General features: G+C 71.3%; 314 protein-coding genes and 2 pseudogenes (1 of these 316 only partly in view). 159 read left to right on the top strand and 157 right to left on the bottom strand.

Annotated features, from left to right (window positions below; translation table 11 throughout):
* Together WME85_RS34225 and WME85_RS34220 are read right to left on the bottom strand one after the other, a co-directional pair.
* On the bottom strand, positions 1–207 hold the start of the coding sequence (locus WME85_RS34225; RefSeq protein WP_437827310.1) for a hypothetical protein. The gene continues 819 nt to the left of window position 1, outside the view; only the first 207 of its 1026 coding nucleotides appear in the window; it begins with the start codon at positions 205–207; its stop codon lies off the left edge, out of view.
* A gap of 2 nt (positions 208–209) precedes the next feature.
* Positions 210–599: a hypothetical protein gene (locus WME85_RS34220; RefSeq protein ID WP_437827309.1), complete on the bottom strand. Its 390-nt coding sequence runs from the start codon at positions 597–599 to the stop codon at positions 210–212.
* Between the two features lie 117 nt (positions 600–716).
* Between WME85_RS34220 and WME85_RS34215 the strand changes: the two genes are divergently transcribed.
* The 3 genes from WME85_RS34215 to WME85_RS34205 all read left to right on the top strand — a co-directional run bounded on the left by WME85_RS34215 (position 717) and on the right by WME85_RS34205 (position 3857).
* Entirely contained in the window at positions 717–854 is a 138-nt protein-coding gene (locus WME85_RS34215) for a hypothetical protein (RefSeq protein WP_437827308.1), read from the top strand.
* Positions 855–956: 102 nt separating this feature from the next.
* On the top strand, positions 957–1706 hold the full coding sequence (locus WME85_RS34210; RefSeq protein WP_437827307.1) for an RNA polymerase sigma factor: 750 nt from the start codon (positions 957–959) through the stop codon (positions 1704–1706).
* Between the two features lie 153 nt (positions 1707–1859).
* Positions 1860–3857 carry a serine/threonine protein kinase gene (locus WME85_RS34205; RefSeq protein WP_437827306.1) on the top strand — a complete coding sequence of 666 codons (1998 nt, stop codon included), beginning with the start codon at positions 1860–1862 and terminating at the stop codon, positions 3855–3857.
* A gap of 19 nt (positions 3858–3876) precedes the next feature.
* Here WME85_RS34205 and WME85_RS34200 read toward each other — a convergent pair whose 3' ends face one another.
* The 5 genes from WME85_RS34200 to WME85_RS34180 form a co-directional block, all read right to left on the bottom strand.
* Positions 3877–4737: a hypothetical protein gene (locus tag WME85_RS34200; RefSeq protein WP_437827305.1), complete on the bottom strand. Its 861-nt coding sequence runs from the start codon at positions 4735–4737 to the stop codon at positions 3877–3879.
* Between the two features lie 137 nt (positions 4738–4874).
* On the bottom strand, positions 4875–6848 hold the full coding sequence (locus WME85_RS34195) for a hypothetical protein (protein WP_437827304.1): 1974 nt from the start codon (positions 6846–6848) through the stop codon (positions 4875–4877).
* 160 nt (positions 6849–7008) lie between these two features.
* Positions 7009–9831 (bottom strand): cation-translocating P-type ATPase, encoded by a 2823-nt coding sequence (locus WME85_RS34190; protein ID WP_437827303.1) that lies wholly within the window; start codon positions 9829–9831, stop codon positions 7009–7011.
* 13 nt (positions 9832–9844) lie between these two features.
* Positions 9845–10678, bottom strand: coding sequence for a PspA/IM30 family protein (locus tag WME85_RS34185; protein WP_437827302.1), 834 nt, complete (start codon positions 10676–10678; stop codon positions 9845–9847).
* A 53-nt stretch (positions 10679–10731) separates the two neighbouring features.
* On the bottom strand, positions 10732–11121 hold the full coding sequence (locus WME85_RS34180; protein ID WP_437752544.1) for a hypothetical protein: 390 nt from the start codon (positions 11119–11121) through the stop codon (positions 10732–10734).
* Between the two features lie 427 nt (positions 11122–11548).
* On the opposite strand from WME85_RS34180, the gene WME85_RS34175 reads away from it, so the two are divergent.
* The 3 genes from WME85_RS34175 (at position 11549) to WME85_RS34165 (ending at position 15387) form a co-directional block, all read left to right on the top strand.
* Positions 11549–13009 (top strand): protein kinase domain-containing protein, encoded by a 1461-nt coding sequence (locus WME85_RS34175; RefSeq protein WP_437827301.1) that lies wholly within the window; start codon positions 11549–11551, stop codon positions 13007–13009.
* Between the two features lies 1 nt (position 13010).
* Positions 13011–14396, top strand: a complete 1386-nt coding sequence (locus tag WME85_RS34170; RefSeq protein WP_437827300.1) for a sigma 54-interacting transcriptional regulator — start codon at positions 13011–13013, stop codon at positions 14394–14396.
* Between the two features lie 103 nt (positions 14397–14499).
* On the top strand, positions 14500–15387 hold the full coding sequence (locus WME85_RS34165; RefSeq protein ID WP_437827299.1) for a histone deacetylase family protein: 888 nt from the start codon (positions 14500–14502) through the stop codon (positions 15385–15387).
* A gap of 167 nt (positions 15388–15554) precedes the next feature.
* On the opposite strand, the gene WME85_RS34160 is transcribed toward WME85_RS34165, so the two are convergent.
* On the bottom strand, positions 15555–17357 hold the full coding sequence (locus WME85_RS34160) for a monovalent cation:proton antiporter-2 (CPA2) family protein (RefSeq protein WP_437827298.1): 1803 nt from the start codon (positions 17355–17357) through the stop codon (positions 15555–15557).
* Positions 17358–17490: 133 nt separating this feature from the next.
* On the opposite strand from WME85_RS34160, the gene WME85_RS34155 reads away from it, so the two are divergent.
* From WME85_RS34155 to WME85_RS34140, 4 genes are all read left to right on the top strand, one after another.
* A complete protein-coding gene (locus tag WME85_RS34155) occupies positions 17491–17886 on the top strand; it encodes a hypothetical protein (RefSeq protein WP_437827297.1) in 396 nt (131 codons plus the stop codon).
* 15 nt (positions 17887–17901) lie between these two features.
* Positions 17902–19302, top strand: a complete 1401-nt coding sequence (locus WME85_RS34150) for a B12-binding domain-containing radical SAM protein (protein WP_437827296.1) — start codon at positions 17902–17904, stop codon at positions 19300–19302.
* Between the two features lie 369 nt (positions 19303–19671).
* A complete protein-coding gene (locus tag WME85_RS34145; protein ID WP_437827295.1) occupies positions 19672–21222 on the top strand; it encodes a hypothetical protein in 1551 nt (516 codons plus the stop codon).
* 487 nt (positions 21223–21709) lie between these two features.
* The gene (locus tag WME85_RS34140) at positions 21710–23278 is read left to right on the top strand and encodes a hypothetical protein (RefSeq protein ID WP_437827294.1); all 1569 of its coding nucleotides are present in this window, start codon (positions 21710–21712) and stop codon (positions 23276–23278) included.
* A 36-nt stretch (positions 23279–23314) separates the two neighbouring features.
* On the opposite strand, the gene WME85_RS34135 is transcribed toward WME85_RS34140, so the two are convergent.
* On the bottom strand, positions 23315–23836 hold the full coding sequence (locus tag WME85_RS34135; RefSeq protein ID WP_437827293.1) for a hypothetical protein: 522 nt from the start codon (positions 23834–23836) through the stop codon (positions 23315–23317).
* Positions 23837–24458: 622 nt separating this feature from the next.
* Between WME85_RS34135 and WME85_RS34130 the strand changes: the two genes are divergently transcribed.
* The gene (locus WME85_RS34130) at positions 24459–29348 is read left to right on the top strand and encodes a hypothetical protein (RefSeq protein WP_437827292.1); all 4890 of its coding nucleotides are present in this window, start codon (positions 24459–24461) and stop codon (positions 29346–29348) included.
* Between the two features lie 587 nt (positions 29349–29935).
* Positions 29936–31126 carry a protein kinase domain-containing protein gene (locus tag WME85_RS34125; protein WP_437827291.1) on the top strand — a complete coding sequence of 397 codons (1191 nt, stop codon included), beginning with the start codon at positions 29936–29938 and terminating at the stop codon, positions 31124–31126.
* A gap of 234 nt (positions 31127–31360) precedes the next feature.
* Here WME85_RS34125 and WME85_RS34120 read toward each other — a convergent pair whose 3' ends face one another.
* Both WME85_RS34120 and WME85_RS34115 read right to left on the bottom strand, forming a co-directional pair.
* Positions 31361–32506 (bottom strand): glycosyltransferase, encoded by a 1146-nt coding sequence (locus WME85_RS34120; RefSeq protein ID WP_437827290.1) that lies wholly within the window; start codon positions 32504–32506, stop codon positions 31361–31363.
* A 995-nt stretch (positions 32507–33501) separates the two neighbouring features.
* Positions 33502–36660, bottom strand: coding sequence for a collagen-like triple helix repeat-containing protein (locus WME85_RS34115; protein ID WP_437827289.1), 3159 nt, complete (start codon positions 36658–36660; stop codon positions 33502–33504).
* Positions 36661–37538: 878 nt separating this feature from the next.
* Between WME85_RS34115 and WME85_RS34110 the strand changes: the two genes are divergently transcribed.
* Positions 37539–38078 (top strand): GNAT family N-acetyltransferase, encoded by a 540-nt coding sequence (locus WME85_RS34110; protein ID WP_437827288.1) that lies wholly within the window; start codon positions 37539–37541, stop codon positions 38076–38078.
* Between the two features lie 41 nt (positions 38079–38119).
* Here WME85_RS34110 and WME85_RS34105 read toward each other — a convergent pair whose 3' ends face one another.
* Entirely contained in the window at positions 38120–38665 is a 546-nt protein-coding gene (locus WME85_RS34105) for an RBBP9/YdeN family alpha/beta hydrolase (RefSeq protein ID WP_437303237.1), read from the bottom strand.
* 145 nt (positions 38666–38810) lie between these two features.
* Complete coding sequence (locus WME85_RS34100) at positions 38811–40490, bottom strand: trypsin-like serine peptidase (protein WP_437827287.1); 1680 nt, start codon at positions 40488–40490, stop codon at positions 38811–38813.
* A 240-nt stretch (positions 40491–40730) separates the two neighbouring features.
* Here WME85_RS34100 and WME85_RS34095 point away from each other — a divergent pair, with 240 nt between their 5' ends.
* Both WME85_RS34095 and WME85_RS34090 read left to right on the top strand, forming a co-directional pair.
* The gene (locus WME85_RS34095; protein WP_437827286.1) at positions 40731–41372 is read left to right on the top strand and encodes a TetR/AcrR family transcriptional regulator; all 642 of its coding nucleotides are present in this window, start codon (positions 40731–40733) and stop codon (positions 41370–41372) included.
* On the top strand, positions 41372–42649 hold the full coding sequence (locus tag WME85_RS34090; RefSeq protein WP_437827285.1) for an MFS transporter: 1278 nt from the start codon (positions 41372–41374) through the stop codon (positions 42647–42649). The genes WME85_RS34095 and WME85_RS34090 overlap by 1 nt, the downstream gene beginning before the upstream one ends.
* Here WME85_RS34090 and WME85_RS34085 read toward each other — a convergent pair.
* Positions 42618–43964, bottom strand: a complete 1347-nt coding sequence (locus WME85_RS34085; protein WP_437827284.1) for a PQQ-dependent sugar dehydrogenase — start codon at positions 43962–43964, stop codon at positions 42618–42620. The two genes, WME85_RS34090 and WME85_RS34085, sit on opposite strands and share 32 nt — an antisense overlap.
* A 291-nt stretch (positions 43965–44255) precedes the next feature.
* Between WME85_RS34085 and WME85_RS34080 the strand changes: the two genes are divergently transcribed.
* Entirely contained in the window at positions 44256–44915 is a 660-nt protein-coding gene (locus WME85_RS34080) for a histidine phosphatase family protein (protein ID WP_437827283.1), read from the top strand.
* A gap of 102 nt (positions 44916–45017) precedes the next feature.
* On the opposite strand, the gene WME85_RS34075 is transcribed toward WME85_RS34080, so the two are convergent.
* The 9 genes from WME85_RS34075 to WME85_RS34035 all read right to left on the bottom strand — a co-directional run bounded on the left by WME85_RS34075 (position 45018) and on the right by WME85_RS34035 (position 69097).
* Complete coding sequence (locus WME85_RS34075; RefSeq protein ID WP_437827282.1) at positions 45018–51020, bottom strand: sensor histidine kinase; 6003 nt, start codon at positions 51018–51020, stop codon at positions 45018–45020.
* A gap of 188 nt (positions 51021–51208) precedes the next feature.
* Entirely contained in the window at positions 51209–57256 is a 6048-nt protein-coding gene (locus WME85_RS34070; protein WP_437827281.1) for an AAA family ATPase, read from the bottom strand.
* Positions 57257–57477: 221 nt separating this feature from the next.
* Positions 57478–58536 carry a P1 family peptidase gene (locus WME85_RS34065; protein ID WP_437827280.1) on the bottom strand — a complete coding sequence of 353 codons (1059 nt, stop codon included), beginning with the start codon at positions 58534–58536 and terminating at the stop codon, positions 57478–57480.
* Positions 58537–58751: 215 nt separating this feature from the next.
* Positions 58752–60461, bottom strand: a complete 1710-nt coding sequence (locus WME85_RS34060; protein ID WP_437827279.1) for an AAA family ATPase — start codon at positions 60459–60461, stop codon at positions 58752–58754.
* A gap of 65 nt (positions 60462–60526) precedes the next feature.
* On the bottom strand, positions 60527–61303 hold the full coding sequence (locus WME85_RS34055) for an acetolactate decarboxylase (RefSeq protein ID WP_437827278.1): 777 nt from the start codon (positions 61301–61303) through the stop codon (positions 60527–60529).
* Entirely contained in the window at positions 61284–61754 is a 471-nt protein-coding gene (locus WME85_RS34050) for a MarR family winged helix-turn-helix transcriptional regulator (protein ID WP_437827277.1), read from the bottom strand. The genes WME85_RS34055 and WME85_RS34050 overlap by 20 nt, the downstream gene beginning before the upstream one ends.
* Before the next feature lie 79 nt (positions 61755–61833).
* Complete coding sequence (locus WME85_RS34045) at positions 61834–62949, bottom strand: GIY-YIG nuclease family protein (RefSeq protein ID WP_437827276.1); 1116 nt, start codon at positions 62947–62949, stop codon at positions 61834–61836.
* A 224-nt stretch (positions 62950–63173) separates the two neighbouring features.
* Positions 63174–63671 carry a response regulator gene (locus tag WME85_RS34040; protein WP_437827275.1) on the bottom strand — a complete coding sequence of 166 codons (498 nt, stop codon included), beginning with the start codon at positions 63669–63671 and terminating at the stop codon, positions 63174–63176.
* Positions 63672–63685: 14 nt separating this feature from the next.
* Complete coding sequence (locus WME85_RS34035; RefSeq protein WP_437827274.1) at positions 63686–69097, bottom strand: trifunctional serine/threonine-protein kinase/ATP-binding protein/sensor histidine kinase; 5412 nt, start codon at positions 69095–69097, stop codon at positions 63686–63688.
* A 471-nt stretch (positions 69098–69568) separates the two neighbouring features.
* Here WME85_RS34035 and WME85_RS34030 point away from each other — a divergent pair, with 471 nt between their 5' ends.
* Positions 69569–72058, top strand: coding sequence for a substrate-binding domain-containing protein (locus tag WME85_RS34030; RefSeq protein WP_437827273.1), 2490 nt, complete (start codon positions 69569–69571; stop codon positions 72056–72058).
* A 26-nt stretch (positions 72059–72084) separates the two neighbouring features.
* Here WME85_RS34030 and WME85_RS34025 read toward each other — a convergent pair whose 3' ends face one another.
* On the bottom strand, positions 72085–72540 hold the full coding sequence (locus tag WME85_RS34025; protein WP_437827272.1) for a DoxX family protein: 456 nt from the start codon (positions 72538–72540) through the stop codon (positions 72085–72087).
* Between the two features lie 193 nt (positions 72541–72733).
* Here WME85_RS34025 and WME85_RS34020 point away from each other — a divergent pair, with 193 nt between their 5' ends.
* The 7 genes from WME85_RS34020 to WME85_RS33990 all read left to right on the top strand — a co-directional run bounded on the left by WME85_RS34020 (position 72734) and on the right by WME85_RS33990 (position 81348).
* The gene (locus tag WME85_RS34020) at positions 72734–73669 is read left to right on the top strand and encodes a LysR family transcriptional regulator (protein WP_437827271.1); all 936 of its coding nucleotides are present in this window, start codon (positions 72734–72736) and stop codon (positions 73667–73669) included.
* A 1388-nt stretch (positions 73670–75057) separates the two neighbouring features.
* On the top strand, positions 75058–76173 hold the full coding sequence (locus WME85_RS34015) for a fatty acid desaturase (protein WP_437827270.1): 1116 nt from the start codon (positions 75058–75060) through the stop codon (positions 76171–76173).
* A complete protein-coding gene (locus WME85_RS34010; RefSeq protein ID WP_437827269.1) occupies positions 76170–76856 on the top strand; it encodes a GNAT family N-acetyltransferase in 687 nt (228 codons plus the stop codon). Before WME85_RS34015 ends, WME85_RS34010 begins: the two co-directional genes overlap by 4 nt.
* A 61-nt stretch (positions 76857–76917) precedes the next feature.
* Positions 76918–78765, top strand: coding sequence for an aspartate aminotransferase family protein (locus WME85_RS34005; protein WP_437827268.1), 1848 nt, complete (start codon positions 76918–76920; stop codon positions 78763–78765).
* 362 nt (positions 78766–79127) lie between these two features.
* Positions 79128–80189, top strand: a complete 1062-nt coding sequence (locus WME85_RS34000) for a fatty acid desaturase family protein (protein WP_437827267.1) — start codon at positions 79128–79130, stop codon at positions 80187–80189.
* A gap of 94 nt (positions 80190–80283) precedes the next feature.
* The gene (locus WME85_RS33995; protein ID WP_437827266.1) at positions 80284–80745 is read left to right on the top strand and encodes a hypothetical protein; all 462 of its coding nucleotides are present in this window, start codon (positions 80284–80286) and stop codon (positions 80743–80745) included.
* Between the two features lie 105 nt (positions 80746–80850).
* Positions 80851–81348: a hypothetical protein gene (locus WME85_RS33990; protein WP_437827265.1), complete on the top strand. Its 498-nt coding sequence runs from the start codon at positions 80851–80853 to the stop codon at positions 81346–81348.
* Between the two features lie 27 nt (positions 81349–81375).
* Here WME85_RS33990 and WME85_RS33985 read toward each other — a convergent pair whose 3' ends face one another.
* From WME85_RS33985 to WME85_RS33960, 6 genes are all read right to left on the bottom strand, one after another.
* On the bottom strand, positions 81376–83025 hold the full coding sequence (locus WME85_RS33985) for a M20 family peptidase (RefSeq protein WP_437827264.1): 1650 nt from the start codon (positions 83023–83025) through the stop codon (positions 81376–81378).
* A gap of 308 nt (positions 83026–83333) precedes the next feature.
* Positions 83334–83837 (bottom strand): SRPBCC family protein, encoded by a 504-nt coding sequence (locus WME85_RS33980; RefSeq protein WP_437827263.1) that lies wholly within the window; start codon positions 83835–83837, stop codon positions 83334–83336.
* Between the two features lie 5 nt (positions 83838–83842).
* Positions 83843–84187, bottom strand: coding sequence for an ArsR/SmtB family transcription factor (locus WME85_RS33975; protein WP_437827262.1), 345 nt, complete (start codon positions 84185–84187; stop codon positions 83843–83845).
* 166 nt (positions 84188–84353) lie between these two features.
* On the bottom strand, positions 84354–84977 hold the full coding sequence (locus tag WME85_RS33970) for a glutathione S-transferase family protein (RefSeq protein ID WP_437827261.1): 624 nt from the start codon (positions 84975–84977) through the stop codon (positions 84354–84356).
* Between the two features lie 244 nt (positions 84978–85221).
* Positions 85222–86514 carry a Gfo/Idh/MocA family protein gene (locus WME85_RS33965; RefSeq protein ID WP_437827260.1) on the bottom strand — a complete coding sequence of 431 codons (1293 nt, stop codon included), beginning with the start codon at positions 86512–86514 and terminating at the stop codon, positions 85222–85224.
* A 147-nt stretch (positions 86515–86661) separates the two neighbouring features.
* Complete coding sequence (locus tag WME85_RS33960) at positions 86662–86817, bottom strand: hypothetical protein (RefSeq protein ID WP_437827259.1); 156 nt, start codon at positions 86815–86817, stop codon at positions 86662–86664.
* Between the two features lie 108 nt (positions 86818–86925).
* On the opposite strand from WME85_RS33960, the gene WME85_RS33955 reads away from it, so the two are divergent.
* Entirely contained in the window at positions 86926–87933 is a 1008-nt protein-coding gene (locus WME85_RS33955; protein ID WP_437827258.1) for a hypothetical protein, read from the top strand.
* A gap of 33 nt (positions 87934–87966) precedes the next feature.
* Here the strand turns inward: WME85_RS33955 and WME85_RS33950 are convergent, their stop codons facing one another.
* Positions 87967–88341 (bottom strand): DUF4406 domain-containing protein, encoded by a 375-nt coding sequence (locus WME85_RS33950; RefSeq protein ID WP_437827257.1) that lies wholly within the window; start codon positions 88339–88341, stop codon positions 87967–87969.
* Positions 88342–88623: 282 nt separating this feature from the next.
* On the opposite strand from WME85_RS33950, the gene WME85_RS33945 reads away from it, so the two are divergent.
* The gene (locus WME85_RS33945; protein WP_437827256.1) at positions 88624–90810 is read left to right on the top strand and encodes an ATP-binding domain-containing protein; all 2187 of its coding nucleotides are present in this window, start codon (positions 88624–88626) and stop codon (positions 90808–90810) included.
* 170 nt (positions 90811–90980) lie between these two features.
* Here the strand turns inward: WME85_RS33945 and WME85_RS33940 are convergent, their stop codons facing one another.
* The 9 genes from WME85_RS33940 to WME85_RS33900 all read right to left on the bottom strand — a co-directional run bounded on the left by WME85_RS33940 (position 90981) and on the right by WME85_RS33900 (position 103094).
* Positions 90981–92015, bottom strand: coding sequence for an aspartate-semialdehyde dehydrogenase (locus tag WME85_RS33940; protein WP_437827255.1), 1035 nt, complete (start codon positions 92013–92015; stop codon positions 90981–90983).
* Positions 92016–92166: 151 nt separating this feature from the next.
* Positions 92167–93429 (bottom strand): glucose-1-phosphate adenylyltransferase, encoded by a 1263-nt coding sequence (locus WME85_RS33935; RefSeq protein WP_437827254.1) that lies wholly within the window; start codon positions 93427–93429, stop codon positions 92167–92169.
* Positions 93430–94003: 574 nt separating this feature from the next.
* The gene (locus tag WME85_RS33930) at positions 94004–94495 is read right to left on the bottom strand and encodes a hypothetical protein (protein ID WP_437827253.1); all 492 of its coding nucleotides are present in this window, start codon (positions 94493–94495) and stop codon (positions 94004–94006) included.
* Positions 94496–94926: 431 nt separating this feature from the next.
* A complete protein-coding gene (locus WME85_RS33925) occupies positions 94927–96585 on the bottom strand; it encodes a serine hydrolase domain-containing protein (RefSeq protein WP_437827252.1) in 1659 nt (552 codons plus the stop codon).
* 168 nt (positions 96586–96753) lie between these two features.
* On the bottom strand, positions 96754–97593 hold the full coding sequence (locus tag WME85_RS33920) for a TIGR02452 family protein (RefSeq protein WP_437827251.1): 840 nt from the start codon (positions 97591–97593) through the stop codon (positions 96754–96756).
* Between the two features lie 65 nt (positions 97594–97658).
* The gene (locus WME85_RS33915) at positions 97659–99125 is read right to left on the bottom strand and encodes a hypothetical protein (RefSeq protein WP_437827250.1); all 1467 of its coding nucleotides are present in this window, start codon (positions 99123–99125) and stop codon (positions 97659–97661) included.
* Between the two features lie 69 nt (positions 99126–99194).
* Entirely contained in the window at positions 99195–100517 is a 1323-nt protein-coding gene (locus WME85_RS33910; RefSeq protein ID WP_437827249.1) for a hypothetical protein, read from the bottom strand.
* 4 nt (positions 100518–100521) lie between these two features.
* Positions 100522–101574: a hypothetical protein gene (locus WME85_RS33905; RefSeq protein WP_437827248.1), complete on the bottom strand. Its 1053-nt coding sequence runs from the start codon at positions 101572–101574 to the stop codon at positions 100522–100524.
* A 65-nt stretch (positions 101575–101639) separates the two neighbouring features.
* Positions 101640–103094, bottom strand: coding sequence for a protein kinase domain-containing protein (locus WME85_RS33900; RefSeq protein ID WP_437827247.1), 1455 nt, complete (start codon positions 103092–103094; stop codon positions 101640–101642).
* Positions 103095–103703: 609 nt separating this feature from the next.
* Between WME85_RS33900 and WME85_RS33895 the strand changes: the two genes are divergently transcribed.
* The 5 genes from WME85_RS33895 (at position 103704) to WME85_RS33875 (ending at position 107583) form a co-directional block, all read left to right on the top strand.
* The gene (locus WME85_RS33895; RefSeq protein WP_437827246.1) at positions 103704–104558 is read left to right on the top strand and encodes a hypothetical protein; all 855 of its coding nucleotides are present in this window, start codon (positions 103704–103706) and stop codon (positions 104556–104558) included.
* A 68-nt stretch (positions 104559–104626) separates the two neighbouring features.
* Positions 104627–105430, top strand: a complete 804-nt coding sequence (locus WME85_RS33890; RefSeq protein ID WP_437827245.1) for a helix-turn-helix domain-containing protein — start codon at positions 104627–104629, stop codon at positions 105428–105430.
* A 94-nt stretch (positions 105431–105524) separates the two neighbouring features.
* A complete protein-coding gene (gene yddG / locus WME85_RS33885) occupies positions 105525–106466 on the top strand; it encodes an aromatic amino acid exporter YddG (protein ID WP_437827244.1) in 942 nt (313 codons plus the stop codon).
* A gap of 33 nt (positions 106467–106499) precedes the next feature.
* On the top strand, positions 106500–106964 hold the full coding sequence (locus WME85_RS33880; protein WP_437827243.1) for a MarR family winged helix-turn-helix transcriptional regulator: 465 nt from the start codon (positions 106500–106502) through the stop codon (positions 106962–106964).
* A 79-nt stretch (positions 106965–107043) separates the two neighbouring features.
* On the top strand, positions 107044–107583 hold the full coding sequence (locus tag WME85_RS33875) for a carboxymuconolactone decarboxylase family protein (protein ID WP_437827242.1): 540 nt from the start codon (positions 107044–107046) through the stop codon (positions 107581–107583).
* 59 nt (positions 107584–107642) lie between these two features.
* On the opposite strand, the gene WME85_RS33870 is transcribed toward WME85_RS33875, so the two are convergent.
* Positions 107643–109022 (bottom strand): serine/threonine-protein kinase, encoded by a 1380-nt coding sequence (locus WME85_RS33870; protein WP_437827241.1) that lies wholly within the window; start codon positions 109020–109022, stop codon positions 107643–107645.
* Between the two features lie 167 nt (positions 109023–109189).
* Here WME85_RS33870 and WME85_RS33865 point away from each other — a divergent pair, with 167 nt between their 5' ends.
* Together WME85_RS33865 and WME85_RS33860 are read left to right on the top strand one after the other, a co-directional pair.
* Positions 109190–110077, top strand: coding sequence for a hypothetical protein (locus WME85_RS33865; RefSeq protein WP_437827240.1), 888 nt, complete (start codon positions 109190–109192; stop codon positions 110075–110077).
* Positions 110078–110085: 8 nt separating this feature from the next.
* Positions 110086–114102, top strand: a complete 4017-nt coding sequence (locus tag WME85_RS33860; protein ID WP_437827239.1) for a serine/threonine-protein kinase — start codon at positions 110086–110088, stop codon at positions 114100–114102.
* A 53-nt stretch (positions 114103–114155) separates the two neighbouring features.
* Here the strand turns inward: WME85_RS33860 and WME85_RS33855 are convergent, their stop codons facing one another.
* Positions 114156–116213 carry a thrombospondin type 3 repeat-containing protein gene (locus tag WME85_RS33855; protein ID WP_437827238.1) on the bottom strand — a complete coding sequence of 686 codons (2058 nt, stop codon included), beginning with the start codon at positions 116211–116213 and terminating at the stop codon, positions 114156–114158.
* Positions 116214–116467: 254 nt separating this feature from the next.
* Positions 116468–118639 (bottom strand): hypothetical protein, encoded by a 2172-nt coding sequence (locus tag WME85_RS33850; RefSeq protein WP_437827237.1) that lies wholly within the window; start codon positions 118637–118639, stop codon positions 116468–116470.
* Between the two features lie 472 nt (positions 118640–119111).
* On the opposite strand from WME85_RS33850, the gene WME85_RS33845 reads away from it, so the two are divergent.
* The 5 genes from WME85_RS33845 to WME85_RS33825 all read left to right on the top strand — a co-directional run bounded on the left by WME85_RS33845 (position 119112) and on the right by WME85_RS33825 (position 124783).
* A complete protein-coding gene (locus WME85_RS33845) occupies positions 119112–119810 on the top strand; it encodes an alpha/beta fold hydrolase (RefSeq protein ID WP_437827236.1) in 699 nt (232 codons plus the stop codon).
* Positions 119811–119978: 168 nt separating this feature from the next.
* A complete protein-coding gene (locus WME85_RS33840) occupies positions 119979–121520 on the top strand; it encodes an NfeD family protein (protein ID WP_437827235.1) in 1542 nt (513 codons plus the stop codon).
* Positions 121517–121990, top strand: a complete 474-nt coding sequence (locus WME85_RS33835) for an NfeD family protein (protein WP_437827234.1) — start codon at positions 121517–121519, stop codon at positions 121988–121990. The genes WME85_RS33840 and WME85_RS33835 overlap by 4 nt, the downstream gene beginning before the upstream one ends.
* A gap of 51 nt (positions 121991–122041) precedes the next feature.
* Entirely contained in the window at positions 122042–123034 is a 993-nt protein-coding gene (gene floA / locus WME85_RS33830; protein ID WP_437827233.1) for a flotillin-like protein FloA, read from the top strand.
* Between the two features lie 174 nt (positions 123035–123208).
* The gene (locus tag WME85_RS33825; protein WP_437827232.1) at positions 123209–124783 is read left to right on the top strand and encodes a hypothetical protein; all 1575 of its coding nucleotides are present in this window, start codon (positions 123209–123211) and stop codon (positions 124781–124783) included.
* Between the two features lie 345 nt (positions 124784–125128).
* On the opposite strand, the gene WME85_RS33820 is transcribed toward WME85_RS33825, so the two are convergent.
* On the bottom strand, positions 125129–126025 hold the full coding sequence (locus tag WME85_RS33820) for a fatty acid desaturase (RefSeq protein ID WP_437303181.1): 897 nt from the start codon (positions 126023–126025) through the stop codon (positions 125129–125131).
* Positions 126026–126751: 726 nt separating this feature from the next.
* Positions 126752–127837: an FAD-dependent oxidoreductase gene (locus WME85_RS33815; RefSeq protein ID WP_437827231.1), complete on the bottom strand. Its 1086-nt coding sequence runs from the start codon at positions 127835–127837 to the stop codon at positions 126752–126754.
* 237 nt (positions 127838–128074) lie between these two features.
* Between WME85_RS33815 and bluB the strand changes: the two genes are divergently transcribed.
* Positions 128075–128743 carry a 5,6-dimethylbenzimidazole synthase gene (gene bluB / locus WME85_RS33810; RefSeq protein ID WP_437827230.1) on the top strand — a complete coding sequence of 223 codons (669 nt, stop codon included), beginning with the start codon at positions 128075–128077 and terminating at the stop codon, positions 128741–128743.
* Between the two features lie 73 nt (positions 128744–128816).
* On the opposite strand, the gene WME85_RS33805 is transcribed toward bluB, so the two are convergent.
* The 9 genes from WME85_RS33805 to WME85_RS33765 form a co-directional block, all read right to left on the bottom strand.
* Positions 128817–130145: a formylglycine-generating enzyme family protein gene (locus WME85_RS33805; RefSeq protein ID WP_437827229.1), complete on the bottom strand. Its 1329-nt coding sequence runs from the start codon at positions 130143–130145 to the stop codon at positions 128817–128819.
* A 248-nt stretch (positions 130146–130393) separates the two neighbouring features.
* Positions 130394–132295: a dihydroxy-acid dehydratase gene (gene ilvD, locus WME85_RS33800; RefSeq protein ID WP_437827228.1), complete on the bottom strand. Its 1902-nt coding sequence runs from the start codon at positions 132293–132295 to the stop codon at positions 130394–130396.
* 32 nt (positions 132296–132327) lie between these two features.
* A complete protein-coding gene (locus WME85_RS33795) occupies positions 132328–132618 on the bottom strand; it encodes a hypothetical protein (RefSeq protein ID WP_437827227.1) in 291 nt (96 codons plus the stop codon).
* Between the two features lie 7 nt (positions 132619–132625).
* Entirely contained in the window at positions 132626–133234 is a 609-nt protein-coding gene (locus WME85_RS33790) for an SCO family protein (RefSeq protein ID WP_437827226.1), read from the bottom strand.
* Positions 133231–135216, bottom strand: coding sequence for a cytochrome D1 domain-containing protein (locus tag WME85_RS33785; RefSeq protein WP_437827225.1), 1986 nt, complete (start codon positions 135214–135216; stop codon positions 133231–133233). The genes WME85_RS33790 and WME85_RS33785 overlap by 4 nt, the downstream gene beginning before the upstream one ends.
* Positions 135213–135431 carry a hypothetical protein gene (locus WME85_RS33780; protein ID WP_437827224.1) on the bottom strand — a complete coding sequence of 73 codons (219 nt, stop codon included), beginning with the start codon at positions 135429–135431 and terminating at the stop codon, positions 135213–135215. Before WME85_RS33780 ends, WME85_RS33785 begins: the two co-directional genes overlap by 4 nt.
* A 416-nt stretch (positions 135432–135847) precedes the next feature.
* The gene (locus WME85_RS33775) at positions 135848–140467 is read right to left on the bottom strand and encodes a copper oxidase (protein WP_437827223.1); all 4620 of its coding nucleotides are present in this window, start codon (positions 140465–140467) and stop codon (positions 135848–135850) included.
* A 557-nt stretch (positions 140468–141024) separates the two neighbouring features.
* Positions 141025–141261, bottom strand: a complete 237-nt coding sequence (locus tag WME85_RS33770) for a hypothetical protein (RefSeq protein ID WP_437303171.1) — start codon at positions 141259–141261, stop codon at positions 141025–141027.
* 66 nt (positions 141262–141327) lie between these two features.
* Positions 141328–142092, bottom strand: coding sequence for a class I SAM-dependent methyltransferase (locus tag WME85_RS33765; protein ID WP_437827222.1), 765 nt, complete (start codon positions 142090–142092; stop codon positions 141328–141330).
* Between the two features lie 1049 nt (positions 142093–143141).
* On the opposite strand from WME85_RS33765, the gene WME85_RS33760 reads away from it, so the two are divergent.
* The 3 genes from WME85_RS33760 (at position 143142) to WME85_RS33750 (ending at position 146925) form a co-directional block, all read left to right on the top strand.
* The gene (locus tag WME85_RS33760) at positions 143142–143678 is read left to right on the top strand and encodes a hypothetical protein (RefSeq protein ID WP_437827221.1); all 537 of its coding nucleotides are present in this window, start codon (positions 143142–143144) and stop codon (positions 143676–143678) included.
* Between the two features lie 297 nt (positions 143679–143975).
* Entirely contained in the window at positions 143976–145850 is a 1875-nt protein-coding gene (locus WME85_RS33755) for a type IV pilus twitching motility protein PilT (protein WP_437827220.1), read from the top strand.
* A 1-nt stretch (position 145851) separates the two neighbouring features.
* Positions 145852–146925 carry a type IV pilus twitching motility protein PilT gene (locus WME85_RS33750; RefSeq protein ID WP_437827219.1) on the top strand — a complete coding sequence of 358 codons (1074 nt, stop codon included), beginning with the start codon at positions 145852–145854 and terminating at the stop codon, positions 146923–146925.
* A 197-nt stretch (positions 146926–147122) separates the two neighbouring features.
* Here WME85_RS33750 and WME85_RS33745 read toward each other — a convergent pair whose 3' ends face one another.
* Positions 147123–153149 (bottom strand): AAA family ATPase, encoded by a 6027-nt coding sequence (locus WME85_RS33745; RefSeq protein ID WP_437827218.1) that lies wholly within the window; start codon positions 153147–153149, stop codon positions 147123–147125.
* Between the two features lie 292 nt (positions 153150–153441).
* Here WME85_RS33745 and WME85_RS33740 point away from each other — a divergent pair, with 292 nt between their 5' ends.
* Entirely contained in the window at positions 153442–154296 is an 855-nt protein-coding gene (locus WME85_RS33740) for an arylamine N-acetyltransferase family protein (RefSeq protein ID WP_437827217.1), read from the top strand.
* A 111-nt stretch (positions 154297–154407) separates the two neighbouring features.
* On the opposite strand, the gene WME85_RS33735 is transcribed toward WME85_RS33740, so the two are convergent.
* The gene (locus WME85_RS33735; RefSeq protein ID WP_437827216.1) at positions 154408–156906 is read right to left on the bottom strand and encodes a LamG-like jellyroll fold domain-containing protein; all 2499 of its coding nucleotides are present in this window, start codon (positions 156904–156906) and stop codon (positions 154408–154410) included.
* A 706-nt stretch (positions 156907–157612) separates the two neighbouring features.
* Positions 157613–159148: a cysteine--tRNA ligase gene (gene cysS / locus WME85_RS33730; RefSeq protein WP_437827215.1), complete on the bottom strand. Its 1536-nt coding sequence runs from the start codon at positions 159146–159148 to the stop codon at positions 157613–157615.
* Between the two features lie 277 nt (positions 159149–159425).
* Between cysS and WME85_RS33725 the strand changes: the two genes are divergently transcribed.
* Positions 159426–160499: a class I SAM-dependent methyltransferase gene (locus tag WME85_RS33725; protein WP_437827214.1), complete on the top strand. Its 1074-nt coding sequence runs from the start codon at positions 159426–159428 to the stop codon at positions 160497–160499.
* Between the two features lie 117 nt (positions 160500–160616).
* Here WME85_RS33725 and WME85_RS33720 read toward each other — a convergent pair whose 3' ends face one another.
* Positions 160617–162170 carry a serine/threonine-protein kinase gene (locus tag WME85_RS33720; RefSeq protein WP_437827213.1) on the bottom strand — a complete coding sequence of 518 codons (1554 nt, stop codon included), beginning with the start codon at positions 162168–162170 and terminating at the stop codon, positions 160617–160619.
* Positions 162171–162257: 87 nt separating this feature from the next.
* On the opposite strand from WME85_RS33720, the gene WME85_RS33715 reads away from it, so the two are divergent.
* Together WME85_RS33715 and WME85_RS33710 are read left to right on the top strand one after the other, a co-directional pair.
* Entirely contained in the window at positions 162258–166256 is a 3999-nt protein-coding gene (locus WME85_RS33715; protein ID WP_437827212.1) for a protein kinase domain-containing protein, read from the top strand.
* Between the two features lie 172 nt (positions 166257–166428).
* Positions 166429–167319: a hypothetical protein gene (locus WME85_RS33710; RefSeq protein ID WP_437827211.1), complete on the top strand. Its 891-nt coding sequence runs from the start codon at positions 166429–166431 to the stop codon at positions 167317–167319.
* Between the two features lie 58 nt (positions 167320–167377).
* Here the strand turns inward: WME85_RS33710 and WME85_RS33705 are convergent, their stop codons facing one another.
* The 5 genes from WME85_RS33705 to WME85_RS33685 form a co-directional block, all read right to left on the bottom strand.
* On the bottom strand, positions 167378–169426 hold the full coding sequence (locus WME85_RS33705) for a protein kinase domain-containing protein (protein ID WP_437827210.1): 2049 nt from the start codon (positions 169424–169426) through the stop codon (positions 167378–167380).
* A gap of 87 nt (positions 169427–169513) precedes the next feature.
* Positions 169514–170149: a hypothetical protein gene (locus WME85_RS33700; protein WP_437827209.1), complete on the bottom strand. Its 636-nt coding sequence runs from the start codon at positions 170147–170149 to the stop codon at positions 169514–169516.
* Between the two features lie 25 nt (positions 170150–170174).
* Entirely contained in the window at positions 170175–170696 is a 522-nt protein-coding gene (locus WME85_RS33695; protein ID WP_437827208.1) for a hypothetical protein, read from the bottom strand.
* A gap of 70 nt (positions 170697–170766) precedes the next feature.
* Complete coding sequence (locus tag WME85_RS33690) at positions 170767–171819, bottom strand: fibrinogen-like YCDxxxxGGGW domain-containing protein (protein WP_437827207.1); 1053 nt, start codon at positions 171817–171819, stop codon at positions 170767–170769.
* A 220-nt stretch (positions 171820–172039) separates the two neighbouring features.
* Positions 172040–173218 (bottom strand): PAS domain S-box protein, encoded by a 1179-nt coding sequence (locus WME85_RS33685; protein ID WP_437827206.1) that lies wholly within the window; start codon positions 173216–173218, stop codon positions 172040–172042.
* A gap of 358 nt (positions 173219–173576) precedes the next feature.
* Here WME85_RS33685 and WME85_RS33680 point away from each other — a divergent pair, with 358 nt between their 5' ends.
* The 5 genes from WME85_RS33680 to WME85_RS33660 all read left to right on the top strand — a co-directional run bounded on the left by WME85_RS33680 (position 173577) and on the right by WME85_RS33660 (position 180870).
* Positions 173577–174476, top strand: coding sequence for a 1,4-dihydroxy-2-naphthoyl-CoA synthase (locus WME85_RS33680; RefSeq protein WP_437752446.1), 900 nt, complete (start codon positions 173577–173579; stop codon positions 174474–174476).
* Positions 174477–174933: 457 nt separating this feature from the next.
* The gene (locus WME85_RS33675) at positions 174934–176826 is read left to right on the top strand and encodes a glycoside hydrolase family 9 protein (protein ID WP_437827205.1); all 1893 of its coding nucleotides are present in this window, start codon (positions 174934–174936) and stop codon (positions 176824–176826) included.
* Between the two features lie 287 nt (positions 176827–177113).
* Complete coding sequence (locus tag WME85_RS33670) at positions 177114–179270, top strand: DEAD/DEAH box helicase (RefSeq protein ID WP_437827204.1); 2157 nt, start codon at positions 177114–177116, stop codon at positions 179268–179270.
* 230 nt (positions 179271–179500) lie between these two features.
* Positions 179501–179902: a DUF4398 domain-containing protein gene (locus WME85_RS33665; RefSeq protein ID WP_437827203.1), complete on the top strand. Its 402-nt coding sequence runs from the start codon at positions 179501–179503 to the stop codon at positions 179900–179902.
* A 17-nt stretch (positions 179903–179919) separates the two neighbouring features.
* Complete coding sequence (locus WME85_RS33660) at positions 179920–180870, top strand: OmpA family protein (protein WP_437827202.1); 951 nt, start codon at positions 179920–179922, stop codon at positions 180868–180870.
* A 402-nt stretch (positions 180871–181272) separates the two neighbouring features.
* Here WME85_RS33660 and WME85_RS33655 read toward each other — a convergent pair whose 3' ends face one another.
* Positions 181273–182064: a hypothetical protein gene (locus WME85_RS33655; protein ID WP_437827201.1), complete on the bottom strand. Its 792-nt coding sequence runs from the start codon at positions 182062–182064 to the stop codon at positions 181273–181275.
* A 152-nt stretch (positions 182065–182216) separates the two neighbouring features.
* Between WME85_RS33655 and WME85_RS33650 the strand changes: the two genes are divergently transcribed.
* Together WME85_RS33650 and WME85_RS33645 are read left to right on the top strand one after the other, a co-directional pair.
* Positions 182217–183536 (top strand): NAD(P)H-dependent flavin oxidoreductase, encoded by a 1320-nt coding sequence (locus WME85_RS33650; protein ID WP_437827200.1) that lies wholly within the window; start codon positions 182217–182219, stop codon positions 183534–183536.
* Between the two features lie 97 nt (positions 183537–183633).
* Entirely contained in the window at positions 183634–184476 is an 843-nt protein-coding gene (locus WME85_RS33645; protein ID WP_437827199.1) for a CPBP family glutamic-type intramembrane protease, read from the top strand.
* On the opposite strand, the gene WME85_RS33640 is transcribed toward WME85_RS33645, so the two are convergent.
* From WME85_RS33640 to WME85_RS33630, 3 genes are all read right to left on the bottom strand, one after another.
* Positions 184430–185557: a hypothetical protein gene (locus WME85_RS33640; protein ID WP_437827198.1), complete on the bottom strand. Its 1128-nt coding sequence runs from the start codon at positions 185555–185557 to the stop codon at positions 184430–184432. The genes WME85_RS33645 and WME85_RS33640 overlap by 47 nt on opposite strands.
* Complete coding sequence (locus tag WME85_RS33635) at positions 185554–187083, bottom strand: hypothetical protein (RefSeq protein ID WP_437827197.1); 1530 nt, start codon at positions 187081–187083, stop codon at positions 185554–185556. The genes WME85_RS33640 and WME85_RS33635 overlap by 4 nt, the downstream gene beginning before the upstream one ends.
* Positions 187084–187365: 282 nt before the next feature.
* Positions 187366–187731 (bottom strand): glutathione S-transferase C-terminal domain-containing protein, encoded by a 366-nt coding sequence (locus WME85_RS33630; protein WP_437827196.1) that lies wholly within the window; start codon positions 187729–187731, stop codon positions 187366–187368.
* A gap of 33 nt (positions 187732–187764) precedes the next feature.
* Between WME85_RS33630 and WME85_RS33625 the strand changes: the two genes are divergently transcribed.
* A complete protein-coding gene (locus WME85_RS33625; protein WP_437618902.1) occupies positions 187765–188070 on the top strand; it encodes an ArsR/SmtB family transcription factor in 306 nt (101 codons plus the stop codon).
* 34 nt (positions 188071–188104) lie between these two features.
* Here the strand turns inward: WME85_RS33625 and WME85_RS33620 are convergent, their stop codons facing one another.
* Complete coding sequence (locus WME85_RS33620; RefSeq protein WP_437827195.1) at positions 188105–188866, bottom strand: SDR family oxidoreductase; 762 nt, start codon at positions 188864–188866, stop codon at positions 188105–188107.
* A gap of 285 nt (positions 188867–189151) precedes the next feature.
* Between WME85_RS33620 and WME85_RS33615 the strand changes: the two genes are divergently transcribed.
* Positions 189152–189367, top strand: coding sequence for a hypothetical protein (locus WME85_RS33615; RefSeq protein WP_437827194.1), 216 nt, complete (start codon positions 189152–189154; stop codon positions 189365–189367).
* A gap of 36 nt (positions 189368–189403) precedes the next feature.
* Here WME85_RS33615 and WME85_RS33610 read toward each other — a convergent pair whose 3' ends face one another.
* Entirely contained in the window at positions 189404–190762 is a 1359-nt protein-coding gene (locus WME85_RS33610; RefSeq protein WP_437827193.1) for an SLC13 family permease, read from the bottom strand.
* Between the two features lie 335 nt (positions 190763–191097).
* Here WME85_RS33610 and WME85_RS33605 point away from each other — a divergent pair, with 335 nt between their 5' ends.
* Together WME85_RS33605 and holA are read left to right on the top strand one after the other, a co-directional pair.
* Complete coding sequence (locus WME85_RS33605; RefSeq protein ID WP_437827192.1) at positions 191098–191601, top strand: hypothetical protein; 504 nt, start codon at positions 191098–191100, stop codon at positions 191599–191601.
* A 96-nt stretch (positions 191602–191697) separates the two neighbouring features.
* The gene (holA, locus tag WME85_RS33600) at positions 191698–192747 is read left to right on the top strand and encodes a DNA polymerase III subunit delta (protein WP_437827191.1); all 1050 of its coding nucleotides are present in this window, start codon (positions 191698–191700) and stop codon (positions 192745–192747) included.
* A 68-nt stretch (positions 192748–192815) separates the two neighbouring features.
* Here holA and WME85_RS33595 read toward each other — a convergent pair whose 3' ends face one another.
* Positions 192816–193499 (bottom strand): HAD family hydrolase, encoded by a 684-nt coding sequence (locus tag WME85_RS33595; RefSeq protein ID WP_437827190.1) that lies wholly within the window; start codon positions 193497–193499, stop codon positions 192816–192818.
* A 917-nt stretch (positions 193500–194416) separates the two neighbouring features.
* Here WME85_RS33595 and WME85_RS33590 point away from each other — a divergent pair.
* From WME85_RS33590 to WME85_RS33550, 9 genes and pseudogenes are all read left to right on the top strand, one after another.
* Positions 194417–195442, top strand: coding sequence for a hypothetical protein (locus WME85_RS33590; RefSeq protein WP_437827189.1), 1026 nt, complete (start codon positions 194417–194419; stop codon positions 195440–195442).
* 3566 nt (positions 195443–199008) lie between these two features.
* Entirely contained in the window at positions 199009–199365 is a 357-nt protein-coding gene (locus tag WME85_RS33585; RefSeq protein WP_437827188.1) for a hypothetical protein, read from the top strand.
* A gap of 551 nt (positions 199366–199916) precedes the next feature.
* Entirely contained in the window at positions 199917–200330 is a 414-nt protein-coding gene (locus WME85_RS33580; RefSeq protein WP_437827187.1) for a hypothetical protein, read from the top strand.
* A gap of 741 nt (positions 200331–201071) precedes the next feature.
* Positions 201072–201497: a hypothetical protein gene (locus tag WME85_RS33575; RefSeq protein ID WP_437827186.1), complete on the top strand. Its 426-nt coding sequence runs from the start codon at positions 201072–201074 to the stop codon at positions 201495–201497.
* A gap of 234 nt (positions 201498–201731) precedes the next feature.
* Positions 201732–203066: an efflux RND transporter periplasmic adaptor subunit gene (locus WME85_RS33570; protein ID WP_437827185.1), complete on the top strand. Its 1335-nt coding sequence runs from the start codon at positions 201732–201734 to the stop codon at positions 203064–203066.
* Positions 203063–206263, top strand: coding sequence for an efflux RND transporter permease subunit (locus tag WME85_RS33565; protein ID WP_437827184.1), 3201 nt, complete (start codon positions 203063–203065; stop codon positions 206261–206263). The genes WME85_RS33570 and WME85_RS33565 overlap by 4 nt, the downstream gene beginning before the upstream one ends.
* 44 nt (positions 206264–206307) lie before the next feature.
* Positions 206308–206577, top strand: a complete 270-nt coding sequence (locus WME85_RS33560) for a hypothetical protein (RefSeq protein ID WP_437827183.1) — start codon at positions 206308–206310, stop codon at positions 206575–206577.
* A 628-nt stretch (positions 206578–207205) separates the two neighbouring features.
* The gene (locus WME85_RS33555) at positions 207206–208303 is read left to right on the top strand and encodes an alpha/beta hydrolase family esterase (protein ID WP_437827182.1); all 1098 of its coding nucleotides are present in this window, start codon (positions 207206–207208) and stop codon (positions 208301–208303) included.
* Positions 208304–208580 (top strand): annotated as a pseudogene (locus WME85_RS33550) (DDE-type integrase/transposase/recombinase); the annotation flags it as partial.
* A gap of 408 nt (positions 208581–208988) precedes the next feature.
* Here WME85_RS33550 and gstA read toward each other — a convergent pair.
* Complete coding sequence (gene gstA / locus WME85_RS33545; protein WP_437827181.1) at positions 208989–209609, bottom strand: glutathione transferase GstA; 621 nt, start codon at positions 209607–209609, stop codon at positions 208989–208991.
* A gap of 283 nt (positions 209610–209892) precedes the next feature.
* On the opposite strand from gstA, the gene WME85_RS33540 reads away from it, so the two are divergent.
* The 5 genes from WME85_RS33540 to ribA all read left to right on the top strand — a co-directional run bounded on the left by WME85_RS33540 (position 209893) and on the right by ribA (position 217405).
* Positions 209893–210306, top strand: a complete 414-nt coding sequence (locus tag WME85_RS33540) for a winged helix-turn-helix transcriptional regulator (protein ID WP_437827180.1) — start codon at positions 209893–209895, stop codon at positions 210304–210306.
* Positions 210307–211705: 1399 nt separating this feature from the next.
* Positions 211706–214069, top strand: coding sequence for a beta-L-arabinofuranosidase domain-containing protein (locus WME85_RS33535; RefSeq protein ID WP_437827179.1), 2364 nt, complete (start codon positions 211706–211708; stop codon positions 214067–214069).
* 62 nt (positions 214070–214131) lie between these two features.
* Positions 214132–215958 (top strand): acyl-CoA dehydrogenase, encoded by a 1827-nt coding sequence (locus WME85_RS33530; RefSeq protein ID WP_437827178.1) that lies wholly within the window; start codon positions 214132–214134, stop codon positions 215956–215958.
* Between the two features lie 60 nt (positions 215959–216018).
* On the top strand, positions 216019–216525 hold the full coding sequence (locus tag WME85_RS33525; protein WP_437827177.1) for a sirohydrochlorin chelatase: 507 nt from the start codon (positions 216019–216021) through the stop codon (positions 216523–216525).
* A 193-nt stretch (positions 216526–216718) separates the two neighbouring features.
* Positions 216719–217405: a GTP cyclohydrolase II gene (gene ribA / locus WME85_RS33520; protein ID WP_437827176.1), complete on the top strand. Its 687-nt coding sequence runs from the start codon at positions 216719–216721 to the stop codon at positions 217403–217405.
* Between the two features lie 65 nt (positions 217406–217470).
* On the opposite strand, the gene glmU is transcribed toward ribA, so the two are convergent.
* Positions 217471–218832: a bifunctional UDP-N-acetylglucosamine diphosphorylase/glucosamine-1-phosphate N-acetyltransferase GlmU gene (gene glmU / locus WME85_RS33515; RefSeq protein WP_437827175.1), complete on the bottom strand. Its 1362-nt coding sequence runs from the start codon at positions 218830–218832 to the stop codon at positions 217471–217473.
* Positions 218833–219062: 230 nt separating this feature from the next.
* Between glmU and WME85_RS33510 the strand changes: the two genes are divergently transcribed.
* Both WME85_RS33510 and WME85_RS33505 read left to right on the top strand, forming a co-directional pair.
* A complete protein-coding gene (locus WME85_RS33510; RefSeq protein ID WP_437827174.1) occupies positions 219063–222848 on the top strand; it encodes a hypothetical protein in 3786 nt (1261 codons plus the stop codon).
* On the top strand, positions 222845–224338 hold the full coding sequence (locus WME85_RS33505; RefSeq protein ID WP_437827173.1) for an OmpP1/FadL family transporter: 1494 nt from the start codon (positions 222845–222847) through the stop codon (positions 224336–224338). The genes WME85_RS33510 and WME85_RS33505 overlap by 4 nt, the downstream gene beginning before the upstream one ends.
* A 168-nt stretch (positions 224339–224506) precedes the next feature.
* On the opposite strand, the gene WME85_RS33500 is transcribed toward WME85_RS33505, so the two are convergent.
* The 3 genes from WME85_RS33500 to WME85_RS33490 all read right to left on the bottom strand — a co-directional run bounded on the left by WME85_RS33500 (position 224507) and on the right by WME85_RS33490 (position 228375).
* Complete coding sequence (locus tag WME85_RS33500) at positions 224507–224974, bottom strand: host attachment protein (protein ID WP_437827172.1); 468 nt, start codon at positions 224972–224974, stop codon at positions 224507–224509.
* Between the two features lie 304 nt (positions 224975–225278).
* A complete protein-coding gene (pip, locus tag WME85_RS33495; protein ID WP_437827171.1) occupies positions 225279–226235 on the bottom strand; it encodes a prolyl aminopeptidase in 957 nt (318 codons plus the stop codon).
* A 310-nt stretch (positions 226236–226545) separates the two neighbouring features.
* Positions 226546–228375, bottom strand: coding sequence for an AMP-dependent synthetase/ligase (locus WME85_RS33490; RefSeq protein WP_437827170.1), 1830 nt, complete (start codon positions 228373–228375; stop codon positions 226546–226548).
* A 367-nt stretch (positions 228376–228742) separates the two neighbouring features.
* Between WME85_RS33490 and miaB the strand changes: the two genes are divergently transcribed.
* The 4 genes from miaB to WME85_RS33470 all read left to right on the top strand — a co-directional run bounded on the left by miaB (position 228743) and on the right by WME85_RS33470 (position 232567).
* Positions 228743–230233: a tRNA (N6-isopentenyl adenosine(37)-C2)-methylthiotransferase MiaB gene (miaB, locus tag WME85_RS33485; RefSeq protein ID WP_437827169.1), complete on the top strand. Its 1491-nt coding sequence runs from the start codon at positions 228743–228745 to the stop codon at positions 230231–230233.
* Between the two features lies 1 nt (position 230234).
* Positions 230235–230819, top strand: a complete 585-nt coding sequence (locus WME85_RS33480) for a gamma carbonic anhydrase family protein (protein WP_437827168.1) — start codon at positions 230235–230237, stop codon at positions 230817–230819.
* Positions 230816–231016 (top strand): sulfur carrier protein ThiS, encoded by a 201-nt coding sequence (thiS, locus tag WME85_RS33475; protein ID WP_437303111.1) that lies wholly within the window; start codon positions 230816–230818, stop codon positions 231014–231016. Before WME85_RS33480 ends, thiS begins: the two co-directional genes overlap by 4 nt.
* A gap of 99 nt (positions 231017–231115) precedes the next feature.
* On the top strand, positions 231116–232567 hold the full coding sequence (locus WME85_RS33470; protein ID WP_437827167.1) for a VanW family protein: 1452 nt from the start codon (positions 231116–231118) through the stop codon (positions 232565–232567).
* An 84-nt stretch (positions 232568–232651) separates the two neighbouring features.
* Here WME85_RS33470 and WME85_RS33465 read toward each other — a convergent pair whose 3' ends face one another.
* The 3 genes from WME85_RS33465 to WME85_RS33455 form a co-directional block, all read right to left on the bottom strand.
* Entirely contained in the window at positions 232652–233878 is a 1227-nt protein-coding gene (locus tag WME85_RS33465) for a cytochrome P450 (RefSeq protein ID WP_437827166.1), read from the bottom strand.
* A gap of 94 nt (positions 233879–233972) precedes the next feature.
* Entirely contained in the window at positions 233973–235559 is a 1587-nt protein-coding gene (locus WME85_RS33460; RefSeq protein WP_437827165.1) for a DHA2 family efflux MFS transporter permease subunit, read from the bottom strand.
* A 13-nt stretch (positions 235560–235572) separates the two neighbouring features.
* Positions 235573–236814 (bottom strand): HlyD family secretion protein, encoded by a 1242-nt coding sequence (locus WME85_RS33455; protein WP_437827164.1) that lies wholly within the window; start codon positions 236812–236814, stop codon positions 235573–235575.
* A 194-nt stretch (positions 236815–237008) separates the two neighbouring features.
* On the opposite strand from WME85_RS33455, the gene WME85_RS33450 reads away from it, so the two are divergent.
* The 4 genes from WME85_RS33450 (at position 237009) to WME85_RS33435 (ending at position 241216) form a co-directional block, all read left to right on the top strand.
* Positions 237009–237710, top strand: a complete 702-nt coding sequence (locus WME85_RS33450; protein ID WP_437827163.1) for a TetR/AcrR family transcriptional regulator — start codon at positions 237009–237011, stop codon at positions 237708–237710.
* Positions 237711–237972: 262 nt separating this feature from the next.
* Complete coding sequence (locus WME85_RS33445; protein WP_437827162.1) at positions 237973–239349, top strand: ABC transporter substrate-binding protein; 1377 nt, start codon at positions 237973–237975, stop codon at positions 239347–239349.
* On the top strand, positions 239346–240344 hold the full coding sequence (locus tag WME85_RS33440; RefSeq protein WP_437827161.1) for a carbohydrate ABC transporter permease: 999 nt from the start codon (positions 239346–239348) through the stop codon (positions 240342–240344). Before WME85_RS33445 ends, WME85_RS33440 begins: the two co-directional genes overlap by 4 nt.
* Positions 240344–241216: a carbohydrate ABC transporter permease gene (locus WME85_RS33435; RefSeq protein ID WP_437827160.1), complete on the top strand. Its 873-nt coding sequence runs from the start codon at positions 240344–240346 to the stop codon at positions 241214–241216. Before WME85_RS33440 ends, WME85_RS33435 begins: the two co-directional genes overlap by 1 nt.
* Positions 241217–241717: 501 nt before the next feature.
* Here the strand turns inward: WME85_RS33435 and WME85_RS33430 are convergent.
* Complete coding sequence (locus tag WME85_RS33430; RefSeq protein ID WP_437827159.1) at positions 241718–242680, bottom strand: MBL fold metallo-hydrolase; 963 nt, start codon at positions 242678–242680, stop codon at positions 241718–241720.
* Positions 242681–243155: 475 nt separating this feature from the next.
* Here WME85_RS33430 and WME85_RS33425 point away from each other — a divergent pair, with 475 nt between their 5' ends.
* Positions 243156–243710 carry a hypothetical protein gene (locus tag WME85_RS33425; protein ID WP_437827158.1) on the top strand — a complete coding sequence of 185 codons (555 nt, stop codon included), beginning with the start codon at positions 243156–243158 and terminating at the stop codon, positions 243708–243710.
* A gap of 59 nt (positions 243711–243769) precedes the next feature.
* Here WME85_RS33425 and WME85_RS33420 read toward each other — a convergent pair whose 3' ends face one another.
* Positions 243770–244732, bottom strand: coding sequence for a LysR family transcriptional regulator (locus WME85_RS33420; RefSeq protein WP_437827157.1), 963 nt, complete (start codon positions 244730–244732; stop codon positions 243770–243772).
* Positions 244733–245000: 268 nt separating this feature from the next.
* On the opposite strand from WME85_RS33420, the gene WME85_RS33415 reads away from it, so the two are divergent.
* The 5 genes from WME85_RS33415 (at position 245001) to WME85_RS33395 (ending at position 253357) form a co-directional block, all read left to right on the top strand.
* Positions 245001–245549 carry an ester cyclase gene (locus tag WME85_RS33415; RefSeq protein ID WP_437827156.1) on the top strand — a complete coding sequence of 183 codons (549 nt, stop codon included), beginning with the start codon at positions 245001–245003 and terminating at the stop codon, positions 245547–245549.
* 557 nt (positions 245550–246106) lie between these two features.
* The gene (locus WME85_RS33410; protein ID WP_437827155.1) at positions 246107–247795 is read left to right on the top strand and encodes a glycoside hydrolase family 5 protein; all 1689 of its coding nucleotides are present in this window, start codon (positions 246107–246109) and stop codon (positions 247793–247795) included.
* A gap of 667 nt (positions 247796–248462) precedes the next feature.
* Positions 248463–249383 carry a transposase gene (locus WME85_RS33405; protein WP_437827154.1) on the top strand — a complete coding sequence of 307 codons (921 nt, stop codon included), beginning with the start codon at positions 248463–248465 and terminating at the stop codon, positions 249381–249383.
* Positions 249384–250010: 627 nt separating this feature from the next.
* Complete coding sequence (locus WME85_RS33400; protein ID WP_437827153.1) at positions 250011–250172, top strand: hypothetical protein; 162 nt, start codon at positions 250011–250013, stop codon at positions 250170–250172.
* 407 nt (positions 250173–250579) lie between these two features.
* Positions 250580–253357: a hypothetical protein gene (locus tag WME85_RS33395; RefSeq protein ID WP_437827152.1), complete on the top strand. Its 2778-nt coding sequence runs from the start codon at positions 250580–250582 to the stop codon at positions 253355–253357.
* A 48-nt stretch (positions 253358–253405) separates the two neighbouring features.
* On the opposite strand, the gene WME85_RS33390 is transcribed toward WME85_RS33395, so the two are convergent.
* From WME85_RS33390 to WME85_RS33380, 3 genes are all read right to left on the bottom strand, one after another.
* Complete coding sequence (locus WME85_RS33390; RefSeq protein ID WP_437827151.1) at positions 253406–254848, bottom strand: STAS domain-containing protein; 1443 nt, start codon at positions 254846–254848, stop codon at positions 253406–253408.
* A gap of 412 nt (positions 254849–255260) precedes the next feature.
* Positions 255261–256316 (bottom strand): MBL fold metallo-hydrolase, encoded by a 1056-nt coding sequence (locus WME85_RS33385; RefSeq protein WP_437827150.1) that lies wholly within the window; start codon positions 256314–256316, stop codon positions 255261–255263.
* A gap of 455 nt (positions 256317–256771) precedes the next feature.
* Positions 256772–257539, bottom strand: a complete 768-nt coding sequence (locus WME85_RS33380) for a hypothetical protein (protein ID WP_437827149.1) — start codon at positions 257537–257539, stop codon at positions 256772–256774.
* Between the two features lie 197 nt (positions 257540–257736).
* On the opposite strand from WME85_RS33380, the gene WME85_RS33375 reads away from it, so the two are divergent.
* On the top strand, positions 257737–258699 hold the full coding sequence (locus WME85_RS33375; protein ID WP_437827148.1) for a LysR family transcriptional regulator: 963 nt from the start codon (positions 257737–257739) through the stop codon (positions 258697–258699).
* A gap of 125 nt (positions 258700–258824) precedes the next feature.
* On the opposite strand, the gene WME85_RS33370 is transcribed toward WME85_RS33375, so the two are convergent.
* On the bottom strand, positions 258825–259409 hold the full coding sequence (locus WME85_RS33370) for an SRPBCC family protein (protein ID WP_437827147.1): 585 nt from the start codon (positions 259407–259409) through the stop codon (positions 258825–258827).
* 623 nt (positions 259410–260032) lie between these two features.
* On the opposite strand from WME85_RS33370, the gene WME85_RS33365 reads away from it, so the two are divergent.
* Positions 260033–262291: a substrate-binding domain-containing protein gene (locus WME85_RS33365; protein WP_437827146.1), complete on the top strand. Its 2259-nt coding sequence runs from the start codon at positions 260033–260035 to the stop codon at positions 262289–262291.
* Positions 262292–262384: 93 nt separating this feature from the next.
* Here WME85_RS33365 and WME85_RS33360 read toward each other — a convergent pair whose 3' ends face one another.
* From WME85_RS33360 to WME85_RS33340, 5 genes are all read right to left on the bottom strand, one after another.
* Entirely contained in the window at positions 262385–262780 is a 396-nt protein-coding gene (locus WME85_RS33360; protein WP_437827145.1) for a hypothetical protein, read from the bottom strand.
* A gap of 157 nt (positions 262781–262937) precedes the next feature.
* On the bottom strand, positions 262938–264206 hold the full coding sequence (locus WME85_RS33355) for a PAS domain-containing protein (protein ID WP_437827144.1): 1269 nt from the start codon (positions 264204–264206) through the stop codon (positions 262938–262940).
* Positions 264207–265097: 891 nt separating this feature from the next.
* The gene (locus WME85_RS33350; RefSeq protein WP_437827143.1) at positions 265098–265748 is read right to left on the bottom strand and encodes a glutathione S-transferase family protein; all 651 of its coding nucleotides are present in this window, start codon (positions 265746–265748) and stop codon (positions 265098–265100) included.
* Between the two features lie 276 nt (positions 265749–266024).
* Complete coding sequence (locus WME85_RS33345) at positions 266025–267287, bottom strand: PEGA domain-containing protein (protein ID WP_437827142.1); 1263 nt, start codon at positions 267285–267287, stop codon at positions 266025–266027.
* A gap of 72 nt (positions 267288–267359) precedes the next feature.
* Positions 267360–269027 carry a protein kinase domain-containing protein gene (locus WME85_RS33340; RefSeq protein WP_437827141.1) on the bottom strand — a complete coding sequence of 556 codons (1668 nt, stop codon included), beginning with the start codon at positions 269025–269027 and terminating at the stop codon, positions 267360–267362.
* Positions 269028–269376: 349 nt separating this feature from the next.
* Here WME85_RS33340 and WME85_RS33335 point away from each other — a divergent pair, with 349 nt between their 5' ends.
* The gene (locus tag WME85_RS33335; protein ID WP_437827140.1) at positions 269377–270153 is read left to right on the top strand and encodes a DUF1287 domain-containing protein; all 777 of its coding nucleotides are present in this window, start codon (positions 269377–269379) and stop codon (positions 270151–270153) included.
* Positions 270154–270235: 82 nt separating this feature from the next.
* Here the strand turns inward: WME85_RS33335 and WME85_RS33330 are convergent, their stop codons facing one another.
* Positions 270236–271087, bottom strand: coding sequence for a class I SAM-dependent methyltransferase (locus WME85_RS33330; protein ID WP_437827139.1), 852 nt, complete (start codon positions 271085–271087; stop codon positions 270236–270238).
* A 486-nt stretch (positions 271088–271573) separates the two neighbouring features.
* Here WME85_RS33330 and WME85_RS33325 point away from each other — a divergent pair, with 486 nt between their 5' ends.
* Positions 271574–272473 carry an aminoglycoside phosphotransferase family protein gene (locus tag WME85_RS33325; RefSeq protein WP_437827138.1) on the top strand — a complete coding sequence of 300 codons (900 nt, stop codon included), beginning with the start codon at positions 271574–271576 and terminating at the stop codon, positions 272471–272473.
* A gap of 463 nt (positions 272474–272936) precedes the next feature.
* Positions 272937–274070: an acyl-CoA dehydrogenase family protein gene (locus tag WME85_RS33320; protein WP_437827137.1), complete on the top strand. Its 1134-nt coding sequence runs from the start codon at positions 272937–272939 to the stop codon at positions 274068–274070.
* A 199-nt stretch (positions 274071–274269) separates the two neighbouring features.
* Here the strand turns inward: WME85_RS33320 and WME85_RS33315 are convergent, their stop codons facing one another.
* The gene (locus WME85_RS33315; RefSeq protein WP_437827136.1) at positions 274270–275187 is read right to left on the bottom strand and encodes a pirin family protein; all 918 of its coding nucleotides are present in this window, start codon (positions 275185–275187) and stop codon (positions 274270–274272) included.
* Between the two features lie 165 nt (positions 275188–275352).
* Complete coding sequence (locus tag WME85_RS33310; protein ID WP_437842423.1) at positions 275353–276084, bottom strand: CTP synthase C-terminal region-related (seleno)protein; 732 nt, start codon at positions 276082–276084, stop codon at positions 275353–275355.
* Between the two features lie 221 nt (positions 276085–276305).
* Here WME85_RS33310 and WME85_RS33305 point away from each other — a divergent pair, with 221 nt between their 5' ends.
* From WME85_RS33305 to WME85_RS33295, 3 genes are all read left to right on the top strand, one after another.
* Positions 276306–276869: a DinB family protein gene (locus tag WME85_RS33305; protein ID WP_437827135.1), complete on the top strand. Its 564-nt coding sequence runs from the start codon at positions 276306–276308 to the stop codon at positions 276867–276869.
* Positions 276870–277438: 569 nt separating this feature from the next.
* A complete protein-coding gene (locus WME85_RS33300; protein ID WP_437827134.1) occupies positions 277439–278161 on the top strand; it encodes a beta/gamma crystallin domain-containing protein in 723 nt (240 codons plus the stop codon).
* Between the two features lie 417 nt (positions 278162–278578).
* Positions 278579–280033, top strand: a complete 1455-nt coding sequence (locus tag WME85_RS33295; protein WP_437827133.1) for a hypothetical protein — start codon at positions 278579–278581, stop codon at positions 280031–280033.
* 85 nt (positions 280034–280118) lie between these two features.
* On the opposite strand, the gene WME85_RS33290 is transcribed toward WME85_RS33295, so the two are convergent.
* Positions 280119–281306, bottom strand: a complete 1188-nt coding sequence (locus WME85_RS33290) for an endo-1,4-beta-xylanase (protein ID WP_437827132.1) — start codon at positions 281304–281306, stop codon at positions 280119–280121.
* A gap of 328 nt (positions 281307–281634) precedes the next feature.
* On the opposite strand from WME85_RS33290, the gene WME85_RS33285 reads away from it, so the two are divergent.
* Positions 281635–282471, top strand: a complete 837-nt coding sequence (locus tag WME85_RS33285; protein WP_437827131.1) for an SDR family NAD(P)-dependent oxidoreductase — start codon at positions 281635–281637, stop codon at positions 282469–282471.
* A 140-nt stretch (positions 282472–282611) separates the two neighbouring features.
* Positions 282612–283115: an SRPBCC family protein gene (locus WME85_RS33280; RefSeq protein ID WP_437827130.1), complete on the top strand. Its 504-nt coding sequence runs from the start codon at positions 282612–282614 to the stop codon at positions 283113–283115.
* A gap of 14 nt (positions 283116–283129) precedes the next feature.
* On the opposite strand, the gene WME85_RS33275 is transcribed toward WME85_RS33280, so the two are convergent.
* The 8 genes from WME85_RS33275 to WME85_RS33240 all read right to left on the bottom strand — a co-directional run bounded on the left by WME85_RS33275 (position 283130) and on the right by WME85_RS33240 (position 291495).
* The gene (locus WME85_RS33275) at positions 283130–284200 is read right to left on the bottom strand and encodes a hypothetical protein (RefSeq protein ID WP_437827129.1); all 1071 of its coding nucleotides are present in this window, start codon (positions 284198–284200) and stop codon (positions 283130–283132) included.
* A gap of 105 nt (positions 284201–284305) precedes the next feature.
* Positions 284306–285019 (bottom strand): ABC transporter ATP-binding protein, encoded by a 714-nt coding sequence (locus tag WME85_RS33270; protein ID WP_437827128.1) that lies wholly within the window; start codon positions 285017–285019, stop codon positions 284306–284308.
* Positions 284994–285773: an ABC transporter ATP-binding protein gene (locus WME85_RS33265; RefSeq protein ID WP_437842420.1), complete on the bottom strand. Its 780-nt coding sequence runs from the start codon at positions 285771–285773 to the stop codon at positions 284994–284996. The genes WME85_RS33270 and WME85_RS33265 overlap by 26 nt, the downstream gene beginning before the upstream one ends.
* Positions 285773–286741, bottom strand: coding sequence for a branched-chain amino acid ABC transporter permease (locus WME85_RS33260; RefSeq protein ID WP_437827127.1), 969 nt, complete (start codon positions 286739–286741; stop codon positions 285773–285775). The genes WME85_RS33265 and WME85_RS33260 overlap by 1 nt, the downstream gene beginning before the upstream one ends.
* Positions 286738–288900, bottom strand: a complete 2163-nt coding sequence (locus WME85_RS33255) for an ABC transporter substrate-binding protein (protein WP_437827126.1) — start codon at positions 288898–288900, stop codon at positions 286738–286740. The genes WME85_RS33260 and WME85_RS33255 overlap by 4 nt, the downstream gene beginning before the upstream one ends.
* A gap of 32 nt (positions 288901–288932) precedes the next feature.
* Positions 288933–289763 (bottom strand): MetQ/NlpA family ABC transporter substrate-binding protein, encoded by an 831-nt coding sequence (locus WME85_RS33250; protein ID WP_437827125.1) that lies wholly within the window; start codon positions 289761–289763, stop codon positions 288933–288935.
* Positions 289764–289823: 60 nt separating this feature from the next.
* Positions 289824–290504 carry a methionine ABC transporter permease gene (locus tag WME85_RS33245; RefSeq protein ID WP_437303069.1) on the bottom strand — a complete coding sequence of 227 codons (681 nt, stop codon included), beginning with the start codon at positions 290502–290504 and terminating at the stop codon, positions 289824–289826.
* Positions 290497–291495, bottom strand: coding sequence for a methionine ABC transporter ATP-binding protein (locus WME85_RS33240; protein ID WP_437827124.1), 999 nt, complete (start codon positions 291493–291495; stop codon positions 290497–290499). Before WME85_RS33240 ends, WME85_RS33245 begins: the two co-directional genes overlap by 8 nt.
* 308 nt (positions 291496–291803) lie before the next feature.
* Between WME85_RS33240 and WME85_RS33235 the strand changes: the two genes are divergently transcribed.
* On the top strand, positions 291804–293150 hold the full coding sequence (locus WME85_RS33235) for a DUF2403 domain-containing lipoprotein (protein WP_437827123.1): 1347 nt from the start codon (positions 291804–291806) through the stop codon (positions 293148–293150).
* A 266-nt stretch (positions 293151–293416) separates the two neighbouring features.
* Entirely contained in the window at positions 293417–294655 is a 1239-nt protein-coding gene (locus WME85_RS33230; protein WP_437827122.1) for a hypothetical protein, read from the top strand.
* A gap of 264 nt (positions 294656–294919) precedes the next feature.
* On the opposite strand, the gene WME85_RS33225 is transcribed toward WME85_RS33230, so the two are convergent.
* Together WME85_RS33225 and WME85_RS33220 are read right to left on the bottom strand one after the other, a co-directional pair.
* Positions 294920–296269, bottom strand: a complete 1350-nt coding sequence (locus tag WME85_RS33225; RefSeq protein ID WP_437827121.1) for a CotH kinase family protein — start codon at positions 296267–296269, stop codon at positions 294920–294922.
* Positions 296270–296711: 442 nt separating this feature from the next.
* Positions 296712–298124: a proteinase inhibitor gene (locus WME85_RS33220; RefSeq protein ID WP_437827120.1), complete on the bottom strand. Its 1413-nt coding sequence runs from the start codon at positions 298122–298124 to the stop codon at positions 296712–296714.
* Positions 298125–298755: 631 nt separating this feature from the next.
* Here WME85_RS33220 and WME85_RS33215 point away from each other — a divergent pair.
* On the top strand, positions 298756–299142 hold the full coding sequence (locus WME85_RS33215) for a fucose-binding lectin II (protein WP_437827119.1): 387 nt from the start codon (positions 298756–298758) through the stop codon (positions 299140–299142).
* Between the two features lie 37 nt (positions 299143–299179).
* Here the strand turns inward: WME85_RS33215 and WME85_RS33210 are convergent, their stop codons facing one another.
* Positions 299180–300025 (bottom strand): formylglycine-generating enzyme family protein, encoded by an 846-nt coding sequence (locus tag WME85_RS33210; protein ID WP_437827118.1) that lies wholly within the window; start codon positions 300023–300025, stop codon positions 299180–299182.
* Here WME85_RS33210 and WME85_RS33205 point away from each other — a divergent pair.
* The 3 genes from WME85_RS33205 (at position 300024) to WME85_RS33195 (ending at position 303219) form a co-directional block, all read left to right on the top strand.
* Positions 300024–300746 carry a hypothetical protein gene (locus tag WME85_RS33205; protein WP_437827117.1) on the top strand — a complete coding sequence of 241 codons (723 nt, stop codon included), beginning with the start codon at positions 300024–300026 and terminating at the stop codon, positions 300744–300746. The genes WME85_RS33210 and WME85_RS33205 overlap by 2 nt on opposite strands.
* Before the next feature lie 136 nt (positions 300747–300882).
* Positions 300883–301599 (top strand): hypothetical protein, encoded by a 717-nt coding sequence (locus WME85_RS33200; RefSeq protein ID WP_437827116.1) that lies wholly within the window; start codon positions 300883–300885, stop codon positions 301597–301599.
* Positions 301600–301620: 21 nt separating this feature from the next.
* A complete protein-coding gene (locus tag WME85_RS33195) occupies positions 301621–303219 on the top strand; it encodes an NFACT RNA binding domain-containing protein (RefSeq protein WP_437827115.1) in 1599 nt (532 codons plus the stop codon).
* A gap of 109 nt (positions 303220–303328) precedes the next feature.
* On the opposite strand, the gene WME85_RS33190 is transcribed toward WME85_RS33195, so the two are convergent.
* Positions 303329–303787: a tellurite resistance TerB family protein gene (locus WME85_RS33190; RefSeq protein ID WP_437827114.1), complete on the bottom strand. Its 459-nt coding sequence runs from the start codon at positions 303785–303787 to the stop codon at positions 303329–303331.
* A gap of 25 nt (positions 303788–303812) precedes the next feature.
* Positions 303813–304592: a HAMP domain-containing protein gene (locus WME85_RS33185; protein WP_437827113.1), complete on the bottom strand. Its 780-nt coding sequence runs from the start codon at positions 304590–304592 to the stop codon at positions 303813–303815.
* Between the two features lie 381 nt (positions 304593–304973).
* Here WME85_RS33185 and WME85_RS33180 point away from each other — a divergent pair, with 381 nt between their 5' ends.
* Together WME85_RS33180 and WME85_RS33175 are read left to right on the top strand one after the other, a co-directional pair.
* Positions 304974–305408 (top strand): XisH family protein, encoded by a 435-nt coding sequence (locus WME85_RS33180; protein ID WP_437827112.1) that lies wholly within the window; start codon positions 304974–304976, stop codon positions 305406–305408.
* Positions 305409–305416: 8 nt separating this feature from the next.
* Positions 305417–305713, top strand: a complete 297-nt coding sequence (locus tag WME85_RS33175) for a XisI protein (protein ID WP_437827111.1) — start codon at positions 305417–305419, stop codon at positions 305711–305713.
* A 77-nt stretch (positions 305714–305790) separates the two neighbouring features.
* On the opposite strand, the gene WME85_RS33170 is transcribed toward WME85_RS33175, so the two are convergent.
* The gene (locus WME85_RS33170) at positions 305791–306828 is read right to left on the bottom strand and encodes a PA0069 family radical SAM protein (RefSeq protein WP_437827110.1); all 1038 of its coding nucleotides are present in this window, start codon (positions 306826–306828) and stop codon (positions 305791–305793) included.
* Between the two features lie 279 nt (positions 306829–307107).
* Here WME85_RS33170 and WME85_RS33165 point away from each other — a divergent pair, with 279 nt between their 5' ends.
* The gene (locus tag WME85_RS33165) at positions 307108–307530 is read left to right on the top strand and encodes a cupin domain-containing protein (protein WP_437827109.1); all 423 of its coding nucleotides are present in this window, start codon (positions 307108–307110) and stop codon (positions 307528–307530) included.
* Positions 307531–307707: 177 nt separating this feature from the next.
* Here the strand turns inward: WME85_RS33165 and WME85_RS33160 are convergent.
* Positions 307708–308133 (bottom strand): annotated as a pseudogene (locus tag WME85_RS33160) (GxxExxY protein).
* A 179-nt stretch (positions 308134–308312) separates the two neighbouring features.
* Entirely contained in the window at positions 308313–308759 is a 447-nt protein-coding gene (locus WME85_RS33155) for a CoA-binding protein (RefSeq protein ID WP_437827108.1), read from the bottom strand.
* 72 nt (positions 308760–308831) lie between these two features.
* On the opposite strand from WME85_RS33155, the gene WME85_RS33150 reads away from it, so the two are divergent.
* Both WME85_RS33150 and WME85_RS33145 read left to right on the top strand, forming a co-directional pair.
* On the top strand, positions 308832–309983 hold the full coding sequence (locus tag WME85_RS33150; RefSeq protein WP_437827107.1) for a mechanosensitive ion channel family protein: 1152 nt from the start codon (positions 308832–308834) through the stop codon (positions 309981–309983).
* Positions 309984–310090: 107 nt separating this feature from the next.
* Positions 310091–311053, top strand: a complete 963-nt coding sequence (locus WME85_RS33145) for an L-lactate dehydrogenase (protein ID WP_437827106.1) — start codon at positions 310091–310093, stop codon at positions 311051–311053.
* Positions 311054–311083: 30 nt separating this feature from the next.
* Here the strand turns inward: WME85_RS33145 and WME85_RS33140 are convergent, their stop codons facing one another.
* The 3 genes from WME85_RS33140 to WME85_RS33130 all read right to left on the bottom strand — a co-directional run bounded on the left by WME85_RS33140 (position 311084) and on the right by WME85_RS33130 (position 320894).
* A complete protein-coding gene (locus tag WME85_RS33140) occupies positions 311084–312658 on the bottom strand; it encodes a cellulose binding domain-containing protein (protein ID WP_437827105.1) in 1575 nt (524 codons plus the stop codon).
* A gap of 996 nt (positions 312659–313654) precedes the next feature.
* On the bottom strand, positions 313655–314863 hold the full coding sequence (locus WME85_RS33135) for an FIST signal transduction protein (protein ID WP_437827104.1): 1209 nt from the start codon (positions 314861–314863) through the stop codon (positions 313655–313657).
* 409 nt (positions 314864–315272) lie between these two features.
* Positions 315273–320894, bottom strand: a complete 5622-nt coding sequence (locus WME85_RS33130) for a DNA repair ATPase (RefSeq protein ID WP_437827103.1) — start codon at positions 320892–320894, stop codon at positions 315273–315275.
* 457 nt (positions 320895–321351) lie between these two features.
* Here WME85_RS33130 and WME85_RS33125 point away from each other — a divergent pair, with 457 nt between their 5' ends.
* Both WME85_RS33125 and WME85_RS33120 read left to right on the top strand, forming a co-directional pair.
* On the top strand, positions 321352–324279 hold the full coding sequence (locus WME85_RS33125) for a DUF4215 domain-containing protein (protein WP_437827102.1): 2928 nt from the start codon (positions 321352–321354) through the stop codon (positions 324277–324279).
* A gap of 139 nt (positions 324280–324418) precedes the next feature.
* Entirely contained in the window at positions 324419–325282 is an 864-nt protein-coding gene (locus WME85_RS33120; RefSeq protein WP_437827101.1) for an N-acyl homoserine lactonase family protein, read from the top strand.
* 190 nt (positions 325283–325472) lie between these two features.
* Here the strand turns inward: WME85_RS33120 and WME85_RS33115 are convergent, their stop codons facing one another.
* Entirely contained in the window at positions 325473–329093 is a 3621-nt protein-coding gene (locus WME85_RS33115; protein WP_437827100.1) for a hypothetical protein, read from the bottom strand.
* Between the two features lie 618 nt (positions 329094–329711).
* On the opposite strand from WME85_RS33115, the gene WME85_RS33110 reads away from it, so the two are divergent.
* Complete coding sequence (locus WME85_RS33110; protein ID WP_437827099.1) at positions 329712–331103, top strand: hypothetical protein; 1392 nt, start codon at positions 329712–329714, stop codon at positions 331101–331103.
* A gap of 120 nt (positions 331104–331223) precedes the next feature.
* On the opposite strand, the gene WME85_RS33105 is transcribed toward WME85_RS33110, so the two are convergent.
* The 5 genes from WME85_RS33105 to WME85_RS33085 all read right to left on the bottom strand — a co-directional run bounded on the left by WME85_RS33105 (position 331224) and on the right by WME85_RS33085 (position 340418).
* Complete coding sequence (locus WME85_RS33105) at positions 331224–332084, bottom strand: SDR family oxidoreductase (RefSeq protein ID WP_437827098.1); 861 nt, start codon at positions 332082–332084, stop codon at positions 331224–331226.
* A gap of 527 nt (positions 332085–332611) precedes the next feature.
* Positions 332612–335575 (bottom strand): kelch repeat-containing protein, encoded by a 2964-nt coding sequence (locus tag WME85_RS33100; protein WP_437827097.1) that lies wholly within the window; start codon positions 335573–335575, stop codon positions 332612–332614.
* Positions 335576–335781: 206 nt separating this feature from the next.
* Positions 335782–338001, bottom strand: a complete 2220-nt coding sequence (locus WME85_RS33095; protein WP_437827096.1) for a hypothetical protein — start codon at positions 337999–338001, stop codon at positions 335782–335784.
* Positions 338002–338161: 160 nt separating this feature from the next.
* Positions 338162–339040 carry a glycine zipper family protein gene (locus WME85_RS33090; RefSeq protein ID WP_437827095.1) on the bottom strand — a complete coding sequence of 293 codons (879 nt, stop codon included), beginning with the start codon at positions 339038–339040 and terminating at the stop codon, positions 338162–338164.
* Positions 339041–339428: 388 nt separating this feature from the next.
* Positions 339429–340418 (bottom strand): ATPase, encoded by a 990-nt coding sequence (locus tag WME85_RS33085; RefSeq protein ID WP_437827094.1) that lies wholly within the window; start codon positions 340416–340418, stop codon positions 339429–339431.
* Positions 340419–341529: 1111 nt separating this feature from the next.
* Between WME85_RS33085 and WME85_RS33080 the strand changes: the two genes are divergently transcribed.
* From WME85_RS33080 to WME85_RS33065, 4 genes are all read left to right on the top strand, one after another.
* Positions 341530–342027 (top strand): hypothetical protein, encoded by a 498-nt coding sequence (locus tag WME85_RS33080; protein WP_437827093.1) that lies wholly within the window; start codon positions 341530–341532, stop codon positions 342025–342027.
* Entirely contained in the window at positions 342024–342746 is a 723-nt protein-coding gene (locus tag WME85_RS33075; protein WP_437827092.1) for a hypothetical protein, read from the top strand. The genes WME85_RS33080 and WME85_RS33075 overlap by 4 nt, the downstream gene beginning before the upstream one ends.
* Entirely contained in the window at positions 342743–343858 is a 1116-nt protein-coding gene (locus tag WME85_RS33070) for a hypothetical protein (RefSeq protein WP_437303027.1), read from the top strand. The genes WME85_RS33075 and WME85_RS33070 overlap by 4 nt, the downstream gene beginning before the upstream one ends.
* A gap of 438 nt (positions 343859–344296) precedes the next feature.
* Entirely contained in the window at positions 344297–345406 is a 1110-nt protein-coding gene (locus tag WME85_RS33065; protein WP_437827091.1) for a hypothetical protein, read from the top strand.
* A 43-nt stretch (positions 345407–345449) separates the two neighbouring features.
* Here WME85_RS33065 and WME85_RS33060 read toward each other — a convergent pair whose 3' ends face one another.
* Genes WME85_RS33060 through WME85_RS33050 form a run of 3 tightly spaced genes read right to left on the bottom strand, consistent with a single transcriptional unit; the run spans position 345450 to position 349667 of the window.
* The gene (locus tag WME85_RS33060; RefSeq protein ID WP_437827090.1) at positions 345450–346988 is read right to left on the bottom strand and encodes a hypothetical protein; all 1539 of its coding nucleotides are present in this window, start codon (positions 346986–346988) and stop codon (positions 345450–345452) included.
* Positions 346989–347025: 37 nt separating this feature from the next.
* The gene (locus WME85_RS33055) at positions 347026–348657 is read right to left on the bottom strand and encodes a hypothetical protein (RefSeq protein ID WP_437827089.1); all 1632 of its coding nucleotides are present in this window, start codon (positions 348655–348657) and stop codon (positions 347026–347028) included.
* 14 nt (positions 348658–348671) lie between these two features.
* Entirely contained in the window at positions 348672–349667 is a 996-nt protein-coding gene (locus WME85_RS33050; protein ID WP_437827088.1) for a PEGA domain-containing protein, read from the bottom strand.
* 350 nt (positions 349668–350017) lie between these two features.
* Between WME85_RS33050 and WME85_RS33045 the strand changes: the two genes are divergently transcribed.
* Positions 350018–351097, top strand: coding sequence for a sigma-70 family RNA polymerase sigma factor (locus WME85_RS33045; protein WP_437827087.1), 1080 nt, complete (start codon positions 350018–350020; stop codon positions 351095–351097).
* Positions 351098–351247: 150 nt separating this feature from the next.
* Here WME85_RS33045 and WME85_RS33040 read toward each other — a convergent pair whose 3' ends face one another.
* The gene (locus tag WME85_RS33040; protein ID WP_437842417.1) at positions 351248–351607 is read right to left on the bottom strand and encodes a BON domain-containing protein; all 360 of its coding nucleotides are present in this window, start codon (positions 351605–351607) and stop codon (positions 351248–351250) included.
* On the opposite strand from WME85_RS33040, the gene WME85_RS33035 reads away from it, so the two are divergent.
* Positions 351596–353167, top strand: a complete 1572-nt coding sequence (locus tag WME85_RS33035) for a hypothetical protein (RefSeq protein WP_437842626.1) — start codon at positions 351596–351598, stop codon at positions 353165–353167. The two genes, WME85_RS33040 and WME85_RS33035, sit on opposite strands and share 12 nt — an antisense overlap.
* A 458-nt stretch (positions 353168–353625) precedes the next feature.
* Here WME85_RS33035 and WME85_RS33030 read toward each other — a convergent pair whose 3' ends face one another.
* Complete coding sequence (locus WME85_RS33030) at positions 353626–354132, bottom strand: hypothetical protein (protein WP_437827086.1); 507 nt, start codon at positions 354130–354132, stop codon at positions 353626–353628.
* A gap of 173 nt (positions 354133–354305) precedes the next feature.
* Here WME85_RS33030 and WME85_RS33025 point away from each other — a divergent pair, with 173 nt between their 5' ends.
* Positions 354306–355622 carry a DUF5690 family protein gene (locus WME85_RS33025; RefSeq protein ID WP_437827085.1) on the top strand — a complete coding sequence of 439 codons (1317 nt, stop codon included), beginning with the start codon at positions 354306–354308 and terminating at the stop codon, positions 355620–355622.
* Between the two features lie 112 nt (positions 355623–355734).
* Here the strand turns inward: WME85_RS33025 and WME85_RS33020 are convergent, their stop codons facing one another.
* The 4 genes from WME85_RS33020 to WME85_RS33005 all read right to left on the bottom strand — a co-directional run bounded on the left by WME85_RS33020 (position 355735) and on the right by WME85_RS33005 (position 361095).
* Positions 355735–356664, bottom strand: a complete 930-nt coding sequence (locus WME85_RS33020) for a dihydrodipicolinate synthase family protein (protein ID WP_437827084.1) — start codon at positions 356662–356664, stop codon at positions 355735–355737.
* A 16-nt stretch (positions 356665–356680) separates the two neighbouring features.
* Entirely contained in the window at positions 356681–358408 is a 1728-nt protein-coding gene (locus tag WME85_RS33015) for an IlvD/Edd family dehydratase (protein ID WP_437827083.1), read from the bottom strand.
* A 187-nt stretch (positions 358409–358595) separates the two neighbouring features.
* Positions 358596–359879, bottom strand: a complete 1284-nt coding sequence (locus WME85_RS33010; protein WP_437842414.1) for an MFS transporter — start codon at positions 359877–359879, stop codon at positions 358596–358598.
* Positions 359880–360090: 211 nt separating this feature from the next.
* A complete protein-coding gene (locus WME85_RS33005) occupies positions 360091–361095 on the bottom strand; it encodes a hypothetical protein (protein WP_437827082.1) in 1005 nt (334 codons plus the stop codon).
* 222 nt (positions 361096–361317) lie between these two features.
* Between WME85_RS33005 and WME85_RS33000 the strand changes: the two genes are divergently transcribed.
* The gene (locus WME85_RS33000; protein ID WP_437827081.1) at positions 361318–364242 is read left to right on the top strand and encodes an nSTAND1 domain-containing NTPase; all 2925 of its coding nucleotides are present in this window, start codon (positions 361318–361320) and stop codon (positions 364240–364242) included.
* Positions 364243–364377: 135 nt separating this feature from the next.
* On the opposite strand, the gene WME85_RS32995 is transcribed toward WME85_RS33000, so the two are convergent.
* Positions 364378–366519 carry a glucosyltransferase-I gene (locus WME85_RS32995; protein ID WP_437827080.1) on the bottom strand — a complete coding sequence of 714 codons (2142 nt, stop codon included), beginning with the start codon at positions 366517–366519 and terminating at the stop codon, positions 364378–364380.
* 702 nt (positions 366520–367221) lie between these two features.
* Between WME85_RS32995 and WME85_RS32990 the strand changes: the two genes are divergently transcribed.
* Positions 367222–367509, top strand: a complete 288-nt coding sequence (locus WME85_RS32990; RefSeq protein ID WP_437827079.1) for a hypothetical protein — start codon at positions 367222–367224, stop codon at positions 367507–367509.
* 255 nt (positions 367510–367764) lie between these two features.
* Here the strand turns inward: WME85_RS32990 and WME85_RS32985 are convergent, their stop codons facing one another.
* Positions 367765–369540: a sigma 54-interacting transcriptional regulator gene (locus WME85_RS32985; RefSeq protein WP_437827078.1), complete on the bottom strand. Its 1776-nt coding sequence runs from the start codon at positions 369538–369540 to the stop codon at positions 367765–367767.
* A 644-nt stretch (positions 369541–370184) separates the two neighbouring features.
* Between WME85_RS32985 and WME85_RS32980 the strand changes: the two genes are divergently transcribed.
* The 10 genes from WME85_RS32980 to WME85_RS32935 are packed head-to-tail and all read left to right on the top strand — an operon-like array spanning position 370185 to position 378986.
* Positions 370185–372062 (top strand): AGE family epimerase/isomerase, encoded by a 1878-nt coding sequence (locus WME85_RS32980; protein WP_437827077.1) that lies wholly within the window; start codon positions 370185–370187, stop codon positions 372060–372062.
* Between the two features lie 15 nt (positions 372063–372077).
* The gene (locus WME85_RS32975; protein WP_437827076.1) at positions 372078–372455 is read left to right on the top strand and encodes an STAS domain-containing protein; all 378 of its coding nucleotides are present in this window, start codon (positions 372078–372080) and stop codon (positions 372453–372455) included.
* Entirely contained in the window at positions 372452–374575 is a 2124-nt protein-coding gene (gene glgX, locus WME85_RS32970; protein WP_437827075.1) for a glycogen debranching protein GlgX, read from the top strand. The genes WME85_RS32975 and glgX overlap by 4 nt, the downstream gene beginning before the upstream one ends.
* A 48-nt stretch (positions 374576–374623) precedes the next feature.
* Positions 374624–374959, top strand: a complete 336-nt coding sequence (locus WME85_RS32965) for an anti-sigma factor antagonist (RefSeq protein WP_437827074.1) — start codon at positions 374624–374626, stop codon at positions 374957–374959.
* A gap of 5 nt (positions 374960–374964) precedes the next feature.
* Complete coding sequence (locus WME85_RS32960) at positions 374965–375417, top strand: ATP-binding protein (RefSeq protein WP_437827073.1); 453 nt, start codon at positions 374965–374967, stop codon at positions 375415–375417.
* Positions 375414–376415 (top strand): PP2C family protein-serine/threonine phosphatase, encoded by a 1002-nt coding sequence (locus tag WME85_RS32955; protein WP_437827072.1) that lies wholly within the window; start codon positions 375414–375416, stop codon positions 376413–376415. Before WME85_RS32960 ends, WME85_RS32955 begins: the two co-directional genes overlap by 4 nt.
* Positions 376412–376987 carry a hypothetical protein gene (locus WME85_RS32950; RefSeq protein ID WP_437827071.1) on the top strand — a complete coding sequence of 192 codons (576 nt, stop codon included), beginning with the start codon at positions 376412–376414 and terminating at the stop codon, positions 376985–376987. The genes WME85_RS32955 and WME85_RS32950 overlap by 4 nt, the downstream gene beginning before the upstream one ends.
* A 30-nt stretch (positions 376988–377017) precedes the next feature.
* Positions 377018–377647 carry a DJ-1/PfpI family protein gene (locus WME85_RS32945; RefSeq protein ID WP_437827070.1) on the top strand — a complete coding sequence of 210 codons (630 nt, stop codon included), beginning with the start codon at positions 377018–377020 and terminating at the stop codon, positions 377645–377647.
* A 26-nt stretch (positions 377648–377673) separates the two neighbouring features.
* On the top strand, positions 377674–378606 hold the full coding sequence (locus tag WME85_RS32940; protein WP_437827069.1) for an EthD domain-containing protein: 933 nt from the start codon (positions 377674–377676) through the stop codon (positions 378604–378606).
* On the top strand, positions 378603–378986 hold the full coding sequence (locus tag WME85_RS32935) for a carboxymuconolactone decarboxylase family protein (RefSeq protein WP_437827068.1): 384 nt from the start codon (positions 378603–378605) through the stop codon (positions 378984–378986). The genes WME85_RS32940 and WME85_RS32935 overlap by 4 nt, the downstream gene beginning before the upstream one ends.
* Here WME85_RS32935 and WME85_RS32930 read toward each other — a convergent pair whose 3' ends face one another.
* The 3 genes from WME85_RS32930 to WME85_RS32920 form a co-directional block, all read right to left on the bottom strand.
* Positions 378987–379403 carry a family 1 glycosylhydrolase gene (locus tag WME85_RS32930; RefSeq protein ID WP_437827067.1) on the bottom strand — a complete coding sequence of 139 codons (417 nt, stop codon included), beginning with the start codon at positions 379401–379403 and terminating at the stop codon, positions 378987–378989.
* 11 nt (positions 379404–379414) lie between these two features.
* Positions 379415–380902 carry a hypothetical protein gene (locus tag WME85_RS32925; protein ID WP_437827066.1) on the bottom strand — a complete coding sequence of 496 codons (1488 nt, stop codon included), beginning with the start codon at positions 380900–380902 and terminating at the stop codon, positions 379415–379417.
* Positions 380903–381253: 351 nt separating this feature from the next.
* A complete protein-coding gene (locus WME85_RS32920) occupies positions 381254–381766 on the bottom strand; it encodes a hotdog fold domain-containing protein (protein WP_437827065.1) in 513 nt (170 codons plus the stop codon).
* 546 nt (positions 381767–382312) lie between these two features.
* Here WME85_RS32920 and WME85_RS32915 point away from each other — a divergent pair.
* Positions 382313–383728 carry an RNA polymerase sigma factor gene (locus WME85_RS32915; protein WP_437827064.1) on the top strand — a complete coding sequence of 472 codons (1416 nt, stop codon included), beginning with the start codon at positions 382313–382315 and terminating at the stop codon, positions 383726–383728.
* Between the two features lie 37 nt (positions 383729–383765).
* On the opposite strand, the gene WME85_RS32910 is transcribed toward WME85_RS32915, so the two are convergent.
* The 3 genes from WME85_RS32910 to WME85_RS32900 are packed head-to-tail and all read right to left on the bottom strand — an operon-like array spanning position 383766 to position 387723.
* Positions 383766–385991 (bottom strand): hypothetical protein, encoded by a 2226-nt coding sequence (locus WME85_RS32910; protein WP_437827063.1) that lies wholly within the window; start codon positions 385989–385991, stop codon positions 383766–383768.
* The gene (locus WME85_RS32905) at positions 385988–387412 is read right to left on the bottom strand and encodes a hypothetical protein (protein WP_437827062.1); all 1425 of its coding nucleotides are present in this window, start codon (positions 387410–387412) and stop codon (positions 385988–385990) included. The genes WME85_RS32910 and WME85_RS32905 overlap by 4 nt, the downstream gene beginning before the upstream one ends.
* Positions 387409–387723: a hypothetical protein gene (locus WME85_RS32900; protein WP_437661250.1), complete on the bottom strand. Its 315-nt coding sequence runs from the start codon at positions 387721–387723 to the stop codon at positions 387409–387411. Before WME85_RS32900 ends, WME85_RS32905 begins: the two co-directional genes overlap by 4 nt.
* A 325-nt stretch (positions 387724–388048) precedes the next feature.
* Between WME85_RS32900 and WME85_RS32895 the strand changes: the two genes are divergently transcribed.
* Together WME85_RS32895 and WME85_RS32890 are read left to right on the top strand one after the other, a co-directional pair.
* Positions 388049–388243: a hypothetical protein gene (locus WME85_RS32895; protein WP_437827061.1), complete on the top strand. Its 195-nt coding sequence runs from the start codon at positions 388049–388051 to the stop codon at positions 388241–388243.
* Complete coding sequence (locus WME85_RS32890; protein WP_437827060.1) at positions 388233–390014, top strand: ATP-binding response regulator; 1782 nt, start codon at positions 388233–388235, stop codon at positions 390012–390014. Before WME85_RS32895 ends, WME85_RS32890 begins: the two co-directional genes overlap by 11 nt.
* A gap of 21 nt (positions 390015–390035) precedes the next feature.
* On the opposite strand, the gene WME85_RS32885 is transcribed toward WME85_RS32890, so the two are convergent.
* A complete protein-coding gene (locus WME85_RS32885) occupies positions 390036–390803 on the bottom strand; it encodes a glucose 1-dehydrogenase (protein ID WP_437827059.1) in 768 nt (255 codons plus the stop codon).
* Between the two features lie 136 nt (positions 390804–390939).
* Here WME85_RS32885 and WME85_RS32880 point away from each other — a divergent pair, with 136 nt between their 5' ends.
* Complete coding sequence (locus WME85_RS32880) at positions 390940–394356, top strand: protein kinase domain-containing protein (RefSeq protein ID WP_437827058.1); 3417 nt, start codon at positions 390940–390942, stop codon at positions 394354–394356.
* A gap of 92 nt (positions 394357–394448) precedes the next feature.
* Here WME85_RS32880 and WME85_RS32875 read toward each other — a convergent pair whose 3' ends face one another.
* Positions 394449–394679 (bottom strand): hypothetical protein, encoded by a 231-nt coding sequence (locus WME85_RS32875; protein ID WP_437827057.1) that lies wholly within the window; start codon positions 394677–394679, stop codon positions 394449–394451.
* An 81-nt stretch (positions 394680–394760) separates the two neighbouring features.
* Between WME85_RS32875 and WME85_RS32870 the strand changes: the two genes are divergently transcribed.
* Complete coding sequence (locus tag WME85_RS32870; RefSeq protein WP_437827056.1) at positions 394761–395216, top strand: GFA family protein; 456 nt, start codon at positions 394761–394763, stop codon at positions 395214–395216.
* Positions 395217–395292: 76 nt separating this feature from the next.
* On the opposite strand, the gene WME85_RS32865 is transcribed toward WME85_RS32870, so the two are convergent.
* The 4 genes from WME85_RS32865 to WME85_RS32850 form a co-directional block, all read right to left on the bottom strand.
* A complete protein-coding gene (locus tag WME85_RS32865) occupies positions 395293–396603 on the bottom strand; it encodes an SGNH/GDSL hydrolase family protein (protein ID WP_437827055.1) in 1311 nt (436 codons plus the stop codon).
* 414 nt (positions 396604–397017) lie between these two features.
* On the bottom strand, positions 397018–401259 hold the full coding sequence (locus WME85_RS32860) for a pentapeptide repeat-containing protein (protein ID WP_437827054.1): 4242 nt from the start codon (positions 401257–401259) through the stop codon (positions 397018–397020).
* A 136-nt stretch (positions 401260–401395) separates the two neighbouring features.
* The gene (locus tag WME85_RS32855) at positions 401396–405364 is read right to left on the bottom strand and encodes a protein kinase domain-containing protein (RefSeq protein WP_437827053.1); all 3969 of its coding nucleotides are present in this window, start codon (positions 405362–405364) and stop codon (positions 401396–401398) included.
* A gap of 255 nt (positions 405365–405619) precedes the next feature.
* A complete protein-coding gene (locus tag WME85_RS32850) occupies positions 405620–406663 on the bottom strand; it encodes a hypothetical protein (RefSeq protein WP_437827052.1) in 1044 nt (347 codons plus the stop codon).
* A 614-nt stretch (positions 406664–407277) separates the two neighbouring features.
* On the opposite strand from WME85_RS32850, the gene WME85_RS32845 reads away from it, so the two are divergent.
* The 3 genes from WME85_RS32845 to WME85_RS32835 all read left to right on the top strand — a co-directional run bounded on the left by WME85_RS32845 (position 407278) and on the right by WME85_RS32835 (position 411341).
* On the top strand, positions 407278–409734 hold the full coding sequence (locus WME85_RS32845; protein WP_437827051.1) for a hypothetical protein: 2457 nt from the start codon (positions 407278–407280) through the stop codon (positions 409732–409734).
* Between the two features lie 115 nt (positions 409735–409849).
* A complete protein-coding gene (locus tag WME85_RS32840; RefSeq protein WP_437827050.1) occupies positions 409850–410248 on the top strand; it encodes a hypothetical protein in 399 nt (132 codons plus the stop codon).
* Positions 410249–410504: 256 nt separating this feature from the next.
* Positions 410505–411341: a hypothetical protein gene (locus tag WME85_RS32835; protein WP_437827049.1), complete on the top strand. Its 837-nt coding sequence runs from the start codon at positions 410505–410507 to the stop codon at positions 411339–411341.
* Between the two features lie 776 nt (positions 411342–412117).
* Here the strand turns inward: WME85_RS32835 and WME85_RS32830 are convergent.
* On the bottom strand, positions 412118–412705 hold the full coding sequence (locus tag WME85_RS32830; protein ID WP_437827048.1) for a Uma2 family endonuclease: 588 nt from the start codon (positions 412703–412705) through the stop codon (positions 412118–412120).
* 329 nt (positions 412706–413034) lie between these two features.
* On the opposite strand from WME85_RS32830, the gene WME85_RS32825 reads away from it, so the two are divergent.
* The 11 genes from WME85_RS32825 to WME85_RS32775 all read left to right on the top strand — a co-directional run bounded on the left by WME85_RS32825 (position 413035) and on the right by WME85_RS32775 (position 431003).
* Positions 413035–413796, top strand: a complete 762-nt coding sequence (locus WME85_RS32825) for a Uma2 family endonuclease (RefSeq protein ID WP_437827047.1) — start codon at positions 413035–413037, stop codon at positions 413794–413796.
* A 180-nt stretch (positions 413797–413976) separates the two neighbouring features.
* Positions 413977–418713, top strand: a complete 4737-nt coding sequence (locus WME85_RS32820; RefSeq protein WP_437827046.1) for an nSTAND1 domain-containing NTPase — start codon at positions 413977–413979, stop codon at positions 418711–418713.
* A 326-nt stretch (positions 418714–419039) separates the two neighbouring features.
* The gene (locus tag WME85_RS32815) at positions 419040–419564 is read left to right on the top strand and encodes a hypothetical protein (protein WP_437302977.1); all 525 of its coding nucleotides are present in this window, start codon (positions 419040–419042) and stop codon (positions 419562–419564) included.
* Positions 419545–419922 carry a hypothetical protein gene (locus WME85_RS32810; RefSeq protein WP_437827045.1) on the top strand — a complete coding sequence of 126 codons (378 nt, stop codon included), beginning with the start codon at positions 419545–419547 and terminating at the stop codon, positions 419920–419922. Before WME85_RS32815 ends, WME85_RS32810 begins: the two co-directional genes overlap by 20 nt.
* Before the next feature lie 17 nt (positions 419923–419939).
* Positions 419940–422420, top strand: a complete 2481-nt coding sequence (locus tag WME85_RS32805) for a SpoIIE family protein phosphatase (protein WP_437827044.1) — start codon at positions 419940–419942, stop codon at positions 422418–422420.
* A 271-nt stretch (positions 422421–422691) separates the two neighbouring features.
* Positions 422692–423216: a hypothetical protein gene (locus WME85_RS32800; RefSeq protein ID WP_437827043.1), complete on the top strand. Its 525-nt coding sequence runs from the start codon at positions 422692–422694 to the stop codon at positions 423214–423216.
* A complete protein-coding gene (locus WME85_RS32795; protein ID WP_437827042.1) occupies positions 423197–423574 on the top strand; it encodes a hypothetical protein in 378 nt (125 codons plus the stop codon). Before WME85_RS32800 ends, WME85_RS32795 begins: the two co-directional genes overlap by 20 nt.
* Before the next feature lie 17 nt (positions 423575–423591).
* The gene (locus WME85_RS32790; RefSeq protein ID WP_437827041.1) at positions 423592–426135 is read left to right on the top strand and encodes a SpoIIE family protein phosphatase; all 2544 of its coding nucleotides are present in this window, start codon (positions 423592–423594) and stop codon (positions 426133–426135) included.
* A 457-nt stretch (positions 426136–426592) separates the two neighbouring features.
* Positions 426593–426970: a hypothetical protein gene (locus tag WME85_RS32785; RefSeq protein ID WP_437752251.1), complete on the top strand. Its 378-nt coding sequence runs from the start codon at positions 426593–426595 to the stop codon at positions 426968–426970.
* A 17-nt stretch (positions 426971–426987) separates the two neighbouring features.
* A complete protein-coding gene (locus WME85_RS32780) occupies positions 426988–429465 on the top strand; it encodes a SpoIIE family protein phosphatase (RefSeq protein ID WP_437827040.1) in 2478 nt (825 codons plus the stop codon).
* Positions 429466–429482: 17 nt separating this feature from the next.
* On the top strand, positions 429483–431003 hold the full coding sequence (locus WME85_RS32775) for a pyruvate kinase (protein WP_437827039.1): 1521 nt from the start codon (positions 429483–429485) through the stop codon (positions 431001–431003).
* A gap of 69 nt (positions 431004–431072) precedes the next feature.
* Here WME85_RS32775 and WME85_RS32770 read toward each other — a convergent pair whose 3' ends face one another.
* Positions 431073–431762 (bottom strand): energy transducer TonB, encoded by a 690-nt coding sequence (locus WME85_RS32770; protein WP_437827038.1) that lies wholly within the window; start codon positions 431760–431762, stop codon positions 431073–431075.
* An 18-nt stretch (positions 431763–431780) separates the two neighbouring features.
* On the opposite strand from WME85_RS32770, the gene WME85_RS32765 reads away from it, so the two are divergent.
* Positions 431781–434084, top strand: a complete 2304-nt coding sequence (locus WME85_RS32765; protein ID WP_437827037.1) for an ATP-binding cassette domain-containing protein — start codon at positions 431781–431783, stop codon at positions 434082–434084.
* A 119-nt stretch (positions 434085–434203) separates the two neighbouring features.
* Here WME85_RS32765 and WME85_RS32760 read toward each other — a convergent pair whose 3' ends face one another.
* Positions 434204–435598: an AAA family ATPase gene (locus tag WME85_RS32760; RefSeq protein ID WP_437827036.1), complete on the bottom strand. Its 1395-nt coding sequence runs from the start codon at positions 435596–435598 to the stop codon at positions 434204–434206.
* Positions 435599–435779: 181 nt separating this feature from the next.
* On the opposite strand from WME85_RS32760, the gene WME85_RS32755 reads away from it, so the two are divergent.
* The 4 genes from WME85_RS32755 (at position 435780) to WME85_RS32740 (ending at position 439164) form a co-directional block, all read left to right on the top strand.
* Entirely contained in the window at positions 435780–436529 is a 750-nt protein-coding gene (locus WME85_RS32755) for a glutathione S-transferase (RefSeq protein ID WP_437827035.1), read from the top strand.
* Positions 436530–436699: 170 nt separating this feature from the next.
* Positions 436700–437308, top strand: a complete 609-nt coding sequence (locus WME85_RS32750) for a GyrI-like domain-containing protein (RefSeq protein ID WP_437827034.1) — start codon at positions 436700–436702, stop codon at positions 437306–437308.
* A 272-nt stretch (positions 437309–437580) separates the two neighbouring features.
* Positions 437581–438285, top strand: coding sequence for an NADPH-dependent F420 reductase (locus WME85_RS32745; RefSeq protein WP_437827033.1), 705 nt, complete (start codon positions 437581–437583; stop codon positions 438283–438285).
* Positions 438286–438366: 81 nt separating this feature from the next.
* The gene (locus tag WME85_RS32740; RefSeq protein WP_437827032.1) at positions 438367–439164 is read left to right on the top strand and encodes an alpha/beta fold hydrolase; all 798 of its coding nucleotides are present in this window, start codon (positions 438367–438369) and stop codon (positions 439162–439164) included.
* A gap of 40 nt (positions 439165–439204) precedes the next feature.
* On the opposite strand, the gene WME85_RS32735 is transcribed toward WME85_RS32740, so the two are convergent.
* The 3 genes from WME85_RS32735 to WME85_RS32725 all read right to left on the bottom strand — a co-directional run bounded on the left by WME85_RS32735 (position 439205) and on the right by WME85_RS32725 (position 440983).
* Entirely contained in the window at positions 439205–439357 is a 153-nt protein-coding gene (locus WME85_RS32735; RefSeq protein ID WP_437827031.1) for a hypothetical protein, read from the bottom strand.
* Between the two features lie 8 nt (positions 439358–439365).
* Positions 439366–439986, bottom strand: coding sequence for an MFS transporter (locus tag WME85_RS32730; protein ID WP_437827030.1), 621 nt, complete (start codon positions 439984–439986; stop codon positions 439366–439368).
* A gap of 418 nt (positions 439987–440404) precedes the next feature.
* Positions 440405–440983 (bottom strand): hypothetical protein, encoded by a 579-nt coding sequence (locus tag WME85_RS32725; protein ID WP_437827029.1) that lies wholly within the window; start codon positions 440981–440983, stop codon positions 440405–440407.
* 652 nt (positions 440984–441635) lie between these two features.
* On the opposite strand from WME85_RS32725, the gene WME85_RS32720 reads away from it, so the two are divergent.
* From WME85_RS32720 to WME85_RS32710, 3 genes are all read left to right on the top strand, one after another.
* On the top strand, positions 441636–441986 hold the full coding sequence (locus WME85_RS32720) for a DUF705 domain-containing protein (RefSeq protein WP_437827028.1): 351 nt from the start codon (positions 441636–441638) through the stop codon (positions 441984–441986).
* A gap of 87 nt (positions 441987–442073) precedes the next feature.
* Positions 442074–442448, top strand: coding sequence for a VOC family protein (locus WME85_RS32715; protein ID WP_437827027.1), 375 nt, complete (start codon positions 442074–442076; stop codon positions 442446–442448).
* A 95-nt stretch (positions 442449–442543) separates the two neighbouring features.
* On the top strand, positions 442544–442939 hold the full coding sequence (locus tag WME85_RS32710; RefSeq protein ID WP_437827026.1) for a GFA family protein: 396 nt from the start codon (positions 442544–442546) through the stop codon (positions 442937–442939).
* 87 nt (positions 442940–443026) lie between these two features.
* Here WME85_RS32710 and WME85_RS32705 read toward each other — a convergent pair whose 3' ends face one another.
* The 6 genes from WME85_RS32705 to WME85_RS32680 form a co-directional block, all read right to left on the bottom strand.
* Entirely contained in the window at positions 443027–443518 is a 492-nt protein-coding gene (locus tag WME85_RS32705) for a hypothetical protein (RefSeq protein WP_437827025.1), read from the bottom strand.
* Positions 443519–443719: 201 nt separating this feature from the next.
* Complete coding sequence (locus WME85_RS32700; protein WP_437827024.1) at positions 443720–444397, bottom strand: DNA alkylation repair protein; 678 nt, start codon at positions 444395–444397, stop codon at positions 443720–443722.
* Positions 444398–444429: 32 nt separating this feature from the next.
* On the bottom strand, positions 444430–445560 hold the full coding sequence (locus WME85_RS32695; protein ID WP_437827023.1) for a sugar ABC transporter substrate-binding protein: 1131 nt from the start codon (positions 445558–445560) through the stop codon (positions 444430–444432).
* 468 nt (positions 445561–446028) lie between these two features.
* Entirely contained in the window at positions 446029–446919 is an 891-nt protein-coding gene (locus WME85_RS32690; RefSeq protein ID WP_437827022.1) for a carbohydrate kinase family protein, read from the bottom strand.
* A complete protein-coding gene (locus tag WME85_RS32685) occupies positions 446916–447881 on the bottom strand; it encodes a pseudouridine-5'-phosphate glycosidase (RefSeq protein ID WP_437827021.1) in 966 nt (321 codons plus the stop codon). The genes WME85_RS32690 and WME85_RS32685 overlap by 4 nt, the downstream gene beginning before the upstream one ends.
* A gap of 186 nt (positions 447882–448067) precedes the next feature.
* On the bottom strand, positions 448068–450596 hold the full coding sequence (locus WME85_RS32680) for a catalase (protein WP_437827020.1): 2529 nt from the start codon (positions 450594–450596) through the stop codon (positions 448068–448070).
* Between the two features lie 538 nt (positions 450597–451134).
* On the opposite strand from WME85_RS32680, the gene WME85_RS32675 reads away from it, so the two are divergent.
* Positions 451135–453471, top strand: coding sequence for a DUF3160 domain-containing protein (locus WME85_RS32675; protein ID WP_437827019.1), 2337 nt, complete (start codon positions 451135–451137; stop codon positions 453469–453471).
* A 19-nt stretch (positions 453472–453490) separates the two neighbouring features.
* Here WME85_RS32675 and WME85_RS32670 read toward each other — a convergent pair whose 3' ends face one another.
* The gene (locus WME85_RS32670; protein ID WP_437827018.1) at positions 453491–455125 is read right to left on the bottom strand and encodes a DUF1552 domain-containing protein; all 1635 of its coding nucleotides are present in this window, start codon (positions 455123–455125) and stop codon (positions 453491–453493) included.
* Between the two features lie 693 nt (positions 455126–455818).
* Between WME85_RS32670 and WME85_RS32665 the strand changes: the two genes are divergently transcribed.
* Positions 455819–456193: a hypothetical protein gene (locus WME85_RS32665; RefSeq protein ID WP_437827017.1), complete on the top strand. Its 375-nt coding sequence runs from the start codon at positions 455819–455821 to the stop codon at positions 456191–456193.
* 150 nt (positions 456194–456343) lie between these two features.
* Here the strand turns inward: WME85_RS32665 and WME85_RS32660 are convergent, their stop codons facing one another.
* The 3 genes from WME85_RS32660 to WME85_RS32650 all read right to left on the bottom strand — a co-directional run bounded on the left by WME85_RS32660 (position 456344) and on the right by WME85_RS32650 (position 460757).
* Positions 456344–457243 (bottom strand): hypothetical protein, encoded by a 900-nt coding sequence (locus WME85_RS32660; RefSeq protein ID WP_437827016.1) that lies wholly within the window; start codon positions 457241–457243, stop codon positions 456344–456346.
* A 147-nt stretch (positions 457244–457390) separates the two neighbouring features.
* Positions 457391–459022, bottom strand: a complete 1632-nt coding sequence (locus tag WME85_RS32655; protein ID WP_437827015.1) for a DUF1552 domain-containing protein — start codon at positions 459020–459022, stop codon at positions 457391–457393.
* Between the two features lie 19 nt (positions 459023–459041).
* Positions 459042–460757, bottom strand: a complete 1716-nt coding sequence (locus WME85_RS32650) for a DUF1592 domain-containing protein (protein ID WP_437827014.1) — start codon at positions 460755–460757, stop codon at positions 459042–459044.
* Between the last annotated feature and the right edge of the window lie 616 nt (positions 460758–461373).

The following is a 461373-nucleotide window of genomic DNA, read 5'->3' as shown; positions in this document are numbered from 1 at the left end:
CGAATATAGCCGGTCGAACTTCTCGGACGAAGCCCAGAACGTCTCACGCGCGCGGGCATGCTCCTCGGCGTCCTGGCGGCTCGGACCGATGACGAGGCAATCAGACGCAGGCACGACGCTGGACGCGCCCATGCGCGACAGCTGCTCCGCTGTAGGCGTATCGAAGGCAACATGGATCGCATTGCGAAGGGTCGGACGATCAGTCATGGTCACTCAAATCCACACTCGTAACATTCAGCGTACTTGTATGGATGCTTGTTGACGCAGTTTCTCTGGCAAATCGCACAGAGAGTCTTTTTGTACTCGATCTGACGAGTGCACGGGTAACCCTTGGCCTGGCAGGCTTCGAACATGTCGGTGCATGTGTTGCTCGGCGAGCAGGCCCCCGCCATCTCAAGCTGTGCGCTTCCCACTTCTTCGTCTCCTTCGCCGTTGTTCGGGAAATCTCCCGCCCCTGCGGATTCTGTCGGATATCCAGCACCCGCGCTTCCCGTCTCCACCGTGTCGCAGGTGTAGGACAAGTCGCACGCCGACGCGAGCACCATCACGAACCCGCCGCACAGCACGAACGCGCACGCGGTCTCCAAGCGGTCTCCCATGCTTTCCTCTTTATTCGGATGGCCGCATCCGTTCTCCCGCCGGGAGGGCGGCGTCAACGGTGATCGAGGTCGCTCCTCGGGACGACGACGGTGACGGCCGGTGAGGTCGATCGCTGCATGCGTCCCGAGCAGGATGGTGCGGCGCTCGGCAGCATCCGCGCCGAATTGGAGATCAACCAGGTGGGGTTCTGCGACCCGGCCGGCGGCGAGCCGTACCCGACCACCGTCTGCTGCCTCCCCGAACCCACCGGGTGACCCGGCGCTGAACGGCAGCGGCGGCAGCGGTCCCCGCGGGCGCGGTCCCCGACAAAAGTACTTTCCACAGCTCCGGTGGTTGCCGTTACGATGGCCATTCCCATGCCTGCGCCCGCCGACCCACCTCACCGCTTCCCCCAGACCTCCTGGGGGCTGGTCGGGCGGGCCGGCCAGCCGCTCACCCCCGAGGGGCGGCAGGCCCTCGCCACGCTCTGCGAGCTGTACTGGTATCCCGTCTACGCCTTCGTGCGCCGCCGCGGCGCGCCGGCCGACGAGGCGCGGGACCTGACCCAGGGCTTCTTCGCGCGCCTCCTCGAGAGGAACGATCTCTCGGTGGCCGACCAGGACCGCGGGCGATTCCGCTCGTGGCTCGTCGCGTGCGTCAAGCACTACGTCGCGAACGAGCGCGAGCGCGCCCGCGCCCAGAAGCGCGGCGGCGACGCCGCGCTCCGCGGCTTCGACGCGGACGGCGCGGAGCGGCGTTATCAGGCAGAGCCGGCGCACGTGCTCACGCCGGAGGCGCTCTACGAGCGGCGCTTCGCCCTTGTCCTGCTCGAACGAACGCTCGCGGTGCTGCAGGACCAGTATGCGCAGGCCGGCCAGGCGCGGCTCTTCGAAGCGCTCAAGGGGCGGCTCTCCGGGGAAGGCGACGAGCGACCGCACAAGGAGGTCGCGGCGTCGCTCGGGATGAGCGTGGAGGCGGTGAAGACCGCGACTTCCCGCCTGTACGACCGCTACGAGCGGAACCTTCGCGAGGAGGTGGCGCGCACGGTCGCGCGCGTGCAGGACGTGGACGAGGAGCTGCGATCCCTGCTCTCGTCGCTCGGGGGAGGTTCCGTCGATGGACGGTAACCTTCACGGCGGGATCCGGAATGACGGGTGATGGCTCCTCGAACTGACGCCGCTGCCGCCCTGGCCCCGACGGTCCGCGCCTGCCCGACATGCCGGTCGGAGATGCCGCAAGATGCGCCGCATGGACTCTGCCCATCCTGCCTGATCGCCCGCGTGATCGACGGCCGCGCACCGCGGTCCGAGCCCGACCCGCCTGGCCAGGAGGGTAGCCCCCTCCCGTCGTTGCGCCTCGGCGCCTACGAGATCCTCGAGCTCCTCGGCGAAGGCGGCATGGGCGTCGTCTACCGGGCCCGACAGGTCCTCGCCGATCATCGCACCGTCGCCCTCAAGATGCTCCGGAGCGGCCCCTTCGCGAGCGACGCCGCGGTGCGGCTGTTCCAGCGCGAGATTGCGGTCGTCTCCCGGCTGGATCACCCCAACATCGTGCCGATCTACGATGTCGGCGAGCACGAGGGGCGCGCCTACTTCACGATGAAGTTCATGGCCGGCGGTACGCTCACCGACCGCCTCGAGCACTACCGCGACCCGCGCCGCGCCGCCGGGCTGGTCGCGAAGCTCGCCCGCACCGTCCACGAGGCCCACCGCCGCCACATCCTGCACCGCGACCTGAAGCCCGCGAACATCCTCTTCGACAAGGACGGGGAGCCTTGCGTGGCGGACTTCGGGGTGGCCAAGCAGCTCGGTCACGAGGGCGGCACCATGACCGGCGACCGCGTGGGAACGCCCGGCTACATGGCGCCGGAGCAGGCGAAGGGCCTCGCGAAGCGGGTCACGGCGGCGGCCGACATCTTCAGCCTCGGCGTCATCCTCTACGAGCTGCTCACCGGGCAACGCCCCTTCGACGCCCCGACACCCATGCAGTCGTTGCGCCGCACCATCGAAGAGGACCCGGCCGCGCCGCGCGCCCTCCGCCGCGACCTGTCCCGCGATCTGGAGGCCATCTGCCTCACCTGCCTCCGCAAGAAGCCCGAGCTCCGCTATGGCTCCGCCGAGGCGCTCGCCGACGACCTGGAGCGCTGGCTGCGCCACGAGCCCGTCGTGGCCCGCTCCCCCGGTCGTGTCGAGCGCGCGCTCCTCTGGTGCGCCCGCCATCCGGCCGCGGTGGCGCTGATGCTGGCCGCGACGCTCGCGTTCGCGGGCGCGGTTGCCACCGCGCGCGCCCAGCAGGCGGCGCGCCGGCAGGAGGTGCTCGAGGGCAACGTCTACGCGGCGCGGGCCGTGGCCGGCGCGGTGCTCGCTCAGCTCTCGCACTACGGCGTGCTCGTGTCCCGCGCCGCCGCCGATCCGCGGGCCGCTGCGCTCCTGGAGCAGCCGCGTCTCATGGCGCTCGATGAACTCCGCAAGGCGTACGTCGGCCGGGACGGCGGCCCCTCGCTGGGGGCCTGGTTCGTCGTCAATCGGGAGGGCGTGCTCCTCCTGCACTGGCCGCGGGCGTCGGCGCCTCTGGGGAACTACGACTTTCGCGATTACTTCCAGGGCGCCCGGCGCCTCGCCGAGGGGCTGGATCCCGGCGTGGCGTATGTCTCCCGCGCCTTCCGGTCGGAGACCGACCACCAGTACAAGTTCGCCCTCGCGGCCCCCATCCGCGGCGCTTCCGGGGAGTTCGCCGGGGCGCTCATCGCCACCATCGCGACGGACTCCCGGCTCGGTGCGCTCCAGCTCAGCGACGGCCGTCGGTCCGCGGCGCTCGCCGCGCGCCGCGACCGCGAGCGCGGCGGTCCGGCTCCGGCGAGCGACGAGTTCACGGTGCTGGTCCACGACGGCCTCGGTCATGGCGAGAGCGCCTCGCTCCGCAGCGCGACGCTGAGCGGGCTCCTGCCAGGGGGGCCAGCGCCCGGCGCGCCGGCGCTGGATCAGCTCCGGCTCCCGCCGCCCGATCGGGTGGCCTCCGTGGACGACTGGCGCGATCCGCTCGCCGAGCGCGATCCCGCGCAGTACGGCGGCGACTTTCTCGCCGGGATCGCGCCGGTTGGCCACACCGATCTCGTGGTCATCGTCCAGAGCCGCGCCGACGAGGCCACCGCGCTCGACGCCGACCCGCGCCTGCGGCTGGTCGCCTGGAGCGGCGTCGTCCTGGCCCTGTTCGGCCTCGCCTTCGCGGCCGCGTCGGCGGCACGGCGCCGTCGCCGCCGTCTTGCCTACGAGCGGTAGGCCTCCGCTGCGCGCGCCGTCACGCGTCTTCGGGCGGGGAGCCGCGCCGAGCGCGGATCTTCGCCTGCACGTCGGGCGGGAGCGAGCGCACGTAGTCCTCGGGGAGCAGCCGCAGCACCTCGTCGGGAGCCAGGAGGAGCCGCTCCTCGGGGGTGAGCCCCGCGATCCGCTGCTCTGGCGTATAGGCGGCGAGCACCTGCTCGCTCGGTAACGCCGCCAGCACCGTCTCCACCGGCAGGGTCGCCAGCAGCTTCGCCATCACCTCGTCGAAGCCCTCCAGCTCGTGCATCGCCATCGCGCTCTCCTTCGCCCCTACCTGCTGGGCCAGCCACCGGCGAGCCTCGGCAGTCCGCGCCCCGCGGTGACCGAACAAGTGTAGCAGATCGTCGTCCTCGGCATCGGCCACCACGTCGATCTCGACCACGTACAGCGCGAACGCTCCCCCTCGGAGCTGCCAGTAACCGCCGGCGAGGTCGCGCCACGTCAAGCCCAGCGCCGCAGCGTCGACGTCGAGCGGCCTGTTGCGCGAGGGCAGCAGCACCACGCCGGCGAGGTCGGATCGCGGCCCGAGCCGGCCGGCGGCGTCGGCATAGTGCAGCGACAGGTAGCCCCAGAGCCGGTCGAGGTCGCGGCTGCGGTAAGTGCGCCGGACGCTCTTGAACTCGACGATCGTTTCTCTGGGCAAGAGCGGCCATAGCCTCCGCAACGTGCCGGCCGGCTCGCCGGCCTCGCCTGGCGCGTCGTTGCGGAGCAGGAGGTAATCGGCGCGGGGCGGCTCGGTCGCGAGGGGCACCTCGCTCTGGACCTGGAAGTGGCGGGGGCGGCGCTGGCGCAGCAACGACGCGAGCATCACATGCCAGGCGGTCCGGGTCGAGCCCATGGCTCCCTGTACTGGGCAGCTCCGACACAGACAAGAAATGATGAGCGCGCGAGACGCTTTTCAAGGCCTGATCCATCGCATTACGACGATGGGGAACCTTTCGTCTCACATTCTCAGGGAGAGCGTACTCTGTCGATCTACTTCGCGAAGAGCGACCCGTTCCAGACGTAGCGCACCGGCTGCGCTCCCCCCCACGGCAAGAGCAGCGGCTCGAAGCCGCCGACAGGCCCCTTGTCCTGGTTGAAGGGATACGTCTGCTCCGTCCACTCCACGGCTCGCCCGGGGGCGAGCTCGATACCCACCTTGTCGCCCACGCGCACGAACTTGAGCTCTCCGGAGACCTTCTTGTCGCCGACGCTGCGCGCGACCTCGGCCGCGAAGATGCGCTGGATGCTCTCGCCCTCGACCCGGAAGATGAGCACCACGTCGCGGTCCACGGTCCCGCCGCCCGCCTCCTTCGGCGCCGCCGCGCGCACCGTGCCGTGGACGATGATCTCCGCCTTCCCGTCGCCGGTCAGGTCGCGCGCGCTCACCGAGCGGATGTCGGCCGGCGAGGCGAACTGCGCCAGCGTCATGAACGCGTACCCCGTGCCGCCCCGGAAGCCCTTGCCGAACACGACGAGATCGCGGTCGTGCAGGAGCACCCGCTCGGGCTCGCGGCCGCTCGCCACGTCGGCGCCCAGGTCGAACCGCGGCTTGCTCGACGAGGCGCCCCGGTCGCGCCGGTAGAGCGCGTACACCTTGTCGAGCATCTCGGCCGGCGAGAGCGCGGGCGGCTTCGCCGCGCCCCGCGCCTCCTCGGGCCTCGCGGCCGCCGGACGCGGCCCCGCGGCCGCGGCCTGCTTCTGCTCGCTGGCCTTCGTGAACACCGCCCCCGTCAGCTTGTAGAGCTGCGACTTGATCGACCCCCACGGCAACAGCAGCGGGTCGTACGTCGTCTCCACCCCCTCCGCGTAGTTGCTCGCGTCGTACCGGGTCGCCTTGCCCGGCTCCACGCGGATCGCCATCTTCGCGCCGTCGGGGACGAACTCGACCTCGTTGACCACGGAGCCCTTGTCCGTCGCGATCGCGACCTCGTGCTGGAAGATCGGCTTCGGCGTGTCGCCGGCGCCGAACTGCAGCACGTGCATCACCTCGCGGTACTTGGCGCCGCTGCCGGACCGCTTCCGCAGGATGAGCTCGGCCTGGCCGTCGCCCGTCACGTCGCGCGCCGTGAGCGACGGCAGCATCCCGTCGTTGGCGTCGATCCCGAGGTCCTCGAAGTAGTACTGCGCGCCCTTCCGGAACCCGGGGCCGAGGACGATCAGGTAGCGCTCGTGGACGATCACCCGCTCGCGCATCGCGTCCCCGGCGACGTCGGCGACGAGGTCGTACTTCGCGGCGCCGCGGATGCCCTTGCTCCGCAGGAGGCCGTCGGCCAGCGCGAGCTCCGGCTCGGTCGCGAGCGGCGAGAGCGACGCGTACGCCTCCGAGGCGGCGCTGCCGACGACGGCGTCGACCCCCCCGCCGCCGTCGACGTCGTGGGCGAAGAACCCCGCCCGCAGCCCGACCCGGGTCGTCGCCGCCTCGGGGAACGCCGACCAGGGGATGCTCGCCTCCAGCGTGTACCCGCCGCTCCGGGGCGCCTCGACCACCTTCGCCCCGGCCACCGCCTTGCCGCCCGGGAGCTTGACGCTGCCCGCGGTCTTGCCCGGCTCGCCCGGGTACAGCGCGACCTCCTGGACCTTCCCGCCCGGGAAGCCGAGGACGAGCTTCACGTGGTCGGCGCCGCCGCGCAGCGCGTCATCGGTCACGTCGGCCGCCACGTAGACGCGCGCGTCGTCATAGGCGATGGCCGCCTGCGCGGAGAGATCGGCCTTGCTCGGCTTGCCCTTCACCCGGTTGCCGAGGGAGACGAGCGCCACCGGCCACTCCTTCGGGACCCCGTCGAGCTTGAGCCACTTCGACTCGACCAGCGGCGCCGCGAGGGGCGCGCCGGCGGCGAGGGCGGGGGAGGGCGCGGCGGCGTTCAGGGCGACCAGCGCGACCAGCGCGGCCGGCGCCAGCGCGGCGAGGCGAGAACCGAGGGCGGGAACCCCCGGCGCACGGAAATTGGGTGTTCGACGTCTCATAAGCTCGGGTTTGGACGCCTTTCCGCGCCCGCTTGTTCTTACCACGAGCACTTTGTTTCCGGATCGCCCCGCGTGAGCGCGCCAGCGCCCGAGCGCGGCCCGGGCGGCTACCTCGGCGCGGCGGAGGAGGGGCCGGCGACGCCGGCCCACACCGGGCTGGTCAGCGGGGCTGGGTGGACGCGGCGAGGCGGGCAGGGCCGGCGTCGGCGGGGCGGATCCGGCGGTACACGAGCTTTGCGATCTCGACGGCCGGCACGATGAGCGCCGAGAGGACGAGCAGGAGCATCCACTCGTTCGTGGACATCGCGTAGGTGCGGAAGACAGGGCGCAGCGCGGGCACGAGCAGCGCGATCAGGTGGATCGCCGCGCTCGCCGCGACCGCCAGCAGGAGCGGCAGGCTGACGAGCGGCTTCGACGCGAAGATCGACGTCACCGGGCTCCGGCAGCTCCAGGCGTGGAAGAGCGGCGACAGCGCGAGCAGCGAGAAGGCCACGGCGCGCGTGCGGAGCAGCGCGTCCTCGGTCTGCTCCGACGTCGCGTAGAGCGCCACGGCCGCGAGCCCCATGATCGCGCCGACGTAGAGGATCCCGAGGTAGTCGCGCTTCACGAGCAGGCCCTCGTCGCGCGGGCGCGGCGCCTCGGCCATGAGCTGCGGATCCGGCGGATCGATGCCGAGCGCGAGCGCCGGCAGGCCGTTCGTCACGAGGTTGATCCAGAGGATCATGAGCGGCGTCAGCGGCGGCCACTTGCCGAAGAACGAGACGACGAACACCGCCACGAGCAGGCCCATGTTCGACGAGAGGAGGAAGAAGATGAACTTCTGGATGTTGCGGTAGATGGCGCGCCCCTCGCGCACCGCCTCGACGATGGTCGCGAAGTTGTCGTCCGCCAGCACGAGGTCCGCCGCCTGGCGCGCCACGTCGGTGCCGCCGCGCCCCATCGCCACGCCGATGTGCGCCTCGCGCAGCGCGGGCGCGTCGTTCACCCCGTCGCCCGTCATCGCCACGATGTGGCCGTGCGCCTTGAACGCCCGCACCAGCCGGAGCTTCTGCTCCGCCGTCGTCCGGGCGAAGACGCGCAGGTGCATGATCCGCCGGGCGAGCTCCTCGTCGCCCATCGCGGCGAGCTCCGCGCCGCTGAGCGCCTCGTCGCCCTCGTCCCAGAGCCCGATCTCCTTCGCGATCGCCGTGGCGGTGAGCCGGTGGTCGCCCGTGATCATGACGGCGCGGATGCCGGCGCGGCGGCACTCGGCCACCGCCTCCTTCACCCCCTGCCGCGGCGGGTCCATCATCCCGACCAGGCCGAGGAACGTGAGCTCGCGCTCGACGTCGGCCTCGTCGCGGCTGACCCGGACGCGGCGGCAGATCGCGAGCACGCGCAGCGCGGACGCGCTCATGCCATCGGCCTCGGCGAGGATCGCGCGCCGGTCGTCCTCGGTCAGCGCGCGCACGCCCTTGTCGTCGGCGAACTTCACGCAGAGCGGCAGGAGCACGTCGACGCTCCCCTTCACGTGCGCGATCTCGCGGCCGCGATCGTCCCGCGTGATCACCGTCATCCGCTTCCGGTCGCTGTCGAAGGGCAGCTCGTGCACGAACGCGTGCGACGGCGCCACCGACTCGCGCGAGAGGTCGCCCTTCGCGGCGAGCGTGAGCAGCGCCGCCTCGGTCGGGTCGCCGACGATGTTCCACCGGCCGGTCGCCTTGTCCTCGTTGAGGGAGGCGTTGTTGCAGAGCGCCGCCGTCGCGAGCAGGTACGTGAGGGGCGCCGACAGCTCGACGACCTCCGCGCCGGACTCGTCGCGCAGCGCGCCGCCCGGGTTGTACCCCTCGCCGGTCACCGTGTACTTGCGGCCGCCCGCGTACACGTTCCGGACGGTCATCTCGTTCTGGGTGAGCGTGCCCGTCTTGTCCGACGCGATGATCGTCGCGGCGCCGAGCGTCTCGACCGCGGGCAGCTTGCGCACGATCGCCCCGCGCCGCGCCATGCGCTGCATGCCCAGCGCGAGCGTGATCGTCGTGATCGCGGGCAGCCCCTCGGGGATGGCCGCCACGGCGAGGCTCACGCCCTCGAGCAGGAGCTCGTGCCACGGCCGGCCGCCCCGGATGAACCCCCAGCCGAGCAGCACCGCGGAGAGCCCCAGGCACACCCGCAGGATCACCGAGCCGAAGCGGTCGAGGCGCTCCTCGAGCGGCGTCTTCTGGTCGCCGACCGAGCGGATCATCTCGCCGATGCGGCCGAGCTCGGTGTTCACGCCGGTCGCGGTCACCACCGCGCGCCCCTTGCCGCGCACGACGCTCGTGCCCGTGAAGACCATCGTGACCCGGTCCCCGAGCGGCGCGTCGCCCGCGACGGGGGCGAGGGCGTCCTTCACCGCGGCCGCGCTCTCGCCCGTCAGCGCCGCCTCCTCGGTCGCGAAGCTGATCGTCTGCACGAGCCGCGCGTCGGCCGGGATCGAGTCGCCCGCCTCGAGCTCGATGATGTCGCCGGGCGCGACGTCCTCGGCCGCGATGACCACGGTCTTGCCGCCGCGGCGCACGCGCGCGTTCGGCGCGCTGAGCTTCTGGAGGGCCTCGAGGGCCGCCTCGGCGCGCCGCTCCTGGTAGTAGCCGAGGAACGCGTTCAGGATGACGATGAGCAGGATCGCGATCGCGTCGCCGAACCTGTGGAGGAAGCTCTCCGCCTTGTCGGCGGTGAAGCCCACGACCACGGCGATCGTCGCCGCGGCGAGGAGCGTGAGCACGAGCGGGTTCGCGAACTGCTCCAGGATCCGGACGAGCGCGCTCTTCTTCTTCGTCTCGGGGAGGCGGTTCTTGCCGTGCTCCGCGAGGCGCCTCTGGGCCTCGTCCTCGGAGAGCCCGCCGGACGAGCTCACCCCGACGCGCTCGAGGAACGCGCCGACCTCTTCGGCGTGCACGGGGATGGGGGCGGAAGGCGGAGCGGCGTTCGACTCGGGCCGGCGGAGCGCCGTGGCGGCTTGGCTCATGGGCGGTCGTGCTCTAGCGCTTCATCCTGGCTTGTTCACGTTGTTCTTCGGCCTCGAGCTCCGCGATCGCCGCCGCGAGCTCGTCCTGCTCGGCCTGGGGCATGCCGGTCGGCGCGCCCCCCGTCCCGGCCACGCGCACCTGCGGCGGCGTCGCGGCGGGCGGCGGCTCGGGCGGCAGCACGCCCATCTTCCGCTTGAGCGCGAGCAGCTCCTCGTCCGCGCCCGCGGTCGCCTCGAGCTGACCGAACTTGTGCGCCAGCGTGTCGCCCGTGTACTGCTCGGCGATCTCCCCCGCGGCCTCGGCCTCGGCCTCGATCTGGTCGATCTTGTTCGACATCCGGTCGAACGTCTCGAAGGCGGAGGCGTTGTTGAGACCGCTCATGGTCTCCTGGATCGCCTTCTGCGCCTCGGCCCGCTTCTTCCGGGCGATGAGCACGTTCTTCTTGCGCTTCGCCTCCTCGATCTTGTTGTTGAGGAGGCGCAGCGCCGTCTTGAGCTGGTCGACCGCCTGCTTCTGCTTCTGCCACTGGTCCTTGTAGGTGGCGGCGAGCTGGTCGTGCTCCTTCTTGCGGTTCAGCGCCTCCTTGGCCAGCCCGTCGTCCCCCGCCTTGATCGCGAGCATGGCCTTGCGCTCCCACTCCGCGGCGAGCGCGGCCTCCTGCTCGGCCTGCTTGGCCAGCCGCTTCTCGTCGGCGATCGAGACGGCGACCTGCTTCTTCGCCTCGATCAGCTGGTTCGACATGTCGATGACGACCTGGTTCAGCATCTTCTCGGGGTCCTCCGAGCGGCTGATGAGGTCGTTCAGGTTCGACTTGATGAGGGTCGCAAGGCGCGCGAAAATTCCCATAGATCAGCTCCAACTCTCGGGTAGCGCAGGGGTCGAGGGCGCGGCGGGTCCAGTCAGCTCAGCGCGAGATCGTGCAACACGGGGACGTGGCGGGCGAGCGCGAGATCGATGTCGCTCAGGATCGCCTCGAGCTCGTTCATGTCGAGGTTCTCGAGCTCCAGCGCCGCCGACAGGACCACGGTGCCCGCTTCGAGCCCGTACGAGGCGTGCATGAGATCCGTCGCGTTGTACTCCAGCAGGCGGCGGAAGAGCTTGGTCTGGTGGGCGTCGTCCTCGGGCACGGGGCCGATCGAGACGCGCACCGCGACGATCGGGGGATCGATGCGGATCGCGATCGGCGGCGCGCCTGGGCCCCCCGAGACGAGGTAAGTACCGGCGTCGTTGTCGAACCGGCGATCGAGCTGCAGGAGGTAGGTTTCGACGTCCTCGGCTGTACGCGGCATGGCGCGGCGAGCCTACAGAATCATCTCGCCTCGGGCTAGTGCCGCGTCCCCCGAGTTCCTCCCGGGATTCCGCGCGTGGCGCGGGTCACGCCCACGCCCGCCGGGGTGCGCCGCGGGGCGCGCTCCGCCCCGCGACGAGCCTGGGCGGGGCGCGCGCGGGCTCGCGCGGACGAGCGCCGCGCGCCGGCTGCCGCAGCGGAGCGCCCGCGCGGCGCGTGGAAGCGCGGGCGCTCCGCCGCGGGAGCTGGCGCATTTTTCGCTCTCTCCTCGCGCCGCGCGAGCGCGCCGCGATCGGCGGCTCCCCCGCGCCGCGAGACCGCGCGCGTCGGCCGCGCCGCGCGCCGCGGGAATCTCGGGGTTTACCCGCGCTCTCGCTTTTTTCTCACCCGATCGGAGATGGCGGTGGTACGGTCCCGATCCAGGTTACGTGGCGATCCACCCGGGCGACCTTGTTGCTGGCTACCGTGTCACCCGCCTGCTCGGGCGGGGTGGCATGGGCGAAGTCTGGGCCGCGACGCGGGAGTCCGACATGCAGCAGGTGGCCATCAAGGTCCTGCTCGCGCGCGCCGCGATGAAGCCCGACCTGGTGCGGCGCTTCGACCGGGAGGCGAAGATCGCCTCGGCCATCAAGAGCCCCTACGTCTGCCAGCTACTCGAGGTCAACGAGGCGGACGACGGCGCGCACCTGCTCGTGTTCGAGCAGCTCGACGGCGAGTCGCTGGCGGACCGGCTGAAGCGGGAGCAGTACCTGCCGTTCAGCGAGGTCGGCCCGATCATCGACGACGTGCTCCAGGGGCTCGTGGCCGCGCACGCCGCGGGCGTCATCCACCGCGACCTCAAGCCGGGCAACATCTACCTGGAGCACCTCGGCCTGCCGGACCGGCGCGAGCGCGCGAAGATCCTCGACTTCGGCATCTCCAAGCTCACGCGGCGCGAGAAGGAGGAGCCGACGCTCACCGCCTTCGACGCGACGCTCGGCTCGTTCGCGTACATGGCGCCGGAGCAGGTGCGGGGCGCCGCGCGGGCCGACGAGCGGGCCGACATCTACGCGGTGGGCGCCGTGGCCTTCCGGGCCCTGTCCGGGCGGCTGCCGTTCGAGGGCGCGACGGCCGCGGTGCTCGTCGCGATGAAGCTCGACCGCGCGGCGCCGTCGCTCGCCGAGGCGACCGGCGAGAAGTGGCCGGTCGGCATCGAGCGCTTCCTCGAGCGGGCGCTCGATCGCCGGCGCGAGCGGCGCTTCAGCACCGCGGCGGAGGCGCTCACGAGCTGGCGCGCCATCCAGCCGGCGAACATCACGCGCGCGGCGCGCCGCGCGCAGCGGAGCAGGCTGCCCTCCGAGCTGCCCGACGAGCTCCTGGAGGACAACCCCACGGTCGTGGACGGCCCGCCGACGATGACCGAGAACGGCGGCTTCGCCGAAACCGGCCAGAGCTTGCCGCCCCCCGCCCCGTCCAGCAGGACGGGCGGCTCCGCGCCCTCCAGCCGGAGCGGCGCCGTCCCGCCGCCGCCCCCGAGCAGGACGGGCGGCTCCGCGCCCTCCAGCCGGAGCGGCGCCGTCCCGCCGCCGCCGCCGAGCAGGACCGGCGGCGCCATCCCGCCGCCGCCGCCGAGCAGGACCGGCGGCGCCGTGCCCGCGGCGCCGCCGAGCCGGAGCGGCGCCGTGCCGCCGCCGCCGCCCTTGAGCCGGAGCGGCGCCGTGCCCGCGGCGCCTCCGAGCCGGAGCGGCGCCGTCCCGCCGCCGCCACCCTTGAGCCGGAGCGGCGCGGTGCCCGCGGCGCCGCCGAGCCGGAGCGGCGCCGCTCCGCCGCCGCCGCCGAGCAGGACCGGCGGCGCAGAGATCCCCCGGCCGGAGGGCCCGCCTTCGCGCCGCAAGACAGAGAGGCACTGATTTGCTCGACGCTACGGTAGGCACGAAGAACAGGGTCGAGGTGCGCGGCGGTCGCATCCGCCCGATGAAGTCGTCGGCCGCGCGCGGCGGCGGGTGGCTCGATATCGGCACGGATCCCGTCATCGTGGGCCGCAACGCGGCCTGCCAGCTGGTCCTCGACGACGCCAAGGTGAGCGCCGTACACGCCGAGTTCGTCGCCACCGAGCAGGGCGTGCGCGTGCGCGATCTCGACAGCAGGAACGGCACGTTCGTCGGCGGCGTGCGCGTCGGCGACATCTACCTGCTCACGAACACGAAGCTCAGGCTCGGCGAGACGGAGATCCAGTTCGAGCCGCTGCGCCCCGAGCGCATCACGGTCTCGGCGATCCCGGCGTTCGGCCCGCTCGTGGCGAGCAGCGCCGGGATGCGCGGCATCTTCGAGCGCCTCTCCAAGATGGCGCCGACCGACCTCACGGTGCTCATCACGGGCGAGACCGGGACGGGCAAGGAGCTCGTCGCGCAGGCGCTGCACATCGCGAGCGCCCGCTCGAAGAAGCCGTTCGTGGTCGTGGACTGCGGCTCGATCCCCCCGACCCTGGCCGAGGCGACGCTGTTCGGGCACGAGCGCGGCGCGTTCACGGGCGCGGTCGACAAGCGCCTCTCGCCGTTCATCGAGGCGGACGGCGGGACGATCTTCCTCGACGAGCTCGGCGAGCTGCCGCTCGAGGTGCAGCCGAAGCTCCTCCGCGCGCTCGCCGAGCGCCGCATCAAGAGCGTCGGCGGCTCGAGCTACCGCGAGGTCGACGTGCGCGTGCTCGCGGCGACGCGCCGCGACCTCGTGCGGGCCGTCAACAGCGGCAATTTCCGGAGCGACCTCTACTTCCGCGTCGCGCAGATCAAGATCGAGCTGCCGGCGCTCCGGCAGCGGGTCGAGGACATCCCGGTGCTCGTCCGCCGGATGCTGAAGGATCTCGGCGACGAGAGCGCCTACGAGCGCGTCTCGAACAGCACGCTCGAGCGGCTGATGCGGCACGACTGGCCGGGCAACGTCCGCGAGCTCAGGAACGCGGTGGCCGTCGCGTTCGCGCTCGCGGCCGAGGGCGAGGAGATCGACATCGCGGCGCACCTCGGCGCGCTCACCGAGACGCCGGTGCACGGCAACTCGTCGCCGTCGATCCACCCGAGCGGCGGCGCGTTCAACGGGGCGTTCGCGTCGCTGAAGGGCCGCCAGTTCCAGGAGGCGAAGCGCGACGTCCTCGCGCGGTTCGAGCGCGACTATTTCGCCGCCCTGTCCGAGGACGCGAAGGGCAACGTGAGCGAGATGGCGCGGCGCGCGGGCATGGAGCGGGCGCACGTGCGGGCTTACCTCCGCCGCCACGGCATCGGCGCGAAGCAAGAGCCGGAGTGAGCGGCCGGCGCGGCGGGCTCGGCGCGGCGCGCCGGCCCGACGCCAGACGCCCCGGCCCGCGCGGCGCGCGGCGCGCGGCGCGAACCGGTGCCATGCTGCGCGCGTGCGGCTCTTCTCCTCCGAGGGCGACGTCGTCGAGCTCCCGCCCGGGCACCGGTTCCCGATGGCCAAATACGAGCGCGTGCGCGCCGAGCTCTTCCGTGAGCTCCCGGCGCTCGTGCACGAGGCGCCGCGCGCGTCCTGGGACGACCTGTCGCTGGCGCACGACGCGGCCTACCTCGGGGCGGTGCGCGGCGGGACGCTCCCGGCCGCGGAGGTCCGCCGCCTCGGCCTCCCGTGGAGCGAGGCGCTCGTCGCGCGCTCGCGCCGGTCGACGGGCGGCACGCTCGCGGCGCTCGCCTGGGCCATGGAGCACGGCGCGGCCGGGCACCTCGCCGGCCGCACGCACCACGCCTTCCGCGACCGCGGCGAGGGCTTCTGCGTGTTCAACGACCTGGCCGCGGCCGCGCTCGTCGCCCGGCGGGACCACGGCGTGCGGCGGCTCGCCGTCGTGGACCTCGACGTGCACCAGGGCAACGGCACGGCGGCGCTGCTGCGCGGCGATCCCGGCGCGTTCACGCTCTCGCTGCACGGCGCGAAGAACTATCCCTTCCAGAAGGAGGTGAGCTCGCTCGACGTCGAGCTCCCGGACGGCTGCGAGGACGCCGACTACCTGCGGGCGCTCGACGGCGCCCTCGAGGCGGTCGCCGCGCACCGGCCCGAGCTCATCCTCTATCAGGCCGGCGTGGACGCGCTCGCCGGCGACCGGCTGGGCCGGCTCGCGCTGACGCACGAGGGGCTGAGGCGGCGCGACGCGCGGGTGTTCGAGCTCACCGCGCGCCTCGGCGTGCCGCTCGTGGCGACGCTCGGCGGCGGTTACGGCCGGGACATCGAGGCCACGATCGCGGCGCACAAGAACGTCTACCGCGGCCTCGTGCAGCGGCTCGGCTAGAGCGACAAACGGATTGAAACCACGAGAAAAAGCAGAAATTTCACAGGGAGGCGGGGAGGCGGGGAGCGAGAGACGGCACGAGAAAGAACTTCATTTTTTCTTCCTCCCCGCCTCCCCGCCTCCCTGTGAAATTTCTCCGGGTTTCAAAGTCATCGGTGTTCTAGCCGTCACACCGCCGCGGCCTTGTCTTCCCGACCGGACGGCGCGACCTCGTCGGTCTCGAACAGCCCCTCCAGCTCCTGCGCGGCCTGCCTCGCGGCCTCGATGAGCTTGGCCTCGTCGTGGTGGACCGCGTGCCCGCGCTGGAGCACCCGCTCGTCGTGAGCCCTGAACCGCGCGACGGTGGCGCGGGCCTCCGGCTCGCGCATCCCGAGGCCCTCGAGCACGCGCGCCGCCACCTCGAGCGAGGAAAGGAACGTCTCCCGCTCCAGCACCTCCACCCCGACGTCCATCAGCTGGTATGCGTGCTGGCGGTTCCGGGCGCGCGCGTAGATCCTGAGCTCGGGGAAGTGCCGCTTCACCACCTCCGCCGTCTTCACCGAGGACGCGACGTCGTCGATCGCCAGCACGAGGATCTTCGCCTTGTCGGCGCGCGCCGCGCGGAGCAGGTCGAGCCGGGAGGCGTCCCCGTAGTAGATCTTGTTGCCGTACTTGCGGACGAAGTCGACCTGCGTCGCGCTCGCGTCGAGCGCGGTGAAGGGGATCTTCCTCGTGCGCAGGACGCGAGAGACGATCTGGCCGAAGCGGCCGTATCCAGCGATGATGACCCTGGGGTCGTCGTCCTCGATCGCGTCGAACTCCCGCGCTGGGCCGGTCCGCTGCCATCGCTTGATGAGCTGGTCGCCGAGCGCGAGGACCAGCGGCGTGAGCGCCATGGACAGGGTGACGACGACGACCAGGAGGTCGGAGAGGAGCCTGTCCATGATGCCCTGTCCCGCGGCCAGCCCGAAGAGGACGAAGGCGAACTCGCCCCCCTGCGGGAGCGCGAGCGCGAGGTCGCGCGCCGAGCCCGCGGCGTGCCCGCTCGCCCTGCCCAGGGTGAACAGGACGGCGGCCTTGAGCGCCATCATGCCGAGGACGAGCCCGAGGACGAGCAGCGGCCGCTCGATGAGCAGGCCGATGTTCGCCGACATGCCGACGGCGATGAAGAAGAGCCCCATGAGCAGGCCCTTGAACGGCTCGATGTCCGCCTCGAGCTCGTGGCGGTACTCCGAGTCGGCGAGCAGCACGCCGGCCATGAAGGCGCCGAGCGACATGGACAGGCCCACCTGCACCATGAGCAGCGCCGTGCCGAGCACGACGAGCAGGGCCGCCGCGGTGAAGATCTCGTGAGCGTGGACGGCGGCGATCGCCCTGAACACGGGGCGCACGAGGTAACGGCCGCCGGCGACCACGGCGAGCAGCACGGCCACCGCCTTGAGCGACGAGGCGAGGGCGCTCCCCTCGGCCGGCGCCCCGCCCCCCGCGCCGAGCAGGGGGAGCACCGCGAGCAGCGGGATCACGGCGAGGTCCTGGAACAGCAGGATGGCGAACGCGGAGCGGCCGTGCTGCGACTGCATCTGGCCCTTCTCGCCCAGGATCTGCAGGACGAACGCGGTGGACGAGAGCGAGAGCCCGACGCCGGCGATCGCCGCCGTGTCGGCGCGGAGGCCGAGCGCGACGCCGCCGAGCGCGATGAGCGCGCCCGTGACGGCGACCTGCGCGCCGCCGAGCCCGAACACGGCGCGGCGCAGCACCCAGAGCCGGGACGGCTGGAGCTCGAGGCCGATGAGGAAGAGGAGGAGCACCACGCCGAGCTCCGAGAAGTGGAGGATGTTCTCGACGTCGGTGATGAACCGCAGGCCCCACGGGCCGATGAGCGCGCCGGCGACGAGGTAGCCGAGCACCGCGCCGAGGCCGAGCCGCTTGAACAGCGGCACGGCGACCACGGCCGCGCCGAGAAAGACTGCGGCGTGAGAGAGCAAGCTCATTCGTCGTGGGTCTCCTTGGGGCTCCGCGTCGTCCGGAGCGCGCGGGAGAGGGTGCGCCGGAGGTGGCGGCGCGCCTAGCGCAAAGCAGGGAGGCCCTGATGCTGGCGGCGCGCCGCGGCCCTACGCTGCGCGGATGACGAAGCGCGACGAGATCCACGCCGCCGGTGGGCCCGGCGCCCGGGCCGCGACCCTCGCGATCACCCCCGAGGTGCCGTTCCAGCCGGAGCCCGGGGCGCCTCCGGAGCCCGGCCAACCCGGGCCGGAGACCCCCGGCAGGCCGGCGCCGGAGGTGCCGCACCCACCGGGTCGGCCCGGGCCGGAGATCCTGCCTCCGACCGAGCCGGGGCGAGAGGTCCCCCACCACCCCGAGCCGTCGCAGCCCGAGCGTGAGGTGCCACACGAGGTCCCGCCCGCCCCCGAAACGCCGGCACCGCCGGGGAGCCCCGAAGTGCCGACTCCGCCGGGGCGGCCGCGGCCGGAGATCCTCGTGCGCCGCGCCTCGGCAGTAGGGCCCGGCGCGGCCCCGTGATAAGCCCGATCTGCCATGCAGATCGAGCTCATCGCCACGGCAAGCGAAGACTCCGCGTATCTGCCCCGGGTGGGGCTCGGCACGCTCGCGGCGCTGACGCCGCCGGAGGACGAGGTCATCTACACCGATGACGTCGTGCAGCCCTTCGATCTCCAGCGCGACGTCAAGGACGTCGACCTCGTCGGGATCAGCGTCGACAGCAAGACCGCGCGCCGGAGCTACGATATCGCCGCCGCGTACCGCAGGCGCGGGGTCAAGGTGGTGCTCGGGGGCATCCACCCCACGGCGTGCCCGGACGAGGCGCTGCAGCACGCGGACGCCGTCGTGGTCGGCGAGGCCGAGGAAGCGTGGCCGGCGCTGCTCGCGGACGTGAAGCGCGGCGAGCTCAAGCCGCTCTACCGTCCCGAGCTGCCGAACCTCGCGGGCAGGCCCGCGCCGCGGCGCGACCTGTTCACCTCGAAGAAGTACATCCCGTTCCAGGTCGTGCAGACGATGCGCGGCTGCCCCTATCCGTGCGAGTTCTGCAGCGTGTCGACGGCGAACGGCACCACGATGCGCTTCCGCCCGACCGACGAGGTGCTGGCCGAGCTCAGGTCGCTTGGCAAGCTCATCATGTTCGCCGACGACAACGTGATGATCCACCGGGCCTACTCGAAGGAGCTGTTCACCCGGATGGCCCCGCTCAAGAAGCACTGGATCGGCCAGTGCTCGCTCGCCGCGGTCAAGCGCCTCGAGAACGTGAAGCTCATGGCCGAGAGCGGGTGCAAGGCGCTCTTCATCGGCTTCGAGAGCATCGACGAGGAGACGGTCAAGTTCACCGGCAAGCGCCAGAACCGGCCCTCCCAGTACAAGGACACGATGGCGATGCTCCACGATCACGGCATCTCGGTCTGGGGGAGCTTCGTCTTCGGGTTCGACACGGACGATCCCGAGGTGTTCGATCGCACGGTGGAGTTCGGCATCGACATGAAGCTGACGATGGCGCTGTACGCCATCCTGACCCCGTATCCGGCGACGCAGCTCTACCGCCGCCTGAAGGCGGAGGGGCGCCTCACGGACGAGCGCTGGTGGCTCCGCCGCGACCACGACGCCGGCTCACCCTACTTCGTGCCCAAGCGGATGTCCCGGGAGCGCCTCCGCGAGGGCTGGGTGTCCGCGTGGACGAAATTCTACTCGCCCACCTCGATCTGGCGCCGGTTCACCCTGACACGGCAGTCGAGCTGGATTCAGCTGGCCGGCTTCTTCCCGCTGAACTTCATGCAGCACTCGCTGGCGCACCGCAAGATCGCGGGCGGCGAGCAGCGCTTCCGGTCCGGCGTGCACATCGAGGAGACCGCGCCTCCGCCCGCGGCGCAGCCGGAGCAGCCGCAGCCGCCGAAGGCCAGGGGCGGAAGGCAGCTGCCGATCATCGGCTGAATCTGCCCCTGCCGAGCCCGCGGCGGCGCCCCACGCTGCGACGCCCTGCGCGCCGCAGCGCATCGCGACAGACCTCCGCTGGCCCGCGGTGACGCGGCGCCCTGCCGCACCGCTCCTCGCTCCTCGCCGCTGCGCGTCGACGGTTGACGCGCGCCCGGCTCGCCGCCGCGCGCCGACGGCTGACGCGCGCCCCGCGCTCCGGATCGAGGGCAGCGACCGCCGGGCCATTCACGCTCTCTCACAGCGCTACAGCAGGGCTGTGGCTTGGTGATTTTGCTACACTCGCACGAGCTCCTGGAACACCGGGAGTGTGGGCGGGGGGTGAGCCCGCTTGGTCCCCGCGTCGAGGGTCCCTCGAATGGAGGTCTCATGGGTCGACTTCGTTTCTCCTCCTCGCTCCTCATCTTCGCGGGCGCCGCGGTGTTCAGCGCCGGCCTCGCGGCCAGCTGCAGCGCGACCGGCAAGCAGGGCACGTTCAACATCAGCGGCGGTGGAGGTGACGACACGGGGGCCGGCGAGGGGGGCGACGGCGGCCAGGGCGGGGCGGGCGTCGCCGGCGAGGGCGGCGCGGCAGGCTGGTTCGCGGGGGCGGGCGGGCTCGTCAACATCGACGGAGGGCAGGAGCAGCCCGACGTCGTGACGGTGAACCCGTGCGGGAGCGCTTGCGGCGACAAGGAGCTGTGCACCGGGGCCTCCCTCGGCCTGGACGACGACTGCGACGGCAGGATCGACGAGGAGTGCTCCTGCATCCCTGGCCAGGCGCACGCCTGCTTCCGCGGGGACCCGTCGTTCCGGAACAGCCCGGGGTGCTTCCCCGGCTCCCAGCTCTGCGACGAGACGGGCACGTGGGGCCCGTGCGTCGGCGGCGTGCACGCCGACGAGAGCTGTTATGTGAACAGCTCGGTCGCCTGCCATCCGCTCCAGTCGCCGCCCTTCGCCGACGTCGACCTCAAGGCGGGCACCGGCATCTTCAGCGCGGATGCGGTCCCGGGCTCCGAGCGGTGGACGGTGGCCTGCCCCGAGGGCATCGACCCGTGCCCCGCCGTGAGCGGGACGGATCCTGCGGACGACTTCAAGCCGCTGCAGTCGGGCGAGTACACCGTCACGTACACGAAGCGCCTCGCGAACGGCCAGACCGGGACCTGCAAGTACCCGCTCTTCGTCGGCGCCGGCGGCCTCCGGGTCGAGCTCGAGTGGGAGCACGACTTCGGCAGGGTCGATCTCGACCTGCACGTCCATAAGCCGAACAACACGCAGCCCTGGAAGGCGACGGGCTCGGCGGCGGACTGCGGCTGGTCCAACTGCACCATCGAGCAGTTCGAGGACGCCTCGGGGGTCCGCTGGTTCAGCGATAGCGCGACGCCGCCGGACCCGGTGAACTGGTTCCTCGATCCGGTGGACAGCAACAACAACTGCTTCTTCGCCCCGCGGGGCGTCGGGAAAGCCTGGCGGGACAACGGCATGGGCTGCCACAACCCGCGCCTCGACCTCGACAACGTGAGTTGCGACGCGTCCGTGACCGACCCCGACGACGCCGAGTTCTGCGCGCCCGAGAACATCAACATCGACTTCCCGCCGAAGGCCCAGTGGATCCGGATCGGCGTCCACTACTACGGTCACGGCGGGGTTCCCGACGACATCCACCCGCGGGTCAAGATCTTCTGCGACAGCGCGCTCGGGGCGGATCTCGGGCCCACGGGCTTCTACAGCCCCGAGCGGGCTGTCGCGTTCGCCCCAGCGGACGTGCGCGACCGGTTCTGGCTCGTGGCCGACGTGCTCTTCCCCGAGCCCGACGAATGCGGTCAGGAGACCTGCGTCGTCCAGCCGATCTACCGGAACGAAGAGACGAAGACCCCGCTGCTCACCACGAAGGACTACGTCGAGGCGAACTTCGGTCCCGCCTACCCGCCGCTGCCCTGACCGGCGGGCGCGCTGCCCGCCCTCCAGCGCCCCGCGCCGGCCGGCGACGCCAGGGCCGCGCCGGGCGATCGCGGGGACCTGGACCGGGCGCCGCCTCGCCGGCCGGCGCCGGGGACGTGGGCCGCGGCGCGGGCGCCGGCCGGCGAGGCAATGACTCTGTAGTGATTTGCCTGATGGTGATTCACCTGACTCCCCGTCTCGGGAGAGGGGGGCATCGCCGGCCAGCGGCCGTTCGTCAACGTCGGCGCTCGCCGGCGGTCGCGCCAGGGCGCTCTGCGTGGCACCCTGTTGAATCTGCAAATTGGTTTTGTTTCTCACCCGATGAAGCGCGATGCCTGGTGCTCTGCCACCCCCTGGCGCGCGGCGGCGCCGCATCATGAGGCCGCGGCGTCTCCGCTTTGCTAAGCTACGGGGCTCATCGCCGTGGCGCTGAGCGGAGGCAACCCCGCTGCGACCCTGCGCCGAGTTCCCCTCAAGTGGAGGTATCATGTTTCGTCTTCGTGTCCTCTCCGTGCTCCCCGTCGTGATCGCGGCCTCGGCGTCGGGCGCCGTCGTGGCGGCCGGCTGCAGCGCAGAAGGCAACCGGTTCGGTTTCGATGATGTGTCAACAGGGAGCAGCTCGGGCACCGGCGGCGCGGGCGGCGCCGGCGCCGCGGGCGGCGTCGAGGCGACGAGCTCCGCCACGACAGGCGGCTCCGACGGCTTCGGCGGCAACCTCGTCATCGACGCAGGGCCGGAAGAGGAGAATCCCGACGTGGCGGTCAACCCGTGCGGGAGCGCGTGCGGTCCGACGGAGCTCTGCGGCGTGGATGAGCTCGGCGTCGACCACGACGGGCTGGACGACAACTGCAACGGCATGATCGACGAGACCTGCGCGTGCATCGCTGGCCAGGCGCACTCCTGCTTTCGCGGCGACCCGTCGTTCCGGGAGAGCCCGGGGTGCTTCCCCGGGACCCAGCTCTGCGACGAGACGGGCACGTGGGGCCCTTGCGTCGGCGGCGTTCACGCGGACCAGAACTGCCAGCTGAACGACGCCGCGGGCTGCCACCCGATCCAGGCGTCGCCCTTCGCCACCGTCGACCTCAAGGCGGGCACCGGCTCGTTCGGCGAGAACGCGGTCCCGGGCTCCGAGACGTGGACGGTGACCTGCCCGCCGGGCGTGGACCCGTGCCCCTCCGTGGGCGGGACGGACCCGTCGGACGATTTCAAGCCGCTGCAGTCGGGCGAGTACACGGTCACGTACACGAAGACCGTCGCGGGAGGCGAGACCGGGACCTGCGTTTACCCGCTGTTCGTCGGGGCCCGCGGCCTCCGCGTCGAGCTCGAGTGGGAGCACGAGCCGTCCAGCGTCGACCTGGATCTCTACCTCCACAAGCCGAACAACACGCAGGCGTGGAGGATCGGCGGCTCGAACGTCGCCTGCGGCTACGGGAACTGCACGATCGAGAGCCTCTTCGAGGACTCGGGCATCACCTGGTTCAGCGATACGGCGACGCCGCCGGATCCGGTGAACTGGTACCTGGATCCGGAGGAGAGCAACAACACCTGCTTCTACGCGCCCCGCGGGGTGGGGGAGGAGTGGCGCGATCTCGGCATGGGCTGCCACAACCCGCGGCTCGACCTCGACAACATCTCCTGCGCTCACGAGACGACGGATCCGGACGACTCGACCTTCTGCGCGCCGGAGAACATCAACGTCGACTTCCCGCCCAAGGCCGGGTGGATGCGGGTCGCCGTGCATTACTTCGGCGGCGACGTGTCGTTCGACGTGCACCCGCGGATCAAGATCTTCTGCAACGGAGAGCTCGGGGCCGACCTCGGGCCGACCGGCTTCTACGACCCCGAGCAGCCGGTCGCGTTCCTCCCGGAGGACTCGGGCGAGAGGTTCTGGCTGGTCGCCGACGTCGTGTTCCCCGACCCGGGGGAGTGCGGCAGCAACACGTGCGTCGTCAGGCCGATCTACCGCGACGAGACGACGAAGACGCCGTTCCTGTCGAACACCCGGACGGTCATCAGGGAGTTCGGCCCGCCCTACCACAGCCTGCCGACGCCATGACGACGGCGCGGCGCAGGCCGGCGCGGGGAGCGCCCGTCACGCCTCGACGCCGGCTCGCCTGAGGAAGGCGAGCGCCGGTCCGAGCGCGTAGGCGGGCGCCTTGCCCAGGCGCAGCTGCTCCCCGGTCGAGAGGTGAAGGAGCAGCCAGCGCGGCGCGAGGCCCGGCTCGTCGATCTCAGCGTCCACGGCCGGCGGGGTCGAGACGCGGACGATCGCCTGCACTGGAAAAATCCGGCGGAAGCCGCGGCCTTCCTGGACGATCTCGGCGCGCTCGAAGTCGAGGCGGAACAGCCCGTGGAGGCGGCGGCGCCGCCGGACGAACACCAGCGCGGCGGTCGCTCCTGCGGTCCACGTTGCCGCGATGAAGACGATGGGGAAGGGCGCGGCGCGCGCCGCCACGATGCCGACGACGATGAGCGAGGCGGTCAGCGCGAACGCCGCGACGCGGCGCACGGCGAGGTCGAGCCCGTCGCCCGGGCAGTCGCAGACGAGCACAGCAGGGCCGTGCGCCCGGATGGTACCTTCCGCGTTCGAGAGCAGGACGTCTCCTTCGGGCACTGCGTTCCTCCGGACCGGGTGCGGGTGTCGATACCGCAGTCCGCGGGGGGAGGCCCGCTGATCTCGGGGTGGGTGGCGCGCGGCGGGAGAGCAGCGGTGCGGCGGGAGGGGAGGGCGACCCAACCTGCCCGGCCCCCGACGAGGGTGCTCGTGGGGCCGAGCGGGGGCCCCGCCGAACTCGCCTGGGACGTTCGCTCTCCGGCGCGCTGCGCACGCCAGAGAGCGAACGTCCCAGGCTCAGACATCGGCCCATCCCCCGCTCGGCCCCACGAGCACCCTCGCCGGGGGCCTACGGCGTGCGAGGAGGGTATGCGCCGTGGCATCCTTGGAAGCACGGCAGTCGCGTGATGCCGGGGGCGATCCGGAGTTCGCCGGAACAGACGGGTAAGCCGTCAGTCCGCTAACGCCCGTGGCGCGGATCGGGCGCGCAATGGAGGGGAGAGGGGATCGCTTATGCAATGAATCCGCGGCGATGAAGGCGTGGCATGCGGTGTGCTGCTGTCGTGGGAAGACGAGATACGTCACACGCGGGGCGGTCTTCACTGCAGATCGCACGGGGACGCCGAGGTTCTCATGGGGGCATGCGCGCTCGAGACCGAGCGTGCCAGGGGAGGACTCTGCGATGAGTTGGATTGTGAGACAGGCATGGCTCGCGGCAGCGGTGGGCCTCATCGCGGGCTGCGCCGAGGAGCGGGCGCCGCTCAGCCAGGTTCAGGCGAACGCGCTCGCGAAATCGTTCTTCGTCGGCGCCGATCTGCAGAGCAAGGAGGACGATCCGGAGTTCTGGGCGCGGACGACGGTGGTCGACGTGGGCTACGGCGCGTCGCAGGACGGGCTCTTCTCGTCGTCGTACGCGCAGGCGGAGGTCGCGCGCATCAAGTGGGTCATCCAGGAAGATCTCCTGATCGGACGCATCACCTACGAGCGCGTGAACGACTCCGACGGGAAAGGGGCCGGCGCCGCCACGGACGAGGGCGTCGTGGCCGTCGCGTACAAGATCCTGTCGCACTTCGACGTCCAGCGCGATTACAACCGCGCGACGGGGGAAGAGAGCAACGTCGTCGTCGAAAACACGACCGACCGCCCCTGGTACGCGCGGGAGTACATGCGGGTCGACTGGTCGAAGAACCTGAACGTCGACTCCTACGATTTCGACACCCTGTCGCTCCTCGGCATCTATGGCGGCGTGCAGTACGAGCCGCTCTCGTACACCATCAGCGACCCGGGCCACCCCGACGCGCCTCACTTCGACCCCGAGGAGGGATATTTCGACGTCACCAACAAGGCCTTCGCGGTTCCCCAGCTCATCGACCTGAGCCACCTCGGGTGGGGCATAGACCGCTTCCCGGCCTGCATGCTCGACGCGGATTTCTCGGGCGGCACCGCGCCGGTCGGGTCCTGCAACCCGGTCGAGATCACGCTCCGGCAGTCGTTCCGCCGCGTCGTCGATCGGGACTACGAGCCGGCCGAGTGGGACGGATACCGGTTCCAGGCGTACGGCGCCTTCGTGCGCGAGCGCCTCGGGTACGCCCGCAACTACGGCATGAGCGACGCCAAGTGGCACCGCATGATCAGCCGCTACAACATCTGGGAGCGCAGCCACTACTACGCCGATCCGGAGGGCATGACGGGCGAGATCCCGTGCTTCACGCCCGAGACCACCCCGTTCGGCGCAGATCCGCACCGCGACGAGGACGGGAACGGGACCGAGGACGAGTGCGAGGCCGTCACCGAGGCGACGATCGACGGGGAAGGAGGGCCGGTGGAGGTGGGCCCTGGCTCCCGGTGCGACACCTTCAAGCAGCGCTGCACCCTGCCCTACCAGCAGCGGAAGGCCGTGCCGCAGCCGTGGTACGTGACCTCGAGCAGCAACCCCGACTATTTCGACGCCACCGACTGGGCAGCCCACGAGTGGGACGTCGCCCTGCGCAGCGCCGTCGTCACCGCCAGGTACGCCGAGTGTAATCGGACGTTGGGGACGTCGGGGACGTCGGGCGACGCGGCGCGCTGCAGCGCGGCGTTCCCTGTCTACGACGGGCAGATGGACGACAACGCCGACGCGATCGCGCTCGCGCGCGAGGTCGACGCGTGCCGGCGTGGCAGGGCGCACGAGGGGCAGGACTGCGACGCGCTCGCCGACGAGATCGGCGCGCGGCGGGGGTACGCGCCAGGCGTCGTGGCGCTCGCGAGGATGCCCGAGATGATCGTGCTCTGCCACAGCCCGGTCGAGGCGGCCGACCCGGCGGCGTGCGGCGGCCCGCGCCTGCCCGAGGGCGTGACGGCCAGGATGTGCAGCGACGAGCGCCGCAAGGAGGCGGGGCGCGACGAGGCGCTGATGCGGGCGTGCGGCGCGGCGCTGAGCGCGCGGATCGGCGACCTGCGCTATCACCAGATCAACAACTTCGAGGCGCCGCAGTCGCCCTCGGCCTGGGGGATCTACAGCGACTCGGAGGACCCGCTCACGGGCGAGAAGGTGGCGGCGAGCATCAATGTCTGGACGCACGTGAGCGACATCTGGAGCCAGGGAGTCGTCGACACGGCCCGTTACATCAAGGGAGAGCTCAGGACCGAGGACGTGACCGACGGCGATTACGTGCGGGACTGGGCCCAGGCGAGCGAGGGCGCGTCGAAGGGCGGCGCGCTGCCGCGGCTCACGCGGGAGGAGCTCGCGCGGCGGATCGCCCGGTCGGCCGGCGTCGACGGCGTCGACGGGCAGGCGGCCGAGGGCGCCGCCGAGCTCGCGCGCGATCCGCACCTGCGCGAGAGCCTCCGGCGGCTCTCGAAGGAGGTGCGCGCGATCGCCGCCGACGCGACGGCGCCGGACAGCATGCGCGCGGTCTACGAGGCCCGCCGGCGGTCGGCGATGGGCACCGAGCTCGAGGCCGAGCTCACGACGAAGAGGATGCAGGAGCTCACCGGCACGGAGGGGCTGCCGCTGACGGACGAGGTGATGCGCTTCGCCTCGCCCCTGCGCGGGGCGAACCCGAGCGTGCAGCGCGAGCTCAGGAACCTGAAGGAGGTCGCGCTGGCCGAGCGCGGCGCGTGCGTGATGCAGGAGGCGCCGGCGCCGCTCGCGACCGCCAACCTGGCGAACATCCTCGAGGAGAAGTTCGCGGGCCAGCACGGCCGGTTCGGGGAGGGAGACGACGCCCAGAAGGCGCGGCGCGCCGAGGCCATGCGGCGCTACCTCGCGCAGCGGGCGCACTATGCGGTGGTCCTCCACGAGATGGGCCACTCCGTCGGCCTGCGCCACAACTTCGTGAGCTCGTCGGACGCCTGGGGATACCGGCCGCAGTACTGGCAGCTGCGCACGAACAACGGGCAGGTCAAGGCGCTGTGCGAGACGCTCTCGGACGACGGCGAGGCCTGCGTCGGGCCCCGCTATTTCGACCCGGTGACCGAGAACGAGCGGAAGAACCTGCTCTGGATGTTCATGCAGTCGTCGACGATGGACTACGCCGGCGAGCCCACGCAGGACCTCATCGGCCTCGGCGCCTACGACTTCGCCGCGGCCCGCATGTTCTACGGCGACGCCGTCGCCGTGCACGCGGACCCGAGCTACAGGGCGACCACCCCGCGCGGCAAGGGCATGCTCGAGAAGATCGACGACTTCGGCGGCGTCCTCGGCCTGCAGCCCGAGTACGACGGCGAGGACATCCATTACTCCGACCTGCAGAACCGATACGAGCTGATCCGGCGGGACAGCTGCGTCGAGGTCGATCCGGGCGCGTACCGGCCCTCGGACTGGAACGAGGCGCGGGACGGCGCCTGGCACCCCGTCCTCGACGGCCAGATCGTGCCGGTCAACGGCAAGTACACGCGGTGCCGGCAGCAGAAGGTCGATTACGTGGCGTGGCGCGCGTTGAGGACGCCGGAGGACGTGAAGGGGCCCTCGGTGGACCCGGCGGGCCGCACCCGCGTGCCGTACGGCTTCGCCACGGACCGGTGGGCGGACCTCGGCAACCTGAGCGTGTACCGGCACGACAGCGGCGCGGACGCGTACGAGCTCTTCAATTTCTTCATCACGCAGCAGGAGGTGAACCACATCTTCGACAACTACCGGCGCGGCCGGCAGTCCTTCAGCGTGCGCACGGCGTCGGAGCGGACGTTGAACCGCTACAACGCCAAGATGCGCGACGGCGCGAAGGGCCTCGGCCTGCTCGCGAACATCTACCGAGAGTTCGCGCTCGACCGCGGCTACGATTTCGACACCCTCTGGGTCCATGCCGCGGGCAGCCTCTTCAAGGAGAACATCCTCGCGGCCGGGATCGCGTTCGATCACTTCGCGCTCCAGATGGCGCGCCCGCAGCCGGGCAAGCACTTCCTGCCCAAGGGGGACACGGTCCTCCGATCGTCGACCGATGTCTTCGGCGACGCCGGCGACACGCTGGTCGTCATCCCGAACGGCGCGACGGGGTATTTCGGCGACATCGCCCTGGGCGGCAAGCCGCTCGAGAACGCGCTCGCGGAGGACAAGGGCGAGTACGACTCGTCCTACACGATGAACGCCGGCTCCTATTACGACAAGGCGTGGGTGCCGATGCTGATGACCGAGTCGGTCGACAACTTCATCAGCGACTCGCGCCACGACTTCCTCGACGCGCGCTACCGCGCCGTCTCGCTCGCGGACGTCTTCCCGGAAGGGTACCGCCGCTGGCTCGCCAACAACCTCACGGGCGACGACGCGATCAAGGGTGTTCGCATCGAGGCGGACCCGAGCGGCCAGCCGATCAAGGACCCGAGCGGGTACCCGGCCAGGGCCATGGGCTGGACCTCGTGGTGGAGCACGAGCGGGCCGGAGAGCTGCTTCCCGGGCGCGGGGAGCATCGTTTGCAGCGCTTACGGCGCGACGGACAGCGCGCCATGGAGCCCGCGGGCGCCCGCCAAGGTCGCCATCCTCGACCCGCAGATCGGCTGGGAGCAGCAGAAGTTCCTCATCGCCTGGACGCTCCTCTACCTGCCCGAGAACCAGAAGCAGAGATGGCTGGACATGATGCAGGTATGGGAGACGGGGGCAGACACCGATCCCGGGTTCCAGGACCGGATCGAGCTCCACCACCCGTCCGGGAAGGTGTTCGTTGCCAAGGCGTACGGGACCGAGACCATCTTCGGCAAGGTCGTGCAGAAGGGCATCGGCGCGCGCGTGCTGGAGTACGGCAATGAGCTCCTGGCCAGGGCCTATGTCACGGAGCCGGGGCCCGACCTCGACGGCGACGGCGCGCCGGACTGGCACGAGGTGAAGCGGAGCCCCGAGAACGGGCAGCCGATCGTGCGGTGGGACCCGACGATCGCCGCGATTGCGGCGGACGGCGAGGTGGAGCGGGGGGGCGTGCCGGGCTGCAAGGCGGACTCGGACGAAGACGACGACGATCACAGCGACTTCTACCGGTGCACGTGCTCCTCGAACCGCGCCTGCGTCGCGCTCGAGAGCTACATCTCGGTGCCTGTCTTCATTCGCCAGGCGCTGTCGGCGTTCAGGCTGGGCGACCCGAGCATGAGGGGCCTCCAGTGAGCGCGCGGCCCCGCGAGCAGGCCTGACGCAAAGGGCACGCGCCGCGCGCGCTTCCCCACACCGTGCGGTGAGGAGCGGCCCTGGTCGCACCGGAGATCACGAGAGCGCCAGGCTCATCGAAGGCGGGCTTGATGTTGCGTTGGCGTCTTGCTGACGGTTCGCTGACGTTCGCGCGTTCACGCGCGCTCTGACTCTGACGTTCAGAGTGCAATCGCCTGAGCGCGCGAGCGGCGCCCTGGCGCGCGGTGGGTCGTGGCATCTTGCCGCATGGGGCGAATCGCCCCATGCGGTCGCCTGGCCGGGCCGCGGTCCTCGGAGCAGGCCGGGGTGGCGCAGGTCTTGCTGAACTTTTCCATGAAATGACGTGCTGTTGGATACCGCCCGCTCCAGGCATCTCCTGCGTCGGTGACGCAGGACGACCGGGCAGGTCGCGGTTCCGACGAGCTGCACCCTCAGCTTGCCATCGTGGAGCGCCGAGCCGGTCGTAGCGCCGATACGGGGACACCGGGAACGTAAACACGAGAGCCTTCCCTTGCGTCGCGAGCGCTGGAAGGGTCGGTTGCCCGAGGGCACAGAAAGAGTCAGCAATGGACTTCGAGAATGTCAAGCACGTCCAGAGAGCGCAGGCACGCGTGGGAACGGTGCTCAACGGCGCGTGGCGGCTGGATGCGCTGATCGGTCTCGGGGGGATGGCGGCCGTGTATGCGGCGACGCACCGCGCTGGAGCGCGGGTCGCGATCAAGCTGCTGCACCCCGAGCGGGCGAGGGACAAGGTCGATCGGGCCCGGTTCCTTCGCGAGAAGGCGATCGCGGACACCGTCGATCACCCCGGGATCGCGTCGGTGCTCGCGGATGACGTGACCGAGGACGGGTCGCCGTTCCTGGTGATGGATCTCCTCGATGGGGAGACCCTCCTCCAGCGCTGGAAGGCGCAGAAGGGACCGCTTCCGCCCGCCGAGGTGCTCGCCCTGAGCGAGCAGATCCTCGACGTGCTCGCGGCGGCGCACGAGAAGGGCGTCGTCCACCGGGATCTCAAGCCTGACAACATCTTCCTCACGCGCGAGGGTGGGGTGAAGCTCCTCGATTTCGGCATCGCGCGCCTGCGGCTCCCCTCGGGGCAGACGTCGCTGGCGGGGCTCCGCGCGATGGGGACGCCGGCGTACATGCCGCCCGAGCAGGCCCGCGCGCGCTGGGATCTCGTGGACGCGCGGACGGACATCTGGGCGCTGGGCGCGACGATGTTCTCGCTGCTCACGAACCGGTACGTGCAGGACGCGCCGACGGTCAACGAGCTCTTCTTTCTGAGGATGACCTGCCCGATCCCGTCGCTCGCGCGGGTCGAGCCGTCGATGCACCCGGCCGTGGTGCGGGTGGTGGACCGCGCGCTCGAGTTCGCTCAGGCGGATCGCTGGCCGGACGCGCGTTCGATGCAGGCCGCGGTGCGCGAGGCGCTGGCCCTGGTGGCCCTGGCGCCGCCGCCGCGGAGCACCGTGGCGCCGCCGCGGAGCACCGTGGCGCCGCCGCCGCGGAGCACCGTAGCGCCGCCGCCGCGGAGCACCGTGGCGCCGCCGCCGCCGCGGAGCACCGTGGCGCCGCCGCCGCCGCCGCGGAGCACCGTGGCGCCGTCCAGGAATCTGCGCGACCTCGGCGCGCTGGAGGGGCGGGCGCAGCCTGGTCGTCCCCAGACGCGGCCCTCCCGGACGCCGGGCCTGTCACCATCGTCGGCGTCGCTCTCCACGATCCCGCGCGCGATCTCGACGATCCCGCGCGTGCCGTGACACGAGCGCCCGCCGGCGACGGCCTGCGCTGGCCGTGAGGTGCCCTGGTGAGGGCTCAGCTCCTCATGAGGACTCGCGCCCTCACGAGGGCTCGTCGCGCCCTGGAGCTCGCTGCGTGGGGTGACGAGAAATGGCGGCCGCGGCCCCTGGAGGGGCTGCGGCGGGAGCGGCCGGGGCCCCGTGAACGCTCGCAGCGCGGCAGAACGGCGCCGCGCGGGGCTCCGTCGCGCGAGCTCAGGCGTTCAGGCCGGCGAGCAGCTCGCTCGGGCGCAGGACGGCGCGCCGATCCGACTCTCGCCGGGCGAGGAGCGCCTCGTAGATGTCCATGTAGCTCGCCATCATCCGCTCGGCCGAATAGCGGCCCAGCGCGAGCTGCCGCCCCCGCTTGCCCATCGCCTTCGCGAGCTCGGGATCCGCCTTGAGGGCCGCGAGCTTCGCGGCGAGGGCGTCGACGTCCCCGGAGGGCACGAGGAAGCCAGTCTCTCCGTCGGCCACCAGCGCAGGGATGCCTCCGACGGCGGTCGAGACGACGGGCAGCCCCGTGGCCATGGCCTCCACCATCGAGAGCGGCAGCCCCTCGGAGTTCGACGACAGGACGAAGAGGTCGCTCGCCGCGAGGAAGGCCGGCACGTCATGGCGCTCGCCGGCGAACACGACGCGGTCGCTGATGCCGAGCTCCTCGGCGAGGGCGCGCAGCGGCGCGGCCTCCGGCCCGTCCCCCACGAGGAGGAGGCGACCGTTGTCCGACAGCACGCCCGCCGCCGCGCGGAGCAGGAGGGCGTGGTTCTTGACCTGCGACAGGCGCCCGACCGCCCCGACCACCCACGCGTCCTTGGGGATCCCGAGCTCGGCCCGGACGCGGCCCCGAGCCGCGGAGTCCGGCCGGAACCGGGAGAGGTCGATCCCGTTCAGGACCACGTGCAGCTTCGAGCTCGGCACCTCGTTGTGCTTCAGCATGAAGTCCGCCGTCGACTGCGACACAGCGACGTGCGCGTCGGCGAGCTTGGCGGCCAGGTGCCGCAGCCACGCCCGGCGGCCCTGATCGAACATCGCGCCGTGCAGCGTGTGGCACACGGGCACGCGGTGGAGCCGGCCCGCCGCCGTCGCATAGATGAGCGGCAGCTGGTTGTGCGAGTGCACGATGGAGACACCATGCTTGGCGAAGAACGCCGCCAGCTTCCCGGGGAGCTTGAAGTCGAAGCCGGGGCGCTTCGGCACCATGTGCACCGCGACGCCGCGCTCGCGGAGCTGCTCTGCGCGCGGGCCGTCGGGGGCCATGGCGATGCCCACGACCATCACCTCATGACCCGCCTCGCGCTGCAGCCCGGCGAGGTCCACGACGACCTGCTCGGCGCCTCCCACGTGGAAGGAGTTCAGCACGTGAGCGATCACCAGACGGCTTTGACGCGCTCGGGACGTGGGTGCGTGGTCGCTGGTCTTCATGGCGTAATCTATACTCATGGTTCCCCTCTAGGGCACGCTCGGACGCATGTGGTTTGACCTGAGAGAAACCCCTCCTTCGTGTTCTCGTCCCCAGGGGGAATCTACCACAGAGTCTACGAGGCTAGGCGATTTGTCTTGGGCGCTGCCCAACATGCCTCGTACTTCTGGGGTGACGTGAGGGGGTGCCTTCATGGGCCGGTCAGCGGACTACTTGGAGTTACTGATGTGGCACTTGGCGACAGTGTGACAAAGCGCGCCCATCGATTCTGAACGGTCTGCAGCGGCTCGCGCGGGGAGCAACAGCCCGAGCGGCGCAACGTTCCGGTAAAAACAGCGGAAGCTGCGCAATCTTTTCGGCAATGCGGAAGAGCTCGAGGTTCACGAGGTCACCGAGCCGGCTCCTTGCGAAAAGCGTGCAAGCTGCACCACGGGGCTCGGGGATACCGGCGCGACGGTGCGTGCGTGTAATCAAAAGTGGTTGAATGTATGTGAATGTGTTCTACTGTTTCGCCTTTCTCATGGGCGGAAGGCAGGGGCGCCGCCAGATTTACGTACGGTGTACGGCGGCGAGCTCGGGGAGCGTACGCAGGGGGACGCCGTGCGATGGGGCCGGGGGGGAGTGGACGGCTCCACGGCTCCGTCGGGGGCCATGGCCTCAGCAGGAGGTCGGTGCGTGGCGCCGTGCGCGGTCCGTGCGAACGGTGGCATCGCGCGACGCGAGCGTGCTCCCGGGGCTGCGGTCCTGCAGCGGTGGGCTTGCGGGCGCGGCGACGAGGCGCTCCTTGCTGTGCGGGGTGCGGTGCGTGGGGAGCAGTGGTGAGGCATGGATCCAGCTGTCCCCTGCCTCGGGGGCCGTGGTGGAGGCACGGGGACAGCTGGTCGGAGGAGGGGCTCACGAGGTCACGTGAGCATGGCGCCGCGGTCTGGCGAGCTCAGCGCACGGGGACCTCGGCGCAGATGGCATAGGTGGTCAGCGTGATGCTCGTCGCCTTCTTGCCATAGCCGCTCTCGAACGCGGCGGTCGACGTCCAGCCCGCGCGGCCTTCCTCCGCCGCGTCGAACGGGGAGTTCTCGATCACCCTGCTGGTCGCCTGCGCTCCGCCGGAGACCGAGAATCCACCGCTGAGGACGATCTCACCGGCGTTGCAGGTCGCCTTGACGCTGACGAACGAGCTGTTGGGCTCTGCCTGGCGCGTCACGGAGACCACGCGGATCTTGGCGAGGCCGGGCGATCCGACCGGTCCCTGGGGACCGCGCTCGCCCTGAGCGCCGCGCGGCCCGACCGGTCCCTGGGGACCGCGCTCGCCCTTGGGCCCAGCCAGCCCCTGGGGGCCGACCTCGCCCTTGGGTCCAGCCGGTCCCTGGGGACCGCGCGCACCGTCAGCGCCCTTGGCACCGTCAGCGCCCTTGAGGCCCTGGGGGCCGATCTCGCCCTTGAGGCCCTGAGGACCGTGCGCGCCGTCAGCGCCCCTGAGGCCCTGGGGGCCGACCTCGCCCTTGAGGCCCTGAGGACCGCGCGCGCCGTCAGCGCCCTTGAGGCCCTGGGGGCCGACCTCGCCCTTGGGACCAGCCGGGCCCTGGGGACCGCGCGCGCCGTCAGCGCCCTTGAGGCCCTGAGGGCCGACCTCACCCCTGGAACCAACCGGCCCCTGAGGACCGATCTCGCCCTTGGGGCCCTGAGGACCGCGCGCGCCGTCGACGCCCTTGAGGCCCTGGGGGCCGATCTCGCCCTTGAAGCCCTGAGGACCGATCGGGCCCTGGAGGCCCTGAGGACCGCGCGCGCCGTCGACGCCCTTGAGGCCCTGGGGGCCGATCTCGCCCTTGGGACCCATGGGCCCCTGAGGACCGCGTGCGCCGTCGACGCCTTTGAGGCCCTGAGGACCGATCTCGCCCTTGGGGCCCATGAGTCCCTGAGGACCGTGCACGCCGTCAGCGCCCTTGAGGCCCTGAGGACCGACCTCGCCCCTGGGACCCGCGGGCCCTTGAGGACCACGCGCGCCGTCAGCGCCCTTGAGGCCCTGCGGACCGATCTCGCCCTTGGGGCCCATGAGTCCCTGAGGACCGTGCACGCCGTCAGCGCCCTTGAGGCCCTGAGGACCGACCTCGCCCTTGGGGCCCTGAGGACCGCGCGCGCCGTCGGTGCCCTTGAGGCCCTGGGGGCCGACCTCGCCCCTGGGACCCGCGGGCCCCTGAGGACCGCGCGCGCCGTCGGCGCCCTTGAGGCCCTGAGGACCGATCTCGCCCTTGGGACCCGTGAGGCCCTGAGGACCGTGCGCGCCATCGGCGCCCTTGAGGCCCTGGGGACCGCGCGCGCCGTCAACGCCCTTCAGACCCTGAGCCCCGTCGTGGCCTGCGGGCCCTTGCGGGCCGCGCTCACCGCGCTCGCCCTTGGGCCCAGCGGGTCCCTGCAGCCCTTGCGGGCCGCGCTCGCCCTTGGGCCCAGCGGGCCCCTGCAGCCCTTGCGGGCCGCGCTCGCCCATGGGCCCTTGAGGACCGCGCGCGCCGTCGGCGCCCTTCAGCCCCTGAGGACCGATCTCGCCCTTGAGGCCTGCTGGCCCCTGAGGACCGCGCGCGCCGTCGGTGCCCTTCAGACCCTGAGGACCGATCTCGCCCTTGGGCCCAGCCAGGCCCTGCGGGCCGCGCGCGCCGTCGGCGCCCTTCAGCCCCTGAGGACCGATCTCGCCCTTGAGGCCTGCTGCCCCCTGAGGACCGCGCATGCCATCAACGCCCTTCAGACCCTGGGTCCCGTCGTGGCCCGCGGGCCCTTGCGGGCCTCGCTCACCGCGCTCACCCTTGGGCCCTGCGGGCCCCTGGAGCCCCTGGAGGCCCTGAGGACCGATCTCGCCCTTGGGCCCAGCCAGGCCCTGCGGGCCGCGCGCGCCGTCAGCACCCTTGAAGCCCTGAGGACCGATCTCGCCCTTGAGGCCTGCTGCCCCCTGAGGACCGCGCATGCCATCAACGCCCTTCAGACCCTGGGTCCCGTCGTGGCCCGCGGGCCCTTGCGGGCCGCGCTCTCCGCGCTCACCGCGCTCGCCCTTGGGCCCTGCGGGCCCCTGGAGCCCCTGGAGCCCCTGGAGGCCCTGAGGACCGATCTCGCCCTTGGGCCCAGCCAGGCCCTGCGGGCCGCGCGCGCCGTCAGCACCCTTGAAGCCCTGAGGACCGATCTCGCCCTTGAGGCCTGCTGCCCCCTGAGGACCGCGCATGCCATCAACGCCCTTCAGACCCTGGGTCCCGTCGTGGCCCGCGGGCCCTTGCGGGCCGCGCTCTCCGCGCTCACCGCGCTCGCCCTTGGGCCCTGCGGGCCCCTGGAGCCCCTGGAGGCCCTGAGGACCGATCTCGCCCTTGGGCCCAGCCAGGCCCTGCGGGCCGCGCGCGCCGTCAGCACCCTTGAAGCCCTGAGGACCGATCTCGCCCTTGAGGCCTGCTGTCCCCTGAGGACCGCGCATGCCGTCAACGCCCTTCAGACCCTGGGTCCCGTCGTGGCCCGCGGGCCCTTGCGGGCCGCGCTCTCCGCGCTCACCGCGCTCGCCCTTGGGCCCTGCGGGCCCCTGGAGCCCCTGGAGGCCCTGAGGACCGATCTCGCCCTTGGGCCCAGCCAGGCCCTGCGGGCCGCGCGCGCCGTCAGCACCCTTGAAGCCCTGAGGACCGATCTCGCCCTTGAGGCCTGCTGTCCCCTGAGGACCGCGCATGCCGTCAACGCCCTTCAGACCCTGGGTCCCGTCATGGCCCGCGGGCCCTTGCGGGCCGCGCTCTCCCCGCTCTCCGCGCTCACCCTTGGGCCCTGCGGGCCCCCGGAGCCCCTGAGGACCGATCTCGCCCTTGGGGCCCGCGGGCCCCTGGAGCCCCTGTGGCCCCATGGCCACTTTGCCCGGGCGGCTGAAGGACACCAGATCCTCCGAGGTCTGGCACTGCCCCGGGCCGCTCACGATCCGGACCTGTCCAGTCTGCTTCTGCGTGCAGGTGTAGATCAGATCGGCGTCTGCCTCCACCTGCGCTGGACCGCCGGCCCAGCCGGTGCCCGCGCTGGCCATCACGCCCGCAAACCCGGCGAGGATTCCAGCAGAAACCGCACTTGCTCGATACTTCCGCATGTGACTCCACCTTTCTCTCAATTCCGAGCTTCAATGCGCTCGATCCCGCAGGCAGCCGTGTTCAGATCAGGTGGAGCCCAGGAGGCGAGTTCGTCGGTCAAAGGGCGATCTCGGGACGGATCCCCCCCCGCGCCCAGCCCCGCCTTGCTCGACGAGAGTCCCACCAATAGCGGCACGAAAAGTCAGGGCGATGCGTCGATGCGACACCCGAGAAGCCGCGCCACGACGCGGGCGCGGCCAGGTGCAGCCAGCGCTCGAAGGCTCCTGTCACCGATGCGCTGTGTCTGGAGCGATCCTAGGTTGATGGGGGCGGTTCACCAAGCCCCCATGTTGAGGGCTTGACAGCCACGACGAGAGTCGACTCGCCGACGCCAATCCGGGGAGCGCCGTAGCCGCCCCGGCGCGGGGCGCCGGCGCGCCGCTGGTCATCGAGGCCGATCGCGGCGAAGGCCTGAAAATAAACGCCGATCGAGCCCGCGAACGCGCAGAAGCCGCCAGGGGCGAACAACGGATACCGGGGCGGCGAACGAACACCGTGAGAGGCCGCCGCGGCGCGTCCAGCTCATCGCTCGCCGCGCCTCGTACAGCGACCCGGAGCAGGAGAACCGCGAGGCGGAGGCGCCGCCAGGAGAACCCAGGAGAGCCTCTCCCTGGCTTCCCTGGTGTCTCGGCGGTTCAACTCCTCATCGTCCGGGCATCTCTCCAGGGCAGCGGGCTCGGACCGCCGCCGCGACAGGAGCATGGAGGAGCAGAGAGAGCCTGGCGCTCCTGGCGTGGCCGCTGGCGCTCGCCTCGCCGCGGGCGATGGGCGCCATCACGCGCCGGACCAAGGAGGCGATTTTGTGCATGGCCGTGGCGGACCCGCCACGATGGGGAGTATGCCTGTCCCTCGTATGAACGAAGCCGACGAAGCCGCGGTCGTCCTCGCGACGGAGCGCCTGGATCTACGCCCCCACGGGCCCTCCGACGTCCAGTTCATGATCGCGCTGAACTCGGATCCGGAGGTGATCCGTTACACGGGGGACGCCGCGTTCGCCAGCGAGGAGGAGGCGCGCGCGGTGATCGGGCGGCTGGCGCGCCAGTTCGAGGCGTGGCGCATGGGGCGATTCATAGCGCTCCACCGGAGCACGGGGGAGAAGCTCGGCTGGTGCGGGCTGAGATGGCATGAGGAGCTCGAGCTCGCGGACCTCGGATACCGCTTCTTCAGGAAGCACTGGGGCCAGGGGTACGCGACCGAGGCGGCCGCGGCGTGCGTCCGCTATGCCTTCGAGGAGCTCGGGCTCCCGCGCCTCGTCGCGCACGCGATGCTCGAGAACGCGGCGTCGGTCAGGGTGCTGGAGAAGCTCGGGTTCCGCCGGACGGGGCCGACCGTGTTCAAGGGCCTCGTGGCCGAGGGGTTCGAGCTCCTGAGGGCCTGACCGCCGCGCCCCCTGCTGTCGGGCGCGACGGGGCGACCGGCTCACCGGTCCGTGCCGAGCAGGCCGGAGACGAGCAGATGGCCTTCATGCCAGAGCCCGAGCCCGGACTCCGCGTTGATGTGCCCTGCGTCCCCGGCGTCGACGAAAGCGGCCCCCCAGGCACGGGCGAAGTGCCGCGCGCGCGCCACGTCGACGTACGGATCGGTCCGGCTCGCCGCGACGATCGTCGCGAACGGCAGCGGGTCGAGCGGCATCGGCGAGAACGAGCGCACCTCGGGCGGCGTGCGCTGCTCCGAGTCGACGTCGGCCGGGGCGACGAGCAGGGCGCCGATCACGCGGCCGGTCGCCGCGCCGCGCGCCCAGTGCGCCACGAGCGCGCACGCGAGGCTGTGCGCCACGAGCGCGACAGGGCCAGGCGCGCCGCGGACCGCCTCGTCGAGGCGCGCGACCCAGGCGTCGAGCGCGGGGCGATCCCAGTCGTCCTGGAGCACGCGCGTGTAGCCGTATTCACGCTCCCACAGCGTCTGCCAGTGCTCCGGCCCGGAGCCGCCCAGGCCCGGCAACAACAAGATCCTCGTCGCCTCCACCGCGAACCGTCCTTTCGAGAGCCCCGCAGGACACAGGGTGTACCCCACCTCGAGCGCGGAAGGAATTGCCGGGAGCGGCGCGGCGCGCGGCCACGCCGCGCGCCCGGATCTTTTCGCCGCCGGCGGCGCAGGGCGGCGGCGCGGCTCACTCCGGCAGCAGGTAGTCGAACGGCTGCCCCACGTTGCCCACCCAGTCCGTCGGGCGCACGCAGAACCGGGCCGGCAGGTCGCGGGCATCCAGGAAGATGGGGAACCGCCGGTAGCGGAGCCACTCGGCCTCCGGATCGTCGCAGTCTGTCGCCTCGGGCGGGCCGAAGCGGTACTCGAAGTCCGCGAGCTCCGGCAGCGAGAAGATCGGCTCGACGTGCATGCCCTCGGTCGCGTCGCCCCCGCGCGAGAGCTCGGGCCGGCGCGTGGGCGGGGTCGTGTCGATCGTGGTGAGCACGACCGTGGGGAACGAGAGCGGCTGCCACGCGGCGTCCGGCGCCTGCGTCGGGCCCGCGAGCACGCACAGCTGGTGGACCCCCTCGGCCTCGGGCAGCGACAGGCCCGAAAGGGACTGCGCGTCGAGCTTGATCGGGGCCGAGTAGCCCTCGGGCCGGCGGCAGTCGACCTCGCCGGCGCGCCCCAGCTTGTAGCGGAAGAAGCCGAGCGCGTCGCGCTCGCCGAGCGTCACCTCCCAGGTGTTCGTCGCGCCGGTCGCCGGATCGCTCGGCCGCTCGCGCGGTAAGGGATAGGTGAGCACGTCGAGCGCCCGGCCGGCGTCGAGCGGGCAGCCCTCCAGGTCGAGCGCGAAGCGCCCGTCGGCCGCGAAGCAGGCGCTCACGGAGGTCACGTCGACAGCGTAGCTCGCGCCCTCGGCCGACACGCCGGGGGGCGCGTCGACCTCGCACGGCCTGCCGAGGAAGCAGTCGCCGTCGGGCGGGCTGCCGAGGGTGGTGGTGTTGACGACCGCGTAGACGCGCTGCGCTTCGTCGAGCACCGGCGATCCCGAGCTGCCGTTCGCGACGTCGGCGCAGCGGTTCCGGTGCGCGCCGAACCAGTGCCAGCCGTGCTCGACGATATCGAACGTGCCCTCCTCGCTGCAGCGCGCGCGCCGCAGGAACTCCACCTCGAGCTGCGGCGCGCCCACGACCGACACGCGCGATCCGGGAGCCGGCGCCGACGGGGCCAGGCCGAGCGCGACGACGCCGCGCTCCCGGAGGGCGCCGATCGTGGCGTCGAGCTCGACCACCGCGAGGTCGGTGCCCTTCATCGTCGCATAGCGGATGGTCTTCGCCGGGACCGCCACCTGCGCGTCCACGGTGTCGCTGAAGTAGTTGAAGATCATCTGCAGCTCCGGCGCCGCGGCGGTGTCCACGTTCACCGCGTTGGCCGACGTGAGCGCGGCCCACTCGTGCGTGCAGTGGGCGTTCGTCAGCACGTGCGCGGGCGCCTCGGGCCGCCCCGCAGGGTCGATGAGAAAGGCCGTGCAGGCCCCGGAGCCGAGCCCGCCGCTCAGCCGCCCCACCGCCCGGAGCGGCGCGCTGCCCTCGTCGAGCCCGCGCAGGAGCTCGGACTGGCCCTCTCCGGGCCCCGGACCGCCGCCCGCGCCGCCCGCGCCCCCGGCGTTGCCCGTGCCGCCCGCGCCGCCCGCGCCGCCGGCGCCGCCCGCGCCCCCGGCGTTGCCCGCGCCCCCGGCGTCTCCTCCGCCCGCGCCCGTGCCGCCGGCGCCCCCCTGTCCGCCAGCGCCCCCGGGGGGATCCGACGTCGAGCAGGACGCAGAGACGAGGCCCGCGCAGGAGAGCAGCCCTGCGAGCGTCAGCGAGAGAGAACGCGGCGTCATCGATCGAGCTCCTTCGTGAGCGAGGTGCCGTAGCTTAGCCGCCGCAGGTGAAGCTCGCCCGGCGTTCTCCCGAACGGCGACCCGAGCCGCTGCTTGACAGCCGGCCGAGGTCCGCTCATAAATTGGTTGTACGACCAACCAATAAACCGGCGAGCCGCTCGACGGACGAGCGAACGCGCCGAACGCGCCGAACGCGCCGAACGCGCCGAACGAGCACAGACCGGACGCAGGAACGTCACCATGCCCCGACCGTCCAACACCGCGGAGCGCCGAGCTCAGATCGCGCGCGCTCTCCTGAAGACCATGGCGGAGCGCGGCTACGAGGGGGCTTCCGTCGGGGCGATCGCCGCGGCGGCGCAGATCGCGCCGGGGCTCGTGCACTACCACTTCGAGAGCAAGCGAGAGATCCTGCTCGCCGCGGTCGAGCTGCTCGCGCAGGACCACGCCGAGAGGCTCGAGCGGCTGCTCGCGGCCGCGGGGGACGACCCCGCGGCGGAGCTCCGCGCGTTCATCGACGCGCACCTGCGCGCAGGCGATTCGGCCGATCCGCAGGCGCTCGCGTGCTGGATCTGCGTGAGCGGCGAGGCCCTCCGGGACGCCGGGGTGCGCGCGGCGTTCGCGGGAGCGCTCGAGGACGCGGTGCGGCGGCTCGTCGCGATCCTGAGGCGCGGCGCGCGAGCGCGGGTGTTCTCCTTGCCGCGCGCGGAGGTCGACGCCGCGGCCGCGGCCATCGTGGCCGCCATCCAGGGCTATTTCGTGCTCGCGGCCACGGCGCGCGAGCTCATCCCGCCGGGCTCGGCCGCCAGCGCGACGTGGGCGATGGCGTCGGGGCTCCTGGGCCTCTCTTCTTCCACCAGTTCCACCAGGAAGGCGAGCCGCTGATGCGCTTTCCCCATCTGTCCTTGCGGCGGCTCGGGCTCCTGACGTCGCTCTACATGTGCCAGGGGCTCCCGTTCGGCTTCTTCACGCAGGCGCTGCCCGTCCTGCTCCGCAAGCAGGGGATCTCGCTCGAGGGGATCGGGCTCGCCTCGCTGCTCGCGCTCCCGTGGGCGCTCAAGTTCCTCTGGGCGCCGCTCGTCGACCGCTTCTTCTCCCCGCGGCTCGGGCGCCGCCGCTCGTGGATCCTCCCGTCGCAAGGGCTCATGACCCTGGTGCTCGGGCTGCTTTCGCTGCGGGGGCCCGGCGAGGGGCTCTCGTGGGTGCTCGCGGCGGTGCTGATCGTCAATCTGCTCTCGGCGACGCAGGACATCGCCACGGACGGCCTGGCGGTGGACATGCTGGCGCCGGGCGAGCGAGGGTGGGCCAACGGCATCCAGGTGGCCGGCTACCGGGCCGGGATGATCGTGGGCGGGGGGGCGCTGCTCGTCCTCTTCGACCGGCTCGGCTGGGGCCTCACCTTCGCGGTCATGGCGCTGTCGATCGCGCTCCTGAGCGTCCCCACGCTGCTCACCCGCGAGGCGGGGAGCGCGCCCGGATCGGATCGAGCCGCCTCGGTCGCCGCGATCGCCACGTCGTTCTGGCGGCGCCCTCACGCGAGGCAGGTGCTCGCGCTCCTCGTGGTGTACAAGCTCGGCGACGCCTTCGCGGTCGGCATGCTGCGGCCGTTCCTCTCCGACATCGGCCTCTCCCTCTCGGACATCGGCTGGCTCGTCGGGACGGTGGGCTTCGTGGCGGGGCTGCTCGGCGCGCTGGCCGGCGGGGCGCTGGTGCTGCGGCTCGGGCGGCGCTCGTCGCTCGTCGGCTTCGCCGTCCTCCAGGCGGTGAGCGTGCTCGGGTACGCGTACGTCGCGCGCGCGGAGCCCGGGGTGCCGCTGCTGGCGGCGCTCTGCGCGTTCGAGCACTTCGCCGGGGGGATGGCGACCGCGGCGCTCTTCACGTGCATGATGGACTGGACCGATCGGGAGAGCGCCGCCACGGACTACACGATCCAGGCGAGCGCGGTGGTGATCGCCACCGGGGTCGCGTCGGCCGCCAGCGGCTTCTCCGCGGGCCGCCTCGGCTATCCGCTGCACTTCAGCCTGGCGGCCGCCCTCGCGGCGCTCTCGCCGGCGGCGGCCCTGCTGCTGTTCCCGGGCCGGCGCCACCCGGCGGAGCCCGCGCTGAACACGCGAGGCGCATCACCTCACGTCACTCGTCACTGTACGCAACGCGGTAGATAACCCCGCTCGTGTCGTCGCTCACGAGCAGCGAGCCGTCCGGCAGCTGCAAGAGGCCGGCGGGGCGGCCGAAGACGGCGCGGCCGTCCTCGATGAGCCACCCGGTGACGAAATCCTCAAAGCCCTTCGGCTGGCGCGTCTCCTTGTCGAACAGGACGCGCACCACCTTGTAACCGACCGCCGGGTAGCGGTTCCACGAGCCGCGCATGGCGACGAACGCGTCGTTCTTGTACTCGGCGGGGAACTGATCGCCCGTGTAGAAGCGGAAATCGATGGGCGCGCTGTGCGCGTCATAGACGAGCTCCGCGGGCTCGGTGGTCTCGGCGTAAGCCTCCTTGGTCGTGCCGGGCGGGTCGTCCATGATCGGGTCGATCCCGCGCTCGCCAGGGCCGGCCGAGTAGACATAAGGCCAGCCGTAGTCCTTGCCCTCGACGAGCCGGTTGAGCTCCTCGGGCGGCACCACGTTGCCGCGCTGATCGCTGCCGTGATCCATGCCCCAGAGCTCGTCCGTGCCAGGGTACCAGTCGAAGCCGATCGTGTTGCGAAGGCCCTTGGCGAACACGGCGCGGCTCGGCTGCGTCTGCCCCTCGAGCGACGGGTCGATCAGCAGGAGCGTGGCGTGCTCGGGGTTCGTCTCCGCGCACGCGTTGCAGCTGCTGCCGACCGAGAAAAGGATCGACGCGCCGTCAGGGGTGAAGCGCATCGTGCGCTTGCCGTGCTGGCCCCCGTCGGGCAGATCGGTGAGGAGGGCAATCGGGTCGCCGAACCTGCCGTCGCCGTTGATGCGCGAGGCGTAAAGGGTCGTGGCCGTCGCCAGGTACGCTGTCTCGCCATTTTCGCTGATCGCGATGCCGTGCAGGGTCTCGAAGCTCTGGTCCCCGGCGAACGCCGGCACCCCCTCGTCCGCCACCCCGTTGTCGTCGGTGTCGCGCAGGAGCAGCACGTCGCCTGGCGTCGGCCGCGTGACGTACACGCCCCCGCCGGGGGCGAGCGCCATCATGCGCGCATTGCCGACGTCCTTCGTGAACACGCTGATGGTGAACCCGGGCTTCGTCTCGAGCTTCTCGAGCAGCTCGTCGGAGAACGGCCGCTCCTCCGGCCTGAAGGTGTTGTCGTCCTCCGGGCTGTAGCCGCCGCCCCCGGCGCCGCCGGCGCCCGCGCCCTGGCCACCCCCGCCCGACTGCGTGGTCTCGCCGTCCGGAGGCGCGCCGCCGCTCCCCCCGGAGCCGGCCGGGGAGTCGACGGGCTTCACGCCGCCATCCTCGGCGCACGACGGCGCGAGCAACAGAACGAGCAAAGGCGCAAGATACCGCTTCATGCGAACGACCCTTTCCGAACAGGCAGGCTCCAGCCGCGTGGCACGTCCACGGTCCAGAGCCTTCCCGATGACCTCGTCGCGAGCGAGGGCCAAAAGCACGCGCCGTACCCGCCCGCGGCGCGCAGGTATGCGAGGACATTTTACAAAGAGGACGAACCACGCGCTGTGGCAGAAAGGATCGGCGCCGGGCCGCGCGTGGCACAAAGTGACGCGCGGCGAGCGGCGCCCGGCGCCGCTGTCCGGCGCTCGGGCGCGATCGCGCGCCGCGCGCCCTGCTACAGTGCGGCCGACGTGCACGCCACAACGAAGCTGATGCTCATCCGGCACGGGGAGACGGACGACAACCGCGCGCAGGTCTTCCAGGGACAGGCGGGGAGCGGCCTCAACGAACGAGGGCGCGACCAGGCCGCGCGGCTCGCGGCGCGGTTCGCTGGCGCCCGGATCCGGCTCGCGGCTGTCTACTGCTCCGACCTGGAGCGCGCGCGGGAGACGGCGGAGCGGCTGGCCTCGGCGCTGGGCCTGCGCACGATCGCGGACGCCGGGCTGCGCGAGGTGAGCCTCGGCGCCTGGCAGGGGCTCGGCCGCGCCGAGGTGCAGGCGCGCTTCCCCGAGGAGTGGGCCGCATGGCGGCGCGGCGAGGACGTCCGGCGCGGCGGCGGCGAGACGTACGCGGAGCTCGGCGACCGCATGACGCGCGCGCTCGACCGGATCTCGGAGCGGCACGCAGGGGAGACGGTGGGGATCGTGTCCCACGGCGCCGCCATCAAGACCCTCGTCGGGCGCATCCTCCAGATGGGCACCGGCGGGCAGAAGGCGCTCCAGGTGCCGGCCAACACGGGCGTTTGCCTGATCGAGCACGACCGGACCAGCGGCTACCGCCTCGCGGTCTGGAACGACGCCGCCCACCTCGGCGACGCGCTGGCCGAGGCGCTCTCCGCGCCCCCCGCCTGAGCCGCGCCGCGGGGCCGACGATGGCCCGAGGCCCGGGGCAGCGGCCGCAGCGCCAGGAGCCCGGCAGCGACCGAGCTCCCCGTCAGGGCCGCCGGTGAACGCCTACGCCGGCGCGAGGCGGGCGCCGTGGTCGTCCGCGTCCAGGTCCGCTTCGGGCCCGCGCAAAGGGAGCTGCACGATGAACGTGGCGCCAGCGCCCGGCTCGCTCTCGACGCGGATGGTGCCGCCGTGCGAGGTGACGATCCAGCGCACGATGTAGAGCCCGAGGCCGAGCCCGCCGAAGTTCCGGACCGACACAGCGCGCTCGAAGCGCTCGAAGATCCTCGCCTGGTCCGACGCGGCGATGCCGATGCCGTGGTCCCGGACCGCGAGCAGCGCGCGCTCGCCCTGCCCGCGCGCGACGACGTGAATGGGGCCAGCGGCGCCGTACTTCATCGCGTTGGACAGGAGGTTGATGAGGACCTGCTCCAGGCGGGACGGGTCCCAGTGGCCGACCACAGGCCCGTCGAGATCGAGCTGGGCGTGGCAGCGCGCACCCGCGAGCTGCTGGCCCATCCGCTCGACGACCTCGCGCGCCAGGGCCGCCAGATCGACCGGGGCGCGCACGAGGGTCAGCCGCCCGGCGTTCAGGCACGTGACGTCGAGCAGCTCGTTGACGAGGTGGCCGAGCCGCGCGATCTGGCGGTTGAGGACCTGGAACGCCGCGTCGATGCGCTCCGGGGCGACCTCCGCGCGCTGGTAGCGAGGCAGCAGCCGCTCGACGAGGTGCGCTTGCATCTTCAGCGAGGTGAGCGGGGTCTTGAGCTCGTGCGAGGCGACGAGGAGGAACTCGTCCCGGCGCGCGATCGCCTCCTGGGCCTCGGCGAACAGGCGGGCGTTGTCGAGCGCGAGCGCCGCACGGCGCCCGAGCTCCTCGGCCAGCCACAGGTCGGCGAGGCCGTAACGGCGCCGGGCCGCGGTCGCCAGCAGGGTCATGACGCCGAAGCGCCGGTCGCGCGCGCGGAGCGGGACCCGGAGGAAGGCGTGAACGCCGAGCTGCTGCAGCAGGGGCGCGGCGCGGAGGTCGCCCACCTCGGGTCGGCTCGGCGGCGCCGCTGCCAGGGGCCGCAGCGCGTCCATCAGCGCGCCGGTCAGCTCGGCCGGTATGCCGGCCGTGGCGGCCGTGTGTGTCGGCGCGCCGGGAGCGAGATCCACGTCGATGACGCACTGGTCGGCCAGGTCGGGCACGGCGAGGTGCGCCACGCTCTCGAGGGTGGCGCTGTAGCCGAGGGCCATCAGCCTGTGGCTCGCCTCGGCCAGGAAGCGCTCGGCCTGCTCGGCGCGCTTGCGATCGGTGATGTCGGTGGAGATGCCGCAGAGCACGCCGGGCATGACATGGTCGCCGAGAGGGAATTTCACCGACAGGAAGGTGTGCGGCCCGTCCTCCAGCAACACTTCCTCCTCGCACTCCAGCGGCTCTCCCGCCCCGAGCACCCTCCGGTCGTGATGGTCGATGACCTCCGCGAACGCAGGAGGCCAGAGCTCGGCGTTCGTCTTGCCGAGGATCTCCTCGATCGGCAAGCGCAGGATGCTGCATAAGTGCCGGTTGACGAGCAGGTGCCGGCCCTCGCGATCCTTGAGGTAGATAACCGCCGCCGAGTTGTCGACGATCGCCTGGAGGGTCGCCTGGTTGGCCCGGAGCTCCCGCTCCGCCCGCCGCCGCTCGGCGTTCTCCTGTTCGACCCGGGAATAGAGCATCGCGTTCTCGAGCGAGATGGCCGATTGCGAGGCGAGCAGCTCGAGCACGCTGAGCCGCGCAGGGGTGAACGCCCCGGCGACGAGCTTGTTCTCCAGGTAGAGCAGGCCGAGCAGCCGGTCCTGCCGCACGATCGGGAGGCACAGCACCGACCTCGGCCTCTTCTGGGCGAAATACTCGTCCTCCGAGAACGGGTGCCTGGCGGCGGCGTCGTCGAGCAGCACGCGCTCGTGGCTCCGGTGAACATAGTTGAGGAGGGACCGCGGCAGCGCCGCCGCCATCGCCTCTTCGGCGTCGAGCAGCCGCGCCGTGCCCTCGGAGGCCGCGAGCGCAGCCGCGGTCGACAGGCGATCTCCCTGGAGCAGGAGCACATACCCCTCGTCGGCGCCCGCGTGCTCGACCACGATGCGCAATAGCATCTCGAGCAGGCGCGGGAGCTTGAGCTCGCCGGAGATGCTCTGCGCGGCCTTGACCACCGACAGGACGTCGAACTGCTCGGCCCGCACCGCGAAGGTGACGGTGGGGGCGATGGGCCTGCGCTCGACGAGGTAAGGATACCGCTGGTCGAGCTGCTCGACCTTGGCGTGGGCGCCCCAGCGGAAGTAGCCGGCGCGGGCCCTCCGCAGGTAAGCGTCGGCCGGGGTGGCGAGGCCGCGCGCGCGGCAGAGCCCCGCGGCGAGCTCGCAGGCGATCGCCTCGTGCTGGACGAAGCCGTTCTCGCGCGCCGAGGCGATGGCCTGCTCGTAGAGCCGGAGGGCCTCCAGCTCCTGCCCGCGGAGCCTGGCGATCTCGGCGCACACGAGGGCATGCTTGTGGCCGAAGTTCTCGGGGCAGCTCTCCGCCCAGACGCCGAGCTGCCGCTCGCAATCGAGGAGCCCCGTGGGGAGCTCGCCTCGCGGCGATGTCGACGCCCCGTGCGCCTCGCTGAAGGCCGCGGCGAGCGCGAGCGCGCGATAGTAGAAGCTCTCGGCGACCAGCACGTGCGCGGCGGTCTTCCAGTCCTCATCGACGAGCACGCGCGCCGTCGCCGCGCACGCCTCCTCGGGGGAGCCGAGCACGAGCCGCGCCTGGGCCTTCAGGCCGTAGTAAAAGCCGCGCAAGTTTCCCGGAGGGAGCCTCGCCTCGAAGGCCTCCTGATCCAGCTCGGACCCATCCAGCATCGAGAAATGGGCTGGCCTGCCGCGCAGCGTCTGGACCATGTGAGGGACGCTGAGGAGGACGTCGTGAACGAGCTCATAACCAGCCTTGCGCACGAAGCCGAGGCGATCCTCGGCCTCGCGGAGGACGTCCTCCAAGGGCTCGCCGCACAGCAGCGGGAACACCGCGCCAAACAGGCAATTGTAACACGCGCTGTTCCAGTCGCCGCACTCCACTGCGGCGTTGAAGCCGAGGCGCCTGTAGAAAAAGGTCTCTCGGTAGTGGTGCGTCCAGAAGACGACCAGGTCCCCGAACAGGCTGAACACCGCGCTCTTGGCGGCGAGGGAGGGGCTCCTGTCCGCCAGATCGTAGGCGAGCTTGCCGAACAGGTACGCCTCTTTGTATCTCCCGAACCGCGGGCCCAGCACCTTCGCGAAGGACGTGTACGCAGTGGGGGAGCTCTCCGTGTTGCCGTGGCGCAGGCTGAGCTTGATCATGCGCGCGAGGAGCACGTAATGCAGCCTCACATCCACGAAGAGAGCAGGGACGGTCACGCCCATCAGGACGCGCATCACGACCTTCATCTCCGGGTGCTCCATGGGGGGCAGGTGGATCAGGTCCTCGATCGCCCGGTCGCCCAGGGCTCGCCAGACGCTCTCGGTCTCCTCCTCGACCTGTGCGTCGGTGATCGGATGCGACAGCGCGATGTCCCAGGCGCGTAGGCACGCGAGCCCGATCTCCACGGCGCGGGCGCATTGCCCGCGGGTGACGTTCAGCGCGACGGCGAGCTCGACGACAGCGGCCCTCTCGAGCTGGGTCGTCGCGCGCTCCATGAGCTCTCCGATCAGCCGCTCGGCCTCCTCGAAATGGCCGGTGACGTACGCGGCGTGCGCGCGCTCGAGGCTCAGCTGGTAGGCCAGCGCGTACTGCGCCTCCCAGCGATCCTCGCCGAGGAGGGCCATTCCGGCGGCGAAGAGGGCGGCGGCGGACTCGTGGGCCGCCGCGGCCCGCGCTCGCCGGCCGGCGCGGAGGTTGAGCGCGGCGAGGTCGGCCCGCTCCGCCGGGGAGCGGATGAGCGCGGCGCCGCGGTTGAGGTGGCCCACGATGTCGAAGAGCGCCTCCTCGCGCTCTCCCGCGCTGCGCCCCTCGAGGAGCAGCCGACCGATGCAGAGGTGCACCTCGGCGAGCTGTCCCTCCGGAATGAGCGAATACGCGGCCTGCTGCACCCGATCGTGGAGGAACCGACAGGCGTCTCCGCGGCAGAGGAGCAGCCCCTCGCGCACGGCCTCCGCGAGCGTCTCGCGGAGCTCTGCCGCCGGCCGGCTCGCGACGAGCGCGAGGGTGTCGAGGTCCACGCTGCTGCCGAGGCACGCGGCGAGCTGGAGCGCGTCCCGCGTCGGGGTCGAGAGCCGCTGCAGCTTGCCCGCCATCAGGTCGACGACGTTGTCGGTGAAGCCCTTGGCACGGATCGCCGCGACATCCCACTGCCACCCGCCCTGCTCTCCGTCGAAGGCGATGAGCCCCTCCTGGTGCAGCTCGAGGAGGAACTGGAGCACGAAGAACGGGTTGCCGCCGGTCTTCTCGTGGACGAGCCGGGCGAGCGGCTCGACCTGCGCGGCGGTGGCGTGGACCGTCTCGGCGACGAGCGCCCCGACATCGGCGGCGGACAGCGGCGCGAGGCCGAGCTCGGAGACGACGGCGCCGTGCTTGCGCGCCTCGGCCAGCGTGAGCGACAGCGGGTGCGCCGGGCCGACCTCGTTGTCCCGGCAGGCGCCGAGCAGCAAGAGGTGCTCGGCCTCCGCGTGCGTGACGAGCTGCTCGAGCAGCTGCAGGCTGCCTGCGTCGGCCCACTGCAGATCATCGAGGAAGAGCACCATCGGGTGCTCCTTCCGGGCGCACGCCGCGACGAAGCGCTGGAGCGTCGCGTGGAACCGGCGCCGGGCCTCGGGGGCCGGGAGCTCGGGCACGGGCGGCTGCGGGCCGATGAGCAGCGCGAGCTCGGGGAGCACGTCGGTGAGCAGCCCGCCGCTCGGGCCGAGGGCCTCCTGGAGGCGCCGCCGCCAGCGCTCGAGCTCGTCCTCGCTCACGTAGAGGATCTCCTGCAAGAGCCCCCGGAAGGCCTGAAGCAGAGCGAGATAGGGGACGTCGCGCTTGAGCTGATCGAACTTGCCCGAGAGAAAGAAGCCTCGCTCCCGCACCACCGGCCCGTGGAGCTCGGCCACGAGCGACGACTTGCCGATGCCCGAGTAGCCCGACACGAGCACGAGCTCTGTCCGGCCTTGCGAGAGCACCCGGGCGAGCGCGGCGAGCAGCGCCTCTATCTCGCGCTCGCGCCCATAGCGTCGCTGCGGGATCTGGAGCCGGTCGGAGACGTCGCGCTGCGCGAGCGGGAATGCCTCGATGGTGCCGCTCGCCCTGAGCTGCGCGAAGCACGCGTCGAGGTCGTACCGCAGGCCGAGCGCGCTCTGATAACGCTCCTCGGCGGCCTTGGCGAGCAGCTTGAGCACGACCGCGGACAGGGCCGGGGGGATCGAGGGGACGACCGCGTGCGGCGGCTGCGGTTTCTGGGCGATGTGGCAATGCACCCACGCCACGGGATCGCTCGCCTGGAAGGGCGAGGTGCCGGTCAGCATCTCGTAGAAGGTGACGCCGAGGGAGTAGAGGTCGGTCCGCTCGTCGATCCAGCGGTTCATCCGGCCTGTCTGCTCGGGCGCCATGTACGCGAGCGTCCCCTCGATGAGCCCGTCGTCAGGGAGGCGCTGAGGCTCGCGGGGCGAGAGGCAGGCGATCCCGAAGTCGGTGATCTTCACCTCCCCTGTCTCGGGGTTGCAGAGCAGGTTCTGCGGCTTGATGTCCTTGTGGATGACGTGGTGCCGGTGCAGCTCGGCGAGGGCCGCGGAGAGGCGGAGGGCGAGGGGAAAGAAGCGCTCGAGCGGCATCGGCCCGTCGAGGAGCTGGTCGAGCGAGCGGCCGCCGAAGTTCTCCAGGACCAGCGCCACCTGGTCGCCGAACGCCTCGATCGCATGCGCCCTGACGATGACCGGCGCGTCGAGCCTCGTCGCGATCTCGTACTCGTGGTGCAGCCGCCCGAGGGCGCGGGGGCTCGCGTGGTCGCGCCGCAGGACCTTGAGCACGACCGGCCGGCCGTCCTGCTCGCGCCGGGCTCGGTAAAGGATCGTATCTGCGCCGGTGTGCAGGACCTCCAGCACGAGGTAACGAGGACTCTCAGGCATATCGCAGGATCTTCGAAAGCCGGAGCGGCCTCCGAGGCGTCAGCGTCGATGGTGATGTTGCCAAAAGCGTCGCGCTTCGCCACGGGCAAATGGCGGCGTTATGCCGCGCTGGATCGCCTGCCGTGTCGCCGCGCCAGGCCCGCCGGGGCGAAGGAAGCCGACCTCCCGCAGCGGCTCCCGGTGAAGATCTACGCCGGCGCGAGGCGGACGCCGTGGCCGTCCGCGTCCAGGTCCGCTTCGGGCCCGCGCAAAGGGAGCTGCACGATGAACGTGGCGCCGGCGCCCGGCTCGCTCTCGACGCGGATGGTGCCGCCGTGCGAGGTGACGATCCAGCGCACGATGTAGAGCCCGAGGCCGAGCCCGCCGAAGTTCCGGACCGACACAGCGCGCTCGAAGCGCTCGAAGATCCTCGCCTGGTCCGACGCGGCGATGCCGATGCCGTGGTCCCGGACCGCGAGCAGCGCGCGCTCGCCCTGCCCGCGCGCGACGACGTGAATGGGGCCACCCGCGCCGTACTTCATCGCGTTGGACAGGAGGTTGATGAGGACCTGCTCCACGCGAGACGGATCCCAGCGCCCGATCACAGCCTCGTCCAGATCGAGCTGGACGCTGCAGCGCGCGTCCGCGAGCTGCTGGCCCATCCGCTCGACGACCTCGCGCGCCAGGGCCGCCAGATCGACCGGGGCGCGCACGAGGGTCAGCCGCCCGGCGTTCAGGCGCGTGACGTCGAGCAGCTCGTTGACGAGGTGGCCGAGCCGCGCGATCTGGCGGTTGAGGACCTGGAACGCGGCGTCGATCCGCTCCCGGGGGACCTCCGCGCGCTGGTAGCGGGGCAGCAGCCGCTCGACGAGGTGCGCTTGCATCTTCAGCGAGGTGAGCGGGGTCTTGAGCTCGTGCGAGGCGACGAGGAGGAACTCGTCCCGGCGCGCGATCGCCTCCTGGGCCTCGGCGAACAGGCGGGCGTTGTCGAGCGCGAGCGCCGCACGGCTCGCCAGCTCCTCGGCCAGCCACAGGTCGGCGGGGCCGTAACGGCGCCGGGCCGCGGTCGCCAGCAGGGTCATGACGCCGAAGCGCCGGTCGCGCGCGCGGAGCGGAACCCGGAGGAAGGCGTGAACGCCGAGCTGCTGCAGCAGGGGCGCGGCGCGGAGGTCGCCCACCTCGGGCCGGCTCGGCGGCGCCGCTGCCAGGGGCCGCAGCGCGTCCATCAGCGCGCCGGTCAGCTCGGCCGGTATGCCGGCCGTGGCGGCCGTAGGTGCCGTGGCGGCCGTAGGTGCCGGCGCGGCCGTAGGTGCCGGCGCGGCGGGAGCGAGGTCCACGTCGATGACGCACTGGTCGGCCAGGTCGGGCACGGCGAGGTGCGCCACGCTCTCGAGGGTGGCGCTGTAGCCGAGGGCCATCAGCCTGTGGCTCGCCTCGGCCAGGAAGCGCTCGGCCTGCTCGGCGCGCTTGCGGTCGGTGATGTCGGTGGAGATGCCGCAGAGCACGCCGGGCATGACATGGTCGCCGAGAGGGAATTTCACCGACAGGAAGGTGTGCGGCTCGTCCTCCAGCAACATCTCCTCCTCGCACTCCAGCGGCTCGCCGGTATCGAGCACCCTCCGGTCGTTGTCCTGAAGGGTCTCGGCGGCCGGAGCAGGGAAGAGAGCGGCGTCGGTCTTTCCAAGGAGCTCACGGCTCGACCGGTTCAGGACGCTGCCCGCGTGACGGTTGGCGAGCAGATACCGGCCCTCGCGATCCTTGAGGTAGATGGCCGCCGCCGAGTTGTCGACGATCGCCTGGAGGGTCGCCTGATTGGTCCGGAGCGCCTGCTCCGCCCGCCGCCGCTCGGCGTTCTTCTGCTCGATCCGTGAATAGAGCATCGCGTTCTCGAGCGAGATGGCCGATTGCGAGGCGAGCAGCTCGAGCACGCTGAGCCGCGTGGCGGTGAAGGCGCCAGCGACGAGGCCGTTCTCCAGGTAGAGCAGGCCGAGCAGCCGGTCCTGCCGCACGATCGGGAGGCACAGCGCCGATCTCGGCCGCTTCCGGGCGAAATACTCGTCCTCCGAGAACGGGTGCCTGGTGGCGGCGTCGTCGAGCAACACGCGCTCGTGGCTCCGGTGAACATAGTTGAGGAGGGACCGCGGCAGCGCCGCCGCCATCGCCTCTTCGGCGTCGAGCAGCCGCGCCGTGCCCTCGGAGGCCGCGAGCGCAGCCGCGGTCGACAGGCGATCTCCCTGGAGCAGGAGCACATACCCCTCGTCGGCGCCCGCGTGCTCGACCACGATGCGCAATAGCATCTCGAGCAGGCGCGGGAGCTTGAGCTCGCCGGAGATGCTCTGGGAGGCCTTGACCACCGACAGGACGTCGAACTGCTCGGCCCGCACCGCGAAGGTGACGGTGGGGGCGATGGGCCTGCGCTCGACGAGGTAAGGATACCGCTGGTCGAGCTGCTCGACCTTGGCGTGGGCGCCCCAGCGGAAGTAGCCGGCGCGGGCCCTCTGCAGGTAAGCGTCGGCCGGGGTGGCGAGGCCGCGCGCGCGGCAGAGCCCCGCGGCGAGCTCGCAGGCGATCGCCTCGTGCTGGACGAAGCCGTTCTCGCGCGCCGAGGCGATGGCCTGCTCGTAGAGCCGGAGGGCCTCCAGCTCCTGCCCGCGGATCCTGGCGATCTCGGCGCACACGAGGGCATGCTTGTGGCCGAAGTTCTCGGGGCAGCTCTCCGCCCAGACGCCGAGCTGCCGCTCGCAATCGAGGAGCCCCGTGGGGAGCTCGCCTCGCGGCGATGTCGACGCCCCGTGCGCCTCGCCGCAGGCGGCGGCGAGCGCGAGCGCGCGATAATAGAAGCCCTCGGCGACCAGCGCGTGCGCGTCCGTCGTCCAGTCGTCATCGATGATCACGCGGGCCGCCGCCGCGAGCACCTCCGCGGGGGAGCCGAGGACGAAGAGCGCCTGGAGCTTCACGCCGTAGTACAGGCTGTGGGCGCTGCGCGAGTCCGGAGGAGGGAACCGCGCCTCGAAGCCGGCCTGATCCAGCTCGGACCCATCCAGCATCGAGAACTGGAGCGGCCGCCCGCGCAGCGCCTGGATGACGTACCGGACGCCGAGGAGGACGCCATGAACGAACGCGTACCCGGCCTTGCGCACGAAGCCGAGGCGGTCCTCGGTCTGGTGGAGGACGTCCTCCAGCGGCTCGCCGCAGAGCAGCGGGAACACCGTGGCCCAGATGCAGTTATAGCAAGCGTTGTTCCAGTCGCCGCACTCCACGGCGGCGTTGAAGCCGTGGCGCGCATAGACGCAGGTCTCCCGGTAGTGGCGCGACCAGAAGGCGACCTGCTGTCCAAACAGCGTGAACACCGGGGCCTTCATGGCGAGTGCGGGGCTCCTGTCCGCCAGGTCGTAGCCGAGCTTGCCGAACAGATAACACGCCTCGTACCTGTCGAACCGCGGGCCGAGGACCCGCGCGAAGGCGACGTACGCCTGGGCGGAGCTCTCGGCGTTGCCGTGGCGCAGGCTGAGCTCGACCATGCGCGCCACGAGCAGGTAGTGCAGGCTCTGGTCCACGAAGAAGGAGGCCATGGCCACGCCCCGGAGGACGCTCATCGCGACCTTCATCTCCGGGTGCTCCATGGGGGGCAGGTGGATCAGATCCTCGATCTTCCGATCACCGAGGGCCTGCCAGATGCCCTCGGTCTCCTCCTCGACCTGCGCGTCGGTGACGGGGAGCGACGGCTCGATGCCAAAGGCGCGGAGGCACGAGAGCCCGATCTGCACGGCGCGGTCGCTCCGCTCGCGGGTGATGTTCAGCGCGACGGCGAGCTCGACGACAGCGGCCCTCTCGAGCTGGGTCGTCGCGCGCTCCATGAGCTCTCCGATCAGCCGCTCGGCCTCCTCGAAATGGCCGGTGACGTACGCGGCGTGCGCGCGCTCGAGGCTCAGCTGGTAGGCCAGCGCATACTGCGCCTCCCAGCGATCCTCGCCGAGGAGGGCCATTCCGGCGGCGAAGAGGGCGGCGGCGGACTCGTGGGCCGCCGCGGCCCGCGCTCGCCGGCCGGCGCGGAGGTTCAGCGCGGCGAGGTCGGCCCGCTCCGCCGGGGAGCGGATGAGCGCGGCGCCGCGGTTGAGGTGGCCCACGATGTCGAAGAGCGCCTCCTCGCGCTCTCCCGCGCTGCGCCCCTCGAGGAGCAGCCGACCGATGCAGAGGTGCACCTCGGGGAGCTGCGCCGCCGGGATGAGCGCGTAGGCCGCCTGCTGCACGCGGTCGTGGAGGAACCGGTAGGTGACGTCCCGGCAGAGCAGCAGCCCCTCGCGCACGGCCGCCGCGAGCGCCTCGGAGAGCTCCGCCGCCGGGCGGTTCGCGATCACCTCGAGGATGTCGAGGGTGAAGCTGCTGCCGAGGCACGCGGCGAGCTTGAGCGCGTCCTGCGTCGAGGCCGAGAGCCGCCTCAGCTTGCCCGTCATCAGGTCGACGACGTTGTCGCTGAAGCCCTTGTCGCGGATCGCGGCGATGTCCCACCGCCACGCGCGCTCGTCCGCGTCGAAGGCGAGGAGCCGCTCCTGGTGCAGCGCGATCAGGAACTGGATCAGGAAGAACGGGTTGCCGCCGGTCTTCTCGTGGACGAGCCGGGCGAGCGGCTCGACCTGCTCGGCCGGAGCGCGGACCGTCGCGGCGACGAGGGCTCCGACGTCGGCGGCGGACAGCGGCGCGAGGACGATGTCGGTGACGGCGGCGCCGCCCTTTCGCGCCTCGGACAGCATGAGCGACAGCGGGTGCGCCGGGCCGACCTCGTTGTCCCGGTAGGCGCCCACCAGGAGGAGGTGCTCGGCCTCGGCGTGCGTGACGAGCTGCTCGAGCAGCTGGAGGCTCCCGGCGTCGGCCCACTGGAGATCATCGAGGAAGAGCACCATCGGGTGCTCCTTCTGGACGCACGCCGCGACGAAGCGCCGGAGCGTCGCGTGGAACCGGTGCCGGGCCTCGGCCGCCGGGAGCTCCGGCGCGGGCGGCTGCGGGCCGAGGAGCAGCGCGAGCTCGGGGAGCACGTCGGCGAGCAGCCCGCCGCTCGGGCCGAGGGCCTCCTGGAGGCGCCGCCGCCAGCGCTCGAGCTCGTCCTCGCTCACGCAAAGGATCTCCTGCACGAGCCCGCGGAACGCCTGGAGGAAGGCGTGGTAGGGGATATCCCTCTTGAGCTCGTCGAACTTGCCCGAGAGAAAGAAGCCCCGCGCGCGCGCCACTGGCCGGTGCAGCTCGGCCACGAGCGACGACTTGCCGATGCCCGAGTAGCCCGACACGAGCGCGAGCTCCGGCCGGCCCCGCGCTGCCACGCGGTCGAAGACGGCGAGCAACGCCTCGACCTCGCGCTCGCGCCCGTAGAGCCGCTGCGGGACCTGGAGCCGGTCGGAGACGTCGCGCTGCCCGAGCGGGAATGCCTCGATGGTGCCGCTCGCCCTGAGCTGCGCGAAGCACGCGTCGAGATCGTACCGCAGGCCGAGCGCGCTCTGATAACGCTCCTCGGCGGCCTTGGCGAGCAGCCTGAGCACGACCGCGGACAGGGCCGGGGGGATCGAGGGGACGACCGCGTGCGGCGGCTGCGGCTTCTGGGCGATGTGGCAATAGACCCACGCCACGGGGTCGCTCGCGTGGAAGGGGAGCGTCCCGGTCAGCATCTCGTAGAAGGTGACGCCGAGGGAGTAGAGGTCGGTCCGCTCGTCGATCCAGCGGTTCATCCGGCCTGTCTGCTCGGGCGCCATGTACGCGAGCGTCCCTTCGATGAGCCCGTCGTGGACGAGCTCCTGGGATTCGCGCGGCGCCAGGCAGGCGATCCCGAGGTCGGTGATCTTCACCTCTCCTGTCTCGGGGTTGCAGAGCAGGTTCTGCGGCTTGATGTCCTTGTGGATGACGTGGTGGCGGTGCAGCTCGGCGAGCGCGCCGGCCAGGCGGAGGGCGATGGGGAAGAAGCGCTCGAGCGGCATCGGCCCGTCGAGGAGCTGGTCGAGCGAGCGACCGCCGAAGTCCTCGAGCACCAGCGCCACCTGGTCGCCGAGCGCCTCGATCGCGCAGGGCTTGACGACAGCCGGCGTGTCGAGCGCCCTGGCGACCTCGTGCTCGTGGTGCAGCCGCCCGAGGGCGCGCGGGCTCGCGTGGTCGCGCCGCAGGACCTTGAGCACCACGGGGCGATCGCTCTGCCGGTGTCGCGCCCGGTAGAGGATCGTGTCGGCCCCCTCGTGGATGACCTCCAGGGCGACGTACTGCGAAAGGACGGGCATACCAGGATCTCTGGGGCGGTCGAGGCGCGGCTTCCGATGTGCCGAGTGCCGACCGGGGATTTTGACAAGCGCGCCGCGCTTCGCCACGATCAACGCGAGCAGTCCAGTGGGTGTGCGCCCGCGCCGGCTCGCCTGCGCGCCCCGGGAGCGAGCGAGTCGCCAGGGAGCGGCGCGCTCGCCGCGGGCGTGGGCCCTTCCCGCCTGCCGGCGGCGGCGGGACGCTACGGGAGGCCGTGCCTGGACAGCACCTCACGGACGCGATCCAGCGGAAGGGCTTCGACGCGTCGGCCGTTGCCGGCGGTCGTCTCGGCCGTGAAGAGCGAGTTGTAGATGGCCTCTTCCGTCGCCTCGATCACGGCCTGAAACAGCGCGGAGGTGTCCTCGTTGGAGAGCTCTGTCGTGACGAGCCGCCTCGCGCCGGAGGGGCGCCGGACCGATGCGCTCGTCGAGAAGGCGACGGCGTAGTCGCCGGAGCCGCTCGCGGCGGAGGAGCCCGTGCGCGCCAGGCCCAGAATCGCGCGGGCGGCGAGGCGCCCGAGGTTGCGTTCGGAGAGCGGCGCGTCCGTCGCGACGACGATCATGATGGAGCCGTCTCCCCGGTCCGCCTCGACCTCCGATCGGAAGGCGTACCGGCCGAGCTCCTTGCCGACCGGCGCCCCCATCACCTGCAGCACGCCGCCGAAGTTCGACTGGACCAGGACGCCGACGCAGGCCCCGCCGAGCGGCGCGGGCAGCACGCGCGACGCGGTGCCGATCCCGGCCTTCCATCCGAACGCGACCGTCCCGGTGCCCGCGCCGACGCACCCCTCCGGCACGGGGCCCCCGCGCGCCGACGAGAGGGCCGCGCGCACGTGCTCGGCGGTGATCGGCCGGAGTCGGATCGCGTTGAGCGCGCCGTCGTTGGTCTCGCCGACGACCGGGTTGAGCGAGCGCACCTCCTCCATGCCCGGCTGCGCCAGCATCCACGCCACGAGCGCGTCGGCCGCCCGGAACACGGAGAGCGTGCTCGTGAGGAGGACGGGCGTCTCGAGCTCGCCCAGCTCGCGGACCTGCGTCGAGCCGACGAGCTTGCCGAACCCGTTGCCCACGTGGATCGCCGCGGGGACTCGGTCGAGGTAGAGGTTCGCCCCGTGAGGGAGGACGGCGGTGACGCCGGTGCGGATCGCGTCGCCTTCGATCACCGTGGCGTGCCCGACCCGCACGCCTTCCACGTCGGTGATCGCGTTCAGCGGGCCCGGGGCGAAGATCCCGGGCGCGACGCCGAGCTCACGGGCGCGCACGGCGCCCCCTGACGGGCAGTCGGGCCCGGGCGCCACGCGCGCGCGGCGCGCCTCGTCGGGGAAGCAGGCGCCCGCGCCTCCGCAAGGAGAGGGGCTCTGCCGGGTGATCGGCCGCGGTGTTCGCCCGGGTCGCGGGAGGTGGCGAGTCGAGACGTCCGGCATCCATGGAGATGCGTGATATCAACCTCTGTGCCAGGGGCGCCGGTCACCCCGGATCACGTCATGTCCGCGCCAGCGCGCCGGACGCGGACCTCCTTGCCATCGAACGCGATCACGAGAACATGGAAAGGATCGGCCCCTGCGGCGCGGAGCTCCGCGGCGTAGTCCTTTCCGCGGGCCTGCTCGATTCCTTCGTCGAGCGCCTGCTCCAGCGTCCTCTTGCCCCTCGCCACCTTGAGCTCCAGCACGACGCCGGGCCGCCCGGGCTCGCTGGGCAGGATGAGCACGTCCGGGCGGCCGTTTCCCGACTCCCGGTTCGAGCGCACCCGGTGCCCCGGCTCGAGCGCGGCGAGGAGGCCCAGCACGAAGACCTGATAGACGCTCTCCGGTGCATCCGCTGTGTCGGCGCCGAGGTCATGATACGAGAGGACGTTCTTCACGAACGCGCCGAGCTGCCGCTCGACCAGCGCCGCGTCGCCCCCGAGCAGCCCCTGGATCAGCCGGTGCAGGTCGGTGCCCTGGTCGCGCACCCGCGCCTCCAACCACTGCTGGAACGTGCCGGAGTAGAGCAGCCGCACCTCGCGGTTGGGGATGGAGAGCCGGTGCGCCGCCTGCTCCATCGCGCCGCGGGGGCGCTTCTCCGCCTTCAGGTAGCCGGAGAACACGAGCAGGCTCCAGAGCGCCGCGTCGCTCTGATCGATCCGATCGAGCGGCACGTTCTCGTCGAGCACCGTCTCGAACCCCTCTCCCAGCAGGAGCGCCTCCAGCGTGGGCCCGAGGCGCGCCGCGTGCTTCTCCAGCGTGGATTTGATGAGCTCGTTGGAGCTGGTGTTGAGCCAGTAAGGCTTGAGCTCTGGCTCCTGGTCGGCGAGATAGGAGAGCACCGACCAGGGGTTGTAGATGACCGTCCCGCCGAAGTCGTAGCCGTTGTACCAGGCGCGGACGAGGTCCATGGCGTCGCGCTGGCCGGCTCTGGCCATCAAGGCCTCGACCTCCGGCTCGGTGAAGCCGAAGCAGGTGGAGAAGGTCCTCTGCAGCAGGGTGTACACGGCCAGGTTGTTGAGGCCAGAAAAGATGCTCTCGCGCGCGATGCGCAGGACGCCCGTGACCACCCCGCGCTCGAGGTGCGGGTTGTCCTTGAGGCCGACGGTCAGGAACGCGCGAGAGAACTCGAGGATCTCCCGGGCGTATCCGTGGATGAACCCCGCATGGATCGGCTCGTCGTACTCGTCGATGAGGACGATCGCCCGCTCGCCCGTGGCCCGGTGCAGGTACCTCGACAGATCCCCGAGGGCCTGGCGGTACAGCGCGGCCTCGGCCGTGCCGTCGAGGATGGCAGCATAGTTTCTGCGCTCGAGCGCGCTCAGGGCGCCCTCGTCGAGCACCGCCCGATGCTCGTCGTAGAGCGCCTGGATCTTCTTCGTCAGATCCGCCCAGCAGCCCTCGAACGTGCTCGCCTTGACGTCGCGGAAAGTCAGAAAGATGACCGGATAACGCTGGAAGTGACCGCGGTAGGCGTCGCCCGCGCTCCAGACGGCGAGGTCCTGGAACAGGTGAGAGAGGTCCTCGGACCGCCTCTCGAAGAAGCACCGGAGCATCGACAGGTTCAGCGTCTTACCGAAGCGGCGGGGGCGGGGCAGGAGCAGGACCTTCGTGCCCTCCCGGTCGATCATCTCGACGAGCAGGCCCGATTTGTCGATGTACTCCAGCCCCTTCTCCCGGAGCTCGCGGAAATCGCTGATACCGAGGGGGATGCGCAGGGGCATGGCCGCCGGGGGAGCGTGGAGACTGCGGCGCGGGAGGTCAAGCTCGACGCGCTGGCAGGTCGAGCTCAACGCGCTGGCAGGAGGACGCGCGCGCCGCGGGCGAGCGTCACGGCGTCCACGTGGCCCATCAGCGGTCGCTCCGGCACGACGACATGGAAGTGCGTGTTCGACCCCATGTGCGTGAAGACGCCGTGGTGACGCTTCGAGAAGAAGCCCACCAGCGTCCCCTCGGCGGCGGCAAGCACCCCGCTCACGGACGCCCGCGCGTGGTCCGCGTGCCCGCCGCCGGGGGCGAGCTTCCTCCCGTCGATGACGTGCCAGCTCAGGTCGCGGAAGCTCCCGTGCACCTGGACCGGGACGGCGCCCTCCGCGTCGAGGCCGCGCTCCCGCAGCAGCGCCTCGATGCGCGCGTCGAGCTGCCCGTCGGGCACGTCGGCGTCGAGCGTCGCCTCCTGCCAGCGCGCGACGTCGGCCACGACGAAGAGCGCCGCCTGCTCCTCCGCCCCGCCGCGGCGCACGTCGGCGGTCCCGTCGTCGCGCGGATACGACGTCCAGATCGCGTCGTCGACGACGGTCACCTCGCCGCGCAGCTCGCTGAGCGCTCCGATCCCGAACGCGTGCGGGCCCGGGACGACGTCGCCGATGCGCACGGCGGGCCCGGTCTGCCCTTCGTGCATGATCGCGCGGAGCGCGCCGAACGAGCGGACCGGCGCCGCGCCCGCCGTGCCCGACGCTGCCGCGCCCGGCGCGGGCCCCGCGGAGGGCTCGCTCGAGGGATTGCACGAGGCGCTCGTGGCCATGAGAAGGGCGAAGGCAACGGCGCTACGTCGCGTCGCTCGCATGAGGTGGCTCCTCGGTCGCGCGCCGGAGCGCGCAGTTCAGGACGTGCAGCGCCCGCACCACGGCGGCGCGCTCCGCGCAGGGGATCGCGTCCAGGATCGACTGGAACCGCAGCAGGCTCTGCTCCTCCAGGTGCCCCGCCATGCGGCGCCCGGCCGCGGTGAGCCGCAGGTGACGGACCCGCCCGTCCTCCTCGCTGACGTCCTGCTCGACGCGGCCGTCGTCGCGCAGGCGCTGGATCAGCCGGGTGACGTTGCTCTTGTCGATGCCGAGCGCTCTCCGCAGGTCGCTCTGGGAGAGCTGCGCGCCCGCCTGCTCGGCCTCCGCGAGGACCGCCAGCGCGTGGGCCTCGCGCGGCGCCACCCGGACGCCGCACGGCGTGCGCTCCTCGTCCAGGAGCCCGAACCCGCGCACGAAGGCGCGGACCTCGGAGCGGAGCTCTCGCGTGGTCACCGCCCGAGAGGAACACAGATCGTTGCGTACCGCAACCATTTCCGCAAACGCGTGGCGCCGCGCGCGCGGGCGCCGGCGGCTATCCCTTGAGGCCCGGCGCCGGCTGCGTCCGCGCGAGCTCGTCGGGGTAGCGCTGGAACCACGCGGACAGCAGCAGCACCTCGTCGATCTCGCTCAGCGGCACCGGGGCGGCGGCGGGCTCCACGGGGCCGAACACGTCGGCCGCGAGCCGGTCGAGCGCGCGGCGCTCTCCGTCCGAGCGCGGCGCCGGGACCTCGGCGCGGACGCTGCCGCGCCGGACGAGGTACACCCTGTCGTCGCCCTCGTGGCCAGGCACCGTGTAGAGGAACGAGAGCGACTCGAGCGCGAAGCGGAGCCGCTGGAGCTCGCCGCGCAGCGCCGTGAGGCGCTGGATCCGGTCGCGCAGGGCGGCGGCGCGCTCGAACTCGTCGCGCGCGCCGCAGGCCTCCATCTCGTCGCGGAAGCGGCTGATGGGGCCGTCGCTCCGGCCCTCGAGGAAGGCGCGGGCGAGCTCGACCTGGTCGCCGTACTCCCGCGACGAACAGCCCGCGACGCACGGGCCGAGGCAGCGCTTGATCTCGTGACGGATGCAGCCGGGCGTGCGGGGCGACAGCGTGAAGAGCGCCCGCTGCTCGTTGAAGTGCATCGGCACGTCCTCGGCGCAGTCGCGCAGCCCGAGCGCGTTGGAGAGCGCGCGCACCGCCTCGCGGACGCGGCCCGCGCCCGTGAACGGGCCGTAGTAGAGCGCGCCGGGGTCGCGCGCGGGGCCGCGCACGACGTGGAGCTTCGGCGCCGGCCCGCGCGTGACCTTGATGAAGGCGTAGCGCTTGAGATCGCGCTTCATGGCCACGTTGAAGCGCGGCCACAGCCGCCGGATGAGCCTGAGCTCGGCGAGCAGCGCCGCGAACTCGCTCGGGCAGTACTCCCACGCGACGTGGCTCGTCTGCCGGAGGATGCGCGCGCCCTTCTCCTCGGGATCGCAGCGGAAATAGCCGAGCAGCCGGGTGCGCACGCGCTTCGACTTCCCCACGTAGAGGACGGAGCCGTCCTCACCGAACATCCGGTAGACGCCGGGCCGGTTCTCGGCGCCCGCCCGCACGAAGCTGCGGAGCAGCGCGAGCCGCTCCTCATCACCAGGTCTCTTCCGCGTCGGGAGCAGCGCCTCGCGCGACATCGACCCATGTTCTTGCGACGCCGCGGCGGCCGCGCAAGGTGGTCGGCGAGCGCGGTCGACGCGAGGGCAGGCGAGCTCAGGAGATGTTGAGCGCGAGCCCCCCGGATTGGCAGTCGCCGCGCCGCGCCACACGCCGCGTCCGCTCGCCCGCGAAAGGCTTGACAATCATGTGAGCAACTCTCGCGTAGACGAATTCATCTCATGGCAAGCAAGAGCGCCGATCGTCAGTGGTCGTCCCGGGGCCTGATCGCGCGCACGAGCTTCTGCGCGCTCGCCATGCTGGAGACGACGCTGTGGTGCTGGACGGCCTTCTCCACCGCCGCCATGAGCCCCGACACGTCGCCGTTCTTGTCGAAATAGCCGAACGCCTTGTGGGTCGAGAGCAGATCTTGTTTCTCGAGGATGTCCTGGAACGCCGTGTAGAAGATGATCGGCACCTTCGGGTACAGCGCCTTGATCTTCAGGTAGGCCGTGAGCCCGTCGATCCCCGGCATGCGGATGTCCAGGATGACCAGGCTGGTCATCTCCGTCACGCCGGCGATGCCCTCCTGAGCGCTCGCGTACAGGCGCACGTCGTAGTCGTGCCGCAGCGTGAACGCGAGCGCCGACCGCATGCGCGGATCGTCGTCGATCACGACCACGATCGGCCGCTCCTTCGGTGTCTCCTCCGGCGCCTCGTCCGAGGTCCCGCGAAAGCGCCTGGTGAATTTCGCTGATGTCATCTCGGCGCCTCCTCTCAATTCTCCGCGAGGTTCTGCTCGATACGGCCGTGGGGGGTGCCGGCCGGCTGCGGCTGTCCGCGCGACATCGCGCGGGGGAGCCGGACGATGAACGTCGTGCCGCGCTCCGCGTCGCTCTCGACGGCGATCGTCCCGCCGTACATCGCGACGATGCGGGAGACGAAGCTGAGCCCGAGGCCAACGCCGGTCGTCGGCTTCGTCGAGAAGAACGGCTGAAAGACCTTCGAGAGGTTGTCGGGGGAGATCCCGTCCGCGTTGTCGCTGACGGTGAGGACCTGGAGCTCCCCCTCGTCGACCGTCGCGATCCGCACCCGCCGGCCGCGGCCAGCGTCGACCAGGAGCAGCGCGTCGCGCGCGTTCAGGACGATGTTGTTCACGATGGAGTCGAAATGCGACTCGTACCCGACGACCGCCGAGCCGCCCCGGAGATCGAGCTCGACCGACACGCCCTGGCGCGCGAACTCGTCGCGGTGCCGCGCCGCGACCGACTCGACGACGCGGCGGAGGCTCACGGCCTCGTTGCCGGCGAGCGCGACGCCGAGCTTCGAGTACTCCAGGATGCTGTTCGTGACGCTCAGCGCGCGCGCCGTGCAGTCGCCCACCATGCAGAGCACGCTGTCCAGCGTCTCCTCGGCCCCCTCGAGATCGCCCAGCCGGGTGAGGACCGCCTCGAGCTTGCCCTCGGGGATGTCGTCCTTGAGCAGGTCGAAGAGCTCGCCCAGCCTGGCTGCGTTCTTCGCGCACAGCGTCTCGCCGCCCTGGGTCACGGTCCCGAGCACCATCGCGGCCCCGGAGAGCGCGTTGCGCATCTCGTGCGCGAAGCCGCCCGCCATCTGGTTCTCGACCGCCTCCCGCTCCAGCCGCACGATCGTCGCGTGCGCCGCCTCGAGCTCCGCCGTGCGCTCGCGGACCTTCTGCTCCACGCCCGTGTAGAGCCTCGCGTTCTCGATGGATATCGCCATCTGCGAGGAGAGCATCGTGAGCAGCTCGAGCCGCTCGCGGGTGAACGTCCCGGTCGCCGTGTTGTTCTCGAGGTAGATGGCCCCGTAAAGGCCGTTGTGGTGGACGATGGGCGTGCACAGCACCGACCTCGGGCGGCGCTGGGCGACGTAGTCGTCGCGCTGGAACTGCCGGTCGGTCGAGGCGTCGACGAGGACGACGCTCTGGCCCGTCCGCGCGACGTACTGCACGATCCCGGCCGGCACGAGCGGGCGAGCGCGCGCCGCGGCCTCGTCCAGGGGCAGCCCCGGGAAGCTCGCGTCGTCGCGGCCGTCCGTCCAGTCGATCTCGACCTCGACCCGCAGGCCGTCGCTGTCGCGGAGCACGAGGCAGCCGCGCTGGGCGCCCGCGTTCTCCATGGCGACCGACATGAGCTTGCTGAGGAGCCGGTCGAGCACGATCTCCCCGGAGATCGCCTGCGCCGCCTTCAAGACCGTCCTCAGGTCCAGGCGGGATGCGCCGAGCGAGGTCGTCGTGACGAACGTCCGCGAGGGCGGTACCTCCGGCGATCGCTGCGAGAGCGCCTCGCGCGCCGCGAGGTGCGGATACCGCTCCTGGAGGTCCTGCGTCTTGCGGACAGCGCCCCAGAGGTTGTAGTGATAGCACGCGTCCGAGAGGTACACGCGCGCGAGCTTCTCCTTCCCCTGCGCGAGCCAGAACCGCCCCGCCAGCTCGCAGGCCACCGCGGCCTCGTTCACGTAGTCGTGCTCCGACGCGGAGGCGATGGCGCGGTCGTACAGATCGAGGGCCTCGGCCGGCCGGCCGTCGAGCCGCGCGAGCTCGGCCTCCACGAGCAGGTACCTGTGCAGGAAGTTGCTGGCGCACGTCTCGGAGAGCGCCCTGAGCTTCGCCTGGTTCTCGGCGAGCTTCGCGCGATAGCGCTCCTTCTCTTCCGGCGAGGCCGCCGGGTAGAGCGCGGTCATGGAGAGCGAGTAATAGAAGGTGTGCATCGGCGTGAACACCTTGCCCGTGCTGGCGCCGAGGGTCGGCTCCGTCTCGGCAGCGTGCTTGTAGGCGAGCTCGTATTCGCCGAAGACGAAGTAGAGCATCGCCTGCGCCGTATGGATGTAGTTGACGGTGTTGAAGTTCCTCGTCGCGTACAGGCCGGGGAGCACGCGCTCGGCGTCGAAGAACTCCCCCTCGATCTTCGCCGCGTGCTCGGACCTGCCGCTCAGGTTCCGGATCGCCTGCCGCCACACGCTGAGCTGGTTGATGACCTGCTCTTGCTTGAACCGGAAGACCTCCTCGATGTGCCGCTCGAACATCGACTCGAGCTCCAGGAGGTTCTGCCCGGAGACGGCGCCGCAGACGAAGCCGTTGATCAGGCAGTACGCCGCGCTCTCGGCGTCGCCGTTCTCGGCGTAGCTCAGGTACCCCTCGAGGAGCGGCGCCTGGCTCTCGCGCGCCGGACGGTAGAAATGCCGCGAGAGCCCGTAATAGAAGTTGTAGACGCTCGCCTTGTAGAGCGGCTCGTCCCGGCGCCGGTGCACCTCGATCGCCAGCTCGCCGAACTGGGATCCGGCCTTGATGTCGCCCACGGCGGCGTTGACGAGGACGCTGAACGCCGCGAACGCGTAGGACGAGAGCGGCGACTCGCCGTGATCCATCGTCAGGCCGAGCCCGCGGCAGATGAAGAGCCCGAGCATCTCCGGCGCGGCGAAGTACGACGCGTGGATCGCGCGCCGCAGGATCACGAGCGCCGCCTGCTTCGAGGCGTCCGTCATCGGGGGGAGCCGGCCGAGGCGCCCGAGGCCGAGCTCGGCGACCTGCTTCGTCGTCGTCGTGTAAGCGTCGACGAACTCCTGCGTGCCCGGGCTCGCGGGGAACGTCTCTCCGAGCTGCGCGAGCGCCTCCACGGCGATGTCCACGGCCTTCCGGAACTCCGCCTGCGTGTGGTGATAGAGGATCAGGAGCTCGTAGAGCTTGCTCCTGCTGATGACGTCGTTAATCTCGCACAGGGCCGCGTCCACGAGCTCCTTCATGGCGCCCCAGTCGGCGTTCATGCACGCCGCCTCGGCGGCGCCGACGTGGAGCGCGCTCGTCAGCGCGTGATCGCCCTGCCACGCGCCCGCGGGCAGGAGCGAGAGGCCGCTGGCGAAGTAGCCGCGCGCGGCGTCGAAGGCGGCGGAGAGCAGCGCGCGCCGGCCCGCGAGCAGGTTCAGCTCCGCGAGGCGCCGGCGCTCGGCGGCGTCGCTCAGCAGGTCGGCGCCGCGGTTCAGGTGGTAGACGATGTCGAAGACCTTCTCCTCGGGGTCGCGGCCGCCGAGGCTCCGCAGGAGGAGCCGGCCTATCTCGGCGTGGAGGCCGCTGCGCTCGTCCTCCTCGATCATGGCGTATGCCGCCTGCTGGACGCGATCGTGGAGGAACCTGTAGTCCGGGAAGACGAGCGGCGCGGCGAGGTCGTCGGGCGCCGCGGGCTCCATCGGGGACAGCGGGACGATGAGGCCCTCGTGCAGCGCGGGCAGGAGGTGCCGGTAGGCCTCGCCGCGCGTCTCCTCGCGGATGACCGCGAGCCTGCCCAGGTCGAAGCGGTTGCCGAGGCAAGACGCCGACATGAGCGCCCGCTGCGTGTCGCCGGGGAGGCCTCGGAGCTTGCCGATCATCAGGTCGACGACGTTGTCGGTGATGTTCCTGGACTCGATGTACGCGACGTCCCACGTCCACGTCGCGCTGCCGGCGTCGTACCGCAGGCACCCGGTCTGGTGCAGCGTGCGGAGGAACTCGTTGACGAAGAACGGGTTGCCGCCGGTCTTGCGCGCGACGAGCGCGGCGAGCGGCATGACCGCCGCGGCCTCGGCGCGCAGGGCGCCCGCGAGCATCCGACAGACCATCTCCGTGCTGAGCGGCCCCGGAGAGATCTCGCGCACGACCGCCCCCTCCCGCCGCAGCGCGCCGATCGCGGCCGACAGCGGGTGAGCGGCCCCGACCTCGTTGTCCCGGTAGGCGCCGATCACGAGCAGGCCGCGCAGCTCGGCGTCCGTCATCAGGAGCTCGATGACCCGGAGCGACGCCGCGTCGGCCCACTGCAGGTCGTCGAGGAAGACGGCCAGCGGGCGCTCGGCGTCGCAGAAAACGCGGACGAAGTTCCGCAGGACGCGCACGAAGCGGTTCTGCGACTCGGCGGGCCCGAGCGCCTGGACGGGCGGCTGCGGGCCCACGACGAGCTCGATCTCCGGGATCACGTCGACGAGGACCTGCCCGTTCACCCCGAGCGCCGCCTTGATCTTCGAGCGCCACAGCGCGAACTGCGACTCGGGCTCGGCGACGATCTGCCGCACGAGGTCGCGGAAGGCGCTGGTGAGCGCGCTGTACGGCGTGCTCCGCTGGAGCTGGTCGTACTTGCCGGCGACGAAGTACCCGCGCACCTCGGTGATGGGCTTGTACAGCTCGTGCGCCAGCGCGGACTTGCCGACCCCCGAGTACCCGGCGATGAGCATCAGCTCGGTGCCGCCCCGCGCGACGCGGTCGAGCGCCTCGAGCAGCGCCTGCACCTCGCGCTGGCGTCCATGGAGCTGCTGCGGGATGCGGAGCTCGCCGGACGCGTCGGCGCGCCCCAGCGGGAACGAGGAGACCTCGCCCGCGGCCCCGAGCCGCCTCTGGCACGCCTCGAGATCGTGGAGGAGGCCGGCCGTGCTCTGGTAACGGTCCTCGGCCGTCTTCGCCATGAGCTTCATCACGAGGTCCGACAGGGCCTCCGGCACGCTCGGGCACTGCGCGCGCGGCGGGGTGGGATCGCGCGCTATATGGCAGTGCACGAGCTCCATGGCGTCCTTCGCGCCGAACGGCGCCACGCCCGTGAGGAGCTCGTAGAAGGTGGCACCGAGCGAGTAGAGGTCGGTGCGATGGTCGAGCGACCGGTTCATCCGACCGGTCTGCTCGGGAGAAATGTAGGCCAGCGTCCCCTCGATCACCGCGGGGCTCTTGATCGACAGCTCTTCCCGCGAGAGCCGCGTCGAGATGCCGAAGTCGATGATCTTGATCGTATCCGTCTCGCGGTTGAAAACGACGTTGGACGGATTGATGTCCTTGTGTATAATTCTGCCCTCATGGACATCGTGGAGGGCGCGCGTGGTGCCGATCGCAAGCCGGAGGAAGTCGGCGGCGTCGAACCGTCCGCTCTGCGCGAGGTGGTGCGCCAGCGAATGGCCGCCGAAGTCCTCGAGGACGAGGAGGAGCCCTCTCTCATGTCTGCACAGGTCGAGCGCCTGGACGACGCCCGGCGCATCCAGGCCGCGGAGCACCGCGTACTCGTGCCTGTAGCGCGTGAGCTCCGCCTGGCTGGGATAGTCTGAGCGCAGCAGCTTGAGGATGACGGAGCGCCCGTCGCCGGCGCTCCGGCCTCGGTAGACGAGCGAGTTGCCGCTCTCGTAGATCTTGGCGGTCGCTTCATATCCGGAGATCGTCAGCATCACTCCCCTTGACTGACGTGGCCGCGCTCCGGCGCTGTTCGACGCGGTCGAGCCCGGAGCACGGCGTGGCCGGCGATGGTTGCGTCCCGGATGGTACCACGAAGACACTTCGCCGTTTGGTGAGTCTCGCTGCCGGGGTTGCGTGATGTGCGCTGCTGGAGACAATCCGACCGTGCAGGGCGAGGGGGGGCGAAGTGGGTGAACCTGGGCGCCTGGGGCCTTTGACGACGCCGCTCGGGCGAGCGCCCGATACCGTCGTTGCGTCGCGGTGCTCCGGCGGACATCGCCTCGGGCGCCTCCCCGGGCGCGAGCGCGAAGGGGGGAGTCGATCGGGCATTCACGCTCATTATGGAACGCTTGCGTTGCAAAGCGTCCGGGAAGTAGCTTGATGCCATGTCGACACGAGCGTGCGAGTCGCACGCTCTGCGCCATGTCGTCGCGCGTCGTGACGGCCGCTCAAGCAAGCTCTGTATGCACCACGCACCGGACCTCTTCGCGACATTGCAGCAGATCGTGCGGCGGGCCATGGCGATCGCTCCTCGGTCCCCGCGCGGTGGCCTGCTGCTCTGCGAGGGGCCTCGCCTCGTCTACAGGGCGCTCGAGGGGTTCGACTCGCCCTCTCGCCAGGGCGTGAGCCTGCCGGCCGACGCGGGGCCCGCCGTCGCCGAGCAAGAGCAGGCCCCGCAGGCCCCGTGCGCTCCGAGCGCGGCGCCCGAAGCGGCGCGCGGAATGTGCGTCGTCAGTGCACAGGAATGGTATCGAGCGCACCTGCCTCCCGCGGTCGCGCCAGGGGGCGCCGCGCCCGCCGGTGCCGGTGTGCTTGTCGCGCCCATCCATCTACGTGGGGCGCCGGTCGGCTACCTCGCCCTGGAGCAGGCCACCCTGGAGCCGCCGAGCGACGAGCGCAGCGCGATGATCGAGGTGTTCCTGGACGCCGCCGGCGCGGCGCTCGAGCGGAACAGGCTCTATGACGAGAAGGCGAGATCCGCGCAGGAGATCCGCCTGCTCGAGCAGGTGCTGAGCGTGGTGGGCACGACGGTCAGGCCGCACAACCTCATCGAGACGCTCGCCCAGGGCATCAAGAGCGTGCAGATCGAGCCGCAGTGGTCCTCGGTGGAGCTGTGGCTGATCGAGGAGGCGAGCCGCGGGGACGACGCGGCCCCCACCGCCCACGCCGCCCACCCCGCCGCGGCCGCCCCCGCCAGACACGCGCTCGAGGCGCGCGTGTACCGGGCGCCGACGACCGCCCCGACGACGTACTTCCACAGCCTGCGCGACGGCGCCGTCGACGCCGCGCGCAGCCTGGGGATCACCATCGATTTCCGGCTCGGCCCCTGTGACGGCGAGGGCTGCCAGCGGGAGATCCTCGACGACGGCATCCGCCGGGGCGTCGACGGCATCATCATCGCTCCCGGCGCGCCCGAGGCCGCCGAGGAAGCGTTCCGGCGGGCGGCGGAGGCGGGGATCCCCGTGATCGTGGTCGACACGCCGCCGGTCCCGGGCAGCCGGGCGCCCCTCTACATCGGCACGGACAACGTGGCGGCGGGCAGGCTTGCGGGCGAGATGATGAGGCGGCTGCTCCCCGGCGGCGGCGTCGTCGCGTCGCAGCGGCCCACGCGGCACGCGATCAACACCCGCGAGCGCATCGAGGGCTTCCGCGCGGCGCTCTCGGGGTCGAGCATCACCGTGCTGCCGCCCGACGAGGACTGCGACTACGATCAGGCGCTCGCGACGGAGTTCGCCCGGCGGGCGCTCGGGGCGCGGCCGGGCCTCGCCGGCGCCTTCGGGGTCGCGGGCGAGAACGGGCCGGCCTGGGGCCGCGCCGCGCGGGAGCTCGGCAGGGCGGGAGATCTCAAGATCATCGGGTTCGATCTCGTCGCCGCCACGGTCGCCCTGCTCCGGCAGGGCGTGATCCACGCGACGATCGTCCAGCGCGAGTACGACATGGGCCGTCGCGCCACCGAGATCCTCCACGGGATGATCACCCGGGGCGTCGAGCCCACGCTCGCGGAGCTGCCGGCCTCGCGGATCCTCCACACGGGCGTCGACTGCGTCACCCTCGAGCACACGCCGTGGTCCACGACGCTGAGCGATCACCTGGCGCTCGACACGGCCCGCCGGGTCGCGAGCCGGCGGGTCGACCGGGCCCCGGCCGGCGCCAGGCCTGTCGAGGTGCTGCTGATCGGCGTCTCGGCGCGCGAGGAGGCCGTCGTCGAGGAGCGCGTCTCGCTGTCGCCGCGCTCGCTGCTCGCCCGGGTGATCGCCGCGGACCGCCCGCTGGTGATCGACCCGGCCGAGCACGAGGGGCCCGAGGACGCCGCCCTGTCCCGCGGCCACGCCGGCGCGCGCACGCTGGTCGGCCTGCCCCTGCGGGCCCGGGGCAGCGTCGTGGGCGCCATCGTCCTGAGCACCCAGCGCGGCGGCGCCTGCGCGGCCGAGGACCTGTGCTTCCTCGAGCGCGTCGCCGGCACCGCGGCGGTCGCCATCGAGAACGCCCGGCTCTTCGGCCGGATCTCGGAGCGGACCGACGCGCTGGAGCGGGCCAACCGGCAGCAGGAGTCGATGCTCCGCACGATCAACGAGCTGTCGAGCCCCGTGGTGCCGATCGCCGACGGCGTCCTCGTGATGCCCGTGGTGGGCACCATGGACGCCCAGCGCTCCAGCCGCTTCATCGAGTCGCTGCTGAGGGAGATCGACGAGCACGACGCGCGGGTCGTGCTGATCGACGTCACCGGGATGGCGGTGATCGACGCCGAGGCGGCGAACCAGCTCGTCCGCGCGGCGCAGGCGGCCGCGCTGCTCGGCGCGGAGGCGGTGCTCGTCGGCGTGGCCGGGAGCGCGGCGCGGATGATGGTCGCGGAGGGCGTGGACGTCGGCGCGATGACCACGCACGTCGACCTGGCGCGCGGCGTCCGCTACGCGCTGGCGAGGACGGGCGGCCGCATCGTGTACCAGGGCTGAGCGCGCCGCCGCGCCGCGGCGGCGGTTCAGGCGGCGCTCTCGGCCGGCCTGAGCTTGCCCTGCGCGGCGCCGGCGCCCTCCGCGGCGCCTGCCGCGACGCGGGCGCGGAGCATCGGGCGGAACGCCGCGCGGTAGGCGAAGGCGAGGTAGATCTCGAGGGCGAGGACGAGCCAGGCGACCGGGTTGCCCGGCGCGAGGAAGGCGTGGAAGGCGACGATGTTCACGACGATGGGCGCGAGGAGCGCCAGCGCGAGCGGGACATAGCGGTTCGAGAGCAGGAGCGCGCCGGCGACGACCTCGGTCCCCTTGAGCAGCGGGAGCATGTACCCGGTCGCGGCCAGCGCGCCCGCGAAGCTGGCGGCGGCCTCCGGCGCCGGCGGGTGCGGCATCAGGTGCAAGAAGCCGTCGAGCCCGAAGACGAAGAACACGAGCCCTTGAAGCGTGCGGGCGGCGGCGGGGGCGAAACGTTTGACGTTGATCATGACGAGCCTCGCTGGGTGAGGCGGGCTCGCGCGACCCTGTTCGCCGCCGCGCCCGCCCCCTTCCTATGGGCGCTGGCGAGCGCCGGTGCTATTGTGCAACGATTCAACGCAGCGTTGCGTTCTGGCAACCTGACCCGCAGCCTGGCGCGATCGACCCCGACGCCAGCCACCCCCAGCCCCGTTGAGGTCCCGCATGCCTGTCCCTCGCGCGGCAGCCCGAGCGCAATCGCCCCGGGCGCCCCAGCTCGACGAGATCGCCGCCTTCGTCAGGGTGGCGGAGCTGGGCTCGTTCACGGCCGCGGCCGCGCAGCTCGGGGTCCCGAAGTCGACGGTGAGCCGCGCGGTGACGCGCCTGGAGGAGGGCCTCAAGGTGCGGCTCCTCCAGCGGTCGCCGCGCGCTGTCGCGCTGACGGACGCGGGGCGCCGCTTCTTCGGCGACGTGGCGCCCCACATCGCCGGCCTCCGCGACGCGGCGCAGGCGCTCGACGACTACCAGGGCCAGCCGCAGGGGATGATCCGGCTCAGCGCGCCGCCTGACGGCGGCGAGTCGTTCCTCGGCGAGCTGCTGGTCGAGTTCGGCGCGCGGTACCCGCTGCTGTCCGTCGAGGTGGACCTGTCCTCTCGCCAGGTCGATCTCCTGCGCGAGGGCTTCGACGTGGCGCTGCGGGCGGCGCGCGAGCTCCCGGGCTCCTCGCTGGTCGCGCGCAAGCTGTTCGATTCCAGCGTGCAGCTCTTCGCGGCCCCTTCGTACCTCGCGCGCCGCGGCCTGCCCCGCGCGCTGGACGAGCTGGCCGACCACGATCGGGTGGTGTTCCTCCCGAGCACCCGGCGCGGCCAGTGGCCCGTGGACGACGCGCGCGCGGTGCGCGACGCGATGTCGACCGGGCGCGTCGCCACCGACAACTTCCAGCTCATCCGCTCGTTGCTCCGCGCGGGGGGCGGCATCGGGCCGCTGCCGCGCGTCCTCGCCGCGCCCGACCTGGCGAGCGGGCGCCTCGTCCACGTGCTGCCCGAGTGGTCGCAGCGCGCTGGGACCTTGTACCTGGTCTACCCCAGCGCGCGGCACGTGGCGCGGAACGTGGCCGTGTTCCGCGACTTCGTCATCGCCTGGGTCAAGCGACTGGCGTGATCGGGGCGCCGGTCGTCGGCAGAGGGAGCCCAGGCGAGTCGGGGTAGCTCGACTGGCGTTCACGGCCGTACGCCGTGACGCACACGAGACGAGCTCGAAACGGAATTGCAACATTGCGATGCCGCCGCAATGATCTCGTCATCTGCCTGTCTGCCTGATCGATCACCCGCCGGCGGGTGGTGGCCGGATTTGAACATGAAGGCGGGAAGGCGGGAAGAAAAGATCAATGATCTTCCTGCCTTCCCTCCTTCATGTGAATCACTCCGGGGCAAATTGGGCCACCACCGGCCGGCGCCCCACGCTCCGACAGCGCGCGACCGCGGAGGCTCGAAAGCGCCCTCCTCACCTGCCACCGTCGCTCCGGGACAGGGCCCAGCACTTACCTTTGTATGTACCTTTAACCAAGGTCGTGCCTCCGGCGCGACGGCGTACCTGCTCACACACCCCGATCGAGCCATTCAGGGGCTGATCTCCTGGAAATCCCGGCGGCCGCCGTGCAGCGCGGCGCTGCTGGGCACGGCAGACCGAAGCGAGCGGATTCATCAATTTACCCGAGCCGGGTAGCTCCAGATGAGCGCCGGATCAGCACCGGATCAGCACCGGATCAGCAATCAGTAGAGGAGAGGTCCCCGCATGTGGCACGACCTCGCCACGCTTCAGCCATGCAGCACGCCGGTCCGAGTGAATCAGGCTCCGCCGCGCAGCACACGGTACAATTCGAGCCGGACTGCATTCGTGCCGCCCCCTCAAACGTCAAACGCACGCGGGGTCGGCACAGGGGTAGAATGTTCGCGCCCCGCTGAAACGGAACGGAACTTAACACTGCTTAACATCGCTGGATCGGTTCACCACATACGATGCTCTGGTGGGTCGATATTTCAATACGCGTCGACGATTCCTCGATTCGACCATCGACACACGCGCGACGATTTGATCCTTGTTATTGTCTCGAAGTGATCTAGATTGCGGCTCTCGCGAGCGCTGCGGCGCAGCATGTCGTTCGAAGCTGGGGCCATGTTCCTCGTCAGTCTTCGCAACAGACGCCTTGAGACGGGGATCCGGGGGGAGCGGCGGGGTAACTGGCACAGGCGTTGCTGACGAGTTGCTGACGAGACGCGCGACGGTACAGCCGGCAGAACATCGGAAGAGGGGAGGCCGAGGCGTCGTTCCTGGCCGCTCTCGATGACCGATGTGGGGCTCCGTGAGAGAGGGCCGCACGAGCGAGGACCGCCGTGATGCCGGCTCGTCGCGGCAATCGCCCGGGTGCGGTTCAATCAAACGATGCAAAGGCGGTTTTACGAGATGAAACTTGCGAAGTCGCATGAGCGATTCATTGCTCGCAGGGGATGGCTGCCCGAGCGCGCCCTCCTTTCGGTGGGCCAGGGCCTATGAGCGCGACGGAGCTCGTGGCATCGGCGCGGCTGACGTCCGTCGAGCGTCCGTCGGACGCGCCGGCGGGGGTCCCGGCGGCCTCGGTTCCTGGCGCGGCGAGCGCGGCGTCGAGGTCCTTCAAGGCTCTGATCCCCGCGCGGCTGAACCTGCTGCTCGCGGCGATCTTCGGCGTCTCCCAGGCGTACTTCCTGGTGCTCTATCCCCTGGGCCTCATCCGCGAGCCCTCGGCGGCGATCGCCGCGCTGGTCGTCTCGGTGGCCCTCGCTTACCCCTCCTGGGTGCTCATTCACGAGGGGATCCACAACATGCTCTACCCCGCCCGCGACGCCAACGACCGGGTGTCGCGGCTGCTCAGCGTCCTGCACGGGTCGCCGTTCGCGGTCCTCAAGCTCGTCCACCTCCTGCACCACAAGTACAATCGCGTGGAGGACTACGCAGAGGCCTACGACCCGGCGCGTACATCGTGGTCGAGGGCGGCGGTCCACCATTACTACACCGTGCTGGCGGGGCGGTACTGGAGCGAGGTCCTCGCGTGCCTCATCGTCTGGCTGCCGCAGGGTCGGCGCGACCGGGTCATCAAGGACCTGATCGGCGACGGCGAGATGGGCCGGCGGATCAAGTCCACCCTCGCGAAGAAGAGCACCCTCCAGGAGGCGCGCACCGACGCCGCGCTGTGCCTCGCCCTGCTCGGCGCGTCGTTCTGGCTTTACCGGCACGACGTGTGGGTGCTGCTCGCGGCGCTGTCGGGTCGAGCGCTCCTCGTGTCCTTCTTCGACGACGCCTACCACTACGGCACGGCGCGCAACCTCCCGGAGGCGCCGCAGCCCGCCCGCAACCACGAGCTCGGCCCGTCCTGGCTCGTGCTCCACTTCAACCACCACGGGCTGCACCATCGCTATCCCAGCCTGCCCTGGAGCGCCTTGCCGGCGAAGGCCCGCGAAGAGGGGCTCGTCTACGATGGCGGCTTCGTGGCGTCGGCGCTTCGCCAGCTGCGCGGGCCGATCCCCATCTCTGACCTGCCAGCGCCGGCCCCCACGGCAGGGAGCCGGGCTCGCAACGGGAGCAGCTCGAAGGTCTTGAACGGTTCAGCGGTAACAGAGGAGAGAACATGAATTCTGCGCGTCCCACGGGCAAAGAAATCACAGTGCGCGAGATCAACACCGAAGCGGGCATGCGCGACGTGATCACGCTGCGCGACCGCGTGTACGTCGACGATCAGGGGCGGCTGAACTCGGTCGACGACACGAAGGAGACGTTCGACAAGTACGACCAGTACGGCACCTACTTCGTCGCCTACAACGACGCCACCCCCATCGGGGCGGTGAAGATCATCCGCGACTCGGAGCTCGGGCTGCCGTGCGAGTCGACCGCGAAGCTGACCGTGGACCTGAACGATTACCGCGCCAAGGGGGCTCGCCTGGTCGAGTTCGGCCACCTCGTGAGCGCGCCGGAGGTCCGCTCGCAGGGGGTGGGAATGCAGCTCATGCGCCACGGGCTCGTCTTCAGCATCACCATGCTCAAGGCGACACACATCCTGGGCGACTTCTTCGCCGACGCGAACGGGAACTTCCAGCACTTCTATACCCAGACGGGCTTCGAGCCGATCTGCGAGCCCTACCAGGACGTGCGCTTCGCGGGCAGCCCGCTGAGCGTCGTGGGGATGGTGGCGATCGAGACGGCGTTCAAGCTCTGGCGCGAAGGCTCGGAGAGCCAGAGGAAGCTGCTGCAGTTCTTCTTCGCCGAGCTCGACACGCGCCGGGCGTCGCCTCCGACGCTCAGCGCCGACGCGCGGTGACCCGCCTGTCGCTTCGAGGGGGCACGCTGGCTGGTAGCATCATCGGGAAGGTTGAATGAACATGAACGACTCCAGTGACTCCTTGGCGTACAGGCAGCTCGTCAAACCGCGGCTGGCGGAGAGCCTCGCGACGATGGGCCTGGACGTGGTCTACCACCGGGCGCAGGGGGATCACGTCTACCTGCGCGATCAGTCCGGCAAGGAGATCGAGGTCCTGGACATGGTCGGAGGCAACGGCTCGTTGCTCTTCGGGCACAACCATCCGCGGGTGATCGCCGATCTGCGGGAGGCCCTCGCGGACGGGATGGTCGTGCACGCGCAGCTCTCGATCCGGCGAGAGGCCGGGCTCCTCGCCGAGACGCTGGTGAAGGTCGCTCGTCGAGACTCCGGGATCGACGAGGGCTTCGTCGTGCACTTCGCCAACAGCGGGGCCGAGGCGATCGAGTGCGCGATGAAGCACGCTGAGGTGACCCGGATGTCGAAGCTCCTCGCCGCGTGGGACGCGCTGCGCCCGGAGCTCGAGGAGGTGCAGCGCGCGGCGCGGGCGGGGGAGGTCTCCATGCCCGAAGGCCAGCTCGAGCACGCGTCGATCGCGTCGAAGTTCGGCCGCGTGAGGAGCCTCGAGGAGCTCGTGGGCCGCGTGCTCGCGCACAACCAGGCACAGCTGACGAGGCGCCCGATCTTCGTCGGCCTGGAGCACGCGTTCCACGGCAGGCTGGTGGCGAGCGTCCAGCTCACGTACGCGGCCCGTCCGCCGTACCGCAACCTCGGCCTGAACGTGAGGTTCCTTCCCCTGAACAGCCTCGATGCGCTCGAGGCGCTGAAGGCCGAGCTCTCTCGCGAGGAGAGCCTGGACCTCTACGGGCTCAAGGTCGAGGACGGGGCGGTGCGCCTCACCAAGCGCAGCCTGTCCGCCGTCGCCGGGGTCCTGGTCGAGCCCATCCAGGGCGAGGCGGGGGTGCTCGAGGTGTCGTCCGAGTTCGGCGCGGCCCTGCGTCGGTTCTGCGACGAGCAGGGGTGCCCGCTCATCCTCGACGAGATCCAGAGCGGCATGGGCCGCACCGGCCGCTTCTTCGCGGCCAGCTGCATCGGCCTCAAGGGGGACTACTACGTCCTCGGGAAGTCGCTCGGCGGCGGCGTCGCGAAGATCACCGCGGTCATGTTCCGCGCGTCGCTGTACCAGCACGACTTCGCCCTGCACCACAGCTCGACGTTCTCCGAGGACGACCTGTCGTGCCGCGCCGCGCGCACCGCCCTGGAGATCCTGGAAGAGAACAGCGGCGCGACCTACAGGCACATCGAGGCCACGGGGCGACGGCTGCGGGCGGCGCTCGAGAGGGTCCACGCGTCGTATCCCGAGCTCACGAAGGAAGTGCGCGGGCGAGGGTTGTTCCTCGCGCTGGAGTTCTTCCCGCCGCTCGGGTCGGGCTCGCCGCTCCTGCGAACCCTGGCCCAGTACAAGCTCTTCGGTTACCTGCTCTCGGGCTACCTGCTGAAGGCCCATCAGATCCGGATTGCACCCACGGGGAGCGCGACCAACCTCCTCCGGTTCCATCCGTCGATCAACCTGGACGACCGGGCCATCGAGTCCATCGAGGTCGCGCTGCGGCGGCTTTGTGACATACTGCGGCACGAGGATATCTTTCACCTGATCTTCCCGCTGACGAACTCCACACGTCCCGTCCCGCGCACGGAGGTCCGAGACTTCCGGCCTGCGCGAGGTGATTCGCCTAAGGATGGCCCGCCGGGAGCGTCGCCCGGCCTGATGGACAGTCGACTGAGCCTGGAGGGCTTCAGGAAGGCAGAGCCCTCTCTCGCAGACCTCACGGACGGAGAGGTGGGGGCGTTCCTGTCGCGCCTGATGGAGATCGGGCGCAGGGTCGGCTCGCTCCAGCATCGACAGGTCTGACGCGGGGATTGCGACGAGCGCCGAGGGCGCTCCCCACGTCTCGCTCTGCGCCGGGCGCGCGTCGACACGACGCGCGCTCCGGGTGATGGAGGGCGCCGCTCCGGCGCCCTGGTCGCGGCGGTCCATCCGCCGTGGCCCGAGGAGTACATAGGTCCGGTTGGCCGCGGGCTGAACGGTTGATCCAGAGCTGACTTCCTCTCTCGAGGATGTTGGGACAGCCCTGCCATCCGACCGCCTCGAGCGTCGCTCGCCGGGCAGGTTGGGCGGCCGCTTTTTGCAGACGGCCGCGGCTCGGGACAGGTGCTGGCAAAGACCCGAAGCGTGGGCCGTGGCGCAACAGATATTCAACAACGGAGACTCTCTTGATCATCGAACATGACATCGAATCTTCGAGCCTGGATGAAGCCCCCAAGCAAGCTGGGGTCGCCTCACGGGGCCACGCGAGGCCCATCGACAAGGAGCTGCTCCGCGTCGATCCGTGGGTGATGGCGGTGAAGGTGGCGGTCTTCGTGCTGCTCCTTTCGGCCGGCTACGCCGGGATCCTCTCGGGGCACATCGCCGGGAGCGTCCTCGGAACGCTGCTCGTCGGCGCGATGTTCGCGCACGGGGTGGAGCTCACGCACCAGTTTCTCCACGGCACCGGCTTCCGGAATCGCACCGCCAACCGCGTGGCGGGCTTCCTGTGCGCCTTGCCCATGCTCGTATCCCACTCGCACTACAAATCCCTGCACCTGGCGCATCATCGGAACCTGGGGACGCCGGCCAACAAGGAGTTCTTCAACTATGGCAATGTCAAGGGCAAGCACCCCCTCGTGGTGCTCGCCCGGTCCTTCTCGCTGGGTCGGTACCTGAACGTCGCGAAGAACATCCTCGGCGCGCTGGCGGGCAAGACGCCGGACGGCGCGGCGAACGAGCAGGAGAGCCGGGCGATCCGCCTCGAGTATCTGGCGATGCTCGCGGTCATCGTCGGCGCGATCGCGTTCACCGCCGTCACCCGCAGCGATCTCGCCCTCCGCCTCTGGGTCCTCCCGCTGCTCCTGGTCGCCGAGCCGGTCCACTTCTGGGTCGAGCTGCCGGAGCACTTCGGCTGCGACCTGAGCAAGCGGAGCGTGCTCGTCAACACGCGGACCATCCGGGGCAGCTGGCTGTCGTTCTGGTTCACGAACGGGAACAACTTCCACGTCGAGCACCACCTCTATCCGCGCGTCGCCATCGACAAGCTCCCGCGCGTGCACACGACGCTCAGGCACGACATCCAGTACTTCAACCGGAGCTACTGGTCGTTCCTGCGGACGGTCTTCTCCCGGGAGGTCCTCCCCTCGGACCCCATCGACGCGGGCGGCCTCGAGACGTCGGCGCCGCCGCCGAGCGCGCCGGAGAGGACGGCGCCCAGCTTCAGCGCGAAGCGGCCGACGTGCGCGTAGGCGCGCTCGGCGGCCGCTCGGACGAGCCGGCGGCGGGCTCGTCGCGCGGGCGCGGACACCCTCTTCAAGATCAAGACATCGGAAGGATCGTGACATGAGCCTGAAGAGACACCGGACGCCCTTCCTCATGGGCATCCTGGCAGGCACGGTATACGGGCTCTGGGCGGTGTATGCCAACTGGGGCCACGATCTCCCTCATGTGGCTCGAGCGGCCTCTGCGCAGTTCGCGCTGAGCTTCTGCTCCACGTCGTTCCTCACGCTGGTGATAGAGCTCGTGCTGAGGAGAGGCAGGAGCACCCCGAACCTGGTGTTCGCGGCGATCGGCCCGCACGCCGCGATGGTCACGCTGTTCATGACGGTGCACTGGCTATCCGGCACGCCCAACATCCTGAAGACGATCACCCCGTCGGCCTCGATAGGCCTGCTCTTCTGCATCGCCTACGTGCTCAAGAGGAGCCGTGGGCCGCAGGAGGCGCCGGCGCCCGCGCCGGCGCCGGTCATGGACGCTCGGGGATTTGTGGAGCCTCCGGCTCACGAGGTCGCGCCCGGGTCCTGAGGCGGGTATAAGGGCGCGATGACGAGCCGATCTCTTGCCCGGGTCATGGCGTTCGGGGTAGCGCTGATGCCGCTATCCTGCGGATCGACACGAACGGAGAATGCAATGACGCTTCCGAATCAGCGCGCCGAGAGCACCGCGGCGCGCCCCGAGCAGCATCCGGAATTCGAACGGATGGTCAGCGAGTTCTTCCGGAGCGTCTCCTTCGAGGAAGGGGCGAAGCCGAACTACAAGGGCATCCACGCGCTGTTCATCGAGGAGGGGAAGCTCATCAAGAACAGCGCGGACTCGCCCGAGATCTCGGGCGTCAGCGAGTTCATCGAATCCCGCCAGAAGCTGGTGGACGCGGGGGACTTGACCTCCTTTCGAGAGGTCGAGCGCGCCGCGATCACCGAGGTGTTCGGGAACATCGCGCACCGGCTCTCGACGTACGAGAAGCGAGGGACGCTGAAGGGGAAGGCGTTCGAGGGGAGGGGCGTCATCTCGACCCAGTTCATCAGGACGCCGGCCGGCTGGAGGATGAGCTCCATGGCCTGGGACGATGAACGGCCCGGGCTGACCCTCCCCGACCGCTACGGGTACGAGAAGGCCGGCGCGCCCTGAGGCGCGCGACGGCGGGGCGCACCGCGCTCAGGGCGCGTCGGCGTTCTTGATCAGCTGCGCGTAGAAGCGCGCGACCTCGGCGAAGTTCTTGACGGAGATCCGCTCGTTGGTCCCGTGGAAGCGCGCGCGGTCCTCGTCCGTCAGGCGCGTCGGGCAGAACCGGTACACGCCGTCGGCGACGCGCTGGTAGTGGGCGGAGTCGGTGCCGCCGAGCACGAGCGATGGCGCGACGATGGCGTCGGGGAAGACCTGGCGGATGGTCCTCTCGATGGACCTGTAACCGAAGCCCTCGACGCTGCTGACGGGCGAGGGCTCCTTGCCCTTGCCCCCGCCGAGGATCTGCACCTTGACGCGCGGGTCGTTCACGGTGCGCCCGACGTGGTCGAGGACGGCCTCTACGCTCTCGCCGGGGCGAATGCGGAAGTTGACGACGGCCCGGACGCGCTTCGGCAAGACGTTGTCCTTGATCCCGCCGTCCAGCATCGTCGGGGCCGTGGTCGTGCGGATCATGGCCGCGGTGGCAGGGTTTCCGGCCAGCGAGAGCGTCGCGACGGGCTCGAGGAGCCAGAGATTCGAGAGGATGAGGCGGTTCGGGAGGAGCGGCATCTCGGGGGCGAGGGTCTCGAAGAGGAGCCGCGCCGGGCCGTCGAGGCTGGCGGGGATCGGGTTGTTCTCGAGGCGGTCGATGGCCCTGGCGAGGATGCCCACGCCGGTCGGGCGCGGCGGGACCGAGGAGTGGCCTCCCTCGGTCTCGACGACGAGCTCGACGCTGACATAGCCTTTCTCGGCCAGCCCGATGAGGCCCACGGGCCTCGCGACGCCCTTGATGATGCCCTGGGTCAAGAACATGCCCTCATCGAGGGCATACTCGAGGCGGACGTTGCGCGACGCGAGGAGATCGACGATGGCGGAAGCCCCCTTCGGGCCGCCCAGCTCCTCGTCGTGACCGAAGGCGAGATACACGGTGCGGGAGGGCGAGTGCCCCTGATTCAGCAGGGCCTCGACCGCTTCCAGGATGCCGACGACCCCGTTCTTGAAATCGATGCTTCCCCGGCCCCACACATAGCCACCGTCGATCGTGCCCTCGAACGGGGGCTTCTGCCAGCCGCCCTCGGTCCCGGGCTCGACGGGGACGACGTCCTGATGTGCCATGAGGAGGATCGGGGGCTTGCCGGCGTCCTTGCCCTTCCATGTGTAGAGCAGGCTGAGCCCGCCGACGACCTCGCGCGTGAGCGTCTGGTGGGTCCTCGGGAACATCTCCTCCAGCGCCCTGTGCAGGCCGAGGAACGCGTCGACGCTGGTCGATTGCTCGCCGGCCGGAGGCGCCGTCTGCGCATCGAGCGTGGTCACGGGCTGCTCGGAGATGGTCTTGAAGGTGATGGCGCGCGCGAGGTGCTCGGCCGCCTTCGCCTCGTCGATCGGTACGCCTTCGGCCGCCTCGGCGCCGATCTGGCGGCTCCTGGTGGTGAGAGCCTTCACGACCAGGATGAGCAGCAGCGCGACGACGCCGAGGCCGACGAACCGGAGCACACGGCGCACGGGGCCGCGGCGCTTCGGCGGCCTGTCGGCCCTCGCCGCGATGGACGGCGCGCTCTTGCGAGCGCCCGCTCCGCCCGCGGAGCTGGCCTCTTCCGGTGCCCCGCCGCCACTCTGATGCTTGTTCACCGCCTCGCTCATGCGGCGCATCGTCGCCGATCCGAGGGCCCAAACGCGAGCGAGTTATGCGGGGACGAAGCCAGCAGCCGGCCATGCCGTCGCCCGCGGGCCTCGGGCCGAGCGCGAGCGGCGTCGGATTCGCGAGCCGGAGCCTCGGGCCTCGGAGAGGGGGACACGGGCGGCGTCTCCGTTCGCCGCGGCGGGGCCGGCGCGATCATCGTGCCGCAGCCGGGCACGACCCGCCCCATGGGAGCGGAGCCGCTCCAGCGGCTGCGCGCGCTCGAAGCGCGCGTCCCGGGCCGGGTACGGGCTCACGAACCCGAGGAGGCTCAGGACCGCTGCAGCTGCGCGACCAGGTCTTCGAGGCGGTCGTAGCTGAGGCCCGCGCCATTGGCCATTCCGGTGCCCATGACGATGTCGCGAACCTCCAGCGACGGATAGCGCACCGTGGCCGTCATCCGCGTCTTGCCGCCCTCGTCGGTGAGGACCGTCGTCACCACGGAGACGGTGTCCGGATAGTCCTCGAAGATCTCGGTGAACACGAGCCGGCTCGGCGGCGTGATCTCCTTGTATTCGCCGTGGAAGGCGGCCTCGCCCTGCGGGTGGCGGTTCACGAAGCGCCATTTGCCGCCCTGGCGGAGGTCGATCTCGCAGACGGGCACCGAGTAGCCCTCGCCCAGGCAGCCCCACCACCGCTTCACGTGCTCTGGCTTCGTCATCACGTCGAACACGAGCTGCCTCGGCGCGTTGAACAAGCGCGTCATGCAGATCTCCTTCTCCGAGGGCGTCGTGACCTTGAAGCTGTCCCTGTTCGCCGCGCTGCCTACGACCATGTTCCTCACTCCTTCGTTGTCGGTTCGTTCGCTGTCAGTTCTTGCAGGTACTTGTCCAGCCGGTCGAGCCGCCCTTCCCAGAGGTGCCGGTAGTGCTCGGCCCAGTCGGCCACTTCCTTCAACGGTCCTGCCTCGAGCCGGCACCGCCGCCACTGCGCGTCTCGCCTCCGCTCGATCAGCCCCGCGCGCTCGAGCACCCGCAGGTGCTTCGACACGGCGGGCATGCTCATGTCGAACGGCTCGGCGAGCTCGGTGACCGAGCGTTCCCCGGTGGCGAGGCGCGCCAGGATCGCCCGGCGGGTCGGGTCCGCCAGGGCCGCAAATGTGGTGCTCAGGTGATCGGTCGGCATGTGGACTTAACCGATTGGTTAATTAACCTATTGGTTAAATAGGTCGCGGGCGCGTGCTTGTCAAGGAAGAACGCGCCGGCCGCGCGGGGGCGCGGGCCGGCGTCCTCGCCTCGACGGGAGGCGCGCTCCAGCCGCCGTCGCGGTGACGGCGGCTGGAGCGCTGCCCTCAGGCCTTGAGGCTGGCGAACGCCTGGGCGATGCGCGGGGCCGCGTGCGGGCGGGCGTACATCCGCTCCATGTAGGCCACGAGCTGCGGGAAGCCGTCGAGCAACCGGGCCTCCTTGGCCCAGTCGAGCGTGTAGGCCATCACGATGTCGGCCACGGTCAGGCCGTCGCCCACGACGAACTGCCGCTGCTGCATGTGCTTCTCCAGCACCTCGGCCATCGCCTTGAAGTCGTTGCCGGCGAGGGCGACGTCGGCGGGCAGGCGCTGGTCCTTCGGATACAGCGACGTGTGACGAGCGATGCGCCACAGCGGTTGCTCCAGCTCGGTCGCCGCGAACAGGAGCCACCGGTAGACCTGGGCTCGCTGCTGGAGATCCGCGGGGAGCAGGCCCTTGTCGGGGTACTTCTCGGCCAGGTAGAGGACGATCGCGACAGACTCGGTGAGCACGAGGTCGCCGTCGACGAGCGCGGGCACCTTGCCGGCCGGGTTGATCTCGAGGAACTCGGGGCTGCGGTGTCCGCCGGCCGCGAGGTTGACGGGGATGGATTCGAACTCGACGCCGAGCTCCTGGAGCACCCAGCGAGCGCGGATCGAACGGGTAGGGGCGAACTCGTATAGCTTCATGATCCCTCCATCGGCGGCCGCGCGGTGCGGCCGCTCGCGAGCCTTCAAGTAACAGATCTCGAAGCCATCACGCCTGGCTAGAGCGACAAACGGTTTGAAACCACGAGAAAAAGCCGAAATTTCACAGGGAGGCGGGGAGGCGGGGAGCGAGAGACGGCAAGAGAAAGAACTTTATTTTTTTTTCTTCCTCCCCGCCTCCCCGCCTCCCTGTGAAATTTCTCCGGGTCTCAACGTGATCGATGTTCTAGCTCCCCTCCGGCGCCGGCCCCCGGAAGGCGTCGAGCCCCGCGACCGGCTCGAGCTTCACCGGGCGCCCCTCGCGCGCCGAGGCGTAGATGGCCTCCATGAGGCGCATGTCCTGGAGCCCCTCCTCCCCCGGCGTGTGCGCCTGTTTGTCCTTTCGCACGCACTGCGCGAAGTGGTCCATCTCCAGGGCGAAATGGTTCTTCTCCTCGAGCTTCCACTCGCTCGTGTCCTCGATCGGGCGATCCGGCGTCTTGCGCGACACGCGGATGCGGAGGCCTCGATACGGGAACGCTGGGTCCATCTCCGCCCAGCCCTCCGGCCCCATGACGCGGAAGCGCTTCGACACGTGGCAGCTGTAGCTCGTGGAGCAAACGGCGCGCGCCCCGCTCGGGAACCGCAGGAAGAAGTCGACCGTCTCGTCGACCTCGCGGAAGCGCGGGTCGTCGGGCGTGCTGTAGACGGACCCGAGCACCTCGATCGGCTCCTCTCCCGTGAGGTAGCGCGTCGCGTTCAGGCAGTAGATCCCGATGTCCGGGAGCGCGCCGCCCCCGGCCAGGGCCTTCTTCAGCCGCCACTGGTTCGGGTCGCCCTGGTGCTGGGCGTTCACCGCCATGATCGTCTTGATGGGCCCCAGCGCCTTCGACCGGCAGAGGCGGATCATCTCGCGGTGGTGCGGCTCGTACTGGAGCCGATAGGCGACCATCAGCTTGCGGCCCGCCTTCTTGCACGCGTCGATCATCTCCACGCACTCGGCCGAGGTGTTGGCCATCGGCTTCTCGCAGAGCACGTGCTTGCCCGCCTGGGCCGCGCGGATCGTGTACTCGTGGTGCATGCTGTTCGGCAGCACGATGTAGACGACATCGACGGCCTTGTTGTCCTTCAGGCGGTCGAACGTCTCGTAGCTGTAGACGCTCTTCGGGTCGATCCCGTACTGCCCGGCCACCTGCGCGGCCTTCTGCGCGTCTCCGCTCACGAGCGCCGTGGGCCGCGCGTATTTGCACTGACCGAACGCCGGGAGGATCTCCTCCAGCGAGAGCCGCCCGAGGCCCACGATGGCGTACCCGACGCGCTTGTCCGGGGCGAGCGGGGCGGGCATCTCCTCGGATTCGCGCTCGGTCGGCGCCATCAGCCGAGGCAGCTTGACGGGCGCGGGCGAGTCCGGCGACGCGCCGGCGCTGCTCTCGGCCCTGGCGCACGCGGCGCCCAGCTTGGCGATCGCGCCCGCGACGGCGACCCCGCCGGCCGTCCGCAAGAGGCCGCGCCGGGAAACCTTGTCCGCCAGTTCAACCATCGAGTCGCTCCTTGTCATGGGAAGGGCGCTCGAGCCCTGCCGATGGCCGGAGGCTCGCACGGCGTCACATCGGCCGAGCGTCGGGCACGGCCGGATTATCGCCCTCGGGCGGCGATGTATCCGGCCAGGTCGCCACGGGCATTCGCCTCAGCCGGCGATGTACCCGCCGATCGCGTCGGTCGACCAGCGCCTGTCGAGCACCAGCCGGCCCACGCCGGACGCGGGCGAGGCGAGCGGCACCACAGCGCAGGGGCCGGCGAGGTAAATTGACGTGGATCGAGGGGATCGGCGGGAGCGACGCATCGCCGTGTTCCGCGCGGGCCGCGGCTTGGATACGCTGTCTCACGAGCTCGCTCGTCTCGCGCGTGGATCCGGGGCCGAGCACGCTTCCTTCGAGGCCTCGCACCCGCCATGTACCGCATCGCCGCGTCCCGCCCGCCCGAGTCACCCCGCGAGTGGCAGCTCATCGTCGAGGCCTACCTGTACGAGCACCTCGGCGTACCCGAGGCCTGGCTCGCGCGCGTCGGCGGCACCGTCGCGCTGCTCCTCGGCGCGCGGGTGCTCGTGCCCGAGGACCACGGCGAGCAGCGCGCGCGCCTCTTCGACGACCTGCGGCGCGTCGCGGGTCAGCCGCCGCCGCTCCTCGCGCCCAGCTCGTTCGGCCTGGAGCGCGTAGTTGCGCCGGGCGACGCGGAGGCCGCCCCGCGGCACGTCGCGGTCTGCCCCTGGCCCGACGCGGCGGGCATGACGCTGGGGGGCATCGCGCGCCACCTCCCGGGCTCCCGCTTCGACGTCGGCGCCGCGGTCGAGGTCGCCGCGCAGCTCGCGCGCGTGCGGCTCGCCGTGCCTCATGCCGACTTCACGCACGCGGGCGTCATCGTCTTCGAGAGCGGCGAGGTGCGCGTCGCGCCGCCCCTGCCCGAGACGGAGCGCTCTGCCAGGCTGAGCTACACGGGGCTCGAGTACCTCGACGCCCTCGGGATGAGCGCCTCGTCGTTCGCGGCCGCCGAGCCCGGCTTCGGCGTCGCGTCGGCGCTCTTCGAGCTCGTCACCGGCCTCGGCGCGGCGGGCGCCGAGCCGAAGCGCCGGTTCATGCTCGGCGTGGGCGCGGCGCAGCCCGCGTTACCGCGCCACCCGCTGCCGTCGGACCTCGGGGTGTACGACCGCGAGGTCGACGCGCTCGTCGCGCGGGGCACGTCGGGCGAGGCCCCGCTGCCCGAGCTCGCGCAGGCGCTCGCCGCCCTCAGCCAGGCGCTCGACGGCGCGGCCGCGCTCGGGCGCGCCGTGCGCGCGAGCGTCGCCGCGGCCACGGCAGCGCCGCCGCACGAGCGGACCCCCGAGGGGCGGAGCCTCTACATGCTCTTTCCCGACGTGCAGGCGCTCCCCGTCGGGGCCGGCTGGCCGGGGTCGGCGCCGTGACGGCGCTGCAGCGCTGACCGCGGCGCCGTGGCGTCAACCGCAGCTCGGGACCTCGTCCAGGCTGAAGAAGACCTGCTTCCCCATCGAGCGGGAGAGCTCGACCATCTCATCGGCTCCCTTCGACGGGCCGCCGATCCGCAGGCAAGCGTCGCAGCGAGCCACGAGCCGGCGGGCGACGGGATGGAAGATCTCGTTGAAGATCTCGTCCCCGATCTGCCGCGACCCGGCGTGCTCGATGAGCGGCAGCGCGAACCACTCGCCGAGGACGGGGAGGTGGCCGGCGCGGAACAGGCGCACGGCCATGTCGTTCATGGCGCGCACATTGGCCGCGATCAGGGCGGGATCATCGTTGGTGCCGGAGCGATAGGGCCCGGCGACGAGGATCATGAGGGGCTGGGCGTTCGTCATCGTACCGCGCAGGGTACTCGATCTCGATGGGGCGTTGACCGTGAAGCGCCTTCGAGCGCGCGGAGCGCGTGCGGGCCGAACGCGTGCGTCGACCTCCGCGCGTGCCATCCGCCCCGCGCTCTTCGTGGACAACCGCCCCGGAACGCTGCGGGGGAGAGCTCAGCGGCGCAAGGGGCAGCGCCGAATTCCACCATTATAATCTACCAGAAAAAACATAGATTTCAAGAGGTTGATCTTTGACGGCCAGACTCTCACCCTACGCCTCCACCAAGGAGGGTTCCTATGGCCGTGATGAGCGATCTGCTCGCGCCCGAGGCGCTGCGGATTGTCCGCGAGGAAGAGGACCTGCTCTCGCGCGCGCTCGCCTCGCTGGCGGCGGCGCGCGAGAAGAGAGCGCGCGCCTCGAGGAGCTCCGAGCTGCGATCGGTCGCCGGGCTGCGCGCGCTCCGCGACGAGGCCTCGTCAGCGTCCGTGGACGATCTGCCCGCGCTCCTGCTCGAGATGAGCGTCCGCCAGCGCCTGCTCGAGCGGCCTCACGAGCAGGTGTTGCCCGACCCCGCGTCTCCGTATGTCGCCCACCTGCGCCTGCTCGAGGAGGGGGGTGGAACGAAGGATTACCTGCTCGGCCACGCGAGCTTCGTCGACGTGCCGGCCGGCGTGCGGATCGTCGACTGGCGCGTCGCCCCGATCGCGAAGATCTTTTATCGGTACAGGCAGGGCGATCCTTATGAAGAGGTCCTTCCGAACCGCGAGGTCGAGGGCGTCGTCCAGGCGCGCCGCGTGGTCGTCGTCGAGCGCGGGGTGCTCACCGGGATCCTGTGCGACGGGCTCGTGCTCACGCGCGCCGCGGACGGCAGCTGGCGCAGCGAAGCGCCCGCGGCGTGGTCGCTCTCGGCCGGCGGCGCGGGGGCGGCGGCCCGCCCCGGGAGCCTCGGGGTCGGGGCGGGCGCCCGGGGCCGCGCGCCCGCGGCGGAGATCACCGCGCTGCTCGACGCGGACCAGTTCGCTGCGGTCTCGGCGCCCGCGGAGCGGCCGCTCCTCGTGCTCGGCAGCGCGGGCAGCGGCAAGACGACCGTGGCGCTCCACCGCCTGTCGCGCATCGCCGCGGCCGAGCCCCGGCAATACCCGCTCTCCCGCATGAAGCTCATCGTGCCTGAGCCGGGGCTCGCCCGGCTCTCGACCCGGCTGCTCGAGCCGCTCGGCGCGTCGGCCGCGCAGGTGAGGACGCTCGACGACTGGGCGCTGGAGCTCGCGCGCCAGGTGTTCGGCGACCAGCTGCCGAAGCGCTGCGTGGAGCCTCCGGCGCTCGTCTCCAGCCTGAAGCGTCACCCGGCGCTCTACCGCGCGCTCCTCGGGCGCTTCGAGGGCCTGAAGCCCGCGGGCGCGACGCTCAAGCGGCTGCGCCGCAAGCTCGCCGTGCTGTTCACGGACCGGCCGTTCCTCGAGGCCATCGTCGCCGACTCGGGCGGGGCCCTGACCCGGCCTGCCGTGGAGGAGACGGTGCGGCACACGATGCTCCAGCTGGCCGAGCCTCTCGAGAAGGAGCTCAAGACGATCGTCGTCCCCGAGATGAAGAAGGGGATCGACGGCCGGCCGGTCTGGGAGGGCGTGCCGGACGAGCTCGCCGGCACGATCGACGTCGAGGATCTCGCGATTCTGCTGTTCCTGCGGGCCCTCGGCGCCGGCATCGACGCCGCGCCGATTGCCCACCTCACGCTCGACGAGGCGGAGGACTTCTCCCTGTTCGAGCTCTTCGTGCTGGGCAAGCTGCTCGGCGAGACGCGCAGCGTGACGCTCGCGGGCGACGAGGCGCAGCAGACGTCCTCGAGCTTCGCCGGGTGGCCGGCGGCGCTCTCGACGCTCGGGGTAGGGGCGAGCGAGGTGGAGACGTGCCGACTCGCGACCTCGTACCGCTGCCCGGAGCCGGTCGTGGCGCTCGCGCGGCGCCTCCTCGGCGCGCTCGCCCCGGAGGCGCCCGCGCGCGCGGCGCGGGAAGGCGCGCCGGTCGGGCGATTCCACTTCCCCGAGGAGGGGCAGGCGAACCTGTTCCTCCTCGGCGCGGTCCGGGACCTCGCGGAGCGGGAGCCCCTCGCCTCCATCGCGCTCATCGCCCACAGCGCCGACGGCGCCAGGCAGCTGCACGCGCTCGCCGCGGAGACGTGCAGCGCGCGGCTGGTCCTCGACGGGCAGTTCTCGTTCGAGCCCGGCATCGACGTCACCGACCTCGACAACGCGAAGGGGCTCGAGTTCGATTACGTCATCGTGACGGACGCCTCGGCGGGCGCCTATCCGGGGACCGACGAGGCGCGCAGGCGCCTCCATGTGGCGGTGACGCGGACATCGCACCAGCTCTGGATCGTCTCCAGCGGACGACCGTCACCCTTGCTCCTCGACGACGCCGCTCCGCGCGGCCCCGAGGAGGCCGGGCTGGAGCGACAGGCGGTGCGGAGCCCATGCCTGACGGCGTGATCGTCTCCGTCGAGGCCATCCGTCGCCCGACCACGTCACGCGGGCGAGAACGGCGGCGAGGCTCGATGAAGCCGTGGGGGGCGGGGCGGCGGGCGCTCAGCCCGTGAGATCCGGAGAGCTCCGCGCCGCGGCGGTTGCCGCGGCGGCGCCCGTCCGAAGGGGCGTGCTGGTCACGGGGCCTGCAGGTCCTGATCGGCGCTCTGGAACCAGCGCGTCGCGATGCGGACCGCGTTGGTGGCCGCGCCGAGCCGGAGGTTGTCCCCGACGACCGTGAGGCACACCGTCTTCCTGTCGCGGTCGCGGGCGTCGGGGCGGACGCGCCCGACGAGCGCGAGGTCGCGGTCCTGGACGCAGTGGAGGGCGCTCAGGCCCTCGCCCGCGGCGCCGGGGAGGTGCTTCACGTAGGGCGACTGCGCCGGATCGCTCAGGATGCTCGCCACCCGCTCGAGGTCGACCGGGCGCTCGAACGTGACCCACGCGTTCTCGTAGTGGCCCACGGCGACGGCGACGCGGCAGCACTGCGCGGAGATGCCGAGCTCGGGCATGCCGAGGATCTTGCGGCTCTCGAAGGTGAGCTTCCGCTCCTCCGAGGAGAACCCGCTCTCGTCCGTGCCGCCGTTGTGCGGGACGGTGTTGCCGGCGTAGCCCGCCAGCTTGAACGGGAGGCCGAGCCGATCGAGGGCCTGGTATCCGTCGCGCGCGTCCGCGAGGAACGCGTCGAGGGCGGCGATGCCGGCGCCGCTGACCGCCTGGTAGGTGCTCACCGTGACCGCGCTCAGCCCGAACTCCCGGCGCAGGGGCGAGAGCGCGAGGGTCAGCGGGATGGTCGTGCAGTTCGGATTGGCCACGAGGCGGACCGACTCGTCGACGATGCTCGAGTTCACGCCGGCGGCGACGAGCGGCACCTTCGGGTCGGTGCGGTACGTGTTGCTCTTGTCGATCACGCGGTACCCGAGGTCGAGGAGCCGCGGGACGTACCGCTTGCTGTGCTCGTCATCCAGGGCCACGAACGCGAGGTCCCCGCGGGGGGCGTCCTGCGCCTCGAGGCGCGACGCGCCGAGCACCTCGTACGACTTGCCGTCGAGGGTGAGCTCCTGGTCCCGGCTCGCGTACAGGGCGAGGGTTGCGCCGGGCCACGCCCGCGCGATGAGGGTGATGGTTTCGCGACCGACGAGGCCCGTAGCGCCGAGGATGCAGATTCGCATAGGGGGGCTCTTTACCAGACCAGGGCCCAGCCGACGAGGGGCCAGTGCCGGGCGCCGCCGCGACGACGCAGGGCGCGCGCCCGCGGCGTCCCGGCGGCCCGGACGGGGACGCCGGGGCGGCGCCGCGGGCGATGGCGACGGGGGCTCGCGCTCAGATCACCGTGCCCGGGGGAACGACGGCGTTCTTCGGGACGACGACGACGCCCTCGCGCGCCGCGTAGTACTCCGCGTCGGTGTCCTCCCGGTCGGGGAGGTTGCGGATCACGACCCCTTCGCCGATGCGCGCGTTCTTGTCGATGATCGCGCCGTCGATCTTGCACCCTCGGCCGATCCCGATCGGGGGGAGCCCCCTCGTGCTCTCGGGGGGCTGACTGTTGAACAGCGACTCGTAGTCCGCGCCCATCATGACCGTGTTGGACATGGTGACGTGGGGCCCGATCGACGAGAGCTGCCCCACGACCGACCGCTGGATCTTCGACTCGATGATCCGGCTCCCCTCCGCGAGGAGCACCTGATCGAGGACCGAGCCGGCCGTGACGTGGGCCGGGGGGAAGAACTGCGGGCGGGTGTAGATCGGCCGCTGCGGGTCGTAGAACGAGAACGGAGGGTTGGTGTCGGTGAGGGCGAGGCTCGCCTCGTAGTAGCTCCGGATCGTGCCGATATCCTCCCAGTACCCGTCGAACGTGTAGGTCACCATCCGGTGGGTGTCGAGCGACTGCGGCAGGATGTGCGTGCCGAAGTCGGACGAGTTGTCGCGCTCGAGCATCTCGTAGAGCGCCTTCGCGCGGAAGATGTAGACGCCCATGGAGGCGAGCCACGGGTTCTTCGGGTCGGTCGTTTGCCGCACCTTGTCGAGCAGCTTCATGTCCTTCGGCTTCTCGACGAACTTCACCACCCGGCCGGAGTCGTCGGTGGCCACGATGCCGAGGCGGGACACCTCGGCGGTCGGGACGGGGCGCACGGCGAGCGTGACGTCGGCCCGGGTCTCGCGGTGGTGGGCGAGGAAGGGCTCGTAGTCCATGCGGTAGAGGTGGTCGCCCGAGAGGATCATGACGTCGCGCGGGTCCGGCGACTTGACCTCGCCCAGCTGCTTGCGGACCGCGTCGGCGGTGCCCTGATACCAATCGCTGTGGTTCGGCGTCTGCTCGGCGGCGAGGATCTGCACGGCGCCCGCGGAGAAGACGTCGAACCGGTACGTCTGCGTGATGTGGTTGTGGAGAGAGACCGAGTTGTACTGCGTGAGGATGTGAATGCGATTGAAGCCCGAGTTGAGGCAGTTGCTGATCGGGATGTCGACCAGGCGGTACTTGCCCCCGGTCGGTACGGCTGGCTTCGAGCGCAGCTTGGTGAGCGGGTAGAGGCGGCTTCCGACGCCTCCGCCGAGGATCAAGACCACCACGTCGTTGTGCTTCAAGCGGACCTCCGCGAGGTGAGGGGGGGATGGTACGACGCCCGGAGCGATGGGCGCGACTAGACTAGCCGATGATCGCGACCGGTCGAGCCGAATACCGGCGCGCGGCGCGCGGCGGCGCACACGGCGGCGCTCGCGATCGCCGGAGCGGCATCGGGTGAGCCGCTGCGGGAGGCGCGGATCTCCGGGCCGCCGCGGGCTCCATGAGCGGGGAGCTGGCCTGGGCGCTCACGACGAGCCGGCGGCGCGACCGCGTTCTCGCGAGCGCTCGGCCGTGATCGCTGGCACCGCCTCCCCCGATGCTGGTCCCTGCGTCGGTGACGGGGAGAAGGTCACCACAAGGCACAGAGGGCACAGAGGTTCTTTGCTCAATCCTCTGTGTCCTCTGTGCCTCTGTGGTGCCTTCTCCTAGAACACCGATCACATTGAAACCCGGAGAATTTTCACAGGGAGGCGGGGAGGCGGGGAGGAAGAAAAAAATGAAGTTCTTTCTCTTGCCGTCTCTCGCTCCCCGCCTCCCCGCCTCCCTGTGAAAATTCTCCGCTGAAAAGGGCTCAGAATGGGGGGATTCCCCAGCTCAGCGGGTGGTCCCGGAGCCCTGGGTGCCGGTGGTGCCGCTGCCCTGGCCCGGGCTCTGGCTGCCGGTGCCGGTGCCCGCTCCCGTCGTGCCGCCCTTCTTGTTCTGCTGGTTACCCTGCTGCGTGCCCGTGGCCGGCGACTGCTGGCCGCTGCTCGTATCCCCCCGGAAGCCGCCGGGAACCCCCGCGCCCGAGCCGGTCGCGCCGGTGCCGGTGCCCGAGCCGGTGGCGCCGGTGCCCGTCCCGGTCGTGCCGGTGCCCGAGCCGGTCGCGCCGGTGCCCGTGCCGGTGGCGCTGCTCCCGGTGCCGGTCGCGCCGGTGCCGGTGCCGGTGCCGGTCATCCCGCTGCTCCCGGTGCCGGTGCCGGTCATCCCGCTGCCCGTGCCCATCCCGGAAGTCCCCTGGCCGGAGCCCATGTCGCTCGTGCCGGAGCCCATGCCGCCCGTCGAGGGCTGACCCGTGGTGCTACCGGTCCCCGGCGCGCCGCTCATTCCAGAGCCCGTGTTGGTCCCACTGCCGCTCGCGTCCGAGCCCCAAGGCGCCTGCGTTCCCGTGGTGCCCTGCGAGCCGCTGGCCCCGGGCGGGCTATGCGCAGGCTGCGAGTTGCTGGAACAGCCAAGTCCGCCGAGGGCAATCAAGGTCGAAAGCGCAACAGAGTGAACGAGATATCGCATTGGATCGATCTCCTCGCTGCCGCCCGAGACGGGCGGCAGCGTTGGTGCGAGCTCCAGTCTTTCCGGCAGCTCGCTGGAAGAACGGAAGTCCGTTGATGAGCGGTGGCGGCCCAATGCACGAGGTGAGCCAACAGTGCGACAACGCCAGAAAACTGGCTTCTTCCTCACCGCGTTCCCGCGAGCTCGTCCGTCAGCTCGTGTGGGGGCGCTCTGCCACAGGTGTGGCGCGATGGCCGACGCGGGCGAGCTCAGCGGCAGCGCGCCGGTCGTCTCGCGTTCGCCCGCGCGCCGTCCCAGGCGATCGCCCCCGTCTGCTCCTCCACGCTGAGCGACGTGATCAGCGGGTCCGGCGAGGTGTCCACGCGCACGGCCACCGAGAGCGCGCCGTGCTGGCAGCGGAGGCCGAAGCGCGCCGACGTCGCGCTCTCCACCATGGCCGAGCCGTCGAGCGAGCACGCGCCCACCCGCGCGCCCACGTCGCGCAGCTCCTGCCGCAGCGCCGTGAGGTGATCCTCGGGGAACCAGCCGGGGCGGAGCCGGCGATCGAGCAGGTCGGTCCGGGGGCGACCGATGACCGAGGCCACGGCCTGGGCCGCGCGGCGCACGGACGGGGAGGGCGGGACCACGCGCGCGAGCATGGCGCCGGTCGCCTCGAGCTTGCCGAGCACCTTCTGGTTGAGCGACTCGAGATCGGCGCCGGCGACGTTCGCGAGCGCGACGACGCCGACGCCGCGCTCCGGGAGGAGCATCACCGAGGCGGAGAACCCGTCGATCAGGCCGTTGTGGAAGACCACGTGGCCGAGGCCGCAGTCCTCGCGCACGTGCCAGCCGAGCCCGGGGCCGTCGTCGCCGCCGGCGGCGGGGAACGCCGAGCCGTTGCGCGCCATCATGTGCGACTCGCGCACGGTGCTGCGCCGCAGGGCGCCTGTCTCGGGCGCGTCGCGCGCGGGCCAGGCGGCGAGCTGAAACCCGATGAAGCGGCCCATGTCGGAGAGGCTCGCGTAGAGGCCCGCCGTGGACTCCGAGGCCCCGAGCCGCCACGGCTGGATCGGCGTCAACGCGCCGCCCGCGCGCACGTGCGGCGTCGCGAGCGCGTCAGGCGGCACCTGCGCGGCGTCCCACGCGGCGTCGCGCATGCCGAGCGGCGCGAGCAGCGCGTCGTTCACGTAGCGCCGGTAGGGGACGCCCGCGGCGCGCCCGACGAGCAGCCCGAGGAGCGAGTAGCCCAGGTTCGAGTAGGACGTCTCGGTGCCCGGCGCGCTCTCGAGCCCGAAGCCGTCGAGCGTGGCCAGGATCTCGCGCTCGGTGACGTCGCGCGCCGTCGACGCCGGGGAGAACACGCCGAGCCGGGGCAGGCCCGAGCTGTGCGTGAGCAGGTCGCGCACCGTCATCGGCCGCGAGTCGCGCGTCGGGTAGACGACGCCCGCGAGCGCGGGCAGGTAGCGCGCCGCCGGGGCGTCGATCGACAGCCGCCCTTCGTCGCGGAGCCGCAGTATCGCCGCGGCGGTCAGCGTCTTCGTGATGGAGCCGACGCGGAAGCGCGTGTGCTCGTCGACCGCTCCGCCCAGCGCGACGTCCCGCACGCCGGTGACCTTCTGGATCGCGAGATCCTCGTCGATGACGACGCCGAGCGCGAGGGCGGGCAGCCGCTCCCGCTCCGCGGTGCGCTGCGCCAGCCCCTGCACCTCGGCCGTCGCCGCGCGGAGCTTCCGCCCGCGCTCGGGATCGAGGAAGCGCGGCGCCGGCGCGGGCTCGCTGGCGAAGCGCTGGAGGAGCGGCGCCGGAGCCGCGGGCCTCGCGACCGGCGGCGCGGGCGAGGTCGACGCGCACCCGCTCACGAGCGGCAGCGACGCGGAGAAGACGGCCGTCGCGAAGAGCACGGCGAGCTTGCTGTCAATCGTACTCAATGCGGAAGCATGAGTATCGCTCTTCAATCACGGTTCGACAATTCGAAAGGAGCCGGCGCAAGGTTTCCGCTTTCGAATTTCCCACCGGAGGTACACGGGAAAGTGCCCTCGACGCAGCAGAGGGCGCGTCTGTTACACACGGCGTTACACACAGCGTTACATACAGGGTTACAGGGTGTGGTCCGTCCTCGCGAACCGCTCCTGGAAAGCCCGGTAATTCGGTTGATCTTGGCCCCGGTCGTACACGGCGAACACCACGCGCGAGAACGCCCCCTGGAAGCGCGGGCGCTCGAGGCACCGGGCGAAGACGTCGGCGACCTCGCGCGGATCGTTGCGGAAGACGCCGCACCCCCACGCCCCGAGGACCAGGCACCGGTGCTCGTGCGCGCCCGCCGCGGCGAGCACCATGTCCGCGCGGCGCTCCAGGACGGCCCGGATCTCCTGGTCCGTGGCGTCGTCGCGCTCGAACGCCTCGCCGGCGTTCGGCGCCGGCGCTGTGATGATCGACAGCGCGAACGGCCGTTCCAGGAGGGCGTGCTGCTCGTCGCGGAAGAACGGCACGTCCGGCGAGTAGATGATGTGGTCGGTATAGAGAAAGCTCCCGCAGGCGCGGTTCTGGTCGTAATAATCGCGCTGCTCGACCAGGGACGCGTACAGCGCCGAGCACCTGGCGAGGTCCTCCTCCTGGGCCTTGGCCCCGCGCAGGAACCCGCCCCCGGGGTTCTTGGCGGAGGCGAAGTTGAGGGCCATGACGCGGGCCTCGCCCTCCTGCTCGACGAGCCGCCGCCCCGCCGCCCCCGTGGTCTCGCCGGTGACCTCGATCACCGCCGGGCGATCGAGGCGCTCCTTCAGCTCCCAGGCGTCGAGTGATCCGGGCCGGTAGAGCACGGTCCCTTTCACCGCGGCGAGCACGCGGTCGCGGATGCGAACGGTCGCGCCCGAGGGCGCGGTGTACTCGCCTCGACTCGCGATCTGCACGGTCTCTGCGGCGACGCTGGTCAGCTTCATGCGCTCAAGGATTGGCGAGCCGCGGCCGCTCGTCCAGCGAAACGCGCCCTGCCCCCCGCGCCGCGTCAGCGCCGCACGGTGAAGAGCGCCCACTGCCCGTCGCGCGCGACGAGCTCGAGCCGCTCGTGGACGAGCAGCGCGGGAGAGGGCGAGCGCAGGAGGACGTAATCGAACCTCGTCAGCTCCGGTTGGCGGAGCCAGCTCGGGCCGAGCCCTGGCATCGGGTTCTTGCCGCCGACGTACTGAATGAAGTTCATCCCATAGCCTGCATAGGAGCTGTTCGGCAGGCCGCCGTGGCGCACCGTGGCGATCTCCTGGACCGCGCGGAGCGGCTTGACGGGGAACGCCTCCGTCGCCCCCCACGCGTCGAGGGGCGCCAGCAGCGTTTGGCCGTGAGATAGCCTGTCGATGAGCCGGGACGCGCCGACCGTCTCTCGATGGAAGTCGGCGAAGCGCCCGCAGAGGTGGAGGAGCAGGGCGCCGGCGCCGATCGCCATCGAGGCGAGGAGGCCCGCTCTCGGCGCGGGGCGCGCCGGCAGGTTCCAGGCGAAGGTGAAGAGCAGCGCCGCCATCCAGGGGTGCCGGTTGTTGATCCCCTCGACCCCGAGGCAATACGAGGGCAGGACCACGTGACAGGCCACGCTGGCGAGCGCGAGCACGGCGAAGGCGTTCGGGACCCGGTACCGGGCGGTCGGCGACCCGGGCGACGCGTGCGGCGCGGTGGGCTCGGCGGTGGCGCTGGCGAGGACGAGCAGCGCGAAGAGGAGCACGTAGCCGACCGAGATCGGGAGGAGCACCCCGACGAACTCGGGGAGCTGCGCTGCGTTCTCGAAGAACGGGGGCCACGCCGCGACAGGGCCGGGGACCGCGGCGCCGGAGGGCCTTGTGAGCACCGACCTGGCCACCCAGACCGCGAAAAGGACGAGCGATGGCGCGAGCGGGAGCAGCGCCCGCCATCGCTCCCGCGGCCCCGGCGCCCTCCAGAGCGCCCAGAGCAGCGTGACGTCGAGGAGGAGCTGGGCCAGCGCGAGCGCGTGCCACAGGAGCAGGGCGACCGCGATCGCGGCGAGGCCGACGCCGAGGCGCGGCGACGGCCGGTCGAGCCATCGCACCGCGACGGCCAGGCCCAGCACGACGAGCGGCGGGGCCGTCGCGAACGCGAAGAAGCCGCCGCTCACCCAGTACGAGTGCACGAGGGGGAAGACGAGCAGCACGCACCAGCGATCCCGCCGGAGCACGCGGAGGAGGAGCATCGAGGCGGCGGGCAGGGCGACGGTGTAAGCGGTGAGGAGGACCTTGCCCGCGATCTCGATGGAGCTCACGGCCGCGATCGCCCGCGCGAGGAGGATCGGCAGGACGAGCGGCGCGATGGGCCAGCCGGTCGTGTAGGTGCCGTGAAAGGGCGAGGCGGGATCCCCGAGGTCCTGGAACGCTCGGACGAACGTCAGGAAGGGTGGGTAATCCATCATCGGCAGGAGGTCGGTCAGCCAGAAAGGCACCGCTGCGAGGAGCGTCAGCGTGAAGACCGTCACTCCATAGGCCCAATGAGCCCACGGCAATCGTGCGCTGGGACGGTCCATGGCCTGATCGAGGTGAGGGGATTACTTGGCGCGCTTCATCACGCGGCCTGGATTCACGTTGTTCGTCCAGTACACGCTCGTCTCGTCGAGCGCAATCTCCCAGGGCATCTCCTGCGCTTCGGCGAACGTCTCCGCGACGCCGCCATCGAGCGGCGTGCGCCTCACCGCGCCGTCGTTCGGGGCGGTCCAGTACACGTGCGTCGCGTCGACGGCGATGCTGCGCGCGTGCAGCCCCGCCCTGACGAGCGTGATGTCCCTCCCACCGCCCTCGCGCTGGGTCTTGTGGACGTCGCCGTCCTGGTTCACCCAGTAGACGTGCGTCGCGTCGACGGCGATGCCCCGCGGCTGGCGCTGGTCCGCGGCGAGCGTCTCCGCCTCGCCTCCGGCGATCGGCGCCCGCAGCACCATGCCTTTCGAGACCGTCTCCGCGTCGAGCGTCCAGTAGACGTGCGTCGCGTCCACCGCGAGGTCGAACGGCTCGTTCTGCTCGGTGACGAGCCGCTCCGGTTCGGCGCCGCCCGCGAGCGACATCTTGTTGATGGTGTATCCGACGGCATCGGCCCAGTAGAGGTTCGTCGCGTCCACCGCGATCGCGACCGGCTTCGACTGCTGCGTGAGCTCCACCGGGTCGGACCGGTCGATCGGCGACCGGCTCAGGTAACCGAGCACGTAGCTCGACCAGTAGACATAGTCCCCGGCCACCGCGATGTCCCACGGGCTGTGCACGCCCGTGGCCAGCGCCGCGGGCGCGCCTCCGCGCTTCGACACGGCCATCACCGAGCCCTCGACGGCCTGGTTGGTCCAGTAGACGCGCTCCGCGTCGAGCGCGATGCCGACCGGATTCCGGAACCCCTCCGCGAGCACGACCGGCTGGCACGCCGACGCCTCGCAGGCGCCTCCCTGGCAGTCATGGCCGCAGGTGCCGCAGTGCAGCGGATCGGCCGCCGTGTCGACGCACGCCTCCTCGCAGTACGCCTCGCCGGACGGGCACACGCACGCGCCGTCGTCGCACGACCCGCTGCCGCCGCAAGGCGTCCCGGCGTCGGCCGGCTCGAATCCACAGATGCCGTCGTCGCAGACCGGGACCTGGCAGACGTCGCCTCGAGGGCACTCGTCCGCCGCGCCGCACGTCTCCGGCGGCCCGCCGCCTGCACCTCCGTCGCCGCCTGCACCTCCGTCGCCGCCTGCGCCCCCGCCGCCTGCACCTCCGCTGGCGCCCGCGCCGCCTGCGCCTCCGGTGCCGATGACTTCGTAGTAGTCCTGGTCCCCTCCGAGGAGGGCCGTGCAGGCCGACGAGAACGCGAGGCCCGCGGCGATCACCCAGCGTGCGCGCACTCTTTCCATCAGGTCACCATGCCCCTCGCACATCGAGCGCAGCGCCGCCCGAGTCGAGCGGCGCCACGCTCGCGGCGATCCACGTCCCGCGGGACGCGCCCGGGTTTGCGGCCCTCGGCTCGGTCAAGATCAGCACTGCGGCGGCGCCGGCCCCGGCGAGGCCGACTCCGAAGCCGATCGTGCTGGCGAGCCCGAGCGCCTTCATCGCGTCGGCAGCCGTCTTTCCCTCGTGATTGCACGCCGTTCCGGCGCAGTTCCTGTCGACGACGCTCTTCCTCTCCATCGCGAGCGCGCCGGTGACGCCGCCCACCGCGAACCCCGCGAGGCCCAGCCCACCCGCGAGGTAGGTCGCGAGGCGGCGCCCGCCGGCTCCCTCGTCGCGCGTCGTCGGGGCGGGCGGCGTGCTGACCTGGAGGGGGCTCGCCACGCCCGCTGCACCCGAGTCCCCGGGCGGCGGCGGCGAGGGCGGCGGTGGTGGCGGCGCCGTCACCTCCAGGGTCACGGTCTTTTCCTCTCCCTTGTCGAGGGCCACGGAGCGCTCGAAGACGGGACCTCCAGGGGCCTGCGCCCTGATGAGGTGCTTCCCCGGATCGAGAGGCAGCCGGGACCCGATCGCCGTGAGGGCGAGGGTCCGACCGTCGAGCTCGACCGACGTGCCCGGCGGCGCCTGTGGCGGCAGCTCCAGCCGGAGGCCGGGCACATGGCGCGCGAGCGCTTCTCGCTGCGTGCGCGCGCTCTTCTCGCGATCGCCTTGCGCGCGCTGCTGTCCGGGCGTCAGGGTGGGGTAGAGCGCGAGGTACTCGTCGAACCGGGCGATCGCCGTCGCGAGCCGTCCCCGCAGCGCCTCGCACTCGGCCAGCGTGAACAGCGTGCCGGGCCGCGGGTCGATCTGCTGGCTGTACTCGATGGAGGGGCAGCCCTCCTCGAAGCGCCCCGCCTCCATGAGCGAGACGCCATGATCGAACGCGGCCTGGGCGGGATCGGAGGGGGCAGCCGAGGCCGCGCCCGCGGCGGCGAGCGCGCTCGAGAGGCAAGCGGCGGAGAGGGTGGTTCGCGCGGTGTTCATCGGGGCGTTCGGGCGTTCGTGGCGTCGTCGGGGCTCTCGGGATCCTCGCGCGCGGCGAGCCTCTCTCAGTCGCGCGTCCATCTCTTCTTCTTGACGGTCGGGGCGCCCGCGGGCGCCTGCGCGCCCCGCGCCGCGGAGGCGGCGCCTGCCGAGGGCGCGGCGGAGGCGGCGCCAGCCAGGGGCGCGGCCGAGCCAGCGCCGGGAGGCGCGACGCCTGATGGCGCGGCGGAGGCGGGCTCGGGCGGGACGTCCGATGGCTCGGCGGAGGCAGCGCCGAGCGGCGCGATGCCGGGCGTGACCTTCGGCTCCGCGTCCGGCGCGATGCTCGCGGCCGCCGGCGTACCCGCGGGGGTGCTCCCCGCGGGCGCCGGCGCGCGCTCGATCTGCGTGGCATAGACGACCGCGCCGAGGAGCCCGCCGACCGCGAGCGCGATCGCGATGCCGGCGATCCGCCCCACCCGCGACGGCGCGCTCGCGGGCGCTTCGGCGTGAAGGGTCCCCGGGGGCGCCGGCGTCTTGTCCGGCTCGTCCTGCGGGTCCGGCGCCGCCTGGAGCGGCGTGCCGGCGGGCACGGACGCGACCGTGGGGCGCGCGGCGAGCTCGGCCATCCAGTCCGGCGGCCTGGGGGCGCTCGGCGGGGGCGCGACCTCCAGCGCCTCCGCGAGCGCGCGCACCGCGTGCGTGGCGACCTGGAACCGCTCCTCGGGCCGCATCGCCGTGGCCCTGTCGAACCACGCGTCGAACGCCGGCGGGAGCGCCACGCCGCTCGCGGCCGCGCGCGCGCTCGCCGGCTCGGGCTTCCCGCGCGAGGCGGCGGCGAGGATCGCGAGGAGGTTGCCGGTCTTCTCCTCCTGGACCCAGTACGAGGCCCCGACGAGGAGCGTGTACGCCACCATGCCGAGCGCATACACGTCCGTCGCGCCGCTGAGCGCGGCCCCGTCGAACTGCTCGGGCGCCATGTAGATCGGCGTGCCCACCCCGTGGGTCGCGCGCCCCACGCTCGAGGTCTCGGCGACGAGCTTGGCAATGCCGAAATCCAGGATCTTCACGCGGGGCTGCCCGTCCTCGCGCTGCGTGAGGAAGATGTTCTCGGGCTTGAGGTCGCGGTGGACGATCGCGGCCTTGTGGGTCCGGTCGAGCGCCAGCGCGGCCTGGTGGAGGTACGTCACGACCTCGAGGGCCGACAGCCTGCCGAGGCGCTCGATGCGATGGTCGAGGTCCTCGCCGCGCAGCAGCTCCATCACGAGGAACGGCATGCGCGTCTGCTCGTCGATGCCCGCGTCGAAGACCTCGACGATGAACTCGCTCTCGATGTCCGCTGCAATTTTCGCTTCCCGCTGGAAACGGTCGCGCAGATTGGGGCTCTCGAAGAGCGTCGGGTGCATGATCTTGAGGGCGCGCCGCCGGTTGGTCTCGAGGTGTACGGCCTCGTACACGGCGCCCATGCCCCCGACGCCGATGACGCGGCCGAGGCGGTAGCGTCCGGCGAACACGGCGCCCTCCGCGAGCGCGAACGACATCAGCGGCCGCCTCGTGCGTCGTGCCCGCGCCGTGCGCGCGGCCGCGTCCCTCTCCCCGGCATGGCGCCACAATTTTCTGTTCGCGCCGGGCCGTCAAGCCCTTGAACGCACACCGTCGCGCCGGACCCGTCGTCGCGCCGCGCGCGGCCCGGCCGGGCCGAGCGCACGATTGCGACGCGCGACGCTGCTTGCGCCCGCCCTCGAGCAGCGAGGCGGGGAGGGATACAGAAGGCAGCGGGAGCGAGATACATACAGAGACGGAAGGCCGCGCGTGGTGGGCGCCCCGGCGACGACGCGCGCGCTCTCTCTCCACGCAACGCCTTGCACAGACCCGCAATGTTCCGCTCCCGCCGTGCGGACTCCATCGCTGCGACAGGGGCCATTGCGCGGTCGATTCGCGCTGTCGTCTCGGCGGCACGTCGCTTGCCAAATACGAATCACAAGACGCCAGGAGCCAGACGACCTGTGAAAGGCGAAAGGCGCGTCAGGGCCAGCCATGGAGTCGGCCGGGCCGGCCGCGCAGACCGCGCAGCGCGGCCCGGCAGAGATCATCGCATCAAGGAACACACTCGCCTCCCGGAAGGGAAGGCACGAACGAGAGGTATCTGTATGTTGAATCACCTGTTCTCGACGTCTCGTCGTCTCGTCCTCATGGGCTCTCTCTCCCTCGGGGTCATGTCGCTCGCGTCGGTCGGCTGCGCCGTGGGCGCGCCTGCCGGTGACGACATCTCCGAGGACGCCGGCGACACGGAGGAGACCTTCGAGGAGTTCGTCGCGCGCGCCTATCAGGAGCCAGAGACGGGTATCTACATCGTCGATGGCGACATTCCCGTCGACGGCCTCGATGGGCTCGAGCGGTTCTACGAGCGCCACGTCCGGCGCGGCGCGCTCATCGTCCACCAGGACCACGGCAAGGACGTGAAATGGAGCGACCGGAAGAAGCTGCACCTCAGCTATTGCGTGAGCGCGGCGTTCGGCGCCCAACACGGCACCGTGGTCTCCGCGATGGAGAGCGCCGCCGCGGCGTGGGAGGGGGCGGCGCACATCGACTTCGTTCACCTCGCGGACCAGGACGAGGCGTGCGACGCGCGCAACAAGAAGGTCGTCTTCGACGTGAGCCCGGTCAAGGATCAGCCGTACTACGCGCGCGCGTTCTTCCCGGACAGCAAGCGCCGCGATCGCAACCTCCTCATCGACGCCGCCGCCCTCGAGCCGATGGATTTCTGGACGCTCACGGGCGTCCTGCGGCACGAGCTCGGCCACGCGCTCGGCTTCCGGCACGAGCACACGCGGCCCGAGGCGGGCGCGTGCTTCGAGGACGACAACTGGCGCGCGCTGACGCCCTACGACGCGGGCTCGGTGATGCACTACCCGTGGTGCAACGGCACGAACTGGGGAGACCTCGAGCTGACGGAGGACGACGCCCGCGGCGCCGCCGCCCTCTACGGCCCTCCCTGCTGGTGAGCCACTGACCGCGGCAGCGCGCCGCGGTCAGTGGCGCGCGAGGGCCGCGCGTGAGAGCATGGCGCCCCGTGGCCGAGGTCGAGCTCAACATCCAGCGTTACTCGGCCGAGGTGGTCGCGCACCGGCACGCGCACCACCAGCTGGTCTTGCCCGTGGAAGGCGCGCTCTCGCTCTCGATGGACGGGCGGGAGCTCAGGGTGGCGGGGCTCTCGGGCATGCTCGTCCCGAGCGACGCGCGCCACGCCTTCGCGGCGCCGGACCGGAACCGCTTCCTCGTCATCGACGTGCCGCACGCCGCGGCGGAGCAGCTCGGCGCCGCGCCGTGGTTCGAGCGGGCCGCCGGCGAGCCGATCGCCCTCGACGCCGCCGTCGCGCTCCTGGTGCGCGCCGCGGCGGACGAGCTCGACGGCGTCGGCTCCGTCGCGCTGCGCCGGCAGTGGGCGGGGCTGCTCGTGCTCACGCTGGCCGAGCGCGGCGAGCGCGGACCACGCCGCGCGCCCGAGAAGCTGCGCCGCGCGCTCCGCTTCATCGACGAGCACGCGCACGAGCCGATCACGGTCGCGGACGTGGCGGCGCACGCGGAGCTGAGCCCCGGCCACCTCCACCACCTGTTCCGCACCGTCCTCGGCGCGACGGTGCAGGATCGCATCGCGGCGCTGCGCCTCGCGCGCGCGACCGAGCTGCTGTCCCGCACCGACCTCGGGATCGCCGAGATCGCGCTCCGCTGCGGCTACGCCGATCAGAGCTGCCTGACCCGCAGCCTGCGGCGCCGCCACGGCGTGACCCCGGCGGCCCTGCGCCGCGCCGCCCGGTCTGGACGGCCGGTCGAGCCGCGGCGCGGGCGCGCGCTGCCGCGGGACGGAGGCGCGTAGCGCCGGCAGGTCGCGCGGGAAGCCCGGAGCCCTGGCACAGGGCGGCGGAGCCCAGGCCAAGACGGCGGCGGGCCGGCGCAGCATGCTCGGCGCCATGTCGGACACGACGTCTGCGACGCGACCCTCGCGGCGAGCCGCCACCCTGGCGGGCGTCGCGGCCATCGGCCTCTGGGGCAGCTTCGCGCTGCTCTCGACCTCGGTGAGCAGCCTGCCGCCGCTCCAGGTGCTCGCGTCGACGTTCGCGATCGCCTCGCTCCTCGGCATCTCGCGGATCGCGCGGCGCGGCAGCGGCGGCCTCGGCGCGCTGCGCCAGCCGCCGAGCAGCTGGCTCCTCGGCGTCGGCGGCCTGTTCGGGTACCACGCCCTCTACTTCTACGCGCTGTCCGCGGCGCCGCCCGTGCAGGTGAGCGTCATCTCGTACCTCTGGCCGCTGCTCATCGTCCTGCTCTCGGCGGCGCTCCCCGGCGGTCGCCTGCGCCGCCGGCACGTGGCCGGGGCGCTGCTCGGGCTCGCGGGCGTGTGGACCGTCCTCGCCGCCGGGGGCGACCTCGGCCTCCGCGCCGCGCACGCGCCCGGCTACCTGGCCGCGCTCGGCTGCGCGCTCGTCTGGTCGACGTACTCGGTCCTCCAGCGCCGCTTCGCCGACGTCCCCGCCGACGCTGTCACCGGCTCGTGCGCCGCGACGGCCGCCCTGGGGCTCGCCGGGCACCTCGCGCTCGAGCGCACCGTGCTGCCCACGGCGGGTCAAGCGCTCGGCCTGCTCGCGCTCGGGCTCGGCCCCGTGGGGATCGCGTTCTTCGCCTGGGACCACGCGACGAAGCACGGCGACCTGCCGCAGCTCGGCGTGCTGTCCTACGGCGCGCCGGTCCTCTCGACGCTGCTCCTCTGCCTCGCCGGCCACGCCGAGGCGAGCCCCCGGCTGCTCGCGGCCTGCGCCCTCGTGGCCGCCGGCGGCCTCGTGGCGACCGCGCGCGCGGGCGCGCGCGGACGCGCCAACGACGCCCCGCGCCGCGCGCGAGCCAACAACTTGCATTGACAAGTAAATGCTCCGTGGTACGTTCGGTCCACCATGCGCGACCAGTTCACGGCCGACGGGGGGATCGTCCTCGACAACGCGCTCAGCTACTGGGTGGCGCGCGTGTACCTCGCGTCCCGCGCCGCGATGTACCGGCGCTTCCGCGCGCACGGCGTCGAGATCACGCCCGAGCAATGGATGGTGCTCGTCCGGCTGTGGGAGCAGGAGGGCGTCACGCAGACGCACCTCGCCGAGCGCACCTTCCGGGACGTGCCCACGATGAGCCGGATCCTGGCGCTCATGGAGCGCGACGGGCTGGTCGAGCGGCGCCATGACCCGACGGACCGGCGGGCCCGGCTCGTCTACCTCACGGCGCGCGGGCGACAGCTGCGCAAGGCCCTGTCGGGCGAGGCCATGGCCCTCGTCGACGCGCTGCGCGCCGGCATCCCGGAGGACGATCTCCTCACGACCCGGCGCACGCTCCAGCGCATCCTCGCGAACCTCGAGCCCGAGGGCTGAGCGCGGCGCCCGCCTCGGCCCCGCTCCCTGACACCCAATTGGTTGCATTGACAAGTACATGACTCAAGGAGAGACCCGCATGAGCCAGCCCGCCGCTTCCCCTCATTTCCCCGCCCATACGACCGGCTCCGCGCCCGCGGCGGTCCGCCCTGCGCTGGAGCGGACCGCGCGGAAGTTCGGCTTCCTGCCGCTGCCCGTGGCGCGCTTCGCGACCTCGCCGCTCCTGGTCCGCGCCTTCGACGATCTCCTCGCCCTCTTCGAGGAGGCGACGCTCTCGCCGGTCGAGCGCGAGGTCGTGGTGATGGTCGTCGCGACCGAGAACGGGTGCGATCTCTGCCGGACGATGCACCGCGGGCTGCTGCTCCGCGCGGGGGCTCCGCCGGCGGTGGCCGCGGCCCTGTTCGAGCGGACGCCGGTGCCCGACGCGCGCCTCCAGGCGCTCGCGGCGTTCACCGAGGCGACGCTGCGGGAGCGGGGTCAGGTGTCGGACGCGGATCTCGACGCGTTCATCGGGGCGGGCTTCACCGCCGAGCAGGCGCTCGAGGTGATCGTCGGCGTCGGCACCTTCACCCTGTCGACGTTCGCGAACCGGATGACCCGCACCCACGCGCTCCGCTGACGCGCCGGGCTCGCGGGCCCCCGCCGCCCCGGCGCGCCTCCCCGCGGGCAGCGCGGCGTTCAGTGCTCCGCGAGGCCCTCGGTCGCGCTCGGCGTCGCGAAGACGCCCTGCGCCTCGTCTGCCGGCGCCCACAGCCCCGCGCACATCAGCGGGCCGCCGGTGATCTCGGGCTGCGGCCCCGGGCGCGCCTGCACCTCGTCCACGTGCACGCACACATTGACGTGCACGCGCGCGTCCGCCCCGTCGCGCCGGGCCAGCTCCTCGTGCAGCGCCCCCGCGAAATCGAGCGCCGCGCGCCGCTCGCTTTGCTGCTCGACCGTCCCTGCTGGCAAAAGGCGCACGCCGAGCACCTCGTTGCCTGTCGTCGAGGCCAGGATGAACCCCGCGCGCGCGAGCTGCGACTCGGCCATATCGAGCACCTGCCCGATATCGGCCGCGAGCGCCTCGTCGAGATCGTCGGAGCCGCCGCGCGTCCTGACCTCCAGGTATACCGCCACCGCCGGCAGCGTCGGGTCGGGCCCGCTGTGCGCGCCCGACGCGGGCTCGCCGATCGCCTCCCGGAGCGCCCGCACCAGCTCCTCCACCGAGCTGAACCGCCGCTCGCGCCGCTTCTCCATGCAGCGCAGCACCACTGCGTCGAGCTCGAGAGGGAGCGGGACCCGCAGGCTCGGGGGCATCGGCGGCTCCTCGAGGTGCTTCCGGACCATCTCATCCATATCGTGTGTATGGAATGGTAATCTCCCAACGAGCATACGGTGGAGCAGCACGCCGAGCGCATAGACATCCACCCGCGCATCGATCGGGCCGCCCAGGATCTGCTCCGGCGCCATGATTGAGGGTGTCCCGGGCATTCTTCCGGCGGTGGTCAGCCAGGTCGAGCCCTCCTCCGGCCCCATCATTTTCGCGATCCCGAAATCGAGCAGCTTCACGGTGCGCGGCTTCCCGGAGCAGATGAAGATGTTGCTGGCCTTGACGTCGCGGTGGATGATCCCGGCGGCGTGCGCGGCCCCGAGCGCCGCGCAGATGGGCTCGAATAGATCGAGCGCCTCCCGGGGCGTGAGCCGCGTCTGAGCCTTGATCAGCGCGTCGAGCGTCTGTCCCTCGAGGCGCTCCATCGCGTAGAAGGGCTGGTTGTCATTGAGCTCACCCACTTCGTAGATTTCTACGATGTTGGGATGGGAGATGAGCTGGAGCGCCTCGACCTCGCGCGCGAACCGCTCGACCACTCGGCGAGAGTGGGCTACCGCCTCGCTCAGCACCTTGACCGCTGCGGGCCTCCCTGAACGGGCGTGCCTCGCTGCATAGACGACCCCGCAGCCGCCGCGGGCGATGAATCCCTCGAGGATGTAGTCGCCGGCCACGGTGCCCGGCGCCAGCTCGCCGCGCGCGGTGGCCCTCTCGAACTCCGAAAACGGCCTCGTCTCGTCCTCTTTCGTCATCTCGCCTCACCGTGCAGCGCGTCACGGGGCCGCCGCGCGCGCCGCTGCCCACCCGAGCAAGATATTCGATGAACCGGTATACTCAGGAGCGTTTCGAAATGGTAACTTAAACTTGGCCGACACTCGACACTGAAACGCCGGACCCGTCGCTGAAAGGGGGAACCACGATGTTCCTTTGCTGTACGCGGACTGTTGCGCTCCTCGCAATACCTCTGGTTACTACCGCCTGCATCGGAGCTGAGCTCGACGACGAGTTCGAGGAACCAATCGGGGAGGCCGAGGGGGCTGTCATCAGCAGCAACAGCATTCTCCCCAATGCGCTCCACAAGAATTCCCTCAACTCGACCTCGACCGCGCTCACCCCCGGTGCGCTCAGCCCGACCGCGCTCACCTGGGCCTCCCTCAGCTGGAGCGCGCGCGGGGCCCTCCAGGATCCGGGAACGAACGGCAACCTGTCAAGGGAGCTCTTGCGGTACGTCGTCAGCTGCGCGCTGAGGCCGAACCAGTCGTTCTCGTTCTCGTGGACCGACTCGAGCGGCGCCGTCCACCCGGAGACGTACCACGGCGACCTCGCGATCGCGGACTGGTGGGTGTACGGCCCGCTCAACGATCCCTTCTACCAGCGGCATATGTCGGCGTGCCTCGCCGCGAGGACGAACTGGTACGGCGTCTCGGTGCTGATCTCGCTGCGCTCCAATCAGCCGTTCATGGCCTCGGCCGCCACGGAGCGCTCCAGCTACACGGTGAGGGAGGGCGCGTTCTGGGGGAACCTGTTCAGCTCGACGCCCTACATGCGCGCCTGCTACTCGCCCGCCGGCGTGAACCGCGCGCGGGCGCTCAAGCGTGACTGTGCGGCCGGTCACCTGAACGTAGACCCCGGGTCCGGGGCCACCACCACCCAGGCGTGTGGCCCTATCGCGATCGCCGGGTCGTGCGATACGGTCTGCAGCGTCGTGAACGCCGACGGTGGGTACTACTCCCAATGCCTCGACAACCCCGCGATCCCGGGCTCAGCGCGCACGGACATGGTGGTCACGTCGTTCCTGCCGCCCTAGGGATGGGCGTGCGCCCGGACGCGCTGCGAGGTGAGGGGCAGGGCGGCGCGCCCCTCGAAGGCCGGCGCTGCCCGTCGTGCGGGCGGCGGAACCAGGGCGCGTGCCCCGAGTGCCCGGCGCACGATCTACCGCTGCCGTTCGACGTGACGGTGCCGGACATCACCGAGGTCGTCCCCGTCGCGCTGCCTTACTTCCCCGGCTACCGGACCCTCAGGATGCTGGGGCAGGGGGGGTTCGGCACCGTGTTCGAGGCCGAGCCGGAGGGCGGCGGCGCGACGGTGGCCATCAAGCTCGCGCGCGCCGAGCGCCTCGGCGCAGGCGGGCGCCTCCGGCGCGAGGTCGAGGCGCTGCTGGCCGTGGGCTCGCCCCACGTGCCGGCCGTGCACGCGTGGGGCACGCTCGACGACGGCTCGCCGTACGCCGTGCTCGAGCGCGTCGCCGCGCCGACGCTCGCCGCCCGCCTCGCCCGCCGTCCCGCGCCGCGCGCGGAGGAGGCCGCCCGGCTCGGCCTCGCGACGCTCGCGTCCCTCGAGGGCGTCCACGCGCGCGGCTACGTTCACTGCGACCTCAAGCCCGAGAACATCTTCGTCGACGGCGCGGGGAAGGCGACGCTCATCGACCTCGGCATCGCCCGGGTCGTGGGGCGGCGCGGCGGCGTGCAGGACGACGACCTGGCGCTCGGGACGGCGGAGTACATGGCCCCGGAGCAGTCCGCCGGGCGCGCGGAGCTCGACGCGCGCGCCGACATCTACGCGATGGGCGTGATCCTGTACGAGCTCTTCGCGGGCCGGCCGCCGTTCTGGGGGCCGCGCGCGGCGGTGCTGGAGGACCACAGGAGCCGCAGGCCCCCGCGCCTCGCGGCCCGCGTCGCCGTGCCGCGGGCGATCGAGGAGGTGGTGCACCGGTGCCTGGCGAAGGACCGGAACGAGCGGTTCGGCAGCGCGACCGAGCTCCGCTCCGCGCTGGAGCGCGCGCTCGGGGACGAGCTCGCTTCGAGCGAGCGCGACGCGCCGCGGGCCGGGAGCGGCGCCCCGCGCCGCGCGGTGGGGCTCCTGTTCTTCGAGGGCGCGGACGACCGGGTGGCCGTGCAGCGCCGGATCCGGGCGCTCGGCGGCGAGCTCGCGCACGCCTCCGGCTCGCGCTACGCGGCGGTCTTCGGCCACGAGGGCGCGGCGAACCCCGTGCGCCACGCGCAGCGCGCGGCCGACGAGCTCCTGCGCGGGGGGCTGTGCGAGCGGGTCCTCATCGATCTCGCGCCCGTGTCGGTCCAGGTCCGGCCGGGCGGGGCGACGCGCTTCCTGAGCCCGCTCTTCTCGCGCGCCGAGCGGTGGCCGGCGGCGTCTGGCCCGCCGGGGCCGTTCCTCACGCCCGCGGCCGCGGCCGCGCTCCCCGAGGCGTCCGCCGCGGCGGGGGGCGAGCCCTCGCACGAGCCGACGCTCGGCTCCGTCGGCTCGGCGCGCGACGCGACGGATCCCGGCGCGTTCATCGGTCGCGGCGACGTCGTCGAGCCCCTGCTGCGCAGCGCGGAGGAGGCGCTCCGCCTCCGGCTGCCCACGGTCGTGTCCGTGATCGGGGAGCCCGGCTACGGCAAGACACGCCTCTTCGCCGAGCTCGGCGAGCAGCTCCGGGCGCGCCTGCCGCACGCGCAGCTCATCGATCTGCGCGGGCAGGAGCCGACGAGCGGCGCCCCGGACGCGACGCTCCAGGAGCTCGTGCGCGAGGCGCTCGACGTGCCCGACGCGCCCCCGCAGAGCGGGGTCCGCGCGGCGCTCGCCGAGCGGCTCGGGCCCACGCTCGGCGAGGAGCTCGGCTCGGGGCTGGCGATGGCGCTCGGCTGGGTGGACGAGCGGACGGGCGGCGAGGTGTTCCCCGAGATCGAGGCGCTCAAGGCCGCGCCCGGCGCGCTGCGCTCGGCGCGCGTGCGGGCGACGGGGGAGTGCCTGCGCCGGCGCGCGGCCGTCGCGCCGGTGATCATCATCCTCGACGACGCGCAGTTCGCGCACGACGTGACGCTCGCGGCGCTCGAGTACGCGGCGCTCGCGGACGGCGCCGCGCCGCTGTGGATCTGCGCGATGGGGCGCCCGGCGTTCGCGGAGGCGCACCCGTCCTGGGGCGAGCGGGCGGCGCGGCGCGAGACCGTGCGGCTCGGCCCGCTCGACCCGGAGAGCGCGCGGGCGCTGTGCCGGCGGCTGCTCCGGCCCGCGCGCGACGTGCCCGAGCCGGCGATCGATCGCCTGCTCGAGCGCTCGCAGCGGGTGCCGTTCCTGCTCGTCGAGCTCGTGCACGGGCTCAAGCGCGAGGGGATCCTGCGGCGGCACCCGCGGGGCGACGCGTGGTACCTGGCGACCGATGAGCTCGATCGCTTGCCCGTGCTGCCGCTCATCGATCCGCTGGCGCAGGCCGAGATCGCGGCGCTCGGGCCGGCGCTCGGGGCGCACGCGCGGCTCGTCTCGCTGCTCGGCGCGGAGGTGTCGCTCGACGAGGTCGCCGGCGTGCTGCACCACCTCGACCAGCGCGGCGAGGGCGCGGCCTTCCCGCTCGACGCGCGCGTCGGGACCGAGCGGCTGGTCGAGGCGGGGGTGCTGGTGGCCGGCCGGAAGGGCAGGTTCGCCTTCCGTCACGCGCTCGTGCGGGAGGCGATCGCGCACGGGTGCGCCGAGGCGGAGCGGCGGCGGATCCACCTGGCCGCGTACGAGCACCACCGCGCGGCGGCCCACGAGGGCCAGGAGCAGCGGCGGTTCAAGATCGCGTTCCACGCGGCCGAGGCGGGGCTCGCGACGATCGCGGAGGAGGCCTACCTGGAGCTCGCAGAGCGGGCGGCGGCGCGGCACGCCTACGTCGAGGCGGAGCTCTACTACAGCCGCGCGCTGGCGCAGCCCGTCGAGGAGCGCGGCGCGCGGCGGAGGGCGGCGTACCGGGGCCGGGGGCTGATGCGCTACCGGCTGGGGCGCTACCACGACGCGCTCGGCGACCTGGCCCGCGCGCGCGCGATGGCGGTGGAGGAGGGCGACGCGATCGAGCAGATCGACCTCCTGCTCGACGAGGCCACGGCGCTCGACTGGATGGACGACTACGGCCGGTCGAAGGAGCGGGTGGAGCAGGCGAGGGCGCTCGCGCCCGGAGAGCTGCCGCCCGCGCTCTCGGCGCGCCTCTCGATGGGTCTCGCGCGCTCGCTCGCCCGCGAGAGCCGCGAGAAGGAGGCGGCGCCGAAGCTCGAGCTCGCGGCGGCGCAAGCCGAGGCGCTGGGCGACGAGGGCTACGAGACGCTCGTGGCGTCGCTCCTCTTTCTGGGGTTTATCTATCCAGGGCTGGGCAAGCTCGAAGAGGCGGGTGCTGTGCTGGATCGGACGATCCGGATGTGCGAGTCGCGCGGCGACCTCCTGCACCTCGGCCCCGCGATCAGCAACCGCGCGCTCCTGCGCGCGTGCCTCGGGGACAACGAGGGGATGATCCTGGATCTGTGCCGCGTCCTGGCCATCGCGCGCGAGCTGGGCCTCGGGACGATGGAGCTCGTCGGGGAGTTCAACCTGGGCGAGTACCTCTACCTGATGGGCAATCTGGAGATGGCGATGCCGCACGTGGAGCGGGCGGTCGCGCTCGAGCGCCAGCAGCGGGGGGAGGAGGCGCGGCCGGTGGTGCAGCTCCTCCTGGCGCGGCTGCTCCTGTACAAGGGCGAAGAGGGCAAGGCGCGGGAGATCATCGAGGGGATCCGGGCTCAGCAGGTGAAGGCGGCCGCGGAGGGGCGCGAGGGCACGGAGATGGCGCCCGCGGAAGAGGTGCAGTGGTCGATGATCGACCTGGCGACGCGGGACGCGACCGACGAGGCGTGGGACGAGCTCGAGGAGCGGTCGGCCCGCTTCTTCGTGGGGCAGGAGCAGATCGAGGTCATCGAGGCGCGGGCGCGAGCGTGCTCGCGGCGCGGCCGCCACGCGGAGGCGAAGGCGGTGCTCGAGCGGGCGATCGAGGCAGCCGGGAGGATTCCGAATGTGATGAGAGAGCGGCTCGAGCGGCAGCGAGGGAGCTAGTTTCGCGCGTCAGAAATCCTGCCGGAGATCTCTCAACGTGAGATGGCCGCGGCTCACGCGGGCCGCCGGCCGCGCGCCAAGAACAGCGCGCCGGCGAGGAGCGCGAGCCATGGGGCCAGGGCGCCGCGCACCGGAGGGATGCCCGCGGCGCGACAGTCGCAGCCGTCATCGCCGCCGGTGAGCCCGCCACCGCCGCCCGACGACGACGACGAGGCCTGGCTCGACGAGCTCACCACGCTCGACACCGCCGCACCGCCGCCGCCTTCTCCGCCCGGACAACCCCGGTTCGCGACCGCGCCGGCCTCGGTCGGGCAGTCGTCATTCATGTCGCTGATGAAATCGTTGTCGTCGTCCGCGTCGCAGTCGTCTCCCGCGCCGTCGCCGTCCGTGTCTCCCTGTCCCGGATTGGCCGCCCGGGGGCAGTTGTCCGCCTCGTTGGAGACACCGTCCCCGTCGTCGTCGCGATCGCAGGCGTCGCCGACGCCGTTCGCGTTCGCGTCCGCCTGATCAGGGTTCGGCGCCCAGGGACAGTTGTCGCCCAGGAGCACGCCATCGCCGTCGAAATCGATGGCGCCGGGCGTCTGGACCTCGCACGCGGCCCAGGTCGACGACAAGGGCTCGCTGGTCTCGACCGCGCCGGTCACCCCGTTTCCCCCGCTCGCCGCCTGGGCGCCCTCGGTGAAGTCCTGCCGGCAGCTCCCGCCGGAGGCGGACAGCGGCGCGTGCAGCGCGACGTCATCCCCCGCGTCGTCCAGGTAGGAGCTCCGCCCGGCCCCAGGGTCCGGTCCGTCGAGCGATTTACCGGTCTTGTCGACAGGGGCGTTCAGGCCCGTCGTGCCATAGAAGACGTAATCGACGTCCTTCACGAGATCGCTCACGGCGTCCCAGTAAAAAAGGACGAGACACTCATGATCGTTCGTCAGCCCGCGCGTCTCTCCCACCGATCCAGGGAGCGGCAGCCGCATGTCAGGCACCGCGGCGGCCGACCTGCTCTCCCCCGCGCCGAAGGTGCCTGCGCTGTAGATCTCGTAGGTAGGGGGCGAGCCCCAGCCCTCGAACGCCCTCGTCTCGCCGCACCCCATGCGGTAGCACTCGGCCCCTCCGAGCGACACAGTCTGGATCTCGCCGGGCCCGATCTCGGCCCCGGCCGGGAAGCGCACCAGGAAGTCGTTCGTGTTCGGGAGCGTCGCGCTCGTCGTCACGAGCTCGTAGTAGAAGCGGTAATCGGCGAGGTAATAGTCGGACAGGTCCACCGGCGCGCTGCCCGGGTTATAGATCTCCACGAACTCCGCGGCCGCGGGGTGGACGCGGAGCTCCGTGAGGAGGAGCTTCGCGGGGCTCGACACCTGGGCGCGCATCCGGCCGTGGAGCGCGTCGAGCTCCAGCGTGACGACCTGCCCCGCCGCGGCGCTGAACGCGGCGCTCGAGGAGTCCTTCGGGGCGTAGCTCCAGCCGTTCGCGCCGAGCCTCGTGGTCCAGGGGCCCTGCGCCGCGAACTTGAAGAGCGCGCCGGAGAGCGGCGCCCGGGCCACGAAGCGGTACGTGTGGACATGATCGCCCGCGACACGATCGCCGAGGAGGCCGTCGTCGCGCGCGACCGTCAGCGTCGAGGACGAGTTCCAGTCCGTATCGCCCACGGAGCGCTGCCAGTCTCCGACGGCGACCCACACCTGCGGCGCGCCGTCCGCGGCGAGCGAGGCGCTGCGCGAGTCCGAGGCCGACTCGGTAGCTGGCAAGAACCCCTGTGCGGTCAGGTCGCGCGTGTCGTAATAAAAGGTGACATCGTAGGGCGCTGTCCCGCCGGCCAGGGTGAAGCGCAGGTTGTCCCCGGTGGCCGCACCCGCACCGCCATCGCCGAGATCCTCCCCGTTCCGCGAGACCTTGTACTCGATCTCGCCCTGCCCCGCGAACGAGACGGTCGCCGTGAAGACGCCGTCCCCGGCCTCCGCGTCCGGGGCGACACCATCGTCGCGGAGGGGGGCGCCCAGGCGCACGTCCCACGCTCCGAGCTCCCGCGCGGAGCCGGTCACCGTCGGCGAGGCGAGCACGACCCTCGGCAGGAGCAAGAGCAAAGCGAAGTTGATGCCGACGAATGAACGGTGTCGTCGCACAGGGGCCACCTCGGTGCCGGGGCGAGTATCCGGACGAGTGAACCCTAGCGCAGGACGGACGAACAACGAAGTCACAAAGCAGGAATAGCGCCAGCGCTCGTGTGGCACCCTCTCATGCGTCATCCATCGATGAGCGCTGAATCCGACGTTCGGCCGTCTGCTGGAGCGACGGAGGTGGGGCGACGGAGGCATCGATATCGCGGGATCGTGGCTCGGGCGCCGGCAGCTCGGCGGGCCCGGGCCGAGCCTCGCCGTCACCGCGGGACAGCCGCCGGGACGGGCCGAGGCGGGTCCTCGCGATGGGAGACGCCCGCGGCACCACCCCTCGCGCCCGCCTGGCCAGCAGGATCGCGCGACGCGTGCGACGCGTGCGATGCGTGCGATGCGTGCGATGCGTGCGATGCGTGCGATGCGTGCGATGCGTGCGATGCGTGCGATGCGTCAAAGAGCGCATGTGCCGTGGTGTAGTCGAGCGCCGCGCCAGCGGTGTCGCCCTGCTCGCAGCGCAGGTCGGCGCGCGCGTGGAGCACGGCAGCCTGACCGGCGCCGTCGCCGAGCGCCTCGAAGAGGTGCAGCGCATCCTCGTAGTCGCGCTGCGCGCCCGGGAGCGCGCCCCGCTGGCGGCGCAGATCGCCGCGGGCCTTGAGCGCGGCGGCCTCTCCGCGGCGGTCCCCGCTCTCCCGGTACAGGAGGATCGCATTGCCGTAGTCGCGCGCCGCGAGCGCTGTCTGCCCCTCTCGCAGGCGCAGGTCGCCGCGGGCCTGCCACGTGCGCGCGTGCGTCTGCTCGTACCCGAGCGCCCGGAGGATCTCGGGCCGCGGGAGGACGTCGCGCGGGGCGCGGGCGCCAGCCCCGCGGCGCTCGTCGGCGCTGCTCGGCGGCGAGCGGAGCTGGCTGAGCACGCGCTCCTCCACGCCCTCGAGGATGTAGAGCGCCCGGTCATAGTCGCGCGCCGCGCCCGTGAGGTCGCCCTCCCTGAAGAACAGATCGCCGCGCGCCTTCAGCACGTTGGCCTCGCCCAGCCGGTCGCGGCAGGCCCTCAGCAGCGTGAGCGCGCAGCCGTAGTCGGCCGCCGCGCCCTGCGCGTCGCCCTGATCGAGCCGGAGGTTGCCGCGCGCGAGCAGCCCCATCGCCTCTCCGGCCCGGTCGGCCGCCTCCCTGAAGAGCGGCAGCGCCCGCTCGTGATCGCGCGAGGCGGCCGCGGGATCCCCCAGCCGCCGGCGCAGATCGCCGCGGAGCAGGAGCGCGGTCGCCTGGCCCCGCCCCTCGCCGGCCGCCTCGAGCGCGGCGAGCGCCTCGTCGTAGTCCGCCGCGGCGGCCTCGAGCGCGCCCTCGCGGGCCCGCAGCCCGCCGCGCGCGAGCAGCTCCTTCGCGCTGCGGATGCGGTCGTCCTCGGGCAGCGAGGAGATCCGCGCCGCCGCGCGCTGGGCGCTGGCGCGCACGGCCTTGCGGAGGACGTCGCGGTGACCCGGGCGGCCGCGGTCGCGGGCGGCCGGCGTGGCCCGGAGCGTACCGAAGGTGCCCCGCCGCTTGCCCGCGAGCTCCGCCCGCCGCGCGCCCTCGAGCGCCGCGAGCGCGCGTGCGCGCAGCTCGGGCAGCGCCTCTCCGGCGAGGCGCGCCGCCTCGTCGAGCAGGCGCTGCTGGACCTCGGCCGGGAGCCCGAGGTCCAGCACCGTGCAGGCGTCGACGAGCACCCGCGCCAGCACGTCGACGCCGCGCCCGCCCTCCCGGAACGGGGCCGTGTCGAGGGCGGCCATGAGATCGCCGGCGACGCGCCGGCACATCGCCGCCTCCGGCCGCCCCTCGACCGCGGCCGTCCAGAAGAGGAGCGCCTGCATCGCGTCCACGGCGCCGCGCTGCAGCGCGGCCAGGCGCTCCGCGTCGCCAGCGACGTCCTTGAGGGCCACCGCGCGCATGAGCGGCGCCAGCCGGTAAGTCTGCGAGCCCTGGTCGAACGAGACCAGCCGGCCGTGCACGAGCAGCTGCAGCGGCCGCGCCGCCGAGGGCGCAGGCTTGCCCGCCGCGGCGGCGACCACCTCCAGGGGAACGCCCGGGGTCGGCAGCGCGGCGAGCGCGTGGACCACGGCGCGCGCATCCTCCCCGAGCGACTCCAGCGCGTCGCCGAAGACGACGCCCACGATCTCGTCCTCGGGACCCTCCGGATCCAGGTACATTGCATTTTTCCGCACGTACGCTTCGGCCGACATCCCGGTCCGCCGCAGCGTGGCGGCGGCGACCTCGATCGCGGTGGGCAGATACCCGAGCGCGGCGATGAGCGCATAAGCCCACTGGACCTCGGCCGCCGGCGGCGCGTCCGTCCCCCATGCACCCTGGGAGAGGACGGACAGCGCAGCGGAGATCGAGAGCGCCGAGACCTTGAGCTCAGCTGTCTTCCGATCTCCGGACGTGGAGCGGAACCTCGACATTTCGCCTCTGTTCATTCCAGAAGAGCTGGTTATCCGAGCAGGCGGCGCGGGGCTCTCGGCCCTTGACGACACGCCTGCTGGCTCCCCATGAGCCTGGAGATCGCTGCTGTTCGAGGAGCTTAGCGCGGCGCAGGACGGGCTCAACACACTTCCAGAGTTTCGCGCGGCGCCCCGCGCTCCACGCCATCCACGCCATCCACGCCATCGACGACATCCGCGCCACCGCCCCGCTGCGGCGCCGCGCCCCTGGCACACGCCCGGCATCGGCCTGGCGCTCATGCAGAGGCGCCATCGACGACATGGATTGGTGGAAACCGGCGCTGGACGCGCGTCCTTCGCCGCCGGCCTGTCTGTCCCGCGGCCGGGTCGAAGCGAGAAGAGCCTGCCCACCTCCGCGAGGGCTGCGGTGAGACGAGCGGCGCGGGAGGAAGGCCGTGGGCGGGAGATCCGGGCCGGAGGCGAGGTCGTTTATGTGACCGAGACGGGCACCGGGGCGCCGGTCGTGCTTCTGCCCAGCATGCTGCTCAGCGGCATGACCTACCGGCCCACGGTCGAGGCGATGGCGCGGCGGGCCCGGGTGCTCGTCGCGGAGCTGCCCGGCTCGGGCCGCGGCTCGCGCCTCCGCGCGCCGTGGACGCTGGAGCAGTACGCGCGCTGCGTCGACGAGGTGATGCAGGTCTTGCAGCTCGAGGGGGTCACGCTGATCGGTCACTCGATGTCTGGCGCCGTGGCGCTCGTCGCCGGCGCCCTGTACCCCGCGCGGCTGGCGGGGCTCGTGCTCGCCGATGCCGTCGGCGTCAACCCGCCGGGCTCCGTCCTGGCGCTGCTCCTCGGGCGCATGGCCGACGGGTCGCTCGAGCCGCGGTTCTCCGTGCGCGCTCCGCCCGCGCTCCTCTATAACCTGCTCTTCCACACGCGCAGCGCGCTGAGCTTCGTGCGGCTCGCCGCGACGGCGGAGCTGAGCGGCCACGCCCAGCGCGTGCGCGTGCGGACGCTGCTGGCGTGGGGCGCGCGCGATCACACGGTGCCGCTCGGCTCGGCCCTCGGCCTTCAGCGCCTGATCCCGGGCTCGACCCTCGCTATCTCGCCGAAGGGGAGCCACGACTGGATCGTGGAGCGACCAGCGGAGTTCGCGGACGTCGTGGCGACGTTCATGGAGCGCAGCGGCTGAGCACCGGCGGCTGGGCAGGCACAGGCGCCGCTCGGCCAAGCGCGAGGCCCCGATGGGGGTATCGTGGACCGCCGGCGTGCGCTACGCTCGGCTCGTCGCGGCGGTTTCGGCGTGAACCTCGGGAGCGCGGCGCGCGGCGTGGGCCGACGACGCGCCAGGGAGTGGGGCTTGACTGGTTGGTGGCGCCTGCTGGAACAGGCCGCGCGGCGGGCGCGGCTCGCGATGCCGCTCCTCGCGCTGCTGGCGGCGATGGCCGTGTGCCGCCCCGCGCGCGGCGAGGCGGCGCCCGCGGCTCTCGCGAGCGGCGCGAGCAGCGCAGGCGCCGCGGCCAGCGCCCCCGCGCCGCCGGGCCCGCGGCCGCTGCCGCCGATCCCCGCCGCGGGGAAGGTCACCGTGGTCGCGATCGCCGGCGCGATCGACCTCGGCCTCTCGCCCTTCCTGGAGCGCGTCATCGCCGCTCAGGGTGACGGCGACCTCCTGGTGCTCGACATCAGCACGCTCGGCGGGCGCGTCGACGCGGCGCTCGCGATCCGGGACGCGCTGCTCCGGGCCCGCGCCCGCACGGTGTGCTGGGTCAACCCGCGCGCGATCTCGGCGGGCGCGCTCATCTCGCTCGCCTGCGACGTCATCGCGGTCGCCCCCGGCGCGACGCTCGGGGCGGCGACGCCGGTGCAGGTCGGCGAGGGCGGCGAGATGAAGCCCGTCGCCGAGAAGGTCGTCTCGTACATGCGCAAGGAGATGCGCGCGACCGCCGAGGCGAAGGGGCGGCGCGGCGACATCGCCGAGGCGATGGTCGACGCCGACGCGGAGGTCCCCGGGCTCGACGAGAAGGGCAAGCTGCTCACGCTCGACGGCGCGCAGGCGCTCGCGTGGGGCGTCGCCGAGGTGCAGGCCGGCACCGAGGCGGAGCTCTTCGGCGCCCTGGGCCGCCCGGCGCCCGCCGAGATCGCGCGCCCGCGCCTCAGCTCGGCCGAGGAGCTCGCGCGCTTCCTCTCCGATCCGACGCTCTCCGGGCTCCTCATGACCCTCGGGATGCTCGGCATCCTCCTCGAGCTCTACGCGCCAGGCCACGGCGTCTCGCTCGCCGTCGGGCTCTCGTGCCTCGCGCTCTTCTTCTTCGGGCACCACGTCGTGAAGCTCGCGGGCTGGGAGGAGATCGCGCTCTTCGCCGCCGGCGTGATCCTCATCGCGGTGGAGGTCCTCGCCCCGGGCCACATCGTGCCCGGCATCGCGGGCGCGGCGTGCGTGGCGATCGCCCTCGTCCTCTCGCTCCTCGACCTCGAGCGCGTGCCGCTCGAGATCGCCTGGCACGCCGGCTGGCTGCCGCGCGCCCTGGCCACGGCGAGCGCCTCCTTCGCGGCGACGGCGCTCCTCGCCGTCGCCGCCGCCCGCGTCGCGCCGAGGACGCGGCTCGGGCGGCGGCTCGTCCTCGACGCGGCGATCCGCGCCGTCGCCGGCGGACCTCCCGAGCGCGCGGCGGCGCTCGCGCCGTCCGAGGGCCGGGTCGGCACGGCCGCCACCGATCTGCGCCCGTCGGGCAAGGTCGAGCTCGACGGCCGCCGCGTGGAGGCGCTCTCGGCGTTCGGGTACGTCGAGGCGGGCGCCCGCGTCCGGGTGCTCCGCGCGGAGGCCGGCCGGCTCGTCGTGAGGGCGATCCCGGCCAGCGCGGACGGCGCGGGCGGCGCGGGCGACGAGGAGCGCGGCGCGTGACCCCGGCGCTGCTCGTCGTCCTGCTGCTCGTGGTGGGCCTCGTGCTGCTCGCGATCGAGGTGTTCGTCATCCCCGGCGTCGGCCTCGTCGGGCTGCTCGGCGGCGCGGCCGTCGTCGGCGCGGTCGCGGTCGCGTGGGCGACCCTCGGGGCGGCGCACGGCCTGCTCGCCCTCGGCGCGGGCGTCTGCGCGGCGGGGCTCCTGTTCTGGGCGTTCGCGGGGACCCGGGCGGGGCAGAAGATGGTGCTGCGCGAGACCCAGCGGAGCGGGCGCGGCCCTGACGCGCGGCTCGCCGCGCTGGCCGGCAAGGAGGGCAGGGCGCTCACGCCGCTCCGCCCCGCCGGCACGGTGGAGATCGACGATCGCGCGGTCGATGTCGTGACCGACGGCCTCTACGTGGAGGCCGGCACGCCCGTGCGCGTGTCGAGCGTGGAGGGGAACCGGGTCGTCGTCGAGCCGCGCAAGCCCTAGGGAGCGCGCGAGACGCGGCCCTTCACGGACAGGGACGGGTGGAGAGGGGATATGGAGATCATCTCGGTCATCGTGATCGGCGGGCTCGTGCTCGTCGCCATCATCGCGACGCTGTACATGGTGCCGCTCCGGCTGTGGGTCGCCGCGCAGGCGTCGGGCGCCGGGGTCTCGATGCTCACGCTCATCGCGATGCGCCTGCGCCGGGTGCCGCCCGACCAGATCGTCAACGCGCGGATCAGCGCCGTGAAGGCGGGCCTCGAGGGGGTGTCGGTCGACATGCTCGAGGCGCACTACCTCGCCCGCGGCCGGGTCGAGGCCGTCGTCAACGCGCTCATCTCGGCGGGCAAGGCGGGGATGGAGCTCGACTTCTCGCGCGCGGCCGCGATCGACCTCGCCGGCCGCAACGTGCTGGAGGCGGTGGCGATGTCGGTGAACCCGCGCGTCATCGAGACCCCGAAGGTCTCGGCGGTGGCCAAGGACGGCATCCAGCTCCTCGCGATCGCGCGCGTGACGGTGCGCGCCAACATCGAGCGCCTCGTCGGCGGCGCGGGCGAGCAGACGGTGCTCGCCCGCGTCGGCGAGGGCGTCGTCTCGACCATCGGCTCGGCCGACGACTACAAGCACGTCCTCGAGAACCCCGACACGATCTCGAAGAACGTCCTCAAGAAGGGCCTCGACGCGGGGACGGCGTTCGAGATCCTCTCGATCGACATCGCCGACGTCGACGTCGGCTCCAACATCGGCGCGAAGCTCCAGACGGAGCAGGCCGAGGCCGACAAGCAGGTGGCGCAGGCCAAGGCGGAGTCGCGCCGCGCGCTCGCCGTCGCGCAGGAGCAGGAGATGAAGGCGAAGACGCAGGAGATGCGCGCGAAGCTCGTCGAGGCCGAGTCGATGATCCCGCTCGCGGTCGCCGAGGCGCTCCGCACGGGCAAGCTCGGCGTGATGGACTACTACAACATGCGCAACGTCATCGCCGACACCGAGATGCGTCAGGGCATCGCCGGCACCACGGGGGGCAAGCCCGACCCCGCCGGGGAGTCGTGAGGTGCCGCCGCGCGACGCCGCGGGCCCGCGCTGGGCGTGGCTCGGCCGCCGCGAGGCGATCGTGCAGCGCTTCGTGCTGGCGGAGGTGCTCGGACCGCCGCGGGCGCTCTCGCCGATCGCCGCCGCGCGCCGCGCGTGCGCCGAGCCGCCCCCTGAGGACGCCGGACGAGCGCCATGGATGACCTCCAAGGATACCTCGGCGTCGCCCTCGCGGCGGCGTGGCTGATCGTCCAGGTCGCGATCAAGCTCGCGAGCAGGAGCGACGCGCGCGCGGCGCCGCCCGCGATCGCGTCACCGCGCCGCGCGCCGCGGACCGCCGCGCCGCGGCCGGCGGTGCCCTTCGGCGCCCCGCGCGCGCCCGACGCGGCCCGGCAGCGGGCGGCGCTCCTGCGGCTCGACGAGCTCGATCGGAGCGCCGCCGCGCTGGGCGAGGCGGCGCGCCACGAGCGGGCGAACCGGCGCTTCGCGGACGCGCTCACCCGGTTCGTGCCGCAGGAGATCGCGCGGGCGCGCGCGGCCGTCGACGCGGGGCTCGGGGCGCGCGCGGCGGAGGCCGCGGCGGACGGCATCGAGCTCGTGCTGGGCGAGATCGCGGTGCTCGCGCGGCAGCGCCGCGACCCGTCGCTCCTGCCCGCGCTCGGCGACGCCGACGCCCTCGCGGACGCCTGCTACGCCCCGGTCATCGCGTTCGCGCGGGCGGAGGGGCTGCCGCTCCGGAGCGGGTTCCCGGCGACGCAGCTCACGAGCTTCGATCTCGCCATCTGGACGGGCTTCATCCCGACGTCGATCGCGCCCATCTTCCTCCCCGCCGACTTCTTCGCCACCCCGCTGCGCTGGCCGGCGCTCGCGCACGAGATCGGCCACGACTTCCTCGCCTCGATCGACGGCCTCGAGCCCGCGCTGCGCCGCGAGCTCGGCCTGCCGGACGCGGGCGCGCGGCCGCGCGCGCTCGACCTGGACGACGAAGGCGCGGCTGCGCCGGAGCTCAAGCCGGTGTTCGGCGCGTGGTTCGAGGAGATCTTCTGCGACGTCTTCGGCACGATGATGTTCGGCCCGGCCTACGTGATCACGATGAGCGAGCTGTTCTTCCAGGACGGCGTGCCGTACGCGTCGCTCGCGGTCCAGAGGGACGCCAGGCGCTACGACGTGCACCCGCCGCCGCACCTGCGCGTGCTCATCGGGTGCATGGTCCTCGAGCGGGCCGGGCTCAACGAGCCCGCGCGCGCGCTGAGGGACGCGTGGGCGCGCCGCCACGCCGGGGTGAGCCTCGATCACCTGATCTGGCCGGTGCGGGGCGCGTGGCTCCCGTTCCCGCTGCCGCCCTTCGCCGAGCTGGCCGCGTCGATCGTGGAGCGCCTCTACGCCGGTCCGCTGCTGGCGCTGTCGGGGTTCGGCCTGCAGGACATCAGCGGCCTCGATTATGGCCCGCACGAGCACCAGGAGGCGCTGCGCGCGCGCGACGCGCTGCTCGCCGGCCGCGTCCCCGCGATCCGCGACGCGCGCGCGCTCCTGGCGGGCGCGGTGCTGGCGGCGCACCAGGCGCCCGGGCAGGCGTTCATGATCCTGACCCTGGCGCGCGCGGCGATCCCGGCGATCGGCACAGGCGAGCGCCGCCCCGACGCGTTCGCGCCGGCCGCGGGCGCGCCCAGCGTCGCGCTGGACCGCCGCGCCGTCATGGAGGCGCTGCTCTTCCGGGAGATCCTGTTGCCACCGAGAGCGCTCCGCGCCCGCCGGCGCGCGCGCCTGTAACACGCCTGTAAAACGATGCTCGGGCGAGAAGGCTTTGAGCCGCCAAGCGGTGTTCGGATGGAGAGCAGTTGAACCGCCAAGGTGCCAAGGACGCCAGGAGAAGAAAACTCTCGTCTTTCCTGGTGTCCCTGGCGTCATGGCGGTTTTTTCTCCTGGGCTCATCCGGCGCGCTGCGCGGACTCCGTCGAGAGCCGCGCTGAGGCGCGAGGGCCAGAGTCGGGTGGGAACGGCGTCATCCGTCGAGGGGGGGACACGTTGCGCGAGGCGTCGCTCGCGCTGACGCGGGCGCCTCGCAGCGCGGCGAAGGCGCCCTCGACGAGGAGCGCCGCGCCGCGCTGGTCGGGATCAGATCGCGTCGAGCTCGGCGGCCGACTGCGCGGGGTGGGCGGCGTGGATCGTGGGCGTACGCGGCGGGGCGAGGCTGCCCACGGCGAGCGAGGGCAAGGGCGCGCGGGGCGGGGCGACGCTATCCGACCGGAGCCGGAGGAGCTCCTCGCGCTGGTGCTTCCACACCGTCCGGTACCGGAAGAACGGCACGGCCGGGTAGAGGTGGTGGATCAGGTGGTAGGTCTGACCGAAGAGCAGCACGTTGAAGAGCGCGCTGTCCACCGCCCGCGTCGCGCGATACCGGTCCTGCGCGGCCGTGATCCCGTGCGGGTAGTGAGGCAGGTAGTCGAAGGCGAACGCGAGGAAGAAGATCGCCAGCCGCGCCGGAACGATCCAGTAGAGGACCACGCGCTCGCCAAACCCGAGCCCGAAGGCGAGCGCGACGAGCGAGAGCATGGCCGCGAGCGTCGCGACCGTCTCGATCCGCTCGCTGCGCTTCTGCGCGCCGTAGGAGCGCAGAAATAGATAGTAATAGTGGAGATCCTGTGTCGCCCACCGGAGCGGGAGCAGGTACCACGGGCCGCGACCGCTCCAGTGGTCGGGGTCGCGATCCGCCTCGTTCGTGTGCTTGTGATGCTCGATGTGAAAGTGGCGCACGGCCAGGAACGGCGCCATGAGCAGCAGCCCGGCCAGCCGCCCGACCACGCCGTTCAGCAGCGCGGAGCGCGCCAGCGACCGGTGCGCGGCCTCGTGCATCGGCGTGAAGACCGCATACGCCGCCACCGCCGCGGCGAGCACAGCCGGCACGGTCGACACCCAGCCCATGACCCCCGCGGTGACGGCCGCCGCCCAGAGCGCGTACGACCCCGCGAAGAGCACCAGCGTCGGCCACTCGATCGGCCGTGTCTGCAGCAAGCCGCTGGCCAGCGGCAGGACGCTCCAGACCGCCGGCCGCCCGGACGGTCTACCCGACGGCCGTCCAGACGGCCGCCCCGAAGGTCGCCCCGACGGCCGCCCCGAAGGACGGCTGGAGCGAACCTCGTCGTTGTTCCTCGTGACACTCCAGGCCGCCGGCCGCCCCGATGGACGACTGAGTCGATTCTCGTCGTTGTTCATGGCGTTCAAGACTCCCGGGGGAAGCTTCGGTTCTTCACTTTTGTGACAGCGGACGCTGCACGCCGGACCCTGCGCGAGCGAACGTTCGACCACCTCGGGACCGCGCTCCAGGGATCGCACCGAGAGGTCGTCAGCGGCCAGCGATCTCCAGAGCGAGGTCCTCCACGGCCATTCCCTCGAACGAACAGGGGAGCGCTGTGGGCGGTTCCACTGCGAGAGAAGGCGGGAGTTGCTCGCAGACGAGCACGAATCCAATCTAGCAGCCTCGCAACCGGAGTACAACGAGCTTTCGGTGCAATGCGTTGCGCTTCCGGTTAGCTGGATTCCAGGAGCGGCCTCTTCAGTTTGCCTGGCTTGCGTGGCTCGCGGTGTCTCACTCGGGCCTCGCTCCGCCACGCGCGCACGCTTGTTCGCACACTCAAGTGGGCCGCGCGACCGCGCGGCGGCATCGCTGCCGCGGAGCGCCGGTCCTGAGGTGTGGCGCCGCGCTCGCGGGGGCGTCAAAACAGTGCTTCGGGTGATCACCTAACCGCGGCAGCGCGCCGATGCGTCGACCGCGTCGACGTGCCGCAGCATCGACCTCACCTCGTCGGCGCAGCCCCACGCCAGCGTGTACCCCGCGCCACCGTGGCCGTAATTGTGGATCACGCGGCCTTCGCGCTCGAGCCGCACGGTGGTGCGATACGGCCGCAGTCCAGCGCGCACGGCGAGCAAGCGGCCCGGTCTGAGCCCGGCCGCGCGCACCCGCTGGAGCATCGCGTCAGTGAGCTCGGGATCAGGCGTCAACGAGCGGTCGTCAGGGGACGGAACGGCGCAGCCGCCAATCACGATCTCATGGCGCCGCGGGATGACATACGAGAGCGCCGATTCGTCCCTTTCATCACCCAGTGCGACATCTGGGTGTATCTCGCCCGGCTCGGTGAGCGCGACCTGGCCATAGAGGGCGAGGAGCTCGGGGTCGCCGGTGAGCGCGCGCGCCCCGAGCCCCGTGCAATTCACGACGCAGTCGCCCTCGACCGCGGCGAGCGATTGCACGCGCTCCACGCGCACCGGCGCTTCGAGCTGCGACTCCAGCCAGGGCAGGTGCAACGCAGGCTCGATGCGCGGCGCCGTGAATCGGAAGCTGTGCGGCGCGCCGAGCGGGTGCGGTCCAGGGTCGAGCGAGAGGTCCGGGACGCTCGAGGCCCACCAGGGCAGCTGCGTCTCGTCCGCCGCCTCGCGGCAGGTCAGGAGATCGACGCCCGCCTCCGGGTGCTCCCGCGCGATGCGCGTGAGCTCGTCGAGGCTCCTCCGCGCCCACGCGTTGACGCGCTCGGGCGGGTCGGCCCGGAAAGGAAACCACAGCGCGGCGGCGACCGCGGAGGTCGTGCGGTCGCCGCGCTTCGCCGCGATCACCTGCACCCGGTGACCGTCGCGCTGGAGCACGACCGCCGTGGTCAACCCGATCACCCCTGCGCCCACGACGGTGATCCGTCGCTCCGAGGCCTGCTGTTCCGAGGGCTCCACGACCGCGCGCTCTAGCACGCTGTCCCCCTGCGTCGAGAGCGCGCGCCGCGCGCGGAGACCGGAGCCGAGGCTGTCCGTTCCGCATCCGTTCCACGTCCTTTCCACGTCCTTTCCACGTCCGTTCCACGTCCGTTCCGCGCAATCCCGCGCTGTCCCGAGCTGCCTCGCGCGTGCTCCGGGCTGCGCGCCCGCGCCCCTGACGGCGCCGCGCGGCCGCGGTCGCGAGGCGCCGCGCGGCCGCGGCCGCGTGGCGCCTCGCGCGCGCTGCCGCGGCGGCGCCGGCGGTGCTACGCAGTCGGCGTCCGTCGCGCCGGGATCGCCGCGGCGCGCGAGCGAGGGACCATGTCGAGCTACAGCTTCAACGATCCGGAGATCGCCGCCGTGTACCGCGCCATCCACGAGCGGCGCGACATGCGCCACTTCCTGCCGGATCCGGTGGACCCCGGCACGCTCGCCAGGCTGCTCGCTGCCGCCCACGCCGCGCCGAGCGTGGGCATGATGCAGCCGTGGCGGTTCGTGCGGATCACGGCGCCGGAGCTCCGGCGCGAGATCCACGCGCTCGTCGAGGCGGAGCGCCTGGCCACGGCCCGCGCGCTCGGCGAGCGCGAGGACGAGTTCATGCGCCTCAAGGTCGAGGGCATCCGGGAGTGCGGCGAGCTGCTCGTCGTCGGCCTGATGGCAGGGCGGGAAGCGCACGTGTTCGGCCGCCGCACGCTGCCCGAGATGGACGTCGCCTCCGTGGCCGCGGCCATCCAGAACCTGTGGCTCGCCGCGCGCGCGGAGGGGCTCGGCGTGGGGTGGGTGTCGCTGTTCGACCCGGACGGCCTAGCCGCGCTGCTCGGCATGCCGAAGGGCAGCAGGCCGCTCGCCCTCCTGTGCGTCGGTCACGTGGCGGAGTTCTACGAACAGCCGATGCTCGAGGCGTGCGGCTGGGCGGCGCGCCGCCCGCTGTCGGAGCTCGTCGCCGAGAACGCCTGGCCCGAGGACGCGGCGAGCGGCCGCGGCGCGTGACGGCGGCGCGCTCGCGGCCGCACGCTCGGCGGCCGTGGCGCGCTGCTCGCGCTGCTCGCGTCGCTCAACCGACCTACAGGTCCCTCGCGCACCGGGCTCCGATGTTGTTCACGCGGTCGGTGGGCCCGCTGTAGTCGCGGTTGGCCGCGCGCACGTCCGCCGCCGGCGCGCGGTAGCTCCCGCCGCGGGTCACCCGCGGCGCGTCGCGCTCACCGTCCGCGCGCTCCACGCAGTCGATGCACGGCGTGAAGAGCTCGTCGCTCCACCAGTCCATCATCCACTCCCACAAGTTTCCGGCCAGGTCCGCGTGACCCCACCGCCCGTTGCCGCTCGGCTTCGATCCGACCGGCAGGATGTCGCTCAGCGCGCAGCTGCCCGCGGCGCTCCCATCGCCGGTGCAGTTGAACGCGGCGCGAGAGGCGTCGATGTCGTCTCCCCACGGGAACGTCCGGTGCTCGTCGCCCCCGGCAGCCGCGTAGTTCCACTCCGCCTCGGAGGGCAGCCGGCCGCCGTCCCACGCGCAGAAGGCGAACGCCTCGAACCAGGTGATGCAGTTGATCGGCAGCTCCTCGTTCGCTCCGGGCTCGTCGGTCCATGTCCAGAGGTTGTCGCCATTGCACTTCAGCGCCGATCTCAGCGCCGCGGTGTCCGGCGTGAGCTGCCGGTTCCACCCCGCGACCCACCCGCTGCCGTCGACGTGCGGGTGCCGGCCGACCCCGATCGGGGGCGGGCTCGCCAGCACGCCCTGCCCGGCGTTCACGAAGGCGCGGAATCGACCCACCGTGATCTCGTATCGGTCAAGCCGGAAATCGCTGACGGCGGCGGGGAACGCGTCGTCCGTGCTCGACTCGCCGTCATAGCTCCTCAGGTACGTGCCGCAGGAGACCATCGTGCTGCCACAGCAGCTCTCGTCGTCGCCGTCACCGCAGCTGTCGTCGGCGCCCGGTCCGCGGTCCGCGCAGCTCGGCGGCGTGTCCGTCACCGGCGCGGAGCCGCACGTGTGCGGGCAACCTGGCTCCGCGCACATGCCGCAATCCACCCTGCCGTCGCACGCCACGCAGGACCCCGATCCGTCGCACTCGGCGCCCCCGTCCTCTCCGCAGGGCGTCCGCGCCGGCCGCGGCCGCTCCGCGCACGCGCCGTCGACGCACACCGCCTCGGTGCAGGCGCTCTGCGGCGGCGGGCATTGCGTTGCCGGGTCGACGCAGGCACCGCCGCCGCTGCCGCTGGTGACGCTGCCGCTGGTGACGCTGCCGCCGGTGTGGCTGCTGGTCTGGCTGCCGCTGCCGCCGCCGGACCCGCTTCCGCCGCTCCCGGCGCCCTGGTCATCGGGGAATCTGCGGACCTTCGGGCTGCAACCTGAAACGAGCGAGAGGGACACGAGGAGCGCCAGTTGTCTCATGTGCTTCATCATACGTCACCGGGCGCGTCGCGCCGCCGCGCCCGGCGACGAACCGGCCCGGGTCGAGGCGACGAGCGCGGGCCTCACGGCGGCCAGGACGGCCGCCGCGGCAGAGGCGTCGCGCTCGTCTCCGGATCGCGAGCTCCGGTGTTGTCGTTCAGAGGGGACGATGACTCGATGAAGGGACGATGACTCGATGAAGGGACGATGACTCGGTATCAGCGAACGTCCGCGTTTCCGCGCGTCAGCTACGAGCGCCGGGCGGCGCCGTCCCCGGCGCGCCGGCTCGGCTCGATCTGATTGACGTCGCGGACAGCGCCGTTGGCGGCGCTCGTGGCCATGAGCGCGTAGGCGCGCAGGGCAGGGGAGACCTTGCGGTCGCGGTTCGGCCTGAACGCGTCGGCGCCCCGCGCCTCGGCCGCGCGGCGGCGCCGCTCGAGCTCCGCGTCGCTGACGACCACCTCGATGGTCCGGGCGGGGATGTCGATCCGGATGCGGTCGCCCTCCTCGACGAGCCCGATGGTCCCGCCCTCGGCCGCCTCGGGCGAGGCGTGGCCGATGCTCAGGCCCGAGGTCCCGCCGCTGAACCGGCCGTCGGTGACGAGCGCGCACGCCTTGCCGAGGCCCTTCCCCTTCAGGAACGACGTCGGATAGAGCATCTCCTGCATGCCAGGGCCGCCCTTCGGCCCCTCGTAGACGATGACGACAACGTCGCCCGCGCGGACCTGGTCGTTCCAGATCGCGTCGCACGCCGCCTCCTGCGAGTGGAACACCCGCGCGGGACCCTCGAACTTCCAGATCGACTCGTCGACGCCCGCCGTCTTCACGATGCAGCCGTCCGCAGCGATGTTGCCGTAGAGCACGGCGAGGCCGCCCTCGCGGCTGTGCGCGTGGCCGACGTCGCGGATACAGCCCTTCTCGGCGTCGTCGTCGGTGTCCGCGAAGTACTTGTCCTGCGAGAACGCGACCGTGGTCGGCACGCCGCCCGGCGCGGCGAGCGCGCGCTTCTTCGCGGCGGCCGTCGCCGTGGGGCGGCGGATGTCGTTCTCGTCGATCGCATCGCCCAGCGTGCGCGCGTGGACCGTGCCCGCCTCGCGGTGGATGAGCCCCGCGCGGTCGAGCTCCCCGAGGATCGTCAGCACGCCGCCCGCGCGGTGCACGTCCTCGACGTGGTAGTGCGACGAGGGGGCGACCTTGCAGATGTTGGGCACCTTGCGCGACATGCGATCGATGTCCGACATGTTGAAGTCGACCTGCGCCTCGCGGGCGGTCGCCAGGAGGTGGAGCACCGTGTTCGTCGAGCCGCCCATCGCGATGTCGAGCGCCATCGCGTTCTCGAACGCCTCGAACGTCGCGATGCTCCGCGGCAGCACGGAGTCGTCCCCCTCGACATAGTGCCTCTGCGCGAGCGCGACGACGCGCTTCGCCGCCGCCTCGAAGAGCTCCCAGCGCGCCGCGTGCGTCGCGAGCAGCGTCCCGTTGCCGGGCAGGGCCAGCCCGAGCGCCTCGTTGAGGCAGTTCATGCTGTTGGCCGTGAACATGCCAGAGCACGAGCCGCAGGTCGGGCACGCGGACCGCTCCATCGCGGCGAGATCCGCGTCCGTCACCTTGCTGTCGCTCGCGGCGATCATCGGGTCGATGAGGTCGAGCTTCCGGATGAGCGGCTTGCCGTCGCGGTCGTGCGTCCCGACGATCTTGCCCGCCTCCATCGGACCGCCGGAGACGAAGACGGTCGGGATGTTGAGCCGCATGGCCGCGAGCAGCATGCCCGGCGTGATCTTGTCGCAGTTCGAGATGCACAGGAGCGCGTCGGCGCAGTGCGCGTTCACCATGTACTCGACGCTGTCGGCGATGAGCTCCCGGCTCGGCAGCGAGTACAGCATGCCGGCGTGGCCCATCGCGATCCCGTCGTCGATGGCGATGGTGTTGAACTCGACGCCCCACCCGCCCGCGGCGTCGATGACCTTCTTCGCCCGCTGCCCGACGTCGTGGAGGTGGACGTGCCCCGGGACGAACTGCGTGAAGCTGTTGGCAATGGCGATGATCGGCTTCTCGAAGTCCGCGTCCTTCATGCCGGTGGCGCGCCACAGCGCGCGCGCCCCTGCCATGTTGCGCCCCTGGGTGGATGTACGACTGCGGTATCCGGCCATGCCCGGAACCTACTCCGTTCCAGCCTTCGCGCCTAGCCGACAGGCGGGGCCGGCGTCAGGGTACGACCTCGACCCACGCGGACACCGGCGCGGTGTGCGCCAGGTCGTGCAGCGCCGCGGGGCTGAGCTCGGCGCACGCTGTCGGCCCGGCGCACGGCTCCGGCCCCGGCGCACGCCGCCGGCGCGACGGGGGCGGGCGCGCGCGCGTCGCCGGGGGACGCGGCGCCCTTCAGGGCGGCGGCGAGGACGAGCGCCGAGCCCAGGCCGGCGGCGAGCGCGCCGTGGGCGCGCGCCCCCCGCGTCTTCGTCACGGATCGGCCCATCTCGACCTCATGGCGCGTCGTTGATGTCATCCACGAGGTGCACGATCGTCTCGGGGCGCTCGGTGGCCGTCGTCTTCAGCCACATGCCGGTCTTCGTGTCGCCGATGAGCAGCGTCGAGGTGTGCTCCTCGGGCTTCTGCGTGAGCCCGCCGAGGCGCCCGAGGACCGTCTCCACGTTCTGCGGGGTCCCGGTCAGGAAGCGCCAGCCTTCGCCCGCGTTGAACTTCGCGGCGAACTGCTTGAGCACCTTCGGTGTGTCGTTCACCGGGTCGACCGTGATGGTGAGGATCGCGATCTCCTTGCCAGCGCGCTTGCCGAGGAGGGCCTGCACGCGCGCGAGGTTCGCCGTCATCGTCGGGCACGCGCCCTTGCACGAGGTGAAGATGAAATGGATGAGGACCTCCCGGCCGCGCAGGAGGTCGGTGTAGAAGCGGCGCGGGCGCCCGTCCTGATCGATGAGCTCCGTGTCGGTGAAGTACGCCGCCGCCGCGTCGGCGGCGGCGGGAGGCCCGCCGACCTGCGCGGGCGTTCGAGCCGGCGCGGGCTCGCGCGCCGGGCTCGCGGTGGGCAGCGCGAGGGCGAGCGCCGCCGCGAGGAGCGGTGCGCCGCGCCTCATTGCCCACCTCCCGCGTCCGGCGCGGCGCTGGGCGAGCCGACGTGGAGGTCGACATAAGGCAGCGCGCCGAGCGGGGCGTTGCGCGACTCGGCCTCCAGCAAGAGGCGGTACTGGCCGGGCTCGGGGGGCGTGAACGTCACCGAGAAGACGCCGTCCACCTCGGCGCGCGGCAGCACCGTGTCTCGGAAGCCGACCGGGAATCGGAAGATCATCACCTTCATCTCCTTTGCTTCGAGGGGAGGCGCAGAGGCCCTCGGCTTCGCGCGGAAGCGCAGCGTCGCCGGCTTCGAGACCTCGAGATCGACGCCGGCGTCGAAGAGCGGCTCGACGGTGAGCCCGGGCGATCGGTCCTCCGCCGGGACGGCCGAGGGCGCGACCGTCGCCTCGAGGCAGGCGGCGACGCGGCGGCCGCGGAGCAGGAGCTCGACGTCGTGCACGCCCTCGTCGCCGAGCTGGACCGCCGCGGCGTACACGCCGGGCTGCACCTCCTTCAGCGAGCGATCCTCGATGAGCGCCGCCCGGGGCTCTCGTCCGTAGTTCGAGAGGGTGCCCAGCGGCGCCATCATGCCCTCGACGTAGTAGTAAAGGACCTTGTCGGCCGGGCTCGCGATGATGGCGCCGTTGCCCTCGGGAACGACGGCGAACGGCGCGGCGCTCCCGCCGCCCTTCGCGGCCCGGGGCGCCTGCTGGCCGACCTGGACCTCGATCACCGCGGGCTTGCCGGGCCGCTCCAGCGAGGGCAGCTCGACGAGCGAGACCCTGCTCTCGCCGAGGTTCCTCACGTAGGCGTACGTCTTCGTGAAGGTGATCGCGTCGGGGCTCGCGAACCCGGCGAGCGTGTGCGCGACCGCGCCCACCGACGCGTCGAGGATCGATACCTCGCCCTTCGCGGGGTTCAACGCGAAGGCGAAGCGGCCGCCCGGAGCGAACTGGACCGCGCTGACGCCGGCCTTCACCGGGGCGCGCCCCGCGACGGCGCGGCGCTCGGCGTCGATGATGACGACCTCGCCACGGGCCTCGTTCGCGACGTAGACGGCGCTCGCGGCGTCGCTCGCCGCGACGGCGGCGGCCCCCTCGCCGATCTCGATCTCGGCGATGGGCTCGAGCGTGCCGGTGTCGACGGCGGTGACGGTGCTGGCGTCGCGGCTCGTGATCCAGGCGGTGCGCCCGCCGCCCGAGAAAGCGAACTCGTGGTGACCGGGGCCGGCGCGCAACGTCTTCAGCGCGCTCGCGGCGCGCGCGTCGACGACGCTGACCGTCCCGTCTCCGTCGTTGCCGACCCACACGGTCCGCCCGTCGGGCGCGACCGCGACGCGCATCGGCTCGGCGCCGACGGGCACGTTGGCCGCCACCAGGCTGCGCCGCGTGTCGACGACGGCGAGGCCGCGCCCGCTCTGGAGCGTGACGTAGAGGCGATTTCCGTCCGGGTGGAGCGCGACCGACGTGGAGCCCGCCGCGAGGGTGACGATGCTGCGCAGCTTGCTCCGGGTGAACGCGAGCTGCGGGTTGATCACCGAGAGCGTGTTGTCCTGGTTCTGCGTCCACAGGAGGTAAGCGTTCATGTCCACGTCGGGGTGGACGGCGATGAGCCCGGCCATGAAGCTCTTGATCTTCTCCTGACAACCGGCTTCGTCCGGCGGCGCGCCCGCGCGCCTCGACATCCACGCGAGCGGCCCGAGGTCGCGCGCGGGCGCGCCCGTGGCGGCGTCGGTGATCGTGAAGACGGCGGTCGCGTCGGTGCGCGCCGCCGGGCGGCCTCCGGCGCCCGGGAGCGGCCGGAGCTCGAAGGCGATCGACAGCCCATCTCGCTCGACCCGGCTCACGACCGGGCTCGGCGCGCCGCCGCCAGGGGCCTCCGCGGGCGCGGGGACGGCGGCAGGGGGCGGGGGAGGCGGCTCCCGCCGGCTGCAGGCCGGCGCCGCGGCGGCGCCGAGGAGGCCTGCGCACAGCGAGAGGCGGCGCGAGGCGACGGCGGGCGTCATCGCGGCACCACCCGGAAGAGGCCCCACCGCCCGTTCGAGAGCATGTAGGTCATCTGTTCGAGGTAGAGCCGTTCCCGGGGGACAGCGAATCTCCCGCCCGCAGGGAAGAACGGGACGATGTTGCGATGGGTCGTGGGGCCGAAGGAGGTCCCCGCCAGCCCCAGCATCGCCGCAGCCCGATGCGTCGCTCTGAGCAGCCTGTTCGTCTTCGACACGCGTACTCTCCTGGCACGCACACACCGGTGTGCGTCTCGCCCTGGACGCCGCGCGCGCCCTGCGCGTCTCTACAGATGGCTGGATCGGCGCCGTCAGCGGCGTATCGGGGCAGCCGCCGCCCCGTGTTCGAGACACCGAATCTGTAGGCGCGCGACAGATCGGTCAAATAGAATCTGGCGCTATTTCTGGCCGGTCTCGCCGCGGACAGAGCGACTTGGCGATCGCTCCTGGGCGGAGACGCGAGCGCCGGCGCGCACGGAGCCGTGTGTCTCGGCGAGAGCCGCTCGCCCCGGCTCGGTCGCGAGCCTCCCTCGCGCCGCGCCGCCGCGGAGGCCGTCACCGCCGGCAGGGCGCCGGCGCGGCGGAGATCGTGGGTTGATGGTGGGCGAGAGCCGGCGCAGCGCGGCGAGCGCGTTTACGGCGTGACGCGGAGGATGCCCCACAGCCCGTCGGAGACCTTGAAGCTCGGCTGGTCGAGGTAGAGCCGGTCGCCGGGGACGGCGAACTTCCCGCCTGCCCCGTAGAACGGAACGATATTGTGGTTCGTCATGGGGCCGATGGCATTCTCGATGGCGATGTTCAGCACTTCCGGGTTCTCGCCGATCCGGCGGGAGCGCTCCCCCGTGGCAAAGGGGTTGTGCGGCCACTCCGTGTTCCAGAGGCCGAAGGCGTGCTGGCGCCGGTGGCCGGACGGATGCACGAGGCGCACGCGCACCTTCTGGCTGGCGCCGGCGGTGAAGATCGGCGTCGCCGGGTCGCCGTGGACGCGGGAGCTGAAGATGTCGCGCAGGTCCCGCTCGTTGAGCTCCGTTAGCGCGATATCGGGCGCTATCCCGAGCCGCGCCCAGAACGGCTCGGTGCGGTAGTTGAAGGCCTCGTGCCCGGTGTCCTCCGCGTCGTCCTCGTTGTCGCAGTTCCGGATGGCCGTGCCGCAGTTCAGATCCGGGTCGAGGCACTGGAACTTCTGCTTGCCCGAGTGCAGGCCGACCTCGTCCTGGTAGACGACGACGAACTCCCTGAACGAGCGCGTGTACCCGTACACGTCCGTGAACGTGACGTCCGCCTGCGCCTGGGTGCCCGGATCGGCGCGCCAGGTGGCGCCCTTGGGCTCGACGACGAGCGCGCCGACGGCGCCGTGCATGCCGTGGTTCACGACGTCGGCCATGTCCCTGAGGTTGATGGCGCCGTACTCGACGGCGCGCGGCTCGACGGGGCCCCACCTGCCGTCCTTCTGGGCGAACTCGCCGGCGTACCAGGTGTACTCGCGGGAATCGCCGGGCGCGACGGTCTGCGGCTCGTTCAGCCCGACGTTGGCGCCGTCGTCGGTCCTGACGTCATAGGCGACGAGCTGCGGGTGGAGCGAGACGTGGTTGGACGGCCTGACCTGGTTGGTGTTGAAGCCGTCGACGATCGGAGGGTTGTAGTTCCAGTGCGGCGTCCTGGGCAGCTCGAGGGGAAGGTCGTTGACGAGCGTCACCTGGATGCAGTCGCCCGCCGCGGCGCGCAGGATGAGCGGCTCCGGGGCGAGGCGCCCCGCGCGGAGGTCGTGGAGGTCCTCCGCGCGGACGAAGAGGATGGCGTCGGGGTCGTAGAGATCGAACTCCTTGTTGTAGGTGAGGCGGTCGTACGGCAGGTTGCCCTTCGCGGTGATCGCGTGGACGGTGTACCGCGTCACGGGCGCGCTCGCCGGGCACGTCGGAAAGTGCCGCATCCCGCGCGGCACGCCGACCGGCGCGTCGGGCAACGGCAGCAAGGCCAGGTCGGTCCGCGGCCGCACCCTCATGATCCCCCACATGCCGTCCCACAGGTCGTCGGTGGGCGCGCTCTGGTACATGTAGTCGCCGGGGCCGCTGTCGCCCCGCGCGGAGACCGGCGGCGTGAGCCCGAACTCGAAGTGCTCGGAGATGCCGAGCGGTTGGCCGTTCGAGTAGCCGCTGTCCGGGTCGCTGATCTCGTTGAACCACCGCTGTCCGTTGACCGAGAAGACGTGCTGTTCCTCCTGCGCGCCCTGGAGCAGGCGCACCCGCACGTCGTCGCCCTCCTGCGCCGAGAGCAGCGGCGTGAACGGATCGCCGTGGACCAGGGAGCTGAACACGTTGTGCATCTCCCCCTCTTCGCCCCGCTTCTGCTCGACGCGGCCCGTCCTGCAATCGCGCCTGGCGATGCGCAGCGGGATCGGCTCGTTGCGGTAGTTGATGAGCCCTCCGCCGGGATCGGCCGCGGAGATCGCCTCCGGCGCGAGGACGTCGCGGTGCTCGACCGCGAGCGGGAGCGGGGCCTCCTGCGTCGTCGGCGGGTTCACCGGCTCGCCGCACTCGTCGAAGAGGAGGGCGAAGTCGGCGAGCGCGAGGGCGAACTCGCGGAACGGCGGCTCCACCGAGCCGCGCGGCGGGAGGATATCGGCGCGGAAGCTCGTCGGCCCGCCGTCGGGGCGCGTGCCGAACTCGATCCCGGTATCCGGGGCGCGCCAGGTCGATCCGGCCGGCTCGACGATCAGGCCTATGTAGAGGCCGTGCTGCTGGTGCGACGAGGGGCTGAAATGGTCGTGTGAGAAGGCGGTGTGGAGGGTGCGATCTTCGTTCTGCTGGTTCACGACCGGATCGGCCCACCAGCGCTGCACCGTGGTCTGCTGGCCGACCATACCGTTGCGGATCCGCGGGTGTGGCTGCGCGGTCAGCATGACGCGGCCGCCGCGCTCCTTGACCGAGCCGTCGGCTTCCAGGGCGCCGCCGAGCGCGTTGGCCGCGTTGATGAGCTGGACGACCTCGCTCGACGCGAACGTGCCGTCCTCGTAATTGAAGCCGTTCGCCGAGCCGTCCGAGGAGGTGACGTCGAACTTCACGAGGTGGATGTGCTGGCCGACGGTGTCCGTGGGCGTGAAGATCTGGAATGGATCGGCTTTCAGGAAGTTGGGGAGCAGGTTCGTCGCCTCGGAGACGACGCACTCGCCCGAGTTGGCGCGGATGAACAGCGGCTCCGGAGGCTTTTCGCCCGACAGGGTCGCCTTGATATCGTCCTCGAGGACCATGAGGCGCATCTGCGGGTCGTGCCAGCCGCGCTGGTTGACCACGCCGTCGATCTGGACGAAGGCGCTGCGGTACCTGCGCTCCGTTGTCCCCGGCGGGCATGGGTTCGCGTACGGCGCGCCCGGCGCCGGCGGCTGGCCGTTGACGGCGAACTGCGACGGCTCGCCCTCGGGCGTGAACGCCGGGTACGCCAGCGCGGGGAAGCCGTCCGGTGTCGCGATGGGCTCCGCTCCCGGGAAGAGGCCGGCATGGAAGTCCTGAGCCAGCAGCTCAGCGGGTGTTCCCTTGTCCGGCAGCAGCTTGATGTTGGCCTTCTCGATCTCCACATCGAACTTGCCGCGCCTGCCGAACACCGCGCCGTCCGGCGGCACGCTCGTGATGATGTGGCGCGGGAGCCCGCCGTCGACCACGAGATCGAGCGGCGGCTGAGGAGCCCTGTGCCCCTTCAGGGCACCGATGTAGAATGGATATCCAGGCATCGGCGGTCGCACCTCCCTTCCGCCGCCGGGCAGCTCCACCACGGTGGGCTTGTACGTCGGCATGGGCGCCATCGCGATCTCAGGGACCGGCACGACGGCGGGCGTGGGCGTCCCGCCCTTGATCTCGCCGTCGGGCAGGAAGCGGTCGCGCGTGCCGGCCTCGAAGACGTCGTGGACGCGGAAGAGCTCCCACATGCCCTGCGCGAAGTGCGGGTACAGGTGGCAATGGAAGATCGCGTCTCCGGGCGTGAAGTTGCGGTTGCCGGCCTTGTTGACGTTGTAGGTGAAGGCCGCGCCCGGGCCGATGGATTGCGCGTCCAGGGTGTTGGCGTTGTCGTTGTTCGGCGTCTTCAGCCACTGGTGCGCGTGGAGGTGGAAGACGTGCGTCTCCTTCGGCCCGGCGTGGATATTCCTGAACCAGACGGGGTCGCCGAGGTACGCGTGGTGGACGTTCGAGGGGTCGTCGGGGAACAGCGCGTGTGTCGCGTTGCCGCGCCGGTCCCGCTCGACGATCATCGCCGGGTCGCCGTTGGACCACGAGCTCAGGAAGAACTCCTCGTACACGCACTCGACGCACTCCTTGCTGGGGCCGATTCTCGCCCGGTTGGCGAGGAGGATGGCGCCGAAGCCGGAGGCGCCGTAGTTGACGCCGAAGCCGTCGCGCACGCCGTGGAAGGCCTCGTTATCCTCGAGCTTTTGGAATGCCTGGACGGCCTTCAGCTCGTCGTGGAAGAGGACGGTGAACTCGCGGAACCGGCCCGGGGCCACAGGTCTGGCGCCGTCCAGCTGGCTCTCGTCGTAGCCGGCGATGATCGCGTTGAGGTCGCTGTGGACGATCTCGTCGCGGTCGTTGATCATCCGGAGGATCGGCTCGCCGTGCTCGTCGCGGGCGTCGTAGTCGATCCTGGGTGTCCCGTCGGGGTTGCGATCGGGCAGCGAGGCGGCCTTGAGCTCCTCGGCGGTGACCTGCGAGCGGTATGCGACGGCCCCCGGCGGCTCGACGGTGACCGCGCCGAACAGCCCCTGGACGGTCTGTCCGCCGTCTCCCTCGCCGCCGTCCATGGCGCCGCTGCTGTGCATCAGGAACGGCCCCTCTCGGTCGGCGAAGAGCTCGTAGACGCGCGTCTCGCCGGGCTCTGCGAGGGAGTCGGGGCTCCGCCCTACGTTGCCGCCGAGCGCCTCGATGTTCTTGATCTGCAGCCCGGTGACGTGAACGGAAGCGCTCCTCGTCTTCGGGGAGTCATCCGGACGCTCGTCCGCCGGCGCGAGCAGGTTGGTGAACCGGATGCGCAGGGTGTCACCGGCGTTGACGCGCAGCACGAGCGGCCTCGGCCGCTTGCCATCGCGCAGCCGCGCGTTGCCTGGACCGAGCGGCTCGCACGGCCGGATGGGCACGACGTCCCGCTTGAGCGCGTACATCATGCCCGCGGGGTTGAAGGACCCGAACCGGTTGTACACGTAGACCTGGTCGAGCGCGACGACGTCGGCGAACACGGTCCTGCCGCTCGCCGGGTGTTCGCCGACCGCCATCTCGGAAGATCCAGGATCTTCTTCATCGGGTGGCTCGTCGCCCAGGCCTCCGCAGCCCGCGACTCCGAGCATCACCGCAGCCCAGCTGAGAGCTCCGAGCAGCCTCTTCCTGAACAAGGGTTTCCTCCCCTCGGCACGCCACACCGGTGCGCCTCGCCCCTGGACGCCCATCGCGTCCGGAGCGTCAACGACGGTGTCGGATCGCGGCCGTCGGTCGAGGACTGGCCGCGAGATCCGGATTGACCTCCGGGTGAGCGACTTTGTGGTGTTGTGATATTGCCGTCAAATAGAATTGCGCGCGTTCGTTCGCCTCCAGCGCCGCTGCCCCGCGTGGATTGCGAGCTTTACACGGATCGCATCATCGACCTGGCACGGGGGGCCCGGGAGAGTCGAGAGCGCTGGAAGAGCGATGATAGAGGGAGTGACGCCGGCGCGATGGCCGCGGCGCCGGCCTTACGTTCCGGCGAGGAGCGCCGCCGGAGCCTTCGGGGAGTGGAGGCCCCGTCTGCGACGTACTGGCCCCGCCGCGCTGCGCGCGGAGCCTCGCTGGCGGGGCTCTACCGGCCTTGCGGCTTGGACCAACGATCCACGGCGACCATCGCGGCGCCGAGACCGTCGATGTACGTCCCGTGCCGGAACGTCGCGCGCTTGAGCGCCGCGACGAGCGCGACCAGGAGCAGGCGCGCCTCGTCCCGCTCGCGCCGCAGGTCCTGGACCTCATCCCGCGACGGCCGGTTGACGACCGCAGCTTGCCCGGCGTCCTTCATGCCTGTCTGCTTTGCTCGTTCGGACATGGGTCTCATCCTCCCATACCAAAGTAGCGCTGCCTCGCCCGCGCCATCAACCACCTGACGAGATATTTAATCGCTGTTCGTATCCCGGCCCACGTCAGCCCCGGAGCGCGCGACGAGGGTGACGAGGCCGCGCGCGATCTCGCGATGCAGCACGCGAAAACCGGCCGCTTCGAGCCTGCCGGAGACCCAATCGGGGGAGAGCCGCAGCTTGCGATAAAAGCTCGCTGACAGCGTCCACCGGCCGTCCTCTCGGCCGCGCGTGTGGACGAGATCGTGGACCTTGACGGTCTCGGGTTCGTACTCGAGAAAACAGGTCATGATCACATCCGCAGAGTCGTGTACGGGGATGAAGCGGTCGACGCCTTCGAGCTCGCGGGTGAGGTCGCGAAACGTGAGCGCGAGCCGGCCGCCGGGGGCGAGCCGGCGAGCGCAGCCGGCGAACATCCGCTCCACGTCGGCCTTGCTGCCCAGATGAGGGAGCGTGTCCCCCATGCACACGGCGAGCTTGTAGACAGGCCCTGAGCGCTCCAGCGCCTCGACGAGATCGCCTTGCACCGTCTCGATGGGGAGCTGCCCGCGGCGCGCGGCGAGCTCGGTGAGGAGCTTGCCGGAGGTGTCCACCGCCGTCACCCGGAAGCCGAGCTGAGCCAGCGCGAGCGACTGAAAGCCGGAGCCACACCCGAGATCGATGGCCTCGGAGGGGCCCTCCGGGCGCAGGCCGAGGCGCTCGAGCAGCGCCCGCTGCTCGGCGACCTTGGCGTCGTGATCCCCGAACATGCGCGAGTAGTGCTCGGCGAGGAGCTTGTCGTAGTGATCGTCGACCGTGGGCATGGGCTCTCTTCCTCCGCGGCCATCCTACAGCCGCGGGGGCCTGCCGCATGCAGCGACCCGGCCCCGCGTGACCACGTGACCACGTGACCGCGTGACCACGTGACCGCGTGCCGCGCGCACATGAGCGCACGGAGGCGCACCAGAATCGTCTCTGCTCGAAAATTTCTGTTCTGCTTTGACGGAGTCATGATATCTTGATTGGAACGCGACTTTTACTCCGACATCGAATTTCGCATCGGCGATGTTGGAAGGCATCGGGGATGATCCCGAGGCGATGTTGAGGAGGGAGAGGTCGCGCTGCTTTGCGCAGCTGGTTTCGTCGGACGGGTAAGTAAGAATGAGATGCGGCGAGCTTGGACCGAGCACGCCGGTCGCTCGCGCGGGCCTGACGCTCTTCGAGAGCGCGCCCCGCGCGAAGCGCGCTGACAGACCCGTCGGAAGTCCAGTCAGGCGAGCCGGAGAGCCCGGGCGAGCGGTCAAGCCGGGTGACCAGGCAGCCAGAACAACGGGCAAGCCAGAACCACAGGCGAGCCAGAACCACAGGCGAGCCAGAACACCAGGTGAGCTCAGGCGAGCCGCGCCGCGCTCCTGCGCGCGCCGCTCTGCCAGCGCCGGTCCTCCTTGCGACATCGCGTCATGGCGAGTCCGCGGCCGGCGCCCACGGCACCGGTGAAGGTGGCGACACGCGGCAGCGAGCGCGGCGGAGCGGGGCCCGGCGGGACGGGACGGGATGGGATGGGACGACCGGTCGAACAACGCCGGCTCCGATCGGGGTGGTGATCGCGGTGAAGGCTGAGCTGTCGAGCTGCCGAGCGGACGGAGATGACAGTGCGCGCGATGGTACGAGGCGCGCTGGCATGACGCACACGACGCGCACGACGCGCACGACGCGCACGACGCCTGTAAAAGGCAATCGTCGTCGCGATGCGAAATGAGTTGCGGAGACTGCCAGTCTGGGGCATCATGAAAAGTTTTGTGACCGGAGTGTCTGCGGATCTGCTGGGTGATCGCGGACCGTGGAATCACATCGGAACGAAGGAGCGGAGTGCATGAAGACGGTTGGCAATTGGCTCTCCAGGTGCTCGCGAACGTTCGTCGCCGCAGGCGCGGCCGCGCTCCTCTCCGCCACGCCGAGCGCCGCCTCGGCAGAGAACCCGGAGGCGCCGCAGCCGGCCGCGCTCAAGAGCGCTCCGGCCGCGGCCGCGGCCGGGGTCGCGGAGAGCCCGCCCAAGGCAGAGCCCGCTTCTGCCCCCGATGCGGGGGAGTGGGACAGCTACTCCGTGGAAGTCTACGGCATGCTCGTCTCCCGCGCGGGGAAGGTGGCGACGCTGCTGCCGCTGGTCGCCACGACCGCGACGCCGGTCGCCGCGGGCACCAAGGCGGTGCTCTTCCGCAGGCTCGACGACCCCAAGAGAGCGAGTCGCGCAAGGTGGGTCGAGATCGCCAAGGTGACGATGAAGAAGATCGAGTCGACCGGCAACATGCAGCTCACCATCGACTCGGAGCAGCAGGCGCCGCCCGGCGAGAAGGGCAGCGCGCCGGGCCACTTCGTGAAGGGCGCGCGGCTCAAGCTCGCGATCCAGTGACCCCGACATCCCAGGTACCCCGACATCGGCGCTCTGCCGGGCGCGCCGCGGTCGCTCGCTGCGCCGCGCCGCGGGGGCGCCGGCGGGTCGCCGCGCGGCGTCGCAGGCGCGGGGTCGGGCGTCGGAGCGCCGGCGGCTTCTTGTAGAGCGCCGTCGGCCTGTGGAGCGCCGGCGGCTCGCGGGCGCCCCCGCGGCGCGGGTGAGGCCACCCTCCGGGATCTCGCCGGGACCGCACGACATTTTGAAACGCCGCGCCTCATCGTTGATAGAGTCGGCTTGCGGAGACGAGCGACGACGATGAACGCCCTTCGATCCTGGCTCTCGCAACTGAATCGCCCCGAGGTGACGGAGTTCGCCGTGGCCACGGGGCGCATGCCCAGCGTCAAGGTCTCGGGCACCTTCCAGGCCGTCGATCCCGGCGCCCTCACCACCGAGGACATCCTCATGCTCCTCAGCGCGCTCGGCGGCGGCCGGTTCATCGAGACGCTCGGCGCGAAGCCGTCGCAGTGGCACATCCGCATCGAGGGCATCGGCGCCATCTCCGTCGTCGCCGCGCGCCAGGGCGATCTCGTGCACGCCCGCATGACGCGGATGCAAGCGTCGTCCGCCGCGTCCGGGGCCGCGGCCGCCGCTTCCGATGCCGCGGCCGCCGCGCCGCCGGCCCGCCCCTCGCAGCAGTTCTCCATGCGCGAGCACCTCGCGCCCGAGGAGGCGCAGCGCCCGGCGCCGCGCGACGCCGACGCGAAGCGCACGCTCTCCGCCGAGCTCGCGCTCGACCTCCGCGGCGGCCCGCCGCCGCCCGCCGAGCCCCGCGCGAGCCGCGCCTCGACCCCTCGCTTCGACCCGCGGCTCGACGAGGCGCCCGCCGCCGAGCGCGCCGCGCCGGCCGCCCGCGCGCCCGCGCCGCCGCCCCAGGAGCCCCGCGCCGCCGCGCGGGCGTCCGCGGCGGGCGGCCGCGCGCGGTCCTCGTCCACCGACATCCCGGCGGGCGCCCTCGACGGCTTGCTCGCCATGGCGCGCGACCAGGGCGCCAGCGACCTCCACCTCGTGGCCGGCCGCCCGCCGCTCCTCCGGGTCGCGGGCGAGCTCGTGCCGCAGGGCGAGCCGCTCGACCCGGCGTCGGTGGAGTCGCTCCTGCTCCCGCGCGTGCCCGCGCGCCTCGCGCCGGTCCTCTCGGCCGAGGGCTCCTGCGACTTCGCGATGGAGCTCGGCGCGCTCGGCCGCTTCCGGGTGAACATCGCGCGCCACCGCCAGGGCTACAAGGGCTGCTTCCGCCTGATCGCGCGCAGCATCCCGACCCTCGCGTCGCTCGGCCTGCCCGACGCCATCGGGCTCGCCACCCGCCACCACCAGGGCCTCATCGTGCTCACCGGGCCGACGGGCCACGGCAAGACAACGACGCTGACCGCGGTCATCGACATCCTCAACCGCGAGACGAGCCATCACATCATCACGGTCGAGGATCCCGTCGAGTTCGTCCACGCGCGCGGCAAGGCGATGATCAGCCAGCGCGAGGTCGGCACCCACACCCGCTCTTTCGAGAACGCCCTGAAGGCGTCGCTGCGCGAGGACCCTGACGTCATCGTCGTCGGCGAGCTCAGGGACACGGCGACGGTCCGGATGGCGCTCGCGGCGAGCGAGACTGGCCACCTCGTCCTCGGCACGATGAACACCCCGAGCGCGGCGAAGACCATCGATCGGCTGATAGACCTCTTTCCCCCCGGCGATCAGCAGCAGGTCCGCGTCACGCTCGCGGGCGGCCTCCGGCTCATCGTCAGCCAGCGGCTCCTGCCGAGCGCCGACGGCAGGCGCATGGTCGCCGCGGCCGAGGTCCTGCCCGGCTCGGTCGCGCTCTGGAACCTCATCCGCGACTCCAAGACGTTCCAGATCCCGAGCCTCCAGCAGCGCGGGAAGGGCCTCGGGATCATCCGCCTCGACGACTCGCTGGCCGAGCTCGTCCGCGCCGGCAAGACGACGCTGGAGGCGGCGCTCGTGGTCGCGGAGGCCCCCGAGGAGCTCGAGGCCGTCCTCACCGGCAAGCGGCAGCCCGCGCTGACGCCGGACAGGAGGCCGCCCTCCCCGCCGCCGGACGCGTCGAAGCCCGGCGCCCCCGAGGCGGGCAAGGGCCTCTTCGAGCGCGCGGGCGCGCTCTTCGGGAAGAAGGGAGGCTAGCGTGGCCCGGATCGATCGCCTCTTCGACGAGCTCCTGTCCAGGAAGGGCAGCGACCTGCACCTCGGCATCGGCTATCCGCCGCTCGTCCGCGCCCGCGGCGAGCTCGTCGCCCTGCGCGACACGCCCCTCGACGCGGCCGAGATGGAGGCGCTCCTCTTCGAGATCACGACCCCCGAGGAGACGCGGCGCATCGTCGAGCAGCTCGACCTCGATTTCGCCTACTCCTACGCCGACAAGGCGCGCTTCCGCGCCAATTACTTCTACAAGACCACCGGCCTCGCGGCGGTCTTCCGCACCATCCCGAGCAAGATCCTCTCCCTCGACGATCTCGGCTGCCCCGAGATCATCCGCCGGCTGTCCGATCGGTCGAGCGGGCTCATCTTGATCACGGGCCCGACCGGCTCCGGCAAGTCCACGACGCTCGCGGCGATGATCGACCATATCAACCGCTCGCGCGCCTGCCATGTCCTCACGATCGAGGATCCGGTCGAGTTCGTGCACAGCCCGATCAAGGCGCAGATCACGCACCGCGAGGTCGGCCCTGACGCGGGGAGCTTCGCGAGCGCGATCCGCAGCGCCGGGCGGGAGGACGCCGACGTGATCCTGATCGGCGAGCTCCGGACCAACGAGACGATGAAGCTCGCCTTGCAGCTCGCGAGCTTCGGCGTCCTCGTGTTCGGCACGGTCCACACGAACAGCGCCGCCGCGACGATCGACCGCATCATCAACGCTTTCCCCGCCGACGAGCAGCTCCAGGTCCGCGGCATGCTGGCCGAGAGCCTCGCCGCGATCATCGCCCAGCAGCTCCTCCGCACGAAGGACGGCACCGGCCGCGTCGCCGCGCACGAGATCCTCGTCGGGTCGAGCGCGCTCTCCTCGATGATCCGCGAGGGCAAGACGTTCCAGATCACGAACCTGATGCAGGCCGGCCGCTCCGCCGGCATGCAGACGATGGACATGGCGCTGGAGCGGCTCGTCAGGAAAGAGACCATCTCCGTGCAGGCGGCCCTCGAGAAGGCGATCGACAAGGACAGCTTCCAGAAGCTGTTCCTGGACCCTCAGGCGCTCTCTTGATGGAGAGATGAAAGATCAACCGCCAAGAGCGCCAAGGACGCCAAGAGAGACAAAGAGAAAGAGATTTTTGAGCCTCATTCTCTCTTTCTCTCTTGGCGTCCTTGGCGCTCTTGGCGGTTAATCTCTGTCTCTTTCCTGGCAGTCCATCTCTGCCCCTCTGACTCGACGCCTCGCCGCGGAGCGCCTTCCCGGGCAGCTCACGAGGCGCCGCCGCGGGGCAGATCCACGGTGAAGCGCGCGCCCTCGCCCGGCGCGCTCGACACCTGGATCGTCCCCCCGTGCGCCCTCACGATCTCGTGCGCGATGTAGAGCCCCAGCCCGAGCCCGCCGTACGAGCGCGACGAGACCGCCCGCTCGAACCGCCTGAAGATGCGCTCCAGGTCCTCCGGCGCGATGCCAACCCCGTGATCGCGCACGACGATCCGCACCGTGTCGCCGCGAGCGGCCAGGCTCACCTCGATCGGCCGGCCCTTGCCAAACTTGATCGCGTTGTGGAGCAGGCTCCTCAGGACCTGCGCGACGCGGAGCCGGTCGACGCGGCCGCGCACCGGCCGCCCCGCGTCGAGCTCGAGCCGGCACCCCGCCCGCGCCAGCGGCTCGCCGAGCTCGTCGGCGACGCCGCGGATCAGCGCGGCCAGGTCGACCTCGTCGAGCTCGAGCTCGAGCCCGCTGCGGGCGACCTGGGCGACCTCGAGCAGGCTGTCGATGAGCGTCGCCAGCCGCTCCACCTGCACCAGGCTCCCCGCGACGATGCGCTCCAGCGACCGATCCGCGACCTCGCTCGCGACCCTCTTCCGCAGCTGACCGAGCTTCAGCTTCAGCGGCGTGAGCGGCGTGCGCAGCTCGTGCGAGGCGACGGAGAGGAACTCCTCGCGCAGCTGGATGGCCCGCTGCGCCTCGCGGTAGAGCCGCGCGTTGTCGAGCGCCAGCGCGGCCCGCCGCGCGAGCTCCTCCACGAGCGCGGCGTCTGCCGGCGCGTACGGCGGCGCCGCGGCGGTCCGCACCAGCGAGAGCACGCCGAGGCAGCGGCCCCGCGTCACGAGCGGCGCGTTCAGGTACGCCGCGGGCGCGAGCTCGAGCAGCGCCTCGGGCCGCGCCGCGCCCGCGGCCCAGCGCTTCATCCGGACGTCGTCCACGCGGCAGAGCTCGGCTCGCTCCGCGCCGAGGACGCGGCGGGGCTCCCCGGGCGCGCCCTCCGGCGAGGCCAGCGCCCGCAGCCGCGCGGCCTTCTCCGGGGAGTCCGCCGCCACCGCGGCCGCCGCGAGCGCGCCCGACTCGTCGAGCACGTACAGCGTGGCGCCCTCCGCCAGCTCCGGCACCGCGACCTCGGCGATCGCCTCCAGGGTCGCCTCGTACCCGGGATCGGCCACGAGCCTCCTGCTCGCCTTCGCCAGGAAGCGCTCGGCCATCGCCGCGCGCTTGCGCTCGGTGATGTCCGTGGAGATGCCGCAGACCGCGTAGACGGCGCCCGCGGCGTCGCGCAGCGTGAACTTCAGCGACAGGTAGGTGTGCGGCCCATCGTCCTGGGGCACGACCTCCTCCACGTCGAGCGGGCTGTCCATCTCGATCACCGCGCGATCATGGGCGACGAACACGTCCGCGGCCTCCGGCGGGAAGATGTCGCGATCCCGCTTGCCCACGGCCTCCGCCCTCGGCAGCCCGAGCAGCTGCTCGAACCGCCGGTTGACCAGGAGCAGGCGACCCTCGAGATCCTTCACGTAGATGAGCGCCGGCGAGTTGTCGACGATCGCCTGGAGCTGCTCCTGGCTCTTCTGGAGCGCCGCGTAGAGCGACGCGTTCTCGAGCGAGATGGCGGCCTGCGACGAGAGCAGCTCGAGCACCGCGAGCGTGTCCTCGGAGAACGCGCCGCGCACCAGCGCGTTCTCCAGGTAGAGGATCGCGTCGTACCCGGGGCGCCGCGCGATCGGCATGCACAGCACCGAGCGCGGCCTGGCCAGCGCGACGTACGCGTCGGCCGAGAACCGCGTCGTCGCCGCGTCGTCGAGGATGACCGGCTCGCCCGTGCGGTGGACGTAGTGGACGAGCGACAGCGGCAGCGCGGCGGCGGACGCGGGCGCGCGCGCCTCGTCGACGCCGGCGAGCGCCTCCGCGAACGGCTTCCCCCCCTCGATCCTCGCCCGCGCCCGGATCGACACGGCGCCGCGGTCGACCTCCAGCAGGTAGCCCTTCTGCGCGCCCGCGTGCGCGAGGACGACCCGGAGCAGCGCCTCCTCGAGCTGGGGCATCAGGATCTCGCCGGAGATGCTCTGCGACGCCTTCACGACGGCCAGCCGGTCGAGCTCCTCGGCCGGCATGGTGACCGTGCTCGTCGCGGCCAGCGGGCGCGCCTCGAGGTGCGGAAAGCGCCGGTCGAGCTGCTTCACCTTGCCGTCGGCGCCCCAGCGGGCGTAGCAGGAGCGGGCCGCGCGGAGGTAGGTGTCGGCGATCAGGTCGAAGCCGCGGTCGCGGTAGAACGCGGCGGCGAGCTCCAGGCTCAGCGCCTCGCTCTGGATGAAGCCGTTCGCGCGCGCGGCCCTGATCGCGTGCTCGTAGAGCCGCATGGCCGCGAGCTCGTCGCCCTCGACGCGCGCGATCTCGGCCGACACGAGCGCGTGCCGGTCCTCCTGGTTCGCGGGCTCGACCTCCGCCCAGCGGCGGAGCTCCGCCTCGTGCGCCCGCAGGGCGGCGAGGAGCTCTCTCCGCTGCTGCTGCTGCTCTTCAGGGAGGTCGCGGAGGTCGCGCGCGCCGCGCTGGTCGCGGGCGTGGCACGAGAGCGCGAGCGCGGCGACATAGCAGTGCTCGGCGACCTGGATCTGGCCTGTCACCGCGCCGAGCAGCTCGCCCGCCGCGCGCGCCGACGCCACGGCCTCGCCGTGGCGGCCGAACAGGAGCGCCGCCTCCGCCCGGTAGAGGCGCTCGTAGAAGCGCGTGAAGGGCGCCGTCGCCCCGGGCGGCGGGCCCTCGGCTTCCCCGGCTTCCTCGCGCTCCCAGCGCGGGTCGCGCCCGCGCAGGCGCTGCACGAACCGGTGCAGGACGGCGACCGCGTCGTGGATGGCCTCGTACCGGGCCCGGCGCGTGAAGTCCATCCGCCGCTCGGCCTCGGCGGCCACGTCCGCCAGGGGATCGCCCGACGCGAGGCGCAGCGCCACGATGTGAAAGCAGCAGTAGGACGCGTAGATCAGCGTGCCTGCCTCCACCGCCTCGTCGAAGGCCCGGTGGAACAGGCCGACGACGTCCCGCAGCGGGCGGATCCACGGGTCGATGAAGGTGCTGATCATGTGGAGGATCTGCGGCCGGCTCCCGGTCGGGCCGCCGGCCTCGAGCAGCGCCGACGCGAGCTCCCCGAACCGGTAGCTCTCCCGGTAGAGCCCGAGGACGCGGCCGAGGGTCCCGCCGAAGGCGACGTACCCGGGCGGCGAGGTGTCCGCGTTCCCCGCGCGGAGGCTGAGCCGGACCATGTGGCACGCGACGACGCCGTAGAGCTCCGGATCCGTGTAATAGGCCGCCGGCAGCGCCGCCGAGAGGACGTTCATCACGGCCAGCGTGTCCGGATCGACCATGCGCGGCAGGCTCACGAGCGCCTCGATGCGCCGCTCGCGCACCTCGCCCCAGACCTCGCGCGCCGCGCGCTCCACCGCGTCGCGCGCGGGGTGGAGCGGGACGTCGAGGTCGAAGCGGCGCGCGCAGGCGAGGGCGCTCCGCGCCGCGCGCTCGAAATCGGCCCGGGTCGTGTGGAGCTCGATCTCGATGCGGTGCACCTCGGCGAGGTCGAGCCGGGTCCGGGCGCGCTCGAGCAGCGCGCCGACGAGCCGCTCGGCGAGGGCGAAGTCGCCGTTCAGGGAGGCGCAGCGCGCGCCCTCGCAGTGGAGCGCGAGCGCGAGCGCGTACTCCTTCTCCCAGGCGTCGTCCCCGAGCTGCGCGAGGCCCGCCGCGAGGTAGCCGGCCGCGGCCGCGTAGGCGGAGGAGGCCCTGGCCCGCCGGCCCGCCAGCAGGTTGACCCTGGCGATCCGCTCCTTCTCGCGCGGATCCGTCACCAGGGCGGCGCCCAGGTCGAGGTGGCCGGCGATCTCGAAGACGCGCGCGTCGGCGGCGTCGGGCGGCGCGTGGGGCGGCGCGTGGGGCGGCGCGTGGGCGGAAAGCAGCCGGCCGATGCGGAGGTGCACCGCCGCCCGCTCCTCCTCCGGGATGAGCGCGTAGGCCGCCTGCTGGACGCGGTCGTGGAGGAACCGGTACGTGTCGCCGGACCTGAGGAGCAGCCCCTCGCGCACGAGCTCCCAGTGGTCCTCGTGGATCGCGTCCTCCGGCCGGTCGCGGACGACGGCGAGGGTCCTCGCGTCGACGGTGCTCCCCACGCAGGCGGCGAGCGTGAGCGCCCTCTGGGCGGCCCGGGAGAGGCGCTTGATCTTCGCGATCACCAGATCGACGACGTTGTCGGCGAACGCCTTGTCGCGGATCGCGTCGAGCTCCCACCGGACGGCGCCGGCGCGCAGATCCACCTCGAGCAGGCCCTCCTTGTGGAGCATGGTCAAGAACTGCGTGGCGAAGAGCGGGTTGCCGGCGGTCTTGTCGTGGACGAGCCGCGCGAGCGGCGCGACCTCCTCGAGGCTCGCCCGGACCGCGTCGGCGACGAGCCGCTGCGTGTCCTCGGCCGGGAGCGGGGGGAGCTCGAGCTCGTGGAGCGGCGCGCCGGCGGCCCGCGCGCGCTCGAGCACGCGCGAGAGCGGGTGCGACGGGCCCACCTCGTTGTCGCGGTACGCGCCGATGGTGAGCAGGTGCCGCGCCTCGGGGTGGGTGACGATCTGCTCGAGCAGCGCGAGGCCCTCCGGGTCTGCCCACTGGAGGTCGTCGAGGAAGAGGCAGAGGGGGCGCTCCTCGCTGCAGAAGACGCCGAGGAGCTGGCGGAAGACCATCGCGAACCGGCGCTGCGCCTCGCCGAGCGGCAGGTCCGAGACGGGCGGCTGCTCGCCGAGGATGAGCTCCACCTCGGGGAGGACGTCGATGATGAGCTGCGCGTTCTTGCCGAGGGCCGCGGAGAGCCGCCTCCGCCACTCCGCGACGACAGGCTCGCTCCCGCCGAGGACGCCGAGCACGAGCTGGCGGAGCGCCTGGACGAGCGTCGCGTGGGGGGCGTGCCGGTGCTGCTGGTCGAACTTGCCCGCCGCGAACAGGCCTCGATCGCGGACGGCCGTCCGGCGGAGCTCCTCCACGAGCGAGGTCTTGCCGACCCCGGCGTAGCCGGAGATGAAGAGGAGCTCGGGGGCTCCGCGCTGCGCCACGCGCTCGAACGCGGCGGCGAGGGCGCCGGCCTCGCGCTCGCGGCCATAGAGCTTCTTCGGGATCTGGAAGCGGCCGGAGATGTCGTGCTCTCCGAGCGGAAACGGGTCGATGTGCCCGCCGGCCGCCAGCCGATCGAGGCATCGCTCGAGGTCGATCGTGAGGCCGCGCGCGCTCTGGTACCGGTCCTCGGCGGCCTTGGCCAGGAGCTTCATGACGAGCTCGGACACGGGCGGCGGGAGCCCCGGGACGAGCTCCGAGGGCGGCCGCGGGAACACGGCGGCGTGGCAGTGCACCCACTCCAGGGCGTCGTCGGCCGAGAAGGGCAGGAGCCCCGTGAGCATCTCGTACAGCGTGACGCCCAGCGAGTAGAGGTCGGTGCGCTGATCGACCGCCTGGTCGACGCGCCCTGTCTGCTCGGGCGAGATGTAGCCGAGGGTCCCCTCGATGAGGCCCGGGCTCCGCCCGCCGCGCTCCTCCTCCGGCTCCGGGAGCGCGGAGGCGAGCTCGAAATTCGCGATCTTCACCTCGCCCGAGCCTGTGTCGACGAGGATGTTTTGCGGCTTGATGTCCTTGTGGACAACCCCGTTCGCGTGGATGTCCGCGAGCGCGGCCGAGACGCGGACAGCCACCGTCAGACACTGCCGGAGATCCATCGGCGCGCCCAGCAGCCGATCGAGCGGGCGTCCGCTGAAGTCTTCGAGGACGAGCGCGGGCCGGTCCCTGTACGCGGTGAGCTCACGGGGCCTGACCGCGAACCGGCCCCCCAGCCTCCGCCCGATCTCGAGCTCGTGGCGCAAGCGCGCGACGTCCCGGGGATCGGCCGGCTCGGCGCGAGGCACCTTGAGCACGACGGGGCAGCCGTCCTCGTTCCGGACGCCGCGATGGACGACGAATGTGGTCCCCTCGCGCAGGAGCTCCGTCAGCGTGTAGCGATCGGACGCGGGCATGTCGCTCAACGCGCGGCGGCGCCGGGGCCGGCGGCGAGCCCGCCGCGCCGGGCGTGCTGCCCAGTCCGCTCGAGCCCGGCGGCGCTCGCGTCGCGGCGCTCCGAGGACCGGCATCGCGCAGAGAGCGACCGGGCGTGCTCTGCGCTGGTTCGGTGGTCGTGGCGCACCGTCCGCAGTGTGCCGGCCGGTGCAGTGGTGGTCAAGCCAGCTCCGGCGTATCGGACCCTGCGCGCGCGGAGCTTCCGTCTGGCGCGGCTCGTCCCGACGAGCGTATCCTTGCTGACCTGAACCAATGCAGCCGCCCACACAGGACAGCGAACCGCTCGATCTCGACGCCTACCTGGCCCGCATCGGCTACCGCGGGGCGCTCGCGCCCACGCGGGAGGTGCTCGACGCGCTCCACACAGCGCACGTCTACTCCATCCCTTTCGAGAACCTGGACGTCCTCCTCGGCCGCCCGATCCGCATCGACCTGGCCAGCTTGCAGGCGAAGCTCGTCCGGGCGCGCCGCGGCGGCTACTGCTTCGAGCAAAACACCCTGTTCGTCGCGGCGCTGCGCCGGATCGGGTTCAAGGTCACGACGCTCATCGCGCGGGTGTGGTTCCAGCGGAGTGAGATCGGGCCGCGGACTCATATGCTGTCCCTGATCGACCTGCCTGAAGGCCCGTTCATCGCGGACGTCGGCTTCGGCGGTCCGGGCCTCACGCAGCCCATCCGGCTCGTCGAGGGGGAGAGCCAGCCGCAGGCGCACGACGTCGTCGGCCTGCGACGTGAGGGCGCCTTGTGGATGCTCGAGTCCAGGGCGAGCGAGCCGTGGCAAGATCTCTACGAGTTCACTCTCGAGGAGCAGTTCCCGGTCGACTACGAGGTGGCGAACCTTTACACGTCCACCCACCCCAGCTCGCTGTTCATGAGCAACGTGCTCGCGTCGCTCTCCTCGCCGGAAGCTCGCATGACGCTGCGCAACCGCCAGCTGGGTATACTCCGAGGCGGCCAGTTCGAGCGCTTCGAGCTCGGCGACGACGAGCTCCTCGACGTCTTGAAGAACCGCTTCGGCCTGGAGCTCCCGGCCGGAGCGCAGCTCCGCTGCGCGGGGCTCGAGCAAGGAAGCCCCGTGGATGAACGTCGTCGGTTTACTGCTCAATGAAGGAAGGAAGCCTGACGCGCGGATCATCTCATGGTCCGCGCGCAGCGCAACTCTCCGACAATGGCAGGAACGTACTATCTCTCCAGCGTGGTGTAATTCTGCACTTCGCCGTCAGTGGACGCGACCGATGCCGCGGCGGATGAACGCCGAGCGGCTCCCGGACGGCGCAGCGGCCCTCGCCGCGGGCGCGCCCGCCGCGAAGGTCGGGACAGGCTCGCAGACGAGCGCGGCCAGGTCCTGATTGCGGCGCCCCAGGTCGTTCAGGGTCCGCACCTCGCCGGTCACCGGATCAGGGATGTTGATGCCGGTCATGAAGCCGGACAGCGACGCCTCGCTCCCGAGCGTCCTCGGGTTCACGTGCAGGAACGGCGTCCCGGTCTCCGCCCCGCCGTGGCACCCGTTGCAGGTGTTGAGCGAGAACTTGTGCCGCGCCTCGTTGTTGAGGATGCCCGGAGCGGTCCACGCCGTCAGGTTGTTGAACGACGAGCCGCCGAGGAACGGAGCCCCCTGGAACGTGTCGGGCACCGTGAACTGCTCCGCGACGATGGCCGCCTCGTTCTGGTTCACGAAGTCCGCGAGCGTGGGCGTCCCGTCGAAGCCGAGGTCCGGCGTCAGCTTGACGGTCTCCGGGCGCAGGAAGCCCGTGTCCGGCGAGAGGACGAACTCGCGCAGCTCCCACGGGCCCGCCAGCGCGATCTCGTTCGTGCGGAGCTGCCCGAGCGAGCTCCCGTTCGGCCTGCCGGGCGCGGCGTTCCGGCCCGCGAACCGCGTGGTGATGGCCTGGAGCGCGGCGTTGTACTCCTCGGAGGGGAACGGCAGGCTGCCGAGGGCGTGCCATGCGTTCGCCCACTCGAGCACGTCGGCCTCGGTCGACGCGGGCAGCTTGTACTCGAGGATCACGGTGAACTGCTGCGGGGAGCCCTGGCTGACGACGCCGAACACGAACCGGCCTTCGCCGGCGTGACCCTCGGCCAGGTTGCGCACGTCGATCCGGTTGACGATGCCGAGCAGCAGCAGGGGTGCCCGCTGGAGGTCGAGCGACCCGTCAGCGTTCCTCGGCCACTCGTCGAGCACGACCTGCTGGATGGCCGGGCGCGCCGGCACCGTGAAGCCGTTCACCTCCTGATCCGTCAGCCAGGTGCTGAAGAACTCCTCGACCATCGCCGGCGCGTCGGCCGGCGTGGGCGCCATGTCCTCCATCAGGCGCGCGAACGTCCATGCGCCGGTCCGCGGGTCGCCGGCCGGGCCATCGAACGTCGTGCGCACGGGATCCTCGACCACGCTGAGGTGCTTCACGAAGATCTCGCGGCTCGTCCGGACGAAGCAGCCCGTCGGCTCGAGCAGCTCGTAGTTGAGGTTCCCTGACCCGACGAAGAACTCGGGCGAGTTGAAGTCGAACACCGAGAACGGGATCTCGTGGAGTCCGGGCCCCGCTTCCTCGGAGCCGGTCACGGTGACCGGGAACGTCGCTGTGGTCCCGGGCTGGACGCCGGGGATGGACGGGGTATCCACGAGGACGTTGATCCCCGGCGGGAAGGCGGGACTGAGGAAATACTCCGCGGGGAAGCACGCGCCGACATCGTTGTTGGTGACCGCGACCTGGTACGTCACAGGCGTGTTCGGGGCGACGGGGCCGCTGCTCGCCGGCGTGACGGTGATCGTCTCGGGACGGTTGATGCAGGAGAGCTGGGCGATCTCGGAGCCTGTCGTCGGGCTGTTCGAGAGCCAGACCTCGTCGATCAGGCCCGTGAAGCGCTGCTTCTGCGCGTTGTTGCCGATGTGGATCGGCGCGTTGACGTCGCGGATCGTGCCTGGCGCGCTGATCTGGCCTACCTGCTCGCCGTTCAGGAAGAGCCGCACGAACCTGCCGTCGTAGATGCCCGCGACGTGCGTCCAGACGTTGGCCGCGATCGCGGCGCGCGACGTGATCGTGCGCCCGCTGTCCAGCGTGACGCTGAACCGCGCCTCGTCGTTCCGGACGACGAGGGAGAAGCTCGAATCTCCGCCGTCTCGCTCCTGCGCGATGGTCCGCACCGTCGACCCCGAGACCGAGGTGGGGTTGACCCACGCGGCGACCGCGAGGTTCTTCCCGAACGTGAAGCGGGGGTCGTCGTCGACCGTGACCGTGTCGTTCTTGTGATCGAAGGAGATACCGAGGCCGCTGATGCCCTGCGCGCAGGCCGCTCCGGCCGAGCGGGTGGCGGTCGAGCCATTGCCGGACGAGTCGAGCAGCTCCGTCGTCGAGCCGTCGCAATCGTCGAACTGCCAGAAGCCGACCGCCGGCGGGCCTACCGGGGGTGGCTCCCCGCTGCCGCCTTCGCCGCCGCCGCCGACGCCGACCCCGCTGCTGCCCGTGGCGACGCCGCCGGCGCCGCCGGTACCCGGGTCGCTGCCACCGACGCCGACGCCGACGGATACGGCGCTGACGGTGATCCCGGAGCCGACCGGCGCGTCGGCCTCGCCGAGCGCCAGTTCCGTATCATCGAATGAGCCTTCCTCGACGCCATAGCTTCCGCATGCGGCGGCGCCCAGGGCGAAGAGGGCGAGGACCGCAGCCGAGCTGGATTTGATTGAAAGAGAGTGGGCGAAGCCGAAGGAGACGTTCCGCATCTGCGTTCTCGTTGGGTAAGCGTTAACTGCACGAGCGCCCGTCCGGCTGCAGCGCGATCTGCAGCCGTTGACGCGAGCAGGCGTCGGTCTGACCCGATGAAGCTGTCCGGGCTTGGGCGCTTGTACGAGTCGCCTGCTTGGCAACTCGTATGCCCGTATCCTGAGCAGCGATTTCCCCCTGCCGCGTCGGTGCCGGTGGCACCTGGCCATGTCGTGGGAGCCCGACACTGGCACACGTGGCACACCTTATTACGACATCGGTGCGCGCCTGGCTTCAGACAAGCACGCTTCCAGCACTCCAGGGGTTTGAGCGCGACGAGGCGCGGCGCAGGCGACAGAGCTCCTGAGCCGCGGACACACCTCCGGCAGGGCGCCTGCGGCAAGATTCTGGCGCGCGGTTCTGGAGCGGTGCTCTCCCGGACTCTGATAGAGGAGTCAGCTGGAGAAGCTCACCAGCTTCTGGCGGTGGGCCCGACTCGACACCTTCGGTGCTCGGCGGGCGCCCGTGCGCCCGTGCGGTCCGTGCGCCCGCGGGGCCCGTACGCCCGCGGAGCCCGTGCGTCCGCGGAGCCCGTGCGGCCCGTGCGCCCGCGGGGCCCGTACGCCCGCGGAGCCCGTACGTCCGCGGAGCCCGTGCGGCCCGTGCGCCCGCGGACGTGGAGCCGCGCGCCGGTCGGGAGCCGCCTCCTGTGCGGGAGAGCTTCGCTCAGGTGCTCCAGCGCGGGCCCTGCGGCGTGTCCTCGAGCACCACCCCGGCCTCGGCGAGCAGGTTGCGGATGGCGTCGGCCTTGGCGAAGTCCTTTGCCTTGCGCGCGGCCTGGCGCATCGCGATCAGCCGATCGACGGCGGCGTCGCCCCCGCGCCCCGCCGCACCCTCGGCCGGGGCGAACGCGTAGTCGGCCACGAGCGCCGGATAGAGCGCCGGCTCGACGACCTCCACCCCGAAGACCGCGAGGTGCCGCGCGACGGCGCGGTAGACCGCGAGCAGGGAGGAGCGGTCGTCGCACTGCTCGATCCCCGCCGAGTAGAGCGCGCTCACGTAATCGAAGAACGCGGCCACGGCGTTCGGCGTGTTCAGGTCGTCGTCCATGGCCTCGATGAAGCGCGTGATGAAGCGCTCGGTGTGCTCGTGGAACTGGCCGTGGACGTACTGGTGGCGCATCCTCGGGACCCGCTCCTCCTCGGGCCGCTGAGACGCGTACGCGCCCGGGGCGAGGGGCTCGTCCTTGGCGCCGCGCAGCTTCTCGGCGAGGACGGTCACGAGCTTCTTGATGCGCGCGTAGCCCTGGGCGGCCTGCTGGACCAGCTCCCAGCTGAAGGGGAGCTTGCACCGGTAGTGCTGCGTCACATAGAACCAGCGCGCCTCGTCGTGCCCGTGCCTGGAGAGGAGCTCCTCGATGGAGATGACGTTGCCGAGGCTCTTCGACATCTTCACCTCCTTGAGATCGAGGTGCTCGGGGTGCAGCCAGTAGCGCACCCAGGGCCGCCCGCAGAGCGGCTCGCTCTGCGCGATCTCGTTCTCGTGGTGCGGGAACATGTTGTCGATCCCGCCCCCGTGGACGTCGAAGTGGTCGCCGAGCAGCGCGGTGCTCATCGCCGAGCACTCGATGTGCCAGCCGGGGCGCCCCGTCGGCCAGGCGTCCTCCCCGGTGCGCCACGACGGCTGGCTCGCGTCGGTGGGCTTCCAGAGGCTGAAGTCCGCCGGGTGCCGCTTGCGCGCGAAGTCCTCCTCGACGCGGCCGCTCGCCCCGACCTCCTGCTCGTCGACCTTGCGCCCCGAGAGCTCGCCATACGAAGCGCAGGTGCTGACCTCGTAGAAGACCTCGCCGTTCACCGTGTACGCGTGGCCCTTGTCGATCAGGCGCTTGATCATGTCGACCTGCTCGTCGACGAAGTCGGTCGCGCGCGTGTAGACGGCGTAGTCCTTGATGTGGAGCTTGCGGCAGTCGCGCCGGAACGCCCCGATGTTCCGCTCGGCGACGTCGACGGCGCCCTCGCGCTCGTTCGCGCGCTGCATGATGCGGTCGTCGATGTCCGTGTAATTGATGATGCTCAGCACATGAACTCCGCGGTACTCGAGGTACCGGCGGAAGACGTCCCAGAAACAATAGGTGCGCGCATGACCGATGTGCATCGGAGCGTAGACCGTGAGACCGCATGTGTAGATGCGCACGATCTTCGGCTGGGCGGAGACGAATGGCTCCTTCTTCCTCGTGAGCGTATTATGGACCTTGAGCGGCATCGGCGACCTGCGTGAATGTGCGGGCTTTCCTTGGGACCGCGTACGCTACCCTGGCCCCGCCGTCGGGTCAACGCGGAACATTCCGCTCTTTCCCGAGGTATTTCGGGGATTTCCCGTCGTTTTCCCGTCGCTCCCGTCACCTCCCCACCGACTCTGGATGGCGACCCTGCGCTGTGAACGCTCCGCACCGGGGCGCCGGGACCGACAGCCGTCCTCGCGCCGCCGCGAGCGCCGTGGACGCTTGCGGCCGTCGTCGCTCCAGTCTACGCCGCCGTGCATGCACATCACGTCAAGGACCTTCCTGTTCGTCCTCGCCGGCGCGCTCGCCGCCTGTGGTGGGAACCCTCCGCCCGTCGAGAGCGGTCCGCCGCCCGCGCCGGCTGCTCCCGCGCAGCCTCCGCCCGAGGCGCCCGCAGCGGCCGCGCAGCCGGAGGCGGCGCCCCCGCCCAAGGCCGACCCGCAGGAGGAGAAGAAGAAGGCGGAGCTCGCCAAGCTCGCCGAGGACACGAAGGCCATGGAGGCCAAGGCCGACCAGGAGGCGGCGCGCTTCGACGACGCGCTCAAGGCAGAGGTGAAGGCGCTCGTCGCGGCCAATTACCCGAGCGCGGGCGCGGCGCTGCGCGCGGCGCTCAAGGGGAAGTACCGCGCCCCGGGCAACGCCGAGCGGGACGCCGCCCGGCACCCGGTCGAGACCCTGGAGTTCTTCGGCCTCAAGCCGACGAGCACCGTGCTCGAGCTCGGGGCGGGGGAGGGCTGGTACACCGAGCTCCTCGCGCCGGTGCTCGCGAAGAAGGGCAAGCTCATCATCACGTCCTTCGACCCGAACGGCCCCGCGGACTCGCGCAACACCCTCTACGGCAAGCGGGTGAAGCGCCTGCTCGAGAAGTCGCCCGAGCTGTTCGGCAAGGTCGACGTCGCCCTGATCGACCGCGACAACCCGAAGCTCGGGCTCGAAGGCAAGGTCGATCTCGTGATCGCCGCTCGCGAGGCGCACAACTGGCACCGGAACGGCAAATTCGACGTCTACGTCGCGGAGGCGTTCAAGGCGCTCAAGCCCGGCGGCGTCTTCGGCATCGAGCAGCACCGCGCCAAGCCCGACGCGAACCCCGATGAGAGCGCGAAGCAGGGATATCTCCCGGAAGCGTGGGTGATCCAGAAGGTCGAGTCGGCCGGCTTCAAGCTCGGCGCCAAGTCCGAGGTGAACGCCAATCCGAAGGACACGAAGGACTACCCGGAGGGGGTCTGGACGCTGCCGCCGAACTTCCGGCTCGGCGACAAGGACCGCGCGCGCTACGCCGCCATCGGCGAGAGCGACCGCATGACCCTCAAGTTCGTCAAGCCCGCCCGCTGATCCCACGCGTCTCCCACGCGCCCGCCCGCGCGTCCCGCCGCGCGGGACGCGCGTGAGCCCTCCACCCCGGCCAGCGCGTCGCGCGCCCGCGTCGGCGCGCACGCCACGGACCCAGCCCTACGCTGGCGCCTCGCCGCCGGCCGGCGGTCGGGCGACCACGCGGCGCATCGGGATCGCGGCGCCCGCGGCCCCCGAGGCCCGGTGGGAGGCGAAGCCGAGGCCTTCGAGGAAGGCCGGCGACGCATAGACGCCGGGAGCCGCCGTCTCCGGGAGGCACGACGAGAGCTCGATGATGTTCCCGCCCACCACCGAGCCGTCCTCGGTGACCACCACCTCGCCGGCGTGCAGGCAGAAGCGGATGCCGACCCTCCGGTCGCGCTGGCCGGGCCCGTCGAGCCGATCGTAGAGCGAGATCGCGGCCCCGATCGCGCGGCGGCGCGCCTCCTCGCCGCCGCGCTCGTCCCGCGGCCAGTCCGCGGAGAGCAGCACGCTCGTGCTCGTGACCGCGAGCGCCGAGAACCCCGCGGCCGCGAGATCGGTCATCGCCTGCGGCAGCACGGCCTCGAAGTCGGTCAGGAACGAGTCGGTGGGGGCCTCGAGCGCGCGGGCCTCGGCGAGGACCTCGACGAGCAGCCCGATCGCGAGCCGCCGGATGCGGCCCCCTTCCTTCGCGTCGGCGCGCATGACCCGCGCCGTGGCGGCCCGGACTTCGTCGAGGAACACGGTGACGTCCGGGTGGCGGCCCGCCGGGTCCTTGCTCATCGCCCGCACGACGATGTCGTCGAAGGCCGGGTCGACCGGCGCGTGCAGGCTCGGGCGGGGCGGCGCCTGGTGCAGGTGCAGGTGGCGCAGCACGGGGTACGCGCTCGCCGAGAACGGCATGGTCCCCGCGATCATCGTGTAGAGCAGCGCGCCGAGCGCGTAGACGTCGGTCCGCATGTCGACCGGCCGGTTGAGGAGCTGCTCGGGCGACATGAACGCCGGGGTCCCCACGACGTGCCGCGACGACGTGAGCGAGAGATCCGTCGTGTCGAGCAGCTTCGCGATGCCGAAATCGAGCAGCACGACCCTGAAGCCCCCGTCCTGCTCGCACAGGATCACGTTCGAGGGCTTCACGTCCCGGTGGATGATCCCGACCGAGTGGGCCGCGGCCAGCGCATTGCAGAGCGGCTCGAGGATCGCGAGCGCCTCGTCCGCCGGGAGCCGGCCCCGCGAGAACAGGTGCTGCTCCAGGCTCCTGCCCTGCAGCAGCTCCATCGCGTAGTAGGGCCGCCCGTCGTCGAGCCGCCCGACGTCGAGGATCTCGACCACGCTCGGGTGCTTGATCCGCCCGATCGCGTCCACCTCGCGCTGGAAGCGGAGCACCACGTCGGCGCGCGAGATCAGCTCGGCATGCATGACCTTGACCGCCGCGGGCGCCCCGCTCGTCGCGTGCACCGCGCGGTAGACGACGCCGAATCCGCCCTCGGCGATGACGCCGTCGAGCAGGTACTCGCCGGCCCGCATCGCCACGGCGATCGGGACGCCCGGACCATCAGCCTCCCGATCGCGCGTGTCGAGCGTGCGCTGGTCCCATGTCGGCGCGATGCCGAGCGGCGGCTCGTCCGCGACGGGCGCTTCCGTCGAGGGTGCGACCGCGGGCGGTTCATCGTCTCGAGGATCGTTCTTCATACATGACAGCCGTCGAGTTCGCGCGATACTGTAGGCGTAAGCCGATGTCCAACGCGAGCATCGGGCGCGTGTAGCCGTAGCGAAACCATGCACCGTTGCGCCGTATGTCACGGCCGGCTCATCGAGGGCGCGCCGTGCGTCAGAGACGGCTTCGTGCCGCCGCCGGGGGAGCATGAGGTCGTGGAGCGCGCGGCGCCCGCCGTCGGCGGCTTCACCCTGCTCGGTCCGCTCGGCCGGGGCGGGTTCTCCGACGTCTGGGCCGCCCAGCGCGACCACGACGGCGCGCCGGCCGCCATCAAGGTGGCGCGGCAGGCGACGCGGAGCGTCCGCGAGCGGTTCCGGCGGGAGGCCGCGCTCCTCGAGCGCGTGGGCGTCCCGCACGTCGCGCAGCTGTATGCCTGCGACGAGCTCCCCGGCGGCCGGCCGTACCTCGCGATGGAGCGGCTCTTCGGCCAGACGCTGGCCGAAGAGCTCGCGGGGCTGCGCGCCCCGCTCGATCCGGAGCGCGCCGCCGAGCGCGCGGACGCGATCCTCGCCGTGCTCGAGGCGGCGCACGCGCGCGGCGTCGTCCACCGCGACCTCAAGCCGGACAACCTCTTCCTGCTGGGCTCGAGCGGCCGCGCGGTGCTGCTCGATCTCGGCCTGGCGAAGCTCGCCCCCACGGACGGCGAGCCCGCCGCGCCGGCGTCGGCGTCCGCCGCCGCGACGCGCGCCGGCGACGTCGTGGGGACGCCGGAGTACATGGCCCCGGAGCAGCTCCGCGCCGACGCCGCGCGGATCGACGCGCGCGCGGACATCTACGCGTTCGGCGTGATCCTGTTCGAGCTGCTCACGCTGCGCCCGCCGTTCCTCGGGGACGAGAACGCCGTCGGGCACGGCCACCTGGCCCTGCGCCCGCCGCGCCCGAGCGATCTCGCCGAGGTCCCCGAGGGCCTCGAGGAGCTCACGCTCGCCTGCCTCGCCAAGGATCCGGACCGCCGCCCCGGCAGCGCTGCCGCGCTCCGGCGCACCCTGCACGCGCTGCGCGCGCGCCCCCGCGCCGACACCATCCCGCCCCCCTCCGCGCCGCGGTCCACGCCGCGCCCGTCGCCGTCGTCGGCGCAAGCGGACGGCGTCGCGACCGCCGCCGCCGAGGGGCGCCAGCCGGTCGCGCTGCTCTTCGCGGAGACGGGGGCGGGGCCGGTGATCGCGGCGGTCGGCAGCCGCCGGGGGTTCATCGCGCGGCAGCGAGGGCAGCGCTGCGTCGCCGTGTTCTCCGCGAGGGACGTCGACGACCCGGCCCGCGCCGCGCTCGCCGCGGCGCGCGACCTCGCGCAGAGCGGCGGCGCGCGCGTGGCGCTGCACCTCGCCAGCGTGCGCCTGCGCCGGGTCGCCGGCGGGCTCCACGCGGTCTACGGCACCCCGGTCGAGCGCCCCGAGACGTGGCTGCCGGCCGAGCCCTGGTGCGGCCTCGCCATGACCGGGGAGTTCGAGCGCGCGCTCCCCGACGCCGAGCTCGCCCCCACGCCGCCCGACGCGCCGGAGAGCCTCGGGGAGCCGCCGCTGCTCGGGCGTGACGACGTGCTCTCGGCGCTCGCGGGCAGCGCCACCGACGCCTTCGACGGCGTGTGCCCCGGCCTGTTCACGCTCGTCGGCGACGCCGGCCTGGGCAAGACGCGCCTCACGGCGGAGGCCGCCTGCATCGCCGGGGTGCCGCTCCCCGACGTGCGCGTCGTGGCGGCGCGCGCGCTCCACCCCATCCACGGCGGCGCCGCGCAGGCGGTGCGCGCCGTCCTGCGCGTCGCGCTCGACGCCCCCGAGGACGTCCCCGAGGACCCGCGGGGCTTCTGCGTGGAGCGGCTCGGCGAGCCCCTCGGGAGCGCCACCTGGGAGGTGGTCGCGGCGGCGCTCGGCTGGGCCAGCGCCAGGGGAGGGCGGCCCTCCGGCGCGGCCCGCCACGGCCTGATGCTGGCGCTCGCCGAGGCGCTCCGCGGCCGCGCGCGCCGCGGCCCCTTCGCCGTGATCCTCGACGACGCCGACCAGGCGGACGACGTGCTGCTCGACGCCCTGGAGTACGCCACGCTCGACGGCGAGGGCGTCCTCCTCTGGGTCGTCGTGGCCGGCGGCCCTCGCTTCGATCAGGCCCGCCCGAGCTGGGGCCAGCGCAACCAGCGCCACACCCGCGTGACGCTCGCCCCGCTCGCGGAGGCGGCGGCGATGGATCTCGCGTCGCGCTTGCTCTTGCCGGCGGAGTACCCGCCGGCCGAGACCCTCCGCCGGCTGGCCGACTGGGCGGGGGGCAACCCGGATTGCCTGCGGCAGCTCGTCCGCTCGCTCAAGCACGCGGGCGTCGTGCGCCGGCGCGCCGGCGGCGGCTTCTACGTCGCGACCACGGAGGTCGAGGCGCTGCCGCCGGTGCCGGCGTGGCAGTGGCTCGCGGCGCGGCAGCTCGACGACCTGCCGCCGGAGCTCGCGGCGTGCGCCCGGGTCTGCTCGGCGCTCGGCATGTCGTTCGATCGCGCCGAGCTCGAGGCGGTGCTCGACGGCCTCGATCGCGCGGGCGGCGCCGGGCCCATGGTCGACGCCGGCTTCGGGCTCTCGGCGCTCGTCGAGCGGCGCATCCTGCTGCGCGACAGCGCCGGCCGCGGCCGGGTCGAGGAGTGGCACGCGTTCCAGAACGCGGTCCTCCAGGAGGCCGTCTACGAGATGCTCGATCCGGCGCACCGCGCCGAGATCCACCGGAGCGCCCTCGCGTACTGGCGGGCGCAGGTGGCGGCCGGCTCGACCGGCGGGCTCCGCGCCCTGGCGCGCCACGCCGCCGCCTGCGGCGAGCGCGCCGAGGCCGCCGACGCCTACCTCGCGCTCGGCGACCTCGCGTCCGCGCGGCACGACGCGGTCGAGGCGGACCAGCGCTACGACGCCGCGCTCCACGTCGCCGACCCGGGCGACGCGGCCCGGCGCGTGCGCGCGCTCGCGGGCCGCGGCAGGAGCCGGTACCGCATGTGCCGCATCCAGGAGGCGCGCGGCGACTTCGGCGAGGCGCTCGCGCTGGCCGGCGCGCTCGGCGACGCGCGCCTCGAGGCGAGCCTCCTGCTCGAGGACGCGACCGCGCTCGACTGGGCCTTCGAGTTCGAGGAGTCGGCGCGGCGGGTGGGGGAGGCGCGGCCGCTCGTCGAGGCGCAGCGCTCGCCCGAGCTCTCGCTGCGCCTCCGGGTCGCCGAGGGGCGGAGCCTGTGGCGGCGGGGGCGGCTCGACGAGTCGATCGCAGAGCTCGCTGCGTGCGCCGAGCGCGCCGCGGCGTTGGGGGACTACGACGCCCGCGTCCTTGCCCTGCTCATGCTGTCGTTCCAGCTCTCGTCTGCAGGTCGCCGCGAGGAGGCTGAGTCCGTCTTCAGGGACCTGATTGCCCTCCTCACGGCGGCCGGCGATGGATTTCACCTCTGCGCGGCGTACATCAATCGCATCGCGATGTGGGCCTGGAGGTGGTCTCTGCCGGGCGCCGTCGACGACCTGCGCCGCGCCGTCGATCTCGCCCGCGAGATCGGCAATCCATCGCTGGAGAAGATGGCGTCGTACAACGTCGCCGTGCTCCTTCACTGGAGCGACAGGCAGCGCGAGGCGCTCGCCCTCGCCCGGCGCGCCCGGTGGCTGGAGGAGCAGTCCTCGGAGCGGCCGATGCCCCAGACGGCGATCCTGATCGGGCAGATTCACCTCGCGCTCGACGAGTACGATCAGGCGGATCAGCTCGTCCTCTGGATCGAGCGATCCTGCGCCCTCGGACCTGGCGACATTCCCGACTACACCTTGCTCAGGCTCGTGCTCTCCGAGGTCGGGGTCCGGCCGGCCAGCTCCTCTTCTCTCTCGTGGAGCGAGGCGGTTCAGCTCGCGAAAGACCAGCCCTTCGTCGAGGTCACGCTGCTGTTCCTTTACTGGCGAGCTCGCATGGCGCTTCGTCGCGGGCACACCACCGAAGCCGGTGAAGCGCTCGCGAGCGCGCGCGAGCGCCGCGGGGACAGCCCCATGTGGCTGTCCCGTTTTGCCGAGCTCGAGCGGGCGCTGGACGGAGCGTCGCGGACTCCGGACGTTCACCCGACCCTGTCGCCGTGATTCGACAGGGTATGTTCCGTCCCGTTCGGGCAAGTCCGTAGTCCCGTACAAAGCTTATGTACAGTTTTTCAGCATTGCGCGACTTTCCGGAAGGTGAAATACTGTTGCTTTAAGGAAGGCCGAGAGTATCGGGTTGCGCCCGGCGTCACGGCCACCTTGTAAGGAGAGCTTGATGCTGTCGATTCGATCCGTCGCTGTTGGTCTCGTTGGCGCTGGTGTGTTCACGGCGGGGTGCGTCGCTGCCCCGGACGCTGAGCCGGTCGAGACGGCGGAGCTGCCGATGCGGCGCACCGTGGTGCCCATCGGCGCGAACGGCCTGAATCCCGGAGACTTCTGGGCGCCCGCGAACCGCGCCGCGTTCCAGGCGCTCGGCGGCGCTGCGCTGGCGGGCGCCGCTGGCGGCCTGGTCGCGACGCCGCTGCTCGCGACGGCCGGCGGAAAGAGCGTGCTCGACTATACGGTGCGCTGCGCGCTGTCCGGCGAGCAGGTCGTCCGCGCTCCGAACGGCGATGAGTATCATGGTGCCTTTGGATTCGCGCCGGACTGGACCGGGCGTCCACTCAACACGTCGGAGCAGCGCTGGGTGTCGGCGTGTATCTTTCAGCACCTGAACGGCTCCGGCGAGCATGTGGATATCCTCCTGGAGGGCAGGCACGCCGCCCTCGAGTTCAGCCCGGACGAGGAGCGGTTCGCGGACTTCGTCGTGGAGGACGCCACGATGTACGGCAATGCCTTTCTTCCCGGGCCCGTCGCCGGGTACGCCTGCATCGACGCCGGCCTCTCGGCGGCGCTCTCGTCCCTCTCGTCGAGCTGCCCGCTCGATATCAACCTGCTCCCCCTGAAGCGCCTCTGTGGCCACGTGCCGACGTGCGGCGTCGCCTTCCTCGGGCTCTGCGACCTCGTCTGCACGCGGGACGCCGCCGGCGACTCGACCTGCCACACGCTCCCGCTGGTCGGGCCGCTGGTCGGGCCGCTGCTCGGGCCTTCCTACACCGAGACGATCCGGACCGAACTACGCGACAGCGATCTCCTCCCGCTCTACGGCAGTTGCGGCCTGCTCTGACCGGCGCCGGCGCGCGGGGAGCCTGCCGGAGCCCGAGGCGTGAGCGCCGCGCGGCTGGCTACGTCCCGAGGCGCGCCTTCAGCTGTTGAATCGCCTCCGCGATCGCCTTGTCGTCGCGGAAGCAGCACGGATCGGTGCGCCTGCACCGCGCGCCGTGCAGCACCTGGAGCTCGAAGAGCGTGCGCTCGTCGCCCTCGGCCGCGGCGCGGCTGAAGAGGGCCCGCTTGCCGCCGCACGAGGCCCGGCGGAACGCGAAGGTGACGCGCAGCGCGGGGGTCGCGCGCGCCATCACCGCGGGCCGCGCCAGGATCTCGCTGGCGCGCCGGGCCGCCTTCGTGCCCCCGCGCGCGCGCACGAGGTCGAGCAGCACGTCCAGCCCCCCGCTGCCGAGCTTGTTCGTGAGCAGGTCGAAGACCTGGTCCGCCGCCGGGTTGTCCTCCTCGAAGGCGATGCCCGCCACGGTGGAGAGGACCTCCTCGCGCAGGCCCCTGCTCAGGACCATCTCCGGGTCGGCCTCCGCGAGGGCCAGCATCGTCCGCGCCCCGAGCACCCAGTTCCTCGTCGACACGGCGCGGCTCAGCTGCCCGCGCAGCGCCCCGGCGCCGCTGGGGTCGTCCTCGGGCGGCGCGCTCTCCGCCGGGGCCGGGGGCGGCGCTGCCGGCGCGGGCGGCGCTTCCACGGGGACCGCCGCGGGCGCCACCGCGGTCGCCTCGGGGCGCCGGAGGGCGAGCCAGAGCGCGCCGCCGATCGCGAGCGTCGCCACGGCCGCCAGCGCCGCCGCGAGGGCCGCCCAGCGGGTCGATGGCCTGGGCCGGCGGTGCGCGTGCGCGAGCAGGGTCGCCCGCGGCCCCGACCAGCGGGGCGGCGACGGCCCCCTGGGCGCTTCCTGCCCGGCCGGCGCGGCGTGCCCGGCCATCCCGGCAGCCGCGGCGCTCCCGGCCGCTCCGGTGATCGCGGCGGCCGCGGCGCTCCCGGCCGCTCCGGTGATCGCGGCGCTCCCGGCGGCCGCGGCCGGCGCCACGGCGGCGGCTGCTGCCGCTGCCGCCGCCGCGGCCGCCGCGCGCGCGACGGCCGCGAGCGCGTCGTCGAGCGCCGCGATCGCGTCGTTCGCCGTCTGGTAGCGGAACGACGCGTCGTGCTCCATGAGCCGCTTCACGACCTGCTCGACCTCGTGGGGCACCTCCAGATCCGGAGCGCGTACGCGGAGGGGAGGCGGCCCCGACGCGTTCTGTTGCTTGAGCCGCTCCACCACGTTCTTCGCGTCGAACGGGTGCTGTCCGGTGAGCATCTCGTAGAGCACGAGCCCGAGCGCGTAGAGATCCGCGCGCGCGTCCACCGCGTCCATCCCGCGCAGCGCTTCGGGCGCGAGGTACGCGAGCGTGCCGAAGACCTCGCCGGCGCTGGTGAGGGCGGGGCTCGGGCTCGACGTCTTGCGGATCTGGCTCGACAGGAGATCGACATTCACCTTCGCGAGCCCGAAATCGATGAGCCTCACCTGGTCGTGCGCGTCGAGCAGGATGTTCTGGGGCTTCACGTCGCGGTGGACGATGCCCTTCTCGTGCGTGGCCGCGAGCGCCGACGCGATCTGGCGCGCCACGCGGAGCGCCCGCGCGGGCAAGAGCCGCCCCTTGCCGATCACCTCCTTGAGCGGGGTGCCCTCGACGTACTCGAGGATCAGAAAGAACGACGCGTCGTCCAGCTGACCGAAGTCGATGGCCGCGACGACGTTGGGGTGCCGGATGTGCGCGCCCGCGACCGCCTCGCGCTCGAACCGCGTCACGAGCTCCGGCATGCGCCGAGCGAGCGGCCTGAGCAGCTTGATCGCCACCTGCTTGCGGAGGTGCACCTGCTCGCCGCGGTACACGGCGCCCATCCCCCCCTCGCCGATGAGCTCGTGGACGCGGTAGCGCCCCGAGATCAGGCTCCCGACCAGCGCGTCGCCGCCCGCGGCCGCGGCCGCGGCCTCGGCCGCCTCGACGTCCTCGGCGAGCGCCGAGCTCGAGAGCTCCTCGAGCGCGGTCGCGGCCGGCGCTGCGACCTTCGCACCCGTGAGGTCCTCGATGTAGGCCGAGCCCAGCGTCTCCTCGGATCCCGGCGTCTCCGGCATGCGGCGCAGGATATCAGGTCAGCCGGCGCCCCGGGGAACCGGCGCGGCGCCTCCCGCGCGAGAGCGCGCGCCGCGGGGCGGCGCAGCTCACAGGAGGAACGATACGCCCAGCGAGAACGCGGGATATCCGAGTCGCATCGTCAGCGTGACGTTCTCCGTGAAGTGGAAGCGCCCTCCGACGTGTACGACCGGCGAGACCCCGGGCAGCACGCGGCGGTCCACGTCGCCGAGATAGAGCGAGAGCCCCGGCTCGCCGAAGACGGACCACCGCCGGTGAAGCCAGAAGTTCCACTGCATCACGACCGAGCCGAAAAGGTAGTTCGACGCGTCCCCGTACGTGTCGACCTCGTCGCAGATGCGCGTGCCCGCAGGCCCGTTCACGAAGTGCGTGCAGTCGCCGCGGTAGTTTCCGTTGCCTCCGTAATGGACGGCGTCGAGGCCGAAGCCGATGCCGACCGAGTCGTTGAGCTTCTTGATGAAGCCGCTCGGGGCGATGTCGATCGTGGCGCGGAACCCGGCGCCGATGCCCGTGCCGACGCCGGGGCCGAGCGGCTCGAACGGCGCGATGAGGAGGTGCGGCTCCAGCTCGACCTTGTAGTCGGGCCGGTCGCCGGGGCGCTTGATCGTCATCTGCGCCTCGCCGACCTCGGCCCACCCGAGCGTCAGCGCCACGAACGAGAGCGCGGCGGCCAGCAGGCGCGGCGCGCGAAGCTGCGATGTCATCGCTATCTGCATGGTCTCGGTCTCCTCAGCATCCACCGCAGGCGCGCGAGCCGTCCGGGCACATGACGGCCGCGCCGCCGTCGAGGCAGGTGACGCGGCACTCGCCGCTCACGTTCTCGCAGAACACCTGGCACGAGCCCTGGCAGTCGACCTCGCAGGTCCCCACGTTCCGGCAGGTCACGACGCTGCTCGACCCGACGACGACGCCGCACCGGCTCGTGTCGTGGCACTCGTACCGGCAGTTGCGGTCGCAGATGGCCCCGCACGCCGCCGTGTTATGGCAGTCGAGATCGCAGTCGTCCCCGCACGAGGCCGAGCACTCGTTGACGTCGAAGCACTCGAACGAGCACCCGTGCTCGCAGACGGCGCCGCAGCGATCCATCTGGAAACAGCGCTGGTCGCAGTTGTCGCCGTCGCAGCCGAGGTAACACTCGTCTCCGTTGAAGCACTCGCACGCGTCTCCCTCGACGCAGGCGCCGCTGTTCCAGCAGCTCGCCAGACCGAGGCCCGCGAAGAGCATGAGCAATATCAGTGCATAGAAGCGCATGGCCGGGCGAGCATACCCTGGGCGCCCGAGAAATGTCACGAAATCCGCGGAGGTGCGCCCGCTGCCCGGCTCACCACCGCGTCCAGCGAGAGATTCGCCTCACGCGCGTATAGCGCGTCTCGTCGCTGGCGAGTCCGATCCGCTCCGTGATGTGCGTCCCGAGGTGGGGACCCCAGCCACCGTCGTCGGTCGGCTCGTCCGCGTCCGCGCCGAGGTTGTATTCCCAGCATTGCGCGTAGTGCTGCGCGACGTTCTGGTACTCGATCGCGCAGTTGCCGTCCGGGTCCGTGTCGCCGTCGTGGTCCCGTGACGACCAGCCAGAGAGGAAGTGCGCGAAATAGATATTGGCGTCCCCGGTGACGTGCGTGGGGCGGAGGAGCTTCATTGTCGCGGAGTCGATGCCCTCGGCGGTCGCGCGCATGACCTCCTTCACGGTCCCCTCGAGATCCTCGATGTCGTCGCGGTACTCCCGGCCGACGAAGTAGAGTGAGCCCCGGTAGAAGTTCTGCCCGAGCGCCGGCTCTCCCCTGGTCCCGAGCCGCTCGGCGTAAGGGATGTCCCAGAACTGCAGGGTCGTCCCTCCCTCCGAGCCGACGCTGTTGTAGAGCAGCGCCCACCCGCCGCCGTCCGTCTCCAGATCGCAGTACACGGGGAACGCCGGCTCGGGGCCGGCCCCGTCCAGATCGAGCCGGTAAACATCGCTCGGCAGGCCCGGAGGGATGTCCCGGCACCGGGCGTACGCGCACCCCTCGTTGACCTCGCCGTCGCAGTCCTCGTCCTCGGCGGTGTCGCAGCGGTCGGGCGCCGGCACCACCTCTCCCGCGCACGGGCCGAAGCCGTTCCCCGCCTCGTCGCACGTCCGCACGCCGCCGTGACAGGCTCCCCGGCTCAGCGTGCCGGGCGGCCCGCTGTAACAGTCCTCCTGGCTGCCGGGATCGCAGGGGCGCCCGCCGCCTCCCCCGGCCGCGCCGCCCTCGCCGGCGCTCGCCGCCGAGGCGACCACGGCGCCTCCGGCGCCGGCGTCATCGAACCTCCGCACCTTGGTCGAGCAGGCCGGCGCGGCGGCGAGCACCACGATGGCTGCGCAGCAGGCTCCTGCGACCGGACCTTTGCCGAGCGCCATGCGACCTCCAGGGACACGAGCACGTACCACGCCGCCCTATACACCAGCCGCCCGGGCGCGTGCATCGGCCGCGCACGACGTCGGCGCGCCGCTGGGGGCTCGCCGCCGCGGGCGCGGCGCCGGCCGCCGTCGCGGGCCGGCGCCATGGGCCGTCGCCACGAGCCGTCGTGGCGGTCGTGGCGGTCGTTACAGGGTCGTTACAGGCCGTCCTCGCCGGGCGTCACAGGGCGGCGGCCCGGGCCGCGATCTGGCCGCTTTGCAGCGCGAAGGCGATGGCGCTCTGGAGGGTGCTCTTCGTGAGGATGCCCGCCAGGTCGAGCCCGAGGCCGACGAGCGTCTGCGCCACCGCCGGCCGGATGCCGGTCAGGATGGTCCTTGCGCCGAGCAGCTGCAGCGCCTTCGCCGTGTCCACGAGCGCGGAGGCGACCTTCGTGTCGATCTCCTTGAGCCCCGTGACGTCGAGGATGACGATCTCGACCTGGGTGGACTGGACCCCCGCGAGCGCGACCGACATCACCTGGCCGATCCGCTCCGAGTCCATCTGACCGATGAGCGGCATGACCACGATGCGATCGGTGATCGGCATGAGCGGCGTCGACATCGCCTGCATCGTGTCGCGGAGCCGCGCGAGCGTCCGCTCCAGCTCGTCGAGCAGGTCCTTGTAGGACGTGACGTCGTGGGCGGTGCCGTAGACGAGGCGGTTCGCTGGATCGTCGTCCGCGTCCATGTGCGCGGTCCACGCGAGCCACTTGTACGAGCCGTCCTTGCACGCGTAGCGGTTATCGAACCGGATGGTCGTCTTGCCCTGGAACAGGGCGGTGGCCTCGGCGAGCGTCGCCTCGCGGTCGTCGGGGTGGACGAAATCGATGAACGGCCTCGCGGTCATCTCCGCGGGGGACCAGCCGAGGGTCCGCTCCCAGGCCGGGTTGGCGTGCCGGAAGTACCCCTCTGCGTCCAGGGTCACGAGGAGACCGACCGAGACCCGGAACAGCTTCTCGTAGACCGCCGCGAGCTGCGTCACGCGCGCGAGCTGCTCGGCCCGCTCCCGGTCGCTCGTCACGTCGATCGCCATGGCGTAGATGAGGCGCTGCTCGGGGGCTTCGTCCATGTCCACGCTCGCGGCCCAGCCGAGCCACCGGTACGAGCCGTCCTTGCACCTGTAGCGGTTGTCGAACCGGGCGATCGTTTGACCCCGCAAGAGCCCGGCCGTCTCGGCGAGCGTGGCCTCGCGGTCGGCCGGATGGACGAAATCGATGAACGGCTTGCCCCTGAGCTCGTCGAGCGACCAGCCGAGGGTCCGCTCCCAGGCGGGGTTCAGATCATGGAAGTGACCGCGCGCGTCCGCGGTGGCCAGGAGTCCTGCCGATACCTGGAACAGCTTGTCGTGGCTCGAGCCCATGTACTCCCCTGTGCGGGCGGCGCGTGCTCCCTGTCGCGGCCGCCCGCCTTCAGCGAACCCCCAGCTCGGACGCAGGGTGAGCGTCTCCCGCGCTGTCTGGCTGGAGCGCGCGGGTGCGCGCGGCCAAAGCGAGGTCGAGCCCCCGGTGCGTCGAAGCTTGCTTGTCCACGAGATCGGCTTTCATGTCAAGAGCATCGGGCGTCTCCGCAGCGGCGTCCGGAGACTCCCAGGCCGGCGACCTGAAGCAGCCGCTGGAGCCAGGGTATGCGTATGCCCCTTGCCGGGCCCCCTTGTCGGGACGACGAGGTTGCCAGCTCACGATGAGGCGGGTAGGGTCCGCGCTTACAAGGAGTGGACCATGACCGTCTCTGCGATTTTCAACCCGGAGCGCTGGCGTGAGGTCGAAGGGTTCTCGTTCGAGGATCTCACCTACCACCGCGCCGTGGATCAGGGCACCGTGCGCATCGCGTTCAACCGGCCTGAGGTGCGCAACGCGTTTCGCCCCCGCACCGTCGATGAGCTGTACACGGCGCTGGAGCACGCGCGCACGACCGCCGACGTGGGTTGTGTGCTGATCACCGGCAACGGGCCTTCTCCCAAGGACGGCGGCTGGGCGTTCTGCTCCGGAGGGGATCAGCGCATCCGCGGCAAGGACGGTTACAAGTACGAGGGCGAGAGCGCCGGTCAGGCCGATCCGGCGCGGCTCGGCCGGCTCCATATCCTCGAGGTGCAGCGGCTCATCCGGTTCATGCCCAAGGTGGTCATCGCCGTGGTGCCCGGCTGGGCGGCCGGCGGCGGCCACAGCCTCCACGTCGTCTGCGACATGACCCTCGCGAGCCGCGAGCACGCGATGTTCAAGCAGACGGACCCGGACGTGGCGAGCTTCGACAGCGGCTATGGCTCGGCGCTGCTCGCGCGGCAGGTCGGGCAGAAGAAGGCGCGGGAGATCTTCTTTCTGGGGCTCGACTACACCGCAGAGCAGGCGGCGGCGATGGGGATGGTCAACGCCGTCGTCCCCCACGCCGAGCTCGAGGAGGAGGCGCTGCGGTGGGGCGCGATCATCAACTCGAAGAGCCCGACCGCGATGCGGATGCTGAAGTACGGTTTCAACCTGCCTGACGAGGGGCTGGTGGGACAGCAGCTCTTCGCCGGCGAGGCGACGCGGCTCGCCTATGGCACGGAGGAGGCGAGAGAGGGCCGAGACGCTTTCCTGGAGAAGCGTCGCCCGGACTTCACGCGCTTTCCCTGGCACTACTGACGACGGCGCGCGCTCGCTTCCCCGCAGATCCCCGCGGACGCGGCCGCCCGCCTCGGCCCGTCGGCGAGCGCGCAGGGAACACGCAAGGAACAGGCAGAGGTCGGCGGCGCGCCGCAGAGACGGTGATCACCCTCACGAAGTTGCCTGTAAAATTCCACTGTTGGTGATCGGATCGCGGTACACCGTCGATGGCGCGATGCGTGACCGCGAGCGTGCCGCGACGCGTGACCTCGGATTGACGAAGTCGCCTGATTGGACCGCGTCCGGGAGGCACATCTGCGCTTGACAATTACACGGGATCCATCGATGGTGGCGCGGTCGTAAGGTTCCGTGCGTATTGTTCTTTCTGCTCAACTTTCAACTTCATCTGGAGATATTCATTATGCTTTCTGCTTCAAGGTCGGCTGCTTGGAAGCGTTCATGGCTGTCGCTGGGCGGCTCGCTTCTCCTGGCGCTCGTGGGAGGCCTCACCGCGGTTGGTTGCGGTGACGACGACCCTGGCGACACGAGCGGGTCGGGCGCGTCCAGCGGCGACGGCGGCGCGGGCGCGTCGGGCGGCGCGGGCGGCGCCGGCGGGTCGGGCGGGTCGGGCGGCGCGGGCGGTGACGAGGCGGTCGAGACGGTGCCGCCGTCGGGCAGCGAGCTGATCCGCGTCAACCAGGTCGGGTATCTGCCGAACGCCGCGAAGGTGGCGACGGTCGTCGCCGCGGCGGACAAGCCGCACGCGTGGGAGCTCGTCGACGCCGCCGGCGCGGTGGTCGCCAGCGGGGCGACCCATGTCGTGGGCGACGACGCGACCTCTGGCGAGCACGTACACACCATCGACTTCAGCGACTTCGCCACGGCCGGCGAGGGCTACAAGCTGCGCGTCGGGGAGGTGACCAGCCATCCGTTCGACGTGGGCCCGAACATCTACTCTCAGCTGAAGTACGACGCGCTCGCCTACTTCTATCACAACCGCTCGGGCATCGAGATCCTGGCGGAGTACGTCGGGGAAGCTCACGCGCGCGCGGCGGGGCACCTGCCCGATCAGGCGCCTTGCGGCGAGGACCTCGGTTGCACGTACACGCTCGACGTCACCGGCGGCTGGTACGACGCCGGCGATCACGGCAAGTACGTGGTCAACGGCGGTATCTCCGCGTGGACGCTGCTGAACCAGTACGAGCGCCTCGCCGCGCTCGGGTCCACGGTGGGCGACTTCGGCGACGGCAAGATGAAGATCCCCGAGAACGCGAACGGCGCCCCCGACCTCCTCGACGAGGCCCGGTGGGAGGTCGAGTTCATGCTCAAGATGCAGGTGCCGGAAGGCGAGGACAACGCGGGCATGGTGCACCACAAGGTCCATGACCTGGAGTGGACCGGCCTGCCGATGCCTCCGGCCGAGGACCCGCAGCCGCGTTATCTGCGCCCGGTCAGCACGGCGGCGACGCTCAACCTGGCGGCCACGGCGGCCCAGGCCGCGCGCATCTGGCGCGACATCGACGCCGCGTTCTCCGCGGAGTGCCTCGAGGCCGCGACGCGGGCCTGGACCGCGGCGAAGGCGAACCCGGCCGTCATCCCGGACGAGAGCGCGGTCGTGGGCGGCGGCGCCTACGGCGACGGCGAGCTGAGCGACGAGTTCTACTGGGCGGCGGCCGAGCTCTTCATCACCACGGGCGAGGCCGCGTACAAGACCGAGGTCGCGGGGTCGCCCTACACCGCCGAGCTCCTCGGCGAGAGCGGCACGTTCAGCGCCATGACGTGGGGACAGGTCGACGGGCTGGGCGCCATCTCGCTCGCCGTGGTCGATGCCCAGCACTCGGCGGCGGAGCGCGAGGCGGCCCGGGCCAAGCTGGTCGCCATCGCCGACAAGTACCTCGCGGTCATCGGCGAGGAAGGGTACCGGGTCCCCTTCAAGGCGGACGCAAACGGGTATCCCTGGGGCTCCAACTCCTTCGTGCTCAACAACATGATCGTCCTGGCGCTGGCCCACGACTTCAGCGGGGAGCAGAAGTACCTCGACGGCGTGGCGTCGGGCGCGGACTACATCCTCGGGCGCAACGCGATGGACAAGTCGTATGTCTCCGGCTACGGCGAGAACCCGCTGATGAACCCGCACCATCGCTTCTGGGCTCACCAGCTGGACGAGTCGTTCCCGTCCGCTCCGCCCGGCGCGGTCTCCGGCGGGCCCAACACCGCGCGGCAGGATCCGGTGGCCATGGAGCAGGTCGACGCCGCCTGCGCGCCGCAGAAGTGCTTTATCGACGACATCGGGGCGTGGTCGGTCAACGAGATCACGATCAACTGGAACGGCCCGCTGGCGTGGGTCGTGTCCTGGCTCGACGAGAAGGGCACCAAGTCCGGCCAGTGACCCGCCGCTGGCGTGGATGGTGTGGATGACGTGGAGCGCCGTGCGGTCGCGTGACCGCACGGCGCGCCCCGCTGGCCCTGCACCCACGGTAGGGCCAGCCGCGGCGCGCGGCGAACACCCGGTGCTGAGCCCGGAAGCCGAGCGCTGGGCGCCGGAACTGGAACTGTAAAGCGAGCGCCGAACGCCGAACGCCGAACGCCGAACCGCGCGCGTCTCCGCCGCGGTGAGCGATCGGCGTGCGATTGGTCGCGACAGCCGTCCAGCTTCTGCTAGGTTGCGCGGCTTTCATGAATCCAGACTCAATGCTCGACGCCTTGCCCGCGCCGCTCGCGGGCGCGCTCGCCCGCCGCGGCTTCACCTCCCTCACGCCCGTTCAACAGGCCGTCCTCGCTCCCGATCTCGCCGGCCGAGATCTCCGCGTCTCGTCGCAGACCGGCTCGGGAAAGACCGTGGCCATCGGCCTCGCCCTCGCACCCCGCCTCGAGCGCGCCCTCGCCGAGCGCGCCCCCGCGGCCGCGCCCGACGCCGCGCCCCGAGCGACGGCGGCCCCGGCCGCGGTGATCATCGCCCCGACGCGCGAGCTCGCCGCGCAGATCGCCGCCGAGCTCAGCTGGCTCCTCTCGCCCCTCGGCGCGCGGGTCGCGTGCGTCACCGGCGGCACGAGCTTCGGCGCCGAGGCGCGCTCGCTGCGGCGCGACCCGCTGGTCATCGCCGGGACGCCCGGCCGCCTGCTCGACCACCTGGAGCGCGGGACGATCGATCCGCGCGGCGTCCTCGCCCTCGTGCTCGACGAGGCGGATCAGATGCTCGACCTCGGCTTCCGCGAGGAGCTCGAGGCGATCGCGGGCAGGATGCCCGAGGACCGCCAGACCCACCTCGTCTCGGCCACCTTCTCGCGCGACGTCCGCGCGCTCGCCGATCGCTTCCAGCGGGACGCCGTGAGCGTCGAGGGGACGCGCCCCGGCGCGGCCAACGTCGACATCGCGCACGTCGCCCACCTCGTGCTGCCGGCGGAGCGCGACGCGGCGATCGTGAACCTCCTGCTCCTCGCGCCCGGCGAGCGCACGCTCGTCTTCGTGCGCACGCGCGAGGGCGCGGCCGAGCTCGCCGACAAGCTCAGCGCCCTCGGCCTGCCCGCGGGCGCCCTGAGCGGCGATCTCGAGCAGCGCGAGCGCACGCGCACGCTCGACGCGTTTCGCTCCGGCGCGATCACCACCCTCGTCGCGACCGACGTGGCCGCGCGCGGCATCGACGTGCCCGAGGTAGGGCGCGTCATCCACGCCGATCCCCCGGGCGATCCCGAGATCTTCACGCACCGGAGCGGCCGCACCGGGCGGGCCGGCCGCAAGGGGACGAGCGTGCTGCTCGTCGCGCCTTTCGCGCGCGAGCACGCGCTGCGGCTGCTCCGGCGCGCGCGCGTCGAGGCCACGTTCCGGCCGGTCCCGTCGCCCGACGACGTGCTGCGCGCCGCCGACGAGCGACTGGCGGCCGAGCTCGCCGCCGCCCGCCGGCACGACGCGGGCGCCGCCGGCCGGGCCAGCGCGGTCGGGGACGGCGCGGTTGGAGACGGCGCGGCCGGAGACGGAGCGGCCGGCGGGACCAGCGCGGTCAGCGACGGCGCGGCCGGCGCGGTTGCGGTCGGCGCCGGCGCGGTTGCGGTCGGCGACGGCGCGGCCGGCGCGGTTGCGGTCGGCGCCGGCGCGGCCGGAGGCGGCGGTGCCGGTGGCGATGTGGGCACGGGTCGCGCGCGCGACGCGTCGGGCCCGGCCCCCGAGCCGCGGCTCAAGGCGCTCGCCGAGCGCCTCCTCGCGGACATGGATGCGACCGAGCTCGTCGCGGCCCTCCTCGCGCGGGCGAAGCACACCGGCCCCTGCGCGCCGCAGCCTGTCACCGCCGTCGCGCCGCCCCGGTCCGAGCCGTCGCGCGACCGCTCGGCCATGCACCGCGGCGACGCTGTTCTTCACCGTGGCGACGCCGCTCGCCGCGGCGGCGGAGGGTATCGCGGCGACGTCGTTCACCGCGGCGACGCCCACCGCGGCGGTGCGGCTTACCGCGGCGACCCTGCCCACCACGGCGGTGCGGCTCATCGGGGCGACGTCGCCCAGCGCGGCGGTGCGGCTCATCGCGGCGGCGAGCCCGCTCATCGCGGCGGCGACCCCGCTCGTCACGGCGCCGCGGAGCACGCCCCGCGCCTCCCGTTCGTGCCCTTCCAGGTCAACTGGGGGGAGCGCCACGGCGCCGACCCCCGGCGCCTGCTCGCCCTCGTGTGCCGCCGCGGCGGCGTGTCGAGCCGGCAGATCGGCGCGATCCGCATCGGCAGCACCGCGTCCGTCGTCGAGGTGGCCTCCCCCGCGGCGCCCGATTTCGCGCGCGCGGTCAACCAGCCCGACGCGCGCGACGCGCGGATCCGGATCGTCCGCGCGAGCTCGATGCGCGTCGATTAGCCCGAGCTCCGGCGCCGCGCGCCCGCTGCGCCGACGCCGGGCGTGGGGCGCGCGGCGTGGGGCGCGCGGCGTGGGGCGCGCGGCATAGGGCGCAGGGCGTAGATCGAGCGTGGCGCACCGCGACGGCGCGTTGCCGCGAGCGCGCCAGCGCGCGCGCTACGGAGATAATCGCCATGAAAGGCAGGGGTTTCCTGATTTCTTGACGACCTCAGGTGTTGTACAAGGGCCAGGTGAACCGAAGCCCGAACAACAAGCCAGCCATACGCCGTCTCGCGAGCCCGGCCGCGGTGCTCGCTGCATTGCTCGGTCTCGCCGCTGTCGGATGCGGCGGCAGCGTGCCTCCGCCGAACGACCAGCTCGCCGCGTCCCAGGCCGCCATCCGCGCGGCCGACGAGGTGGGCGCCGAGACCGACCCGCAGGCCACCCTCCACCTGAAGCTCGCCCGCGAGCAGCTCGAGAAGGCCAAGAAGCTGATAGAGGCCGAGGACAACGAGTCCGCCACGCGCCTCCTCCAGCGCGCCGAGGCGGACGCCGAGCTCGCGCTGGCGATCGCGAAGGCGCGCTCGACGGAGGCCCAGGCGCAGGAGGCGCTGAAGCAGGTCGAGCAGCTGGAGCAGGCGGGGGTCAAGTGAAGCGAGAGGTGAAGGTGATGTCTTCTGGAATGAAGAACCTGTCCTTGCCGAGCCGGTCTCTCGCGCTGTGCGCCGCGCTGTACGCGGCGTCGGGGTGCAGCGCGGCGCTCCCGCCGAAGGAGCTCGTCGACGCCCGCTCGAGCTACACGCGCGCGGCCGAGGGCCCGGCGGCGAACCTCGCGCCCGCCCAGCTCGACACGGCGAAGCAGGCGCTCTCCCGCGCCGAGGGGGCCTTCAACGAGGACCCCGAGGCCCAGCAGACGCGCGATCTCGCGTACATCGCCGAGCGCAAGGCGCGCGAGGCCGAGGCGGCCGCGGAGCTGCAGCAGGCGCAGCGCGACAAGGCCGAGGCCGAGCAGAACTTCAAGGAGCTCTCGCAGCAGCAGCTCGCCAGCGCGAAGGACGCGCTCCAGAGCGGCCAGCAGCAGATCGAGCGGGAGCGACAGGCGCGCGCCCAGGCCGAGAGCGGGCGCACCGAGGCCGAGAAGGCGCGCAGCGAGGCCGAGAAGGCGCGCCAGGAGGCCGAGGCGGCGCGGCGCGAGGCCGAGCGGGTAGCGAACGCGGCGCTCGCCAGCCTCAAGGAGATCGCGGCGGTGAAGGAGGAGAAGCGCGGCGTGGTCATCACGCTCTCCGGCGCCGTGCTCTTCGCGTCGGGCAAGTCCGAGCTCCTGCCGATCGCGAAGGAGAAGCTCAACCAGGTCGCGACGACGCTGAAGGACCAGGGCTCGCCGCCCTTGCGGATCGAGGGGCACACCGACTCCACCGGCTCTGCCCAGGCGAACCGCAAGCTCTCGCTCGATCGCGCCGACGCCGTGAAGACCCACCTCATCAGCACGGGGTTGCCCGCGGACAAGATCACGACCGTCGGCCACGGGCCGGACCGCCCGGTGGCGGACAACTCGAGCGCCGAAGGCCGAGCCAACAACAGGCGCGTCGAGATCATCGTCAATCCCACCTCCGCGCAGTAAGTAAAGGCAATAAAGCGCGCCGCGGACCTCGCGCCTTCCGGCGTCAGCGGTCCGCGGCTCCGGCGCGGCGGGCGTCAGCGGATCTGGATCGGTCCTCGGACGGGAAGGGGTGGATCCGCCAGGACGCCAGGAGAAGACACCTCAGCCGTCTTCCTGTCTCGCGTCTCCCGTCCTCGTCCTCGTCCTCGTCCTCGTCCTCGTCCTCGTCCGGCGTGTGCGTGTGCGTGCGCGTGCGCGTGCGCGTGCGCGTGCGCGCGCTCGCCCGGCTCGATCCCGGTCAACGAGAGCGCGCACGCGCACGGAGATGGAAGACGTAGGACGGGAGACGGGAGAAGGAAGAGGGGGAGACGGGAGAGGGAAGACGCGGTCCTCACGACAGGTGATGGTGCGACCGCGCCGCGGTCACCGCGGGTCAGCCCCATCGTCGCGAGAGGCGCGGCGCGCGAACGGCTGAAGGGCAGGCGCTCTCACCGAGTGAACCCCGGCTTCCCTCGCCGACCCACGCCTCGACGAAGCAGGCGCGCGGCGCCTCGCGCTCTCCTCGATCAGCGCCTCGAACCTGTCGAACATCCCCTGAAGCTCGCGGTAGCACCGGTCGACGAGCGGCAGCGCCTCTGCCTCCACCTCCGGGGCGAGGACGATGGACTCGATACGAGCGTCCGTGCAGTCCTCGAAGACGTCGTGCGCCTTCTCGACGTCGAGGTGCGTCTGAGAGAAGTAACGCAGGGGGCGCTGCTCGCCGATGCGCTCCAGGTAACGCGCGAAGCGCTCGAAGAAGACGTGCCCCGCCGACTCGAGCGTCAGGAGCAGCGTGAGCTGGCTGGCGTCGTGGCGCGCGTTGAACGCCTCCGCCATCAGCGCGAAGCTCGCCTGGCGCGCGGCGTGATGAGGCCGGCCGAACAGCTGCGCCGCCGTGGGGACCTCGACGCCGAGCGCCGCAAGGTCGCCGAGGAACCAGCGGTCGTGCCCCGCATCCTCCAGGCGGTGGCAGTGCACCATGCGCTTGAACTCCGGGTCCGTCACCCGCTCGTCGCAGATGCGCAGGATCTCCTGGAAGGTCATCACAAAGAACGTCAAGCAGAGCGGGAACGGGGCGAGGTGCTCGAGGGGCGGGTCCGCCTCGAGACGGGCAAAGAACGGGTGGTCGCTGAAGCGCGCCTGATGGCTCACAATGTGTTGCTGGACTGTTTTCATGGCCTGGCTTTCTCCGAGAGCGCGTAGAACTGCAAGACTCAATGCAAAACACGTACCGGATAGACGGTTGTCCGGCTCCTTGGCGCGCAGTCCAAGGCGAAATTTCTTATCGTGCGGTAACCGGCTGATGTGGTCGGGAGTGGGAGTACAGCATGCGCAAGACGAAGAACACGAAGGATGCGGTGCAGCAGCTCGATCGACGTACGTTTCTGGACCTGCTGGGGCTGGGTGGGCTCGGTCTGGCCGGTCTGGCCATCGCCCCGGGCTGCGCGCTGGGCGACGCGGGGCGCGAGCCGGGTGAGGGGGACGAGGCGCTGGCGGAGGGGTCGAGCGCCGCCTCTGCGCTCTCGCTCACGACCAGGCTCACCGTGGATTACGGTGTTCAGTACCCGCTCGTCAGCGCCGGCATGGCGTTCGTCAGCCTCCCTCCGCTCGTCTCGGCCGTCTCGAACGCGGGGGGCATCGGCGTGCTGGGGGCGGGGATCGAGCCGCCTCCCGTGGTGCAGGCGCGCATCCAGGCGATCAAGGCGCTCACGCCCAACCTGTTCGGCGTCGATTTCATCGTCGGGACGGGGCCGTCAGGCCCCTTCATCACGCAGGACCATATCGACGTCTGCATCGCCGAGGCGGTAGAGCTCGTGATCTTCCACTGGAACACGCCGGACGTCGCCTGGGTGAACGCGCTCCACGCGGCGGGGGCGAAGGTCTGGGCTCAGGTGGGCTCGGTGGCGGCCGCGCGCGCCGCGGTCGCGGCGGGCGCGGACGGGATCATCGCGCAGGGAGAGCAGGCCGGCGGGCACTGCCGGGCCACGCAGAAGACGAATCCCCTCGTTCGTGACGTCCGCAGGCAGGTGAACCCCGCGCTCCTCCTCGCCGCAGGGGGGATCGCGGACGGCGCGAGCGTCGTGAAGGCGCTCGCGCACGGCGCCGACGGCGTGGTCGTCGGCACGCGCCTCGTCGCCTCCACCGAGGCCTACGCCCACCCGGACTACAAGGCTCGCCTCGTCCAGGCGGGCGATAACTCCACGGCGCTACAGACCTTCTTCGGCCCGGAGTGGCCGAATCAGCGCCAGCGCGTCCTGCGCAACCGGGTCGTCAAGCGGTGGGCCGGGAAAGAGAGGACGATCCCGAACCCGCCGCCGCCGCCCGCGACGATCGGCACGACCGTGCTGTTTCCCGGGGTGCTGGACGTCCCGTACGTCATGCCCAAGTTCAGCGCCATCGTCCCCACGCCGGACACGGTGGGCGACCTCGAGGAGATGGACATGCCCGCCGGCTCCGAGAGCGTCCTGGCCATCGCCAGCGTCCGGCCAGCAGCCGAGATCGTGGCGACGATGATGACCGAGACGCAGCACATCCTCGACGCGCTCGGAGCCGGCCCGCTCGGAGCCGGCGCGCTCGGAGCCGAGGTGCTCGAAGCGGACCTGTTCGAGGCCGGGAGGTCCCGCGGCGAAGACGAGTCGAACGGCTGACCGGCACAGCGCGGCGATGCCCGCCGGGGCGCGCCGCGGGAGCGGCGGCCGGCCTTCCGCGCTGTGCCGCGAGCGGCTCCGGTGATAAGCACGGCGCGTGATCGGACGCTTTATCCGCGGCATCTGGCAGGAGTACGTCATCGACCTGCGCGACCGCCTCGACGCCGAGGCCGCGCTGTACCGGACCACCACGCCGGCGGGCGAGGTCACCCGCCGGATCGTGAGCGTGTTTCTCACGGTGATCGGCGTGCTCATCTTCGTCCGCTTCGCCGGCAACGAGAACGACACGCGCTGGATGGTGCAGGGCCTCCGCGCCGTGGGCCTCGACGACCTCGCGGCGCGGCTCCACGACGCGCTGAACACCTCTCCGGACCGCCGCTTCCACCAGCGGATCGTCTGGGCGGTCGGCCGCCTCGCCGGCTATCTGCTCCCGACCCTCCTCGTCGCGCGCTTCGTGCTGCGCGCGCCGCTCCGGAGCCTCGGCCTGCGCGTCCGCGGGACAGCCCGCCACCTGTCCATCTATGCCTTCTTCTTCGCCGTCATGGCGCCGGTCCTTTACGTCGCGTCCCTCTCGCCGGCCTTCCAGGCGAAGTACCCTTATTACAGGGTCGCGCGCGGCGAGGATCTCTGGCCGTGGTTCTGGGCGTGGGAGGCTCTTTATGCCGCGCAGTTCGTCGCGCTCGAGTTCTTCTACCGCGGCTTCTTCATCCACGGCGTCCGCCGCGCGCTCGGCCACGCCTCGATCTTCGCCATGATGGTGCCGTACACGATGATCCATTTCGGCAAGCCCTTGCCAGAGACCCTCGGCTCGGTGCTCGCCGGGTTCATCCTCGGCACGGTGAGCCTGAAGAGCGACTCCATCTGGGGCGGGTGCGCGATCCACATCGCGGTAGCTACGTCGATGGACCTCCTCTCCCTCCACCACCAGGGCCTTCTTTAGGAGCACCCGGACGAGGAAAATCTTTGCGGCACCTGGTCACAGGCGGGACCTGGCTCTGGTTGAAGCGGCAGGCGAGGCCGACCAGCTTCATGTTGATGTGGTCGGCGATCTGGGCGCCGAAGTCGATCGGCTGGCGGCCGATGCGGATATCCCCGACCACGAACGGCCTGTCCGGCGGCACCTCGTAGACCGCGCGCACCGGGTAACCCGGCGCCCCGCGCACGTACTTCCAGTAGGCTCGCGGATCCGAGCCGTCCGGCGTCGACCAGCCGGTGGTGATGAGCCGGTCGAAGTAGATGCCGACGGGGTTTGCGAGGGTCACGTCCGCGCGCTGCCTCGCCAGGCTGTTCACGCGCGCCCCGATGTGCGGGTCGCTGTTGCGTCCCGCCACACCGTACATCCCGCAACGGATGAGCTCTTGCTCGCCGGTGAGCACCTCCCCCCCGATGGACCGCACGACGGTGGCGGCGGCGGCGATCTCGATCTCCGCGCTGAGCGTGTTGGCCTCCTGGACGAGGTGCACCGCGGCGGCCTCGTTCCACCGGTTGCGCAGCATGTACGCCCCCTGCGGCCCGAACAGGTCCTCCTCCTTCACGTCCGGGCTCGCGAGCTCCCGGTAGAGCTCCAGCAGCTTCTCCGGCGCGACCCGCGCGAGGAGCCTCCAGTATTCCGGGCCCTCGCAGGTGAAGGCGACCCGCGTGATCTTGCCGGTCGCGCCGCGCGTGACGCTCCACTCGCAGTACTCGTCCTGCCTGTCGCGGGACGAGTCGGCCATCTTCCAGCGGGCGAGCTGCGGCTTCGCGGACAGCAGCTTGGGGAAAGCGACCCACGTGATGGGCGCAAGGACCCCGTCGTCCGCCGTCGGCCGCTCCAGCGGATTGTAGAACTGCCCCCTCGGCCCCTCGGAGGAGCCCGCCCCCGCGCGATCCATGGAGTCCGAGATCCACTGGCTCCATTGCGCCTTCTGGTTGTCGTTGAGATCCTCCAGGAGGCCCGGCGGGTCGAACCTGGTGAGCGCCACCGTCGGCGCGGGCGTCATCACCTCACCGGTGCGAGCATGGCTGTTGCTGGTGGACTTCATTTCTCCTCCCCCTCTTCCTCCACGGTCCCGTCCTCGTTCATTCGAAGCCATGGCATGCTCGGATCGAGGTTCGTCGTCGGGAGCAGCAGCGAGAACTCGTCGAGCGGCAGGCGGCGGAAGCGCCGCCTCCGCGACTCGGCGAGGCGGAAGCACGCGTCGAACCCCTCCTCGGTCGCGAGCCGCGCCGCGACGCGCTCCATGTAGCGCGCGATCCGGTCCGTGAAGCTCTGTCGCCACGCGCCCTCGCCGACCGCCCAGTTCGCGAGGAGCTCGCGCTCCGGGCTCGCCTCGGGCAGCGCGCCCGCGGCCGCGGCGACGGCCGCGATGAGCTCGCGCTCGAGCGCGGCGCCCGGCGCGTCGAGCGGCGCCTTCTCTGGCACGTACCGCATGAGCCGGCGGCGCCGCGACGAGTAGATCGGGTTGGGAAAGTCGACCATGAGCAGGCTCGCCGCGAGCCGCGGCGTCATGATCCCGGCGTCGATCAGCGCCCGGACGACGTCGATGTCCTCGAAGGCCGGCTCGGGGACCAGGAACGCGAAATACGTGTCCCCGCGCCACGCGTGCTTGCCGTCCGTGCGCGCGACGTCGTGGCGTTCGAGGCTGCGCAGGTAGAGCTCGCCGGGGACGTCCAGCGACGGGAGATCCGCCTGCAGCTCGAGGACGTCGAGCAGGGCTCCCACGTTCACGAAGAGGGTAGATGGCAGCGTGAGCGTGTCGGCCTGCGTCACCAGGTGAGCCTCGGAGTCCGAGCTGACCAGGTTGACCGTGGTCGTCTCGAGCACCTGGCGCATGAACGCGTCGAGCCCGGTCAGGGCCTTGCCCGTGCGCAGCGCCCTGGCGATCCTCGCGTCGTTCCATAGCTGGATCCCTGCGCGCACGACGGGCTCGAAGAGCTCGGCGTTCGAGCGGTCCTGGAAGAGGCTCGTGCTGCGGATCGGGTCGTCCGGGGCGAACGCGGCGTCGACGGTGGCGCGCACGCTGTGCCAGTTGATCCAGGGGGCCCTGAGCTCCTTCATCACGAGGGCGCCATTCACGTGGCTGTCGAAGGCGCCGCGGCCGCGGGAGCCCTCGGCGAGCGCATGGCTGGAGTCGCCGGCGAAGACCCACGCCATCCCCACCCGCAGGTAGTAATTGAAGACCTCGGCGACCGGATCCCAGGCGAGCACCTGGAGGAAGACGTGCTCGTCATCGAGCCTCGGGGCGGTGCTGATGAAGAGGCTCGACTCGGCGCTGGGCCCGTTGTCGTCGCTGTTCCGCGTGACGACGAGCCGCATGGCGCGCTTCACGTCCTCCGTCCCCTCTGTCCAGGCGATCTGGCTGCCTTCGCCCACGACGAAGCTGCTCTGCCCGGGCAGCGCGTCGGAGCCGCCGTTCTGCCGGTCGACGGCGGCGAGCAGGTCGCGCAGCGAGACAGGCGAGGCGCCGCGCTTCAACACGAGCTCCGCGAACGGATCGCGGAGCCCGGCCAGCTCGGGTTCGCCCATGGCGACGATCTCTTCGTCGATGCCTGCGATGAACCGGTACACGCGGGCCTCGTCGAGGCTCGCGTGGCGGAATACGAGCAACTCTGCAAAGCGGCTCGAGAGCTCGTCAGGCGCTCGCCGCGGGCCATGCTGCATCTTCGTCTCCCCCGAAGCGCAACGTCGGGCAGAAGGGCTCGACCGCAAGCATGGATTGAATCAAGCGACTCCGCGCCGTCAGGCCTCTTCGCGGAGCTCGGTCATTCCCGGCACGGCCGCGCTTTCCGCGCCGTTGACGGGTGCCCGGCGGTTCCTCCGCCCGGGTCCTCGACGCCGGGCGCCCCGAGGTCAGCCCTTCCGCGCGAGCTGCGGCTCGGTCTCCCGCGCGCTGTCGCGGGACGACATCCGCTCGCACCACGCGCGCAGGCGGGGGTGAGGATCGAAGAGCGACGCCTCCGGGGTCAGCAGGAGATAGCGGACGATCGGCAGGACCATGATGTCTGCCATCGTCAGCTGATCGCCCGCCAGGAACTGCCGGTCTCCGAGGAAGCGATCGAGCTCGGAGAGGGCTGTCCGCACGACCGGGACCGCCGCCTGCACCACGGCCTCGTCCGGCGCGAGGCCGCGCATCACCGCGAACAGGCGCTGCCCCACGACGCCGGGGCCCGCGGCCCTCCAGAAGTACGCGTCGAGGATGCCGATCGCCTGGTTCATCCGCGCCGCGTCGCGCGGATCGCTCGGCTGGCGGTGCTGGCGGCACTCGCTGATCCGACGCGGCGAGAGATCCTCGAGCGGGTGCGCGCACAGCCGCTCTCGGTGGGAGACATCGCCAAGACGGTGAGCGTCAGTCGTCCCGCGGTGTCGCAGCACCTGCGCGTGCTGGAGGACGCCGGGCTGCTCCGCTGCCACAAGCGCGGCCGCCACAACTTCTACGAGGTGGATCGCGAGGGGCTCAGCGCGCTGCGCTCCTATGTCGAGAGCTTCTGGGACGATGTCCTCGGCGCCTTCCACGCGGCGGCGGTCGAGGAGGCGGAGCGCAAGAAGAGGCATTGAGGGGCGCGCGGCGGAGCGCGGCGCGCGAGGCGCGTCAGGCCAGCGTCCTGCCGCCGTTCACGGACAGCTTCTGACCCGTGATGAACCTGGCGGCGTCGGACGCGAGGAACACGACGGCGTCGCCGATCTCGTCCGGCTTGCCCATGCGCCGGAGGGGGTTGCCCGCCGCGTAGCCCTGCATGGCCGCCTCGGTCGCGCCCTCGCTCAGGTGGCGCTCGACCGGGACCCAGCCGGGCGCGACGAGGTTGACCGTGATCCCCCACGGGCCGAGCTCCTGCGCCCACGACCGCGTGAGGCCGAGCTGCGCGCCCTTGGCCGAGACGTAGCTGGAGAACTCGGGGACGCCCTGCTCGAACACCTCGGACCCGATCTGGATGATCCGGCCCGCGCGGCGCTCCTTCATCCCGGGGACCACCGCCTTCGCGAGGAGGACCGGGCTCTTCACGAAGAACTCGAGCTGGTCGAGGCAGTGCTGCCAGGTCAGCTCCTCGAGCTTCACGAACGGCTGCGGGCCCGTCGCGTTCACCACGAGCACCTCGATCGGGCCGAGGCGCGCCTTCACCTCGTCCACGAGGCGGGCGATGTCCCGCTCGTCGCGCACGTCGGCCTGGAACGCCTCGGCCTCGCCGCCGTCCCGCCGGATGTCCTCGACCACCCGCGCCGCCCCCTCGCGGCCGCCGAAGTAGTTGACGGCGACCCGCGCGCCAGAGCCCGCGAGCTTGCGGGCGATGGCCGCGCCGAGGCCGCGGGAAGCGCCGGTGACAAGGGCAACGCGTTGGGTCAGATCGTGCGCCATGAGGAGGCCTCTCCAGGAGTGGGGGACCGCGGCTCCCTCGTCGCACCCAGGGAGATCGGCCGCGCAGGCGCGCCTCCGAGGGGGCTCCCGTCGCCGCGGCGCTGCGTGCCGCGCGCGCAGAGGCCGCGGTCGGTCACGGCATGTGTAATGACCATGATCCAGCAATACAAGATTTTTCCGTCGTTCTTCGCGCGGTGATGCTGGGCTGGTTCTCTGCGATCAGAATCGAATCGACTTCGACGCGATGCGCTGTCGCGCAATGTTAAAAAGAGTATGCTGGGACACATGAACACGCATGCATTTCACCCCGCGCTGAAGCCTCTCGTGATGCTGGCCATGGGCCCTGCTTTCTGTGCTGCCGTGGGGATCACGGTGATCCACGCGTGGATCGACGCGCGGCGCGGGCCGCTGGAGGGGCGACGGCTCGCGCGCGCCGCGGCGCGGCATCGCGGCGGGCGCGAGGGCGAGCAAGGGCGCGAGCGCCGGCAGGTCGAGCTCTGATCGGCGCGGCGCTTCCTGGCGCGGGGATGGTCCGGCTCAGCGCACCAGCAGGAGCCAGAGGAGGGCCGCGGCGCTCGAGGCGAGCGTCACCGGGACACCGACCCGGGCATAGGAGCGAAAGCCGATCTCGTGCTCGGCGCCCACGGTCTCCACGACGATGATGTTCGCCACCGACCCGAGGAGCGTGAAGTTGCCCGCCAGGGTGGAGACCAGGGCTGTCGCGACCCAGGCGAGGTGCGGATCGGGCTGGCTGCGGATGTACGACTCCGCGAGCAGGATGAAGGGGACGTTGGAGACGATCTGACAGCCGACGAGCATCGCGATGCTCAGGCCGACGATGCCCAGCGTCGGTCCCGAGGGCAGGAAGGGGCTCGCGGCGCGCAGCGCCTGCTCGGGCATGCCGGTCTTCTGCAGGCCCGCCACGACGATGAAGAGGGCGCCGAAGAACACGAGCACGGTCCACGACACCCGGTCGAACAGGCCGGTCGCATCGCGGCGGTGCAGCAGGATGGCCGCGGTCGCGCCGCCGACCGCCGTCCACGCCAGGTTCGCGCCGAGGACGAACAGCACCGAGACGACCGCCACGCACGCGATGGGCACGAGGGCGCTCGGCCGCGCGCCCGGCGGCGGCGCGGGATCGGACGCGGAACCGGGCGCGGAACCGAGCGCGGAACCGGACGCGGAATCGGACGCGGAACCGGACGCGGAACCGAGCGCGGAACCGGACGCGGAACCGAGCGCGGAATCGGACGCGGGATCGCGCAGTGGCGTGCGCGCGGCGATCCGGCGGCGGAGGAGGAGGTGCAGCGTCACGGCGGTCACGGCGAGCCCGACCAGCGCGGCGGGGCCGGCCTCCAGCAGGTACGCGCGGTACGAGATCCCGGAGAGGTGGCCGACCAGCATGTTCTGCGGGTTGCCGGCGAGCGTGAGCGCGCTGCCGGCGTTGGCGCCCATCGCGAGCGCGAGGAGGTACGGCACGCGATCGAGCCCGGCGCGCCGGGCGGTCCGGTCGACGAGCGGCGCCAGCATCACGCAGACCGAGTCGTTCAGCAGCACCGCGGAGGCGAGCCCGGCGCCCAGCGTGACGAGGTAGAGCAGGCGGACCGGCGACAGGTTTCGCCGGGCGACCCACGCGGCGGCGATCTCGAACACCCCGGCGAGGTCGAGCGACGCCGAGAGCAGCATCATGCCGAGCAGGAGGCCGATGGTGTTCGGCTCGATCGCCGCGAACGCCTCGTGCGGCGTCAGGCCGGCGCCGGGCTCGATCGCGCTCAGGAAGACCATCGCACACGCCCCCGCGAGCGCGCCGGCCGGGCGGCCGATCGGCAGGAGCGACAGGCGCCGCGCCGCGATGAGGACGTACGTCGCGGCGAACACAAGGAGGACGGACCACACGGCGCGGCATCAGAGCGGCGAGGCGTGGGCCTGTCAAACGGGTCGGAGCGCATTCTCGCGGCCGGCCGGGCGGCGCTGCCGGGCGCGCCGCGAGCCGTCTCGCGGCCGGCCGGCGTTCCGGCTAAGCAGCGGCGGCCGCGGACCCGCGCAGGCGCGGCGCGCCCCCCGGGCGCCGCGGGGACGCTTGAGCACCGGTCAGCGCGAAACGCCCGGAAATGAAGAGATTTGAACCACAGAGGCACAGAGGACACAGAGGAACAACAGAAAAACTCTGTGCCCTCTGTGCCGCTGTGGTTCATTTTCTCGGGGTTTCAGCCTGTTCGGCGTCCTAGGCCATGAGCACGCAGCTCTCGACCCCCACCGCCATCCTCCTCGGCAGCGCGATGATCGCCGCCGCCGTCTACCTCGGCCTCCGCCACGGCCCGGCCGCGGTCGCCCCGGACGCGCGCGCCGGCGCGGCGCCCCCGATCGAGGCCGGGCCGGGAGCCTCCGCCGCGACGGCCGAGCGCGCGGGCGCGCCGGCGCCGCAGAGCGCGAAGGCGGTGCCGCGCGACGAGGTCGCGAGGCAGGCCGCGCTGGCGCTCGACGCGCACCGGCCGGCCTTGGTAGACCGCTGCTACAAGCCGGCGATCGCGGCGAAGCCGGAGCCGCGCGCGGTGAAGTACGTCTTCAACATCACGTTCGACGCGGGAGGCCGGCAGATCGCGCGCGGCCTCATCGAGGACCAGGAGACAGCGCGCCCCGAGGTCACCGCCTGCCTCGTCGCCGCGCTGCCGCCGGTCGCCATTCCGGCGCCGGGCGCGAACGTGCGCGTGGATGTGCCGTTCTCGCTGCCGTGACGGAGGGGTCGGGCTCATCGGGCCGCGCGCGAGCGCGTCGCCCTTGACGCACCTGCCTGAACGCCCGATGCCGGAGCGGTGACGCCCGATCAAGCCTTGAAGGAAGCGACCACCGGCGCGCTTCGCCCCGTCTACCTCGTGCTCGGCGAGGAGCGCTGGCTGGTGGATCGCGTGGTGAGCGCGATCCGGGAGGCGGCGGCCAAGGGGGGCATCGCCGGCTTCAACGAGGACAAGTTCACCGCGGGCGACGCGCCCGTCGAGTCGATCCTCGGCGCCGCCCGCATGCTCCCGATGATGGGCCCGCGCCGCTTCGTGCTCGTGCGCAGCGTCGAGCGCTGGGAGAAGAAGGACGACGGCGACGACGGCGACGGCGACGATGAGCGCGGCGGCGCGAGCGGCAAGAAGGGCGTGAAGCAGGCGAGCCCGCTCGACGCGCTCGCGGAGTACGCCAAGGCGCCCGCGCCGAGCGCGGTCCTCGTCCTCGTCGCGGCGAAGCTCCACGGCCAGCGCCGGCTCGTCACCTCGGCCAAGAAGGGCGACTTCATCGTCTCGTGCGAGCCCCTGAACCGCCGCGCCTTGCCCGGCTTCATCGCGTCGATCGCGCGCGAGAAGGGCAACCCGATCGCGAGCGACGTGGCCGAGCAGCTCGCCGAGCTCGCCGGGCCCGAGCTCGGCTACGTGGTCGACGCGATCGAGCGGCTCTCGCTGTACGTCGGGCCGAAGCAGCCGATCACCGAGGACGCGATCGCGCAGGTGGTCATCCGCGTCCGGCAGAGCACGGTCTGGGAGCTCATCGACGCGCTCGGGAGGCGGCGCCTCGACCGGGCGCTCGCTGCGCTCGCCGACGCGTACGACCCGCGCGACGGCGGGCTGCGCCTGCTCGGGGCGGTCTCGTGGTCGGTCCGCCAGATGGTGAAGTTCGAGTCGGCGCTCGCCACGGGCGCGAGCCAGTCCGAGGCCGCCCAGCGCGCGGGCGTGGCCCCCTTCAAGGCGAACGACGTGGCGCAGTCGATCCGCCAGCTCCCGAAGGGCGCGCTCGCCGGCTGGATGCGGCTCCTGGCCGAGACCGATCTCGCGCTGAAGAGCAGCCGCCGCCCGGCGCAGGCGGTGCTGGAGACGATGCTCATCGAGATGTGCTCGCACTGAGCGGAGGGCGACGCGGCCTCGCAGCGCCGTGAGGCCGCCCGCGCGGTCCGGGACGAGCTGACGCGGCGCTACCCGAGGAGCGCCTCGAGCACGCCCTCCTCCCGGAGGTCGCTGAAGCTGTGGGTCGGGGCGCAGGCGTCGAGCTCCGCGAGGGCGTAGGTGCCGGTGGCGACGGCGATCGACTCGGCGCCGATCGCCCGGGCGGCCGCGATGTCCTTCGGCGTGTCGCCGATGACCACGACGCGGCACGCCTCGACGGGCGCCTCGAGCATCGCCGCCCCGCGCGCCGCGCCGATGCGCAGGAGCTCGTCGCGGCGCTCGTGGTCGCAGCCGAAGCCGCCGAAAGCGAACCGCTCGTAGATGCCGACGCGCGTGAGCTTCGCCTGCGCGCCCGCGCGGACGTTCCCCGTGCCGAGGCCGATGGCGCAGTTCGCCCGCCCGGCGGCGGCGTCGAGCGCCTCGAGGACGCCGTGGTGGACGCGGGTGTCGCCGGCGAGCGACATCTCTTCGGCGAGGATCTCGACGTAGATGGCGAGGAGGGTGTCGATGGCGCCCGCGGTGACCTCGCGCCCGACCGCCTCGAGCCCCGCCCGGATGATGGCGCGGTCGGTCATGCCGGCGAACGAGAACGCCTCGCAGGCGTCGCTCCGCCCGGCGTACCGGGCGAACGCGCGCTCCATGGCGCGCCGGCCTGCGCCGCCGGTGGAGAGCAGGGTGCCGTCGATGTCCCAGAGGAGGACCGTGGGGCGCATGTCCCCATGGTAGAAGCGGCGCGGCCCGAGGGCGAGCGCGGAGGCGCTGCGGGCGGCCTCCAGGCGGCGTCGCCGCGCGCCCTGGCCAGCGACCGGACGGGCTTCAAGGGGCTCCGTACCCGACCCAGGTTGCGGTGCCGCCCCCGACCCTGCCGCCCCCGACCCAGGTTGCGGTTCCGGCGGTTCCGCCCCCGACCCAGGTTGCGGTTCCGCCCCCGACCCAGGTTGCGGTTCCGCCCTCCCCGACCCAGGTTGCGGTTCCGGCGGTGCCGCCCCCGACCCAGGTTGCGGTTCCGTCCAATAACACGGCATCCGGACACGTAGCGCGTCGCCCGGACAGGGGCGGCGGTCACACGGACACGTAGCGCGCCGCCCGGACAGGGGCGGCGGTCACACGGACAGCGCACCGACGCGTCCGCTGGCGGTGCGACCGTCCCGCGGGCGCGGGCGGTCACGGCTCCTGTCCGGAGGCCGAGGCATCCGCTCAAATTCTTCGGAAAAATTCACAGGGAGGCGGGGAGACGGGGAGGGAGATCCAGAATTACTCCCTGTCTCCCCGCCTCCCTGTTTAATTTTCTCGCTGAAAAGGGCTGCAAAATAAGGTGATTGCTTAGGTCCGGAGGACCATTTCGCTGGGTAAGCACACGGAGGCTGATAATTCTGTTGTGCTCGACGTAATGCGTGTTGCTCGCCTGACATCTGCCTTCGTGTCGAGCGCTCCGCAACCGTGCGGCGATCTCTGGTAAGAACGGCTGTCGAGGGCGTGGAATCGCGTCGGGCGAGCCCTTGTTCCCGCGGACCGACTTCGGGGACGAGGAACGCCGAGCCCGCGATCACCTCTCGAACTGCACAGAGCACCCTCGTCGCGCGGAGGGCGCCCGGGAGACAAGACCATGAGATGCTCGCCACGAGGCCTGATGACCGCGGTTCTGCTGCTGCTCTCGTGCCCGACGCGGGCGGCGGCGGAGCCGCCCCCGCGGCGCCCTCCCTCGACCGGGCCGGAGCAGGAGATGCTCGACCAGGCGAAGCGGCTCGTGGACCAGGGGCGAATCGCGGACGCGCGCGACATCCACCTGACGCTGTGGCGGCTCACGAGGAGCGCCTCCGACGCGTTCCGCGTGGGGATGCTGTCCTTCAGGCTGCGCGACTTCCAGGTGGCGGCGGAGTTCCTCGCCATCTACTTCGACATGGTCGGCACCCCCGAAGCGCCGAAGATCTGGGTGCCGCCGGGCTTCAAGGAGAGCTACGAGCTGGCGCGCGCCAACTTCGCGGAGGCGCGGCGGCACGTCGGCGCGCTCGAGGTGCGCGTGAGCGAGCCCGGCGCCGCCGTGCTCGTCGACGGGCGGCAGGTCGGGGTCTCGCCGCTGAAGCTCCCCGTGTTCGTCGCGTCCGGGCAGCACCACGTCGGCGCGCAGCTCGCCGGGGCACAGATCGAGGTGCCGGCCGCCGTCGACGCGGGCGGGGAGCGGACCGTCTGGCTGGTGCTCCGGCGCGCCGGGGCCGAGGCGCCCGGGGCTCCCCGGGCGACCAAGGCGGCGGATCTCCCCGGCGCGGCGCCGCCTCTTCCACAGCTTCCGCCGCGCGGCCCGGCGCTCCGGTGGTGGACCGTGGGCGGGCTCGCGGCCACGTCGGCCGCCCTCGGCATCCTCGGCGGCGTCTCGGTCTCGGAAGCCAACCACGCGGCCGACGACAGGGACGCCGCCTTCATCCGGGCGCGCTGGGAGGTCTTCCGTTGCCGGCCGGGACTCCCGGCCTGTGACGCTTACGCGGAGGCCGACGGGCGCGCGAAGACCTTCACCGCCCTGTCCGTGGGCGCCTTCATCGGGGCCGGCGTGGCGGCTGGCGGTGCCGCGGCCGCGGCGTTCCTGCTCGCGCCGCAGGCGAAGGTCCGCGTGGGGGGCGTCGGGACCGCTCCCGCCGCGACGCTCTCCTGCTCGTGGTAGCCGCCTGACATCGTACGGGCGTGCTCGCGAGCGCGGCGCCGAGCTCGTTTTTAGAACAGAGCCCACTTTGGTGGAGAATTCGAGCGCGCTCGACGTAATGTGATTTGCCTTCGTCTTATCAACACCTGTTCCGGATCTTCCTATCCCGTGCACGAGGATGCCTGGTATCGTGACACGCATGTGGAAGCGGCACCTGTGTGCCTCCTGCGTGGTGTTGCTGGCAGGTGTCCTCTGGGCGGCCTGCAGCGGTGACGCCTACGTCGATGTGGAGCAGGAGCCTCCGTGCGATTCAACGGCGGACTGCGACGCCGAGCGGACCGGAACGCAGTGCATCGACGGGCGCTGCCAGTGCCCGGAGCCCGAGGAGGTGAGCTGCTGCGGGCCTGGAGCCAGGGAAGAAGAGGGAGATCTCTGCGAACGGGCGTGCCGTCCCGCCAGTGAATGCACTGCTAGGCTGTGCGAGACGTCTCGGGACTGCCTGGGACCCGTGGACCCGCGGTGTGGCCAAGCTCTGTGCGTCGCTGGCGTCTGCCGGTTGGCACTGCGTGAGCAGCTCGAACACCAGCTCGCCGGCGACTGTCGTGTCGTCAAGTGTGACAACGCAGGCCAGATCTGGGTCGAGTATTCGGGGAGCGATGTCTTCGATGACGGCAACGAGTGCACGATCGACGGTTGCACCGACGGAGCTAGCTTTCACCTGCCTCAGCCGACTGGGCCATCGCCGGAGACTTCTGGGTATTGTAAGGACGGCGAGTGGGTTGGCTGTCTACGAGATGAGGACTGTGGAAACCCATCTTATGCATGCTCTGCGTCCGGCAGGTGCGTCCACGAGTGGTGCGAGAACGACATCCTGGATGTCTCCTCCGGAGAGACGGCGCTCGACTGCGGTGGCCCGTGCGATCCCTGTGAGTCCGGACAGCCGTGTGACAGCGACGACGATTGCGTCGAGCAGATCTGCGAAGACGGGACGTGCGCACACGCTCGCTGCAACGATCGTGTGCTCAACGGATCGGAGACGGACGTCGACTGTGGTGCTCCATCGTGCTCCGCCTGTGAGCCAGGAATGAAGTGCAGCTCCCACGAGTCATGCCAGAGCGGCGTGTGCGTGGATGGCGTGTGCCGCGAGGCGACCTGTAGCGATGGAGTGATGAACGGCGACGAAACCGGTCTCGACTGCGGCGGGCCCTGCGTCTCGTGCCCGCTGTACATCGACCGCCCAGACATCTGACACGAGGGATCATGAACAGACAGAGGAGTTTCCCCGCGGTGCTCGCGGTGCCTATCGTCGCGTCGTCCTGGCTCGCTTGCTCGGACCCTCCGCCACCTACCTACACGCCGCCGCCCGAGTGCCGAGCCACCACGGACTGTGCGTTCCCTTATAATGTGGACCCGAGATGCGGGGAGATGGCCTGCATCGAGGGCGCCTGCGAGCTCGAGCTGTTCGAGACGTCGAGGAGCCAGTATCGAGGCGACTGTGAGATCACCCGCTGCCATGACGGGCAACGTGTCGCCGAGCGCGACCCAGATGATGTGTTGGATGACGGCAACCCGTGCACCGAAGACGTCTGCGATCCAACAGGGCCCGTCAACAAGTACGTGGCACCTTCCCCTGCGCCGTCCGGCTCCGGCTTCTGCAATGGCAGTGGTCAGGAGGTTACATGTTTGTACGATGCGGACTGCGCGGACTCGATGCTGTACTGCTCTCTCCTCGGGAACTGCATCCCTCTCGAGTGCAAGAACGGCATGCTTGATCCTGATTTCGGCGAGACTTACACGGACTGCGGCGGTCATTGCGATCCGTGCAGGATAACGCAGCCGTGCAAGAACAAATACGATTGCCTTACGGGCGTGTGCGGGCCAGACGGTACATGCTCGGTCGACAGGTGTCTTGATCGCGTGCAGAACGGCAACGAGACCGATGTGGATTGTGGCTACGGCTGCTACCCATGTGCAGACGGGTACAAGTGCCGGACCAATGAGAACTGCGAGAGTGGCATTTGCTTCGCTGGGGAATGTCAGCCGCGCACCTGCAGCGACGGCCGGAGGAACGGCGAAGAGGAAGACGCTGACTGCGGCGGGGACTGCCCTCCGTGCAAGTAGCGAGAGCTCGCCGGCTGAGATCTTCAACTCTCATGCCCTGCGCGACGTCGTGACATCGGGGAGCCATGGCCGAGGAGGGCCTCATGAGCAGGATCGGGCGAGCGGCCGCGATCGCCGCCTTGGGCTTTCGGGCTGTGGCATGACAGCTATCCGGAGGACGACCTCATCGCCACCCTTTGTCGCGGCAATCTCCGGCAGGCGAAGCCCGAGGCGTCCGGCTTCGCCAGGGGCGCAGTTCTAATAAGAACATAATCGAGAACTGATTCAGGCGTTGACGCCGCCGTCCGATGGGAGGAGCATCCGGAGTCGGGGGGAAGACATGGGGCACGGGCTGAAGACGAATGCGCGCACACTCGTGCTGTGCAGCTGTATCTGTGCGCTCATCGTCGTTCCGTGACCGGCAAAGGCTTTCGAGCTCAGTGGTGGCGTGGGCGTGGGAGGGATCCAGATCGGGGCCGACCCCAAGCTTGCGGTGAGTCCTTTCGCCGGACTGCTCTGGCGCCGAGAGAGAGACTTCCTGTTCGAAGTTCACAACATGTTAAGCATCCTGCCCGGGCAGCGGGTGGGGGCCCATCATCGCACGGCAGTTGCCCTTGTGTACGCCTGGGAGACAGGCAAAGTCAGCCTCGGCCCGTCCATGTCGGTTTATTGGATGCCGGCTTGCGGCATCACGATCTGCAGCCGAGTGGTAGGGGTGGCTCCGGGGGGCCACGCTCAAGCCGACTGGTACTTCTCCGAAGCTTTTGGGGCTTCCGTCAGCGCTAACCTGGATTGGATCGGCGGACATAGCCGTGTTCTGCAGGACAGCTTGGTGGCGATGGTCACTGCTGGGCCTGTTTGGAAGTATGAAGTGGATTCGAAATGATCAAAGCTTTCGCTGTCCTGCTTCTCAGCCTTGCAGGCTGCAATTACGATGTAGGCGAGTGCTGGGTCCGCGGTGAGGAAACGAGTGGCGTCGGCGGTGGTGTCATTATCCCGACGACAGGCTCCGGAGACTTCGGGAATGCGTCAGCCGAACCACAAGGCGCCGACGAGCCTCCCGAATGCAGCAGCACAGAGCCAAGGCACCCGGACGAAGGCGGTCCGGCACACGGTTACGGTCCGGCACAAGATGACGGTCCCTTGCAAGATGCTGGTTCGTATGAAGCGGGTCTAAAGGTATTCTGCACCAAGTCGGATCACGGTGCCACGTGTTCAGAACGGTGCTTGGCAAAGGGAATTGGATGCGTCGCGCTCGCTGTGCAGCCATACAAGCCTGACGGCGGCAATGGGAGGTTGGTTTCATGTAATGATCTTGTGCTTGGGTTCATGTGTGGGTATCATTATTCCAATGGTGACGATTGTTATTATCTATTTGGCGGTCTGCCGTTTCCAAATGTTTGTTCCTGCTCTGGTGATGACTAGATTTTAGTGTAGGCTTGGTGAGCTTGTTGCGGTGCCGTGCGAGTCAGGTGGAGAGATTTGCTATGGACGTTGAGGGGCTTTTGGTCGATTTTTACAACGGTGCGCCTATGGTTGATGTCGTCGCCGCATGGGCTTATGTGACGGCGAACCGACGGATGGTGATTGAGTATCTCGCGTCGTTCGAGAGGGCATACGAGCAACTGGTCGAGCTTCACGCGGCGGGCAAGCTCGGCGTTGGAACGGCCGACTTCTCAGCGGGAAACCTTGAGGTGGTCAAGCGAATCAACCGGCTGGTCGAGCGGGGGTTGGATAGTGATGAATCGCTTCAAGTGGCTCAAGAAATACACGCTTTGGCTGAACGATGCGCGCGAGCACTGAAAGGAGGTGATACGTCATCCGCTGGGCGGGAAAGTCAATGAAGCCGGGGAGACGGCCATCTCACGCGGCCATGGGAGCCGACTTCGGCGTGTTGGGCCGGCCTGCGCCGTCTTGCTCGGGGTAAGCGCTGTATGTGGTCCGAGCGAGTGCGGGCGTGGCGCGAGAGCGGCGAATCGGCGAAGGAACTCGCGCTTGGGCGCGGGTTTCGGCATCGACGCTGCACGGCTGGTCGAGCCTGCGCTCGAGAGGCGCCTGTCATCTGGAACCTTCACGCTCAACGGCCGGTGTCCGCGGTTTGCGCCTTCGCTCCGGAGCGTCTGCAGGGTTCGAGGTGAACGCCGGCGCGCGCGCGGCCCTCGCCGACGTCACGCTAACGCCCGCGAGCGCCCCATCGCTCGCCGAGACCGGCGAGTGCGCCACCGTCCGGTCGGTCCCTTCCGGTTGTGGATCCGGAAGGCGAGCGCGACCACGAGCACCGACGGGCCGGTGATGCGCACATCGATGCCCGATGGCGACTGGATGCCCCGTGGCCGCGCGCCTGGAGCGGTTCCCGCAGCTGGCAGTCCCTCGGCACGGAAGTACAGTCCACGCCATGACCCACGAGGAGCGGAACGACGCGGAAGAAGATCTGGAAGATGAGCTCGCATGGACGGTCTATGCTCAGGTCTTCGCCCTTGGCTATATCTACCTTCTTGCCTGCGCGCTGAAGCGCGGCGACGCCGATCTTGGGGTGGATCCATCCGCCTGGGAGAACACCCTGAGCGCCGCCGAGTGGGCGATGATGGAGCATGTGAACGGGCGCGTGCAGGGCCTCACGACCATCACCGTGGAGGACGTTGAGCGGATGCGCCGACTTCACACGATGGGCTCCGCCGCGCTGGCTGGCGGGCAGCGGCCGCCCGAGCTGTACCAGGTCTCGCTCCAGTGCATGGAGAGCCTGTTCGGCTCGGATTGGGAGCGAGCCGCGCGAGAAGCGGTTCGCGGTTCGCTTGAGCCCGATCAGTAACCTTCGAGTCGCGGACCAAAGCCGGTTGTGCGTGGATGGACCATGCGGTGGGTCGTCTGCAGCGTTCGGCGATGAGCCGAGGGGCGCGGGAATGCGCGTTTCCGAAGAGGGAAGTTGCGGGCGAGCGGCAGGCGTGACCGACCTCCTCGCGACGTCGGTTTTTACCGACAGGCTTTAAAGTCAATAAATCCGCTCTCAAAACTGGTGTCCACGGCGCCGACGGGCGACCGGATCGCGTGCCGTTCGCGCCCCCCGACCCGCCGACGGAGGGCGCGACGCACGTCGAGGTGGATGTTGCGACGCCCGAAACGCTGGGGAGGGCAGCGCTTCACGCGGCACTTACCGTGCCTCCGCGCGCTGCGGCGCACCTGTGCGCGCCGGGCGGAACCCGGCTTTGTTGCTGCTGAGCTCGATGTTGTGGCGCGGGCGGGCCACTTGCTTACGAGCAGCCCGCCCGATCTGCCAGCAAATCGACATGAGGTGCTCGGCATGTACCTGGAGGCGCGTCACACGCGTACGAGCGGCGCGTCGGTTCCGTCAAAAAATCGACCTAAGTGGCTCATTGAGTGCGACCTGGAACGCCGCGGTGGAGCTCTTACGAGCAGCGACAAAAAATCATTAGGGAAAATTCGTGAAACGAACGTGAGAGCTCTGCACCGCGGTCGCCCAGCGCAGCGCATTTCGAAAGAGCACGGATGAAATCGATTTCCTCGGTCGGTGAGGAGGCCTAACGTCGTCTTCATGGGACGTGTACTGCAGCAGCTGTTCTCGTTTCTTCTCTGGATGGCGGGTCTCGCGGTGCCGCTGTTGCTCATCCACAACTTCGTGGCGGAGGAGCCGGAGGTGGACGCGATGGCGCGGGCCCAGGCGTGCGAGGGCGTGCAGGCTCCGTGTGACGAGCTCTTGATCAGCTTCCAGCGCAGCTCCCTCGGTCGGAGCTTTCGTATCGCCGTGCGGGGCGAGGACATCTCGATCCGGTGCAGGCGCGAGCACATCATCCTCGGGGAGTACCGGTGTACGCGCTGGCCGCCGGCGGCGCCGCCAGCTGCGGCGAGCTCCAGCCCCGTGGCGAGCTCCGCCGCGAGCGCCCTCCCGGCCCCGCGGGCGGGGGGCGCAAAGCGCGCGGCTCCGCCCCTGACCGCGCGGAAGCCGGAGAGCAGGTTGTAAGGGCGCTCCCGGCGAGGGATCGTCCGCAGCCAATCTCCGTTCGCGCGCGACGCAGGCAAGCGGGACGTGCGCCCTCTGAAACGCGGCGCCCTCTGAAACGCGGCGCCCTCCGAAGCGCGGCGCCCTCCGAAGCGCGGCGCACCTCCCATCGCGGCCTGTTGCCGGCGTGACGCCGCCGCCGAACCCGCCGAACCCCGCGCACGGGGCCGCCAGTTGCGCTAAGCCTCGAACTCGATGGCGCTCCAACCAATTCGCGTCGCCGCGCTCGCCCTCGTGGCGGGGCTCGTCCTCCTCGGATCTCCGGCCTGCAAGAAGGGCGACGAGGCCTCGCCCGAGCAGGGGCGCAAGCCCGGAAAGGGGACGAGCTTCCCTGTCGAGGTCGTGCCCGTCGCCGCGGAGCGGGTCGAGTACGCCGTCCCCGCCGTCGGCACGGTCGAGGCGTTCGAGCAGGTGCAGCTCACCGCGCGCGTCGCCGGCGTCGTCGAGGCGGTCCGGTTCATGGAAGGCGACGAGGTCAAGGCGGGGCAGGTGCTCGTCGAGATCGACCCCGCCCGGTACAACCTCGCCGTCCGCGCGGCCCGCGCGACGCTCGACCGCATGACGGCCACGCAGGCCGAGGCCGCCGCGGGGCTCGAGCGGCGCGAGGCCGAGGGCGCCGAGGGCGTCTTCAGCAAGGAAGACGTCGCGTCGTGGCGGTCGAGATCGGCGATCACCTCCGCCCAGGTCGCCGAGGCCAAGATCGCCGTCGACCAGGCGCTCCTGAACCTGCGCGACGCCTACGTGCGCGCGCCCATCCAGGGGAAGATCCAGACGCGCACCGTGCAGACCGGCCAGCACGTGGCGGTCGGCACCGTGCTCGCGACGCTCCTCCGCCGCGACCCGCTCCTGCTCCGCTTCCAGATCCCAGGCCCCGACGCCCCGCGCGTCAGGCCCGACATGGAAGCGCGCTTCCAGGTGAAGGGCGACGCGCGGACCTACACAGCCAAGCTGACCCACGTCGCCGACGCGGCCGACCCCGCGACGCGCATGGTCGCCGTGACCGGCGAGGTGCAGGGCGAGGGCAAGGAGCTGCTCCGCCCCGGCACGTTCGCCGAGGTGACCGTGCCCGTGGGCGCGAGCGGCGACGCGCCGGTGATCCCCCTGACCGCGGTGCGGCCGAGCGAGCGCGGGTTCCTCGCGTACGTGGTCGACGGCACGACCGCGCGCGAGCGCGTGCTCTCGCTGGGGCTGCGCACGCCGGACGGGCGCGTCGAGGTCAAGGCGGGGCTCTCCGCGGGGGAGCGCCTCGTCGTGCGCGGCGCAGAGGCGCTGCGCGAGGGGGCGCAGGTCCGCGTCGGGCCGCCCGGCAGCCTGCCCCAAGGCCAGACCGCCGGGCACGCCACGGAGGGCGCCGGCACGACGCCGCCCTCGTCGGCCGGCGCTGCGGCGCCGGCAGCCCCCGCCGGCGCGACGCCGCCCTCGTCGGCCGGCGCTGCGGCGCCGGCAGCCCCCGCCGGCGCGGCGCCGCCTTCGTCGGCCGGCGCGACGCCCGCGACCTCTCCCGCCAGCTCGACGCGGAGCGCGCCATGAGCCTCACCGAAGCGTGCCTCAGGAAGCCGGTCTTCGCCTGGATGCTGATGGCGGCGACCGTCGTCTTCGGCCTCGTGGCCGTCTCGCGCATCGGCATCAGCCAGTTCCCCGACGTCGACTTCCCGACGATCACCATCTCCGCCACGCTCGAGGGCGCCGCCCCCGAGATCATGGAGCACGACGTGGTCGAGCCGCTCGAGGAGGCGGCCGTCCAGGTCGAGGGGATCCGGTCGATCACGTCGACGTCGCGCCAGGGCAGCGCCTCCGTCACCATCGAGCTCGACCTGTCGCGCGACGTCGACGTCGCGCTCCAGGACGTGCAGACGAAGATCTCCCAGGCCCAGCGCAACCTGCCGCTCGACCTCGACCCGCCGGTCGTCTCCAAGACGAACCCGGAGGACCAGCCGATCATGTGGGTCGGGCTCTCCGGCCCTTTCTCCCCCCAGCTCGTCGCCGACATCGCGCGCTACCGGCTGAAGGAGAAGCTCCAGACCGTGCCCGGCGTCGGCGAGCTGACCCTGGGCGGCTACCTCGAGCGCAACGTCCGCATCTGGATCGACGCCGACCGCCTCGCCTCGAAGGGGCTCACCATCGCCGACGTCACCGAGGCCCTGCGCCGCCAGCACATCGAGCTCCCCGCCGGCCGCCTCGAGACAGAGGGGCGCGAGGTGAACGTGCGGGTCATGGGGGAGGCGCTCGACCTCGCGACCTTCAAGAAGATCGTCATCGCCGAGGGCAATCCCGGCGCCGCCGCGCAGCCACCAGGTGCCGCGGGCGGCGCGCTGGCGGGCCCGCCGTCGTCGGCGCGGGCCACGGTGTACCTGGAGGACGTCGCGCTCATCGAGGACGGCTTCGAGGACGTGCGCCGGCTCGCGCGCGTGAACGGCGAGCCCGCGCAGGGCCTCGGCGTGCGGAAGCAGCGCGGCTCGAACGCGGTCGAGGTCGCCAAGGGCGTCCGGGCCGCGCTCGCCGACGTCCAGAAGACCCTGCCCGAGGGGATGAGCGTGGGGGTCAACTTCGACTCGACCAAGTTCATCGAGGAGTCGGTCCACGAGATCGAGCTCGAGCTCGGCATGGCGATCGCGCTCACGGCCCTGGTCTGCTGGATGTTCCTCGGGTCGCTCTCGAGCACGATCAACGTCGTGCTGGCGATCCCGATGTCGCTGCTCGGCACCGTGGCCGCGATCTACTTCCTCGGGTTCACGCTGAACACCTTCACGCTGCTCGGGCTCTCGCTCGCCGTGGGCATCGTCGTCGACGACGCGATCATGGTGCTCGAGAACATCCACCGGCACGCCGAGGGGGGGAAGGACCGCGTCCGCGCCGCGCGCGAGGGCACGGCCGAGATCACCTTCGCGGCGCTCGCCGCGACGCTCGCCGTCGTCGCGATCTTCATCCCGATCATCTTCATGGAGGGGGTGGTCGGCCGGTTCTTCCTCCAGTTCGGCGTGACCCTCTGCATCGCCGTGCTCCTCTCGTATCTGGAGGCGATCACCCTCGCGCCCGCCCGCTGCGCGCAGATCCTCGACGTTTCGCGCGAGGGCCGGGGCCGCGTCGGGCAGCTCGTCGACCGCGGCTTCGAGGCGCTCGCCCGCGGCTACGGCTGGATGCTCCTCCGGGCGCTCCGGTTCCCCGTCGCGGTCGTCCTGCTCGGCGTGGGCCTCTTCGCGGGCGCGGTCGTCACCATGCAGCGGCTCCCGACGGAGTTCGTCCCCTCGCAGGACCAGGGGCGGCTCCTCGTGCGCCTGCAGACCGCGGTCGGCTCGGACATCGAGGAGACGGATCGGCTCTTCCAGCGCGCCGAGCGGTTCGTGAGCGAGAGCCCGGCGGTGGCGCGCGTCTTCTCCGTCGTCGGCGGCTTCGGCGGCGGCGGCGGCGTGAACGGGGGCATCCTGTTCGTCACCATGAAGCCGGCGGACGAGCGGGAGCTCTCGCAGTCCGAGCTCCAGGGCGTGCTCCGCAAGGAGCTGAACGGCTACCCCGGCCTGCGCGCCGTGGTGCAGGATCTCTCGCAGTCGGGCTTCACGGCCCAGCGCGGGTTCCCGGTCGAGTTCTCGGTCCGCGGCCCCGACTGGGGGGAGCTCACGAAGCACAGCGAGCGCATCCGGGGCGAGCTCGCCCAGAGCGGCCTCGTCGTGGATCTCGACACGGACTACCAGCTCGGCATGCCCGAGCTCCGCATCGTGCCCGACCGGGCGCGCGCGGCGGACCTCGGCGTGAGCGTCGAGTCGATCGCGACGACGCTGAACACGCTGGTCGGCGGCGGGCGCATCGCCAAGTACAACGACAACGGGCGCCGCGTCGACGTCCGCGCGCGCCTGCTCGCGGAGCAGCGGAGCCGGCCCGAGGACCTCGCGCGCATCCAGGTGCGGAGCGCGTCGGGGGCGCTGGTGCCGCTCACGTCGGTGGTCAGCTACGAGGAGCTCCCCGCGCTGCAGGCGATCACGCGCCGCGATCGCGAGCGCGCGATCTCGATCTTCGGCAACGTCGCGCCCGGGCGCTCGCAGGGCGAGGCGGTCGCGCGGGTCGAGGCGCTCGGACGGGACCTGCCGGCCGGCTACCGCCTGGTGCTCGGCGGCGCGAGCGTGACGTTCCGCGAGTCGATGGGCGGCCTCCTCTTCGCGCTCGCGCTCGGGATCCTGGTCGCTTACATGGTCCTCGCGTCCCAGTTCAACTCGTTCCTGCACCCGGTCACGGTGCTGACGATCCTGCCGCTGTCGATCGCGGGCGCCGCCTTCGCGCTGCTCTTCGCCGGGCAGACGCTGAACATCTTCAGCATGATCGGGATCCTCCTGCTCATGGGGATCGTGAAGAAGAACTCGATCATCCTGGTGGATCACGCCATCGAAGTGCGAGGCGGGCACGGCGAGGGGGCAGGGGAGGCGATGGACGCCCGCGCGGCGATGCTCCGCGCCGGCCCGGTGCGGCTGCGCCCGATCCTGATGACCTCGATCGCGACGTTGATGGCCGCGGTCCCGTCGGCGCTGGCGCTCGGCCCCGGCGCCGAGATCCGGGCTCCGATGGCCGCCGCGGTCATCGGGGGACTGCTCGTCTCGACGGCGCTCAGCCTCCTCGTCGTGCCGGCGTTCTACGTGCTCGCCGACGACGTGCAGGGCCGCGTCGCGCGGCTCCGGACGCGGCGCGCAGGGCGAAGCGCGCCCGCCAGCACGGCGCACCCGGCCACGCCGCAGCAATAGCGGCGCCCTCCCTCCACCGGCGGCGTTGCCGGCGTCGCGGCCCCATGGAGACCGTCTGGCCCATCGCGGGCAGCGGCGGACCGGTGATGATCGCCGCGCTGCCGGAGCGCCCGATGGACAGGCGCCTTGCCGATCCGAGCCCCTTCTCCCGCCTGTTCGTCCACGAGCTCGACGACCACACGCCCTGCCACCGACAAGACGTGGAGTCCGACCGGCACGGCTTCCGCATCGGCCGCGGCAACATGACACGCTGGCAGTACGATTATGGTCGGGCAGTCCGGCGATGGCCGCGGTCCGGCGCCCACCCCTCTTAACGCGGCGCTCCGAAGGAGCCCTGCCAGCCATGTCCTCCCCCGGGCCCGGAGATACCCGCGGGCCCGTCGATTGGAATTGACACCGGCAATGTGAGCGTTCACATTCAAGTCGAGGCCCATCCTTTTGTTTCGATATGCTCGGGTCCTCCTGAGTACCGAGCCCTTCGTCAATCTGGTCCATTCGGTTGATTTTTACACCGATCCTGTTCGCTCGGTCGTCACGGAAGCGATCGCTGATCGATGGTGATCGGCGCTTTGCCAGGAGCGATCCAATGAGGACGCGACAAACCTCGCTTGTTCGACGGCTGTCGTGGAATCCTGGGTGCTGTCCACTGGAGATGATTTCGTCAAGGAGCCGGCGATGCTGGCGCAGCGACCGGATGGCAAGCTCGGGAACGAGGGAACCTATGTTGCGGAGGGCCGTGCTGAGACGCTCCTCGGGCGCACCGGTGTCATCACATCGGCCCGGTCCGGGAGCTCGCCCGAGCCGGGTGGGAGGCACTTTGCCAGGGCGGCGGATCCCGTGAGGAACGTTCTGTCACCTGAGGTGAGTGTGGCGAGTCGCCCTTGAAACGCTCGAATCGTTTTGTTTCCTTTTCACCTGATTGCGGTACGTAGGAGACCTGTGATGCAAGATCAAACGTTCAGCCGACTCGCCTTTTGTGTCACCCTTGCGAGTTGGGTCGCGATTTCATGCACCCCCGCCGAGTCCGACTCGAACAACGACGGAGAGGGCGGAGGGGGCGGAGCGACGGCGACCGGTTCCGTCAGTAGCACGAGCGTCAGCAGCGCGAGCGGCAGCGGCGTTGCGACCTCTTCTAGCGTCACCACCGCGGCTGGGACCGGCGGTGACAACAGCGGCGGGAGTGGCGGGGCTGAGCCGACCGGCACCGGCACCGGCGGCGCTGGCACGGGCGGCTGGCCCGAGGGAGCCATTCCCATGGGGAACGCGCCTGTGCCGAGCGCGGGGTGCGGCAAGGCGACCACGCTGACGAGCAAGGAGTATACGATCTCGAGCTCGGGCCAGAATCGCGTGTACTACGTCGATATGCCCAAGAACTACGACATGAACAAGCCCTACCGGCTGTTCTACACCTCCCACTGGATCGGCAGCCGCTATCAAGACGTCAAGGGGCAAGACTTCTACTTTCTCAAGCCGCAGCTGGAGGCCGACGGAGAGCAAGCTATCTTCGTGGCCCCCTCCTCGGACGGCGCGACGTGGCAAGAGAAGGACCACGCGCTGTTCGACGACATCATGGCGCTCATGAATGAGAATGTCTGCTACGACACGACCCGCGTGTTCGCGACCGGCTTCAGTTTCGGAGGGATGATCACCTATTCGCTGTCGACGAACCATCAAGCGGAAATCCGCGCGGCCGTGGGCATCGCCCCGGCCAACTACAACATCTGGTTGCCTGAAAAGACACATAAGCCCATTGCTTGGATGCACACGACGGGCATGAGCGACGGGACTTGCCCCTGGGTGAACAACGAAGGTCAAAAGAGAGGGGCCAAGTTCATCGCCCTCGAAAAAGCCGAAGACAACGGCTGCACGATCCCGGACAACATCCCGACGTCAAACGGCGCGTACAGCTGCTACGATTTCAAGGATTGCGATCCGGAGCACCCGACGCGGGTGTGCACCTTCGGCGGCGGGCACACGAACATCGACGGCAATCCGAACTGGATTCCCATCGAGTCGTGGAAATTCTTCAAGCAGTTCTGACCGACGTCCCGGCTGCGCTGGCAAGCCGATCGCCTCGGCGCGCTCTGGCACGGTGACGTCTATCATGTGACCGGCTGCACCGTCGGCGGCAAAGCGACGCCGATCCGCACCCACGGGCTGCTCGACGACGCCTCTCGCGACGTCGTCGCGCTCGAGGCGCACACCACCGAGAAAGAGGTCGACATGCTCGGCACGACCGCCGGCGCCCTGCGCCGTCACGGCGAACCCGACGCGCTCTACCATCGATGATGGCTCCACCGAGCACGCCCAGGTGCTGCTGGTCGGCGAGCCTGGCACGCGCCGACGTGGGAGTTCGGCTGGCAGCGCTCGTACTCGTACGACGCGCCCATCGAGACGCTCCCGGCGCTCGAGCCGGGCGATGTGCTCCGGATCAGGTGCACGTACGGATAACTCGACGGAGAACCCGTACGTGGTCAAGGCGCTCAAGGAGGCGAATAGGGTCTCGACGATCGGCGTGGCCTACGGCGAGGGGAATACGTTCGACGAGATGTGCGTCGCCGGGCTCTCGCTCGTGTACCCGATCCCCTGACGGGAGTGGAGGCGGATGCGTTCATGCCCTGAGCTGGGCGCGCCCACGCAAGGCTGGAGCAACCGGCGAGCGCGACGAGGGCATCGCCCTGAGCGCTCGCCGCGCGCGCACCGCGAGGGGCCCGCGCGGCGCCCCTTACTTGCCGCCCTCGACCGGAAGCCCCTCGGCCCGCATCGCCGCCTGCACCGCGGGGCGCGCGGCCACCCGCCGCTGGTACGCTTGCAAATTGGGGAAGGCCGACAGGTCGAGCTTGACGAAATTCGACCAGTTGGTGACCGTGAAAAGGTAGGCGTCGGCGACGGTGAACTGCTCGCCGAACAGGTAGGGCCCCTGCGCGAGCGCCGCCTCGATCAGGCCGTAGCGCTTGCGCAGGTACTCTTCGCGCTCTTGCCGCTGCTCGGGCGAGCTCTTCGGGTTGAAGAGCGGGCTGTAGCTCTTGTGCAGCTCGGAGTTGATATACCCGAGCATCTCTTGCACGCGGTAGCGAGCCATCGTGCCCGGCGGCGGCACGAGCTTCGCTTCGGGCTTCTGGTCGGCCAGGTACTGAACGATGGCCGGCCCCTCGGTCAAGACCTCGCCGCCGTCGAGCTCGAGCGCGGGGATGTACCCCTTCGGGTTGATGGCCGAGAAGTCGCGGCCCGACGATGTCTTCTTGGACGCGAGGTCGACCTTGTCGAGCGTCAGCTCGATGCCGAGCTCGCGGGCGACGACGTGCGGAGACAGAGAACAGGCACCGGGAGAGAAGTACAATTTCATAGGAGCATCCCTCGAATCATGTGGTGTTGGTGAGGACCCCGAACGACCCCGCCCCGGCGACGCGCCCCGGGCGTTCAGGGCGGCGAGGGGCGGGCGGGCGCGGGGGTCGGCGAAGGCCCCCGCGCGTCAAGGCGAAGCCCGCCGCTTCGGCGAGGGCCGCGGCGCGCCAGCCCCGATCGCCCGGGGCCGGCGCCATCGAGACCAGCAAGCTAGCGCGCGAAGTTACTCTTGGATACTGGCCAGGTGCCAGGTACCTGAAAAAGGGGTATCTTCGGGGTTACCCATGGCACTGCCGGTGCGAAAAAATCGCGTCCCCCCGCCGCCCCTCTGCCCGCTGACGCTGTGCATGGCGCTCTTGCGCGGGGCCTGGGCGCCGAACGTCATCTGGTCGCTCAGCGGGCAGCCGCGCCGGTTCGGCGAGCTGCGCGTCGACATCCCGCAGATCTCGGCGCGGGTGCTGAGCGCGCGCCTGCGCGAGCTCGAGGCCAAGGGCGTGGTCAGCCGCCGCGTCATGCCCACCTCGCCGCCCTCGGTCGAGTACGAGCTCACCCCGCTCGGCCAGGAGCTGGTGCCCGCGCTCCGCGCCATCGTCGAGGTCGGCAGCAAGCTCAACCACCGAGAGCCTCACACCTCGCCGGGCCCCGGGGCACGCTCGCGCAGGCGCGCGGCCGCCCCGGCGCGAAGCCACACCGCCTGAGAGCGGCGGGGCGGCGATGTCCCACGGGCCCTCGACGCGCCCGGTCCCGGCGCACTCATCGAAGCCGAGAACCTTGATGCGGGGATCCTCGGTCCTGTCCGCGTTCGGGGCCCTGGGGTACCCGGCCATGTCCGATCGCTCGAGGAGGAGAAAGACGTGAAACAAGGGCTCGTCCGGGCCTCCGCCGCTGCTCCTGCCTCAGCGTGACGACGCCAGTCCTGGGCAGCGCCGAGGCGCCCCCAAGGGCCAAATGTGAACGTTCACATTTGCGATGTCAATTCGAAACGGCCACCCCCGGCCGCCCTCGCGCCCCGATGGCAGACAGGTGTCCTCCCGGGGCGCCGTGCCAGGGGGGGCGGGCATCGGGCCGCGGTCACACAGGCGCTGCCGCGCCGCCGCCACCGGCGCGCGGCGACGCGGCCTCGATCTGGCGGTGGGGACGCCACGCCCCGCGTCGCGCGCCAGCCGCCGATGCGCTGGTCGGCTTCGGGTTCGTCGGTCGGGCGGCGATGATCGCGGCAAGGCGCCGGCCCCTCTTGCCGTGCGGCCACGGAGGAGCCCGCCAGCCTCGTCTTCCCTCGGGATCGAGGTACTTATGGACCTGTCGATTGGAATTGACGGTCGCCATGTGATCGTTCACATTCCGGCCGAGGGGTATCCTTGTTGATGCGCCTTGCTCCGGTCGCCACGCGTACCGAGGCGTACCGAGGCCTTCGTGGTCTGATCGATTTTTGCACCAGCTCTGCTCGCTCGGTCGTCGCGGAAGCGATCGCTGAACGATGGGGATTGGCATCGGGTCGAGGGTGCTCCGCCAGAGAACACGGCATACCGCCCTTGTTCGGCGGCTGTCGTGAATCTCGAGTGCTGTTCACCGGAGATGATTCGTTCGACGATCCGTCGGTGCTGGCGACGTGGCCAGATCTCAACCGTCGGGGACGTCGTGATCTATGTTGAGGAGCATGAACCCTCAAAACCACGTGTCACGGAGGATGTCCCTGGCCATCCTGGGCTCGGCATCCGTACGCACGGCGTCTATCCCAGTCGCCGGCGAAGTCGCTCAGCGAGAAGGGGAGCCTGCGTTTCCTGGTCGGCCTGATCAAGGGTGACGCGGCGACGGGCCTCTGCGCGGCGGGCATGACCTTCCTCTGCCCCCGGTTCCTGTGACGCTCGCGGGCATGCTCTTCGCCCGCGGCGCGGCGTTCCTCGTCAGCATGCAGCCCATCGGCGTCGCTCGCATGGTTGATTGACCAACCCTGAGGAGCGGTCTGGTCAGTGCTTGATCGCGACGGTGCGACGGTTGCCAAGTGAACAAGGAGGAGGCCTCGCCGCCGTTTGACGCGGCGCGGTCTCGTTTTGAGCTTCCTGGATACAACGCATTCGAGATCGGATAGGAGCTATCATGAGCAAGAAAATCCTGCAGTGCCGGCGCTCGCTCTCGGGCGCCACTGCGTTGACTGTCTCGCTTCTGTTGGGAGCCCTCACTCCGGTGGTGGCGTCCGCCGCGGACCCCGTCGAGAAGCTGCAGGAGTTCGGGCTGGACGAGGTGAGCGTGACCGACGCGTACTACCAGAACGTCTCTTCCAAAGAGCTCGCGTACATCATGAGCCTCGACCCTAACCGACTTCTGGCGGGCTTCAAGGCGGTGTCGCAAGGAAAGGACCCTGGGAATGCGTCGGGCCTCAATCTCTACGGCGGGTGGGAGGGCGGCTGGAGCCTTTTGCGCGGGCACACGATAGGCCACTACATGTCCGCCATGGCGCGAGCGTACAAGCAGCTCAAGAGCTCCGACGCGGAGCAAAGCGCCGCCATCGCGCAGAAGATCGACTACACGATCAGCCAGTTGAAATCATTTCAAGACGCGAGTCCCAAAGGATACCTGTTCGCGTCGCCGGAGACGCATTTCGACGTCGTCGAGGGGAAGGCCACCGGCTCCAGCTGGGCGCCGTGGTACACGATGCACAAGATCATCGCAGGCCTCATCGACGTCCACGAGTTCGAAGGAAATGCGACGGCCCTTGAGATCGCGAGCAGGTTGGGGGACTGGACCTACAATCGCAGCTCAACCTGGAACGCGGACCTTCGAAGGAAGGTCCTAGGCGTCGAGTACGGCGGCATGAACGACTGCCTGTACGATCTGTACAGGCTGACGAACAACGCCAATCACCTGGCGGCAGCCCACATCTTCGACGAGGACTCGCTCTTTACCCCGATTTCTCAGGGCACCAACGTCCTGCCAGGCAAGCATGCCAATACGCAGATCCCCAAGTTCATCGGCGCCCTGAACCGCTATCGGACGCTGGGCGAAACGGAGAACTTCTACTACACCGCGGCAGAGAAGTTCTGGACCATCGTGTTGAGGGATCACACCTATGTCACCGGTGGGAATAGCCAGCTCGAGCATTTTCACGAGCCCGGGAAGCTGGACGCCCAAAGGGACAATGTGAACAACGAGACGTGCAACTCGTACAACATGTTGAAGCTCTCGAGAGGGCTCTTCAAGGCCACGGGGGACGTCAAGTACGCCGACTACTACGAGCAGACCCACATCAACGAAATCATGTCCGCCGTCAATCCGACGAACGGAATGACGACGTACTTCAAGCCGATGGGAACAGGGTTTTTCAAGGTGTTCGGCAAGCCGCAGGACACTTTCTGGTGCTGCAACGGAACCGGCATGGAGAACTATACCAAGCTCAACGACAGCTTGTACTTCCATGGCGACACGGATCTGTACGTCAACATGTTCCTCAGCTCGACGTTGACCTGGTCCGCGCGGGGTCTGTCGTTGAAACAGACCTCCAATTTTCCTCTCTCCGACAAGGCGGTTTTCGAGATCACCGCTGCCCCGGCCGATGCGGTCACGATCAAGTTCAGAAAGCCCTCCTGGGTCGCTTCTTGTCAGCCCGTGACGATCACGGTCAACGGCCAGGCGTGCGACGCGACGGAGGCGAACGGCTATCTCACGGTAGGTCGCACCTGGGAGCCCGGAGACAAGGTGGAGCTCACGCTGCCGATGGAGGTGAAGGTGTCGAGGCTCCCCGACAACCCCAACGCGGTGGCGTTCGTCTACGGGCCGGTCGTCTTGAGCGCCGGCCTCGGGACGGAGAGGATGCTGTCGGAGCCCCAGTGGGCGTCCGAGAAGGCCACCATTCCTGCTGGGGTCGTCATCAAAGACACCATCGGTATCAACAACGGCATCACGATCAACGAGTGGATCGCCGACATCGAGAACAACCTGGTTCAAACCCCGGGTACGGCGGAGTTCACGCTGCGGAACACAGACTCCGATAGCACGTTGAAGTTCACTCCGCACTATCAGCGATACGAAGATAGGTACGGCATCTACTTCCGTCTCACCGGGACGGCGGGTGAAACCATCCCGGACGTCGACGGATGCTCGCCCCCTCCTGGAACTGGCAAGCTGTGCGATAGCGTCTCGTCTTCGGAGACCGGCGGCGCGACTGGCAGCGCCGCGACCGGCAGCGGCGCGACTGGCAGCGGCGCGACTGGCAGCGGCGCGACCGGCAGCGCCGCGACTGGCAGCGCCGCGACTGGCGGCGGGTCCGAGGGCAGCTCCGGTGGCGCGGGGGGCGCGGATGATGGCACCACGGACCAGGGCAGCTCGGGTTGTTCCTGCAGTCTCGGTCGCGCTTCGTCGGGACGCTGGCAGCTCGCCGCGCTGTTCGGCCTTGGCCTGGTCGCGTGGCGCCGGGGGAGACGTCGCGCGGCGCCGCAGCGGTCGCGGCGCTTTGTCGCGCTATAAGCCTCCACATCCGCCTGCGGCCGAGTAATCTTTCGCCGCTCGGGAAGCCGGCGAGAGACCCCATGACCGCATCCCAGAACCCGCTGATCAACGACCGCGACGTCGAGTTCCTCCTCTACGAGGTGCTCGACGCGCCCCGCCTCTGCGAGCTCCCCTATTTCGCCGATCACGGGCGGGAGACGTTCGACCTCTACCTCCAGAGCTGCCGGCGGCTGGCGCGCGACGTGCTGTTCCCGACCTACAAGCCGGTGGACGAGTCCCCGCCCCGCTTCGAGGGGGGCGCCATCAAGGTGCACCCCGCGCTCAAGCAGGTCTTCCGGCCGATGGTCGAGCTCGGGGTGCTCGCCGCGACGCGGCCGGCCGCGGTGGGGGGCCAGCAGCTGCCGCTCGTCGTCTCGACGCTCGCCGGCGCCTACCTGATGGCGGCCAACCTGAGCGCGTGCGGCTACCTCGGCCTGACCACGGGCGCGGCGCACCTCATCGAGACGTTCGGCGACGACGCCCTGAAGGCCGCGTTCATGACCCGGATGTACGCCGGCGAGTGGACCGGGACGATGGCGCTCACCGAGCCCCAGGCAGGCTCGAGCCTGGCCGACGTGCAGACGCGCGCGGCGAGGACCGAGGCCGGGCACTACCTCGTCCGCGGGTCGAAGATCTTCATCTCGGGCGGGGATCACGACCTCACCGAGAACATCGTCCACCTCACGCTCGCGCGCATCGAGGGCGCGCCGCAGGGCATCAAGGGCGTGAGCCTGTTCGCGATCCCCAAGCGGCGGCCCGAGGGGGGGCCCGGGCGGTGGGACGAGGGCGGGCGGCTCGTCCCGAACGACGTGGAGGTCGCCGGCATGATCCACAAGATCGGCTGGCGCGGGCTCCCGAGCCTGTCGATGAGCTTCGGCGAGCGGGGGGACTGCCACGGCTACCTCGTGGGCAGCCCCCACCAGGGCATCGCGTACATGTTCCAGATGATGAACGAGGCCCGGATCACGGTGGGCGTCAACGCCGCGGCGACCGCCTCCGCGGCCTACCACGAGGCGCTCGGCTACGCGCTCGTCCGGCCGCAGGGCCGGCGGCTCGGCTCGAGGGACCCGGGGGCGCCGCAGGTGCCGATCATCGAGCACGCCGACGTGCGCCGCATGCTGCTCCGGCAGAAGGCCATCGTGGAGGGCAGCCTGGCGCTGCTCGCGACGACCGCGCTGCACGCCGACCTCGCGGCGCACGCCGCGGACGCCGAGGAGCGGGCGCGCGCCCAGCGGCTCGTCGACCTGCTCACGCCCGTCGCCAAGACGTTCCCCGCCGAGAAGGGGTTCGAGTCGAACGCCCTCGCGGTCCAGGTCCACGGCGGCTACGGCTATTCGAGCGAGTACCTGCCGGAGGCGTGGCTCCGGGACCAGAAGCTCAACGCGATCCACGAGGGGACGACGGGCATCCAGGGCCTGGACCTCCTCGGCCGCAAGGTCGTGGCCGAGGGCGGCGCGGCGCTCAGGGCGCTCGGCGGCGAGATCCAGCGGACCGTCGGCCGGGCGCAGCGGGCCGGGGTCGAGCCCGCGTGGGGCGAGCGCCTGGGCGCGGCGGCGTCGCTGCTCGACGAGGTGACGGCGCACCTGGCGGAGGCGGGGGCGCGCGGCGACGTCGAGCGGATGCTGCGGCACAGCGCGGACTACATGGAGCTCGTCTCCACCCTCGCAATCGCCTGGCAGTGGCTCGCGATGGCCGCGGCGGCCCGGGAGGGGCTGGCCCGGGGCGCCTCGCCAGCCGGCTTCCTCGAGGGCAAGCTCTGCGCGGCGCAGTACTGGTTCTCGACGGAGCTGCCCCGGGTCGACGCGCTCGCGGCGCTCTGCCGCTCGGGTGAGGACTCGTACGCGCGGATGAAGCCGGAGTGGTTCTGAGGCGCGGGGGGCGCGCATGGGCGCGGCGAGCGCGCGCGGGCACGGGAGAGGAGCTGTCGCATGAAGAGGGTCGTCATCCTGGTCGGGCACGGGGCGCCGGCGGCGGACTGTCCGCGCGAGCTCGTGACGCGCCTCAAGGCGCTGGAGGGCCGCCGCGCGGCGGGCGGGGGCGGCGCGCCGGGCCAGGAGGAGCGCGAGCTCGAGGCGAAGGTCCGCGCCTGGCCGCGCACGCCGGAGAACGACCCCTACCGCGCCGGCATCGAGCGCCTGGCCGCGGAGCTCGCGCCGCTTCTCGGCGGCGCCGAGCTCCTTGTCGCCTACAACGAGTTCTGCGCCCCGACGCTGCCCGAGGCCGTCGCGATGGCGGTCGAGCGGGGCGCGAGGGAGATCGCGGTGGTCCCGTCGATGCTGACCCCGGGCGGCGTGCACTCCGAGGTGGAGATCCCGGAGATCATCGCGCGGCTGCGCGCCGAGCACCCCTCGGTCGCGCTCCGTTACGCGTGGCCCTTCGACCTCTCGGAGGTCGCGCGCCTGCTCGCGGCCCAGCTCGCGCGGGACCTCGGCTAGCCCTGCGCAGCTGTTCCCGGTATGTCCGCGGAGCAACAACTTGGAGACCCTGCCTTGTCCCTGGGCGGGGATTACGCTACCTGATGGACGCCACCTTCAGGGGTGGCCGGACATTAGCAAGGTGAACGGAATTATCAGACACGTTGCCCCTTGCTTGAAACGTGACCCTCAATCCCTCCACCAGGAGAGCGAGATGTACGTCCCGACGACGGCGATCCGGCCTCAGCTCGATATTCGCGCCCAGGCGCCCGTGCCGACGAAGCACGGTGTCTTCCAGATGTTGGTGTTCCACTGGGGTGGAACCACGAGCTCCGAGCAGGGGCTCTCCCCCGACCACGTCGCGCTGATCATGGGCGACGTGCGCGGCAGGTCGGACGTCACGCTGCGCGTGCACTCCGAGTGCCTCACGAGCGAGGTCTTCGGCTCGCTGAAGTGCGACTGCCGCGAGCAGCTCGAGGCCGCCCAGGCCGAGATCGGCCGTCGCGGGCTCGGCGTCGTGCTCTACCTGCGGCAGGAGGGGCGCGGCATCGGGCTCGCCAACAAGATCCGCGCGTACCAGCTCCAGGCGTTCGGCCATGACACGGTCGACGCCAACCGCATCCTCGGGCTCCCCGACGACGCCCGCGGCTACGAGCCCGCGGCCGCGATGATCGATCACCTCGGCATCGAGTCGATCCGGCTGCTCACGAACAACCCGGACAAGGTCGACGCGCTCCGCGCGCTCGGCGTGCGGATCTCCTCGCGCTCGCCGGCGATCGTCGCGGCCAACCCCTTCTCCGCGCCCTACCTCGAGGCGAAGCGCGTCCGCATGGGCCACGCCCTCCCGTCGCTGCGCGACGGCGCGACCGGCGAGCGCGCCGCGGCCAGCGACGCCGAGTAGCGCCGAGCCGTCGCGGAAGCGGGCGCGACCCCCCGCGCGGGGAGATCGCGCCGCCGCGGCGCCCGCTACTTCTTCGCCGCGTCCTTCAGCCGCGCCTTGAGCTTCGCGGCGTAGCCTTCCTTGTTCTCCTGCTTCACCCGGCCGATCGCGAGCGCATCCTCCGGCACGTCGCGGGTCACGGTCGTGCCCGTCGCCACGTAGGCGCCAGCGCCGATCTTCACCGGGGCCACGATCTGCGAGTCGCTGCCGATGAAGGCGCCCGGGCCGATCTCGGTCCGGTGCTTCCGGAAGCCGTCGTAGTTGCAGAAGATCGTCCCGGCGCCGACGTTGGCGCCCTCGCCGATGTCGCCGTCGCCCAGGTAGGCGAGGTGGTTCGCCTTCGCGCCCTTGCGGACCACCGTCTTCTTGGTCTCGACGAAGTTGCCGATGTGCGCGTCGGCCTCGATCTGGCTGTCCGGGCGGAGGTGCGAGAACGGCCCGATCTGCGCGCCGGCGCCGATCGACGACTGCGAGGCGACCGTGTACGGCTTCACCGAGGCGCCCGCCTCGACGACGACGTCGGTGAGGACCGAGCCCACGTCGATGCGCGCGCCCGCGCCGACGCGCGTCTGGCCCCGCAGCACCACCGCGTGCTCGATGACCGCGTCCGCCTCGACGACCACGCCGGCGTCGACGCGGGCGCTCGTCCTGATCGTGACGCCGCCCTTGCGCAGCCGGTCGGCGATGCGGCCGTAGAGCACCTCCTCGGCCGCGGCGAGCTGCGCGCGGTCGTTGATGCCCACGAGCGAGCCGGCGTCCCTGGCCACGACCGCCGCGGCGCCGCCGACCTTCGCCGCCTGCGCGACGATGTCGGTCAGGTAGAGCTCGCCCTGCGCGTTGTCGGTCGTCAGGCCGGCGAGCGCGCGCTCGAGGAACGCGCTGCGGGCGAGGTAGACGCCGGGGTTCACCTCGGTGATCGCGCGCTCCTCGGGGCTCGCGTCCTTGTGCTCGCGGATGCCGATCACGCGGCCCGAGCCGTCGCGCAGCATCCTGCCGTAGCCGGTGGGGTCCGTGACCTGCGCGGTGAGCAGCGCCATCGGCGCGTCGCCCGCGCCGGCGAGCGCGTCGAGGAGCTGCGTCAGCTGCCCTGGATCGAGCAGCGGCGTGTCGCCGCACAGGATCAGGACGGCCTCGGTGCTCGGCTTCAGCTGCGGCATGGCGCAGCGCACCGCGTCGCCGGTGCCGCGCTGCTCGGGCTGGAGCGCGGTGCGCACGCTCTTGCCGTGGGCGCTGAACGCCTTGTCCAGGGCCGCGGAGACCTCGTCGCGGCCGTGGCCGACCACGACGACGACGTCCGAGGCGCCGGCGGCCAGGGCCGCGTCGACGACGTAGTGGAGCATCGGCCGGCCGCAGAGCTCGTGGAGCACCTTCGGTCGGGCGCTCTTCATGCGGGTCCCTTGTCCGGCGGCGAGGATGACAGCGGTGAACGGGGCTTGTTGGGCGGTCGCCATCGCCCCGCAGCCTAACACCGTCAGGCCCGCCGCCGTCTTCCTCGCAGTACAGAGAACGTGGAGAATGCGCGCCGCGCTGCCATCCAGCTCACCGGCGCGGGCACGAAGTGCCTACGCAGCTGGAGCGTAATCGTCTACCCTGGAGGCGTATTGGGGAGGTTGTCGTCATGCGCAGGCGTACGCTGCGTTCCTCGGCCGCGGGTGTGTTTCGGCTGGTTGCGCTCGTCGCCGCCGGGGCGGTTGGGGCCTCGTGTCACGAGCCGCTCGACACGCGGCGGGAGGCGCCCCCCAGGGCGACGCTGGGCGACGACGTCTTCGGCGTGCTCTGCGACCGCGTGGGCGCGTCGAGCCTGAACGAGGACCACACAGGCGCCTCGTACCAGCGCGTCTGTCACTACGACAGCGCGGGCCACTACGAGGACAGGGTCGACGCGTCCCTGCTGCCGCCGGTCTCCGGCGCGAAGGCGGAGCGGGCGCGCAGGCTCGGCGTGGCCAAGGTCGAGACCATGGCGCGGTGGCGCGGCGACCTCGTGCGCGCCGTCAACGCCGCGGTGCCGGACATCGAGATCGACAACGTCGCGGCCGGGGAGGGGGGCGGCAAGATCCGGCTGCACGACGCCTTCCTGAGCCTGTCGCAGACGATCGCGCCGCTCTACGAGACGAACCCGTTCGACAGGGAGGGGCCGCCGGTCCTGCCGGCGTCGACGCGCGGGATCGGGCGGCTTTCGGCGGCGTTCGCGGGCAGCGAGGAGGCGTCCGGCAAGCTCGCGCAGATCGGGGAGCGGCGGGGCTACCGGCCGGCCGGCGTGGCGCTCGGCGCGGCGCGCGCGGCGCTCGAGTACCCGGAGCTCCGCGGGATGACGGGGGCGTCGCTCGACGTCCTCGGCCCCGGCGGGGCGGGCGCGGCGGCGCTCCAGGCGCTCCTCGCCGCCGGCAAGAGAGAGCTGCTCGCGCTGGAGCCGGCGACGTCGAGCGCGGGGCCGCTCGTCGTCGATCCGGCCACCGCGCAGCCGAGCCGGCCGCGCACCCTGGCCGAGCTCGCGGGCGCGGTGGCGCTCGCGGAGCACCCGAGCTTCGCCGGGCGCGACACGACGCCGCCGCGCTACATCGCGCGCCGCGATCGGCGCGGCTTCGCGCTCCCCGCGGGCGACGGCGTCCCGGCGCCGTTCACCGACGAGGACGGCGACGGCCTCGCCGACGTCGACGGGTTCGGCCGCTTCGTCGGCGCGTCCGGGGAGCCTCTCCCTGTCGATCCGCCGTTCGCCGTGCCCGGCGTCGAGCCGTCGCAGGAGCCGGACCGGTTCGGGCGCCCTTCGCCGGAGCTGTACACGTACATCGACACGTCGCGCACGCTCGCCGCCGCCGCGCTCCGCAGCGTCGCGCCGCTCGTCGACGGGACCCGCTACGCGGGCGAGGGGGACGCCGAGCCGTGGAAGACCGAGCACGAGGGGCTCATGTACGCCTTCGCCGGCTCGTACCTGCTCTACGGCGACCGCGAGCAGGCAAGCTACGACTTCGCGCGGGACAAGGCCTTGCCGGCGAGCGAGACGTGCGACGGCTGCCTGCAGTACCGCCGCTTCCGCGGCGAGGACTCGCCGCTCGCCGACCTGGCGCACGCCGTCGGCCAGGTGCTCGCCGACAGGGACTCGGACGCCCTCCTCGCCGCGCTGATCGACCTGCTCGAGAACCACGAGGGGGAGCTCGCCCGCATGGCCGGCGCGGCGCTGCGCATCCGCGATCTCGCCCGCGAGCACGACCGGCTGGCCGCCGAGGGCAAGGAGGCGGTCGCGCAGCTCGCCGACGGGGCGCCGCTCGGGGACGAGCTGGCGGCGGTGCTCGACAGGGCCGTCGAGCAGCCGGGGCTCGTGGCGCGCCTGCTCGAGGCGCTCGCGAGCGACGCGCTCCTCGCCCCGCACGGCAGCGCGCAGCACGCGGGCGACGCCGTCGCGACGATGCTCAGGACCCGCGACCAGTTCGCGTACAACCCCGCCAACCTGAACGGCCCGGCCATCAACCTCACGGTCGGGGCGCCCTCGACGGCGGACCCGCGGACGCCTGTCGACCCGAAGAAGCCGAGGAGCGGCGACAACCGCTCCGCCATGGAGCGGCTGATGCAGCTCATGCACGACACCGCCGGGGTCCGGCAGTGCAACAAGGAAGGCGCGGTCGTGAGCGTCTTCGGCGTCACGGTGCCGTTCGTCGACTTCGAGGAGTGCGAGCTGTTCCAGATCGACAACCTGGCGGCCTTCTACCTCGACTCCCTGCTCCCCGAGGGGCACCCGAAGCGGTCCGAGCTCGAGGTGAAGCCCTCGGCCCTGGCGCTCCTCGTGACCGACTCCGTGCTCGAGTCGGCCAGCGACATCACCGGGCTGACGAGCCATCCCACGCCGGCCGCGCTGAGCCGGCTCATCTACTTCGGGGCAGACTCGGAGCGGTACCTGGGCCTGCCCGATCTCGATCCGCTGCGGAGCGAGGATCAAAAGAACGAGACGACGAACCTGTTCATCTCGGGGACGCTCGAGCCGGCCGGCACGATCCATTGCCCGAGGAACGCGCTGGGCGTGAACGAGTGCAGCACCCCGGAGAACCTGATCCGGGTGCGCCACCCGGGGACGACCTTCCTGATCGAGCGGCTCGGGCTCGGCGACTACCTGAGCCCCATCGTGGCGGCGTTCGCCGAGGTCGCCCCCGACACCACGGGGGAGGAGATCCTCATCGACTTCTTCAGCACGGCGTACCGGCACTGGCCGGGCAAGGAGCACGGGCCTGAGTGCATCAAGGCCGGCTCGCCGGCGACCAACACCGAGTACTGCTCGGAGGCGGGGGCCAACTCCTACGAGCCGCTTCTCGCCGACGTGCTCCAGGCCGAGGACGTCATCGCGTCGTCGGTCGCCTTCGCCCGGATGGCGATCGACCCGTCGGCTGCGGTGACGGTGCAGCGCGGCCCGAGGGCCGGGCAGGCCTGGACGAAGGCGCAGGCGCTCGAGAAGCTCGCGCGGATCCTCTTCAGCACCCGCTACGCCGCCGACAGGGGCATGGTCGACCGGTGGGGGAAGAAGAAGGCGACGTGGGCCGACGGCAGGACGCAGGAGCAGCTCACCGTCTTCACCCTGATCGCCGACGCCCTGAACGGCATCGACGCCCGCTTCGAACAGAGCAGCGCCCCCGACGCCGCGGAGCGAAAGGGCCAGTGGAAGCGCGCCACGGACGAGATCGTGGACGCGCTCCTCGGGGTCGAGGGGTCAGGGCCGGAGGCCCGGTTCAAGAACCGCGCGCTCCCGCGGATGGGCGCCGTGGTCCTGCGCGCGCTCCGCGAGCAGCTGAACGCGCGCTGCCCGGATCGCGAGACGACCGGGCGGTGCGCCTGGGCGCAGAAGGAGCTCGGCGCGAAGGTGGTCGACCTGGTGAGCCACCCGCTCTTCGCGGCCCTCGCCGACGTGACGGAGTCGCTCCGCGCTCACGAGCCGGCGCGGCGGGGGATCGAGCGGTTCCTCACCGCGATGCTCGACGCGGACGAGGACAGCGGCGCGTTCCCGGCGCTGCTCGCGACGGCGGTGGACGGCGCCCAGCTCCTCGCCAACGACGACGTGATCGCGCCGCTGCTCAGGACGGCGTCCGTGGCGCTGAGCCCGGCGGGGGACGCCGACGGTCCCGGCGCCGTCGACGCCGGGCTCGAGGCGCTCAAGGCGCTCAACGACGATCGCTACGACAGGTACCACGCGCTGGATCTCGTGCTCCCGGCGCTGGTGAAGCCGATGGCGGACGGCCGCGCGCCGATCCAGGTGTTCCTGGACGCGATCGCCGACGTGAACCGCATCGACGCCGAGAGCGCCGCGCCGCTCACGGCGGAGGACTATCGCCAGGTGTTCGGCTCGGCGAGGGACTTCCTGCTCGATGAGACCCGCGGGCTCGAGCAGATCTACGCCATCATCAAGGATCGACCCCGCGAGTGATCCGCGTGCAGAAGCCCATGACCCGCGCCGCGCTCCTCGCGGCGTCCGCCGCGGGAGCGCTCGTCCTGCTCCAGGGAGAGGCGGGCGCCGCCGGCATGTACCTCACCGATCGCGGCGTCCGCCCGTCGTCCCGCGGCGGGGCGTACGTCGCCGGCGGCGACGATCTCGGCGCCATCGCCTACAACCCGGCGGGCGTCTACGAGGCCGGCACCCAGGTGCTCATCGACGCCGGGCTCGTCGAGTGGCGCAGCCAGTACACGCGCCAGGCGCTCCTGCGGCAGGTCGACCCGAACACCGGCGAGCCGACCGGCGCGACCTTCGTGCAGACGATGGAGCCCGTGACGGGCAGCGCGCCGGTGCTGCCGATCCCCACGCTGGCGGCGTCGCTCCAGGTCGACCGGCAATGGGTCGTCTGGGGCGGGATGTGGGCGCCGTACGCGGCCCTCTCCAGGTACCCGGAGCAGGTGAAGGGCATGCCGGCGCCGCAGCGGTACGCGCTGCTCGACATGGATGGCTCGGCGCTCGCGTTCCTCGGGGCGGGCGCATCGTACGCGCCGTCGCCCGAGTGGCGCCTCGGGGCCTCGATCGGCGCGGTGGTCGGCGCGTTCAACAGCCGGATGGTGGCCTCCGGGTGCGTCCCCGAGCGGATGTTCTGCGCGCCCGAGGACCCGGAGTGGGACATCCGGTCCGAGCTCTCGGTCGGGCCGATCATCGCGCCGACGGGCCAGCTCGGGGCGCTCTTCGTCCCGAGCCGGGCGTGGCGCGTCGGCCTCGCCTTCCAGCTGCCCGTCTGGGTGCGCGCGCCGGCCACCATCCGGGCGCGGCTCCCCGCGGCGCCGGTGTTCGAGCGCGCCGTCCAGGAGGGCGAGGACGCCGACGTCTCGTTCGAGCTGCCCTGGATCCTCCGCGTCGGGGTGGAGGCGCGGGTCGTGGACGACCTGCGCGTGGAGCTCGGGCTGGGCCTGGAGGGCTGGGGCATGCACGACGACATCCTCGTCGAGCCGGAGGACCTGGTGCTCCGGGATGTCGCCGGTTTTCCTGAAGAGTTCCGCGCCCCTGCGGTCGAGTACCCCCGGCGGTTCGAGAACTCGTTCTCGGCGCGGCTCGGCGGCGAGTATTCCGTCGAGCTCGCGGGCCGGCGGTGGGATCTGCGCGCCGGCGTGAGCTTCGAGCAGAGCGCTGTCCCGCCCGAGTACCTGTCGGTCCTCACGATCGACGCGACGAAGGTGACCACCGCCGCCGGCCTCGGCGTGCACCTCGGCCGGTGGCGCCTCGACGCGAGCTACGCGCACGTGTTCGTCGCGGGCGTGACGGTCGATCCTAGGGACGCGCGGCTCCCGCAGGTGAGCCCGGTGCGGGCGAACCCGCCGGAGAACCCGAACTTCGTCAACGGCGGCGCCTACAGCGCCCGCGCGAACGTGGTGGGCCTCGGCGTGGCCTATACCTTCGAGGCGGCGCCGGAGCAGACAGCGCAGAAGAAGCAGGATTGAGGGCGGCGGGAGCGAGCCGGGCGCCGCCGCGGCGGGGCGCGCCGCCTCACGCGGCAGGGCGCGCCGCTTCGAACGCCATGCCGCTGCGCCCTCGAGGAGGGCGGCCCTTCGGGGCCGCCGTTCGCGACGGCGGCCTCGAAGGGCGCCTCTGGTCAGCGAGCCGCGGCGCTACTCGGCGCGCAGCTCGCGCAGGCGCTCGGTGAGCCGGGGGCCGTCCAGCCAGCTCAGGTCCTTGTCGACGGTCGACTCGATGTGGTTGGTGACCTGCTTGCTCACGGTCCCGCGGAGCAGGCCGAGGAAGTGCGGCGGAGCGATGAGCACCAGCGACTCGTACTCGTGCTCGTTCAGGCCCTTCTCCAGCACCTCCGCGAGCTCATGGGCAAACTTCTGCTTCTCGACCTCCTTGGGATCGGTGTCGGGCGCGGCGCCGGGGCGGCCGAGGTACGGGCCACCTCCGCCGCCGCTGATGTTGCCGTTCCCGCCCGGGGTTCCGTTCGGCTTCCGCCCGTGCGCGTCGGCCATCAGATCCCGAACGCGGGCCCGGCTCTCCTCGTGGCTGTAGGACTCGAGCAGGGTAAAGCCCTTGCCAGCAGGCTCTTCGCGATAGAGCTGGGCACGGCTTGCGTCGGAGACCAAGATCCATGTCTTCCGTGCTGCCTTGTTTGCCATAAGCCTCCACAGGGAATCAACCCTTCCCTTTGTCTACGTTAAAGACCGACCCCTGGAGGCGCAAGCGGCCAGAGAGCCCAGAGCGGCAAGATTCGACCGAGTTGCACGCGCGAGGCAGGCTCAACAATGCCTATGCAGGCCCGGATCCAACAAGAACGAGAGAGATCGCGAGGATCTCTCAGGAGGTTATTGAGTACGAAATACGGCCTTCGGTGTACGCCCCGCGGACCGTCGACCTTGGTTAGCCGGCGCGCCCTCGCACGCGCGCGCCTCAGCGGAACCTGTCGGTCGCCTCGACCAGCTCGTGCAGGATGCCCGGCTCCATCGCCGAGTGCCCGGCGTCCGACACGATGCGCAGGTCGGCCTCGGGGAACGCCCGGTGCAGCGCCCAGGCGCTCTCCGCGGGACAGACCACATCATAGCGGCCGTGCACGATGACCGTGGGGATATGGCGGATCAGGTGCACGTCGTCGAGCAGCTGCGTCTCTGTCTCGAAGAACCCCTTGTTCATGAAGTAGTGGCACTCGATCCGGGCGAACGCGAGCGCGAACTCGCCTCCTGATGTCTTCGCGACGAGCTCGGGGTTCACGTGCAGGCAGCTCGTCCGCCCCTCCCAGACGCTCCACACCCGCGCCGCCCGCTGCTGCACCGCGGGGTCGGGGCTCGTGAGCCGCCGGTGATACGCGGTGAGCAGGTCGGCCCGCTCGGCCTCGGGGATGAACGTGAGGTACTCCTCCCACGCGTCCGGGAAGAGGGCGCTCGCGCCCCGCTGGTAGAACCAGTCGAGCTCCTGCTTCCGCAGGAGGAAGATGCCCCGCAGCACGAGCTCCGTCACCCGCTCCGGGTGCCGCTCGGCGTAGGCCAGCGCGAGCGTGCTCCCCCACGAGCCGCCGAACACCTGCCACCGCTCGATCCCGAGGTGCTCCCGGAGCGCCTCCATGTCCGCGACGAGGTGCCAGGTGGTGTTCTCCTCCAGGCTCGCGTGCGGCGTGCTCCTGCCGCAGCCCCGCTGGTCGAAGAGCACGATCCGGTAGGCGGCGGGGTCGAAGAAGCGACGCTGCTTCGGCTCCGTGCCGCCCCCGGGGCCGCCGTGCACGAAGACCACCGGCTTGCCGCGCGGATTGCCCGACTCCTCGAAATAGATCTCGTGGACATCGGAGACGCGGAGCCTGCCGGCGCGGTACGGCTCGATCTCGGGATACAGCGTTCGCCTCTGGGTGTCTGTCATCGTTCTCCCGCTCCCGTCCGTCGATCCGGCGCCCAGCCCGTGCGCGGCCTGCGCCAAAGCGCGCTCAGCCTACGACAACGCGCGCCGCGAGGGGAGAGGGCGTGGGCGGGCGCGGCGCTTGGTAGTGCTGTCATTTGAACATGAAGGCGGTAAGGCGGGAAGAAAATCATCAATGATCTTCCCACCTTACCGCCTTCATGTGAACCCTCTCTAGGCAAATGGCAGCACCACCCGGCGCTTGATCACCCGCCTGGGGGCACCGGCTTTGGGGGCACCGGCTTTGGGGCACCGGCCTCGGAGCGCCGGCCGCTCAGCCGGGCCGCGCCGCCTCGCGCGGCGCGGCCTGCGTCTCGCCGCCGTAGAGCGCCTCGAGGGCGGGCCCGTATTTCTGGAGCACCACGCGTCGCTTCAGCTTCAGCGTCGGCGTGAGCATCCCGTTCTCCGCGGTGAAGTCCTCGGCCGTGAGGGCGATCTTCTTGATCTTCTCGAACCCCTTCGCGCCCGACGCGCACTTGTCGACCTCCGCCTGGACGCGCGCGACGACCCGCGGGTGCTTCAGCATCGCCTCGGGCGACTCGAACGTGAGCCCCTCGCCCCGCGCCCACTCGGTGAGCGCCGTCATCTCGGGCACGATCAGCGCCACGTTGAAGAGGCGGTTGTCCCCGTGGACCATCGCGTTGTTGATCAGCGGAGACAGCTTGAGCTTCTCCTCGATCGGGGCCGGCGCGACGTACTTGCCGTTCTCCAGCTTGTACTGCTCCTTGATGCGGCCCGTGACGAAGAGATAACCGTCGTCGTCGATGTAGCCGAGATCGCCAGTGCGGAAGCCGCCGTCCTCCGTGAAGGCCGCCTTGTTCTCCTCGTCGCGCCGGTGATACCCCTTCATGACGTTCGGGCCGTAGATCACGATCTCGCCCTGCCGCGGGTCGTGCGTCTCCGACCGGTCGATCGCGATCTTCACCCCCGGGATCGGCTTGCCCACGCTGCCGAGGCGGCGGGACCCAGGGCAGTTGACCGCGGCGACGGGCGAGGTCTCCGTGAGGCCGTATCCCTCGTAGACGGTGATGCCGAGCGCGTCGACGAACTCGGCCACCTCGTAGGAGAGCGCCGCCCCGCCGCTGATCGCGTACCTCAGCTTGCCGCCGAACTTGGCGCGTATCTTCGAGAAGATGACCCGATCCGCCACGGCCAGCGCGAGCCGCTCGACGAGGCCGAGCGGCTCGCCCTTGCCCCGCTTCGCCGCGGCGCGCAGCCCGGCGCGGAACAGGCCCTGGATGACCGCGGGCTTCTCCGTCATCTGCTTCTGCACGCCCTCGTAGATGCGGTTGAAGATCCGCGGCACGCTCATCAGCACGGAGGGGTGCACCTCGCCGAGGTTCGCGACGATCTTGTCGACCGACTCGCTCAGCGCCATGGACGCGCCCCCCGTGATCATCACGTGGAGCTCACAGGTGTGGCCGAACGAGTGGGCCCAGGGGAGGAACGACAGGCTCCGATCGCTGCTGTTGAAGGGGATGAGGTCGCGCACCGCGCAGACGTTGGAGGCGATGTTGCCGTGCGACAGGATCACCCCCTTGGGATTGCCGGTCGTGCCCGAGGTGTAGATGAGGCACGCCATGTCCTCGGAGGTCGGCTTGATGGGCGCGGCAGGGCTCTTGTCGCCCGCGGCGAGGAGCGCCTCGTACGAGGTGGTCTGCGCGCCGGGCGCGCCGGCGCCCTGCGGCTCGAACAGACAGACGACGTGCTTCAGCGAGGGCGCCTTCTCGGGGAGATCCCTGCACTTCTCGTGGAGCTGCGGCGTGGCGATGACCGCGGCCACGGCCTCGCAATCGTTGATGATGAACGCCCACTCGCTCGGGAGCTGCGCCTCGTACATCGGCACGATCGCCACACCCATGCTGAAGCAGGCGTACGCCGCGACCGCCCACTCGACTCGGTTGTTGGAGATGATGGCCACCCGGTCGCCCCGCTGGACACCGAGCGACGCAAGGCCGCCGCGAAATCTGGCGACGAGCTGCCCGAACTCCGCATAGGTGATCCAGCCCCAGCGGCCGTCCTTCTTCGTGCCGAACATCGGCTGGGGGCCGTGAAGCCTCAGCGATCGATCCAGCAATTCCACCAGGTTTTCCATCTTGGCCATGGGGTCTCCTCCCGGTCCGATTTTTACCATGGTCCCGCGCCGGCCCTGCGCGCTTTTCGCGGCGCGCGCGGCCCGCGGCGACGGCGGTTGTGAGGGCGGACTCCGCGGACTTCATCGCGCGGCGGTCGTCGGCTGTCGATCATCGCGCATCGGGCATCGCGCATCGGGCATCGCGCGACGCCGGACGATCCGTCCCGCCGCGGGCGGCCTCGTGCGGGGGCCCGGGCGGGTCGCGCGGCGCGCTGGCTCGGCGCGGGCTCATCGGTCGCGCGGTGGGTGCGCGGTGGGTGCGCGGTGGGTGCGCGGCCGCGCGCGGCGGGCGAGGTGGCGGCCCCGGGCCCCTTCTGTTAGAGGGTGCATCGCTTCGATGCCCCGGTATTCGATCACGACGTTCGGCTGCCAGATGAACGTGCACGACTCCGAGCGGATGCACGACGTGCTCCGCCGCGCCGGCTACACGGAGGCCGGCGGCCCCGAGGAGGCGGACGTGCTCGTGCTGAACACGTGCAGCGTGCGCGAGAAGGCCGAGCAGAAGCTGCGGAGCGAGGTGGGGCGGCTCGCGCGCTGGAAGCGGGAGGGCGAGGGCCGGGTGCTCGTCGTGGCCGGGTGCGTGGCCCAGCAGGAGGGGGAGCGCCTCCTCAAGCAGATGCGCGCCATCGACGTCGTGGTGGGGCCCGACAACATCCCGGAGCTGCCGGGCCTGCTCGGCGACCTCTCGCTCGGCGGGCTGCCGATCGCGCGCACGGTGTTCGACCTCGACGCGCCCCGGTTCCTCGTGGCGGCGCCGCCGCCGTCGCCCGCGTCGCGCGCCACGCCGACCGCGTTCGTCACCGTCATGAAGGGCTGCGACGAGCGCTGCTCGTTCTGCATCGTCCCGTACACCCGCGGGCCGGAGCGGTACCGGCCGAGCGACGACATCGTGGCCGAGGTCGCCGCGCTCGTGGCCGCGGGGACGCGGGAGGTCACCCTCCTCGGCCAGACGGTGAACAGCTACCGCGACCCGCTCGGCGCGCTGTCGCGGGCCCCCGGCGCGAGCGCGGACGACCCGGACGAGAGCGAGTTCGCGGCGCTCTTGCGGCGCATCGCGGCCGACGTCCCCGGCCTCGCGCGGCTGCGCTACACGAGCCCGCACCCGCGGCACCTCACGCCCTCGCTCGTCCTCGCCCACGCCGAGCTCGCGGTGCTGCCGCGCCACGTGCACATGCCGGTGCAGTCGGGCAGCGATCGCGTCCTCCGGCGGATGATCCGCCGCTACACGCGCGCCGAGTACGTCGCCCGGACGCGGGCGCTCGTCGAGGCGGTCCCGGGGCTGACGCTCTCGACCGACATCATCGTCGGCTTCCCTGGCGAGACGGAGGACGACTTCGCGGCGACGCTGTCGCTCGTGCGCGAGGTCGGGTTCAAGGGGCTGTTCGGCTTCAAGTACTCGCGCCGCCCGCACACGCCCGCGCTCAAGCTGCCGGACGACGTGTCCGAGGACGTGAAGGGCGAGCGGCTCGCGCGCCTGTTCGCGGAGAGCGAGGCGCTGCTCGCCGCCCACCTGTCGGGCCTCGTCGGGACCACGCAGGAGGTGCTCGTCGAGGGGCGCGACAAGGAGCGCGGGCACGGAGGCCAGGGCGGCGCGCTCTGGTCCGGCCGGACGGGGCGCCACGAGATCGCGCACATCGAGGGCGCGGGGGAGCTCGATCTGGTGGGCGAGGTCGTCGAGGTCACGATCGCGCGGGCGAACAAGCACTCGCTCCAGGCCGAGCTCACGGAGGCGGCGCGCGCCGCGGTCCGGCCGCGGCAGCGCGGCGGCGTCGAGCCGGGGCGGCCGGCCCGGCGGTCGCTGCCGGTCGTCGCCGCCGAGGGGGGCTGACGTGGCGCTGGTCCTCGACCTCGACGGGGTGTCCCCGCGACTCGGGCGCGACGTGTTCCTGGCGCCCAATGCGACGGTGATCGGCGACGTGGAGCTCGGCGACGAGGCGAGCGTGTGGTTCGGCGCGGTTCTGCGCGGGGACATCGGCGCGATCCGCGTCGGCCCGCGGACCAACGTGCAGGACCTCGCGTGCCTGCACCTGACGAGCGGCGTCTCCCAGACGATCATCGGCGCCGACGTGACCATCGGGCACGGGGCGATCCTGCACGGCTGCCGCGTCGGGGACGGGTGCTTGATCGGGATGGGGAGCATCCTGCTCGACAACGTCGAGATCGGCGAGGGCTCGGTGGTCGCCGCGGGCGCGGTGGTGCCGCCAGGGAAGGTGTTCCCGCCGCGGTCGCTGGTGCGCGGCAACCCGGCCCAGCTGCTGGGCGAGGTGCGGCCGGACCAGGCCGAGCTCGGCAGGATGGGCGCCGCGAGCTATGTGGAGAACGCGCGCCGCTTCCGGGCGGCGCTCGCCGCGTCGGCGGCCGGGGAGCCCGGCGCCGCGGCGCGCGGGGTGGTGCAAGGGGTGAAGAAGCCATGAACATCACGGTGAACGGGGAAACGCGCAGCGTGCCGGCGTCGGTCACGGTGCGTGGTCTCGTCGAGCTGCTCGGTCTGACCGAGGGCCCGGTGGCGGTGGAGCGCAACGGCGAGGTGGTGCCGCGGGCCGAGCACACCGCCGCAGAGCTCGCCGAGGGCGACGTGATCGAGATCGTGCACTTCGTGGGCGGCGGCTGAGCGCCGCGGGGCTCTCCCCGCCGAGCGGTTTTCTCTTCTCTCTCGCGAGCTTGGCGATCTTCCAGTCCGTCCGCGATCCGGCTACCATGGTCAGCCGCAGTGGATACGAGGGCCCTCGTCCTGGTCTTGGCGCTCGGCGGATCGGCCGGCGTGGGCGCCGCCGTGGCGGTGCACGACGCGCTGCCGGCGTCGCCGGTGGTCCGCGGCCTCTCGGTCGGCGAGCGCTTCGTGCCGGACGGGGCCTCGCCGGCGGCCTGGCTCGCGGCGCGGCGCGACGCGCTGCGCGCGCGCGTCGTCCGGTTCCGCCACGACGAGGTGGAGGTCGCCGCGACGCTCGGCGAGGCGGGCGTCGAGGTCGACGTGGGCGAGACGCTCGCGGCGGCGGAGCGCGTCGGTCATGAGGGCCCCTGGGCGCGGCGCATCCGGGAGGCCCGGCGCGCGCGGCGCGGCGAGATCGACGTGCCGCTGGTCTGGGCGGTCGACGAGGAGCGGGCCCGCGCGCTGCTCGAGCGGCTCGCCCCCCAGGTCTACCGGGTGCCGGTCGACGCGCGCCTCGACCTCGCGAACCGGCGCAAGATCCCGGAGCGGGCCGGCCGGGAGCTCGACGTCGACGCCTCCCTCAAGGCGCTGCGGGCCGGGACCTACGAGGAAGAAGAGCGCATCGAGCTCGCGGTCCGGTACACCGCGGCGCACGTCGCCGTCGCCGATCTGGTGAGCGTCGACGTCACCCGGGTCGTCGCGGCGTACGAGACGAAGTTCAAGCGGCACGGCAAGGAGGCCGGGCGCGCCGTCAACATCAAGAACGCCGCGTCCAAGATCGACGGCACCATCCTGGCGCCCGGCGAGACCTTCTCGTTCAACGCCCACGTCGGCCCGCGGACGCGCAAGAACGGGTTCACGATCGCCCCGGAGATCCTCGGCGACGAGACCGTCCCCGGCTACGGCGGCGGGACTTGCCAGGTGTCCAGCACGCTCTTCGCCGCGTCGCTCTTCGGCGCGCTCGACACGCCCGACCGCCAGAGCCACTCGCGCCCGAGCGCCTACATCCCCATGGGCCTCGACGCGATGGTGACCTACCCGGAGTCGGACCTGAAGATCAGGAACACGCTCCCGTTCCCGATCATGATCCACGCGTACCTGCCCACGCCCACCGTGCTCCGCGTGGAGATCCTGGGCGGAGACCCGGTGGCGGAGGTCGCGCACCAGATCGGCGCCGAGCACACCGACGATTTCATCCGCCGCATCTACGTGAAGTCCGAGCTGTCGGAGGGCAAGGTGCGCCGCCACCAGAAGGGCTCGTGCGGCTACGACGTGAGGTCCTTCGTGACCGTCCGGTACAAGGACGGCCGGGTCGGCGAGCGCAGCTACACGAGCGAGTACAAGCCTGCGCCCGAGGTCTTCTGGGTCGCGCCGGGCTACGATCCGCAGGCGCTGCCGGCGCTCCCCGAGCACGCGAAGGCGGTGGAGGAGCTCCAGGAAGGGGAGGTCCCCGCCGCGGCCGAGGAGCAGGCCCCCGCCGCCGAGGCGCACGGCGACGCCTACTCGATGTGAGCGCGGCCGCGGCGGCTCGCTGCGCCCACGGCCCGGCCCCCGAGAGCGACGGCGTGCCCTGCGGCGAGCGTGGAGGGCGCCTCGTCACGCGGCCCGGGCGGGCCGGTCGAAGCGCAGGCGCAGGCTCCGCAGCCCCCGCAGGCTGAACGAGCCGCTCCACGACAGGGGCCCGGGCTCGCGCGAGAAGGCGGGCAGCCGCCGGAGGATCTCCTCGAAGGCGAGCTTCCCTTCGAGGCGGGAGAGGGGCGCGCCGACGCAGAAATGGATGCCGAAGCCGAAGGCCACGTGACCGCGCTGCTCCCGGGTGATGTCGAACCGGTCCGGGTCGGGGAACTGCGCCGGATCCCGGTTCGCGGCGGCGATGAGCGGCATGACGATCGCGCCCTTCGGGATCGTGACGCCGGAGAGGGTCACGTCCTGGGTCGTCCGGCGGGTCAGCATCCGGACCGGACCCTGGTAGCGGAGGACCTCCTCGATGAAGCCCGGGATCAGGCCGGGATCCTCGCGGAGGCGGCGGAGCGCGTCCGGGTGCTCCAGGAGCGTGAGGGTGCCGTTGCCGATGAGGTTGGTCGTGGTCTCGTTGCCGGCGATGAGCAGGAGGACCACCATGCTGAGCACGTCGTCCCCGGTGAGCACGCCGTACTCGACCTCGCCGCGGATGAGATCGCTGATGAGGTCCTCGCGCGGCCGGCGCTTCCGGTCCGCGATCATCTCGTGGAAGTAGGCGCGCATCTCGCGGCGGCTCCGGAGGATGAGCTCGATCGCCTCGTCGTCGAGCCGCTCGGCGCCCACGGGCGTGTTGACGGTGTCGTCGGACCAGCGCTTGAAATCGGCGCGGAGGGACGGATCGACGCCGAGCATCTCGGCGATGACCGTGACCGGCAGCGGCACGGCCAGGTCCTCCATCATGTCGAAGGCCTCCTTCGCGAGGATGCGGTCGACGTGCTCGGTCGCGATGTCGCGGACCCGCGCCTCGAGCTGCGCGATCGCCCTCGGCGTGAACGCGCCGCTGATGAGCTTGCGCATCTGGGTGTGGACCGGCGGATCGCTCGTGATGATGTTCACGTCGCCGGCGGGCATGGGCTCGCGCAGGAGCCGCTCGTCCAGGAGCTGCCGCCGCGCCTCGAAGGTGCCGGCGGACGAGAAGATCTCCGGGTGCTTGAGCACGTGCACGACGTCGTCATAGCGGCTCACGGCCCAGTAGCCGCGGGGCTCCACCTGGCAGACTGGCGCCCTCTCCCGCAGCGCGGCGTAGTGAGGGTGCGGGTCTTCGATGACCTCGGGCGCGAGAAGATTGAACGCGTGACTCATGGTTCCCTCCGTTGCTCGGGCGCGGCGCGCGGCGCCGGCCCATGGTGAATTCGCGACACGGCGGGCGAGGGCGACGGGGCGCTCCGCCAGCGGCTCAGTGTCCGGCGGACACGGCGCGGCCCCGGCCCTTGCCCAGCAGGAACACCAGCGGGAGCGTGGCGATCACGAGCACCGCCGTCACCCAGAAGGTGTCGTTGAACGACATCACGGCGGCCTGCAGGTTCACGATCCCGTCGAGGATGTGGAGCGCCTTGTCGCGCGCGTCCGCCGCGTCGAACCCCTTCGCGACGAACCCCGACGCGTACGCGGCGATGCGCTCCAGGGTCCTCGGGTCGCTCGCCCCCACGTCGCTCACCAGGACCGCGCGGTGGAACGCCTGCCGGTCGGCGAGGACGGTGGTGAGCACGGCGACCCCGACGCTGCCCCCGAGCTGCCGCGTCAGGCTGTAGAGGCCGGTCGCGGCGGCGATGTCGTTCTTCGGGAGCGGCCCGAGGGTGGCCATGCTGAGCGGCAGGAACATCAGCGTCGTGCCGAACGAGCGGATGATCAGCGGCCAGAACAGGTCGCCCGCGCCGGTCATGGGGGTGAGCGTCTGGAGCTGGAAGAGCGCGGCGAGCAGGATGAGCCCGCCCGCGATGATGAGCGGGCGCGGGTCGAACCGGCCCAGGAGCCGCGCCACGAGCGGCATCGAGAAGGCGGAGGCCAGCGCGCCGGGGAGCAGGAGCAAGCCGGTCTGCTGCGACGTGTAGCGGAGGATCGACTGGGCGAAGATGGGCACGGCGAAGAGCGTGCCGTAGAGGCCCATGCCGATGACGGCGGACAGGAGGCTCCCCGCCCAGAGGGAGCGGTGCCGGAGCACGCGCAGGTCGACGATCGGGCTCTTCGACGAGAGCTCGCGGTGGATGAAGAGGGCGAGGCTCACGGCCGCGACCACGGAGAACGCGAGGATGAACGGCGAGTCGAACCACTCCTCGGCGTGGCCCTCCTCGAGCACCGTCTGCAGCGAGCCGACGCCGGCCGCGAGCAGGGCGATCGCGATCCAGTCGACGCCGCCGCGCGCCCGCTCGCCCGGGACGTCCGGCGGCAGGAAGGCCAGGCACATGAGCACGGCCGCGATGCCGAGCGGGACGTTGATGAAGAAGATCCAGCGCCAGTCGATGTTCGTGACGATGTAGCCGCCGAGCGTCGGCCCGATCGTCGGCCCGGCGATGACGATGGCCGAGAAGAAGCCCTGCGCCATCGCCTGCTCGTGCTTCGGGAACGTCTCGAACAGGATCGACTGCGCCTTCGCGAGCAGGCCCCCGCCGCCGAGCCCCTGGAGCACGCGGGCGACGATGAGCATCGGCAGGCTGTGGGCCATGCCGCAGAGCACCGAGGCCGCGGTGAAGGCGATGAGCGAGAAGACAAAGTAACGCTTCTTTCCGAAGCGGTGCCCGAGCCACGCGGTGAGCGGCAGGATGATGACGTTCGCGATGGCGTAGCTCGAGACGACCCAGCTCACCTGGGTGAGCGTGGCGCCGAGCGAGTTCTGCATCTCGGTGAGCGCCACGTTGACGATGCTCGTGTCGACGATCTCGAGGAGCGCGCCGAGGGCCACCGCCACGGCCACGAGCCACCTGTTCGCGTTGGCGGGCGCGTCGGCGTAGGCCGCCGGCGGGGCCGCGATTGCCGCCTCTGCCATGGTTGCTCCTCCCTCACTTGCTCGCGTCGACCGTCAGCTCGACGCTCATCCCCGGGCGCAGGACGAGGTCTTGTGGCACGTCGTGGACGCGGATCCGCACCGGCACCCGCTGGACGACCTTGGTGAAGTTGCCTGTCGCGTTGTCCGGCGGCAGCAGGCTGAAGCGCGCGCCGGTGGCCGCGGAGAAGCTCTCGACCTCGCCGTGCACGGTCACGCCGGGGTAGGCGTCCACCGACACGCTCGCGGGCTGGCCGGCGCGCATGTGCGCGAGCTGCGTCTCCTTGAAGTTGCCGGTCACCCAGACCTGCCGCGCGGGGACGAGCATCCCCACGGCCTGGCCGGGGGAGACCATCTGCCCGGCGGAGAGGGTCTTCTTCGACACGACCCCGTCCTGCGGCGCGACGATGCGCGTGTACGAGAGCTCGAGCGCGGCCAGGTCCCGCGCGGCCTGGGCGGTCTCCATCTGGGCGTGCGCCACGCGGGCCCGGGCGCGGGCCTGCGCGATGAACGCGTCGACGTCGCTGGCCTGCTGGACCTTCGCGTTCGCCTCCTCGACCCGGCTCCACGCCTGCGTCGTCGTGGCCCGGAGCGCCGCGAGGCGGGCCTTCGCCTGCTCGAGGGACGCGCGGGCGACGTCGACGCTCGCCTGCAGCTGATCGAGCTGGGCCTGGGCGAGCGCCCCGGTCTCCACGAGCTTCCGCGCGCGGTCCCGCTCGAGCGTGACCTGCTCCAGGGTCGCCGTCGTCGAGGCGACCTGCGCCTCGCCCTCGGCGATCTGCTGCTTCGACGCGCTCGCGCTGCTGGCCGCGCCGTGCAGCGAGGCCTCGGCGACCGACTTGTTGCTGCGCGCGTTGGTCTCGGCGATGCGTTCGTCGGCGTCCGCCGCGTCGGCGCTCGCCCTGGCCGCCGAGAGGGTCGCCTCCGCCTGGGCGAGCCGCGCGCGCGCGGGCTCGGCGTCGAGCTCGGCGAGCACGTCGCCCGCCTTCACCGCCTGGTTCTCCGCGAAGAGGACCTTCACCACCAGTCCCGACGCGCGCGCGGGCACCGACACCACCTCGCCGTCGATCTGCGCGTCGTCCGTCGTCTCGATCCCGCGGTGCGTGGCGTACCAGCCCACGCCCGCCGCGGCGGCCAGCGCGACCGCCGCCGCCGTGATGCCGACCGCCTTGCTCGGCTTGCCCGCCTTGACCGCCCCGGAGATCGCCTCCGGGGCCGCCTCCGGCTCTCGTGGGAGAGCGCTCGTCGTCGTGGACATGGTCGCCGCCTGCTCCTCGTCGCCCTCTGGACAGTCGGCGCAACGAGCGCCCGAATCCTAAGGCAACCTGCTGTTGCGATAGTGTTATCACGAGGGCTACCAAAAGCAACTATTAGTTGCCATAGTTGGATCAAGCCGCCTCCATCGGCCGCGCCGTCGTGGTTGAATGGAGGGCCCTCGCGATGCGGACCTTCATGCCGTCCACCCCGAGAGAGCCGCCTCCGGCGGAGCCCGTCCCCGCGGCGGAGCGCCGTCGCACCGGCGCGCGCGGCGCGCGGCACGGCGGCCGCAGCGAGCGGGTGGTGCGCGCGGTGATGCACGCGGCCGCCGCGGAGATCGCGCGGGTGGGCTACGCGGCGCTGCGGGTGGAGGACGTGGCCGCGCGGGCGGGCGTGAACAAGACGACGGTCTACCGCCGCTGGCCGACGAAGGCCGAGCTCGTCCAGGCGACGCTGCGCTCGGTCGCCGAGGACCGCGATCCCCCGCCGGACACCGGCTCGGTGCGGCGCGATCTGCTCGAGCTCATCCGGCGCTTCATCGCCGTGGCGTCCACGCCCGAGGGGCACGGCCTCTACCGCATGGTCCAGGCCGAGCTGCACGTGCCGGAGGTCGACGCGCTCGTCCGCACGCTCCGCGACGAGCGCCTCGCCCCCTGGCGGGAGGTGCTCGCGCGCGGCGTCGCGCGCGGCGAGCTGCCGCCGGGCACCGATCTCGACCTCCTCGGGGAGATGATCCGCGCCCCCGTGACGACCCGCCTGTTCCGCCTGCGCGCGCCCGTCGACGACAGCTTCCTGGAGGCCATCGTCGACGTCGTGGTGCTCGGCGCGAAGGGCGGCGGCGCGCTCCGCCGCGCGCAGCTGCCCGCCGCGCCGCCGCGCCCTCCGCACCAGCGCTGATCCGGGGGCGCGCCCGCGCACCCACCGGATTCACCGGCGATTCGATGGATAAAATCTCTCCCTGAAAAGGGGAGATAAAGGCAACTCAGGACGATCGCGTGGTCGCCCATGCGCTCCGGGAATATTCCTCTGGACGGTGGGTGACATCGATGTAGATCGCCGCAGCAGCCGGGGGACCGAGGGTGAGCTACGGCTCGGCTCGGTCGCGGGCGACAGGCCACAAGCGAGCCCTCTGCGGCGAGAGCGCGCGAGCAGAGGGCAGATGCAGAGGGCGCGAGCACCGGGCAGAAGCGGAGATCCTGAGCGGCAGCCGAGCCGCCGCGACCTCCTCGCGGGCGCGGGGGCGATCGCGGGCCTGCTGCTGCTGGGCTGCCGCGGCGACCCGCTCGACGTGCGCGATCAGGCCGCGGTCGCCGCCGGCGGCAGCCGGGGTTACGCGGGCCCGGCGATCGATCTCGCCTTCTGGACCGGCTTCACCGGGGGCGACAGGCCGCCGATGGAGCGGCTCGTCGAGCGGTTCAACCGCGAGCACGACAACATCGCCGTGCGGATGAGCGTGACCCGCTGGGGCGACTTCTATCAGAAGGTCCCGGCCGCGGTCGACAGCGGCCATGGGCCCGACGTGGCCGTCATGCACGCGGATCAGCTGGCCACGGCGGCGGTCCACCGCACCATCCTTCCCCTCGACGAGGTGACCCAGGCGCTCGGCCTCGGCGCCGGCGACTTCACCCGGACGCTCTGGGACGCCGGCGTCTTCAGGGGGCGCCGCTACGGCATTCCCCTCGATGTGCACCCCCTCGGTCTCTACTACAACCGCGCCGTGCTGGCCGACGCCGGCCTCGACGACGCCGCGCTGCCGCGCTCCCGGCGCGACTACCTGGCGGTGCTCGAGCACCTCAAGGGGAGGGGGGTCCAGGGATCGTGGGTGTCGCCGGTCCTGTACACCGGCGGGCTGATGTTCCAGTCGCTCCTGTGGCAATCCGGCGGCGAGCTGTTCTCGCAGGACGGGGCCCGGGCCACGTTCAACTCCGAGGCTGGCGTCGAGGCGCTGGGCTTCATGCTCGACCTGATCAAGCGGGGTTACAGCCCGCGCGACGTCGGCCAGGACGCCGACAGCATCGCCTTCACCAACAACCGGAACGCCTTCATCTGGAATGGCATCTGGATGATCAACGCCTACAGGGCGATCCCCGGGCTCCGGTGGGGCGTCCTCCCGGTGCCCACGATCGGCGCGCGGCGGGCGGTCTGGGCCAACTCGCACAACCTCGTGCTCCCGCGCCAGCCCTCGGCGGCTTCCGGCCGGGGCCGACTCGAGGCCTCGGTGGTGTTCGTCGACTGGCTCAGCAGGCACTCCCTCGAGTGGGCGAAGGCCGGCATGGTGCCGGCCCGGCGCGAGGCCCGGGAGAGCGCGGCGTTCCAGCGCATGACGGAGCAGGCGACCTTCGCCGAGCAGCTCCCGGTGGTCCGCTTCCCGCCGGCGATCGCCGGGGTCGACTCGGTGCGGGCGTCCACCCTTGACCTCGCGGTGAACGAGGCCGTGCTGCTGCGGGTCGCGCCGCGAGAGGCCCTGAACCGCGCGGCCCGCGAGGCCGACGCGCTGCTCTCGGACAACCTGAGGAAATTCGGGAGGGCCTTGTGACAGCGATCGAAGTACCCCTCGTGGAGCCCGGCCGCGCCGCGGCGGACGGCGGCGCCCGGAGCGCTGCTCCTGGCGTCGGCCGCCTGCGGCGCCACGTCGCGCGCTCGGCGCGGTGGGCTCCCTACCTGTTCCTCGCGCCGTACCTCGCGCTGTTCGGCCTCTTCGTCGTGGTGCCGATAGCCCTTGGCGTGTGGCTCAGCCTCCATGACTGGGACCCGTTCCTGCCGACGAAGCCGTGGGTGGGGCTCGACAACTACGCCGATCTGTTCCGGTCCGGCTCGCCGATCCGCGGCAATTTCTGGCGCGCGCTGCGGGCCACGGCCATCTTCACGGCGCTGAGCGTGCCTGTCCTGGTGACGCTCCCGCTGGCCCTCGCCCTCGCGCTCAACCAGCGCTTTCGGGGCCGGTCGTTCTTCCGGGCCATGTTCTTCGCGCCCTACGTGCTCGGCGTGGCGGTCGTCGCCCTGATGTGGCGGCTGTTGCTCGACCCCCACATCGGCGTGATCAACCACCTGCTGGGCAAGGTGGGTTTGCCCGTCGACACGGGCTGGACCACGGCGGTGCCGTGGGTGTGGGTCTCGCTGGTCGGGATGACGGTGTGGTGGACGCTCGGCTACAACGCCGTGATCTACCTGGCCGGGCTGCAGAACATCCACCGGGAGCTCTACGACGCCGCCCGGATCGACGGCGCGACCCGCTGGCAGCAGTTCCGCAACGTCACCGTGCCGGGGCTCAGGCCGGTGTTCGTGTTCGTGGTGACCATGACCGTCCTCGGGTCGGCCAACATGTTCGGGCAGGCGTACCTGGTCACCGGCGGCGGGCCTGGCAGCGAGACCCGCACCACCATCATGTACATCGCCGAGGAGGGGTTCCGGAACTTCCGGCTCGGCACCGCGGCGGCCATGAGCTACGTCCAGGCCTTCTTCCTCGCGCTCGTGAACCTCGCCATGTTCCTCCTGTTCTTCGGGCGGGGCAGCGACGAGGAGATCCATTGATGCTCGGGCTGCGCGGGCTGCTCGAGCGCGCCTGCCCTGTCCGCCGCCGGCAGATCGGAAGGGCCCTGTCGTATGCCCTGCTGATCCTGCTTGCCGTGGTCTATCTCGCGCCGGTGATCTGGATGGCGCTCACCTCGCTGAAGTCGCCGCCGGAGGCGACGGCGGTGCCGCCCACGCTGGTCCCGGCGCGGGTGACCGTGGAGAGCTACGCGGCGCTCGCGGGCCCGAGCTCCCAGGCGCCGGTGTTCCGCTGGCTCCTGAACAGCATCGTGGCCGCCGCGGCCCACGCGCTGCTCGTGCTGGCCACGGCGGCGCCGGCGGCGTACGCGCTCGCGCGCATGGAGTTCCGCGGCAAGCGGCTCGTTCTCGCGGCGATCCTCTCCACGCTGTTCATCCCGCCGATCGTGTTCCTGCCCGCGAACTACCTGATCGTCAGGGCCCTCGGCTGGCTCGACAGCCTCCCGGCGCTCGTGGTGCCGCCGGCGGCCTCGGCGTTCGGCGTCTTCTTCCTGCGCCAGTTCTTCCTCGGGCTCCCGCGCGAGCTCGAGGAGGCGGCGGCGCTCGACGGCGCGAGCCGGCTCGAGGTGTTCTGGAAAATTGTGCTGCCCCTGTCGAAGCCGGCCCTGGCGACGCTGGCCGTGCTCAGCTTGCTGAGCAACTGGAACGACTTCCTCTGGCCCATCTATGTGCTGTTCAACCCGGAGAAGCTCACGCTTTCACCGGGCCTCGCGCTGCTGCAAGCGGCCCACGCCACGGATTACGCGCTCGTCACGGCGGGCGCGGTGGTGGCCAGCGTCCCGATCCTCGCGGTCTTCATCGCCGCGCAGCGTTACGTGATCGAGGGCGTCGCGCGCACCGGCCTCAAAGGATGATCGGCGCGAGGGCGCGGCGCGAGGGCGCGGCGCAACGACGCGGGCAGAACGGCGCGAGACCACGCGAGGTGCCGTGAAACGCCGCGCAACGTGAGCGCGACGGCGGCGCGCCGGAATGGACATTCCCTGTCCGCGCACGTCCTCGGCGTCGCTTGACCTGGAGTCGCACTCGGGGGAAACTCTCGGTCCACGACGGCTGACGGCGCCCCCTGCGCGCGGCCTCGTACCGCGTTGTGAAGGCTCGTCCCTGGTTTCATGAGAGAAGAAACCACAGCGGCACAGAGGGCACAGAGGAGAGAAAGAAAGACTCTGTAGCCTCTGTGCTCTCTGTGCCTCTGTGGCTCGTCTTCGTCTCCTCACGGGGCCGGGGACGAGCCCGGGCGACGCGGTAGACAGACGCCGCGAATCGCCTGTTGCCACGGACGACTGGCGTGCCCTTGGCTTATCTTTTCTTACCTCTTGCCCTGGTGGCTGAATGACCGTCGTCTTCTTCTGGTTCCTTCAGCGCGGTCTCCGCGCGAGCTCGGCCATGAGGCCGAAGAGATCGAGCACGCCGGGCGGCGCGAGCTGGCCTCCGCTGAACTCGCGGTAGAGCGTGTGCACGTTCACCGCGATGCGCTCGGCGTCGCTCCAGCTCGCGTAATCGCCGAGCGCTATATCGCGGGCGGCGTCGGCCGGGGGCATGCCGGCGTCGTAGCGGCGCCGCGCCTCGTCGCGGATGTACACGAGGTAATCGCGGACCGCGCGCACGCCCTTCCGGTCCGTGAGGGGGCCGTGTCCGGGCACGATGACGTCGACGTCCGCCGCGAGGATGGTATCGCAGGCCTTGATCCAGTTGCCGACGGGCCCTGCCCACATGATCGGCGTCACGTCGATGAAGAGGATGTCGCCGGTGTAGATCACGCGGTCCGCGGGCACGTGCACGAGCAGGTCGCCCTGCGTGTGCGAGGGGCCCACCTCGATGAGGCGGACCTCCTTGCTTCCGACCGTGAGCGTCAGCTCTCCGTCGAAGACCCGGGTGGGCGCGGTGGGGGCGATGCCGTCGAAATCGAAGGCGCCGAAGCAATGGAGGAGGTAGTCGCCCAGCGGGCCGGCGGCGCCGCTGCGCGCCTGTCGCATCACCGTCGCGAGCATCGGCGCGGGGACCTCGTCCATCTCGGCGGCGCCGGCGCGCGTGGCGACGATCGTCGCGCCGGCGACGAGCGCGTTGCCGTAGCAATGGTCGCCGTTCGCGTGGGTGTTCACGACCGTGCCTATCTGCGCCGCGGCGGGGGTCGCCGCGCGCATGGCGTCGAGCATCTCGCGCGTGTGCTTCAGGTCGAAGAGCGTGTCGACGAGCAGCGCCTCGCCGTCCGAGGTGACGAGCCCCGCGTTGCTGAGCCCCCAGGTGCCGGCCGGCTGGAGATAGGCGAAGCAGCCGTTGCCGACGTCGTGCAGCCCCTGTTCATACCGCCGTTGGCTCATGGATGTCCTCAGTGCCCGAGCGCCCCTGGCCGCGTCTCCGGGCCTCGGAGCGTAGGTCATCCGCCGGCCGCCCTGGAATCGAAATCGACCCGCCCGGCGGCGGCGTCGACGCGAGCAGGCGCGCGCGTGGCGCGAGGCGGGCGCGCGTGGCGCGAGGACGGGAGGGGGAGGGGGCGCGGGTGGCTTTCGCGAGCGCTGGCGGGAGCGCTGCTACCAGGCGTAGGCCTCCGGCGCCTCACCGCCGGGGCCCGGGAAGATCTCGTCGAGCCGCCTCATGTCGCGCGGCCATGAGCCGGCTCGGCGGGCGGCGGATCTGACCGGCGCGGGGCTATCGGATAGGAGCCGCGCTTCGGGCCCCGTCGCGGGGCGGCGAGCGCGCGATGTGACGGCTGCTCGCGGTCAGCGCGGCGCGCCGCTTCCTTGATGCGCTGCCGTGCTTCACATACGCTCTTTTCGCCGAGGCGAGGAGACGACCATGTGGCAGCACGAGGACACGGAGATCGAGCACTCGGAGGACGTCCACGACGAGGCGCGCGGGCTGCGCGGCGTCCGGTTCACGATCGATATCGGTCCCATTGACCCGCTCGACGCCGCCGCCCTCTACTGGGATCAGCACGGTCAGGCGCGTGAGCTCTTCCCCGGCGCCGAGTGCGCGATGCAATCGGGATCGTACCGCGAGCCGAGCTTCGTTGTCCGGATGAGCGTGCCGCTCCCGGGCGCCGGGGCCCTCATGCAGACATCGCGGTACTCGGCGCAGCGGGTCTCGCCCGATGTCGTCGAGATCAGCGTCGATGCGTTCGAGGAGAACATGCTGTGGTCGCGAGGGCTCGGGACGTACCGCTTCTCGGCGGGCGCCGGCGGGACGACGCAGCTCGAGGTGACAAGCCTCTATGCGCCCAGGGTGCCGATCAAGGTCCTGAACCAGGCGGCGCTCGCCGCGGCCCGCGCGCACCAGCGGCGTTACCTGGCCGGGCGCCGCCCGACGGCCGAGGAGAGGGAGCAGTTCCTGGCGGCGATCGGCGGCGGATAGGGGTTCTTGGCGCGCGCGCGACGGGGGGGCGGGGGAGGGGGGAAGGTCGACGGCGCGGCTCAGCCGCGGCGCTTGCGGTGGGGCGGTGACGGCGGCTCGGCGCGCGGCGTCGCCGCGGCCAGCACCGCGGGCTCGCGCGCGGCGAAGCGCTGCTGGAGGAAGTCGACGAACAGCCGCGCCCGGGCGGGCAGGAAGCGCCGGCTCGGGTAGATGACGTGCACGGCCGAGCTCGGCATGGGCAGGTCGGTCAGCAGCGGCACGAGGCGCCCGGCGTCGATGTCGGCGGCGACATCCCAGATCGATTTGAAGGCCAGCCCGTGGCCGGCCACGGCCCAGTCGCGCACCAGGTCGCCGCTGTCGGCCATGAGCTGGCCCGAGGGGCGGACGGTGTGGAGCCCCTGCTCGGTGCGGAAGGTCCACGCGAGGGGGCGCATGCCCGGGCGCTGCAGCACGATGCACGCGTGCGCGTCGAGGTCCGCGAGCGCGCGCGGCCACCCGCGCCGCGCGAGGTAGGCCGGCGCGCCGCAGACGACGCGGCGGCTCCGGGCCAGCCGGCGCGAGACGAGGCGCGAGTCGGAGAGCGCGCCGATGCGCACGGCCACGTCGACGCCGGCCTCGAACAGGTCCACCACCCGGTCCGACAGGCTGACGCGCACGCGGAGCTGCGGGTGCGCGGCGGCGAAATCGGCCGCGGCCGGCCCCACCCACTGGCGGCCGAGATCCACCGGCGCCGACACGTGCAGGAGGCCGCGCGCCTCGGCCTGCCCGGCGGCCACCGCGAGCTCGGCCTCGCTGACGTCGGCGAGGATGGCGGCGCAGCGCTCGTGGTAGGTCGCGCCCTCGCTGGTGAGCGTGAGGCGCCGCGAGCTGCGCTGCAGGAGGCGCACGCCGAGCGCCGTCTCGAGCCGCGTCATGCGCTTGCTCGCCACGGCCGGCGAGAACCCGAGCTCGCGCCCCGCCGCCGACAGGCTGCCGCTCGCGACGGCGCACACGAACAGCTGCATGTCCTCCAGCTCGACCATCGCGCGCGCTCCAGCGAATGGCGGGCAGGGTAGCTCGCGGCGGGGCATCTTCAACTTTTTCGAAAAGCTGGTTCGACGATCGCGGTCGTTCTCATCCTCGCCGGAAAGGATCAAGGTGGTCCTGTCGCCGCGCCGGGGCCGGCCTCCGGTGCTCGCGCCGCGGGGCCCGCTGCGCCCGGCGCGGCGACAGGACCCTTCAGCCTGTCAGCGCTGCCGGCCTACGCGCGCTGCAAGGCAGTCAAGGCTCGTTGTTCCAAGGAGACATGTCATGAGAAAGCCCGTCTTGATCAGCGCCCTCTCCCTCTCGCTCTTCGCCGCCGCGAGCGCCTGCTACACGCAGGGCGCCGGCGCGGACGACCTGCCGGCGCCGCGGTCGATGGTCGTCGACGCGAGCCTGTCGAAGGCGCAGGCCGACGCCGAGATCCTCGCGGCGCGCCGCTTTTACGCGTTCTGGAGCACCGGCGACGCGAGCTACCTCGACGCGGCGATCGCGCCGAGCTTCACCGACCGCACCTTGCCCGAGGGGCGCCCCCAGGGCCCGGCCGGCCCGGCGTTCGCGTCAAAGGGGTTCCGCGCCGCGGTGCCGGACCTTACCTGCGAGGTGGAGCAGCTGATCGTCGCCGGCGACCGCGTTGTGGCGCACCTGCGCTTCCGGGGCCACTTCACCGGCACCTTCGGCGACAGGAAGGGCGCCGGGCAGCGTGTGGACTTCATCGCCACCGACATCCTGCGCGTGCAGGAGGGGCGCATCACCGACAACTGGCACATCGAAGACAACCTGACGCTGTTTCAGCAGCTCGGTGTCGTGGCGCAGTGATGCGCTGCATCTGGTGAGAGCACCGATAGGTTCTGGCCATCGGGCCTCTCGGCCACTACCCGAGCTCTTCCGGGGGACGAAGCCTGCGCCGCGCCGCGCGCCGCGCGGCGCGGCGCGGCGCGGCGCGGCTTCAACCTCGAATCGAGCTCTACCGTTCACCGGGCGCACGGATTCGGCCTTGATCCGGAAGTCAAGCGCCTCGTGGCGCCGTCACACCGTATAGCCATGCTGCACCGCGTCGGCTGGAGTGATAGAGCCCCTACGATCCGCTCCCGCGGGAAAGCGACACTCTATCAATAATTGTCCCGACATCGGGGGGCACGTCCCATCTTGACCCCCTGTTTCTTGACGGGTAATGTTCAGAGCCGGTCGGCAACCCGTCGGCGTTGCTTGTTTGTGAATTCCGCGCAGGGGCGACTTCGAGCGCGAGCAAACGTTGAACTTGGACTGGCCTACGGTCGAACCACGGATGCGATCGCTCGGAACCGTGTGCCGTGCGCTGAATTTGTCTTAACGAAAAGAGCGAACCTATGAGAATCAGAGGAAGCCATATCTTCTTGTGTTCCTTGTCCATCGCCGGGCTGCTGGCCATCGGCTGCGGCGGTGACAGCTCGAGCGGCGCCACTGGGGGCGACACGGGTTCGGGCGGCGCGGGTACGGGCGCTGGCACCCCGACCGGCAGCGGCGTCGGCGCTGGCACCCCGACCGGCAGCGGCGTTGGCGCTGGCACCCCGACCGGCAGCGGCGTCGGCGCTGGCACCCCCACGGGCTCGGGCGTGGGCGGTGGCGCGGGCGTCGGCGGCGGCACGACCAACCCGGACGGGAAGCCCACGCCGGAGACCGCCGGCGTTCCGGGTAAATTCCGGGTCAAGCGTGAGAACGGCAAGCTGACGGACAACGGCACGGAGTTCCAGGTTCGCGGCGGCAACTGGTTCGGGCTCGAGGGACAGGACGATCTCGAGCGTCCCGGCGCCATGGAGCTCTTCATCGGGTCGATGTGGTGGGCGGAGAACAGCGCCCCGCGCACCATCGAGAAGACGATGAAGGAGCTCACGAGCTCTGCTCTCAAGTTCAACACGATCCGGCTCCCCATCGCGCCGCAGACCCTGGTCGCCAACCACCCGGACGGCAACTACAGCACCATGACCCCCCGGATCAGGAACAACGATCCGGACGTGTACCCGTACGCCAACGCGTACGAGGCGTTCACGGACTTCCTCAAGCAGGCCGACGCGAACGGTCTGTACGTCATCATTGGCATCCACTCCTGCTCGAACCACATCGGGTGGCGCAAGGGCAGGCTCGATGATGCCCCGCCCTACGTGGACAGCAATCGCGAGAACTACGATTACAAGGCGGACGACTACAACTGCAAGACCGGCGAGGACGCCTACAACTACGACAAGTGGCTCGCGGACATCCGCACGATCGCGCAGCTGCCCAAGAAGCTCGGGATCGACAACATCCTCGGCATCGATTGCTTCAACGAGCCGTGGAAGTACTCCTGGTCCCAGTGGGCGGACATGGCCAAGGCCTGCTACGACACGATCGCCGCCGAGAACGACGACATCATCGCGGTGGTCCAGGGCGTGTCGGGCAGCCACCAGATCCCGGGCAAGGAGGGCCTGGAGCTGGAGCCGGAGCCCCACGGCGATCCCGACCTCAACCCGAACTGGGGTGAGAACCTGACCGGACAGGCGACCTATCCGATCCAGATCCCCAGGGATCGCCTCTGCTTCTCGCCGCACACCTACGGGCCTGCAGTGTTCGTCCAGAAGCAGCACGTCGATCAGACCCAGGCCGGGTGCGCCGGGCTCGAGGACGAGGAGGCCGCCAAGGCCAAGTGCGGGCTGATCACGGAGCGGAGCAACGCAGCGGCCGTCGCATTGCTGGAGAAGCAGTGGGACGAGCACTTCGGGTACCTGCACGACCAGGGGTTCTGCGTGCTGACCGGCGAGTACGGCGGCGTGAAGGACTGGCCGAAGAACGAGATGGATCCGGGCCTCGCCCAGATGTGGGCGCACTTGCCTGCTGGCAAGCGCTACGACTGGGAGTGGCAGAACATGTACACGGACTACCTCATCAAGAAGGGGATGACGGACTTCACGTACTGGTCCATCAACCCCGAGTCGGGTGATACGGGTGGCATCTACGGCCACAAGTACACCGACGCCGACAAGACGGGCTGGGGCGCCTGGACGGAGCTCGACTCGGAGAAGGTCGAGATGCTGGCGCGTCTCAAGTAGTCTCAAGTAGACCGAGTCGCGGATCATGAAGACCGCCCGCAGGCCTGGACCTGCGGGCGGTTTTCTTTTGTGGGCGGAGCCTGTGACCGAGGTCTCGGCCGGTCCGGCCCAGGAGCTTACCGCATGGAGGAGCGCATCGACGAACACGTCGCCGAGCCACCGCGCGGGCGCTTCGCCGGGGGACCACGGCTTGGGTGCGCCGTCGTGTGAGCTCGCCCGGGCCATGTGCCCGCGGGGCGAACGAGCCGGCGCGGCCTCGGCCGCGGCCGGGAGGCTGGGTCTCGCTACGCGCGGGCGAGGTCGACACCGAGGGCGACCTCGGGCGACCTCAACCCGGGTGGGGCGACCTCGGCGACCTCAACCTGGGTGGGCGACCTCAACCTGGGTGGGCGACCTCGGGTGGGCGACCTCAACCTGGGTAGGCGACCTCAACCTGGGTCGGATCGCAGCGCAGCGACCCCAGCCTGCGTCGGGTCACCAGGTCACCACCACCGCGACCACCCCGGGGCGATTCCAACCTGGGTCGGTTGGGCGGTTGGGCAGCGTGGCGCCGTCGGCGGATGGCGGCGCCTGGCGAAAACCAGCGGCCGCCACCCTCCGAGCCGGCCAAATGCATGAAACTATTCACGCCGACTCTCGGCACGGGGCTTGTCTATGTGCTCCGGCCATGAGCCAGCCTCGCGAGATCGCTCCAGGCGCAACCTACCTGATTACCCGTCGCGTCCTACGCCGGCATCTGCTGTTACGCCCGGATACGGCCATGAACCAACTGTTGGTTTACGCCCTCGCTGTCTCGGCGCGCCGCTATGGCGTCGAGGTCCATGCCCTTTGCGCGATGTCGACGCATCTGCACCTCGTCGTGACCGATGTGCAGGGCGTGCTGCCACGCTTCCTGCAGTTCTTTCACCGCCTCGTCGCACTGGGCACAAAGGTGCTGCGGACGTGGGATGGGCCGGTATGGGACCATGAGCCCACGAGCGTAGTGCGGTTGCTGACGCGTGCGGCGGTGGTGGAGAAGATCGCGTACGTGCTTGCGAATCCAGTCGCTGCTGGCCTTGTACGGCATGCAAAGCAATGGCCAGGGATCAAGGTGGATGTCGACGAGCTCGGTCGTGGCGTGCTGCATGCGACGCGTCCCTCAGCATACCTCGACCCGGAAAATCCGCAATGGTTCGAGCAAGCGACGCTCCCGCTCGCGTTACCGCCAGTCGTCGAGCATGAGCACGCGGAGGGCTTCCGCCATCAGGTGGCTGACGAGCTGGCGCGCCAGGAAGAGCGAGCCCATGCGGAGATGGAACGGAAAGGACTCCGTTTCTTGGGGGCCGAGCAAGCCAGCAAGATCTCTCCCTACGAGCGAGCCACGAGCTTCGAGGGGCTGCATGACCGTAATCCGACCTTCGCAGTCGGTCGTGATCAGGGCGATGCGTGGCGAATCGCTGCTGCCGCTGTGAGTGCGTTCCGCGCGTCGTACCGAGCGGCGCTCGAACGATGGCGTACTGGCGTACGCAGTGCCGTTTTTCCGGCGGGCACGTGGTGGATGCGGATGTTCCATGGCGTCGATGTGAGCGACATGGTGCTCGGGGCGTAAGATCGCCCGGCGCGATGGCGAGTCGGGCAGGAGTGGTCGGCAGCTCCGATGCGCCGTCGTGGCGGACGTACGTTCGCAGGAGACGGAGCGGGTGGCGCATCCTTGATGCCGCATTACGGGAATGAATTTCGTGAGTCATGAGCGTGCCAGAGCACGTGTGGCAGCACGAGCTTCGGATTGACGAAGGCTCCGCTTGGCTGGTGGCACTTTGGGCGCTAGCGGAAGACCTATGAATCGACGGTTCAACCAGGACCGCGGTGCGCCGAGCGAGTCGCGCAACCGGGATGGTGTCGCGGTTGGATAGTGCAGCCGGGGGCCGCGCCGGAGCCGCGCTGGAGCCGTGCCGCTGGAGCCGCGCAACCTGGGTCGGGTCGCGGCGCAACCTGGGTCGGGTCTCCCGGTCTCCCCAACCTGGGTCGGGTCCCCCCCGGCCTCCCCAACCTGGGTCGGGTTCCCTCAACCTGGGTCGGGTTCCCTCAACCTGGGTCGGGTCCCTGGGGTCGGGTCCCTGGTCCCTCCAACCTAGATCGGGTCCCCCGGGTCGGGTCTCCCGACGACACGCCAGCGGGCGAGATCCGTCGGGCCGTCGCGGCCGGCACCTTCGAGGCGAAGGGCGATCCCGAGAAGATGGCGCAGGCCACGATCGACTCGGCCTACCCCAGCCCCGCGCCCCGGCGGCTCGCGCTAGGCAGCGGCGCTTACGCCTCGCTCCGCGCGGCCTCGACCGACCCCCTCGCCGCCCTCGCCGCCCAGAAGCACATTGCGCTCTCGACCGACGGCAACGACTGAAGCCTCGCGCCGCAACGTCGCCGGACGCAGGATGAAGACGCGCGCGCGAGCTCTCTATCTCACGGCGTCGACGCCGCCGAGGCGACCTCCCTTCGCGGCCGTCTCATCGTACAGCCACGCTGCACGCGCCGGCTGACCGCTCGCGCCCCCTGCGCGGCCTTCGCAGGAAATCGTCGCCGTGATCCATGATGCATCCGCGCTTCGGAGAAGCCGCACGTCAGCGCCACCTCAATCGGTGACCGCCCCCATTCCTCCAATGCAGGCATCCCCACGAAACGCCGCTGTCACGGGCGCGACCGTCGGGAGTTTGCCTCAGGGACTCCACGAAACACTTGATTCCAGGGCGCCACCGTGCGGTTCTATGCTGAGGGGATACTTCGCTCTACCCCGATTGCAAGGAGGTCAGGATGCTCCCACATTACCATCCACGCTCTCCCAGTTCCCTGCTCATCGCGACCGCCATCCTCGTGTGCCTCGTCGCCGCGCGCCCGGCGGAGGCGGCTCCTTCATATACCCTCTTCGAGAGCGGCCAGGTCCGACCGCTCGCGCTCTCACCGAGCCGCACGCTGCTCCTCGCCGCCAATACCCCCGACAACCGCCTGGAGATCTTCCGCGTCACGTCCGGTGGTCTGGCACACCTCTCTTCCGTGAGCGTGGGCCTGGAGCCCGTCGCCGTCGCCGCGCGCAGCGACAGCGAGGTCTGGGTCGTCAATCACCTCTCGGACAGCGTCAGCGTCGTCGACGTCTCGTTTCCCTCGCGACCTCGGGTCGTGCGCACGCTCCTCGTCGGGGACGAGCCGCGCGACATCGTCTTCGCAGGTCCCGGGCGCTCGCGCGCGTTCATCACCGCCGCCCACCGGGGCCAGAACGCGCCCTTTGATCCGCAGCTGACCACGCCCGGGGTCGGCCGCGCGGACGTCTGGGTGTTCAACGCGAACGCCGTCGCGAGCGACCCGTCGCTCGGAGGTGCGCCCCTCACGATCCTCACCCTCTTCACCGATACCCCGCGGGCGCTCGCGGTCAGCCCGGACGGGGCCTCCGTGTACGCCGCCGGCTTTCACACCGGCAACCGCACGACCGCCGTGCACCGCGTGCTCGTCGAGGAGGGCTGGGGACTGCCGCCGCCGCTCACCAATTTCCTCGGCGAGCCGCAGCCGCAGACGTCGCTCATCGTTCAGCACGACGGCGCCCACTGGGTCGACATCGCGGGCCGCAGCTGGGACGACGAGATCAGGTTCTCGCTGCCCGACAAGGACGTCTTCGTCATCGACGCCACGGCCAATCCCCCGCGCCAGCGCCCGGGCAGCGCAGGCTTCTACACCGGCGTGGGCACCATCCTCTACAACATGGCCGTCAACCCGGTGAACGGGAAGATCTACGTCTCCAACACCGAAGCGTTCAACCTGGAGCGCTTCGAGGGCCCGGGCACCTTCGCCGGATCGAGCGTCCGAGGACACCTGCACGAGAGCCGGATCACCGTGCTGGGCGGCGGCTCGGTCACGCCGCGGCACCTGAACAAGCACATCGACTACACGACGTGCTGCGCTCCCGTGCCCAACCCGGAGAACGCAAAGAGCCTGGCCACACCGCTCGATATGGCCGTGACCCATGACGGGTCGAAGCTGTACGTCGCCGCGTTCGGATCGAGCAAGATCGGGATCTTCAAGACGGCCGAGCTCGAGAGCGGCACCTTCACGCCGAGCCTCGCGAGCCAGATCCAGGTCAGCGGCGGCGGGCCGAGCGGGCTCGCGCTCGATCAGCCGCGCGGCCGGCTCTACGTGCTCACGCGCTTCGACAACTCCATCTCGATCATCGACACCGCCGCGCGCGCCGAGATCGTGCACCTCGCGCTCCACAACCCCGAGCCGCCGAGCGTGGTCCGCGGGCGGGTGTTCCTCCACGACGCGAGCTTCACGTCGAGCCACGGCGACTCGTCGTGCGCGAGCTGCCATGTCTTCGGCGATCTCGACAGCCTGGCGTGGGACCTCGGCAACCCGGACGACACCACCCGGACGAACGCTGGGCCGTTCACGAGCATCAACCCGCCGTTCCCCGCCGACACGACGCTGAAGCCCATGAAGGGGCCGATGACGACCCAGAGCCTGCGCGGGCTCGCCAACCACGGTCCGATGCACTGGCGCGGCGACCGCACCGGCGGCGACGACGAGCCCACCGCGCAGCCGGACAGCGGGGCGTTCAACGAGCGCGCGGCGTTCAGGCGGTTCCAGGCCGGCTTCACGAACCTGCTCGGCCGGCACGCCCCCATCCCCGAGGACGACATGGAGGCGTTCACCGACTTCATCCTCCAGATGACGTATCCGCCGAACCCGATCCGGAACCTCGATAACTCCCTCAACCCCGATCAGCAGGCCGGGCGCGATCACTTCGTTCGCGAGGGCGTCGACGGGACGTTCTCGTGCGCGTCCTGCCACAGCCTGGATCCCGACGCGAACGCCGATACAGACGAGCCTTTCCCTGGCTTCTTCGGGACGGACGGCGCGAGCGTAGGACAGGAGAACGGCCAGAGTTTCAAGAACCCTCACCTGCGCAACCTGTACCAGAAGGTCGGCATGTTCGGCATGGCCGCGGTCCCGAGCCTCTTCTTCCCGGGGGACAACGGCTTCATGGGCGACCAGATCCGCGGGTTCGGGTTCATGCACGACGGCGTGATGGACACGCTCTTCCGCTTCCACCAGGCGATCGGGTTCGAGGAGAGCGGCTTCACGCCGAACGGCTTCCCCCTCGACGCCTCCGGGGAGATCCTGCGCAGGCAGGCCGTGGAGTTCATGCTCGCGTTCGACTCGAACCTCGCGCCGATCGTCGGGCAGCAGGTGACGCTCGGCGCGCACAACGCGGTGGCGGCCTGGCCGCGGATCGACCTCCTCCGCCAGCGCGCCGAGGCCGAGGAGTGCGACCTCGTGGCGAAGCTGCCGTTCTTCCTCGAAGAGGTCGGCCTGCTCTACACAGGAGGTGGCCAGTTCATCACGGATCGCAGCGCGGCCGCGCCGGTGAGCGACCTCGGGCTGCGCTGGTTCTCGGTCCTCACCGGGCACCCGGTGACGTACACGTGCATGCCGCCCGGCTCGGGCGCGCGCTCCGGCGTCGACCGCGATAGCGATGGAATCCGCGACGGCGACGAGCGCGACGCCGGCACGGACCCGGCGGATCCGTCGAGCCCCGGGTGAGCGAGCGCCGCGCTCCGGTGCGCGGCGCGACGGGCGCAGCGCGGCGCGTCAGCCGCGCCGCGTCCTGCTCATGCACCAGCGCAACGCCTCCTTCAGGCTGCGCAGCGTGCACACCTGCGAGAGATCGAAGCCCAGACCGACCATGGTCTGGGCGACCGGCGGGCGGATGCCCGTGACCACGCCCCGGCAGCCGAGCAGCGTCAATCCGTTGATGATCTTGATCAGGTGCTGAGCCGTCGTCGTGTCGACCGAGTCGATGCCGGTGAGGTCGAGGATGGCGAAGGACGCTTGCCTCTCCACGACGGTCGCGAGCAGCGACTCCATCACCATCGCCGCGCGATCCGCGTCGACCGAGCCGATCAAGGGGACGATGAGCACGTCCTGCCAGACCTCGATGATCGGGCTCGAGAGGCGCGCGATCGACTCCTGCTGATCCTGGGTCAACCGCAGCTGCTCCCGCAGCTGCTGCTCGACGTGGCGCTGCTGCGAGACGTCCTCGCTGATGGCGCCGACGCCGGTGATCACGCCGAGGACGTCCTTCTGGGGAACGAACCTCGTCCGCCAGATCCTGTCGTGCCGGATCTGCTCGATGTTCGCGATCTCCCCGGAGAGGGCTTGCTGGAAGGCCGCGCGCACCTCCTCCGTGTCGCCGCAGACGGCGAGCACGTGCTTGCCTATCTCGTTTCGCTCGGTCGCGGCGAGCTGCGCGAGCGCCCCGCCCTGCGCCACCACGCAGGCGCCGGCCTTGTCGAACGCCCGGATGACGATCGGCATGCTGTCGATGCACGTGCGGAGCAGCTCCGCCTGCGCGGCGAGGGTGACATCGTCGGCCAGGTTGATGCCGAACGTCTGGACGCCCTCGATCTCACCGTCGTCGCCCCGGCGGGGCGCGTAGTGCACGATCCAGTGGACGCCCTCGTTCACGGTGTCCATGCGGATCGACTCGCCGGCGAGGACGCGCTTGCAGAGGTCGAGGACCTGCGAGTCCGCGCCGTAGAGGTCGAGCATCTTCATCCCGACGAGCTGACCTGGCTTGATCCCCAGGTGGGCGAGCCCGTTGCCGTCGGAGACGTGGAGGGTGCCCTCCCGGTCGCACCACCAGATGACCGCATCCATGGTCCGGAACACGTCGACGAGGATGCGCGCCTGGGTCTCCCACGCCTCGCGATCGGGCTTCACGGCGGCCCAGATCCCCGTGTCGTCGGCCCGCCACAGCGTCCATTGCAGCGGGACGATGTTGCCGCGGGCGTCCGCGAGGCGCGCCGCCGCGGAGACGCTGCCTGCGGCCGCACGCGCGGCCTCGATTCGCGCCGACAGCTCGCCCCTATCGCCCTCGTGCACGCGCTCGAGGAGCTGCCCGGCCGGACCCACGCGCTGCTCCCAGGCGGGGTTGCAGGCGAGCACCTCCCCCGCGCCGGAGAGCAGCGCGAGCGGCGTGGGCGTGCCGTTCAGCAACGTCAACCATGAGATCGAGGCGAGTTTGTCGTCCATTGCTTCCCTGCAGCAAGGCCAGAGATCGAGAGCCTCGGCGCGTCCTACTCAAGCGTCACGTGATGGGTGAACGAGCGATCTCGGAGGGCGCCATATACCAGGTGCGAAGAGGTAGGATGTCGCCCTGATTCCTGGTGCGGAGACGATCGAGCCTGGCGACAAGGCGAGCCGTGTACCGTTGAGTACCATTTGATCCCGCGGGGGTGCCAGCCTCATCCGCAGGAGCTCCGGGATGGATCGAGGTCCGGCCCAGCCTCGGCCGGGCGGCCAGGGCCCGCTGCCCCGCGGGCTGTCCGATGTTCGACTACCCCTCGCGACCGAGGGCGGTCAGCGAGCCAGGGCGACCCCGCACCGGAACCTGGGTGCGATCTCCGCCGCCGCGACCCGGTGGGTCTGCAGACGTCTCGCTTCGTCAGTGCGGCATGAAGACGTTTTGCTGGTGGGTCAGCTCCTTGAAGACGACCTCGACGAAGGCGTCGGCCGAGACGAACCCCTTGCCGAGCTCATCGTACTTCGCGAGCACCTTGGCCTCCTGGATCTGCTTCAGCGTCCGCTTCTTCTTCACCTCGGCCTCGATGAGCCTCACGCAGTCCTTGAGCGTGGCCGAGAGCTTCTTCATGTCCTCGACCCCCGAGACCTTGCCGTGCCCGGGGATCACCTTCACGTCAGCCGGCAGCTCCTTCACCATCCTGTCGATCGCGGCGATGAGCCCCTTCACGCTGCCGCCGCTCACGAGATCGACGAACGGGAAGCCATAGGTGACGAAATCGTCGCCCATGTGAACGACGTTGGACTTCGTGAAATAAACGACGGTGTCTCCGTCGGTGTGCCCGCTCGGGATGTGGATCGCGCGGATCTCCTCGCCGTTCACGTGAATGGAGACCTTGTCCTGGAACGTCACGACCGGGAGGGCCTCCTTCGGCGCCGGCGGGATCGCGTCGATCGTCTTGTCGCCGACCGTGGCCTTCGGGCCGCCGCTCACGAGGCGCTTTCGTACGTTCTCGTGCGCGACGATCGGGGCACCGGCGCCGAAGATCGCGTTGCCGCCGGTGTGATCGAAGTGCCAGTGCGTGTTGAGGACGAACCGCACCGGGCGATCGGTGATGCCCTTGAGTGCTGCCTTGATCTTGGGCGCGAGGGGGGCGAACTGATCGTCGACGATGACGATGCCGTCGTCGCCCACGGAGACGGCGATGTTCCCGCCGGAGCCCTCGAGCATGTAGATCGCGCCGGCGACCTTCTCCGCCTTGATCTCGACCTTGGCGAACTGGTCGTCAGCGGCCGGCGGCGGGGCCTCGGAGGCGCTCGCCGCAGGAGGAGCGCTCGTTGCGGGCGGCGCGGGGGCGGCGCTCGCCGAGACCGTGGGGCTCGGCGGCACCGGGGCCGGCGGCGGCGCAGGCGGGGGAGGGGCGCCGCAGCCCGTGAGAAATCCAAGAATCCCGAGGAGTGCAATGTTTGTCTTGCGCATACTTGTTCTGTCTGGACGAATTCTTCCAGCCAGGCCTGGACGTCAAGGGGGCGTGAGCGTCGGCTGCGTCGGTCGTCAGACCCGGGAGCCATGCGCAACACGGCGGGGATCCAGATCTGTGATCGCAATTACATGTGAGCGCCTCAACCTGGGTCGGTGCTGCACCGTGATCGCAATTACATGTGAGCGCCTCAACCTGGGTCGGTGCTGCACCCTGGGACCTCAACCTGGGTCGGTGCTGCACCCTGGGACCTCAACCTGGGTCGGTGCTGCACCCTGGGACCTCAACCTGGGTCGGTGCTGGCTGGGCACCTTGGGCACCTCAACCTGGGTCGGTGCTGCACCCTGGGACCTCAACCTGGGTCGGCGCTGGGGGGCGGAGGGAACCTCCGGATGCCGCTGGGCACCTCAACGTGGGTCGGCGCTGTTCCGGCCCCTGGCGGGGCTGGCCGCCATCAGAAGCAGACCCCGAACTCGGTGTAGCCGATCTCGGTGCAGAATCCGCCGCTGGCGCACGGCGATCCGAGGCTGCTCGCCGGGCAGAGCTCGATGCAGACAAGGCCCGTTCCGTCGAGATCGCCGCACAGCGCATTGGCGACGCACCAGCGGGCAGGGTCGTCACACGCGCCTCCGACCGGGATGTCGCCTTCCGCCAGGCAGAGCGGCTCTCCCTCCGCCACCTCTCCAGGAACACACCACTCGCCGCCGCTGCAGCCCGCGCCGAACGGCGTGCACACACCTCCGACCTCGGTCACCTCGATCGAGATGTCGAGCTGACCATCCCCGATGGTGATGATCGTGCCGTCTGTCTGGAACTGGTACACAAGCGCCGTGGTGGCCCCCTCGTAGATGGTGAATAGCGCGGGGTTGCCGGAGACGAGCGTCGCCTGCACGGGCACGAACGTGCCGCCGTCGTCGCGCTCCAGGACCCAGCCGGACTCCAGGAAGCTCGTGTAATCGCCGACGGGCAACGCCGCCGTGAGCGCCGTCTCACCCGGGTCGCCCGAGCTGCTGAGATAGGTGACGATCGGCCCCTGCAGGGTGAAGAGCGCGTTGCTCAACCGGTACACGCGACCGTTGGTCTGCGTCACCAGGGACATGCTCGCGCGGCCGGTGATCTCCGCCTCTTCCGTGCCGTCCGGACCGCTGGTACATGCCGGAAGGAGCGGCGCTGCCGCAAGGAATGCCGCGAACCCGAGCTTGACAAGTGCTGAACGCCTCAATTTGGACCTCCTGGGATGGAAAGCACCGCCGAGCATAACGGATGTCAACCACGCCGGGGCACGCGAAGCAGGAATCGGGTCGTCTGGATGACGCCATCCCGACGACAAGGTGATCGCTCGCCCACGCCTGACGGGGAGCCGGCGAGGAGCGCGACCATGGTAAGCTTCGTCGAAGCACCTGTGAGCGGTCCCCACGGATGAGGAACGAACGCGAGTCCATCGCCGGCATGGCGGCCTTTCTCGCCTCGGTCGAGGAGGGATCGTTCTCCGCGGCGGCGGAGAAGCTCGGGCTCACCCCGTCCGGGGTGAGCAAGCTTGTCTCCCGGCTGGAAGAGCGCCTCCGGGTGCGGCTCCTCCAGCGCACGACGCGCCGGATGCAGCTCACGCAGGTCGGCAAGGCGTATCACGAGCGCGCCCGGCGCATCTTCGAGGAGCTCGACGCGCTCGAGCGCGAGGTCGAGAGCCACGACGACGCGCCGCGCGGGACGCTCCGCGTGACCGCGCCCACGGTGCTGGGCCATGTCCGCGTGCTCCCGCTCGTCCTGTCGTTCCAGGACATGTTCCCGGAGGTGAAGGTCGAGCTCCTGCTCAACGACAGGGTGGTTGATCTCGTCGAGGAGAGCATCGATGTCGCCATCCGCATGACGGCGAGCCCGCCGCTCTCCTTCGTGGCGCGCAAGCTCGGCGACGACGCGCGCGTGCTCTGCGCCAGCCCCGCCTACCTGTCGCGCCGCGGGCGCCCGAGCCGCCCCCGCGACCTCGCGGACCACGATTGCATCGTCTTTCTCGCCGGAGGCGCGGTCGACGACACGTGGAGGCTCAAGCCCGACGCCCGCTCGGGCGCGGTGGAGGGCGTGCGCGTGAGCGGCCGGTTCCAGGCGAACAACACGCTCTCGCTCCGCGAGGCAGCCCTGAGCGGGCTCGGGATCGTCAATCTCCCGAGCTACCTCGTCGGCGATGATCTCCGGTCCGGCCGGCTCATCGCCGTGCTGGAGGGCTTCGTTCCGGTCGAGCGCGCCATCTACGCGGTGTACCCGCAGGCGCCCTTCGTCCCTGCGAAGGTGCGTGAGCTCGTCAGGCACCTCGTCGAGGGGTTCGCGCCGAGCGCGCGCGACACGGCGGCCGCCGCTCGACCGGCCCCGCGGCAGAAGCCGCGGTGATCTCACCCTCGTGACGGCGGCTCAGAGGGGCATCGAGGCCGAGCTCCCGCGAGCGTCGCGCTCGATGCTACCGCGCTCTCGGCGGCGGCCAGGTCGCTGGGGTCCAGAACCTGGTCGGGCGCTCGCTAGGAGGAGAAGCGGGCGATCAGGTTGGCGAACTCTTGCTGGACGACCTCGCTCAGCGGGCCGAACGAGACGCCTTCCGACATGCGGAAATCGCGCACCCAGACGAGCTCCGTGCGATTGCCGTTACGGCGGAGCGTCAAGGTAGACTCGAGCTCCTCGATCCCGAGGGACGGCTCGATGAGCCGATACTGGAACCGGTGCTCTTGCTGGTCGCGCTCCACGACGAGCAACCGGATCAACCCACCGTCGAGGATGAAATTGAGCTCGTCACCGACGGACTTGCCGTTGCCCACGACCCAGTGCAGGTCGGTGGCATTCGGCAGCGCGATCTCGAAGAAGGTCTCGAGAGAGCCCAGCTTGGCCCAGACCTTACCGACCGGAGCGTCGAGCAGGACCTGTTGCTCGGAGCGATAGCGGTCCGGTCCAGTGTTGGTGATGACGGATTGCGTGGGGAAATCGCACGCGAGCGCGCTGGGCTGCTCAGCCGTCTCCTCCCCAGTCGCCTCCAGCGCGCAGCCCGCGACCAGCAAGCTCCCGCCCACGATACCAACCGTGCAGGCGGCGTTCTTCAGTCGTGAAATCACTGCTATACTCCCTTCGATCTAGCTCGGCTGCGCCATCGTGCCGTCAAGGGTCACGCGTGCGCCTGTACCGGGCACGGTCCTTGGACACCTCGCAAGGCGCTCCATGGCAGTGCGCGTACATCCGGTAAGCTTTCCAGATAATCAAGAAATCGCGTGCGAACGATAACATCAGAAAAGCATCGTGCAACACCTGAACGCCTGACGGGGGTATTCTGCTGAAACGAAGGAGACATCCCGCGTCGGCAGACGAGCGTTGCCACCGGCCAGCGTGACCTGGGTGGGGTCGCGCAACCTGGGTGGGGTCGCGCAACCTGGGTGGGGTCGCGCAACCTGGGTGGGGTCGCGCAACCTGGGTCGGGTCGCGCAGGGTCGGGTCGCGCAACCTGGGTCGGGTCGCCCGGGTCGGGTCGCCCAACCTGGGTCGGGTCGCGGGTCGCGGCGGCCAACCTGGGTCGGGTCGCCAACCTGGGGCGGTCGCAGTGTTCGCGGTATGACGAATCGCCGCAGATTCAGCGCCTGAGCGCCGCACGGCTCGCCCATGATGCCGGCGCAGCGTGTACCCTGTAGCCGGTCCGCAGAGGCTCGTGGGAGGGCGGCCTGGTTGTGGACAGGAGCCGTTGAGCATGGGTCAGGGTGGCCAAGGCGACAGAGTTCCGGTGCCGGATCAGTGGGACGAGCTGCCCGGCACCGCGGGGCACGCCAGCCGAAAGGCCGGCCTCTCTGCCCCCGATGCGCGCCCGGCCGAGGACCCGTCGCCCCGCGGTACGGCGGCCCACCCAGCGGCCCGTCCCCGCACCGTCGGGATCATCGCCCCCTTTCTCGCCGGCCAGTTCTGGGGGCCCGTCGTGAACGGCATCCATGAGTCGGCGCAGCGGCGCGGATACCGCACGCTGGTGCTGCGCGGCACGCCGCACGAGGTGCAGGCCCCCTCGCTCGCCAGGGAGCAGGTGGACGGGTGGATCGTCATCATCGAGCTGCACGGCCTCGAGCAGCTCGCGCGCGCCGGGGTCCCGTTCATCACGGTCGGCACCCGCCCCGCTGAGATCGACTGCCCGGCCGTGATCCCGGACAACCGCGGCGGCATCCGGAGAGCGGTGCTCCACCTGACCGGGCACGGACACCGGCGCATCGCGTTCGTCGGCAACTTCGCCGCGTACGACGTTCGCGAGCGCCGCGACTCCTACATAGACACGCTCGCCGAGGCGGGGCTCCCCTTCGATCCCGATCTGGTCATCCCGTGCGACAACAACTTTTACAGCGGCGGACGCGCCGCCGTGCCAGCGCTCCTCGCGCGGCGGCCTGCGTGCACCGCGGCGGTCTTCGGGACGGACAAGAACGCGCTCGGGGCGATGTCCGCGCTGAAGGCGGCGGGCGTCCGCATCCCCGAGGATCTCGCGGTCGTCGGCTTCGACGATGTCGTGGAGGCGCAGAGCGCCGATCCGCCGTTGACCACCCTGCGCCAGCGGTTCGAGATGATGGGTCACGCGGCGTGCGATCTCATCGCGTCGATGATCGCCGGCGAGGCCTTCCCTCGCGAGGGCGTGCACACCGCCAACGTGCTCATCCAGCGGAGCTCGTGTGGATGCAACGTGATCCAGAGCTTCCTCGACGGCGAGGACACCCCCGCTCAGGGGGGCGCCGACGGCCTCCTGGCCCGTCAGATGGTCGAGCTGCTCCTCCTGCCCCGGTCGCTGCCGCCGGACACCCCGCCGGCCGCGGTGTGGCCAGACGTCACGCGGGTGATCGACGCGTATACGGCCGTGCTCCGGGGCACCGCGCCGCCCCCCGCCGCCGAGCTCGAGCGCGTCTATCGGCAGGCCCTCGACGTCACGCCTGATCTGGGGACCTTGATGGCGATGGTCCGCCTGCTGTGCCAGTCCCACGAGCGGCGCGGCGCGCCCGTGGACGCCGCGGCGAGGCGGCGTGTCGACGACTTCCTGGCGCTGTCGTACCTCGCGGTCGCGCGGCTCCGGCTCGAAGCCGAGACGCATCACGTCCACCAGCTCGGCGCGCTCGCGAGGATCAATCACGACGTGAGCTTCGCGCTGCTCGGCGGCACGCAGCAGGAGTCCCGATCGCTGGCGTGGCTCGAGACGACCCCCGTTGTCTGGAGCTCCCTCGCGTTATGGGACGATCCGGAGACGCGCGCGAGCCTCGTCTTCGCGGGCGCTTACAGCCGCGATGGCAGCCCGACGCCCCCGATCGGCGGCCGCTGTCCGCTCGAGGCGTTTCCGCCGGCGGAGATGCTGCCGCCCTCGGCCGCGGACGGCACGTTCATGGTGTTGCTCCTGCCGATTCGCTCTGCCCAGCGCGACTGGGGGATCCTGGTGCTCGTCGGCCCGACCATCGTCGCGATGACCGGGGATGAGGGCACGGTCGCGCTCTGGGGCACGCTCCTCGGCGCGGCCCTCGAGCGCGACGCGCTGCTGGAGTCGCTGTCGGCGCAGCACGCCGACCTGCAGAAGGCCTATGCGATCGAGCGCGCGCTCTCGGAGACGGTGCGTGAGCTGGGCTGTCCTATCCTCCCGCTCCTGCCCGGCGTGCTGCTCGTGCCGCTGACAGGCACGTTCGACGGAGGGCGCGCCCAGCAGGTGCTCGAGAAGGTGGCCGAGGGGGTGAGCCGGTACGAGGCGCGCTGCGTGCTGATCGACATCACGGGTGTCCCGTTCGTGGACGCGCAGGTCGCCCACCTGCTGGGCATGACCAGCCGCGCGGCTGCCCTGCTCGGCGCGCGGGTCCACCTGGTCGGCGTGCGGCCCGAGCTCGCGAAGAGCCTCGTCGACGTCGATCTCGGCGATCTGACCACGTTCGCCTCGCTGTCGACGGCGCTCCAGAAGCTCGCGCCGGCCGGGGGGCGCGCGCTCCAGGCGAGGCCGCGCTAGACGCCGCCGCGGGCGAGCGCCGGCCCGGCTGCCCGCGAGCTGCCTTGCTCGCTGCGAGGTCCGTGCAGCCAGCCGCGTCCCCGGCCGCGGCGCTCAGCCTTGAGAGAGGAGCCAGGCGCGGGCGGCGTCGATGTCGTCGAAATGCGCCTGGACGAGATCCTGGTCTTCGAACCTGAACACGGACCGCATCAGCGACATGCGCGCTACTGCCGAGCGCGGCAGCACGTAGGCTATCTGGCGCACCCCCAGCGCCGCCGTGCGCGGAAGCCAGCTCTCGTTCGCCCACCGCTGGTCGTCCTGCGTGGTGGGCCCGGCGCGGCGGCAATCCCCGAGGCACCGGGTCGCCTTCCTCTTGCGGATGAGATCGAGCGCCGTATCGAGCGCCGAACGCAGCTCCTTGCTGTCAGCGAACGCCTTCCACTCGACCAGCACGGCCTGAACATCGGCGTCCCAGGAGATGGTGACCCAGCGCTCCTCGAAGTGGATCAAGCGTTCCTCCTACCTCGACCATTCTAACCGGACGCTCCGCGGATGTCGCGAGCGCCGTGCACGGGCGCTCACGAGCGTGTTCGAGACGGCGAACCTCCCCTCGAGCGCTCCGTCGCGCGGCCGGTTGACCGCCGAGCGCGCCCCCTGTCCGAGAGGCTCAGTACCGGCGCTTCGATCGGGCGCGCCGGCCGAGCGCGTGGGCCACGCCGGCCTCCAGCGTCCCGAGCGTGGTGATCCCGCTCAGGTCGGTCCCGATCTCCACGAGGGCGCGCGCGATCTCGGGCGAGATGCCGGTGAGGATGACCTCCGTGCCCAGCAGGCGGGCCGCTCCGGCGGTCCTGAGCAGGGAGCTCGCGACCTGCTCATCCATGCTCCGCACGCCGGTCGTATCCAGGATGGCCACCGCGGCCTGGTGCGCCGTGATGCCCCGGAGGAGGGTCTCCAGGATCTGCTCGGATCGGACGCTGTCGATGGTGCCCACGAGCGGCATCACGACCAGCCTGGCGGCGAGCGGGATGAGGGGCGTGGAGAGCTCGCGGATCGCCCGTTGCTGCGCCGCGATGAGGTCTTCCTGCAGGCCCTGCCGCTCCTGCTCGACGCGCCGCTGCTCGGTCAGGTCGCGGATGATGGCGCCCTCGGCGTCGATCTGCCCGTCCTCGTCACGGATGGGGAACGTCGAGATCTCGCCCGGGAAGGTGCTCCCGTCCTGGCGGCGGCAGGTGGCGAGGGCGCGGATCGCGCCGGGGGACGCGCCCTCCTGGCGGTGCGCGCCGAGGCGCGCCAGGCTCTCGTCGTCGATCAGCTCCAGCAGCGGAGTCCCGACGCCCTCCTGACCGTACCCGAACATGCGGCGGAACGCCGGATTCGCGTACGTGATCTGGCCGCGCTCGGCGACAACGATGCTGTCCGGCGCGTTCTCGGCCAGGGCGAGGAAGGTGCGCAGCCTGCTGTTGAGCGACTGCACCTCCTGCTGCGAGCGCAGCTGCGCAGTCACGTTCAGGCCATGGAAGACGATCCCGAAGATATCGCCGCTCTCCCTGCGGAGGGCGGAGTAGTGGAACGTGAGGAAGGTTTGCTCCGTGGCGCCCGGGAACGTGAAAGGGACGTTCGCGGCGACGAGGGGCTCGCCCGTCGCGAAGACACGATCGAGCGCCGCGGCGATGCGCGGCCCCAGGGGCGGCGGGATGACGTCGACGAGGCGCCTGTCGAGCGGCTCATAAGAAGGCTCGAGGGCGCGCCACGCGCCGTTCACGATCTTGAACACGTGCTCCGGGCCGGTCATCACCCCGACGGCGGCGGGCATCCCCATGATGGCGGCGCGCAGCTCGTCCCGCTCCAGGCGCGCCTCGTCCCGCGCCCGTGTCAGCGCCGCGATCTGCTCCCGCAGATCTGCGAGCTCTGCCGTGAGATCCTCGACGGAGGTCATGCGCCAGCTCTATCACAACGCCGCAGGGCGCGAGCGCGCAAGCCGCGTTTGTGGGGGACCACGGCGACCGGCTGTCGGTGGGATACGCGTCGCCACCGCGGTGGTGAGGTCGGAGACCGCGCCGCTGCCGGCGGGCTTGCCGCGCACGCCCTGACACGTGATCACCTCGGCCCGGACGTGGCAGCTTGCCTGGTTCCTCCTGCGCTCGCTCCTCGTCTCCGGCAGGCGCCGGACGGCGAGGTGGCCGCCTCGGTGGTCGGCGCGAGCCGGCGCAAGCTCGCGGGGAGAGGCGCCGTCGACGGGCGCAGGGCGCGGGCAGCGGCGCGCTCAGCCCTTCTAGCGGAGGCGCTGCCCGGAGGCGGAGGCCTCAGCGATCGTGTCGACCAGGCGATGGAGCTTCAAGGCGTCACGGAACGTCGGCGCGAGCGAGGTGCCTTGCGCGAGATCCTTCGCGAAGGCCGCATAGACGTGCGCTATCTGGTGCGCGTCGTCGGACAGGCTCGATCTCGGGGTCCAGAGCAGGTGCTCGGGCGTCGGGAGCGGCTGGAGCGGCTGTCCGTCCCCGCGCGCGCCCGAGATGCTGATTGCAATGCCTCGAGTGCGGATTTCTCTGGAGGGGCGCCTCTCTGCTCCTGAGGAGGCGCTGCGCGGGGCCGCGCGGGCGGGCGCGCGATGCGATCGCTCGCGGGCGCGCGGCGCGACCGCGAGCGGCCCCTCGTCACCGTCGGCGATGTGCCGTCGGAGGGCGGCGCGGGCGCGTGTTGTCGGCGGCAGGCGGCCGCCAGTCAGGGCCTCACGGCCGTGCGGCGGCGGTGAGCGCGCGGGGGCGTCGGGCGACGGCGGCGCTGGGTCTCGCTGGCGCGGAGCGGCGCGGCGCTCCGCCGAGCGGGCTCACGGCGCGTCGAAGCGGTACGAGGTCGCCCGCGCCGACGCGCGCTGGCCGAACTCGTCGCAGAAGGCCGTCAGGGCGCGATAGCCGCTCGTGTCCAGCATCTTCCGGAACTCGAGGTGCGTGACGAGGCAGAACGTGCAGACCTCCATGTAGCTGAGGTCGCGGTCCTGGGGCAGCGCTGCGCGGGCCGCCTCGATGTTGTCGTCGAGCCAGGTGAGCATGTTGAGCAGGCTCGTTTGCAGCTTCGTGAGCTGCGCGTCGTCCTTGGGCGTCCCCGCGAGCTGGCTCATGATGAGCGTGACCTCGGTGGCCATGGCTTGCGTGGCGAGCTCCTGCGCGTTCGCCGCCCGCGCGTCGGTGAGGTGCTCGGGCCAGACCACGTGCGGTTTCGCCGGCGCCCGGCGGGCGAGCTCGCGGCAGATGTTGAGCGCGCCGAACCACGTTGTCGCCCCGGTTCGCAGGATGGGCATGCGGAGCGCGGGGTTACCCGCGTAGTCCGTCGCGTTCACGGAGCGCAGGTCGGGGACGACCTCGAAGGCGTAGTCGACCCCGAGCTCCGACGCGAAGATGCGGGTGACGCGCGTGAAGTGGGAGCTCGAGCGACCGACGAGCGTGGGGGTGTGGCCAGGATCGGGTGTGGGCTCGGTCACCAGATCCAACTATCACAAGCCCGACGCACGAGCGGGGAAGTTTGAAGGCCGTCCGGGAGGGGACGCGGCGACCCGACCCAGGTTGGGGACGCGGCGGCGGCCCGACCCAGGTTGGGGACGCCGGCGACCGACCCAGGTTGGGGACGCGGCGACCCGACCCAGGTTGGGGACACGGCGACCCGACCCAGGTTGGGGACACGGCGACCCAGGTTGGGGACACGGCGACCCGACCCAGGTTGGGGACGCGGCGACCCGACCCAGGTTGGGGACGCTCTCTCAGAAGCTACCAACCACCTGGACGCCGAGGCCGTCGTGGCCGAGGCGAGAGGGCAGAGCGCCGAGGATGCGCGGCTCGGAGCGCGCGACGTCCTCGCGCACGAGCGTCGTCTTCGGGAACAGGATCCCGCTCGCGAGCAGCGCGAGGCCCGCCGCCTGCAGGACGCCGTCGACCACGAACACGCCCTCCGCTCCGCTTGCGCCCTCCTTCGTCGCGTAGATCAGCGGACCGGCGACGGGGACGACGAGCAGCTCCTCGCCGGCAATGGAGCCCGTGACCGACACGGGCGTATAGGTGATGCTGAAGATGGTCGCCCCCGCGGTGATCAGCCCGCGACGCATGTTCGTCTCGAGGCGATAACCCGGTCGGATCGGGGTGCCCTCCTCGTAGTCGAGCACGATCGGGTCCGCCGCGGTGAGCACGGGCCGCGCCTTCACCGCCGTGAGCGACGCGTCGACGACCTTGCCTGCCCTCACGGAGATCGTCGTCGGCGGCGTCCCGAAGCCGTCGGCCCCGGACAGCACGATCACGTGCGTGCCCGGCTCGACCTTGCCCTCCCAGGGCGTCCTGCCCACGCGCACGCCGTCCAGCGCGATCTCGAGCCGCTTGCCCGTCTTCTCGGAGATGCGCGCGCGCCCGTGCGTCTCGATGGCCTTGAGGCTCGCGGCGACGCGCGCCGTCTGTCGGCCGAGGACCTCGACGCGCGCCTCGAACGGCTCGAACCCGTCCTTCTGGATCCGCACCGCGTGCGCGCCCGCCGCGACGCGCAGCGGGGCCGAGAGCGGCAGCTCGGCGCGGCGCTGGCCGTCGACGGTGACCACCGCGCCCGGCGCGCCGCCCTCGATCGCGATCGCGCCGACGACCTCGCGCAGCTGCTCCACCTCGGCGAGCGCCGCCTCCTTCGCGTCGGCCGGGAGCACGTTCCCGAAGTCGGAGAGGAGCGACTCGAACATCTCGAGCGCCTCGGTGGTGCGCCCGAGCTTCTGCAAGCAGCGCGCGGCGATGGAGGTGGCCCCCCACGTCGGGTAGAGCCGCCGCGACTCGAGGAACTCGGCCGCGGCGGCTTCCCATGCCTCGGCCCTGTACATGCGGAGGCCGCGCTCGAAGCGGACCTCGGCCTCGGCCTTCGCGTCGGTGGTGGGCGCGCTGGCCGCGGGCTGCGTGCGCCCGGCGTCCTGCGCGAAGAGCGGCGCCGCCCGGGCGGCGAGGAGGAGTGCGGCGATCGAAGCGACGCGTCGGGGAGAGCAGATCCGGTTTCGCATGGTCGAGGACGCGACGCCCGCAGCTTACAGGAACCCTGTCCCTTTCCCGCAACCTTGCGCGTGCGCCCCCGGCTACTCGAACGTGCTCGGGACGAGCGGATCCGCAGGCGGCCTCGGCGCCTCCGGGGGCGCCTTCTCCGCGGCCGGTCGGCGTGGCGGCTGCGGTCTGGCGCTCGGCGCGCCGCTCGGTCCAGCCGCCGCGGTGCTCCGGCCGGCTGCAGCGCTGCTCGGTCCAGCCGCGGGGCCGCTCGGTCCAGCCGCCGCGCCGTCGACCGCCATCGTCGGCGGGAACGCGCCGTTCTCGGTCACGACGACGTTGCCCACCCGCTCGACCCCCGCGCTGACGAGGCGCACGCGGTGGTTGCTGCCGAGCACGCCGGCGATTTCGACGAGCCCTTCGCGCACCTCGACGGGCGCCCCGTCCACCTCGACGGCGGCGTCCCTCGGCGCCACGGCCAGGACGACGCGCCGGAGGGCGCCGCCCGGGGCGACGGACGCGGGACCGGCCGCCTCGGCCGGCGCCGCCTCCGCCTCGCTGGCCGCCGGCGCGACGTCGCCCCCCGGTGCCGCCGCGCGCGGCGCCGCGAGGTACACGGCCGCGCCGACGACGCCGAAGGCGAGCAGGACCGCCGGCGCTCGGGACCACGCCGCGGCGCGGCCCGACGAGGCGCCGCTCGCCGTCCGGCTCGCGAGCGGACCGCCGGACGACGCGCTCACGAGGCTGGCGCGCCCGCTGTCCCGCGGCGGGTCGCTCTGGCTGGCCTCGCCGGCCCTCGCGAGGCTGCTCCGGTGCGGCGCGGGGGCGACGTCGAGCCTCGGCGCGCTCACGGCGCGCTCGCTGTCCGTGACGGTCACGAGCAGCTCCTGCCGCAGCGCGTGGCCATCCGAGAGCAGGGGGAGCATCGCGTCGAGCATCTCCGTCACGCTCTGGAAGCGGTCGCTCATGTTCAGCTGGAGCGCGCGGTGCACCACGGCGGCGACCTCGCGCGGCACCCACGGGGCGACGTCCTGGATGGGCGGGGCGGGCTCGGTGCAGATCATCACGAACAGGCGCGCGATCGAGGCGATGTGGTGGTGAGGCGCGTTCCCCGACAGCGCGGCGTACAGGACGACGCCGAGCGACCAGATGTCGGTGCGGTAATCGACGGTCCGGATGTCCTCGATCTGCTCCGGCGCCATGAAGAGCGGCGAGCCGAGCATCTTCCCGGTCGTGGTCAGCCCCGTCGTCACGCCGCCCTCCGACGGCTTGATCTTCGCGATGCCGAAGTCGAGGAGCTTGACCACGACCTCCCCGCCGCCGGAGCGCGCGAGGAACAGGTTCGCCGGCTTGATGTCCCGGTGGATCACCCGCGCCTCGTGCGCCTTCTGCAGGCCGAGGCACGCCTGGACGATGATGCGCAGCGCGACCTCGGGCCGGAGCGGCCCGAGGCGGTGCAGCAGCTCCCCGAGGTCCTCGCCGTCGAGGTACTCCATCACGAGGTAAGGCGTGCCGGTCGCGGGGTCCGTCCCGGCGTCGCGCACGCGGACGATGTGCGGGGTCTCGATGCCGGCCGCGGCGCGCGCCTCGCGCTGGAAGCGGCCGAGGGCGGTGGCGCTCTCCCGGCGCTTCTGCCCGCTGATGAGCTTCACGGCGACCTGCTCGCCGGTGTCGAGCTGCCGTGCCTCGTAGACGCAGCCCATCCCGCCCTCGCCGATCAGGCGGGTAAGTCGGTATTTCTGGTCGACGATCTGACCGTCCAAGCCGGCTCAGGGTAGGGCGAACGGCGCCTGGCTGCAAACCGACGCGTGCGCCGAGCAGAGACCAAACGCCCGCGGCCAGCCTGGCGCCGGGAGCCGCAGAGCCTGGGCGCGAACCGGGACTTCATCGTCTCCATGTACGCCTCTTGCGAGGTCTGGCGCCGCGCGTGGACCGGCGGCGCGGTGTCCTTCCCTGGCGAGGTACCGCAGCCGGTCGGTCCCGTCGGTGCGGCGCCCCTGATCCGACGAGCGGAGCCCCGCTCCCTCTTCTGGCCTGCGCGCCGTCGCTGCGACGTTCCCGTCGTCCGGCGCTGGTCTGTCACAGAGCGTCCTCGTCGGCCGATGACGGAGCATGACGTCACGCTCCTGGGCATTGCTCGCCGCGCTCCCCCTCCTGGCCTGTGGCTCGCGAGAGCTCGCCGCCGCCTCTCGCGAGGCCCGCCTCGCGCCGGCATCGACGCCCCCGCTGGCGCCCGCGCCGACCCCCGCGTCCGTGCCGATCCGCGCACCCGGGGTTGCTCCAGCGCCGCTCGCCGAGCCCGCGCCTGTCCCGGTGCCTTCCAATCCGATCGTCGCCCGCGCGCGCCTCGAGGTCGCGCGCGCGGTCACCTACGATCCCGCCTGGGTCGCCATCGGCTACCCCGGCGGTGATCCGGCCCCCGATCGCGGCGTCTGCACCGACGTCGTCATCCGCGCCGTCCGCGCCGCCGGCGTCGATCTCCAGAGGACGATCCACGAGGACATCCTCGCGCGCCCCGCCGTCTACACGACGGTGAAGCGTCCCGATCGTTCCATCGATCATCGCCGCGTCACGCCGATGCTCACCTACCTGCGCGCCCACGCCACGTCGCTCCCGACGACGTTTGACGGGGCCGCGGTGGGCACATGGGAGGCCGGCGATATCGTCGTCTGGTCCTTCGCGCCGTGCCCTTCGTGCACGCCGGATCACGTGGGCATCGTGAGCGATCACAAGGGCCCGCGCGGCATCCCGCTCGTCCTGCACAACATCGGCCCGAGGCCGAGCGAGGACGACCAGCTCGACGCCTGGACCGTGCTCGGTCACTTCAGGCTCCGCGGGGCGTCGGCGCCGGAGCGAATCGAGGGAGCTCGAAGCAGCGCCGACCCGTGAGGGTGCCCGGAGCGGTCCGGCGCGACTGCCGGCGCCGGCGGCCGGGAGCTGCGGCCACCCGTCCCCACGATCGTGGATCAGGTCAAGGGCGCGGCACCAGCACGGTGATCGAGGGCTCGTGGATCAGCTTGCGCCCGTCTCGCTCGACGGCCTCTTCGTTCAGATAGACCAGGAGCTGTCTCTTCACGTCGTCCGACATGGCGCTGAAATCGGTCTGGTAGATGAAGTCCAGCAGGGCTTTCCCGGTGGTCGACTGGTCGTCGAAGCAGAGGGTCACGTCGATGGTCTCGTCGTGCTCGGCCGTCTCGTATCTCAGGCCCAGCCGCTCCATGATGCCCTTCAGGCTCTCGCCCGTGATGAGCCCCGCCTCCGACGCCGTCCAGTAGCCTTGATAACCCGTCAGCGCGACGTACTTCTTGATCAGCGTGTACATCTGGCCGTGCTCGTGGTCGACCGTGATCACCAGGATCCCGCCCTGGTTGAGCATGCCGAGCGCCTCGCGGGTGAGCCGCTCTTCTTGCCCTGGCATGTGATAGATCGAGTGCATGTAGAACACGCAGTCGAACCGCTCGTCCGTCTTGAAGTCTTCGATCCTGGTCGCGCGCACGTCGAACTGTACCCCGGCCAGCTCAGGACGCCGCGTCATGGCGGTGAAGTGTTCCCGGTGGATCGCGTTTGGCTCCAGCGCCACGTAGCGCACCGAGCCGCCTTCCGGTGCGACGCGCCTGAACAGCCGGGCGACGTCGGCGTCCACGTCGCCCGGCCCGGGACCCACGCTCACTATCGACAGGTCTCTCCTGCCGCTCGCCACGATCTTTCGGAGGTGCGGCTCCATCAGATCGAGCGTGCCTCGATGGTCGTAACGGCGGCTGTCGAAGAAGATGCGCCATGCGGTCGCGTACGCTCGATCGGCTTGAATCTGGCTGTCTGTCATCGCTGTCGTCGACCTCGTTGGTGATGCGTGACTCGTCGTGGATGCAGCCTCGGGCGCGCTGATCTGGACCGGGCGGCCAGACGTGCATGCGCCTCGGCGCACCCTGACGACCCGTCACCCCTCGCGACCCGCGGCCAGGCGCAGGTCGAGGTGCCGAGCCGATCGCACGAGGGCTCTCTGTCGATCAGCGCGTGCAGCACGGTCGTACAATGAAACGACCGCGACGAGGAGCTTGACTTTCGGAACGCGTCTGGACTCCTTGTTCCCTGGTGCTGATGGAGGCGCTCAAGGATGTCGGTACGGTGGTGTGGGAGCCGCTCCACCGCTTTCGCTTCGAGCTGCCGGGGGAGGCGACCGCCTGAGAGTGCCGTTGCTGACCCGCGGCGAGGGCGTGCTCGAAGCCGCCTCCGCTCATGGCTGGCGCGACCGCATGGAAGACCTGCTGCGCGTCGTGCGGCGGGTGACGAGCCCAGCAGGAAGGATGCGATGACCACGACCGATGGATTCAAGATCGACATCGCCCTCGTGAGCCGGCTTGTCGCCGCGCAGTTCCCGCAGTGGGCCGACCTGCCGATCAGGCCGGTGGCATGGGATGGATGGGACAACAGGACCTTTCACCTGGGCGAGCGCATGAAGGTGCGTCTGCCGAGCGCCGAGGGCTACGTCGCCCAGGTGGAGAAGGAGCATCGCTGGCTGCCACGGCTCGCGCCGCTCCTGCCCCTTGCCGTTCCAACGCCCCTTGTGCTGGGACGACCCGGCTTCGGGTATCCCTGGCCATGGTCGGTCTACGGCTGGATCGAGGGCGAAACCGCGTCGGTCGAGCGGATCGCCGACCTCGCGGGCTTCGCGACCGAGCTCGGTCGTTTCCTCGTTGCCTTGCAGCGGATCGATGCCGCAGGCGGCCCCCTGGCCGGCGAGCACAACTTCTTCCGCGGCGGGCCGCTCTCCGTGTACGACGCCGAGACGCGCCAGACCATCGCCGCGGTGGCCAGGGACGTCGACGCGGGCGGAGCGACGGAGGTGTGGGAGGCTGCGCTTGCGGCCAGGTGGCGGGGCCCGCCGGTGTGGGTCCACGGCGACATCGCTGTCGGAAACCTGCTGGTCAAGGAGGGGAGCCTTCGCGCCATCATCGATTTCGGCAGCTCCGGCGTGGGTGATCCGGCTTGCGATCTGGTGATCACCTGGACCTTCTTCGCGGGCGAGAGCCGGGACGCATTCCGGGCGGCGGTGCCGGCCGACAGCGCGACCTGGGCCCGCGCCCGCGGCTGGGCGCTGTGGAAAGCGCTCATCACCTTCGCGAGGAGCGGGCGCTCCCATCCGGCGGAAAAATCGCCCCGCGATGTCATCGCCGAGGTGCTGGCCGAGCACCGGCAGCAGCACGGCTAGCCGCCGCTGTCCTGCCCGTCGGGGGGACCGCGGAGATCGGATATTTCGCCCGGGACGTATGTGCGGAGCATCGGCCAGTAGCGAGCCGACCGAGTTTGGGCCAGCGGCGGCGGCGATCCGGCGACCCGACCCAGGTTGAGGGACCCGACCCAGGTTGAGGGACCCGACCCAGGTTGAGGGACCCGGCGGTGAGGGACCCGACCCAGGTTGCGACGACCCAGCGGCGACCTGACCCAGGTTGAGGGACCCGACCCAGGTTGAGGGACCCGACCCAGGTTGAGGGACCCGACCCAGGTTGAGGGACCCGACCCAGGTTGAGGGACCCGACCCAGGTTGCGGCGGCGACCCGACCCAGGTTGCGGCGACCCGACCCGCCCCAGGTCGGGGCAGCATCGGTCCCTGCCAGCAGCGCACTGCCAACCTGGGTCGGGCGCTCGAGTCGCCGCGGAATACACTCCCCTGCATGTCCCACCCATCGCTCACGCCGTCCGTCCCGGTTGACACCGGCACGCTCCTCGAGCGCGCCCGCCGGGTCGCGGCGCTCGTGCTCGCTCCGGCGGCGAACGCCACGGATCAGTCCGAGACGGTTCCTCGCGAGAACCTCCGTGCGCTTGCGGACGCCGGTCTCCTCGGGATCGCGACGCCTGCGCGCTACGGCGGTCACGGCGTCCCGGCGCGGATTGCGCGCGAGTACCTGGAGATCATCGCCGGCGCCTGTGGGGTGACGGCGTTCGTCCAGATCCAGCACGCCACCGCCGCGTGCCCGCTCATCGCGCGAGGCGACAACGAGGCGCTCAAGGAGCGCGTCCTGCCTCGCTTCGCCTCCGGCGAGCGCTTCTGCACGGTGGGCTTCTCGCATGTCCGCCGCCCGGGCCCGCCGATGGTCAGGGTCGAGCCCGATGGCGACCATGTTCGCCTCCACGGCACCGTGCCCTGGTTGACCGGCCACGGGATCGCCGACGACGCCGTCATTGCCGGCACGCTCCCCGATGGCCGCCTGATGTACGTGCTGACGTCGCTGCAGGCCGGGGAGTCCATCGTGCCATCGCCGCCGCTCCGCCTGTGCGCGATGAGCGCCTCGGCCACGGTGTCGCTGACGCTGCGTGACCTGCGCGTCGGCCCCGATCAGGTGATCGCCACCGTGACGCGCGAGCAGCAGGCCGTCCGCGACGTGGCGGGCATGCTGACGCCGTCGGCGCTCTCGTTGGGCGTGGCCGGCGCCGCCGCCGCCCTGCTCGCGGAGCTGGCCGAGCGCCGCGGCAGCACACACCTTGCTGGCGCCGCGCGGGCATTCGAGGACGAGCGGGAGGCCGCCCGCGCCGAGGTCGACGCGTGGGCGGACCGGCCGGAAGCGGAGGGATACGGCGAGCACGTGGTCCGCGTTCGCGCCTGGTGCATCGATCTGGGCGTCCGCGCCGCGCACGCGGCGGTCATCGCGAGCGGCGGCAGCGCCAATCTCCTCGACCATACGGCGCAGCGCCTCTTCCGCGAGGCGATGCTCTATTCGCTCACGGCCCAGACGCGCGACTTGCAGACGGCGACGGTGCAGCGGCTGCTCGCCCGAGGAGGCCGCGCGACGGGCCCCGTCGGGCCATGAAGGCGGTTTTCCGATCGACCGGCGACCCGACCCAGGTTGAGGCGACCCGACCCAGGTTGAGGGACCCGACCCAGGTTGAGGGACCCGACCCAGGTTGAGGCGACCCGACCCAGGTTGAGGCGACCCGACCCAGGTTGAGGCGACGGAGGCGACCCAGGTTGAGGCGACGGAGGCGACGACGGTCCGAACGCTCGGCTGATCAGCCCTCCGGGAGCGGGATGAACTCGGCGTCGTCGCCGGGGATCCTGGGGAAGCGGCCCTCGCGCCAGTCGGCCTTCGCGCGCTCGATGCGCTCCTTGGAGCTCGCCACGAAGTTCCAGTAAATGTGGCGCGGCCCGTCGAGCGGGGCGCCGCCGACCAGCAGGAGGTTCGTCGTGCCGACCGCCTGAACCGCGGCGTGCGCGCGCGGGCGGAGCACGAGCATCGCACCCTCGCCGAAGCGCTTGCCGTCGCAGTCGATGGCCCCGTCGACCACATAGACGGCGCGCTCCTCGTGCTCGTCGTCGATCGGCAGCGTCGCGCCGGCGTCGAGCTTCGCGTGCACGTAGAGCGTCGGCGACAGCACCCCTGTGGGCGCCTTCGCGCCGTACGCGGTCCCGGCGACGACGTGCAGCTCCGCGCCGGGACGGCTCACGACGGGCATCGTCGGGCGCGGGTGATGCTCGAAGCGCGGCTCGATCTCCTCGTCCTCCAGCGGGAGCGCGACCCACGTCTGGATCCCGTGCATCCGCGCGCCGCGCGCCCGCACCTCGGGCGCCGTCCGCTCCGAATGGACCACGCCCCGCCCGGCGACCATCCAGTTCACGTCGCCCGGCCGGATCGGCTGCTCCGAGCCGAGGCTGTCGCGATGCACGAACTCCCCTTCGAGGAGATACGTGATGGTCGCGAGCGCGATGTGCGGGTGTGGCCGGACGTCGATCCCCTGGCCCGGCGCAAAGTCGACCGGACCCATGTGATCGAAGAAGAGGAACGGCCCCACGTGCCGCCGCTGCGTCGAGGGGAGCGTCCGCCGCACCGTGAAGCCGCCCAGATCCCGCGGGCGCGACTCGATCACGAGATCGATCACCCCGCTGTCTCCGCCCAGGCACTCCGGTTCCTTGTCGGGATATCGGCTCATCGAGATCTCCTGCTGCTCACGCCTCGCCCGAGGCCACGCTGGCTCCAGAGGAGCCCCCGAGGGGTGCCTCCTCGAATACCACGTCCACCACGTCGGCCACCATGTCCGCCGTGGGCCATCAGCCATGGGTCGCCCGGCGCGCGGCGACGGCGCGACCCGCCCGGCTCAGCGGTCCGCGGGGCGCGCGGCGGGCCTCGAGGGCATCGCCTCGCCCCCCGCGCAGGCCCGGATGAGCCCGGCCACGAGCGGCGGCAGCTGCCCGGCGAGCGCGGCGCGCTCCGGCTGGAACAGCGTCGCGACGAAGAACGGATGTCCATCCAGCTCCACGGCGCGCACATCGCCGGCATCGTCCTCCGCGCTGATCCGCAGCGCGCCCGAGACAAGCGCGGCCTGGAAGTCCCGGTTCAGGCCGTAGCGGCAGCGGTACCCTTCCGCGGCCTCCGCGCAGCCGTAGGCCTGCGCGGTGCGGGTCCCGGCGCGGAAGCGGACGGCGCCGGTCGCCTCCACCAGGGAGCATTCCAGCGGCGCGATCACCGCGCGCTGCGCCTCCGGCGCCGTCTCCGCGTGCTCTGCGTCCGACCAGCCCAGCACATTGCGCGCGTACTCGATGACCGCGTGCTGGAAGCCGCCGCAGGTGCCGAGGAACGGGCGCCGCTGCTCGCGGGCGAAGCGGATCGCGCGCAGCGCGCCGTCCATGCTCCGGTACGGGCTCGCCGGCACGCACCAGAGGGCGTCGTAATGGGCCACGCGGGAGACGTCGGTCACCTCCTCGGTCGGCACCCATTCGAACGAGAGCGGCGCGGCCAGCGCCTCTCCCGCCAGCCGCAGCGCCGCCGGGATGGCCCGGTGGGCGGTCACCGCATCGTCGCGATCGCCGACGAGCCCCAGCTGAATCATCGCCTTCACGCGCCCCACTATAGCGGCCCGACCCGGGTCGCGATAGCAAGCCGCGGCTGGCGTGCGGCCCGCGACCCGACCGGAACCGGGGCGTCGAGCGACACGAACGAAGCACTCACGAGGACGTGGCCGGACCAGCGGACAGCCCTCTTGACGCCCATCGGCCAGCGCTGCTCGCCAGCTGTTTGCCGGGCAAAGAGAGGATGCTAGCCTCCCGGACCATGAGACGTGACAGCCCTGGCGCCCCGACTCAACCCGTGTCCAGCGAAGCACGAGACTACTTGATCCGGCAGCTCGAGATAGCATGGCAGCTGACCAGCTACCACCTCGAGGGGCTCACCACCGAGGAGTGCTTGTGGCGCCCTGCTGACGCGGGGCTGCACGTCCATCAAGCCCCGGATGGCAAGTGGCGCGCCGGCTGGCCGGAGCACGAGGGGTATGATCTCGGCCCGCCGAGCATCGCGTGGCTGACGTGGCACCTCGGCTTCTGGTGGTCCATGGTGCTCGACCACTCGTTCGGCGAAGGAGCCCTCACGCGCGAGGACGTGACGTGGCCCGGCAGCGCCGAGGGCCTGCGCGCGTGGATCGGCGACCTGCAGCGACAGTGGCGAGCGGCGCTCGAGCAGGCCACCGACGACGATCTGCGATCGGCGCGGCGGACACGATGGCCCTTCCAGGATCGTCCGTTCGGTGACGTCGTCGCATGGGCCAACATCGAGCTCACGAAGAACGCTGCCGAGATCGGCTACGCGCGCTTCCTCCACGCACGAAGGCCGCGCAGCTAGTTTCGCCTGTCGGAAATCTCGCCAGGATTCCTGATGCCACGCGGCGGGCATGCGACCGCAGGCGCCGAGGGCCGCAGCCAGACGCCGCGGCGGTCACGTCGCCGGGCCGCCGAGCGCCACGGCGAGCCGAACGCGCCCATTCCGATGGTCAGCTCGTGGCCATCGGCGATCAGGTGGGCGCGTTCATAATAAAGATGCAGCTCGATGCGAACAGCGGGATGACGCCTTGTTTCACGCCTGGAACGCGGCCGTTCCAGAGCGCCGCCTGGCGCCGCTCCGTATATCGCCACATACTCCGGACGTGACCCTTGAGCGGTCGCGGGGCGGGTTTCGTAGACCCGGCTCCGGGCCTCCCGCTCCAGCGGTCCACCCAACGGTATTCGACCCGGTGTGCCCATGGGCTCGCTCGGAGACGCCATTGCCGAGCCGGGCATGCCGTGATCACAGGGCCCGTCATTCTGCTTGCTGACGAACGCTTGGTTGACGTCGATGGCGTTTGCAGCCGCCTGGTAGGGCGGACTGCCTCGGCGTGAACCATCGCCATCACTGAATCATGATGTGGAGACAGAATGAAGAAGAAAGAGCTTTATAATAAGTTAGGTCTCATGGTCTGCGCCGGCGCCGCGCTCGGCCTCTCCTCGGCCTGCCTGGGCGCCGACGAGTCAGACGAGCCGCTCGAGCCGCAGTCGTCCGAGATCATCGACGGCGAGATCGCCGAGGCGAGCCTCTCGGCCGTCCACCCCGCCGGCGAGGTCGTGCTCTACGATCTCCCGAGCTTCTCCGGCGTCTCGCAGAGCTTCGGGATCGGCCGCCACGACGTCGAGGACCTCACGATCATCGGCAACGACCGCGCGAGCTCGATCAGGGTCCCTGCCGGGCTCCGGGTCACGGTCTTCTTCAACGCCAACTTCGAGGAGGGGGCGTACGTCTATACCTCGGACACGGACCTCGTGGCTGCGGGCACGAACGGCGTGTCCGTGAGCGCGAACGACATCATCTCGAGCCTCGTCGTCTCGCGGGCCTCGGACCCGCAGCTGGATGTGGTCACCTTCTACGAGCACGCCAACTTCTCGGGCGAATCGTTCGTGTACAGCGTCGGCGGCAACTTCCTTTTCAACGGCCCCTGGAACAGGCGAATCAGCTCCGTCCGCGTCCCCCCCGGCTTCAAGCTGACGCTCTACGACGGGTACGTGTGGTTCTCGCCGAATTCGCGCGTCTTCACGGCAGACGCGAACCTCGCTCCCCACGGCTTCGACGACCAGACCCAGAGCTTCATCATCGAGCGCTTGTAGGCTCGAGCGCGCGCGACCGTGGCCCAGAGCAGCCGGGCCGGTCCCGAGCCGCCGTCCTTTCATCGCCTGGTGCCGCGCGGTCCCCGCCGGCACCGCGGTGCTCGTCTCCCTGTTCCATCGGTACGCCGCCGACTACCCCCTCGCCTCGACATCACGAACGGCGCGATCGCGTCCTCCGCCGCGCGCGCCGCCGCGAGGAGGCGTGACATTGCAATCGTGCGCCCGCAGGCGAATACCTCGGTCACCTGTCCAGGGCCGTGATTGGTTCTGCCCGCACGTCGACACCAGGTTGGTGGTTGCAGCTGTAGGGTTGCTCAGCGCTGCCCATCCGGGGTCCGGGCGTCGAGCCCCAGCGCGAGCGTCGACCAGGGGACGGCAGGTCCCTCTCACCGTTCGGAGCCGATGATGATCCCTCGAATGCGCACAATTCATGTGGTGCCTGGAACGCTCGTCGCGCTGCTGGTGGCCGCAGGCTGCGGGTCGGACGCCGGCAGCGACCCGGCGGGCAGCGGCGGCAGCCCGGCCGCGGAGGGCACGCCGTCGAGCGGCGACTCGGGTGTGGGCGGCTCGCTCCAAGGGGCGAGCGGGTCGGGCGCGGGGGGCGGCGTCGCGACCGGCGGCACATCGGGCGCTGGCGCGCCTGGCTCGGGCGGCTCCGACGCCGCCGGCGGCGCGGGCACCGGAGGGGCGGGGACGGGCGGGACCGGCGGAGGGGCGGGGACGGGCGGGACCGGCGGAGGGGCCGGAACGGGCGGCAGCGGCGGAGGGGCCGGAACGGGCGGCAGCGGCGGTGGTGATGCGGCGTATCCCTGTGATGGAGACACGGCCAGTTACAACGCCGTCGTGACAAGGTCCGGATCCACCTGGGCCGCGCAGAACGGCACCCGCAACGTCTATAGCGGCGGCGACATGCGGGCCGCGGTGCAGGCGGCGCTCGACAGCTTGAGCTCCGGCCGCACCACCAAGGAGAGCGTGCTGGTCCAGGGCTCTGGCACGATGACCGCGGGCTCGCGGATCAGCGTGCCCAGCTTCGCCGTGCTCAACGTCTGCGGCACGATCGACGTCACCGGCAGCGGCTCCGGCGACATGGCGCCCATCTACGCGCGCGGCCGGACCGATATCGAGATCCCGAACGTCACGATCACCGGCACCCCGATCTACGCCATGTTCTTCCGCGACGTCGAGAACCTGCGCCTCGGCCACGTCGAGCTGCGTGTCTCGAGCGGCCTCGGCGTCCGCATCGACAATCACGGGCGCTCGAACCGCGCCGACAAGGTGACGAACATCGAGATCGATCACGTCTACGCCGAGGGGACCGGATCTCACGGCGTCGAGACCTATGGCGTCGACGACCTCCGCATCGGCGCCGTCATCGCCCGCGACACAGGGGAATGCGGCCTGCTCCTGAACGACACGACCAACGCCGAGATCGGGACGGTGGACGCCGTGAACGCGGGCGCTGGCACCGGCTACGCGGCGTTTCGCCTCGCCAACCGCGCGGGCCGCGTCGGCAGCAGCTACCCCACCAACATCCACGTCGGCGAGGTCATCGCCCGCGGCGGCGGGCGGGGGATCTTCTGCGTGTCCGAGAGCGGGGGCGTCACGATCGACCGGATCGACGTCGCCGACACGGGCAGCAACTCGATCCTGCTCGAGAACTGTCACAACGTGAACATCGCCGCTGAATCCGGGACCGTGACCGGCGGCGGCGACATCCGGCTCGCCGCGCGCGCCGAGTTCGAGAACTCCTCGGACATCACGATCCAGAACCTCGCGATAACGAACACGGACGTCAACGAGAACCCCTGCGCCACGAACAGCACCTTCCGCAACCTCACGCTGGTGAACGCGCGCGACAACAGCTGCGATTAGTCCCGCCCGCCGCGCCCGAAATGAGACGCGCCCGAGCCCCCTCCGGGGGAGCTCGGGCGCGAACCTCACGTGGTCGTGGCGTCGCTCAGCCGCCGCGGTCGAGGAACTCCATCAGCCACTGCATGGCCGGTCGCATGGTGCCGTCCTGCCGCTGGATGCCCGTGTTGTCCCGCCAGGTCGTGCCGACGATGTAACCCCAGAGCGTGATGCCCTTGATGGAAGGGTGATTCCAGTACATCGTGAACTGCTCCTCCATCACCCGCTTCTGCTGGTTGTCGTCCGCGATGCCGATGTCGTACTCCGTGACGTACAGGGGCTTCCCCAGCGCGGCCATCTTGTCGAGGTAGCTCTTCACGGTGCTGGTGTTGATCTTGTACGCGTCGTGGGCCTGCGCGCCGAGCGCGTCGACCGGGGCGCCCGCGTCGATCACCGCCTTCGCGATCCGCATGAAGTTGTTGTGGTCGTTCTCGTACTCGATGTTGTTGTAGTCGTTGAGGATCAGGACCGCGCCCGGGCAGAACTCGCGAGCCCACTTGAAGGAGTTGACGATCCAGTCCCAGCCGCTGGCGCCGTCGCCGCCGATGCCGTTCTTGTAGGAGGGCGTGGTGTGGGGCGGCGGCTCGTTGACGACGTCGATGTACTTCGTGTCGGGGTAGCGCTCGCAGAACGACTTCATCCAGTCTCGCACGGCCGACTGCTGCTCCGCCCCGGAGAGGCGCCCGACCCAGTCCGGCTGCTGGCTGCCCCACACGAAGACGTGGTGCTTGAAGATGATGTTGTTGTCCTTCGCGTACTTGTAGATCGCGTCGAGCTTGCTCCAGTCGCGGCTCCCGCGGGACCTCTCGACGGAGCCCCACTTGCCCTCGTTCTCGGGCGTGATCTGGTTCCAGTACCGGGCGAAGCCGTCGCGCACCGCGCCGCTCGTCGTGATGTTGCCGACGAACTTCTGCTCGGGCTCGGAGCCGCCGGCGCCGGTGGTCGCGCTGCTCGTGGTCGCCGGCTCGCCGCCGCCCGCGTTCGACCCGCCCGTCCCGGCGCTGGTCGTCACCGCGGATCCGGTGGTGCTGGTCGTGACGCCGGCGCTGCTGGAGGTGGTCGCTCCAGGTCCGCTGCTGACCGTCGTGCTGGCGGTGGTGCCGCCGCCCCCCGCGCCCCCCGCGCCTCCAACGCCATCGCCGGTCCCGTCGCCCCCAGAGCAGCCGAAGAGCGTCGCCATTCCGAGCGCGATCCAGGTCGTGCCGCACAGCCATCGAGAAGAAAGGTTCTTGTTCATGTTGGACTTCCGCGAGTGGTGTAGCTCCAGGTCCTTGGAGCGGGAGAGCCGGTGAGCAGCATCACGAACCGGAGCGCATACGCTCCGGGGTACGCACGCCACGCACCTCGGCACCTACAATTCCCGCCACCCCTGAAAGTGATCAAAGGTGCCCGAAAGCAGCTGCATATTCCCTGTCTAAGAGAAATATGCAGCCATGGTGTATTGCGACCATGTGGCAAATCTCCACCTCGAGAAGAGCGCCGTGGGCATGTCGCGCCCCGAGCCGACCTGCGGTAGCACTCCTCCGCACCACGCTTTCGCGGCGCACAGGGTTGAGGAGGGATCGATGTCGAAGATCGCACTTGTCACAGGCGCGAACCAGGGCCTCGGTTACGCGATGGTCGCCCGTCTCTGCCAGGACCTGCCGCCGGGCAGCACCGTGTACCTCGGGGCGCGGGACCCGGAGCGCGGCGAGGCGGCCGTGGCGCGCCTGCGCGAGGAAGGCCTGCAGCCGGCGCTGGCCCGGCTGGACGTGACGGACGACGCCAGCGTCCAGGCCCTGGCGGAGACGGTGGCGCGCCGTCACGGCGGGATAGACATCGTGCTCTCGAACGCCGCCGCGCGCATGGTCAAGGAACTGCCGCAGGCGGCCCAGGTCCGCACCTTGATCGACACGAACAACCACGGCACCTACCGGATGATCCGCGCCTTCGGACCCCTGCTGCGCGACGGCGGCCGGTTCTTCGTCGTCGCGAGCTCCTTCGGCTCCCTGACCAGGCTGGATCCGCGGCTCCACCACCTCTTCGACCCCGCCACGCGATCTCTCGAGGACATCGAGCGCGTCATGGACGAGTACGTCGAGCTCGTCGAGCGCGGCGAGGCAGAGGCCCACCACTGGCCGGCGTGGATCAACATCCCGTCGAAGATCGCGCAGGTCGCTTCCATGAAGGTGGTCGCGCGCCAAAGGCAGGCCGAGGCAGCGCAGCGCGGGCTCATCATCGCCGCGCTCTGCCCCGGGCTCGTGGACACCGACGCGTCACGCCCGTGGTTCGACGACATGTCGTCGGCGCAGTCGCCGGCGGACGCCGCGAAGAACGTCCTCTGGATCTGCACGCAGCCCGTCGAGTCGCCGCAGGTCTACGGTGAGCTCGTTCGGCATCGCCAGATAGTCCCCTGGGTGTGACGCGGCGGCCGGGCGCGGGAGAGCCGCGCCCGGCGCCGGTTCGACGCGCTCGAGACCGAGGTCCACCGCGTGGGCCGACAGCGACGCATGACGTTCACGGCCCCTTACCGCAACGACACGAAGCGCAAGAAGGAGACAGCATGAGCCCCCGACCCAACGGCCGCGTCCGAGGCACGGCGACCGGCGCCGATCTCGTCATCACGCGCAGCTTCCGCGCGCCCATCGAAGACGTCTGGCAGAGCGTCACCGCCTCCGAGAGCACGGCGCGCTGGATCGGCCCGTGGGAGGGGGAGGCGGGGCCCGGCAAGACGGTGCGCCTCCAGATGGCGTTCGAGAAGGGCGCGCCGTCGTGCGACGTCTCGATCGACGCGTGCCAGCCGCCGCACCACCTCGCTGTCTCGATGAAGGATGATCACGGCGACTGGCGTCTCGAGCTCTCGCTCACGGCGAAGGGCGAGACCACCGAGCTCACCTTCGTCCAGCACCTCGCCGATCCAGCGCTCGCCGGCGATACAGGGCCAGGCTGGGAGTACTACCTCGACATGCTCGTCGCCTCCCGCCTCGGCCAGCCGCTGCCCGACTTCGCCGACTACTATCCATCGCAGCGCGCTTACTACCTGGGCGACGCGCGCGCGCAGGAGTAGCAGCGACGGCGCGCTCACGGCACCGGGATCAGCTCACCTTCCGGGTGTGCCGGATCGGCCGTCTCCGCCCACGTGTTGTCCTGCCAGAGGAACCGCTCCGGGTCGGCGGCCTGCGCCTCCGGGTCGGAGGTGCCCTCTCGGTCGGCGGAGATCAGCCCGTAGAAGAAGCTGTCGCCGTGCTGGTTCCCGACGAACCGGACACGTGTCGGCATCCCGCTGCCCTGCTCGCGGTCGTAGAGGGTGTAGTTGCCGCCGTCGATGAAGTTGTCCTTGATCAGCACATCGTCCGTCGGACCGAAGTCGCAGGTGATGTTGATGGCCGCGGTCTCCTCGCCGTCGTGCTCGATGCGATTGCGGAGCACGGAGGTCGGCTGGCTCGTCCCGTAGATCTCGATCTGATCGCGGTGCGCGATGCCGTCGTAGGGGATCGGGTCGTGGAGGTAGTTCTCCTCGACGCGGCCGCCGCTCAGCCTCATCCCATTCTCCTGTTGCGATACGTCGTTGCGCCGGCATACCCCGTCGCCGCTCGTCGTCACGTCGATGCCGATCGTCCCCGTGGCTCCGCCATGGATCGTGTTCCACTCGACGCGCCAGCCCGAGGGATTCGTCTCGTACCCGATCCAGATCCCCCGCGCGTCGACCTCACCGTCGAGGTCGACGTCGCAGCAACGGGCGGTCACGTCGTCGGCGAGGATCTTGATGGCCCCGACGATACGCTTGTTCTCGATGACGGTCCCCGCCACGTCGACGATGTACGGCCCGTCGTAGTCGGTGAGCTGACCGCAGGGTAGCCCCGCCGCGATCGCCCCCGCGATACCCGTGTTGGCGGCGCCGACGTCGCGACCATGGGCCACGTCCCCGCCGTCACCGCCGCTTCCGCCGGCGCCGCCGCTCCCGCCGTCACCGCCGCTCCCGTCGACGCCGCCGTCACCGCCGCTTCCGCCGTCACCGCCGCTCCCGCCGGACGTCGACGCGCTTCCTGCCCCCGCGGAGCCACGCTCGCCGTTCTCCGGCTCCGAGCAGGCGATCAAGAAGGCAAGCGGCGCAGCCAGCAGGAGAGCGGAGGCCCTCGTTCGTCCGTGCATCTCCACAAGCTACCGCTCGCCCGCCCGCGTGGGAAGCCTGGTGAGCCGCGTCAGGCGCTGTCCGCCGACCAGCGCCCGATGCGGGAAGCGCGCTTCCCGAGCGACTCACATCCCGAGATACGCCCTCCGGACTTCCTCCTTCTTCGCCAGCTCGCTCGCCGCTCCCTCCAGGTGCACGCGCCCCTCCGCCAGCACATACGCGTAGTCGCTCACCGCCATGGCCATGGCCACGTTCTGCTCGACGAGGAGCATCGTCAGCCCCTCGGCCTTGAGCCGGCGCAGCGACTCGAAGAGGTCCAGCACCAGCCGCGGCGCGAGGCCCAGCGACAGCTCGTCGAGCATCAGCACCTTCGGCTCCGCCATCAGCCCGCGCGCGACGGCGACCATCTGCTGCTCGCCGCCGCTGAGCGTGCCAGCCTTCTGGCCGCGGCGATCCGCGAGGCGCGGGAACATCTCGAAGACGCGCTCCAGGTTGCGCCGCAAGCCCGGCTGCGCCCGCCGCGAGAAGGCGCCGAGCTCCAGGTTCTCGTGGACCGTCATGTCGGCGAACAGCTGCCGTCCCTCCGGCACCAGCACGAGCCCCTCGCCGGCGCGGGCGTGCGCCGGGAGGCGCGTCACGTCGCCGCCCGCGAAGACCACCGAGCCGCTCCACGCCGGGAGCAGCCCCGTCACCGCGCGCAGCAGCGTCGTCTTGCCAGCCCCGTTCGACCCCACGAGGGCCGTCAGCTTCCCCGGCTCGAGGCGGAGCGTCACCCCCCAGAGGATCTGCACCTCGCCGTAGCCTGTGGCCAGATCAGTCACTTCGAGCGCGGCCGCCATCCGAGCCTCCTGCCAAGAGCTCCTGCCCGAGCTTCGGGTCGCCGAGGTACGCCTCGATCACCTTCGGATCCGCGGCCACTTCCCGCGGCTCCCCCTCGGCGATGAGCTTGCCATAGTCCAGGACCACGATCCGGTCCGACAGGCTCATCATCGCCTGCATGAGGTGCTCGATCATCACGATCGTGACACCCTGGCCGCGGATGTGGCGGATGGTGTCGATCATCCGGGCCACCTCGGCGGGGTTCAGGCCCGCGAGGACCTCGTCGAGCAAGAGCAGGTACGGCCGGGCCGCGAGGGCGCGGGCCAGCTCCAGCCGCTTCTTCTGCGCGACGTTCAGGCTGCCAGCCAGCTGCGCGGCGCGCTCGCCGAGGCCGCCGAGGCCCACGAGGGCGAGCACCTCGTCCGCCACGCGGGCCGCGGCGCCGCGCCCGTGGCGCTCGCGGCCGTAGCAGGCGCCGAGGATGACGTTCTCGCGCACCGTGAGGTCGTGGAGCGGCCGCACGATCTGGAAGGTGCGGGCCAGCCCGAGGTGCGCCACGCGGTACGGCGGAAGGCCGGTGATGTCCTGACCGCGGAACACGATGCGGCCCTGCTCGGGCGCGTGCACGCCGCTCACCACGTTGAAGAGCGTCGTCTTGCCGGCGCCGTTCGGGCCGATGAGGCCGAGGATCTCCCCTTCGTCGACGCCAAACGCGACGTCGCTCAGCGCCTGCAGGCCACCGAAGCGCTTCGCTATCCCCTGGACCTCCAGCATCATTCGAGCACCCCCCGCGCGCGGGGCAGTCGCGCGCGCAGCCAGCCGACGACCCCGGAGGGCACGAACAGGACGATGAGCAGGAGCACGCCCCCCGCGAAGGCGAGGTGAAGGTCCTTGAAGAGCGGGGTCGTGAGCAGGAAGCTGCGGAGACGGTCGTACGTCGCGGCGCCCAGGACCGGCCCGAGCGCCGTCCCGGCGCCGCCCAGCATCACCATGACGAGCGTCTCGATCGAGGTGTGCAGCCGGAAGGCGTCGCCCGGCTCGACATTGCCGTTCTTGAAGAAATAGAGCGTGCCGACGACGCCAGGGAAGAACGCCGACAGCACGTAGGCGAGCGTCTTCAGCCGCGGCGCGTTCACGCCCATGACGAGCGCCGCGTCCTCGTCCTCGCGGATGGCGAGCAGGCCGAGCCCGAACCGCGAGCTCTTCACGAGCAGGCTGAGCGCGACGACGACCACCGTGACCCCGAGGAGCAGGGCGTACGTGAGCCACAGCGCCCTGGCCGGGCCGCCGTACTCGCCGTACACGGAGAAGTTGATCGACAGGCCCGTCGCGCCCCCGAAGAGGGAGATGTTGTTCACGAAGGCGCGCGCCGCCTCGTTGATCCCGATCGTGGCCAGGGCGAAGTAGGCGCCCCGGAGGCGCAGGATGGCGAGGCCGAGGACGGCCGCGAGCGCGGCGGCGGCCAGGCCGCCGGCCAGCATCGCGAGGTAGAGAGAGACCCCTCGCTGGCTCAGGAGGTAGAAGCCGGTGTACCCGCCGAGCCCGAAGAACACGATATGGCCGAAGTTCACGTAGCCCGTGTACCCGAGCAGCAGGTTCAGGCTCGAGGCGAGCGTGACGAACGTCAGCAGGGTGAACATCGTCTCCCGCAGCGTGTCGCCGCGCGTCGCGAGCGGGAGCACGCCCAGCGCCGCGACGAGGGAGAGCGTCAGCCAGAAGGCAGGGTGTCGATGGGCGTTCATGTGCGGGCTCCCAGGAGGCCGCTCGGGCGGAGCAGCAGCACGAGGACGAACAGCGCGAACTCCACCACAGGCACCCAGCTCACCGGGAGGAACATGGGGATGAGCCCCTCCAGCGTGCCGAGCAAGAGCCCTCCGACCAGCGCCCCGAGGGGGTTGCCGAGGCCCCCCAGCACGCCGATGACGAACGACTTGAGCTGGTACGACTCGCCGCTCAGGATGGTGAAGGGGAAGAACGTGGCGATGAGCCCGCCGGCCACCGCCGCGAGCATCGTCCCGAGACCGAAGCTGAGGCCGAGCACGCGGGAGGAGGGGATGCCCATCAGCTCCGCCGAGGCGCGGTTGCTGGCCACGGCGCGGATCGCCTTGCCGAGCCGCGTCCGGCGGAGGAACAAGGTGAGCGCCGACGCGACGAGGACGGCCATGAGCGCCGCCATGAGGCGCGTGCCCGGGAGCGACACCGGGCCGAGCCGCGCCGTGCCGAGCGAGTAGTCGATGTTGCGAGGCGTGGTGGTCAAGAGCGCCGTGCCCAGACCGATGAAGATCATGTTGACGGCGAACGTGGCCAGCAGGGTCGTCAGGTGGTGCGGCGCATGGATCACCCGGTGTACAGCCACAGGGTAAATGATCAGCCCGAGCAGCAGCCCCGCCGCGGCCACCGCGACGAGCCCGACGTAGGGGTTCAGCCCCAGGTGCGTGAAGAGGAAGTGGCTGGCGAACATCCCGAGGGCGATGACCGCGCCGTGGCTCAGGTTGATGACGCGCAGGACCCCCCAGATGAGCGTCATCCCCATCGCCGCGAGGCCGTACACGAAGCCGAGCATGAGCCCGTCCACGAGCGACGTCAGCAGCTGGCTGGGCCCCGCGGCCGCCTGATCGCGGGCGGGATACAGGGGGTTGGCGGTGCTGGCCTCCGCTGGCCAGACGACCCGCTTGACCATCTTGCCCTGCTCGTCCTTCTGCCACTGGATGTACACCATCTCATGGCCGATCTGGCGGCCGTGCCCCTTCGCGCTGGTGTCGTATTTCGTGTGGCCGAAGAAGGTCAGCATGTCCGTGCCGTCGAGCGCCGCCTTGACCTTCGCCGTGTCCAGCGACCCGGCCCGCGCTATCGCCTGCTCGAGGATCAGCCCGGCGGCGTAGCCCCCCGCGCCGTGATACGAGGGCGTCTCCCCGAAGCGCTCCCGGAAGCGAGCGACGAAGTCGCTCACCGACGGGCCGTGCCAGGGGAGGCCCGCCGCGCTGGCGGCCTCGGCGCTGTATTTCACGGTCGACTCCCATTGACTCGGGCCGATGACGCCGAGCGCCGCCGCGCCGAGCTCCCCGAACCGCGGCTCGGGCGGCGCGACGAGCAGCGCGATGAACTTGGCCTGGATGCCTTTCTCCGAGAGCTGCCTGGCGAAGGTGCTCGTGTCGGCGAAGTGGCCGCCGCCCATGATGACCTCGACGTCGGCAGGCATCCTGTTGATGAACGGCGCGAAGTCCGTGGTGCCGGTGGCATAGCCCTCGAAGAGGACGATCTCGTAGCCCTTGCCCTCGCCGTGGCTTTTGGCGGCCGTGGCCACGTCGGTGGAGAACTTGTCCCGCTCGTGGACGATCGCGACCCGCTTCACGGAGGGATCGAGGTGGGCGAGGAGATCGAAGGCGCCGGCCAGATAGCGGCTCGCGGGCGTGTACGTCATGAAGGCGAGCGAGTAGCCCTTGTCGTGCGTCGAATCGGACGACGCGCCCGCCGTGACCATGACGCGGCCATACTGCTCGGCGATGACGGCGGCCGCGTCCGTCAGGCCGCTGCTGTACGGGCTGATCAGGAAATCGGCCCTGTCCTCGTTGATCAGCCGGGTATAGAGCTGCTGGACGCGATCCTTGTTGCTCTCGTCGTCATAGAACCTGATGTCGAGGGTGACGGCGCTGCCATCGGCGAGGCGGACGCCGCCCGCCTTGTTGACGTCGTCCACCCACATCTTGATGCCGTTGGTCTGCCGGGTCGATTCGACGTTGACGTTGCCCGTCAGCGACGCCGTGAACCCGACGATGGCGGTCCGCGACGGCGGCGGCGCCGCCCCCTGCGGGCCGGGCGCGCCGGACTGCGCGCTCGCGGGCGAGGGCGCGCACCACGCGATCGCCACCAGCGTCAGGATGAACAGGGCCAGCTTTCGCATCGCGGCATCCTACACCGCGATGCGCGCCCGCGTCAGAACGCCGGCACCACCGCGCCGCCATAGGTGGACTCGATGAAGCGACGCACCTCCTCGGACTGCAGCGCCTTGATCAGCGCCTGCACCTCGGGCCGCGCCTCGTCGCCCTTCCGCACCGCCAGCACGTTGGCATAGGGGTTCCCCTTCGCGGACTCGCGGGCGAGCACCTTCGCGTCCAGCTTCAGGTTCTTCTGCGCCTCGAGGAAGTAGTTGCCGTTGATGACGGCGGCGTCCACGTCCGCCAGGGTGCGCGGCTGCTGCTCGGCGTCGATCTCCCGCAGCGCGAGCTTGCGCGGGTTGTCGACGACGTCCTTTGCGGTCGCGGCGACGCCGGCCCCCTCGCGGAGGCGCAGGAGCCCATGCTGGGCCAGGAGCTGGAGCGCCCGGCTGCCGTTGGTCGGGTCGGCCGGGATCGTCACCTGCGCGGCCTCGGGCAGGTCCTCCAGGCGAGCATGCTTGGTGGAATAAAGGGCCAGCGGCTCGAGGTGCACCGCCGCCGCGCTGCTCAGCGAGAGGTGGCGGTCGGCGCTGAAGCGCTCCAGGTAGGGCACGTGCTGGAAGTAGTTGGCGCCGAGCTGCCCGTCCGAAAGCGCGATGTTCGGCTGGACGTAGTCGGTGAACTCGACCACCTCGATCTTCACGCCCTCCCGCTCCGCCAGCGGCGCGGCCGCCCGGAGGATCTCCGCGTGCGGGACGGGGGTGGCGCCGACCTTCAAGGTGCGGCCGCCGCCGGCGGCCTCGTCGGTCTTCTTGCAGCCGGCGAGGGCGAGCAGCGCCACCACCGAGAGCAGGAGCGCAGAGAGCACGATCGCATGGGTTCGCTTCATGGTCAGTCCTCCGGAGGGGTCGCGCGGCCCGACGACGCGGGCCGGGCGCCTGGAACAGGGTCAATCGCGGGCGTCGGCGCCCCGGGAGCTCGCGCGGTCGAAGCGGGCGGCGAGCCTGTCCCCGAGCAGCTGGACGGCTTGCACCAGGACGAGCAGCACCACGAGGCAGCCCAGCATCACGTCGGTGCGAAAGCGCATGTAACCGTACTTCACCGCCAGGTCGCCGAGGCCGCCGCCGCCCACGGCGCCCGCCATGGCGCTGTAGCCGAGCAGGCTGATCACCATGAGCGCCGTGCCGCGCACGAGGGACGGCAGCGCCTCGGGCAGGAGCACCCGGAGGATCACTTGCCGGTGCGTGGAGCCCATCGCCACGGCCGCCTCGACCAGCCCGGGATCCACCTCGCGCAGGCCCTGCTCCACGACGCGCCCCATGAAGGGGATCGCCGCCACGACCAGCGGCACGATGGCGGCCGTGGTGCCGATGGTGGTGCCCACGATCAGCCGGGTGAGCGGCACGATGGCCACCATCAGGATGATGAACGGCACGGAGCGCCCCACGTTCACGAGCGTGCCCAGCGACCGGTTCAGCAGCGGCCGCTCCCAGAGCCCGCCCTCGTCGGTGATCACCAGCAGCACGCCGAGCGGGAGCCCCGCGAGCAGGACCAGGACCGCGGAGACCGACGCCATGTAGAGCGTCTCCACGGTGGCCACCCAGAGCGACCCGAGGAGCTCGCTAGGCATGCGCCACGGGCTCCGGCGAATAGCCCTGCTCGCGCAGGTGGCCCAGCGCCTGCTCCAGCGCCTCGGGGGCGCCGGTGAGCTCGACCAGGAGGCGCCCCACCGGGACGCCGCCCACCCGCTCCAGCGTGCCTTCGACGAGGGTGGCGTCCACGCCGAAGCGGCGCGCCAGCAGCGCGAGCACCGGCTGAGCGGCGCTGTCGCCGGCGAGCGACAGGCCCACGAGGCGGCCCCCGGGGCGGACGGGCCAGCCGGCCGCGGCGAACGGCGCGTAGCAAAGCGCGTTCAGCCGGGCGCCGGGGCGCGCGAGCAGGTCGATGACCTTGCCCTGCTCCACCACGCGGCCCCGCTCCAGCACGGCCGCCGAATGGCAGATCTCCTTGAGCACCTCCATCTGGTGCGTGATGAGCAGGATGGTGAGCCCCAGCTGCCGGTTGATGTCCCGCAGCAGGCCGAGCACCGAGCGCGTCGTCTCCGGGTCGAGGGCGGAGGTCGCCTCGTCGGACAGCAGCACGCGCGGCCGCGGCGCGAGCGCCCGGGCGATGCCCACGCGCTGCTTCTGGCCGCCGGAGAGCTGGGCCGGGTACGCCTGCGCCTTGTCCGAGAGGCCGACCAGCGCGAGGAGCTCCTCCACCCGCTCGCGGACGCGCGCCGGGGGCCAGCCCGCGATCGCCAGCGGATAGGCGATGTTCCCCGCCACGGTCTGCGAGGAGAACAGGTTGAAGTGCTGGAAGATCATCCCGATGCCCTGGCGGGCGTGCCGGAGCTCCCGCGGGTCGAGCGCCAGCATGTCCCGGCCCTCGACGCGCACCTCGCCCGCCGTGGGCCGCTCGAGCAGGTTGACGCAGCGGATGAGCGTGGATTTGCCCGCGCCGCTATGGCCCAGCACCCCGAGCACCTCGCCGGGGGCCACGCGCAGGGAGACGCCGTCCAGCGCCCGCACCTCGCGCTTGCCCTGCCGGTACACCTTGCTGATGTCACGCAGCTCGATCACGGCCGACGACCACCTCCGCACCCGCCTCGCGGCGGGCTCCGGGGCTGGCCCGGCAGCGGAGCGCAACGCCCGCGCCGCTCGCGCGGAAGCTGCGGGCGAGCTTATAGTGGCCAGGCCTCGCGGGAGCAACACGAGGGCACCGATTGCTGCCCACGCAGCAGCGCGCCCACCGCGCGCCCCGCGTGATCCGGGGCGCGCGGCGCGGGCTGGTGCCGATCGGCGCCTGTGTGGGCCTTGCCATGACCTACCCGCGCTGCCCTCGTCGCTTTTCATCACGGAACCAGCGCGCTCCGGAAACACTCCTGGAGATGAAACGCTCATCGTTCTTCGTGCAGGTTGCTCTCGTCCTCCTCGCGTGCGCCTGCGGTGACGGAGGCGACGTCGGAGGAGAGGGCGGCCGAGGGGGCCAGACGAGCGGAGGGCCGTCCACGAGCGAAGGCCCGTCCAGCAGCGCGACGGGCGCCGGCGAGGGCCCATCCAGCAGCGCGACGGGCGCCGGCGGAGGCCCGTCCAGCAGCGCGACGGGCGCCGGCGGAGGGCTCGGCCCCCACGTCCCCGAGCCGAGCACCCCGACGCGCGGCGGGACGATGACGTTCACGAACATCGGCGCGCCCGGCTGGTGGCCCCGCCGCATCGACCGAGAGCCCGGAGATCCGGCGTGCGACTACAAGGACGGCGACGACACCTGGGGCGGGCACTGCTGCATGACGGAGCACCACACGACGAGCGACAGGCTCGCTCCGTTCGACGAGGAGATGACCCTCATCATGAAGGCCATCCGCGTGAAGCAGCTCGCCGTCTACCAGCCCGGCGGCGACCCGGCCGCCTGGCAGATGGTCTCGTCGTGGGACGAAAGGCGCGGCGTGGGCTCGAACCTGCTCGTCACCGAAGGGCAGAACACGTCCGCCGACTTCACGGGCGACCTCACGAAGAAGGACTGCGTCACGTACTTCATGCAGGACAGGCCCTTCCCGTGCGGTGACGGCGAGGACTACTTCTGCCCCGACGATCCGGGCATCATGCACCTCGGCTGGGCGGGGTCGAAGCTCGTCGTCTTCCTCGCCTCCATGACGTTCGACGACGCGGACGTCGAGAAGTGCGACGGCGGCGGGCAGGGCCACCCGGGTCCGTGGGTCGCGTTCGTCGCGTCCGAGCTGATCCGCGACGGCGGCCGCAAGTGGAACGGGCTCTGCAACTGCTACTCGAAGACGGGCACGGTCGGCGACGGCTGCGGCGAGATCAACGTGTTCGAGGTCGTGATGGACAACAACGAGTACAGCAACCGCGAGTTCATGAGCACCGGTGTCCGCTCGTACCAGGAAGGGCACGTCGGCGGCAGCGTCTGCGGAGCCGGCTCTGATCGCGACGCGTTCGCCGAGGACGTGGAGGTCGTGGACGCGTGCGCGCAGAAGGCTTACGAAAAGGGGCCGGTCATCGAGGCTGGCGGACGCTCCGACGGCTGCCCGACGTGGCGTCGGCCGAGCGGCGATCGCTACTTCATGATCCTGCTCGACGAGTCACGGCGCGCGATCCAGGTCGCGGTCATCCACCCCGAGAGGATCCCCTCCGCCGCCGCCGAGATGCTCCCCGATCTGCCGGGCAGGCTCTCGCGCGCCTCGATCGACGCCATGGTCTCGATGCGCCTGCCCGAGTGAGCCGCTGAGACCCCTTGAGGGCGCTGCGGACGGATTGCGCGTTTCGGCCCCGCCGCCGCCGTCCCGGCCCTTGCGCCCCTGAGCAAGTTCCTGATGCCGAAGGTCTTGACGCATTGTCCCTCCGTGGGACCATGTATGCGTTTGCGCGAGGTCTCTGGGTCGCTCGGCCTGACGGCGGGATTGCACGACAGCGCACGCCAGGCCAGCCACCCCATCCCTCCGGCGGGGGCCGGAGAGGTTGAACGAAAGCCAATTCGGGGGCGGCGATGTTCTCTACGGATCCGACGAGCAACGGGGGCGAGCGTGTTCGTCCATGGTCGCGGCGGTTCGCGGCGGCGGTGTATTTCCTCATCATCTTCTGCGTCGCCGGCCTCGGCGGGCTGCGCTCGCCACAGATTGGCTGGGACGTGCTCGGCTACGCTGGCGTCGTGTTGTCGTACGAGTCGCGCGACCCGGCTGTCATCCATGGCGGCGCGTACGGCGCGCTCCGCGACGTCGCGCGGGAGGCCGATGTCGAGGAGCTGACGAACGGCACGCCGTACCGCGCCGAGCTCGCGAAGACCCCGGAAGCATTCGTCGAGCAGCTCCCATTTTACCGGGTGCGGGTCGTCTTCTCGGGCCTCATCTACCTGCTTCACAAAATCGGGGTCAACCTCGTGCAGGCGGCGTCCGCGATCGCGGCGCTGTCGTACGCCTTCCTCGCGCTGCTCGGTCTCTTCTGGATGCGGCGCTATCTCGACCCGGTGAGCGCCGTCCTGGTGAGCAGCTTCGCCTTCCTGAGCTTCCCCTTCACGCAGGCCGCGCGCATTCCGACCCCCGACGGGCTCGCGGCGCTCGTCGCGGTCGCCGCGATGTACTTCCTCCTCGAGAAGCGCAGCTGGCGCCTCGCCGTGGCGCTCCTCACGGCCGCGGTGTTCGTGCGGCACGACAGCGCCATCCTCGGGCTGATGTTCTCGGCCGGCCTCCTCGTCGTCGATCGCGGAGAACCGCTGCGCGCCCGGCTCCTTCGTTTCGCCGCCTCGTCGGCGGCGATCCTGGGCGCCTATGCCGTGGTCAGCCGGCTCGGCGGTTATGGCTGGCGGACGCTCTTTCATCATACGTTCATCAACCACCTCGCTCACCCGGCGTCCGCCCCTGCCCCGGTCGGCCTGGAGGACTACGTGCGGGTGGTGGCCACGAGCCTCCTCCCGGACGCGCTCGTGAGCTACGCGGTGCCGTACCTGCTCGTGCTGGCGATCGCGGTGGCGTCCTATGTCCGCGCGGGCGGCAAGCTGACGCTCGAAGATCCCTGGGTGATGGTGCTCGGCCTGCTGCTGCTGCACCTCCTCGTCCGCGCGCTCCTCTTCCCGGCCTTCTGGGAGCGCTTCCTGCTCGCCCATTACCTGTTCTTCGCCCTCGTCGCCGTCCGCCTGCTCCGGCTCGCCGCGCGCGTCGCTCCCGGACGAGAAGGGGACCCGCGCGTCTCGGGGACGTCGAGCCCGGCTGCGGGGCCTGCTCCGGGCTGACAGGGCCTTCTTCCGTGCGAGCCGGCCCCCCCGGTCCGGAAACGGCGGCATGGGCGTGCGCGCGTGGCGCGTGGCGCGTGGCGCGACGGCAATCCTACCGCGGCATTCCCATTCGTGGCACGGTTCGATAAACATCGATTCTCGAATACTCATGACAAGACGCGCGGTGCGCTGGCTCCGGCGGCTCGCAAGGCTTGCCAGGTCGGCGGGCGCGCGCTGAGCTGCGCAGCGTTGGGGTGGGGGGAGAGCTGCGTGACCCCGCGCTCACTTGAGTTGTTGCTGTAGTTCCGGGAGGCGCTTCTGCCACCAGGCGCTCAGGGTGGAAACCGCGTCGGCGGCGCCGTCGGCGAGGGCGGGGTCGGCGTCGATGGCCGCAGCGGCGACGCTGAGGACGCGGTTGAGCTCGGCCTCCACGAAGGACGCTGTGATCTTTTCGTCGAGGATTTGCTGGACGATGGCGAGGTAGTCCGCCTCCCAGCGGCTGAAGAACGCGTCGGTAAAGGCGGTGGTGCCGCCGGGCACGCTGTCGTTGATGATGTCCACCGAAGCCGACATGGTGGTGTCGAGATCCCAGGGAATGTAGGTGCGCTTCCCGTTGATGGAATCGTAATGGTAGTAGTTGTTGTCCTTGTAGAGCAGGCCGTCCGTGTTGCCGATGATGGCGTTGACGGCGCCCAGGCGATGCATCTGCGGGATGTCGGCGCGCGTGGGCAGCTGCTCGGCCAGCGTGGCGTCGTCAGGGCTGGCACAGCCGCTCTTTTGCAGGAAGCAGTACCAGGCCTCGTGCGGATTCTCGACGCCGTCGTTCTCGTGCGTCTTCAAGCCGTCGCCGTCGCCGCCGGACTTCTTGTAGAGCCAGCCGCCGTTTTCGCCCAGCCGATCCTGAAGGAAACGTTTGTCGACCTGTTCGACATGCACGTACACCATCGCCGGGCCGCCGTTGACGCTGATCTTGGCCAGCGCGCTGCGGCTGGCCAAGACGCCCGCTGCGCGCATGAAGCGCCAGCCGAGATACTCCGCGATCACGTCGCGCGGCGTGGCATCGTCCTGATTGGAGCCGGAGCTCGTGCCGTTGTCGAACCCCAGCTTCTTCAAGCCGTGGAAGGATTGCCCGGCGACCGTCGAATCCAGCTCGACCTTGAGGCCCACCTTCGTGGCGCCTCCCGAGCGCTTGCGCTCGATGGCGACTTGCATGGGCGCACCGCCGTTGCAGCTGAATTCCCCGGGGAGGGAGAGCGAGAACGTGGTGTCGGCGAGGATGGCGGCGTAATCGTCGGGCGCCATCGTGATGGCGTACTCCAGCACCTGATCGGGGTTGAACACGCCGGAGCAGCCGGTGTCCGTGTCCAGCGAGGATGTGCCGCCGCCACCGATGCCCGTGCCGCCACCGACGCCCGTGCCGCCACCGACGCCCGTACCGGCACCGTCGCCCGTACCGGCACCGTCGCCCGTGCCGGCGCCGTCGCCGCCGCTGCCCGCACCGCTGTCGCCGCCGCCACCGGTGCCCGTGCCGGCACCGCTGCCGCCGCTGTCGGCATCACTGCCGCTGCTGCCGCAAGCGACCATGGCGATGCTCGACGCCGCCATCATGATGAAGCCAAGAAATCGATCCATTCCATATCTCCTTCGAATACACTCCCCCATGTTGCTGTAGCGGGTGTCGGTCATTGCCACACCGCTGATGCTGCTGGTGCATGGCAGGGGAGGGGACGGCGCGTGCCGGTCGACCCAAGGGACCGCCTCCGCCCCGGGACGGCTCACAGGAGCGAACCGAGACGATCCGTGAGCCGTCTCGGACCCCTGCCGGTCCTTTGTTTGACGGAGAGCTGTGCCCACCCGCATCGAAGCCGCCCCCGCCGCGGTGGACGCTGGCATCTTCACAGGCGGTTCGTTGGGTCACGCCGAAGACGACTCGGTCGAGCGTCAGTCGGAACCCATTGAACTAATAGCTAATTTATGCCGATGACGCCTCGGCACCGGAGAGGTCCTTGCGGAGCACGACGACCCTCGCTCTCCACGTGCGGAGAGGGAGGGGGCCGCGCTCTCGCGCTCCGTCTCAGGGCGAGACGTCGAACAGGCACCGCGTGATCGGGATGCCGACGTCTGCCCACACGTAAAGGTAGTATTTCGTGCCCGGGACGAGCTCCTCGGGGCTCCCGTCGGCGGGATAGCCCTGCTTCGTGTTCGGCGGGACCTCGCCGTAGGTGATCCCGCTCTGCACGGGCTCGCCTTGCCACGGCACGTCGAGCCGCCAGATCGTCCCCTCGGGCAGGTCGAGGTTGGGCGGAGCGCCCGGGTTGCTGGCGTCCGCCGACAGCACGTAGACGTAGCGGGCGTCGCCGCCGCTCCAGGTGACCTTGCCCGCGGCGTCCACGCCTTCTCCCGCCGCGCAATCGCTCGGCTCATAGAGGCTCTGCTCGTGGAGCGGCCCACCGAACGGCTCCTGATCCGCGAAGTCCTCCCTCGTGAACCCGCGGCGCTCGAGCTCGCCCTCGAAGAACGCGACCATGCGCGCCGGGTCCGTGGTGGGCAGGCCGGCGACGTCGCGGGAGAAGCCGTTGTTCTGGTCCGCCGGATACGCGCCGAGCGCCGCCGAGGAGACCCAGCCGGCGGCCAGCGCGAGGCCCGTCGGATAGAAGCTGTCAGTCCAGACCGGCCCGGCCTCGATGTACCAGTTCGAGGTCCCCGCGGCCGGCGCGGCCTTCTCCGAGTGACAGCACACGCACCCGCACGCCTCGGTCTGCTCCGTGACCCAGGCGAGCTCGCCGAGCCATTCCGGGTCGGAGAGGCGCGGATCGTCGCTCGGGGTCTTGAAATCGGAGGGCGGCGCGGGCCAGTACGGGCGCTGCGTGAGGACCGGCTCGCACGACGCATAGTCGGTGAACCGGCGGCCGGGCTCGGTGCAGGCCGAGATCGTGTTGAACGTGCAGACCTTGCCGTCGCTCTGCCCGGCCGGCTCGCCCTCCTTCGGGTCGACGCAGGTCTGCGTGGGCCACTGAAAGACGGCGCCGCCCGTGCCCACGCCGCCGCCGGGCTGCTCGGCCGCGCCCTCGCAGGCGTCGGGCTCGAACTTGCCGCCGCCGAACATCTCGCAGCCGCGCTGGGTCGAGGCGCACTGGCTCGCGTCGCCGCCGGGAAGGACGATGCTGTACTCGTCCTCGGTCCCGCCCTCGAGCACGCAGCGGCCGAGCGTCTCCGGATAGGCGCAGCGCTCGGCCCCGGTGAAGGTGGAGCCCTGGAGCGCCTTGCAGTCGGCCTCCGCGGCCTCCGCGGTCCAGCCGGTGCCGGTGTAGTCGCGGCACTCCTCGGCCTGGGTGATGGCGCTCGTGTAGACGCAACGACCCGGCGCCACGAACGCCTCCGGGGCGGCCTCGTCCTCGGCCCCCTGACAGGCGCCGATCCCTCCGAGAGCCGAAACGACGAGCGCAGCGCCCAGCGTCGCATGCGGTGAACCGAGCAGCTTTTGCATGACGGTCGAACCTCCTGAACCTGACCTTCGAAAGGCGGTCGAATGTTGTCTAGTTCACAATTTTTGAGCAGCGAGCCCTGTCGTTAATATCGTTTGTTCATAGTTGTGCAACCTTCGTTTATTCTTTTGTGGGCACTTTGTGAGAAAAAATACGTCCGCAGTCGTGACGCGATGCGCGAACGCCTTCCTGTATCGTTGGGCGAGGGCTGTCGGAGCGGGAGGCATCGATGTCGGCCAGAAGCGCGAGCCCGCCGAGGTCCTCGCGATCGGGAGAGCCGATCAGCGTGAGCGAACACTGCCTGACAGCAGCGGCCAGCGCGTGTACGCGATCTCCAGCTCACGCCAGGGCTGGTGTTGCCCCCGAGATCCCGGCGGAACCCACGGATCGCACCGGTTCGGCACTGCGCCTTCCCGGGAGCGCCTCGTCATCCTCTGGTCCTCCGTACCGGCGCGCCGTGCTCTGGCTGAGTCAGATCGGTCTGCCCATGACCGCTTCCAGCAGAGGAAGATGTTTGTCGTTGCACGCTTGCGGCAGGTTTGATAGCCGTCCTCTGACGCCGCGAGACCGTCCCCGTCCTCGACGGTCGTCCTCCCGGCCGCCGGTCGCGATCCATGGAAGGAGCATGAGCAGATGCCTCAACTGAACGGCAACACCTGTGAAATCGATGAGCTTCCGGACGGTGTGACCGTGACCATCAAGGTGACGACCAACTCAAGGCACACCCAGAAGGTGACCGTGACGCGCGACGATGAGGTGTTGAGCGTCTTCGCCGGCTCCGGTGAGCGCAACGCCATGACGGGCCAGTCGAACATCGTTGCCAGTTCGAGAGCGAAGCTCCGGGCGAAGTTCGAGTACCAGACGGACATCAACGCAGAGTGGCTCAAGTCCAGCCAGCTGAAGTCCGGCGGTCCTTATGTGATCGGCAACTACAATCTCCTGGTGGTCGTCGCTGAAAACGGAGACGACAGCGACTACAACGACAGCATCGTTGAATTTAGCTGGATCACGCCCAAGTAGCGTCGTCACCGCGGCTTCGTCGCTGGGTGACGCGGCGCTACGTCCCCGGCCGCGGCTCCTTGCAGCAGCGAAACCCGATCTCGTAGAACCGGAACATCGGTCCGTGCGAGTCGTTGGTCCCGCGGCACCCGGCCCACGGCTTGGACCAGTAGCCGCCCTTCAGCGATGAAGGGTGCGGCCACTCGGGTCGCGAGGTCGACACCCACTCTTCCACGTTGCCGACGAGATCGACGACGCCGTAGGGGCTCACGCACGCGGGGTACGAGCCCGACGGCTCGCCCTGCCAGAGCCGCTGCGTCTCGGCGTCCCGCACCGCCGGGTCGTCGGACGCGAGGCGCCGCTCGCTGATCCCTCGGTACGGCTTGCTCACGTTGCAGGCGGCCGGATCGTGCGCGTGGCCGTAGGGGAAGGGGAGCGCGGAAGGCCCCTCGCACGCGAGCTCCCACTCGAACTCGGTGCAGAGGCGCTTGCCGACGGCGGCGCACTCCCGCTCGGCCTCGACGTAGCGGAGCATCACGACCGGCAGCGCGCCGGCGCGGTTCGGCCACTCGTGGCGATCCATGCAGGTGCGCACCGGCGTGAAGCGCGGCTCGGCCGCGAACAGCCCGGGGAAGAAGCTGAAGCAGTGGCCGCCGCGGTAGCTCGTGCAGATCCGCTGCACGTTTTCGTGGTGCGTGCCCTCGACGAGCACCATGTCGGGCGGGCAGGCCGCCATGGGCCCGGGCCGGGGCGGGGCGTCGGCCTGGGCGAGGAAGGGGGCGAGCAGGAGGTCGAGGAGCACGCGGCGGCTCTGTATCGCAAAGCCGCGCGGCGCACGAGGGGCTGCGCGGCCGCTCGCGCCGCCGTCGCGCCGGAGCGCGCACCTGCGGTAGTCTCGCGGCATGGGAATGACGCTGCTCAGGACGCGTATCGCTGCGCTCACCGCCCTGGCCTGGGGGAGCGCCTGTGGCGGCAACGTCGTCGTCGACGGGATGCCCGACGGATCAGGAGGCGCCGGCTCGACCAGCACCGGCGCCATCGGCGTGAACAGCACCGGCGCGGTCGGCGGCGACGTGACCAGCGCCACCGGCGTGGGCGTGACCAGCACCACCGGGAGCTGGACGTCCACCGCGGCGGTGACGACCTCGTCGACCGGGGTGGGCGGCGGCGACGCCCGGTCCCTGTGCGTGAGCTATTGCGAGCTCTTCCGGGAGGGCTGCGGGATCGGGCCGGGCAGCTGCAGCAGCACCTGCGACGAGGAGCTCGGCAAGGCGCCCGAGTGCAACGACCTGCTCGCGGGGTTCTTCGAGTGCGCGATCGGCGAGGTGAGCCGGTGCGACGCCTTCCCGGACAGGTGCCAGGAGCACCTGCGCCGGTATGACGCGTGCGCGCTCCGCCCGGCCTGCGACCCGCTCGAGTGCTTCGACGACCGCGACGCCACCTGCCGCTGCAAGGGCTCGTGCGAGGACGTGGATTTCGCCGTCGAGTGCTACCCCTGGATGCCCACCGGGGTCTTCTGCTCCTGCTTCATCGGCGGCAGAGAGGTGGCCTCCTGCCAGGACGCCGGCCCGGCGTGCGACCTCGCCCAGCGCTGTTGCGGGCCGATCTTCAGCGAGCTCCGCTGAGGGGCGCGCGGCGTTCGGCGTGCGCGCGCGACGCGAGCGGCGCACGGATCCAGCGGGATGTCGCGGCTCCCGAGGGGGTCGCGCTGCCTGCTCGCCGCGCTCGCGCCGGAGCGCGCACCTGCGGTAGTCTGGCGGCATGGAGATAACGCGGCTCGGGACGCGCATCGCAGCGCTCGCCGCCCTGGCCTGGGGGAGCGCCTGCGGCGGCAACGTCGTGGTCGACGGCATGCCCGACGGATCAGGGGGCGCCGGCGCGACGAGCGCCAGCGCGAACAGCACCAGCGCGAACAGCGCCAGCGCGAACAGCTCCGGCGTGACCAGCAGCAGCGCGAGCTGGATGACCACCTCGGCGGTGACGAGCTCGGTGGTGACGAGCTCGGCCACCGGGGTGGGCGGCGGCGATCTGAGGTCGCGGTGCGAGGCGTTTTGCGAGTTCTTCTCGGAGACGTGCGAGCCGGTGGCGCAGGGCTGTAGCAGCGCCTGCGATGATCTGCTGGGGATGGCGCCCCAGTGCAACGACCTGCTCCTGCCGTTCTTCGATTGCGCGACCGGCGACGTGAAGGTGTGCGATGTCGCCCCCACCATGTGCAAGCCGCTCCTGGACCAGTACGACAGGTGCGCGTCCGGCGACGCGTGCGGGGCGCTCGATTGCTCCCGCGGCGGCGACAGGACCTGCCAATGCAAGGGCTCGTGCCAGGGCATCGACTTCGCTGCCGAATGCCGCCCCGGGATGGCGGGGGTTCTCTGCTCCTGCCTCGTCAACGGCGTGGAGGTGGCCGGCTGCGAGGACCGCGGTCCGGCGTGCGACGTCGCCCTTGGCTGTTGCGGGCCGATCTTCGAAGAGTTCCGCTGAGGGGCACGCGCGGCGTTCGCCATGGAGGACGAGCAGGGGAGCGGGCAGGGCGGGGCGCTCGCCGAGGCGCTCGCGGGCTGGGTGGGCGCGCGGATCGACGCGGCGCACGCGAACCCCGCCACCGGGCTCGTCGCGCTCGCGGTGTACGCCGGGGCGCGGCGCGTGCTCGGCGCCGGCCTCGGGCCGCGCGTGGCCGGCGCAGGGGTCCTGCCGCGGCTGCCGCGGCTCCGCGCCGGCGCGTCGCACCCGCTGGTCGCCGCCATGCGGGCGCACCTCGTCGGCCGGCGCGTGCTGGCCATCGAGGTGCGGCGTGACGGGATCGCCGTGGTCGCGGGAGATCCGCTGCCGGGAGAAAATGATGGCGAGGGGGAAGGCGCGGACGAGGTGGAGCGCGCGCCGGAGGCTCGGCCAGCGCCCGCCGCGGGAGGTGGGCTGGAGCTCGCGGCGGGAGGCGGGCCGGAGCCCGCCGTGGGAGGTGGGCTGGAGCCCGCCGCGGGAGGTGGGCTGGAGCTCGCGCCCGGAGCGCGGCTCGAGCTCGCGCCGGGGCGCCGGGGCGAGGCACGGCTGCTCGACGCGGCCGGCCGGCTGATCCTCCGCTGGCCGCCTCAGGGGAGCGCGCCGCCGGCAGAGATCGCCTACCCGGCGGATCCGTTCGCCGCCGGCGCGGCGCTGGTGGAGGCGAGCGACGAGGCCGCCGCCGGGCAGGAGAAGGCGGCGCTCGCGCGCGCCGTGAGGGCGCGGCGCGCGGCGCTCGAGCGCCGGGCCGAGGCGGTGCGCGGCGATCTCGGGCGGCTCGGGAGCGTCGCGCGCCTGCAGAAGACGGGGCAGCTCCTGCTCGCGCAGGGCGGGCGGGTGCCGCGGGGCGCCGCGAAGGCGCTCCTCGACGACTGGGAGACGGGCGGCACCATCGAGGTCGCGCTCGACCCGGCCCGCCCCGCGAAGGCGCAGGCCGAGGCGTTCTTCGCGAAGGCGCGGCGCTACCAGCGCGGCGAGGCGGTGATGCGCGCGCGCCTCGCCGAGACCGAGCGCGCCCTCGCGGCGGTCGCCGCGCTCGAGGCGGACGTCGCGGCGGCCGAGGCGCGGGCGGAGGCGCTCGAGCCGCTGGCGCAGCGCGCGCGCGCCCTCGGCGTGTCGCGCGCGGAGCTCGCGGGGGTGGGCGCCGCCGGGGGCGGTGAGGCCGGAGCGGCGGGGGCCCGCGGCGCGCGGGCGGGGCGGGCCGCCCCGCGGCGGCCGTTTCACGCGTTCCGGAGCGCGTCCGGGGCTGCGATCCTCGTCGGCCGTGGCGCAGCGGACAACGACGCGCTGACGACGAAGCACGCGCGCCCGCACGACCTCTGGCTGCACGCGAAGGGCGTCTCGGGGTCGCACGTGGTGGTGCCGCTCCCCAAGGGCGCGAGCTGCCCCGCCGACGTGCTCGTGGACGCGGCGACCCTGGCGGCGCACTTCAGCGACGCGCGGGGCGAGGCGGTGTGCGAGGTGAGCTACGTCCCGCGCCGCCACGTGCGCAAGCCGCGCGGCGCGGCCCCGGGCGCGGTGACGTTCGACAGGGAGAAGGTCATCGCCGTCCGCGTCGAGGCAGAGCGCCTGTCGCGGCTGCTCGCGACGAAGGAAGAGGGCTGACGCGCGCCGAGGCGGCTCCCGGCCGCGTTCAGGCGGTGAACGACGGCGACCGCGTTCAGGCGGCGAGCGACGGCGACCGCGTTCAGGCGGCGAGCGAGGACGCCCGCCTTCAGGCGGCGAACGCCGCCCGTACCTGGTCGTTCAGGTGAGCGAGCCGGCGCGCGGGGAGCTCTGCCGCGCGGGCAAGCGACTCGATGACCGCGCGCTCCGCGTCGGAGACGCCCTCGCTCGCGTGGGCCACGGCCAGGGCGACGATGATGCCCTCCTCCACCGCGTCGCAGTCCATGAGGATCTCCGCGAGCAGGCGCACCCGGGGCTCGACGCCCGCCGCGGCGATCACCTTCAGGCTCGCCTCGATGAGGTAGCGGACGAGCTCGGCGTTGAGCTGGGTGCCGAGCATCGGCTCGATGAGCTGCCGCAGGGCGTCGATCTCCTCGGCGTCCACCGTGCCGTCGGCGTTCGCCACGAGCGCGCCGAGGTCGACGATCGGGGTCGGGTTGTACTCGTTCAGATCGAAGCGAGCGCGGAGCAAGCCGGCGGCCTGCTCGACCAGCGCGGGAGCCTTCATGTCGTCTCCGGTCGGGCGATTCGCCTCATGACTGGCCATCTCTCGGCGCGCGGCGCCGCACCGTCTCGGCCTCGGGGAGGCCGAGGCAGAGCTGCGCCCGGAGCGCGCGCAGCCCCGCGAGCACCTCGGCCGAGGCCGATTGGGCCTCGGCCCGCTCGATGGCCGCGTCGAGCGTCGCGAGCCTCCCTGTCTGGAGCGCCTTGAGCGAGTAGGTCATCTGCACGAACGTGTCGAACAGGTCGCCGAGCTCATCGCCCTTGCGCAGCCCTTCCCCGATGGTGAGCCGCGTCGTCCCGACCTGGCGGCAGAGGCGCTTCAGCTGGTGGACCGGCCCCACGATGCGCTGGGTGATGTAGATCCCGAGCACGCTGAGGACGACGAGGAGGAACGCGCCGCCGCCGAGGAGGATGTTGAGGAGGCGCTGGCGCAGCGCCTCGACCTCGGAGCGCCGCTTCGCGACCTCCGCCAGGTTGCGCTCGTGCTCGCGGTTGGTCTTCGCGAGCTCCTCGTCGAGCGTGCTGTCGAGGTCCGAGCCCTCGCCGCCCAGGGCGGCGGTGCTCATCTTGAGGATCTTCGCGCTGTTCGCCGCTTCCTTGAGCGCGAGCTCGGCCTGGGTCGCCGCGTACTGCGCCTGCTCGTTCGCGACGCTCGCGGTCTGCCAGATGACGAGTCCGAGCGCCACCATGACCCCGAGCACCACCGCGACCAGGAGCCCCGTGTACTTCAGCTGGAACCGCGGGTTCAGGAGCAGCTTGCGGCGTGCGGCCGGGCGGGCTGTGGCGCGATCCTGGGCGGGAGAGGTCATGAGGTCTCGTCAGCGGGCGGACGGCAGCACCGCCCGCACAGGACAGGGCACGAGCGGGGCGGGCCGCGCCGGTGCGACCCCCGGAGAACGCACTGCGGTCCCACTGGTAACCCATTCCCTGCGCGGGTCGCAAGGGCCATCCGCCGCCGGTACCGCTCGACGCGCTCGCGCGCCGGCCCTCGGCCTGCGTGCCACGGCGACCCCAGCGGCACGCCGGTCGGCGGTCGGCGGTCGGCCCAAGCGCGTCGCGCGCCACATGCGTGCTCCTGCCGGCCGCTCGCGTGCGGGAGGCAGCGTCCAGCCTGGACCCGTGAGCCCGCGCCGAGGGCGGCAGCCGCGCCGCTTGGGGCGGGGCGGGGCGCCTGCTAGGCTGGCGTCGCCATGCCCGCCCGCGACCAGCATCATGCCCAGGTGCGAAAGGCGCTCGTCAAGGACGGCTGGGCCATCACGCACGCCCCCCTGCGTCTCAGGTGGGGCCAGCGAGATCTGTTCGTCGATCTCGGCGCCGAGCAGCTCCTCGCGGCGGAGAAGAGCGAGAAAAAGATCGCCGTCGAGATCAAGAGTTTCGCCGGCCCCTCGCTCATCGACGACCTGGAGAAGGCGATCGGACAGTTCGTGCTGTACCACGACGTGCTCGCCAACCTGGAGCCAGAGCGTGTCCTGTACCTGGCTGTCACGGAGTTCATTTATCTCGATCTCTTCGCGGAGCCTGTCGGGCAGCTCCTCCTCGAGAAGCGTCGGATCAGGCTGATGGTCTTCAACCCAGAGACGGAGGTCATACAGCAATGGACACCCGAGCCGCCGATCGTCAGATAATCGAGAGAGTGCTCACGGAGTACGCCGCCATCCCCTACGCGCACGGCGACATGCAGACGCAGGCCGTCTTCGATCGCGATTCGGACCATTACCTCCTCATGGTCTTCGGACGTGACGGGCTTCGCCGCGTGCACGGCTGCCTGGTCCACATCGATCTCGTGGACGGCAAGATCTGGGTCCAGCGCGACGGGACCGAGCACGGGATGGCGCGCGAGCTCATCCGTGAAGGCATCCCGCCCGAGCGCATCGTGCTCGCCTTCCACCCCTCCGGCGCCCGACCCTACTCGGAGTTCCAGGCGGCCTGAGCTCGCTCGACGGCGGGCGCGGTGGACGCGGTCGCCTGCGCCGGGGTGGACTCAACCTTTCTGGTGGAAGAGCCACCTCAGAGGTCGAACAGCGTCCCCTGCCGGCTCGGCCGCCGGAAGGTCGAGCGCTCTTCTGTCTCGTCGGCCCCGTCGCCGACGCGCGCGGCGTTCAGACCGAGCCGCTGGCAGTGGACCTCGAAGAGCCGCTGGATCGCCGCCCAGCGCGGGCCTGCGCCCTGGAAGCGCGCGCCGAACGCGGCCTCGTTCATCTTGCCGCCGCGGATCTCCTGGATGCCGCGGCGGACCTTGCCGGCGCGGTCCGGGAAGGCCTCCTCGAGGCGCTCGTCGAAGACCGGGAGCACCTCGCGCGGCAGGCGCAGCGGCATCATGAAGGCGGTCTTCGCGCCGGCTTCCCGCGCGCGCTCGAGCAGCTCCGGGACGTCGCTGTCGTTCAGGCCGGGGATCATCGGCGACAGGGAGATCCCGGTCGGCACGCCCGCGTCCGAGAGCGCGCGCATCGCCTCGAAGCGCAGCGACGAGCGGCTCGCGTACGGCTCCATCTTGCGCGCCACCGCGTCGTCGGCGAAGGGGATGCTGAAGTGGACGCGGGCGCGGGCGCGCCGCGCGAGCTCGCCGAGCAGGGCGGCGTCGCGCCGCACGAGCGCGCCCTTCGTGATGAGCCCGACGGGGTTCCGGAAGGCGAGGCAGACCTCGAGGCAGCGGCGCGTGAGCTCGTAGCTCGCCTCGAGCGGCTGGTAGCAGTCGACGTTGCCGGAGAACACGATCGTGTCGCCCTGCCAGCCCGGGCGGGAGAGCTCCTTCTCGAGCAGCTCCGGCGCGTTCGCCTTGACCACGATCTTGCGGTCGAAGTCCGTCCCGGCGCCCCAGCCGAGGTACTGGTGCGAGGGGCGCGCGTAGCAGTAGGCGCAGGCGTGGATACAGCCGCGGTACGGGTTGACGCTGAACCGGAAGGGCAGGTCGGGGCTGTCGTTCGCGGTCACGATGGAGCGGGCCTGCTCCTCGAAGACCTGCAGCGTCGCCGGGGGCGCCTCTTCGAGGTACTCGACCTGCGTCGACGACCACGGGTTCGGAGGGTTGTTCACGGGGCGAGGCATGGTGCGGGCGGCGCCCGGCGAGGGGACGAGGCGCCGAGCGCGCAGTGTAGCGCGTCCTGGCCGGGGTGGGAGCGTTTGTTCAGTAGAGGCCGGTGAGCGCTGGCGCTCGCAGGCGCCTCGGGCTGGGCGGCGGCGCCGGTGGCGGTCGCGTCTCGAGGAGATGGTGGGCGCGCCGGGAAGCGCGGATTGACAGGGCAGGGGGGGCCTGCTCGCATGAGCGCACTCAGCCGCATGAGCGCACTCAGCAGCTCATCCGCGTGGCGAGGGACGAGGGACAAGATGGCCAATCCGAGACAGCCCGGGTTCGATCTCCGCAGCACTTACCTGCACCTCGCGGACGGGGGCGATGCGCTGCCCATCGAGGTGAGGCCGACGTTCTGGCCCGAGCTCATGTCCGGCGACTCCCAGGCCGAGGACATCCGGCGCGTCGCGGACGTGGGGGGCTGGCTGGTGACGACGTTCCACATGGACAAGGACATGCAGCAATGGGAGATGCACCCGGCTGGTGACGAGATCCTGGTTCTCCTGTCGGGCGCGGGCGACGTCGTGCTGGAAGAGCAGGGCAGCGAGCGGGTCGTCGAGCTGCGCGCCGGGACGGCGTGCAAGGTGCCGCAAGGCGCGTGGCACCGGCTGATCATCCGGGAGCCGGTGGAGATCCTGGCGATCACGTACGGCAAGGGGACGCAGCACCGGCCGCTGTAGCTGGGCTGTGGACGAGCATTCATCCGGCGCTCATGCCGGCGCTCGCCGTGCCGGCTCGCCTGCACTCCTTGATGGCATGGGGATGGCGGAACAGTAGAAGTGGCCTGCGTGCGTCTGCGAACCGGAAGAAAATTTGAACCACAGAGGCACAGAGGGCACAGAGGGGAGAGAAAAGGACTATGTGTCGTTGATGACGCGCTTGATGCCGAGGCGAAGCGCGGGGACGTTGAACGTGACGAGTAGGCCGTGCCGGAGCTTCATGGTCTTCAGGTAGGAGAGGAGCTGCGCCATGTGGATGGGGGCGAGGTACTCCACAGCCTTGAGCTCGACGAGCAGGAGGTCGGCGACGAGCAGGTCCACTCTTCCGTCGCCAACGACTTGTCCCTTGTAGTCCACCCGGACCGCCACCTGCCGCCTGAACGAAATTCGCCGGAGCGAAAGCTCCACGCCGAGCGCCTACTCATAGATCGATTCGAGGAACCCGGGGCCGAGCACGCGGTGCACCTCTATGGCGGCTCCGATCACCTGATGGGTAAGCCCTCTCAGCTTGGCATCCAGCTCACTCTCCTCTTCCTCTGTGCCCTCTGTGCCTCTGTGGTTCATCACAATTCCATCGACGACGCCGGAAGCTCTGTGGTTCATCACAATTCCATCGACGACGCCGGAAGCTCAGTTGCGTCGCTGGCATCGGGCTCACACGGAGGTGACCACCCCACGTTGTCGCCGTTCCAGCGCTCTTCAGGTCAGGAACCCGCGCGCAGCGCGGTGCCCGGGTGGGGGGCTCAGCCCCGCCCGGCGTGGCGGCGATGGTCGACCATCAGGCAGCGGTCCTGCACGACCAGGATGCCGGCCTCGACCAGCCGCTCGGCCACCTGGTCGTTCCGGATGCCGCTCTGCAGCCAGACGGCGCGCGGTCGGGCGGCGAGGAGATCGTCGAGGTGCGCGGCGACGTCCTGGCTGCGCCGGAAGACGTCGACGATGTCGACGGGGCCCGGGACGTCCGCGACGCGGCGGTAGACCTGCTGGCCGAGGATGGTCTTGACGTCGGGGTAGTAGACAGGGACCGGGATCACCTCCACGCCCGCGCTCTTCAGGTAGCTCGGGACGTAGAAGGCGGGCTGATCCGCCTGCGCCTCGGTCTTGATGCCGAGCACGGCCACGCGCCGCGCTGCGCGGACCAGCTCCGCCACGCGTGCCTCGTCGTGGCTGATGTCGCGAATGTCGTTCATCGAGGGATTCTACGACCCCGCGCGCCCTTTGGCGAAACCTCCCCGACCGCCGCCTGTGGCAGACTCGGCCGCGTGAACCTCGACCAGCTCTCCGCGCTCTGGGCGGACCTCGTCCGCTCCCCCGCCTCGCTGCCCGTCGCGCTGGGCATGTCGCTGGCCGTCTTCGCGCTCGGGTTCGTCGCCTACCGCCTGTTCTTCGCCCTGCTCGCGCGCCTCGCGCGCGCCACGCAGACGTCGCTCGACGACCTCTTGATCCGCCGCATGCGGCTGCCGGCGCGCCTGCTCGTGGCGCTGCTCTCGCTGCACACGTTCATCGCCCTGCGCGGGGGCGAGCTGCCCACGCTCCACAAGGGCGTGCTCCTGATGGAGCTCGCGCTCGCGTCGTACCTCGCCATCGAGATCGCCGAGACCATGGTCATCGACTACTGGCTCGCCGAGCGCCAGAAGGTGCAGATCCCGGCGCTGGTACGGCACCTCCTGCTCGCGATCCTCTACCTGGTCGCCGGCCTCTCGATCGTCGGCGCGGTCACCGGGGTCGACCTCGTGCCGCTGCTCGCGACGTCGACCGTCATCACGGTGGTCCTCGGCCTCGCGCTCCAGGACACCCTGGGCAACCTCTTCGCCGGGCTCGCCCTGCACTCGGAGCGGTCGTTCGGCGTGGGCGACTGGATCCTCGTCGACGGGATCGAGGGGCAGGTGGTCTATGTGGGGTGGCGCTCGACCCGCCTCAGGACGTTCTCCGGGGACATCGTGATCCTGCCGAACTCGGTCATCGCCAAGGCGCGCGTGCAGAACTTCTGCGCGCCGGACCGGACGTGCGCGCGCAACATCGAGATGCTCGTCTCGCTCGGCGCCGCGCCCGAGGCCGTCGAGCGCGCCGCCCAGCGCGCCTGCGCAGCGGTGCCGGACATCCTCCGCGAGCCCCCGCCGCGGCTCTGGCTCGCGGCCGTCACGCCGCTCTTCCTGCGCTACGTCATCAAGTTCTGGATCGCCGACTTCGAGCGCCACGATCTGCTGGAGTCCGAGCTCATGAAGGCGTTCTTCCGCGCGTGCCGCGAGGAGGGCGTCGCGCTCAGCCCCGGCGCGGCGCAGCCGGGCGTCGCCGTCGAGCTGCGCCCCGCCGCGCCCGGCGATCCCGCTGCGGGCCCCGTGGTGCTGCCGGCGCTCGCCGCGGCGCCAGCCGCCCCGGCGCCGGCTGTCGCGAGCGGCGAGGTCGACGCGTGAGCGCCGCCCCGGCGCCGGCCGTCGCGAGCGGCGAGGTCGACGCGTGAGCGCCGCCCCGGCGCCCGATTTGGCTTGGTCCGGTCGCGCCGCTGCGATACCCGGAGCGTATGCCTGATCCCCAGTCCGTATCTCCCGGCAAGGTCGCGGTCGTGGGCGCTGGCAGCGTCGGCGCGACGATCGCCTATGCGTGCCTGCTCCGCGGGGTGGCGAAGCAGGTGGCGCTGTTCGACGTGAACCGGGCCAAGGTCGACGCCGAGGTGCTCGACCTGAACCACGGCTTGCAGTTCGTCCCGGCGGCCACGCTCGAGGGCAGCGACGACGCCGAGGTCTGCCGCGGGGCGCACGTGGTCGTCATCACCGCCGGCGCGAAGCAGAAGCCCGGGCAGAGCCGGATGGATCTCGCCACGGCGAACGTCGCGATATGCCGCGAGCTGCTGCCGCGGCTCCAGGCCGTCGCGCCCGACGCGCTCTACCTGCTCGTGACGAACCCCGTCGACGTGATCACGTATGTCACGCTCAAGCTGACCGGCCTCCCGCCCGCCCGGGTGATCGGCAGCGGCACGGTGCTCGACAGCAGCCGGTTCCGGTTCCTGATCGCCAGGCGGCTCAACGTGGCTGTGCAGAACGTCCACGCGTACATCGCCGGCGAGCACGGGGACAGCGAGGTGCCGCTGTGGAGCAGCGCGAGCGTCGCGAACATCCCGCTGGACGCGTGGTCCGTGCCCGGCCACGGCAAGCTCGGCGCGGCCGACAGGGAGGAGATCTTCCACGGCGTGAAGAACGCCGCTGCCCAGGTGATCTCCGGCAAGGGCGCGACCAACTACGCCATCGGCCTCGCGACCGCCAAGATCCTGGAGGCCCTGCTGCGCGACGAGAACCGCGTGCTGCCGGTCAGCACCCTGCTGAGTGGTTATCGCGGGATCGACGACGTTTGCCTGAGCGTGCCGTGCATCGTGAACCGGTCTGGCCTCGAGTCGCAGCTGCCGATCCCGATGAGCCCGGAGGAGGAGGCCGGCCTCCGGGCCAGCGCCGACACGATCCGCAAGGCGGTCAGGTCGCTCGGGTTCTGACGCGACCTTTTGCGGCCTGCGGGGCGGAGCTCAGGGGATCCTGCAATAGGTCGGGAAGCTCGACGGGATACCCGACGCGTAGGGCCTCGGCGCGACCTTGTACGGGTGGTCCTTCAGGAACTGCCAGCTGGAGGGGGCGATGCCGGACGGGATGCGGTGTCCGCCGCCGCTGTCGCAGTCGATGGCGAAGCCGCCCTTCGCCTTGATGTCACTCTCGAACGCCGCGCTGGTGCGGGCGAAGTCGATGCCGACGACGTCGGAGCCCTCGGCGCCGTGGACCCCCATGACGGCGGGCGCGTTGGTGGCGTCCTGGAGCGGCGGCGTGCCCAAGGCCGTCGTGCCGCCCGAGTACGTCACGACGCTCGCGACGTAGCCGGAGCGCGCATAGGCCATGTATGCGGCCTGGAGGCCGCCCGCGCTGAACCCGAGCGAGTGGACGCGGCGCGTGTCGATGTTGCGCTGCTGGATGGCGCACGCGAGCGCCTCATCGGCCGTGTTGAAGTCGCCCACGTACCACACGTTGTTGCCCGTGGTCCGCGTGCCGTCCTCGCCGCCGTGGCCGTCGTACGCGTTGGGCGCGAACACGACACCTCCGCGGCTCGTGATCTCGTCGATGGCGGCCTGTCCGAGGCCGGCCAGCGCCTCTTGCGGGCGGGAGGACGTGGCGTGCCAGTAGATGACCACCGGAGCCGGCGTGGCGGACCGCGCGCCGGCCCACACGCGCACCTCGCGGCCGAGGAAGGTCATCGTCCCGGTGGCGATCGTCGGGCACGCCTCCCGGGCCGCGGGCAGGGCGCTCGGCGCGCTGGCGCCACCCGAGCCGCCGCTGCCGCCAGCGCCGCCGCTGCCGCCAGCACCGCCGCTGCCGCCAGCGCCGCCGGAGCCGCCGGAGCCCCCAGCGCCGCCAGAGCCGCCGGAGCCCCCAGCGCCGCCAGCACCGCCGCTGCCGCCGGAGCCGCCAGAGCCGCCGGAGCCCCCAGCGCCGCCGGAGCCGCCGCTGCCGCCAGCGCCGCCGGAGCCCCCAGCGCCGCCGGAGCCGCCGCTGCCGGTCGACGTCTCGCCTCCGGTCACGGACGCGATGGTCGGGCGCGTGGTGCCCGTCGCGCAGAAGTTGAATGTGACCGAGGCGCCGGGGGCGATGCGCCCGTTGCTCGCGGTCGGCGTGGCTGTCAGGAGCGTGCCGCTGCTCGCGAAGACGGCGCCCCAGGACCTGGTCACCGTCGCGCCCTTCACGTCGGTGACGACCTTCCACGAGGTTGTCGCGCTCGCTCCGTCGTTGGACACGGTGACGGCGGCGCAGTAGCGGCCTCCCCAGAGCGGCTGGTAGCTCAGCTCGGCCGAGAGGCCGCTCTCGGCGGCCATCAGCGATTCGTCGCCGAGCTCGGCGTCGCCGGCCTCTCCGGCGACGCACGCGCCCAGCGCCGCGAGCAGCCCGGCCAGCGCGAGCCGCGCCGCGAGGTGCGTGCCTGCGAAGCTGCCCTCGCTCGGGCGCGGGCTCGGCGAGCTCGCGAGTCGCTCGTCCCTTGCTTGACGCTGCTCATCGCTCCCGCTCGGGGACTGCCGACGTCGCTGCGACGAGAGCTTCTGCCAGGGTGCAAGGTTCATGTGAGTCTCCTCCGTCCTTGTGATGTTGAGAGCACGCAGCTGCGCCAGGCGTGGAGCGGCCCGCGCGCGAGGCGCGAGCATGCCCTGGATCAGCCGCGAGCTCCCCAAGAGAGAAAAAAGAGAAGCCGACTCAACGGCCGCGATGAGCTCATCATGACAGACATCGAATCTCTCGTGAAGAGAGCGTGTGTTTGTCAGAGCGGAATTGTCCGCAGCTTTGCCTGAAGTTTCCGTGGTTCGTGCAAAGGGTTCGCACGGTGTGAGATGCAGACGCCGCCGGCAGCACCGCTGTGCGCGACGCTGGGTGGGTAGTGTAACTTTCTGCGCGCGATCTGGCTTTGTGTTCTTGCCTCCAGTCGACGTGCGCCGCTCGTGTGGCCTGCGCTGCAGGGCGCGGCTGTGGCGTGTTGTTGTCATCGCTCGGCTGCTTTGGCGTCTCACCGTGCGAGTTTCTGTGGGTGTGCTGGTGAGGTGATGGGCGCCATCGCCGGTTCCTCGAGGAGGGGCCTGCGGGTCTCGCCGGCTTCGAGACCAGCCTTTTGCGGAGCGGGTCTCCGGCCCGCCTTTCGCCTCCGTGGCATCGCGCTGGTCGAAGCTTGGATTTCCTGGTCGCCGGTTGGACGGCTAGAATCGCCGCCGGATGGCCAGGACAGGCAGGCGTGCTGATGGGGTTCGTCGCCGTGCGCGTCTCTGCGCCGCGCAGCTTGGTGGCAAGCCCGTTGCGGCTCGCACCCTGTTAGTACGCCCGTTGCAGCTCGCCCCCCTTCATCAAACCCGCTGCGTCTCGCACCCCTTTTGGCAAGGTGGTAGGCCCGAGGAGAGGGGGCTCGTCGCGCGGTGTGGGGGATGGGCCGATGTCTGAGCCCAATGGCCATCGCTCATCCGGCGAAGCCGGATGAGCGATGGCCATTGGGCGAGTTCGGCGGGGCCCCCACACCGCGCGACGAGCCCCCTCTCCTCGGGCCGGTCAGCTCGGCGCGACCCTGGAGCCGCAGCTCACCCGCTCGCCGGCCCCGTCCCCTGGTCCGACTCCCCCCACGCCACCATGACCGAGCTCGTGTTGTGGAACCCCTCGACGCTCCCCCCGAACTTCGCGATCTGCCCGTAACAGGCCATCCCGAACATCGGGTGCGGACCCCCGTGAGGCGACAGGAACGCGCGCACCTCCTCGCGGTACCGCTCGCCCAGCAGCCGGTACCGGGACGCACAGTCGAACACCAGCGACCCCGACACCGCCGGCAGCGGCCCGAGCACCTTCGTCGACAGGCTCTTCGCCGCCTGCAGCAGCGCGTCGGTCCCCGCGTTCACCACCCGGACGACCTGCCCCCGCGAGAGCCCCCCGGTCAGCACCACCGCCCCGTCCCCCCGGACCGCGATCGGCGACCTGATCTTCAGCGCCTCGCCGAACGGCGTCTTCGCGCCGAGCGCGTGCTTCGCCATCGTCTGGAGCAGCCCCTCGCCGCTCGACCTGAACCCGAGCCGCGAGAGCTCCTCCTCGTACACCCGCGCCGCCGGCTGCCCGTCGAGCGTCTTCAGCACGTTCCGCTCGATGTCGGTGATCGTGAAATCCCGCCCGCCCTCGGCCGCGCGGAACCCGTGCACCACGTCGATGTTCATCCGGTGCCGGTGCGTCAGCCGCACGAGGATCGCCGCGTCCGTCAGCGCCTTGCGGCCCAGGAACACCCGCGCACCCTCGAACGTCCACCCGTCGCCCGCCGTCCCGCCGAAGACGCGCGTGTGCGGCGGCACACCCTGGCGGAGCGCCGCGACAAGCTCGTCGCCGTCGCACGCGAACGCGTCCGCCAGCACCAGGATCGAGCTCGGCGACCCGCTGCGCGGCCCGCTGCTCGAGACCGCCTCGTCCATGTCGCTCAGCGCCGCCCGGATGCTCTTCACGTGATCCGCGCGCAGCTCGCGCGCCGCCGCGCACGCCACGTCGACGTTCGCGCCGCCGAGGAACGCGCACGTCACCCCGCTCTTGCTGAAGCCGCGCTCCGTGAACGACGCCCCGCCGGTCGTGGCCCCGACCACCGGGATGCCCGTCGCGTCCTCGATCGCGGCGAGGTACTCCTCGTGCTTCGTCCCGCTCGGCATGGCCACGATCGCGAGCCGCGCCGGCTCCTTCCACTCGGCGACCGTCCGCTCCACCTTCCGCCCGAGCAGCCACGCGTTCCCATCAAAGGGTCCGAGGGTCATCATCTTCATGCGCCGAAGCTCCTGCATACCCGGCGCCGGAGCGCGGGCTTCGAGTCCAGGCCATCGCTGACGATACGCGTCGCGGCATGGTGATAACACGCACGAGGTACGCGCCTCCACTCCTCATGCAGGCAACTGTCCCGTGCGTCTGCTCGCTCGCGTGCGCGTTCGTGTGCGGAACGAGCGGCGCGCGGGTGGCCAAGCTCGGGTGCTGTGATCGCGTGGAGCACCTCCGCTTCTGCGTGCGTCGCCGAGCCAGCAGGCGAGCGCACGCGAGCGCGTGGAGACGAGCGCACGCGAGCGCGGACAGGCGAGCAAGCGCGAGCGGAAGCAGCCGAGCGATCGCGTGCGCCGGACGCCGCATGCGTGTGGACGTTGCCAGCCTGACGCACGCGCGCCGCCACCCGGCGGCGCGCTGTCAGGCGCGGAGCAGCATCGGCTCCCGCTGCCGTACGAACCCCTCCACGAGCTCGCGCTGCTCGCCCGAGAGCCGCACGAAGCGCGCCCCGAACCCGGCCGGACCCTCGTCCTGCGCGTCGCGCGTCCATTCGACCACCGCCACCGCGTCGATCTCGCCGCCCTCCGCGAACGGGAGCTTGAGCGCGACCGTCGTCCCCCGCGCCGGCGGCTGCCGGAACGTCGGCACGAAGACGCCGCCGTGCTCGACCACGTCGGCCGCGGGCGCGGTCCGGTAAAAGTTCGCCGGCGACTCCACCCCGAGCCGCGCCTCGAAGCGCGGCGGCGGCGGCTGGCTCTGCGGGCGCGCCGCCGCGCGGACCCGCTCGTCGAGCGACCGGAGCGCCTGCCCGAGCTCCGAGACCTGCGCCTCGATCGCCCGGATGCCGAACGCGCTCTGCGTCGTCGCCTTCGCGAGCGGCGCCACGAGCCGCTCCACCAGCGACAGGTGGTGGCCCACGAACTCCGACACCGATCGATCGGTCTCGACCTTCACCTCCACCCGGGGCTGCGCCACCCCCTTGAGCGCCCCGGAGAGCCGCTCGATCTCCGGCGCGAGCCACTGCTTCATCTCCCGCGCCCGCGCGTCGCCCGCCTGCGCCACCGCGGCCGCCTTCCCGATCGCCCCGCGGATGCCCTCGAGCTGCTCGCCGAGCATCGAGAGCGTTCCGGTCACGCGCACCACCGGGTCGTCCTCCTTGCCGCCCATGCGCTTGATGCGCACGAAGCCCTTCTTGATCTCGTCCCACCGCGCCTGCTGCTCGGGCGTCATCCGGCCGCGCAGCTCGCCGAGCTTGAGCAGGTTCTGCTCGGCGCCGGTGGTCAGCGTCTGCGACTCGCTCACGTAGTGATCGTCGATGAGCCGGTCGACCTCCGCGGGCGTGTGCGCCGCGACGACCTTCTCGGCCAGCTTGTTCATGTTCCGGTAGCTGCCCTGCAGCTTGAACGGCGGCTCCGTCCGGAAGGCGTCGTCCTGCGACGCGCTGCGGATGTACTCGAGGTTCACCGAGAGCAGCACCCGCTGCACCTGGAAGAGCCGCTCGAACACGGCGACGATCTCCGCGACCTCCGCCGCGGAGTAGGCGTGCTCGAGCTCCGTCGCGGCCACCGCCTCGCCCTGCGCCATCCGGATGAGCCGGTGCGTGTCGCCCGGCGCGCGCCCCGAGAGCGGCGCGAGCGTCGGGTTCGACGTGAGCGCGTTCTCCAGGTAGCTCAGCGCGAAGAGCTCCTCCTTGCCGTCGAGGATGTCGCCGAGGTTGTACGTGTCGGCCCGGTTCGACAGCATGTCGGGGATCTGGAACCGCGCCCCCGACTCCGTGTACGGGTTGCCCGCCATCACCACGCAGAACTTCTTGCCGCGCAGGTCGTAGGTCCGCGTCCGGCCGCGCCACACGCCCTCGATCCGGCGCTGCCCGTCGCAGAGCGAGATGAACTTCTGCAGGAGCTCCGTGTTCGTGTGCTGGATGTCGTCGAGGTACAGCATCACGTTGTTGCCCATCTCGAACGCCAGGTTGATCTTCTCGACCTCCTGGCGCGCGGTCGCGTTCGGGGCCTCGGCCGGGTCGAGCGACGTCACCTGGTGGCCGAGCGACGGCCCGTTCACCTTCATGAACACGAGCCCGAGCTTGCTCGCGACGTACTCCATCAGCGTCGTCTTGCCGTAGCCCGGCGGCGAGATGAGCAGCAGCATGCCCATCAGGTCGGTGCGCTTCACGTCGCCCGCGGCGCCGAGCTGCTTCGCCAGGTTCGCGCCGACCAGCGGCAGGTACACCTCGTCGATCAGCCGGTTGCGCACGAACGACGTGAGCACCCGCGGCGCGAACTCCTCGAGCCGCAGCCGCCGCCGCTCGCGCTCCGCGATCTCGCTCCGCACCTTCCTGTAGGCGCGGTAGCGCGGCGCCCGCTCGTGCAGGAAGTCCTCGATCCTGCTCAGGAATTCGTCGAGACGGAGCGCGAGCGCGCGGTCCTTGATGCGCGGGTGCTGGCCGAGCAGCCCCTCGACGCGGGCCTCGGTCACCGCCCCGCTGGGCTCCCGCTCCAGCTGCCGCTCCGTCACGATGACGACCGCCGCCTCTAGCGCGAGGTGGCTCATGGGAGAGCGCGACGCGTCTTTCGCGACGAACCCCGTGAGCCACGCCAGCGCGAGCTGGAGCCGCTCGGCCGGGTGCTTCTCGAGCTGCCGGAGGTCCTCCTCGAACGCGGCGCGGCCCCCCGCCAGATCGAGGTGGGACAGCAGCGCGTCGCGCAGGGCGAGCGCCGCGTCGCTCGTCACGAACCGGAGGCGCTCGGCCGCGAGCTCCTCCACGAGGTACCGCGCCGCGACGCGCACGTCCGCCGCGCTGCTCACGTCCGCCGCGAGCCGGTGCGCCGCCGCCGTCGCCGCCACGCCCTCCGCGAGCTCGGCCGCGAGCGCCGCCCGCGCCTCGCTCTCGCCGAGCTGCGCCGCCAGCCGGCCCAGGCTCCGCGCCCGCCGGTGCGCGAGATCCCGGGCGCGCGGCTCGAGCCCCGCCCAGTACAGGCAGGCGAGGGCCCGCGGCCCGCTCGCGAAGCGGAGCAGCCCCGCCGTGACCCGCAGCGCGAGCAGCTTCTCCAGGATGAGCGCGGCGTCCGCGTCGTGGACGCCGCGCTCGTACCCCTCGTCGTGCCGGCCCTCCGCGTACGCACGCACCGCGGCGAGCAGCCCGCCCGGGCCGAGCGCCGCCTCGCGCAGCCTGTCGATCGAGAGGCCTCCCCGCCCCGCCTCGGCGTCCGCGAGCATCGAGCCCGCGAGGAACTCGCCCCGGTACACGGCCGGCGTCTCGCTCGCGAGCTCCTGGCCCCAGAGGTCGCGCGCGCTCGCGAGCGCCGGGTCCTCGATCGGCTCGAAGAAGTCGGTCCCGGTGAGGTGCAGCGCGAGCCCCTCGCCGCGCGGGACCAGCGTGAGCTCCAGCGGCTGCGTGCTCACGTTGAAGCGGTGGCGGCCGAGCTTGATGACGTCGCCGCCGCCCTCGAACAGGTCCTCGCGGTCGCGCAGCGCCCGGAGCGCGTCCTGCCGCGCCGACTTGAGCCGCGCCTCGACCTCGTCCCCCTTCACGCTGTCGCCGAGCGCGTGGAGCTCCGCCGCGAGGTCGCGGAGCTTGGCGACCATGGGGTCGGACGCGAAGTAGGTGTTGAGCTCGTCCGCGCCCGCGAACGAGCGCGCCCGCCGCGCCACGCCCTGGACGATCCGGTCCGCCGCGGCGACGAGGTTCGAGACGCGCCGCTGCCGCTCGTCGAGCAGCGCCTGCCGCCGCGCCGCGATCGCGTCGTTGACCTCCTCGCGCTTCGCCGCGAGCTCGCCGAGGAACTCGTCGAACTCGCCGAACTTGCCCTCGAGCTCCTCGAGCTGGACGAGGAGCTTCGAGAGCTCGCGATCGCAGCGCTCGGGCGAGTCGCAGACGGCGAGCGCGCTCGAGACGCTCTGGCCGAACACCTTGAACTGCGCGCCGAACTCCGCGCGCCCCTCGGCGCCCCGGAGGTCCTTGCCGCGGGCGGTGAGGGTCGCGCGCGCGCGGTTGAGCTGCGCGTAGACCTCGCTGATCCCCTCCAGGATCCGGGTCCGCGCCGTGGGGTCGTCGACCTTGAGGCTCGCGACGATGTCGGCGAGCACCGAGAGCCCCTCGTTCACGGCGTCGAGGTCGGCGGCGAACGGCGCGAGCTCGGGCGACTTCGCGACCGCCTCGATCTTCGCGATGAGCCCCGCGAGCCGGTCGGCCAGGGGGCGGAACGCCTGCTCGCCCAGCAGGAACGTCACGCACGCGCGGCTCACCTCGTCAGCCCGCGCGACGACCTCGGCCTCGAGCGCGTCGACGCGGCCGAGGTCCATGTACTTGAGCTCGCGGAGCGTGATGAGGTGCCCGCGCTGCCGCCGCAGGGCGGTCAGCGCCGTCAGGAAGGCGTCGACGCTCGCCGCGTCCTCCGGCCGCACCCCGCCGAGCAGCTGCCGCTGCGCGGCCTCGGTCTCGGCGAGCGCGCTCGCCGCGCGCGCCTTGATGGCCTCGACCTTCTCGAACTCGTCGACGATGCTCTCGGAGACGGCCCGGAGCTCGGTCACCGTCGACAGGAGGTCGCCCGCCTCGGCGTGGCCGAGCCAGTAGAAGGCGTCGGTCATCCGCCCGGCGGTCCGGATGAGGTCCTCGAAGGTCTGGCGGGTCGGCGACCCGTCCATCGCCGCGCGCCGCAGGCTGAGCGCGTCGGAGATGCCGCGCACGAGGTCGGCGTTGCCCACCTTCGCGAGGTACGAGCCGTCGGTCGGCGCCGACGCCGCGAACTCCGCGGTCATGAACGGCGTCTGCCAGATCTGCATCGGGTGGACGCGGGTCGCCTCGTCGCCCGACGCCCGGAAGATCACCATCTTGCCGTCGTCGAAGAGGCTGTACCCGTGGCACTGGATCGGGGTCGCGATCTCCTTGCGGATCAGGTTGTACGGGAAGAGCACGTAGCGCCCCTCCACGACCTGGTGGAACACGTAGAGCACGTCCTCCCCGTTGGGCGAGCGGATGACCCGCTCGAAGACGAGGCTCTCGGTGCTGCCCTCGAACCGCTTCGTCTCGCCGGTGACGAGGTAGTAGCCGTTCGGGAAGACGATGCCCTGGTCCTCGGGGAGGCTCAGGCAGGCGAGGCCGATCGCGTCGATGCGCACGACCTTGCGGGTGCGGCTGTTGTAGACGAGGTAGCGGTACGACGGCTCCCGGAACGGCTTGATCTTGAGCAGGATGAGCGGCCCGAGGCGGGCGTACTGGATGTCGGCGTCGTCGAGCGCCTGGCCCGCGTCGTCGACCGGCTCGCGGTAGATGCCGAGCCCCGTCGCCGTGTTGTTCTCGACCTTGACGGTGAGGTCGCCGCCGACCGTCTCGACGAAGATCTCGCCGAGGATCGAGACGTGCGGGTGCTTGCCCTGCACGTGGTCGTCGCGCGTGGACTGCGTCCAGGCGAAGTCGTGGTGGCGCGGCCGGACGTTGTCCTCCTCGCCGCGCGCGTCGAGGTACCGGATGCGCCCTGTCGCGTCGATGCTCCAGCGGAACACCTTCGTGTCGCGCTCGGTCGCGCCGACCTGGAAGATGGCGAGCAGCCGCGTGTCGCTGCGCCGGAGCTGGAGCAGCCGGGGCTCCTTGACGTAGCGGTGGAGGTCCTTGAACTCCTTGACGAACCCGGGGTCGCCGAGGAATGCGTCGCCCTCGTCGAGCGGGACGGGGGACAGGTCGAAGGCGCCGTCCGCCTTGGCGAAGCGGTGGAGGCTGAAGACGTCGCCGACGTTCACCTCCTTCAGCCCCATGAACACGAGGTAGCCGACGAGCAGCTTGCCCCGGATGCTCACGATGTCGCGGGGCAGGCAGTTGTTCTCGGTCCTGACGCGCGCGTTCTCGAGGAGCGCGAGGTCGGTGCCGCCGAACACCTGCTTCCGCCGCGCGTTGAGCGCCTCGGCGCGGCGGCCGAGCTCCTCGGCGCGCTCGACGAGCCGCCGGCGGATGACCTCGTAATTGCCGCCGTCCAGCGTCTCCGCCGGCTTCGGGGGCGGCGCCCCCGCCGTCCGGGCCGCTCCATCCAGGGCCCCTGTCGACACCATGCCTGCTCCGTGTGGTCCGCGTGGTCCGCGTGGTCAGCTCAACGCCGCCCCCGCGCCGAACCAGCGCGGGCCCGGCTTCCCCGCGGCCAGGGTACAGCCGTTCCGCCAGGGCCGGGGGACGAGATGGCGCGGGCGGACGAGATGTAAACCGATGTCAAGGCCGCGCGCCGCCCGCCCGCTGGCGAGCGCGCTGGCCAGCGCACCGCGCGGATCCCGTGGCCGCTCGGCGAGCGGGGCGTCGCAAACCGGCCACGGCGTGAAATCCGCTTGCAACATCGCGGTGTTTGCGTTGCGATCACCCCGGGGACGGCGCTTACCTACACGCGACCGTGCGCGGGAGCCCTGTGCGACGCGCGCCCACGCCATCCCCGGAGGCGCATCTCGTCGGCCGAGGCGCTCCGCGGCATTCCTTGGACAACGTGACGCTCTTCTGAAGCGGGTTGGGATGGTGGCATCAATGCGCTTGGCAAAGACTCTTTCTTCCGTGCTGCTCGTCCTGCTCGCCGGTCCGCTCGTCGCCTGCGGCGGCGACGACGGCGGCGATGGCGGCGACGACGGCGCGGGCGGCGGCGTGGGCGGGTCGGGGGGCGCGGGCGGCGCCACGGGCTCCGGCGGCGACGACAGCTCCGGCGGCCTCGGCGGGTTCATCGCGGTCGGGCCCTCGTCGGGGAGCGGCGGGGGCGATCCGTGCGACTCGCCGGATCCTCCGCCGGAGTGCGACGCCGTCGAGCCGGCGTGCGGCGACGGCGAGATGAACCGCGAGGGCGAGGAGTGCGACGACGGGAACAGCCTCCCCGGCGATTGCTGTTCCGGCGCCTGCAAGATCGAGCCGTACTGCGCCTGCGATCCGGAAGACGGGTGCCACACGACGATCGCCTGCGGCAATAGCGTCGTGGAGCCCGGCGAGACGTGCGAGGACGGCAACACGGCCTCGGGCGACGGCTGCGACGACCGCTGCCAGCGCGAGCCGGGCGACTGGTTCTGCCCGGCGCCGGGCGAGCCCTGTCGGCGGCTCCACACGTGCGGCGACGCGCGGGTCTCGGCCGGCGAGGGCTGCGACGACGGCAACACGACCTCCGGCGACGGGTGCTCTGACGTGTGCGCCCTCGAGGACCCCGGCAACATCACCTGCCCTGTCCCGGGGCAGCCGTGCCGGCCGGTCGAGCGCTGCGGCGACGGCAAGCTGCGGCCGAGCGAGCGGTGCGACGACGGGAACACGGAGTCGGGCGACGGCTGCTCGCCGGCCTGCCTCGTCGAGGCGGGCTGGGTGTGCCCGGACGGCATCCACTGCACGTTCACGGTCGTCTGCGGCGACGGCCAGATCGGCGTCGGCGAGGGGTGCGACGACCGCAACAGGGTCTCCGGCGACGGCTGCTCCGCCACCTGCGCGGTCGAGGCCGGGTTCGACTGCGCGCGTGCGGGGAGCCGCTGCACGGCGGTCTGCGGCGACGGGAGGGTCGTCGCCAGGGAGGACTGCGACGACGGCGGCACGGAGGACGGCGACGGGTGCAGCGCCGAGTGCCGGTGGGAGCCGGGCCTCGTGTGCGAGCCCGCGGCCGGCGGCTACATCTGCCGCGACACGGTCTGCAACGACGGCGAGCGGGAGGGCTCCGAGCCGTGCGACGACGGCAACGCGAACCTGGGCGACGGCTGCACGCCGTTCTGCCAGGTCGAGCCGGACTGCGGCGACACGGGCTGCACCTCCGCCTGCGGCGACGGCCTGCGCCTCGGCGGCGAGGCCTGCGACGACGGCAACACGACGGACGGGGACGGCTGCTCGTCCGCGTGCGCGGTCGAGCCGGGCTACAGCTGCACGAACGACGCGGTCCTCGGCGACGAGCTCCAGGTGCCGATCGTGCTCCGCGACTTCAAGGAGAACGCGCCGAACTTCGAGCCTGACCGCAACCCCCCGAACGTCCTCCTGCGGGGGCTCGTGCAGGCGACGCTCGGCGCCGACGGCAAGCCGCGGCTCGCCGCGTCCCCGCCGGCGGACGCCTTCCTCACGAACGCGACGGATTTCGACCGCTGGTACAACGACTCGACCCTGTCGAAGACGGTCGTGGACCTGCTCACGCTCACGCGCGCCGGGGCCACGGACGTGTTCGTGTTCGAGGATCACGGGTTCTTCCCGCTCGACGGCAAGGGGTGGCAGGACCCGTCGGTGCCGGCGGCGCAGCGCGAGGCGAGCCGCCTGGCGCTCGATCCGTGGAACGACTGGGCCGAGGCGGGCAACCACAACTTCTACTTCACGAGCGAGGTCCGCTACTGGTTCGAGTACCACGGCGGCGAGCGGCTCGACTTCTACGGCGACGACGACGTCTGGGTGTTCATCAACAACCGGCTCCGCATCGATCTCGGCGGCATCCACACCCCGATGGGGACCGGCGAGGTCGCCGGCGTGGAGGACGATCGCGGGACCGTGCTCATGGATGATCTCGGGCTCACGGAGGGGCGCGTCTACGAGGTCGTCGTGTTCCAGGCGGAGCGCCACACCACGGCGTCCAGCTACAAGCTGACGCTCGGCGGCTTCAACGCGGCCCCGTCCGTCTGCGAGCCCGTGTGCGGCGACGGCATCGTCACGCCCGACGAGCAGTGCGACGACGGGGAAGAGAACGGCCCGGGCTACGGGAACTGCTCGACGAGCTGCACGCTCGGGCTCTACTGCGGCGACAGCATCCGGACCAACCCGTACGAGATCTGCGACGACGGCACCAACCTCGGCGGCTACGGCTCCGACGCCTGCGCGCCGGGCTGCGTGGCGGCTCCTCGCTGCGGCGACGAGAACATCGACAGCCAGTTCGGCGAGGAGTGCGACGACGGGGTGAACGACGGCCGCTACGGCGGGTGCTCGCCGGAGTGCCTGATCGGGCCGCGGTGCGGCGACGCGGTGGTCCAGGCGCCGAGCGAGACGTGCGACGACGGGGTGAACGACGGCCGCTACGGCGGGTGCACCCCGGAGTGCGAGAGCGCCGCGCAGTGCGGCGACGGGGTCGTCCAGGAGGAGTGGGGCGAGGAGTGCGACGACCGCGTGAACGACGGCAGCATGGGCTGCCTCGGCTGCCGGATCGGCGCCGTCTGCGGCGACGGGAGCGTGCAGCGTGAGCTCGGCGAGGAGTGCGACGACGGCGTGAACGACGGCGGCTACGGCGAGTGCGCGCCCGGCTGCGTGATCGGCCCGCGCTGCGGCGACGGGGTGACCCAGACGCCGCCCGAGCAGTGCGACGACCGCGTGAACGACGGCGGCTACGGCGAGTGCGCGCCCGGCTGCGTGTTCGGCCCGCACTGCGGCGACGGCGTGCGGCAGGCGCCGTACGAGGAGTGCGACGACGGCAACACGTCGAGCGGCGACGACTGCAGCGCCACGTGCCACAACGAGGTCAACTGACCCCGGTCGATCCGTGAAGGCGTGAAGAGCGCGCGGCGGCCCGCCCGGGCCGCCGCGCAGCTCACCGATTTTTCCAGAAGATCCGCCGCGCCATCGACGCTCGGGGCGCCGCTCGCGCGGCGGCGAGAGAGGAGATGGAATGTCCCTTCAACGATGGTGGGCAGCGCTGTCGCTCGCGTTGCTCGTGCTCCTGCCCGCGTGCGCCGGCAGCGCGCCCGCGCCGCAGCCAGCGCCGGAGGCCCCCAAGGAGGTCCGCCTGTACGCGCTCGACTGCGGCCGCGCCGAGATCCCGGACATGGCGGCCTTCGGGGACGAGGGGGGCCCGAGGGAGCTGGTCGCGGCGTGCTATGTCATCCGGCACCCGGGCGGCACCCTGCTGTGGGACACCGGGATCAGCGACGTGAACGCCCGGACCAAGGGCGGTGTCGTGCATGCTCGCACGGGGATACGGTTCCGCGTCGACACGCCGCTGCGCGAGCAGCTGCGCGCGCTGCAGCTCGAGCCCGCCGACGTGCAGTACGTGGCCTTCTCGCACCTCCACGTCGATCACGCGGGCAACGCCAACCTGTTCCCCGCGTCGACGTGGATCCTGAGCCGGCGCGAGCTCGAGTGGGCGACCGCGACGCCGGCGCCGCCGACCGTCGAGCCGGAGCTCATCTCGGCCTACCGCACCGCGAAGCTCCGGCTCCTCGACGGCGAGGCGGACGTCTTCGGCGACGGCGCGGTGCGCATCGTGCCGTCGCCAGGGCACACGCCGGGGCACCAGAGCCTCATCGTCCGCCTGCGGCGCGCGGGGACGATCGTCATCTCGGGGGACCTCTGCCACACCCACGGGAACTGCGCGAACCACCGCGTGCCCCCCTTCAACACCGATCGCGAGGAGTCCATCCGCTCGATGGAGCGCATCCTCGCGCTGGCGAACGCCACCCACGCCCGCTTCGTGGTGCAGCACGAGCCCGACGCGCTCGCGGCGTTCCCCAGGTTCCCCGCCTTCCTCGATTGACCCGACCGCCGCGCGCTCCGGCGGGTGGTGCTGTCATTTGCCCAGAGAGGGTTCACATGAAGGCGGTAAGGCGGGAAGATCATTGAGATTTTCTTCCCGCCTTACCGCCTTCATGTTCAAATGACAGCACTACCCTCCGGCGCCCGGCGAGCCCGCGCACCCCGCGCGAGCTCGCCGCGCCCGCGGCCGCTCAGAACACGTTGCCGGTGGCGCCCGCCGCGCCCGCGTTGCCGCTCGAGGTGCCGCCCGCGCCGCCGACGCCGTGCGTGACGACGTTGCCCGTGGTCGAGATCGTGGTGCTGACCCGGTAGACGCCGTACGAGACGCCGCCCGCGCCGCCGCCGCCGTGCCCGCCGCGGCCGCCGGTCCCGCCGCGGCCGCCGGTCCCGCCGGCGCCCACCTCGCTGGTGCACACGGTGCCGCCGTTGCCGCCAGTGCCGCCGTTGCCGCCGTTGCCGCCGTTGCCGCCGCGCCCGCCGGCGCCGCCGTCGCCGCCGGCGACCTGGCTGGCGACGAGCTGGAAGCCCGTCGAGTTCACGAGGAACAGGCCGAACGAGCCGCCCCCCGCGCTGCCCCCGACGCCGCCGTTGCCGCCGCAGCCGCCAGCGCCGCCGCCGCCGCCGCCGTTGCCGGCGCCGTCGTTCGCGACGAAGCCGCCCTGCCCGCCGCCGCCGCCGCCGCCGCCGGCCCCGTTCCCGGGGAGGCCCGTGACGCCGGCGTTCCCCGATCTGCCCTGCCAGACGTTGCCGCTGACCGTCCCGCCGGTGCCGCCGGTCCCGTTCAGCCCGGCCGTCCCGCTGGCGCCGTTCTGGCCGTTGGTGCCCGGCTGCCCCGCGGAGTCGCTCCCGGGTGAGCCCCCGACGCCGCCAGGCGTCCCGCCGGTGCCGACGGACCCGCCGCTGCCCGCCCTCTCCCCCTCGGGGCCGCCGTTGCCGCCGTTGCCGCCGGTGCGCCCGCACGTCGACGTGCCGCCCGCGCCGCCGATGCGCGTGCCGGCGCCGTCGCAGCTGCCCGCCCCGCCGGTCGCGCCGCTGCCGCCCGCCGCCCCGGTCGCGCCGTTGCCGCCCGCCGCGCCCGGCCCCGCCGCGCCGGCCTCCAGCCGGCTGTTCCGCAGCGTCACCCCCGTGCAGCTCACGCAGCGCATCGCGTAGTTCGACGCGCCGGCCAGCGTCGCGTCCGAGGTCTGGATCGTCAGCCGGTCGAGCGTCGTGGGCGTGTTGATGTTCTGGCCCTCGACCGCCGCGACGTAGCCGCCGGTCGTGCTCCCCGAGCGGATGACGGCGGACGAGGCGGCCGACCGCGTCCAGCCGGCCGCCGCGTTGTAGCCGCCGTAGAGCGACACGCCGCTCGAGAGGCTGACGCGGCCGACGTACGTCCCCTGCGAGATGTAGACCTGCGTCTTGCCGGTCAGCACCGCCTCGTTGATGCCGCCCACGACCGTGGCCTTCGGCGCGCGCTGCGTGCCCGGGTTGGCGTCGCTCCCGGTCACCGCCACGAAGATCGCGAGGCGCGCGTCGCCGTCGATCCCGTCGCAGTTCGCGTCGACGAAGCCGTCGTCGGGCCGGTCCTCGTCGCTCACGAACGTGCACGCGTACTCGCAGCCGTTCGCGAGCGACCCGTCGAGGTCGTAGAAGCCCGGCAGGCAGCCGCCGAACGTGCACGCCCCGGCGCCGCACCCGACCGCCGCGTGCGGCATCGCCGCGGCGCAGTCCGCGCCGCAGGCGCCGCAGTTGGCCGGATCCGACGCGGTGTTGACCTCGCACCCGTCGGCCTCGTCGCCGTTGCAGCTCGCGAACCCCGCGTTGCAGGCGACGAGGTCGCAGGTCCCGGAGACGCACGCCTCGGAGGCGTTGGCGAGGTCGCACGCCGCGCCGCAGGCGCCGCAGTTCGCGACGCTGGTGCGCGTGTCGACCTCGCACCCGTTCGCCGGGGCGCCGTCGCAGTTCGCGAAGCCGGCCTCGCAGCCGGTGAGCACGCAGGTGCCGGCGAGGCACGTCTCGGACGCGTTCGCGAGGGCGCACGCGAGGTTGCAGCCGCCGCAGTTCGCCGGATCGCTCGCGGTGTTGACCTCGCAGCCGTCGAGCGCGCTCGCGTTGCAGTTCGCGAACCCCGGGTCGCACGCGCCCATCACGCACGTCCCGCCGAGGCACGACTCCGCGGCGTTCGCGGCGGCGCACAGCGCGCCGCAGGCGCCGCAGTTCGCCACGCTCGTGCCCGTGTTGACCTCGCAGCCGTTCGCCGCCTCGCCGTCGCAGTTCGCGTACCCGGCGGCGCAGGCGCCGAGCACGCAGGCGCCGCCGACGCACGACTCGGAGGCGTTCGCGAGGGCGCACGTCGCGCCGCAGGCGCCGCAGTTGGCGAGGCTCGTGCCCGTGTCGACCTCGCAGCCGTTCGCCGCCTCGCCGTCGCAGTTGGCGTGGCCGGCCTCGCAGGCGCCGAGCACGCAGGTGCCGCCGAGGCACGACTCGGCGGCGTTCGGGAGCGCGCACGCGATGTTGCAGCCGCCGCAGTTGGCGAGGCTCGTGCCCGTGTTGACCTCGCAGCCGTTCGCCGCCTCGCCGTCGCAGTTGGCGTGGCCGGCGTCGCAGGCGCCCATGACACAGGTGCCCGCGAGGCAGGCCTCGGCCGCGCCCGGGTAGCTGCACGCGGCCCCGCAGGCGCCGCAGTGGGCGAGGCTCGCCCCGAGGTTCGCCTCGCAGCCGTTCGTCAGGTCGCCGTCGCAGTCGGCATAGCCGGCGTCGCACGCCCCGAACTCGCACTCGCCCGCCGCGCACGTCTCGCTCGCGTGGGCGAAGTCGCAGGCGACGTTGCAGCCGCCGCAGTGGGCCGCGCTGGTCAGGAGGTCGGTCTCGCAGCCGGTCAGCGGGTCGAGGTCGCAGTCGGCGTGGTCCGGCGCGCAGCCGATGATGTTGCAGTTGCCCCCGTTGCAGAACGACTCGGTGTGCTCCTTGAGACAGCTCGTCCCGCAGGCGCCGCACGCCTCCACGTCGGTCAGCAGGTTGGTCTCGCAGCCGTTCGTGGCGTTCCCGTCGCAGTCGGCGTGGGGGGTGGTGCACGACGAGACCGTGCAGATCCCGTCGATGCAGCCGGTGGTCCCGTTCGGCGAGACGCAGAGCTGGCTGCACGCGCCGCAGTGGGCGGCGCTGGTCAGGAGGTCGGTCTCACAGCCGTTGTCCGGCTCGTCGTCGCAGGCCCCGGTCCCCACGGGACAGCTGTTCGAGCGGCCGATGACGGGCACCACGACGTCGGGCGCGTGGGCGTCGCCGACGTCGGCCTCCACGGTCACCCGATCGGCGGGCAGCGGCCCCGCGGCGCCATCGGAGGTGAACGTCACCTCGAAGTAGAGCGCGCCGCCCGGCTCGCTCTGGGCGGGCAGCGGCGCGACGGCGCGCGTCCACGCGCCCGGGCTCGATGGATCCGGCTCGTAGCGCACCGCCTCGACGGCGAAATCGGCGCTGGCGATGCTCGCCTCGGTGAACGTGACCTCCTCCGCGGTCTGGTTCTCGACGCGGAACAGGCGTGTCCGCTGCCTGCCCGGGGGCACCGACTCGAAGTCGAGGACCTCGGGGCTCGCGCACGCGTCCGTCGGCCCTCCGTCGTTGAGCACGCAGAGCTCGAGCTTCCCGCTCGGCGCGCCCCCGGCGCCGCCGCTGCCGCCCGTGCCGCCGCTGCCACCCGCGCCGCCGCTGCCGCCGCTGCCGCCCGCGCCGCCGGCCCCGGACGACGCCACGGTCGTGACCTCCGAGCCACCCGCGCAGCCGATCGCGGCGAGCGAGGCGAGCAAGGCAAGCAGGGGGACCAGGGGCGCCATCCGGCGGGCGGTCAGCGAGGCAAATTCGAATCGCGGACGCAGAAAATTCCTGTTGCGCGCCATAAGACGAGTGGACCCGATGCGCCCTGGCGTGTCCACAGCTCTCGCGCGCGTCGGACGCTTGAATGCGCCCGCGCACGGCGCCTCGTCTCCTCTCGAGATGCAGCGCGCCGAGAGCGCACCTCGCGGCGCGCTGCGCAGCGTCACGCTGGCGGGCGCGAGCCGCCGTGACGCGCGCGCGGCGCTCTTCAGACCTCGGCGACCTCGGCCGCTCGCGCCCGTCCGCGGCCACCAGCGTGACGCCGCCGGGGCCATGATTCTGTCCTGGAGCTACGGACGTCTCTCAGGTGGTGCTGTCATTTGCCCAGAGAGGGTTCACATGAAGGCGGTAAGGCGGGAAGATCATTGAGATTTTCTTCCCGCCTTACCGCCTTCATGTTCAAATGACAGCACTACCGTCTCTCAGGGGCTCTCTCCGCCCTCGAGAGGCTGCATTGAATGGTGAGCTGTCCCACGATTCGAGGTGGACTCGCCGATGGATCCGGCGATCCGCCTCGCGATGACACATGGATGGCCGCGACGGAGCGCCTGCGGCGGGCGCGGTAGACGAGGAGATCCATGCGTCATTCGACATCTGGCGTGCTCATGCTGCTGGCGCTCGCGCCGGCGCTCTTCCTGGGCTGTTCAGGCGAGGAGGAGCCGGGCTCGACGGCGGCGTCACCGACGTTCCATCGCGACGTCGAGCCGCTGTTGCAGGAGCACTGCACGGGCTGCCACTCTCCCGGGAACATCGCCCCGTTCAGCCTGACGACCTACGAGGCGGCGCGCACGGTGGCCAGCCTGCTCGCGCTCACGACGCGGCAGGGCACGATGCCTCCGTGGGGCGCGCTCGATACCGACGCGTGCCAGCCGCCTCATGGCTGGAAGGACGACCTCCGGCTCACCGAGGAAGAGATAGCCACCTTCGAGGCGTGGGCCGCCGCGGGCAGCCCGGAGGGGGATCCCGCGCAAGCGCCGTCGCCGTTCGTCCCCGGGACCGGCGGGCTCGCCGGTGCCGAGCTGGAGGTCGCGCCGGTGGAGCCGTTCGTCGCGAGCGGCGAGGCCGACAAGTTCCGGTGCTTCGTGATGGACCCCGGGCTGACGGAGATGCGTTACATGAACGGCGCGTACGTCATCCCGGGCAACCGCAAGGTCGTGCACCACGCGCTCGTCTTCCTCGACGAGGAGGGCGAGTCCGCGGCGCTCGCCGACGAGCACGGCGGATACGATTGCTTCGGCGGCCCCGGGTTCTCGGGCCAGCTCCTCGCCGCCTGGGCGCCCGGGGGCGTGCCGCTGGAGCTCGAGCCGAACATCGGCGCGGCGGTGCCCGCTGGCTCGCGGCTGGTCATGCAGGTGCATTACCACCCGGCGGGGGCGACCGCCGAGCCCGACACGACGCGCGTCCAGCTCCGCTTCACGCAGGGCGTTCCGGAGTACCTCATGGGGGTCGCGCTGATCGGCAACTTCGAGTCGCCCCTGGCCGAGGGGGGCGGGCTCCTGCCCGGACCGGACGACGCGGAGGGCGCCGAGTTCCTGATCCCCGCGGGCGCGAAGGATCACGTCGAGACGATGCAGTTCCGGATGCCGGCGCCGGCGTCGTCCTCGGAAGTCCGGGTCTACGGCGCCGCGACGCACATGCATTATGTCGGCAAGGACATGAAGGTTGCGCTCGCGCGCGAGGCGCCCGCCGCCGGTGAACCTGCGGAGCTGTGCCTCGTGCACACGCCGAGGTGGGATTTCTCGTGGCAGCGCGGTTACTACTACGACGCACCCGTCGAGGAGCTCCCGCGGCTCCGGGGCGGCGATCTGCTCACGATGCGTTGCGCATACGACAACTCCACGAGCAACCCCTTCCTCGTGAAGGCGCTCAAGGAGCGGCGCCTCCCGGCGCCGGTGGACGTGCACCTCGGCGAGGAGACGCTCGACGAGATGTGCCTCGTGGCCCTGACCTACGTGCGCAAGAACCAGTAGCGAGATCCAGGATACAGGCAGGTGCCGCGATCGTGCGCCCCTCGCGACACCGCGCTGTCGCTCGGCTGCCCCATCGCTGCCGCGCGCAGGCCGCTGCGCGCGGAGGCCGCCGCGTCCGGCTCACGCGACCAGCTGCTCGCTCAGCTTCCACAGCCCTCTCGCGAGCGCGTCGTCCTGCGCCAGCTTCGAGACGGGAGCGACCTTGAGGTCATGGAAAAACTCGCCGTTGAACGTCGCGGACTCGGGGCTCGTCGCGAGCCACACGAGGGTCTCCGCCCCCTTCGCCGGGGAGCGCCCGAGCAGCCTGCCGGCGTGCTCGACGAGCCACGTCGTCACGGGGCCGCGATTGTCGACGAAGCCGCGGCCGAAGCCCGTGTGCACGAACCCGGGATGATAGCAGTTCGCGGTGGCGCCCGACCCGGCGAGGCGGCGGGCGAGCTCGCGCGTGAACAGGATGTTCGCGAGCTTCGAGTCGCCGTACGCGCGCATGCCCGCGCGCCCGTCGCGCTTCGCGATCGTGGCGAGTTCCATCTTCCCCATCCGATGCGCGCCGCTCGAGGTGCTGACCACCCGCGCGCCCGGCGTCTTCTGCAGGAGGTCCAGGAGCCGCGTCGTCAGCAGGAAATAAGCGACGTGGTTCAGCGCGAACGTCATCTCGATGCCGTCGGCGCTCAGCCTGCACTCTTTGAAGTAGGCACCCGCGTTGTTCACGAGCACGTCCAGCCGGTCGTGCTTCGCGCGGAACGCATCGGCGACCGCGCGGACGTCGGCGAGCCTCGACAGGTCGCCGAGCAGGAGCTCGATCCGGTCGTTGCCGCTCGCCGCCGCGAGCTCGGAGACGACGCGCTCGCTCTTCTCCTTGCTCCGCCCGACGAGCACGAGCGTCGCGCCCCGCCTCGCGAACTCCAGCGCTGCCGCCTTGCCGATGCCCTCCGTCGCGCCGGTCACCAGAAAGACCTTACCCTCGAGATCCTTCGCCATCGCCTCTGCTCCTCCTCCACCTTCGCCCGACGCGCCGGCCGCGCGATCGCGTGAGGCCCGCGGAGCGCAATGCATCACTTCGCCCCCAGAGAGTCAATCCTCGCCGCGCGGGGCAGGCCCGCTCCGCCTCGCGCGCCGGCCAGCGCGCCAGCGAGGCCTCCGGGGCCATGTACGGAGATTGGCGTTGTTCCAGAAGCCGCGTTCGCCGTCGCTGCCGTTGTGGCCGGTAGACCACCACGAAAATTCGATTCCAGGCGGTCGAAGTTGCGCGAGCGCGCGGTACGTGCCGGCGAGTATCCGACCGCTGAAGAAGCTCCAATCATGCGCTCTCACATCGCGGTCGGCCTGACCCGTGACATCGGCGCGCGCCTCGCGGCGTCTGGCACCGGCAGGTCGTGCGCGCGCCGGGCGTGATGATCTTCATCACGCCCGGCGACGGTACCCAGCACCGCGCCTGCTGAGCCCACGCTACGGTTCGCGGATTCCCCTGGATTGATGGCGGATGGAGACGCTGCTGTCGACCGACGTCACGCCGCGCTGCGCGGGCGCGTCACCGCAGGGCCGCTGGGCCTCGCGGAGCGCCGGCGCACGCGCAGGGCAGCGAGCCCTCCGGCGAGGACGAGCCATGTCGGTGTACCCTGGATTCCGGACGTCATCTGGCATTGCCAGTTACCGATGTAGCCGCCTGGCAGGCCGCCGCCGGCGCCGCTCTGCGCGCCGGTTTCACCGGCGCTGCCCCCTTCGCCCGTCCCGCTGCCATGGCCTGCGCTCGCGGTCGTGGTGCCGCCGCCGCCAGCTGTGCTGGCATCACCGCCGCTGCCGCCGGCGCCGCTGGCATCACCGCCGCTGCCGCCGGCGCCACCCTCTCCTCCTGCGCTCGGCAAGCATACGCCAGCCTGGCAGACCCCTGTGCCCGGACGCTGCCCAGGAACATAGAGGTGGACGAGAGGGGACGGGTAGGACGCAGCGCCGAGCTCGCCGCCCACCATCATGACGCGCCCGTCATCCAGCCGCGCCATCACGGGGTTGGAGAGCGGGATGTCCAATCGAGGCCCCGGCGACCAGATGTCCGTCGACGGATCGTATAGCTCAGCCGTATAATCGAGCGAGTACATACCATCCAGATTGCCCGTCACGAGCACCCTGCCGTCGGCGAGGAGCACGGCCCGAGTCCCATTCCGCCGGGTGGCCATCTCCGCCGCTGGCGTCCAGGTGTCGCTCGCCGGATCATAGAGCTCGGCTGTCGCGACGCCGACGCCGTCGGAGTTGCCCCCCAGGACGAGCACCCTGCCGTCGTTGAGCAGCGTGGCCCGATGCCCCCGGCGTGCCGAGAGCATCGACGCCACAGGCGTCCAGACGTCGGCCGCCGGGTCGTACACCTCTGCGCGCCCCACGGGGTCGTCGCCGCCGGTGACGAGCACTCTGCCGTCCTGGAGCAGCGTCGCCGTGGGACTCCGTAGCCCCGCAGGCCCGGGGGCGACCAGGGTCCAGACGTCCGCGACGGGATCATACACCTCCGCGGATCCGTCGCTGCCCCCCGTGACGAGCACCCTCCCGTCCTGGAGCCGCGTCGCCGTGCCCGATGTGCGATTCAGGAGCATGGGCGCGGCCGCTTGCCATGCGCCCGTGGCCGGGTTGAACCGGTCCACGCGGCCGCGACTGGCCACGAGGACCGTGCCGTCCTGCAGCAGCGTGGCGTACATGATCGACCGCACCACCGGCAGAACCCCCCCGATGAGCTGCCATTGGTCGATGCTCGGGTCGTAGCGCATCGCCCTCCAGCGGCTGCCAGAGCTATCCTCCGTCCCCAGGACCAGCACCGTGCCGTCCTGCAGCAACGTGGCCGTGCGCGCGTACTTCATCTCGTCCGGCATCCGCGCCGCGGCCTGCCAGGCGTCCGGCGTCCCCTCGACATCGCAGCGCGCGCCGTCCGGCTTCTCGGGCGCGGGCCCCGAGCACCCGAGCGCAGGATCGCACGCGGGAGGCTCGTGGCAGCCGTCCGGCGGCTCGCAGCTCGCCGGGCTCGCCGCGACGCAGGCGCCCCCCTCGCACGTGCTCGTCGCGGAGCACACCTCGCCGTCGTTGCACGGGGTTCCGTCGGGCGCCGGGGTGCCGCCAGCGCAGGTGCCCGCCTCGCACACGCCTCCCTCGATGCACGCGTCGGTGTCGTCGCAGGGCGTGCCCGAGAGCGGCGTGCAGACGCCGTCCTGCGCGGCCCCGGCCGAGGCCGCGCACGCGTCGCACGGACCGGCACAGGCCGCATCGCAGCAGACCGAATCCGCGCAGAAGCCGCTGGCGCAGTCGCCGCCGGCCTCGCAGGCCCCTCCGAGCGGCGCGCGCTCGTGGAAGAGCATGGCGGAGGCCGTCGGCACCAGCGCGGCGCCGGACGCGACGAGCCCGCCCGCGATCAGCACGCTGCCGTCGTCGAGGCTCGTCGCCGTGTGATACCCGCGATCCATCAGATTGCGCGGCCGCACGTCGAGGGGCACCCAGGAAGCTCTCGCCGGATCATAGAGCTCCGGCGCGATCTTGAATTCGTGATAGTGGGACTCGTTCCAGGGATGGCCATTCTCGTCGTAGGCTGCGCAGTAGTACGACATCACGCCTCCTGTCAGGAGGACGCGTCCGCTGGGAAGCAGTGAGACGGCCACGCCCCTGTCGAAGTCCGCGTCCGGCTCGCAATCAGCGAGTATGTCGATGGGGACGTCATGCCCCGGGATCGCCACCCAGAGATCGGCCTCGGGGAGGTAAAGCTGCGAGAGGAGCCGGTTCCAGGGCAGGACGCCGCCCACGAAGACGACGTGGCCGCTGGCGAGCCGCGTCGCGCGGTACCCCGAGTAGCGGTCGACGAAGTCGGAGGTCGGTGTCCAGGTATCGGTCTCCGGATCGTAGATGTTGCCGCGGCCGTTGTTCACCGCGAGCACGCGGCCGTCCTGGAGCAACGTCGCGGTCGCGGCGGCCGCGCCGCTCAGCGATCGGATGGGAGTCCATGTGCCCGCGAGGTCATCATAGATGCTGCCCGCGAGGGCGCCCGACGCGCCGCCGAGCATCATCAGCTTGCCGCCCGGGAGGAGCACGGCCTTGGGCGCCGTGAGCGCCGGAGTCAGGGGCGCCGCCGCGCTCCACAGATCGAGATCCGGGGAATAGACCTCGACGTGCTCGCCGTCCGTCGAGAGCGCCAGCCCGTCCGGCAGCACGGCCGTCGCGGCGACCTCGCGGAGCGCGCTGGGAAGCGGCGCCGCGGGCGCCCACGTCTTGCTCGCCGGGTCGTAGAGCTCGGCCTCGCGGACGAGCACGGTCCCGTCGCTGCCGTGGCCCCCCGCCACGAGCACCCGACCGTCCTGGAGCAACGTGGCCGCGTGCCCGCTGCGCGGGGTGATCATCGAGGGCAAGCTCTCCCAGGACGGCGCTCCGGCCGCCCAGACCTCCCCCGCTGGCAGCGCCACCGCCGCGCAGGCCAGGCCAACGCCCAGTAACCAGCTCGATTGCATTCAGTACCTCCTTCGCCGCCGTCTGGTGCCTCCCGGTCGCTGAGCGTTCAGCTCCTGGAGCACCGTCGGGGCGGCCAAGGCGCGCGAGGACCCTGCCACGCGGCGGGCCCAGAACGGCGCTTCCGGCGAACAGGCGCGCTTCTACTCCGGCGCGCCGAGCATGGAAACGTCGAGGTGGGCCCGTATCCGAAGCGGGTGCCCGCCGCTCAGGCGCGCGGGCTTCGCTGGGCGAGCTCGTCGAGGCCGAGCTCCCGCGCCTTCTCGGCGAGCGCCTGGAGCTTCTTCTTGCCGTCGTCGTCGGTGCCGGGCAGGAGCGACGTGAGCATCCCGGACAGCGTGCCGTCCTTGGGCCGCGCGAGGGGCGCGGGGTGGGCGACGAGCTGCTTCAGGTCCTCGGGGAGGCTCGCGTTGCCGTTCAGGTAGTCGCCGACGAGCGCGCGCACCGTGGCGCTCTGGTCGACCATGCCGTCGACCGACTGGCCCAGGGTGACCGCCTTGACGAAGCGGTCGAAGAACGCCCCGTCGCCGCCCACGATGTTGATCTTCGCCTGCTCGAACGCGCCCCGCAGGATCTCGGCCTGCGCCCGCGCGATCTCGGCCCGGATGCGCAGCGACTCGAGCTCCACCGCCCGCTCCTTCTCGAGCCGGAGGCGGAACTCCTCGTGCTCGCGCCCGACGCCGTCGAGCGCCTTCATGGCCGCCGCCTTCTCCGCCGTGCCCGCGGCCTCGGCCAGGAGCCGCTGCTTGATCGCCGTCGCCTCGGCGAGGCCCGTCTTCTCCACGGCCAGCGCCTCGGCCTCGCGCGTCCTCGCGGCCGCGAGCCCCTTCTGCTCGATGCCCGCGGCCTCGGCGAGGAGCCGCTCCCGGGCGACGAGCGCCTCGGCGCGCCCCTGCTTCTCGATCGCCTGCGCCTCCGCCTCCTTCACGAGCACCCGCGCGAGGCCCTGCTTCTCCTCGCCGACGGCGGCGGCGTTCATCTTCTCGAGCGCCACGCGCGCCTCGGCGAAGCCCTGCTTCTCGATCGCCTGCGCGTCGGCCTCCTTCACGCGGATGCGCGCCAGCCCCTCGGCCGCGGACTCGGCCTGCACGCCCTCGGCGATGCGAATCTTCGCGCGGGCGGCCTTGTCGCTCGCCTCGAGCTCGGCGTCGGCCGTGATGAGCTTCTCGCGCGCCCGGAACTTCGCCGCCTCCTCGCTCGCCTCGGCGCCCTTGATGTGCTTGACGAGCTGCTCCTGCGCCTCGGCCTCGGCGTTGATGCGCGTCACGTCCTTGAGGCGCGTCGCCTCGGCCACGGCGCGCACGTCCTTGATTCGCTCCTCCTCCTCGGCCACCGTCTTCTCGACCGCGATCCGCGCCCGGACCACGTCGGCGATGTCCTTGCGCTGGAGCTCCAGCTCCTTCTCGCGGGCGATCTGCTGGAGCGCCACGTCGCGCTCGCGGCTCACGATCTCGAGCTGCCGCGCCTTCTCGACCCGCTCGGTCTCGACGGCGACCTCCCGCTCCTTGTTCTTCTGGGCGACCGAGACCCCGCGCTCCTTCGCCTCGCGGGCGATGAAGGCCTCCTCGTCGTTCTTCTCCTGGAGGAGCACCGTCTTCTTGCGCTCCTCGCTGGTGATGCGCGCGGCCTCGTTCTGCTCGCGCGCCTGCGCCACCGCGATCTCCTTCGCCTTCTTCGCCTCGGCCTCGGCCCGGCGCTGCTCGAAGCGGAAGATGGCCTCGTCGGAGTTCAGGTTCTGGCTGCCGATCTCCATCCGCTCCTTCTGGCGGAGCTCGTTCGTGAGCACGTTCTGCGCGACCGTGAGCTCGGTGATCTTCCGGATGCCCTCGGCATCCATGATGTTGTCCTTGTCGAGCAGCTCGACGGGCGTCTGCTCCAGGTAGTCGATCGCCGCGTCGGCGAGCACGAACCCGCTCAGGTCCTTGCCGATGACGTCGAGGATGTCGTCCTTGAACTTCTGCCGCTCCTTGTAGAGGTCCTCGAAGTTCAGGCGCTTGCCCACGGTCTTCAGCGCCTCGGAGAACTTCGCGGCGAAGAGCTGCTCGAGCGTCTCCGGGTTCGACGCGCGGACGCAGCCGATGGTCCGGGCGACGGTGCGCACGTCGTCCTGCGTCTTGTTCACCTGCACGAAGAAGGTGACCTTGATGTCCGCGCGGATGTTGTCCTTGCAGATGAGGCCCTCCTTGCCGCGCCGGTCGATCTCGATCGTCTTGACCGAGATATCCATGTACTCGGCGCGGTGGATGATCGGGATCACCAGCGTCCCGGTGAAGGTGACGATGGGATCTTCGCCTCTCGTGTTGATGATCAGCGCCTTGCCTTGATCCACCTGGCGGTAGAACTTGGCGTACATGACCAGCATCCCGAAGGTGACGAAGGCGAGGACACCGACGAGGGCGATGATGAGGGGGACGGTCAGAGTGGGCACGCGGAGCTCCTTCGCGTTGTCCGGCGAGGGGAGGGCGCTGGCCCCCGCGCCCGCTTCCGCGTGAGCGAGGGTCAGGCGCCCAGACCTGAGCCGGATAGGGGGCCGCACGATGCCCCCTCGGGGAGGAGCGTACACGAAACCGCCAGCGCGCCAGCGGCGTTCAGCTGCGGCGCAGGCGTGCTTCCCGGGCGCTCGCCGTGGGGGCGTCGTCGGCCTCGTCGGCCTCGGCTTCGCGCGGCGACGCTTCCGCGGGGGACGCAACGCGCTCGGCGAGGGGCGGGGGCGGGCCCAGCAGGGCGTCGAGCGGCTCGACGCTGAAGACCTCGCCGCCCGGGTCCCAGCTCACCAGCAGCGCGCGGTCGCCGCGGCGGAGGGCGCCGGGCGTGTCGCTGCGCACGTCGAGGATGTGGCTCGCGCCGCCCTCGTCGATGACCGCCTGGCCGAAGCGCTCGTCGACGCGGCCGGTGGAGATGACGCACACGCGGCCGACGAGGTCCTTCTTCGACGTGGCGTGCCGGGTCACGAACAGCGGGCCGAGCGGCCGCACCGCCAGCGAGGTCAAGAGGACGGCGGCGGTGAGCGACCCCGCGAGCACCGCGAGGCCGAGCGCCCAGCGCGGCAGCCCGGCGCCGACCCAGGCCGGCTCGGCGAGCATCGTGGACAGGGCGCTGGTGAACCAGCCGAACGCCGCGACGAGCGTGAGCGTCACGGTGGCGGGCACGCGGTGGAGCTGCAGCGCGACGAGCACCGAGCCGACGCCGTGCGCGCCGTCGCCCCCGTCGGCGAGGCCCTCGGTGGTGCCCTCGAGCGCGCCCTTGGCGGCGCCCTCGAGCGCGCCCTTGGCGGCGCCCTCGAGCGCGCCCTTGGCGGCGCCTGGCAGCGCGCCGAGGTCGGGCGCGGCGTCGCCGTGGGCGCCGCCGAGCAGGTCGAGGTCGAGCGCGCCGAGGAGCACGAACAGCCAGTAGATGAGCGCGAGCGCGAGCACGACCGTGAAGATCACGGCAGGGAACAGCAGCGACGCGGCGAGCACCTCGGCCATGGGCAGACGCGAGCAGGGCGCGGGCGCAGGGGGGTGGTGCACGATCGGCGCCCGCGACCGGCGTCTCCGATTGGATCACAGGGAGGGCGTGCGTGGGGCCAAATTGCGACGGCCGGCGCGCCGCCGAAAAGGCTTGACGGGCCCGGGTAGGCGTTCGCTGCGAGCCGCGTCGATCCGGGGTCGAGCGGCCTGCGGACGAAGCGGCAGGGCCCGAGCCCGCAGCGCGACCCGGCCGCGGCGGTCCTGGCCGCGGCGGTCCTGGCCGCGCCGCGCGCCTCGATCGCTCGGCCGGCCTACCCGTGTGCGATGCGTCGAGCGCCCCGCCGGCGTCGAGGGCGGCGTTCGCTCGCGCGGAGGCCCTAGGCCGTGCGGCGGCGGTTCAGGGCGGTCATCGCTCGTCCTCGTCCTCACCGGGGGCGACGTCTTCCGGCGCCTCATCTTCCTCATCGCCCTCGTCGGGCGCGTCGCCCTCCGTTTCGTCCTCGTCCAGCGCGCCATCGTCCTCCGCGCCGGCCTCGCCTTCCTCTTCTCCTCCGGTGGACGCGCCGCCGCGGGAGACGGGGAAAGGCGCGTAGTCTTTCGTCTTGTCCGTGCCGGCGTACCAGTACTCCGCGGCGGCGCGCAGCCTTCGCTCGGCGTTCACGACGAGCGTGTACGCGGCGTCGCGGAGCTTGCGCGAGCGCAGCGCCTCGGGGGAGAGCGTCTTGTCGGCGAGCATGCGCGCGAGCAGCGGAGAGAGCTCGCGGAGGCGGGTCACGGCGGCGGCCTCGCCGCGAGGTGCCCTGTCGATCGCCTCGGCGTGCTCGGAGCAGAGCAAGAGCAGATCGGAGACGTCCTGGACCAGATCCGCGTCGCCGTTGCCCGCGCGGATGGCCATGATCCGCTTTTGCCCCTCGGGGCTCTTCTTGAAGCGGAGGTCGAAGAAGCGGAGGAGCGTTTGCCGGTGCAGTGCGGCCTCGGCGGCCGGCTTCGCGAAGGTCGCGGCGGCCTGCTCCTGGCGCTGCTGCGCGGCTTGCCAGCGCGATTGCGTGACGCGGAGGAGCTCGATCTTGTCGCGGAGCCCGTGGATCTCCTCGCGGGTGAGCGGCGGCTCGTCGTCGGGGAAGGGGGTGCGGACGAGCTCCGCCGCGTCGCGCTCGGCGGCGAGCTGGATGCGGCTCGCCCAGATGACGCGCCGGGCGAGCTTGCCGGGAAAATACAGTGTGTTCTCGCCGAGCGACTCGGCCTCTCGGAGGAGCTCGGCCTCCCGGGCGGCGCTGAGCGTATACGATGCTGCTCTGGTCGAGGAGCGAGGCGCGCCCTGCGCCTCGCGTGAAGCGCGCTTCTTTGCTGCCCTGTTGATCCCGGATGCCGTGGTGGTGGATGCCTTCGTTGCCATGGGAAAGATACGCCTCCTTGTCGGGGCCAGCGCCCCTCGGATTGAGGGGCCGGAGAATCGGCGAGGGTATTGGCGGGTGAAGGCATGAGCCAGACGAGAGCACGTTTCATTCGCGTGATGAGGGAAGTGCCGGACTTGAGGTTTGAGAGAGGCGGTGTGTGGCGGAGTCGAGCGGGGCGGCGTGCCGGGGGCCGCGCAGCGAGCAGCGGGTCATCGGGGTGGCCTGGGGTGATGCGCAGGAGGGGGGAAGTGTTGCGCAGGACACAGAAAGGGCTGCGCAGGAGGGGGGCGGGGTTGCGCAGGAGGGCGGCGGGGCTGCGCAGGAAGGCGGCGGGGCTGCGCAGGAAGGCGGCGGGGCTGCGCAGGAAGGCGGCGGGGCTGCGCAGGAAGGCGGCGGGGCTGCGCAGGAGGGGGCGACGGGCGGCGCAGGAGGGCGGTGAGGCTGCGCAGGAGGCGCAGTTTTGTTGTGCAGGTCACAGAACGGACTGCGCAGGAGGCGCGCGACTGTAGCGTAGTTCACGGAATCGGGCGCACAGGAGAGCGGCGGGGCTGCGCAGGAGGGGCGGCGAGGCTGCGCAGGAGAGGCGGCCGGTCTGCGCAGGCGGGCGGCGAGGCTGCGCAGGAGGGGCGGCCGGTCTGCGCAGGCGGGCGGCGAGGCTGCGCAGGAGGGGCGGCCGGTCTGCGCAGGCGGGCGGCGAGGCTGCGCAGGAGGGGCGGCGAGGCTGCGCAGGCGGGCGGCGAGGCTGCGCAGGAGGGCGGCCGGTCTGCGCAGGCGGGCGGCGAAGCTGTGTAGGAGAGCGGTCGGTCTGCAGGAGGGAGGGCGCTTCTTACCGCGTGGTCCTTCTCGCTTGGGCAGATCCTCGTCACCCCTCGGCGTTCCGGTCGAGCGCGCTGATCAAGCTGGCAAGCACTCGCGCCGCGCAGGTGCGCGCGCAACAGTGCACGCCTCGGACGGTCGAACCCACGTCCATTGCGATGTTCTCGCCCAGTTTCCGTTTGACGCCCAATTCTACATTCCGAAGAATGGCTCGCGCCGTCACGTTGCTCGGCTGTTGCTGGGAGGCGAAAGGAGGCGATGAGGACGACATCCCGGCGGCTCTCATCGGCGGCGATGGTCGCTCTCGCGCTTGTTCCGGCGCAGGTGGAGGCGGCCGAGCTGAGCACCGGCGTGGGTGTCGGGTGGATCCAGGCCGGCACCGCTCGGCGTCTCACGGTGGGACCGAACGCGGGGATATCGTGGCACATCACGAGAGAGCTCCTGTTCAGGGTTCACGACCTGTGCAGCGTCGTGCCGCCCATCCAGATCGGTGGGGCCGGCGTTTACAATCATACGTCCGTCGCGGTCGGATACGCGTGGAAGAGCGGCGATGTCAGCGCGGGGCCATCCGCCGCGATCTACTTCATGCCGGCGTGCGGCAGCGCCCTGTGCGGGCGCGTCGCCGGCATGGCCGTGGGCGCGCATGCGCAAGCCAACGCGTACGTCGCCGGGCCGCTCGGCGTGTCGGTGAGCGCCAATGTGGACTGGGTCGGCGGGAGCAGCCTTGTGCTTCCAGGTCATCTGTCGGTGCTTGTTGTCGCCGGTCCCGTGCTTCGATGGGGGGCAAAATGAACGCAAAAAGAAGTCTGCTGCTGATTGTGGCTGTCGCCGTCTGGGTGCTATCGGCGTGCAACTGGACGGTGGGAGACTGCTATCCCCGAGAGGAGTGGGAGAAGGGTGAGGGGGGAGGTGGACCCGTCGGGCCGCCCGTTCCCGTCTTCAGCTCCGGCGCATCGGGGGCCTTCGGGGCGGAGCCGCCAGAAGGCCCGCAGGATGGCAAGAAGGAGAAGATCCAGTGCAACAAGACGGAGGACGACGAGGACGAAGACAAAGACGAAAGCCAGAGCGACAGCTCGGGGAGGCCGACGGATAGCCCGACGAGCCCGCCGGACCCCTGCCAGCAGAGCGGCGCTCCGACCATGGGGTGCGCAAGTAAGCGGTTCGGCCCGTCTGATTTCAAGTTTGTCACGATCGTCGCCGACGATGGGGCTGATGTGGCAGGTGGTTGGCAGGAGGCAAAGTCAGGATTGATCATCTACCTAGAAGATGGCGCAGCAGCGTGTTTTCTTCGCATTGGAATGCCTATAAGAAATCACCTTTGGGGGGTTATATCGGCTGACAATGCGGCAATGTACAGCGCTGAAGTGACAAATATGGTCGCAGGTGAGATGGAGAGGGCGGGTCGTTTTGCGCTGCCACCTGGCATATTCTGCTCAGAGTTTTTCACGAACGTAAAGAATGCGTTCGCGGAACAATACAAGAAACTTGGTGTGGTGGTCAACAAGTCATGAAGCACACGGTCGGTCAACTACTGGACGTCGTCTACCGGTATTTCCCCCGTGGGATCGGCGGTCCCGACCCGAACCAATTTTGGCAGGACGACTCCCAGCGCGAACAGACTGAAGAACACGCTCGGCTCGTCGCTGCGCGGATCCAAGCATCGAAGGACGAACGCTGGCATGCCATGCGACGTCGCATATCAGAGCGATTCCCTGACGTGCTACTCATGAACCGATCACTTCACCTGCCCGCCGGAGCCTGTGACGCGTGTTATTCGTTCACGGTCGATCTGCCGAACGCACCCGACCGTCGAACGCTTTGGTTTCACGTGAGTTTTCTGGCTCCGTACTATGTCGTATACAGCTATCGCATGATCGATCTTGTTAGGCCGCCTGCCGGCTTCGTGGTTCCGTATGGTATCAATTTTTCCATTCCACGAAGTGCTCTGGGGCCCGATCTCGTACTGAACCCGTATGATGAGAGGCTACATAGCGCGACCGTCACCCGGCATGAGCTCACCTTCGATCTGGCGCCGGACGAGCGGCCTTGCGCGACGTGGATCGCCCATGACATCGAGTCGACCTTCGGTTGCGAGCCCATGCCACCAGAGGTCGGTACCACTCTCGTGCCGGGCGTGGTGGTTGGCATGCGCGGTGCGACGTTGTACGATTGTCTTTTTACCATAGATAGTCAGTGGGTGGAACCGTCGCCGCCAGAGCGAGGAGCGGTCGTGACGCTTGAGTCGAGCAGCTTGACAGCTCGGTTTATTGGGGTGCTTACCGTGCTCCGGGCGCACTACCAGATCGGAATGCTGCTCGATTTGCCCAGGATGATTCTGAAGTTGCCGGAGCCATATCGACAGTCGTTTGGGCTTTATTGGTCGGCGTCTACAGACGGCTTCCTGCACAAGGACAAGATGCTGGAGGAGCTTGCGCGCATGCGTCCGCACGACGAATCACCGAAGACTCTCCGCGCCATGGCGGCCAAGCGCGAGCTCGAAGCGCTGGTCGCTTCGTGGGACGGTGAAGGCGAGCCGCCGGCCGCCATGGTCGCTTGGGCCTCCAGCTTCCTGGCGAGTTGGCCCGTGGACTCGGTCGCCGATCTCCGCGCCGATCTCCCATGACGTGACTTCGGCTATTCAGGAAACCGAAGCGTCTCGTGGGTCTCGCCGCTCTCTCCAACCGTCGTGCTGCCATCGTAGTTCCAGTTCGTGCCGCCCTCGCCCGGCCGTCCGGTCTCGATGGTGACGCCCTCGAGCGTGAGCTGGTCCTCGTCGATGTAGGCGACGCCGATCGAGTCGCCGCCGCGCCCGGGGCCGCCGTAGCCGCCGGGCCCGCCTTGGCCGCCCCGACCGCCGAAGCAGGCGGCGAGCTCATCCCCCAGCGTTCCGCCCGGGTGAGATGCGCCGACGGTTTCAGAAGAATGAAAATTACAAGGGCCTCGGTGCCAGGCTCATGAATTGATCCTTCCCTGCATCCTTGGACGCCCCCGAGGTCAATAGGAGGCAGGGATGGGACGGAAAAGGGGGGACATTTGCGCCCGAACTCAAGGCGGAGGCGGTATGGCTATGAAGCACAGTGTTAGAGATCTGCTGGACGTTGTCCACAGATATCACCCACGTGGGATTGACGGGATCGAGCAAGACGACATTCAGCGCTACAAGGAAACCGAGGAGTACGGCCGTCTAGTGGCCGCGCGGCGACGCGCGGCAGCGGACGAACGTTGGCCTGCGTTGCTGCGTCGGATCGAAGAGCGATTCCCTGATTGCGCTGTCATGAACGATTCGTTTCACCTGCCTACGGGGTCCTTGGACGCTTGCTACTCTTTTTCGTTTTCTCTACCAAGCGCAGCCAACGGCCGAACGCTGTGGTTTAAAATTAGTTTCCTCGTTCCTTACTATATTGTCTATGACTATCGCCTGGTCCAGTTTGTGAGGCAGCCAGACAAATTTAGGGTTGTCTTTGGCGGCATCAATTTCTTCATTCCCCGAAGTCCGCGTGATCCGGAGCTCGTGTCAAACTCCGATGAGGAAAGGATAATGAGCGTCACGTTCAATGAGTCGTACATCGACTTCGAGCTATCGGCCGACGAACTTCCGTACGCAGAGTGGATCGCCCGCGACATTGAAGCGACCTTCGGTTGTGAACGCATGCCGCCTGAGGTCGGCGTCGTGCTCGTGCCGGACGTGACGGTGAACTTGCGGACTGTCGGGGAGGCTAGACTCTACGACTGCTTCTTTACGGTCGGTCAGGAATGGGTGCCCGCTTCGCCATGTGAAGTGCGGACACCTGGCGTAGACGTTGATGCGAGCAACCTGACAGGAAGATTCGTTGCAGTCATCAAGGTACTGGCGGCGCTCTACAACATCTTGTGGAGCCTGATGCCAGAGGCGCAGGGCGCCTTCTTCGGGGGGGTGACAACGGATGGGGTCCTGCGCAAAGAGGAAATATTGAGAGTGCTTGCAAAAACTCGGGTGCTCATGGATCCGCCGAAGACTCCGCGCGGAGTCGCTTCCAAGCGCGAGCTCGAAGCTGCCATCCGCGAGCTCGAGGCGCTGGTCGCTTCGTGGGACGGTCAGGGCGCGCCGCCGGCCGCCATGGTCGCCTGGGCCTCGTGCTTCCTGGATAGCTGGCTCGGCGACGCGGATTCTGGCGCCTCCTCATACTCATAGCCGTCGCGGAGATCTGCGCCGTCCTTCCGCGACGTGACCGCGGCTATTCCGGAAAGCGAAGCGTCTCGTGGGCCTCGCCGCTCTCTCCCACCGTCGTGCTTCCGTCGTAGTTCCAGCTCGTGCCGCCCTCGCCCGGCCGTCCGGTCTCGATGGTGACGCCCTCGAGCGTGAGCTGGTCCTCGTCGATGTAGGCGACGCCGATCGAGTCGCCGCCGCGCCCGGGACCGCCGTAGCCGCCGGGCCCTCCTTGGCCGCCCCGACCGCCGTAACAGGCGACGAGCTCATCCCCCTGCATTCCGCCCGGTGCGCCTCTGCCGCCTCGGCGGCCGTCCTGGGGTTTCCCGCCGTCGCCGCCCCTGCCGCCATAGTCCGCCGTGATCTTGGTGTCGCGCACGGTCACCCGGGCGTGAAGCGCGAGGACGCCGATGGACGGCTGTCCATTCGCTCCCCCGCGGCCTCCTCGGCCTCCGCAACCGCCGGCCCCTCCCGAGCCTCCTCCGGGGCCACCCTTGGAGGCCACGCCGCACACGGCGAGCCCGCCCCGACGACCGCCGCCGCCGCCGCCGCCCTGGCCCGGTGTGCCCCAGGTCCCCTGGCCGCCCGCGTCGCCCTCCCATCCTGTCGCGGTGAGGCGCCCGATGCCCCTGCCGGGCGCGCCCTGCGTTCCCGGAGCCCCGGGCCCCCCGTCGGACCCGTCGTAGCAGGGGACATTGTCCTGCTCCGCGGTGCCACCGATGCCCGAGGGCGACGGTTCTCGCTCCGAGGCGGGCTCCCCGTCGCCTCCATCCTCGGCGCCGTCGGGTAGCCCGTCCCCCCCTTTGCCGCCGATGCTCGTGTGCCCGCTCTCGCACTGGTTCACGGCCGCAGGCGCACCGGCGACGACGGTCGCCGAGCACGCGTGCCCACCGAAATTGCCATCCGGTCCGTCCATTGGCCCGATCTGCCACGTCTCGCCAGGGCTGCCTGCACCTCCCAGGCGGGCGGAGATCTCGCTCCGCAGGATCTCCACCGCGGTGTCGGACTGAACGAGTACGCCGACCTCGCCCGCCGAGCGGACGTAGAGATCGGCGAGCGTCGACACCCCGTCCACGGCCCCCGTGTCCTCGGGGCCCGCGGGCTCGACGATCACCATGGGGCCGATGACCCGATGGTGAGTGAACTGGGTCCGCGGGGGCAGGGAGTCGCGCACCCATTTCCGGCAGTGAAAGCCCCCGAGAAGATCCACGCCGGAGGGCACCCTGATCTCGTCCACGATGAATCCCTCGTTGCAGAGGAACACGCGCCCTCGTCCAGCGCGCGCGAGCTCGATGGCGCGCGCGACGGTGTACACCGGCTTCGCCTTCGTTCCGGGGTTCCTGTCGTCGCCAAAACCGTAGTTTCCGGCGAGAAACACGCCGCAGCCGTCGTCGAGGATACCGGCGGCGACATGCTCCACGCAGACCGACTCGGGAGGCGGCTCATCCTCGCACGAGGTGCCTTCACAAGGCGTCACGCCGGGGTCGTTCACGCCGGGCGCGGTTCCGCAGCCGATCGCCCACGGCGACAACAGGAGGACGACGGTAGCAGCGGTGGTCTTTCTCATAGGCATCTCCTGACGTGCGCCGCCAGTACAGGGCGGTTCATCGAGGCGGCTCCGGGGCCGGCGCATCGAACCGGTACCAGAACAGCGTAGTCCCATCGTTCCCCTTGCCGAGCCCGCTTTCCAAGGTTGCATTGGCGCCGATCCCCCCGGTGCCGGCTTGTCCGGGCGAGACCGTCGCATCCTCCAAGATGGCCACGGAGGCGCCCACGGAGCCGATGCCGAGCGAGTGGCCCCCGAGACCGCCGCCGGCATCGCCCCCGCGACCGCCGTCGCCGCCAAAGCCGCCGTCGCAGCCCGGCGACGTGTCGGTCACAGAACCGCGTCCACCCTTGCCGCCGGCAACTCCGAAGCCTCCCCACTGGCCCGTCCCGCCGACCCCGCCATCGCCGCCCTTGGCCCCGAGGACCGTGCTGGCCTTGACCGTGAGATCGCTCCCCTGCAGTGCCACGATCGCGATGCTCGCGCCGCCGTAGCCGCCCCCCTGGCCCCCTTTGCCCCCGCAGCCGCCGCTTCCCCCCGATCCCCCGGCCGCACCGGCCTGGGGCCGATCTGTCGGACACGCGTTCCTGGTGGGGTCGCGCCCTTTGCCGCCGCCGCCTCCGCCACCGCCCTGGCCGACGCCGCCCTTCCCCCCATCTTTACCGCGGACGCCGACCCATCCGTCGAGGCCCAGGAGGCCAGCGCCAACCGCCCCGTCCGCGCGCTCTGCATCGGTGCCGACTGCTCCCCTCCCGCCATCCTCGCAGTCCATGCCGACCGCGCCGGAGCCACCCAGGCCGAGGTCGGGCGGACTCCCGGCCGGTTCCGGCAGCCCTGACGCTCCATCGCGGCCGGCCTGGAGGCCACCATCGCCCCCCTGGCCACCCGTCGACTCGATGCCGTCGCCGCACACCGTCACGACCGGAAGGGCGCCTGGCGCCATGTCCGCGGTGCAGGCGTCCGCGCCGTTGTTCCCAACCACGCCGGCGTTCGCGCGGAAGCTCGGCGCGTCCTCGCCCGGCTCTCCCTCCTTGCCATCGCCTGCGAGGATCACACTCGCCTGCACGATCGCCCTGGCCCCATGCTCCAGGATCATCGCGATCGACGACTTGCCATCGCTCGCGGAGGCGTCGGCCGCCACGGCGCGCACGCCGAAGATCACCGACGTCGCGTCGTCCTCCGCGATGATCGCGTCGTCCCCCCCGACGACCCGCACCGGGATCCCCACGGGCGGCGCGATGACGGTCAACGCGTGCTGCTCGTCGAGCGGCCCGCCGTAGGACCAGTCGCCGCCGGCACACTGACGGCCGCCCCAGAGGTCGACTCCCTGGGGGAGCGAGATCGCCTCCTCGAACACCCCGCCGCACGCGTACACGCGTCGGGTCGGCGCTTGGCCGTTGCCTCGAACGTGTGCGGCGAGGCCGATCGCGCGTTGTAACGTCCTCACCGGCGCGCCCTTCGTGCCGGGGCTGCTGTCGTCGCCCTGCTCGCTGACGAACACCCCGCACGCGTCGAGCGCCATCGCCGTGGCCGGGTCGCCGTCACAGAGAGACTCCGGCGGCGACATGCAAGTGCGTTCGTCGTAGCAGCCGTCACCGTAAGCGCACCCGGAGAGGCTGCCCGCGCCGCCCGTGCAGAGGGCCCCCACGGTGAGCAGCAATCGCAATCGTCGCACTTCGCGCAGAGGCATGCCTTGCTCCCTGATCACCACGCGCCGTGTGCCACGAAGCCGACCTGCGCCGGCGTGACCGCCGGCGTCAGCGCGAGCCGAGCTCCCATGGGTTCAGCCCGCAGAAAGGAGAAATCCGTGAAGAACGAAGCCAGGGTCGCGGCGCCCACGACGCCGCTCGTCACCACCATGGCCGTGCCGAGCCCGGCGAAGAGGTCGCGCGCTCGCCGGAGGCGCGTCAGCTCGGAGCACACCGCCGGCTTCGGTGGTTCCCGACAAATCCCCTGCGAGACCCCCGCGGCGTCGAGCCTCCTGTTCCGCTCCTGCAGGTCCCCGTGCGCCGTGCTCGCGCGAACCATGAACACCACGCCGAGCGAGCCTGTTGCCGCCGTCAAGCCGATGCCGGCGATGCGCAGCGTCCCCGGCCAGGAAGCCCACGGGTCTGCCGGCGGGCCGGGAGCCCGCGCGCGCGCAGGGGGCGCTGCGCTCGCCGGCTTCGGCGCAGCCGGCGCCTGGTCCTTGGCGCGGCTCACCGCCGCGTCTGGCAGCTTCATTGAGATCTCGTGCTCCGCAGCCGCCACGGCGCGTACTCCATGCATCGATTCTCCGTGACCCGGCGCGCGGGCCCGCACGATGTGGTGGCCGGGCTCGAAGAACAGCTTGTACGTCCGCGCGGTCCGGCCGATGGCCTTGCCGTCGATGAACACCTCGGCGTCCGGCGGATCCACGGCGAGAATCAGCGTCGCGACGAACGGCCTTGCCTTGCGGAGTCCTTCCCCGAACCTCCGTTGCTGCGCCGGAGGAAGCGCCTCGCGCTGCTCGAGGCTCCACGCCAGATGTTCGGCCGCGTCGCGGTACCTGCGCAGCGCGAGCTCTGTTAGCCCGAGCTCCCCAGCGATCTCGGCGCGCTCGAGCTCCGTGCCGGACGCGGGGTCCGTCGCCTCGAAGGCCGCCTTGTAGGCGGCGTGTGCCTCGGTCCACCGCCCCTGGTCGCGCGCTCTCCGACTACGGCGAACGAGGTCCTTCACCATGGATGAACCGTTGCTCGGTGTTCCCTTCGAATGAACATCCTCTGCGCTGGCCGGGCTCGTGAAGCCCGTTACGGCCCCCAGCGAGAGAAGAAGTGAGAGCGCATGCGCAACGTAACGCATGCGCCGACGGTACTTACGCGCGTCGCGTGGCGTCAACATCCGCGGGAAGGCCGTGAAATGACGTTCCTGGCGAGAACAAATAGGACGAGACCGTAAAGCAGGCGTCGACGTCCAGCACCAGGCGTCCCGACGGTGGTCCGTGTGGGCACAAGGAGTACAATGTCCTGCCGAACTTGGCGACCGATGCATTTTCCTGAAGCGTTTCGGGGGGCTCAGGTGTGCTTCCTGCCGTGAGCAAGCCCGCGAGCAACTTCGCCAGCTTCGATCGCTACCGTCGCCTCGCCAGGCGTCGCGGTGTCCCGGCGCAGAGCGCCGAGGACGTCGCCCAGGATGCGCTCCTGCGAGGGCTGGAAGCGGACCAGCGGATCGAGCGGGGTGGGGATCCGGCGCCGTACCACACAACGATCGTCCTCAACCAGGCGCGTAACCACATCCGGGACGCGCGCCGGCGGGGAGAGGTGCTGACGTCGTTTGACGAGCACGAGCTCCGGAGCGAGCGCCCAACCCCGGAAGAATTGCTCCGCTTGCGGCAGCGCGAAGAGGTGCTGCGCGACCTGATGGGCCGGATCGACCCCGGATACCGGGACCTGCTGATCAAGCACGAGCTGGAGGAGATCCCGCTCTCCGAGATCGCCGCCCAGCTGGAGCTCCCCTTGGCGACAGTGAGGACGCAGCACCGCCGAGGCCGGGAACAGCTGGAGCTCGCGGCGCGACGGTGGAGAGCGCAGCGACGTTCGCGCGGACACGAAGAAACCCCCTGTGTGCCGCTGACGTTGGGGCTTTGCCGTCGCGCGTCGCGGCCGGCCTGGCTGCGCCGTCTGGGCGTGAGGATCCTCGTCCAGGGTGCGATTGTCGTGCTGACCGGTGCTCTCGTCGCTGCGGTTCCCCCCGTGCCCAGCCTGGAACCGTCGCGGCTGCGGACGGCGGACCGCGCGCCTGGGACCGCGCCCGTGGCACACGACGTCGCGGCCGCCGGCGCCCGAGACGGCGTGCAGGCCGCCGCGACGCCTGCCAGCGACGAGAGCTCGTCGCTGGCGGGAGGAACCAGCGCGCGCACCGAGGCCATGGTGAGCAGCAAGCCCGCTCCCTTGGCGACGACGCGGCCCCGTGCCTCGTCCCCGGGGAGCGCCGTTCAATCGGCCGACAACGAGCGTGAGCGGAGCCTGATCCGGGACGCCCGGAGGGCCGTCGAGGCCCACGAGGCCATGGCCGACCTCGAGGCGCGCCGGCTGCTCGAGACCCACGCGCGGGAGTTCCCACAAGGGCAGCTCGCCGCGCAGCGCGAAGAGATGCTCAGGCAGCTTCGCTGAACCGTCGGTCGCCCCTCTACACGATCGACACCGACACCTGGATTTCCTGGGAAACTCCTGCACTCAGGTAGGGAGCGCTCGTCGCGAGCAAGCTGCCGCGACGCGGCGCGGAAGTCCGGCCATCCCTGGCCGGACCTCTTCGGGGCGGAGCTACGAGGCGTTCCGGCGCGACGACTCGTTGTTCTTCGTCTCCGACGACGACGTGGCGCCGACGGAGGTCGCAGCGCCGGAAGTGCTCCCGGTGGAGCCGGAGAGGCCCCCGGTGGTGCCGGACGCGGTGGAGCGCTCGCCAGACGACAGCCCGGAGCTCGTCTTCGCCTCGCCCTGCTGCTGCTGCTCGCGGTACATCCGGATCTCGTTCCGCACGTCGGTCACGCCCGAGATCCGCTCCGCGAGCGACTCGAGCTGGTGCTTGAAGCGGCGCTCGCGGACGGTCCCGGAGAGGACGACCTCGCCGTTCTGGACCTTCACCTCGACGTCGCTCGCGTCGAGGTCCGGGTGCTCGGAGATCTGGTCGCAGATGTCCTCGCGAATCCGGTCGTCCGAGCGCTTGTAGCCCTTGGGCGCGCGACCGCGCGAACCGCCGACTCCTCCACCCTGCCCGACGGTATCGAGGAAGCTCCGCCCGCCGGACTGGTGGCCCTGACCGCCGAAGCCCTGCCCACCCGACTGGCCGTAAGAGCCCTGATCGCCCCGGAATCGAGGCTCCTGTCCCTCGTAGCCGTGCTGCTGCCCGGACCGCTCGGTCCAGCCGCGCTCGTCGTCGGCCCACTGCCGGAGGCCGCCGCGGACTCCGTAGCCCTGGTGCTGGCCTCCGCCGAAGCCTCCCTGGCCACCGAAGCCGCCCTGGCCGCCACCAGATCCACCCTGGCCACCGAATCCACCCTGGCCGCCGAAGCTACCCTGGCCGCCACCATAGCCGCCCTGGCTGCCGCCGAATCCACCCTGACCGCCGAAGCTGCTCTGGCCGCCGCCGTAGCCGCCCTGGCTGCCGCTGAATCCACCCTGACCGCCGAAGCTGCTCTGGCCGCCGCCGTAGCCGCCCTGGCTGCCGCCGAATCCACCCTGACCGCCGTAGCCACCCCGGCCGCCGCCGAGCTCATGCTCGCTGCCGAAATAGCCCTGGCCGCCCTGGCCGCCATGGCTGCCGCCGTAGCCGCCCTGGCCGCCGGCGAATCCGCCCTGGCCGCCGAAGGTGCCCTGACCTCCATAGCCGCCCTGGCTGCCGCCGTATCCACCCTGACCACCGAAGCCGCCCTGGCCGCCACCGAAGCCGCCCTGGCCGCCGCCGAATCCGCCCTGGCCGCCGCCGTAACCGCCTTGGCCGCCGCCGAAGCTGCCTTGGCCGCCGTAGCTGCCCTGGCCGCCGCCGAAGTGACCTTGGCCGCCGTGACCGCCCTGGCCGCCGCCGAAGCCGCCCTGGCCGCCACCGAAGCCGCCTTGGCCGCCGCCGTAGCCGCGCCTGGAGCCAAGATCGTCGCGACCTCCTCGCTGGAAGTCATCGCGCTGGCCGCCCGATGCGTGATGCTGGCCTCCGAAGTCCTCGCGCTGTCCCCAGCCGCGCTCCTGCCGGCCTTCCCAGCCGCGCTCGCCACCGTGACCGCGCTCGCCGCCCTGGCTGCGCCAGCCCTGGTCGCGCTCGTGGCCGCGTCCGCCGAGCTCACCCTCGTATCCGCGTCCGCCGAAGTCCCGCTGATCCGACCCACGGAACTCGTCCTGACCGCTTCGGGCATGGCGATGGTCGTCTCGCTGGAGTACTTGCTCGTAATTGCCACGATGTCCGTAGCTAGCATCGCCGGCGGCCCCGCGCTCGCCACGATATCCCTCATCCCCTCGCTGACCCTGGTGTCGCCCAGACCTCTCCTCGTCGCGTCCACGCCCGCCGCTGTACTCCTCGTCGATCCATCCCTGACGATTCGGCATGACTCCTCCGCCTTTCTCTGCGAAACACACGACACATCGGGGAAACCGTGTCGCTCCTGTTTCGTGATCCAGTCGACGCTCGAGCGCACGAGGGACAGCAGTGATCGGGCCGCCTGGTACGCGCCTGTCCGGTGCCGCGTCAGCTGAAAATAACCGGGGCCCCGATGCCCCGACGCGCCCGGACATCGCAAGGGGTGTTCCAGGACGAAAGGAACGGTGTTTCACCGCCTTTTCAGGAACGTTACGCCGCGCCGCGCACGTCCAGAGGTGCAAAGTGCCCCACGCGAGGGCGACAATGCGTCCCATCGAGACGTTATGCCACAGCAAAAGGACGTCGATTCAGGCTCTCCCTGAGGCCCTTTCAGGGGAGTGGACTGCGCGCTCTGGCACAGCGGAGCGCGCGAACGTGCTCTGGCTCAGGCCATGTCGGCTCCGAAGAAGGGAGCGCTTGGGTCTGTCATGGACATCGCTCTACTGTAGAGCTCGGTCAGGATGCGCTTCCGCTCGGGGCCGGTCGCACGTCTCTCCGCGCGTCCTAGCGCGATCCGTGCCGACTCCCGCGCCGGCGCTCGCCCGCCGGCCACGAGGCCAGCAGCCGCCGCCGCTCACCGCGGCGCGCGCAGCGCCTCGAGGATCCCGTCCAGCCGCTCGAGGATCGCCCGGCCCTGCTCCTGCGTTCCCTGCGGCGCCGGTGCGCCGGCGGGCGCGCCGAGCGCGGACGTCGCCAGCGCCGGGCCGAACGTCGTCACGAACGAGGCGATCACCTTGCCCGCGGGGGTGCGCGCGAACAGGTCGGTGTAGCCGCCGGACAGGCACGTCGTGATGAACAGGAGCGCGTCGACGTAGCGCGCGCACCGCGGGTTCTCGGCCTGCTCGGCCTGGTAGAACAGGTACGAGCACCCGAGCACCATCGCCGCGAGCGAGTCGACCGGATCGCGCGTCATCGCGCTCCGCAAGCGCTGCTTGAGCTGCTCGTACGAGAGCTCGCCCGCTCCGCCCGCGGCGAGCCCCACCGCGAGCAGGGCGATCGCGCCGCGCAGCCGCTCGTCCCGGCCGCGGGCCGCTGCGTCTCCCAGGGTGTTCCTCGCGGCGAGCGGTGACGGATCTCCCACGGCGTGCCCTCCCGGCCGCGCCGCGCGCCTCGTTGAAGCCGGGCCACGGCGCGGGCTCCATTGTCTCGCACGGAAGCGGGCGGAAGGGAACCGGCCGCGCGCCCCGGCGAAACCGAAAAGTCATGCGCGCGCCGCGCACCCGCGGCTACCCTCGCGCCGTCCTCGGAGCTCCCATGCCGGCCCAGAGAAGCGTGACGAGATGGCTCGAAAGGGCGCCCGCACCGGTGTTCACGGCGTTCGCCGTGCTCGCGGCGTTCGCGACCTACTTCTGCATGTACGCCTTCCGCAAGCCGTTCGCGGTCGGCACCTTCAAGGGCGCCGTCGCGCTGCCGCTGCTCCCCGCGCTGGACCTGAAGAGCCTCTACATCATCGCCCAGGTGCTCGGGTACTGCGCCTCGAAGTTCCTCGGCATCAAGGTCGTCTCCGAGATGCGCCCCGAGCGGCGCGCGCTCGCCATCCTCGCGTGCGTCGGGGTGAGCGAGGCCGCCCTCGTGCTGTTCGGGCTCACGCCGGCGCCCTACGCCGCGCTCTTCCTGGCGCTGAACGGCCTGCCGCTCGGGATGGTCTGGGGGCTCGTCTTCGGCTTCCTCGAGGGGCGCCGCGTGAGCGATCTGCTCGGCGCCGGCCTGTGCGCCAGCTTCATCGTCGCGAGCGGCTTCGTGAAGACGGTCGGCAAGCTGACGCTCGGCTGGGGCGTGCCGGAGGTCTGGATGCCCGCGGTGACCGGGGCGCTCTTCTTCCCGCCGCTGCTCCTCGCGGTGTGGATGCTGGCGCAGATCCCGCCCCCGTCGGCGGCCGACGAGGCGCTCCGGACGCGGCGCGCGCCGATGGACCGCGCCGCGCGGCGCGCGTTCGTCCTCGCGAACGCGGGCGGGCTCGCCACCCTGGTCCTCGGCTACATCGTCCTCACCGCCTACCGCGACTTCCGCGACAACTTCGCCCGCGAGATCTGGGACGCCCTCGAGTTCGCCGACCAGCCCGCCATCCTCACCACGGCCGAGATCCCCGTGGCCATCGGCGCGCTCCTCTCGGTCGCGGTGATGATGGGGATCCGGAACAACCGCGCGGCGCTCCTCGCGGTCCACGGCATCATGCTCGCCGGGGCGGTGCTCGCCGGGGTGAGCACCGCGCTCTACCAGGCGGGCGTCATCGGCCCGGCCGCCTGGATGATCAGCGTCGGCCTCGGGCTCTACGTGGGGTACGTCCCGTACAACTGCGTGCTCTTCGACCGGCTCATCGCCGCCGTGGGCTCGGTGGCCACGGCCGGCTTCCTGATCACCGCGGCCGACGCGTTCGGCTACCTCGGCAGCGTGGCGCTGCTGCTCTACAAGAGCTTCGGCCAGGCGAAGCTCTCGTGGCTCGAGTTCTTCCTCGGCTTCAGCTACGCGACCGCCTTCCTCTGCGCGGCGCTCTTCGTGGCCTCGGCGGCGTACTTCTGGCTCCGCACGCGCGGCCAGGTCCCCGCCGCGCGGCGGGCGCTCGACGCCTGAGGCGCCTCCGAGAATCCGCCATCGACGCCCGCCCCGGCGACGGCGCGATCGCGCGGGATCGCCGCGCCATCCGCGCTGGAGAGCCCACGCGTCTGGAGGAGGGCTCCGGCGCTTACCGGCCCCAGCGGAGCGCGAGCGGGCTCAGCTCCCTGGCGATCTCGAGGAGGCCCGCCCGGGTCGCCGGATGGAGCGGCTCGAGGGGGTGGCGGACGGCATCGCTGCGGATCACGCCGCCTTCGGCCATCGCCGCCTTGGCGGCGCGCAGGCCGCACTGGCGGTTCTCGTAGTTGATGAGGGGGAGAATGCGCGCGTATTCCGCTGCCGCCTCCTTGCGCCGCCCGGCCCGGTGATGCTCCACCACCGGCTTGATGAGATCCGGCAAGAGAGCGCTCGACATGGTGCCGGTCGCCCCGGCGTCGAGATCCGCCATGAGGGTGATCGATTCCTCGCCGTCGAAGGGTCCTTCGATGGCGTCGCCGCCGGCCTCTATCAGGGCGCGCAGCTTCGCGGCGGTGCCGGGCACCTCGACCTTGAAGTAGCGGACTTCCGGGACCTCGCGGGCGAGGCGCACGAGGAACGGCACCGACAGCGCGACGCCGCTCAGGGGCGCGTCCTGGACCATGATCGGGATCCGCCCGGCCTCCGCGACGGCAGCGAAGTGCTCGACCATGGCGGTCTCGTCGGCCTTGAGCCCGGTGCCGTGATAGGGCGGCATCAGCATGAGGAGGCTCGCGCCGGCGGCGGCGGCGCGGCGGGCGCGCTCGGCGGCGATGCGGGTCGAGAAGTGGCTGACCGTCACGATCACCGGCACGCGCCCGGCGACATGGTCGAGGCAGAGCGTCGTGAGCGTCTCCCGCTCCGCGTCGGTGAGCAGGAACTGCTCGGAGTAATTGGCCAGGATGCAGATGCCGTCAACGCCCTGGTCGACCATGCAGTCGAGCACCCGGCGCTGGCCGTTCAGGTCGAGATCGCCATTCTCCAGAAAGGGCGTCGGCGCGACGGGGAACACGCCCGCGAAGGGGGAAGAGGCGGCGCGAGGCATGCGGTGGATCTCCGGTTCAGTGATTGTCGCGGGCGACGGGGGCGCCGCTCTTGCCGACGAGGAAGTCGAAGTCGGCCCCGTCGTTCGCCTGGAGGACGTGCTCCAGGTAGAGCTTGAGATAGCCACGGTCCGCGTGCGGCGCGGGCGGCGTCCAGGCGGCGCGACGCCGGGCCAGCTCCACGTCGTCGACGTGCAGGTGCAGGCTGCGCGCCTCGACGTCGAGGGTGATGAGGTCGCCGGTCGCGACGAGGGCGAGGGGGCCACCGGCCGCCGCCTCCGGCGCGATGTGCAGCACGACGGTGCCGTAGGCGGTGCCCGACATGCGGGCGTCGGAGATCCGGACGATGTCGGTGACGCCCCGGCGCAGGAGCTTCGGCGGCAGCGGCATGTTCCCGACCTCGGCCATGCCCGGATAGCCCTTCGGACCGCAATTCTTGAGCACCATGATGCAGGTCTCGTCGATGTCGAGAGCCTCGTCGTTGATGCGGGCGTGGAGGTCCTCGATCGTCTCGAACACCACCGCGCGGCCGGTATGCTTCATGAGGTGCGGGGAGGCCGCGGAGGGCTTCAGGACCGCGCCGTCCGGCGCGAGGTTGCCCTTCAGCACCGCGATGCCGCCGCTCGGCTTGAAGGGCGCGTCGACGGTGCGGATGACTTCCCGGTTCCAGCGCTCCGCGCTCCGGTTGTTCTCCCAGATCGTGCGGCCGTTGACCGTCATGGCCTCCTTGTGGATGAGCCCGTTCTCGGCAAGCTCGCGGAGTACGACCGGCAGGCCCCCGGCCTCGAAGAAATCTTCCATGAGGAATCGGCCCGAGGGCATGAGGTCGACGAGGCAGGGCACCTCCCGGCCGAGCCGGTCCCAGTCGTCAAGGTCGAGCTCGACGCCGATCCGCCGGGCAATGGCGATGAGGTGCACCACGGCGTTCGTCGAACCGCCGATGCCGCCGTTGACGCGGATCGCGTTCTCGAAGGCTTCGCGGGTGAGGATCTGCGAGAGCGCGACGTCCTGCCGGACCAGCTCGACGATCCGCCGCCCGGCCTCGCGGGCGAGGAGGTTGCGGCGGGCATCGACCGCCGGGATCGCGGCGTTGCCCGGCATCCCGACCCCGAGCGCCTCGACCATGCAGGCCATGGTGGAGGCGGTGCCCATGGTCATGCAGTGCCCCTGCGAGCGGTGCATCGAGGCCTCGGCCTCGTGGAATTCCTGCAGGGTGATGCGGCCTGAGCGGAGCTGCTCGCTCATCGAGATGGTGTTGGTGCCCGAGCCGATGGGCCGGCCCTTGTAGACGCCGCGCAGCATCGGGCCGCCGGAGACGCCGATGCTCGGCAGATCGACGCTCGCCGCGCCCATGAGGAGGGCCGGCGTGGTCTTGTCGCAGCCCATCAGGAGCACGACGCCGTCGAGCGGGTTGGCGCGGATCGACTCCTCGACATCCATGGAAGCGAGGTTCCGGAACAGCATCGCGGTCGGGCGGAGCATCGTCTCGCCGAGCGACATCACCGGGAATTCGAGGGGGAAGCCGCCGGCCTCCAGGATTCCCCAGCGGGCGTGCTCGGCGATCGTCTTGAAATGCGAATTGCAGGGCGTGAGCTCGGACCAGGTGTTGCAGATCCCGATCACCGGCCGTCCGTCGAACTGGTCCTGCGGGAAGCCTCGGTTCTTGAGCCAGGAGCGGTAGTAGAACCCCATCTTGTCCTGGCGGGCGAACCAGGCTTGGCTGCGCAGAGGCTTCTTGGTGGTCATCGGTCGAGGTCCATCATCGGGGATGCGAGGGGGGGTCGGTCGACGCCGGGTTCGAGCCCACGTGTCCGGTCGCGCGGCCGCGGCGGCAGGTACGGAATCCAGCAGGGTCGACGTCGCGGGCGCCGGGTCGACGTTGCGGGCGCTGGCGGCGGCCTGCGGCCACCAGGCCTGATCCGCCGGCGCTCCCCTACCAACCTGCCAGCCGGGGGACGAGCACCTTGATGCTGACGCCGGCGATGAGCAGGCAGCCGGCCAGGAACAGCATGGGGGCGAGCTGGCTGCCGGTCGCGTCGTAGATGCGCGGCACCACGTTCTGGGCCACGAAACCGCCGAGGTTGCCCACCGAGTTGATGGCGGCGATGCCGGCGGCGGCGTGCGGGCCCGTGAGGATCTTCTGGGGCACGCTCCAGAACACCGGCTGGCCGGCGAAGATGGCGGCGGCGGCGACGCACAGCAGGGCGAACTTGAGCGCTGCGCCCGGGACGACCACGCTCAGCACCAGCGTGAGGGCGCCCAGCAGCATGGGGCCGGAGATGTGCCAGGCGCTGACGCCCTTGCGGGCGGCATGGCGCGGCACCCACCAGAGCGCCCAGGCGACGAAGACCCAGGGGATCACGTTGATGAAGCCGTTCTGGATGTTCGAGGCGCCGAAACCCTTCACGACGGTGGGCAGCCAGTAGCTGAGGCCGTAAGCGCCGAGCGGCAAGCCGATGTACAGGCCGGAGAGCGCCAGCACGCGTATGTCCAGCAACGCCCGCCAGGGGGAGCCGTCCGCCTGCTGGCGGGGCTCCGCGGCGAGGGTCCCGGCGAGCCAGGCCTTCTGGTCGGGGGTGAGGAAGCGGGCCTGCTCGGGGTGGCTCGGCAGGCGCCAGAGGACGTAGGGCGCGAGCAGGACGGCGGGAGCGCCGGTGGCCACGAACACCCACTGCCAGCCAGCCAGCCCCAGGAGGCCGTTGAGGTCGAGCAGCGCGCCGCCGATGACCGAGCCCACCGCGTTGGCCACGGCGCTGGCCATCATGAAGGCGCCGATCATGCGGGCGCGGTGCGCCTGCGGGTACCAGAGGGTCAGGACGTAGAGCACGCCCGGGAAGAACCCGGCCTCCGTCACGCCCAGCAGGAAGCGCAGGACGAAGAACATGGCCGGGCTCTGGGTGAACCCCAGCGCGATGGTGACGAGGCCCCAGGTGCCCATGATCCGGCTGAACCAGACCCGGGCGCCGACGCGGACGAGGATCAGATTGGCCGGCGCCTCGAACAGGAAGTAGCCGAGGAAGAACAGCGAGGCGCCGAGGCCGTAGGCGGCTTCGGTGAGGCCCAGGGCGCCCACCATCTCCAGCTTGGCGTAGGAGACGTTCTGCCGGTCGATGTACGCGATCAGGTACATCAGGCAGAAGAGCGGCATCAGGCCACGGGTGATCTGCTTCAGGGTCGCGGGGCCGATGTCCGGGGCCGCGCCCACTGCGTGCTGCATGTCATCCACCAATCCTCTCGATAGGCGAGGAAATCCAGAATCTATCCGCAAGTCAAGCTCCTCGTAGCGGCCGTTCAATCGTACGGCCACGCTGCACGCGCCGGTCGACGCATAAAAATGCCTCCTTGGAAGAATAGTTTATCCACGCATCAAAGGGGCCGCCTTCACTCCTCAGCCTGCGGGAGTGACCTGACGCCGCGCTCGCGATACCTCAGAACACGAGCCGAGCCGACAGCCCCGCCGCATCGGGGGACGCGGCGGGCCGGACCTCGAGCTTCACGCCGCCCCGGTCTCCGGCGCGGTAGGTCTCTGGCCTGTTCATGAAGAGCAGGGCCGTCCCCGTGATCGCCGTCGCTCCGCCGGCGATGAGGGCGCCGATCGCCAGCCGGTTCTCGAGGACGCTGCCGGCGTCGTCGTAGTGCGCGGGGCAGGACGGGCCGCATTCGCGCCGGAAGCCCGCATCTGCCTCTCGGTGGTGCGCGGCGGCATCCTGCATGAGCCCGCCACCCACGACGACCAGGACAGCACCGGCCCCGACCGTGACCCAGGGGATCCAGGCGGGCCACCGCTGTCTGGTGACGACGGTATCGGCGCTCAGGGCGAGCTGACCTGAAGCTTCTTTGCCGGCGAACACGGCGACGTGCTGGACGACCGTGAAATAGCCCCGCTTCCTCGCCACGAGGACATGCTCACCGGGCGTGACCATCCGGCGCGCGGTGCCGGGGCCGACAAACCAGGGCACGCCGTCGAGCAGCACGGCGGCGCCCGGCTCGTCACAGCGGATCGCGACGGCGGCGAGGTCCTGCTCCACGAGCGCTCGCAGCGTCGCGCGCGCCTCCTGCTCCTCGTCGGGATCGAGCGACCCAGGCCCCCATTGCAGGGATCTACGCAGGCTCTCATAGGCGAGCAGCGGCCGCCCGATGGTCTTGAGCAACCGCCCCAGGTAGAGCCGCAACTGGGGTTGCTCCCATAACGCCAGCGCTTCGTCATATTTGGCCCGCGCGTCAGCGAGCATCATGTGCCGGTGCAGCTCTATCGCCTCCTCGAAGAGCACATCTGCCCGCTGCTTTCGCTCCTCCGAGACCCCCTGGTGCCATGGTGGCAGCGGCGTCTGCGCTCGCGCGGGCGCGGCGCACAGGGCCAGGAACGCGATGGGCAGGAGGAGCTTCGCTGTCGAGAGAACGGCGTGCGCGGGTCGTGCCGGGGTCGTCGTCATGGGAAGCGTTCATGGATACGCCGTGTGGCGAGGAGTGTACAGCCGCTCACCGAAACGGCTATGCTCTCACCAGCGCGCTGGCTGCCGCCCATGGCGCCCAGCGCGGTGCCGATTTCGTCTGTCTGGCACGGAAGGAAGGGGGGATTCCCGCATGCTGGTCCCTGAGGAGCAGCTTCGTCGACGGTCTGCGCGGTCGAGCGCGACCGCAGGAGGGGTCCGTCGATGAACAGCGACGCGTACGGGGACACCGTCGCTGCGAACACGACGGGCGCCGGCGCAGCGCCCCCCGAGGTTGCGCTGCCCGACGGGGCGATCGTCAGGGACGGCGGCGCGGCTGCAGGCGCTCGCTACGAGAGGGGCCGAACGACAACCGCGGTAGCCGTCGCGCCGCCGGCGCTCCTGGCGCAGGCCAGGCCGCCGCCGTCGGTCGGCGCCCGCGTCGGCCACTACGAGCTCCTGCGCGAGCTCGGCCAGGGCGGCATGGGCGTGGTCTTCCTGGCGCGCGATACACGGCTCGCTCGCCTCGTCGCGATCAAGCTCCTCACCCGGCTGAGCAGCCTCGGCGTCCAGCGCTTCGTGGTTGAAGCGCAGGCCACCGCGCGCTGCAAGCACGAGCATATCGTGACGATCCATGAGGTGAACGAGCACGACAGATTCCCGTACATGGTGCTCGAGTACATCGAGGGGCAGAGCTTCCGGGACTGGATGGAGCAGCGCAGGCCCGCCGGCGCCGCCGATGAGGTGTCGACAGCGCCGGTCCCGCCTGGCCTGGCCGTCGAGATGATGGTCCCCGTCGTGCGCGCGCTCGCGAGCGCGCACGCGTCCGGCATCGTCCATCGCGATCTCAAGCCGGAGAACGTCATGCTGGACGCGTCGGGCGCGATCAAGGTCGTCGATTTCGGCATTGCCAAGCTGCGTGACGACGAGGCGAGCCTCATGGCCGAGGGCGCTGGCGCCGGGGAAACGCGCCTGACCCGCGACGGAGGGATCGTCGGCACGCTCCCGTACATGTCTCCCGAGCAGTGGCGAGGAACGGAGATCGGCCCGTCCAGCGATGTCTGGGCGGTGGGCATCATGCTGCACGAGCTCGTGCTCGGCGCGCACCCGCTCGCGCCCTGCAGCAGGATGGACCTGCTCCGCGTGCCGGTCCTCGACGAGCCGATGCCCGAGGTCGGCGCGAGCCACCCGGAGGCCGGCGCGCTCGGCGCGATCATCGATCGCTGCCTGCGGAAGAACAAAGCGGAGCGGTACGGCTCCGCCGCGGAGCTCCTGGCCGAGCTCTTGCCCCTCCTGCCCGGGCGCCGGGAGCTTCACCTGGGCGCCGACGAGAGCCCGTTCGCGGGCCTCTCGTCCTTTCAGGAGGCCGACGCCGACCGCTTCTTCGGCCGCGCGCAGGACCTCGCGGGCGTCGTCGCGCGCCTCCGGAACCAGCCGCTGCTCGCGATCGCGGGCGCGTCGGGCGTGGGGAAATCGTCGCTCGTGCGGGCCGGGGTGATCCCGGCGCTCAAGCGCTCCGGCGAGGGCTGGGAGGCGCTCGTCCTCCGGCCCGGGCGCGAGCCGCTGGCGGCGCTCGCGGAGCTCTTCAGGAGCCCTGCCGTGCCGCTGAGCGGCGAGCTGCAGGCGCTCGCCCTGGAGGGCGGCGTCGTAGCGCGGGCGGCCCTGATCGAGCGGCTGCGCGCCGAGCCCGGTTTGCTTGGCGCCGCGCTGCGCGGGTGGGCGGGCCGCGCGCAGAAGCGGCTCCTCTTGTTCATCGATCAGTTCGAGGAGCTCATCACGCTCGGCGCCCCGGCCGGCGAGCGCGCGGCGTTCCTCGCGTGCCTCGAGGGGATCGCCGACGACGCCTCCTCGCCGCTCCGGGTCATCCTGTCGATCCGATCGGATTTCCTCGAGCGGCTGGCCGAGCACGAGCACTTCATGGCGGCGGTGACCCGGGGCCTCGTGTTCCTCCGGCCGATGGGGCGCGAGGGGCTGCGCGAGGCGCTGGTGAAGCCGGTGGAGGCGGCGCGCCACGAGATCGAGGACCCGGCGATGGTCGAGGGCATCCTCGACGCCCTCTCGACAACGCGCGGGGCGCTGCCGCTGCTCCAGTTCACCGCGGCGAGGCTGTGGGAGATGCGCGACCGGGGGCGCCGGATGCTCACGCGGGCGAGCTACGAGGCGATCGGCGGCGTGGCGGGCGCGCTGGCGAGCCACGCCGACACGGTGCTGGCCGGGATGAGCGAGCGGCAGGCGAGGCTCTCGCGGGCGGTGCTGGAGCGGCTGGTGACGCCGGAGCGGACGCGGGCGGTGGCCAGCCTGGGCGAGCTCTGCGAGCTGCCCGGGGACCCGGGCGAGATCGAGCGGGTGGTGGGCCTGCTGGCCGACGGGCGGCTCCTGGCGATCGAGAAGGGGAGCGACAGCGCGGGCGGCACGGTGGAGCTCGTGCACGAGTCGCTGATCGAGCGGTGGCCGACGCTCGCGCGCTGGCTCGACGAGAGCCAGGAAGACGCGGTGTTCCTGGACCGGCTGCGCGCGGCGGCGAGGCTCTGGGACGCGAGCGGCCGGGCCGCGGACACGCTCTGGCGCGGCAAGGTCGCCGAGGAGGCGCGCCGCTTTCGCGGGCGCACCCGGGGGGAGCTGCCGGAGCGGGAGCGGCTCTTCCTGGAGGCGGTGCTCCGGCTGGCCGACCACACGCAGCGCCGGCGGCGCCGGCTCGTCACCGGGGTCATCGCGGCCCTGTCGCTGGTCGTGGTCGCGGCGGGGACGGGCTACGTGAAGGTGACCCGGCAGAACCGGGTGATCGAGGCGCAGCTCGACAAGATCCAGCGGGCGGAGGGCACGCTGAGGGGCGCGCTCGCGAGCGAGGAGGCGGCGAGGAGCGCGGCGGAGACCGCGCGGCGGGACAGCGATGCGCAGCGGAGCCTGGCCGAGCAGGCGAGGAGCGTGGCGGAGAGCGCGCGGCAGGACAGCGATGCGCAGCGGAGCCTGGCCGAGCAGCTGCGGCAGGCCGCGGAGCAGGCCCGGGAGCGCGCCGAGGACGAGGCGGAGAAGGCCCGCGCGGCGGCGGTCGAGGCGCAGAAGGCGCGGGACGCCGCGCTGCAGAGCAAGCGCGAGCTGGAGCAGTTGATCGAGCGCACGAGCGGGAAGTTCCCGAAGAAGTTGAAGTGACGAGCGGTCGGCGGGGGGAGCGAGCCGGGGTGAGCGACGGACCCGTCAGGCTCGGGGTGCGCCTTCGCGGTCAGCGCGTCTCGCCGAGCACGGCGCGCAGCCCCCCGGCCCGCTCCCTGAACGGAGCGCGCGCGATCACCGGTGCGGCGCCGTTCGGGTATGACGGTACATGACGCCATCCATGCTGTCGTCGGACAGGAAGGTGACCTGGCCGACGACGAAGGAGGAATTGCCCTTGCCCCACAAGGCATTGAGTTGATCGTTGGTTCGCAAATTGAGCTCCAGCCAGGAGATGCCGTCGTAGTACAAGAATGTGCCGTTCGCGCCGACAGCAAAGACGTCGTTCGGCCCGCTACCCCACACATCGAACAACTCTTGCTGCGTGGGCAGACCCTTGAGCTTCTCCCAGGCGAGGCCGTCGAAGTGCAGGATCGTGCCGTTATCGCCGACGACATAGACATCGTTCGGCCCGCTGCCCCACACGCTCCTGAGCATCCCCTGTGCCGGCGGTTCCGTCATGACGGGCAGCCAATCCCGGCCGTCGTAGCGCAGGATCGTGCCATTCTCGCCGACAGCAAAGACATCGCTCTTCCCGCTACCCCACACGCTTCTCAGCGCTGCCTGCGTGTGCCACACCGCGGGCCGCTGGCCCAGGTCGTCGTAGTGCAGGATCGTGCCCTCGTATCCGACGACGAAGATGTTGTCCGGCCCGCTACCCCACACGCTCCTCAGCGTTTCATCCACCGGTGGGTCTGTCTCTATCGGGAGGAGCTTCCAGCCCTGGCCGTCGTAGCGCAGGATCGTACCATGCGAACCGACAGCGAGGACCTTGTTCGGCCCGCTACCCCATACACCTAGCAACGCGCCACCTGATAGCGCCTCCAGGATCGAGGCCTCCAGGTTGGCGGGCTGCCAGCCCTCGCCATTGTAATGCAGGATCGTGCCCTTCTGGCCGACTGCAAAGACATCGTCCGGGCCGCTGCCCCATACGTTGATCATCGGTGTCGTCGTGCGATGGGGAAACTCCTCCCAGGCCTGGCCGCTGTAGTGCAGGATCGTGCCGTCCTCGCCGACGGCGAAGACATCGTCCGGCCCGCTGCCCCACAGGTGCTTCAGGCCCTTCGATGTTCCCGAGATCAGCCTCTTCCAGCGCTGGCCATCGTAGTGGACGATCTCGCCTGCACCGCCAACACCGAAGACATCGTCCAGGCCGCTACCCCATGCCTTCTCCAGCAGGAGACCTTCAGGAAATCCCGACCGGGACGGGGCCTCGATCTGCCAGTCGAGGCCGTCTCCGTTGTAGCGCAGGATCGTGCCCGTCTGACCGACAGCGAAGATATCGTCCCGCCCGCTACCCCATACGCTTATCAAGGGAGCTTCCGGCGCGGGCGGGTACGTGAGCTTCCAGTCGTCGCCGTCGTCGTCGTACCGCAGGATCGTGTTGTCGGATCCGACGACGATGACGTTGTCCGGCCGGGTGCCCCATACATCGTTCAATAACGCGTACGAGCTCGGCGTGCCCATGATTTGCCAGTCCTGGCCGTCGTAGCGTGCGACTCTGTCGCCGCCTTCGATGCCGCCTCCGATGAGGATGGCAAAGATGTTGCGCGGTCCGCTGCCCCACGCGGCTCTTATGCATTTCGGATAAACCGGGCACACCTCGGAGTCGAACGCGGGCTGCTCGATGACGCGCCAGCTGGCGCCGTCGTAGTGCGCGATGGTGCCTGTCTCGCCGATGGCAAACACGTCTTCCGGTCCGCTTCCCCATACGTCGACCAGCGAATCCGAAGTGGGCGATACCATCGTCTCCCAGCGCTGACCATCGTAGCGCAGGACGGTGCCGCGCTCGCCGACGGAAAATACGTCCTGAGGCCCACTTCCCCACAGGGCGTTGAGGTGCTTGGTTGTGCTCGTCTGCTGAAGACGCCAGTTCCAATCTCCGCACGATACGGTAGAGAGGCTGTCGCAGGTGTTCGTGCAGCCGGGGCGACCAAAATCATGGCCCAGCTCCACGCAGGAGGTAAGCGCTTCCGGGTCGCAGGCCTCTCCCGCCGACACCACCCCGTCGCCGCATCGGCCGGGTTCAACGCAGCTCCAGACACCCTCGAGCTTTTCGCAGCCATAACCTGACGGGCAGAAGCTCGTGCCGCACTCGAGCCCGCCCTCCAGGCATGCTCCCGTGATGGCGCTCAGCACCGCCGCGAGCACCGCCACCATCGCGTGACGAACCGCAGCGCCGCCCGGTGGTCGGCCCGCGGCCATTCCGTTCGGAGCCATGCTCCCGCTTCGCATCTTGCCCTCGCTCCCCCCTCGCTCAACGGCCGTGCTGCTCGCCCAGGGGAGCGCCAGGCTGAAGGCTGTACGCGACAAGATGCATACACCAGACCACATCCTGGCCGCAAGCCATTCGCGAAACCATCGTCATGGAAAGTCGGGATCCGAGGTCAGCTCGTCTCTGCAACGGTCGATGAAGTTGATGTTCGTGCCTTGCTCAGGGCACAGCGCCCTGTCGCCATCGCCTGTCGCGCTACCATCCCGACCGCGCTCAGCGTCGATCCGCCGCCCTGGAAGACGTCAGCGGATCGACGTCCATCTCTCCTCGAGGTTTCCGGGAAGATTGCCTGGTACGCAGGTTGCAGTGGCTCACGACGCTGGCGCGGCTTTCCTGGCCATCACGCGCCAGCGAGGAGATACGACATGCCTAGATCAGAATCCGCGAGCGCCTCGACACAGCTGGGACCGCAGCTCGCCCCCTCTGGGCCGTCCGAGGCGTCCCCGTCTGCCCTGTCTGGCGGGCGCGCCGAGCTCGAGGACGCCGCCGCCGTTGAGCTTCGCGGGCGCCGGCAGCCGCTGGAGCCCCCCTTCGGCGCGCCGCGCCACCCGGGCCACAGCGCGCACGCCGCCTCTGTCACCCTCCACGACGTCGATGCCTTCGAGAACACCTGGTTCGAATGCACCCGACAGATCATCCATTGCTCCGTGACGGAGCGCGACCACGCCGCCGCTATCGAGGCCGACGTCTTCAGGGATGTGACGGACGGTTCGTGCGGAAAAACGTTGATCACCTCCGTGAGCAGGTACCTCGACCGCGTCGAGAAGCTCCCCCGGAGATACACAGCCGAGCCGCGAGCCAGCTACGCGAAGAAGGTCCGCGAGGGCCTCAAGAGCGCCGGGTTGACGGACGGGCAGGTGACGTGGTGGCGCGGGCAGCTCGCGACGCTGCTCAAGGAAATCCCGGACATAGCGAATCGACCTGATGAACTGTGACGGTCGCGCCTGGGCTCGCCGCAGCCGTCCTGGGTGTCAGCGATCGCGAGGGTAAGAGTCCGGACGGAACAGCAGGAACCGACTCGCCCTGAGCCGCGTCGGCGGCCGCCCCGGTCGGCTCTGCGCCTTCGGGCCACGGGCATCAGCGTGCGACGGCAATCTCTGCCGCATGACGGCCATGATGGCCGGCAATCGTTGCCGGGGCGGCGAAGGCTGCCACCTGCATGCGAGACCCGCGGGGGAGCGACCGCCGATTCACGGCTGGCTCTTCGGCTTGTGCGACGCGATGCCGTGCTGCTTGAGCTTCGAGGAGAAGGTCCGGATCGGCATGCCGATGAGGTCCGCGGCGCGCGTCTGCACGCCGCCCGTCGCGTCGAGCGCCTCCTGGATCCGCTGGCGCTCCAGGTCCTTGACCTCCTCGGCGAGCGGCCGGAACCGCGGGAGCGCGGCGCTCCCGGAGATCGGCGGCGCGGCGCTCCCGGGGACGGGCGGCGGGGCCGACGTCCGCTCGGTCACGCGCTCGGGCAGATCCCTCGGCTCGATCGCGTCGGCCTCCGCGGTGACGCTCGCGTACTCCATGGCGTTCTTGAGCTCGCGCACGTTGCCCGGGAACGGATACGCGAGCAGCGCGCGCAGCGCGGCGTCGGAGAGCTGCAGCGCGGGCCGCTCCGCTCGCGCGCACGCCTGAGCGAGGAACAGGCGCGCCAGGATGGGGATCTCGCGCGGGCGATGCCGGAGCGGCGGCAGCCGGACGACGCCGGCGCTCAGGCGGAAGAGCAGGTCCTGGCGGAAGCGCCCCGCGGCGCTCTCCGCCTCGAGATCGCGGTTGGTCGCGGCCACGACGCGGATGTTGACGTCGCGCTCCCGCACATCGCCGAGGCGCGTGAGCCGCCGTGCCTCGAGGACGCGCAGCAGCTTGGCCTGCACCGCGAGCGGGAGCTCGCCCACCTCGTCGAGGAACAGCGTGCCGCCGTCGGCCCGCTCGAGCAGGCCGGGCTTGGGCGCCTTCGCGTCCGAAAAGGCACCCTTCTCGTAGCCGAACAGCTCGCTCTCGACGAGCGACTCGGGGATGGCCGCGCAGTTCAGCGTGATGAACGGCCTCTGCGCGCGCGCGGACCAGTGGTGGAGCGCGGCCGCGGCGTTCTCCTTGCCGGCGCCCGTCTCGCCGAGGACGAGCACGCTCAGATCGCTGCCGGCGAGGCGGCGGATCAGCTCGAACATGCGGATCATCGCGGGATCGGCGACGACGATGCGGGAGCTCCCGACGCTGTGCTCCAGGCAGGTCTCGGCCGCGAGGGCGACCGCGCCGGCGCCGGCGGTCGCGGCGGCGGCGCGCGCCCCGGAGAGGAGCGTGTCGGCGTCGCACCCGTCCGCCGGGTAGGCGGCGAGCCCTCCGCGCGCCTCGCTCGTCACCGGCTCGAGCGCCTCGAGGAGCTCGAGCGCCGCTGCGCGCGCCGCTTCGCCGCCGAGCTCGGGGAGGACGGCGACGAGCTCCGCGTCGCCGTTCCACGCGAAGATGTCGATGAGCCGTAGCGCCGCCGCGGCCCGCGCCTCGACCAGCACGCGACCAGGGATGCTGCCCAGGGGGACGACCAGGACGGCGAGGGGACGCGCGTAGTCGCCGGCGCGCTGGAGCTCCTCGACGAGCCGCTGGCGAAGCTGGCCCAGGTCGACGGAGGAGAGGCCGATGGCGCACGGCTCGCGCCAGAGCGTGACGATGGTGTCGCCCACGACGACGACGTCGCCGGAGCGCAGCGCGCGCGAGCCCTTGAGGCGGTCGCCGTTGACCAGCGTTCCATTGTGGCTGTTCAGATCGGCGATCTGGACCTCGCCGTTCGAGACGACCACCCGCGCATGCAGCCGGGAAGCGCCGCGCGCGTCGACGCGAACGTCCGCTTCGGGCGAGCGGCCCACGACCAGGCTGCCGTCGCGCGGCAAATTGATCCGGCGCGAGGACGTGCTGTCGATGACCATCAGGTAGCCTGGATCGTCGTCGTCTCCTCCGAGGCGGCGCGACAGATCGAGGGTCATCGTGCTCGAGGCTTTCGCGGTCGTCGGGCTCACTGCACTACATCCATCATGGCACGTCGTCATGTGCAAGACCGTCCGGCGGGGGCCCGCCGCCAGGGCGGCCACGCGAAGGGCCGCGAACGCATCGACAAGAACGCACGCGGGAGCCGCATTTTATTCCCCTGAACGTGGCACGCCTGCACGCGCTCCTCCGATGTCCTCGGCGTGCGGACCTCGCGACTCTGCCGAGATGGCCGAGTCTGCCACGCGTCAGCGAAACCGGCCGGCAACATCTGCCGTGGCCGCCGCTCCAGCAGGGCTGGGGTCGTAGAGCGGTGATCGACATCGCGTCGATTCTCGCGAGGACGGATTGCATGCTGCCGTGGCCGAGCGGAACCGAGGCGACCTCGACATGAGGACTCCCCGTCTATCGCCCAGGATCGGGTAGAGTCTCCGTTTCGTGCGGCATTGCCCGTCTCGCGCGACACGTTGACAGTCGCAGCGCGGGCGGCGCTCCGGCCGCCGCTCGCGTTCATGGCCTGTTTCCTGGGCGGTGAATCCCGGATCGTGCCGCCTTCGCCCTCGTGAGCACGAAGACTGCGGCCCTGGCATGCTCGCTGCACATGGGTCTCTCGAACCGTTTCAATCGGAGGATGAGATCCCTCATGGACAACATCGATTTTTCGTTTTCAGACATGATCGCAGGCTACGTGGTCGAGTCTGATCCGGACTCCGGATCCTTCACGCTGAGGACCTCGGACGGGCGAACGTTCTCGGCCTACCTCGCGCCGGCGGCGTACGCAAAGGTCATTCGCAACCTGGGCGAGCCTTACCGCGACGCCACCGACAGGATGCGACAGATGCTCGAGCCCGGGCGCTACCTCTATGCGTACGGCACCTTCTATCCCGAGGCAGGCGGCCTCGAGCTGGAGATCCAGCACCTCACCTTCGTGGGCGAGGAGCCCGGGGAGCACCGGCCCGAGGAGCCGATGTGGTGGATCGAGCAGGTCAAGCAGCTCGGCGACTTCTACCTGCGCGCGCAGTTCGAGGGCGAGCCGGTCGATTACGCCCGATACCGGACGTCGATCAGCCTCGACGGCCGCAAGCTGAGCCGCGGCACCGTCCGGCAAGAGACGGATACGATCTCGCGCCTGGTCTACGGCTTCGCCTCGGCCTTCCTCCTCACCGGGGATGACCGTTACCTCGAGGCCGCCGAGCAGGGGACGGAATACCTCCGCGAGCACATGCGTTTCAAGGACGCGGACGAGGGTATCGTCTACTGGTATCACGGCATCGACGTGAGACCGGACGGCGAGCGGAAGGTCCGCGCCTCCAACGTCAAGGGCAACATCGGCGTCCTGGAGGACAAGATCTTCGCCTCCGAGTTCGGCGACGACTACGACGCCATCCCCGCGTACGAGCAGATCTACGCGCTCGCCGGGCCGGTCCAGACGTACCGCATCACGGGGGACCCGGCGATCCGGGACGACGCGGATCGCACGATCGACCTCTTTCAGCGGTTCTTCCGCGATCCGTCGGGGCAGGGCGGGTACTTCTCGCACCTCGATCCCATCACCCTCGACGGGCGGAGCCCGACGCTCGGCCGGAACAGCGCGCGCAAGAACTGGAACTCGGTCGGCGACCACGCCCCGGCCTACCTCATCAACCTGTGGCTCGCGACGGGCGACGAGCGGCACGCCGACTTCCTCGCCGAGACCGCCGACACCATCGAGCGGCATTTCCCGGAGCCGCGGGAGAGCCCGTTCGTGCAGGAGCGGTTCCACGAAGACTGGAGCCCCGATCGCGACTGGGGGTGGCAGCTCGATCGCGCCGTGGTCGGCCACAACCTGAAGATCGCCTGGAACCTGATGCGCATTCATCACGTCCGGCCGAACGACAGGTATGTCCAGCTCGCGCGCACCATCGCCGAGACGATGCCGGCCGTGGGATCCGACCAGCAGCGCGGCGGCTGGTATGACGTCGTGGAGCGCAGGCTCCGGCCGGGCAAGCGGACGCACCGGTTCACCTGGCACGACCGCAAGGCGTGGTGGCAGCAGGAACAGGCCATCCTGGCCTACCTCATCCTCCACGGCTCGCTCGGCGACGAGATGGCGCTGCGCCACGCCCGTGAGGCGTCGGATTTCTACAACGCCTTCTTCCTCGATCACGACGACGGTGGGGTCTACTTCAACGTGCTCTCGAGCGGCGTGCCGTACCTCCTCGGCAACGAGCGGCTCAAGGGGAGCCACTCGATGAGCGGATATCACTCGTTCGAGCTTTGCTATCTGTCCGCGGTCTACACCAACCTGCTCATCACGCGGCAACCGATGAGCTTCTATTTCAAGCCGCTCCCCGGCGGGTTCCCGGACGGCCTGCTCCGCGTGGCGCCGGACATCCTCCCGCCGGGCAGGGTGCGCATCGCGTCGGTGAGCGCGGACGGGCAGAGATACACCGACTACGACGCGGAGGCGCTCGTCGTCCGCCTGCCCGACTCGACGACGCGGATCAAGTACGAAGTGCGCCTGGAACCTACCTCTCGCTGAACGGGAAGGAACACCATGGATATCACAATCGAGGACCGGAGCGGCGTGAAGGTGGCCGTCGTCGCCGGCGAGATCGACGGAAGCACGTCTTCCCGGCTGGAGCGGGCCGTCGCGCCCTTCCTCCGGGAGGACACGAGGGTCGTGCTCGACCTCGGCCGGACGACGTTCGTGTCGAGCGCCGGCCTCCGGGCGCTGCTGCTGCTGTACCGCGAGGCGCGCGCCCGGAGCGCGCGGCTCGCGCTCGCGGGCGCGAGCCGCGACGTCAAGGAGGTGATGAGCTCAACGGGGTTCCTGAGGTTCTTCAGGTTGGCAGAGACGGTCGAAGACGCGGTGTCGCTGGTGGACCGTCCACCGGCGTCGGGGCCCGCCTCGGCGAGGAGCATGACGTCATGAGCCGGCAGCGTATCGATATCTACCCGCAGCGCACGCACGGCGGGTTCCGGATCCGGGCGGGGAGGCCGCTCCCCTTCGGCGCGACGATCGTGCCCGGCGGGGTGAACTTCTCGGTCTTCTCGCGCCAGGCCACCGCGGCGTCTCTGGTCCTGTTCGAGAAAGGGGCGGCCGAGCCGCTCGCGGAGATCCCGTTCCCGGACGAGTTCCGCACCGGCGACGTCTTCGCGATGACGGTGTTCGATCTCGACGTCGAGCGGATCGAGTACGGGTATCGCGTCCACGGCCCGATGGACCCGGCGGCGGGTCACCGCTTCGACCCGAGCGTCGTGCTGCTCGACCCCTACGCGAAGGCCATCTCGGGCCGCGACGTGTGGGGCGAGCCGGCCGACTGGGGCCGGTGCTACCCCTACCGCGCCTGCCTGGTGCCGGACGATTTCGACTGGGAGGACGACCGCCCGCTCCAGATCCCCATCCAGGACCTCGTGATCTACGAGGCGCACGTCCGCAGCATGACGCGCCACCCGTCCGCCGGGGTCACGCGTCCGGGGACCTTCGCGGGGCTGGTGGAGAAGATCCCGTACCTGAAGGAGCTCGGCGTCAATTGCATCGAGCTGATGCCCATCTTCGAGTTCGACGAGCTCGACGGCGGCAGGACGCACCCGGAGACGGGCGAGCCGCTCGTCAATTACTGGGGGTACAACACGGTGGGCTTCTTCGCGCCGAAGGCCGGCTATGCGGCGACCGGCCGCCTCGGAATGCAGGTCGACGAGCTCAAGGCGCTCGTCAAGGAGCTTCACCGGAGCGGCATCGAGGTCATCCTCGATGTGGTCTTCAACCATACCGCGGAGGGCAACGAGCACGGCCGCACGATCTCGTTCCGCGGACTCGACAACCGCACGTATTACATGCTCACCCCCGAGGGGTACTATTACAACTTCAGCGGCGTCGGGAACACCCTCAACTGCAATGATCCGGTGGTCCGCAGCCTGGTGCTCGACTGCCTGCGGTACTGGGCCGCGGAGTACCACGTCGACGGCTTCCGGTTCGACCTCGCGTCGATCCTCGGCCGCGATCCTTGCGGGCGCCCGCTCGCGAGCCCGCCGCTCATCGAGGCGCTCGCGTTCGACCCGATCCTCGGCAAGTGCAAGCTCATCGCCGAAGCATGGGACGCCGGCGGGCTCTACCAGGTGGGCAGCTTCCCCGCCTATGGTCGCTGGGCGGAGTGGAACGGGAAGTACCGCGACGCGGTCCGGAGGTTCCTGCGGAGCGACGCGGGGATGGTCGGCGAGCTCGCGCAGTGCATCCAGGGCTCACCGCATCTCTACGGCTGGAACGGCCGCGGGCCCACCGCGTCGATCAACTTCGTCACGTGCCACGACGGGTTCACGCTGCATGACCTGGTCTCGTACGACCACAAGCACAACGAGCCGAACGGCGAGGGCAACCGCGACGGCAGCGACGACAACCTGAGCTGGAACTCGGGGGCCGAGGGCGAGACGACCGATCCGGGTATCCAGGCCCTCCGGCTCCGGCGCATGAAGAACGCGTTCGCGATCCTCATGGTGAGCCAGGGGGTGCCCATGATCCTCGCCGGCGACGAGGTGGGCCGCAGCCAGCAGGGGAACAACAACTACTATTGCCGCGACGACGAGCTCTCGTGGTTCGACTGGCGGCTCCTCGAGAGCCGGGGCGAGCTGCTCCGGTTCGTGAAGCGCTGCATCGGGTTCCGCAGGCAGCACCCGGCGCTCCGGTCCTCGCGGCACCTCGCGAACGGCGACCCCCTCGGGCTCGGCTCGTCGGACATCTCGTGGCATGGCGTGAGGGCCTGGGACGCGGACTGGTCCGCCGATTCACGGCTGCTCGCGTTCATGCTCGACGGGCGCTACGCCGGCGGTGGGCGCGAGCCTGACGAGTCCATCTACGTGGCGATGAACGCCTGGTGGGAGCCGCTCACGGTGGCGCTCCCGGCGCCGCCGGCCGGGGGGAGCTGGCGCGTATTCGCCAACACCGGCGCGGAGGCGCCGCGCGACTGCTGGGCGCCGGGTGAGGAGCCGCCGCTGCCGGACCAGCGCGAGATGCTGGTGGGCCCGCGGTCGGTGGTGATCCTGGTGGCGAGGTGAACGCTACCGGACGAGGAACAGCGGAATAACGAAGAGGAGATCTGGCCAATGAAATTCGACGTCATTCTCGAGGTGAACCATCCCACGGCTGAGCTCACGCTCACCGGCGACCTGGACGCAGCGTCGGCCCAGACATTCAGGGAGTTCGTGGATCTGGCGGCGCGCCACGCGCCTGGGCGGCTCGTGCTGCGGATGGACGGGCTGCGGTACATGGCGAGCGCGGGGCTGCGCGTGCTCGTCTTCGCCAAGCAGAAGCTGGGCGACGCCGAGATCGTGATGGTGGGCGCGCAGGAGAGCGTGCTCGAGACGATCCGGCTGACCGGCCTTCACCGCAGCGTCACGTTCGTCGATGCGCTGCCCGGGCGCGACATCCCGCAGGCGTGAAAGGGATGACGACGACCATGAGCTTCCCGGGCGTCCTCGACTCGCTCAGCCACATCCGCGCGTTTGCGCGCGGCGCGGCGATGCGCGCGGGGCTCGACGAGCGCGGGACGTACAGGTTGTGCCTCGCCGTCGACGAGGTGGCGACCAATATCATCACGCACGGGTACGCGGAGGCGGGGCGAGACGGCACGGTGGTGGTGAGCGCGCGGCTCGACGCGGCGTCGCTCACCCTCGAGATCGAGGACACCGGGGCCCGCTATGACCCGGCAGCGCAACCCATGCCGACCGAACAGGAGCTGGCGGAGCCGCCCGAGGTGCGGAGAGCGGGGGGGCTCGGCCTGTTCCTGGTGTTCCAGAGCGTGAGCTCATTTCGTCACGAGCACATCGGATCGAGGAACCGCACGACCCTCGTCATGCAGTTGGAAGAGGACAGACAGCACCACGGTGACCCATCATGAACATGACACCCACAGAACGTCTCGTGAACCCGAGGTCCGAGGCCCTCCCGGCCCCCGAGGTGGTGGCGCGCTCGCACCCCGAGGTGGACGCGGAGACCCGCCGCTCGCCCCGGCCGCCCGCGGCGCGCCCTGGCGAACAGACCGCCGCGCTGGCTGCGGTCCTCCACGATCTCTCGGCCAAGCTGGACGAGCTCACGGCGACCCGTAACGCGCTGGCCGCGCTCAAGATGCGGCTGGATAACGAGCTCTGCGACGCGCATGACGTCCAGGTCGGGCTCCTGCCCAAGATCCTGCCGTGCTGCCCGGAGCACGACGAGCTCGAGGTCTTCGGGATGGTCGCGCCGGCGCGCGGGGTCGGCGGGGACCTCTATGACTTCTTCTGGATCGATGAGCACCGCTTCTTCTTCATGATCGGCGACGTCTCGGAGAAAGGGGTCCCGGCGGCGCTCCTCATGGCGGTGATCAAGACGCTGATGTCGAGCCACGTGCCGTCGAGCGCGGGGCTCTGCGAGGCGCTCGCCGTTGTGAATGACAGGCTCGCCGAGAGCAATGACGCGCTGATGTTCGTCACGGCCTTCTGCGGCATCCTTGACGTGCGCGCGCGAGAGCTCGAGTACTGCGACGGAGGGCACAACGTGCCCTGGCTCCTGCCGCGGGAGGCGCCGGCGACCCTGGTCGTGAAGCGGACGGGCATCGCGCTCGGCATCGAGCGCGGCTTCCGGTTCCAGTCGTCGAAGATCACCCTGCGGCCCGGGGACGGGATCTTCCTCTACACCGACGGGGTCACCGAGGCCATGAACGCGGAGCGCGGCCTCTATACCGAGGAGCGCCTGCGGGGCACGCTCGACCGGACGAGCGGCAATCCGCTGCGCGACGTCGTGCAAGAGGTGCTGGAGGACGTCCAGCGCTTCGCGGGCAGCGCGCCCCAGTCCGACGATATCGCCATGCTCGCCGTGCGCCTCCGCAGCGAGGCGCACAGGGAAGGAGAGACACGATGAACCAGAGAACGCGAATCAACTACTATCGAGACCTCACCGCGGATTACTCGAGGCCTGGACTCGTCCCTGACGATCTGAGGGCGCGGCTCCTCCAGGAGGCGGAGCGGTTCGCGGCGATGAAGGAGCCAGCGCTGCCCTCGCTCGGCGCCGAGTATCCACCCTCGCGCGTCGAGGAGGAGAACAGGGCGTGGTGGCCCACCCATTGCGAGGCGCTGCGGCAGGGGCGGGGCGATATCCTGACGGCGGAGTACCGGGAGGACCTCGTGTACCTTTGCCAGGACGGCCCCTACCGCGGGCTCGCCGAGCAGCGGGAGCGCGAGCGGCACTGGTGGGCGCTCATCGCGCAGCCCGGCGTCACCATGTGCTGGCCGATCGTCATGTTTCATGGCGAGGTCGTGTACTTCGAGTGGAAGTGCGTCGACGACGCGACCCACGAGACGATCGCCAAGGGCAACGTCACCTGGGTCCGGCGTGGCCACCGGGGCGCTTGTCACCTCAAGACCGAGCAGCTCACGTTCTACCGCGACGTCTTCGCGCCGGAGCGGCTGCTCGGTCTCATCACCACCACCTGATCCGGACGACGGAACACGAAAGGACACGTCATGTCGAGGAACATCAAGGGGAAGATCGGCGTGCTCATCGAGGAGCACTTCGATGCGACCGAGTTTCGCAGGTTCAACGAGCAGCTCCCCGCGAGGGGCTACGAGGTCGACTACGCCTCGCACCTCTGGGGGAACGCGTCGCTGCGCTTCGGGTCCAACCCGGACAACGGCGAGGTAGAGGAGCACGTGGTGGTCACGACGGAGGTCTCCACGATGGATCTCGCGGCGTACAAGGGCATCATCGCGATCGGCGCCTACGCGATGGATCGGCTCCGTTACGACCCCGTGGCGCGCAAGGGCCGGAAGTGCCAGGCGCCCGCGGTGGAGCTCCTCCGGCGGGCCGCGGCCACCGAGGGGCTGAAGCTCGGGGCGATATGCCATAGCCTCTGGCTCTATTGCGCCGATCCGGATCTCCTCCGCGGGCGCCGGGTGACCTGCGCCCACAACATCCTCTGGGATGTGCTGAACGCGGGGGGCGAGGTCGTCTACGAGGGGGACGCGACGGCCGATATCGTGATCGACGGCGACCTGGTGACCGGGAGGCACCCCGAGGTGGTGGATCGGTTCATGGACGTCTTCCTCGGGGAGATCGAGGCGGAGGACGCGCGCCGCGCGGCGAGGGCGATATGAGACGCGAAAGGACGACGGGTGGGAGAATGGGAGCTATCGATCATTCGATCCGGGATCGGAACGGCAAATTGGCCTTCTACGTGCTCCTGTGGAGGCGGCGCGGGATCTCCCTCGCCCTGTTCGACGATTACTGGAAGAACGTGCACGGCCCCGTTTGCGCCAGGCTTCCGGGCCAGGAGCAATACTGGCAGTTTCACCTGGATCGGGGCGAGGGCGGTCTCTTGCCGGACATCCCGGGGGTGGATGTGGATTGCCCTGAAGAGGCGCGGTTCGACGGCATCGCCGAGCTGAGCTTCGCGACCGAGGAGGACCGGGCGACGTGGTTCAAGGCCGCTGCGATCCTGATGGACGACGAGCACAACCTGTTCAGGAAGGCGATCGGATACACCACGAGCGCAGGCAACAGCCGCACCTTCGTCGATTGCATCGAGGACGGGGCCCCGAACGGAGCGGTCGGGGTGGTGAAGCTCCACGTGATGCTCCGGAAGGCCCCGCGGATCGACGTGCCGGCGTTCCGCGCGTTTCTGACGGAGCGCCTCGCGCCGGCGATGGCCGGGAGCGAGCGGGTGCTGAAGCTCCGGCTGCACCTGTTCGAGGAGGTCGACAGCTCGCGCCCTGACGCGCCCGGGGTCGTGCACCGGGAGGCGCCGGACGAGCAATACCAGGCGGCCTTCGAGGTGGCGTTCGGCACGCGGCTCGACATGGAAGCGTTCTTCGCGTCCGACGCGTTCGCGCGCATCGCGGCAGAGCTCGGGCGCCACGTGAGCAGGATGCGCCCGTTCCTGGAGCGCACGGCGCATACCTTCGTGCACGGAGGCCGGATGACGACGTCCGGGCAGCGCGGCGCGATGGTGGCCGAGCTGATCGAGGGCATCGGGGCGGTCAATCAGCTCGAGGATGACGTGGTCGACCTCATGTTGACCGGGCGCCTGGGCGGCAGCGCGGGAGAATGGCGATGACGAGCAAGGTTCGGTTCGAGGAGAACGCGGTGCTCGGGGACGAGGAGCTGCAGGCGTCACTGAAGTCGGTGAGCCCGAGGTGGGGTGATCTTTGCGTGCGAACGGCCGGCGAGGTGTGGGGTCTGCCGATCATCCCGCAGAAGACCAAGGCGCTGATCGCCGTGGCGATCGATGTGGTCACGTGCAACGTGGGCGCGACGAGCCCGCTCGACGTTCACGTGCGCATGGCGCTCAAGCAGGGCGCGACGCTGGACGAGCTCGAGGAGCTGCTCCTCTTCCTGTCCATCTACGCGGGCTTCAACAAGGTCGCGAGCGCCCTGGCGATCCTGAAGCGGGTCGACGACAGCGGGGAGGCGCGCTCGGGCGACCCGCCGCGCTAGCTAGTTCCCGCCGCAGCGCTCGAGCCCCTCCGCCTCCGGCTCCGCCGTCATCGGCCCCTCGCCGCCGTACGCCGCCCGCAGCGCGCCCGTGAGCGCGCGCCCGCGGGCGATCTCGCCGAGGACCTCGGCCCCCTTCGTCGCCGTGCGCTCGTAGGAGCCGTAATCGACGGTGTAGAGCCCGAACCGCGGCGCGAACCCCTCGGCCCACTCGAAGTTGTCGTAAAGGCTCCAGTGGTAGTAGCCGCGCACGTCGACGCCCTCGCCCCGCGCGCGCTCGATCTGCTCGAGGGCCCGCACGACGACCTCGGCCCGCCGCTCGCCCACCCGGGTGGCGATCCCCGACTCGGTGACCACGAGGGGGGCGAGCGCGGCGCGGCCGCGCCGCGCGGCTGGACCTCGCCTGCGGTGGGCGGGCATGGGGGAGGGGCTCAGTTGATCGGGGGGATCTCGGTCTTGCAACCGACGCGGAGCTCGACCTGCCCGCCCTCGCGGAACTGGGTGCAGGTCGCGGGGCACATCACGATCTTCGTCGGCGCGCCGCCGGTCGCGGGGTCGACGTCGTAGTACCAGCCGCCCGCCGTCGCGTCACAGCTCGCCTCGTCGCCCACGTAGAAGATGGTCGACGAGCCGTTGCCGCCGGGCGGCGTGTGCTCGACGTTGAGCGTCCCGTAGTCGAGCGTCTGCCCGGAGGACGGCGCCGGGACCTGGTACTCGCACGCGAGGCTCTTGCCGCGGATCTCGGTGAGCGCGTCGAGGAAGGCCTGCGTCACGTCGGTGCTCGTGTCGATGAAGAACGCCGATGTCGTCCCGCCGCCCTCGGCGATGAGGTCCATCGTCTCCTGCGCGCCGTCGTCGTTGCCGTCGAAGACGCCGATCACGAAGGTGGAGATGCTCGGCGTGCCGCTCACCGCCGCGCTGGCGATCTCCGCGATGCCGCCGGCGCTCTGGGGATCGCACTCGGTGGGCATGCCGTCGGTGGCGAGCACGGTGACGACGCGGTGGGTGGGGTTCGCCTCGGCGTGGGCGCGGGCCTGCGCGAGCGCGCCGGAGAGGGCGCCGGCGGTCGGCGTCGCGCCGAGCGGCTCCTTCCCGGCGATCGAGGCGACGAGCGCCTGGGCCGAGGCGGTGTCGAGCGCCGCGATCGGCACGTCGGGCTGCGCGTAGACCTCCGCGTTGCACGAGTCCGGGTGCGCGCACTCGCTCTCGGTCAGCCGCACGCACGACCCCCCGCCGCGGCCGCAGCTCGCGCCCGCGGGCGCGCACAGGTCGCCGCTCCCGGAGCACTCGCCGAGGTCGATGCAGGTGTCGCGCGCCCCGCAGTCGGCGTTCGTCTCGCAGATCGTGATCGGCACCGCGCTGCGGCAGATCCGGAGGGCGCACGGCCCGCCGGGGCCGCACTGAGAGCTCGCCGTACACGTCTCGGGCACGTCGGGGTCGCGCAGCGGGAAGTACTGGAGCCCGACGCCGAGCCCCGCCGACTGCGGGTCGGTGAAGAACGCCTCGAGCGCCTCGGTCACGGCGTCCCACTTGCTCACGTTCCTCGAGATCTCCTCCTCCATCGACCCCGACGCGTCGAGCATGATGTAGAGATCGAGCGGCACGAGCTCCGCGGTGCTCGTCTCGCCGGCGCAGGAAGCGCCGCCCCCGGCGCCCTCGCCCGAGCCGCTGCTGGACGCGGCGTTGATGCCCCCGATGTCATCGCCGCTGGAGCTCGAACCCGAGCCCGTCACCGACCCCGTCGGCGCGCCGGTGCCCGCGCCCGACCCCGCGCCCGTTCCAGCGCCCGACCCCGCGCCCGAGCCGGCTCCACCCCCGCCGGCTCCATCGCCGCCAGAGCCGCTCGAACCACCACACGCCGCGAAGAACACGCCGAGCGCTGTCGCGGCGAGTGCCATCTTCGTTGATCGGTTCTCCATGATCAGGATCGAAACACCCCGGAACGCCTTTGTCGAGTGTGCGTTTCCCGGGGATCCATCCAGGTCCGGATCTGGTGTGGTGCGGGGTGAGACTCCACGGGAAAGGTGAGAATGACACCCGGATGTCAACTGTGCTTCGGGGCACAGGAGCGCGCTGGACCTCAGGGTGCCTCGGCGCACAGGGCTCCTCCGGAGCGCGATGGGGATCGGCTCTGAACAGGGGGCTGAGCGGCAGGAGGCGGGAAGGAGCGCTCGAGGCCTCCCGCCGTCCCGCAGAGGGCTTTCCGCCCTCTCACGTTCATGAGCGATCCTTGCGGGCTGCGCGGGCGGCGCGACCGCCGCCGGCGGAGCTCAGGGCTGCTTCTTCGGGCCGACGAGGCTGCGGAGGGTGGCGCGGGCGACCTCGGTGCCAGTCGCGTCTCGCAGGCTCACGGGGATCTGGTATTCCCTGCGTTCGCTGGTGTCCGGGACAGGGCACTCGCAGACGGCGCGGATCGTGCCGCGGGCCTTCTTCAGGTACTCGATGGAGAGGCCCGCGACGATGAACCGGGCGTCGTCGGGCAGCGAGTACGCCAGCGCCGTGTTGCCGGTGAGCTCGGCGAGGTTGACGAGCGCCACCGCGTGCACGGAGCGGAGGTGGTTGCGCAGCCCGGGCCGGTCGCGCATCGTCACCTCCGCGCGGCCGCGCTCGAGGACCTCGATATCGGCCCGGATCGAGCTCGTGTAGGGGGCCATGACGCCGAGGGTCTTGCTGAACAGGCGCTTGCCCCCCGGCACGTGACGTAGCTTGTCCCAGAGGTCGCGAAGGACGTTGCGGCGTGAGCTCGCCGTGAGCGAAGCGAGCGAGAGATCAGAGAGGTTCATGCGATAGATCCGCCTGGCGGCGCAGCGTGCCTCAAGTGGCCCGCGAGCGCACCCGGAATGAGGCGTCGAGGCGCCTGTGCGTGAACGACGGCGGCCAGGGCGCGGCCGTCGCCGGCGCCGCCGTTGCCGCCGTTCGAGCAGCGCCGCCGCGCGCGTCGCTGGGTCCGGGCCGCCCCGGCGACGGGCGGGAGATCTCGTTGTCGCGACCGCCCGCCGCCGCCGCTCCGGGCTCGGCCCCGGCGCGGGTCTCGGACGCCTTCGCCTGGCCACCTTCTGGCCGGCGCCTGGACGTCCAAATTATGTCCAGGGAGTTCTCCTGGGGCCGGCAAGGCGGCTGAAATTACCAATTCGCCGCGAGAATTGTCCAGGCGCTGGTCATTGAATGGTTGGATGGATCCGGGAGCCCACCGGCGCCCTCTTTCGTGCGGATTTCGCCGTGTTCCCCGCGTGCTGGCGCGGGCAAGCGACCGTCCGGCGCCGGCGCGCGCGCCGGCGCACCTGCCACGGGCGGTAAACGCCCGTCTACGGCCGGAATTGGGCTTATGTATGACACGACCTCGTCGCCCGGGCCAAGGTGGTCCACCCGAGAAAGAGCGGGCTTTCGAGCTGCTCTTTCGTGAGAAGACGTTCGCGCTCGTATGGCGCTGGCTGACGCGCCTGGGAGTCCCGCTGCGCGACCGTGGAGATCTCGCGCAGGACGTCTTGCTCTCCGCGTACCTGAGCTTCGACAACTACAAGCCTGAGATCTCCCGGCCTGAGCGGTGGCTGAACAGGATCGCCGTCCACACCGCCGCGCACTACCGGGAGCGCGCCCAGCATCGCTATGAAGAGCTGGTGTCCGAAGAGGAGTTCCCGGTCCTGGTCGATCAGTCCAAGACCCCGGACGAGCTGATGATCTCGGACCAGGAGCGGCTCATGGTGCTCGAGCTCCTGCACCACCTCGACGTCGACGCGCACTCGATCCTCGTCGCGCACGACCTCGACGGCGTCCCGATGGCGGACCTCGCGCAGCAGCGCGGAATCCCGCTGTCCACGGCGTACAAGTGGCGCGCGCGCGCGCTCGCCCTGTTCCACGATATCGTCGCGAAGCGCCGGCGGGAGGACCGCAAGAAGGAGGGCCCGCGCTTCGTGGTGCCCGTGGATCTGGCGGCGCTCTTCGCCACCGCCCGCGTCGCGCCCCGCGTGCCCGAGGACGTCCGGCTCTCGATCCTCCGCGGCGTGCAGGAGTCGGCGCGGGCGATCGAGGAGGGCGGCGCCGGGAAGGCGGCCGCTGGCCTCAACAAGGCGCTGAGCGACGTCACGACGTGGCTGAAGGGGCTCTGGAAGCTCCTGCACCAGCTGCTGCCGAGCGCGGGCGTGGGGCCCCTCGTCGCCGCGCCCGTGGCGGCGGCGGTGGTCGCAGGGGCGATCTGGCTCGCGCTCCGATCGCCCGAGCCGCCGCCCGATCCGCCGCCTGCGCCGGCGGTGATGCACGTCGGCCCCGCCATCACCGCCGCGGTGCCGCCGCCCGTCGAGCCCGAGCCGCCGGCGCTGCTCCCTCTGCCGGCCGTCGCGGAGCCGGTCGAGCCGCCGCCGAGGAGCGCCCCGGAGCCGCGGCGCCAGCGCCTCCCCGAGCCGGAGAGGGTCGAGCGCGCGCCGGAGGCCGCGGAGCCCGCGCCGCCGGCGCCGCCCGCGGGCGGGCTCACGACGCCGGGCGGCGACCGGGACATGGCGCTGTTCGAGGCGTGCAGCGCGGCGCTGGATCGGCGCGATGGGAGCCAGGCGATCAGAGAGCTCCAGCGGTACGAGCGCGAGATGCCGAAGAGCGCCTTCGGGTCGGAGCGGACGGTGCTCTGGATCCGGGCCCTCCGGCTCGCGGGGCGCCACGACGAGGCGAGCGCCCTGCTCGCGCAGGCCCGGGGCGACTCGTCGATCAAGCAGGGCTTGCTCGACGAGCTCGACGAGAACGTGTCCGGACCGTGAGCGATCCTCGCGCGGCGCACCGCAGGCCCGCGGGCGCTCAGTCGCCCGCGTACGTGCCGAAGCTCGCGCTGCGGCTCGCCGAGACCTGAGGGGCGGCCTGGCCGACCTGCACGACCGCGGAGAGGAACGCGGCCGGCTTCAGCCCCTCGTCCGGCCCCGCCTCGTTGGTGATGTACTCCAGCCCGATCCCCGCCAGGAAGCCGAACGACGTCGTGTTGCCGCCCGAGCCGAGGATCGGGACCGTCGGCGCAATGCCGACGTAGCCGAGCAGGCCGACCCTGCCCTCGCCGAGCGTCTGCACGAAGCCGCCGAGCTGCGCCGCGACAGGGAAGGCCCGGCGCTCCACCGGATCGTAGCGGTCGATGGCGAGCGCCACGCCGACGGCGCTGAGCACGCTCCGCGTGACGAGCGGCTTCTCCACCCACGGCGCGCGGGTGATCTGCAGCGTCGCGAGCATCGCCGGGACGGTCAGGTAGGCGCGGAAGCAGCTCCCCGCGGCCTCGAGCGTCTCGAAGTTGTCCTCTCCGCACAGCGGGACCGAGTGGATCGCCACCGAGCCCACGAGCCGCCGGGCGCGCTCCGGATCGCCGGGATCGGTCGAGCGCAGCGAGCTCGCCACGCGCCCCGCGTCGGACAGGAGCACCACCTTGCCCTGCGGGCTCATCGGGTCGCTGTGGACGGCCAGCCGGAGCCGCGCGTCGCCGTCGAAGTCCTCGGCGAGCGGCGGGAGAGGGAACTCCGCGCTGCTCGGCGTGACGATCCAGGTGCCGTCCTGCAGGAGCTCGATCGGCGCGCCGCCCCGCAGCTGGTCGGTGCGCGTCAGCGAGACGTGGAGCGCGAGCGGCGCGACGAGGCGGTGCTTCGTCTGGCCCGTGAGCCGGATCCGGCAGTTGCCCAGCCGGAGCGGCGCCGGCGAGATGACGACCGCCCCGTGCGCGAGCGGCTGCGGCCCAGGGCGCGACGGATCGGCGTCGGGCGCCCGGCGCGGGGGCGGCAGGGCGGCCTGCGCCGGCCCCGCGGGGCCGCCCTGCGCCGCCGCGGGAGGCCCCTGGCGGGCGCCTGCGGGGGGCGGCGTGCCGGCGCCGCCCCGGGGCTGCCCGGACGCGGCGCGCCCCCCTGGCGGGGCCGCGGCGGGCCCCGCGGGCCCGGGCGGGCGCGGGCTCCCCGGCGGCGGGGCGCTCCCGGGGTCCGCGCGGGGCGCGATCGGCGTGGGGCCGCAGTCGACCTTCAGGTCGTCCGCGAGCGGATCGGGGAAGAGGAGCCGCGCGGGGTTCGACTCGACGAGGTTCTCGAGCGGCGGGATCGTGACCCGGTACGTCGCGTTGACCACGTTGCCGGCCGCGGGCTCGTGGAGGTTGAACGCGGTGACGCGGAGCCAGCCGCCGCCCGGGAAGACGCGCAGCACCTTGCCGTCGGGGCGCCCGCAGCCGCCCGAGGCGACCTCGAGGACGGGCACGGTGAAGGTGCGCTGGAACGGCTGCACCCGGGCGTTGCCGCAGCTGTCGACGATGGCGAGGTAGTGGAAGTCGGCCATCTCGGACTGCTTCGGCCACTGCATGCCCAGCGTGAGCTCGCCCGCGTCGGGCGGCGGCGGCTCGGGCCGGCCGTCGCGGCACACGTCCACGTGGTCCACGCTGCCGCGCGCCGGCGCGCCGGCGGGGGACCTCGCGGCGTCGGCGATCGGCGCGACCGGCCGGTACGCGCAGACGTGGCGGTACGAGCGGCGGCCGAGGAGCACCGGATCGAAGTCGAGCAGGCGCTGGCCGTCCTCGCTGAGCCGCCCCCAGACCGTGAGCGGGAGGGGCAGCGTCGGCGTCTGGAGCTTGATCGAGCGGAGGATCTGGTCGCCGATCGGGCTCTGCCCGGGATCGCCGGTCTGCGCGGCGCAGCCGCCGCCGCTGCACAGCCAGCGGCCGCCCCGGCGCGCGGCCTCGATCGGGACCGGATCGGTGTCGCGGACGCTCATCCAGACGCGCCGCGCGTCCGGGAAGATCTCCGGGCCGCCGCCCGACGCCGCCGCGGCGCTCGCCGTGCCCGCCGGGGCGCGCACGACCTGCAGGCTGCCGCCGAAGTCGGCGGGGACGGCCATCGGCGGCGCGCTGGTCGCGCTCCGCGCCCCGGCCGGCGCCGCCGCGGGCGCGGCCTCCTCGTCCGCACCGGCGTCCGTATCGGGCTCGTCCTGCGCCGGCGCCGCCGCGGGCGCCGCGAGCGCGGCCGCCAGCGCGACGGCCGACAGGAACATCGCGGACCTGCGCGCGCTCACGGCGAGCCCTCCTCGCGCGCTGCTGGCGCCGGCGCTGTCTCTGGTCCCGGCTCCGGCTCCGGCTCCTCCTCCGGCTCCGGTTCCTCCTCCGGCTCCGGTTCCTCCTCCGGCTCCTCCGGCTCCGGCGCCACGACGGTGATCGGCTCGGAGGTGCACTCCGGGCTGGCGAGCAGGAGCGGCGTCACCCGGAGCTCCGTCGTCCCCGGCGCGACCGCGACGCCCTGGATGATCGTCGCCTCGCTGTCCTCGCCGCGCAGGGTCACGGACGCCTCGCCGAGCGCGATCACCCGATCGTCGCCGACGGCGAGGTCGACCGGGACGGCGATGCGCACGCGCTCGGCGTTGTAGGCGCTCACCTCGAAGAGATCGCCCGGCGTCCCCGCGGTCACGACGCTCCGGAGGGCGCGCACGCGGAGCAGGCGCGGCTCGGGGTCGACCGTGAGCGACGGGCCCGGCTCGATCGCCTTCTGCCCCGAGCTCACCGCGAGCCTCACCTCGCCGCCGAGATCGCTGAAGCACAGCGTGAAGGGCGGGCTCTCTCCGGTCGCGCCGAGCAGCACGCGCAGGCGCGTGGCGCGGTCGCGGCAGTCGGGGGTGAGCGACAGGGCGGCCTCGCTGTGCAGCGACTCGATGATCACGGGGGCGTGCTCCACCACGCCCGGCGCGTTCTGGGGGGGCGACGCGCGGACGCGCGCCTCGCGCGCCCGGATCGCGCCCGGCCGCCAGGTGGCGCCGAGGTCGTCGGGGAGGGGGCCGATCGTGCACGTGAGCGGCAGGTACGTCGCGAGCACCCGATCGCTGTCGCCGAGGCCCCCCGCGATGAGCGCGAAGTTGGTGGCGTCCTCCGGCAGGCCCGCGGGGAGCACCGTGATCGGGAGCTCCTCGGTGCGGTCGGCCCAGGCGACGACGAGCCGCGCCTCGCCCGACCAGTCGCCCTCGGAGGCGGCGGTGAGGCGGGCGTAGCCCTGCGTGCCCGCCGTGCAGCGGAACGCGCCGTCCTTCACCGCGCACGAGGCCCCGTCGCCCTGCTCGCCTCCGGCCGGGCGCAGCGCGAGCGCCTCGCTCGGGACCACGCGGACCTCGACGTAGGCGCCGTAGGCCGGCTCGTTCGCCTCGGTGAGCTTGAGCGAGACCTCGGTGCGCCAGGGGCTCTGGCGGGGCAGCACCGGCCTGCCCGCCTCGTCGAGCGTGTCGGCCGCGAACAGCGGCCCGGCGACGTCGGCGCGCAGGTCGACCTGCCCGCTCGCGGCGAGCGGGTACCCGCGCTCGATGCAGGCGGCGGCGAGCGGGAGCGCGCCGGCGAGGAGCGCCGCCGCGGCGGCCTCCGCTCCGGGTCGGCGGCGGAGGCGAGGCGAGTGAAGCGCGCGAGGCGCGTGGAGCGCGCGCGAGGCCGGGCGCACGGCCGGTCGAGGGGCGCTCACTTCTGGTAGATCTCGGTGTACTCGGTCCCGAGCGGGTGGCGGTGCCACGCGTAGGCGCGCTGGGGAAACCCGCTCTCGTCCGTGTAGTCGCACGGGCCGAGCTCCCACTCGGTGTGCCAGACGCTCGCGCCCGTCGCCGGGTCGACGGACACCGAGTGCGCGGTCACGTCGCCCTCCGGCTCGTCCGGGTCGTGCGCGACGCGCGTCGCCTCGTCGAGGTAGCGCTCGAGGACGGCGATGGGGACGCGCGCCACGCGCTTGCCCGGCATCGGGATGAGGAACACATCGCTCTCGTCAACAGTGCGGGTCATGGGGCTCTCTTCTGGCGAGCAGCGAGGGCGGCCCTGGAGGCCGCGATCGCCGCCTCCAGGGCCGCGCGCCACGCTGGAGCGCGATCCCGGAGCCGGCGCTCGGCGCTGTCCCTCCGCGCTTCACGCTCCCTCGAGCATACCCGTATCGGGCGGCGCGCGGGAGCGCCTCGCGCGCCGGCGGCGGGAGCGCGCCGCCCGCCGGGGTAACGACGCCACGACGACCGTGCTACTAGCTGGAGCTCAAACGACGGCCTGACGAGCGCCACACGCGCGCTTTCTCGCTCGAGGTTCGCCGGACGGTCACGCGAAACGGAGCCACGCCTCGATGAGCATCCCGACCGAACCCATCGGCAGCATCCCCAGGCCCGAGGCCCTGATCGACGCGGCCTCCACGCGAGACCCCATGGATCCGGCCCTGGAGGCGCTCTACGACGAGGCCATCAAGGCCTTCGCGAAGATCCGATCGCGCGTGATCGGCACCGGCCTCGCGGCGACGATCCTCGGAGTAGATGATGGCTGATCAGGAACAGGAAGAAGAACAGCTCCTGCGCTCTGTCGCCCTGCAGAACGCGCAGAGCATCCTCGCCGCCCCCCAGCGCTCCGAGCAGGAGCTCCTTCGCACCAAGGAGGCGCTCGAGGCGAGGACCGCGGAGCTCGCCCGGTCGCTCGCGTTGATGCGCGCCACGCTCGAGTCCACCACCGACGGGATCCTCGTCGTCGACTGGGCCGGCAACGTGGTGGACTTCAACGAGAAGCTCGTGCTGCTCTGGCGGCTGCCCCGGGAGGCGCTCGAGTCGCGGCAGCTCCAGCCCGTCCTCGAGCTGATCTCGCGGCATTTCACGGACCCGGGGCGCTTCCTCGCGCGCGTGGACGAGATCCAGCGGACGGGGCTCCGGGAGAGCTACGACCTCCTGGAGCTCGCGGACGGGCGGGTGTTCGAGCGGTTCTCGAAGATCCAGACGGTCGACGAGCGCGACGTCGGCCGCGTCTGGATCCTGCGCGACATCACCAAGCGACGGCGCGCCGAGGAGGCGCTGCAGGACAAGACGCGGATCCTCGAGCGCGCCGCCGACGAGCGGGCGCGGCTGCTCGATACCGAGCGGGCTTCGCGCGCCGAGCTGGAGCGCGTCGGCGTCATGAAGGACGAGTTCCTCGCGACCCTGTCCCACGAGCTGAGGACCCCGCTCAACGCCATCCTCGGCTGGTCCGAGCTCCTGCTCGAGCAGAGCGGCGACGCGGCGGAGCTGCGGCAAGGCCTCGAGACGATCGCCCGCAACGCCCGCGCGCAGGCGCAGCTCATCGAGGATCTGCTCGACATGAACCGGATCATCTCGGGCAAGGTCCGGCTCGACGTGCAGCGCACCGACCTCGCGGCGGTCGTGGACGCCGCGGTGGACTCGGTGCGCCCGTCCGTGGAGGCGAAGGGCATCCGCCTCCGCAAGATCATCGACCCGCTGGCCGGGCCCGTGTCCGGGGATCCGAACCGGCTGCAGCAGGTGGTCTGGAACCTCCTCTCGAACGCCGTGAAGTTCACGCCGAGGGGCGGCAACATCGACGTGCTGCTCGAGCGGGTGAGCTCCCACATCGAGATCACGGTGCACGACTCGGGGGTGGGCGTCGCCCCCGAGCTCCTGTCGCAGATCTTCGAGCGCTTCCGGCAGGCCGACTCGTCGACGACGCGGAGGTTCGGCGGCCTCGGCCTCGGGCTGTCGATCGTGAAGCAGCTGGTGGAGCTCCACGGCGGGACCGTCCACGCCGAGAGCCCGGGGGCGGGGCAGGGCTCCACGTTCGTCGTGTGCCTGCCGCTGCACGTCGTCCGCGAGGCGCCCGAGCGCGAGCACCCGACGACGGCGAAGGCCGTCCCGTCGCGGCAAGGCGAGATCGCCCTCGCGGGGATCAAGGTCCTCGTGGTCGAGGACGAGCCCGACGCGCGCGAGCTGCTGAAATGGGTGCTCGCCCGGAGCAAGGCCGACGTCGTCACGGCGTCGTCGGCGACCGAGGGGTTCGATCTCGTGAGGACCGCGCACCCCGACGTGGTGGTCAGCGACATCGGGATGCCCGGGAAGGATGGCTATCAGTTCATGCGCGAGGTCCGCAGCCTGCCGCCGTCGGAGGGCGGCAAGGTCCCGGCGATCGCGCTCACGGCCTTCGCTCGCTCCGAGGATCGGACCAAGGCGATGCTCGCGGGCTATCAGGTCCACCTCGCCAAGCCGATCGAGCCGCGGGAGCTGGCGGCCACCATCCGCAGCCTGGCGGGGCGCACCGGCGACGCGCGCGACGGCGAGGGCTGACCGGCGGCGCGCCGCCCCGGACTACCGCGCCAGCTGCCCGCCGTCGATCGGCAGGGAGTGCCCGTTCACGAACGACGCGTCGTCCGAGCAGAGCCAGGCGATCACCCGCGCGACCTCGTCGACCCGGGCGGGGCGGCCCACCGGGATGGCTGCGATGTAAGGGTCCATCAGCCCTGGATGGTTCGCCATCACGTTGTCGACCATCGGCGTGCCCGTGACGACCGTGGGCGCGACGGCGTTCACGCGGATCCCCTGCGTCGCGTAGCAGAGCGCGGCCGACTTCGTGAGCCCCTCGATCGCGTGCTTCGTGGCCACGTAGATCGAGCCGGTCGGCGCGCCTGTATGGCCCAGCACCGAGGACATGTTGACCACGCTCCCGCCGCCGCCCTGCCGCAGCATCTGCCGGATCTCGTGCTTCATGCAGAGGAACGTGCCTTTGCAGTTCACGCCCATCATCCGGTCGAACACGGCGTCGTCGGCGTCGGTGATCGGCACGAAGTCCTCGCTGATGCCCGCCGAGTTGACCGCGCAGTCGAGCCGGCCCCAGCGCGCCACGGTCGCCGCGACGAGGGCCTCCACCTCGTCGGCGCTCGTGACGTCGACGCGCGCGGACGTGGCCTCGCCGCCGAGGGCGATCGCCTCGCCGGCGACCGCGCGGCACTCCGCCTCGCGCCGCGCGGCGACGACCACCTTCGCGCCCGCCGCCGCGAGCGCGAGCGCCGCCGCGCGCCCGATCCCCGAGCTGCCGCCCACGACGAGCGCGACCTTGTTCTTCAGTGTCACGGACATGACCTCTCCTCCAGCGAACACATCACGCGGACACATCACCATAGAACGCGAGCGGCCGAGGGCGGCGCGTGGGCGCCCTGTGGTAAGCTGCTGAGGCCGCGGCTCCTCCCGAGGTCGTCCCGAACGCGATCGCCCCATGCTTCCCCAAGATCGCCCGATCGTCCTCGGTGGCCGCTACCGTCTCGTGAGCGAGATCGGCCGGGGCGGGGCGGGCGTGGTCTACATGGCCGACGACCTCGACGGCGGCGGCCCTGTCGCGGTGAAGGTGCTGCTCCGGGCGCACCGGGGCGGCGCGACGGCCGCCCGATTCGAGCGCGAGATCCGGGCGATGAGGCGCCTCGACGCGCCCGGATTCGTGCGCATGCTCGACGCCGGCGTCGCGCGCGAGCTCGACGACTCCCCTTTCCTGGTGATGGAGCTGCTCCGGGGCCACGACCTCGAGCACCTCGTCACCACGCACGGCAAGCGCTCGCCCGGCGAGGTGCAGCGCTGGCTCGGCGAGGTCGCCGAGGCGCTCGAGGTGGCGCACGCGCAGAGCCTGTTCCATCGCGATCTCAAGCCCGCGAACCTCTTCCTCGCGACCGGCGACGACGGCCGGGAGCGCGTGAAGATCCTCGACCTCGGGCTGGTGAAGGAGCTCGACCCCGGCGCGCTCGGCATCTCGGGCGGGCTCACGGCCACCGGCACGGCCGTGGGCACGCCCATCTACATGGCCCCCGAGCAGGCGCGCGGGCGCTCCGACCAGATCGGCCCGGCGGCGGACGTGTGGGCGATCGGGCTCATCGCCGTGCGGCTCCTGACCGGCGACATCTACTGGACCGCGAACAGCATGGCCGAGCTGATGGCGGCGCTCCTGGTCATGCGGCTCTACCCGCCGTCGACGCGCTGGCGGTGGCTCCCGCCCGCGTTCGACGCGTGGTTCCTGCGGTCGTGCGACCGCGATCCGGCCGGGCGCTTCCCCTCGGTGCGCCAGCAGGGCCTCGCGCTGCGCGCCGCGCTCGAGGGGTACTGCGCGCCCGCCGAGCTGCCCGCCGCCGACGGGCCGGGGTCGGGCCGAGGCCGCCTGCAGGCGGACATGCTCAGCACCGACACCATCGAGCTCGCGGGCACGGTCGAGGCCCCCTCGCAGCGGGCGCCGCAGGCGCACCATGCGGTCCTCGGCAGCGACCTCCGCGATCCCGGCGCCCGCTCGACCGACGCCGGCGCCCGCTCGACCGACGCCGGCGCCCGCTCGACCGACGCCGGCGCCCGCTCGACCGACGCCGGCGCCCGCTCGACCGACCCCGGCGCCTCGCCGCCGCTCGGCCTGAACGCCTCGCCGGAGCCCGAGCGGCCGCGCCACAACCTGCCGGTCCAGCGCACGCCGTTCGTGGGCCGCGCCCGCGAGCGCGCCGAGGTCGCCGCGCTCCTGCTCGACCCGAGGGCCGGCCTGCTCACGCTCACCGGCGTCGGCGGCACCGGCAAGACCCGGCTCGCCCTCCAGGTCGCCGAGGATCTCGTCCCGGTGTTCGCCGGCGGCGTCTGCTTCGTGCCCCTCGCGTCGCTGCGCGAGCCGGCGCTCGTGCCCTCGGCGATCGCGCAGGCGCTCTGCCTCGGCGAGGGCGGCGCGCGGCCGGATCTGGAGCGCGTCGCTCAGTTCCTCCGCGACCGCCGCCTCTTGCTCGTGCTCGACAACCTCGAGCACCTGATGGCCGCGGCGCCGGTCGTCGCGCACCTCGCCGCGAGCTGCCCGCGCCTGTCGCTGCTCGTCACGAGCCGCGCCGCCCTGAACCTCTCGGGCGAGCGGCGCTACGTCGTGCCGCCCCTGGAGCTGCCTGAGCCGCGCGAGGTGACGGTCGAGGCCGCGGAGGCGAGCTCGGCGGTGAGCCTTTTCTGCGGCCGGGCCTCGGCGATCAAGCCCGGCTTCCAGCTCGGTCCGGCCAACGTCGCCGAGGTCGTGGAGATCTGCGCGCGCCTCGACGGCCTGCCGCTCGCGATCGAGCTCGCCGCCTCGCGCCTGCGGGTGCTCACCCCCGCGGCGCTGCTCGCGCGCTTCGGCGACCGCGGCGCCGCCGGGCGCGCCGCCGCGCCCGCGGGCTCGTTCCGCCTGCTCACGGGCGGCGCGCGCGACCTGCCCGAGCGCCAGCAGACCATGCGCGCCGCCATCGACTGGAGCTACGGCCTGCTCGAGCCGGAGGAGCAGCTCGTGTTCCGCACGCTCGCGGTGTTCCCGGGCGGCTTCTCGCTGGCCACGGCGGACCGGATGTGCGCCTTTCGCGACCCGGCGCTCGACACGCTCGGGATCCTCGAGTCGCTGGTCGACAAGAGCCTGCTGCTCCCGGTCGCGGGCGAGGAGCCCCGGTTCCAGATGCTCGCGATCCTGCGCGAGTACGGCCTCGAGCGGCTCGAGGAGGAGGGCGCCGCCGCGGCGTGCAACCGGCGCTTCGTGGAGCTCTCGCTGGAGCTCGCCGAGCGCGCGGCCGAGGCGCTGCGCGGGCCCGAGCAGGCCGCGTGGCTCGCGGCGCTCGACCTGGAGCACGCGAACCTCCGCCTCGCCCTCGAGCTCGCGCTGTCGGGCGGCGAGGCCGACGCCAGCGTCGCGGTCCGCCTCGCCGCCGCGCTGGCGTGGTTCTGGTACATCCACGGCCATTACCAGGAGGGCCGCGCGTGGCTCGCGCGCGTGCTCGCGGGGGCCGCCGGCGTCGCGCCCGAGCACGTGGCCGCGGCGCTCCGGGGCGCCGGCAAGCTCGCGCTGCTCCAGTGCGACTACCGCGAGGCGCGCGCGCTGCTCGAGCGGGGCGCGGCGCTCTACCGCGGGCTCGGCGACGAGCGCGGGCTCGCCTCGGTGATCCAGATCCTCGGCAGCGTCGCGCGCGAGCAGGGCGACTACGAGCGCGCGCTCTCGCTGCACGGCGAGAGCCTCGCGCTGGCCACGCGCCGCGGCGACACGCTCGAGGCGGCGCACGCGCTCGGCTACACGGGCTTCGCGGCGTGGCTCTCGGGCGACGTCGCGCGGGCGGAGAGCGCGTGCCGCCTCGCGCTCGCGGAGCTCGGCCGCGCCGGCGATCGCGAGGGGACCGCGACGGCGCTGATCAACCTCGGCTGCGCCGCGTTCTACCGGGGCGAGCTCGACGAGGCCGCCCGCCTCTGCGAGGAGAGCGAGGGCCTGTCGCAGCAGGTGAAGTTCAAGGAGGGGATCGCCTGGACGAGCAACATCCTCGGGCTCGTCGCGATCGAGCGCGGCGATCTCGCGCTGGCGGGGCGGCGCCTGCGGGCGAGCCTCCGGCTGCACCGGGAGCTCGGCGATCTCTGGCGGTCGGCGAGCGTCCTCGAGGCGCTCGCGCGCGCCGCGGTGTGGGCGGGGAAGCCGGCGGGGGGCGCCCGCCTGCTCGGCGGCGCGGCGGCGCTCCGCGAGGCCATCGGCACGCCGGTGCCGCCGATCGAGCGGCCGGCGCTCGCCGCGTGCCTCGAGGCCGCGCGCTCGGCGCTGGGGGACGCCGCGCACGAGGCGCGCCTCGTCGAGGGCCGGGGCGCCGGGCTCGACGCGACGATGGCGGCGGCGCTCTCCGAGTGAGCGGGCGCGCGCGCCGCGGAGCGAACGGGATTTCGCGTCCTGCGTGAACGGGCGCCGGGGTCACGCCGCGCGGAAGACCGCGGGAGGCCCGCTCAGACCTCCGCCACACGCTGGTCCGACGAGCCGGAACCGCCGGGGATCGTGAAGTAAAACGTGCTGCCCTCGCCCATCCGGCTCTCGACCCAGATCCTGCCGCCGTGCGCCTCGAGCGCTCGGGGCGGCGGCTCCTTCCCGGCGCCGAGCTGATACCAGCCGCCGACGCCCGTGGCCGCGTGCACCGGGTACCCGAGGCGCCTCTCCTTGCGGACCGAATCTGTCCGCAATCCGGTGTAGCCTTCTCTCATCACGCGGGCGAGGCGCTGCAAGGCATCTCGCCCCCCACCCACCGACCCTGGAGCCACCCCATGAGCACCCCCTCTTCCGCGCAACCGACGACGACCGCTGGCCACGGGACTTACCGGGGCAGCTGCCCCTGCGGCGCCGTCCGCTTCGAGGCCGACTTCGATCCGAGCGCCGGGACGACCCGGTGCAATTGCACGGTCTGCACGAAGACTGGGTGGTGGGGGATCACGATGAAGCCGAGCGCCTTCCGGCTCCTCTCGGGCGAGGAAGGGCTCGGCGACTACACGCGATCCGAGTACGGCCACGGCCGCTTCTGCAAGGCGTGCGGGGTCCGCGTCTTCGGGCACGGGAACATCCCGGAGCTCGGCGGAGAGTACTGTTCCGTGAACCTGAATTGCCTCGACGGCGCGGATCTCTCCGGGGTCCCTGTCATGCACCTCGACGGGCGCCACGACACCTGGGAGCAGCTCGCCGTCGCGCCTTACGTGGATCCGGTCACGGCCGCGAAGAGGGCCTGAGCCGGGGCACCGGAGGTCGCGAGTCCCGCGCGGGGCGATGCGAGGCCACGCGCCGGCGGCGCCGGGGTCGAGGCTATTACGGCGTGGTGCCCTTGGCGATGTCGCCGAGGATCGCGTCCAGGTTCACCGCGTTCGCCATCGCCTGGTACCCGGCGTCGTTCGGGTGCAGCTTGTCGGCGTCGTAGGCCGGGAGCAGGCGGCTCGGATCGGACGGGTCTCGCAGCGCCTTGTCGAAGTCGATCACGCCGTCGAAGGCGCCGCTCGTGCGGATCCAGGTATTCAGCTTCTGCCGCTCCTGCTCGCCCTTGGCGGTTCCATAGTCACCCTTGTAGGTCCCGGTCGAGCCGGCGAACGGCACCAGGGTGCCACCGTAGATCTTCAGCCCGGCAGCGCGCGCTGCCTGGATGATCTGCTGGACCACCGGGATCAGATCCGTCGCCTTGGCGGAGCGGTCGCCGATGTCGTTGATGCCCGCCAGCAGGATGACGGCGCGCGCGCCGGGCTGGGTCAGCACATCGCGCGCGAGGCGGGCCGGGACGGGATAGCCGAACTGCAGCTGGGGACGGACGGTGAGCAGCTCGTTCCCGATGATACCGGCGTTGACCACCGAGAGGGTCGTGCCCTTCCGGCTGGCCAGGCGCTGCGCGAGGAAGTCGGGGTAGCGCTGGTTGTTGTTCTTGGTCGAGAGGTATCCGTCCGTGAGCGAGTCGCCGAGGGCGATCAGGGTGCCGGCGACGTTCGGCGTGGCCTTGACGTCGACGCCTGAAGCGAACATCCAGCAGGAGATCTTCCGCGTGAACTGCTTGTCGGCGCCGGCCCCGGTCTGGTTGCCCGCGGCGAGGAAGTTGTCCTGCGCCGCGAAGTAGTGTTGCGTGGTCGGCCCGGTCTTGGCCGGGAGGTGGATGCTCACCGCCAGCGTCTGGAGGGCCTGTACGTTCATGGCCACCGGGTCGCTCACCGCCTCGCCGCCCGCGGCGATGACGATCGAGGGTTGCCCTGCGAAGCGCAGCGGCTTCGAGGTCCCGGCGGTCGTGGCCGCGCCGCCGGCCGAGAGCGCGACCGACGCCGCGCCCACCTTGAGCGGCTCGGTGCCGCCGGCGTTGGAGATCCGCACGCGCACCGCGGTGCCGCCGGCGCTCAGACGGACGATGTTCCGGACCGTCTGGCCGGAGAGACCGACGTCCGAGGGACAATCCTGCGAGTTGAACGTCCCGCCGGGCGTCGGGCTGCCGTGCCACGCGGCGACCCAGCGCCCTTCGGCGGGCTGATCCGCGGCGAGGGCGGGGTGCGCCAGGGCGACGGTGAGCAGCGCGATCACCGCGGCGGTGAACGAGGATCGTGGTGAGCGACCGAACTTCGGTCCTGGCAGCTCGAGCAAGGAGCGCAAGGGGGCGCGGCGCTCCGAGGTGGCTCCGTGAGGTCTCTGTCGATTGGCCATCGGTTCTCTCCCGGTTGTTCGCGTGGAACGCGGAAACTTCCCTGGCTCCTTGGGGGCTGCTCGCTCGCATTGCTCGACGTCATTTCGAACCCGCGCGAGTCGAGTCGAAGCTGGCGCCACGGGCGCGGCCAAGGGGCAGGATGTCAGCGGGGGGAGAAAGGAATGCAAACGTCCGGAGACGTCAAGCACGAGCTGCGCAAGCTGTCCCGGGTCGGCAGCACATCGCTTTCCACGCTCCGTCCGCTCCTGTAAAAATGGCGCAAGGTCGAAATGGGCGCACGCATCGAACGGGTCGCCGTGAGCTCGGGCACGGCACTTCACCCGGAGCGCGGGGCCATCGTGCGCGGACAGGGCGGGCGAGTGTCAGGAGCGATCGAACACGGGAGCCTCGTACGGTATACGCAGCGCGACCGGGAGAAACGGGTCGAGTTCCCCGGGCTCGAACCGACAGCCTTTGATCTCGTGCCAGAAGGCGCCTGCCGTGTCGCCGAAGAGCTTGTAGCGGCCGTCAGGAGAGAATGCGATCCACCCGCCTGGCAGGTGCACGAGCACCGCCACACAAAGGCCGCCAGGCACCGTCCAGATCCGGATGGTGCCGTCCTTGGACGCCGAGGCGAGCCGCGTGCTGTCTGGGCTGAACTCGGCGCTCACGATGTTTCGCCTGTGGCCCCGCAGCACCCGAAAACTGCGTCGTGCGATGTTCTGTAATCGTATCTTGTCGTCAGCGCAGACCGACATCAGCCAGTTGCCGTCCGGGCTCAACCTGACGTGGTGAACCGGCCTGTCATAGTTGCTGTAGATCTTGAACGCCCTGCCCGAGGCGGTGTCCCATAGCCGGACCGTCCGATCCGTCGATCCTGAAGCGAGGAGCCTCCCTTCGGCGTCGAACGACAGGTCGGAGATGTTCTCCTCGTGCCCCCTCAGGGCGCGCGCCGGGCCGGATCTGCCGTCCCAGAGATGGATGACCCCGTCGAAAGCCCCGATGGCCAGAGTACGCCCGTCCGGGCTGAAGACCACTCGACCCAGCCGCGCGCCGGAGCCGACACGACCGACACGGATGCCAAGCGGCTCACGGGTCCCTCGGCTCCATATCTTGATACTATCGGTGGAGTGCCCGAGCGCCAGCTGCGTCTCCGGGCCGAGCGCCGCCTCCAGCGCGGCGGGCGTCTCGGAGAGAAGGCGCTTGACGTGTCCTGTCTTGAGATCCCACTGGAGCAGCGAGCTGCCGGTCCACATGGCGAGTGCCTCGTCGTCGCGCGAGAACTTGAGTGTCCTCGGCTGCTGGTCGACGTTGACCACCTCGCCGATCACCCGCCCGGTGCTGCTCTCCCAGAGCATGATCGACTCGTCCGCGTGGACAGAAGCCAGCCTCCGACCATCATTGCTCCACGTCACGGCGACGCAGGACGGCGCTCGCCTGGTGATCCTCGGTTGCGGGATCATCCCCTGCAGCGCCGCGCCGGCCGCGTCCTTCGCCTCCTCGAGCGCCCCGCGGTCGAGCTGGGCGCCCACGAGCTTGGCGGCGCGGAGCACCGCGCCCTCGAGGCGCGCGCGCCGCAGGTCCGCCCCGAGGAGGCGTGCGCCGGAGAGGTCGGCGCCCGAGAGATCGGCGCCCGATAGCCTCGCGCGGGTCAGGTCGGCGCGCACCAGCGTCGCCCTCGCCAGCGACGCCCCTTCCAGCCTGGTCTCGACCAGCCGCGCGTCGGAGAGGTTCGCCCCGGAGAGGTTCGCCCCGCGGAGATCCTGCCCCGAGAGGTCCTCTCCCCGGAGGTCGTGACCGGCGAGCTCGACCCGCTCGTCCGGGAAGACGGTCAGCTCGACCCGCTCGTCCGGGAGCCGCGCCTGCATCCGCAGCGCGTTCTTCTTCGCCATCTCCCCCGCCGGGCCCCGCAGCGCGGCGTCCGCCCAGCGCCGCGAGACCGCGGGCCCTGCCAGGTCGCCGAAGAAGTCGATCATCAGATCGCTCATCTCCCGCACGCCGAGCGCAGCGCTGTCGCCCGTCTTCAGCACCTCCGTCGCCGCCTCGCGCGCCGCCAGCCACTCGAGGACCGACTGGTGGATGAACCCGAAATTACCGTCCTCGTCCCGGACGAGCAGCGTCCCCGAGCCGATCTGGTGCGCCAGGGGGCCCGACTCCAGCCGCCGCTCGGCGAGCGCTTGAACCTCGTCGAGCAAGCGCTGGGGGAGCTCGCTCGGGTTCAAGGTACGCTCCGTCCGCTGCCAGAGCAGCATCGCGAGCGTCGTCACCGCCTTGCGCAGCTGATCGACCGAGAGCCCGGGCGGCGCGCCCTTCGGGTTCGCCCGGATGAACTCGTTCTTCAGCCACCGCTCGATGAGCAGCCGGTAGAGCTCCGCCGAGGTGATCTCGCCCGCCCGCTCCCGCGCCGCCTTGAGCTCGCCGCTGTCGATCTCGCTGATGAAGCTCAGCATCCGCGGGTTGGCCGACAGCCCGAGGAGGTCCTTCACGTCGTCGAGCAGCCGGAGGCGCTCTTCCCCCGCTGCCTCGCTCCCGAGGCGCTTGTTCAGGAAGCGGCGGATCTGCTCCTTCGTGAACGGCAGGAGCTTCGTCAGGCGGTGGCCCTGGATGAGCGCCGCCCGCTCGGCCAGCGCCATCCGTACCTGCCTGTCCGACAGGAAGTGCTGAGAGCGGCTCGTCACCACCACCTTCGCGTTGCCCTGCGCCGCCTGGATCAGCGTGTCGAAGTGCTCCGCCGCACGGTCGTAGCTCACCCGGAGCGCGAGCTCGTCGAAGCCGTCGAAGAGCAGCGCTATCCGGCCCTCGGCGAGCATGAAGTTGAACGCCGGGAGGCGTATCGCCTCCATCTTCGAGCGCGCGAAGTGCTGCGCCACGAGCTCGTTGAGCGAGCGCGCCTTCTCGAGCGACCGCATCTCCAGGAGGATCGGCACGACCGGCCCACCCGAGGCGCCGAGGCGCCGCGCCAGCTCGTGCAGGAGGAACGTCTTCCCCGTGCCGAAGTCGCCCAGGATCACCACGAACCGTCCGTGCGGCGACCCGAGCCAGGCGGTGAGCTCCTCCAGCGCGTCCTTCTCGTCGCTCTCCTCGGGGTCGAGGACCCGCATCCGCTGGTCGACGTAGATGGAAGGAGGGTAGACGGGGTCGTTCTCGAGCCGCGTCGTCTGCCACTGTAGATATCGGCTGAAGTCGATGAGCCCCTGGTACTCGACGAAGCTCTGCAGCCGGACCCGCCGCGCAGCGGCCCTGTCCACGAGCGCGGGGCTGGCGAGATCGCCTCTGTAGATGAGGTGCGAGATCATCCCGGAGTCGTCCCGGCGGTACGCCGCGTCGATGTGCGTCAGGAACGCCTCGAGCGCCTCCGCCGAGACCGGCTCGTCGAGCGCGGCGACCGGGTAGGTACGGGCGATGCCGCCGTCGCTGCGCGAGACGCGGAGGAACTGACCGAACGGGGGCGGCGCCTCGAAGCGCTCGACGATCGCGCTCTGCCCGGCGTGGAGCTCACAGACCCTCTGGACGCGAGAGAGGAAGTCGTCGCTCCGCGCGGCGTCGCGCGCGGTGGCGCTCGCCGCGCGCGGGGGGAGCGCACCTGGAGCGGGCGCGCTCGGCTCGGGCATGTGCCGCTGGAGAAACGCCAGCAGGAACCTGGCCGAGGCGCGCGCCGCGAACGTCTGGAAGGCGTCGTCCTTCTCGTGATCGCCGTGGTCCGAGACCGCCTTGACGATGATCGAGCGGCGCCCCAGGTGCTCGGCGACATAGCCTATCGCCGCCGCCTCCATCTCGGCGCCGAGCGTCTTCCTGACCTCCCGGCGGAGGCGCGAGAACAGCTCCGGGTCCTCGCGCACCGTCTTGCCGGTCGCGATCGGGCCGACGTGGACCCGGAGCGGCGGGTCGTCCGGGAGCCCGTGCGGGTGCCGCAGCCGCTCATCCTGCACGATGGCCCTCGCCTTCTTCGTCAGCTTGAGCACCCCGGGCCGCTTCTCGAGCAGCCCCTTCTTGCGGAGGAGCAGCACGAGGTCGCTGTAGCGCGGACACCGCGCCGCGAGCTCCGCGTCCTCGGTCGGCAGCGGCCCGCCCGCGCGCTCGTGGTCGAAGAGCCGGTGCAGGAGCCAGCGCTCCTGGCTCTCCAGCGATCGCGGCCGCTCCTCGGCGAGCGCCGCGCACAGGCCGGGATTGCGGGCGAAATACGCCGCGTCCATCGCCCACGTCTTCTCGAGGTTGTAGGTCTCGATATCCCGGATCAGGGCCTCCGACCGCCGGCCGCGCCTGTCGGTGGTGGCAATGAGCTTGCCGTGATCGTAGCTGTAGACGCGCTGGGCGACGATCACGTCGCCCAGCGACACCTCGCCGCGCGCGCCCGCGCAGATACCGCACATCGCGAGGCACGCCGGGTCGAGGTGGCTCACGACGTGCGTCGCCCGGACCGCCGCGGCGCCCTCGCCCATCTGCCCGGACCACGCCGCCGCCACGCGGAGGGGCGCGGCGCCGGGGCGCGCTGGATCGCGCGGGATCTCCCGGAGATGGTAGCGGAACCCGCTCGGGTCCAAGGCCTCCTGCCAGCCGCGCTCTCCGCCCTCGCCCAGCGCGAGGACCGCATCGAGCTCGAGCTGCAGCGCCGTGATGATGAGCACGTCGATCCCGCCCGCTGGTCGCCTCCCTGTCATCCGGGGGTCCAATGTACGCGAGCGCCCTCGCGCCCTCTACAAGCGGGCGTGCGACCGGATGCGGAAACAGCCACCCATGCGCGTTGCCTGCCCTGCCCATTCTCTACCGAAGGATACCGGGCTCCTTCGTGAGCCACCTATGGGCGAGCGCGAGCGTGCGCGCGTGCTCGGGCACGTTCTCCAGGAAGCTCGCCCGCCACGCGGGGTTCGCGATCCGCGCCGCGCGCTCCAGCAGCCGTTCGCGGGCGGTCGCGATCGCGGCGCGGGCTGCGTCGCGCGCGCCGCACGCCTCGAGCGCCTCCGCGCGCACCAGGTAGATCTGCGACTCGCCCTCCTCGAGGTGCCCCTGCGCGGCGACGATCGGAGCGGCAACCTCCGCGGCCCGGTTCGCTGTCTCGAGCGCCTCGGCGGCGCGCCCCGCGGCGAGCAGCACCCCTGCCAGGACGCCCAGCGCGCACGGGATGAGCGGCGGGACGTCGGCGAGGAGCTCGCAGCCGCGGCGCGCCTCGGCCTCGGCGCGCGCGAGGTCCCCCGCGACCCGCGAAACCTCCGCGAGGTAGGCGTAGGTGCCGCCCTCCATCCGCCGGTCGCCGGACGCCACGAACGACCGGAGCGCGTCGTCGAGCAGGGCGCGCGCCCCGTCGACATCGCCGAGCTGGAGGAGCGCGCGGCCGAGGTTCTCCTTCGCGACCGCCGCCATGAACAGCAGGCCGAGCCGCCCCGTGTCGGCCAGCGCGGCGCGGAGCTGGCGCGCGGCGTCGGCGTAGGCGCCGAGCTCGTTGCAGAAATGACCGGCGTTGGTGCGTGCACCGCAGGCGCCGCGCACGTCGCCCGCCGCCTCGAAGCCGCGCACCGACGCCTCGCAGAGCTCCCAGGCGGTGCCGACGTCCCCGGCCAGGATCGCGTGGATCGTGCGCAGCCGCAGGATGGGCGCGCTGACGGTCGGGTCGTGCTGGAAGCGCCCGAACGACGCGTCGATGCGCGACGAAAGCGCCGCCGTCTCCTCGCACTGGCCCTTCATGTAGAGCAGGATCAGCGCCGCCTGCGCCATGGCGCCGAGCTCGGGCCCGGTCACCGCCTCGGCCGACCACCGCGCGCAAAGCGTCCTTGCGAGCGCGATGACGGCGTCCCCGCGCCCCACGAGGTGGGAGGCCCAGAGCGCGGCGCCCGCTGCGCGGCACCACGACGCGCTCCCCTCGGGCAGCGCCAGCATCGCCATGGTCGCGTGCAGCTCGGCCGCCGCGCTCTCGCCCCGAAAGCGGTACGCCTCCGCCTGGACCGTCTCGACCTCGCCGAGCGCCTCGCCGGCGGCGCCGCAAGCGACAGCGCGCTCGGCGCGCTCGATCGCCGCCGCGTAGTCGTTGCCGCCGAGCGCCTGCTCCGCCGCTCGCCGGTAGCAGCCGATCGCGCGCTCGAGCTCGCCGGCGCGCTCGAAGTGCGTGGCAAGGACCATGGCGTCGGTCTCGCCGGCGTCGGCGAGCCACGCGCCCGCGAGGCGGTGGCCGAGCAGCCGGTCCTCCTCGGTCAGCATCTCATAGGCCGCGTCGCGCACGAGCGCGTGCCGGAAGGCGTACTCCACCTCGCCCTGGAACGTCGACTCGTGCAGGCGCGAGAGGAGCTCGCTCCGCGCGAGCTCCTCCAGGCAGGCGTCGAGGTTCGGCCCGTCTGACTCGGCGCCGAGCAGCGCGCCCGCGGCGCCGCGCCAGAACACGCCCCCGAAAACGCTGCCCGCACGCAGCACCCGACGCGCCTCGGGCGCGAGCCCCTCCAGGCGCGACTGCATCATCGCGAGCACCGTCTCCGGGACGCCGCCGCCGTGGCCCTCCGCCGCGGCGCGCACGAGTTCCTCGAGAAAGAACGCGTTGCCCCCCGAGCGGTCGACGATCCGCGCGACGCCCTCGTTGTCGATCCGTCCGAGCGCTTCGCTGACGAGCTTCTCGCATGCCCGCCGCGATAGCCCCACGAGGCGCAGATCCGTGAGCGCCCGCTTGCTCCAGAGGTCCGGGAAGGCCTCGCGCACCTCGGGGCGTGCGAGCGCCAGGACCATCAGCCGCTCACCCTCGAGGACCCGGAGCGCCGCGTCGACGTACTCGACGGTGGGCCGGTCGCCCCAGTGCAGGTCTTCCAGCACGAGCAAGAGCGGCCGCGCCCGGCACTCGGCGCGCGCGAGCTCCACCCACGCCGCCAGCATCTGGTCGCCCATGAGCTTCGGGTCCTGCCGCGCCGGCCGGAGCAGCACGCTTTCATCTCCCGGGAAAGGCGTGCCCACCATCTCGCCCAGGAACTCGGCGACCTGCCGCCGCAGCGGCTCGGCGACGTTCACCGCCACGCGCGCGGCGAGCTTCTCCCGCCGCGCCTCGAGCGGCTCGCCGTCGAGCAGCCGCGCGGCGCGGCGGATGATCTGGCCCAGCATGCCGAACGGCGCGCCCAGCCGCATCGGATCGCCGCGTGCGATCCACAACTCGAAGGTCTCGCCGCGGCCGGTGAGACGCCGCGCGAGCTCGTGGCGCAGGCGCGACTTGCCCACGCCGGCCTCCGCCGTGACGAGCACCGCGCGGGCCTCGGACTCGGCGACGCACTCGTCGAACGTCGTCTGCAGGAGGAGCAGCTCGCGCTCGCGCCCCACGCAGGGGCTCGGCCTTCCGAGCAGCGTACGCACATCCTCGAGCGGCTCGCGCTCGCCGGCGAGCAGGAGGTGCGGCCCATCCTCACGGACCTCGAAGCGAGGGCCGAGGAGCGACGCCGTCGTGGGGTCGAGCAGGATCGGCCGCGGCGTGGGTAGCGCGGCCTCCTCGGAGGACGCGGCAAGCTGGGCGCTGGCGCGATCGATGACCTGCCCGAGGGGCTGCGTCCCGTCGAGCTCGTCCCAGCCGGTCGCGAGGGCGACGAAGGCGTCCGAGAGGAGCTCGCGGATGGACAACGCGCAGCGGGCAGCCCTTGCGGTCAGGTCGGTGGGCGCGCGCGCGTCCGTCAGGATGGTGACGACCGAGCCGTCCCGCATGACCTCGAAGCGCGCACGGTGGGATTGTGCGGCGTTCCTCAGCCCCTCCAGCAACGTGGCGGGGAACGGGAGCTGGACGGTGGCGTCAGCCAGCGCCTGCAAGGTTTCCTGATCGTCCGGCGAGGAAGCCGACGGCGACGCGCGCCCCGGGTCATGGCCGCTGTGCTTGACTCTGGCCAGGACCACGCAAGCGAGCCTCCGCTCGCTCCTGGTCAGGGCCTGTACCTGGGGCGCTGGCGGGCCGCCTGCCGTTGCGCCACGCGCCTGCAGGAAAGTAGTAACTGTAGCGGCGTCCGCAGGCCGCTGTGTGCGGTCCTTCGCGAGCAGGAGCTGCACGAGCGTGTCCACCCAGGCGGGCACCCCCGGACGCAGATCGCCCGGGCGTGGCGCGTCCTCGAAGACGATCTTCGCCAGCAAGGCCATGACGTGCTCGGCGACGAACGGCGGCCTGGCGGTGAGGCACTCGAACAGCAGGCAACCCAGCGCGTACACGTCGGCGCGAGCGTCGATGTCCGGCATGCTCCGGACCTGTTCGGGCGCCATGTAGGCAGGTGTGCCGAGGAGCATTCCAGTGTTCGTCAGCGCGGAAGTGACGTCCACCGGCCGCGCGATCCCGAAATCGAGCACCTTCACATGCTCCAGACTGCCGCCGACGAGAAGGAGGTTGTCCGGCTTGAGATCCCGGTGAACGGTCCCGGCCGCATGCACGACGGCGAGCACCCCCGCCACGCGATCGACGAGCGCCAGGCTATCGTGGACGCCCAGCGGACCGCGCGCGAGCCGAGCTCCGAGGCTCTCTCCCTCGAGCCACTCCATCGCGAGGTAGTGCTTCCCGTCATCGGTGGCGCCGTGGGCCACGTAACGCGCGATCCCGGGGTGATGGAGATCGGCGAGGACCCGCGCTTCCCTCTGGAAGCGCGCGATGGACCGGTCGTCTTGCCGGCGGATGACCTTCAATGCGATCGGCTCGCCGTCCAGGCGATCCAGCGCGCGCCACACCACACCCATACCGCCCTCGCCGATGGGCCGGTCGAGCTCGAAGCGGTTGGCGAACAGGTCACCGGGGAGCATCGTGGGCCGAGTATCTCGGCATGCGGCGGTCGCGTCCAGCCCCGCACGTCCGAAGCGGTTCACCGGTGCTGACCAGCCCTTCTCGGCTCGCGTCGCGGTGGCTCCTGGACGGAACGTTGCGCTGTCGATGGCACCGCGCCGAGGGCTGTTTCCGGTGACTGCTCGTCATCGACCGCTTTCTCTGGCGGGATTTCTGACGTGCGGAACCAGGCGCGACGGCGGTGCCCCGATCGCGGTCGAGGCACCTCCAGCGCGTCAATCGCAGTCGAGGCACCTCCACTCGACCTGGCCGTCCGCAGAAACCCCGAACCGCTCGACCGTGTACTTTTCGAGGTCGATCAGGAATCCCGAAGGTCGGGCGTTCTCGGTGCAGCAGCCGCTGCAATCGGAGTCGGAGCACATGTCGTACACCGTGACGTCGATCTCTGCGCCATCCTTCCGGAGACGCAGGGTCTTCAGCTTGTAAGCCTCGAAGTCCTTGGAGTGCACGGCCGCGATGTTGTGCTCCCGGACCCAGCTCTCCGGCTGCTGCCCCTCGAGCGCCGCGAACTGACCTGCCCACGTGCAACCGTTGAACTCGATGCACTCCTCGCTGCCCGGGTCGGGGTACGACTCGAACTCCGTCAGGCTGGCCATGCGCCACACCACGTCCGTGCCGCCGCCGGAGCCTGAGCCCGAGCCGGAGCCGGTGGCGCCGCCAGAGCCGGTGGCGCCGCCAGAGCCGGTGGCGCCGCCAGAGCCGGTGGCGCCGCCAGAGCCGGTGGCGCCGCCAGAGCCGGTGGCGCCGCCAGAGCCGGTGGTACCGCCAGAGCCGGTGGTACCGCCAGAGCCGGTGGTACCGCCAGAGCCGGTGCCGCCACAGCTCGGATCCTTCAGCTCGATGTTCGAGGGGATGAACGAAGCTTCCGAGGTCGTGGAGAAATGTAAAATGACCGACGAGCCGGGGCGCACCGTCACGTTGGATGTGGTCGAATACGTGCACCTGGATCCGGACTGCGTGTGGGTCCAGCCCGATTCGTCATGATCGCACGTGGCGCCGTTCGGTACCGCGAACGCGACCTCCGGCCTCGTCCAGTCGCTCGAACCGGTATTCTTGATCTCGATCGTGCCCCAGTATTCCGGGCTCCCATCGTAAACGCTCGTCGTGATGCTGTACGAGCAGGTTGCAGGATTCTCTTGCGCACCGGACGAGGTGCCGGACGGAGCTTCCGCGTCCGTCGAGCAGGCGATGAACGGAGAGAAGGTTGCCGCCAAGGCGATCGGAAGCCCCAGTATCCGTAAAGTTCGACCGGTGCTCATGCGAATATTCCCTTTCTGCTAGACGCGACGGTTGGACTCAACAGGCATATGACAAGCACATTCGCCGCTACAGAGCCCGAAAAAAGCGCCGGTCGCACAGTCTCCCCCTTGTCGCCCAGGTTCCTCCCCGATCGCACGAGAGAAGGAACCACAGAAGCCCAGAGGAGAGGACCAAGAAGCTCCGTGTTCTCTCTGCCGCTGTGGTTAATTCTTGTGTCATGGATCCAGGGGGTGATCTGGGGGACGCGGTGCCAGGGCGGCCGCGATGCGGGCGCCGGGGTGCCAGGCAGGTCGTTGGGATGGCGTGGGCTCCCCGGTTCGTGGCGGCTGGGGGAGGGAGGCTCGGGCGGGATGCGCCCTGACGCCGCGAGACCGCGCCGGCAGGTCGTCGAAGCGCTGCCGGCAGGTCGTCGAAGCGCTGCCGGCAGCGCGCTGCCGGCCTCCGGGGCCGGTGCGGGCGAGGGCGCGAGGGGGCGGGCGGCGCTCGAGGAATGCGCTGCGGCGAAGCTGCGTTTTTGCGTTGAATTTGCCAAGGCGGGGTGCGGTAATCGCCCGAGGGGCCCGCGGGGCGCTCGGGCGGCGCGGCTCGCCGGCATCACCATGGACAGGCACGCGTGACGGGCGCACAAGACAGCGGCGGAGATCTCCCGGCGGGCGAGAGCATCCCGCCGGCCGAGGGCAGCGCCGCCGAGGGCGCGCCCGGGGCCGAGCTGCGCTCGGTCACCGCGGTCGGCGCCACGCTGTGGCTCACGCAATCGCCGGGGTTCTCGCTGTGGCGCGGCGAGGTGGCCGCGCCGGATCGGCTGCGGATCGAGGGGCGCGACGGGTACCTGCACGAGCTCCGGCTCGAGCCGGTGGGCGCGCTGCGGCTCGGCCGCGCGGAGCGCGTCGGTGAGGAGCGCAACGAGCTCGTCTACGCCGACGTGGCGTCGCGGCTCGCGGCCACGCTGCGCCACGACGGCGTGCGCTGGTGGCTGCGCCGCCGCGAGGAGTGCAGCGTGCCCGTGCAGGTCGGCGCGCGGCACCTCGCGCGCGGGGAGGAGTCGCCGCTCGTGCACGGCACCTTCGTCTGCGTCGGCGGGATGCGCGCGACGTTCTTCGACCGCCGCTACGCCGCGCTGTCGGTCCCCGCCGGGGCGGTGGACCCGTCGACCGGCCTGCTCGCGCGCGCCGGCCTGGAGCAGGAGTGCGCGTCGCTCCTCTCGCGCAAGGGCCAGGGGGCGCTGGTCCTGCTCCGGCCGCTCGAGGCGGCGCCCCCGGTCTCGGGCGCCGCGAGCGGCAGGGGCGGGGAGGCAGCGGTAAGCGGCAGGGGCGGGGAGGCAGCGGTAAGCGGCAGGGGCGGGGAGGCAGCGGCGAGCGGCAGGGGCGGGGAGGCAGCGGCGAGCGGCAGGGGCGCGGCGTCGCGCGCGGCCGCCGCGCTGGTCGCGGTGCACCGCCTGTGGCCGGACCTGCCCGTCGGCGACGCGGACGGCACGGCGGTGGTGCTCGTGCGGGGCGGCGCCGCGGAGGCGGCCGCCGCTGCCCGCCGCGCCCTGGAGGCCGCGGAGGCGGCCGGGGCCGGGGCGTTCGCGTGCGGCTATTTCACGCTCGCCGGGGACGCGGACGTCGCCGGTCGCGAGGTCGAGCTCGCCCTGCACGCCATCGCCTCGCTCGCGGCGGAGCGCGAGCGGGCGGCCTCGGGGTCCCTCGGCGCCCCGGGGACCTCTGCCGTGGCGGAGCTGCGCGACGGAGCGGCGAGCGCGCGCCTGGCGGCGCCGCTCGAGGTGATCGAGGCGTCGCAGAGCGGGCGCCGGGCGACGGTCCTGTTCGGCATCGAGGAGCAGAGCGCGCTTGGCGGCGTCGGGCCGCACGTGATCGGCGCGCTCGCGCAGGAGCTCGCGGCGGTCGTCGCGAGCCATGCGGGGGCCGGCGCGCTGATCGCGCCGCTCGCGCCGGGCGTCGTCGCCGCGTGCGTGCCGCGCAAGGCGGACCCGGCGGTGATGGCGAGCGCGGTGCAGTGCGACTGGCACGCCCGGCCGCCGATCCTGGACGGCCGGGTCGAGCACGCGCGGACCCTCTCGTGGGAGCTCCTGCACGACGTCGGCGCGGGCGCGCGGGCGGCGGAGATCTCGCGCGAGTGCAGCGATCCGCACGGCGTGCTCTCGGCGCTGAGCGGCGGCCTGCCGTACCCGATCGCGGGCCGGGTGCGGGCCGCGATCGGGGCCTCCAGCGCGATCGAGCGGGTGAAGATGCTCTTCGACGTGCTCGAGGGCACGTGGCGCTTCATCGCGACGGTGCTCGTCTCGGCCTTCTTCAGCGGCGGCAGCGCGCCGCCGTCCCCTGCGCGCAGCGGGGGAGCGGGCCTCGCTGGCGCGGGCGCCTCTGGCGCGGGCGGGCCTCCTCCCGGGTGGGGCGCGGTGCTCGACTTCCACGGCCGCACGCGCACGCGCGACGGCCTGGCGCTCGGCGCCTGGCGCGAGCTCGCGCGCACGGCCGCGCGCGCTTTCGGTGACCGAGACGACCCGATCGGCTCGATGGCGAGGGAGGTGCTCGACGTCAAGCTGTCGCACAACCAGACGTTCGAGACGCTCTCGAACCTGATGCAGGCCGAGCGCAACCAGTTCGCGCACGGCCACTACACCGAGGCGCGCGCGGCCGCGGATCTCCCCGACTTCGAGCAGATGACCCGCGCGCTCCTGCGGGCGCAGCGGCCGCTCTGCGCGTGGACGCTGGTGACGGTCGAGAAGACGGAGCCGGACCTGTACGGCGACCTCCAGACGGTGGAGTTCATCGATCACACGGGCCCTTTCGCGTCGGGGACGCGGCGCCGGATCGGCCTGAACTCGCCGGTTCGCCTGTCGAACGTGGTCTATCTGGCCCGCTTCCGAGAGGGGCTGATGCTGCCGCTCGAGCCGATGGTGCGGCGGCTCGCCCAGGACGACCGGCTCGACCTCTACTGGATGGATCACCTGCCGCGGGCGGGGACGTGCCACATGAGCGCGGTCGTCGCGGGGCGGGCGGTGAAGGCGCCCTGCGACGCGCGGAGGATGCCGCCGCTCCTGCGGGCGCTGCTCGACGCGGCGGGCGGGTGAGGGCGGAGAGGAGAGGGCCGGGCGCAGCGGCGCGGGAGAGGTCGCTCTCGCGGCGAAAAAGATCCCAATCACCGCCCATCAGGTAGACTTCGGCTGCGAGCACGCTGGAGGGCAGATGGCGCAGTTGGTCCTGGACAACCTGGAGCCGGAGATCGTGGAGACGCTGGAGCTCAGGGCGAAGCGGCTGGGCACGACGCCGGAGAAGGAAGCTTCGCGGCTGCTTCGCGAGAGGCTCCGAGCCGAGCCGGAGCCGATGCTCGCAGACGAGAGCGGCGTGCCAGCGGACGAGGAGGGCACGGATCCGCGGTTCGTGCGGAGGCACGGGTTCCTGGTGTTCACCGGGGAGGTCGCGGCCGAGGACATCGCTGATCACCGCGCCGACCGCGAGGCGCGCATCGATTCGCTGCTGAAGGGGACCGGTGAAGGTCGCCTTTGGAGTCCGCCGGTCCGCGGATCGTCGTTCCTCCCGATCCTCCCGCGGTCGCATTCTGACGTCTCCAAGACATGGGCGTGATGCAGGCGGCGGAGGGGGCTGTCCTCGCGACCCCGATGCCTGCTGCAAGGGCGAACGCTCGAGGACGAACGAACCTCCCGCGTCGTGTCAATTACAGGCGATTACAGGCGACGACAGCTCTTCGAGCGTGGGCTGACTCCGGCGTAGCCGCCGCCCTGCCGTGCTGGTGCATGGATTCCTTGCATCGAGAGCGCCTGTCGCACTATCCTTGCCTGTCGCGCAGTAAATGCAGCAATCGAGGGAAAGGAACCCCGACATGGCTCGTTCTTTCACGTCACAGGACCTGATCGCGCTCCCGCGCCTGAGCGCCGCCGAGGCTGTCGTCCTCGCGACGCAGCTCATCACGACGGCGGACGCCAGGCAGAAGGAGCTCAGGCAGAAGGAGCTCCCGATGACGATCGGGCGCTCGAAGGGGCGCCTCGCCGCCGCCCGCAACGCGCTCGAGGCGGTGACCCGCCCGCAGGGCGCCACGGCCAGCGCGCAGAGCAAGCCGAAGGCCGATCGCGCCATCGACAACGCCTGGAGCGCGGCGTACGACTGGCTCTCTGGCTGGTGCAGGCTGCCGCCGGAGCGGAACCCGCACCGTGAAGAGGCGATGAGCCTCCACGACCTCGTCTTCAAGGGTGGCCTCGGCTTCATCAAGCTGCCGTACAAGGTCGAGTGGAAGGAGTCGAAGGACCGCCTCGACGCCATCTCCGCGGGCCGGCACGAGAGGACGTTCAAGAAGCTCGGCGGCGAGGCGTTCCTCGCGCACATCCAGGAAGCGCACGACGCGTACGGCCGCGCCCTGCACATCACGGTGCCGAAGCCGGAAGCGGCGCCGGCCGCGGACGTGCGCGGCGCGCTCCTGGCGTTGCTCGCCGCGCTCCGCGACTATGCGACGCGGGTCGCCGCGTATGCGGACCCGGATGAGCCGGGGAGCGAGACGCTGAGCGCGGCCTTGCTCGATCCGCTCGCCACGTGGGAGTCGCGGCCGGTGGCGGCCGGCGGCGGCGGCGAGGACGAGGCGACGCCGGAGGCGCCCGTGGCGCCGGGAGAGGCGCCGCCGGCCCCCGTGGAGGAGCAGGATGAGCCCGCGGCGGACCCGGCCTGAGCGACGAGACAGCCAGTGAGATGGCTCACGTCGGCCCGGGAAAGCTGAACGAAATCGAGGTATTCGATTCTGAGGCAACCAGGACGCGTTGAGGTCGCGGGCGTCCCCGGACGCCGGGCTACCAGGACGCGTTGAGGTCGCGGGTGTCCCGGGACGCCGGGCTACCAGGACGCGTTGAGGTCGCGGGCATCCCGGGACGCCGGGCTACCAGGACGCGTTGAGGTCGCGGGTGTCCCCGGACGCTGGGCTACCAGGACGCGTCGAGGTCGCGGGCGTCCCGGGACGCTGGGCTACCAGGACGCGTCGAGGTCGCGGGCGTCCCGGGACGGTAGTGCTCAAAATTGAACATGAAGGCGGGAAGGCGGGAAGAAAAGATCAAAGATCTTCCCGTCTTCCCGCCTTCATGTGAACACTCTCCGGCCAGATTTGAGCACTACCCCCGGGACGCTGGGCTACCAGGACGCGTCGAGGTCGCGGGCGTCCCGGGACGCCGGGACACCGGAACGCATCGAGGTCGCTGTACGCTCCCCGCTCTTGCGCGGGCACCTCGGCCGGGTCCGGCGCCCGGCGGACGTCGTTCATCGCGACATCGCCCCCGGCCAAGGACAGCACGGCCGAGCAGGGTTGCGGCGGCGCGGCAGCGCGCCACTCACGGAGCCTGTCTGCCGTGCAACGTTTTGCGGGCTCCGGCAAAAACATGATGTCGGAAAACGCGCATGGCGCCGCCGGGGCCGCGGATGGGTGCTGGAGATCGGCCTGTCGAGCGCGATGAGGCCTCAGCGTGCCATGCGGGCGGCCTCGAGCACGCCCCGGTACACCTCGTCCACGACGAGGTCGCACCCCACCGATGACAGCGCAGCGCGATCGCCGGGGCCATGGACCCGGAGCACCCAGCTCCCGTCGGCCTGGCGTGCGAAGACCTCGACTCTGGGCGCCTTCTGCGACGCCAGGACGACCTCTCGGATCGACGCCACGGTCTGGTAATGCGCAAACTTGTCGCCGCGATCGTACGCCTCGCTCGAATCGGAGAGCACCTCGAGCACGAGGGTCGGGTTCAGGAGCGTGTCGCGCCGCTCATCCTCGAACTCGGGGCGACCGCAGACGACCGAGCCGTCCGGGTAGACGTAGCGATCCGCGGCGGGGATCTTGATGCGCATGTCGGAGTTCAGCGCCACGCACCCGCGCTCGCCCAGCACGTTGCCGAGCAGCCGGCCGATGTTCGCGGCGATGGCGCTGTGCTCGAACGTGCCGGCGGAGAGCGCGAAGGTCTCGCCGCCGGCGTACTCGTGCCTCACCTCCGATGCGCGCTCGAACTCGAGATACTCCGCTGGCGAGAGCTTCCGTCGCGGCGCCGCCACGCCCATGCGCGACAGCGTCGCGCGCCGGGCTGGAGATGTCCACGCGCAGGTGAGCCGCCGCGGGCACGGGTGGGGCAGCCGGGCGACTACCGCATCGCCTCGCGGAGCGTCGGCGAGCCGCGGCCGTTCCGGTGCAGGAGCCTGCACACACATGAAAGCGCGCACGCGAGAACGCAAATGGAAGAGATGGCGACCAGGTAAGGCCGCCGCTGTCTCGGCCGGTCGATGCAGCACGACATCACTCACGGTATCTTCCGCAGCAGGCCATGTCCTCCATCGAGCCCACGGTCCGCCCGCCTGCTGCGCCTCGTCCGCCCGCTAAGCCCCGATCGCGGATGGAAGCCCATGTCTATAGCCGTCCGCCCGAGCCGGTGTATTTCCCCGAGTCCGAAGAAGTGCCCGAGACGAATCGGCACCTGGAACTCCGAACCGCGCTGTACCTGATCCTCAAGCGCGAGCTCGCGAGCACGGCGACGCTCGGCTCCAATCAATTCGTCTACTGGGACCCGCGGACCTCGAAGGAGCGCCTCGCCCCCGACGCCTTCGTCCGGCTGGGCGTGCCTCACCGGACCTTCCGCACGTGGAAGACCTGGCTGCACGGGGCGCCCGACCTCGGGGTCGAGATCGTGAGCGACTCGGACGAGGGGGAGCCCGACTGGAACGAGAAGCTGGAGCGCTACCGTGCTGCGGGCATCAGCGAGATCGTGCGCTTTCATCCCGAAGATCGCGAGCGACCGATCCGCGTCTGGGATGCGCTCGATGGCGATCTCGTCGAGCGGGCGCCCGACGACCCGGATCTTTGCGCCTGCGAGACGCTCGGCCTCTGGTGGACCGTCGTGGAAGATCCGTCGCTCGGCCCGATGCTCCGGCTGGCGCGCGACCGCGAAGGCCGCGAGCTGCTGCCGACACCGGACGAGGCCGAGGCCCAGGCGCGCGAGGCCGAGGCCCAGGCGCGCGAATCCGAGGCCAGGACGCGCGAATCCGAGGCCAAGGTGCGCGAGGCGAACGAGAAGCTGCAGGCCGAGGTGCAGGCGCTGCGGGCGGAGCTGGCGCAAGCCACAGGGAAGCGGCGGACGCGGCGACGGTCGCCGGGGTGAAGCCCCCAAAGCCCGGGGGCCCTGGTCGGACCGCAGCGGCCCCCGCGCGCGGGGCAGCGGCCCATCTGTCGCTCGCCCTTCGCGATGAGCCGCGGCGCGCCCGACCGGGAGGCCGCGGTCCGGTACGGCGACGGACGGACCGTCCACCTCGCCGCGCGCCGGTGATACCGTCGTCCTGCGATGGACCGCACGCTCGTCGATGAGGGCAGCTCCTCCCGCGATCCGGGCGCCGTGCCGTTGCCCCCGGGCGGGCTCGGGCACGCGTCGGGCGACGTGCTCGACCGCCGGTACCGGCTGCGCGTGCGCCTCGGCCGCGGCGGCTTCGGCGACGTGTGGCGCGCCGAGGAGCTCCTGCCCGACGGCGCCCCGTTCCGCGAGGTCGCCCTCAAGCTCCTCGTCTCGGACTTCGCCGACGCCGCCGACTGGGCCGACGAGGCCAAGCTCCTCGCCTCGTTCCGCCACCCCTCGCTCGTCACCATCTACGCCGCGGGCATCCTCCACGGCGCCCCGAGGACCCCGTTCGTCTCGATGGAGCTCCTCGAGGGCAGGAACCTCGCCGACCTGATCCGCTACCGGCGCCGCATCCCCTGGCGCCGCGTCGTGGCCTGGGCCCGCGACGTCGCCGGCGCGCTCGACGTCATCCACGCGCGCGGCGTCGTCCACCTCGACCTCAAGCCCGCCAACCTGTTCCTCACCCAGGACGGCACCCTCAAGGTCCTCGACTTCGGCATCTCGCGGCGCGCAGGCGCCCCGCCGGGCGGCCCCACCTCGCGCGCCCCCGCGCCCCCGGCCGTCAGCATCGGCGGCGGCAGCGGCAGCGGCGGCAGCGCGGGCAGCGGCAGCGGCGACGCCGGCAGCGGCAGCGCGGGCAGCGGCGGCGGCGACGCCGGCAGCGGCGATCTCGGCACCGCCGCCTTCCTCGCCGAGCGCGACGTCTACGCCTCCACCCGCCGCGCCTTTGTCGGCGCGGAGAGCCCCGCCGCCGCGCGCAACGTCATCGGCACGCCCGGCTTCATGGCCCCCGAGGTGCTCGAGATGGCCGAGCCCACCGCCGCCACCGACGCCTACGCCCTCGCCGTCTGCATCGCGCAGCTCACGACCGGGCGCCTCCCGCACGACGTCCCCGACGAGCCCAAGGACTGCTCCGATCCGTCGAGCGTCACCGCGTGGTGGACCGAGCTCCGCAACGCGACCCTGCGCGGCGCCATGCGCGACCTCGGGCGCGACCCCGCCCAGCTGCCGCGCGGCCTCGTCGCGCTCCTCGAGCGCCTGCTCTCCGTCGACCCCGCGCACCGGCGGGTCGCGCCAGGGCGGCTGAAGCAGCTGCTCGACGAGGTCTGGGAGCGACCCCACGGCGTCCCCGACCGGCCCTACCGGGGCCTCTCCCCCCTCTCGTCCGCCGACGAAGGGCTCCTCTTCGGGCGCGACGACGACATCGCGCGCCTCGGGCGCGAGCTCGAGTTCGAGCCGTGCGTCGTCCTCCAGGGGCCGCGTGGCTCCGGCAAGACCTCGCTCGCCTCCGCCGGCCTCGTGCCCCACCTCGCGCGCCGCCACGCCGACCACAAGGACGACTGGATCGAGGCGCGCCTCACCCCCGGCGCCGATCCGGACGGCGCCCTCGCCCGCGCCCTCGCCGCCGTCTCGCCGGAGCTCGAGGCCGCCGACGTCGCCGAGCTCACCCGGTTCTGCATGGCGTCCGCCGTCGGCGTCGCGCTCGTCGTCGACCCGATCGCGCCCCTCGGCGAGGGGCGGCTCGCCGCGCTCGTCGGCGCGCTCGCGACCGGCGAGGCGCGGCGCGGGCTCCGCCTCGTCGGCGTGCTCGACGAGGCCGACGAGCGCGCCGCCGCGCTGCTCGCCTCGCCCGCGGGCGAGGGCCTCCGGGCGGCGCTGCGCTACGTGGGGCCGCCCGCCGCCGCCGCCGTGAAGGACCTCGTCGCCGGCCCCGCCAGGCTCGCCGGCGTCGAGGTGCGCGGCCTGACCCAGGTCGCGGCCGAGGTGCAGCGCGAGCTCCGGAGCGGCGGCGCCGCGCTCTCCTTCGTGGCGCTCGCCCTCGCCGAATGGTGGGAGAGCGCGGTCGGCGCGCGCGGAGCGCGCGACGGGGACAACCCGCGCGCCGCGCGCGCCGCGCACACCGCGCACACCGCGCGCGGCCCCCTGCGCGGCGAGGCCTGGCAGGAGCTCGGCGGCGTTCCAGGCGCCGTCGCGCGGCACGCCGACGCGGCCCTCGCGGCCTTCGCCCCCGAGGACCGCGCCATCGCCGACGAGGTGATGCTCCGCCTCGGCGCCATGGACGGCTCGCGCGTGCGCTGGGTCGAGGCCGAGCTCGTCGAGGCCGTCGCCGCCCCGCCCGCCGAGGTCGACAGGGTCCTCGGCGCCCTCGAGCGCGCGCGCCTCCTGAGCCGCCGCGACCGCTCCGTCGAGCTCGCCCACGGCGCGCTCGTCTCGAGCTGGCCCCACCTCGCGTCCACCCGCGCGCTGCACATGGACCGGCTCATCCTGCTCGAGCGGCTCCGCGAGGCCGCCGAGGTGTGGGACCGCTCGGGAGAGCGCCCCGACTTCCTCCTGCGGAGCGACCTGCTCGACCAGGTGACCCGGGGCGCGGCCGACGTGGCGCGCCTGCCCCGGCGCGAGCAGGCGCTCGTGCGCGAGAGCCTCCGGCGCGCCCGCGCCCGGCGCGCCAGGAAGATCGGCGCCGTCGCGGCGCTCGGCCTCGCCGCCTTCGCGGCGGTCGCGGGGGAGCGGTGGGTCGCCGCGCGCCAGGCGAGCGCCGAGGCGGCGCGCCACGCTGCCGAGGAGCGCGCCGACCTCGCGGAGCTCGTCGGCAAGGCGCGCCGCACCGAGGACCCGTACCACCGCGCCGCGTGGATCGCCGCGGCCCTCGCGCGGCGCGCCGACGACGCGGCGCTGCCGCTCGACCTCGCGACGGCGGCCATGGGCCTGCCGCGCGCGCACTTCCTGACCGTCGACAGCGTGGTGGCGCCGGCGCTGCCCTGGGACGATCGCTGGGTCGTCGCCGGCGGCCCCGGCGGCGCCCTGCTCGTCGCCGACCTGCGCCCGCCCGACCCGGAGGTCATCGACGACGTCGCCCTCGACGCCGACCCGGAGAGCGTCGCGCGCGCCAAGTCGCCGCGCGTGCTCGCCCTGCGCCCGCACGACGCCCCGCACGTGGAGCGCGTGCCGTTCGCGTTCGACACGGCGCTGGCGACGCGCTCGGTCACGGGCGAGGTCCGCGTCTTCCGGCTGCGCGAGGGCGGCACGGTGGCGCTGGCCGCGATCGCGCCGGTGCGCTGCAGCAGCGCCGTGCAGGCGGCCGAGGCGGCGCCCGTGCTCGCCTGCTCCTCCGACGGCGGGATCGCGCGCTGGGACATGCGGCGCGGCGCCGGCGCGGACGCCGTCGACCGGCACCCGTTCCGCGGCAACGTGCTCGGCGTCTCGCCCGACGGCGCGCGCGTCGCGGCGGTGCTCGGGCGCAAGGCGCTGCTCTGGGAGCCGGGCGCCGGCGCGGCCGCCGAGATCACCCTGGCCGCCCCCGCCGTGCTCGGGCGCTTCAGCCCCGAGGGCCCCGCGATCGCGCTCGTGCAGCAGAGCCGGACGTCGATCTACGCCTTCGATCGGCCCGGCGCGCCGCTCCTCGAGCTCGACACGGATCCGGCGCCCGCGTCGGCGCGCTGGGACGCCGGCGGGCTCGACCTCGGCGTGTGCGGCAGCGGCGGCAGCGTCTGGCACTACCTCCGCAAGGGCGGGCGCGCCCCGGGCGACCCGCCGCCCGAGGGCTCGCCGTGCGAGGCGCCGCCGGGCCAGCGCGCGCCGCGGCCGCTGCGCGAGCGCGGCGAGGCGTCCGACGTCGCCGAGCGCGACGTCGGCCCGCACGTGCTGCTCGGCGCGTGGCGGCTGCCGGACCGCCGCGTGCTCACGCGCGACCTCGTCCTCTTCAGCCCGGGCCCGCCCGCCGCGGAGCGGCTCCTCCGGTTCGAGGGGCTCGACCCGCTGGGCGGCCCCGAGGGCCGCGCCCCGGGCGACTCGGCCGCCGCGGCGCTGCGCGTCGGGGGGACGGTCGCCTTCCAGGTCGGCGGCGAGGTGCGCCTCTACAGCGAGGGCTCGCGGCGCCGCACGGCCGCGGGGCGAGGGCACCTGCTCCGCGCGTGCGACGACGGGCGCGTCCTCGCCTACCGCAGGGACGAGGGCGTGTGGACGCTGTTCGACGCGGCGACCGGCGCGGTCGTCGAGGCGGTGCCGAGGGCGCCCGCGTTCGTGCTCGGCGTCGACGCCGCGTGCCGGACGCTCTACACGCAGGAGCTCGACGGCAACCTCGTCGCGACGTCGCTCCGCGACCTCTCGTCGCGCACCATCGCGGTGACCGACGGGTACGTCTACGAGGCGCGCCCGAGCCCGGCGCGCGGCGACGTCGGCCCCGGGCTGTGGCTCGCGTTCAGCTCGGGCGCGGTGGCGCGCATCGACGAGCGGCGCGGCGAGGTGCGGGTCCTCGGGTACGCCACGCCGCGGGCGACGGCGATCGCCGACGGCCCCCTGCCGGGCGACGCGGCGTTCGCGGACGCGACGGGCGTCGTCGTGGTCCGCCGCGCCGGCCTCGCGGAGCGCGTGCTCGAGGGCGTGACCGGGGCGGAGTGGGAGGACATCGCCGCCGCGCCCGACGGCAGGACCCTGCTGCTCTCGTCGGCCGACCGGATCGCCGTGCTCGACCTGGAGCGGCGCGAGATCGTCGGCGCGATGCCGTCGGAGGGCCGCGAGCGGCTCGCGCCGTGGGACGCCGAGGGCTCGGTGCTCTCGTGGTCCTTCGGCCGCGTGGGCGGGCCGAGCGGCTTCATCGTGCCCAGGGGGCTCGCCCTCTCGCAGCGGGTCGGGGACGCCGTGTCGAACCTGAGGGCGCAGGGCAAGCGCCTCGTCGCGCGCCAGTGAGCGGGCAGGCGCCGGTCAACGTGGTCTCCTGCACCACGTGCCTGGAAGATCGCGTGAGCCACTGCGGTGGAAGCTGGAAGCTGGAAGGCTGATGGCTCCCCCGCGCGCGGCGCCTCGCCTGTCAAACGCGCTATCCGTCGAGCCGCCGCGGGCGCCGCGAGCGCCGCGAGCGCCGCGAGCGCCGCGAGCGTCGCGAGCGTCGCGCAGCCCGCTACGCCGCGGCCCGCGCGGCGGACGTCACATTGTAGGGCGCGCGCTCACCTCCGCGATCGCGCGGGGGCGTAAGGGATTGGATCCGCTCCGGGAACGCCGTAGCCTGCTCCATCGTGCCCGAGCCCGAACCGAGCCAGGATGCCGCATTGTTCCTCTGCATCACGTTCTTCCCGAGCGAGCGGCTGGCCACTGCGGTGCTCCGGCTGGTCTCCAGCTTCTGCGGGATGGTGCTGGACGATGCCAGTGTGAGCTCGCGGTTCTACATGGCCGCCCACGAGCTCGCCGAGAATATCACCAAGTACTCCGCCGGCCCCCGCGTCAGCCTGGAGCTCGCGCTGGAGGAGCACGAGAGCTCTTACATCATGAAGATCCGCGCCCGCAACGAGGCGTCCCCGGAGCGGCTGCGCGAGGTGGAGCGGCGGCTGCTCGAGCTGAAGACAGCGAGCGATCCGGTGAAGCACTACGACGACCTCATCTGCGAGACAGCGATGGTGGAGGGGGTTTCGGGGCTCGGCCTCGCGCGGGTGCGCGCCGAGGGCGGGCTCGACGTGGACTACAAGATCGAGGGGAACGAGCTGACGATCATCGCGCACGCGCCGGTTGGGAGATGGAGGGTTGATGAGCAGCTTAAGGGTTGATTCCGTCGTCACGGACAGCTTCGGGATCGAGCCGGCCCTGAGGGACGACACCCTCAGCGTCAAGCTCACCGGCACGGGCGACATGGCGGCGGCCGCGCCGCTCGGCTCCTATTTCAAGACCCTCCAGGCGGAGGTGATACGCCTGTCCGTGAGCGCCGTGGAGTTCGACGTGAGGGCCCTCTACTTCCTGAACTCGAGCTGCCTGAAGGCGTTCATCAGCTTCATCTGCGGCCTCGGGAGCCAGGGGATGAAGTGCAAGATCCAGTTCCTCACGGACGCGCGGCTCGGGTGGCAGCGGCGGAGCCTGACGGCCCTCGAGCGCATGTCTCCTGAGCTCGTCTCGATCGCCGACTCCTGACGCGAGGGCCGCAGCTCATGACCAGGAAGCGCCGGACGATCGCCCTGCTCGTGGATTACATACGAGGCGAGTACCAGTCCGACGTGCGCTTCGGCATCGAGCGCTCCGCCGAGGCGCACGACGTCAACCTGGTGATCGCCTTCGGGGAGACGCTCGCGCTCGCGGGGTCGGCCAGCGCGGCCGGGTCGGCCCAGAACAGCATCTATCAGCTCATCGGCCCCGAGACGGTCGACGGCATCATCGTCGCCTCGACGACCCTCTGCCACCACGTCGGTATCGAGGGGATGCAGCGGTTCTGCCGGTCCTACGCGCCGCTGCCCGTCTGCAGCATCGGGACGGCGATAGAGGGCATCCCGAGCCTCATCGTCGACAACTCCGTCGGGATCGAGCTCGCGGTCGCGCACATGGTCGACGACCACGGGCGCCGGCGCGTCGCGTACATCGGCGGGCCGGCCAACAACGAGGAGGCCGAGGTGCGCGCCAGCGCCTACTGGAGGGCGCTCGCGGACCGGGCGCTGCCCTTCGACGAGCGCCTCTTCGCGACCGGCGCGTTCACGATCGACACCGGGCGCACGGCGATGCGCGAGATCCTCCACCGCGGGGTGCCGTTCGACGCCGTCGTCGTCGCCAACGACAACATGGCCCTCGGGGCGATCGAGGAGCTCGCGGCGCACGGCCTGCGCGTCCCGGCGGACGTGCTCGTGACGGGCTTCGACGACGCCGTCATCGCCCGCTTCACGAAGCCGTCGCTGTCCACCGTCCACCAGCCGATCAAGCGGCTCGGCGCGCGCGCGGCCGACGCGCTGCTGCGGATGATGGACGGCGAGCCCGTCCCGGAGCGCAGCCTCTTCCCGGTCGAGCTCATGCTGCGCGAGTCGTGCGGCTGCGGCTACAGCGCGGAGGCCGCGGGCGTCCCGTCGAGCAGGGCGTGGCGCGAGCCGCTCCCGCCCCCCGGCCAGCGGGCGGACCTGGAGCGCCTCCTCGAGAAGAGCGTCGCGATCCCGGCCGGCTCGCTCGACGGCTGGGCCGGCGAGCTCCTGTCGGCGCTCGAGGAGGAGCTCGCCGGCAAGGAGGGCCGCTTCCTGCGCGCGCTCGAGGCGCTCCTCGACGCGGCCGGGCGCGAGGGCGCGAACCTCGAGCACTTCCAGGGCGTGATCACGCTGCTCCGCGAGCGGTTCCGCCGCGGGCCCGGGGACGCTCGCGACGGGGCCGCGGCGGACGCGCTCGAGCGGCTCTGGCACGCGGCGCGCATCGTCATCGGGAGCGCGGCCGTGCGCGCCGAGGGGCAGCAGCGGCTGAACGTGGAGCTCGCGTCGCTCTACCTGAGCTGGAGCGCGCGGAGCTTCTCGACCTGCCTGAGCCTGCCCATCCTGAGGCGCATGATGGCGTCGGAGCTGCCGAGGATGCAGTTCTCGCGCGTCGCCGTGTCGCTGTACGACAACCCGCAGCGCACCACCATGAAGCCGCTCTTCTTGCTGGAGGACGGCCGCGAGGTGGAGCCGCCGCAGGTGAGCTTCCCGGCGCGCCGCCTCGCGCCCCCGGGGTTTTTGGCGGGCGACGAGCGCAGGAGCGTCATCGCGCTCCCGGTCGCGTTCGGCGACACGGAGAAGTTCGGCGTCGCGGTGTTCGACAGCGGCGCCAACGAGATGGTCTATGACGCGCTCCGCCTCCAGATCGGCTCCGCGGTGAAGGCCGCGGCGCTGCACTGGGAGGTCGTGCGGCAGGTGGAGCTGCGCGAGCGGCTGGAGCAGGAGCGGGTCCGGCAGGAGAGCGTCGTGGCGGCGCGCATCCAGACCACGCTGGTGCCGGCGGAGCTCTCGATCGAGGGACTCGAGATCTCCGCCATCATGCAGCCGGCGGCCGAGGTCGGGGGCGATTACTACGACGTGCTCGCGACGCCCCAGGGCGGCTGGCTCGGCATCGGCGACGTGGCGGGGCACGGGCTCGCGGCGGGGCTCGTGATGCTGATGATCCAGAGCATGATCTCCGCGCTGACGCGCAGCGACCCGGACGCCAGCCCGGGCGCCGTCCTCTCCGCGGTCAACGCGGCGGTGTACGACAACGTCCGCAGTCGCCTGAAGCGGGACGAGCACGCGACGCTGCTGCTCCTGCGGTACGAGCAGACCGGGCGGGTGACGTTCGCGGGGGCGCACGACGACATCATCTTGTGCCGCGCGCGCACGCGGCGCTGCATGTGCATCCAGAGCTCCGGCGTCTGGATCGGCGCGCTGCCCGCCATCGAGGCGATGACGAGAGACGCCGAGTTCGCGCTGGAGGACGGCGACGTCCTCGTGCTTTACAGCGACGGCGTGACCGAGGCGCGCAACGCGCAGCGCGAGCAGTTCGGCCTCGAGCGGCTGTGCGCCACCATCGAGGCCGCGCAGGCGGCGCCCGTCGAGGCGATCCGCGACCGGATCCTGAGGGAAGTCGAGGGCTGGTGCCCGAGCCCTGACGACGACATCACGGTCGTCGTGGCGAGGTACAGCGCGCCTGCATAGCTGTGGGTAGTGGTCTCATTTGCCCAGAGAGAGTTCACATGAAGGCGGGAAGGCGGGAAGATCATTGAGCTTTTCTTCCCGCCCTCCCGCCTTCATGTTCAAATCCGACCACCACCTAGCTGTGGCTCGCGGCCACCGGCTCACCTACATGAACGCTATCACGGCCAGGCGAGGCCAGGCGCGGCGAGGCGGCGGCGCGGCCAGGTGACGCACGGCGACGCGCGCAGAAGGGATTGGATCCGGCTCGCGAAAGCCGTACGCTGATCGCATCGTGTCAGTGTCCGAACCGAGTCCGAGCGGCTCACTGTTCCTTTGCATCACGTTCTATCCGACCGAGCGGATGGCCAACAGCGTGCTTCGGCTGGTCTCCTGCTTCTGCAGCATGGTGCTGGACGACGCGAACGTGAGCTCGCGGTTCTACATGGCCGCGCACGAGCTCGCCGAGAACATCATCAAATACTCCTCCGGCCCGAAGGTCAGCCTCGAGCTCGCGCTGGAGGAGAGCGAGAGCTCGTGCGTCATGAAGATCTGCGCGCGCAACGAGGCGTCGCCGGAGCGGCTGCGCGAGGTGGAGAAGCGGCTCTTCGAGCTGAAGACAGCGAGCGATCCGGTGAAGCACTATGATGAGCTCATCTGTGAGACAGCGATGCTGGAGGGGGTCTCGGGGCTCGGCCTCGCGCGGGTGCGCGCCGAGGGCGGGCTCGACGTGGACTACAAGATCGAGGGGAACGAGCTGACGATCATCGCGCACGCGCCGGTTGGGAGATGGAGGGGTGATGAGCAGCTTGAGGGTTGAGCCCGTCGTCACGGACAGCTTCGGGATCGAGCCGGCCCTGAGGGACGACACCCTCGGCGTCAAGCTCACCGGCACGGGCGACATGGCGGCGGTCGCGCCGCTCGACATGTTCCTCAAGGACATACAGTCAGAGGCGACGCGCCTGCGCGTGAGCGCCGTCGAGTTCGACGTGCGGGCCCTCTACTTCCTGAACTCGAGCTGCCTGAAGGCGTTCATCAGCTTCATCTCCCGCCTCGGGGCCCAGGGGCTGAGGTGCAAGATCCAGTTCCTCACGGACGCCCGGCTCGGGTGGCAGCGGCGGAGCCTGACGGCCCTCGAGCGCATGTCTCCAGATCTCGTCTCGATCGTTGACACGTGACGCGAGAGGCGCAGGGGATGGCCAAGAAGCGCCCTAGGATCGCCCTCTTGATGGACTACGTCGGGGGGGACTACCAGTCCGACCTGCGGTTCGGGGTGGAGCGCGCCGTCGAGGCGCACGACGTCAGTCTCCTGGTCGCCTTCGGAGAGACGCTCGCCCTGCCAGGGGCGATGGGGTCAGCGCAGAACAGCATCTATCACCTCATCGGGGCGGAGACGGTCGACGGGGTCATCATCGCGGCGTCGTCCCTCTGCCACCACGTCGGCATCGAGGGCATGCGCGAGTTCTGCCGGGCCTATCGGCCGCTGCCCGTCTTCAGCATCGGGATGGCCATCGACGGTATCCCGAGCATCGTGGTGGACAACGCCGTCGGGATCGAGCTCGCGGTCGAGCACATGGTCGATGTCCACGGGCGCCGGCGCGTCGCCTACATCAGCGGGCCGGCCAACAACGAGGAGTCGAGGGCGCGCGCCGACGCGTACATGAGGGCGCTCGCCGCGCGCGGGGTGCCGCAGGACGAGCGCCTCTTCGCGTTCGGCGCGTTCACGATCGACACGGGGCGCACCGCGATGCGCGAGATCCTCGCCCGCGCGGGCGACATCGACGCGGTGGTCGCGGCCAACGACAAGATGGCGCTCGGCGCGATCGAGGAGCTCGAGGCGCGGGGCCTCCGCATCCCGGAGGACGTGCTCGTCTCCGGCTTCGACGACGCCGCCATCGCGCGCTTCTCCAGGCCGTCGCTGACCACGGTCCGCCAGCCGATCAAGCGGCTCGGGTCGGTCGCGGCGGACATGATGGTGCGCATGCTCGGCGGCATGGACGTCCCGGACACGACGCTCCTCGGCGTCGAGCTCACCTGCCGCGAGTCGTGCGGCTGCGGGGCCCAGGCGAGCTCCTCGCTGGCGCCGCCGGGCGACTCGACGCGGGGCGGGGCGCGCTGGCTCGCCGGACAGCGGGAGTCGCTGGAGCGCGCGCTCACGAGGAGCGTGGCGATCCCGACCGGCTCGCTCGACGGCTGGCCCGGCAAGCTCCTGTCGGCGCTGGAGGACGAGCTCGCGGGAGGCGAGGCGGCCGAGGGGCGCTTCCTGCGCGCGCTCGAGGCCACCCTCGACGCGGCGAGGCGCGAAGGCGCGATCCTCGATCACTTCCAGGGCGTGATCTCGCTGCTCCGCGAGCGGCTCTGCCGGATGCCCGACAGCGACGGCGGCCGCGAGCTCCGCGAGACCCTCGAGCGGATCTGGCACGCGGCGCGGGTCGTCGTCGGGAGCGCGTCCGTGCGCGCCGAGGGCGAGCAGCGGCTGAACGTGGAGCTCGCGTCGATGTACCTGAGCTGGACGTCGCGGAGCTTCTCGACCTGCCTGAGCCTGCCTGTCCTGAAGCGCGTGATGGCGTCGGCGCTGCCGAGCCTGGACCTCTCGCGCGTCGCCGTGTCGCTCTACGAGGGCGCGCACTCGATGTACTCGATGCACGCATCGCACGCATCGCACGCATTGCACGACGCGCAGCGCACCCTGATGAAGCCGCTCTTCTTGATGGAGGACGGCCGCGAGGTGGAGCCGCCGCAGGTGAGCTTCCCGGCGCGCCTCCTCGCGCCCCCGGGGTTCCTGGACACGCCGGACCGCAGGACCCTCATCGCGCTCCCGGTCGCGTTCGGCGACACGGAGAAGTTCGGCGTCGCCGTGCTCAGCAGCGGCGCGAACGAGCTCATCTATGACGCCCTCCGCCTCCAGCTCGGCTCCGCGGTCAAGGCCGCGGAGCTGCACCGGGAGGTCGTGCGGCAGGTGGAGCTGCGCGAGCGGCTGGAGCAGGAGAAGCTGCGCCAGGAGAGCGTGGTGGCGGCGCGCATCCAGACGACGCTGGCCCCGGAGGAGCTCTCGATCGACGGGCTCGAGCTCGCCGCCGCGATGATCCCGGCGGCCGAGGTCGGCGGCGACTACTACGACGTGCTCGCGACCCGCCAGGGCGGGTGGCTCGGGATCGGCGACGTGGCGGGGCACGGGCTCGCGGCGGGGCTCGTGATGCTGATGATCCAGAGCATGGTCTCGGCGCTGACGCGCAGGGACCCGGGCGCCAGCCCGGCCGCGCTGATCTCGGCGGTCAACGCGGCGGTGTATGACAACGTCCGCAGCCGCCTGAAGCGGGACGAGCACGCGACGCTGCTGCTCCTGCGGTACGAGCGGAGCGGGCGGGTGACGTTCGCGGGGGCGCACGACGACATCATCGTGTGCCGCGCGCGCACGCGGCGCTGCGTGTGCATCCAGAGCTCCGGCGTCTGGATCGGCGCGCTGCCCGTCATCGACGCGATGACCCGAGACGCCGAGTTCGCGCTGGAGGACGGGGACGTCCTCGTGCTCTACAGCGACGGGGTGACCGAGGCGCGCAACGCGCACCACGAGCAGTTCGGCCTCGAGCGGCTCTGCGCCGCCGTCGAGTCCGCCCAGGGCGCGTCGGTCGAGGCCCTCCGCGACCGGATCCTGAGGGACGTCGAGGGCTGGTGTCCGAGCCCGGACGACGACATCACGGTCGTCGTGGCGAGGTTCCGCGCCCCTCGGTCGGCCTGATCCCGCGCGCCTGGCGCCTTCAGGCGCGACTCGGCCCGCGTATGGTAGTGCTCAAATCTGGCCGGAGAGAGTTCACATGAAGGCGGGAAGACGGGAAGATCATTGATCTTTTCTTCCCGCCTTCCGGCCTTCATGTTCAATTTTGAGCACTACCCCGCGTATCGGACAGCGGCGGCGCGCCGCGTGCGACTGTTTGCCTGCTCACACAGCTGTCCTCGGGGCAAGGGAATTGGATCCAGTGCAAGAACCACGTACGCTGGTCGGGTCGTGTTAGCTTCCGAACCGAGCCAGAACGCGTCGACGTCCTGTGCGTCAGGTTTTCCCTGTCTGAACGAATGGCTATCTTGGTGTCACGGCGAGTGTCCAGCTCCCGCGCGACGGCGCGTGACGGTCCGAGCGCGAGCGCGCGGTGCTTCAGGGCGGCGCGAGGTCGCCGGGTCCGGGAGGTGGAGGGGTGATGAGCAACTTGAGGGTTGAGCCTGTCTTCACGGACAGCTTCGGGATCGAGCCGGCCCTGAGGGACGACACCCTCAGCATCAGGCTCAGCGGGACAGGCGACATGGCGGCGGCGCCGTCGCTCGGCATCTGCCTCAAGGCCCTTCAGGCGGAGGTGGTGCGCCTCTCCATCAACGTCGTCGAGTTCGACGTGAGGGGCCTTTACTTCCTGAACTCGAGCTGCCTGAAGGCGTTCATCAGCTTCATCTGCGGCGTCGCGGGCCAGGGCCAGAAGTGCAAGGTCCAGTTCCTCACGGACGCCCGGCTCGGCTGGCAGAGGCGGAGCCTGACGGCGCTCGAGCGCATGTCTCCGGAGCTGGTCTCGATCGCTGACACCTGACCCGTGAGCCGCAGGAAATGACGAAGAAGCGCCGGACGATCGCCCTCGTGATGGATTATGTGCGCGGCGAGTACCAGTCCGCGGTGCGGATCGGGGTCGAGCTCGCGGCCGAGGCGCACGACGTCCACCTGGTGATCGCCGTCGGCGAGGCGCTGACCGGCCACAGCCCCACCGAGATCGCCCGGAGCAGCCTCTATCACCTCGTCGGCCCGGAGGCGGTCGACGGCATCGTTGTCGCCGCGGCGACGCTCGGCAACCACGTCGGCTTCGAGGGGGTGCAGAGCTTCTGCCGTTATTACGAGCCGCTGCCCGTGTGCAGCATCGGGATCCCGATCCCGGGCGTGCCCAGCATCCTCGTCGACAACGGCCTCGGGATCGAGATGGCGGCCGGCCACCTGCTCGACGACCACGCGTGCCGGCGCGTCGCCTACATCGGCGGCCCGGTCAACAACGGGGAGGCGAGGATCCGCGCCGAGGCGTACCGGAGGGCGCTCGCCGCGCGCGCGCTGCCCTACGACGAGCGGCTCGTCGCGAGCGGCGCGTTCACGATCGACACCGGCCGGGACGCGATGGCCGAGATCCTGGCCCGCGGGGTCGAGCTCGACGCGGTGGTCGCGGCCAACGACAACATGGCCCTCGGCGCGATCGAGCTCTTGAAGGCGCGGGGCCGCAAGGTGCCCAGGGACATCCTCGTGTGCGGCTTCGACGACGTCGGCGTGGCGCGCTACGCGAAGCCGTCGCTCACCACGGTCCGCCAGCCGATCAAGCGGCTCGGGGAGCTCGCGCTCGAGACGGTGCTGCGCATGCTCGACGGCGAGCGCGTCCCCGAGCTCAGCATGCAGCAGGTCGAGCTCACGCGGCGCGAGTCGTGCGGCTGCTCGTACCACGCCGTCGCTTCCCTGGGGCCGCTCACGCGCCCGCCGCCGCGCCTCGGGGCGGTCTCGCTCGGCGACCGCCGCGACGAGCTGGAGCGCGCGCTCGAGCACGCCGTGGGCGTCCCGGCCGCCTCGCTCGACGGCTGGTCCGGCGAGCTCCTGTCGGCGCTGGAGGAGGAGCTCGAGGGGAGCGAGGGGCGCTTCCTGCACGTGCTGGAGCGGCTCCTCGACACGGCGGCGCGCGAGGGGGTGTTCCTCGACCTGTTCCAGGGCGTGATCACGCTGCTGCGCTCGCGGCTCCGCCGGCCCGCCGGGGACCCGGCCGGGGCCGCCGCGAACGAGTCCCTGGAGCAGCTCTGGCACGCCTGCCGCATCCTCATCGGGAGCGCGTCCGTGCGCGCCGAGGGGCGCCAGCGCCTCGACGTCGAGGTCGCCTCGATCGGCCTGAGCTGGAGCGGGAGGTGGTTCTCGACGTGCCTGAGCCTCCCCCTCTTCAAGCGCATGCTGGCCTCCGAGATGCCCAGGCTGCACTTCAAGCGCGCCGCCGTCTCGCTCTACGACGACGCCCAGCGCGCCACCCTGAAGACGCTCTTTCTGATGGAGGACGGCCGCGAGGTGGAGCCCCCCGCGGAGCGCTTCCCGGTGCACGCCCTCGCTCCGCCCGGGTTCCTGGGCTCGCACGAGCGCGCGAGCACCGTCGTGATGCCGATCACGTTCGGCGACTCCGAGTTCTTCGGCATCATCGCGCTCAACAGCGGCGTGAACGAGATGGTGTACGACGCGCTGCGGCTCCAGTTCGGCTCCGCGGTGAAGGCGGCGGCGCTGCACCGGGAGATGGTCCGCCAGGTGGAGCTGCGCGAGCGGCTGGAGCAGGAGAGCGAGCGGCAGGAGACCGCCCTCGCGGCGCGCCTCCAGACGACGCTGGTGCCGGAGCAGCTCGAGGTGGAGGGGCTGGAGCTCTGCGCGGCGATGACGCCGGCCGCCGAGGTGGGGGGCGACTACCACGATGTCATCGCGACGCCCGGGGGCGGGTGGCTCGGGATCGGCGACGTGGCGGGGCACGGGCTCGCGGCGGGGCTCGTGATGCTGATGATCCAGAGCATGGTCTCGGCGCTGACGAGCCGGGACCCGGGCGCGAGCCCGAGCGAGCTCCTCGCGGCGCTCAACAAGGCGGTGTTCAAGAACGTCCGCGGCCGCCTGAAGCGGGACGAGCACGCGACGCTGCTGCTCCTGCGGTACGAGCGGAGCGGGCGGGTGACGTTCGCGGGGGCGCACGACGACATCATCGTGTGCTCCGCGCGCACGCGGCGGTGCGTGTGCATCCCGAGCACGGGCGTCTGGATCGGCGTGCTGCCGGTCATCGACGAGGTGACGCGGGACGCCGAGTTCTTCCTGGAGGACGGGGACGTCCTCGTGCTCTACAGCGACGGGGTGACCGAGGCGCGCAACGCGCACCGCGAGCAGTTCGGGCTGGAGCGGCTCTGCGCCGCGATCGAGGCCGTCCAGGTCGCGCCCGTCGAGGCGATCCGCGACCGGATCCTGAGGGACGTCGAGGGCTGGTGTCCGAGCCCGGACGACGACATCACGGTGGTCGTGGCGCGGTACCGCGCGCCCGCGTAGAACCCGGAGACCGCGCCATGACTCATCCTGAAAGGCACGTTGTCGAGGACGTCCTCGCCGCCGTCGAGGCGCTGCGCGGGAGCGCCGTCGAGCATGAAGAGCATCACCGGGAGCTGATCGAGGCGGTGCACCCGAGGCACCGGGCGGGGGCGACGAACCTGCTCCACTACCTCGCCGTCCGGCAGCGCGACATCCGCGATCTGCAGCGGCAGCTCGCGTCGCTCGGGCTGAGCTCCCTGGGGCGGCTGGAGCGGTGCGCGCTCGCCTCCCTCGACGCCGTGCTCGTCGCGCTCGACGCGCTCGCCGGGCGCCCCGCGACGCGGTCCGACGGCGCGCGCCCCACCTCGTTCGACTCGGGCGAGTCGCTGCTCGAGGAGCACGCGCGGGCGCTGCTCGGCGAGGGGAGGCCAGGGCGCCGGACGCGGGTGATGGTCACGCTGCCCGCCGACGCGCGGAAGCGCGACCTGAAGAGCCTGCTCGAGGCGGGCATGGATGTCGCGCGCATCAACTGCTCCAAGGGCGACGCGGGCGAGTGGTCCGAGCTCGTCGCGCGGCTCCGGAGGGCGGGGCAGGAGACCGGGGTGGCGTGCAAGGTCCTCTGCGACATCGCCGGGCCCAACCCGCGCGTGAGCAAGGTCGACGGGGACTCTGCGCGGGTCACGCTTCTGTCGTCGGGCGCGTCGGGCGCGCAGCCCGGGTTCTGGCTCTGCAAGGACGTGAAGGACGCGAAGAGGGCGCGCGCCTCGGCGGACGGCGCCGGGGCCGAGGCGGCGCTCGCGGTCAGCTGCACCATCCCGGAGGTCGTCGACCACCTGAGGCCCGGGCACAGGGTGTTCTACGACGACGGGCGGCTCGGGGGCACGGTCAAGCTCGCGGCCGAGGGCGCGGCGCTCGTGGCGGTCGATTTCGCGCGCCAGGGCTCGGTGAAGCTGAAGCCGGGAAAGGGCCTGAACTTCCCGGACACCGAGCTCGGGATCCCGCCGCTCGCGCCGAAGGATCTCGAGGATCTCGACTTCATCGCGCGGCACGCGGACATGGTGGGGCTCTCGTTCGTAAGGTCTCCTTCCGATGTGGAGCGCCTCCAGGCGGAGCTCGCCGCGCGCGAGGCCGCGCACCTCGGGCTGGTGCTCAAGATCGAGACGACCCCGGCGTTCTCGCGGTTCCCGCGGCTGCTGCTCACGGCGATGCGCAGCGAGAACGTGGGGGTGATGCTCGCGCGCGGCGACATGGCGGTGGAGATGGGGTTCGTGCGGCTGGCGGAGGTGCAGGAGGAGCTCCTCTGGCTCTGCGAGGCCGCGCTGGTCCCGGCGATCTGGGCGACGCAGGTGCTCGAGAGCCTGAACAAGACCGGCGTGCCGACGCGCGGCGAGGTGACGGACGCGGCGATGAGCTCGCGCGCCGAGTGCGTGATGCTCAACCAGGGCGAGAACATCGTCGCGACGGTCGACTTCGTGGTCGACGTCCTCCAGCGCATGCACGAGCACCAGGACAAGAAGCGGGCGCTCATGCGACCGCTCAGCGTCTCGCGGCTCGACTGAGGCGTCGCGGCGAGGGAGCGGCGGGGGCGCGGGCGCGGGCTGGCGGCCTCGCGCCGGAGCTGCTCGAGGTCAGTCGACCGACGGCACGGTCGCGTCCACCCGGGTCGGCAGCCCGCGCGCGCCCGCCGGGGCGCGGAACGCCGCCCCGGACAGCTCTCGCCGCATGCAGGTGGCCGCCTCGTCGTAGCGGGGATCGGAGGCGCTCCCGATGATCGTGGGCGCCACGATGTAGCCCTCGGCGTCGACGTTGAACTCCACCCGGACGACGTCGGGCGGCAGGAGCTTCCCGTCCGGGCCGCGGCAGCGCTGCACGAGGTCCCAGTAGAGCTGCGCCCGCGCCGCCTTCTCGATCGCGGGGGTGGACATGTCGGCCTGCACCGCGGGCGCGCCGATCTCGACGCGCGACCGCGGGGCGGGCGCGGGCGTCGGCTGAGGGGGTGGCTCGGTCGGGCGCGCCGAGGGCGCCGGCACGCCGGTGCTCGTGCCGATCTTCGCGGCGGTCGCGCCGTCGCCCTGCCTCGGCGCGGCCTGCCGCGCGGCGGCGAGGATCTCCTCGAGGGCGTCCGGCTCGGCGGAGCTCGCCGCTGGCGGCCCGGCGGTCCGGAGGCCGGCGCTGCGGTCGGCCAGGGAGGGAGCGACGTCGCGCGTCCAGGCGGCGGGGGGGCCGGCGTCGGCCTGCTCCCGGGGCGCGGGCTGCGGGCGCTCGCAGGCGGCGAGCAGCGGGAGCAGCGGGAGCAGGACCACGAGCGCGGTGCGCACGAGGAGAGGGTCGATCGGATGCGCGTCGCGCGCAACGGCGCCCGCGGTGTAGCGTGGACGCGCACGTCGATGCGCGCGCTCCTGGCGATCCTGCGGATCGGTCTTCGCTCGCTGCAAGCGGGGCGGGTGCCGCACATGTCGGTGGGGGCGGCGGGGGCGGGCGCGCGCCTCGTCCTCGTCGTGGCGCTCTCGTCGCTCGCGGGGGCCCTCTCCGGCCTCCTGCCGGCCGTGGCGGGCGCGGCCCTCGACGCCGTCGTCGGGCGCGCGGCGAGGCCCTCCGGCGGCCTCGGCGCCGCGCTCGCCCGGCTGCTCGACGGCGCGCCGGCGGCCGTCGTGGTCCTCGCCGCGCTGGCGGCCACGCTCGCGTCCGCCTCGGTCGCGGTGCTGTCCGGCCGGAAGAGCTCCGAGCTCGCCGGCGATCTCACCGCCGCGCTCCGCGTCGCGCTCTTCCGCGCGGCGCTGTTCGCCTCGCCCCGGGACGTCGACGCCGCGGGGCGCGCGCTCGCGTCCGCCTCGATGGCCGGGCCCGTGCCGCGTCCGCGCGCCGCCGCTGGCAGCGGCGCCGGCAGCGGCGGCCGCAACGGGGGCAGCAGCGGCAGCGGCGGCTCCGACGTCTCGCCCGCGCCCCCCGTCCCGGCCGTCCGGGGCCCCGAGGTCGTGCGGCTCGCGATCGCGCGCGACGCCGGGCTCGTCGCCGATTTCGGTGTCGCCGTCGCCACCGGCCTCCCCCAGGCGGTCGCGACGCTCGCGGTGCTCGCCGTGGGGCTCGTCTCCAGCGGCATGGCGCTCGTCCTCGCGGGCGGCGCGGCGCTCTTCGCGGCCTCGCGGCTCGCCGCCGACCGGGCCTCCGGGCGTGTGGCGCGCGCGATGCGGGAGATGCAGCACGCCGACACGGCGGTCTTCGGCGCGGTCGGCGAGGCGCTCGCGGGCGCGGAGGACCTGCGCCTGCTCGGCGCCCGCGGCCAGGCCGTCCGCGAGCTTACCGGGGCCGCGTACCGGGTCGCCGACGCGCGCCGCCGCTTCGGCCAGGCGCTCGCGGTGTCCGGCCAGATCAAGGGCGTCTTCGCGGCGCTCTCGCCGCTCGTCATCGTGGCCGCCATCGCGGCCTCGCGCGGCGACGCCGGCGCGGGCGAGGTCGGCGAGCTCCTGCTCGTGGTGCCGCTCCTGATGGCGCGCCTCGAGGCGCTCGACGCGCTCCGCGCCGGCTTCATCGAGCGCGCCCCGCTGCTGCGCGCGACGCTCGCCCTGCTCCGCCTGCCGGAGCACCCGCCGCGCGCGGAGGGCGTCCCCGCCGCCGGGCCTGGAGGGGCCGCGGGGGCCCGGGAGCCGGCTGGAGGGGCCGCGGGGGCCCGGGAGCCAGGCGGCGGCGGCGTGGCCGGCGAGGCCGGCGAGGCCGGCGTGGCCGCCGTGGCCGGCGCGGCCGGCGCGGCCGGCGTAGACGGCGCGGCCGGCGTGGACGGCGAGGCGAGGCGTCCGCTGGCGATCGCGTTCGAGCGGGTCACCTTCACGCCGCCGGGCGCGGCCCGTCCGGTCCTCGACGACGTGTCGCTCTCGATCCCGCCCGGCGCGGTGGTCGGCATCTGCGGTCGATCCGGCAGCGGCAAGTCGATGCTCCTGCGCCTGCTGCTGCGGCTCGACGAGCCGTCGTCCGGCGCGATCACCGTGGGCGGCGTGGATCTCCGGCGGATCCCGCCCGAGGAGCTCCCGCGGCTCTTCGGCGTGGTGGGCCAGTCGGCGCGGCTGTTCGAGCGGAGCATCGGGGACAACCTCGCGCTCGGGCTCGAGCCTCCGCCGCGGGAGGACCGCATGCGGGAGGCGCTCCGCCAGGTGGAGCTCGATGAGCTCGCGCGCGCGCCGGTCGCGCCCGGCGTGCCGCCGACGGCGGCGGTGTCCGTGGACGCGGCGGTGCCCGCGAGCGCGGCGGCGCCAGCGGCCGCGGCGGGGGCCGCGGCGCGCGGCCTTGCGACCGAGGTGCGCGCCTCGCCGCCGAGCCTGTCGGGCGGCGAGGCGCGGCGGCTGCTGCTCGCGCGGGTGCTGTTGCGGGAGCCGCGCGTCTTCGTGCTGGACGAGCCGGAGGCGGGCTTGCCGGGCGCGACCGCCGAGGCGCTGCTCCGCACCGCGTGCGAGGTCGCCGGCGGGCGCACGGCGGTCGTGGTGACCCACGCGCCGCACCTGCTCCGGTCGACCTTCAACGTGCTGCTCGACGGCGGCAGGGTCGCGGCGGTGGGCACGCACGAGTCGCTGCGCGAGAGCTCGCCGCTCTACCGATCGCTCCTGGCGGACGCGCTGCAGCGATCCGCGGTGAGGGACGCGCCGCGGTAATGCGTGAAGGACTTCCCTGGGGCAGGGAGCGCTCGGCGTAAGATCAATGATCTTGAATGGTTCCGGCCTAGGCTCGACGCGCCGGCGCCCGGTGTGCTCGCCGGCCGGCGTCGGGCGGCTCACGCCGATATGGCGCTGGCCCCGAGCAGGCTCTGGGTGAGCTTGCCGCCTTCGACCGCGAGCTCGCGCAGCGCGGTGTCGATGTGCCGATCCCCGACGACGCGCCCGGCTCCCTCGTCGGCGGCGAAGAGCGCGGCCTTGCGCACGAGCTCGCGGAGGAAGGCTGCGCTCACGCCCTTCGTCCTCGCCACGAAGGCGTCGGGCTGCGAGAGGCGCAGCTCGAGCCCTTGGCCGTAGAGCTCGAGGAGGCGGCGACGGCAGTCCTCGTCGGGCAGCGGCACCTCGAGCGCCTGATCGATGCGCCCCGGCCGCGCCGCCAGCGCCGGCTCGAGGATGTCGGGCCGGTTGGTCGTCAGGATGAAGAGGATGTCGGCGTCGTCGGAGAGCCCGTCCATCTGGTTCAGCAGCTCGAAGAGCACCGCGTTGCTCCCCGCGCACTGCCGGGTGCGCTCCTCCGCGACGAGATCGACGTCCTCGAGGATCACCGTCGCCGGCTCGAGCAGCCGCGCGAGCGCGCACGACTGCTCGATGAGCCCCATGGCCCGCCCGGTCAGCAGGATCACCGTCCGATCCGGCATCTGCCCAGCGAGGTACATCGCCGTGAGCGTCTTGCCCGTGCCTGGAGGTCCATGCAGCAGCATGCCGCGCTTGAGGTGGCGGCCCATCGCCCTGAGCTCGCCGCGGAGCTCGGCGAAGCGGACGGCCTGGCGCTCGATGCGCTCGAGGAGACCTTGCGGCAGGATGATCTGATCCTTGCCGATGGCCGGCAGGTGATGAAACCGCACGTCGATGGTGCCTTGCTGCGGCTGCTCGAGGGAGATGACGCGGCCCCGGTAGATGCTCTGCGCCCGCATGGTGTTCCGCAGCTCGGCGAGCACCGCCTCCGCTTCCGCGCGCTCCGCGGCCATCACCTCCAGCATCAGGTTCTCGCGCCACCCCGCTGACCCGTTCACGTACACCACCAGGCGCTGCTCGCCACGCCGGACGAGGTGCACGCCGCTGCGGACGCAGGCGATCACCCGGGCCTGATCGAGCGGCAGGTTGACGTACTCGACGGGCCCGACGTCGATCCCTGCTCCCGGCCTCGCGCTCCGCGGCGCGGCGAGCTGCGCGAGCCTCGCCGTGAGCATCTCGTGCGGCGAGGCGATCCCGAAGAGCTCGGCCTCGCGCCCCGGCTGACCGAGGTAGGCCTCGAGAGCGAGGTGCAGGTTGGGGTGCTCGTACTTCGCAAACTGCTCGGACACGACCGGCATCTGCGCCGGATCACCGCCCAGGTGCTCGCGAAGGCGTCTCCGTATCTCCGGCTCCTTCGCGGGCGCCTGCGCTGTCATCTGCTCGAGGAACGCCTGAAAAGACGCGCCGAACGTCGACGGGTCGAGCCTGGGGTCCGTCATCTTCTGCACCTCCATCGACAAGGCTACTCGATCCGCAGCGGCCATGGCCCGCAGCGGCCATGGCTCTCGCCTCCGGCGATGCGACGCAGGATGCACCGGCTCGCGTGCCCGCGCGGGCCCCGGCGGACCGCTCGGCCTCGCGCCCATTGACCGCGGCCCTCGCCGGCGCGAGTGATCCGTCATGAACGCGCCAACGTACGAGCTGTATTACTGGCCGGGCATTCAGGGCCGCGGCGAATTCGTGCGCCTCGCGCTCGAGGACGCCGGTGCTTCTTATGTCGATGTCGCCCGCTTGCCCGCGGCGAAGCACGGCGGCGTCGCCGCCATGCAGAAGCTCATGAAGAGCCACGCGCTCGCGCTCGAGCCCTTCGCGCCGCCGTTCCTCCGCTCCGGCGATCTCGTGATCGCGCAGGTGGCCAACATCCTCTTCTACCTCGGTCCGCGCCTCGGCCTCGCGCCGGACGACGAGGCGAGCAGGCTCGGCGCCCATCAGCTCCAGCTCACCATCACCGATCTGGTCGCCGAGGTGCACGACACGCATCACCCCATCTCCGTCGGGCTCTATTACGAGGACCAGAAGCCCGAGGCCCTCCGCCGCAGCGAGGCCTTCCTCGCCGAGCGCATGCCCAAGTTCCTTGGCTATTTCGAGCGCGTCCTCGAGCGCCACGGCGGCCGTCACCTCCTGGGAGGCGCGATGTCCTACGTGGATCTCTCGTTGTTCCAGGTGATCGAGGGCCTCCGCTACGCGTTCCCGCGCGCCATGGCCGCGTTCGCGCCCAGGATCCCTGGGCTCGTCGCGCTGCACGACCGCGTGGCCGAGCGCCCGCGGCTCGCGGCCTACCTGGCCTCGGATCGGCGGATACCCTTCAACGAAGACGGCATCTTCCGGCGCTATCCGGAGCTCGATCCGGCGCCGTCGAAGAGACGATGAACGTAGATCGCAGCGCGTACCCGACGAACCGGCACCACGGCCCTCGTCCGCCTGCGCCCTTGACGAATCGTCGCGGCTGACGCGGCGGCCCATGCGTCGTACTCTGTCCACAGTTCCGCGTGGGCCGCTGCGCAGCTGAAATCTGGCGTTATCTATCATCAGGTGCATTCGTGTCGAAGGTTGATCTCAAGAGGGAACTCAAGCATCTCTACCAGGCATCGGCGAAGGAGGTGGTCCAGGTCGAAGTGCCGACATTTCAGTTTCTCATGATCGATGGCGAGGGCGACCCCAACACGTCGCGGGAGTATGCCGAGGCAGTGGAAGCGCTGTTCTCCGTTTCCTACACGACGAAGTTCATGGTGAAGAAGGGGGCGCAAGGAATCGACTATGCGGTCATGCCTCTCGAAGGCCTCTGGTGGTCGGATGACATGTCCGTCTTCACCTCCAACGACAGGTCAAGGTGGAAATGGACGATGATGATCATGCAGCCTCATTTCGTGGAGGAGGCGGTGATCCAGGCGGCCATGGTGGAAGTGAGGCGAAAGAAGGCGCTCCCCGCGGTAGGCTCGCTCAGGCTGGAGAACTTCACCGAAGGATCATGTGCTCAGATACTTCACATTGGCCCCTTCAATGAAGAAGGACCGACCATCCAGCGAGTCCATGATTTTATCGGCGCGCGCTCGGCGCTTGCAGGAAAGCACCACGAGGTGTACCTGAGCGACGTACGTCGCGCCGATCCAGCCAAGTGGAAGACCATCATCCGCCAACCCATGGAGTGATAGCCGACGGATCGTTCGAGCCGACGCTGCTTCGCGGCACGGCTCGACTCAGGCGTTGCGCGGGCGGAGCGGCGCGAGACGCCCCGGGGGGGCCCCCGCGGGCAAGCTCGTCCTGGGGCAGCGTCGTCCTGCGCGGGCCGACGGCGGCGCGTCGTGGTACAGCCCATCCCGACGTGAACGGCGCGAGCGATCGCCCGTCTGCGTCAGACGATGCACCTGGACCGCCGACGTCCGCGCTCGATCGCGGGCGGCTCGGCTCGAAGGAGTGACGAATGAAGATCGGAATCATCGGCGCCGGCTTGATCGGCGGGTCGCTGGCGAAGCTGCTCGGGAAGCTCGGTCACCAGGTCGTGATCGCGAACTCGCGCGGGCCGGACACGCTCCGCGAGGTTGCCGCCGAGACCGGGGCCACCCCCGTCACGGCCGCGGAGGCCGCGCGCGGCGGCGAGATCGTGGTCGTCACGATCCCCCAGCGCGCGGTCGTGGACCTGCCGAAGGATCTCTTCGCCGGCGTGCCCGCCGACGTGGTCGTGATCGACACCAACAACTACTACCCGGTCCGCGACGGCAGCATCCCGGCCATCGAGGCGGGGCAGGTCGAGAGCGCGTGGGTCGCCGAGCACATCGGGCGGCCGGTGGTCAAGGCGTTCAACAACATCTACTTCGAGAGCCTGCTCGCGAAGGGCAAGCCGAAGGGAACGCCGGGGCGCGTCGCGCTCCCGATCTCGGGGGATCCGGCGGAAGCGCGGGCGAAGGTCATGCGCCTGGTCGACGAGCTCGGCTTCGATCCGGTCGACGCGGGCGGCCTCGAGGACTCGTGGCGCCATCAGCCGGGTTCCCCCGCCTACATCCACGACCTCGACGCGCCTCGGCTGAAGGAGGCGCTCGCCGCGGCCGAGCGGAGCCGCATCCCCGAGTACCGCAAGGCCTCGGACGATTGGCTGCGATCGCTCATCGCGTCACAGAGCCCGAGCTGATCCGAGCGCAGGCGGAGTCGTCGGCCGCCTGCCTCAACGCGCCATCACACGCGCGAAGCCGCGGCAGGCAGGGAAAGTCTCATGACGATCTGGAACAGTGGCGTCTGCGAAGCGAACGGCATCGACATCCACTACCTCCGGACTGGAGGCGCCAGGCCTCCCGTCGTCCTGCTCCATGGATTGATGGGGAGCGGCGCCTGCTGGACTCCCCTGGCGCGGGCGCTCGAAGGTGAATTCGACGTCGTCATGCCCGACGCCAGGGGGCACGGCGGTTCGAGCGCGCCGCACCACGGGTACCGGTACGACGATCACGCGAGCGACGTCGTGGGCCTCATCCAGGGCCTGGCGCTTCCTCGTCCGGTTCTGCTCGGCCACTCGATGGGCGGCATGACCGCCGCCGTGGTGGCGAGTCGAGGGGCGGGGGTGATCCGCGGCCTCGTCCTGGTCGACCCCACGTTCTTGAGCCCCGAGCGCCAGCGCGAGGTGCGCGACAGCGACGTCGCCGATCAACACCGCCACGCCCTCGGCTTGCAGAAGTCTGACCTCGTCGCGCAGGCCCGAGCCCGGGACCCGCGTCGCTCGCCCGAGCTCGTCGAGCTTCAAGCCGAGGCGAGGCTGAAGACCCGGCTGGCCGCGTTCGACGTCCTCACGCCGCCCAACCCCGAGTACCGCGACGTGGTGAGCGCGATCGACGTCCCGAGCCTGCTCGTCCTCGGTGACAGCAGCCCCGTCGTCACGCTCGAGATGGCGACCGAGCTGCGGAGTCTCAACCCACGCGTACGGATCGCACAGGTACAGGGCGCCGGGCACGGCCTTCCATTTCAACAACCCGAGCGCCTGGGAGAGGTGGTCCTGTCGTTCTTGCGCGAGCTGGCCTAGGCGCCGCCATCGCGCCTCCTCGAGCGGTCCGCGGGGGCGGTCACTCCGGCTCGCCCTCGGCGAGCGCGACGGGCTGGTCGTGCTCGGTCAGGACGCCGCGCCCGTGCCACACCACCAGCACCGCATAGAGCGCCGCGAGCACGCGAAAGCCGCTGAGCAGGCCGAAGCGCTGCCCGAGCGAGCCGCCCGCCACCGCGCCGATCAGGCCCCCGGCCGGTCGACGAGCGGCGTGGCCGAGCGTCCGCGGCCGGGGGGAGCCCCGGAGAGCACGCGATCGCCGACGAAGACCGTCGCCAGCAGCCCGAGCCCGATCACCACGAACACGCCGGTGTAGCCGAGCAGGCCGAGGAGCTGCGCGCCGAGCATCGGGCCCACGAAGAACATGCCGAGCGAGTGGGACGCGCGCTGCCAGCCTGCCTTGCGCGGGCCGATGCGAGGGAGCAGGTGAAGGAACTCGGTCTGGGTCGCGACCATGCGAAACGGGTTGAGCAGCCCGAAGAGGACGACGCCCGCGATGAGCTGCCAGGGCCGGTCCATTTGGGTGAAGCCGAGCAGGTACAGCGCCGCGCCCGCGAGGCCGCCGAAGCGGAACAGCGGCCGGCTGCCGTGGCGGTCGATCAAGCCTCCGACCGGCATCGAGAGCAGCAGCATGCCGGTGAACTGCAGGCCTCCGACCAGGCCGATCTGCCAGGGGGAGGCGTGGAGCGAGGCGGCATACAGCGGCAGGACCACCTTGGCCACGCCGTTGCTCGTGCCCGCGAGCATGCCGAGCACCATGAAGCCGAGAAGGTAACGCTGGGGGAGAGGCGGCGAAGAGGTCATCACGCGAACCGAGGCGAGCGGCCGGTCGATCGGCGCGTTCGTCCGCCGCGCCGAATCGGGTGGTGCTGCCGCGCGGGCGCCCTGCAAATCGCGCTCCCGAGCCGGAGCAGGCCCAGGGCGGCCGCCTCGTCGCCCCTTTGCTGCTCCAGCAGCACACGCGCAGCACGCGCCCGTTGCTGGCGCAGCAAGGGGGCATCCGGCATAGCGGAATCAGGTCTTCGCAAGCGGACGTCAGGGGGCGGGCTCGGGCTGACGGGCATCGGCGAGGGCGGCGGTTGGGTCGTCGACGGCGGGAGGGCTTGGCGGCGGGATGCGCAGGGGCGCAGCGAGCCGGCGGCGGGGTGCAGCGCGCCGGCGGCGGGGTGCAGCGCGCCTCCGGCGGGGCATGAGGAGGTATGGCCCCTGCGCGCTCCGCGCGTCATCTCCTCGTGAGCCGCATGTGGCTCGTCATCGTCGTTGGCGACCGGCCGATCGTCATCGAGGAGCCCTGGATGCAGAACGCCTTGCCCCACGGCTCCCGGAAGTCGAGCGTGAGCGTCAAGATGTCACCGGAGACCGCCCAGGTGCCAGTCTCGGTCGTCGTGCTCTCGCTTCGCGCGGTCATGTCGCACACGCAATTCTCACCCACGACGGCGCACCTTCCCCACTTGTGCTCGGGATCGTCTTGATTCAGCGCGGCGTCCAGCTCTTCGCAAGTAAGCCGACATTGCGGCGGGTAGATTGTCGTCATCGATCCACTCGTGGTGCGGGTCATGACGTAGGTACCGTCGACCCGGAACTCGGCGGTTCCGCTCAGCTCGAGGTCGCTCACGTCGTACTGCGCGTCGCAGCCCTCGACGGGACTCCCGTAGGCCGACTGATCGAAGCACTCACCGTCGATCGTCCACGAGCCGGTCGGATCGCCGCCGCAAGCCGCGACCTCCTCGCACCGTCCGACGACGACGTCGTCATCCGAGCAGCCGCACGCGAACAGGGCTGACAGGGACAGGAAGAGCAAAGCAAAGCATGTTCTAGCGTTTGATTTCATCAGACCTCCCGATCACCGGGGCTGCGCAGGAGCCGGACGATGGTGACGAAGGACAACAACAGGGGTGCGCAGGAAGAGCGCGGGGCCGCGCAGGACAGGGACGAGTGTAGCGCAGGACACCAGCGGGACCGTGCAGGAGGGCCGACGGGCCGCGCAGGAAGGCCGACGGGCCGCGCAGGAGGGCCGACGGGCTGCGCAGGAAGGCCGACGGGCCGCGCAGGAGGGCCGACGGGCCGCGCAGGAGGCGCCGGGGCTTGTACAGGAGGACCGGCGGGCTGCCGCTCCGCCTGGTTCCCCCCGCTCCGCGAGCACCTCATCGCCGTGCGCGCCCAGCACGCCGTTGATGTCGCGGCCGGTCCCGGCTCGGAGAGGCGGCGACCGCCGCCGGTGTTGGACGGATATACCCCGTGGCGCTGGACAGCGCTTGGGCCTTGCGGCGCAGAGCCGATCCGTGAGATTTTCCGTGGCGGCACGTCACCAAAGGCGATGATCTGGACAGACCTGGTCCGGCGGCTTCGGTTGACCAATCGACGGATAGTCAGGCGAAATCACGCATGTTCTGACCATTGTACGGAGATGCCTTGACCATGGTCTGCGTCACCGGGTTGGACGGAAGGTTGTCATGAACGCGAAGCAGCTCGTGGCTTACGTAGACGTCGACGATACGCTCGTCCGCTCCTTCGGTTCGAAGCGGATCCCGATGTCAGCGGTCGTCGAGCACGTCCGCCAGCTTCATGAACAGGGAGTAGCGCTGTATTGCTGGAGCACGGGTGGCGCCGAGTACGCCGAAAACTCCGCGCGCGAGCTTGGCGTCGAGCGCTGCTTCATGGGTTTCCTGCCCAAGCCCAACATCCTCATCGACGACCAGCCCCCCGCCGGCTGGCGCGGCCTCGTGTGCGTGCATCCGAACGAAGCGGTATCGAAGAGCGCGCATGACTACGCCGTCATCGTCGCCGCCGGGAGAGGCGCCTAGCACGGCGATGAAGGTGGACGAGCTTCGCCCGCCGCTCATCGCCTGGTCGTCAGGCCTCGCGCAGGCCCACACACTTCAGGAGAAATCATGTTTGACCACGTCAAGTTCGGAGCCAGCGACTATGCGGCGAGCAAAGCGTTCTTCCTCAAGGCGCTCGAACCGCTCGGCATAGCTGTCGTCTCGGAGGGGCCACCGACGTACGGCGTCGAGCTCAGCCCAGGGGGCAAGTCTTCATTGTGCATCTACCAGACCGAGGAGAAGCCGGCGCACCTTCACCTGGCGTTCATGGCCGAGAATCGCCGGCAAGTCGAAGCTTTCTATCGCGCGGCTCTGGAGGCGGGTGGCAAAGACAACGGTGCGCCCGGTCTGCGTCCGCACTACCACGCGAGCTACTATGCAGCTTTCGTCATCGGTCCGGACGGGCACAACATCGAAGTGGTTTGCCACGAACCCGAGGCCTGACCCTTTCGTCGAGGGGACGTCCACAAGCGGGCTTCGCTCACTCGCGTCCGCCCCTCATGTCAAATTCAGGCGACGCAACCTACCCGAGCACCACGATGAGAAATCGCCTTGCAAGCTGCAGTTGCGGCAAATTGTCGGCCGAAGTCGAAGGCGAGCCGGTTCGCGTGTCCGTCTGTCACTGCCTGGCCTGCCAACGAAGAACCGGAAGTGTCTTCGGCGCCCAAGCCAGGTTCAGGCGAGAAAGCGTGAAGATAAAGGGTAGCGGTAAGGACTTCGTTCGAGTCGGAGACGAAGGAACAAAGAGCACCTTCACGTTCTGTCCTGAGTGTGGCGCCACCGTCTATTACGCCATGGCCGGGCACGAGGACATGATCGCCATACCGGTGGGAGCCTTTGCAGATCCGGACTTCCCCGGTCCAACGTACTCGGTCTATGAAGAGCGAATGCACGGCTGGGTGGTCATGCCGCAGGACATCGAGCACATGCGTTAGGACACCGAACAGAAACATCGCGCAGGCCGATGCCCTCCTCTTTGGCCGTGTGACCTACGAAAGGATGGAGGCAGCGTTCCGGCCCGCTCAGCCCTCGCGCGCTGCGCGGATCGCCTCCGCCAGCTGCTCTGGCGTGACCTCCCGGTCCTGCAGCACCGCCGCCGCCCAGGCCGCGACCTCGGCCGGCGTCCGGAAGATGTTCGGCGCGGGCCCCTGCGTCCCGCGGGCCTGCAGCCGCATCATGAGGGCGCGGACCGAGGCGGCGATGAACCCCTCGGCCTCGACGAGCGTGGCCATGCCCTTGAGGTACCCCCCGGTAGCGCTCGCCGCGCGCTGCATCGCCGCCCGGGTCGCCTCGTCGGGCGGCCCGGTGCGCTGGCGGGGGACCACGACCAGGAACGCTGCCCCTCCCGGCTGGCGCGCCGCCCAGGGCTGGAAGAGCGCCCGGGAGCGCTCGACGCCGGCGACGGTGGCCTGCCCGTGCCAGACGAGCAGCATGATCCGCCGCCAGGTCGCCACCACGTATGCGTCCGTCCGCTCCCGCAGCTCGACCTTCACCGACGCGGAGGAGGTCATCATCACCCCGATTGTCCTCCCCGCGGGGTGGCCACCGCAAGGCCCCGGCGTGTCAGGTAGCAGCTTGGCGTCGCAGCCGCGGCGAGGCAGCTCCTCCCAGAGCGCCTGCGCCATCAGCCGCCAGCCCGCGCGCGGGCCGGTGCGACACATCACCGACAGCCTGTACCCCCTCGCCACTGGCAAACGCTATGCGAGCCGGCTCACTCACCGGCCCCGCGTCTTCTCGGCCTTCTGCCGCCGCACCATCTCCGCGATCCAGACCGGCGCGAACGGCGGCGTGCAGCCCGGCGATGCCGGATAGTCCTTGAGCACCTCGAGCCGCTCGCCGATGGCCATTGCGCGGGCGCGCAACCCGGGGTTGCGGATGCCGATCTCGGCGAGGCAGTGGTTCATCGACCACTGCTTCGGGCCCGGCGCCGTCTTCATCTCCGCCTCGATCTGGTCGAGCAGCGCGGGGAGATCGAGGCCGGCAGGGCTCTTCACGACGCGGTCCGTCGTCAGGCTCCAGCCAGCGCGTCCGACCAGGTCGCTCGCGGAGTCCTTCCAGCGCACACGCAGCTCCTCGACGTGGCGCGACGCCTTCACCACGTTGACGATGAACCAGTCGAGCAGCTTGGGATAGCCGATCTCCCGGACCATCGCGTCCAGCTCGTCCGCCGACAAGGCCTTCGGCTTGAACACGAGCGTCGCCAGGAGGCGGGCGTCTGGGTCCCCGGTGCGCCACAGCTCGCCGGCCAGGGCGTGGTCAGCCTTCAGCTGCTTCGCGAGCGCGCGGAGCTGGGTGAGGTTCACGCCGTGGGCGTCTCCGGCGCGGGCGTTGACCTCGCGCATCTTCTCGTTGCACAGCGCGGCGAGGTCCCGCAGGACGTTGGTGAGGCTCATGGGCTGGAGCTAGCCGTATCCGCGGGCCTCCGCTACTGCCTTGCGTCGATGATGTCGAGGAAGTCGTTGTAGGCGTCGATCTTGTCCGCCGTGACCACGTCGAGGCCAAGGTTGAACCGGCTGTCGTCGATCATCCGCGGCGCGAGGACCCCCCTGGTCGCGTCGAGACCGAGGTTCTTGATGCCGTAGAGGATGTAGGGCACGAGATAGCCCTGGTAGTACTGCCGCTGGATGTGCGTGGCCTTGATGCGCCCCTCGCGCATGTAGTCGACCGTACTCGGATGGAAGTCGAAGGCGACGACGGGGAGGTCAGGCTTGCCCGCGGCCTCCGCGGCCATCACGCACCGAAACGCGATGTCGAACAGGCCGAGCAACCCCACGGCGGGCGGGTCCGCGGCCTCGATCTGCTCCTTCATCCCCTCGACGTCCTCGGCCTCGCTCCCGTCGCCCCAGGTGGCCTGACGCACCACGATCTCGTAACCGGCTGCCTCGAGCACCTCCCGGGCGCCCTGCGTTCGATCCGTCCCGTCGAGCCACGTCGGGTCGGCGTTGCCGTGGATCACCACGGTGCCCGGCGCCGGCGGCAGCATGGCGAGCAGGGTCTCCCCTGCCGTCGCTCCGGCAGCCCTGCCGAGGGTCCCGACGTGGAGCGCGCGCCTCGACGCCGCAAGGTCGTTGTCGAGCGTCACCACGTGGACCCCCTGCGCGACGGCGGCGTCGATGGCGGCCGCGTTGACGTCGCCGAACGGCGTGATGCCGATCGCTTCGACGCCATCCAGCAACACCTGTTCGATCTGCTGATTCTGGATCTCCATGTCTCTCTGCTGATCGCCCGTCGGCTCGAGGGACCCGAGCACGTTGCCGGTGACGTCGAGCTCCCCCATGGCGCGCATCGCGCCCTTGGCCATCGGCGCAAAGAAGCCGGTGACGGCCTTCAGCAGCACCGCTGCCTGCATCGGCTCGCCCGGCTCCTCGTTGATCTCGGCGACGAGGGCGTCGATCGTCGCCTCGAGCTCCACCGGAGTGAACTCGTTCTCGACCGCTGGCCTCCGTACGACGCGTGAGGCGCTCCCGCCGCTGTCCGAGGTGTCGTCCGGTGCGCACGCCGCCGTCATCAGCGCAAACCCGAAGGCTGCCACCCAACGTCGTCCAATCCTCGTCATGAGACCTCCTCTTCCGTGGGTCGTCCGGCCCCGCGCGATACCCCCGCGCGAGAACCGGGCTTGTGGCGAGATCACTCTCCGAAGGCGTGCCATGTGACGGACACGGGGGCGCGATCCACGAAGGTGTCGCACGATGTCGAGAGAAGAGACACGAGCCCCACGAGCAGCCTGCTCTGCTTGCTGCGCATGATCCGTTTGCTACGAGCGGACCACACGCCGGTTCGACCTGTCAAGAGCGCAAGAGACGGTCACGAGGGCCAGAACAGCCGCTCACGCGATCGGTGAACGACAGAACACAACCAGAGACATCTCGTGACGTGGCGGGTGGTCGCGGGCGCCATCGAGCTTCGGGGACCGTGGTAGGGCCTGCGGACCTTCTGCTCTCACACGGCCCTTCACGCGCACGGGCTCATCGCCCCTCACAGGCGCCGTCGGCCGGCGCCGGGGGCCAACGGCCCAGCGTGCTGTCTACTCCGGCTGCCCGCCCAGCTGCGTCACCGCCCTCGATCCCGCCTCGATCCCGCGCCGCAGGCACTCCGCCTCGCCCGCGCCCTCGAGCTCCGCGGCGATGAACCCGGCCGCGAACGCGTCGCCGGCCCCGGTCGTGTCCACCACCTCCACCCGCGGCGCCGGCTCGTCGAGGCGCACGCCATGCCGTCCGCCGACCGCCGCGCCCCGGGCGCCGCGCTTGACGATCACCCGCTCGAAACAGCCCCCCAGCGCGACCATCTGCTCGTCGAGGTCACCGGTGCCCGAGAGCGCCTCCGCCTCGTCGGCATTGGCGAGCAGCGTCGACATCCCTCTCGTCCACTCGAGGAACGTCCCGACCCCCACCTCCCGCAGGAAGCCCGCCGACGCGGCGTCGATGGCGACCGGGACGCCGCGGCTCCGCGCCTCTCCGGCGAGCCACAGCGCTGCCCGCCGAGGCCCTCCGGCGAACAGCGAATAACCCGAGACGAGCACCAGCCGCGTCTCGTCCAGGAGCCATACCGGCATGTCCGAAGGCTCGAGCATGAGGTTCGCCCCCCGGTCGGTGAGGAAGCTCCGCTCCCCGTCGGCGTCGACGAGGATGACCAGCACGCCCGACGGCTCCTGCGGGTCGGCCACGAGGATCGGGTCGACCTGGAAGCCCTTGAAATAGGCCTCCAGGCGCGGCTTGTCTCCAGCCCCTACCCGGGCGACGAACGACACCTTCGTTCCCATCGAGCCAAGCCACACCGCCTGGTTCGCCCCCGAGCCTCCCGGCCGGCTCTGGATCCTGGCGCGCCGGTCCGAGCCGCGCACCAGCGGCCCCTCGGGGCGGACGATCACGTCCGTCATCACGTCGCCCACCACGAGCACGCGGCCGGCCTCGCTCATGCCTTGGCCTTCAGCTTCGCCTTCCTGGACCCGAGCTTGCTACTCGCCAATTTGCTCATCGCCACCGCGATCTCCGCCGCCACCGCCGCGTTGTTCTCGACCAGAGCGATGTTGGCGAGGAGGCTCTCGCCCCTGGTGAGCTCGACGATGCGCTTCAAGAGGAACGGCGTCAGCGCCTTGCGGCTCACGCCCTCTGCGTCGGCGCCCTTGATCGCCTCCTCGATCCACGCCTCCATCGCCCTCGGGTCCACGGCGTGGCTCTCTGGGATCGGATTGGCCACCAGGACCCCGCCCATGCCGAGCTCGAACTGCAGCGCGATGACCCTGGCCGCTTCCTTGGCGCTCTCGATCCTGTGGTCCACCTTCTGCCCGCTCTGCCGCGCCCAGAAGGCCGGGAAATCCTCGGTCCTGTAGCCCAGGACCGGCACGCCGTTCGTCTCCAGCGTCTCCAGCGTCTTTGGAATGTCGAGGATCGATTTGGCCCCCGCGCAGACCACCGCCACCTGCGTTCGACTCAGCTCCTCGAGGTCAGCGGAGATGTCGAAGGTCGTCTCCGCCCCGCGATGCACGCCGCCGATGCCGCCCGTGGCGAACACCCGGATACCGGCCCAGGCCGCCGCCATCATCGTGGTCGCCACCGTCGTTCCGGCCATCGCCCCCGAGACCAGGAGCGCCGCCACGTCGCGCCGCGAGGCCTTCGCCGCCTTGCCGCCCCCCCTGGCCAGCCGCTCGAGATCTTTCGCCTTCACGCCGACCTTGAGCTCGCCGTCCATGATCGCGATCGTCGCCGGCACGGCCCCGTTCCGGCGGACTGTCGCCTCCACGCGCTGCGCCATCTCGAGGTTCTGCGGATACGGCATGCCGTGCGTGATGATGGTCGATTCCAGCGCCACCACCGGACGTCCGCCGGCGAGCGCTTTCCTGACCTCGGGCGAGATGGAGAGATGGTCCTTGACCGACACGGTGGAATCCTTTGGCTGCGAGGGGCTCTCGCCCAAGGAATCCAAACGGTCCGGAGACGTCAAGCCCCGACTGCGGGACCTGCTCTCGGTCGACAGGTGATGGTCATGTTCGACCCGGCCGCGAGGGCCTGGCGCGCCGCCCGGCGCGCCGCCCGGCTGGCCTGGCGGCGCGCCGGGCGGACCGGGTCAGACCGCAGGCGGCTCGGTCTGGCGTTGCCAGGCGCGGTGCAGGGCGATCGCCTTGACGAACGCCGCGGCCGACGCGGCCACCGCGTCGTCGGGCAGGACGAGCAGGCCCGGGTCGTCGTCCGCGCCGGCGGCGGCGGCCTTCACGCCCGCGGCCGCGGCGAGCGACGCGGCCGACGTCGGCACGAGCAGGGGCTTGCAGTGGCGGTACTGGAGCTGGACGAACTCGACCGCGAGCCCGTCGCGCGCCAGCGCCGCCGCGCCCGCGCCGGTCGGCAGCGCCGCCGCGTCGAAGAGGACGCTCGGGGCGGTCTCGAACGTGACCTCGACCGGCAGCTCGTCGCCCTCGGCGGTGCGCACCACGCCGAGGCGCTCACCGACGTAGCGGGGCACCGCGCCCGCCGTCAGCAGCGCGTCGTAGAGGGCGCCCGCCGCCGCGCCGCTCACGCCGTTGGCGAGGAGGATGGCGACGCGGCGGCCGAGGATGCGGCCGTCGCCGGGCCGGGCGAACAGCGACAGGGCCCCCGACACGGCGACCTCGGGGGCCTTGACGGGCGGCGCCACGACCGAGAGCGGCTCGGGGAGCTGCATGCCGAGATCGGCCGCGACGCGCGCGGCCAGCCCCTCGTCGACGTTCCGCACCATCGCGACCATGCGCTCGCGGATGGCCTGCGTCTGCACGCGCGTCAGCTCGAAGCGGAACGCGCGCGCGATGTGCTCGCGCTCGATCGGCGTCTGGCTCGCCCAGAAGAGGCGCGCCTGCGTGTAATGGTCGGCGAACTTCTCGGGCTTGCCGCGCAGCTTGGTCGGCTCGGTCGTGGCCTGTTGCGCCAGCAGCCGCTCGGCGACCGAGGTGAAGCCGCGCGCGCCGGCCTGGAAGGGGCAGCCGCCGGCGAGCGAGTTGGGCTCGTAGTTCACGCGACCGCGGTTGATCGTCTGGCGGTGGAACCCGTCGCGCTGGTTGTTGTGTATCTCGGCGACGGGCGCGTTGATCGGGATCTCGTGGAAGTTCGGCCCGCCGAGGCGCGTGAGCTGCGTGTCGAGGTACGAGAAGTTGCGCCCCTGCAGCAGCGGGTCATTCGTGAAGTCGATGCCAGGGACGATGTGCTGCGTGCAGAACGCGACCTGCTCGGTCTCGGCGAAGAAGTTGTCGGGGTTGCGGTTCAGGACGAGCCGGCCGACTGTCCGCAGGGGCACGAGCTCCTCCGGCACGATCTTGGTCGCATCGAGCACGTCGAAGCTCCACTTCTCGGCCTCTTCCTCGGTGAACGTCTGGATCTGCAAGAGGTACTCGGGGAACGCGCCGCCCTCGATGGCCTCCCAGAGGTCGCGGCGGTGGAAGTCGGGGTCGGCGCCCGAGAGCTTCACCGCCTCGTCCCAGTCGAGCGAGTGCGTGCCGAGCACGGGAGTCCAGTGGAACTTCACGAGCGTCGCCTGGCCGGCCTCGTTGACGAGCCGGAAGGTGTGCACCCCGAAGCCCTGCATCGTGCGGAAGCTGCGCGGGATCGCCCGGTCGCTCATCTGCCACATGATGTGGTGCATCGACTCGGGCATGAGCGAGATGAAGTCCCAGAAGGTGTCGTGCGCGCTCGAGGCCTGCGGCATCTGGTGGTGCGGCTCGGGCTTCACGGCGTGCACCACGTCGGGGAACTTCATCGGATCCTGGATGAAGAAGACGGGCATGTTGTTGCCGACGAGGTCCCAGTTGCCCTCGTCGGTGTAGAACTTCACGGCGAAGCCGCGCGTGTCGCGCACCGTGTCGGCGCTGCCGCGCTCCCCCGCCACGGTCGAGAAGCGCACGAACACCGGTGTCCGCTTGCCGACCTTCGCGAACGGCGCGGCCTTGGTGAGCGAGGTGATGTCCTCGGTACACTCGAAGTAGCCGTGCGCGCCCGAGCCGCGCGCGTGCACCACGCGCTCGGGGATGCGCTCGTGGTCGAAGTGCGTGATCTTCTCGCGCAGGATGAAGTCTTCGAGCAGCGTCGGGCCGCGCAGCCCCGCGCGCAGCGAGTTCTGGTTGTCCCCGACGGGCACGCCCTGATTCGTGGTCAGCGCCCGGCCGAGCGAGTCGGCGCGGTGCTTCAGCAGCGGCCCCTGATTCAGGTTCTTGCCAGGCGCCGCCTTGGCGCCGTTCTTTTCTGACTCGTTGCTCTCGGTGATCGTGCTCGCGGTCGCGTCGAGGTTCTCGGGCGTCGCCGTGGCACCTTGCGGCGGCTGTGACAATTTGCCGCGTAGCGCGTACTCGGCGGGTTTGTTCACATTTTCAGGGATCGCCGCGACGAGCGCCTCGGTGGCGTCGATCTTCGCGTCGAGGCGGTCGGCGGTCGCGAGATTGCGCACCCCTTCGTCGTCGCTGCTCGTCCCGCTGCCGAGCGCGGTCGCCGCGCGCTCGAGGAGGCTGCGTTTCGGCCGCGCGGCCCGCGGCTTCGCCGACGGGCCGCCCATGGACTGCTTCGCGCTGCCCGCGCCCTTCTCGTTCGGCGCTGGCTCTTTGGACGATGACTTCGCGGGGTCTTTTCGATCGGTCATGCGATGGCCTCCAGTCGGGAGCCGGGGCTCCCAGCAAGGAGCACACCAGCGCAGACGCCGGGCGACCGGCGTGCGGCTGAGCCCGTTGGTCCCATGCGCAGGGCGACCCCGGTGGCCCGCTCAGCGCTGGCCGTATTCGTCGTGGCGGCGGAACCAGATGCCCGTCTATGTGTGTCGTCATCGCTCTTCTCTCCCTCGGGGGCCTATCGTCGTTCGTGCCGTTCTCGATACGACGCGCTGGCTCTTGGTCGTGAGAACTTTAGGACCGGGCATGGCGCCGTGGGAGTAACAGGTGTGTCGGGGGCCCGAGGGACTCGAGCATCACGGCCGCGTCGCGTGAGCTCGCAAAAAACGAGCGTGCCTGACATCCTGCATTGTGGCCAGAGGCCGGAGCAGGGCTGTGGTATCCTGTTGCAGGAGGACGGCCCCGCATCCCTCGCCCGCGGCACCTTCTTTGCTAACCACTTGCCGACCGTTTGCTAACGGCGGGGCCGTCGTGCCGTGGGCGCACCCTGGAAAGGGAAAAACGATGCGCAACATGCTCCTTCGGTTCCACGTCGTACCGATCCTGGTCGCCCTCGCCGCCGGCTGCTCGGGCGAGGTGAGCCAGCCCATGCCCGGCGTCGACGGCGCCCAGCGCCCACCGGATCAGCCGCCCGAGCCGCCGACAGATCAGCCGCCGGAGCAGCCGCCCGAGCCGCCGACAGATCAGCCGCCCGAGCAACCGACGGATCAGCCGCCGCTCGGGCCCGAGCAGCAAGCGGAGCTCGCCGCGCTGCTCGCCGAGCGGGACGCCTCGGCGAGCATGACCGCCGAGGACTTCGCCGCGAAGTATCCCGTCTCCCTCGCGTCGGGCCTGTCCTACGCGCCGGCGGACGCCGAGGGCCTCGCGCTCCTCCAGAGCACCTCGCTCGCCCTCGACGGGGATGAGCTCGCGAAGCTGTCCGAGAACGGCTTCGTCATCTCGAGCAAGCAGTCCTTCCCGACATTCGTCTACGGCTACGAGAGCATCTACGCGCTCGATCTGCCGCTCTACGTGTCCGCGGACTCGATCCTGTACGCGGTCCACCGCTCGTACGACGCGATCCTGAAGACCCTCGAGTACGCCTCGTTCGCGCCCGATCTCGGGAAGATGCTGAAGGAGATGCGCGCGCGGCTCGCCGAGGGCGCCGGAGGCGAGTTCGGCGCCGAGGCGCGCGCGGACGCGGACCTCTTCACGGCCGTCGCGCTCGCGCTGCTCGAGGGCGCGCCGGTCGCTCCCGTCGCGGGCGCCAGCGCCGCGACGATCGACGAGCTCGTCGCGCGCGGCGAGGCCCACCAGGGCATATTCCCGGTGCGCCTCTTCGGCTCCGACCGGCTCGTGGACTTCTCGCAGTTCGAGCCCCGGGGCCACTACGTCGACGCCCTGCTGCCGGACCTCGCTCGGTACTTCCGCAGCATGACGTGGCTGGGCCGCGTGGATTTCCGCTTCCTCGAGACCCAGTCGGACGGCACCCAGCGCTTCCAGCGGCGGCAGCTCGAGGGCGCGTACGTGCTGCGCGCCCTGGCCGGCGCGGACACCCTCGCCCGCTACAAGCGCATTGACGACGCGATCCAGGCATTCGTCGGCGAGAGCGACACCATGACCCTGCCGGAGCTCGACGAGCTGCTCGAGGACCTCGGCCTCAGCGACGCCGCGGGCCTCGCCGGCGTCCCGGACGCGCGGATCGCCGAGGTCATCGTGAAGGAGGGGCACGGCACGCAGCGGATCGCGAGCCACCTCATGATCAACGGGCTCGACAGGGGCACGATGCCCCTCTCGTCGAGCTTCGCGCTGCTCGGCCAGCGGTATGTGGTCGACTCGCACGTCTTCTCGAACGTGGTTTATGACCGGGTGAAGGGCGGCGCCGTCAAGCGCATGATGCCGAGCCCGCTCGACGTGGCCTTCGCGGCGTTCGGCAACGATCAGGCGGGCCAGATGCTCGGTCCGGAGCTCGGGCAGTTCGACTACGCGCCCGACCTGCACATGATGCGCGTGCTCGTCGACGCGCACCCCGAGGACTTCTGGGAGAAGAACCTCTACAACCGCTGGCTCGGCGCGCTGCGGGAGCTGTCGCCGGCGCGGGCGCTCGGCGACGGCGAGGAGCTGCCCGGCGTGGTCAAGACCGAGGCGTGGGGCCGGCGCCTGCTGAACACCCAGCTCGCCTCCTGGGCCGAGCTCCGCCACGATGCGCTGCTCTATGCCAAGCAGTCGTACACGGGCGGCACCACGTGCGAGTTCCCGGACGCCTACGTCGACCCTTACCCGGCGTTCTTCGCGCGCATCGCCGAGCTGGCCGAGCACGGCGGCGAGGTCGTCAGCACGCTCGATCTGTCGAGACCGCCGTCGTTCGAGCCGCAGCTCGAGCAGCACCTGTCGACGTACTTCTCGCAGCTCCGCGACGTCGCGCGGACGCTCGGCGAGATGGCCGCGAACCAGCGCGCCGGCCTGCCCCTCACGCCGGAACACCTCGATTTCATCAACCAGGCCGTCAAGGTCCAGCGGGGTTGCGGCGATCCGTGGGGCGCCACCGGGTGGTACGCGCAGCTCTTCTACGACGCGCTGACGAGCGTGACGCAGGATCCGACGATCGCCGACGTGCACACCCAGCCGACGGACGCGGGCGGCGCGCCGGTCGGTCGCGTGCTCCACGTGGGCACCGGCCTGCCGCGGCTCATGGTCGTGACGGCCGATCCCTGCGGCGGCGCGGCGCGCGCGTTCGTGGGGCTCGCGTCGTCGTACTTCGAGGAGATCACCGGGGATTTCGAGCGCATGACCGACCAGGAGTGGGCGGGCGAGATCCAGAGTGCGACGCCCGACGACGTGCCCTGGATGAGGGACCTCGTCTCCCGCTGATCCCGTCTCTGCGGCGCGCTCAGGAGCTCGCCTTGAGCGCGTCGAACTCGCCTGGATCGTGAATGGTGGGGGGGGTGATCCCGCCACCGATGAAGTCTTCGGTCCGGTCGTACATGCCGAAGTGGGTCACCGGCTCCGAGCCGTCCGGCGCCGGGAACCCATCCGCGCCTGCCCTGACCCCGAGGGCGTTCATCAGGTTGCAAAAGTACTTGTTGATCGGCGCGTTGGCGAGCGACGGATCGGTCCCCGTGGACTGGGTGGTCGCGTCGACCTCGCTCGGAGCGCCGTCGGCACACACGATCTCGCTGTTGCCGGCCGTGAGATCGGGTGAGCCGTCCTCGACGTTCACGGCGCAGCCGGTCTTGAAATAGCCGCCGGCGCTGCCGACCTGGACGATGGGCAGGTTGTTGAGGTTGCGGGCGCAGCCGTCCGACGCGTCCTGGAACCAGACGGCCGCGCTGTTGTCGAGGAGCGTGCCGTCGCCCTCGTCGATGCCGTTCAGCTGCTCGACGAGGTGGGCGAACTTCCTCGCATAGTAGTCGTCGATCTTGAGGAGCATGTCGATCACGCCCGTGACGCAGGTGCCCTGCATGCCCGCATTGCCCAGGCGATACGAGAGACCGGCGCTCTCCATCGCCAGGCCGAGCCCCTTGAAAACGAAGTTCGCGGGGTACTTCAGGACGATGACGGGGGTCGCGTTGCACGCCGCCGCGAGCACGGCGAGGTTCGAATAGAGGTCCGCTCCGTCCAGACTATCCGAGATTCGCCGCGTCAGCACGTCGTCGCCGCTCGAGGTCGTGCTCGCCAGGTTGATGTTTTCTTGCGTCGCGCCGAGCGCCGTGGCCAGGGCCGTGTTGCACTGCCCGGAAGCGACGGTCGTCACGGTCTCGTCGAGCATCGCCTTCCAGGCCTCCAGCTTGTTCCTGTCCGCACGGCTCATGTCGAGGCGCGCGAGCGAGTCGAGATCGTGCCGCACGAGGTCGATGATGCTCTTGCCGCGGATGGCGTGATACGTGTCCGGAGAGGGGAGGGGGTCCGTGAACAAGCCCGTGAGCTTGGCCAGGATCTCCGCCGGCGCGCCCAGACCCGGATACTGGGTCACGGGCGCCGAGTACGAGATCGCCGTGGGAGCGCCCTCGCGGAAGTTTCCCACGCGCAGGAGCAGGGGCTCGCCGTCCGGGCTGAGCTGTCGCGCGATGACGTGGTCCAGCGAGGGACCGGTCGGTCTGGCCTCGAACTTCGTCGCGGTCTCGAAGCTGAACGGATCGTCGCTGTTGGGAGTGACCGGGTGGCAAGTGAGGTACGACCCGTTCACCTGCAAGTGGCGATCGTTGCCCTGCCCACGCTCCAGCTTCGGCGTCCACTCGTTCATCGCGCGGATGCCTCGGGGCATGAGGAGCTTGTCGACGTAAGGCGTCAGGTGCTTGAGCGTCGTCGACTGGAGGTCCGCTGCGGTGAGCGCGCCGTGCGATTTCTTCGGGAAGAATCGCGTCGTGATGCAGCCATAGTGCGTGTACATCACGATCAGCCGCTTCGGGGGCGTGGCCGGCTGCGCCCTCACGGAGCTGTCGCTGATCGAGCCGAGGAACGGCGCTGCGACGCAAGCTCCGCCCAGCCCCCGGAGGAACACTCTTCGGTTCACGCGCTTTGCCATGATCGTATTCTCCCAGCCTCGATGGACGCGACCGCCCGGCCGCCTGTCATAACGCCCTCTGAATGCCCGCGTTGGTCGAGAGCGATCTCGGAACAGGGCGTCGGAGTGCCCTCGCAGGGTTGCGCAGGCGAGCAACCGAGCACACCGCAGACGTCGGCATCGGTCTGCGCCGCACAGCACGCTCGGCCGGCGCCGCGCGCCGCGCAACTCGACGCGCATCAATCGACGTGTACAGCATGGCTGTATGCGAGGATGAACGCCACGAACCGCTTGATTTTCAGACCAAATTTGATCATTCTACCCGCTGAAGAGGGCGTTCCTCGCCCCGCGCAGCTCTTGCCTGCGGGCGACGTGGTCAGAAAAGTTCGACCTCACCGGTCCCATTCACCGATCGCGCGTCACCTCTGCAATCCGAAGCTCGAAGCCTTTTGCTTTGATCCAACGGGAGCGAGAGCTAAACCTTCTCTCTCACCATCCTCGTCGTGAACCATGGAACTTCGACTCTCAAGCTTCATCGCGGCAGCATTCGTCGCCATCCTGTCCCCGCTCGCAGGCTGCAGCGACACCCCTGACGAACCAGGCGACGGAGGCGGCGGCGGCGCCGGCGGCTCGGATGCCGCAAGTACGAGCGCCAGCGCATCGACCTCGAGCGCGGTCGGGACCGGCGGTTCGGGCGTGACTGGCTCGAGCAGCGTGAGCACCAGCGGCGCCGGCGGCTCGACCGGCAGCGGCAGCGGCGTCGAACCGACGTTCGAGACGGTGAAGTACGTCATCGAGAACGTCACTTGCTTCGGGGCGGGTTGCCATAACGACGAGATGAACCGCCTGGACTTGCAGGTGGACGGAGAGCTGCACTCGCGGCTGACCTCGCACATCACCGAAGATTGCGGCCCGCTCGTCGATACCAGCAATCCGCAAGAGAGCGCGCTCATCAAGGTCCTGAAGGGGCCGTGCGGCTCGACGCCGCGGATGCCCCTCGAGTGCATCAACGATGGGGACGCCAAGTGCGTACCCGCCGACTATATCGAAGCGATGACGCAGTGGATCGCTGACGGCGCGCAGGAGTAGCAGGGCCTGACGATCTGGGGCACCCGCCCGGGTGCCCCGCTCGAGGTCTCCCGCACGTCCCGCTGCTTCAGCAAATCGCGCGCACAAGCCAACGTTGGTTTGCCGACACGCCCTGGTGTCGGGGATCGGCCGCGCGACTCATCGGATGCCCTACTGCATTGTAAACGCGCCTGCCGGGTATGCGGCTTGAACAGGTCCGGGCGTGTCCACGATGTTCGTCTCGAAGGCCCAGCTGCCACCCGGCGGAATTGGCGCGGCGCCGCGGGCGGTCGCCACGCCGAGCGGACGCCCGACGCGATTGACCGAGAAGACGGTGGCGGAGGGAGTGCTCACCGCCACGTCGAACCCGTTGAGGAGCGTGCCCGTGTACGCCGTGCCGGCGCCACCCTTCACGGCCATCACCTGGCTGATGGCGAGGCCATCGATGGGAACGACGTCGAGGGCGAAGTAAGGGCACCGGTAGAGGACGTATCCCACGTCTTCGATCACGATGTCCGAGGGCAAGTCCAGCACCGCGGCCATGGTCACGTCACCTGGACCCACGCACGCAGCGATGGCGCCCGAGCCGTCCGTGAGTCGATAGAAATGCTGGGTGAGCAACCCGTTGATCCCAGCTGCCAGGGACTGCTGGGCCTTGTCGTAGAGCTCGACGGAAACGGCCGCGCTGCAGGCATGGGCATCGCCGTTGTTCCTCAAGGCGGCGTAGAGCTCGGTGTTGGTCGGTCCTTTGCGAAGGGTCAGCGCGATCAAGTCGAGCACGCCGTTTCCGCCGGGGACCGCCATGATGGTGAGGTCTTCCGGGACGATGAGCGCGTCGTCCCCCGCGTCACCGCCGGACCCGGCACCGCCGCCCGCTTCGCCGCCGGACCCGGCACCGCCGCCCGCTTCGCCGCCGGACCCGGCACCGCCGCCGTCCCCGGCACCGCCGCTCGCTCCGCCGCCGCCGGTCTGACCCGGTGCACCCCCGCTGCTGGAGCTCGCTTCGCTCGAGCAGGCCAGCGGGAGGAGCATGGCAGCAAGGAGGAGGAGGCGCTTCGCCAGCATGAACATGAGAAGTGATGCCCAGCCTATCGCTGTCCGCCATCGTCGGGCAGCACGGGGTCGCGGAGTGAAGCACAAACGCAAAGACCCCTCCGGCAAGGAGAGGTCTTTGGAACCGAGCTCGTCCGAGTGTTCAGGACCTCGATCCGGGAGCGCTCAGGCCTTGAGCTCTGCGAACCCGCCCGGATTGTGGATCGTGGCGCCGGCGACCTTGCCCTTGCCACCGATGAAGTCTTCCGTCTTGTCGGAGTAGCCGAAGTGGGTCACTTCCTCGGAGCCGCCCTTCGCAGGGAAGCCGTCCGCACCCGCCTTCACGCCCATGGCGTTCATGATGTTGCAGAAGTACTTGTTGACCGGCGCGTTCGCGATCTTCGGATCGGTCCCGGTGCCTTGATTGATGCCGTTGACCTGGCCGCTGCCGCTGGCGCACTGCGACATGCTGTTGCCGTTCGTCGGGGTCGACCCGGGGTCGACGTTGATGATCTGGCCGGTCTTGAAGTACCCGCCGGCGCTGCCGGCCTGGATGATCGGCGCGTTGTTCAGGTTGTGCGCGTTGCCGTCCGACATCTCGTTGAACCAGATGGCGGCGCTGTTGTCGAGGAGCGTCGACCCGTTCCCCATCGGGATGCTGTCGAGCATTCCGACGAGGTTCGCGAACTTCTGCGCGTAATACTGGTCGACCTTCAGGAGCCACTCGAGCGCGTTGGGCAGGCAGCTGCCCGTCATGCCCGCGTTGTCGAGGCGGTGCGAGAGGGAGTGCGACTCCATCGTGATGCCGAGCCCCTTGAAGTTGTAGTTCCCCGGGTACTTCAGGAAGATCACGGGGTTGGCGTTGCAGGCGGCCGCGAGCGCCGCGATGGCCGAGTAGATATCCGCCCCGTCCAGGTCGCCGGAGACCTTGGTCGTGAGGACGTCGACGCCCAGGCCGCCCCGCGCCGCCTTGGAGGCGTTGTCCGACGTCGCGCCGAGCATCGCGCCGAGCTCCTCGGTGCACTGCGCGGAGGCCACCACGGTCCCCGTCGAGTGGAGGAGCTCCTTCCAGGCCGCCAGCTTCCGCTTGTCGGCGCTGCTCATGTCCATCCGCTCGAGCGTCTCCAGGTCGTCCTTCACGAGGTCGAGGACGCTCTTGCCGCGGAGCGCGGCGTAGGTGTCCGGAGACGTCGGCTCCCCCGCCGTGAAGAGGCCGGTGAGGCTGCTGAAGGCCTGCTGCGCGTTGATGCCCTTGTACATGGTCTCGGAGGCCGAGTACGAGATCGCCGATTGAGCGCTGTCGTTCTGACCAGCCGTGTTCAAGAGCAACGGCGTGCCGTTGGGGCTGAGCTGCTGGGCCATGACGTGATCCAGCGACGGACCGACAGGCTTCGCGTTGAACTTGGTCGCCTGGTCGAAGCTGAACGGGTCGTTGCTGTTCGGGGTGACCGGCTGACAGGTGAAGAGCGACCCCACGATCTGCGTGTGGGAGTCGTTCCCCTGCCCACGCGTCATGTTGGCGGTCCACTCGTTCATCGTGCGGATGCCGCGCGGCATGAGGAGCTTCTTCGCGTAGGGAGCGAGGGCCGCGAGGCTCGTCGGCGTGAGGTCGGCCGCCGTGAGCTCACCCGAGGTCTTCTCCGGGAACCACTTGTTCGTGACGCACCCGTAGTGCGTGAACATCACGATGAGCGCTTTCCCGGAGGAAGTGGTGTCGCCCTTTGCGGTGCGCTCCCACACGGAGCTGAGGAACGGCGCGGCCAGGGCAGCACCGCCCATGCCGCGAAGGAAGATTCTTCGGTTCAGTTGCTTGCTCATGGTCAACATTCCTCAGATTTCACTGCGTTTCGCGGACTCGGACGCGGAACGAATCGGCTTGAGTGAGATCGGCCATCAGGTTGAGAATGCTGTAGCCGCTCTCAGACAGCTTGGTGTCGAGCATGTCGACCACGCACTTGTCTTTCCCGTTCGGGGCGCGCCCGAAAGCATACGAGATCCACGCCTGGGCGTAAAGCTGCTTCGCCTTCTGAACCTGAGCGATCTCCTGCATGAGCTGCGCCGGAGAGGAGATCTCCTTCACGTTGCCGTCGCCGAAGTCGATGGTGTTCGTCGTGACGCTCGCGTCGATCGGACCGCCGAGAGGATCGGTCGTCTGCAGCTGTCCAACGCCGTCGAAGCCCTCCATCACGAACCCGGGCGGATTGATGATCGCGTGGCAGCCGGCGCAGGCAGCAGGCTTCGTCAGCGCCTCGACCTTCGCGCGTTGCGTCGCGAAGTCGCCCTCGACGGTCATCATGGTGGCGCCGGGGATGGGCGGACCCGGATTGACGCCGAGCAGGTACACCGAGATGAACGCGCCTCGCAGGATCGGGCTCGTGGAGTCGTAGCCCGCGTAAGAGCTCAAGAACCCGGCGCGGGTCAAGAAGCCCGGCCGCTGGCTCGCGTCCAGCTCCACCTTGGTCAGCTCGGTGCCGTACGCCGAAGGATCGAGCCCATAGATCGCCGCGTTGTCCTTGTTGACGAAGGCGACGTTGCTGAGGAGGAGGTCCTGGAACGAGCCGTTCTCGAACGCGACGTCCTCGAAGAAGGCGTCGAGCTCGGCCTTCCAGCTGTTCTTGGCGTCATCGGAGTACAACGGATACGTCTCGGTGTCGTGATCCATCTTCCACCAGTGGGCGTTTCCGTTGTCCATCTGCGCCCAGTTGCGGTGGAACGCCGTCACGAGCGGCCCGGTCTTCTCGCGCACGGCGATCATCCGCTGCGCCTGGGCCAGGATCTGCTCCTTGGTCTGGAGCTCGTTGCCGTCGGCCGCCGCGTTCAGCGCGTCATCCGGAACGGAGCCCCAGAGCAAGTACGAGAGCCGCGTCGCCACTTCGTGGCTGGAGAGCTGGATGCCCTTACCCGACTGATCCTGGGTGGTCGTCAGCTCGGGGAGCATGAGGAACGAGGGCGACACGAGGAAGGCGAGCAACGTCGTCTCGGCGACCTCGGCCGGCGTCCCTGGCGGCGTCGTCTGGCCCAGCTTCATGAACCGCGCGACCTCCGCCTCGGTCAGCGGGCGGCGGAACGCCTTGCGGCCGAAGGTCTTGATGGTCTGCTCGAGGCAGCCGGCCGCCGCAGGGTCGCAGCTGATGAACTTGGACTTGTTCGGCCCGGCCATGACCGCTTTGGCGATCTCCGCGGCAGCGTCTTGATAGAACTGCCACGCGGTGGCGTCCATCGGGCCGTCGGAGTCGTCGACGAGCATCTCGGACGGCGGCTTGTTGTCGGCGCCCACGCCGGTGACGCCGAGGAGGTCCCGCACCGTGTTGTCGTACTGCCGGTTCAGCAAGCGCGGCAGCTGGGTCGTCATCGGGATGCCGGGGACGCAGACATCCGGAGGCCCATTGTCGATGCCCCCGCTATCCCCGCCCGCCGTGCCGCCGCCGGAGGTCTCCCCGCCGGGGTCGTCACCGTCCGCGATGGTGCCGGTGCAGCCCGCGAAGAAAGGTGTTGAGGTTAGAAAAATCGTCGTACCGATGTACGAGAGGTGTCTTAATGTTCGCATGCGCATGCGACTCCTATTCCCGATGCGTGTCGATGTGATCACGGGAGCGAGCCAAATCGATTTCGAGGGGCGTGCCTCCGCCAGGCGAGGCGGCGGCGCCAAAGGTCCTCATGTGAACGTTCACGAAGAAGCCGAGTGACGAGCCCGAGGTTCGTCCATCGGCGTGGACGCCGGCGCCTCGCCGACGCTTTCCTCTAGAGACGTGATAGTGAAACGCCGGCGTACGAGCGGCGCGCTTCTACCCGCTTCGATCTGGAGGGCCGTGCCCCCGCCGAGCGAGGCGGCGTCGCGCGCGAGGCCCCCGGCGCTCCGCCACGTATCGCACGGTGGACTCACGGGTTCGTGATGCCTCCCCCACGAATCACGCGCAGCTCGCCGCGGACCTTCGGCCCGTCACGCCAGCCGCGCGCCGACGAGCCCCCCTTCCTTTAGAGCTCCATCCGCGAGGTACATCAACCGGTAAATTCGCTCGCGCGACCCAGCCACGCCGGGTAGCGCCACCACGAGCGAAGCGTGCGTATCGGGCGGTCTCTTCCGCCCCGGGGAGCCCCCGACGGGAGCTCGTTGGGCCGCGGGGGCTGGCGTTGCTGGCGCGAACGCGCTTCCCTCACGAGTCCAGTAC

Source organism: Sorangium sp. So ce1153, assembly GCF_051521595.1.
In the GTDB taxonomy this organism is placed as follows: Bacteria; Myxococcota_A; Polyangia; order Polyangiales; family Polyangiaceae; genus Sorangium.
The sequence above is the reverse complement of the archived record's forward strand: the minus strand, read 5'-3'. Positions and strand labels throughout refer to the sequence as shown.

Bases quoted from the DNA above. Each gene is read 5' to 3' on its own strand.
- WME85_RS33680 (WP_437752446.1), top strand. From the start codon at position 173,577: ATGACCGTCTCTGCGATTTTCAACCCGGAGCGCTGGCGTGAGGTCGAA.
- WME85_RS33135 (WP_437827104.1), bottom strand. From the start codon at position 314,863: ATGAAGATGATGACCCTCGGACCCTTTGATGGGAACGCGTGGCTGCTC.
- WME85_RS33565 (WP_437827184.1), top strand. From the start codon at position 203,063: ATGAGCCTCACCGAAGCGTGCCTCAGGAAGCCGGTCTTCGCCTGGATG.
- WME85_RS33870 (WP_437827241.1), bottom strand. From the start codon at position 109,022: ATGACGAAAGAGGACGAGACGAGGCCGTTTTCGGAGTTCGAGAGGGCC.
- WME85_RS34220 (WP_437827309.1), bottom strand. From the start codon at position 599: ATGGGAGACCGCTTGGAGACCGCGTGCGCGTTCGTGCTGTGCGGCGGG.
- WME85_RS33120 (WP_437827101.1), top strand. From the start codon at position 324,419: ATGTCCCTTCAACGATGGTGGGCAGCGCTGTCGCTCGCGTTGCTCGTG.
- WME85_RS33010 (WP_437842414.1), bottom strand. From the start codon at position 359,879: ATGCAGCACGCAGTGGGCGCGGCCCCGGACATCGGCCCCGCGACCCTG.
- WME85_RS32795 (WP_437827042.1), top strand. From the start codon at position 423,197: ATGAGCAGCTTGAGGGTTGAGCCCGTCGTCACGGACAGCTTCGGGATC.
- WME85_RS33205 (WP_437827117.1), top strand. From the start codon at position 300,024: ATGGGAATGACGCTGCTCAGGACGCGTATCGCTGCGCTCACCGCCCTG.
- WME85_RS32885 (WP_437827059.1), bottom strand. From the start codon at position 390,803: ATGTCCGTGACACTGAAGAACAAGGTCGCGCTCGTCGTGGGCGGCAGC.
- WME85_RS33260 (WP_437827127.1), bottom strand. From the start codon at position 286,741: ATGAACGCCCATCGACACCCTGCCTTCTGGCTGACGCTCTCCCTCGTC.
- WME85_RS33215 (WP_437827119.1), top strand. From the start codon at position 298,756: ATGCCTCAACTGAACGGCAACACCTGTGAAATCGATGAGCTTCCGGAC.
- WME85_RS32950 (WP_437827071.1), top strand. From the start codon at position 376,412: ATGAACCAGAGAACGCGAATCAACTACTATCGAGACCTCACCGCGGAT.
- WME85_RS33700 (WP_437827209.1), bottom strand. From the start codon at position 170,149: ATGACATCGCAGCTTCGCGCGCCGCGCCTGCTGGCCGCCGCGCTCTCG.
- WME85_RS33365 (WP_437827146.1), top strand. From the start codon at position 260,033: ATGGGTCAGGGTGGCCAAGGCGACAGAGTTCCGGTGCCGGATCAGTGG.
- WME85_RS34130 (WP_437827292.1), top strand. From the start codon at position 24,459: ATGAGTTGGATTGTGAGACAGGCATGGCTCGCGGCAGCGGTGGGCCTC.
- WME85_RS33025 (WP_437827085.1), top strand. From the start codon at position 354,306: ATGCCGGCCCAGAGAAGCGTGACGAGATGGCTCGAAAGGGCGCCCGCA.
- WME85_RS33900 (WP_437827247.1), bottom strand. From the start codon at position 103,094: ATGTCGTTCGCGCTCGCGGAGGGCGCCGTGTTCGCCGGACGCTACCGC.
- WME85_RS32785 (WP_437752251.1), top strand. From the start codon at position 426,593: ATGAGCAACTTGAGGGTTGAGCCTGTCTTCACGGACAGCTTCGGGATC.
- WME85_RS32965 (WP_437827074.1), top strand. From the start codon at position 374,624: ATGAAATTCGACGTCATTCTCGAGGTGAACCATCCCACGGCTGAGCTC.
- WME85_RS33595 (WP_437827190.1), bottom strand. From the start codon at position 193,499: ATGCGCCCCACGGTCCTCCTCTGGGACATCGACGGCACCCTGCTCTCC.
- WME85_RS33620 (WP_437827195.1), bottom strand. From the start codon at position 188,866: ATGGCGCACGATCTGACCCAACGCGTTGCCCTTGTCACCGGCGCTTCC.
- WME85_RS32925 (WP_437827066.1), bottom strand. From the start codon at position 380,902: ATGGAGAACCGATCAACGAAGATGGCACTCGCCGCGACAGCGCTCGGC.
- WME85_RS32670 (WP_437827018.1), bottom strand. From the start codon at position 455,125: ATGGCAAAGCGCGTGAACCGAAGAGTGTTCCTCCGGGGGCTGGGCGGA.
- WME85_RS34200 (WP_437827305.1), bottom strand. From the start codon at position 4,737: ATGGGCTCGACCCGGACCGCCTGGCATGTGATGCTCGCGTCGTTGCTG.
- WME85_RS32755 (WP_437827035.1), top strand. From the start codon at position 435,780: ATGAACGCGCCAACGTACGAGCTGTATTACTGGCCGGGCATTCAGGGC.
- WME85_RS33465 (WP_437827166.1), bottom strand. From the start codon at position 233,878: ATGAGTCACGCGTTCAATCTTCTCGCGCCCGAGGTCATCGAAGACCCG.
- WME85_RS33660 (WP_437827202.1), top strand. From the start codon at position 179,920: ATGTCTTCTGGAATGAAGAACCTGTCCTTGCCGAGCCGGTCTCTCGCG.
- WME85_RS34180 (WP_437752544.1), bottom strand. From the start codon at position 11,121: ATGCCGCGTACAGCCGAGGACGTCGAAACCTACCTCCTGCAGCTCGAT.
- WME85_RS33670 (WP_437827204.1), top strand. From the start codon at position 177,114: ATGAATCCAGACTCAATGCTCGACGCCTTGCCCGCGCCGCTCGCGGGC.
- WME85_RS32760 (WP_437827036.1), bottom strand. From the start codon at position 435,598: ATGACGGACCCCAGGCTCGACCCGTCGACGTTCGGCGCGTCTTTTCAG.
- WME85_RS33245 (WP_437303069.1), bottom strand. From the start codon at position 290,504: ATGCCTAGCGAGCTCCTCGGGTCGCTCTGGGTGGCCACCGTGGAGACG.
- WME85_RS32775 (WP_437827039.1), top strand. From the start codon at position 429,483: ATGACTCATCCTGAAAGGCACGTTGTCGAGGACGTCCTCGCCGCCGTC.
- WME85_RS32790 (WP_437827041.1), top strand. From the start codon at position 423,592: ATGGCCAAGAAGCGCCCTAGGATCGCCCTCTTGATGGACTACGTCGGG.
- WME85_RS34100 (WP_437827287.1), bottom strand. From the start codon at position 40,490: ATGACGCCGCGTTCTCTCTCGCTGACGCTCGCAGGGCTGCTCTCCTGC.
- WME85_RS33420 (WP_437827157.1), bottom strand. From the start codon at position 244,732: ATGGTCGAGCTGGAGGACATGCAGCTGTTCGTGTGCGCCGTCGCGAGC.
- WME85_RS33930 (WP_437827253.1), bottom strand. From the start codon at position 94,495: ATGAGCGGCGCGCCGGGGACCGGTAGCACCACGGGTCAGCCCTCGACG.
- WME85_RS33955 (WP_437827258.1), top strand. From the start codon at position 86,926: ATGTACCGCATCGCCGCGTCCCGCCCGCCCGAGTCACCCCGCGAGTGG.
- WME85_RS32870 (WP_437827056.1), top strand. From the start codon at position 394,761: ATGAGCACCCCCTCTTCCGCGCAACCGACGACGACCGCTGGCCACGGG.
- WME85_RS33180 (WP_437827112.1), top strand. From the start codon at position 304,974: ATGCCCGCCCGCGACCAGCATCATGCCCAGGTGCGAAAGGCGCTCGTC.
- WME85_RS34125 (WP_437827291.1), top strand. From the start codon at position 29,936: ATGGACTTCGAGAATGTCAAGCACGTCCAGAGAGCGCAGGCACGCGTG.
- WME85_RS33745 (WP_437827218.1), bottom strand. From the start codon at position 153,149: ATGCCCGCGTCCGATCGCTACACGCTGACGGAGCTCCTGCGCGAGGGG.
- WME85_RS33530 (WP_437827178.1), top strand. From the start codon at position 214,132: ATGACCGCATCCCAGAACCCGCTGATCAACGACCGCGACGTCGAGTTC.
- WME85_RS33735 (WP_437827216.1), bottom strand. From the start codon at position 156,906: ATGCGGAACGTCTCCTTCGGCTTCGCCCACTCTCTTTCAATCAAATCC.
- WME85_RS33275 (WP_437827129.1), bottom strand. From the start codon at position 284,200: ATGCACGGACGAACGAGGGCCTCCGCTCTCCTGCTGGCTGCGCCGCTT.
- WME85_RS33510 (WP_437827174.1), top strand. From the start codon at position 219,063: ATGCGCAGGCGTACGCTGCGTTCCTCGGCCGCGGGTGTGTTTCGGCTG.
- WME85_RS33725 (WP_437827214.1), top strand. From the start codon at position 159,426: ATGCACATCACGTCAAGGACCTTCCTGTTCGTCCTCGCCGGCGCGCTC.
- WME85_RS33020 (WP_437827084.1), bottom strand. From the start codon at position 356,664: ATGCCTCGCGCCGCCTCTTCCCCCTTCGCGGGCGTGTTCCCCGTCGCG.
- WME85_RS33920 (WP_437827251.1), bottom strand. From the start codon at position 97,593: ATGAAGCTGACCAGCGTCGCCGCAGAGACCGTGCAGATCGCGAGTCGA.
- WME85_RS34030 (WP_437827273.1), top strand. From the start codon at position 69,569: ATGCACCACGCACCGGACCTCTTCGCGACATTGCAGCAGATCGTGCGG.
- WME85_RS33355 (WP_437827144.1), bottom strand. From the start codon at position 264,206: ATGACCTCCGTCGAGGATCTCACGGCAGAGCTCGCAGATCTGCGGGAG.
- WME85_RS33310 (WP_437842423.1), bottom strand. From the start codon at position 276,084: ATGATTCAGCTGGGGCTCGTCGGCGATCGCGACGATGCGGTGACCGCC.
- WME85_RS33980 (WP_437827263.1), bottom strand. From the start codon at position 83,837: ATGGTCGTAGGCAGCGCGGCGAACAGGGACAGCTTCAAGGTCACGACG.
- WME85_RS33145 (WP_437827106.1), top strand. From the start codon at position 310,091: ATGCCTGATCCCCAGTCCGTATCTCCCGGCAAGGTCGCGGTCGTGGGC.
- WME85_RS34090 (WP_437827285.1), top strand. From the start codon at position 41,372: ATGCGCTTTCCCCATCTGTCCTTGCGGCGGCTCGGGCTCCTGACGTCG.
- WME85_RS33715 (WP_437827212.1), top strand. From the start codon at position 162,258: ATGCACCGTTGCGCCGTATGTCACGGCCGGCTCATCGAGGGCGCGCCG.
- WME85_RS32810 (WP_437827045.1), top strand. From the start codon at position 419,545: ATGAGCAGCTTAAGGGTTGATTCCGTCGTCACGGACAGCTTCGGGATC.
- WME85_RS32855 (WP_437827053.1), bottom strand. From the start codon at position 405,364: ATGCTCCCCGGTGACCTGTTCGCCAACCGCTTCGAGCTCGACCGGCCC.
- WME85_RS34070 (WP_437827281.1), bottom strand. From the start codon at position 57,256: ATGCCCGTCCTTTCGCAGTACGTCGCCCTGGAGGTCATCCACGAGGGG.
- WME85_RS33105 (WP_437827098.1), bottom strand. From the start codon at position 332,084: ATGGCGAAGGATCTCGAGGGTAAGGTCTTTCTGGTGACCGGCGCGACG.
- WME85_RS33705 (WP_437827210.1), bottom strand. From the start codon at position 169,426: ATGCCGGAGACGCCGGGATCCGAGGAGACGCTGGGCTCGGCCTACATC.
- WME85_RS33385 (WP_437827150.1), bottom strand. From the start codon at position 256,316: ATGCGCAAGACAAACATTGCACTCCTCGGGATTCTTGGATTTCTCACG.
- WME85_RS32675 (WP_437827019.1), top strand. From the start codon at position 451,135: ATGCTCCTTCGGTTCCACGTCGTACCGATCCTGGTCGCCCTCGCCGCC.
- WME85_RS34215 (WP_437827308.1), top strand. From the start codon at position 717: ATGCGTCCCGAGCAGGATGGTGCGGCGCTCGGCAGCATCCGCGCCGAA.
- WME85_RS33230 (WP_437827122.1), top strand. From the start codon at position 293,417: ATGTTCTCTACGGATCCGACGAGCAACGGGGGCGAGCGTGTTCGTCCA.
- WME85_RS33185 (WP_437827113.1), bottom strand. From the start codon at position 304,592: ATGACCTCTCCCGCCCAGGATCGCGCCACAGCCCGCCCGGCCGCACGC.
- WME85_RS33200 (WP_437827116.1), top strand. From the start codon at position 300,883: ATGGAGATAACGCGGCTCGGGACGCGCATCGCAGCGCTCGCCGCCCTG.
- WME85_RS33425 (WP_437827158.1), top strand. From the start codon at position 243,156: ATGTGGCAGCACGAGGACACGGAGATCGAGCACTCGGAGGACGTCCAC.
- WME85_RS33085 (WP_437827094.1), bottom strand. From the start codon at position 340,418: ATGGCAACGAAGGCATCCACCACCACGGCATCCGGGATCAACAGGGCA.
- WME85_RS32695 (WP_437827023.1), bottom strand. From the start codon at position 445,560: ATGACGAGGATTGGACGACGTTGGGTGGCAGCCTTCGGGTTTGCGCTG.
- WME85_RS33335 (WP_437827140.1), top strand. From the start codon at position 269,377: ATGACGTCACGCTCCTGGGCATTGCTCGCCGCGCTCCCCCTCCTGGCC.
- WME85_RS33975 (WP_437827262.1), bottom strand. From the start codon at position 84,187: ATGCCGACCGATCACCTGAGCACCACATTTGCGGCCCTGGCGGACCCG.
- WME85_RS33190 (WP_437827114.1), bottom strand. From the start codon at position 303,787: ATGAAGGCTCCCGCGCTGGTCGAGCAGGCCGCCGGCTTGCTCCGCGCT.
- glmU (WP_437827175.1), bottom strand. From the start codon at position 218,832: ATGAAGAGCGCCCGACCGAAGGTGCTCCACGAGCTCTGCGGCCGGCCG.
- WME85_RS34210 (WP_437827307.1), top strand. From the start codon at position 957: ATGCCTGCGCCCGCCGACCCACCTCACCGCTTCCCCCAGACCTCCTGG.
- WME85_RS33560 (WP_437827183.1), top strand. From the start codon at position 206,308: ATGGAGACCGTCTGGCCCATCGCGGGCAGCGGCGGACCGGTGATGATC.
- WME85_RS33285 (WP_437827131.1), top strand. From the start codon at position 281,635: ATGTCGAAGATCGCACTTGTCACAGGCGCGAACCAGGGCCTCGGTTAC.
- WME85_RS33300 (WP_437827134.1), top strand. From the start codon at position 277,439: ATGAAGAAGAAAGAGCTTTATAATAAGTTAGGTCTCATGGTCTGCGCC.
- WME85_RS33990 (WP_437827265.1), top strand. From the start codon at position 80,851: ATGACGCTTCCGAATCAGCGCGCCGAGAGCACCGCGGCGCGCCCCGAG.
- WME85_RS33080 (WP_437827093.1), top strand. From the start codon at position 341,530: ATGGTCGCTCTCGCGCTTGTTCCGGCGCAGGTGGAGGCGGCCGAGCTG.
- WME85_RS33850 (WP_437827237.1), bottom strand. From the start codon at position 118,639: ATGTCGAGGTTCCGCTCCACGTCCGGAGATCGGAAGACAGCTGAGCTC.
- WME85_RS34045 (WP_437827276.1), bottom strand. From the start codon at position 62,949: ATGTCGCGCGAGGCGCTGCTCCCGACGCGGAAGAGACCTGGTGATGAG.
- WME85_RS33880 (WP_437827243.1), top strand. From the start codon at position 106,500: ATGCGCGACCAGTTCACGGCCGACGGGGGGATCGTCCTCGACAACGCG.
- WME85_RS32980 (WP_437827077.1), top strand. From the start codon at position 370,185: ATGGACAACATCGATTTTTCGTTTTCAGACATGATCGCAGGCTACGTG.
- WME85_RS33330 (WP_437827139.1), bottom strand. From the start codon at position 271,087: ATGACAGACAGCCAGATTCAAGCCGATCGAGCGTACGCGACCGCATGG.
- WME85_RS34185 (WP_437827302.1), bottom strand. From the start codon at position 10,678: ATGGGAATTTTCGCGCGCCTTGCGACCCTCATCAAGTCGAACCTGAAC.
- WME85_RS33650 (WP_437827200.1), top strand. From the start codon at position 182,217: ATGCGCAAGACGAAGAACACGAAGGATGCGGTGCAGCAGCTCGATCGA.
- ilvD (WP_437827228.1), bottom strand. From the start codon at position 132,295: ATGGCCGGATACCGCAGTCGTACATCCACCCAGGGGCGCAACATGGCA.
- WME85_RS33570 (WP_437827185.1), top strand. From the start codon at position 201,732: ATGGCGCTCCAACCAATTCGCGTCGCCGCGCTCGCCCTCGTGGCGGGG.
- WME85_RS33050 (WP_437827088.1), bottom strand. From the start codon at position 349,667: ATGGTGAAGGACCTCGTTCGCCGTAGTCGGAGAGCGCGCGACCAGGGG.
- WME85_RS33125 (WP_437827102.1), top strand. From the start codon at position 321,352: ATGCGCTTGGCAAAGACTCTTTCTTCCGTGCTGCTCGTCCTGCTCGCC.
- WME85_RS33305 (WP_437827135.1), top strand. From the start codon at position 276,306: ATGAGACGTGACAGCCCTGGCGCCCCGACTCAACCCGTGTCCAGCGAA.
- WME85_RS34040 (WP_437827275.1), bottom strand. From the start codon at position 63,671: ATGACATCAGCGAAATTCACCAGGCGCTTTCGCGGGACCTCGGACGAG.
- WME85_RS33415 (WP_437827156.1), top strand. From the start codon at position 245,001: ATGAGAAAGCCCGTCTTGATCAGCGCCCTCTCCCTCTCGCTCTTCGCC.
- WME85_RS33225 (WP_437827121.1), bottom strand. From the start codon at position 296,269: ATGGATCGATTTCTTGGCTTCATCATGATGGCGGCGTCGAGCATCGCC.
- WME85_RS32680 (WP_437827020.1), bottom strand. From the start codon at position 450,596: ATGACCGATCGAAAAGACCCCGCGAAGTCATCGTCCAAAGAGCCAGCG.
- WME85_RS32710 (WP_437827026.1), top strand. From the start codon at position 442,544: ATGAGAAATCGCCTTGCAAGCTGCAGTTGCGGCAAATTGTCGGCCGAA.
- WME85_RS32835 (WP_437827049.1), top strand. From the start codon at position 410,505: ATGGCTCGTTCTTTCACGTCACAGGACCTGATCGCGCTCCCGCGCCTG.
- WME85_RS33825 (WP_437827232.1), top strand. From the start codon at position 123,209: ATGGATGACCTCCAAGGATACCTCGGCGTCGCCCTCGCGGCGGCGTGG.
- WME85_RS33535 (WP_437827179.1), top strand. From the start codon at position 211,706: ATGAGCAAGAAAATCCTGCAGTGCCGGCGCTCGCTCTCGGGCGCCACT.
- WME85_RS34035 (WP_437827274.1), bottom strand. From the start codon at position 69,097: ATGCTGACGATCTCCGGATATGAAGCGACCGCCAAGATCTACGAGAGC.
- WME85_RS32935 (WP_437827068.1), top strand. From the start codon at position 378,603: ATGACGAGCAAGGTTCGGTTCGAGGAGAACGCGGTGCTCGGGGACGAG.
- WME85_RS33055 (WP_437827089.1), bottom strand. From the start codon at position 348,657: ATGCCTCTGCGCGAAGTGCGACGATTGCGATTGCTGCTCACCGTGGGG.
- WME85_RS33875 (WP_437827242.1), top strand. From the start codon at position 107,044: ATGAGCCAGCCCGCCGCTTCCCCTCATTTCCCCGCCCATACGACCGGC.
- WME85_RS32740 (WP_437827032.1), top strand. From the start codon at position 438,367: ATGACGATCTGGAACAGTGGCGTCTGCGAAGCGAACGGCATCGACATC.
- WME85_RS33090 (WP_437827095.1), bottom strand. From the start codon at position 339,040: ATGGCCGAGGTGCTCGCCGCGTCGCTGCTGTTCCCTGCCGTGATCTTC.
- WME85_RS34160 (WP_437827298.1), bottom strand. From the start codon at position 17,357: ATGAGCTTGCTCTCTCACGCCGCAGTCTTTCTCGGCGCGGCCGTGGTC.
- WME85_RS33770 (WP_437303171.1), bottom strand. From the start codon at position 141,261: ATGTCCGAACGAGCAAAGCAGACAGGCATGAAGGACGCCGGGCAAGCT.
- WME85_RS33960 (WP_437827259.1), bottom strand. From the start codon at position 86,817: ATGCGTCGCTCCCGCCGATCCCCTCGATCCACGTCAATTTACCTCGCC.
- WME85_RS33195 (WP_437827115.1), top strand. From the start codon at position 301,621: ATGGAGGACGAGCAGGGGAGCGGGCAGGGCGGGGCGCTCGCCGAGGCG.
- WME85_RS33065 (WP_437827091.1), top strand. From the start codon at position 344,297: ATGGCTATGAAGCACAGTGTTAGAGATCTGCTGGACGTTGTCCACAGA.
- WME85_RS32730 (WP_437827030.1), bottom strand. From the start codon at position 439,986: ATGACCTCTTCGCCGCCTCTCCCCCAGCGTTACCTTCTCGGCTTCATG.
- WME85_RS32995 (WP_437827080.1), bottom strand. From the start codon at position 366,519: ATGGCTCCGAACGGAATGGCCGCGGGCCGACCACCGGGCGGCGCTGCG.
- WME85_RS33255 (WP_437827126.1), bottom strand. From the start codon at position 288,900: ATGCGAAAGCTGGCCCTGTTCATCCTGACGCTGGTGGCGATCGCGTGG.
- WME85_RS32715 (WP_437827027.1), top strand. From the start codon at position 442,074: ATGTTTGACCACGTCAAGTTCGGAGCCAGCGACTATGCGGCGAGCAAA.
- WME85_RS32955 (WP_437827072.1), top strand. From the start codon at position 375,414: ATGAACATGACACCCACAGAACGTCTCGTGAACCCGAGGTCCGAGGCC.
- pip (WP_437827171.1), bottom strand. From the start codon at position 226,235: ATGACAGACACCCAGAGGCGAACGCTGTATCCCGAGATCGAGCCGTAC.
- WME85_RS34195 (WP_437827304.1), bottom strand. From the start codon at position 6,848: ATGAGACGTCGAACACCCAATTTCCGTGCGCCGGGGGTTCCCGCCCTC.
- WME85_RS32745 (WP_437827033.1), top strand. From the start codon at position 437,581: ATGAAGATCGGAATCATCGGCGCCGGCTTGATCGGCGGGTCGCTGGCG.
- WME85_RS32655 (WP_437827015.1), bottom strand. From the start codon at position 459,022: ATGAGCAAGCAACTGAACCGAAGAATCTTCCTTCGCGGCATGGGCGGT.
- WME85_RS33140 (WP_437827105.1), bottom strand. From the start codon at position 312,658: ATGAACCTTGCACCCTGGCAGAAGCTCTCGTCGCAGCGACGTCGGCAG.
- WME85_RS32985 (WP_437827078.1), bottom strand. From the start codon at position 369,540: ATGACCCTCGATCTGTCGCGCCGCCTCGGAGGAGACGACGACGATCCA.
- WME85_RS33940 (WP_437827255.1), bottom strand. From the start codon at position 92,015: ATGCGAATCTGCATCCTCGGCGCTACGGGCCTCGTCGGTCGCGAAACC.
- cysS (WP_437827215.1), bottom strand. From the start codon at position 159,148: ATGCCGCTCAAGGTCCATAATACGCTCACGAGGAAGAAGGAGCCATTC.
- WME85_RS33220 (WP_437827120.1), bottom strand. From the start codon at position 298,124: ATGCAAAAGCTGCTCGGTTCACCGCATGCGACGCTGGGCGCTGCGCTC.
- WME85_RS33790 (WP_437827226.1), bottom strand. From the start codon at position 133,234: ATGAGGCGCGGCGCACCGCTCCTCGCGGCGGCGCTCGCCCTCGCGCTG.
- WME85_RS33070 (WP_437303027.1), top strand. From the start codon at position 342,743: ATGAAGCACACGGTCGGTCAACTACTGGACGTCGTCTACCGGTATTTC.
- WME85_RS33450 (WP_437827163.1), top strand. From the start codon at position 237,009: ATGCCGTCCACCCCGAGAGAGCCGCCTCCGGCGGAGCCCGTCCCCGCG.
- WME85_RS33130 (WP_437827103.1), bottom strand. From the start codon at position 320,894: ATGGTGTCGACAGGGGCCCTGGATGGAGCGGCCCGGACGGCGGGGGCG.
- WME85_RS32940 (WP_437827069.1), top strand. From the start codon at position 377,674: ATGGGAGCTATCGATCATTCGATCCGGGATCGGAACGGCAAATTGGCC.
- WME85_RS33755 (WP_437827220.1), top strand. From the start codon at position 143,976: ATGAACGCCCTTCGATCCTGGCTCTCGCAACTGAATCGCCCCGAGGTG.
- WME85_RS33540 (WP_437827180.1), top strand. From the start codon at position 209,893: ATGGCACTGCCGGTGCGAAAAAATCGCGTCCCCCCGCCGCCCCTCTGC.
- WME85_RS33555 (WP_437827182.1), top strand. From the start codon at position 207,206: ATGCAAGATCAAACGTTCAGCCGACTCGCCTTTTGTGTCACCCTTGCG.
- WME85_RS33720 (WP_437827213.1), bottom strand. From the start codon at position 162,170: ATGAAGAACGATCCTCGAGACGATGAACCGCCCGCGGTCGCACCCTCG.
- WME85_RS33970 (WP_437827261.1), bottom strand. From the start codon at position 84,977: ATGAAGCTATACGAGTTCGCCCCTACCCGTTCGATCCGCGCTCGCTGG.
- WME85_RS33155 (WP_437827108.1), bottom strand. From the start codon at position 308,759: ATGAACGACATTCGCGACATCAGCCACGACGAGGCACGCGTGGCGGAG.
- WME85_RS33615 (WP_437827194.1), top strand. From the start codon at position 189,152: ATGAACACGCATGCATTTCACCCCGCGCTGAAGCCTCTCGTGATGCTG.
- WME85_RS32765 (WP_437827037.1), top strand. From the start codon at position 431,781: ATGCGCGTCGCGCGCAACGGCGCCCGCGGTGTAGCGTGGACGCGCACG.
- WME85_RS33005 (WP_437827082.1), bottom strand. From the start codon at position 361,095: ATGACGACGACCCCGGCACGACCCGCGCACGCCGTTCTCTCGACAGCG.
- WME85_RS32820 (WP_437827046.1), top strand. From the start codon at position 413,977: ATGGACCGCACGCTCGTCGATGAGGGCAGCTCCTCCCGCGATCCGGGC.
- WME85_RS33115 (WP_437827100.1), bottom strand. From the start codon at position 329,093: ATGGCGCCCCTGGTCCCCCTGCTTGCCTTGCTCGCCTCGCTCGCCGCG.
- WME85_RS33390 (WP_437827151.1), bottom strand. From the start codon at position 254,848: ATGGACGACAAACTCGCCTCGATCTCATGGTTGACGTTGCTGAACGGC.
- WME85_RS33325 (WP_437827138.1), top strand. From the start codon at position 271,574: ATGACCACGACCGATGGATTCAAGATCGACATCGCCCTCGTGAGCCGG.
- WME85_RS33785 (WP_437827225.1), bottom strand. From the start codon at position 135,216: ATGACGCCCGCCGTCGCCTCGCGCCGCCTCTCGCTGTGCGCAGGCCTC.
- WME85_RS32690 (WP_437827022.1), bottom strand. From the start codon at position 446,919: ATGAGCGAGGCCGGCCGCGTGCTCGTGGTGGGCGACGTGATGACGGAC.
- WME85_RS34145 (WP_437827295.1), top strand. From the start codon at position 19,672: ATGGGTCGACTTCGTTTCTCCTCCTCGCTCCTCATCTTCGCGGGCGCC.
- WME85_RS34095 (WP_437827286.1), top strand. From the start codon at position 40,731: ATGCCCCGACCGTCCAACACCGCGGAGCGCCGAGCTCAGATCGCGCGC.
- WME85_RS33710 (WP_437827211.1), top strand. From the start codon at position 166,429: ATGCTGTCGATTCGATCCGTCGCTGTTGGTCTCGTTGGCGCTGGTGTG.
- WME85_RS33945 (WP_437827256.1), top strand. From the start codon at position 88,624: ATGGCCGTGATGAGCGATCTGCTCGCGCCCGAGGCGCTGCGGATTGTC.
- WME85_RS33250 (WP_437827125.1), bottom strand. From the start codon at position 289,763: ATGAAGCGAACCCATGCGATCGTGCTCTCTGCGCTCCTGCTCTCGGTG.
- WME85_RS33290 (WP_437827132.1), bottom strand. From the start codon at position 281,306: ATGAACAAGAACCTTTCTTCTCGATGGCTGTGCGGCACGACCTGGATC.
- WME85_RS33210 (WP_437827118.1), bottom strand. From the start codon at position 300,025: ATGCCGCGAGACTACCGCAGGTGCGCGCTCCGGCGCGACGGCGGCGCG.
- WME85_RS33075 (WP_437827092.1), top strand. From the start codon at position 342,024: ATGAACGCAAAAAGAAGTCTGCTGCTGATTGTGGCTGTCGCCGTCTGG.
- WME85_RS32825 (WP_437827047.1), top strand. From the start codon at position 413,035: ATGGAAGCCCATGTCTATAGCCGTCCGCCCGAGCCGGTGTATTTCCCC.
- WME85_RS33460 (WP_437827165.1), bottom strand. From the start codon at position 235,559: ATGGCAGAGGCGGCAATCGCGGCCCCGCCGGCGGCCTACGCCGACGCG.
- WME85_RS32945 (WP_437827070.1), top strand. From the start codon at position 377,018: ATGTCGAGGAACATCAAGGGGAAGATCGGCGTGCTCATCGAGGAGCAC.
- WME85_RS33110 (WP_437827099.1), top strand. From the start codon at position 329,712: ATGCGTCATTCGACATCTGGCGTGCTCATGCTGCTGGCGCTCGCGCCG.
- WME85_RS34015 (WP_437827270.1), top strand. From the start codon at position 75,058: ATGAGCGCGACGGAGCTCGTGGCATCGGCGCGGCTGACGTCCGTCGAG.
- WME85_RS34155 (WP_437827297.1), top strand. From the start codon at position 17,491: ATGACGAAGCGCGACGAGATCCACGCCGCCGGTGGGCCCGGCGCCCGG.
- WME85_RS32805 (WP_437827044.1), top strand. From the start codon at position 419,940: ATGACCAGGAAGCGCCGGACGATCGCCCTGCTCGTGGATTACATACGA.
- bluB (WP_437827230.1), top strand. From the start codon at position 128,075: ATGTCGAGCTACAGCTTCAACGATCCGGAGATCGCCGCCGTGTACCGC.
- WME85_RS33525 (WP_437827177.1), top strand. From the start codon at position 216,019: ATGAAGAGGGTCGTCATCCTGGTCGGGCACGGGGCGCCGGCGGCGGAC.
- WME85_RS33630 (WP_437827196.1), bottom strand. From the start codon at position 187,731: ATGAACCAGGCGATCGGCATCCTCGACGCGTACTTCTGGAGGGCCGCG.
- WME85_RS33895 (WP_437827246.1), top strand. From the start codon at position 103,704: ATGTTGAATCACCTGTTCTCGACGTCTCGTCGTCTCGTCCTCATGGGC.
- WME85_RS32720 (WP_437827028.1), top strand. From the start codon at position 441,636: ATGAACGCGAAGCAGCTCGTGGCTTACGTAGACGTCGACGATACGCTC.
- yddG (WP_437827244.1), top strand. From the start codon at position 105,525: ATGTCGGACACGACGTCTGCGACGCGACCCTCGCGGCGAGCCGCCACC.
- WME85_RS33950 (WP_437827257.1), bottom strand. From the start codon at position 88,341: ATGACGAACGCCCAGCCCCTCATGATCCTCGTCGCCGGGCCCTATCGC.
- WME85_RS33000 (WP_437827081.1), top strand. From the start codon at position 361,318: ATGAACAGCGACGCGTACGGGGACACCGTCGCTGCGAACACGACGGGC.
- WME85_RS32840 (WP_437827050.1), top strand. From the start codon at position 409,850: ATGGCGCAGTTGGTCCTGGACAACCTGGAGCCGGAGATCGTGGAGACG.
- WME85_RS33345 (WP_437827142.1), bottom strand. From the start codon at position 267,287: ATGCGAAACCGGATCTGCTCTCCCCGACGCGTCGCTTCGATCGCCGCA.
- WME85_RS33060 (WP_437827090.1), bottom strand. From the start codon at position 346,988: ATGAGAAAGACCACCGCTGCTACCGTCGTCCTCCTGTTGTCGCCGTGG.
- WME85_RS33985 (WP_437827264.1), bottom strand. From the start codon at position 83,025: ATGAGCGAGGCGGTGAACAAGCATCAGAGTGGCGGCGGGGCACCGGAA.
- WME85_RS33805 (WP_437827229.1), bottom strand. From the start codon at position 130,145: ATGAGACAACTGGCGCTCCTCGTGTCCCTCTCGCTCGTTTCAGGTTGC.
- WME85_RS33740 (WP_437827217.1), top strand. From the start codon at position 153,442: ATGCAGCCGCCCACACAGGACAGCGAACCGCTCGATCTCGACGCCTAC.
- WME85_RS34190 (WP_437827303.1), bottom strand. From the start codon at position 9,831: ATGAGCCAAGCCGCCACGGCGCTCCGCCGGCCCGAGTCGAACGCCGCT.
- WME85_RS34020 (WP_437827271.1), top strand. From the start codon at position 72,734: ATGCCTGTCCCTCGCGCGGCAGCCCGAGCGCAATCGCCCCGGGCGCCC.
- glgX (WP_437827075.1), top strand. From the start codon at position 372,452: ATGAGCCGGCAGCGTATCGATATCTACCCGCAGCGCACGCACGGCGGG.
- gstA (WP_437827181.1), bottom strand. From the start codon at position 209,609: ATGAAATTGTACTTCTCTCCCGGTGCCTGTTCTCTGTCTCCGCACGTC.
- WME85_RS33400 (WP_437827153.1), top strand. From the start codon at position 250,011: ATGGCGCAGGCCACGATCGACTCGGCCTACCCCAGCCCCGCGCCCCGG.
- WME85_RS33585 (WP_437827188.1), top strand. From the start codon at position 199,009: ATGGACGTTGAGGGGCTTTTGGTCGATTTTTACAACGGTGCGCCTATG.
- WME85_RS33775 (WP_437827223.1), bottom strand. From the start codon at position 140,467: ATGGCGGTCGGCGAACACCCGGCGAGCGGCAGGACCGTGTTCGCCGAC.
- WME85_RS33795 (WP_437827227.1), bottom strand. From the start codon at position 132,618: ATGGGCCGATCCGTGACGAAGACGCGGGGGGCGCGCGCCCACGGCGCG.
- WME85_RS33265 (WP_437842420.1), bottom strand. From the start codon at position 285,773: ATGCTGGAGGTCCAGGGGATAGCGAAGCGCTTCGGTGGCCTGCAGGCG.
- WME85_RS34075 (WP_437827282.1), bottom strand. From the start codon at position 51,020: ATGCCTGAGAGTCCTCGTTACCTCGTGCTGGAGGTCCTGCACACCGGC.
- WME85_RS33995 (WP_437827266.1), top strand. From the start codon at position 80,284: ATGAGCCTGAAGAGACACCGGACGCCCTTCCTCATGGGCATCCTGGCA.
- WME85_RS34115 (WP_437827289.1), bottom strand. From the start codon at position 36,660: ATGCGGAAGTATCGAGCAAGTGCGGTTTCTGCTGGAATCCTCGCCGGG.
- WME85_RS33685 (WP_437827206.1), bottom strand. From the start codon at position 173,218: ATGGGCTCGAGCCACGACAAGCTGTTCCAGGTATCGGCAGGACTCCTG.
- WME85_RS33295 (WP_437827133.1), top strand. From the start codon at position 278,579: ATGCGCACAATTCATGTGGTGCCTGGAACGCTCGTCGCGCTGCTGGTG.
- WME85_RS33695 (WP_437827208.1), bottom strand. From the start codon at position 170,696: ATGCGCTTCTATGCACTGATATTGCTCATGCTCTTCGCGGGCCTCGGT.
- WME85_RS33655 (WP_437827201.1), bottom strand. From the start codon at position 182,064: ATGAAAACAGTCCAGCAACACATTGTGAGCCATCAGGCGCGCTTCAGC.
- WME85_RS32915 (WP_437827064.1), top strand. From the start codon at position 382,313: ATGACACGACCTCGTCGCCCGGGCCAAGGTGGTCCACCCGAGAAAGAG.
- WME85_RS33280 (WP_437827130.1), top strand. From the start codon at position 282,612: ATGAGCCCCCGACCCAACGGCCGCGTCCGAGGCACGGCGACCGGCGCC.
- WME85_RS34010 (WP_437827269.1), top strand. From the start codon at position 76,170: ATGAATTCTGCGCGTCCCACGGGCAAAGAAATCACAGTGCGCGAGATC.
- WME85_RS33165 (WP_437827109.1), top strand. From the start codon at position 307,108: ATGGCCAATCCGAGACAGCCCGGGTTCGATCTCCGCAGCACTTACCTG.
- WME85_RS33320 (WP_437827137.1), top strand. From the start codon at position 272,937: ATGTCCCACCCATCGCTCACGCCGTCCGTCCCGGTTGACACCGGCACG.
- WME85_RS32920 (WP_437827065.1), bottom strand. From the start codon at position 381,766: ATGAACCTCTCTGATCTCTCGCTCGCTTCGCTCACGGCGAGCTCACGC.
- WME85_RS33605 (WP_437827192.1), top strand. From the start codon at position 191,098: ATGAGCACGCAGCTCTCGACCCCCACCGCCATCCTCCTCGGCAGCGCG.
- WME85_RS33910 (WP_437827249.1), bottom strand. From the start codon at position 100,517: ATGGAAAGAGTGCGCGCACGCTGGGTGATCGCCGCGGGCCTCGCGTTC.
- WME85_RS34025 (WP_437827272.1), bottom strand. From the start codon at position 72,540: ATGATCAACGTCAAACGTTTCGCCCCCGCCGCCGCCCGCACGCTTCAA.
- WME85_RS32960 (WP_437827073.1), top strand. From the start codon at position 374,965: ATGACGACGACCATGAGCTTCCCGGGCGTCCTCGACTCGCTCAGCCAC.
- WME85_RS33170 (WP_437827110.1), bottom strand. From the start codon at position 306,828: ATGCCTCGCCCCGTGAACAACCCTCCGAACCCGTGGTCGTCGACGCAG.
- WME85_RS32850 (WP_437827052.1), bottom strand. From the start codon at position 406,663: ATGAGCACCGGTCGAACTTTACGGATACTGGGGCTTCCGATCGCCTTG.
- ribA (WP_437827176.1), top strand. From the start codon at position 216,719: ATGTACGTCCCGACGACGGCGATCCGGCCTCAGCTCGATATTCGCGCC.
- WME85_RS33865 (WP_437827240.1), top strand. From the start codon at position 109,190: ATGTTCCTTTGCTGTACGCGGACTGTTGCGCTCCTCGCAATACCTCTG.
- WME85_RS32895 (WP_437827061.1), top strand. From the start codon at position 388,049: ATGAGCATCCCGACCGAACCCATCGGCAGCATCCCCAGGCCCGAGGCC.
- WME85_RS33690 (WP_437827207.1), bottom strand. From the start codon at position 171,819: ATGGCGCTCGGCAAAGGTCCGGTCGCAGGAGCCTGCTGCGCAGCCATC.
- miaB (WP_437827169.1), top strand. From the start codon at position 228,743: ATGCCCCGGTATTCGATCACGACGTTCGGCTGCCAGATGAACGTGCAC.
- WME85_RS32660 (WP_437827016.1), bottom strand. From the start codon at position 457,243: ATGTTCATGCTGGCGAAGCGCCTCCTCCTCCTTGCTGCCATGCTCCTC.
- WME85_RS33575 (WP_437827186.1), top strand. From the start codon at position 201,072: ATGGGACGTGTACTGCAGCAGCTGTTCTCGTTTCTTCTCTGGATGGCG.
- WME85_RS32700 (WP_437827024.1), bottom strand. From the start codon at position 444,397: ATGAGCCTCACCAACGTCCTGCGGGACCTCGCCGCGCTGTGCAACGAG.
- WME85_RS33375 (WP_437827148.1), top strand. From the start codon at position 257,737: ATGAGGAACGAACGCGAGTCCATCGCCGGCATGGCGGCCTTTCTCGCC.
- WME85_RS32900 (WP_437661250.1), bottom strand. From the start codon at position 387,723: ATGACCCGCACTGTTGACGAGAGCGATGTGTTCCTCATCCCGATGCCG.
- WME85_RS32975 (WP_437827076.1), top strand. From the start codon at position 372,078: ATGGATATCACAATCGAGGACCGGAGCGGCGTGAAGGTGGCCGTCGTC.
- thiS (WP_437303111.1), top strand. From the start codon at position 230,816: ATGAACATCACGGTGAACGGGGAAACGCGCAGCGTGCCGGCGTCGGTC.
- WME85_RS33015 (WP_437827083.1), bottom strand. From the start codon at position 358,408: ATGACCACCAAGAAGCCTCTGCGCAGCCAAGCCTGGTTCGCCCGCCAG.
- WME85_RS33490 (WP_437827170.1), bottom strand. From the start codon at position 228,375: ATGGCCAAGATGGAAAACCTGGTGGAATTGCTGGATCGATCGCTGAGG.
- WME85_RS33395 (WP_437827152.1), top strand. From the start codon at position 250,580: ATGCTCCCACATTACCATCCACGCTCTCCCAGTTCCCTGCTCATCGCG.
- WME85_RS32930 (WP_437827067.1), bottom strand. From the start codon at position 379,403: ATGCCCGCCCACCGCAGGCGAGGTCCAGCCGCGCGGCGCGGCCGCGCC.
- WME85_RS33640 (WP_437827198.1), bottom strand. From the start codon at position 185,557: ATGAAGTCCACCAGCAACAGCCATGCTCGCACCGGTGAGGTGATGACG.
- WME85_RS32780 (WP_437827040.1), top strand. From the start codon at position 426,988: ATGACGAAGAAGCGCCGGACGATCGCCCTCGTGATGGATTATGTGCGC.
- WME85_RS32890 (WP_437827060.1), top strand. From the start codon at position 388,233: ATGATGGCTGATCAGGAACAGGAAGAAGAACAGCTCCTGCGCTCTGTC.
- WME85_RS33760 (WP_437827221.1), top strand. From the start codon at position 143,142: ATGAAGACGGTTGGCAATTGGCTCTCCAGGTGCTCGCGAACGTTCGTC.
- WME85_RS33765 (WP_437827222.1), bottom strand. From the start codon at position 142,092: ATGCCCACGGTCGACGATCACTACGACAAGCTCCTCGCCGAGCACTAC.
- floA (WP_437827233.1), top strand. From the start codon at position 122,042: ATGGAGATCATCTCGGTCATCGTGATCGGCGGGCTCGTGCTCGTCGCC.
- WME85_RS34110 (WP_437827288.1), top strand. From the start codon at position 37,539: ATGCCTGTCCCTCGTATGAACGAAGCCGACGAAGCCGCGGTCGTCCTC.
- WME85_RS33270 (WP_437827128.1), bottom strand. From the start codon at position 285,019: ATGGCGGCCGCGCTCGAAGTGACTGATCTGGCCACAGGCTACGGCGAG.
- WME85_RS32650 (WP_437827014.1), bottom strand. From the start codon at position 460,757: ATGCGCATGCGAACATTAAGACACCTCTCGTACATCGGTACGACGATT.
- WME85_RS34085 (WP_437827284.1), bottom strand. From the start codon at position 43,964: ATGAAGCGGTATCTTGCGCCTTTGCTCGTTCTGTTGCTCGCGCCGTCG.
- WME85_RS33405 (WP_437827154.1), top strand. From the start codon at position 248,463: ATGAGCCAGCCTCGCGAGATCGCTCCAGGCGCAACCTACCTGATTACC.
- WME85_RS34140 (WP_437827294.1), top strand. From the start codon at position 21,710: ATGTTTCGTCTTCGTGTCCTCTCCGTGCTCCCCGTCGTGATCGCGGCC.
- WME85_RS33905 (WP_437827248.1), bottom strand. From the start codon at position 101,574: ATGAACACCGCGCGAACCACCCTCTCCGCCGCTTGCCTCTCGAGCGCG.
- WME85_RS32705 (WP_437827025.1), bottom strand. From the start codon at position 443,518: ATGATGACCTCCTCCGCGTCGGTGAAGGTCGAGCTGCGGGAGCGGACG.
- WME85_RS34150 (WP_437827296.1), top strand. From the start codon at position 17,902: ATGCAGATCGAGCTCATCGCCACGGCAAGCGAAGACTCCGCGTATCTG.
- WME85_RS33435 (WP_437827160.1), top strand. From the start codon at position 240,344: ATGCTCGGGCTGCGCGGGCTGCTCGAGCGCGCCTGCCCTGTCCGCCGC.
- WME85_RS34005 (WP_437827268.1), top strand. From the start codon at position 76,918: ATGAACGACTCCAGTGACTCCTTGGCGTACAGGCAGCTCGTCAAACCG.
- WME85_RS33445 (WP_437827162.1), top strand. From the start codon at position 237,973: ATGCAGAGGGCGCGAGCACCGGGCAGAAGCGGAGATCCTGAGCGGCAG.
- WME85_RS33965 (WP_437827260.1), bottom strand. From the start codon at position 86,514: ATGGTTGAACTGGCGGACAAGGTTTCCCGGCGCGGCCTCTTGCGGACG.
- WME85_RS33100 (WP_437827097.1), bottom strand. From the start codon at position 335,575: ATGCAATCGAGCTGGTTACTGGGCGTTGGCCTGGCCTGCGCGGCGGTG.
- WME85_RS34060 (WP_437827279.1), bottom strand. From the start codon at position 60,461: ATGCCCCTGCGCATCCCCCTCGGTATCAGCGATTTCCGCGAGCTCCGG.
- WME85_RS33580 (WP_437827187.1), top strand. From the start codon at position 199,917: ATGACCCACGAGGAGCGGAACGACGCGGAAGAAGATCTGGAAGATGAG.
- WME85_RS33430 (WP_437827159.1), bottom strand. From the start codon at position 242,680: ATGAGCCAACGGCGGTATGAACAGGGGCTGCACGACGTCGGCAACGGC.
- WME85_RS33235 (WP_437827123.1), top strand. From the start codon at position 291,804: ATGAAACGCTCATCGTTCTTCGTGCAGGTTGCTCTCGTCCTCCTCGCG.
- WME85_RS33455 (WP_437827164.1), bottom strand. From the start codon at position 236,814: ATGTCCACGACGACGAGCGCTCTCCCACGAGAGCCGGAGGCGGCCCCG.
- WME85_RS33315 (WP_437827136.1), bottom strand. From the start codon at position 275,187: ATGAGCCGATATCCCGACAAGGAACCGGAGTGCCTGGGCGGAGACAGC.
- WME85_RS32880 (WP_437827058.1), top strand. From the start codon at position 390,940: ATGCTTCCCCAAGATCGCCCGATCGTCCTCGGTGGCCGCTACCGTCTC.
- WME85_RS32830 (WP_437827048.1), bottom strand. From the start codon at position 412,705: ATGGGCGTGGCGGCGCCGCGACGGAAGCTCTCGCCAGCGGAGTATCTC.
- WME85_RS33590 (WP_437827189.1), top strand. From the start codon at position 194,417: ATGACCGCGGTTCTGCTGCTGCTCTCGTGCCCGACGCGGGCGGCGGCG.
- WME85_RS34055 (WP_437827278.1), bottom strand. From the start codon at position 61,303: ATGCGAGCGACGCGACGTAGCGCCGTTGCCTTCGCCCTTCTCATGGCC.